Origin of the sequence: Sphingomonas sp. BK235 (genome assembly GCF_004345855.1) — a bacterium.
Lineage (GTDB): Bacteria > Pseudomonadota > Alphaproteobacteria > Sphingomonadales > Sphingomonadaceae > Sphingomonas.
Map to the genome: position 1 here is coordinate 285,709 of NZ_SLXN01000003.1, position 357,953 is coordinate 643,661.

General features: G+C 70.4%; 331 protein-coding genes and 4 tRNA genes (1 of these 335 running past the window's edge). 198 read left to right on the plus strand and 137 right to left on the minus strand.

Annotated elements, in window-relative coordinates; all coding sequences use genetic code 11:
- Positions 1 to 587: the 5' portion of an oxygen-dependent coproporphyrinogen oxidase gene (gene hemF, locus EV292_RS10250; RefSeq protein WP_207913396.1), read on the minus strand. The gene continues 253 nt to the left of window position 1, outside the view; only the first 587 of its 840 coding nucleotides appear in the window; it begins with the start codon at positions 585 to 587; its stop codon lies off the left edge, out of view.
- A 32-nt stretch (positions 588 to 619) separates the two neighbouring features.
- Positions 620 to 1,078: a tRNA (cytidine(34)-2'-O)-methyltransferase gene (locus EV292_RS10255; RefSeq protein WP_132909106.1), complete on the minus strand. Its 459-nt coding sequence runs from the start codon at positions 1,076 to 1,078 to the stop codon at positions 620 to 622.
- Positions 1,079 to 1,257: 179 nt separating this feature from the next.
- Here EV292_RS10255 and petA point away from each other — a divergent pair, with 179 nt between their 5' ends.
- The 5 genes from petA (at position 1,258) to EV292_RS22900 (ending at position 5,425) form a co-directional block, all read left to right on the plus strand.
- Positions 1,258 to 1,842 (plus strand): ubiquinol-cytochrome c reductase iron-sulfur subunit, encoded by a 585-nt coding sequence (gene petA / locus EV292_RS10260; protein WP_132909107.1) that lies wholly within the window; start codon positions 1,258 to 1,260, stop codon positions 1,840 to 1,842.
- Between the two features lie 13 nt (positions 1,843 to 1,855).
- Complete coding sequence (locus tag EV292_RS10265; RefSeq protein WP_132909108.1) at positions 1,856 to 3,142, plus strand: cytochrome b N-terminal domain-containing protein; 1,287 nt, start codon at positions 1,856 to 1,858, stop codon at positions 3,140 to 3,142.
- A 30-nt stretch (positions 3,143 to 3,172) separates the two neighbouring features.
- Positions 3,173 to 4,015 (plus strand): cytochrome c1, encoded by an 843-nt coding sequence (locus EV292_RS10270; RefSeq protein ID WP_132909109.1) that lies wholly within the window; start codon positions 3,173 to 3,175, stop codon positions 4,013 to 4,015.
- Between the two features lie 176 nt (positions 4,016 to 4,191).
- Positions 4,192 to 4,722, plus strand: a complete 531-nt coding sequence (locus tag EV292_RS10275) for an adenine phosphoribosyltransferase (protein WP_132909110.1) — start codon at positions 4,192 to 4,194, stop codon at positions 4,720 to 4,722.
- Positions 4,723 to 4,843: 121 nt separating this feature from the next.
- Positions 4,844 to 5,425, plus strand: a complete 582-nt coding sequence (locus tag EV292_RS22900) for a hypothetical protein (RefSeq protein ID WP_207913397.1) — start codon at positions 4,844 to 4,846, stop codon at positions 5,423 to 5,425.
- Positions 5,426 to 5,429: 4 nt separating this feature from the next.
- Here EV292_RS22900 and EV292_RS10285 read toward each other — a convergent pair whose 3' ends face one another.
- Entirely contained in the window at positions 5,430 to 6,062 is a 633-nt protein-coding gene (locus tag EV292_RS10285) for a DedA family protein (protein ID WP_132909111.1), read from the minus strand.
- A gap of 79 nt (positions 6,063 to 6,141) precedes the next feature.
- Here EV292_RS10285 and EV292_RS10290 point away from each other — a divergent pair, with 79 nt between their 5' ends.
- Positions 6,142 to 6,936, plus strand: a complete 795-nt coding sequence (locus EV292_RS10290) for an aldo/keto reductase (RefSeq protein ID WP_132909112.1) — start codon at positions 6,142 to 6,144, stop codon at positions 6,934 to 6,936.
- A gap of 160 nt (positions 6,937 to 7,096) precedes the next feature.
- Here EV292_RS10290 and EV292_RS10295 read toward each other — a convergent pair whose 3' ends face one another.
- Positions 7,097 to 8,506, minus strand: a complete 1,410-nt coding sequence (locus EV292_RS10295) for a UdgX family uracil-DNA binding protein (protein WP_132909113.1) — start codon at positions 8,504 to 8,506, stop codon at positions 7,097 to 7,099.
- Positions 8,507 to 8,710: 204 nt separating this feature from the next.
- Positions 8,711 to 9,964 carry a putative DNA modification/repair radical SAM protein gene (locus EV292_RS10300; protein ID WP_132909114.1) on the minus strand — a complete coding sequence of 418 codons (1,254 nt, stop codon included), beginning with the start codon at positions 9,962 to 9,964 and terminating at the stop codon, positions 8,711 to 8,713.
- Positions 9,965 to 10,038: 74 nt separating this feature from the next.
- Here EV292_RS10300 and EV292_RS10305 point away from each other — a divergent pair, with 74 nt between their 5' ends.
- On the plus strand, positions 10,039 to 11,283 hold the full coding sequence (locus EV292_RS10305; RefSeq protein WP_132909115.1) for a hypothetical protein: 1,245 nt from the start codon (positions 10,039 to 10,041) through the stop codon (positions 11,281 to 11,283).
- On the opposite strand, the gene EV292_RS10310 is transcribed toward EV292_RS10305, so the two are convergent.
- Positions 11,235 to 12,251 (minus strand): LacI family DNA-binding transcriptional regulator, encoded by a 1,017-nt coding sequence (locus tag EV292_RS10310; protein ID WP_132909116.1) that lies wholly within the window; start codon positions 12,249 to 12,251, stop codon positions 11,235 to 11,237. The genes EV292_RS10305 and EV292_RS10310 overlap by 49 nt on opposite strands.
- 288 nt (positions 12,252 to 12,539) lie before the next feature.
- Here EV292_RS10310 and EV292_RS10315 point away from each other — a divergent pair, with 288 nt between their 5' ends.
- Together EV292_RS10315 and EV292_RS10320 are read left to right on the plus strand one after the other, a co-directional pair.
- Positions 12,540 to 15,875 carry a TonB-dependent receptor gene (locus EV292_RS10315; RefSeq protein ID WP_132909117.1) on the plus strand — a complete coding sequence of 1,112 codons (3,336 nt, stop codon included), beginning with the start codon at positions 12,540 to 12,542 and terminating at the stop codon, positions 15,873 to 15,875.
- Between the two features lie 60 nt (positions 15,876 to 15,935).
- Positions 15,936 to 16,646, plus strand: a complete 711-nt coding sequence (locus tag EV292_RS10320; RefSeq protein WP_132909118.1) for a SapC family protein — start codon at positions 15,936 to 15,938, stop codon at positions 16,644 to 16,646.
- Positions 16,647 to 16,815: 169 nt separating this feature from the next.
- Here the strand turns inward: EV292_RS10320 and EV292_RS10325 are convergent, their stop codons facing one another.
- Entirely contained in the window at positions 16,816 to 17,955 is a 1,140-nt protein-coding gene (locus tag EV292_RS10325) for a Gfo/Idh/MocA family oxidoreductase (protein ID WP_132909119.1), read from the minus strand.
- 112 nt (positions 17,956 to 18,067) lie between these two features.
- Between EV292_RS10325 and EV292_RS10330 the strand changes: the two genes are divergently transcribed.
- The 8 genes from EV292_RS10330 (at position 18,068) to EV292_RS10365 (ending at position 26,039) form a co-directional block, all read left to right on the plus strand.
- A complete protein-coding gene (locus tag EV292_RS10330; protein WP_132909120.1) occupies positions 18,068 to 18,445 on the plus strand; it encodes a cytochrome c family protein in 378 nt (125 codons plus the stop codon).
- A 14-nt stretch (positions 18,446 to 18,459) separates the two neighbouring features.
- On the plus strand, positions 18,460 to 19,500 hold the full coding sequence (locus EV292_RS10335) for a sugar phosphate isomerase/epimerase (RefSeq protein ID WP_132909121.1): 1,041 nt from the start codon (positions 18,460 to 18,462) through the stop codon (positions 19,498 to 19,500).
- Between the two features lie 47 nt (positions 19,501 to 19,547).
- The gene (locus tag EV292_RS10340; RefSeq protein ID WP_132909122.1) at positions 19,548 to 20,855 is read left to right on the plus strand and encodes an MFS transporter; all 1,308 of its coding nucleotides are present in this window, start codon (positions 19,548 to 19,550) and stop codon (positions 20,853 to 20,855) included.
- Positions 20,852 to 21,781, plus strand: coding sequence for a TIM barrel protein (locus EV292_RS10345; RefSeq protein ID WP_132909123.1), 930 nt, complete (start codon positions 20,852 to 20,854; stop codon positions 21,779 to 21,781). The genes EV292_RS10340 and EV292_RS10345 overlap by 4 nt, the downstream gene beginning before the upstream one ends.
- 49 nt (positions 21,782 to 21,830) lie before the next feature.
- Positions 21,831 to 22,400, plus strand: a complete 570-nt coding sequence (locus EV292_RS10350; RefSeq protein WP_132909124.1) for a gluconate 2-dehydrogenase subunit 3 family protein — start codon at positions 21,831 to 21,833, stop codon at positions 22,398 to 22,400.
- Positions 22,397 to 23,236 carry a sugar phosphate isomerase/epimerase gene (locus EV292_RS10355; RefSeq protein ID WP_132909125.1) on the plus strand — a complete coding sequence of 280 codons (840 nt, stop codon included), beginning with the start codon at positions 22,397 to 22,399 and terminating at the stop codon, positions 23,234 to 23,236. Before EV292_RS10350 ends, EV292_RS10355 begins: the two co-directional genes overlap by 4 nt.
- Positions 23,237 to 23,260: 24 nt before the next feature.
- Positions 23,261 to 24,943 carry a GMC family oxidoreductase gene (locus EV292_RS10360; protein WP_132909126.1) on the plus strand — a complete coding sequence of 561 codons (1,683 nt, stop codon included), beginning with the start codon at positions 23,261 to 23,263 and terminating at the stop codon, positions 24,941 to 24,943.
- A gap of 64 nt (positions 24,944 to 25,007) precedes the next feature.
- Positions 25,008 to 26,039, plus strand: a complete 1,032-nt coding sequence (locus EV292_RS10365; RefSeq protein ID WP_243693710.1) for a LacI family DNA-binding transcriptional regulator — start codon at positions 25,008 to 25,010, stop codon at positions 26,037 to 26,039.
- A 222-nt stretch (positions 26,040 to 26,261) separates the two neighbouring features.
- Here the strand turns inward: EV292_RS10365 and wrbA are convergent, their stop codons facing one another.
- Entirely contained in the window at positions 26,262 to 26,864 is a 603-nt protein-coding gene (wrbA, locus tag EV292_RS10370; RefSeq protein ID WP_132909127.1) for an NAD(P)H:quinone oxidoreductase, read from the minus strand.
- A gap of 133 nt (positions 26,865 to 26,997) precedes the next feature.
- Between wrbA and EV292_RS10375 the strand changes: the two genes are divergently transcribed.
- The 3 genes from EV292_RS10375 to EV292_RS10385 all read left to right on the plus strand — a co-directional run bounded on the left by EV292_RS10375 (position 26,998) and on the right by EV292_RS10385 (position 29,636).
- A complete protein-coding gene (locus EV292_RS10375) occupies positions 26,998 to 27,885 on the plus strand; it encodes a LysR family transcriptional regulator (protein ID WP_132909128.1) in 888 nt (295 codons plus the stop codon).
- A gap of 69 nt (positions 27,886 to 27,954) precedes the next feature.
- A complete protein-coding gene (locus EV292_RS10380; RefSeq protein WP_132909129.1) occupies positions 27,955 to 29,238 on the plus strand; it encodes an amidohydrolase family protein in 1,284 nt (427 codons plus the stop codon).
- Between the two features lie 44 nt (positions 29,239 to 29,282).
- Positions 29,283 to 29,636 (plus strand): DUF3140 domain-containing protein, encoded by a 354-nt coding sequence (locus tag EV292_RS10385; protein ID WP_132909130.1) that lies wholly within the window; start codon positions 29,283 to 29,285, stop codon positions 29,634 to 29,636.
- A 4-nt stretch (positions 29,637 to 29,640) separates the two neighbouring features.
- On the opposite strand, the gene EV292_RS10390 is transcribed toward EV292_RS10385, so the two are convergent.
- Entirely contained in the window at positions 29,641 to 30,843 is a 1,203-nt protein-coding gene (locus tag EV292_RS10390) for a hypothetical protein (RefSeq protein WP_132909131.1), read from the minus strand.
- 278 nt (positions 30,844 to 31,121) lie between these two features.
- Between EV292_RS10390 and rpsL the strand changes: the two genes are divergently transcribed.
- The 28 genes from rpsL (at position 31,122) to EV292_RS10530 (ending at position 48,630) form a co-directional block, all read left to right on the plus strand.
- The gene (rpsL, locus tag EV292_RS10395) at positions 31,122 to 31,493 is read left to right on the plus strand and encodes a 30S ribosomal protein S12 (RefSeq protein ID WP_029936467.1); all 372 of its coding nucleotides are present in this window, start codon (positions 31,122 to 31,124) and stop codon (positions 31,491 to 31,493) included.
- 137 nt (positions 31,494 to 31,630) lie between these two features.
- Complete coding sequence (gene rpsG / locus EV292_RS10400; RefSeq protein WP_132909132.1) at positions 31,631 to 32,101, plus strand: 30S ribosomal protein S7; 471 nt, start codon at positions 31,631 to 31,633, stop codon at positions 32,099 to 32,101.
- Positions 32,102 to 32,131: 30 nt separating this feature from the next.
- Positions 32,132 to 32,401 carry a hypothetical protein gene (locus EV292_RS10405; protein WP_207913398.1) on the plus strand — a complete coding sequence of 90 codons (270 nt, stop codon included), beginning with the start codon at positions 32,132 to 32,134 and terminating at the stop codon, positions 32,399 to 32,401.
- A 46-nt stretch (positions 32,402 to 32,447) separates the two neighbouring features.
- Positions 32,448 to 34,541, plus strand: coding sequence for an elongation factor G (gene fusA, locus EV292_RS10410; RefSeq protein WP_132909133.1), 2,094 nt, complete (start codon positions 32,448 to 32,450; stop codon positions 34,539 to 34,541).
- Positions 34,542 to 34,758: 217 nt separating this feature from the next.
- Positions 34,759 to 35,955 (plus strand): elongation factor Tu, encoded by a 1,197-nt coding sequence (gene tuf, locus EV292_RS10415; protein WP_132909134.1) that lies wholly within the window; start codon positions 34,759 to 34,761, stop codon positions 35,953 to 35,955.
- A 267-nt stretch (positions 35,956 to 36,222) separates the two neighbouring features.
- Complete coding sequence (rpsJ, locus tag EV292_RS10420; protein WP_007406109.1) at positions 36,223 to 36,531, plus strand: 30S ribosomal protein S10; 309 nt, start codon at positions 36,223 to 36,225, stop codon at positions 36,529 to 36,531.
- 293 nt (positions 36,532 to 36,824) lie between these two features.
- Positions 36,825 to 37,577 (plus strand): 50S ribosomal protein L3, encoded by a 753-nt coding sequence (rplC, locus tag EV292_RS10425; protein WP_132909135.1) that lies wholly within the window; start codon positions 36,825 to 36,827, stop codon positions 37,575 to 37,577.
- Between the two features lie 2 nt (positions 37,578 to 37,579).
- The gene (rplD, locus tag EV292_RS10430; RefSeq protein WP_132909136.1) at positions 37,580 to 38,194 is read left to right on the plus strand and encodes a 50S ribosomal protein L4; all 615 of its coding nucleotides are present in this window, start codon (positions 37,580 to 37,582) and stop codon (positions 38,192 to 38,194) included.
- Positions 38,187 to 38,501 carry a 50S ribosomal protein L23 gene (locus tag EV292_RS10435; protein ID WP_132909137.1) on the plus strand — a complete coding sequence of 105 codons (315 nt, stop codon included), beginning with the start codon at positions 38,187 to 38,189 and terminating at the stop codon, positions 38,499 to 38,501. Before rplD ends, EV292_RS10435 begins: the two co-directional genes overlap by 8 nt.
- A 1-nt stretch (position 38,502) precedes the next feature.
- Positions 38,503 to 39,336, plus strand: coding sequence for a 50S ribosomal protein L2 (gene rplB / locus EV292_RS10440; protein WP_132909138.1), 834 nt, complete (start codon positions 38,503 to 38,505; stop codon positions 39,334 to 39,336).
- On the plus strand, positions 39,336 to 39,611 hold the full coding sequence (rpsS, locus tag EV292_RS10445) for a 30S ribosomal protein S19 (RefSeq protein WP_132909139.1): 276 nt from the start codon (positions 39,336 to 39,338) through the stop codon (positions 39,609 to 39,611). The genes rplB and rpsS overlap by 1 nt, the downstream gene beginning before the upstream one ends.
- On the plus strand, positions 39,611 to 39,988 hold the full coding sequence (gene rplV / locus EV292_RS10450; RefSeq protein WP_132909140.1) for a 50S ribosomal protein L22: 378 nt from the start codon (positions 39,611 to 39,613) through the stop codon (positions 39,986 to 39,988). The genes rpsS and rplV overlap by 1 nt, the downstream gene beginning before the upstream one ends.
- Positions 39,988 to 40,695: a 30S ribosomal protein S3 gene (gene rpsC / locus EV292_RS10455; protein ID WP_132909141.1), complete on the plus strand. Its 708-nt coding sequence runs from the start codon at positions 39,988 to 39,990 to the stop codon at positions 40,693 to 40,695. Before rplV ends, rpsC begins: the two co-directional genes overlap by 1 nt.
- An 11-nt stretch (positions 40,696 to 40,706) precedes the next feature.
- Entirely contained in the window at positions 40,707 to 41,141 is a 435-nt protein-coding gene (gene rplP / locus EV292_RS10460; protein ID WP_022687059.1) for a 50S ribosomal protein L16, read from the plus strand.
- Between the two features lies 1 nt (position 41,142).
- Positions 41,143 to 41,349 carry a 50S ribosomal protein L29 gene (rpmC, locus tag EV292_RS10465; RefSeq protein ID WP_132909142.1) on the plus strand — a complete coding sequence of 69 codons (207 nt, stop codon included), beginning with the start codon at positions 41,143 to 41,145 and terminating at the stop codon, positions 41,347 to 41,349.
- 13 nt (positions 41,350 to 41,362) lie between these two features.
- Positions 41,363 to 41,635, plus strand: a complete 273-nt coding sequence (gene rpsQ, locus EV292_RS10470; protein WP_132909143.1) for a 30S ribosomal protein S17 — start codon at positions 41,363 to 41,365, stop codon at positions 41,633 to 41,635.
- A 221-nt stretch (positions 41,636 to 41,856) separates the two neighbouring features.
- Positions 41,857 to 42,225 carry a 50S ribosomal protein L14 gene (gene rplN, locus EV292_RS10475; RefSeq protein WP_022687056.1) on the plus strand — a complete coding sequence of 123 codons (369 nt, stop codon included), beginning with the start codon at positions 41,857 to 41,859 and terminating at the stop codon, positions 42,223 to 42,225.
- Positions 42,225 to 42,542, plus strand: coding sequence for a 50S ribosomal protein L24 (gene rplX / locus EV292_RS10480; RefSeq protein WP_132909144.1), 318 nt, complete (start codon positions 42,225 to 42,227; stop codon positions 42,540 to 42,542). Before rplN ends, rplX begins: the two co-directional genes overlap by 1 nt.
- Positions 42,535 to 43,122, plus strand: coding sequence for a 50S ribosomal protein L5 (gene rplE / locus EV292_RS10485; protein WP_132909145.1), 588 nt, complete (start codon positions 42,535 to 42,537; stop codon positions 43,120 to 43,122). The genes rplX and rplE overlap by 8 nt, the downstream gene beginning before the upstream one ends.
- A 35-nt stretch (positions 43,123 to 43,157) precedes the next feature.
- A complete protein-coding gene (rpsN, locus tag EV292_RS10490; RefSeq protein WP_132909146.1) occupies positions 43,158 to 43,463 on the plus strand; it encodes a 30S ribosomal protein S14 in 306 nt (101 codons plus the stop codon).
- 9 nt (positions 43,464 to 43,472) lie between these two features.
- Positions 43,473 to 43,883 carry a 30S ribosomal protein S8 gene (gene rpsH, locus EV292_RS10495; RefSeq protein ID WP_132909147.1) on the plus strand — a complete coding sequence of 137 codons (411 nt, stop codon included), beginning with the start codon at positions 43,473 to 43,475 and terminating at the stop codon, positions 43,881 to 43,883.
- Complete coding sequence (gene rplF, locus EV292_RS10500) at positions 43,883 to 44,416, plus strand: 50S ribosomal protein L6 (RefSeq protein WP_132909148.1); 534 nt, start codon at positions 43,883 to 43,885, stop codon at positions 44,414 to 44,416. Before rpsH ends, rplF begins: the two co-directional genes overlap by 1 nt.
- Entirely contained in the window at positions 44,413 to 44,763 is a 351-nt protein-coding gene (gene rplR / locus EV292_RS10505; RefSeq protein WP_132909149.1) for a 50S ribosomal protein L18, read from the plus strand. The genes rplF and rplR overlap by 4 nt, the downstream gene beginning before the upstream one ends.
- 3 nt (positions 44,764 to 44,766) lie before the next feature.
- Positions 44,767 to 45,516 (plus strand): 30S ribosomal protein S5, encoded by a 750-nt coding sequence (rpsE, locus tag EV292_RS10510; RefSeq protein WP_132909150.1) that lies wholly within the window; start codon positions 44,767 to 44,769, stop codon positions 45,514 to 45,516.
- A 5-nt stretch (positions 45,517 to 45,521) separates the two neighbouring features.
- Positions 45,522 to 45,701: a 50S ribosomal protein L30 gene (rpmD, locus tag EV292_RS10515; RefSeq protein WP_132909151.1), complete on the plus strand. Its 180-nt coding sequence runs from the start codon at positions 45,522 to 45,524 to the stop codon at positions 45,699 to 45,701.
- A gap of 95 nt (positions 45,702 to 45,796) precedes the next feature.
- A complete protein-coding gene (gene rplO, locus EV292_RS10520; RefSeq protein ID WP_132909152.1) occupies positions 45,797 to 46,330 on the plus strand; it encodes a 50S ribosomal protein L15 in 534 nt (177 codons plus the stop codon).
- Positions 46,331 to 46,595: 265 nt separating this feature from the next.
- Positions 46,596 to 47,942, plus strand: coding sequence for a preprotein translocase subunit SecY (gene secY / locus EV292_RS10525; protein WP_132909153.1), 1,347 nt, complete (start codon positions 46,596 to 46,598; stop codon positions 47,940 to 47,942).
- A 40-nt stretch (positions 47,943 to 47,982) separates the two neighbouring features.
- Positions 47,983 to 48,630 carry an adenylate kinase gene (locus tag EV292_RS10530; RefSeq protein WP_132909154.1) on the plus strand — a complete coding sequence of 216 codons (648 nt, stop codon included), beginning with the start codon at positions 47,983 to 47,985 and terminating at the stop codon, positions 48,628 to 48,630.
- Here the strand turns inward: EV292_RS10530 and EV292_RS10535 are convergent.
- Positions 48,593 to 48,820 carry a hypothetical protein gene (locus tag EV292_RS10535; RefSeq protein ID WP_132909155.1) on the minus strand — a complete coding sequence of 76 codons (228 nt, stop codon included), beginning with the start codon at positions 48,818 to 48,820 and terminating at the stop codon, positions 48,593 to 48,595. The genes EV292_RS10530 and EV292_RS10535 overlap by 38 nt on opposite strands.
- A 704-nt stretch (positions 48,821 to 49,524) precedes the next feature.
- Between EV292_RS10535 and EV292_RS10540 the strand changes: the two genes are divergently transcribed.
- The 16 genes from EV292_RS10540 to EV292_RS10615 all read left to right on the plus strand — a co-directional run bounded on the left by EV292_RS10540 (position 49,525) and on the right by EV292_RS10615 (position 62,303).
- Positions 49,525 to 49,770 (plus strand): hypothetical protein, encoded by a 246-nt coding sequence (locus EV292_RS10540; protein ID WP_132909156.1) that lies wholly within the window; start codon positions 49,525 to 49,527, stop codon positions 49,768 to 49,770.
- Positions 49,771 to 49,959: 189 nt separating this feature from the next.
- A complete protein-coding gene (gene rpsM / locus EV292_RS10545) occupies positions 49,960 to 50,328 on the plus strand; it encodes a 30S ribosomal protein S13 (RefSeq protein WP_132909157.1) in 369 nt (122 codons plus the stop codon).
- A gap of 105 nt (positions 50,329 to 50,433) precedes the next feature.
- Complete coding sequence (gene rpsK / locus EV292_RS10550; RefSeq protein WP_019516037.1) at positions 50,434 to 50,823, plus strand: 30S ribosomal protein S11; 390 nt, start codon at positions 50,434 to 50,436, stop codon at positions 50,821 to 50,823.
- 92 nt (positions 50,824 to 50,915) lie between these two features.
- On the plus strand, positions 50,916 to 51,980 hold the full coding sequence (locus EV292_RS10555; RefSeq protein WP_132909158.1) for a DNA-directed RNA polymerase subunit alpha: 1,065 nt from the start codon (positions 50,916 to 50,918) through the stop codon (positions 51,978 to 51,980).
- 218 nt (positions 51,981 to 52,198) lie between these two features.
- Positions 52,199 to 52,621: a 50S ribosomal protein L17 gene (gene rplQ / locus EV292_RS10560; RefSeq protein ID WP_132909159.1), complete on the plus strand. Its 423-nt coding sequence runs from the start codon at positions 52,199 to 52,201 to the stop codon at positions 52,619 to 52,621.
- A gap of 175 nt (positions 52,622 to 52,796) precedes the next feature.
- Positions 52,797 to 53,186 carry a VOC family protein gene (locus EV292_RS10565; protein ID WP_132909160.1) on the plus strand — a complete coding sequence of 130 codons (390 nt, stop codon included), beginning with the start codon at positions 52,797 to 52,799 and terminating at the stop codon, positions 53,184 to 53,186.
- Between the two features lie 10 nt (positions 53,187 to 53,196).
- Positions 53,197 to 53,721: a DUF1697 domain-containing protein gene (locus EV292_RS10570; RefSeq protein WP_132909161.1), complete on the plus strand. Its 525-nt coding sequence runs from the start codon at positions 53,197 to 53,199 to the stop codon at positions 53,719 to 53,721.
- A 237-nt stretch (positions 53,722 to 53,958) separates the two neighbouring features.
- Positions 53,959 to 55,512 carry a glutamine-hydrolyzing GMP synthase gene (gene guaA, locus EV292_RS10575; protein ID WP_132909162.1) on the plus strand — a complete coding sequence of 518 codons (1,554 nt, stop codon included), beginning with the start codon at positions 53,959 to 53,961 and terminating at the stop codon, positions 55,510 to 55,512.
- A gap of 173 nt (positions 55,513 to 55,685) precedes the next feature.
- Positions 55,686 to 56,483, plus strand: a complete 798-nt coding sequence (gene bla, locus EV292_RS10580) for a subclass B3 metallo-beta-lactamase (protein WP_165927078.1) — start codon at positions 55,686 to 55,688, stop codon at positions 56,481 to 56,483.
- The gene (locus tag EV292_RS10585) at positions 56,480 to 56,827 is read left to right on the plus strand and encodes an ArsC family reductase (RefSeq protein ID WP_132909164.1); all 348 of its coding nucleotides are present in this window, start codon (positions 56,480 to 56,482) and stop codon (positions 56,825 to 56,827) included. Before bla ends, EV292_RS10585 begins: the two co-directional genes overlap by 4 nt.
- Positions 56,828 to 56,832: 5 nt before the next feature.
- Positions 56,833 to 57,246 carry a sugar transporter gene (locus EV292_RS10590; protein WP_132909165.1) on the plus strand — a complete coding sequence of 138 codons (414 nt, stop codon included), beginning with the start codon at positions 56,833 to 56,835 and terminating at the stop codon, positions 57,244 to 57,246.
- Between the two features lie 22 nt (positions 57,247 to 57,268).
- Positions 57,269 to 58,147, plus strand: coding sequence for a 3-methyl-2-oxobutanoate hydroxymethyltransferase (gene panB / locus EV292_RS10595; RefSeq protein WP_132909166.1), 879 nt, complete (start codon positions 57,269 to 57,271; stop codon positions 58,145 to 58,147).
- A 90-nt stretch (positions 58,148 to 58,237) separates the two neighbouring features.
- Complete coding sequence (locus EV292_RS10600; RefSeq protein ID WP_132909167.1) at positions 58,238 to 58,951, plus strand: tetratricopeptide repeat protein; 714 nt, start codon at positions 58,238 to 58,240, stop codon at positions 58,949 to 58,951.
- Positions 58,948 to 60,270 carry a PQQ-like beta-propeller repeat protein gene (locus EV292_RS10605; RefSeq protein WP_132909168.1) on the plus strand — a complete coding sequence of 441 codons (1,323 nt, stop codon included), beginning with the start codon at positions 58,948 to 58,950 and terminating at the stop codon, positions 60,268 to 60,270. The genes EV292_RS10600 and EV292_RS10605 overlap by 4 nt, the downstream gene beginning before the upstream one ends.
- A 185-nt stretch (positions 60,271 to 60,455) precedes the next feature.
- Positions 60,456 to 61,820 carry a ribosome biogenesis GTPase Der gene (der, locus tag EV292_RS10610; protein ID WP_132909169.1) on the plus strand — a complete coding sequence of 455 codons (1,365 nt, stop codon included), beginning with the start codon at positions 60,456 to 60,458 and terminating at the stop codon, positions 61,818 to 61,820.
- A gap of 69 nt (positions 61,821 to 61,889) precedes the next feature.
- Positions 61,890 to 62,303 carry an Hpt domain-containing protein gene (locus EV292_RS10615; protein WP_207913399.1) on the plus strand — a complete coding sequence of 138 codons (414 nt, stop codon included), beginning with the start codon at positions 61,890 to 61,892 and terminating at the stop codon, positions 62,301 to 62,303.
- A 106-nt stretch (positions 62,304 to 62,409) separates the two neighbouring features.
- Here the strand turns inward: EV292_RS10615 and bfr are convergent, their stop codons facing one another.
- The 10 genes from bfr to aroQ all read right to left on the minus strand — a co-directional run bounded on the left by bfr (position 62,410) and on the right by aroQ (position 71,751).
- Complete coding sequence (gene bfr / locus EV292_RS10620; protein WP_132909170.1) at positions 62,410 to 62,925, minus strand: bacterioferritin; 516 nt, start codon at positions 62,923 to 62,925, stop codon at positions 62,410 to 62,412.
- A 100-nt stretch (positions 62,926 to 63,025) separates the two neighbouring features.
- Positions 63,026 to 63,196 carry a (2Fe-2S)-binding protein gene (locus EV292_RS23100; RefSeq protein ID WP_132909171.1) on the minus strand — a complete coding sequence of 57 codons (171 nt, stop codon included), beginning with the start codon at positions 63,194 to 63,196 and terminating at the stop codon, positions 63,026 to 63,028.
- A 76-nt stretch (positions 63,197 to 63,272) separates the two neighbouring features.
- Positions 63,273 to 64,457, minus strand: a complete 1,185-nt coding sequence (locus tag EV292_RS10630) for a DUF418 domain-containing protein (RefSeq protein ID WP_132909172.1) — start codon at positions 64,455 to 64,457, stop codon at positions 63,273 to 63,275.
- A 200-nt stretch (positions 64,458 to 64,657) separates the two neighbouring features.
- Complete coding sequence (purL, locus tag EV292_RS10635; protein ID WP_132909173.1) at positions 64,658 to 66,889, minus strand: phosphoribosylformylglycinamidine synthase subunit PurL; 2,232 nt, start codon at positions 66,887 to 66,889, stop codon at positions 64,658 to 64,660.
- A 306-nt stretch (positions 66,890 to 67,195) separates the two neighbouring features.
- Positions 67,196 to 68,620, minus strand: coding sequence for a phospholipase D-like domain-containing protein (locus EV292_RS10640; protein ID WP_132909174.1), 1,425 nt, complete (start codon positions 68,618 to 68,620; stop codon positions 67,196 to 67,198).
- Complete coding sequence (locus EV292_RS10645) at positions 68,617 to 68,937, minus strand: ArsC/Spx/MgsR family protein (protein ID WP_132909175.1); 321 nt, start codon at positions 68,935 to 68,937, stop codon at positions 68,617 to 68,619. Before EV292_RS10645 ends, EV292_RS10640 begins: the two co-directional genes overlap by 4 nt.
- The gene (locus EV292_RS10650) at positions 68,934 to 69,434 is read right to left on the minus strand and encodes a hypothetical protein (protein WP_132909176.1); all 501 of its coding nucleotides are present in this window, start codon (positions 69,432 to 69,434) and stop codon (positions 68,934 to 68,936) included. The genes EV292_RS10645 and EV292_RS10650 overlap by 4 nt, the downstream gene beginning before the upstream one ends.
- On the minus strand, positions 69,434 to 70,786 hold the full coding sequence (gene accC / locus EV292_RS10655; RefSeq protein ID WP_132909177.1) for an acetyl-CoA carboxylase biotin carboxylase subunit: 1,353 nt from the start codon (positions 70,784 to 70,786) through the stop codon (positions 69,434 to 69,436). The genes EV292_RS10650 and accC overlap by 1 nt, the downstream gene beginning before the upstream one ends.
- Positions 70,787 to 70,791: 5 nt before the next feature.
- Positions 70,792 to 71,280 carry an acetyl-CoA carboxylase biotin carboxyl carrier protein gene (accB, locus tag EV292_RS10660; protein ID WP_132909178.1) on the minus strand — a complete coding sequence of 163 codons (489 nt, stop codon included), beginning with the start codon at positions 71,278 to 71,280 and terminating at the stop codon, positions 70,792 to 70,794.
- Between the two features lie 36 nt (positions 71,281 to 71,316).
- Complete coding sequence (gene aroQ, locus EV292_RS10665; RefSeq protein WP_132909179.1) at positions 71,317 to 71,751, minus strand: type II 3-dehydroquinate dehydratase; 435 nt, start codon at positions 71,749 to 71,751, stop codon at positions 71,317 to 71,319.
- Positions 71,752 to 71,851: 100 nt separating this feature from the next.
- On the opposite strand from aroQ, the gene thiS reads away from it, so the two are divergent.
- The 5 genes from thiS to EV292_RS10690 all read left to right on the plus strand — a co-directional run bounded on the left by thiS (position 71,852) and on the right by EV292_RS10690 (position 76,613).
- Entirely contained in the window at positions 71,852 to 72,859 is a 1,008-nt protein-coding gene (thiS, locus tag EV292_RS10670) for a sulfur carrier protein ThiS (RefSeq protein WP_132909180.1), read from the plus strand.
- 96 nt (positions 72,860 to 72,955) lie between these two features.
- Positions 72,956 to 73,156 (plus strand): CsbD family protein, encoded by a 201-nt coding sequence (locus EV292_RS10675; protein ID WP_132909181.1) that lies wholly within the window; start codon positions 72,956 to 72,958, stop codon positions 73,154 to 73,156.
- Positions 73,157 to 73,450: 294 nt separating this feature from the next.
- Positions 73,451 to 74,881: a 3-isopropylmalate dehydratase large subunit gene (gene leuC / locus EV292_RS10680; protein ID WP_132909182.1), complete on the plus strand. Its 1,431-nt coding sequence runs from the start codon at positions 73,451 to 73,453 to the stop codon at positions 74,879 to 74,881.
- A 135-nt stretch (positions 74,882 to 75,016) separates the two neighbouring features.
- Positions 75,017 to 75,649 (plus strand): 3-isopropylmalate dehydratase small subunit, encoded by a 633-nt coding sequence (gene leuD, locus EV292_RS10685; RefSeq protein WP_132909183.1) that lies wholly within the window; start codon positions 75,017 to 75,019, stop codon positions 75,647 to 75,649.
- Positions 75,612 to 76,613 carry an NADPH:quinone oxidoreductase family protein gene (locus EV292_RS10690; RefSeq protein ID WP_207913400.1) on the plus strand — a complete coding sequence of 334 codons (1,002 nt, stop codon included), beginning with the start codon at positions 75,612 to 75,614 and terminating at the stop codon, positions 76,611 to 76,613. The genes leuD and EV292_RS10690 overlap by 38 nt, the downstream gene beginning before the upstream one ends.
- Before the next feature lie 6 nt (positions 76,614 to 76,619).
- Here the strand turns inward: EV292_RS10690 and EV292_RS10695 are convergent, their stop codons facing one another.
- The 5 genes from EV292_RS10695 to ggt form a co-directional block, all read right to left on the minus strand.
- Entirely contained in the window at positions 76,620 to 77,114 is a 495-nt protein-coding gene (locus EV292_RS10695) for an asparaginase domain-containing protein (protein ID WP_132909184.1), read from the minus strand.
- Entirely contained in the window at positions 77,111 to 79,162 is a 2,052-nt protein-coding gene (locus EV292_RS10700) for a M3 family metallopeptidase (protein ID WP_132909185.1), read from the minus strand. The genes EV292_RS10695 and EV292_RS10700 overlap by 4 nt, the downstream gene beginning before the upstream one ends.
- A 142-nt stretch (positions 79,163 to 79,304) precedes the next feature.
- Positions 79,305 to 80,588, minus strand: a complete 1,284-nt coding sequence (locus EV292_RS10705) for a PepSY domain-containing protein (protein ID WP_132909186.1) — start codon at positions 80,586 to 80,588, stop codon at positions 79,305 to 79,307.
- Positions 80,589 to 80,820: 232 nt separating this feature from the next.
- Entirely contained in the window at positions 80,821 to 81,225 is a 405-nt protein-coding gene (locus tag EV292_RS10710; RefSeq protein ID WP_132909187.1) for a DUF2946 family protein, read from the minus strand.
- 45 nt (positions 81,226 to 81,270) lie between these two features.
- Positions 81,271 to 83,007 (minus strand): gamma-glutamyltransferase, encoded by a 1,737-nt coding sequence (gene ggt / locus EV292_RS10715; protein WP_132909188.1) that lies wholly within the window; start codon positions 83,005 to 83,007, stop codon positions 81,271 to 81,273.
- A 130-nt stretch (positions 83,008 to 83,137) separates the two neighbouring features.
- On the opposite strand from ggt, the gene EV292_RS10720 reads away from it, so the two are divergent.
- The 8 genes from EV292_RS10720 to nadA all read left to right on the plus strand — a co-directional run bounded on the left by EV292_RS10720 (position 83,138) and on the right by nadA (position 89,139).
- Positions 83,138 to 83,461, plus strand: coding sequence for a DUF1476 domain-containing protein (locus EV292_RS10720; RefSeq protein WP_132909189.1), 324 nt, complete (start codon positions 83,138 to 83,140; stop codon positions 83,459 to 83,461).
- A 5-nt stretch (positions 83,462 to 83,466) separates the two neighbouring features.
- Positions 83,467 to 83,700 (plus strand): BolA family transcriptional regulator, encoded by a 234-nt coding sequence (locus EV292_RS10725; RefSeq protein WP_132909190.1) that lies wholly within the window; start codon positions 83,467 to 83,469, stop codon positions 83,698 to 83,700.
- Between the two features lie 24 nt (positions 83,701 to 83,724).
- On the plus strand, positions 83,725 to 84,063 hold the full coding sequence (grxD, locus tag EV292_RS10730) for a Grx4 family monothiol glutaredoxin (protein WP_132909191.1): 339 nt from the start codon (positions 83,725 to 83,727) through the stop codon (positions 84,061 to 84,063).
- Between the two features lie 507 nt (positions 84,064 to 84,570).
- The gene (locus EV292_RS10735; protein WP_132909192.1) at positions 84,571 to 84,939 is read left to right on the plus strand and encodes a BlaI/MecI/CopY family transcriptional regulator; all 369 of its coding nucleotides are present in this window, start codon (positions 84,571 to 84,573) and stop codon (positions 84,937 to 84,939) included.
- Complete coding sequence (locus tag EV292_RS10740; protein WP_132909193.1) at positions 84,936 to 86,498, plus strand: M56 family metallopeptidase; 1,563 nt, start codon at positions 84,936 to 84,938, stop codon at positions 86,496 to 86,498. Before EV292_RS10735 ends, EV292_RS10740 begins: the two co-directional genes overlap by 4 nt.
- Positions 86,499 to 86,547: 49 nt before the next feature.
- A complete protein-coding gene (locus tag EV292_RS10745) occupies positions 86,548 to 87,411 on the plus strand; it encodes an MBL fold metallo-hydrolase (RefSeq protein WP_132909194.1) in 864 nt (287 codons plus the stop codon).
- Positions 87,396 to 88,103 (plus strand): DUF4230 domain-containing protein, encoded by a 708-nt coding sequence (locus EV292_RS10750; protein WP_132909195.1) that lies wholly within the window; start codon positions 87,396 to 87,398, stop codon positions 88,101 to 88,103. Before EV292_RS10745 ends, EV292_RS10750 begins: the two co-directional genes overlap by 16 nt.
- Before the next feature lie 37 nt (positions 88,104 to 88,140).
- Positions 88,141 to 89,139 carry a quinolinate synthase NadA gene (gene nadA / locus EV292_RS10755; protein WP_132909196.1) on the plus strand — a complete coding sequence of 333 codons (999 nt, stop codon included), beginning with the start codon at positions 88,141 to 88,143 and terminating at the stop codon, positions 89,137 to 89,139.
- A 10-nt stretch (positions 89,140 to 89,149) separates the two neighbouring features.
- On the opposite strand, the gene EV292_RS10760 is transcribed toward nadA, so the two are convergent.
- Genes EV292_RS10760 through EV292_RS10770 form a run of 3 tightly spaced genes read right to left on the minus strand, consistent with a single transcriptional unit; the run spans position 89,150 to position 92,237 of the window.
- On the minus strand, positions 89,150 to 89,806 hold the full coding sequence (locus EV292_RS10760) for a TadE family protein (protein WP_243693711.1): 657 nt from the start codon (positions 89,804 to 89,806) through the stop codon (positions 89,150 to 89,152).
- Positions 89,803 to 90,381 carry a TadE family protein gene (locus tag EV292_RS10765; protein WP_132909198.1) on the minus strand — a complete coding sequence of 193 codons (579 nt, stop codon included), beginning with the start codon at positions 90,379 to 90,381 and terminating at the stop codon, positions 89,803 to 89,805. The genes EV292_RS10760 and EV292_RS10765 overlap by 4 nt, the downstream gene beginning before the upstream one ends.
- A complete protein-coding gene (locus EV292_RS10770) occupies positions 90,378 to 92,237 on the minus strand; it encodes a pilus assembly protein TadG-related protein (protein ID WP_132909199.1) in 1,860 nt (619 codons plus the stop codon). Before EV292_RS10770 ends, EV292_RS10765 begins: the two co-directional genes overlap by 4 nt.
- Positions 92,238 to 92,291: 54 nt before the next feature.
- Here EV292_RS10770 and EV292_RS10775 point away from each other — a divergent pair, with 54 nt between their 5' ends.
- Positions 92,292 to 92,966: a squalene/phytoene synthase family protein gene (locus tag EV292_RS10775; protein WP_243693712.1), complete on the plus strand. Its 675-nt coding sequence runs from the start codon at positions 92,292 to 92,294 to the stop codon at positions 92,964 to 92,966.
- Positions 92,967 to 93,030: 64 nt separating this feature from the next.
- Positions 93,031 to 93,510, plus strand: a complete 480-nt coding sequence (locus tag EV292_RS10780) for an EF-hand domain-containing protein (RefSeq protein ID WP_132909200.1) — start codon at positions 93,031 to 93,033, stop codon at positions 93,508 to 93,510.
- 9 nt (positions 93,511 to 93,519) lie between these two features.
- Here EV292_RS10780 and trmFO read toward each other — a convergent pair whose 3' ends face one another.
- On the minus strand, positions 93,520 to 94,830 hold the full coding sequence (gene trmFO, locus EV292_RS10785; RefSeq protein ID WP_132909201.1) for a methylenetetrahydrofolate--tRNA-(uracil(54)-C(5))-methyltransferase (FADH(2)-oxidizing) TrmFO: 1,311 nt from the start codon (positions 94,828 to 94,830) through the stop codon (positions 93,520 to 93,522).
- A gap of 59 nt (positions 94,831 to 94,889) precedes the next feature.
- Here trmFO and EV292_RS10790 point away from each other — a divergent pair, with 59 nt between their 5' ends.
- On the plus strand, positions 94,890 to 95,321 hold the full coding sequence (locus tag EV292_RS10790; RefSeq protein ID WP_132909202.1) for a DUF488 domain-containing protein: 432 nt from the start codon (positions 94,890 to 94,892) through the stop codon (positions 95,319 to 95,321).
- A 15-nt stretch (positions 95,322 to 95,336) separates the two neighbouring features.
- Here EV292_RS10790 and dapD read toward each other — a convergent pair whose 3' ends face one another.
- The 7 genes from dapD to EV292_RS10825 all read right to left on the minus strand — a co-directional run bounded on the left by dapD (position 95,337) and on the right by EV292_RS10825 (position 101,393).
- On the minus strand, positions 95,337 to 96,164 hold the full coding sequence (dapD, locus tag EV292_RS10795) for a 2,3,4,5-tetrahydropyridine-2,6-dicarboxylate N-succinyltransferase (protein WP_132909203.1): 828 nt from the start codon (positions 96,162 to 96,164) through the stop codon (positions 95,337 to 95,339).
- The gene (locus EV292_RS10800) at positions 96,161 to 96,826 is read right to left on the minus strand and encodes a pyrimidine 5'-nucleotidase (RefSeq protein ID WP_132909204.1); all 666 of its coding nucleotides are present in this window, start codon (positions 96,824 to 96,826) and stop codon (positions 96,161 to 96,163) included. The genes dapD and EV292_RS10800 overlap by 4 nt, the downstream gene beginning before the upstream one ends.
- Before the next feature lie 275 nt (positions 96,827 to 97,101).
- Entirely contained in the window at positions 97,102 to 97,320 is a 219-nt protein-coding gene (locus tag EV292_RS10805) for a hypothetical protein (RefSeq protein WP_132909205.1), read from the minus strand.
- A 7-nt stretch (positions 97,321 to 97,327) separates the two neighbouring features.
- The gene (locus EV292_RS10810; protein ID WP_132909206.1) at positions 97,328 to 97,513 is read right to left on the minus strand and encodes a hypothetical protein; all 186 of its coding nucleotides are present in this window, start codon (positions 97,511 to 97,513) and stop codon (positions 97,328 to 97,330) included.
- Positions 97,514 to 97,608: 95 nt separating this feature from the next.
- Positions 97,609 to 98,403: a ThuA domain-containing protein gene (locus EV292_RS10815; protein WP_243693713.1), complete on the minus strand. Its 795-nt coding sequence runs from the start codon at positions 98,401 to 98,403 to the stop codon at positions 97,609 to 97,611.
- Positions 98,404 to 98,460: 57 nt separating this feature from the next.
- Positions 98,461 to 99,813, minus strand: a complete 1,353-nt coding sequence (locus tag EV292_RS10820) for an alpha-L-fucosidase (RefSeq protein WP_132909208.1) — start codon at positions 99,811 to 99,813, stop codon at positions 98,461 to 98,463.
- 38 nt (positions 99,814 to 99,851) lie between these two features.
- On the minus strand, positions 99,852 to 101,393 hold the full coding sequence (locus EV292_RS10825) for a cation:proton antiporter (protein WP_132909209.1): 1,542 nt from the start codon (positions 101,391 to 101,393) through the stop codon (positions 99,852 to 99,854).
- Between the two features lie 189 nt (positions 101,394 to 101,582).
- Between EV292_RS10825 and glpX the strand changes: the two genes are divergently transcribed.
- Both glpX and EV292_RS10835 read left to right on the plus strand, forming a co-directional pair.
- Positions 101,583 to 102,548 carry a class II fructose-bisphosphatase gene (gene glpX / locus EV292_RS10830; RefSeq protein WP_132909210.1) on the plus strand — a complete coding sequence of 322 codons (966 nt, stop codon included), beginning with the start codon at positions 101,583 to 101,585 and terminating at the stop codon, positions 102,546 to 102,548.
- Between the two features lie 4 nt (positions 102,549 to 102,552).
- Positions 102,553 to 103,275 carry a CPBP family intramembrane glutamic endopeptidase gene (locus EV292_RS10835; protein ID WP_132909211.1) on the plus strand — a complete coding sequence of 241 codons (723 nt, stop codon included), beginning with the start codon at positions 102,553 to 102,555 and terminating at the stop codon, positions 103,273 to 103,275.
- A gap of 167 nt (positions 103,276 to 103,442) precedes the next feature.
- Here EV292_RS10835 and EV292_RS10840 read toward each other — a convergent pair whose 3' ends face one another.
- From EV292_RS10840 to EV292_RS10860, 5 genes are all read right to left on the minus strand, one after another.
- A complete protein-coding gene (locus EV292_RS10840) occupies positions 103,443 to 104,204 on the minus strand; it encodes an ABC transporter permease (protein ID WP_132909212.1) in 762 nt (253 codons plus the stop codon).
- A complete protein-coding gene (locus tag EV292_RS10845) occupies positions 104,201 to 105,130 on the minus strand; it encodes an ABC transporter ATP-binding protein (protein ID WP_132909213.1) in 930 nt (309 codons plus the stop codon). Before EV292_RS10845 ends, EV292_RS10840 begins: the two co-directional genes overlap by 4 nt.
- 545 nt (positions 105,131 to 105,675) lie before the next feature.
- Positions 105,676 to 106,392 carry a DsbA family protein gene (locus tag EV292_RS10850; RefSeq protein WP_243693714.1) on the minus strand — a complete coding sequence of 239 codons (717 nt, stop codon included), beginning with the start codon at positions 106,390 to 106,392 and terminating at the stop codon, positions 105,676 to 105,678.
- Complete coding sequence (locus EV292_RS10855) at positions 106,389 to 107,816, minus strand: M48 family metalloprotease (RefSeq protein ID WP_132909214.1); 1,428 nt, start codon at positions 107,814 to 107,816, stop codon at positions 106,389 to 106,391. The genes EV292_RS10850 and EV292_RS10855 overlap by 4 nt, the downstream gene beginning before the upstream one ends.
- Before the next feature lie 321 nt (positions 107,817 to 108,137).
- On the minus strand, positions 108,138 to 110,804 hold the full coding sequence (locus EV292_RS10860) for an Rne/Rng family ribonuclease (RefSeq protein ID WP_132909430.1): 2,667 nt from the start codon (positions 110,802 to 110,804) through the stop codon (positions 108,138 to 108,140).
- A 435-nt stretch (positions 110,805 to 111,239) separates the two neighbouring features.
- Between EV292_RS10860 and EV292_RS10865 the strand changes: the two genes are divergently transcribed.
- From EV292_RS10865 to EV292_RS10885, 5 genes are all read left to right on the plus strand, one after another.
- Positions 111,240 to 112,184: an N-acetylmuramoyl-L-alanine amidase gene (locus tag EV292_RS10865; protein ID WP_132909215.1), complete on the plus strand. Its 945-nt coding sequence runs from the start codon at positions 111,240 to 111,242 to the stop codon at positions 112,182 to 112,184.
- A gap of 57 nt (positions 112,185 to 112,241) precedes the next feature.
- Positions 112,242 to 114,743 carry a transglycosylase domain-containing protein gene (locus EV292_RS10870; RefSeq protein ID WP_132909216.1) on the plus strand — a complete coding sequence of 834 codons (2,502 nt, stop codon included), beginning with the start codon at positions 112,242 to 112,244 and terminating at the stop codon, positions 114,741 to 114,743.
- Between the two features lie 122 nt (positions 114,744 to 114,865).
- A complete protein-coding gene (gene prfB, locus EV292_RS10875; protein ID WP_132909217.1) occupies positions 114,866 to 115,993 on the plus strand; it encodes a peptide chain release factor 2 in 1,128 nt (375 codons plus the stop codon).
- Entirely contained in the window at positions 115,994 to 116,737 is a 744-nt protein-coding gene (locus EV292_RS10880) for a methyltransferase domain-containing protein (RefSeq protein WP_132909218.1), read from the plus strand.
- Positions 116,738 to 116,809: 72 nt separating this feature from the next.
- Positions 116,810 to 117,706, plus strand: a complete 897-nt coding sequence (locus EV292_RS10885) for a thymidylate synthase (protein WP_132909219.1) — start codon at positions 116,810 to 116,812, stop codon at positions 117,704 to 117,706.
- 13 nt (positions 117,707 to 117,719) lie between these two features.
- Here EV292_RS10885 and EV292_RS10890 read toward each other — a convergent pair whose 3' ends face one another.
- From EV292_RS10890 to EV292_RS10930, 9 genes are all read right to left on the minus strand, one after another.
- Positions 117,720 to 118,406 carry a response regulator transcription factor gene (locus EV292_RS10890; protein WP_132909220.1) on the minus strand — a complete coding sequence of 229 codons (687 nt, stop codon included), beginning with the start codon at positions 118,404 to 118,406 and terminating at the stop codon, positions 117,720 to 117,722.
- Between the two features lies 1 nt (position 118,407).
- Positions 118,408 to 121,086 carry a sensor histidine kinase KdpD gene (locus EV292_RS10895; RefSeq protein ID WP_132909221.1) on the minus strand — a complete coding sequence of 893 codons (2,679 nt, stop codon included), beginning with the start codon at positions 121,084 to 121,086 and terminating at the stop codon, positions 118,408 to 118,410.
- Positions 121,086 to 121,382: a hypothetical protein gene (locus EV292_RS10900; protein ID WP_132909222.1), complete on the minus strand. Its 297-nt coding sequence runs from the start codon at positions 121,380 to 121,382 to the stop codon at positions 121,086 to 121,088. The genes EV292_RS10895 and EV292_RS10900 overlap by 1 nt, the downstream gene beginning before the upstream one ends.
- Before the next feature lie 227 nt (positions 121,383 to 121,609).
- Positions 121,610 to 122,359: a glutaredoxin gene (locus EV292_RS10905; protein ID WP_132909223.1), complete on the minus strand. Its 750-nt coding sequence runs from the start codon at positions 122,357 to 122,359 to the stop codon at positions 121,610 to 121,612.
- Between the two features lie 75 nt (positions 122,360 to 122,434).
- Entirely contained in the window at positions 122,435 to 123,442 is a 1,008-nt protein-coding gene (locus EV292_RS10910) for a glycosyltransferase family 4 protein (RefSeq protein ID WP_132909224.1), read from the minus strand.
- 195 nt (positions 123,443 to 123,637) lie between these two features.
- Positions 123,638 to 125,215: an alpha-amylase family glycosyl hydrolase gene (locus EV292_RS10915; protein ID WP_132909431.1), complete on the minus strand. Its 1,578-nt coding sequence runs from the start codon at positions 125,213 to 125,215 to the stop codon at positions 123,638 to 123,640.
- Between the two features lie 46 nt (positions 125,216 to 125,261).
- A complete protein-coding gene (locus EV292_RS10920) occupies positions 125,262 to 125,654 on the minus strand; it encodes an acyl-CoA thioesterase (RefSeq protein WP_132909225.1) in 393 nt (130 codons plus the stop codon).
- The gene (locus EV292_RS10925) at positions 125,651 to 126,214 is read right to left on the minus strand and encodes a VTT domain-containing protein (RefSeq protein WP_132909226.1); all 564 of its coding nucleotides are present in this window, start codon (positions 126,212 to 126,214) and stop codon (positions 125,651 to 125,653) included. Before EV292_RS10925 ends, EV292_RS10920 begins: the two co-directional genes overlap by 4 nt.
- A 22-nt stretch (positions 126,215 to 126,236) precedes the next feature.
- Positions 126,237 to 128,330, minus strand: coding sequence for a S9 family peptidase (locus EV292_RS10930; RefSeq protein ID WP_132909227.1), 2,094 nt, complete (start codon positions 128,328 to 128,330; stop codon positions 126,237 to 126,239).
- A 112-nt stretch (positions 128,331 to 128,442) separates the two neighbouring features.
- Between EV292_RS10930 and gluQRS the strand changes: the two genes are divergently transcribed.
- From gluQRS to egtD, 5 genes are read left to right on the plus strand one after another with little or no spacing between them, the layout of a single operon-like run.
- Entirely contained in the window at positions 128,443 to 129,282 is an 840-nt protein-coding gene (gluQRS, locus tag EV292_RS10935; RefSeq protein ID WP_132909228.1) for a tRNA glutamyl-Q(34) synthetase GluQRS, read from the plus strand.
- On the plus strand, positions 129,282 to 129,515 hold the full coding sequence (locus EV292_RS10940; RefSeq protein WP_132909229.1) for a twin transmembrane helix small protein: 234 nt from the start codon (positions 129,282 to 129,284) through the stop codon (positions 129,513 to 129,515). The genes gluQRS and EV292_RS10940 overlap by 1 nt, the downstream gene beginning before the upstream one ends.
- A 9-nt stretch (positions 129,516 to 129,524) precedes the next feature.
- Entirely contained in the window at positions 129,525 to 130,082 is a 558-nt protein-coding gene (locus EV292_RS10945; RefSeq protein WP_132909230.1) for a cob(I)yrinic acid a,c-diamide adenosyltransferase, read from the plus strand.
- 50 nt (positions 130,083 to 130,132) lie between these two features.
- On the plus strand, positions 130,133 to 131,392 hold the full coding sequence (gene egtB, locus EV292_RS10950; protein ID WP_132909231.1) for an ergothioneine biosynthesis protein EgtB: 1,260 nt from the start codon (positions 130,133 to 130,135) through the stop codon (positions 131,390 to 131,392).
- A 2-nt stretch (positions 131,393 to 131,394) separates the two neighbouring features.
- On the plus strand, positions 131,395 to 132,372 hold the full coding sequence (gene egtD / locus EV292_RS10955; RefSeq protein WP_132909232.1) for an L-histidine N(alpha)-methyltransferase: 978 nt from the start codon (positions 131,395 to 131,397) through the stop codon (positions 132,370 to 132,372).
- A gap of 273 nt (positions 132,373 to 132,645) precedes the next feature.
- On the opposite strand, the gene hisD is transcribed toward egtD, so the two are convergent.
- Together hisD and hisG are read right to left on the minus strand one after the other, a co-directional pair.
- On the minus strand, positions 132,646 to 133,941 hold the full coding sequence (gene hisD / locus EV292_RS10960) for a histidinol dehydrogenase (protein WP_132909233.1): 1,296 nt from the start codon (positions 133,939 to 133,941) through the stop codon (positions 132,646 to 132,648).
- Entirely contained in the window at positions 133,938 to 134,612 is a 675-nt protein-coding gene (gene hisG / locus EV292_RS10965) for an ATP phosphoribosyltransferase (RefSeq protein ID WP_132909234.1), read from the minus strand. Before hisG ends, hisD begins: the two co-directional genes overlap by 4 nt.
- Here hisG and EV292_RS10970 point away from each other — a divergent pair.
- Positions 134,578 to 135,771: a DUF2332 domain-containing protein gene (locus tag EV292_RS10970; RefSeq protein WP_347812588.1), complete on the plus strand. Its 1,194-nt coding sequence runs from the start codon at positions 134,578 to 134,580 to the stop codon at positions 135,769 to 135,771. The two genes, hisG and EV292_RS10970, sit on opposite strands and share 35 nt — an antisense overlap.
- A 13-nt stretch (positions 135,772 to 135,784) precedes the next feature.
- On the opposite strand, the gene EV292_RS10975 is transcribed toward EV292_RS10970, so the two are convergent.
- The 4 genes from EV292_RS10975 to EV292_RS10990 form a co-directional block, all read right to left on the minus strand.
- Complete coding sequence (locus EV292_RS10975) at positions 135,785 to 136,660, minus strand: acyl-CoA thioesterase II (protein WP_132909236.1); 876 nt, start codon at positions 136,658 to 136,660, stop codon at positions 135,785 to 135,787.
- A gap of 8 nt (positions 136,661 to 136,668) precedes the next feature.
- Positions 136,669 to 137,796 carry an acyl-CoA dehydrogenase gene (locus tag EV292_RS10980; protein ID WP_132909237.1) on the minus strand — a complete coding sequence of 376 codons (1,128 nt, stop codon included), beginning with the start codon at positions 137,794 to 137,796 and terminating at the stop codon, positions 136,669 to 136,671.
- Positions 137,797 to 138,057: 261 nt separating this feature from the next.
- Positions 138,058 to 139,245, minus strand: coding sequence for an acyl-CoA dehydrogenase family protein (locus EV292_RS10985; protein ID WP_132909238.1), 1,188 nt, complete (start codon positions 139,243 to 139,245; stop codon positions 138,058 to 138,060).
- Positions 139,246 to 139,570: 325 nt separating this feature from the next.
- Positions 139,571 to 141,589, minus strand: a complete 2,019-nt coding sequence (locus EV292_RS10990) for a 3-hydroxyacyl-CoA dehydrogenase NAD-binding domain-containing protein (protein ID WP_132909239.1) — start codon at positions 141,587 to 141,589, stop codon at positions 139,571 to 139,573.
- Positions 141,590 to 142,004: 415 nt separating this feature from the next.
- Here EV292_RS10990 and EV292_RS10995 point away from each other — a divergent pair, with 415 nt between their 5' ends.
- The 4 genes from EV292_RS10995 to EV292_RS11010 all read left to right on the plus strand — a co-directional run bounded on the left by EV292_RS10995 (position 142,005) and on the right by EV292_RS11010 (position 144,303).
- Positions 142,005 to 142,742 carry a Crp/Fnr family transcriptional regulator gene (locus tag EV292_RS10995; protein ID WP_132909240.1) on the plus strand — a complete coding sequence of 246 codons (738 nt, stop codon included), beginning with the start codon at positions 142,005 to 142,007 and terminating at the stop codon, positions 142,740 to 142,742.
- A 58-nt stretch (positions 142,743 to 142,800) separates the two neighbouring features.
- A complete protein-coding gene (locus EV292_RS11000) occupies positions 142,801 to 144,021 on the plus strand; it encodes an AI-2E family transporter (protein ID WP_132909241.1) in 1,221 nt (406 codons plus the stop codon).
- A 53-nt stretch (positions 144,022 to 144,074) separates the two neighbouring features.
- Positions 144,075 to 144,151: transfer RNA gene (locus EV292_RS11005), tRNA-Asp, on the plus strand.
- 75 nt (positions 144,152 to 144,226) lie between these two features.
- Positions 144,227 to 144,303: transfer RNA gene (locus tag EV292_RS11010), tRNA-Asp, on the plus strand.
- A gap of 256 nt (positions 144,304 to 144,559) precedes the next feature.
- On the opposite strand, the gene EV292_RS11015 is transcribed toward EV292_RS11010, so the two are convergent.
- From EV292_RS11015 to EV292_RS22615, 4 genes are all read right to left on the minus strand, one after another.
- Positions 144,560 to 144,766, minus strand: coding sequence for a DUF2842 domain-containing protein (locus EV292_RS11015; protein WP_132909242.1), 207 nt, complete (start codon positions 144,764 to 144,766; stop codon positions 144,560 to 144,562).
- Positions 144,763 to 145,314 (minus strand): 5-formyltetrahydrofolate cyclo-ligase, encoded by a 552-nt coding sequence (locus EV292_RS11020; protein WP_132909243.1) that lies wholly within the window; start codon positions 145,312 to 145,314, stop codon positions 144,763 to 144,765. The genes EV292_RS11015 and EV292_RS11020 overlap by 4 nt, the downstream gene beginning before the upstream one ends.
- Before the next feature lie 186 nt (positions 145,315 to 145,500).
- Entirely contained in the window at positions 145,501 to 145,806 is a 306-nt protein-coding gene (locus tag EV292_RS11025) for a cell division protein ZapA (protein ID WP_132909244.1), read from the minus strand.
- Positions 145,806 to 146,126: a hypothetical protein gene (locus EV292_RS22615; protein ID WP_165927067.1), complete on the minus strand. Its 321-nt coding sequence runs from the start codon at positions 146,124 to 146,126 to the stop codon at positions 145,806 to 145,808. Before EV292_RS22615 ends, EV292_RS11025 begins: the two co-directional genes overlap by 1 nt.
- Between EV292_RS22615 and gap the strand changes: the two genes are divergently transcribed.
- Genes gap through EV292_RS11040 form a run of 3 tightly spaced genes read left to right on the plus strand, consistent with a single transcriptional unit; the run spans position 146,119 to position 148,779 of the window.
- Complete coding sequence (gene gap, locus EV292_RS11030; RefSeq protein WP_132909245.1) at positions 146,119 to 147,120, plus strand: type I glyceraldehyde-3-phosphate dehydrogenase; 1,002 nt, start codon at positions 146,119 to 146,121, stop codon at positions 147,118 to 147,120. The two genes, EV292_RS22615 and gap, sit on opposite strands and share 8 nt — an antisense overlap.
- A gap of 13 nt (positions 147,121 to 147,133) precedes the next feature.
- Positions 147,134 to 147,664, plus strand: a complete 531-nt coding sequence (locus EV292_RS11035) for an MOSC domain-containing protein (protein ID WP_132909246.1) — start codon at positions 147,134 to 147,136, stop codon at positions 147,662 to 147,664.
- Entirely contained in the window at positions 147,589 to 148,779 is a 1,191-nt protein-coding gene (locus tag EV292_RS11040; RefSeq protein ID WP_132909247.1) for a phosphoglycerate kinase, read from the plus strand. The genes EV292_RS11035 and EV292_RS11040 overlap by 76 nt, the downstream gene beginning before the upstream one ends.
- Before the next feature lie 190 nt (positions 148,780 to 148,969).
- On the opposite strand, the gene EV292_RS11045 is transcribed toward EV292_RS11040, so the two are convergent.
- From EV292_RS11045 to EV292_RS11060, 4 genes are all read right to left on the minus strand, one after another.
- Complete coding sequence (locus EV292_RS11045; protein WP_132909248.1) at positions 148,970 to 149,419, minus strand: MaoC family dehydratase; 450 nt, start codon at positions 149,417 to 149,419, stop codon at positions 148,970 to 148,972.
- A 339-nt stretch (positions 149,420 to 149,758) separates the two neighbouring features.
- Complete coding sequence (locus tag EV292_RS11050) at positions 149,759 to 151,087, minus strand: ectonucleotide pyrophosphatase/phosphodiesterase (RefSeq protein WP_132909249.1); 1,329 nt, start codon at positions 151,085 to 151,087, stop codon at positions 149,759 to 149,761.
- An 83-nt stretch (positions 151,088 to 151,170) separates the two neighbouring features.
- Positions 151,171 to 152,826: a hypothetical protein gene (locus EV292_RS11055; protein WP_132909250.1), complete on the minus strand. Its 1,656-nt coding sequence runs from the start codon at positions 152,824 to 152,826 to the stop codon at positions 151,171 to 151,173.
- 51 nt (positions 152,827 to 152,877) lie between these two features.
- Positions 152,878 to 153,180 (minus strand): hypothetical protein, encoded by a 303-nt coding sequence (locus EV292_RS11060; protein WP_132909251.1) that lies wholly within the window; start codon positions 153,178 to 153,180, stop codon positions 152,878 to 152,880.
- A gap of 75 nt (positions 153,181 to 153,255) precedes the next feature.
- Between EV292_RS11060 and EV292_RS11065 the strand changes: the two genes are divergently transcribed.
- Positions 153,256 to 153,507, plus strand: coding sequence for a hypothetical protein (locus tag EV292_RS11065; RefSeq protein WP_132909252.1), 252 nt, complete (start codon positions 153,256 to 153,258; stop codon positions 153,505 to 153,507).
- Here EV292_RS11065 and EV292_RS11070 read toward each other — a convergent pair.
- Positions 153,474 to 153,842: a hypothetical protein gene (locus EV292_RS11070; protein ID WP_132909253.1), complete on the minus strand. Its 369-nt coding sequence runs from the start codon at positions 153,840 to 153,842 to the stop codon at positions 153,474 to 153,476. The two genes, EV292_RS11065 and EV292_RS11070, sit on opposite strands and share 34 nt — an antisense overlap.
- The gene (gene ychF, locus EV292_RS11075; protein WP_132909254.1) at positions 153,839 to 154,939 is read right to left on the minus strand and encodes a redox-regulated ATPase YchF; all 1,101 of its coding nucleotides are present in this window, start codon (positions 154,937 to 154,939) and stop codon (positions 153,839 to 153,841) included. Before ychF ends, EV292_RS11070 begins: the two co-directional genes overlap by 4 nt.
- A 114-nt stretch (positions 154,940 to 155,053) precedes the next feature.
- On the opposite strand from ychF, the gene EV292_RS11080 reads away from it, so the two are divergent.
- On the plus strand, positions 155,054 to 155,635 hold the full coding sequence (locus tag EV292_RS11080; RefSeq protein ID WP_132909255.1) for a TetR/AcrR family transcriptional regulator: 582 nt from the start codon (positions 155,054 to 155,056) through the stop codon (positions 155,633 to 155,635).
- 14 nt (positions 155,636 to 155,649) lie between these two features.
- Here EV292_RS11080 and EV292_RS11085 read toward each other — a convergent pair whose 3' ends face one another.
- On the minus strand, positions 155,650 to 156,342 hold the full coding sequence (locus EV292_RS11085) for a hypothetical protein (protein ID WP_132909256.1): 693 nt from the start codon (positions 156,340 to 156,342) through the stop codon (positions 155,650 to 155,652).
- A 276-nt stretch (positions 156,343 to 156,618) separates the two neighbouring features.
- Between EV292_RS11085 and EV292_RS11090 the strand changes: the two genes are divergently transcribed.
- A complete protein-coding gene (locus EV292_RS11090; RefSeq protein ID WP_132909257.1) occupies positions 156,619 to 157,611 on the plus strand; it encodes a hypothetical protein in 993 nt (330 codons plus the stop codon).
- Between the two features lie 223 nt (positions 157,612 to 157,834).
- Here the strand turns inward: EV292_RS11090 and EV292_RS11095 are convergent, their stop codons facing one another.
- The 5 genes from EV292_RS11095 to EV292_RS11115 form a co-directional block, all read right to left on the minus strand.
- Entirely contained in the window at positions 157,835 to 159,355 is a 1,521-nt protein-coding gene (locus EV292_RS11095; RefSeq protein ID WP_132909258.1) for an efflux transporter outer membrane subunit, read from the minus strand.
- On the minus strand, positions 159,355 to 160,935 hold the full coding sequence (locus EV292_RS11100) for an MDR family MFS transporter (RefSeq protein ID WP_132909259.1): 1,581 nt from the start codon (positions 160,933 to 160,935) through the stop codon (positions 159,355 to 159,357). The genes EV292_RS11095 and EV292_RS11100 overlap by 1 nt, the downstream gene beginning before the upstream one ends.
- A 1-nt stretch (position 160,936) precedes the next feature.
- Positions 160,937 to 162,112: an HlyD family secretion protein gene (locus EV292_RS11105; RefSeq protein ID WP_132909260.1), complete on the minus strand. Its 1,176-nt coding sequence runs from the start codon at positions 162,110 to 162,112 to the stop codon at positions 160,937 to 160,939.
- 241 nt (positions 162,113 to 162,353) lie between these two features.
- A complete protein-coding gene (locus EV292_RS11110) occupies positions 162,354 to 163,298 on the minus strand; it encodes a family 43 glycosylhydrolase (RefSeq protein ID WP_243693715.1) in 945 nt (314 codons plus the stop codon).
- Entirely contained in the window at positions 163,295 to 164,440 is a 1,146-nt protein-coding gene (locus EV292_RS11115) for an endo-1,4-beta-xylanase (RefSeq protein WP_132909261.1), read from the minus strand. The genes EV292_RS11110 and EV292_RS11115 overlap by 4 nt, the downstream gene beginning before the upstream one ends.
- A gap of 182 nt (positions 164,441 to 164,622) precedes the next feature.
- Here EV292_RS11115 and EV292_RS11120 point away from each other — a divergent pair, with 182 nt between their 5' ends.
- Positions 164,623 to 167,346, plus strand: coding sequence for a TonB-dependent receptor (locus EV292_RS11120; RefSeq protein WP_132909262.1), 2,724 nt, complete (start codon positions 164,623 to 164,625; stop codon positions 167,344 to 167,346).
- A gap of 87 nt (positions 167,347 to 167,433) precedes the next feature.
- Complete coding sequence (locus tag EV292_RS11125) at positions 167,434 to 168,183, plus strand: FadR/GntR family transcriptional regulator (RefSeq protein ID WP_132909263.1); 750 nt, start codon at positions 167,434 to 167,436, stop codon at positions 168,181 to 168,183.
- 5 nt (positions 168,184 to 168,188) lie between these two features.
- On the opposite strand, the gene EV292_RS11130 is transcribed toward EV292_RS11125, so the two are convergent.
- Positions 168,189 to 168,725, minus strand: a complete 537-nt coding sequence (locus EV292_RS11130) for a molybdenum cofactor guanylyltransferase (protein WP_132909264.1) — start codon at positions 168,723 to 168,725, stop codon at positions 168,189 to 168,191.
- Between the two features lie 239 nt (positions 168,726 to 168,964).
- Here EV292_RS11130 and EV292_RS11135 point away from each other — a divergent pair, with 239 nt between their 5' ends.
- Positions 168,965 to 170,074, plus strand: a complete 1,110-nt coding sequence (locus tag EV292_RS11135) for a M23 family metallopeptidase (protein ID WP_132909265.1) — start codon at positions 168,965 to 168,967, stop codon at positions 170,072 to 170,074.
- A gap of 2 nt (positions 170,075 to 170,076) precedes the next feature.
- Entirely contained in the window at positions 170,077 to 170,559 is a 483-nt protein-coding gene (locus EV292_RS11140) for a polymer-forming cytoskeletal protein (RefSeq protein ID WP_243693716.1), read from the plus strand.
- A gap of 54 nt (positions 170,560 to 170,613) precedes the next feature.
- Here the strand turns inward: EV292_RS11140 and purB are convergent, their stop codons facing one another.
- Both purB and radC read right to left on the minus strand, forming a co-directional pair.
- Positions 170,614 to 171,930, minus strand: coding sequence for an adenylosuccinate lyase (gene purB / locus EV292_RS11145; protein ID WP_132909266.1), 1,317 nt, complete (start codon positions 171,928 to 171,930; stop codon positions 170,614 to 170,616).
- Between the two features lie 102 nt (positions 171,931 to 172,032).
- Positions 172,033 to 172,722: a DNA repair protein RadC gene (gene radC / locus EV292_RS11150; protein WP_132909267.1), complete on the minus strand. Its 690-nt coding sequence runs from the start codon at positions 172,720 to 172,722 to the stop codon at positions 172,033 to 172,035.
- A 98-nt stretch (positions 172,723 to 172,820) separates the two neighbouring features.
- On the opposite strand from radC, the gene EV292_RS11155 reads away from it, so the two are divergent.
- From EV292_RS11155 to uvrC, 10 genes are all read left to right on the plus strand, one after another.
- Positions 172,821 to 175,919, plus strand: a complete 3,099-nt coding sequence (locus EV292_RS11155) for a YdbH domain-containing protein (protein ID WP_243693717.1) — start codon at positions 172,821 to 172,823, stop codon at positions 175,917 to 175,919.
- 8 nt (positions 175,920 to 175,927) lie between these two features.
- Entirely contained in the window at positions 175,928 to 176,116 is a 189-nt protein-coding gene (locus tag EV292_RS11160) for a YnbE family lipoprotein (RefSeq protein ID WP_132909268.1), read from the plus strand.
- 11 nt (positions 176,117 to 176,127) lie between these two features.
- Positions 176,128 to 176,502, plus strand: a complete 375-nt coding sequence (locus tag EV292_RS11165; protein WP_243693718.1) for a YdbL family protein — start codon at positions 176,128 to 176,130, stop codon at positions 176,500 to 176,502.
- Positions 176,503 to 176,664: 162 nt separating this feature from the next.
- Positions 176,665 to 176,997, plus strand: a complete 333-nt coding sequence (locus EV292_RS11170; RefSeq protein ID WP_132909436.1) for an AtpZ/AtpI family protein — start codon at positions 176,665 to 176,667, stop codon at positions 176,995 to 176,997.
- 28 nt (positions 176,998 to 177,025) lie between these two features.
- Positions 177,026 to 177,814 (plus strand): F0F1 ATP synthase subunit A, encoded by a 789-nt coding sequence (locus EV292_RS11175; RefSeq protein ID WP_132909269.1) that lies wholly within the window; start codon positions 177,026 to 177,028, stop codon positions 177,812 to 177,814.
- Positions 177,815 to 177,855: 41 nt separating this feature from the next.
- Positions 177,856 to 178,083 carry a F0F1 ATP synthase subunit C gene (locus tag EV292_RS11180; RefSeq protein ID WP_019515901.1) on the plus strand — a complete coding sequence of 76 codons (228 nt, stop codon included), beginning with the start codon at positions 177,856 to 177,858 and terminating at the stop codon, positions 178,081 to 178,083.
- Positions 178,084 to 178,146: 63 nt separating this feature from the next.
- The gene (locus EV292_RS11185; protein ID WP_132909270.1) at positions 178,147 to 178,641 is read left to right on the plus strand and encodes an ATPase; all 495 of its coding nucleotides are present in this window, start codon (positions 178,147 to 178,149) and stop codon (positions 178,639 to 178,641) included.
- On the plus strand, positions 178,634 to 179,251 hold the full coding sequence (locus EV292_RS11190; protein ID WP_132909271.1) for a hypothetical protein: 618 nt from the start codon (positions 178,634 to 178,636) through the stop codon (positions 179,249 to 179,251). The genes EV292_RS11185 and EV292_RS11190 overlap by 8 nt, the downstream gene beginning before the upstream one ends.
- Positions 179,252 to 179,628: 377 nt before the next feature.
- Entirely contained in the window at positions 179,629 to 181,446 is a 1,818-nt protein-coding gene (locus EV292_RS11195) for a DUF885 domain-containing protein (protein ID WP_132909272.1), read from the plus strand.
- 205 nt (positions 181,447 to 181,651) lie between these two features.
- Complete coding sequence (gene uvrC / locus EV292_RS11200; protein ID WP_132909273.1) at positions 181,652 to 183,571, plus strand: excinuclease ABC subunit UvrC; 1,920 nt, start codon at positions 181,652 to 181,654, stop codon at positions 183,569 to 183,571.
- A 134-nt stretch (positions 183,572 to 183,705) separates the two neighbouring features.
- On the opposite strand, the gene EV292_RS11205 is transcribed toward uvrC, so the two are convergent.
- Complete coding sequence (locus EV292_RS11205) at positions 183,706 to 185,472, minus strand: methyl-accepting chemotaxis protein (RefSeq protein ID WP_165927079.1); 1,767 nt, start codon at positions 185,470 to 185,472, stop codon at positions 183,706 to 183,708.
- 276 nt (positions 185,473 to 185,748) lie between these two features.
- Here EV292_RS11205 and recO point away from each other — a divergent pair, with 276 nt between their 5' ends.
- The gene (recO, locus tag EV292_RS11210) at positions 185,749 to 186,480 is read left to right on the plus strand and encodes a DNA repair protein RecO (protein ID WP_132909275.1); all 732 of its coding nucleotides are present in this window, start codon (positions 185,749 to 185,751) and stop codon (positions 186,478 to 186,480) included.
- Positions 186,481 to 186,508: 28 nt separating this feature from the next.
- Positions 186,509 to 187,561, plus strand: a complete 1,053-nt coding sequence (leuB, locus tag EV292_RS11215; RefSeq protein WP_132909276.1) for a 3-isopropylmalate dehydrogenase — start codon at positions 186,509 to 186,511, stop codon at positions 187,559 to 187,561.
- Between the two features lie 175 nt (positions 187,562 to 187,736).
- Here the strand turns inward: leuB and EV292_RS11220 are convergent, their stop codons facing one another.
- Entirely contained in the window at positions 187,737 to 188,990 is a 1,254-nt protein-coding gene (locus EV292_RS11220) for a glycosyltransferase family 39 protein (RefSeq protein ID WP_243693719.1), read from the minus strand.
- 173 nt (positions 188,991 to 189,163) lie between these two features.
- Between EV292_RS11220 and EV292_RS11225 the strand changes: the two genes are divergently transcribed.
- The 4 genes from EV292_RS11225 to EV292_RS11240 are packed head-to-tail and all read left to right on the plus strand — an operon-like array spanning position 189,164 to position 192,082.
- Positions 189,164 to 190,369, plus strand: a complete 1,206-nt coding sequence (locus tag EV292_RS11225) for an aminotransferase class I/II-fold pyridoxal phosphate-dependent enzyme (protein WP_132909277.1) — start codon at positions 189,164 to 189,166, stop codon at positions 190,367 to 190,369.
- An 11-nt stretch (positions 190,370 to 190,380) separates the two neighbouring features.
- A complete protein-coding gene (gene apaG / locus EV292_RS11230; RefSeq protein ID WP_132909438.1) occupies positions 190,381 to 190,779 on the plus strand; it encodes a Co2+/Mg2+ efflux protein ApaG in 399 nt (132 codons plus the stop codon).
- The gene (locus tag EV292_RS11235) at positions 190,776 to 191,567 is read left to right on the plus strand and encodes a LysR family transcriptional regulator (protein WP_132909278.1); all 792 of its coding nucleotides are present in this window, start codon (positions 190,776 to 190,778) and stop codon (positions 191,565 to 191,567) included. The genes apaG and EV292_RS11235 overlap by 4 nt, the downstream gene beginning before the upstream one ends.
- A complete protein-coding gene (locus EV292_RS11240) occupies positions 191,519 to 192,082 on the plus strand; it encodes a GNAT family protein (RefSeq protein ID WP_132909279.1) in 564 nt (187 codons plus the stop codon). Before EV292_RS11235 ends, EV292_RS11240 begins: the two co-directional genes overlap by 49 nt.
- Before the next feature lie 10 nt (positions 192,083 to 192,092).
- Here the strand turns inward: EV292_RS11240 and EV292_RS11245 are convergent, their stop codons facing one another.
- On the minus strand, positions 192,093 to 193,124 hold the full coding sequence (locus tag EV292_RS11245) for a LacI family DNA-binding transcriptional regulator (RefSeq protein ID WP_132909280.1): 1,032 nt from the start codon (positions 193,122 to 193,124) through the stop codon (positions 192,093 to 192,095).
- Between the two features lie 177 nt (positions 193,125 to 193,301).
- Between EV292_RS11245 and EV292_RS11250 the strand changes: the two genes are divergently transcribed.
- The 3 genes from EV292_RS11250 to EV292_RS11260 are packed head-to-tail and all read left to right on the plus strand — an operon-like array spanning position 193,302 to position 198,134.
- Complete coding sequence (locus EV292_RS11250) at positions 193,302 to 194,543, plus strand: MFS transporter (RefSeq protein WP_132909281.1); 1,242 nt, start codon at positions 193,302 to 193,304, stop codon at positions 194,541 to 194,543.
- Entirely contained in the window at positions 194,540 to 196,147 is a 1,608-nt protein-coding gene (locus EV292_RS11255) for a glycoside hydrolase family 43 protein (protein WP_132909282.1), read from the plus strand. The genes EV292_RS11250 and EV292_RS11255 overlap by 4 nt, the downstream gene beginning before the upstream one ends.
- A gap of 58 nt (positions 196,148 to 196,205) precedes the next feature.
- Positions 196,206 to 198,134 carry a glycoside hydrolase family 127 protein gene (locus EV292_RS11260; RefSeq protein ID WP_132909283.1) on the plus strand — a complete coding sequence of 643 codons (1,929 nt, stop codon included), beginning with the start codon at positions 196,206 to 196,208 and terminating at the stop codon, positions 198,132 to 198,134.
- A gap of 16 nt (positions 198,135 to 198,150) precedes the next feature.
- On the opposite strand, the gene EV292_RS11265 is transcribed toward EV292_RS11260, so the two are convergent.
- Positions 198,151 to 198,684 (minus strand): hypothetical protein, encoded by a 534-nt coding sequence (locus tag EV292_RS11265; RefSeq protein ID WP_132909284.1) that lies wholly within the window; start codon positions 198,682 to 198,684, stop codon positions 198,151 to 198,153.
- A gap of 172 nt (positions 198,685 to 198,856) precedes the next feature.
- Positions 198,857 to 199,789, minus strand: a complete 933-nt coding sequence (locus EV292_RS11270; RefSeq protein WP_132909285.1) for a LysR substrate-binding domain-containing protein — start codon at positions 199,787 to 199,789, stop codon at positions 198,857 to 198,859.
- A gap of 188 nt (positions 199,790 to 199,977) precedes the next feature.
- On the opposite strand from EV292_RS11270, the gene EV292_RS11275 reads away from it, so the two are divergent.
- The 3 genes from EV292_RS11275 to EV292_RS11285 all read left to right on the plus strand — a co-directional run bounded on the left by EV292_RS11275 (position 199,978) and on the right by EV292_RS11285 (position 205,974).
- Positions 199,978 to 203,172: an efflux RND transporter permease subunit gene (locus EV292_RS11275; protein ID WP_132909286.1), complete on the plus strand. Its 3,195-nt coding sequence runs from the start codon at positions 199,978 to 199,980 to the stop codon at positions 203,170 to 203,172.
- Positions 203,165 to 204,343, plus strand: a complete 1,179-nt coding sequence (locus EV292_RS11280) for an efflux RND transporter periplasmic adaptor subunit (protein WP_132909287.1) — start codon at positions 203,165 to 203,167, stop codon at positions 204,341 to 204,343. The genes EV292_RS11275 and EV292_RS11280 overlap by 8 nt, the downstream gene beginning before the upstream one ends.
- Positions 204,344 to 204,597: 254 nt before the next feature.
- On the plus strand, positions 204,598 to 205,974 hold the full coding sequence (locus tag EV292_RS11285; protein WP_243693737.1) for an efflux transporter outer membrane subunit: 1,377 nt from the start codon (positions 204,598 to 204,600) through the stop codon (positions 205,972 to 205,974).
- Between the two features lie 123 nt (positions 205,975 to 206,097).
- On the opposite strand, the gene EV292_RS11290 is transcribed toward EV292_RS11285, so the two are convergent.
- Both EV292_RS11290 and EV292_RS11295 read right to left on the minus strand, forming a co-directional pair.
- Positions 206,098 to 208,374 carry an NADP-dependent malic enzyme gene (locus EV292_RS11290; protein WP_132909289.1) on the minus strand — a complete coding sequence of 759 codons (2,277 nt, stop codon included), beginning with the start codon at positions 208,372 to 208,374 and terminating at the stop codon, positions 206,098 to 206,100.
- 40 nt (positions 208,375 to 208,414) lie between these two features.
- The gene (locus EV292_RS11295) at positions 208,415 to 208,927 is read right to left on the minus strand and encodes a methylated-DNA--[protein]-cysteine S-methyltransferase (protein WP_243693720.1); all 513 of its coding nucleotides are present in this window, start codon (positions 208,925 to 208,927) and stop codon (positions 208,415 to 208,417) included.
- 133 nt (positions 208,928 to 209,060) lie between these two features.
- On the opposite strand from EV292_RS11295, the gene EV292_RS11300 reads away from it, so the two are divergent.
- Genes EV292_RS11300 through mutS form a run of 3 tightly spaced genes read left to right on the plus strand, consistent with a single transcriptional unit; the run spans position 209,061 to position 212,102 of the window.
- The gene (locus EV292_RS11300; RefSeq protein WP_243693721.1) at positions 209,061 to 209,237 is read left to right on the plus strand and encodes a hypothetical protein; all 177 of its coding nucleotides are present in this window, start codon (positions 209,061 to 209,063) and stop codon (positions 209,235 to 209,237) included.
- Positions 209,230 to 209,511: a type II toxin-antitoxin system RelE/ParE family toxin gene (locus EV292_RS11305; protein ID WP_132909292.1), complete on the plus strand. Its 282-nt coding sequence runs from the start codon at positions 209,230 to 209,232 to the stop codon at positions 209,509 to 209,511. The genes EV292_RS11300 and EV292_RS11305 overlap by 8 nt, the downstream gene beginning before the upstream one ends.
- A 14-nt stretch (positions 209,512 to 209,525) precedes the next feature.
- Complete coding sequence (mutS, locus tag EV292_RS11310) at positions 209,526 to 212,102, plus strand: DNA mismatch repair protein MutS (RefSeq protein WP_132909439.1); 2,577 nt, start codon at positions 209,526 to 209,528, stop codon at positions 212,100 to 212,102.
- A gap of 32 nt (positions 212,103 to 212,134) precedes the next feature.
- Here the strand turns inward: mutS and mfd are convergent, their stop codons facing one another.
- The gene (gene mfd / locus EV292_RS11315; protein WP_132909293.1) at positions 212,135 to 215,590 is read right to left on the minus strand and encodes a transcription-repair coupling factor; all 3,456 of its coding nucleotides are present in this window, start codon (positions 215,588 to 215,590) and stop codon (positions 212,135 to 212,137) included.
- A gap of 218 nt (positions 215,591 to 215,808) precedes the next feature.
- Positions 215,809 to 216,072, minus strand: coding sequence for a succinate dehydrogenase assembly factor 2 (locus tag EV292_RS11320; protein ID WP_132909294.1), 264 nt, complete (start codon positions 216,070 to 216,072; stop codon positions 215,809 to 215,811).
- Positions 216,073 to 216,191: 119 nt separating this feature from the next.
- On the opposite strand from EV292_RS11320, the gene recG reads away from it, so the two are divergent.
- A complete protein-coding gene (gene recG, locus EV292_RS11325; RefSeq protein WP_132909295.1) occupies positions 216,192 to 218,246 on the plus strand; it encodes an ATP-dependent DNA helicase RecG in 2,055 nt (684 codons plus the stop codon).
- Between the two features lie 139 nt (positions 218,247 to 218,385).
- On the opposite strand, the gene EV292_RS11330 is transcribed toward recG, so the two are convergent.
- Complete coding sequence (locus EV292_RS11330; protein ID WP_132909296.1) at positions 218,386 to 221,871, minus strand: autotransporter domain-containing protein; 3,486 nt, start codon at positions 221,869 to 221,871, stop codon at positions 218,386 to 218,388.
- 55 nt (positions 221,872 to 221,926) lie between these two features.
- Here EV292_RS11330 and EV292_RS11335 point away from each other — a divergent pair, with 55 nt between their 5' ends.
- Positions 221,927 to 222,181: a hypothetical protein gene (locus EV292_RS11335; RefSeq protein ID WP_132909297.1), complete on the plus strand. Its 255-nt coding sequence runs from the start codon at positions 221,927 to 221,929 to the stop codon at positions 222,179 to 222,181.
- Positions 222,182 to 222,588: 407 nt separating this feature from the next.
- Here EV292_RS11335 and EV292_RS11340 read toward each other — a convergent pair whose 3' ends face one another.
- From EV292_RS11340 to serS, 5 genes are all read right to left on the minus strand, one after another.
- The gene (locus tag EV292_RS11340) at positions 222,589 to 222,900 is read right to left on the minus strand and encodes a PilZ domain-containing protein (protein WP_132909298.1); all 312 of its coding nucleotides are present in this window, start codon (positions 222,898 to 222,900) and stop codon (positions 222,589 to 222,591) included.
- An 80-nt stretch (positions 222,901 to 222,980) separates the two neighbouring features.
- On the minus strand, positions 222,981 to 224,207 hold the full coding sequence (gene tyrS, locus EV292_RS11345) for a tyrosine--tRNA ligase (RefSeq protein WP_132909299.1): 1,227 nt from the start codon (positions 224,205 to 224,207) through the stop codon (positions 222,981 to 222,983).
- 24 nt (positions 224,208 to 224,231) lie between these two features.
- Entirely contained in the window at positions 224,232 to 225,341 is a 1,110-nt protein-coding gene (locus EV292_RS11350) for a M23 family metallopeptidase (RefSeq protein ID WP_132909300.1), read from the minus strand.
- Between the two features lie 5 nt (positions 225,342 to 225,346).
- Entirely contained in the window at positions 225,347 to 226,111 is a 765-nt protein-coding gene (gene surE, locus EV292_RS11355; protein WP_132909301.1) for a 5'/3'-nucleotidase SurE, read from the minus strand.
- A gap of 207 nt (positions 226,112 to 226,318) precedes the next feature.
- Positions 226,319 to 227,599, minus strand: a complete 1,281-nt coding sequence (gene serS, locus EV292_RS11360) for a serine--tRNA ligase (protein ID WP_132909302.1) — start codon at positions 227,597 to 227,599, stop codon at positions 226,319 to 226,321.
- 95 nt (positions 227,600 to 227,694) lie between these two features.
- Between serS and EV292_RS11365 the strand changes: the two genes are divergently transcribed.
- From EV292_RS11365 to EV292_RS11380, 4 genes are all read left to right on the plus strand, one after another.
- Positions 227,695 to 228,204 carry a host attachment family protein gene (locus EV292_RS11365; protein ID WP_132909303.1) on the plus strand — a complete coding sequence of 170 codons (510 nt, stop codon included), beginning with the start codon at positions 227,695 to 227,697 and terminating at the stop codon, positions 228,202 to 228,204.
- Positions 228,205 to 228,512: 308 nt separating this feature from the next.
- Positions 228,513 to 228,878, plus strand: a complete 366-nt coding sequence (gene dksA, locus EV292_RS11370) for an RNA polymerase-binding protein DksA (protein WP_243693738.1) — start codon at positions 228,513 to 228,515, stop codon at positions 228,876 to 228,878.
- A gap of 95 nt (positions 228,879 to 228,973) precedes the next feature.
- Positions 228,974 to 229,330 carry a PilZ domain-containing protein gene (locus EV292_RS11375; protein WP_132909305.1) on the plus strand — a complete coding sequence of 119 codons (357 nt, stop codon included), beginning with the start codon at positions 228,974 to 228,976 and terminating at the stop codon, positions 229,328 to 229,330.
- A gap of 57 nt (positions 229,331 to 229,387) precedes the next feature.
- Positions 229,388 to 229,471, plus strand: a tRNA-Leu gene (locus EV292_RS11380).
- Between the two features lie 308 nt (positions 229,472 to 229,779).
- On the opposite strand, the gene EV292_RS22620 is transcribed toward EV292_RS11380, so the two are convergent.
- Positions 229,780 to 230,406, minus strand: a complete 627-nt coding sequence (locus EV292_RS22620) for a hypothetical protein (RefSeq protein ID WP_165927080.1) — start codon at positions 230,404 to 230,406, stop codon at positions 229,780 to 229,782.
- 107 nt (positions 230,407 to 230,513) lie between these two features.
- Between EV292_RS22620 and EV292_RS11390 the strand changes: the two genes are divergently transcribed.
- Positions 230,514 to 231,173, plus strand: coding sequence for a response regulator transcription factor (locus EV292_RS11390; RefSeq protein WP_132909306.1), 660 nt, complete (start codon positions 230,514 to 230,516; stop codon positions 231,171 to 231,173).
- Positions 231,170 to 232,492, plus strand: coding sequence for a sensor histidine kinase (locus EV292_RS11395; RefSeq protein WP_243693722.1), 1,323 nt, complete (start codon positions 231,170 to 231,172; stop codon positions 232,490 to 232,492). The genes EV292_RS11390 and EV292_RS11395 overlap by 4 nt, the downstream gene beginning before the upstream one ends.
- A gap of 34 nt (positions 232,493 to 232,526) precedes the next feature.
- On the opposite strand, the gene EV292_RS11400 is transcribed toward EV292_RS11395, so the two are convergent.
- Both EV292_RS11400 and EV292_RS11405 read right to left on the minus strand, forming a co-directional pair.
- Positions 232,527 to 233,357 carry an aldo/keto reductase gene (locus EV292_RS11400; RefSeq protein ID WP_132909307.1) on the minus strand — a complete coding sequence of 277 codons (831 nt, stop codon included), beginning with the start codon at positions 233,355 to 233,357 and terminating at the stop codon, positions 232,527 to 232,529.
- A 241-nt stretch (positions 233,358 to 233,598) separates the two neighbouring features.
- On the minus strand, positions 233,599 to 235,449 hold the full coding sequence (locus EV292_RS11405; RefSeq protein ID WP_132909308.1) for a methyl-accepting chemotaxis protein: 1,851 nt from the start codon (positions 235,447 to 235,449) through the stop codon (positions 233,599 to 233,601).
- Positions 235,450 to 235,639: 190 nt separating this feature from the next.
- Between EV292_RS11405 and EV292_RS11410 the strand changes: the two genes are divergently transcribed.
- Both EV292_RS11410 and EV292_RS11415 read left to right on the plus strand, forming a co-directional pair.
- Positions 235,640 to 236,035, plus strand: a complete 396-nt coding sequence (locus tag EV292_RS11410) for a DUF2946 family protein (RefSeq protein ID WP_165927081.1) — start codon at positions 235,640 to 235,642, stop codon at positions 236,033 to 236,035.
- Between the two features lie 84 nt (positions 236,036 to 236,119).
- Positions 236,120 to 238,126, plus strand: coding sequence for a TonB-dependent receptor (locus EV292_RS11415; RefSeq protein ID WP_132909310.1), 2,007 nt, complete (start codon positions 236,120 to 236,122; stop codon positions 238,124 to 238,126).
- Positions 238,127 to 238,257: 131 nt separating this feature from the next.
- Here EV292_RS11415 and EV292_RS11420 read toward each other — a convergent pair whose 3' ends face one another.
- The gene (locus EV292_RS11420) at positions 238,258 to 238,443 is read right to left on the minus strand and encodes a hypothetical protein (protein ID WP_132909311.1); all 186 of its coding nucleotides are present in this window, start codon (positions 238,441 to 238,443) and stop codon (positions 238,258 to 238,260) included.
- A 120-nt stretch (positions 238,444 to 238,563) separates the two neighbouring features.
- On the opposite strand from EV292_RS11420, the gene EV292_RS11425 reads away from it, so the two are divergent.
- On the plus strand, positions 238,564 to 238,773 hold the full coding sequence (locus EV292_RS11425) for a DUF2945 domain-containing protein (RefSeq protein WP_132909312.1): 210 nt from the start codon (positions 238,564 to 238,566) through the stop codon (positions 238,771 to 238,773).
- A 249-nt stretch (positions 238,774 to 239,022) separates the two neighbouring features.
- Here the strand turns inward: EV292_RS11425 and EV292_RS11435 are convergent, their stop codons facing one another.
- Complete coding sequence (locus EV292_RS11435; RefSeq protein ID WP_243693723.1) at positions 239,023 to 239,763, minus strand: arylesterase; 741 nt, start codon at positions 239,761 to 239,763, stop codon at positions 239,023 to 239,025.
- Positions 239,764 to 239,783: 20 nt separating this feature from the next.
- Here EV292_RS11435 and EV292_RS11440 point away from each other — a divergent pair, with 20 nt between their 5' ends.
- The 10 genes from EV292_RS11440 to EV292_RS23110 all read left to right on the plus strand — a co-directional run bounded on the left by EV292_RS11440 (position 239,784) and on the right by EV292_RS23110 (position 255,123).
- A complete protein-coding gene (locus EV292_RS11440; protein WP_132909314.1) occupies positions 239,784 to 240,455 on the plus strand; it encodes an ABC transporter ATP-binding protein in 672 nt (223 codons plus the stop codon).
- A complete protein-coding gene (locus EV292_RS11445; protein ID WP_132909315.1) occupies positions 240,452 to 242,950 on the plus strand; it encodes an FtsX-like permease family protein in 2,499 nt (832 codons plus the stop codon). Before EV292_RS11440 ends, EV292_RS11445 begins: the two co-directional genes overlap by 4 nt.
- Before the next feature lie 403 nt (positions 242,951 to 243,353).
- Positions 243,354 to 243,989 (plus strand): aldehyde dehydrogenase iron-sulfur subunit PaoA, encoded by a 636-nt coding sequence (gene paoA / locus EV292_RS11450; protein WP_132909316.1) that lies wholly within the window; start codon positions 243,354 to 243,356, stop codon positions 243,987 to 243,989.
- Complete coding sequence (locus EV292_RS11455) at positions 243,986 to 244,954, plus strand: xanthine dehydrogenase family protein subunit M (RefSeq protein ID WP_132909317.1); 969 nt, start codon at positions 243,986 to 243,988, stop codon at positions 244,952 to 244,954. Before paoA ends, EV292_RS11455 begins: the two co-directional genes overlap by 4 nt.
- A gap of 4 nt (positions 244,955 to 244,958) precedes the next feature.
- Positions 244,959 to 247,178 carry an aldehyde oxidoreductase molybdenum-binding subunit PaoC gene (paoC, locus tag EV292_RS11460; protein ID WP_132909318.1) on the plus strand — a complete coding sequence of 740 codons (2,220 nt, stop codon included), beginning with the start codon at positions 244,959 to 244,961 and terminating at the stop codon, positions 247,176 to 247,178.
- 277 nt (positions 247,179 to 247,455) lie between these two features.
- Complete coding sequence (locus EV292_RS11465; RefSeq protein WP_132909319.1) at positions 247,456 to 250,623, plus strand: TonB-dependent receptor; 3,168 nt, start codon at positions 247,456 to 247,458, stop codon at positions 250,621 to 250,623.
- A 148-nt stretch (positions 250,624 to 250,771) separates the two neighbouring features.
- On the plus strand, positions 250,772 to 251,491 hold the full coding sequence (locus EV292_RS11470; RefSeq protein WP_132909320.1) for a SapC family protein: 720 nt from the start codon (positions 250,772 to 250,774) through the stop codon (positions 251,489 to 251,491).
- The gene (locus tag EV292_RS11475) at positions 251,488 to 252,513 is read left to right on the plus strand and encodes a cupin-like domain-containing protein (RefSeq protein WP_243693724.1); all 1,026 of its coding nucleotides are present in this window, start codon (positions 251,488 to 251,490) and stop codon (positions 252,511 to 252,513) included. The genes EV292_RS11470 and EV292_RS11475 overlap by 4 nt, the downstream gene beginning before the upstream one ends.
- Positions 252,510 to 254,021, plus strand: a complete 1,512-nt coding sequence (locus tag EV292_RS11480; protein WP_132909321.1) for a tryptophan halogenase family protein — start codon at positions 252,510 to 252,512, stop codon at positions 254,019 to 254,021. The genes EV292_RS11475 and EV292_RS11480 overlap by 4 nt, the downstream gene beginning before the upstream one ends.
- Positions 254,022 to 254,121: 100 nt before the next feature.
- A complete protein-coding gene (locus EV292_RS23110) occupies positions 254,122 to 255,123 on the plus strand; it encodes an SGNH/GDSL hydrolase family protein (RefSeq protein WP_132909322.1) in 1,002 nt (333 codons plus the stop codon).
- A 52-nt stretch (positions 255,124 to 255,175) separates the two neighbouring features.
- On the opposite strand, the gene EV292_RS11490 is transcribed toward EV292_RS23110, so the two are convergent.
- From EV292_RS11490 to EV292_RS11505, 4 genes are all read right to left on the minus strand, one after another.
- Positions 255,176 to 255,499, minus strand: a complete 324-nt coding sequence (locus EV292_RS11490) for a Rap1a/Tai family immunity protein (protein ID WP_132909323.1) — start codon at positions 255,497 to 255,499, stop codon at positions 255,176 to 255,178.
- On the minus strand, positions 255,496 to 256,359 hold the full coding sequence (locus tag EV292_RS11495) for a hypothetical protein (RefSeq protein WP_132909324.1): 864 nt from the start codon (positions 256,357 to 256,359) through the stop codon (positions 255,496 to 255,498). Before EV292_RS11495 ends, EV292_RS11490 begins: the two co-directional genes overlap by 4 nt.
- 55 nt (positions 256,360 to 256,414) lie before the next feature.
- Positions 256,415 to 256,723 (minus strand): hypothetical protein, encoded by a 309-nt coding sequence (locus EV292_RS11500; RefSeq protein ID WP_243693725.1) that lies wholly within the window; start codon positions 256,721 to 256,723, stop codon positions 256,415 to 256,417.
- A 199-nt stretch (positions 256,724 to 256,922) separates the two neighbouring features.
- Complete coding sequence (locus tag EV292_RS11505) at positions 256,923 to 257,132, minus strand: hypothetical protein (RefSeq protein ID WP_132909325.1); 210 nt, start codon at positions 257,130 to 257,132, stop codon at positions 256,923 to 256,925.
- 172 nt (positions 257,133 to 257,304) lie between these two features.
- Between EV292_RS11505 and EV292_RS11510 the strand changes: the two genes are divergently transcribed.
- The 5 genes from EV292_RS11510 to EV292_RS11530 all read left to right on the plus strand — a co-directional run bounded on the left by EV292_RS11510 (position 257,305) and on the right by EV292_RS11530 (position 265,622).
- Entirely contained in the window at positions 257,305 to 260,499 is a 3,195-nt protein-coding gene (locus EV292_RS11510) for a TonB-dependent receptor (protein ID WP_243693726.1), read from the plus strand.
- 94 nt (positions 260,500 to 260,593) lie between these two features.
- Positions 260,594 to 261,043, plus strand: a complete 450-nt coding sequence (locus EV292_RS11515; protein WP_132909326.1) for a cupin domain-containing protein — start codon at positions 260,594 to 260,596, stop codon at positions 261,041 to 261,043.
- A 34-nt stretch (positions 261,044 to 261,077) separates the two neighbouring features.
- Positions 261,078 to 262,442 (plus strand): Gfo/Idh/MocA family oxidoreductase, encoded by a 1,365-nt coding sequence (locus EV292_RS11520; RefSeq protein ID WP_132909327.1) that lies wholly within the window; start codon positions 261,078 to 261,080, stop codon positions 262,440 to 262,442.
- 52 nt (positions 262,443 to 262,494) lie between these two features.
- On the plus strand, positions 262,495 to 263,247 hold the full coding sequence (locus EV292_RS11525) for a FadR/GntR family transcriptional regulator (protein ID WP_132909328.1): 753 nt from the start codon (positions 262,495 to 262,497) through the stop codon (positions 263,245 to 263,247).
- Positions 263,248 to 263,426: 179 nt separating this feature from the next.
- On the plus strand, positions 263,427 to 265,622 hold the full coding sequence (locus EV292_RS11530; RefSeq protein ID WP_132909329.1) for a TonB-dependent receptor: 2,196 nt from the start codon (positions 263,427 to 263,429) through the stop codon (positions 265,620 to 265,622).
- A 171-nt stretch (positions 265,623 to 265,793) separates the two neighbouring features.
- Here EV292_RS11530 and EV292_RS11535 read toward each other — a convergent pair whose 3' ends face one another.
- The 7 genes from EV292_RS11535 to EV292_RS11560 form a co-directional block, all read right to left on the minus strand.
- On the minus strand, positions 265,794 to 266,591 hold the full coding sequence (locus tag EV292_RS11535) for a PhnD/SsuA/transferrin family substrate-binding protein (RefSeq protein ID WP_243693727.1): 798 nt from the start codon (positions 266,589 to 266,591) through the stop codon (positions 265,794 to 265,796).
- On the minus strand, positions 266,591 to 267,466 hold the full coding sequence (locus EV292_RS11540; protein ID WP_132909330.1) for a fatty acid desaturase: 876 nt from the start codon (positions 267,464 to 267,466) through the stop codon (positions 266,591 to 266,593). Before EV292_RS11540 ends, EV292_RS11535 begins: the two co-directional genes overlap by 1 nt.
- On the minus strand, positions 267,463 to 267,765 hold the full coding sequence (locus EV292_RS11545) for a hypothetical protein (protein WP_132909331.1): 303 nt from the start codon (positions 267,763 to 267,765) through the stop codon (positions 267,463 to 267,465). The genes EV292_RS11540 and EV292_RS11545 overlap by 4 nt, the downstream gene beginning before the upstream one ends.
- Before the next feature lie 112 nt (positions 267,766 to 267,877).
- Positions 267,878 to 269,662: an alpha-galactosidase gene (locus EV292_RS23115; RefSeq protein WP_279432420.1), complete on the minus strand. Its 1,785-nt coding sequence runs from the start codon at positions 269,660 to 269,662 to the stop codon at positions 267,878 to 267,880.
- Entirely contained in the window at positions 269,659 to 270,108 is a 450-nt protein-coding gene (locus EV292_RS23345) for a glycoside hydrolase family 36 N-terminal domain-containing protein (RefSeq protein WP_279432421.1), read from the minus strand. Before EV292_RS23345 ends, EV292_RS23115 begins: the two co-directional genes overlap by 4 nt.
- Before the next feature lie 110 nt (positions 270,109 to 270,218).
- The gene (locus EV292_RS11555) at positions 270,219 to 273,092 is read right to left on the minus strand and encodes a TonB-dependent receptor (protein ID WP_132909332.1); all 2,874 of its coding nucleotides are present in this window, start codon (positions 273,090 to 273,092) and stop codon (positions 270,219 to 270,221) included.
- A gap of 382 nt (positions 273,093 to 273,474) precedes the next feature.
- Positions 273,475 to 274,383, minus strand: coding sequence for a LysR family transcriptional regulator (locus tag EV292_RS11560; protein ID WP_132909333.1), 909 nt, complete (start codon positions 274,381 to 274,383; stop codon positions 273,475 to 273,477).
- A gap of 239 nt (positions 274,384 to 274,622) precedes the next feature.
- Between EV292_RS11560 and EV292_RS11565 the strand changes: the two genes are divergently transcribed.
- The 5 genes from EV292_RS11565 (at position 274,623) to EV292_RS11585 (ending at position 283,855) form a co-directional block, all read left to right on the plus strand.
- Entirely contained in the window at positions 274,623 to 275,087 is a 465-nt protein-coding gene (locus tag EV292_RS11565; protein WP_207913402.1) for a sigma-70 family RNA polymerase sigma factor, read from the plus strand.
- Positions 275,084 to 276,139 carry a FecR domain-containing protein gene (locus tag EV292_RS11570; RefSeq protein WP_132909335.1) on the plus strand — a complete coding sequence of 352 codons (1,056 nt, stop codon included), beginning with the start codon at positions 275,084 to 275,086 and terminating at the stop codon, positions 276,137 to 276,139. The genes EV292_RS11565 and EV292_RS11570 overlap by 4 nt, the downstream gene beginning before the upstream one ends.
- 76 nt (positions 276,140 to 276,215) lie before the next feature.
- The gene (locus tag EV292_RS11575; RefSeq protein WP_132909336.1) at positions 276,216 to 279,452 is read left to right on the plus strand and encodes a TonB-dependent receptor; all 3,237 of its coding nucleotides are present in this window, start codon (positions 276,216 to 276,218) and stop codon (positions 279,450 to 279,452) included.
- Positions 279,453 to 279,469: 17 nt separating this feature from the next.
- Positions 279,470 to 281,929 carry a glycoside hydrolase family 95 protein gene (locus EV292_RS11580; protein WP_132909337.1) on the plus strand — a complete coding sequence of 820 codons (2,460 nt, stop codon included), beginning with the start codon at positions 279,470 to 279,472 and terminating at the stop codon, positions 281,927 to 281,929.
- A gap of 21 nt (positions 281,930 to 281,950) precedes the next feature.
- Entirely contained in the window at positions 281,951 to 283,855 is a 1,905-nt protein-coding gene (locus tag EV292_RS11585) for an alpha-L-fucosidase (protein WP_132909338.1), read from the plus strand.
- A 276-nt stretch (positions 283,856 to 284,131) separates the two neighbouring features.
- On the opposite strand, the gene EV292_RS11590 is transcribed toward EV292_RS11585, so the two are convergent.
- From EV292_RS11590 to EV292_RS11620, 7 genes are all read right to left on the minus strand, one after another.
- Positions 284,132 to 284,207, minus strand: a tRNA-Glu gene (locus EV292_RS11590).
- 115 nt (positions 284,208 to 284,322) lie between these two features.
- Positions 284,323 to 285,693, minus strand: a complete 1,371-nt coding sequence (locus tag EV292_RS11595; protein ID WP_132909339.1) for a 3-deoxy-7-phosphoheptulonate synthase class II — start codon at positions 285,691 to 285,693, stop codon at positions 284,323 to 284,325.
- Positions 285,694 to 285,773: 80 nt separating this feature from the next.
- Complete coding sequence (locus EV292_RS11600) at positions 285,774 to 286,556, minus strand: SDR family oxidoreductase (RefSeq protein ID WP_132909340.1); 783 nt, start codon at positions 286,554 to 286,556, stop codon at positions 285,774 to 285,776.
- A gap of 157 nt (positions 286,557 to 286,713) precedes the next feature.
- A complete protein-coding gene (gene cysS, locus EV292_RS11605) occupies positions 286,714 to 288,144 on the minus strand; it encodes a cysteine--tRNA ligase (protein ID WP_132909341.1) in 1,431 nt (476 codons plus the stop codon).
- A 24-nt stretch (positions 288,145 to 288,168) separates the two neighbouring features.
- Entirely contained in the window at positions 288,169 to 289,083 is a 915-nt protein-coding gene (locus tag EV292_RS11610; RefSeq protein ID WP_132909342.1) for an intradiol ring-cleavage dioxygenase, read from the minus strand.
- A gap of 230 nt (positions 289,084 to 289,313) precedes the next feature.
- Positions 289,314 to 290,651, minus strand: coding sequence for an ATP-binding protein (locus EV292_RS11615; RefSeq protein WP_132909343.1), 1,338 nt, complete (start codon positions 290,649 to 290,651; stop codon positions 289,314 to 289,316).
- A gap of 10 nt (positions 290,652 to 290,661) precedes the next feature.
- The gene (locus EV292_RS11620; RefSeq protein ID WP_132909344.1) at positions 290,662 to 291,426 is read right to left on the minus strand and encodes a response regulator transcription factor; all 765 of its coding nucleotides are present in this window, start codon (positions 291,424 to 291,426) and stop codon (positions 290,662 to 290,664) included.
- A gap of 138 nt (positions 291,427 to 291,564) precedes the next feature.
- On the opposite strand from EV292_RS11620, the gene EV292_RS11625 reads away from it, so the two are divergent.
- The 3 genes from EV292_RS11625 (at position 291,565) to EV292_RS11635 (ending at position 293,336) form a co-directional block, all read left to right on the plus strand.
- Entirely contained in the window at positions 291,565 to 292,392 is an 828-nt protein-coding gene (locus tag EV292_RS11625; protein WP_132909345.1) for a carbon-nitrogen hydrolase family protein, read from the plus strand.
- Positions 292,393 to 292,497: 105 nt separating this feature from the next.
- Positions 292,498 to 292,704, plus strand: a complete 207-nt coding sequence (gene rpsU, locus EV292_RS11630; protein WP_007404630.1) for a 30S ribosomal protein S21 — start codon at positions 292,498 to 292,500, stop codon at positions 292,702 to 292,704.
- A gap of 83 nt (positions 292,705 to 292,787) precedes the next feature.
- Positions 292,788 to 293,336: an FKBP-type peptidyl-prolyl cis-trans isomerase gene (locus EV292_RS11635; protein ID WP_132909346.1), complete on the plus strand. Its 549-nt coding sequence runs from the start codon at positions 292,788 to 292,790 to the stop codon at positions 293,334 to 293,336.
- A 659-nt stretch (positions 293,337 to 293,995) separates the two neighbouring features.
- Here EV292_RS11635 and EV292_RS11640 read toward each other — a convergent pair.
- Both EV292_RS11640 and EV292_RS11645 read right to left on the minus strand, forming a co-directional pair.
- Positions 293,996 to 294,241 (minus strand): hypothetical protein, encoded by a 246-nt coding sequence (locus tag EV292_RS11640; RefSeq protein WP_132909347.1) that lies wholly within the window; start codon positions 294,239 to 294,241, stop codon positions 293,996 to 293,998.
- A gap of 111 nt (positions 294,242 to 294,352) precedes the next feature.
- Positions 294,353 to 295,183 carry a metallophosphoesterase family protein gene (locus EV292_RS11645; protein WP_243693728.1) on the minus strand — a complete coding sequence of 277 codons (831 nt, stop codon included), beginning with the start codon at positions 295,181 to 295,183 and terminating at the stop codon, positions 294,353 to 294,355.
- Positions 295,184 to 295,317: 134 nt separating this feature from the next.
- Here EV292_RS11645 and galU point away from each other — a divergent pair, with 134 nt between their 5' ends.
- A complete protein-coding gene (gene galU, locus EV292_RS11650; RefSeq protein WP_132909348.1) occupies positions 295,318 to 296,187 on the plus strand; it encodes a UTP--glucose-1-phosphate uridylyltransferase GalU in 870 nt (289 codons plus the stop codon).
- Between the two features lie 117 nt (positions 296,188 to 296,304).
- Here galU and moeB read toward each other — a convergent pair whose 3' ends face one another.
- The 7 genes from moeB to EV292_RS11685 all read right to left on the minus strand — a co-directional run bounded on the left by moeB (position 296,305) and on the right by EV292_RS11685 (position 305,859).
- Positions 296,305 to 297,072 (minus strand): molybdopterin-synthase adenylyltransferase MoeB, encoded by a 768-nt coding sequence (moeB, locus tag EV292_RS11655; RefSeq protein WP_132909349.1) that lies wholly within the window; start codon positions 297,070 to 297,072, stop codon positions 296,305 to 296,307.
- Positions 297,069 to 297,431 (minus strand): hypothetical protein, encoded by a 363-nt coding sequence (locus EV292_RS11660; RefSeq protein WP_243693729.1) that lies wholly within the window; start codon positions 297,429 to 297,431, stop codon positions 297,069 to 297,071. Before EV292_RS11660 ends, moeB begins: the two co-directional genes overlap by 4 nt.
- Positions 297,428 to 297,874: a dUTP diphosphatase gene (gene dut / locus EV292_RS11665; protein ID WP_132909350.1), complete on the minus strand. Its 447-nt coding sequence runs from the start codon at positions 297,872 to 297,874 to the stop codon at positions 297,428 to 297,430. The genes EV292_RS11660 and dut overlap by 4 nt, the downstream gene beginning before the upstream one ends.
- Before the next feature lie 128 nt (positions 297,875 to 298,002).
- Entirely contained in the window at positions 298,003 to 299,403 is a 1,401-nt protein-coding gene (locus tag EV292_RS11670) for a M20/M25/M40 family metallo-hydrolase (RefSeq protein ID WP_132909351.1), read from the minus strand.
- 62 nt (positions 299,404 to 299,465) lie between these two features.
- Positions 299,466 to 302,540 carry a TonB-dependent receptor gene (locus EV292_RS11675; RefSeq protein WP_132909352.1) on the minus strand — a complete coding sequence of 1,025 codons (3,075 nt, stop codon included), beginning with the start codon at positions 302,538 to 302,540 and terminating at the stop codon, positions 299,466 to 299,468.
- A gap of 134 nt (positions 302,541 to 302,674) precedes the next feature.
- The gene (locus EV292_RS11680; RefSeq protein ID WP_132909353.1) at positions 302,675 to 304,387 is read right to left on the minus strand and encodes a hypothetical protein; all 1,713 of its coding nucleotides are present in this window, start codon (positions 304,385 to 304,387) and stop codon (positions 302,675 to 302,677) included.
- Between the two features lie 38 nt (positions 304,388 to 304,425).
- Positions 304,426 to 305,859: a M24 family metallopeptidase gene (locus EV292_RS11685; RefSeq protein ID WP_243693730.1), complete on the minus strand. Its 1,434-nt coding sequence runs from the start codon at positions 305,857 to 305,859 to the stop codon at positions 304,426 to 304,428.
- A 197-nt stretch (positions 305,860 to 306,056) separates the two neighbouring features.
- Here EV292_RS11685 and EV292_RS11690 point away from each other — a divergent pair, with 197 nt between their 5' ends.
- The 3 genes from EV292_RS11690 to EV292_RS11700 all read left to right on the plus strand — a co-directional run bounded on the left by EV292_RS11690 (position 306,057) and on the right by EV292_RS11700 (position 308,853).
- A complete protein-coding gene (locus EV292_RS11690; protein WP_132909354.1) occupies positions 306,057 to 306,545 on the plus strand; it encodes a MarR family winged helix-turn-helix transcriptional regulator in 489 nt (162 codons plus the stop codon).
- A 96-nt stretch (positions 306,546 to 306,641) separates the two neighbouring features.
- Positions 306,642 to 307,955 (plus strand): FAD-dependent oxidoreductase, encoded by a 1,314-nt coding sequence (locus tag EV292_RS11695; protein WP_207913403.1) that lies wholly within the window; start codon positions 306,642 to 306,644, stop codon positions 307,953 to 307,955.
- Positions 307,956 to 307,980: 25 nt separating this feature from the next.
- Positions 307,981 to 308,853 carry a bile acid:sodium symporter gene (locus EV292_RS11700; protein ID WP_132909356.1) on the plus strand — a complete coding sequence of 291 codons (873 nt, stop codon included), beginning with the start codon at positions 307,981 to 307,983 and terminating at the stop codon, positions 308,851 to 308,853.
- Positions 308,854 to 308,880: 27 nt separating this feature from the next.
- Here the strand turns inward: EV292_RS11700 and EV292_RS11705 are convergent, their stop codons facing one another.
- Positions 308,881 to 309,789 carry a LysR family transcriptional regulator gene (locus tag EV292_RS11705; RefSeq protein WP_132909357.1) on the minus strand — a complete coding sequence of 303 codons (909 nt, stop codon included), beginning with the start codon at positions 309,787 to 309,789 and terminating at the stop codon, positions 308,881 to 308,883.
- Positions 309,790 to 309,816: 27 nt separating this feature from the next.
- Between EV292_RS11705 and EV292_RS11710 the strand changes: the two genes are divergently transcribed.
- The 3 genes from EV292_RS11710 (at position 309,817) to EV292_RS11720 (ending at position 312,717) form a co-directional block, all read left to right on the plus strand.
- Positions 309,817 to 310,596, plus strand: a complete 780-nt coding sequence (locus EV292_RS11710; protein WP_207913404.1) for a hydrolase — start codon at positions 309,817 to 309,819, stop codon at positions 310,594 to 310,596.
- Positions 310,597 to 310,661: 65 nt separating this feature from the next.
- Positions 310,662 to 311,693 carry an Atu2307/SP_0267 family LLM class monooxygenase gene (locus tag EV292_RS11715; protein ID WP_132909358.1) on the plus strand — a complete coding sequence of 344 codons (1,032 nt, stop codon included), beginning with the start codon at positions 310,662 to 310,664 and terminating at the stop codon, positions 311,691 to 311,693.
- A 130-nt stretch (positions 311,694 to 311,823) separates the two neighbouring features.
- Positions 311,824 to 312,717, plus strand: a complete 894-nt coding sequence (locus EV292_RS11720; RefSeq protein ID WP_132909359.1) for a pirin family protein — start codon at positions 311,824 to 311,826, stop codon at positions 312,715 to 312,717.
- Between the two features lie 78 nt (positions 312,718 to 312,795).
- On the opposite strand, the gene coaBC is transcribed toward EV292_RS11720, so the two are convergent.
- Genes coaBC through EV292_RS11740 form a run of 4 tightly spaced genes read right to left on the minus strand, consistent with a single transcriptional unit; the run spans position 312,796 to position 317,319 of the window.
- Positions 312,796 to 313,983, minus strand: coding sequence for a bifunctional phosphopantothenoylcysteine decarboxylase/phosphopantothenate--cysteine ligase CoaBC (coaBC, locus tag EV292_RS11725; protein ID WP_132909360.1), 1,188 nt, complete (start codon positions 313,981 to 313,983; stop codon positions 312,796 to 312,798).
- Complete coding sequence (locus EV292_RS11730) at positions 313,980 to 315,032, minus strand: hypothetical protein (RefSeq protein ID WP_165927082.1); 1,053 nt, start codon at positions 315,030 to 315,032, stop codon at positions 313,980 to 313,982. Before EV292_RS11730 ends, coaBC begins: the two co-directional genes overlap by 4 nt.
- Positions 315,026 to 316,564, minus strand: coding sequence for a 2-polyprenylphenol 6-hydroxylase (ubiB, locus tag EV292_RS11735; RefSeq protein WP_132909362.1), 1,539 nt, complete (start codon positions 316,562 to 316,564; stop codon positions 315,026 to 315,028). Before ubiB ends, EV292_RS11730 begins: the two co-directional genes overlap by 7 nt.
- A complete protein-coding gene (locus EV292_RS11740; protein WP_132909363.1) occupies positions 316,561 to 317,319 on the minus strand; it encodes a class I SAM-dependent methyltransferase in 759 nt (252 codons plus the stop codon). The genes ubiB and EV292_RS11740 overlap by 4 nt, the downstream gene beginning before the upstream one ends.
- Positions 317,320 to 317,437: 118 nt before the next feature.
- On the opposite strand from EV292_RS11740, the gene EV292_RS11745 reads away from it, so the two are divergent.
- The 4 genes from EV292_RS11745 to dnaA all read left to right on the plus strand — a co-directional run bounded on the left by EV292_RS11745 (position 317,438) and on the right by dnaA (position 320,880).
- Positions 317,438 to 317,803, plus strand: coding sequence for a hypothetical protein (locus EV292_RS11745; RefSeq protein WP_132909364.1), 366 nt, complete (start codon positions 317,438 to 317,440; stop codon positions 317,801 to 317,803).
- Positions 317,804 to 317,877: 74 nt separating this feature from the next.
- Entirely contained in the window at positions 317,878 to 318,693 is an 816-nt protein-coding gene (mutM, locus tag EV292_RS11750; RefSeq protein WP_132909365.1) for a bifunctional DNA-formamidopyrimidine glycosylase/DNA-(apurinic or apyrimidinic site) lyase, read from the plus strand.
- Positions 318,694 to 318,790: 97 nt separating this feature from the next.
- Positions 318,791 to 319,054 (plus strand): 30S ribosomal protein S20, encoded by a 264-nt coding sequence (gene rpsT, locus EV292_RS11755; protein ID WP_132909366.1) that lies wholly within the window; start codon positions 318,791 to 318,793, stop codon positions 319,052 to 319,054.
- A 434-nt stretch (positions 319,055 to 319,488) separates the two neighbouring features.
- Positions 319,489 to 320,880, plus strand: coding sequence for a chromosomal replication initiator protein DnaA (gene dnaA / locus EV292_RS11760; RefSeq protein ID WP_347812591.1), 1,392 nt, complete (start codon positions 319,489 to 319,491; stop codon positions 320,878 to 320,880).
- Positions 320,881 to 320,887: 7 nt separating this feature from the next.
- Here the strand turns inward: dnaA and EV292_RS11765 are convergent, their stop codons facing one another.
- The 4 genes from EV292_RS11765 to secB form a co-directional block, all read right to left on the minus strand.
- The gene (locus tag EV292_RS11765) at positions 320,888 to 321,178 is read right to left on the minus strand and encodes a PspC domain-containing protein (protein WP_132909367.1); all 291 of its coding nucleotides are present in this window, start codon (positions 321,176 to 321,178) and stop codon (positions 320,888 to 320,890) included.
- Positions 321,179 to 321,550: 372 nt separating this feature from the next.
- Positions 321,551 to 322,558 carry a tryptophan--tRNA ligase gene (gene trpS / locus EV292_RS11770; RefSeq protein WP_132909451.1) on the minus strand — a complete coding sequence of 336 codons (1,008 nt, stop codon included), beginning with the start codon at positions 322,556 to 322,558 and terminating at the stop codon, positions 321,551 to 321,553.
- Positions 322,559 to 322,563: 5 nt separating this feature from the next.
- The gene (murJ, locus tag EV292_RS11775; RefSeq protein ID WP_132909368.1) at positions 322,564 to 324,153 is read right to left on the minus strand and encodes a murein biosynthesis integral membrane protein MurJ; all 1,590 of its coding nucleotides are present in this window, start codon (positions 324,151 to 324,153) and stop codon (positions 322,564 to 322,566) included.
- Positions 324,154 to 324,258: 105 nt separating this feature from the next.
- A complete protein-coding gene (gene secB, locus EV292_RS11780) occupies positions 324,259 to 324,759 on the minus strand; it encodes a protein-export chaperone SecB (RefSeq protein ID WP_132909369.1) in 501 nt (166 codons plus the stop codon).
- A gap of 189 nt (positions 324,760 to 324,948) precedes the next feature.
- On the opposite strand from secB, the gene EV292_RS11785 reads away from it, so the two are divergent.
- The 3 genes from EV292_RS11785 to EV292_RS11795 are packed head-to-tail and all read left to right on the plus strand — an operon-like array spanning position 324,949 to position 327,475.
- Entirely contained in the window at positions 324,949 to 325,593 is a 645-nt protein-coding gene (locus tag EV292_RS11785) for a Tim44/TimA family putative adaptor protein (protein ID WP_132909370.1), read from the plus strand.
- 39 nt (positions 325,594 to 325,632) lie between these two features.
- Entirely contained in the window at positions 325,633 to 326,964 is a 1,332-nt protein-coding gene (locus tag EV292_RS11790; RefSeq protein ID WP_132909371.1) for a murein transglycosylase A, read from the plus strand.
- A complete protein-coding gene (locus tag EV292_RS11795; protein ID WP_132909372.1) occupies positions 326,939 to 327,475 on the plus strand; it encodes a Smr/MutS family protein in 537 nt (178 codons plus the stop codon). Before EV292_RS11790 ends, EV292_RS11795 begins: the two co-directional genes overlap by 26 nt.
- A gap of 191 nt (positions 327,476 to 327,666) precedes the next feature.
- Here the strand turns inward: EV292_RS11795 and dapE are convergent, their stop codons facing one another.
- Positions 327,667 to 328,797: a succinyl-diaminopimelate desuccinylase gene (gene dapE / locus EV292_RS11800; RefSeq protein ID WP_132909373.1), complete on the minus strand. Its 1,131-nt coding sequence runs from the start codon at positions 328,795 to 328,797 to the stop codon at positions 327,667 to 327,669.
- 5 nt (positions 328,798 to 328,802) lie between these two features.
- On the opposite strand from dapE, the gene EV292_RS11805 reads away from it, so the two are divergent.
- Positions 328,803 to 329,261, plus strand: coding sequence for a cupin domain-containing protein (locus tag EV292_RS11805; protein WP_132909374.1), 459 nt, complete (start codon positions 328,803 to 328,805; stop codon positions 329,259 to 329,261).
- Here EV292_RS11805 and EV292_RS11810 read toward each other — a convergent pair.
- Positions 329,258 to 329,926 (minus strand): glutathione S-transferase family protein, encoded by a 669-nt coding sequence (locus EV292_RS11810; RefSeq protein ID WP_132909375.1) that lies wholly within the window; start codon positions 329,924 to 329,926, stop codon positions 329,258 to 329,260. The two genes, EV292_RS11805 and EV292_RS11810, sit on opposite strands and share 4 nt — an antisense overlap.
- A gap of 150 nt (positions 329,927 to 330,076) precedes the next feature.
- Between EV292_RS11810 and EV292_RS22625 the strand changes: the two genes are divergently transcribed.
- On the plus strand, positions 330,077 to 330,250 hold the full coding sequence (locus EV292_RS22625; RefSeq protein WP_165927083.1) for a hypothetical protein: 174 nt from the start codon (positions 330,077 to 330,079) through the stop codon (positions 330,248 to 330,250).
- A 34-nt stretch (positions 330,251 to 330,284) separates the two neighbouring features.
- Here the strand turns inward: EV292_RS22625 and EV292_RS11815 are convergent, their stop codons facing one another.
- A complete protein-coding gene (locus EV292_RS11815) occupies positions 330,285 to 332,255 on the minus strand; it encodes a lytic transglycosylase domain-containing protein (RefSeq protein WP_243693731.1) in 1,971 nt (656 codons plus the stop codon).
- Positions 332,256 to 332,368: 113 nt separating this feature from the next.
- Between EV292_RS11815 and dapA the strand changes: the two genes are divergently transcribed.
- The 6 genes from dapA to ilvD all read left to right on the plus strand — a co-directional run bounded on the left by dapA (position 332,369) and on the right by ilvD (position 339,287).
- A complete protein-coding gene (dapA, locus tag EV292_RS11820) occupies positions 332,369 to 333,250 on the plus strand; it encodes a 4-hydroxy-tetrahydrodipicolinate synthase (RefSeq protein WP_132909377.1) in 882 nt (293 codons plus the stop codon).
- 165 nt (positions 333,251 to 333,415) lie between these two features.
- The gene (gene smpB, locus EV292_RS11825) at positions 333,416 to 333,898 is read left to right on the plus strand and encodes an SsrA-binding protein SmpB (protein ID WP_132909378.1); all 483 of its coding nucleotides are present in this window, start codon (positions 333,416 to 333,418) and stop codon (positions 333,896 to 333,898) included.
- Between the two features lie 15 nt (positions 333,899 to 333,913).
- Positions 333,914 to 334,456: a DUF2062 domain-containing protein gene (locus EV292_RS11830; RefSeq protein WP_132909379.1), complete on the plus strand. Its 543-nt coding sequence runs from the start codon at positions 333,914 to 333,916 to the stop codon at positions 334,454 to 334,456.
- Positions 334,457 to 334,623: 167 nt separating this feature from the next.
- Positions 334,624 to 337,020: a response regulator gene (locus EV292_RS11835; protein WP_132909452.1), complete on the plus strand. Its 2,397-nt coding sequence runs from the start codon at positions 334,624 to 334,626 to the stop codon at positions 337,018 to 337,020.
- 51 nt (positions 337,021 to 337,071) lie between these two features.
- Complete coding sequence (locus tag EV292_RS11840) at positions 337,072 to 337,419, plus strand: response regulator (protein ID WP_132909380.1); 348 nt, start codon at positions 337,072 to 337,074, stop codon at positions 337,417 to 337,419.
- 146 nt (positions 337,420 to 337,565) lie between these two features.
- Entirely contained in the window at positions 337,566 to 339,287 is a 1,722-nt protein-coding gene (gene ilvD / locus EV292_RS11845) for a dihydroxy-acid dehydratase (protein WP_132909381.1), read from the plus strand.
- Positions 339,288 to 339,368: 81 nt separating this feature from the next.
- Here the strand turns inward: ilvD and EV292_RS11850 are convergent, their stop codons facing one another.
- Entirely contained in the window at positions 339,369 to 341,195 is a 1,827-nt protein-coding gene (locus EV292_RS11850; protein ID WP_132909382.1) for a DUF885 family protein, read from the minus strand.
- Between the two features lie 117 nt (positions 341,196 to 341,312).
- Here EV292_RS11850 and EV292_RS11855 point away from each other — a divergent pair, with 117 nt between their 5' ends.
- From EV292_RS11855 to EV292_RS11875, 5 genes are all read left to right on the plus strand, one after another.
- The gene (locus tag EV292_RS11855; protein WP_165927084.1) at positions 341,313 to 343,373 is read left to right on the plus strand and encodes an EAL domain-containing protein; all 2,061 of its coding nucleotides are present in this window, start codon (positions 341,313 to 341,315) and stop codon (positions 343,371 to 343,373) included.
- Between the two features lie 110 nt (positions 343,374 to 343,483).
- Positions 343,484 to 344,617, plus strand: coding sequence for a fumarylacetoacetate hydrolase family protein (locus EV292_RS11860; protein WP_132909384.1), 1,134 nt, complete (start codon positions 343,484 to 343,486; stop codon positions 344,615 to 344,617).
- Positions 344,614 to 345,366 carry an SDR family oxidoreductase gene (locus EV292_RS11865; protein WP_132909385.1) on the plus strand — a complete coding sequence of 251 codons (753 nt, stop codon included), beginning with the start codon at positions 344,614 to 344,616 and terminating at the stop codon, positions 345,364 to 345,366. Before EV292_RS11860 ends, EV292_RS11865 begins: the two co-directional genes overlap by 4 nt.
- 1 nt (position 345,367) lies before the next feature.
- Positions 345,368 to 346,228 (plus strand): SMP-30/gluconolactonase/LRE family protein, encoded by an 861-nt coding sequence (locus tag EV292_RS11870; RefSeq protein WP_132909386.1) that lies wholly within the window; start codon positions 345,368 to 345,370, stop codon positions 346,226 to 346,228.
- Positions 346,229 to 346,270: 42 nt separating this feature from the next.
- On the plus strand, positions 346,271 to 347,683 hold the full coding sequence (locus EV292_RS11875; RefSeq protein ID WP_132909453.1) for a sugar porter family MFS transporter: 1,413 nt from the start codon (positions 346,271 to 346,273) through the stop codon (positions 347,681 to 347,683).
- 277 nt (positions 347,684 to 347,960) lie between these two features.
- Here EV292_RS11875 and EV292_RS11880 read toward each other — a convergent pair whose 3' ends face one another.
- Together EV292_RS11880 and EV292_RS11885 are read right to left on the minus strand one after the other, a co-directional pair.
- Positions 347,961 to 349,055 (minus strand): LacI family DNA-binding transcriptional regulator, encoded by a 1,095-nt coding sequence (locus tag EV292_RS11880; RefSeq protein ID WP_132909387.1) that lies wholly within the window; start codon positions 349,053 to 349,055, stop codon positions 347,961 to 347,963.
- A gap of 58 nt (positions 349,056 to 349,113) precedes the next feature.
- A complete protein-coding gene (locus EV292_RS11885; protein ID WP_243693732.1) occupies positions 349,114 to 351,213 on the minus strand; it encodes an alpha-glucuronidase family glycosyl hydrolase in 2,100 nt (699 codons plus the stop codon).
- A 126-nt stretch (positions 351,214 to 351,339) separates the two neighbouring features.
- Here EV292_RS11885 and EV292_RS22630 point away from each other — a divergent pair, with 126 nt between their 5' ends.
- The 5 genes from EV292_RS22630 to EV292_RS11905 all read left to right on the plus strand — a co-directional run bounded on the left by EV292_RS22630 (position 351,340) and on the right by EV292_RS11905 (position 357,820).
- Positions 351,340 to 351,516 (plus strand): hypothetical protein, encoded by a 177-nt coding sequence (locus EV292_RS22630; RefSeq protein WP_165927085.1) that lies wholly within the window; start codon positions 351,340 to 351,342, stop codon positions 351,514 to 351,516.
- Positions 351,517 to 351,532: 16 nt separating this feature from the next.
- The gene (gene manD / locus EV292_RS11890; protein ID WP_132909388.1) at positions 351,533 to 352,744 is read left to right on the plus strand and encodes a D-mannonate dehydratase ManD; all 1,212 of its coding nucleotides are present in this window, start codon (positions 351,533 to 351,535) and stop codon (positions 352,742 to 352,744) included.
- A gap of 292 nt (positions 352,745 to 353,036) precedes the next feature.
- Positions 353,037 to 354,353: an MFS transporter gene (locus EV292_RS11895; RefSeq protein WP_132909389.1), complete on the plus strand. Its 1,317-nt coding sequence runs from the start codon at positions 353,037 to 353,039 to the stop codon at positions 354,351 to 354,353.
- A gap of 2 nt (positions 354,354 to 354,355) precedes the next feature.
- On the plus strand, positions 354,356 to 355,984 hold the full coding sequence (locus tag EV292_RS11900; RefSeq protein ID WP_132909390.1) for a DUF5597 domain-containing protein: 1,629 nt from the start codon (positions 354,356 to 354,358) through the stop codon (positions 355,982 to 355,984).
- 576 nt (positions 355,985 to 356,560) lie between these two features.
- A complete protein-coding gene (locus EV292_RS11905) occupies positions 356,561 to 357,820 on the plus strand; it encodes an SGNH/GDSL hydrolase family protein (protein ID WP_132909391.1) in 1,260 nt (419 codons plus the stop codon).
- The last annotated feature ends 133 nt before the right edge of the window (positions 357,821 to 357,953 follow it).

Here is a 357,953-nt window from a genome sequence, read left to right on the forward strand (position 1 = left end):
TCGAGATGGTCGTAGAAGATGCCGCCGACGCCGCGGTGGACGCCGCGGTGGGGGATGAAGAAATAATCGTCCGCCCATTGCTTGAAGCGCGGATAGTGCGCCGCATCGTGGCGATCGCAGGCGTCGCGCAGCGCGGCGTGGAAGTCCTCAGTGTCCTCCGCGATCGGCAGCGGCGGGTTGAGATCGGCGCCGCCGCCGAACCAGCGCTTGGTGGTGGCGAGGAAGCGCGTGTTCATGTGCACCGCGGGGACGTGCGGGTTGGCCATGTGCGCGACCAGGCTGATGCCGGTGGCGAAGAAGCGCGGGTCCTCGCCCGCGCCGTGGATCGTGCGCGCGAAATCACCCTCGAACGTGCCGCCGACGGTGGAGACGTTGACCCCGACCTTCTCGAACACGCGCCCCTTCATCACGCCGCGCACGCCGCCGCCGCCGGGGGCGCCGCTCGGGTCGGCGCGGTCCCAGGCCAGATAGTCGAAGCGCGCGTCGGAGCCGGCCTCGCGCTCGATCGCCTCGAACTCGGCGCAGATCAGGTCGCGCAGCTCCTCGAACCAGGTCCGGGCGGCGGTCTGCTGTTCGTCCAATATCATGGAGATGCTCTCGCCCGGCGGAGCGCGTGCGGTCAATCGGTCAATCTGTCCCACCCGCCGGTCTGGCGCAGCGCCTCGCCGAGGATCAGCGCGCCCGCCATCGCCACGTTGAGCGAGCGCAGCCCGGCGCGCATCGGCACGCGCACGCGCAGGTCGGCGCGGTCGTGGACGGGCGCCGGCACCCCGGCGCCCTCGCTGCCGAGCAGCAGCACGTCGTCCGCCTCGAAGCGTGCCGCGGACAGCGGCACCGCCCCCGCGGTGGTGGCGAGCACGACGCGGCCCGCCACGGTGGCGAGGAAAGCGTCCCAGTCGGCATGACGCCGGACCTGCACGTGCGCGGCATAGTCCATCGCGGCGCGCGCCAGCGCGCGCTCGCCCCAGGGAAAGCCCATCGGCTCGATCAGGTCGACCGCGACGTCGAGGCAGGCGCCCAGCCGCAGCAGCGTGCCGACATTGCCGGCGATATCGGGTTGGAACAGGGCGATCCGCATGACGCTTGCTCTACCCGGCGCGCTGCGCCACCGCAAAATGGGATTGGCAAAGCGCGGGGGCCGCGGCTATCACCCCGCCAGACCGCCTCGGGGACAGGCAGGTCGCGCGGGGAGGCGGCATGTCGCGACGGCATCGGATCGACCCGGCGGGAGAATGAACGGGTAGAGGTTTGACGCGAATGGCGACGGTCGAGAACAACATTCCCCCGGGCGAGGATCCCGCGCCCTATCACGAGCCCGCCCACGACCCGCGCCGCCGCGATTTCATCAACATCGCCGCGGTGTCGTTCGCGGGGGTGGGGGCGGTCGCGATCGTGCTGCCGCTGGTCAACCAGATGAACCCCTCGGCCGACGTGCTGGCGCTGTCGACCACCGAGATCGACATCTCCAAGATCGCGCCCGGTCAGGCGATCAAATCGTCGTTCCGCAAGCAGCCTCTGTTCGTGCGCAACCTGACGCCCAAGGAGATCGGCGAGGCCAATGCGGTCGACGTCGGCTCGCTGCGCGACCCGCAGACGCTCGCCGAGCGCACCAAGGCCGGCAAGGAGAATTGGCTGATCACGCTGGGCGTCTGCACCCATCTCGGCTGCGTGCCGCTGGGCGCGGGCGAGGGCGAGAACAAGGGCCCGTTCGGCGGCTATTTCTGCCCGTGCCACGGCTCGGCCTATGACACCGCCGGTCGCATCCGCCAGGGGCCGGCGCCGCAGAACCTGCACGTGCCCGATTACACTTTCACGTCCGACACCGTCGTGACGGTCGGCTGAGGGAGAACGAGAGATGAGCTTTCCCTGGGCCAAGCATTATGAGCCGAAGCAGCCGCTGATGCGCTGGCTGGACGAGAAGCTGCCGCTGCCGCGTCTCGCCTACAATGCCATCGGTGCGGGCTATCCGGTGCCGCGCAACCTCAACTATTTCTGGAACTTCGGCGTGCTCGCCGGGGCGGCGCTGGTGATCCAGATCGTCACCGGCGTGGTGCTGGCGATGCATTATGCCGCCAACGGCGGGGTCGCGTTCGGCTCGGTCGAGAGCATCATGCGCGACGTCAACGCCGGCTGGTTCCTGCGCTACGCGCACGCCAACGGCGCGTCGATGTTCCTCGCCGTGGTCTACATCCATATCGGCCGCGGGCTCTATTACGGCTCGTACAAGGCGCCGCGCGAGATGGTGTGGCTGCTCGGCGTCGTCATCTTCCTGCTGATGATGGCCACCGCGTTCATGGGCTATGTCCTTCCCTGGGGGCAGATGAGCTTCTGGGGCGCGCAGGTGATCACCGGCTTCTTCTCGGCGATCCCGCTGGTGGGCGAGACCATCCGCGTCTGGCTGCTGGGCGGGTTCGCGCCCGACAATGCCGCGCTGAACCGCTTCTTCTCGCTCCACTATCTGCTGCCGTTCGTGATCGCGGGCGTGATCATCCTGCACATCTGGGCGCTGCATATCCCGGGCTCGAACAACCCCACCGGCGTGGACGTGAAGGGTGAGCAGGACACGGTGCCGTTCCACCCTTACTACACCGCCAAGGACGGCGTCGGCGTGGCGGTGTTCTTCCTGATCTTCGCCACCTTCGTGTTCTTCTCGCCCAATCTGCTGGGGCACCCGGACAATTATATCGAGGCCAACCCGCTATCGACGCCGGCGCACATCGTGCCCGAATGGTATTTCCTGCCGTTCTACGCGATCCTGAAGAGCTTCACCGCGGACTTCATCCTGCCGGCGAAGCTGTGGGGCGTGCTGGCGATGTTCGGCTCGATCCTGCTGCTGTTCTTCCTGCCGTGGCTGGACAGCTCGCCGGTGCGCTCGGCCAACTACCGGCCGACCTACCGCTGGTTCCTGATCGTGCTGGTGTTCGACGTGCTGGTGCTCGGCTATGTCGGCGGCGCCGAGGCGACCGCGCGCAACGTGATGATGGGGCAGATCGCCGCGGCTTATTATTTCGCGCACTTCCTGATCATCCTGCCCTTGGTGTCGGCGGCGGAGCGGCCGCGGCCGCTGCCCAACTCGATCACCGAGGCGGTGCTGGCGAAGCATGGCGGCACCGCGCCCACCAAGACCGCGCTGGCGGGCTGAAGACGAGACGAAGAGGGGATCTGACAGACAATGGTTCGTCTCATATCACTGGTGATCGGTGCGGGGTTCGTCTTCGTGCTCGCACTGGCGCTGTTCTTCACCGCCAAGGACGCGATCCAGAATCCGGCGCCGCACACCGCCGAGCATGAGTTCCACCTGCATCCGGAGGACATTCACCTGTCCTCCGCGGGCTGGTTCGGCAAGTTCGACCGCCAGCAGGTGCAGCGCGGCTTCCAGGTCTACAAGGAGGTCTGCGCGGCCTGCCACTCGCTGAAGTATGTCGCCTTCCGCGACCTGCAGAAGATCGGCTATTCCGAGGCCGAGGTGAAGGCGATCGCCAATCAGTGGGTGATCGAGCAGCCCGGCGTGAACCCGGAGACGGGCGAGGCGGCGACGCGCAAGAACCTGCCGTCGGATCACTTCCCGTCGCCCTTCGCCAACGAGGTCGCGGCGCGCGCTGCCAATGCCAACGCGCTGCCGCCCGATCTGTCGCTGATGGCCAAGGCGCGCGAGGACGGCAGCAACTATATCCACGCGCTGATCACCGGCTATCGCGACCAGCCGGCCGAGCTGCTCAAGAAGTTCCCCGACGCCAAGACGCCGGAGGGGCTGCACTACAACCCCTATTTCGCGAACCTCAACATCGCGATGCCGCCGCCGATCACGTCGGACGGGCAGGTGACCTATTCGGACGGCACCAAGGCGACGCGCGACCAGATGGCGCGCGACGTCGCGGCCTTCCTCACCTGGACCGCCGAGCCCAATCTCGAGGCGCGTCACGCCGCGGGCGTGGCGGTGGTGATCTTCCTGATGATCTTCATCTACCTGACCTGGGGCGCCTATCAGAACGTCTGGCGCGACGTGAAGCATTGAGGCCGGCCGGGTGGCGCGGCGACCGCCCCGCCACCCGCGCTGCCGCGGCCGGCGTCACCTGTGGGTGATGCTGCTGCGCCATGGACTTACCCGGCACAGCGACTAGGACCCGGACACGGCGATCGTGGCGAGAGCGACGGTCGCCGTGTCCTTTTCCTGTTCGCGCGGAGCGACGTATGAACGACGACCTACGGGCCCTGATCCGCACCATCCCCGATTTCCCCAAGCCCGGGATCCAGTTCCGCGATATCACCACGTTGCTGCTCGACGCCGACGGGCTGGCCGCCTGCGTCGAGCGGATGGTCGCCGCGACCGACGGGCCGGTCGATCTGGTCGCCGGGATCGAGGCGCGCGGCTTTCTCTTCGCCGCGGCGCTGGCGGTGCCGCTGCGCGCCGGGGTGTTGCTGATCCGCAAGGACGGCAAATTGCCCGGCGCGACGATCGCGGAGGATTATGCGCTCGAATATGGACAGGACCGGATCACGATCCACGCCGATGCCTGCGCCCCTGGCGCGCGGGTGCTGTTGGTCGACGACCTGATCGCGACCGGCGGGACGGCGCGCGCGGCGGTGCGGCTGCTCCGCAAGGCTGGCGCGACCGTGCGCCAGGCGCAGTTCGTGGTCGACCTGCCCGAGCTGGGCGGTGCGGACCGGCTGCGCGCCGACGATATCGAGGTCAGCGCGCTGCTGTCCTTCGCCGGCCACTGAGTGCCGCCGCGGCCCCGCGCCACCGCCCCGGAACCGCCCCGGAACCGGCGGGGCCCCATCGCCGTTGCTCATCGATCAGCGGCGCGTATCGGCCGCTTCCTCCGGCGTATGGAGCGTTGCGATGACATTGAAGCAGATCCTAGCCGCGGGCCTGTTGGGCGGGCTCGCGGTCGTCACTTCGGCCTGCTCGACCGGTTATGGCTATGGCGGGCTGGGCATGGGCGTCGGCAGCGGCGGCTATTACGACGACCCGTATGGCGGGTACGGCTATGGCTATGCGCCGAGCTATTATGGCTGGAACAACGGCTTCTATTACCCGGGCACCGGCGTCTACGTCTATGATCGCTATCGCCGGCCCTACCGCTGGAACGGTGACCAGCAGCGTTACTGGCAGCAGCGTCGCTACGGCGGCGACAATCGCGCGGTGCGCAGCAACTGGCGCGACTTCCGCCGCGACGTCGGGCGCGAGCGGCGCGACTATCGCAACGACCTGCGCAGCAACCGCGACGCCTATCGCGCCGGGACGATCACGCGCGATCAATATCAACAGGGACGCCGCGACGCGCGCCAGGAATATCGCGGCGACGTGCGGCGCGAGTATCGCGAGTTGCGGCGCGAGAACCGCGCCGAGGGCTATCGCACCCCGCGGTTCGATCGCGGTCAGCGTGGCCCGCGCGGGCCACGCGGCGGACGCCCGCGCTGACGCGTCAGCCGTGCTTCTTCAGGCCGCGGACCCGGTGCCAGACGTAGAAGGCGATCGCCGCGACCAGCACCACGCCGATCGCCGCATCGGCGCGGTGGAAGAAGGCCTTGAGCCGCGGGTCGCTGTTCCATTTGTCGCCCAGCGTCATGCCGATCCAGGCGAGCAGCAGGCAGAACGGCCAGGAGCCCACGAAAGTATAGACGTGGAACGGAATCAGCTTCATCCGCGCCACACCGGCGGGGAAGGCGATGAAGGTGCGGATCACCGGTAGCATCCGCCCGATCAGGATCGCCCAGGCGCCCCAGCGGTTGAAGAAGCGGTCGGCGAGGTCGAGCTCGCCCGGGCCGATCAGCACGTAGCGGCCGAACTTCTCCGCCATCGGCCGCCCGCCGCGGCGACCGATCTCATAGGCGACGACCGAGCCGATGTTGCAGCCGATCGCGCCCGCGGTCGCGGCGAGGAACAGGTTGAGCTCGCCGGTGGAGACGAGATAGCCCGCGAAGGGCATGATGATCTCGGACGGCAGCGGGATGCACGCGCTCTCGATCGCCATCAGCAGCGCGATGCCCCAATAGCCGCCGGCGGAGATCACGGCGATGGCGAAGCCGGCGAGTGCGGCAAGGATCTTCTCGACCATGATGCTGCGCTTGCGTCACGCGGTCGCGAAAGGGAAGCCGCAAAGTGGAACCGTGCCGTCCAGCAACGGTTCGACGCGGATGACCGATCTCACGCTCAACGACGGCCGCCCGATGCCCCAGCTCGGCCTCGGCACCTATCAGATCCCTGATTCGCAGGTGGCCGCGGTGGTGCGCGCGGGGCTCGACCTCGGCTTCCGCCTCGTCGACACCGCCACTTTGTACCATAACGAGCGCGGCGTCGGCGAAGGGCTCGGCCATGACGACGCGTGGCTCACCACCAAATTGTGGCACGACCAGCACGGCGACGCCGAGGCCGCGCTTGACGCCAGCCTGGCGCTGCTCGGGCGCGACCATGTCGATTTGTACCTGATCCACTGGCCGCACCCCGCGGGCGAGCGTTACGTCGCGGCGTGGCAGACGCTGGTGGCGCTGCGCGACGCGGGCAAGGCGCGCTCGATCGGCGTGTCCAACTTCCTGCCCGAGCATCTCGACGCGATCATCGACGCCACCGGCGTGGTGCCCGCGGTCAACCAGATCGAGCTGCACCCGACCTTCCAGCAGCGCGAGGTGCAGGCGTACAACCGCGAGCGCGGCATCGTCACGCAGAGCTGGTCGCCGCTGGGGCAGGGCGAGACGCTGCGCGACGAGCGCGTGGTGGCGATCGCCGAGCGGCTCGGCGCCACGCCGGCGCAGGTGCTGATCGCCTGGCACCTCGCCAAGGGGCTGGCGGTGATCCCCAAGGCGGGCAACCCGGAGCATCTCGCGAGCAACTGGCAGGCGACCGAGGTGCGGCTCAGCGAGGAAGATGTCGCCGCGATCGACGCGATGGACGATCCCGATGGCCGGATGGGGCCGGACCCGCGCGAGCTGTAAGGCGACGAAGAGGCTGTGGTGCGGCGGCGTCGCTACGCCGCTCCTTCCTTTTTCGTCATCCCGGACTTGGTCCGGGATCCACCCGGCCGCACCCTCAGGCGGCGCGGCGTGAAGCGGAACAGTAGATCCCTGACCAAGCCCAATGACGGCGCTTGGGGGCTCACCCCAGCGCCGCGCGCGCCATCCTCAGATCCTCGACGAAGCGCTCATATTCGCTCGCTTTCGCTGCTTCGTCGGGGAGCCGTAGCAGATAACTCGGGTGGACCGTGATCCAGGCGGCGCCGCCATCGGGCAGGCGAAGCGCCCGGCCGCGCTCGCGCCCGATCGTCATCACCTTGCCGAACAGGCTGCGCGCCGCGGTGGCGCCGAGCGCGACCGTCATCTTGGGACGCAGCAGCATCTGCTCCTGCTCGATCCACCAGCGACACGCCTCGATCTCGCCCGCGTCGGGTTTGGCGTGGATCCGCCGCTTGCCGCGCGGCTCGAACTTGAAGTGCTTGACCGCGTTGGTGACATAGGTCTCGGCGCGGGTGATCCCCGCCGCCGCCAGCGCGCGATCGAACACCTGCCCCGCGGGGCCGACGAACGGATGACCGGCGAGGTCCTCCTGGTCGCCGGGCTGCTCGCCGACGAACATCATCGTCGCGTCGACCGGTCCCTCGCCGAACACCGTCTGGGTCGCGGGCTTGTAGAGGTGACAGCGCGTGCAGGCCGACGCCTCGTCGCGCAGCGCTTCCCACGCCGCCTGCGCATTGTCGCCGACCGCGCTGTCGCGCGCGCGCGCCTTGTCGATCATCCCGCTCTCCCGTGCCTGCGCGGTCGCCAGCAGCTGCGGCACCAGCGCGGTCTCCGGCATGTTCTTCCAGTATTTGCGCGGCATCTCGCGCAGCATCGTGCCGACCTTGACGCGCGCCGGGTTGAAGATGCTGGCGTAATAGGTCTTCCACACCTCTTCGATCGGGTCGCCCTCGGGCGCGTCGCCGCGCTCGGCCGCGGGGCCCTCGTGGAGCGCGCCACCATCCCAGTGGAGCGACAGCTCGGGCGTGAGGATCGACCAGCGCATGCTGGCGAAGCGGTTGACGAAGAAGGCGGCGTTGGCGCGGACGATATGATGCTCGGGCTCGAACCAGGCGACGTAGCGATCGCCCGCATCGTCGCTGACCGAGCGGAAGCGCACGAAGGCGCGCATCTTGTGGATGTCGCGCCGGACGGACTTGGCCAGCGTCTCGGTCCGGCGAACGAGCGGGTCGGCGTGATCGTCGGTCAGCCGCGGCGTGTCGCGCAGCCGCCACAACATCGCATAGAGCAACGCGAACCGCTCGGGGTCGCGGTGGAGCGCGGCGCTGCTGGCGAGATCGAGGAAGGCGCGCGGCACGCGCATGGCAGGCGCGGTGGCGTCGGGACGCGGGGCGGGGGGTGGCTCGGCGGCGGCCGCGGCGAAGAGATCGGTCGCGGCGTCGCCGACCTGCCACACGACGGCATCGGGGGCGACATGGTCGGCGAGCAGCCCGCGCGCGGCATCGCGCCAGCCGTCGACATCGTCGGGCGCCGAGAGGGTGATGACGCGCACGGCTAACGCACCCCTGAGCCCCTCCCCTTCAGGGGAGGGGTTGGGGTGGGGCTTCTCCGCGAACGCGACGTATGCGGAACCACCCCACCCCCAGCCCCTCCCCTGAAGGGGTGGGGAGCGAGATGCGTCACCGCTGGGCCATGTCGAACGATCACCCCGCCACAGCGCGCCAGCGCGGCGAAGCGTTTCACCCGCGAGTCACTCTCACGCCGCGAACAGCTCGAGCTGCCGCGTCTTCGGCTTGGGCGCGACCAGCGGCGTCAGCTCGGCGCGATCGGCGAGCACCACCGGGCGCCAGTCCTCGCAGACGATGAAAGGTCGCACCCGCGCGATCGACACCGTCAGCCGCGCGACATCGTCGAGCCGCAGTCGCCGCCAGCGCCGCGCCGCCAGGATGCTCTTCACCGCCTTGGTGCCCAGTCCCGGCACACGCCACAGCAGCTCGCGCGGCGCGCGATTGACGTCGACCGGGAAACGGTCGCGGAACTTGAGCGCCCAGGCGAGCTTGGGGTCGATGTCGAGCGGCAGCATCCCCGTCGACTCGTCCGCCGCGGCGACGACCTCATCGGTCGAGAAGCCGTAGAAGCGCATCAGCCAGTCGGACTGGTACAGGCGATGCTCGCGCATCAGCGGCGGGCGCTGGAGCGGCAGCACCGCCGAGGCGTCGGGGATCGGGCTGAACGCCGAATAATAGACGCGCCGCAGCCCGAAGCGATCATACAGCGTCGAGGCCTTGCGCACGATATCGCCGTCGGTCGCGGCATCGGCGCCGACGATCATCTGGGTCGACTGCCCGGCGGGCGCGAAGCGCGGGGCGGACTTGTAGCGGGTGCGTGCGTCGGCGATATCGGTGATCGCCGCCTTCATCTCGCCCATCGCGCCCTCGATCCGCGCCTCGTCCTTCTCGGGCGCGAGCCGGCGCAGCCCCCCGACGGTGGGCAGCTCGACGTTGATCGACACGCGATCGGCGTAGAGCCCGGCCTGGTGGACCAGCTCGGGATCGGCGTCGGGGATCGTCTTGAGGTGAATATAGCCGCGGAACTGATGATCCTCGCGCAGCGAGCGCGCCACCTCGACCAGCTGCTCCATCGTGTAATCGGACGACTTGATGATACCCGAGGAGAGGAACAGCCCCTCGATGTAATTGCGTCGATAGAAAGAGAGCGTGAGGTTCACCACCTCCTGCGCGGTGAAGCGAGCGCGGCGGACGTTCGAGCTCTTGCGGTTGATGCAATAATGACAGTCGAACACGCAGCTGTTGGTCAGCAGGATCTTGAGCAGCGAGATGCAGCGACCGTCGGGCGCATAAGCGTGGCAGATACCCATGCCCTCGGTCGAACCCAGCCCCTTGCCGTCGGCCGAGGTGCGCTTCGACGTGCCGGACGACGCGCACGACGCGTCATATTTCGCCGCGTCGGCGAGGATCTCCAGCTTCTCGCGGACATCGAGTTGCGCCATGTGTTCGATGTATGTTCGCGCGGCTCGCTTGTCGAGGGCGAAGCGACCTGCCATGGATCAGTCTTGTGCGGAGGATGATCGATCGGCTCGGGCCCAGCGGGCCGTATCTGGCGCTCGCGCTCACCTGCCTGCTCGGCTGGGGGTTCAAGGCGCATTGCGGCGCGGCGTGGAGCGGCGCCGAACAATATGTCACGGGCTGCTACAGCGACGCGGTGCCCTTCTGGGGGTTGCGCGGCGTCGGCGCCGGGCAGATCCCTTATTTCCAGGCGCGGATGGAATATCCGGTGCTCACCGGCGCGCTGATCTGGATCGAGGGATTGGTGGCGCATCTGAGCCATGGCGCGCGCGCCGACGCCGCCGACTTCCTCGCCGCGGTGACGCTGGGGAATGCGTTGCTCGCCTTCGTCGTGCTGGAGCTGATCCGCGGCGCGGGGGCGGGGCTGCGGCGGCAATATGCCTGGGCCTGCGCCCCGCCGCTGATCCTGTATCTGGGCCACAATTGGGACCTGCTCGCGGTCGCGTTCGCGATGGCCGCGCTGCGCGCCGCGGCGCGCGCGCAGACCGTGCGCGCGGCGGCGCTGGCGGCGCTGGGCGGCGCGGCCAAGCTGTTCCCGGTGCTGCTGCTCCCGCTGCTCGGCTTGGGGGCGCTGGTCGGGCGGGACACCTGGGCACGCGCCGGCCGGGCCGCGCGGATCGGCCATGCCGCCCGCCTCGTCGTGGCCGCGGTACTGGCCTGGGGCGCGGTCAACCTGCCGGTCGCCTGGTTCGCCTTCGACAGCTGGCGCGAGTTCTACGCTTTCTCTGGCGCGCGCGGGGGCACCGCGGCGAGCCTGTGGGAGCTGATGACGCAGTTCGGCTGGTGGCGCACCGACGTCGCGACGCGCAATCTCTGGTCGCTGCTGCTGTTCCTCGGCGGCGCGGCGACGATCGTCGCCGCCGGCTGGCGCCGCCACGGAGACCGGCCATGGCTGCTCTTCACCCCGGTGCTGGCGTGGTTCCTGCTGACCAACAAGGTCTATTCGCCGCAGTTCGACCTGTGGCTGTGGCCGCTGCTGGTGCTCACCGGAACGCGCGCGCGGCCGATGGCCTTGTTCCTGCTCGGCGATCTCGCCGCTTACTTCGCGGAATTCTGGCTGTTCGCGGGAATGGAGGGGGCGGACGTCTCCGCCACGCAGGTGGACGTGCTCGCCGCCGCCACGGTGCGCGCGGTGGCGCTGCTCTGGCTGATCCACGCGGCGGTGCGCGACCCAGCGCCGCGCTGGGCCTCGCTTCAGCGCGCGGGCGCCGGACCCGAGCTGGGCCGCCGCAGCAACGCATAGGGCAGCTCAACGCAGCGCGCCGCCTCGCTGTCGCTCGCGGGCGCGGCGAGCAACTCCACCGCGGCCGCCGCCATCTCCTCTTTAGGCTGGCGGATCGTGGTCAGCTGGGGCCAGGCCATGCGCGCGATCGGCGCGTCGTCGAAGCCGACCACCGAGAGCGCGTCGGGCACCGCGACGCCGTGGCGCATCGCCACCACCAGCACGCCCAGCGCCATCTCGTCGTTGGTGGCGAATACCGCGGTGGGACGGTCATGCGTGTCGAGCAGCAGTTCGGCGCCCTCGATCCCTGTGCGGAAGGAGAAATCGCCGTCGAGCACGCGCTCGGGGCGGATCGCGAGCCCCGCGGCGCGCATCGCGTCCTCGAAGCCAGCGTAGCGCAGCGGGGTGGCGCTGTGCCCCGCGCGGCCGCCGACGAAGGCGATGTCGCGATGGCCCAGCGCGATCAGCAATTCGGTCATCTCGCGCGCGGCGGCGCGATCGTCCATCCGCACCTGGGGCGAGGCGTCCGCCTCCAGCCCCGGCGCGATCCGCACGATCGACACCCCGCTGGCGCGGAATACCGCGAGCACCTCGGGCATGTCGCACACCGGCGGCGTCAGGATCGCGCCGCCCAGCCGCACCTCGCGCAGCGTCGCCTCGAGCTGCGCGCGCCAGTCGGGGCGCGCGGTGTCGATCCCCTCGACGACGAGGTGATAGCCGAGCTCGCGGCAGCGGTGCAGCGCGCCGCGCTGGAGATCGGCGGCATAGCTCGACGAGGGATCGTCGAAGAACATGCCGAGCAGGAAGGAGCGCGAGCTCGACAGGCTGCGCGCGAACGCATTGGGGCGATAGTTGAGCTCGTCGACGACGCGCAGCACCGCCTCGCGCAGCGCGTCACGCACATTGCCCTCCCGGTTGATCACGCGCGAGACCGTCTTGAGCGAGACGCCCGCGCGCTCGGCGACGTCCTTGATCGTGACCCCGCTCATCGGGCGGCGGCGGGGCGGGGCAGGGCGGGGGAAGGCTCGGCGATCATGGCGCGATCCTAGCCCGCCCCCGCGTCGGCGCAATGCCGGAGCGCCGCGATGCGCGTGCGTCGGCCGTGGCAAATGCGCCACGCGCACCGCCTCAAATCGCGGCGCGTGCGATGGTACCGCTAACGGCAGTTTACCGCCGTTGACAACGTTGTCTCGCGGCGTACCAAAGGAGGCTCAGGGCGGGGAACGTCGCCCGAAAGACACAGTGGCGCGCAGGGCGCGGCCGACAGGGAGGGGATGATGAGGGGTAAGACGATCTCGCGCGCGTTGGTGCGGACCACGTCGCTGGCGGCGCTCGCCGCGGGGCTGGCGCTGCCGGGCGCGGCGTTGGCGCAGGTCGCCGCGAGCACGCAGACGGTGCCGTCCCCCGCCGACCCGCAGCAGGGCACCCCGCAGGCGGACACCACCCCCGGCCCGGTCCAGGCCGAGGCGGGCTCGGCCGCGAGCAACAGCGATCCCGATGCCGCGAGCGAGGACATCGTCGTCACCGGCGTGCGCGCCTCGCTGGAGCGGTCGATCGCGATCAAGCGCGAGTCGTTCGGCGTGGTCGACGCGATCTCGGCCGAGGACATTGGCAAGTTCGCCAACACCAACCTCGCCGAGTCGCTCCAGCGCATCACCGGCGTGTCGATCGATCGCGTCAACGGCGAGGGATCGACCGTCACCGTCCGCGGTTTCGGCGCGCAATATAATCTGGTGACGCTCAACGGGCGCCAGCTCGCCACCTCGAACATCGTCGCGGTCGGCGGCGACCAGGGCGGCGACGGCGCGGGCGGTTCGGGCCGCTCGTTCGATTTCGCCAATCTCGCCTCGGAAGGCGTCCGCACGCTGGAAGTCTACAAGACCGGGCGCGCGGCGGTGCCCTCGGGCGGGATCGGCGCGACGATCAACATCGTCGGCACCCGCCCGCTGGATCGCTCCACCACCGGGCTGAGCGGCTCGGTCGGCGTGAAGGGCGTGTACGACAACAGCGTCGACCATTGCATCGAGTGCGGCGACAAGGTCACGCCCGAGGCGTCCGGGCTGGTGAGCTGGAGCGACGGCGAGCAACGCTTCGGCGTCTCGCTGTTCGGCAGCTACCAGAAGCGCAATTTCAGCACACCCAGCGTCGCGCAGGACGGCTGGAACATCCGCACCCTCACCGACTTCCTGAACCCCGCCAACGGCTTCGTCCGCGACACCACGACCATCAACAACGCGCCGACCGACGGCAGCACCCTGGTGGCGGTGCCCAACGACCACCGCTATCACTTCTCCGAGTTGAGCCGCGAGCGTATCAACGGGCAGGGCGTGGTGCAGTTCAAGCCGACCGACGTGCTGACGCTGACCGCCGACGCCTTGTTCGCGCAGCTCCGCTCGTCCGAGCGCCGGTCGAGCCAGTCCAACTGGTTCAACCGCCCCTTCGACGAGGTGACCTTCGACGATGCCAGCGACGGCATCGCCACCACCGAATATCTCCACGAGACGATCGGCGGGGTGAAGGACGCCGCGTTCGAACAGGCCTATCGCGCGCAGAAAAACCGGCTGACCGACTTCGGCCTCAACGCCAAATGGCAGGCCACCGACCGGCTGACGCTCGCGCTGGACGGGCATATCGGCAAGGCCGAGAGCCTGCCCGACAATCCCAACGGCCGCACCTCCACCACCGTGGCGTTCAACGCGCCCGTCGTGGCGGCGCACTCGCTGTCGTGGAGCCGCAAGGGCTTCCCGTCGCAGACGCTGACGATCAACGACGGCTTCGTCAGCACGCTGCCGACCTCCTCCGCCAACCCGGACGGCACGGCGACCTTCATCAAGGGCAACAACAACGGCGTGCTCGACGTCGGCGACCTGTCGAGCGCGATCCAGCGCGAGTTCGAATCGACCCAGACGCAGAAGGTGAAGGAAGCCCGGTTCGACGCGGGCTGGGACTTCGGCGGGGGCAGCCGCTTCGACTTCGGCGGCAATTTCCGCACCACCACGACCGAGCAGACCCAGATCAACACGCGCCAGGTGCTGGGCGACTGGGGCAATGCGCTGCCGCCCGATATCGAGCGGCTCGCTCCCGGTCAGGTGCAGACCTATTGCGCGGTGTGCAAGTTCACCAAGTTCAACCCCGACGTGGACGCCAACTCGCGCATCGCCTTCCGCACGCAGGATGCGACCAAGCTCTACAACACGCTGGCGAGCTATTACGCCGGCCTGCCGCTCGATCCCAACCAGACCGCCTTCGCGGGCAAGTCGGTGGACGGGATCAACCACGCCAACAACCTGGACTCGAACACCTATAATCGCGTCAAGGAGGACATCTGGTCGGTCTACGGCCAGATCACCTGGAAGGGCGAGATCGGCGGCCGCCCCGCCAGCCTGGTCACGGGCGCGCGCTTCGAGAGCACGCGCGTCCGCGCGCTCTCGCTCCAGCCGATCCCGCAGGCGATCGTGTGGCAGGCGGACAACGACTTCAACGTGCTCAACTCGGCCGACCGGCAGCCGGTCACCGATCGCGGCAGCTACACCAACCTGCTGCCGTCGATGGACTTCCAGGTCGAGCTGATGACCAATCTGATCGGCCGCTTCTCCGCCAGCCGCACCATCTCGCGCCCCGGTTACGGCAGCCTGTACGCCTCCACCGGCGTCGGCGGCCCACCGCGCCCGACCGTGATCGGCGGCGTCGCCACCGGCAATGCCAATGACACCGATCTCGATCCGCTCACCTCGGACAATTTCGACCTGTCGCTGGAATGGTATCCGAACAAGGACACCTTCCTGTCGATCGGCTTCTTCGACAAGCGCGTCAGCAACTTCATCGGCAACACCCAGGTCAACCGCAACCTGTTCGGTCTGCGCGACCCCACCTCGGGCGCCGCGGGCAGCCGCTCGGGCACCGCGCGAACGCAGCTCAACAGCTTCGGCGCCGATCTGTCCGACGTGAACCTGTTCACCTACACCGCGCTGCTCGCGCAGAACGGCGGCAACGTCGCCGCGGCGGACGCGACCTTCCTGCAGAATTACAATGCGGGGACGCGCTCGCTCAACCAGGGGTTCGTCGACAGCACGCTGGCGGCGGTGGACATCCTCGCCGACGCCAACGATCCGCTGTTCAACTTCTCGGTCAACACGCCGATCAACAACAAGTCGGCGGAGATCTACGGGCTCGAGGTCGCGGGCCAGTATTTCTTCGGCGACACCGGGATCGGCGTCGCGGGCAGCTACACGCTGGTGCGCGGCAACATCGGGATCGACGTGCGCGCCGACCCCTCGGTCGACCTGTTCGCGCTGATCGGCCTGTCGGACACCGCCAACGCCACGCTGATCTACGACAAATACGGCATCTCCGCCCGCCTGTCGTACAATTGGCGCGACAAGTTCCTGAGCGGGATCAACCGCGACAGCTTCCGCAACCCGACCTTCACCGCGCCCTACAGCCAGGTGGACGTCAACATCAGCTATGACATCACCCCCAACATCGCGGTGAGCTTCGAAGGGATCAATCTCTTCGAGGAAGGGGTGCGGCAATATGGTCGCGACCAGATGAACTCCTGGTTCATCACCGAGGGGTCGGCGCGATACCTGCTGGGGGCGCGCTATCGCTTCTGATCGGGTCGTGCCGGGGAAGGCCGCTGCGCGCGGCGGCCTTTCTGCGCCAGGGCAGGGACGATGACCCGGATCGTCCCGCTCAACAACGTCGATCACGCCGAGCTGCGCGTCCTCGCGGGCCACGGCGCGCGCTTCGGCGACGCGGTCAACCAGGCGGTGGTGTTCGCGTCCGAGTTCGAGGCGCTGCAGCGCGATTACGCCATCCTGCTCCGCCGCAACGCGGAGGGTGCCTATCGCGCGGTCGTGCTGCTGGGGGTGGAGCGCGACGAGAACCTCTTTCTCGACGGCGACCGCTGGGACGCCCGCTACGTCCCCGCGCTTCACGCGCGCGGTCCTTTCTCGATCGGCGTGTCGGGGGACGGCGAGCCGATGATCCACGTCGATCTCGACCATCCCCGCGTCGACCCGGCGGGCGAGCCGGTGTTCCGCGACCATGGCGGCAATGCGCCGCTGCTCGATCGCGCCACCGCGGCGCTGCGCGCGGTCTATGCCGGGCGCGCGCTGGGCGAGGCGATGATCGCGGGCTGGAGCGCGCTGGGCCTGATCGCGCCGGTCACGCTCCAGCTCGACCTCGCCGCGGACCGCCGCGTCAACGTGCCCGATTGCCACACGATCGACACCGCGCGGCTGGCGGCGCTGGACGGCGCGGCGTTGGAGCGGCTCCACCGCGAGGATCTGCTGCGGCCGGCGATCTGGATGGCGTCGTCGCTCGACAATGTCCGGCACCTGCTCGACCGCAAGCTGCGCCGCGACGCCGCCGTCTCGTTCTGATCGTGGGATAGCAGGGGTGCCTCTCCCCGGCACCGCCATCCCGGCGTCGCGCCGGGACGGCGGGAGAGGCGCGAGCCGCTTTCACGACAGAATGGCTCGGCTTGGGCGGCCGCGCTTTGCGGGGCCGCCCTATTCCCCCCTCCTGCCGAAGCTCGGCAAGCCGCATCGCTCAGTCGAGCGTGCTCCACTTCACGTCGCTCTGCGCGTTGGCGACGACTCCCTCGACGAACGCCATGGTGCGCACGCCGTCCTCCACGCCGGGGTACCACATCGCTGGCGCCGCGCCGCGGATCGCCTGCGCGAAGCCGCGATAGATGTTCGCGAACGCCTCGATATAGCCTTCCGGGTGCCCCGCGGGGGTACGCGTCCGCGCGGTCGCGCCCTCGCTCAGTGCGGGGCCGCCGGTGCGCAGCACCTCGACCGGCTTGTCGAGCCAGCGCAGCGTCAGCGTGTTGGGCTCCATCTGCGCCCAGTCGAGCCCGCCGAGTTCACCGTGGACGCGCAGCCGCAGCCCGTTCTCGTCGCCGGCCGCGACCTGGCTGGCCTTGAGCACCCCGCGCGCGCCGCCCGCGAAACGCAGCAGCACGCTGACGTCGTCGTCGAGCCGGCGGCCCGGCACGTGCGTGGTCAGCTCGGCGCAGAGCGACTCGACCTTGAGGCCGGACACGTGCTCGGCGAGTTGGAAGGCGTGGGTACCGATGTCGCCGAGGCAGCCGCCCAGGCCCGCGCGCGCGGGGTCGGTGCGCCACTCGGCCTGCTTGTTGCCGTCGCGGTCGATCGCGCGTGCCAGCCAGCCCTGCGAATATTCTACCTGCACCAGCCGGATCGTGCCGAAGTCGCCGCGCTCGACGCGCGCGCGCGCCTCCTCGACCAGCGGGTAGCCGCTATAGGTGAAGGCGAGCGCGTAATGGCGCCCGCTGCGCTCCACCGCGGCGGCGATCGCCTTCGCTTCCTCGAGGTTGAGCGACATCGGCTTCTCGCAGATGACGTGGAAGCCGGCGTCGAGCGCGGCGATCGACATCGGCGCGTGAAGATGGTTGGGGGTCACGATCGCGACCGCCTCGACGCGCTCGTCCTCGGGCAGCGCGCGCTCGGCGGCGAGCAGCTCCTCGAACGTGGCATAGACCCGCGCCGGGTCGAGCCCGAGCGACTCGCCGCTGCGCGTGTTGCGCGCGGCGTCGCTGCTGAACGCGCCGGCGACCAGCCGCCAGTCGCCGTCGACGCCCGCCGCCATGCGGTGGACCGCGCCGATGAAGGCGCCCTCGCCGCCACCCAGCATCGCCAGTCGAAGTGCTTGCCGTTGCGCCATCGTTCATCTCTCCCGTCGCATGGTCGCAGGGTGACGCAGCGTCACCAAGCGGGTTGATCCCCGCTTGTTTAGCGCTAAACATACGACAAACAACCAATTGGAGAGACTCGCGATGAAGCTGATCGCCGGACTTGCCGCCCTGCCGCTGGTCGCTGGCGCCGCGATCGTGGCGCTGCCCGCGCCGCTGTCGGCGCAGGCCAGCAGCCCGCCCGCCTTCGCCGCCTGCAAGGCGTGTCACACTGTCGAGAAGGGCGGGCCGAACCGGATCGGGCCGAACCTCTACGGCGTCGTCGGCCGCCCCGCCGGCACCGCGCCCGGCTTCACCTATTCGGCCGCGCTCAAGGCGTCGAAGCTGACCTGGGACGAGAAGACGCTGGGCGAGTTCATCGCCGCGCCGAGCAAGAAGGTGCCCGGCACCAAGATGCCGATCGGCATGGCCGATCCCACCAAGCGCGCCGCGGTGATCGCCTATCTGAAGACGCTCAAGTGAGCGGAACGGCGGCGATGCGCGGACCCGGTGTGTTCCTCGCCCAGTTCATGGGCGAGGCACCGTTCGACACGCTCGACAGCGCCGCGCGCTGGATGGCGGACGCGGGCTATGCCGGCGTGCAGATCCCGACCTGGGACGCGCGCTGCATCGACCTCGAGCGCGCCGCCGAGAGCCAGACCTATGCCGACGAGCTGATCGGCCGCTGCCGCGAGGCGGGGGTGGAGATCACCGAGCTGTCGACCCACCTCCAGGGCCAGCTCGTCGCGGTTCATCCCGCCTATGACGAGCTGTTCGACGGCTTCGCCCCGCCCGAGCTGCGCGGCAAGCCCGCCGAGCGGCAGAAGTGGGCGGTCGAGCGCCTCCGCCTCGCCGCCAAGGCGAGCCGGCGGCTCGGGCTGAGCGCGCACGCGACCTTCTCGGGCGCGTTCGTCTGGGGCTTCGTCTATCCCTGGCCGCAGCGCCCCGCCGGGCTGGTGGACGAGGCGTTCGCCGAGCTGGGCCGCCGCTGGACCCCGATCCTCGACGCGTTCGAGGAAGAGGGCATCGACCTCTGCTTCGAGCTGCACCCCGGCGAGGACCTGCACGACGGCGTCACCTTCGAGCGCTTCCTCGATCAGGTCGGCGGCCACCAGCGCGCCAACATTCTCTACGATCCCAGCCACATGGTGCTGCAAGCGATGGACTATCTCCAGTTCATCGACATCTATCACGAGCGCATCAAGATGTTCCACGTCAAGGACGCGGAGCTCAACCCGACCGGGCGTGCGGGCGTGTACGGCAGCTATTCGGATTGGGTCGATCGTCCAGGTCGCTTCCGCTCGCTCGGCGACGGGCAGGTCGACTTTGGCGGCATCTTCTCCAAGCTCACCCAGTATGATTATTCGGGCTGGGCGGTGCTGGAATGGGAGTGCGCGCTCAAGCATCCGCAGGACGGCGCGCGCGAGGGCGCCCCGTTCATCGCCGCGCACATGATCCGGCGCCCCGAACATGCCTTCGACGATTTCGCCGGTGGCAGCGATCCCAGCGCCAACCGCCGCCTGCTCGGCCTCGGCTGATCCCGTACCGGCTACGATAACGACACAGAGAAAAGGGAGAGGACCGAGTGGATCAGGCAGGAGTGAACCGCAGCCGATTATTCTGGCTCGGCGTGCTGGCACTGGCCACCGCCGCGATCAGCGCCTCGTTGCGCGCCGCGGTCGCGAGCAGCCTCAAGGCGGAGTGGATCGATCCCATCGCGCCGGTGCAGGCGGGTGAACTGATCGGCGCGGCGCTGGGTTCCGCCTTCCTCGGCTTCGCCATCACGGTGTTCGTCGTCAGCGCCTTTCTCGACAAGATCGGCGCCAAGCGCGTGCTGATCGGCTGCGGCGTGTGCTTCCTGATCGGCACCGGGCTGATCGTCGGGGCGGGGCATCTCGCCACCGGCATGGCGGTCTACAACCTCGTCTGGTTCGGCATGCTGTTGAGCGGGATCGGCTGGGGCCTCGCCGAGGCCTCGATCAACCCGCTCACCGCGCGGCTCTACCCGGACGAGACGACGCACCGGCTCAACGTGCTCCACGCCTGGTATCCGGGCGGACTCATCATCGGCGGCCTGGCGGGCGTGTTCCTGGCGAACGTGCTGCCGTGGCAGGTGATCATGGGCACGGTCTTGGTGCCCGCGGTGGGCGTGGTCGTGATCGCGGCCACCACCACCTTCCCGGCGCCGCCGGCCGAGGTGGAAGGCGCCGGCTTCGGCGAGATGATCGGCGAGGTGTTCCGCCGGCCCAGCTTCTTCGTCTGGTTCGGCGCGATGTTCCTCACCGCCTCGTCCGAGCTCGCGCCGGGCCAGTGGCTCGACGTCGCGCTGACCAACCGCGTCGGCATGCGCGGCATCCTGCTGCTGGTCTACGTCAGCGCGTTAATGTTCGTGTTCCGCCACTTCGCGGGGCGGCTGGCGAACCGCCTGTCCAATCCCGGCCTGCTGTGGATCTCGAGCCTGCTCGCGGGCATCGGCCTGTTCCTGCTGTCGCTGGCGCAGTCGCCGGTCGCGGCGATCCTCGCCTCGACCGTCTGGGGCCTCGGCGTGTGCGCGATGTGGCCGACCATGCTGGCCTCGGTCGCCGAGCGCTACCCGCGCGGTGGCGCCTGGGCGATCGGGCTGGTCGGCTCGGCCGGCGCGCTCGCCAGCTTCTTCGTGCTGCCGCTGCTGGGCGGGATGTTCGACGAGGCCAAGGTGGCGCTCGCCGGCGGGCCGGAGGCGTTCAAGCAGCTGACCGGCGCGGCGCTGCGCCAGGTCGAGGATGCGGCGGCGTCGCAGTCCTTCGCCAAGCTGGCGCTGTTCCCGGTGGTGCTGCTGTTCGTGTTCGGCGGCATCTGGCTGTCGGAGCGGCGCGCGCGCGGCGCCACGCTCGCGCGCGGCGACGCGGCGTGACGCCGACGCGCCGCGCGCTGATCGCCGCCGGGGCGGCGCTGCCGCTGGCGGCGTCCGCGGCCGCGGCGCAGCGCGGCGCGACGTCCAATGCGGCGCGTTTCTCGCTGGCCTATGCGCCGCACGAGGGCAGCTTCAAGAGCCGCGGCGGATTGCTCGAGCAGATCGCCTTCGCCGCCGACCAGGGCTTCCGCGCCTGGGAGGACAATGAGGCGAGGGCCCGCCCGGTCGCGCAGCAGGAGGCGATGGCCAAGGCGCTGCAACAGCGCGGCATGGCGATGGGCGTGTTCGTCGCGAGCATGCCGAAATGGTCGCAGTTCCGGCCGATCTTCGGCAGCGACGACGGCGCCGAGCGCGAGGCCTTTCTCGCCGACGTGCGCGCCTCGATCGAGGTGGCCAAGCGCCTCAACACGCAGCGCGCCACCGTCGTCACGGGCTTCCTCGACCCGCGTGTCCCGATGGACATCCAGACCGCGCGCGTGATCGACCTGATGCGCCGCGCCGGCGACATCGTCGCGCCGCACGGGCTGGTGCTGGTGATGGAGCCGCTCAACACGCGGGTGAACCACCCGCGCGTCTATATGCAGACCTTCGCCGCGGGCTATGCCGTGGCGCGCGGGGTCAACAGCCCCGGGGTCAAGGTGCTGGCGGATTGCTATCACGAGCAGATCCAGTCGGGGAACCTGATCAACGCGCTCGGCACCTGCTGGGACGAGATCGGCTATATCCAGTTCGGCGACAATCCCGGCCGCAACGAGCCGGGCACGGGCGAGATCAACTATGCCAACATCGTCCGCTGGCTGCGCGGGAAGCGCTACGCCGGCGTGATCGGCATGGAACACGGCAATGCGCGGGACGGGCGCGCGGGCGAGGAGCGGCTGATCGCCGCCTATCGCGCGATCGACCGGGACGCAGGGGAGGAAGCATGACCAACACGAGCAGCGGCGCCCGCGCGGGCGCACGGAACGGAGAAACCAAGTGATCGACCGCAGAGACGCGCTCGCGGGCATCGTCGCGATGTTCGGCAGCCAACTCTTCGCCCCCATCGCGCGCGCGGCCGGTGCCGCCTCGCAGCAGGCGTTCGGGGTGATCAACACCGGGCCGCCCTCCGTCCAGGTCTTCACCCCGGCGCAGAAGGCGCTGATGACCGCGCTGAGCGATCGCGTCGTGCCCGCCACCGACACCCCCGGCGCGATCGCCGCGGGAGTGCCGGCCTATATCGAGAAGCTGCTCGCGGACTGGTCCGAGCCGGGTGATCGCGTGCCGATCATCAGCGGGCTGGACGCGATCGAGGCGCGCAGCCGCGCCGATTACAAGAAGAGCGCGGCCAGCGTCACCCCGGCGCAGCAGGACGCGCTGCTGACGCTCGCGATGAACGACAAGATCCCGGGCGGCACGGCCTTCTTCTTGCCGTTCCGCCAGATGGTGCTCGTCGGCTATTTCACGTCGGAGATCGGCATCACGCAGGAGCGCGAATATCTGCCGGTGCCGGGCCAGTATGACGGCGCTTTCCTCTACTCCAAGGTCAACAAGGTGTATTCCTCATGATGACGGATCGTCGCACGTTCCTGGCCGGCAGCGCCGGTCTCGCTGCCCTAGGTATCGCGGGCGCGCTGCCCGCGGCGGCCGCGCAGCTCGGCAAGGTGGGGATCCAGCTCTACACCGTGCGCGAGCTGTTCCAGAAGGATCCGGTCGCCACGCTGACCCAGCTCGCCAAGATCGGCTATCGCGAGGTCGAATATGGCGGCGGCGGCTATGATGCCATGGATCATGCCATGCTGCGCAAGACGATGGACCGGCTGGGGCTGACCTCGCCCTCGATCCACGTCGGCTACGACCTGCTGCTCAACAAGTTCGACGCCAGCGTGAAGATGGCCAAGACGCTGGGCGCCGACACGATCGTGCTGCCGTACATGACCGCGGAGCATCGCACCGCCGAGGCATGGGACCGCGCGCTGCCGAACTTCAACAAGTTCGCGCAGCAGCTCGCCCAGAACGGGCTGGGCTTCGCCTATCACAACCATGATTTCGAGTTCACCGTGAAGCCCGAGGGCGTCAGCCTGTACGACCGGCTGGTCAAGGCGACCGACCCCAAGCTGGTGAAGGTGGAGATCGACCTCTATTGGGCGATCCTCGCGGGCGAGGATCCCGCCACGCTGATCAAGCGGATGGCGGGTCGCATCTACGCCTATCACGTCAAGGACAAGCGCCCCGACGGCAAGATGACCTCGGTGGGGCTGGGCACGATCGATTTCGGCGCCCTGTTCAAGCTGAACGGCATCGCGGGCGTGAAGCATTTCTACGTCGAGAACGACGAGTCGCCCGCGCCCTACATCCCCGACATCACCACCAGCTTCCAGACGTTGCGCAAGCTGCGCTTCTGACGACATTCATCCCGGGAGGGGATCATGGCAGTTACGAACAGGTTCGACGCGATCGTCATCGGCTCCGGCGTCAGCGGCGGCTTCGCCGCCAAGGAGCTGACCGAGAAGGGGATGCGCGTCCTGATGCTCGACCGTGGGATCATGGTCGAGCATCAGACCGACTATACCTATGACGGCAAGCCCGCCTATGAGATCCCGGCGCGCGACATGATGCCGCCGGAGTTGGTGAAGAGCGACTATTTCATCACCACGCACGGCTATGTCTCGCCGAGCACGCAGAAATATTACAACAACGACCGGCTGAACCCCTACGCTTACGACGAGGGCAGCAAGTTCTACTGGATCCGTCCCGCCGCGGTGGGTGGCAAGTCGCTGATCTGGGGGCGCTGGTGCTTCCGCTGGAGCCCGGCCGACTTCGAGGCGAACAAGAAGGAGAATGTCGGCGGCGACTGGCCGATCCGCTACGACGACGTCTCGCCGTGGTACGATTACGTCGAGAAGTATATCGGCGTCTCGGGCTCGCGCGAGAACCTGTCCTATCTGCCGGACAGCCAGTTCCAGCCGCCGATGCCGATGAACGTCGCGGAGAAGTGGTTCAAGCAGCGGCTCGAGGGCGCGTTCCCCGGGCGCAAGCTGATCAACACGCGCCTGTCCAACATGACCGAGGACAAGCCCGACCAGAACCGCAGCAAGTGCCAGGTGCGCAATCAATGCGGTCGCGGCTGCTCGTTCGGCGCCTATTTCTCGACCCAGGCGGTGACGTTGCCGGCGGCGCGCGCCACCGGCCGGCTGACGCTGCGCTCGGACGCGGTCGTCACCAACCTCGAATATGATCCGCAGCGCAAGCGCGTCACGGGCGTCCGTTTCGTCGACGCCAAGACGGGTCAGGCCGAGACGGTCAACGCCGACATCGTCTTCCTCTGCGCCTCGGCGATGGCCTCGACGCAGATCCTGATGAACTCGCGCGCGCCGGGCAGCACCAAGAGCTATTTCGACAACAGCGGCACGCTCGGCCGCTACGTCATGGATCATATCTTCCGCGTCGGCATCACCGGCGAGATCCCGGGGATGGACGAATATATCGAATATGGCCGTCGCCCCGGCGGCGTCTACATCCCGCGCTTCCGCAACAACAACGGCGACGAGGGGCTCGGCTTCAAGCGCGGCTACGGCTATCAAGGCAGCGCGCGGCGCGACCCCGCCAAGCCCGAGGGCTTCGGCGCCGCGATGAAGCAGGGCATGCGCAAATACGGGCCGTGGCAATTCTCGATGGGCGCGTTCGGCGAGTGCCTGCCCTATGAGGACAATCACGTCTCGCTTCACGCCGACAAGGTCGACCGCTTCGGCGTGCCGCTGATGCGCTTCGACGTGCGCTTCCGCGACAACGAGCTGAAGATGATGGCGGACGCGCGGCAGCAGGGCGAGGAGATGCTCAAGAAGGCCGGGCTGCTCAACGTCAAGAGCAGCGAGGGCGAGCATGTCCCGGGCGACGCGATCCACGAGATGGGCGGCGCGCGCATGGGCCGCGACCCGCGCGCGTCGGTGCTCAACGGCTTCAGCCAGGCACATGACGCACCCAATCTGTTCGTCACCGACGGTGCGCAGATGGCGTCGATCTCGTGCATCAACCCGTCGCTCACCTTCATGGCGCTGACCGCGCGCGCCGCCGATCACGCGGTGAGCGCCAAGAAGGCGGGGACGATCTGACGATGCGCCACCCCGCGCGCGGCGCCTGAGCGATGCCGCTCGCGCTCGTCACCGGCCGCGTGCCATGACGATCGAACGGCGCGGCGAGCGCGGGGTCACCATGCGCGCGGTCGCGGCGCGCGCGGGCGTGTCGCCGATGACGGTCTCCAACGTCATCAACGGCGCGGGCCGCGCCGGCGCGGCGACGGTCGCGGCGGTGCGCGCCGCGATCGACGAGCTGGGCTATATCCCCAACGTCAGCGCGCGCCAGCTCGCGCGCGCGCGCGCCACGACGGTGGGGCTGATCTACAGCGGGGCGCGCACCCCTTTCCTCGACGCGATCCTGACGGGATCGCTGCGCGCCACCAACGCGCACGGGCTCCAGCTGCTGCTGCGCGAGGAACAGCGACTGACGCGCGACGCCGCGGAGGAGGCGGCGCGCGCGCTGGTGCGCGGCGGCGCCGACGCGCTGCTGCTGATCCCGCCCTTCGCCGAGCTGTTGAGCGAGGCGGGGCTGGTGGGCGCGCTGGGCGTCCCCGCCGCGGCGATCGCGACCGGCGGGACGCTGGCGGGTACCGCGACGGTGCGGATCGACAATCGCGCGGCGATGCGCGCGCTGACGCAGCGGCTGATCGCACGCGGGCACCGCCGCATCGCGCTCGTGTCAGGCCCGCCCAATCACTCCGACAGCGCCGACCGGATCCACGGCTATCGCGACGCGCTCGCGGGCGCGGGCATCGCCCCAGACGCGCGGCTCTTGTTCGAAGGGCGCTTCGACCATGAATCGGGCATCGCCGCGGGCGCGGCGCTGCTGTCGTCCGCCGATCGGCCGAGCGCGATCATGTGCAGCAACGACGACATGGCGGCGGGGGTGATCGGCGAGGCGCACCGCCGCGGGCTGCGGCTGCCGCGCGACCTGGCGGTGACCGGCTTCGACGACACGACGATGGCGTCACTGATCTCGCCCGCGCTCACGACCGTGCGCCAGCCGATCCAGCAGATGGCCTATCGCGCCGCCGAGATGCTGATCCGCGCGGGCCGCCGCGGCGAGCTGGCCGAGGCCGAGGACGAACTGGTCGAGTACGAGCTGATCGAGCGCGAGTCGACCGCGGGGTGAGATAGGTTCGGGATTGCTCGTACCTGGCGAGCGTGAGTGCTGCTGCTCACACAGTCGAAGCGCGCTTCGGCCTTGGTGGCACCGTCAAACGTCCGTCATCCCGGCCTTGATCCGGGATCCATGGCACCGCGAACGTCGCAGCTGTTGCAGCCGCGGGACGATGGATCCCGGCTCAAGGCCGGGATGACGATCACCGGAGAAGGAACCGGATCTGCCCGGCGCTCAGCCCTTCAGCTTGGCCGCGGTCTCGGCGATGCGCTTGCCCTGATAGCGCGCGCCGTCGAGATCGACCTGGCTCGGCTGGCGGCTGCCGTCGCCGTCGGCCAGCGTCGAGGCGCCGTAGGGCGTGCCGCCGTGCACTTCCTTGACGCCCATCTGGCCCTGATAGCCATAGTCCAGCCCCACGATCGTCATGCCGTGGTGAAGCAGGTTGGTGATGATCGAGAAGAGCGTCGTTTCCTGTCCGCCGTGCTGGCTCGCGGTCGAGGTGAAGGCGCCGCCGACCTTGCCGATCAGCGCGCCCTTCATCCACACGCCGCCGGTGGTGTCCCAGAAGGCCGCCATCTGGCTCGGCATCCGGCCGTAGCGCGTCGGCGCGCCGACGATGATCGCGTCATAGCCGGTGAGCGCGTCGGGTCCCTCGATCTGCGGATGCGCGGTGTCGGTCTTGAAGCCGGCCGCGGCGATCACCTCGGCAGGAGCGGTCTCGGCGACGCGGCGGATGTCGACCTCGGCGCCGCCCGCGCGTGCGCCCTCGGCGACCGCGTCCGCCATCTGCTCGATATGGCCGTAGGAGGAGTAATAGAGAACGAGGACCTTGGTCATGAAAGCTGGCTCCTGATGCTGGATGGGTGAGGGGCGGGAGGCACGTGTCGGTCCCGATCAATCTAGGATGGCGCACCGCACCGCGAAATCGACACGATTGAAACGGATCGTTTCGGCCATTACGCCCGGTGCGATGCGGCTCCCCGATCTCGAAGCCTGGGCGATCTTCGCCGCGGTGGCGGAACATCGCTCCTTCAGCGCGGCGGCGCAGGCGATCGGGCTGAGCAAGGCGACGGTCTCCAAGGGCGTGTCGCGACTGGAAGCGCAGCTGCAGCTGTCTCTGTTCCATCGCACCTCGCGCCGGCTCGCGCTGACCGAGGCGGGGCGCCCGCTCGCCGATCACGCCGCGCGCATCGTCGCGGAGGCGCAGGCGGCCGAGGAGGCCGCACGCGACGGCGCCGCGGCGCCGACGGGGCGTGTCCGGCTGGCGGCGCCGATGAGCTTCGGCTTGAAGCATGTCGCACCCGTGGTGGCGGACTTCCTCGCGGCGCATCCGGGGATCGAGATCGAGCTGCACCTCGCCGACTCGCGCGTCGACATCGTCGCGGAAGGGTTCGACGTCGCGCTGCGCATCGCGGACCTGCCCGACAGTTCGCTGCGCGCGCGCCGGCTGTGCACGATCACCGCGCATCTGGTCGCGGCACCCGCCTATCTCGCGGCGCACGGCACTCCGACGCACCCGTCGCAGCTCGCCGACCATCGCCTGCTGAGCTATACCAATATCAGCGGCCCGTGGCGCTTCCGCGCGCGCGACGGCGGCGAGGTGTCGGTCAAGGCGCAGGGGCCGCTCGCGGCGAACAGCGGCGACGCGCTGGTCCCCACGCTCGAGGCGGGGCTGGGGATCGCGCGGTTGCCGGGTTTCATCGTCGGGGCCGGGATCGCGGCGGGGCGCGTGGTCGAGATCATGCCGGACTGGGCGCCCGCGCCGATCGGGCTCCACCTGCTCACCCCGCCGAGCGCGCTGCGCCCCGCGCGCGTCGAGGCGCTGATCGCCTTTCTCAGCGAGCGGCTGCGCGACTGAACGCCCGGCCGCGCTCTTCCCTCCCCGCGACTTCTCGGCCATCGTGCCGGAAACAAGGGGAAACATTCGATGCGACTGACCATGCTGCCGCGCGCCGCCGTGGCCTTCGCCGCGCTCGCCTGCACCACGCCCGCGAGCGCGGAGACGGTGGTGGTGACCGCGGCACGGATGCTCGACGTCGACAAGGGCGCGCTCGTCGCCGATCCCGTGATCGTCGTCACCGACGGGCGGATCGCCGCGGTCGCGGCGGGCGGGGCGAGCCGGCCCGCGATCCCCGCCGACGCGCGGCGGATCGATCTGGGCGACGTCACGCTGGTGCCGGGTCTGATCGACATGCACGTCCATCTCACCAGCCTGGCGGAGATCGGCGGCTATCAGACGCTCAAATACACCGACAGCTTCTGGGGCGCGGTGGGCGTCGCCAATGCCGCCAAGACGCTGCGCGCGGGCTTCACCACGGTGCGCAATGTCGGCGCCGCGGGGTTCCAGGACGTCGGGCTCAAGGAAGCGATCGACGGCGGCTGGCTGACGGGGCCGCGGATCGTCCCCGCCGGCTATGCCATCGGCGCGACCGGGGGACATTGCGACGACAATGCGCTGCCGCCCTCGTGGGACAAGCAGCTCCCCTCCGTCGTCAACTCGCCCGCGGAGGCGCGTGCCAAGATACGCTGGCTCCACAAATATGGCGCCGAGGTGATCAAGATCTGCGCGACCGGCGGGGTCTTCTCGCTGGGTGATTCGGTCGGCGGGCAGCAGCTCAGCGAGGAGGAGATGCGCGCGATCGCGGACGAGGCGCACATGCTCCACCTCAAGGTCGCGGCGCACGCGCACGGCGACGAGGGGATCAAGGCCGCGATCCGCGCCGGCATCGACACGATCGAGCATGTCAGCCTCGCCTCGGACGAGGCGATGAAGCTCGCGATCGAGCACAAGACCTGGTTCGACATGGATATCTACAACGACGATTATATCCTGGCGACCGGCACCAAGAACGGCACCGAGCAGGAGAGCCTCGACAAGGAGAAGGCGATCGGGCTCAAGCAGCGCCAGACCTTCCAGCGCGCCTTCCGCATGGGCGTGGCGATGACCTTCGGCACCGACGCGGGCGTCTATCCGCACGGTGACAACGCCAAACAGTTCGCCAAGATGGTACAATGGGGCATGACCCCGCTCGACGCGATCCGCGCCGCCACCACCAGCGCGGCGCGCGCGCTCGGGCGCGAGAGCGACGTCGGCGCGATCGCAGTGGGGCGCTACGGCGACCTGGTGGCGGTGAAGGGCGACCCGCTGCGCGACGTCACCGTGCTCGAACAACCCGTCGCGGTGGTGAAGGGCGGCGTCGAGGTGAAGTGAAACCGATCGCTCCGCTCGCGCTTTCACCGCGCGAGGAGAGCGATATGGCGGAGCGGCACGACGAACACGATCAGATCGCCAAGGAGTTCAACGAGGCGGTCAACATGGCCCCGGCCGAGCTGGAGCGCTTCCTCGACAGCGACGACAGCAAGCGCGTCGGCTGGAAGGGCGAGGACGGCAAGGGCGCGGGCGAGAGCGTCGGGCATCGCTCGGGCCGCCGCATCGTCGAGCTCAAGCACACCAAGAAGGCCGATCTCAGCGACGACGATTATGCGCACATGAGGAAGGTGGTCAGCTACGTCCATCGCCACCTCGCGCAGGGCGGGCCGGCGAAGGACAAGGAACATTCCGACTGGCGCTACTCGCTGATGAACTGGGGGCACGATCCGCTCAAATGAGCGGTCACGCCCCCAGCGCGCCCCGTCGGCGCGGCGCGAGGAAGGGCACCCCGGTGCCGAGCGGCGCGACCGACGCGGCGAACTCGCGCACCACCAGCACCAGCGCTCCCGTCATCACCAGCGCGCCGACGAAGGCGCCCCCGGTCAGGTGGACCAGGAAGGTGGCGTAAGCGAGCAACGAGGCGACCTGGACCAGCGTCGCGATCCAGCGCGCGCGGCGCGACGGCGCCGCCAGCGCATAGGCGAAGGCCAGCACGTCGGCCATGAAGAAATAGCGTTCGTGCATCTTGGGCAGCAGATAGGGCAGCAGCACCGCGCCGGCGAGCGCCACCAACAGCACGCGGCGCGGCGCGTCGAGCGCGCGCCGCGCCGCCAGTGCGATCAGCACCGCCGCCGTCGCGGCGAGCACGAGTCCGATGGCCACCCCCGCTCCGTAAGGAAAGCCCGGCGCGACCGCGCGCAGCAGCTGCCATATATTGGGCACCGAGCGCGCCAGATCGTGGAAATAGGCGCCCTGTGCGAGATACAGCAGTGCCAGATCGCGCACCGGTCGCCCGGCGATCCAGGCGGGAAGCATCATGGCGGCGTAAGCGATCGGCGGCACGATCATGGTCCACCACCGCCCGCGCGCGGCGAGCACGACCGCGAGCATGAGCGGCGCGACGAAGACCCCCTGCAGCTTGAAGGCCACCGCCACGCCGGCGGCGAGCATCGCGGGCACGACCCGGCCCCGCATCACCGCGCCGACCGCGAGCAGCGCGCAGCCGGTGTAGAGCGCGTCGCACTGTCCCCATACCGGCCCGTTGGCGACCACGGTCGGCAGGCAGAGCGTGAGCAACGCGCCGCGCCGCGCGGTGGCGGGATCGGTGCAGCCAGCGAGCAGCCAGCGCATGCAGCCGGCGAGAAACAAGGTGCCGGCGATCGACACCAGCTTGATTACCGCCAGCTCGCCGATCGACGGCGCGAGCCAGGTGCTCATCGCCAGCAGGTAAAGATAGGGCGGCGCATATTCGGAGAAATTGGTCCCGAGCGCGGCGAAGCGGCCGTGCTCGATCAGATAGGCGGTCCAGTGGAGCAGATGCTCGCGCACGTCGCCGTTGCTGAGCGGGATACAGGCGACATAGGCGAGCGCGATCCCCGCCATCAGCAGGTACCGCCGATGATCGCGCGCGGCGCCACCGGGCGCGTGCGCCGAGTTGCTCAACATTCGACCTCGTTCGAAGGATTAACGAGGTTAACGCTTGTATAAGCTAGCGGCGCGGGGGCAAGCGCCGCTGCCGCCGGCCGGGGCGATTGACCGGCGGATCGAGCGCGCGTATAGGCGCCCCCGTTCGGGTGGAAGGCGACTCCTGCCCGGCAAGCTTGAACATTGCTGGATGCATCAAGGGCCTGAGGCTGCCGTCACCGGTCGCCGCACGGTCCTTTTCGTATTCCAAGTCTGTGTCAGGGCTCCAGCAAAGTAACCTGAAGGAAGGTGAAGGCTTCATGCCGACGATCAACCAGCTGGTCCGCAAGGGCCGCGAGCCGCAGAAGGCCAAGTCCAAGGTCCCTGCGATGGAGCAGAACCCGCAGAAGCGCGGCGTCTGCACCCGTGTCTATACCACGACCCCGAAGAAGCCGAACTCGGCGCTGCGCAAGGTGGCCAAGGTCCGCCTGACCAACCAGCGCGAGGTCATCAGCTACATTCCGGGCGAGGGCCACAACCTGCAGGAGCACTCGGTGGTGCTGATCCGCGGCGGCCGTGTGCGCGACCTTCCGGGCGTGCGCTACCACGTGCTGCGCGGCGTGCTCGACACGCAGGGCGTCAAGGACCGCCGCCAGTCGCGCTCGAAGTACGGTGCGAAGCGGCCGAAGTGATCATGCCGGGGGCATGATCATCCCGGAACGGTCGCCTCGGCGAGCTTGTCCGGGATCCACCGCCCCAGGCGCTTATGGTTCGGACCCCTGGAGCGCTGCGAACGCAGGCGCTCGGTTGATCTAAGAAGGAAATTCACATGGCGCGTCGTCGTCGTCCCGAGAAGCGGGAAATCCTGCCTGATCCCGTGTACGGGGATGAGGTTCTCTCCAAGTTCATGAACTCGGTCATGCTCGACGGTAAGAAGTCGGTCGCCGAGGGCATCGTCTATTCGGCGCTCACCACCGTCGAGACCCGCGCCAAGCGCGAGCCGATCGGCGTGTTCCACGACGCGCTGAACAACATCAAGCCGGGCATCGAGGTCCGCAGCCGCCGCGTCGGCGGCGCGACCTACCAGGTGCCGGTCGAGGTCCGTCCCGAGCGCGCGCAGGCGCTGGCGATCCGCTGGCTGATCACCGCGGCGCGCGGCCGCAGCGAGAACACGATGTCGGCGCGTCTCTCGGGCGAGTTGCTCGACGCCTCGAACAACCGCGGCAACGCGGTGAAGAAGCGCGAGGACACGCACCGCATGGCCGAGGCCAACCGCGCCTTCTCGCATTATCGCTGGTAAGCGACTATATCGGGTGCAGGAGGCTGAGAGATGGCGACTGCACCCGATCCCTCCGTCGACGAACTGAACCGGGATACGGCGCGGATCGAGGCGGAAGCTCGCAAGCTGCGAGCGGAAGCGGAGAAGCTGAGCGCCGAGCAGTACAAGCTGGTCGCCGAGCAGTACAAGCTGGAAGCGGAACGCTTCAAGCTGGAGCGTGACAGGATGCTGTCGCCGTGGCTGCTTCTCGCTCAGGGGCTGATCGGTGGCGCCGCGCTGTTCGGTGCCGCCCTGGCGCTCCTCAAATATCTCGCCCCGTAGGGCGAACCGTCACACGTCCGACCCCTAGTCCGAAGGACCACCTGTCATGGCCCGCAGCCATCCGCTCGAACTCTACCGCAACATCGGCATCATGGCGCATATCGACGCCGGCAAGACGACGACCACCGAGCGCATCCTCTATTACACCGGCAAGTCCTACAAGATCGGCGAGGTCCATGAGGGCACCGCGACGATGGACTGGATGGAGCAGGAGCAGGAGCGCGGGATCACGATCACGTCGGCGGCCACCACCTGCAAGTGGAAGGCCGAGGAGGGCAAGGGCCCCGAGCATCTGATCAACATCATCGACACGCCGGGCCACGTCGACTTCACCATCGAGGTGGAGCGTTCGCTGCGCGTGCTCGACGGCGCGGTCGCCTGCTTCGACGGCGTCGCCGGCGTGGAGCCGCAGTCCGAGACGGTGTGGCGCCAGGCCGACAAGTACGGCGTGCCGCGCATGTGCTTCGTCAACAAGCTCGACCGCACCGGTGCCGATTTCTACTTCTGCGTCCAGTCGATCATCGATCGCCTCGGCGCGAAGCCGGCGGTGCTGTATCTGCCGATCGGCATCGAGGGCGGCTTCAAGGGCCTCGTCGACCTGGTCGAGAACCGCGCGATCATCTGGCTCGAGGAGTCGCTCGGCGCGAAGTTCGAGTATCAGCCGATCCCGGACGACATGGTCGAGAAGGCGGCGAAGTATCGCAACGACCTGATCGAGCTCGCGGTGGAGCAGGACGACGACGCGATGGAAGCGTATCTCGAGGGCAACGAGCCCGACTCGGCCACGCTCAAGAAGCTGATCCGCAAGGGCACGCTCAACATGGCCTTCGTGCCGGTGGTGTGCGGCTCGGCGTTCAAGAACAAGGGCGTCCAGCCGCTGCTCGACGCGGTGGTCGACTATCTGCCGAGCCCGCTCGACGTGCCGGCGATCAAGGGCGTCAAGCTCGATGGGGAGACTCCGGATGAGCGCCCCTCGTCGGACACCGCGCCGTTCTCGGCGCTGGCGTTCAAGATCATGAACGACCCGTTCGTCGGCTCGCTCACCTTCGCCCGCATCTACTCGGGCGTCCTCACCAAGGGCAGCTACCTGAACTCGGTGAAGGACAAGAAGGAGAAGATCGGTCGCATGCTCCTGATGCACGCGAACTCGCGTGAGGACATCGAGGAAGCGCGCGCGGGCGACATCGTCGCGCTGGCGGGCCTCAAGGAGACCACCACGGGCGACACGTTGTGCGACCCGGCCAACCCGATCATCCTGGAGCGCATGGAGTTCCCGGAGCCGGTGATCGAGCTGTCGGTGGAGCCGAAGACCAAGGCCGACCAGGAGAAGATGGGCGTCGCGCTCAACCGCCTGGCCGCCGAGGATCCCTCGTTCCGCGTCTCGACCGACCACGAGTCGGGTCAGACCATCATCAAGGGGATGGGCGAGCTCCACCTCGAGATCCTGGTCGACCGCATGAAGCGCGAGTTCAAGGTCGAGGCGAACGTCGGCGCGCCGCAGGTGGCGTATCGCGAGTATCTCAAGAAGCCGGTCGACATCGACTACACGCACAAGAAGCAGTCGGGCGGCACCGGCCAGTTCGGTCGCGTGAAGGTGAAGCTGACGCCGGGCGAGCGCGGCGCGGGCATCATCTTCAAGGACGAGGTCAAGGGCGGTAACATTCCGAAGGAATATATCCCCGCGATCGAGAAGGGCTTCCGCGAGACCGCGGCGACCGGCTCGCTGGTCGGCTTCCCGATCATCGACTTCGAGATCACGCTGTACGACGGCGCGTACCACGACGTCGACTCGTCGGCGCTCGCGTTCGAGATCACCGCGCGCGGTGCGATGCGTGAGGCGGCGCAGAAGTCGGGCATCACGTTGCTCGAGCCGGTCATGAAGGTCGAGGTCGTCACCCCGGAGGATTATCTGGGCGACGTGATCGGCGACATGAACTCGCGTCGCGGCCAGATCCAGGGCACCGATACGCGCGGCAACGCGCAGGCGGTGACCGCGATGGTGCCGCTGGCGAACATGTTCGGCTACGTGAACTCGCTGCGTTCGTTCACCCAGGGGCGTGCGAGCTACTCGATGCAGTTCTCGCACTATGACGAGGTGCCGCAGAACGTCGCCGACGAGGTCAAGGCGAAGCTGGCCTAAGCCGGAGGCGGGAGGGCCAAGGCGACTTGGCCCACCTCGCCGAAGGGCCGGCCGGCGGGTCGGCGCCAGCCGAACCCGTCCGACGCGCGATTGACTCGCGCGTCGGCCCCGCCGGAAAACGGCCGGGATTTGCGCAACGCGAATTGAGCCGCTATGGGGCCGCCTTCACGGCGAGTCCTGAGTGCGGCTCCAGTGGAAATCAGAAGGTAGGGAAACAATGGCTAAGGCTAAGTTTGAGCGGAACAAGCCGCACCTGAACATCGGCACCATCGGTCACGTCGACCATGGCAAGACCTCGCTGACCGCCGCCATCACCAAGGTGCTGGCGGAGAACGTCGCGGGCAACGCGGCGGTCGATTTCGCCAACATCGACAAGGCGCCGGAAGAGCGCGAGCGCGGCATCACCATCTCGACCGCGCACGTCGAGTATGAGACCGCCAACCGCCACTACGCGCACGTCGACTGCCCGGGGCACGCCGACTACGTCAAGAACATGATCACCGGCGCGGCCCAGATGGACGGCGCGATCCTGGTCGTGTCCGCCACCGACGGCCCGATGCCGCAGACCCGCGAGCACATCCTGCTCGCGCGCCAGGTCGGCGTGCCGGCGATGGTCGTGTTCATGAACAAGGTCGACTTGGTCGACGACGAGGAGATCCTCGAGCTCGTCGAGCTGGAAGTCCGCGAGCTGCTCAGCTCGTACGAGTTCCCGGGCGACGACATTCCGATCATCAAGGGTTCGGCCACCTGCGCGCTGTCGGGTTCGAACCAGAAGCTCGGGCCGGACGCGGTCATGGAGCTGATGAAGGCGGTCGACGAGTACATCCCGCAGCCGGAGCGTCCGCTCGACAAGCCGTTCATGATGCCGATCGAGGACGTGTTCTCGATCTCGGGCCGCGGCACCGTCGTGACCGGCCGCGTCGAGACGGGCATCATCAAGGTCGGTGAGGAAGTCGAGATCGTCGGCATCCACCCGGAGGTCCGCAAGACCACCGTCACCGGCGTCGAGATGTTCCGCAAGCTGCTCGACCAGGGTCAGGCCGGCGACAACGTCGGCGCGCTGATCCGCGGCGTCGCCCGCGACGAGGTCGAGCGTGGCCAGGTGCTCTGCAAGCCGGGCTCGATCAAGCCGCACACCGACTTCTCGTCGGAGGTGTACGTGCTGTCGAAGGACGAGGGTGGCCGTCACACGCCGTTCTTCGCCAACTACCGTCCGCAGTTCTACTTCCGCACCACGGACGTGACCGGCACCGTCGAGCTGCCCGAGGGCACCGAGATGGTCATGCCGGGCGACAACGTCGCGCTCGGCATCAAGCTGATCGCGCCGATCGCGATGGACGTCGGCCAGCGCTTCACCATCCGCGAGGGCGGCCGCACCGTGGGTGCGGGCGTGGTGAGCGCCATCTCGAAGTAAGCCGTAGCGGGCCGGTCCGCCGGCCCGACACGAAAGGTTCCGCCCGATGCGCCGAACGGTGCGTCGGGCGGTTGCCTTTTTATAGAGGCGCGGTTATGGCCGCGCCTTCGCTTTGGGTTCGAGAACAGCAAGAGGTGCTCTCGTCCCGTCAGCCCGGTCTCGGCCGGGGTCTTGTGGTGGCAGCGTCAGCGCTAGCGTAGCAGGGCTTCGGTCTCGGCCGGAGTGACGGGGGAGGAAGTGCCCCGCTCTTTCGCATTGGTAGGGATCATGGACAGCAACATCCGCATTCGCCTCAAGGCGTTCGATCATCGCGTGCTCGATCAGGCGACCGGCGACATCGCCGACACCGCGCGCCGCACCGGCGCGCTCATCCGTGGCCCCATCCCGCTGCCGACGCGCATCGAGAAGTTCACGGTCAACCGCGGCCCGCACATCGACAAGAAGTCGCGCGAGCAGTTCGAGGTCCGCACCTACAAGCGCATGCTCGACATCGTTCAGCCGACCCCGCAGACGGTGGACGCGCTGATGAAGCTCGACCTCGCCGCCGGTGTTGACGTCGAGATCAAGCTCGCGTAATTGGCCGGCTCCCGCGGTTGACGTGAGTCCCGCGGGTTTGTCGTTTCGTGGCGTATCGCGCGAGACGGACGAGCGCACCGCCTGCCGGACGCTCCGACGACCATGAGATACCGCCGGCCGCTCTCGGGTGGCCGGGTCAGCGTCTCCCGTCTGTCTCCCCCTCGGGGAGGCGCCCAGCCCGGGACGGGGGCACGCTTCGCACATTTCGGGCTGACCGATCCGCGCCGCTAGGCACGGGTCACAAGCACCGTGGGGATGGGCCTCGCGGTGCCTCTGTCAAGGAGCAAGGGATCATGCGTACTGGCGTGATCGCGAAGAAAATGGGGATGACCCGCCTGTTCCAGGACGATGGCCGCCACGTGCCGGTCACCGTCCTGCAGATCGAGGCGCTTCAGGTCGTCGCCCGTCGCGAGAAGGACCGTGACGGCTACACCGCCGTCCAGCTCGGCGCAGGTGTCGCCAAGAGCAAGAACGTCGCCAAGCCGCAGCGCGGCCACTTCGGCAAGGCCGAGGTGGAGCCCAAGGCGGTGGTGCACGAGTTCCGCGTGACCGAGGAGAATCTCCTCGACGTCGGCGCCGAGCTCGCCGCGGACCATTATGTCGCCGGCCAGCTGGTCGACATCCAGGGCCGCACCCAGGGCAAGGGCTTCGCCGGCGCGATGAAGCGCTGGAACTTCGGCGGTCTGCGCGCGACGCACGGCGTGTCGGTGTCGCACCGCTCGCACGGTTCGACCGGTAACCGCCAGGATCCCGGCCGCGTCTTCAAGAACAAGAAGATGGCGGGTCACATGGGTGACAAGAACCGCACCCAGCAGAATCTCGAGATCGTCGGCACCGACGTCGAGCGCGGCCTCATCTTCGTGAAGGGCTCGGTGCCCGGCTCGAAGGGCGGCTGGCTGTTCGTCAAGGACGCGGTCAAGCAGGCTCGTCACGAGAGCGCGCCGTATCCGGCGTCGATCAAGTCGGCGGCCAACAACAACAGCGCGGCGGACACGCCGGCCGACACGTCGGCCGATGCTCCCGCGACCGACGGCCAGGAGGGCTGAACGTGAAGGTCAAGGTTTCCTCCTTCGCCGGCACCGACGCAGCGGACATCGAGCTCAACGACGAGGTTTTCGGCCTCGATCCGCGCGCCGACATCCTGCACCGCGTCGTGACCTGGCAGCTCGAGAAGCGTCGCGCCACCGCGCGCGGCACGCGCGAGCGCGCCGACGTCGCCCGCTCGGGCAAGAAGCTCGGTCGCCAGAAGGGCGGCGGTGTGGCGCGTCACGGCGATCGCCGCGCCCCGGTGTTCATCGGCGGCGGTAAGGCACACGGCGCCCGCGTCCGCGACTTCAACCCCGGGCTCAACAAGAAGATTCGCGCGCTCGGTCTCAAGATGGCGCTCAGCAGCCATGCCAAGGCCGGCTCGCTGATCGTGCTCGACGCGTTCGAGGTGCAGAAGACGAAGGAGCTCAAGGGCCACTTCGCGACGCTCACCACGGGCAAGCGCACGCTGGTGATCGACGGCGAGGCGGGCGAGAGCTTCCGCGCCGGTCGTAACCTGCCGGGCGTGGACCTGCTCCCGGCGGTCGGCGCGAACGTCTACGACATCATCAAGGCAGACACGCTGGTGCTGACGCGCGCGGCGGTCGAGAAGCTGGAGGCGCGCTTCAATGGCTAAGCCGGCAGAGGCGATCGACAACCGTCACTATGACGTGATTGTCGCGCCGCACATCACCGAGAAGGCGACTCTGCTCTCCGAGCAGAACGCGGTGGTCTTCAAGGTCGCCAACAAGGCGACCAAGCCCCAGATCAAGGCGGCCGTGGAGGCGCTCTTCGGCGTCAGCGTCACGGGCGTGAACACGATCGTCCAGAAGGGCAAGACCAAGCGTTGGAAGGGTGCGCCCTACCGTCGCTCCGATGTCAAGAAGGCGATCGTCACGCTCCGCGAGGGCCAGTCGATCGACGTCACCGAGGGGGCCAAGTAAGATGGCACTCAAGCATTATAACCCGACGTCGCCGGCGCAGCGCGGCCTCGTCCTCGTCGACAAGTCGTCGCTGTACAAGGGCAAGCCCGTCAAGGCGCTGACCGAGGGCAAGCGCAAGACCGGCGGCCGCAACAACAAGGGCCATGTGACCTCGCGCGGCATCGCCGGCGGTCACAAGCAGCGCTACCGCTACGTCGACTTCAAGCGGCGCAAGTGGGACGTCGAGGGCACCGTCGAGCGGCTCGAGTATGACCCGAACCGCACCGCCTTCATCGCGCTGGTCAAGTATCCCGACGAGGAGCTGGCCTATATCATCGCGCCGCAGCGGCTCGCGCCGGGCGACAAGGTGATCGCGGGCAAGAAGACCGACGTGAAGCCGGGCAATGCCATGGAGCTGGGCCAGATCCCGGTCGGCACCATCGTCCACAACGTGGAGATGAAGCCGGGCAAGGGCGGTCAGATCGCGCGCTCGGCCGGCACCTACGTGCAGGTCGTCGGCCGCGACCGTGGCATGGTCATCGTCCGCCTCAACTCGGGTGAGCAGCGCTACATCCACGGTGAGTGCATGGCGACGATCGGCGCGGTGTCGAACCCCGACAACCAGAACCAGAACCTCGGCAAGGCTGGCCGCTCGCGCTGGATGGGCAAGCGCCCGCTGACGCGCGGCGTGGCCAAGAACCCGGTCGACCACCCGCACGGCGGTGGTGAGGGCCGGACCTCGGGCGGCCGTCACCCGGTCACGCCGTGGGGCAAGCCGACCAAGGGTGCGCGCACCCGCCACAACAAGTCTACGGACAAGATGATCATTCGTAGCCGCCACGCGAGGAAGAAGTAATGGCTCGCTCTGTCTGGAAGGGCCCGTTCGTCGAACTGAGCCTGCTCAAGAAGGCCGAGGCCGCGCAGGACGCCGGTGGCCGCGCGCCGATCAAGACCTGGTCGCGCCGCTCCACCATCCTGCCGCAGTTCGTCGGTCTGACGTTCTCGGTCTACAACGGCCGCAAGTTCGTGCCCGTCTCGGTCAACGAGGACATGGTCGGCATGAAGCTCGGCGAGTTCGCGCCCACCCGGTTCTTCCCGGGCCACGCGGCTGACAAGAAGGGCAAGCGCTGATGAGCAAGCCTGCATCCCCCCGCAAGGTCGGCGAGAAGGAAGCCCTCTCGGTCGGCACGCAGATCCGCGGCTCGGCGCAGAAGCTGGGCCTGGTGGCGGCGCTGATCCGCGGCCGCTCGGCGGCCGACGCGATGAACATCCTCGCCTTCTCCAAGAAGTCGATGGCGGTCGACGCGCGCAAGGTGCTGGCCTCGGCCATCGCCAACGCCGAGAACAACCACAACCTCGACGTCGACGCGCTCGTCGTCGCCGAGGCGTCGGTCGGCAAGTCGATCACCATGAAGCGGTTCGCCACGCGCGGCCGCGGCAAGTCCACCCGCATCCTCAAGCCGTTCTCGCGGCTGCGGATCGTCGTGCGCGAGCAGGAAGAAGCCTAATGGGTCACAAGAGCAATCCCATCGGTCTGCGCCTGCAGATCAACCGCACCTGGGACAGCCGCTGGTACGCCGAGGGTGACGACTACCGTCGCCTGCTGCTGGAGGATCTCAAGATCCGCCAGTACATCATCAAGACGCTGCCGCAGGCGGCGATCTCGAAGGTGGTGATCGATCGTCCGGCCAAGCTGTGCCGCATCTCGGTCTATGCCGCGCGCCCGGGCGTAATCATCGGCAAGAAGGGCTCGGACATCGAGAAGCTGCGCAAGACGCTCGGCGCGATGACCAGCTCGGACGTGTCGCTGAACATCGTCGAGATCCGCAAGCCCGAGGTCGACGCCAAGCTCGTCGCGCAGGGCATCGCGGACCAGCTCGAGCGTCGTATCGCCTTCCGTCGCGCGATGAAGCGCGCGGTGCAGTCGGCGATGCGCCTCGGTGCGGACGGCATCAAGGTCTATTGCGGCGGCCGTCTCGGCGGCGCCGAGATCGCGCGCTCGGAGAGCTATCGCGAGGGCCGCGTGCCGCTGCACACGCTGCGCGCCAACATCGACTATGCCGAGGCCGAGGCGCACACCGCCTATGGCGTCTGCGGCGTCAAGGTGTGGGTGTTCAAGGGCGAGATCCTCGGGCACGACCCGATGGCGACCGATCGTCTCATGATGGAGGCCCAGACCTCCGGCGTGCGCCCCGCGCGCGATGACCGCCGCTAAGGAATAAGGCAATGCTGCAACCGAAGCGCACCAAGTTCCGCAAGGCGTTCAAGGGCCGTATCCACGGCGACGCCAAGGGCGGCACCTCGCTGAACTTCGGCTCCTATGGCCTCAAGGCGATGGAGCCGGACCGTATCACCGCGCGTCAGATCGAGGCGGCCCGCCGCGCGATCACGCGTCACATCAAGCGCCAGGGGCGTCTGTGGATCCGCGTGTTCCCGGACGTGCCGGTGTCGAGCAAGCCCGCCGAGGTCCGCATGGGCTCGGGCAAGGGTTCGCCCGAGTTCTGGGCGGCGCGCGTCAAGCCGGGCCGGATCCTGTTCGAGCTCGACGGCGTCGAGGGGCCGCTCGCCGCGGAGGCGTTCGAGCGCGCCGCGATGAAGCTGCCGATCAAGACCAAGGTCGTGGCGCGTCTGGGCGACACCTCGCACCTGGGAGGCGAGTAAGATGGCACATACCACTGACTTCACCGGCCAGAGCGACGACCAGCTCGCCGAGAGCCTGGGCAACCTGAAGCGCGAGCAGTTCAACCTGCGCTTCCAGGCGGCGACCAGCCAGCTCGAGAAGCCGAGCCGCGTGCGCGAGGTCCGCAAGGACATCGCCCGCATCAAGACCCTGCAGGCGCAGCGCACCGCTGCGGCTGCGGCCAAGTAAGAGGACGACGCACATGCCGAAGCGCGTGCTGACCGGAGTGATCGTCTCCGACAAGGGCGAGAAGACGGTGATCGTCAACGTGGAGCGCAAGGTGAAGCACCCGCTCTACGGCAAGATCATCCGCCGCTCGAAGAAGTACCACGCCCATGACGAGGCGAACGAGTATAAGCAGGGCGAGACCGTGCGCATCGAAGAGACCGCGCCGATCTCCAAGCTGAAGACCTGGAAGGTCGTCGACCGCGTGAACACGCATGTCGCGCCCGAGCGGGTCGACGTCGACGCGTAAGCGTCGCTGAGCGCGCCCGCCGGCGTTTCGGGAAGGGTCCGCGGCCTGGCCGCGGAGACCAGCCGAGCGTGGCGGGAAGACGTGGGGGCAGGGCACTTGCCTTTCGCCCGCGGAGCGGCTAACCGGCCGCTCCCCTCGGTATGGCCATGCGCCTGCCGGGGGTCATTTTTTTAGGCGGGGCTGGGTCGGTATCCACCCCAAGGCGAGAAGGAAGCGGATCGATGATCCAGATGCAGTCCAATCTCGACGTCGCTGACAACAGCGGCGCGAAGCGGGTGCAGTGCATCAAGGTGCTTGGCGGGTCCAAGCGCCGCACGGCCGGCGTCGGCGACATCATCGTCGTCAGCGTCAAGGAAGCGCAGCCGCGTGGCCGCGTGAAGAAGGGCGACGTTCACCGCGCGGTGATCGTGCGCACCGCCAAGGACATCCGCCGCGCCGACGGCTCGGTGATCCGGTTCGACGGCAATGCCGCGGTGCTGGTCAACAAGAACGAGGAGCCGATCGGCACCCGTATCTTCGGCCCGGTCGTGCGCGAGCTGCGCGGCAAGAAGCACATGAAGATCATCAGCCTCGCGCCGGAGGTGCTGTAATGGCCGCCGCGAAGATCAAGAAGGGCGATCAGGTCATCGTCCTCTCGGGCAAGGACAAGGGCAAGACCGGCACGGTCACCCAGTCGATGCCGAAGGATAGCAAGGTGATCGTCGGCGGCGTCAACGTCGCCACCCGTCACCGCAAGCCGACGCAGGCGAATCCGCAGGGCGGGCTCGAGCGGATCGAGGCGCCGCTGCACGTGTCGAAGGTGGCGCACGTCACCGCCGACGGCAAGCCGACGCGCGTCCGCTTCGAGACGCAGGACGGCAAGAAGGTCCGCGTCGCGGTGAAGACCGGGGAGAAGATCGATGGCTGATGCCTACAAGCCCCGCATGAAGGCGATCTACGAGGATCGCATCATCAAGGCGATGACCGACAAGTTCGGCTACAAGAACGTCAACGAGATCCCGCGGATCGACAAGATCGTGCTCAACATGGGCGTCGGCGAGGCGACCCAGGACAAGAAGCGCGTCGACCAGGCCGCCTCGGAGATGGAGCTGATCGCCGGTCAGAAGCCGGTCGTCACCAAGGCGAAGAAGTCGATCGCGCAGTTCAAGCTGCGCGAGGGCATGCCGATCGGCGTGAAGGTCACCCTTCGCCGCGAGCGCATGTACGAGTTCCTCGACCGCTTCATCACCATCGCGCTCCCGCGCGTCCGCGACTTCCGCGGGCTGAACCCGAAGAGCTTCGACGGCCGCGGCAACTATGCCTGCGGTATCAAGGAGCAGATCGTGTTCCCGGAGATCAACTATGACCGCATCGACAAGGTGCGCGGCATGGACGTGATCGTGACCACGACCGCGAAGACCGACGACGAGGCGCGCGAGCTGCTCCGTCTGTTCGGCTTCCCGTTCCCGATCGAGGACGAAACGACCGACGCGAAGAAGGCGGCATGACCGTCTCGCTGGTCTGATAAAGAGAGCTTAAGTCCATGGCGAAACTGAGTTCCGTGAACAAGAACGAGCGTCGCAAGAAGCTGGTGGCGCAATATGCGCCCAAGCTGGCGAAGCTGAAGGCAATCGCGAACGACCAGTCGCTCGACGAGACCGAGCGTCTCATCGCGCGGCTGAAGATGGCCGAGCTGCCCCGCAACGCCAATCCGACGCGGATCCGCAACCGCTGCGCGCTGACCGGTCGTCCGCGTGCTTACTACCGCAAGTTCGGGCTTGCCCGTGTGATGCTGCGCGATCTGGCCAACAAGGGCCTGATCCCGGGTCTCACCAAGTCGAGCTGGTAAGGACGTACGATGGCAGTGACCGATCCCCTGGGTGACCTGCTCACCCGCATCCGCAACGGCCAGCGCGCGCGCAAGGACAGCGTGCTGTCGCCCGCGTCGAAGCTGCGCGTCCGCGTGCTCGACGTGCTCCAGCGCGAGGGCTATATCCGCGGCTATTCCGAGGAGGAACTCGCGCTCGGCAAGGGCGCGTCCACCAAGGGCGTCCGCATCGAGCTCAAGTATTTCGAGGGCCAGCCCGCGATCAAGCACGTCGCGCGCGTCTCGAAGCCGGGCCGTCGCATCTACTCCGGCGCCACCGAGCTGCCGCGCGTGATGAATGGCCTGGGCATCACCATCGTGTCGACGCCGAAGGGCGTTCTGTCGGACGCCGAGGCGCGCGAGCAGAACGTCGGCGGCGAAGTGCTGGCGGAGGTGTTCTGATGAGCCGCATCGGCAAGAAGGCGGTCCCGATCCCGTCGGGTGTCACCGCCACCCGCAACGGCAACGAGCTGTCGGTCAAGGGCCCCAAGGGCACCCTGTCGATGCCGCTGTCGGACCTGATCAGCTACGACGTGCAGGGTGACTCGATCGGCGTGCAGCCGGCCAACGACACCAAGCGCGCGCGCGCCTTCTGGGGCATGCAGCGGACGCTGGTGCAGAACCTCGTCACCGGCGTGACCGAGGGCTTCACCAAGAAGCTGCTGATCACCGGCGTCGGCTACCGCGCCGCGGCGCAGGGCCGCAACCTGCGCCTGCAGCTCGGCTACAGCCACGACGTCAACATCGAGGTGCCCGAGGGCATCGAGGTGAAGACGCCGGACGCGACCACCGTCGAGATCAGCGGTGCGGACAAGCAGCGCGTCGGCCAGCTGGCCGCCGAGATCCGCCGCTGGCGTAAGCCCGAGCCGTACAAGGGCAAGGGCATCAAGTACGACGGCGAGTATATCTTCCGTAAGGAAGGGAAGAAGAAGTGACCAAGGGTCTTTCGCTTTTCGACAAGCGGCGTCGCCGCAACCGCACGGCGCTGCGCGCGCGGGCCGGCACCCGTCCGCGCCTGTCGGTGCATCGCTCGGGCAAGCACATCTACGCCCAGGTCATCGACGACGCCAACGGCCACACCGTGGCCTCGGCGTCGACGCTGGCCGGGCACGAGGGCAAGACCGCGACCGTCGCGGCCGCGACCGAGGTGGGCAAGCGCGTCGCCGAGGCGGCCAAGGCCGCCGGTGTCACGCAGGTCGTGTTCGACCGCGGTGGCTTCCTCTTTCACGGCCGGGTGAAGGCGCTGGCCGAGGCCGCGCGCGAAGCCGGACTGGAGTTCTAAGACATGGCTGACGAGAACCAGCAGACGCAGGCGCCCGAGGCCGAGGCCAATGCGGCTCCGGCGCAGGCCGCGCCGCAGGACAATGGCCCGTCGCGCGGTGCGCGCGGCGGCCGTGGCGGCGGCGGTGGTCGCGGCGGCAACGACCGCGGCGGGCGCGGTGGTCGTGACGGTGGCCGTGGCCGCCGCGACGACCGTCGCAACAACGACGACGGCGGCGAGGAGCTGATCGAGAAGCTCGTCCACATCAACCGCGTCTCGAAGACGGTGAAGGGCGGCAAGCGCTTCGGCTTCGCGGCGCTGGTCGTGGTGGGCGACGGCAAGGGCCGCGTCGGTTTCGGTCACGGCAAGGCGCGCGAGGTCCCCGAGGCGATCTCCAAGGCGACCGCCGCGGCCAAGAAGAAGATGGTCCGCGTGCCGCTCAAGGAAGGCCGCACGCTGCACCATGACGGCAACGGCCACTTTGGCGCGGGTCGCGTGACGCTGCGCTCGGCGCCGCAGGGCACCGGCATCATCGCCGGCGGTCCGATGCGCGCGGTGTTCGAGAGCCTCGGCGTCGCCGACGTGGTGACCAAGTCGGTCGGCACTTCGAACCCGTACAACATGATCCGGGCGACCTTCGAGGCGCTGAACACGCAGACCTCGCCGAAGGCGGTGGCGCAGCGTCGCGGCAAGAAGATCGCCGACCTGCTCGGCCGCGCGCACGGCGCGGACGCGGCGACCGCCGAGGCGGATGCCGCGGCAGTGGTGGAGTGAGCGACATGGCGACCATCAAGGTGAAGCAGACCGGCTCGCCGATTCGGCGGACCAAGGACCAGCGCGCGACGCTCGTCGGCCTGGGCCTGAACAAGATGCACCGCGTCGCGGAGCTGCAGGACAGCCCCGAGGTGCGCGGCATGATCCGCAAGGTGCAGCACATGGTCGAGGTGGTCGAGGGCTGAGCCTTCGCTACCGGACTAGTGACAAGACGAGGGAAGGGGGCTAACCGGCCCCCTTCCTGTTTTCAGCGCGACAGAAGCGAAAGCGAGTGCATATCATGAAGCTCAACGAACTCAGCGACAACCAGGGCGCCCGTCACCGCAAGATCCGCGTCGGCCGCGGTATCGGCTCGGGCAAGGGCAAGACCGGCGGCCGCGGCGTCAAGGGTCAGAAGAGCCGCGAGGGCGTCAGCATCGCCGGCTTCGAGGGCGGCCAGATGCCGCTCCACATGCGGTTGCCGAAGCGCGGCTTCAACAACATCTTCGCCAAGGACTATGCCACGGTGAACCTCGGCGAGATCCAGAAGGCGATCGAGTCGGGCAAGCTGACCGGCACCGACCTGGATCACGCCGCGCTCAAGGCGGCCGGCCTGGCGCGTGGCGGCAAGGACGGCGTGCGTCTGCTCGGCAAGGGCGAGCTGACCACCAAGCTCAACTTCACCGTCGCGGGCGTGTCGGCCTCGGCGCGCGAGGCGGTCGAGAAGCTCGGCGGCTCGGTCACCGTGCCCGAGATCGTCCCTGCCGCGGACAAGCACAAGGCGAAGCACCGCACCGCGCAGGCCGCGCGCAAGCAGGCGCAGACCCAGGCGTAAGCCGCTCCCGTCACTCTATCCGTCATCCCGGGCTCGACCCGGGATCCATGCCGCAGCTCCCGCAACGTCTGTTGTCGCGCGGGGCGCGATGGACCCCGGATCAAGTCCGGGGTGACGGGTGGGGGATGGGCCAGCGCGGCGAACTGCTCGCGCCGCGCGTGATCCGGTCAGACCGGGTTAGACAAGGCGCCTGATGCGCCTATATGAGCGGCGGGGCGGTACAAACGCATCCCGCCGTTCTTCGTTTCCAGGATACACCGACACGATGGCATCCGCAGCCGACCAGATGGCGCAGAGCATCAGCCTCGCGAAATTCGCCCAGGCGACCGACCTCAAGAAAAGGCTGTGGTTCACGATCGGCGCGCTGATCGTCTTCCGGCTGCTGAGCTACGTGCCGCTGCCCGGGATCGACCCGACCCAGCTCGGCGTGCTCGCCGAGCGGATGAAGGGCGGCGTGCTCGACTTCTTCAACACCTTCTCGGGCGGGTCGCTGTCGCGCGCGTCGCTGATCGCGCTGGGCGTGATGCCGTACATCACCGCCTCGATCGTGGTGCAGCTCGCCACCTCGCTGAGCCCGCAGCTCGCCGCGATCAAGAAGGAAGGCGAGTCGGGGCGCAAGAAGCTCAACCAATACACCCGCTACGGCACCGTCGCGCTCACTGCGGTGCAGGGCTATTTCATCGCGCGCGGGCTCGAGGCCGGCGGCGCGGTGATCGAGCCGGGCATGGTGTTCCGCATCGGCGCGGTGATCTCGCTAATCGGCGGCACGATGTTCCTGATGTGGCTGGGTGAGCAGATCACCAGCCGCGGCATCGGCAACGGCGTCTCGCTGATCATCATGGCGGGCATCGTCGCGCATCTGCCGACCACGTTGGTCAACCTGCTCGAGGGCGGGCGGTCGGGCTCGACCAGCCCGGTGTCGGTGATCCTGATCATCGCGGTGGTCGCGGGGCTGATCCTGCTGATCTGCTTCATGGAGCGTGCGCAGCGCCGCATCCTGATCCAATATCCCAAGCGCCAGACACAGCGCGGCATGCAGGCTGATCGCAGCCACCTGCCGCTCAAGATCAACACCGCGGGCGTGATCCCGCCGATCTTCGCCTCGTCGCTGCTGCTGCTGCCGCTGACAATCACGCAGTTCGCCGGGAACCGCGTTTCGGGCGAGAGCCGCTTCGGCGACATCCTGATCGGGCTGAACCAATATCTCCAGCACGGTTCGCCGGTGTACATGGCGCTCTACGCCGCCGGCATCATCTTCTTCTCCTTCTTCTACACCGCGGTGGTGTTCAACCCGGAGGAGACGGCGGAGAACCTCAAGCGCTACGGCGGCTTCATCCCGGGCATCCGTCCGGGCAAGAACACCGAGAGCTATTTCGACTATGTGCTGACCCGCATCACGGTGATCGGCGCGGCCTATCTGACGTTCATCTGCGTCGTCCCCGAGTATCTGGTGTCGGCGCTGTCGATCCCCTTCTATCTCGGCGGCACCAGCCTGCTGATCGTGGTCAACGTGACGATGGACACCGTCACCCAGATCCAGTCGCACCTGCTGGCGCACCAATATGGCGACCTGATCAAGAAGGCGAAACTGAAGGGCGCGCGCCGCCGCTGAACGCGGGGCGCGGGACGACGCGACAGGGAGGCGTTATCTCGTGAACATCATTCTGCTGGGGCCGCCGGGGGCGGGCAAGGGCACCCAGGCGCAGCGGCTGGTCGAAGAGCGCGGCATGGTCCAGCTCTCCACCGGCGACATGCTGCGCGCCGCGGTGAAGGCGGGCACGCCGGTGGGGCTTCAGGCCAAGGCGGTGATGGAGGCGGGCGAGCTCGTCTCGGATGCGATCGTCTCGGCGCTGATCGGCGAGCGGATGGACGCGGGCACCGGCAGCGGTGCGATCTTCGACGGTTACCCGCGCACCGCGGCACAGGCCGACGCGCTCGACCTGCTGCTGACCGAGCGCGGTCAGGCGCTCGACCATGTGATCGAGCTCGAAGTGAACGAGGACGCGCTGGTCGAGCGGATCGTCGGGCGCTTCACCTGCGCGGTGTGCGGCACCGGCTATCACGACACGTTCAAGCGCCCCAAGGTCGAGAATGTGTGCGACGTCTGCGGCGCGAGCGAGTTCAAGCGCCGCCCCGACGACAATGAGCAGACGGTGCGGACCCGCATGGCCGAGTATCGCGCCAAGACCGCGCCGATCATCCCGATCTACGAGTCGCGCGGGCTGGTGCGCCGCGTCGACGGCATGGCCGAGATCGGCCAGGTCACCGGCGCGATCGAGTCGATCCTCGGCGATCGCTGAGCTGTCGCGGCGAGGGGGCGTGGCGCGCGGCGAGCACGATCGCCGCGCTGCCCGCCAGGATCGCCGCCACCATCCCGCCGAGCGCGAGCAGCCCCGCCGGCGTCACCTCCACCGCGGCGCGGGCGCGGAGTCGCGACGTCTCGATTGAGGCGTAGGCGCGCTGTAGTTCCTCCATGCGGCCCGAACGCACGGGCGGAGCGCTAGATGCGTTCGCGCCGGCGCGCGTGGCCCGGCGCGGGCATCGGCACCGATACGGCCGCATTTTCACGGACATGACGGAAAGTTCATGCGCCTGCCACGCTGCGGAAGCGGGGCGGGAGGTAGAGAGGTGCCACGGGCGGCGGTGGTCGCTGCCCGATCGTCGAAGACAATACGGAACTCGTCACCTTCTCTCCCGGTGGTGACGAGGCCGGCGGAGGGTTCCCTGTCCTCCGCCGGCTCTTCGCGTGTCTGGCGTAGCGGCGCTGGGCTCGCACGATCTGATCGTCTCGCTACCTCTTCCATCGCCCGTCATCCTGAACTCGTTTCAGGATCCATGGGTCCGGACTCAAAGGGTTCATCGTCGCGGAAGCGGCTTGCCCCCGTCATCCCGGGCTTGACCCGGGATCCATCGCGCCGCGAGAGCCGCCGGCGTTGCTCTCGCGGCACCATGGATCCCGGCGCGAGGCCGGGATGACGGTGATGGAGATGCAAGCCGCCTTTTGGGTCCGGACCCATCGCTCCGCAAACGCCGCGGCTCGAGGGTGAGCGGCGCCGTGGATCCTGAAACGAGTTCAGGATGACGCCAGGGGCGAGGGCGGGCGCACAAGTCGAGTCGCCCACGCTCGTCCTTCGCTCCATGGCCCGGCCAGCACCCTCTGGCCCTCTCCCCCGCGATGCGTCACACCCGCCGGCATGGACGCCCTGACCCTCTTCGGCCTGTTCGCCGTCTCCTTCATGCTTCTGTGCTATATGATGGAGGAACGCGCGCCGTTCTGGACCCTGCTGTTCGCGCTGGGATGCCTGATGGGCTCCGCGTACGGCTTCCTCCAGGGGGCGTGGCCGTTCGGGCTGGTGGAGCTCGCCTGGTTCGTCGTGGCGCTGCGAAAATGGGTCGCGCTGCGGCGATCGGCGGTGCGCGACTCGGAACCGCTTGCTTGACAGTGCGTTCCCGCGCGCTTATCCGCCCTCCCTTCCAACCTCTCACCCGACGGCGTCGCACGCGTGCGCACGTCGCGTTTCCTGCGTTCGGCGGGGGGCGACTCGGTCCGGGAGCGCGGAAGGCAATGCGTTGAGATGGGATGCGTGCAGCCATGCCGCTTCCCGTGGAGCACAGGAGACATATAGCACATGGCACGTATCGCGGGTGTTAACATCCCGACCAACAAGCGCGTGGTGATCGCGCTGACCTACATCCACGGCATCGGGCCGGCCAAGGCCAAGGAGCTCACCGAGAAGCTGAACATCACGCCGGAGCGGCGCGTGCAGGACCTGACGGATCAGGAAGTGCTGCAGATCCGCGAGGCGATCGATGCCGGCTACACCGTCGAGGGTGATCTTCGTCGCGAGACCGCGATGAACATCAAGCGCCTGATGGACCTCGCCTGCTACCGCGGCCTGCGCCACCGCAAGGGCCTGCCGGTCCGCGGCCAGCGCACTCACACCAACGCGCGCACCCGCAAGGGCAAGGCGAAGCCGATCGCGGGTAAGAAGAAGTAAGAAAATCGTCCGGGGGACGATTTTCACTTCTTCTCCGCCGGAAGGCAGGCCCGAGGCTGACAGCCCGCCGCCCTCCGTATTGGAATCTAAGGTCAGGAACACCACATGGCTCAGGCACCGCAGCGCATTCGCCGGCGCGAACGCAAGAACATCACCGCGGGCGTCGCTCACGTGAACGCCAGCTTCAACAACACCATGATCACCATCACCGACGCGCAGGGCAACGCCATCAGCTGGTCGTCCGCGGGGATGATGGGGTTCAAGGGCAGCCGCAAGTCGACCCCGTACGCCGCGCAGGTCGCGGCCGAGGACGCGGGCAAGAAGGCCGCCGAGCACGGCGTCCGCACGCTCGAGGTCGAGGTCAAGGGCCCGGGTTCGGGTCGCGAGTCGGCGCTGCGCGCGCTGCAGGCGGTCGGTTTCCAGATCACGTCGATCCGCGACGTGACCTCGATCCCGCACAATGGCGTGCGTCCGTCGAAGCGGCGTCGCGTCTGATCCGATGTTCTTCGCGTGGCCGCTGACGAGCGGCTGCGTCCATTACCCGGTCGGCGCCCGCCAGCGCCGGCCCAACCCCAGGGGACGAGAGCTTGTCTGTCAACGCAAAGAACTGGCAAGAACTGAAGAAGCCCAACCAGCTCGAGAAGAAGAGCGGTGACGGCAAGCGCAAGGCGACCTTCGTCGCCGAGCCGCTGGAGCGTGGCTTCGGGCTGACGCTGGGCAACGCGCTGCGCCGCGTCCTGCTCTCCTCGCTGCAGGGTGCCGCGGTGACCTCGATCAAGATCGAGAACGTGCTGCACGAGTTCAGCTCGCTCGCGGGCGTGCGCGAGGACGTCACCGACATCGTCCTCAACGTCAAGCAGATCGCGCTGAAGATGCAGGGCGAGGGGCCGAAGCGCCTCCAGCTCTCCGCCACAGGTCCGTCCGAGGTCAAGGCGGGCGACATCGCGGTGTCGGGCGACATCGAGGTGATGAACCCCGAACTGGTGATCTGCCACCTGGACGAGGGCGCGACGCTCAACATGGAGCTCACCGCCGACGTCGGTAAGGGCTATGTCGCCGCGGTCAACAACCGCCCGGCCGACGCGCCGATCGGCCTGATCCCGGTCGACGCGCTCTACTCGCCGGTGCGCCAGGTGTCGTACAAGGTCGATCCGACCCGCGTCGGGCAGGACCTCGATTACGACAAGCTGACGCTGACGATCGAGACCGACGGTACCGTCACCCCCGAGGACGCGGTGGGCTATGCCGGCCGCATCCTGCAGGACCAGCTGGCGCTGTTCGTCCACTTCGACGATTCGTCGGTCACGCGCTCGGCCCCGGTCGGCGTCGCGGCGCCGGCGGCGTCGGGCGGCGAGGTCGCGAGCGATACCGCGCAGATCAACCGCTACCTGCTCAAGAAGGTCGACGAGCTCGAGCTCTCAGTCCGTTCGGCCAACTGCCTCAAGAACGACAATATCATCTATATCGGTGATCTCGTCGGGAAGACCGAGGCGGAGATGCTGCGGACCCCGAACTTCGGGCGCAAGTCGCTCAACGAGATCAAGGAAGTGCTCTCGTCGATGGGGCTGCGGCTGGGCATGGAGATCCCCGGCTGGCCGCCCGAGAACATCGAGGAAGTCGCCAAGAAGCTCGAGCAGGAGATCATGGGCTGATCCGCACGCGCATAGCCTGAGCTATGCGCGAGACGGGCAGACCCGGCCGGCGGGTGCCGCAGGCGGCACCCGACCGACGCCGCGGCTGAGCCGCGGCGCCACCCGGTCTCCTATAGTATAGAGGCTCCCGCGGGAGCGACGTGACTTGGGTGGGCTCAACCGTCCCCACCAGGCCCGGGGTACCTCACACGGCCCCCTGACGAACGAAAGGAAGACCCATGCGTCATAGAGTTGGCGGTCGTAAGCTGCAGCGCACCTCGGCCCATCGCCAGGCGCTGTTCCGCAACATGTCGGCCGCGCTGATCAAGCACGAGCAGATCACCACCACCGTCGCCAAGGCGAAGGAGCTGCGTCCGTACATCGAGAAGCTGATCACGCTCGGCAAGAAGGGCGGTCTCAGCAACCGTCGTCTCGCCCATGCGCGGCTGCTCGACGACGCGCAGCTGGTGAAGCTGTTCGACGTGCTCGCGCCGCGCTATGCGTCGCGCAACGGCGGCTACACCCGCATCATCAAGGCGGGCATCCGCGCCTCGGATGCGTCGCCGATGGCGATCATCGAGTTCGTCGACCGCGACGTCGCCGCCAAGGGCCAGGACTCGGGCCCGGTGACGACCGACGAGGACTTCGACGTCGCCGCCTGATCCTGGCGCGCCGCGAGGCTGACAGCAGGGCCGTCCCGGGCGACCGGGGCGGCCCTTCGTCGTTATGGGGGCTGAGAGCGATCGTCCTGTAGCGCGATTGCCGTCGGCGCGCCCGATCTGTCAGGATGGCGCACGCTGGCGCGTAGAGGCAGCGGCACGGGGGAGGAGATCGACGATGTTGAACCATGTCATGCTCGGGACGAACGATCTCGATCGCTCCAAGCGCTTCTACGACGCGGTGCTGGGCGTGCTCGGCGCGGGCCAGCCGCTGCGCAACGTCGCGGCGAGTGGGCATGTGCGGCTGTTCTATCGGCACGCCGGAAGCACCTTCGCGATCAGCCAGCCGATCGACGACGCCGCCGCCACCCCCGGCAACGGCAGCACGGTGGCGTTCCGTTGCGACTCGGCGGAGCAGGTCCAGCGGTTCCATGACGTCGCGGTGGCGCATGGCGGCGTCTCGATCGAGGCGGCGCCCGGCCCGCGCGAGAGCGACCTCGGGCGCATGGTGCTGGCCTATGTGCGCGATCCGGACGGGAACAAGCTGTGCGCGATCTGTCGCGCATGATCGTGCGCGCATGACGGCTTATGTCGCGCTGCTGCGCGCGGTGAACGTCGGCGGCACCGGGGCGCTGGCGATGGCCGAGCTGCGGCGCCTGTGCGAGGCGGCCGGCTTCGGGTCGGTCAGCACCTATATCGCGAGCGGCAATGTGGTGTTCACCAGCGCGCTCGACGCCGCGGCGGTGCGGCAGCGGGTCGAGGCCGCGCTCCACGACGCGACCGGGCGGAGGATCGTGGTGACGGTGCGCACCGCGGCGGAGCTGGCCGAGGTGCTCGCGGCGTCGCCGTTCGCCGACGAGGCGCCGGCGACGACGCTCATCACGTTCCTCGAATCGCCGCCGGCGGCGGACGCGCTCGACACCGCGGTCGCGCCGGACGGCGAGCGGATCGCGCTCGGGCGGCGCGAGATCTACGTCGCTTATGGTGCGGGGATGGGGCGATCGAAGCTGCGCCTGCCCGCCGCGGCGGGCGGCACCGCGCGCAACGTCAATACCGTGACGCGGCTCGCCGCCATGGCAGCGGCGCTGGACGACGCGACCTGACCGCGCCCGGCGGCGATCCCGCGCCTATCGGCGGTGATCCGGATCGCGGCTGAAGAGCCGCACCTCGGGCGCAGCGGAGGCTGCATCACGTCATCCTCGCCGGCGGCAGACCGTCCGTGCCGCGCCAGCGCCTCCACTCTCTCGACGTTCACGTATCGCCCACCACGTGCGGGCACCTCGCCATTCCGGCCGCGCGCGCCTCTTCCAAGCCCGGGGCGCAGCCGCTACACGCCCGCCATGGAGCATCCCGACAGCATCCTCATCGTCGATTTCGGCAGCCAGGTGACCCAGTTGATCGCGCGCCGCGTGCGCGAGGCGGGGGTCTATAGCGAGATCGCGCCCTTCCAGTCCGCCGCCGACGCCTTCGAGCGGATGCGCCCCAAGGGCGTGATCCTCTCCGGCGGCCCCGCCTCAGTGGTGGACGAGGGCAGTCCCCGCGCGCCCCAGGCGGTGTTCGACTCGGGCGTGCCGGTGCTCGGCATCTGCTACGGCCAGCAGGTGATGAACGAGCAACTCGGCGGCAAGGTCGAGAAGGGCAATGCCGGCGAGTTCGGCGAGGCCTATGTCGAGGTCGACGCCGCCTGCGGGCTGTTCGACGGGCTGTGGCAGTCGGGCGAGCGCCACCAGGTGTGGATGAGCCACGGCGATCATGTCGCCGCGCTCGCGCCCGGCTTCGCCCCGGTCGCCTCGTCCAAGGGCGCGCCGTTCGCGCTCACCGCCGACGAGTCGCGCCGCTATTACGGGATGCAGTTCCACCCCGAGGTGGTCCACACGCCCGACGGCGGCAGACTGATCGCCAATTTCGCGCGCCATGTCTGCGGGCTCGCGGGCGACTGGACGATGGCCGAGTTCCGCGCCACCAAGATCGCCGAGATCCGCGCGCAGGTCGGCAGCGGGCGCGTGATCTGCGGCCTGTCGGGCGGGGTCGACTCCGCCGTGGCGGCGGTGCTGATCCACGAGGCGATCGGCGACCAGCTCACCTGCGTCTTCGTCGATCACGGGCTGCTGCGGGCGGGCGAGGCCGACCAGGTCGTCGGCCTGTTCCGCAACCATTACAACATCCCGCTGGTCCATGTGAACGCGGAGACGCTGTTCCTCGGCGGGCTGGCGGGGGTCACCGATCCCGAGGCCAAGCGCAAGTTCATCGGCAAGACCTTCATCGACGTGTTCGAGGACGAGGCGCGCAAGATCGGCGGCGCCGAGTTCCTCGCGCAGGGCACGCTCTATCCCGACGTGATCGAGAGCGTGAGCTTCACCGGCGGCCCGTCGGTGACGATCAAGAGCCACCACAATGTCGGCGGCCTGCCCGAGCGGATGAACATGAAGCTGGTCGAGCCGCTGCGCGAATTGTTCAAGGACGAGGTGCGCGAGCTCGGCCGCGAGCTGGGGCTGCCCGACGCCTTCGTCGGCCGCCACCCGTTCCCGGGGCCGGGTCTCGCGATCCGTATCCCCGGCGAGGTCAGCAAGGAGCGCTGCGACATCCTGCGCAAGGCCGACGCGATCTACCTCGAGGAGATCCGCGCGGCAGGGCTGTACGACACGATCTGGCAGGCGTTCGCGGTGCTGCTGCCGGTGCGCTCGGTCGGCGTGATGGGCGACGGGCGGACGTATGATTCGGTGCTGGCGCTGCGCGCGGTGACCTCGACCGACGGCATGACCGCGCAGGCGTTCCAGTTCCCGGGCGACTTCCTGCCGCGCGTGGCGACGCGGATCATCAACGAGGTGAAGGGCATCAACCGGGTGACCTACGATTACACCTCCAAGCCGCCGGGCACGATCGAGTGGGAATGACGCGGAAACAGCGAGCAGCCGGGGGCGGCTCGCCCGCGTCATTCGGCGGCGCGGGGCGTGGAGAGCGGTGCGACACTGCGACCCGGGGCGCGTCACCGGCGCGGGCTTGCTCCAGCGCTCTCCGCCTTGTCGGCGCCTTCCTGCCCATCGCCGCAGCGCTCGCGCTCCCCGCCGTGCCCGCTACCGCCGCGAGCGGCGACCCGCCCGAGTGGACCCAGCCGCGCGCGCCGCTGCACCTGCTCGGCCCGATCACCTATGTCGGCACGCGCGGGCTCGGCGCCTATCTGATCCGAACCAGCGCCGGCGCGATCCTGGTCGACGCGACCATGGCCGAGAACGTGCCCGCGATCGAGCGCAACATCCGCTCGCTCGGGGTCAAGCTCAGCGACGTCAAATATATCCTGGTGAGCCACGCGCATTTCGATCACGTCGGCGGGCTCGAGCGGATGCGCCGCGACACGGGCGCGCGCGTCCTGGCCGGGCGCGGCGACGTCGCCGCGCTGCGCGCGGGCACGCCGCCGGGCGAGACCAATTATGGCGTGGTCCGCTTCGCTCCGGTCGCGCAGGTCAGCCCCGTCGACGACGGTCAGCGCGTGACGCTGGGCGGGGTGACGCTGCGCGCGGTGGCGACGCCGGGGCACACGCCCGGCTGTACCAGCTGGGTGATGCAGGTCACCGACAAGGGACGGCCTTTGCAGGTCGTGTTCGCCGGCAGCATCACCGTGGCGGGCAACACGTTGGTCGGCAACCGCCGCTATCCGAGCATCGTGCGCGACTATCGCGCCACCTTCGACCGGGTCGAGCGGCTCCGTGCCGACGTGGTGCTGCCGATGCATCCCGAGAGCGCGGACGTGTTCGAGCGCGCGCGCACCGGCCGGCTGGTCGCGCCGGGGCTGTTGCGCGCCACCGCGCGCGAGTCGCGCATCGCCTTCGAGCGGACGCTCCGCGCCGAGGAAAAGCCGCGGCGATGAGCGTGATCCTCCATGGCATCCCCAATTGCGACACGGTGAAGAAGGCGCGGGCATGGCTCGCGGCGCAGGGAATCGCCCATCGCTTCCATGATGTCCGCAAGGACGGGCTCGAGCCGGCGCTGCTCGACGGCTGGATCGATCGGCTCGGCTGGGAGCCGTTGCTCAACCGCGCCGGGACGACCTTCCGCGCGCTCCCCGAGGACGAGCGCACCGGGCTCGACCGCGCGCGCGCGACCGCGCTGATGCTGGCGCACCCCGCGATGATCAAGCGCCCCGTCCTGGTCCATGACGGCGGGGTCGAGGTCGGCTTCCGTCCCGACCGATACGCCACGCTGTTCGGCTGAGGCGGATGCGGGCGCCGGTCTGGTACCGCCTGCTGGTGCTCGCGCTGCTGGTCTGGGCGGCGCTGTCGGCATCGTCCTGCATCGCGCAATGGCGCGCCGGGGCGGCGGGCGCCGCGAGCCCCGAGGATCGCGCGCTGCTCGCGGCGCTGCCGGGATGGTATTGGCTCGATTATGCGGTGGCGAGCCTCGGCTTGCTCGCGGGCGCGGTGGCGCTGCTGCTGCGCCGCCGCCTCGCCGTTCCCGCGCTGACCGTGTCGCTGGTCGCGGCGATGATCCAGTTCGGCTGGCTGTTCGCCACGACCGACCTGCTGGCGCGACGCGGCGCGGGCGTGCTGTTCTTCCCGTTGCTCATCCTGCTGGTCGGGGCGATCGCGCTCCAGCTCGCGCATCTGGCGGCGCGGCGCGGCTGGATCGAGTGAGCGCGCGGGAGTAGCAGGGCGCATGTCCACCACCTTCACGATCGACTCCGCCACCAGTCGCGCCACCCCGGTGTCCGCGCCGATGAAGCGCCTGACCGTCCCCGCGATCCGCCAGCGCAAGGCCGCGATCGCCGACGGCAAGGGCGCGCCGCTGGTGATGCTCACCGCCTACACCGTGCGCATGGCGCAGCTGATGGACCCGCAATGCGACATGCTGCTGGTCGGCGACAGCCTCGGCCAGGTGATCTACGGCCTGCCCTCCACCGTTCCCGTCACGCTGGAGATGATGGCGGCGCACGCCGCCGCGGTGGTGCGCGGCAGCTATCACGCGCTGGTGATCGTCGACATGCCCTTCGGCAGCTACGAGGCCTCGCCGCAGCAGGCGTTCGACAGCGCGGCGCGCCTCCTCAAGGAGAGCGGCGCCGCGGCGGTCAAGCTGGAGGGCGGCACCGCGATGGCGCCGACGGTCGCCTTTCTCGCCGAGCGCGGGATCCCGGTGATGGGGCATGTCGGGCTCACGCCCCAGGCGGTCAACGCGCTCGGCGGCTATGGTGCGCGCGGGCGCAGTGCCGCCGAGGCAGCCAAGATCGTCGGCGACGCGCGCGCGATCGCCGAGGCGGGCGCCTTCGCGGTGGTGATCGAGGGCGTGGTCGAGCCGATCGCGGTGGAGATCACCAACAGCATCGCGGTGCCGACGATCGGGATCGGCGCCTCGGCCGCGTGCGACGGGCAGGTGCTCGTCGCCGAGGACATGCTCGGGCTGTTCGAGCGCACCCCGCGCTTCGTCAAGCGCTACGGCGACATGGCAGGCTATGTCGCCGAGCGCGTCGCCGATTATGCCACGGAGGTGCGCACGCGCGCCTTTCCCGGCGCGGAGCAGGTCTACGCACCCAGGGATTGAGGCGGGACACGCGTCCGGCGCGGCCGCTCTTTCGTTTCGACGGGCGAGCCGCTACAGCGCTGCGGTTCCCCATCAGGCTCGGAGTGATCGGTGGCCCTCACGCCGCAAAACAATGAAGCGTTCCTGCGCGAGGTCGACGACGAGCTTCGCCGCGATCAGGCGATCCATGTGTGGAAGCGCTATGGACGCGCGCTGATCGCGGCCGTGGTGCTGGCGCTGGTCGCGCTGGCGGCCTTCCTGTTCTGGCAGCACCGCCAGACCGCCGCGGCCGAGCGCGAGGGCGAGCAGCTCCAGCAGGCGTTCGACTCGCTCGGCGCGCAGGACGCCAAGGCGGCCGCGGCGCCGCTCGCCGCACTGGCCGAGTCGTCGCGCGACGGCTATCGCGCCGCGGCGCGCTTCACCCAGGCGGACGTGCTGCTCCAGAAGGACGATCTGCGCGGCGCCGCGGCGATCTTCGCCAAGATCGCCGAGGACGCGTCGCTCGCGCAGCCCTATCGCGACCTCGCGCTGATCCGTCAGACCAGCGCGGAGTTCGACCAGCTCAAGCCGCAGGTGATCGTCGAGCGGATGCGGCCGCTGGCGGTCGCGGGCAATGCCTGGCTGGGCAGCGCGGGCGAGCTGATGGCGGCGGCCTATCTGCGTGAGGGACGGCGCGATCTCGCCGGGCAGGTGTTCGCGCGGATCGCCGCCGACGCCGAGGTGCCCAGCTCGCTGCGTCAACGTGCGGTTCAGATGGCCGGCGTACTGGAGACCAAGGCGCCCGCCGCGGCGTCCGGCAAGAGCGAAGGTGTGAGCAAGCGATGAGGACGAGGTTCGCGACCGGCGTGGCGATCGCCGCGCTGGTGGGGCTGAGCGGCTGCGGCATCTTCAAGAGCGCGCCCAAGAAGACGCCCACCGTGGGGCAGCGGGTGCCGATCCTCGTGTCGGAGAATCCGGCCGAGATCGACAAGGGGCTGGCCGACGTCCAGGTGACGCTGCCGACGCCAGCGGCCAACGACAGCTGGAGCCAGCCGGGGGGCAATGCCGCCAAGTCGCTGGGCCATCTGCTGCTCGCCGCCACCCCCGCGAAGACGTGGAGCGCCGAGATCAACGGCGGCAGCAACCGCGCGCGCCTCGCCGCCATGCCGGTGATCGCCGAGAACAAATTGTTCGTCGTCGACGTGGACGCGGTGATCCACGCCTTCGCCGCCGACACCGGCGGCAAGCTGTGGACGCGCGAGATCTCCGAGGGCGACGAGAATCGCTCGGCGCGGTTCGGCGGTGGCGCCAGCTATGACGACGGCAAGGTCTATGCCACCGACGGGCTAGGCGACGTGGTGGCGGTGAATGCCGCCGACGGCGCGGTGCTGTGGCGCGCCAAGCCGGGCGGTCCGCTGCGCGGCGCGCCGACGATCGCCAACGGCCAGGTCTATGTGCTGAGCCAGGACAATCAGATCGTCGCGCTCAACCAGGCCGACGGCAAGGTGGTGTGGACGCAGACCGCCAGCCTCGAGACCCAGGGCGTGTTCGGCGTGGCCGCGCCGGCGGCGAGCTCGGGCACGGTGGTGGCGGGCTTCTCGAGCGGCGAGCTCAACGCCTATCGCTACGAGAACGGCCGCTCGCTGTGGCAGGACGCGCTGTCGCGCACCTCGATCACCACCTCGGTGTCGAGCCTCGCCGACATCGACGCCGATCCGGTGATCGAGGATGGCCGCGTCTATTCGATCGGGCAGGGTGGTCGCATGATCGCGCTGGAGATGGCGACGGGCCAGCGGCTGTGGGAGCAGAACCTCGCCGGCATCTCGACCCCGTGGATAGCGGGCGAGTGGATCTTCGTTGTCACCGACGACGCGCGCGTGGTGTGCCTGTCGCGCGCCAACGGCAAGATCCGCTGGATCAGCCAGCTGCGTGCCTACAAGAATGAGGAGAAGCGCTCGGACCCGTACAATTGGTTCGGGCCGGTGCTGGCGGGCGAGCGGCTGTGGCTGACCAACTCGCGCGGCGAGCTGGTGGCGCTCTCGGCGAGCGACGGCAAGCCGCAGACCACGATCCGCGCGGGGGACAGTTTCTCCCTGGCGCCGATCGTCGCCAACCAGACGCTCTACACGCTCGACGAGAAGGGTGTGATCACCGCCTGGCGCTGATCCTCGGGTTTCCGTGCATGCGGGAGTAGAGTGCCGCGGGCGTTGCGAGGCGTGACCCCGGCTTCCTGCGTGCGCAGGAACACGGCTCGCTATCCATCTGACGAAATAGTGAGTAGAGCGGCCGCAACTCCCCTCCCCTGAAGGGGAGGGGCATTCTCGTTCGAAGCGCGCTAGGTCTCACGCAGATGTCCCGTCTCCCCACCGTCGCGATCGTCGGTCGCCCCAATGTCGGCAAGTCGACGCTGTTCAACCGCCTTGTCGGCAAGAAGCTGGCGCTGGTCGACGATCGCCCCGGCGTGACGCGCGACCGGCGCGAGGGCGACGCGCACCTGCTCGGTCTCGACTTCCGCGTCATCGACACCGCCGGCTACGAGGACGAGGATCCTGACACGCTTCCCGGCCGCATGCGCCGCCAGACCCAGGCCGCGGTCGACGCCGCCGACGTGGCGCTGTTCATGATCGACGCGCGCGCGGGCATCGTGCCGCTCGACGAGGAGATCGCGCGCTGGCTGCGCGGCGCCGCCACCCCGATCGTGCTGGTCGGCAACAAGGCCGAGGGGCGTGCCGCCGAGGCGGGGCTGATCGAGGCGCTGTCGCTCGGCTTCGGCGACCCGGTGCAATTGTCCGCCGAGCATGGCGAGGGCGTCGCCGACCTGTTCGAGGCGCTGCTGCCCCACCTCGAGCCGCTCGAGGACGCGGCTGAGGAGGAGGAAAGCGAGAGCCCCGACGCCCCGCTCAAGCTCGCGATCGTCGGCCGCCCCAATGCGGGCAAGTCGACGCTGGTCAACCGCATCCTCGGCGAGGACCGGATGATCACCGGGCCGGAGGCGGGGATCACGCGGGACTCGATCGCGATCGACTGGGTATGGCACGGCCCGGATGGCGCGCGCGATGTCCGGCTGATCGACACCGCGGGCATGCGCAAGCGCGCCAAGGTGCAGGACAAGCTGGAGAAACTGTCGGTCGCCGACGCCCTCCACGCGGTCGACTTCGCCGAGGTGGTGGTGCTGTTGCTCGACGCGACGCTGGGACTGGAATCACAGGACCTGCGCATCGCCGACCGCGTGCTGGAAGAGGGGCGCGCGCTGGTGATCGCGCTCAACAAATGGGACGTCGCCGAGGACCCGTCCAAGCTGTTCAACGGCGTGCGCGCCGCGCTCGACGAGGGGCTGGCGCAGGTGCGCGGCGTGCCGCTGCTGGCGGTGTCCGCCGCGACGGGCAAGGGGATCGACCAGCTGATCGGCGCCGCCTTCGCGACGCGCGAGGCCTGGTCGCGACGCGTCGGCACCGGCGAGCTTAACCGCTGGTTCGAGCGCGCGATCGAGGCCAACCCGCCGCCCGCACCCGGCGGCAAGCGCATCAAGCTGCGCTATCTCACCCAGGCCAAGACGCGCCCGCCCGGCTTCGTGCTGTTCGGCACGCGCGTCGATGAGCTGCCGATGAGCTACCAGCGCTATCTCATCAACGGCATTCGGCGCGAGCTCGGCTTCGGCGCGGTGCCGGTGCGGCTGATGCTGCGCGCGCCCAAGAACCCCTATGGCGGGAACTGAGCGGACGCAGTTACCTCCTCTTTACCTCTAAGGCGCTAAGTGTCTGAGCGCAAAAGAGGAGGCGGGCGCGTGGCGGACGAGCCGGTGGAATTGGTGGATCGGGTGGCGCTGGCGCGCGCGCGCGCTGAACTGGGCGCCGGATTCGCGCGCATCCTCGGCTATTTCCGCGAGGACGGCGTCAAGTCGCTGAGCGCGCTCGAGGACGCGATGCGCAAGGGCCAGGCCGCCGCGATGGTGATCCCCGCGCACACGCTCAAGGGCGAGGCACGCCAGTTCGGCGCGATCGTGCTGGCGGCGCTCGCCGAGAAGATCGAGGATCACGCGCGCGCCTGCGTCGAACATCATGAGTCGCCGCAGGACGCGATCGAGGACGTCGTCGCGCTGCGTCCGCTGTTCCTGCGCACGCTGGCGCTGCTGGAAGGCGAGGGGAGCACCCCTGTCGCGGTGCGTCGCCCGGGTGGCTTCGGGCGCCGCGTGGCGTAATCGAGCGAGCTGCCTGCGCCCGCGGCGCTGAGCGCCGCTGCCGGTGACCCTCGGCTGCCCCGCGCGCGGGCGTACCGAGGGCCGTGCGCCGGAACGGCGCCGCCGCTCACCCCTTCAGATAAGGCGCCGCGCCGCTCTCCGGCTTGTCATGCTCGCTCACCGAGTTGAGCTGGATGTAATTGTGGATGCCCATCCGCTCGATCATCTCGAACTGTCGCTCGAGCGTGTCGACATGCTCCTCCTCGCTGGCGAGGATGTTGGCGAACAGCTCGCGGCTGACGAAGTCCTTGACCTCCTCGCAGTAAGCGATCGCCGCCTTGAGTTGCGCCACCGCCTCGATCTCCATCGCGAGATCGGCCTTGAGCGCCTCTTCCACCGTCTCGCCGATGCGCAGGCGGCCGAGCAGCTGGAAGTTGGGCAGGCCATCGAGGAACAGGATCCGCTCCGCCAGCCAGTCGGCGTGCTTCATCTCGTCAATCGATTCGTGGCGCTCGAACGCGGCGAGCTTGTAGACGCCCCAGTGATCGAACAGACGATAGTGCAGCCAATATTGATTGATCGCGGTCAGTTCGTTCTTCAACGACTCGTTGAGAAATTCGATGACCTTGGGATCGCCCTTCATGCCAGTCTCCACTATCCGGAACGGCACGGCGAATAGCCCCGAATGGGGCGGGAAGAAAGCTGAAAGTCCTTCGCGTTACGGCGACTATTTGCTGCGACCGCTACGCAGCCGCACGTTCCTCATCGATGATTGCGCGGGCAAATTGAACACATTGGCCGCACTTCGGCGAGCGCCCGAGGCAGCGGTAAGCCTGGCAGGGGGTGGCAGCACCGGATCGCGCGGCCTCGCGCACCTGGCACTCCTTAATCGCATTGCAGACGCAGACGACCATGCGGTCTCCTTCCCGGCTGCGAATCGCCCTAGCCGAGTTGCGAATTGCTCGCAAGCGAAATGAGACGCGTTCGCATTTACCGGCGGCGCAGCGGCTGCATTTCGCCGCGCGCGATCGAGCGCCACAGCCACTCCGCCGGCCCGTAATGAAAGCGCGCGAGCCAGAGCGGCGACCATAGCAGCAGCAGCGCCCAGAGCGGCGGCAGCAGCGCATAGACCTCGGCGCGACTCCAGCGCGCGAACTGCCCCAGCCCCCAGCCGTAGAAGACCGCGGCGAGCAGAAGGCTCGACAGCAGATAGTTGCTCAGCGCGCTGCGTCCCAGCGCGGCGAGCCGCTCGCCCGCGCGCGTTCCCGGCAACCAGCAGAGCAGCAGCGCGGCATAGCCCGCCACCATCGGGGCATGGATCAGCGGCCCGAGCGCGAAGGAGGCGGTGAGCACCGCCTCCAGCGCGAAGCCGCGCGCGATGCCGTGGCGCGCGAGCGCCAGCTCGGCCGCCAGCCCGAGCGGTAGGGTCAGCGCGGCGATCGCGACGTAGCGGCGGCGCGGCCAGGCGCCGATGGCGAAGCCGCTGCGATAGGCCGCCATGCCGAGCAGCATATAACCGAGCGTCTCCGGCCCGTTGGCGAGCAACCCGCCGAGTGCGCCGGCGTCGTGCCGCCAGCGCCACGCGACGCCGTCCGCCAGTGAGCCGCGCAGCGCGGCGATCTCGCTCGCCAGCATCGGCGCGGGGGGGCGGCCGAAGCTCTGCTCCACCGCGGCGCGGGCGGCGGGGATGGCGGCGGCCTGGACCAGTCCGATGCCGCCGATCGTCGCCACCAGCAGCGCGGTCATGGCGGCGAGCAGCAGCACGCGCGTCGGTGCGTGGACGAACAGCAGCGCGGCGACACCGACCAAAGCATAATGGTGGAGGATATCGCCGTACCACAGCAGGTACAGATGCGCCGCGCCGATCAGGTAGAGCACGCCCATGCGGCGGAGGTGGACCGCGGCGCCGTTCTGCCCCGCCGCGTCGGCGCGCTCCACGACGAGCAGCAGCGAGGCGCCGAACAGCGCCGCGAACAGCCCGCGCATCTTGCCCTCGACGAGCACGAAGGTGAGCGCCCAGGCGGTGAGGTCGGCGGGTCCGGTACCGCCTGCGGCGAGCGGGGAGAAATAGGCCGCCTGCGGCAGCGCGAAGCCGGGCAGGTTGGCGACGGTGATCCCCAGCACCGCGACGCCGCGCAGGATATCGAGCGCGACGAGGCGGTTGGCGTCGGACATTGTGACGGCGTGCTAGGCGCGCCGCGCGGGGCTGGCAACGTCGGCGGCGGCAGCGGCGGCTATGTCGCCGTCCTTTTCCCTTCCGTCATCCTGAACTCGTTTCAGGATCCACGGTGCCGCTTCTCTCACGGTCGAGGTGGGCGCGGGACGATGGATCCTGAAACAAGTTCAGGATGACGGAAGCGACGGAGAGCTGGTTCTCAGATCGCCGCTTCGCCCGCCATCAGCTTGGGAAAAAAGCCCTCGTGCGCGGCGCGCAACGTGTCGAGCGAGACGCAATGATCGCCCTCGCGCAGCTCGAAGATCACGCGCGTGCCGATCGTGCGGCCGAGCGGCTCGGCCTCGACCCCGGCGTCGAGCGCGGCCTGGAGGAAATCGAGCAATGCATGATCGTGCACCGTCACGACATAGACGCCCTGCTCCTCGGCGAAGAGCGCCGCCGCGGTCTCGAACGGCAGCGCGCGGTCGATCATCGCGCCGACGTTGCCCGCCAGCGCCATCTCCGCGATCGCCACCGCGATCCCGCCATCGGCGACGTCGTGCACCGCGCCGAGATGCCCCGCGTCGATCTGCGCGCGGATGAAGTCGCCGGTGCGGCGCTCCGCCTCCAGGTCGACGCGCGGCGGCGGGCCTTCCTCGCGCCCGTGCAGCTCGCGCAGCCACAGCGACTGGCCGAGATCGCCGCGGCGCGTGCCGACCACGACGATGACGTCGCCGGTCTGTTTGAAGGCGATCGTCGCGCTCTTCTGCCAGTCCTTGAGCAGCCCGACCCCGCCGATCGCGGGCGTCGGCAGGATCGCCGAGCCGCCGCCGCCCCCATCGTTCTTGGCAGCCTTGCTCTCGTTGTAGAGGCTGACGTTGCCGCTCACGATCGGGAAGTCGAGCGCGCGGCACGCCTGCGCCATGCCGTCGAGGCAGCCGGTGATCTGGCCCATGATCTCGGGGCGCTGCGGGTTGGCGAAGTTGAGGCAGTTGGTGATCGCGAGCGGGGTCGCGCCCACGGCGGTGAGGTTGCGCCACGCCTCGGCCACCGCCTGCTTGCCGCCCTCGACCGGGTCGGCGAAGCAGTAGCGCGGGGTGCAGTCGGTCGTCATCGCCAGCGCCTTGTCGGTGCCGTGGACGCGCACGACCGCGGCGTCGCCGCCGGGGCGCTGCACCGTGTCGGCGCCGACCATGTGGTCATATTGTTCCCAGATCCAGCGCCGGCTGGCGATGTCGGGCGAGGCCATCAGCGCGAGCAGGTCGGCCGCCGGGTCCTTGCAGTCGGGGATGTTGACCAGCGCCTTGGCGGGCGGGGTGGGGACGTGCGGCCGGTCATAGAGCGGCGCGTCGTCGGCGAGCGGCGCGAGCGGGATGTCGCACACCGTCTCGCCGCCCCACTTAAGCACCATCCGCCCGGTGTCGGTAACATGGCCGATCACTGCGAAGTCGAGCTCCCACTTCTCGAAGATCGCGCGCGCGAAATCCTCGCGGCCGGGCTTGAGCACCATCAGCATGCGCTCCTGCGACTCGGAGAGCATCATCTCATACGGCGTCATGCCGGTCTCGCGCTGGGGCACGTCGTCCATCACCAGCTCGATGCCGACTCCGCCCTTGCTCGCCATCTCGACCGAGGAGGAGGTGAGCCCCGCCGCGCCCATGTCCTGGATCGCGACGATCGCATCCGAGGCCATCAGCTCGAGGCACGCCTCGATCAGCAGTTTCTCGGTGAACGGATCGCCGACCTGGACGGTGGGGCGCTTCTCGTCCGAGTCCTCGCCGAAGTCGGCGGAGGCCATGGTGGCGCCGTGGATGCCGTCGCGCCCGGTCTTGCTGCCGACATAGACGATCGGGTTGCCCACGCCCGAGGCCGCCGAGTAGAAGATCTTGTCGGTGTCGGCGACGCCCACGGTCATCGCGTTGACGAGGATGTTGCCGTCATAGGCGGGGTGGAAGTTCACCTCGCCGCCCACCGTCGGCACGCCGACGCAATTGCCGTAGCCGCCGATGCCGTGGACCACGCCCGAGATCAGGTGGCGCATCTTGGGATGATCGGGCCGGCCGAAGCGCAGCGCGTTGAGGTTCGCCACCGGGCGCGCGCCCATGGTGAAGACGTCGCGCAGGATGCCACCCACGCCGGTCGCCGCGCCCTGATAGGGTTCGATGTAGGAGGGGTGGTTATGGCTTTCCATCTTGAAGATCACCGCCTGACCGTCGCCGATGTCGACCACGCCGGCGTTCTCGCCCGGGCCGCAGATCACCTGCGGGCCCTCGGTCGGCAGCTTCTTGAGGTGGATGCGGCTCGACTTGTAGCTGCAATGCTCCGACCACATCACCGAGAAGATGCCGAGCTCGACGAGGTTGGGCTCGCGGCCCAGTGCCTTGAGCACGCGCTCATATTCATCGGGGGACAGGCCGTGCTCGGCGACGATCTCGGGCGTGATGGCGGTCATGGCCGCGGCGCATAGCGGCTGTGCGCCGCGGTGGCCAGACGGTGCGGGGGGATGAGCGCGCTCGATCGCTACCGTGCTCCTGCGCAGGCAGGAGCCCAGGGTCGCCAGACGGTAGCCCGCGGCTCTGGGCTCCTGGGTCCGCAGGAGCACGGCGGCAGTAGGAGCACGGCGGTAGCGGAGCAGCATGTCGTCACCCCGGACTTGATCCGGGGTCCATGGTGCCGCGCTCCTTGCGTGGGTTGGCGCTCGCGGGACCATGGATGCCGGGTCGAGCCCCGCATGACGTGGCGGGGGCGGAAGGTGGGCCTAGCGCCGCTTCCGCCTCAGCCGCCGCAGCAGGCCGCGTTTCTCGAACGCCTCGAACATCTCGCCCGGCCCTTCCGGATCGAGCACCTCATTGTCGGCGAGCCACTTCTCCACCGCGCTCAGGTCGTCCACCTCATAGGGCACCAGCGTCCGCCCGCCGCCACGCAGCGCCTCGATCGTGGCGATCAGCCCGTCGCGCTCGACCCGCTCGCTCACCACCGCCGCGTCGACGCCGAGATGCTCGGCGATCAGGTCGTCGCGGATCGCGGCGATGGTCGCCGCGCCGTCGGTGATGGTGACGTCGCACTCGGTGTCGAGCCGCAGCGAGCGGTTGTTGAAGTTGGACGAGCCGATGCGGATCGCCTGATCGTCGATCACCGTCACCTTGGCGTGGCAGTAGATCGGCGTGCCCTTCTCATTGACCGGGTGGTACATCCGGAAGCGCCCGCGATGGTCGCGGCGGCGCAGCTCGGTGACGAGCCGGGCGCGGGCGGTGTCCATCGCGATCGGCTCGAGCCAGCCCTGCGCGGTCACCGGGTTGATCACGACGATCTCGGGCGGGTCGTCCTCCACCAGCCGCGCGGCGATCGCCTCGGCGATGCGGCGCGAGGCGAAATACTGGCTCTCGGCGTAGATGCGGTGCCTGGCCGAGGCGATTAGCGCGAGGTACAGCCGCTCGATCTCGAGCAGCTCGTCCTGGCCGTCGTACAAGGGCTGCGAGCGCGATACCGCGACATCGACGTCGGTGAAGACGGGCGTGAGCGACTCGGGCCAGCAACTGCCCTCGCGCGGCGGCGGCGGCGCGATCTCGGCGCCGCCCGCGATCGCCCAGCGCGTGCGGCACAGCTCTCCCAGCGCGCCCGCGACCGGGCCCTGCAGCGCGGTGGTGGCGTCGTGCCATGGCTTGTACGTGCGCCCGCTGGGCGAGGTGCGGCGCGGGTCATCGTCGACGTGCGCGCGCGTGTCCCAGCGCTCGTCGGTCATGTCGATGCCGCCGCAGAAGGCGAGGCAGTCGTCGATCACCACGATCTTCTGGTGCTGCGACGCCGCCACCGGATGGTGGCCGTCGAGCAGCAGGTGGATGCGCGGCTGGCGGTAGCGCCAGTTGAGCAGGGTCCACAGCGTCTTGCCGCGCCCGAGCGTCTTGATCGCGCCTTTGTCCCAGCGGAGGATGTGGACCTGAAGCCCGGGCGTGCGCTTCACCAGCCAGGTGATGAAGGCGCCGACATCGGTGGGCGCCTCGGGATGGTCGTCGTCATAGGCGAGGGTGATGCGCGCGTCGAAGTCCCAGCCGACCAGCAGGATCTGGTGCTGCGCGCGCAGCATCGCCTGGCGCGCGGCGCGGAAATAGGCGTCGGCGTCGATCACCACCGCGGCCTGGGTGGCGCGCTCGACGCGCCAGCGTGTGTCCTCGGGGAGGATCACAGGAGCTCGCGCACCAGCTCGGGCGGGCGCGCGAGCCGCACGCCCTTGCCGGTCTCCACCAGCGGCCGCTCGATCGTGGCGGGATCGCGCGCCATCAGGTCGAGCGCGGCGGCGTCGTCGGCGACCGCAGGGGCGTCGCGCCGGAGCGCGTCGCGCGGCGCGATCCCGCCGCGCGCGAGCAGCCCGGCGAGCGTGTCGCGCGAGGGCGGCGTCTTGAGATACTCGATGACGGTCACGTCTGCCCCGGCGTCCTGCAAGAGCGCGAGCGCCTGACGCGACTTCGAGCAGCGCGGATTGTGGTAGATCGTGGCTCTCACTGCTGTGTGTCCATGCCGCGCCACTCGGCGAGAGCGTCACGATATTCTTCGGAGGACCGGAGACGTGCGAGATAGGTGATCGGGCGCCGGCTCTTCCACGGCAGCTCGCCTCGGCTCAGCGACCCGCGTACGCCGCAATGCTGCGTACAGCTGTTCTCGCCGTCGTCGAAGCGCAACCTGCCGCCCTCCCGTCGCATCGTCAGGACGCAGCGCTTGCCGTCGTGAAAATGGTCGGGCTCGCGATAGACCAGCGCGTCGCGCTCGCTGACCGCAACGCCCGCGAGCGAGCAGCTCTGGCCGTTGAAGAAATTGGTCTCGATCCGGAGATAGGCGTGGGTGGGGTCGACGGGCACGACCTCGACGACGTCGTCGCTCCAATACGAGGTGCCATCCATCAGCCCGTTGCGGAAATGCTGCGAGTAGCGCCCCGCCAGCGCCGTCACCGGATCATAGGCCGCCGCCGCGACGAGCATCGACGCGGCGGCGAGCGCCACCATCACGCGTCCTGGCGCGCCAGCCACTCCTCCAGCCATTTGATCGTGTAGCTCCCCTGCTGGAACTCCGGGTCATCGAGCAGCGCCTGGTGGAGCGGGATCGTGGTCTTCATGCCCTCGATCACGAACTCCTCCAGCGCGCGGCGCAGGCGACGCAGCGCTCCCTGCCTGGTCGTACCATAGACGATCAGCTTGGCGATCATGCTGTCATAGTAAGGCGGCACCATATAGCCGGCGTACAGACCCGAATCGACGCGGACGTGCATCCCGCCCGGGGCGTGATATTGCGTCACCCGGCCGGGCGAGGGCGCGAAGGTGCGCGGGTCCTCGGCGTTGATGCGGCACTCGATCGCGTGGCCGCGGAACACCACGTCCTCCTGGCGCAGCGTCAGCGGGTGGCCCTCGGCGACGCGGATCTGCTCGCGCACCAGGTCGAGCCCGGTGATCGCCTCGGTCACCGGATGCTCCACCTGCAGGCGGGTGTTCATCTCGATGAAGTAGAACTCGCCGTTCTCCCACAGGAACTCGATCGTCCCCGCGCCGCGATAGCCCATGTCGGCCATCGCCTTGGCGACGATCCCACCCATCCGCTCGCGTTCCTCGGCGGAGATGACGGGGGAGGGCGCCTCCTCCAGCACCTTCTGGTGGCGGCGCTGCAGCGAGCAGTCGCGCTCGCCGAGGTGGATCGCGTTGCCCTCGCCGTCGCCGAACACCTGGAACTCGATGTGGCGCGGGTTGCCGAGATACTTCTCCATGTAGACGGTGGCGTCGCCGAACGCCGCCTTGGCCTCGGTCCCGGCCTGCTGCATCAGCGTCTCGAGCTGGTCGGGCGACTGACACACCTTCATGCCGCGCCCGCCGCCGCCGCTCGCGGCCTTGATGATCACCGGATAGCCGATCCGCTCGGCCAGCGCCTGCGCCTCGGCGACGTCGCTGATCGCGCCGTCCGAGCCCGGCACCAGCGGCAGCCCGAGCGCGCCCGCGGTGCGCTTGGCCTCGACCTTGTCGCCCATCACCCGGATATGCTCGGGCTTCGGCCCGACGAAGATCAGGTTATGCAGCTCGACGATCTCGGCGAACTTGGCGTTCTCGCTGAGGAAGCCGTAGCCGGGATGGATCGCGTCCGCGCCCGAGATCTCGGCGGCCGAGATGATGTTGGGGATATTGAGATAGCTGTCGGTCGCCGCCGGCGGGCCGATGCAGATCGCCTCGTCGGCGAGGCGGACGTGCATCGCGTCGGCGTCGGCGGTGGAGTGGACCGCGACCGTCTTGATGCCCATCTCGTGGCACGCGCGGTGGATCCGCAGCGCGATCTCGCCGCGGTTGGCGATCAGCAGCTTCTTGATCTGGGGCAAGGGCGTTACTCGACCACCACGAGCGGCTGGTCGAACTCGACCGGCTGGCCGTTCTCGACCAGCACCGCCTTGACCGTGCCCGCGCTCGGCGCGGTGATCGGGTTCATCACCTTCATCGCCTCGACGATCAGCAGCGTGTCGCCCGCGGCGACGCTCTGGCCCACCGCGGCGAAGGGCTTGGCGCCCGGCTCGGCGGCGAGATAGACGGTGCCGACCATCGGCGAGCGCACCGCATTGGCGTGCGACGGCGCGGACGGGCCGGCGGTGTCGACCTGCGGCGGCGCGCCCGCACCAGGCGCGGCGGCGGCGGGCGCCGGCGCGTAATGCATCGCCGGCGCTGCGACAGCGGCGGCCTTGCGCGCGACGCGGATCTTGCGCTCGCCGTCCTCGACCTCGATCTCGGTCAGCTGGGTGGTGTCGAGCAGCTCGGCGAGCTGGCGGACCAGATCGACGTCGACCTGCATCGCGCCGCCGTTGTGAGAGATGTCAGCCATGCAACCCTGTTTCCCCTAGATAGGGCGCGCTCCCTGTCAGAAGCGGGCCGCGGCTTCAAGCGCGAGCATGTACGACATCGCGCCGAAGCCGGCGATGGTTCCCTTCGCGGCGCTGCCCACCAGCGAGACGTGGCGGAAGCTCTCGCGCTTGTGCGGGTTGGACAGATGCACCTCGATCACGGGCGTCCTGATCCCCTTGATCGCGTCGTGCAGCGCCACCGAGGTGTGCGTGTACGCCGCCGCGTTGAGCAGCACCGCGCGCGCGTCCACCGCCTGCGCCTCGTGCAACCACTCGACCAGATGCCCCTCGTGGTTCGACTGGCGCAGGTCGACGCGCAGGCCGAGCTCGCGCGCGCGGTCCTCGAGCCGCCCGGCGATGTCGTCGAGCGTGTCATGGCCGTAGATCTCCGGCTCGCGCGTGCCGAGCAGGTTGAGGTTGGGGCCGTTGAGGACGAAGACGGTGTCGGTCATGCGCTCCCTTGGGGTCGTTGCCCTTCGTGCAGGTGTCATTGCATCCGGCGCGGCGCGGCGCAACGTTGCCCCTGCGGGTCCGCGGGCCTAGATGGCGCGCATGGCACATTCCGACGGCACCATCACCATCACCCTCAACGGCGAGCACAAGCGAGTCCCCGCCGGGCTCTCGATCGCGGGCCTCGCGGAGTCGCTCGGGCTGGTGCCCGAGAAGCTCGCGGTCGAGCGCAACCTCGAGGTGGTGCCGCGCTCGACGCTGGGCGCGGTGCAGGTCGAGGACGGCGACGAGCTGGAGATCGTCCATTTCGTCGGCGGCGGCGACCATGCCGCGCCGCTCACCGACGACACATGGACGGTGGCGGGGCGTACCTTCCGCTCGCGGCTGATCGTCGGTACCGGCAAGTACAAGGACTTCGCGCAGAACGCCGCCGCGCTGGAGGCGTCGGGCGCGGAGATCGTCACCGTCGCGGTGCGTCGCGTCAACGTCAGCGACCCGAGCGCGCCGATGCTGACCGACTTCATCGATCCCAAGCGCGTGACCTATCTGCCAAACACCGCGGGCTGCTTCACCGCCGAGGACGCGATCCGCACGCTGCGGCTGGCGCGCGAGGCGGGCGGCTGGGATCTCGTCAAGCTCGAGGTGCTCGGCGAGGCGCGCACGCTCTACCCCAACATGCGCGAGACGCTGAAGGCGACCGAGGTGCTGGTGCGCGAGGGCTTCAAGCCGATGGTCTATTGCACCGATGATCCGATCGCGGCGAAGCAGCTGGAGGAGGCCGGCGCGGTCGCGATCATGCCGCTGGGCGCGCCGATCGGCTCGGGGCTGGGCATCCAGAACCAGGTGACGATTCGGCTGATCGTCGAGGGGGCGGGCGTGCCGGTGCTGGTCGACGCCGGCGTCGGCCAGGCGAGCGACGCCGCGGTGGCGATGGAGCTCGGCTGCGACGGCGTGCTGATGAACACCGCCATCGCCGAGGCCAAGGACCCGATCCTGATGGCGGCGGCGATGCGCGCGGCGGTGGAGGCGGGGCGGATGAGCTACCGCGCCGGGCGCATGGGCAAGCGCCGCTACGCCGACCCGTCGAGTCCGCTGTCGGGGCTGATCTGAACCGCGGCGCAGACTGACATACGTTAACCGCACGTCGGAACATCGCCGTTGCGGGTCCGTTGTTAGGTCACCGGGTTACGAGACTGGAGACGGACGATGGGCGAACTCACCGACAAGATCAAAGGCAATGTCAACGAGCTGGTCGGCAAGGCCAAGCAGGCGATCGCGGACAAGGATCCGGCCGATCGCACGGCGGCCGACGATCGTCTCGCCGCCGAGGGCGCGGCGCAGGAGACCAAAGGCAAGGGCCAGCAGTTCGCCGGCAAGGTGAAGGGCGCGCTCGGCGACGATATCTGATCGTCGCGTCGCATGACCCAAGGGCCGTCGCGGGAGACCGCGGCGGCCTTTTGCTTTGGCGGGTGGGGCGGGAGCAGGGCCGCGCCCGATCGGCCGAGAAGAACGTCGGCGACGTCGAGGCGCGGCTGCGGACGGCGATCAGCCGACATGGAAAACGAGCGACATGATGCAAGATGCTCGTCGGTCCTTGTCACGCCCCGACTTACCCGAAGTGGCGAAAGCACGCGGCGCGGCCGACGACATTTCCTGTCACGCCGCCTTGGATCGACGATGCTTTTCGGTTAACAGCCGACGATCATGTCCAATCCGCGCACGTTGTACGAGAAAGTCTGGGACGCTCATGTGGTCGAGCGCCGGGACGACGGTTCCTGCCTGATCTACATCGACCGTCACCTTCTCCATGAGGTGACCAGCCCGCAGGCGTTCGAGGGCCTGCGCGCCGCCGGCCGCCGCGTGCGCCGCCGCGACCTCACGCTCGCGGTGCCCGATCACAACCTCCCCACCACCGCGCGCACCGACGCCGCGGGGCAGGAGCTGCCGATCGCCGATCGCGAGAGCGCCGAGCAGCTCGCCGCGCTGCGCCGCAACGTCGCCGAGTTCGGCGTGCCCTATATCGACGCGCTGTCGGCGCGGCAGGGGATCGTCCATGTCGTCGGCCCCGAGCAGGGCTTCACGCTGCCGGGCACCACGATGGTGTGTGGCGACAGCCATACCTCGGCGCATGGCGCGCTGGGGGCGCTCGCCTTCGGCATCGGCACCAGCGAGGTCGAGCACGTGCTCGCGACCCAGACGCTGATCCTCTCCCCCTCCAGGACGATGGAGGTGCGGGTCGACGGCACGCTCGGCTATGGCGTCAGCGCCAAGGACGTGGTGCTCGCCATCATCGGCAAGATCGGCGCGGCGGGGGGCACCGGCCATGTCATCGAGTTCACCGGCGAGGTGATCCGCGCGCTGTCGGTCGAGGGGCGGCTGACGATCGCCAATATGTCGATCGAGGGTGGCGCGCGTGCCGGCATGATCGCGCCCGACGAGACCACTTTCGCCTATCTCAAGGGCCGCCCGATGGCGCCGCAGGGCGACGACTGGGCGCGCGCGGTCGACTGGTGGCGCACGCTGCCGAGCGACGCCGGCGCGCGCTACGATAAGGTCGTGCGGCTGGAGGCGAGCGACATCGCGCCGGCGCTCACCTGGGGCACCAGCCCGGAGGATGTCGTGCCGATCACCGGCAGCGTCCCCGCGCCCGACAGCTTCGCCGACGCCTCGAAGCGCGCCGCGGCGCAGAAGTCGCTCGACTATATGGGGCTCACCCCGGGGATGCGGATGCAGGACGTGCCGATCCAGCACGTCTTCATCGGCAGCTGCACCAACAGCCGCATCGAGGATTTGCGCGCCGCCGCCTCGGTGGCGAACGGTCGCCACGTCGCCGATGGGGTGCGCGCGCTGGTGGTGCCCGGCTCGGGGCTGGTCAAGCGCCAGGCCGAGGCGGAGGGGCTCGACCGCATCTTCACCGCGGCGGGCTTCGAGTGGCGCGAGCCGGGCTGCTCGATGTGCCTGGCGATGAACCCTGACAAGGTGCCCGCGGGCGAGCGCTGCGCCTCGACCTCGAACCGTAATTTCGTGGGAAGACAGGGACCTGGCTCGCGCACTCATCTGTTGTCGCCGGCGATGGCGGCGGCGGCGGCGGTGACCGGGCGGCTCGCCGACGTGCGCGAGCTGATGGGATAATCGGCGCGATCATCCGAGGGGATAATCCATGAAGAAAGTGCTCATGTTCCTGATCGCCGGCTCGGTGCTGAGCGGCGTGGCGGCCTATGCGGCGATCGCCAAGCCCGCGATCCCGCCGAGCAACCCGGCGCGCTGATGCAGGCCGTCACCCGCGTCAGCGGCACCGCTTATCCCTGGGGCGCCAAGAACGTCGACACCGACGTCATCATCCCGGCGCACTGGCTCAAGACGATCACGCGTTCCGGCCTCGGCCGCGGCGCGTTCGAGACGGTGCGCGCGCAGCCCGGCAACCTCTTCGACGACCCGCGCTACGCCGGCGCGCCGATCCTGATCGCGGGCGACAATTTCGGCTGCGGCTCGAGCCGCGAGCACGCCGCCTGGGCGCTCGCCGACATGGGGGTGCGCGCGGTGATCGCGCCGAGCTTCTCCGACATCTTTTCGGGCAACGCGTTCAAGAACGGCATCGTCACCGTGGTGCTGCCGCAGGAGGCGGTCGACCGCCTCGTCGAGGTGGCCAAGACCGATCCGGTCACCGTCGATCTCGAGACGATGACGGTCACCACGCCGTACCAGGATCGCTATACGTTCGAACTCGATCCCTTCCGCCGCCGCTGTCTGATGGAGGGGCTGGACGAGGTCGGCCTCACGCTGGCAAAGGATACCGTGATTTCGAATTTCGAGGAGCGGCTCGGCGTCGAGCGCCCTTGGATCGGGCACGGGAGAGCGGATGATGCGGGCCTTGCTGTCGAGGGCGCCGGGCGGGCCTGACACGCTGGAGATCGGCGAGCTGCCCGATCCCGTCGCGGGCGCGGGCGAGGTGGTGGTCGCGGTGAAGGCCTGCGCGATCAATTATCCCGACGTGCTCGTGATCGAGGACCGCTATCAGATGCGCCCGCCGCGCCCCTTCGCGCCGGGCGGCGAGATCGCGGGCGTGGTCGAGGCGGTCGGGGAAGGCGTCACCCGCTGGCAGGTCGGCGACCGCGTGATGGGCAACACGATGATGGGCGGGCTGAGCGAGCGGCTGCGCTTCGCCGCGGACTCGCTCCACGCCGTGCCCGACGGGCGCAGCTTCGAGGAGGCCTCGGCGCTGCTGCTGACCTATGCGACGACGATCCACGCGCTGGTCGACCGCGGCGCGATCGCCGCGGGCGAGCGGCTGCTGGTGCTGGGTGCCGCAGGCGGGGTCGGGCTCGCCGCGGTGGAACTGGGCAAGGCGTTCGGCGCGCACGTCGTCGGCGCGGTGTCGAGCGAGGCCAAGGCCGCGGCGGTGCGCGCGGCCGGCGCGGACGAGGTGCTGGTCTACGAGCGCGCGCCGTTCGACAAGGCGCAGAGCAAGGCGCTGGCGGACCGCTTCAAGGCGGCGGCCGGGCCGGGCGGCTTCGACCTGGTCTACGATCCGGTGGGGGGTGACTATGCCGAGCCGGCGTTGCGCGCGCTCGGCTGGGAGGGGCGCTACCTCGTCGTCGGTTTCCCCGCCGGCATCCCCAAGCTGCCGCTCAACCTCACGCTGCTGAAGAGCTGCGACGTCCGCGGCGTCTTCTGGGGCGCGTTCGCTGCGCGCCACCCGGAGCGCAACCGCGCGCACATCGCCCGCCTGTTCGAGCTGTGGAGCGAGGGCAGGATCGCGCCGCGCGTCACCGAGGTGTTCCCGTTCGAGCGCGGCGGCGAGGCGATCGCGCGCATGGCCGCGCGCGAGGCGGTCGGCAAGCTGGTGGTGCGCGTCGCCGCCTGACGCCGCTCAGCGCGCCACGAAGCTGTTGACCGAGCGGTCTTTGCGCACCTTGGCGCCGTCGAACACCGTCCCGTTCATCGCGATCCACACGCCCGGCGCGGCGGTCTGCGCGGCGGCGACCGCCATGCCGAGGTTGAACGGCGCGTCGCTGTCGGCGAAGCGCGCCGGCGCCAGCGCCCCCACGAGCACGATCGTCTTGCCCGCGACGCCCGCATCCACCGCCAGCAGCGCCGCGGCAGTGTCGGTCATCGTGTCGGTGCCGTGGGTGATCACCGCGCGCGTCTCGGGCGCCGCCGCGACGGTCGCCACGATCGCGGCACGGTCGGCGTCGGTGAGGTCGAGGCTGTCCTTGCGCAGCAGCTCCACCACGCGGAAGGGCAGCGCCACGCGCGCCTGGCGCAGCACGCGCTCCACCACGCTGTCGCCGATCTGATACTCGCTCAGCGCGTCGAAATAGAGCTTGTCGATCGTGCCGCCGGTGGTGACGACGAGCAGGCTCACGCCGCCTCTCCCCCGGCACCCTCGAGCAGGCCGTGGCGCGCCAGCATCGCCGCCGGGTCCGGATCACGCCCGCGGAAGGCGCGGAAGCTCTCCGCCGCGGGCCGCGTCGCGCCGCGCGCGAGCACCTCCTCGCGCAGCGCGGTGCCGGTGGCGCGATCGATCAGCCCGTTCTCCGCGAACTTGCCGAAGCCGTCCGCGGCCAGCACCTCGGCCCAGAGATAGCTGTAATAGCCCGAGGCATAGCCGCCCGCGAAGATATGCGCGAAGCCGTGCGGGAAGCGGTGCCATTCGGGCGGGCGGATCACCGCCACCTCGTCGCGCACCGCCTCGATCACCTCCATCGGGTCGCTGCCGAGCGTGCCGAGGTGGAGCAGCAGGTCGAACAAAGCGAACTCGAGCTGGCGGACGATGAACAGCCCCGACTGGAAGCGCCGCGCCGCGACCATCTTCTCGAACAACTCGGGCGGCAGCGGCGCGCCCGTCGCGTGATGCCCCGACATGCCGGTGAGGACGTCACGGTCCCAGGCGAAATCCTCCATCAGCTGGCTCGGCAGCTCGACCGCGTCCCACTCGAACCCGCTCGTCCCCGCGATCGAGGGGCGGTCGACGCGCGTGAACAGATGGTGGAGGCAGTGGCCGGTCTCGTGCAGCAGCGTCACCACGTCATTGTGGCTCAGCAGCGACGGCGCGTCGGGGCTCTTCGGCGCGAAGTTGCAGACGAGATAGGCGACGGGCACGCGGACAGTGTTGCCGTCGCGCAGCCGCGGGCGCGCCTGCGCCATCCACGCGCCGCCGCGCTTGCCCGGGCGCGCGTGGAGATCGAGGTACAGGCCCGCGAAGGTCTCGCCCGAATCGTCGACCACGTCGTAATAGGTCGCGTCCTCATGATAGGTGGCGACGTCGTCGCGCGCGACCAGCCTCAGCCCGAACAGCCGCGCCAGCAGCGCCTGCCAGCCCGCGGTGACGCGCTCGACCGGGAAATAACCGCGCACCTCCTGCTCGTCGACCGCGTAGCGCGCCTGGCGCAGCCGGTTGGCGGCGAAACCCGTGTCCCACGGCTCCAGCCGGTCGAGCCCGAGCGTGTCGCGCGCGAACGCCTCCAGCGCGTCGCGATCGCGCTGCGCGGCGGGGCGCGCGCGCCGCGCGAGGTCGCGCAGGAAGGTCAGCACCTCGCCCGCATTGGGCGCCATCTTGGTGGCGAGCGACCATTCGACCGGATCGGCGAAGCCGAGCAGCCCCGCCGCCTCGCGGCGCAGCGCGAGGATGCGCGCGATCCGCGGGCCGTTGTCGAACTCGCCGGCATTCGGCCCCTGGTCGGACGCGCGCGTGCCATAAGCGCGGTAGACCGCCTCGCGCAGGTCGCGGTCCTCGGCGAAGGTCAGCACCGCGGTGACGCTCGGCTGCTGCAGCGTGACGAGCCAGCCGTCCTGCCCCTTGGCTTTGGCAGCCGCGGCGAACATCGCCTTGTCCGCGTCGGACAGGCCGGCGAGCCGCGCCTCGTCGGTGATCGGGAGGGTCCAGGCGTCGGTGGCGTCGAGCAGCGCGCTGCCGAACTCGGTCGACAGCGTGGACAGCTCGACCGAGATCGCGGCGAAGCGCTCGCGCGCGGCCGGCTCCAGCGCCACGCCGGAGAGGCGGAAGTCGCGCACCGCATGTTCCACCGCGACGCGATCCTGCCGCGGCAGCGCGGCGAAGGCGGGCGAGGCCTCCAGCGCGGTGAGCACCTCGAACAGGTCGCGGTCCTGCGCGACCTTCATGCTGTGCGCGACCAGCTTCTCCTGCCCGGCGGCGTGCGCGGCGCGCAGTTCGGGCGTGTCGGCGACGCCGCGCAGGTGCGACACCGCCGACCACAAAGCGTCGATGGCCGCCTCGGCGCGCTCCAGCGGCAGCCAGGCGCCAGCGAAGTCGGTCGGGCGCTCGCGCGTGACGGTGGCGACCGCCTCGGCGTGGCGCGCGATCGCGGCGTCGAGCGCGGTGGCGATGGTGTCGGGGGTCAGCGCGGCGTAATCGGGCAGCGCGATCGGGTCGAGCAGGTCGGTGTCGGTCATCACGCGCGATGATAGGGAGCCGCGGCGCGGCTTGCCAGTGGGCGCGCGGCGGATCGGGCCGCCGCGCCGCCGTCCGGCCTCCCGCTTTGGCGGGCCGTGCTCCTGCGCACGCAGGAGCAGCGGCGATATGCGACGCGTTCGCCTATACCGCCGCCGCTACCGCGCGCCCGCGCCGCCGTCCGGCCCATCGCCACGCCGCCTGCCCGGCGAGTGCCGCCACCATCGTCAGCCCGGTCAGCGGGAAGAGCAGCCCCGCGACGCCCATGATCGCGACCAGCCCCGCGCCGCTCTGCCCCGGCGGCGCACCCACGCGCCCGCGCGGCCGACGCTTCCACCACATCACCGGCGCGGTGACGCACAGCAGCGCGAGCGCCACGCAGGCGGCCAGCATCACCAGGCGGTTGGCTTCGCCATATTGCTTGCCCTGATGCACCGCCGCGCTCCACTCGATCGCGCGCGCGGCGGCGCCGAAATCGTCGAAGCGCGCATCCTGCAGCACGCGCCCGTCGCGCGCGTCGACGTAGATCACGTGCGCCGCCTGCGCCGGGCCGAGATTGGCGCTGACCAGCCAGGGCGCGCCGGGCGCTGCCGGCCAGCTCAGCGTATAGTCGCGCGTCACGCCGCGCCGCGCCGCCGCGGCGAGCGCGCGGTCGGGCGCGATCGCGGGGGCGCCACCGTGCGGCATCGGCGCCTGCTGGAGCGACCAGGGCAGGTCGTGCGCGGCATGCGCGAGCGCGGGCGCGACCGGCGCCGCCGGTCGACCCCAGCCCGCCCCCGCCACGCCGGCCTGGACGGTCTTGCCCCATACCGCGCTCCACGGCAGGCCGCTGAGCGAGAGGAACAGGATCACCGCCCCGGCCACCAGCCCGGTCGAGGCGTGGAGGTCGCGCCAGAACAAGCGCTTGCCGGGTGAACCCCGGACGCCGATCGCGGGCGCGCGGCCGCGCCGCCACCACAGGTACAGCCCGCTCAGTACCAGCACGATCGACCAGCCCGCGGCGATCTCGATCAGCCAATTGCCGACCCAGCCCGTGAGCGCGAGGCTGTGCAGATGCTTCACCGTCTGCATCACCCCGCCCGGCGACGTGGTGCCAGCGATCCGCGCGTCATGCGGGTCGACGAACGCCATCCGCCGCTCGCCATCGGGCAGCGCGAACGTGACGCGCCACGCCTCGTCGGCGCTGGCCGGACGGCTGAGCTGGACGACGCTGCCGCCGGTCTGGCGCGCCACCCGGGTCGCCAGCGTCGCGACCGGCAGAGTCGCGCCGTGTGCCGGCGCGCGCAGCCACTCGCCGTAGACGACGCGTTCCAGCTCGGGCTTGTAGAGGTAGAGCGATCCGGTCACCGCCAGCCACAGCAGGAACGGCAGCACCAGCAGCCCGGCGAAGAAATGCCAGCGCCATACCGCGCGATACAGGTCTGCCATCGTCACCGCTCCGCTCGCTGGAGGGGCGACGTACCTCGGATATGGTTAACAAGGCGCTCACTCGATCGAGCGCGGTAGAGACAGGCGATCATGCGACGTTCTCCGGTCGCGCGCTACTCGCCGTGACCCGCCGTCGCGCGTCGCCTTCTCGAGGAGCGGGCGGGGCGGGAGGGCGGTCTGGGGAAGCGCGGCGCGCGCGGGCGGTGGACCGCCGACGCGTGCCGGCGGCAGCTCAGCGTGCCGTGAGAGCGGGCGGTGCGCGCAGCGGCGGCCGCCAGCGCGGCGGCGCCCGCAGCGCGCGCGCGGCCGGACGGGGCGGCGCGGCCGCGATCGCGCGCAGCGGCGCGGCGGCCAACAGCGCCACCGCGAGCGCGACCAGCACCGGCGCGGCGAGCGCGGCGAAGGCGCAGGGCTGATCCGCCGCCTGATGCGGCGCCGGTGAGTCGCGATGCGCGTGATGACCGCGATGCGCCTCCGCCGCGGCGGGCGCGACGCCGGGGCAGGCGATCAGCGCGGCACTTTGTTCGGCGCTGACCATGAACCCCGCCGGCACCAGCAGCCGGGTCGCGAGCACCATCGCCACCAGCACCAGGGCCAGTCGGGGCGAGCGGGTGAGGAGCCGGCGGAGCAGCGTCACGCCGCCGGGCCTAGGCGCGCGGTGCGGCGGGCGCAACGCCTCGGATCAGCGCGGCGCGATCGCCACCTTGCCCTCGCGCCGCGGATCGAACCCGCCGTCGAGCCGGCCGTCGCGCACGATGATGCCGTGCAGCCCCGAATCCTCTCCCTGGCCCGGGCGCACCACCACGCCACGCGCCGCCAGCCCGTCGCGGACGGCGGGGGAGAGCTTGTCCGCCTCGCCCTGGAAGGAGTCGCCGCGCGCGATCAGATTGGGCAGTGCCAGCGCCTGCTGCATCGGCAATCCCCAGTCGACCGCGCCGACCACCGCCTTGCCGACATAAGCGAGGATCGCATTGCCCCCGGCCGAGCCGACCGCTCCGGCGAAGCGGCGCTGACGGTCGAGCAGGATCAGCGGGGTCATCGACGAGCGCGGTCGCTTCCCCGCGGCGACCGCATTGGCGGCGGCCTGACCGTCGGCGTCGCGCGGGGTGAAGGAGAAATCGGTCATCTGATTGTTGAGGAAGAAACCGTCGACCATCCGCCCCGAACCGAAGATCGATTCGACCGTGGTCGTCATCGACACGACGTTGCCGCGCGAGTCGCCGACGACGAAATGCGACGTACCGGTCGGCTCGAGCGTGCGGTCGGCGCCACGGTGAGATGCGCCGGCGGGGACTCCCGGCCGCGGCGCGGGGCCGGCGCGCTCGCCGATCAGCCGCGCGCGCCGGTCGAGATAATCGGGCGCGAGCAGTCCCGCGACAGGTACGTCGACGAAGGCGGGATCGCCGACATAGCGATCCCGATCGGCGTACATCAGCCGGCTCGCTTCCGCGAACGCATACCAGCCGCGCGGGTCGTCGGCGCCGTGGCGCGCGACGTCGGTGCGCTCCAGCAGCCCGAGCAGCTCGAGCAGCCCGACCCCGCTGGCGGGCGGCGGCGGCGCGCAGACCAGCAGCACGCGATAGGGCGCGCACAGCGGCTCGCGCACCACGGGACGGTAGGCGGCGAGATCCGCGAGCGTCATGCTGCTGGCGAGCGGGCCCTGATGCACGCGCGCGACGATGCGGCGCGCGGTCTCACCGGTGTAGAGCGCGTCGGCACCCTGAGCGGCGAGGCGATCGAGGAAGCCGGCATAGGCCGGATTGCGCAGCCGGTCGCCGGGGCGCAGCAGCCCGCCGCCCGGCCGCGCGAAATAGGCGAGCACGTCGGGCGCGCTCGACTCGGGGAAGCGACCGCTCGCGAGGAAGCGGCCGAGCCGCGGCGAGACGAGAAAGCCGTCGCGCGCGGTGCGCCGCGCGTCGCCGAACAGCTCACGCCAGGCGAGCCGGCCGTGGCGTCGATGCGCCTCGGCGAGCATCCGCACCGCGCCCGGCACCCCGGTGGCACGCCCGCTCAGCACCGCGGTGGCGAACGGCAGCGCGCGCCCGCCGTCGTCGAGGAACATGTCGGGCGTGGCGCCCGCCGGGGCGGTCTCGCGGCCGTCATAGACGGTGACCTTGGTCGAGGCGCCGTCGTAATAGGTCATGAAGGCGCCGCCGCCGACGCCGGAGCTCTGCGGCTCGACCAGCGACAGCATCGCCTGCACCGCGATGGCGGCGTCGACCGCCGAGCCGCCGCGGCGCAGCACCGCCATGCCCGCGTCGGTGGCGAGCGGGTTGGCGGCGACGACGAACGCCTGCGCGGCGGGCGCGGGCGCGCCGCGCGGCGGCGGCGCGTCCGGCGCGGGCGTCGCGCAGGCGCCGAGCAGCAGCGTGAGGCCGAGCCCCGCCGTGCGCCAAAGTCCACGAGCGCGCGCTGCCATATGTCCTCCTCGGCTGCCGGATGCGGCGGCGGATAGCGGGCTGCCGCGGCAGAATCCACCTCGGCCGCGCGCCCGTTGCGCCGCGGCATCGCGCGCTCTATCCGGGTCGGATGCTAGGCGGGAAGAGATCATGACCAGCTTCGAGGACCGGCAACGTGCGTTCGAGGCCAAGTTCGCGCGCGACGAGGAAGTCGCCTTCCGCATCGTCGCGCGCCGCAACCGCCTCGTCGGGCAATGGGCCGCCGAGTTGATGCAGCTCACCCCCGCCGAGACCGACGCTTATGCCAAGGCGGTCGTCCAGGCCGACTTCGAGGAGGCCGGCGACGAGGACGTGGTGCGCAAGGTGTACGGCGATCTCACCGCCGCCAACGTCGACATCGACGAGGCGGTCGTCCGCCGCGCGCTGGAAGAGAAGACGATCGAGGCGCGGCGCCAGCTGCTGCAGTCGGAGTAAGCGCGATGCCGATGGAAGGAAACGAGATCGCCGCGCTGATCAAGGCCGGTATCCCCGACGCCGAGGTGGAGATGACCGATCTGGCGGGCGACGGCGATCATTGGGCCGCGCGCGTGGTCGCGCCGTCCTTCGCCGGCATGCCGCGGGTGAAGCAGCATCAGGCGGTCTATGCCGCGCTGGGCGGGCGGATGGGGGGCGTGCTCCACGCCTTGCAGTTGACCACCGCCGTCCCGAAGTAGGCGCGGTACAAGAGGGTTGAAGCGATGACCGACGACACGAACGCCCGCATCGACGCGGTGGTGAAGAACAATCCGGTGGTGCTGTTCATGAAGGGCACGCCGCTGTTCCCGCAATGCGGCTTCTCCAGCCGCGCGGTGGCGATCCTGGAGCGGCTCGGCGTCGCGTTCGAGAGCGTCGACGTGTTGCAGGACCAGGCGATCCGCCAGGGGATCAAGGGCTATTCGGACTGGCCGACGATCCCGCAGCTCTATGTCGGCGGCGAGTTCGTCGGCGGGTCGGACATCATGATGGAGATGTACGAGAGCGGCGAGCTGGCCGATCTGTTCCAGACCGCCGGCGCGGCCCCCGCCGCGGCCAAGTGAGCTGATCGCGGCGACGCGCGGCGGGTCGGCACATGCGGGCCGGGCCCGTTCGCGTCGCCGGCTCGCACGCGCTCGTCCTGACGGCGATAGGCGCCGTGGGGCGAACCTGCCGTGCAGCGTGCCCCACACGCCCATTGCACCCTAACTTCCGATGATCCGCGGGCGAGCTCATCGCGTGTCACGCCGATCGCTCTCGTCATCCCGGCCTTGAGCCGGGATCCATCGCCCCGCGAGCGCGACGCTTGGGTCACCATAGATCCCGGCTCAAGGCCGGGATGACGGTGATGACTAGGGTGACGGCCGCGAGAGGGATCGCGGCAGTGAACGCGACCCCCGGCGCGAGGGTCGCTGCCTTCCACCAACGTGCCACAATCGAAAGGCTGAAGGTCACGAGCCGCGCGTCGCCTCACCCCCTTGTAAGGAAAACCGAGAGCCCACCACCTCACCACGATTGACTACACGCGTAATCGTCGGCATGATTACACCTGTAGTCGATAGGAGTGAGTCGTGCCCGAGCGGATCAGCGATGCCGAGCATGCGGTGATGGAGGTGCTGTGGGACGAGAGCCCGCTCACCGCACAGGACGTGGCCGAGCGCGTCGACCCCGCGCGGGGCTGGAGCGCCGCGACCGTCAAGACCCTGCTCGGCCGTCTGCTCACCAAGGAAGCGGTGCGCCACGAGGTCGACGGCCGCCGCTACCTCTACAGCCCCGCGGTGCGCCGCGAGGATTATGTCGCCGGTGAGTCGCGCCGCCTGATCGACCGGCTGTTCGGCGGACGGCTGACCCCGCTGGTGGCGCATCTCGCCGAGCGCGACGCGCTGACCGAGCAGGATATCACCGAGATCGAGGCGCTCTTGCGGGAGTTGAAGCAATGATCGGCTGGGCCATGGAGTCGTTGCTCGCCTCGGGGCTGCTGATGGGGGCGGTGCTGGTGCTGCGCGCGCCGGTGCGTCGCGCGTTCGGGGCGCCGATCGCTTACGCCTTATGGGCGATCCCCGCGCTGCGGCTGCTGTTGCCGCCGCTTCCCGCGGGCTGGCGCACCGAGGCGCTGCCCGCGCTGGCATCGTTGCCCGCCGCCGAGCCGATCGCGCAGGCGCTCGATCCGCTCGCCGCGCTCCCCGCGCTCGCCCCGGCGGTGCCCTCGGCCTGGCCGGCGATCGTGCTGGGGGTCTGGGCCGCGGGGGTCGCCGCGCTCCTGCTCTGGCAGGTCGGCGATTACTGGCGCTTCCGCTACCGGCTGCTGCGCCACGGCATCGCGCTCGACCGGATCGGGGGGGTGACGATCGTGCAAAGCGCGGCGGCGAACGGGCCGGTGGCGTTCGGCGTGTTCGATCGCGTCGTCGCCTTCCCGTGCGATTTCGCGGCGCGCTTCGACGCCGACGAGCGCGCGCTCGCGCTCGAACATGAACTGGGCCATCATCGCCGCGGCGATCTCGTCGCCAATTGGATCGCGCTGGGCGTGCTCGCGCTCCACTGGTTCAACCCGCTCGCCTGGGTCGCCTTTCGCGCCTTCCGCGCCGACCAGGAGATGGCGAACGACGCGGGCGTGCTCGCGCGGCTCGGCGGCGCGTCGCGCCACGCTTACGGCTGCGCGATCGTCAAGGCCGCGCACGGCCGCGCGGTGACCGCCACCTGCCACCTCCATACCGTGAAGGACCTCAAGGGGAGATTGCGTATGCTGAGCCAATCACGTGCCTCGCGCAGCCGCACGCTGCTGGGCGTGTGCGCCACCGCCGCGATCGCGCTCGGCGCGCTGGGTCTCACCGCGTCCGGCAGCCGCGCCGCCGAGCGGATGCGCGGCGAGGTCGAGGACGCCACCGGCATCGACGCCGCCGCGCTGGCGCAGGCGTTGCCGCTGCCGCCCGCCGCTCCTGCGGCCCCCGCCGTGCCCGCGGCGCCCACCGCACCGGCGGCGCCTGACGCCCCCGCGGTGCCGGTCGTGCCCGCGGCACCGCATCATGGCCATCGCGTGACGATCGTCCGCGACGGCCACACCACCACCTACGAGGGGCAGGCAGCGGCCGATTATCTCGCGTCCAACCCGGTGCCGGTGCCGCCGGTTCCGCCGGTGCCCCCCGCGGCCTTCGCGGCGATCCCGCCGGTTCCGCCGGTTCCCGCGGTGACGAGCCGGCGATGCGGCGGCGAGCAGAGCCGCTTCGTGATGGCCGCGACCGAGCGTGGGCAGCGCGTCACCGTGATCTGCACCGACCATGTCGAGCGCGCCGCGCGCGAGGCGAGCCGGGCGGCGGTGCAGGCGCGCGGTCAGCGCGACGTGGCGCTGCGCAGCGCGCTCGCCAGCCTGGAGCAGACGCGCGCGCACCTCGCCGCCAACCGCGACATGCCGGCCGAGGCGCGGCGCGACGCGGTGCAGGGCATCGAGGAAGCGATCCGCGAGATGCGCGACGACATGCGGGCCGACCGCGACGGGGACTGAGCCGCACCATGCTTGCTTCGCCGTCGCGCAGCCGCCATCTGGTGGCGCGATGGCGAAGCCTCCTCCCACCGGCGTGGCCGTGCCGCTCGAGCCGCTCGTCACCCGCGTGCTGGCGCCCAATGCCTCGGCCTATACCTATACCGGGACGCAGACCCATATCGTCGGCACCGACGATCTCGCGGTGGTCGACCCCGGCCCCGACGACCCCGCCCATCTCGACGCGCTGCGCGCCGCGATCGCGGGCCGGCCGGTGTGCGCGATCCTGATCACGCACCATCATCGCGACCATTCGCCCGCGTCGCGTGCGCTGGCCCGCGCCACCGGGGCGCCGATCGTCGGCCCCGCGCCGCTGGTGCGCGGCGAGAGCAGCGCGGGCGCTCAGCTCGATGCCGCCTTCGACCGCGACTATGCCCCTGATCGCGTGCTGGCCGACGGCGAGACTGTGAGCGGCGCTGGCTGGACGCTCGGCGCGATCGCCACGCCGGGCCATACCAGCCAGCACCTCGCCTACGCGCTGGCGGAGAGCGGGGCGCTCTTCTCGGGCGATCACGTGATGGGCTGGGCCACCAGCGTGATCTCGCCGCCCGACGGCGACATGGGCGAGTATCTCGCCAGCCTCGAGCGGCTGCTCGGGCGCGACGACCGCGTCTACTACCCCGGCCACGGCGAGGCGGTGGAGCGGCCGCAGCGGCTGGTGCGCGGCATGTTGGGGCACCGCAAGCAGCGCGAGGGGCAGATCGTCCGGCTGCTCACCGCCGCGCCGCACAGCGTCGCCGCGCTGATCGAGCGCATGTACGTCGGGCTCGATCCGCGGCTGGCGGGGGCGGCGGCACGTTCGGTGCTGGCGCATCTGATCGATCTGGAGCGCCGCGGTGTGGTGACGCAGGAGGAGGGCGCGTGGCGGATCATCTGACCGGGCTGGGCAAGCTGCTGGTGTCGCTCGCGATTGCCACGGCGATCCTGGTCGCGACCTTCGTCGGCTATCGTTATTATGCCGAGCGATACGCGGTGACGACCGACGACGACGGTGTCGCGGTGGCGCGGGTCGTCGCCGGGCGCTTGTACGGCAGCAGCGACCTGCGCGTCAGCCATCTCGCCGGCACGGTCCAGTCGACCGCGTCCACCACCCGGATGTGGGGCTGGATGCGCTACGTGCGGCTGATCAAGGCGCCCTATGACGTCGATTACTTCGTCAACCTCGGCGCGCTGGCACCGCGCGACTTCCGCTATGATGCGCGCCGGCGCACCTTGTTGGTCGAGGTGCCCGACGTCGTCGTCGGCAACCCCAATGTCGACGAGAGCCGCGTCACGCTCGACACCACCACCGGCTTCCTGCCGCCGCGCGGCGCGATGGCCGAGCTGCAGAAGATGGTCTCGGCCAAGGCGACGAACGTGGTCGCCGCCAAGGCGCGCGAGCCCGAGAACATGCGCAAGGCGCGCGAGAACGGCCGCGCCGCGCTGGAGCGGCTGTTCGCGGGCAGCCTCGACGCCGCCGGACTGCCCGTGACCGTGACGGTGCGCTTCGCCGGCGAGCCGCGCGACGGTAACAGCGAGCGCTGGGACCTCACCCGCTCGCTCGAGGAAGTGCTCGGCAACAGCAGCTGACTTGATCCGGCGGCGCTGCCGGGCCATCTGCGCAGCCATGGACCAGCCGACCAGCCTCGCCGGGCTCGACCTGCGCGCCGAGATCGATCGCCTCCGCAAGGAGCGCAACGCCGTGATCCTCGCGCATTACTATCAGAAGCCCGAGATCCAGGACCTGGCCGACTTCGTCGGCGACAGCCTCGACCTCAGCCGCAAGGCGCAGGCGACCGACGCCGACGTGATCGCCTTCTGCGGCGTGCGCTTCATGGCCGAGACCGCCAAGATCCTGTCGCCGCACAAGACGGTCGTGCTGCCCGACATGGACGCGGGCTGCTCGCTCGAGGACAGCTGCCCGCCCGAGCAGTTCGCCGCCTTCCGCGCGCAGCACCCTGACGCGATCGCGCTGACCTACATCAACTGCTCGGCCGCGGTGAAGGCGCTGAGCGACGTCATCGTCACCTCCTCCTCGGCCGAGACGATCCTCGCCAAGATCCCCGCGCATCAGAAGATCATCTTCGGCCCCGACCGCAACCTCGGCGGCTATCTCGCGCGCAAGACCGGGCGCGACCTGATCCTGTGGCCGGGCGTGTGCATCGTCCACGAGGCGTTCAGCGAGACCGAGCTGCTCAAGCTCAAGGCCGAGCACCCCGGCGCGCCGGTAGCGGCGCATCCCGAATGCCCCGCGGTGATCCTCGACCACGCCGATTATGTCGGCTCGACTCGCGGGATCCTCGATTATGCGATGGCGATGCCGGGCGAGACGCTGATCGTCGCGACCGAGCCGCACATCATCCACCAGATGGAGAAGGCGCTGCCGGGCAAGACCTTCATCGGCGCGCCGGGTGCCGACGGCAATTGCAACTGCAACATCTGCCCGTACATGGCGCTCAACACGATGGAGAAGCTCTATCTCGCGCTGCGCGACCTGACCCCGCGGATCGAGATCGAGGAGGGGCTGCGGCTGCGCGCGAAGAAGAGCCTCGACGCGATGCTGAGCATGGCGGGTGCCACGGTGGGGCAGGGCGATCTAAGCAAGGTGAAGGTGACGGGGGACTGACCCCGGCGCGTCAGAGACCGTCGGCGGTGGTGCATTTCTCCTTGGCGGGAAATTTGTCGACCGCGGAAGGTGACTGGAACTGGGTGTTGCGCGCGCGATAGGTCGCGGTGCGCGTGATCGCGGTGCCGAGGTTCAGCCAGCCGAACGGTCGCCGGCTGAACAGCGGGCGGTAATCGTAGGTCACCTGGACGTGGAACAGGATCTCGTCGAGCGGGAGCACGCGCCCGGCTGGCAGCGCGGCGATCGGATTGCTCTTCGCGCAGCCGAGCAGCGGCACCGCGGCGATGTAATTGCCGTCGAAGCGCTGCCACAGGAAGCGGCTCTCGACCACGCCGTCGCCGTCATTGTCGGTGCCCTTGACGCTGCTGATGACGACGCGACCGTAGTTGCGCAGGTCGAATGGGCGCGCGGTGATGTCGATCGCGCTGAACAGGTCGTAGATCTGCTTCTCGCTCGCCCCGACCGAGCCGACCCCGCTCTGCGCGACCAGATCCGCGGTCATCGACGCGAGTCGCTGGGTGCGGTTGTTGGCCAGCACCCAATGCGCGAACTCGAGCCCCGACAGCACGAAGCCGAGGAACAGCGGCAGCGCGAGCGCGAGCTCGATCATCGCGACCGCGCGGCGCTCGCGCACCAGCCGGTGCCAGTGAGCCAGGATGCGGCTCACGAGCTGCGGCTCACGGCTTCGTTGCGGACGACGGTGGAGGCGGAGAGCTCGACCAGCGACCCCATCGCCCATTGCGTGCCGAGAAAGCCGAACAGCACCTTCTTGGGATAGCGCACGGTGATGCTCAGCACGTCGCCGGCGCCGCCCATCGTTCCCGTGATCGGGGTGGCGGGGTCCCATTTGCCGTTCTTGTTGCGGTCGGTGAAGGTCTCGCCCAGGTCATATTGGCCGTTGCGGTTGGCGTCGTTGTAGACCTCGGGGTAGGCCGTGCTGAAATCGGCGAAGACGCGCGTCTCGATCGTCATGGATCGGCCGGTGGCGAGCGGGAAGGTGCCCATCGCGCGGGTGATGCTCTGTTTCATGACGGCGTCGCGCTGGTTCTCGGCGTCGTCGATGCTGGCGGTGGCAATCCGCGCCGCCTCGACCACCGCCCCCTCGAGCACGACGCGCGCGACCAGCATATGGCCGAGCTCGATCGTGCCGCAGATCAGCGACAGCACCAGCGGCAGGATCAGCGCGAACTCGACGACGCTGACGCCGCGGCGGTCGCGCAGCAAGGCGAGGGCGCGCGTCATTGCGTCAGGTGCAGGTCGACGAGCTCGGCGGCGACGTTCTGGAACGCGGCGTTGAGCTGGGTGGCATCGCTGGTCCGATACACGCGACCGGGCGCACAGGCGTTGAAGACGTTGTCGACCGCGGTGCTGTTCTTCACCAAAGTGATGATGTAGACGTCGGGGGCGTTATCTTCCCGTTGGATGTTGGCGCAGGTCTTCGCGAAACGACGCAGCATCTGTTCCTCGGCACTGTCGCTGGTCGAGGAAATCGATAGGTCAGACCAGCGACCGTACCAAGTGAAGGTTCGATTGAGATAGTTGTTCTGTGCCTCGGTCACTTCGTTGAGACCGTCGGTCATGAAGACGATGGCGCGGCGCGGCTTCTCGGCGGGCAGCCCGCTCGGCCGCGGGCGCGTGAAGACGTCATCGCGGACGAGCAGGCGGTAACCCCACAGCAGGCCGGTGTGGTGAATCGTGCCGTTCGCCGGCTTGATCGCGGCGTTCTTGTCGCGAATGTAGGAGGTGTACTCCGCTTTGGTGCGATTGTAGAGCGGCAGCATCGCTTCCTCAGGGCACTGCCAATTGGGGCTGTTACCTGGCGTGTCGCCACTCGTCCTGACGACGGAATTACTGGGCTTGGCCGCCCAGGAGCTGTGCCTTGGCAGGCGGGTCCAGTCGACTTTCCAATTAACGCCGGTACGATCGCCGTCGCTAGAGGCGTAGTAACTGTCGTCCAACCTGCGGATCACGTCGTTCTGCGTGTTCGCGCTGCCATCCTCGTTCAACCCCATGTAATAGTCGTACAACCAGGAGCGATAGGCCGCGCTGTTGACCAGTTTCTGCGCGCCTGCGGCGCCCTCGGGAGAGCCGTCGAGGCGATAGAGGTTCGAATTGCCGACGGCCTGATAATAGTCGCTGTCCTGATCGATAAGCTTGTTCGTGGGCACCTCGCCCTTGGACGGGTTCTTGAGCGCCGGGACGTAGATGGGCGGGATAAAATAGGGCGCGACCGCAGGGCTGCTCCCCTCGCCGGGAAGGATGCGGGTGACATCCCAGGCGTTCGGCTCGGAGACGAGGCGATTGGCGCTCAGATCGCGCACGGTGGCGTCGTTCATGACGCAACCCTTCCACGCATAGGGGTTGCCCGGCCAGGCGCCCCAATCGTTGACGAACCCGGCGTTGAAGCCGACCACGGGCGTGACGGAGTTGGGTCGCGCCTTCTCGAGCAACCTGCCGACGTTCACCGTGATGTCATAGGGAACGAAGCCGAGCGCGAGGTCCTTGCGCTGGGTGCCGCCCTGGAACAGGATGTCGACGAAGCTGTTCGACGCATCCTTGAGCGCCTGGATCCGCGTCTTGCCGTTTGACAGAGAGTCCGCCATCGAGCCGGTGTTGTCGAGCACCACCATCACCTCGAGCGCGCGCGGCTGGAGTTCGGCCTTGGCGACGGCGCGCATCGTCACCTCGCGGAAGCCGAACAGCCGCATGAACGACATGTCGAGCGTCGCCGCGGCGTTGACGGTGGTGACATTGACACCGTTGATGACCGTGAAGGTCGGCGTGACGGTGACGTTGGTGGTGCCCATGTAAGCGGGCGAGCGGGAGAAATTCCCGTCGAAGTAGGATTCCACCTGCTTGGTGCGCGAATTGCCGCTGTTGTCGGTCACGCCGAAGGCGCGCGCGCCCGCCAGCGCCGCGGCGTCGACGCCGGCTTGCAGCTGGGTCTTGACGATGTACATGCGGCCGGCGTCGATCGCGCTGCCGAGCGAGCCGATACCGACGACCAGCGCGGCCGCCATGATCCCCACGGTGGAGCCGCGGCGATCGCGCAGCAGCGCGCGCGGATGATCGAGGAACAAGCGTGGACGGTGGCGCATCTCGTCTCTTCCGATCCGCTCGCTCGGCGCGAACAGGGTGGAGGCGGGGGTAACGTGAGCAAGGTTGATAATTTGCCAACGATGATCGACCCCGAGCGCGCGCTGGTGATCGGCTATGCTCCGGCGCACGCGCGCGCGGGCCTGGCGGCGCTGCTCGCGCTGGACGAGCGGCTCGGCACGATCCTGCGCACCACGCGCGAGCCGCTGGTCGGGCAGATGCGACTGACCTGGTGGCACGAGGCCTTGTCCGCGCTGGACGATGCGCCCGCGCCGGCCGAGCCCGTGCTCGGCGCACTCGCCGCGGCGGTGGTCCCGCAGGTGCGCGGCGCGACGCTGGCGGGGCTGGTCGAGGGGTGGGAGGCCTTGCTGGACCAGCCGCTCGGCGAGGCGGCGCTGGAGACTCACGCGCGCGCGCGCGGCGCGGGGCTGTTCGACGCGGCGGCGGTGCTGCTCGCCGGGGGCACGACCCCGTCGATCGCGCGCGCCGGGGAGGGCTGGGCGCTCGCCGATCTGGCGCGCCATCTCAGCACGGCCGCGCTGGCAGCGCGCGCGCACGCGGCGGCGGAGACACGGCTGGCGGGGCTCACCGCGGCACGCTGGGCGGCGTCGACGCGCGCGCTCGGCGCGCTCGCGCTGCTGGCGCGACTCGATCTCGCCGCGTCGCCGCGCCCCGCGGGCCATCCCGCGCGCGCCGCGCGACTGCTTTGGCACCGGCTGTCAGGGCGATAGATCGGCGCGCTTGCGCGGCGAGGCGGACGCTGGATAGCCTCGGCGTCTCGGGGTGGAGGCGCGCATGTGGCGATATGTGATGGGCGGGGTGGCAGCGATTCTGTTGCTCGCCGGCGGATGGATGATCGTCCGCGGCCAGGCGCACGCCGACGCTCCGCTCGCCGCGGCGACTACACCCGCGCCCGCGCCCGCGGCGACGGCGCGCGCGGGCGACACGACCGCCGAGGCCGCGCCGCCCGACCTGCCCGCGGCGAGCGACGCGCAGCGCGCGCGGCAGCGGTTCGCCCGGTACGACCGCGACCGTGACGGCAAGGTGACTCGCGCCGAGTTTCTCGAGCCACGCCGCAAGGCCTTCGCCAAGCTAGACCGCGACGGCGACGGGCGGCTCAGCTTCGACGAATGGGCGGCGCGGACGGTCGACCGGTTCGGCGCGGCCGACCGCGACCACTCCGGCGCGCTGGACGCGCAGGAGTTCGCCGCGACCGCGCCCAAGCGCAAACCCCGCCGCGCCACGCCATGCCCCGAGCCGGCGCGCGAGGAGTGAGCGTCACCCTCAGCCGGCGATCCAGCCGGCGAGCGCGGCGCGCGCGCGGTCGGTGTAGAGCTTCTTGCGCTCCGCTTTCTTGGTGCGGCCCGGGATCGGCGGGAACAGGCCGAAATTGACGTTCATCGGCTGGTAGCTCTCGGTCGCGGCGCCGCCCGTGATATGCCCCAGCAGCGCCCCCAGCGCGGTCTCCGCTGGCGGCGGCGTCGGGGCGCCGCCGCGCAGCTCCGCCGCGGCGAACCGCCCCGCGAGCAGGCCGATCGCCGCGCTCTCGACATAGCCCTCGCACCCCGTGATCTGTCCCGCGAAGCGCAGATGCGGGCGCGACCGCAGCCGCAGCAGCGGGTCGAGCAGCTCGGGCGAGCGGATGAAGGTGTTGCGGTGCAGCCCGCCCAGCCGCGCGAACTCGGCCTTCTCCAGCCCCGGGATGGTGCGGAACAGCCGCACCTGCTCGGCGTGCTTGAGCTTGGTCTGGAAGCCGACGATGTTCCACAAGGTGCCGTGCGCATTGTCCTGACGCAGCTGCACCGCGGCATAGGGCCAGCGCCCGGTGCGCGGGTCGTCGAGCCCGACGCCTTTCATCGGGCCGAAGCGCAGCGTCTCGGGCCCGCGCTCCGCCATCACCTCGATCGGCATGCAGCCCTCGAAATAAGGGACGTTCTCCCACTCGCGATATTCGGTCTTCTCGCCGGCGAGCAGGCCGTCGACGAAGGCGTGATATTGATCCTTGTCGAGCGGGCAGTTGATGTAGTCGGTGCCGTCCCCCTTGTTCCAGCGGCTCTGGAACCAGGCGGTGTCGAGGTCGATCGACTCGCGGTGGACGATCGGCGCGATCGCGTCGAAGAAGGCGAGCGCGTCCTTGCCCGTCTCGCCCGCGATCTGCTGCGACAGCGTGGGCGCGGTGAGCGGGCCGGTGGCGACGATCGCGGGTGTATCGGGCAGCGTGTCGACCCGCTCGCGCACGATCGTGATGTTGGGATGCGCCGCGATCGCGGCGGTGACGCCCGCGGAGAAACCGTCGCGGTCCATCGCTAGCGCCGAGCCGGCGGGCACGCGGTGGCGATCGCCCTCGCGCAGGATCAGCGAGTCGAGCGCGCGCATCTCCTGGTGGAGCAAGCCCACCGCATTGTTCTCGGCGTCATCCGAGCGGAAGCTGTTCGAACAGACGAGCTCGGCGAGCCCGTCGCTATGGTGCGCGGGGGTCGTATTGCCGCCGCCGCGCATCTCGGAGAGGCGCACCCGCAGCCCCGCCTCGGCGAGCTGCCACGCCGCCTCGGAGCCGGCGAGCCCGCCGCCGATCACGTGAATGTCATGGTCCATGCCGCGCGCGATAGCGGCTCATGCTTGCCTTGTCAGGAGCATGCGCCCAGCGTGCGACCATGACGATCTTCACCATCGGCTATGAGGGCGCGACGGTGGATGCGCTGCTCGCCGCGCTCGCCGCCGCGGGGGTACGCCGGGTCATCGACGTGCGCGCGCTGCCGCTCTCGCGCCGGCCCGGCTTCTCCAAATCCCCGCTCGCGGCGGCGCTGAAGGAAGCGGGGATCGACTATGTGCATCTCAAGCCGCTCGGCACCCCCAAGGCCGGTCGCGACGCGGGCAAGAAAGGCGACGTCGCGACGCTGACCGCGGTCTATGCGGGCCAGCTCGACCTGCCCGAGGCGCAGGCGGCGGCGGCGCGGATGCTCGCGCTGGCCGACGAGATGCCGAGCGCGCTGCTCTGCTTCGAGCGCGACCCGAGCCACTGCCACCGCACGCTGCTGCTGCGCGCGGTGGGCGAGGGACGCGACGTGGTCGATCTGTTCGCCTGAGCGGCGCGCGTCGCCTCAGTCGCGCAGCAGGTCGTTGATGCTGGTCTTGCTGCGCGTCTGCGCGTCGACGCGCTTGACGATCACCGCGCAATAGAGCGCCGGCTTGCCGTCGCCGCCGCCGGTCGAGCCGGGCACCACCACCGCATAAGGCGGTACCTCGCCGCGGAACACCTCGCCGGTGGCGCGATCGACGATCTTGGTCGAGGCGCCGAGATACACGCCCATCGACAGCACCGCGCCCTCGCCGACGCGCACGCCCTCCGCCACCTCGGCCCGCGCGCCGATGAAGGCACCGTCGCCGATGATGACCGGGTCGGCTTGGAGCGGCTCGAGCACGCCGCCGATCCCGGCGCCGCCGGACAGATGGACGTTGCGCCCGATCTGCGCGCAGCTGCCCACCGTCGCCCAGGTGTCGACCATCGTCCCCTCACCGACATAGGCGCCGATGTTGACGAAGCTGGGCATCAGGATCGCGCCCTTGCCGACGAAGGCGCCGCGCCGCACCACGCTGCCCGGCACCGCGCGGAAGCCGGCGCCGCGGAACTCGGCCTCGCTCCAGCCGGCGAACTTGCTCGGCACCTTGTCGAACCAATGGCCCGCGCCCGGCCCGTTGTCGATCAGCGCGTTGTCGTTGAGGCGGAAGCTCAGCAGCACCGCCTTCTTGAGCCATTGGTTGACGCGCCAGCCACCGGTACCATCGGGCTCGGCGACGCGCGCCTCACCGGCGTCGAGCAGCGCCAGCGCGCGGTCGACCGCGACGCGGATCTCGCCCGCGGTGGTCAGGCCGAGCTCGGCGCGCTGCTCCCAGGCGGCGTCGATGGTGGCGGCAAGGTCGGTCGTCATGGGGTCTCCAGCAGGGTCTCGAGCCAGGCGGTGAGATCGGTCACGCGGATATCGACATAGGAGCGGTCGGTGTCGTGGTCCTGCTCGGACCCGTTGTCGACCCATACCGTCGCCATGCCGATCGCCTTGGCGGGTCTGAGGTTGCGCGCCATGTCCTCGACGAACAGGGCGCGGGTGGGATCGATGCCGAAGGCGTCGCACAGCCCCTGATAGGCAGCGGGCGCCGGCTTGGGCACCAGGTTCATCGCGGTGATGTCGTGCACCGCCTCGAAGCTGGCGCCGAGGCCGAGCCGGTCGAGCACCTTGAGCGCATAGGGTTTGTCGCCGTTGGTGAAGACGAGTTTGCGACCGGGCAGCCGCGCCAGTGCGGCGGCGAGCGGGGCGTTCTCTTCCAGTGCGTCCATCTCGATGTCGTGGACATAAGCGAGGAAGGCGGCGGGATCGATCGCATGATGGGCCATCAGCCCGGCCAGCGTGGTGCCGTGGCCGAGGAAATAGTCCTTCTGCACCCGCCGCGCCGCTACCGGATCGAGCCCGAGCAGATCGCCGACGAACGCGGTCATGCGCCGGTCGATCAGCGCGAACAGACCGGCGCTGGCGGGGTAGAGCGTGTTGTCGAGGTCGAAGATCCAGGTATCGACATGGGCGAGCGCCGGCAGCATGCGCGGGGCTGTAGAGCCATTCGCCGCGACGCGGAAGAGCGGGAGCGTCGCGTCCGTCGAGGATGATCCCTTCGCGCGTCGCGCCGGTGGACAGAGCAAGCCGCGCCGCCACGCGCGCACGCGGCCGACCGATGCTACCGGACCAGAGTCTGATTCACCTCGGTTTAACCGTGCTCCTGCGGAAGCAGGAGCCCAGTGCCGCAGAGATGACGCTCGTGGCTCTGGGCTCCTGCGTCCGCAGGAGCACCCGCTGGTTCACACCAGCCGATCACACGCTATCGCAGGTAGCGTCCCGCCAGCGACGGATCCACCACCGCGACGTCCCAATTGCCCTGCATCTGCTCGAACGCGCAGGCGACCTGCTCCAGCTCGGCGGCGAAGTCGGTCAGTGCCTCGTTCGGCGTGGCCGCGTTCGCCGCATCGGCGCGCGCGGCGGCGAGCCGCGCCGCCGTCCTTACCCCTTCGACGAAGAAGGCGATCCGCTGGTTGGCCATCGCTTACTCACTCGGTGATGGCGTCTTGCCGGCGCGATTGGCGGCGGCGGATCGCCTCGCCGCGCTCCGCCATCCGGTCCCAGTTCGCCGCGGCGCGGGTGTGACGCTCGCGCACCAGCGTCAGCACTGCCTGTTCGGCGGCGGCGCGTTCGTCGACCGCGCGCGCGCGGCAGACCGTCGGTTCGTCGAGCATGGTCGTGATCCTCCCTGGAGCGAGAATGCCGACCACGCCCGATCGATGCAGCCGCTATCCTGCATCAGTAACTTTCCCCGCGACGACGCGGCGGTTCAGCGCGCGCGCGCTGCCCAGCGTATCGCGTTGGTCAGGATGCGGCGATAATTGGGATCGTCGTAGGCGGCGGGATCATGGCCGAGCGCCGAGTAGAACACGCGCCCCTTGGCGGCGGGGTTGACCCACATCACCGGATGCGTCCCCATCGCCAGCTTGCCGGGGCGGTAGCTCGCCTCGTCGACGCGCGCGAGCACCGTCATGCCGCGCGTGGCGGGGTCGTTGGAGAAGGAATACCATTCGTCGGTCGCGGTCCAGGGCTGGGTCACCCCCGCCATGATCGGATGACGCGGCTGGTCGACGACGACGTTCGCGCGCTGGATGTGATCGTCGCCGTTGGGGTGGCCGATAAAGGTCGTGCCGATGATCGTGTCGACGTACCACGGTTCCTTGTGGCTGTCGTCGCCCGCGGCATGAAGGGCCACCACGCCCCCGCCGCGCGCGACGAAGCGCTCGAAGGCGGCGCGCTGGTCGGGGGTCAGGAACGCACCGCTCGCGCTGTTGAGCACGACCACCGAGAAATGGCGCAGCTGTGCGTCGTTGAACACCGCGGCGTTCTCGGTCGCGTAGCTGGGGCGGCCGAGTTCGCGTGCGATGTCGCCGAGCACCTCGTTCGAATGCGGGATATGTTCGAGGTGGCGCCAGCCGTTGGTCTTGGAGACGATCAGCACCCCGTTCTTCAGCCCGGCGGGCAGGGTGGGCGCGACGCTGTCCATCGTCGGCGGTGGCAGATGCGGGTTGGGCGCCGCCTGCGCCAGCGCCAGAGCCCCGACCGTCATGAGAATTTTCAGCATCATCCGTCTCCTGAACCGCGTCTTATCCGATATCCTGCGGGGTCGCGAGCGCGCCGCTCAGCCCGCGCCGAGCTCGAGCACGATCACCTGGTCCGCGCTCGCCGCGGTCCAGCCGAGGTCGCCGAGCACCACAGCGTCGCCGTCACGCGCTAAGGTGATTGGCGCGCCGCCGTCGAGCCGCCGCGCCGCGCGCACGCCCCGGATCGGCAGCCGCAACCGCGTGCCTGGGTCGGCGAGCAGATGCACATAGACCCGATCGCCGCGCCGCGTCGTCACGCCCCAGGGCTGCGGGGCGATCGGTCCGGCGCTGGTCGCGTAGATGCTCTCGCCGTTGCGGCCCAGCCAGTCGCCGACCGTCCGCAGCGCGGCGACATTCTCGGGCTGGAGCCGGCCATCGGGCATCGGGCCGGTGTTGAGCAGGAAGTTGGCGCCGCGCCCGGCCGCGCCGGCCAGCGTCGCGATCAGCTCGCGCGGGGTCTTGAACCGGTCATCGACCAGGTTGAACCCCCAGCTGCCGTTCATCGCATCGGCCATCTCCAGCGGCAGGGCACTCACCGCCGCATCGTTGAAGCCGCTGCTGTTCTGGCCGGGCAGGTCGCGCTCGAACACCTGATAATCCTCGCCCGGGAAGGGCGTGACGTGATGGTTGTTGACGATCAAGGCGCCCGGCTGCAGCCGGTGGATCAGCGCATAGGTGCGCTCCAGCCGCCAGCGGTCGCGCATCGCCGTCTTCTGCTGGTCCCACCAGCCGTCGAACCAGATGCCGCCGATCGGGCCGTAGCGCGTGAGCAGCTCGGTGAGCTGCGCGTCCTGGTAGCGGAGATAGGCCTCCCAGTCCCCGCTCTCGGCACGCCCGCTGTGCCGGCCGGTGCGGCCGCGCGGGAAATAGTCGGGATGATGCCAATCGAGCTGTGAGTAATAGAAGAACAGCTTGACCCCCTTGGCGCGACAGGCCGCCGCCAGCTCGGCGATCGGGTCGCGGCGAAAAGGGGTCGCGTCGACGACATTGTACGGGCTGACCTTGCTGCCGTACATGGCGAAGCCGTCGTGATGTTTGGAGGTGATCACGATGTAGCGCGCGCCGGCGGCCTTGACGGTGTCGACCCATTGGTTCGCGTCGAAGCGGCGCGGATCGAAGAACTCGGCCAGCCGCTCGTAATGCGCGGCGGAGATCTTCTTGTTCTCCATGATCCATTCGGCGCCGTCGCGATCACCCCCGCCCGCCAGCTCGCTGTAGAGCCCCCAGTGGAGGAAGATGCCGAAACGCGCCTGTGCGAACCAGGCGCGGGCGGCGAGATTGGCCGCGCCCGGCGTATAGGCCGGCGCCTGCGCGGGGGCGGCCGCCGGCAGGATTGCCGAACCTGCCAGAACCGCCGCGGCGGCCGCGTTCCGCCATCTCCTGAGCGCCATCTTCGTCTCCCTTCGCCTCGTGCCCGGTCGCGCCACCGTCAGCTCTCCTCGATCCGGCGCTCGTCCTCGGTGCGCAGGCTCATCTCGTTGAAGTCGAGTTCTTCCTGAAGCAACAGGAAGGAATCGGCCGCCACCTCCTGGCTCTCGCGCAACTCCTCCAGCCGCGCGCGCTGGCGTGCGATCGCGGCGAGGCCGATCTGGCGTTTCTGCTCGGCCTCGCCACCTTCCGCGCCCGGCAGCATCGCCGCGCGCTTGATGCCGAGACTGTAGCGCCAATGGTCGGCCAGCGCGCCGCGCGCGTCGGCGATATGGTCGAGCGCCGCGTCGGCCATCGCGACCCGCGCGCGTGCGAGCTCCTCGCCCAGCCCGTCGTCGCCATCGAGCCCGAGCCAGCGCACCAGCGGCGCGAGCGTCATCCCCTGCAGCACCAGCGTCGCCAGCACCACCGCGAAGGCGGTGAGCACGATCAGGTCGCGCTGTGGGAAGTGCGCGGGCAGCGCGAAGGCGGTGGCCAGCGTGACGATCCCGCGCATCCCGCACCAGCCGACGATCACGCTCTGCGCCGGGCTGGTCGGTGGGTAATCGCCGCGAAAGGCGGGGAGGTGGAAGGCCAGCCGGTTGTAGATCAGCACCCAGCCCATCCGCACGACGATCAGACAGGCGACCACCGCGGCCGCGAACACCGCCGCCTCGCGCAGCCGGTCGGGCGCCATGTCGCCGACGATCGTCCGCGCCTGGAAACCCATCAGCAGGAAGGCCAGCACGTTGAGCAGGAACACCGCGGTCTCCCACACCGCGAAATCGTGCAGGCGCGCGCGCGGCGGCGTCGCCAGCCCGGCGGATCGCGCGATCGTCATCGCGAAGGTGACGAGGCACAGCACCGCGGACAGGCCGAGCCGCTCGGCCACCAGCCAGGCGGCGAAGCCCGACACGAACTGGAAGATGTTGCCGCTCAGCGTGCCCCATACCAGCGGCTGGATCCGCTTCATCGCCAGCGCGAGCAGATAACCCAGCAGGATGCCGCCGGGCACCGCGATGCCGACGCGCAGCCCGAGCGCGGCGTCGACCCCGCCGTGGCTCTCGACCAGGATCGCGGCGGTGTAGAGCAGCAGCGCGGACGCGTCGTTGAGCAGGCTCTCGCCCTTGAGCACCGCGACGGTGCGACGCGGCATCCGCACGCTGCCCGCGATCGCGGTGGCCGCCGCGGCGTCGGGCGGGGCGACGATCGCGCCGAGCGCGAGCGCGGCATAGACCGGCAGCCCCGCCATGGTGACGCCGATCCACGTCACCGCCCCCGCGCTGAGCAGCACCGCGACCAGCGCGAGCGCGGTGAGAGGCCGCCACAGCCGCACCACCGTGCCGACGGGGAAGTCGAACGCGGCGTCGATCAGGATCGGCGCGATGAACAGCGCGAGCGCGGTGTGCGGGTCGAGCGTGATCGTCGGCGCACCCGGGATCCACGCCAGCGCCACCCCGGCGCCCGCGAGCAGGGCGGGATAAGGGATGGCGGTGCGCCGTCCGATCTGGAGCAGCAGCACCGCCACCCCGAGCAGCGCGAGTAAGCTCTCGAAGAACGTCATCGCGACCGCGCCCCCTGCCGCACCATCACCCGCGGTCCGTGTCGGCGTAACATGAACCATCGCGCTCGCGCGCGCCAGCCTCGCGGGAGCGGTCGGCAACGGCGTTGTTGAACATGTAAAACATTCTGCCTCGACACCGTCACGCCCGCGCCGTATCGACATGGCCTCACGCCGCAGCGAAGGTGACTCATGCCCCAGGCCAGCAAGGTACTCGACCGTGTCCTCGTGCTCGAGATGGTGCGGGTCACCGAGGCGGCGGCGATCGCCGCCTCGACGCTGACCGGCCGTGGCGATGAGAAAGCCGCCGACGCCGCCGCGGTGGAGGCGATGCGCGCCGCACTCAACGAACTCGACATGGACGGCACCGTCGTGATCGGCGAGGGCGAGCGCGACGAGGCGCCGATGCTCTACATCGGCGAGAAGGTCGGCACCGGCAACGGCCCGGCGATCGACATCGCGCTCGACCCGCTCGAGGGCACTACCATCTGCGCCAAGTCGGGGCCGAACAGCCTCGCGGTGCTCGCCATCGCCGAGGCGGGCGGGCTGCTCAACGCGCCCGACGTCTATATGGACAAGCTCGCGGTCGGCCCCGGCCTGCCCGCGGGCGTGATCGACCTCGACCGTTCGCCCAGCCAGAACATCGAGGCGATCGCCGCCGCCAAGGGCGTGCGGCCGCAGGACATCGTCGCCTGCGTGCTCGACCGCCCGCGGCACGAGGCGCTGATCGCCGAGCTGCGCGCGCTCGGCTGCGGCGTGGTGCTGATCGGCGACGGCGACGTCGCGGGCGTGATCGCCACCAGCGACCCGGACACCACGATCGACGTCTATATGGGCTCGGGCGGCGCGCCCGAGGGCGTGCTCGCCTGCGCCGCGCTGCGCTGCGTCGGCGGCCAGTTCAAGGGCCGGCTGCTGTTCCGCAACGACGACGAGCGCGCGCGTGCCCGCAAATGGGGGATCGAGGACCTCGATCGGCAATATGATCTCAAGGAGCTGGCGAAAGGGGATTGCATCTTCGCCGCGACCGGCGTGACCGACGGCTCGCTGCTCGAGGGCGTCAAGCGCCGGCGCGATAAGATGACGACCGAGAGCGTGGTGATGCGCGCCTCCTCGGGCACGGTGCGCTGGGTCAAGGGCGAGCACCGTATCGAGCGCTGACGCGGTGGCGGGCGCGGCGTTCTGGCTGGCGGTGGCGCTGGCGAGCCTCGCGCTGTTCCTGCGCGGCGGCACGCGCCACTATCGCTGGCTCTACCGCCCCGGCGGGGACGCGCGGCGGCGCCGTTTCCTGTTGCGGGCGCTGCGGCCGACGCTCCACTTCGCGCTGGTGACGCTGGTGGCGCTCGCCGCGCTGGGGCGGCTCGGGACATTGGCGGCGCTGCCGGCCGAGTTCGTGCCGGCCCGTGCCGCGGCGATCGATCTCGCGGGCGGAACCATGCCGCTCGACCTGCTCGCCTGGTCGACGCTCGGCGGACTGGCGGTGGGCGGCGCGATCGCCGGCCTGATCGAGCGCTGGCGCGGGCGATCGGTGACGCTGGGCGACGTCGAGTCGGTGCTGCCGAGCACGCGCGGCGAGCTCGGCTGGGGCGCGCTGCTGTCGGTCACCGCCGGCATGACCGAGGAGCTGTTCTTCCGGCTGCTGCTGCCGCTGCTGCTGGTGCGCTGCGGCGTGCCGGGCGTCGCCGCCTTCGCGCTGGCCTGCGTCCTGTTCGGGGTGGCGCATCGCTATCAGGGGGCGGCAGGCATGATCGCGACCGCGCTGGTCGGGGCGGTGCTGGCGCTCGCCTATCTGCTGAGCGGCTCGCTCGCGGCGGCGGTGCTGCTCCACGTCGCGATCGATCTCAACGCGCTGGTGGTGCGGCCGGTGCTGTCGGGGCGGGTGCGGTGAGGGTGCGGGCTTCGAGACGGCACTTCGACGAGCTCAGTGCCTCCTCAGCCCGAACGGGATGCAGGCTGCCAAGTTTCTGTTACCGTTCGCGCTGAGGAGAGGCTGAGCCTGTCGAAGCCTCGTCTCGAAGCGCCTTTCGGGGAGTAGGCCGGGCAGACCACCCCCGCTCAGCTCTTCAGCCGCCAGCCGGTGTGGAAGATCGTCACCACTGCGGCCAGGCAGAGCGCGCCGAAGCCCGCCGTCACCGCCACGCAGGCGAGCACGTCGACGTCGCTGATGCCGAAGAAGGTCCAGCGGAAGCCGTTGATCAGATAGGCGATGGGGTTGAACAGGCTGACCGTCCGCCACGGTTCGGGCAGCACCGACAGCGAGTAGAAGGCGCCGCCGAGGAAGGTCAGCGGCGTGATCACCAGCAGCGGGATGATCTGGAGCTGCTCGAAGCCATTGGCCCAGATGCCGAGGCAGAAGCCGAACAAGGAGAAGCTCGCCGCCACCAGCAGCAGGTAGAAAAGCATCAGCAGCGGGTGCGCGACATGCAGGTCGACGAACAGATGCGCGGTGGCGAAGATGACGAGGCCGATCACCATCGACTTGGTCGCCGCGGCGCCGACATAGCCGATCACCGTCTCCACCGCAGACAAGGGCGCGGAGAGCAGCTCGTAGATCGTGCCGGTGAACTTGGGCATGTAGATGCCGAGGCTGGCGTTGAAGACGCTCTCCGAGAAGATCGTCAGCAGCATCAGCCCGGGAACGATGAAGGCGCCATAGGGCACGTCGCCGATGTTCCTCATCTGCGACCCGATCGCCGAGCCGAAGACGATGAAGTACAAGGTGGTGGTGATCACCGGTGTGGCGAGGCTGGTCCAGATCGTGCGCCCGAAGCGCGCCATCTCGAAGCGATAGATCGCCCAGATGCCATGCAGGTTCATGCGCGCTGCCCCACCAGGTCGACGAAGATATCCTCGAGGCTCGACTTGCGCGTCTCCAGGTCCTTGAAGGCGATATGCTGCTCTGCCACCGCGGCGAGCAGCTCGGGGATGCCGGCGCTCTCCGCCTTGGCGTCGAACACGTAGCGCAGCGTGCGCCCGTCATGCTCCAGCGTCGGCGACCAGCGCGCGAGCGCCGCGGGCACGGCGGCGAGCGGCTCGACCAGGGTGAGGTCCATCTGGCGCTTGCCCAGCTTGGCCATCAGCGCGTCCTTCTCCTCGACCAGCAGCAGCTCGCCGCGCGAGATCACGCCGACGCGATCGGCCATCTCCTCGGCCTCCTCGATGTAATGGGTGGTGAGGATGATCGTCGCGCCCTGCTCGCGCAGGCGGTGGACCAGCTTCCACATGTCGCGCCGCAGCGCCACGTCGACGCCGGCGGTGGGTTCGTCGAGGAAGAGGATCTCGGGCTCGTGCGCCAGCGCCTTGGCGATCAGCACGCGGCGCTTCATCCCGCCCGACAGGTCCTTGATCTTGGCGTGGCGCTTCTCCCACAACGACAGGTCGCGCAGTACCTGCTCGATATAGTCGGAATGACCCGAGCGACCGAACAGGCGGCGCGAGAAGGTGACGGTGGCGAGCACGCTCTCGAACTGGTCGGTGGCGAGCTCCTGCGGTACCAGCCCGATCGCGCGACGCGCGGCTTTATAGTCGCGCACCACGTCGTGGCCGGCGACGGCGACGCTGCCGGACGAGGGCGTGACGATGCCGCAGATGATGCTGATCAGCGTGGTCTTGCCGGCGCCGTTGGGGCCGAGCAGCGCGACGATCTCGCCGCGGTTGACCTCGAGGTCGACGGTCTTGAGCGCGGTGGGACCGTCCTTGTAGGTCTTGGACACGCCGGCGACGGTCAGGATCGGTTCCGGCATGTCGTCTCCCTGCTTCGCGCGTCAGTTAGGGAGCGCGGCAAGGGGCGGCAAGCGCGGAAACGCGGCGTTTCGGAATGTGTGACGGCGGCGCGGCGAGCGCCGCCGTGCGCCTGCGCGCGCAGGACCTCTGCAAACCCTATTGTCATCCCGGACGTGTTCCGGGATCCACGGGTCCGGACCAAGAAGGCGGCTTAGTCATTCATCACCGTCATCCCGGCCTCGCGCCGGGATCCATGGTGCCGCGAGAGCAACGCGGGCGGCTCTCGCGGCGCGATGGATCCCGGGTCAAGGCTCTCCTGAGCTTGTCGAAGGGCCCGGGATGACGGAGCAAGCAGCTTCCGCGACAATAGACCTTTTTTGGTCCGGATCCACCGTGCCGCGCATTCCGAAAGCATCATTTTCGCGGAAGAGTGGATCCCGGAACAAGTCCGGGATGACGGTAGGTGCGTGCGTTTCGCGCCTTTTGCAAAGATCTCGCGCACGCAGGAGCACGGCGGCGATGGTCTCTGCCGGTGCAGCGACGGCGTGACGACAATGCCGATGCGCTACGACACTCGCGCCTTGGCGATCGCCTCCTTCAGCCGCTCGATCGGCAGCGCGCCCGACAGCAGCTGGTCGCCCACCACCCAGCTCGGCGTGCCGGTGATGCCGAGCTTCTGCGCCAGCTCCAGATTGGCGCGGATCGTCGCGTCGGCGTCGGCGGGCAGCTTGGCGAGGTCCACGCCGGTGGCCTTCGCCGCGGTGGCGATCGTCGCCGTGCTCACCGGCCCGGCGGCGTAGAGCGCGTCGTGGAACGGCTTGAAGCGCCCCTGCGCCGCCGCCGCCAGCGCCGCGCGCGCCGCCAGCCGGCTGCTGTCGGCGAGCACGGGCAGCTCCTTGAACACGACGCGCAGGTTCTTGTCCTCGGCGACGAGCTGCTCGATCGTGGCCAGGCTGGCGCGGCAGAAGCCGCAATTATAGTCGTAATATTCTACCAGCGTGACGTCGCCCTTGGGATTGCCGATCCAGGCGCCGGCATAGGGCTCCTCGATCGCGCCGCGCGACGCCGCGATCGCGCGCGAGGCGTCCTTCGCCTGCAAGCGCTCGATCGCCTGCGGGATGATCTCGGGGTTGGCGAGGACATAGTCGCGCACCACCCGCTCGATGCGGACGCGATCGCCGTCGGCGAGCGGGGCAGGGGCGACGCGCCCGGCGAGCCACATGCCGCCCGCGCCGAAGAGTGCGCCCAGCACCACCATGCCGAGCAGCCACAGTCTGTTCACCGACGCTTCTTCCTGTTCTTATCGAGCCCGTTCTGCGACGTCATGGCGATGTCCTGCGCGCGGATCCAGTCGGGCGTGTTCTTGGGCAGCCCGGCCATGGCATAGCGCGCGCGGTCGGCGGCGGTGCGGTCGTCGCCCATCATGCTGGCGCGCTCGGCGCTGGCGAGCGCGGCGCGCGGCTCGTCGCCGGTGAGCTCGTAGACGGTGCCGAGCTGGAACCAGGCGAAGGGATTCTCGTCGTCGCGCCCGACCGCGGTCTTGAGGACGCGCTTGGCCTCGTCGTAGTTCGTCGGGTCCTCGGTCGCGATCAGCGCGTGGCCGTAGGTGGTGGCGATCAGCGGATCCGAGCGCGAGCCCTCGGTGGCGCGGCGCAGCGGCTCGATCGCCTGCTTGGGCTTGCCCGCCTCGAGCAGGATCTGCCCCATGATCTCCTGGAAATACGGATCATTGGGTTCCTTGGCGACGAGAGCCTCGGCCTCGGCGTCGGCTTTGTCGGGATAGCCGGCGCGGTGATAGGCGTAAGCGCGCGCGTAATGCGCGTAGATCGTCTGGTCGCTGTCGGGATATTTCTGGAGCGCCTGCGCGGGGGGCAGCAGATAGCCGTCGAGCTTGGCGCGGATGCGCTTGAACCGCTCCTCCAGCCCCGCGTCGAGCGGCTTCTTCCACGCCGGCGAGTTCTGCAGGTCGGCGGTCATCGTCTGGATGCGCGTGCCCGATAGCGGGTGCGACTGCATGAACGGATCGATATTCTTGGTGCCGTAGCGAAATTCCTGCTGCTGGAGCTTCTTGAAGAACTCCAGCATGCCGCGCCCGGTGATCCCGGCGGTGTTGAGGTAGCGCACCGCCGAGGCGTCCGCGGTGGCCTCCTGCACGCGGCTGAAGGCGAGATATTTGCCCATCGCCGCCTGCTGCCCGGCGGAGAGGATGCCCGCGCCCGCCTCACCGCCGCCCGCCGCCATCGCGGCGAGCCCGAGCACCATCGAGAGCAGATAGATGCCCATCGCGGGGCGCTGGCCCTCGCTGCTGGTGATGACATGGCCGTCGGCGATATGGCCGAGCTCGTGCGCGATCACGCCCTGCACCTGATTGGCGGTGTCGGCCGACTGGATCAGCCCCGAGTGGACGTAGACGGTCTGGCCGCCGACAACGAAGGCGTTGATCGAATCGTCGTTGATCAGCGCGATCTGCACGTCGCGCGGGCGCAGTCCGGCAGCGGTGACGAGCGGCGCCGACATGTCGCGCAGCAGCGCCTCGGTCTCGGCGTCGCGCAGGATCGACTGGGCGTGCGCTGGCTGGGCGAGGAGGAGGACCGCGGTCGCCGCGGCGGCGACGAGGCGGTGCCAGCGGGGGGCGGGTGAGGGGCGCGGGTGGGTGGGCCTAACGCGGCGTCCGTCACCCCCGTCATGCCGGGCTCGACCCGGCATCCATGGCGCCGCACACGCTCCGCTCGGTTGTCTTGCGAGGAGGGATGGATCCCGGCTCAAGGCCGGGATGACGGTGAATAGGAGCGCCTTGGCCTTACCCCACCGTACGCGGACGTGAGCGCGAGTTGGGGAGCGGGGTCGCTCGTCGCCCTGGGTTCGTGCGTTCGAAGGAACACGGCGGGCAGCGCTGGAGCAGATCACGACGCCGCTCTCCTCACGATCGTCCGGGAGCGTCGGCGCGGCGGGTGGCATCGGTGCAGGCATGCGCCGGGCGTCCTGCCGCGGTTCCACTGAACCGCGGCTGAAGCCCGGCGCACGACGTCAGGCGCCGAAGGTACGCTGCCACCAGCCGCGGCGCGGCGTCGCCTCGCCCTCGGCGGGTGCGGCCTCCACCTCGGCGTCGGGCTCTGCCGTCGCCTCCGCCTCCGGCTCCGCCGCAGCGGGCGCCTCGGCGACCGGCGCGACATCGGCCTTCTTGCGGCGCGTGCGCTTCGGCTTGGCCGGCGCCTCCGGCTCGACCGCCTCGGGCTCGTCGCGCTCGGGGGCGGGCAGGCCGTCGTTGACCGGGCCGGCGTCGGCCGCCTCGGCGATCGGCTCGACCGCCTTCTTGCGGCGCGTGCGCTTGGGCTTGGCGGGCGCCTCCTCCGCGGCGGGCGCAGGGGCCGGCGTCGCCGCCTCGGGCTCCTCGGCCTCGACCTCGGGCTCGGTCACCGCCGCGGTCGCGGCGCGCGCGCGCGGGCGACGGCGGGTCTTGGGGACCGGCGCGGGCTCGGGCTCGGGTGCGGCGATCGCCTCCGGCTCCGCCTCGGCCTCTTCGACCAGCTCGACCGACGCCTCGGTCGGCGCGGCGGCCTCCTCGGCCCGATCACCCTCGCGGCGACGATTGCGCCGACCGCGACGACGACGGCGGCCGCCCTCGCGCTCGCCCGCCTCGGCCGGCGCCTCGGCGTCGGCCTCGTCCTCGACCGGCTCAGCAGCGTCGACGAGTTCCTCCTCGTCCTCGCCCTCGACTGCCTCGACGTCACCCTCGCTCTCGCCCTCGGGCCGGGTACGACCGCGGCGGCCACGGCGGCGACGGCGGCGGCGGTTGCCGCGCCCGCCCTCGTCGTCGCCCTGGTCGGCGCGCGCGCGCGGCGTGTCGGCGGTCTCCTCGACCTCCTCCTCCTCGAACTCCTCCTCGACCTCGTCCTCGATCAGATCGTCCTCGACCTCGACGATCGGGCGGTCGAACTTGGGCGCGTGCGCGGGCGGCGGGCCGTTGGCCTCGACCGACATGCGCGCGCCTTCCTGCTCCTCGTCGGGGATGATCTCGACCTGGACACCGTAGCGGTCCTCGATCTCGGCGATGTCGGCGCGCTTGCGGTTGAGCACATAGAAGGCCGCTTCCTGGCTGCACCGCAGCGTCAGCAGCGAGCCGCGCCCGCGCGCCGCCTCGTCCTCGATCAGCCGCAGCGCCGAGATGCCCGACGACGAGGCGGTACGGACGAAGCCGGTGCCCTCGCAATGCGGGCAGGGGCGGGTCGACGCCTCGAGCACGCCCGTGCGCAGCCGCTGGCGGCTCATCTCCATCAGCCCGAAGCTGGAGATGCGGCCGACCTGGATGCGCGCGCGGTCGTTCTTCAGCGCCTCCTTCATCGCCTTCTCGACCTTCCGGACATTGGAGCCATTATCCATGTCGATGAAGTCGATGACGACCAGGCCCGCCATGTCGCGCAGGCGGAGCTGGCGCGCGATCTCATGCGCCGCCTCCAGGTTCGTCGCGGTGGCGGTCTGCTCGATATTGTGCTCGCGCGTCGAGCGGCCGGAGTTGATGTCGATCGACACCAACGCCTCGGTCGGGTTGATGACGAGATAGCCGCCCGACTTCAGCTGCACCACCGGATGGTACATGGCGGCGAGCTGCTCCTCCACGCCCGCGCGCTGGAACAGCGGCACCGGGTCGCTGTAATGCTTCACCTTCTTGGCGTGGCTCGGCATCAGCAGCCGCATGAATTCCTTGGCCTGGCGATAGCCCTCGCTGCCCTCGACGATGACCTCGTCGATGTCCTTGTTGTAGATGTCGCGGATCGCGCGTTTCATCAGATCGCTGTCGCCGTAGATCAGCGCGGGCGCACTGCTCGACAGCGTCTTCTCGCGGATCTCGTCCCACAGTCGCGCGAGATAGTCGAAATCGCGCTTGATCTCGGTCTTGCTGCGCTGGAGGCCCGCGGTGCGGACGATGCAGCCCATCGAGGACGGCAGCGCCAGCTCGGCCATGATCGACTTCAGCCGTTTGCGATCGCCCGCGTTGGAGATCTTGCGGCTGATCCCGCCGCCGTGCGACGTGTTGGGCATCAGCACGCAGTAACGACCGGCGAGGCTGAGATAGCTGGTCAGCGCGGCGCCCTTGTTGCCGCGCTCCTCCTTGACGACCTGCACCAGCAGCACCTGGCGGCGGCGGATGACGTCCTGGATCTTGTAGCGGCGACGCAGCGACATGCGGCGCTGGCGCAGCGCCTCGACCTGGTCGTCATTGCCGCCGGCGCGGCCGCGGCGGCGGCGCGGCTGGCGCGGCTCGGCGCCGGCGTCGTCCTCGCCGGATTCCTCCGCCGCGTCGTCCTCGTCCGCCTCGTCATGGTCGTGCTCGTCGGCGTCGAGCTCGTCCTCGTCGCCGTCGAACTCGGAATCTTCGAACGCGTCCTGCTCGGCGCGCAGCGCGGCCTCCTCGGCGGCGTGCTCGGCCTCCTCGCGCAGCAGCGCGTCGCGATCCTCTTTGGGGATCTGGTAGTAATCGGGGTGGATCTCGCTGAAGGCGAGGAAGCCGTGGCGATTGCCGCCATAGTCGACGAACGCCGCCTGGAGCGACGGCTCGACGCGCGTCACCTTGGCGAGATAGATGTTCCCCTTGAGCTGCTTGCGCTCTTCGCTCTCGAAATCGAACTCTTCGATCCGGTTACCCTTGACGACGGCGACCCGGGTTTCCTCCCGGTGGCGTGCGTCGATCAGCATACGCATGGTCATTGAACGGTCTCCACGCGCCGTCTCGCCCGTGCAGGGCGGCGGCGCGACGATAGGGCGCTGCCGGCCGCCCGTGAGGGCCGGCCGCGCGGATGGTGATGGGTGCTGCTGTCGCGTGCCGCGCCGCCCCGCGCGAGGTGCTGGCGGGGCGACCCGCGACCGCGCGACCGCCGGCAGAGGCCGGGCGGGGCAGCGGTCGGGCGGGGTGCGGCATTGCGAGCGTCAACCTGATGACCCGGGGCCGGCGTCGCGCCGGGCGGGCAGTGGCGCCGGAGCTGCGTCGCGCGTGGATCGCGCAACATTCCGGTCATCATCTCGGTAGCATCGCCGAACCGCCGCATCAACCGGCACGATTCACGATGCTATTTCCTCGCGCCGCCCAGTCCGTTAACCACGGAGTGAGGTTCGGGGCGATAGGGAGCGGGGATGATACCGCGAACGTACCGCAGGGGAAGACTGGCGGCGCGCGTCGGCGCGACGCTGGCGCTCGCCGCTGCGGTGGCGCTCGCGCCGGTCGCCGCCGCGATGCCGCGCGACGCCGACACGGATGCGCCGTCGCTCGACTTCCTGCCGTGGAAGTCGCGCGCCGAGCGCGACGCGCACCGCGACGGCTACAAGGTCACGGTACCCGTCCCGCCGCCCGCGCGCGGCGTGCGCCTGCCCAAGGTGGCCGGTGCCGAGGGCCGCCCGCTGGTGGTGATCGACGCCGGACACGGCGGCAACGATCCGGGCGCGGTCAACCCGCGCGCCGCGCTGCGCGAGAAGGACGTGACGCTCAAGATCGCCAAGGCGATCCGCGACGCGCTGGTGGAGGGCGGTCGCGCGCGCGTCGCGCTGACCCGCGACGACGATCGCTACATCCCGCTGCGCGAGCGGTTCGGGATCGCGCGGCGGCTACGCGCCGACCTGTTCATCTCGGTCCATTGCGACAGCGTCGGCGCCGGCCTGCCGAGCGGCGCGACCGCCTATACGCTTTCCGACGTCGCCTCCGACAAGGAAGCCGCGCTGCTGGCGGCGCGCGAGAACAAGTCGGACGTGATCGCGGGCGTTCGGCTCGGGCGCGACGCCGACGTCACCTCGATCCTGATCGATCTCACCCAGCGCGAGACGATGAACGCCTCGGCCGGCTTCGCGCGGCTGCTCGGGCGCGAGGCCAAGCCGCTGATGCCGGTGAAGACCAATTTCCATCGCACCGCCTCGCTGATGGTGCTCAAGGCGCCCGACATGCCCTCGGTGTTGTTCGAGACGGGCTATATCTCGACCCCGGCCGACGCCGCCTTCCTGGACAGCAAGGCGGGGCGCGAGAAGATCGCGGAGACGGTGCGCCGCGCGGTCGAGGTGTATTTCGCGCGCCGCCTGGCGGTGCGCTGACCCCGACTGACGCGCGCGGCTTCCCCCGCGCCGCGAACCTGCTAAACGCCGTGCGCGATGGCTTCCGATCCCCTCGATGTACGCGAAGAGGCGGCCCCGCGCGGCGGCCGCTGGCGCGGGCTGTGGCAGCGCCGGCTGGTGCGCTGGGCGACCTATCTCCTCGCGCTGCTGGTCGTCGCCTTCGGCGTCTTCTGGCTGGTGTTCGCGCGCGACCTGCCCTCGGTCGAGAAGCTCAAGGCCTATGAGCCGCCGCTGCCGACCAACGTGCGCAGCGCCGACGGCGCGCCGGTCTATTCCTACGCGCGCGAGCGCCGGGTCGAGCTGGCCTATAACGAATATCCGCCGCTGTTGGTGAAGGCGTTCCTCGCCGCCGAGGATCGCACCTTCTTCGAGCATCACGGCGTCGACTTCCCGGGCCTGGCCGGTGCGGTGTTCGACTATGCGCGCAAGTTCGGCAGCGGCCAGCGCGCCAAGGGTGGCTCCACGATCACCCAGCAGGTCGCCAAGAACCTGCTGATCGGCAACGCTTACTCGCCGACGCGCAAGATCCGCGAGGCGCTGCTGGCGTATAAGATCGAGGAGACGCTGACCAAGCAGCAGATCATCGAACTGTACCTCAACCAGATCTTCCTCGGCCGCAACGCTTATGGCGTCGAGGCCGCGGCGCACGCCTATTTCGACAAGGAGTTGGGCGAGCTGACTTTAGGGCAGATGGCGTATCTCGCGATCCTGCCCAAGGGGCCTTCGAATTACGACCCGTTCCGCGACACCGATCGAGCGCTGACGCGGCGCAATTACGTGCTGCGCGAGATGGTGCGCAACGGCTTCGTCACGCAGGAGCAGGCGCGCGTCGCCGCGGCCGAGCCGATCGGGGCGATCACGCGGCGCACGCCCAAGTTCGAGCGCGTCGGCGGCTATTTCGTCGAGGAGGTGCGGCGCGAGCTGATCGACAAGTTCGGCGAGACGTCGCAGGACGGCCCGCACAGCGTCTACGCCGGCGGCCTGTGGGTGCGCACCTCGCTCGACAAGCGGATCCAGGGCTTCGCCGCCGAGGCGCTGCGCAACGGCCTGCTGCGCTTCGACAGCGGGCGCGGCTGGTCGGGGCCGCTGCGCCACGTCGATGTGGACGGCGACAAATGGTATGGCGCGCTGCTCAACACCAATATCTCGCTCGATTACAGCGACTGGCGCGCCGCGATCGCGATCGCGCGCGACGGTGACGCGTGGCGGATCGGCTTCGCCGACGGCACCACCGGCGAGCTGCCGCGCGACGCCGCGCAGATGCCGGTGCGCAACGTCGGCGGCGCGGCCTTCACCGCGATCGAGCCGGGCGACATCATCGCGGTGGCGCCGGTGGGGCGGCGCTTCGCGCTGCGCTCGGTGCCGAAGATCTCGGGCGGCTTCGTCGTGCAGGAGCCGATGACGGGGCGGATCCTGGCGATGCAGGGCGGCTTCGACTCGAGCGTCCAGTCGTTCAACCGCGCCACCCAGGCGATGCGGCAGCCGGGCTCGACGATCAAACCGATCGTCTATTCCGCCGCGCTGGAGAACGGCATGACGCCGGCCTCGATCATTGTTGACGGGCCATTCTGCGTCTACCAGGGCGCCGCGCTGGGCAACAAATGCTTCCGCAACTTCGGCAACTCGCGCGGGGCGGGGCCGCACACGATGCGCTGGGGCATCGAGCAGTCGCGCAACCTGATGACGGTGCGCACCGCCGCGCAGACCGGCATGGGCAAGGTCGTCAAGCTGATCAAGGCGATGCAGATCGGCGACTATGCGCCTTATCTCAGCTACGCGCTGGGCGCGGGCGAGACCACGGTCGAGAAGATGGTCAACGCCTATGGCGTGCTCGCCAACTGGGGACGCTGGCACGACCCGACGCTGATCGATTTCGTGCAGGACCGTCGCGGCCAGGTGATCTGGCCCGAGAACTGGCGCGCCTGCGACGGCTGCAACATGCCCGACTGGAACGGCCGCGCCATGCCGCGCCTGCCGATCCGCGGCCACCAGGTGATGGACGCGATGAGCGCCTATCAGATGGTGCACATCACCGAGGGCGTGATCCAGCGCGGCACCGCCACCGCGCTGCGTGATCTGGGCCGCCCGATGTTCGGCAAGACCGGCACCAACAATGGCCCCACCGACGTGTGGTTCATCGGCGGCACGCCGCAGATGATCGCCGGCCTGTATCTCGGCTTCGACACGCCGCGCAGCCTCGGCGGCTACGCGCAGGGCGGGACCGTGGCGGTGCCGGTGTTCAAGGAATGGGCGCAGAAGGCCTATGAGGGCCTGCCCGTGCTGCCGTTCCGCGCGCCCGCGGGGATGCGCATGGTGCGGATCGACCGCGCCTCGGGCCGGCCCGTCTACGGCACCTTCCCGACCGGCGACGATCCCAAGCCCGCGGTGATCTGGGAGGCGTTCAAGCCGCAGAGCGAGGCGCGCCGCGCCCGCCGCGCCGGGCCGACCGCCGCCCCGAGCGCCGCGCCCAGCGCCGGGACGACCGGCGCGCCCGCGAGTGACAGCGACTTCTTGCAGAGGCAGGGGGGCATCTACTAAGTCGTCGCCCTGAACATTCTTTCGTCATCCCAGCGTCGGCCGGGATCGCCGGCCACGATGCGATCCCCGTGCCGCGCGAGATTCCGGCGCCTGCTGGATGACGTGACCGCTGGAGATACCCTATGCGCGCCGAAGCGCAGGCTCATGTCGACACCATCAACGCCGCGCTGGCGCTGCTGCGCCAGTCGCTCGACTGGGACCGCGCGCTGCGCCGGCTCGACGAGCTCAACGCGCGCGTCGAGGACCAGTCGCTGTGGAACAACCCCAAGGAAGCGCAGGCGGTGATGCGCGAACGCCGCCGCCTCGACGAGGCGATCGGCGCGACCCGCGCGATCGAGCGCGAGCTGGCGGACACGGTCGAGCTGATCGACATGGCCGAGGCCGAGGGCGATTCCGAGATGGCGGACGAGGGGACCGAGGCGCTCGCCCAGCTCGCCAACCGTGCGCAGGCGGACAAGGTGAAGGCGCTACTCTCGGGCGAGGCCGACGCCAACGACACCTATCTCGAGATCAACGCGGGCGCGGGCGGCACCGAGAGCCAGGACTGGGCCGAGATGCTTCAGCGCATGTACACGCGCTGGGCCGAGCGCCACGGCTACAAGGTGGAGCTGGTCGACTATCACGCCGGCGAGCAGGCCGGGATCAAGTCCGCGACGTTGCTGGTGAAGGGCGAGAACGCCTATGGCTATGCCAAGGTGGAATCGGGCGTCCACCGGCTCGTGCGGATCAGCCCGTACGACAGCGCGGCGCGCCGCCACACCAGCTTCTCGAGCGTGTGGGTCTATCCCGTGATCGACGACAATATCGAGGTCGAGATCAACGAGAGCGACTTGCGCATCGACACCTATCGTGCGTCGGGCGCGGGCGGGCAGCACATCAACACTACCGACTCCGCGGTGCGCATCACGCACCTGCCGACGGGGATCGTGGTGCAGTGCCAGAACCAGCGCTCGCAGCACAAGAACAAGGCCGAGGCGTACAACCAGCTGCGCGCGCGTCTCTACGAGCGCGAGCTCGCCGAGCGCGAGGCGGTCACCAATGCCGAGAACGCCACCAAGACCGACATCGGCTGGGGCCACCAGATCCGCTCCTACGTGCTCCAGCCGTACCAGCTGGTGAAGGACCTGCGCACCGGCGCGACCTCGACCTCGCCCGGCGACGTGCTCGACGGCGATCTCGACACCTTCATGGCGGCGGCGCTATCGCAGCGCGTGACCGGCGAGAAGGTCGCGGTGGAGGACGTCGACTAAGTGGCGCGCGCGCTCGCCCGCTCGGCGCTGCTCGCCGCGACGCTGCTGCTGGCGGCGTGCGACGGGACGCAGCCGCTGATCAAGCACGAGCCCAAGCAGCCCGGTCCCTTTCCCGAAGCCGACCGGCCGGTGGCGACGATCGTGTCGGCGCGCTGGTCCACCGAGGAGGCGCGCGACCGGCTCAACGAAGCCAGCCGCGTGATGGACCTCGCCGAGATCCGCAAGGGCATGACCGTCGCCGACCTGGGGGCGGGCGAGGGCTATTATACCACCCGTCTGGCGAGCCGCGTCGGGTCGGAAGGGCGCGTGCTGGCGGAGGATATCGTCCCCGCGGTGCGCGATGCGCTGGCCGAGCGGGTCACGCGCGAGCGGCTCGAGAATGTCAGCGTGCGGCTCGGCATGCCGGCCGACCCGCGCCTGCCCGCGAACAGCTTCGACCGGATCCTGATGGTGCATATGTACCATGAGATCGCGCAACCCTATGAGTTCCTGTGGCGGATGCGGTCCTCCTTGCGGCGCGACGGCCTGGTGGTGGTGGTCGACGCCAACCGGCCGACGCGCGACCACGGTACGCCGCCCGCACTGCTGAAGTGCGAGTTCGCCGCGGTGGGCTATGCGCAGGTCGATTTCCGCGAGATGCGCTCGGCGGGTGGCTATTTCACGACCTTCCGCGCGGCGGGGCCGCGCCCCGACCCGGCCGCGATCCGCGCCTGTCGCATCAACGACGAGGCGAAACGGAGCTAGGCACGCCGACCCGACCGGTCCGGTCGGATGACGAACACGGATCGCCGGGGGTGATCGACGCGGAGGCAGTGAGTGACGGTCTCGGAAACCCAGTATCTGGCGCTGCTCGACCGCGTGGTGCGCCACGGCGACGAGCGGATGGACCGCACCGGTGTGGGAACGCTGTCGCTGTTCGGCGAGATGCTGCGCTTCGACCTGCGCGACGGCACGGTGCCGATCCTGACCACCAAGCGCGTGTTCTGGAAGACCGCGGTCAAGGAGATGCTCTGGTTCGTCAGCGGCGGTACCAACATCCGCCCCCTGCTCGAGGACAATGTCCGCATCTGGAGCGACTGGCCGCTCGCGCGCTATCGCCGCGAGGTGGATCCGGCGATCGGCCAGGCCGAGTTCGAGCAGCGCGTGCTCGACGACGACGCCTTCGCCGCGCGGTGGGGCGACCTCGGCCCGGTGTATGGCAAGCAGTGGCGGCGCTGGGTCGATGCCGCGGGGCGCGAGCACGACCAGCTCGGCCGGCTGATCGACACGCTGCGGCGCGACCCCGCCAGCCGGCGCATGCTGTTCCACGCGTGGAACGTCGGCGAGATCGACCAGATGGCGCTGCCGCCCTGCCACATGGTCTATCAGTTCCACGTCAACTCGCGCCGCGAGCTGAGCTGCATCATCTATCAGCGATCGTGCGACCTGTTCCTCGGCGCGCCATTCAACTTCACCGGGGGCGCCGCGCTGCTGCTGATGATCGCGCAACAGGCCGATCTCACTCCGGGCGAGCTGGTGTGGATGGGCGGCGACGTGCATCTGTACCGCAACCATCTCGATCAGGTCGGCGCGCTGATGGCGCGCGCGCCGCGCCCGGCGCCGACGATGCGGCTGCGGCGTCGCGCCGAGTCGATCGACGCCTATCGGATCGACGATTTCGAGGTGTCGGGCTATGATCCGCACCCAGCACTCCACGGTGACGTCGCGGTCTGAACCGTCACGCGGTTCAGCCGTCACCCCGGAGACGATAGCCGACCCCCAGTTCGTTCGAGATCACGCTGCCGACCGGGCCGGGCGCTTCCAGCTTCTGGCGCAGGTTGCGGATCACGATGCGGAGATATTCGACGCGCGGTTCCTCCTCCGCGCCCCAGCAGGCGGAGAGCAGCCGCTGATGCGTCACCACCCGCCCGAGGTGACGCGCCAGCACGCCGAGCACGTCATGTTCCTTGCGGGTGAGATGCACCTCGGCGCCGCCGCGCGTCACCAGCCGTTGGTCGAGATCGATCGACAGGTCGCCGCGCGTGACGATCGCCGGGGCCGTCCCCGACCCGCCGCGGTGACGCAGCGCCACGCGCAGCCTTGCGAGCAATTCGTCGGTGTCGAACGGCTTGGTGACGTAATCGTCCGCGCCGAGATCGAGCGCGCTGACCTTCTCGTCCACCGCGTCGCGCGCGGAGACCACCAGCACCACCGCCTCGGTCTTGGCGCGCAGCAGCGGGATCAGGCTCAGCCCGTCGCGATCGGGCAGGCCGAGGTCGAGCAGCACCGCGCCCGGTTGCTCCGCCGCCGCCCGGCGCAGCGCGGTGCGCGCATCCTCCGCCTCGACCACGGCATAGCCCGCGTGGACCAACGTGTTGCGCAGCAGCCGGCGGATCGCCGGCTCATCGTCCACCACCAGCACTTTGGCAGGCATGTCAGTTCTCGTCCTCGGTCGGCAGGTCGCGCACCAGCAGCGCGGGCGGGAAGGTCAGCACGAAGGCGGCGCCCGTCGCGTCGGGGCGGTTCGCCGCATCCACCATCATCCCCATCGCCTCGGCGAAGGCCTTGACGATCGCGAGCCCCAGCCCGGTGCCGCCCGACGCGCGGTCGGACCCTTCGAGGCGGCGGAACGTCTCGAACACCTCGCTCTCGCGCCCGGGGGGCAGGCCCGGGCCGCGATCGAGCACCGCCAGCCGGATCTCGCCGAAGCGGTTGCGCCCCTCGATCACGATCTCGCTGCCGGGATCGGCGTAGCGCCCGGCATTGTCGAGCAGGTTGAGCAGGCAGTGATGGAGCAATTGCGGATCGACGCGGACCAGCGGCAGGTCCGGCGGCACGTCGAGCCGCACCGGATGCCCCTCCAGCGCGCGGCGCGCATCGTGCGCCGCGCCGGTGACGGCGTCGCTGAGATCCACCGCCTCGACGCGAAGCCGCAGCGCCCCCGCTTCCACCCGCGCCATGTCGAGCAGATTGGCGACGAAGCGGTTGAGCCGCGCGGCCTCGCTCTCGATCGTGCCGATCAGCTCGGGGGTGGCGCCGTGGTGGAGCTGCGCCGCGGCGGCGATCACCGCGGTCAGCGGGGTGCGCAGGTCGTGGCTGACCGAGGAGAGCAGCGCCGCGCGCAGCCGGTCGCGTGTCCGCATCACGTCGAGCTCGCGCGTCTCCGCCTGGAGCCGCAGCCGCTCCAGCACCAGCGCGGCCTGATCGACCAGGCTGCTGAGCAGCGGCAGCTCGTCGGCGCGCACCGGGGCGCCGAGCGTCTCGCTCGCGATGCCCAGCACGCCCAACACGCGCTCCCCCGCGCGCAGCGGCTGAAACAGCCATTCGGAGGCGGTCAGCGTGCCCGAGCCCTTGCCGGCGGGGGTGGCGTTGTCGAACGCCCAGGTCGCCGCGGCCTGGTCCATCGCGTCGAGCCGGTAGCTGGCGTCGCTCGCGGCGATGATCTCCAGCCCGCGCGTGCCCCGCGCCGGCATCAGCAGCACGACCTGCACGGCGAGCAGGCGGCGCACGTCGTCGCAGATCATCTGCGCGGCGGTGTCGGCGTCGTTGACGCTGCTGATCTGGCGAAGGAAATTCGCCAGCGTCGCGTTGGTCCGCGCGCTGGCGGCGGCGAGATCGGCCTGCGCGCGCACGCGCGAGGTGAGCTGGCTGGTCGCCACCGCGATGATCAGCAGCACGAACACCGAGATGAGGTTCTCGGGATTGTTGACGCTGAACGTGCCGACCGGCGGCAGGAAGAAGAAATTGTAGGCGAGCGTCGATGCGATCCCCGCATAGAGCCCGACGCGCAACCCGAACAGGCTGGCCGCCGCCATGACCGGCAGCAGGTAGAGCAGCGCGACATTGCCCAGATCGAGCACGTGCGCCAGCGCGGTCGCGACTCCCGTCACCGCGGCCACCAGCAGCGTCGCCGCGGCATAGCCCGCCGAGGTGCCGGCCTGCGGCGGGCGGCGGTGCCCGCGCTGGCTCAGGCGGTCCGCGGCAGGGACGGGGAGCACGTGGACGGTGACGTCGGGCGTGTCGCGGATCAGCCGATCGACCACCGAGCCGTGGCGCAGCTCGAACCAGCGCGAGCGGCGCGACTTGCCCATCACCAGTTGGGTCGCGCGCGCATCGGTGAGGAAGCGCTGGATCCCCTCGACCACCGTGGGAGCGGGCACGCTCGCCACCGCGCCGCCCAATTGCGTTGCCAGCGTCATCGCGGCGGCGACGCGCTGGTGCTGCGCGTCGGAGAAATGCGCCGCGCGCGGGGTCTCGATGAACACCGCGGTCCAGGGGCCGCGCAGCCCGTCGGCGACGCGTTTGGCGGCGCGCACCAGCCCGTCGGCGCCCGGCAGTTCGTTGATCGCGACGACGATCCGCTCGCTTCCGGCCCAGGTGCCGCCGAGCCCGAGCGCGCGCACGTCGTCGAGCATCTTCGCGTCCACCGCCTGTGCCGCGCGGCGCAGCGCCAGCTCGCGCAGCGCCGAGAGGTTGGACTTGGAGAAGAAATGATCGAGCGCGCGGGTCGCTTCCTGCGGCAGATAGACCTTGCCCGCCTTGAGCCGCTCGATCAGCTCGTCGGGCGGGATGTCGACCACCTCGACCTCGGCATGCTCGAGCACGAGATCGGGCACGGTCTCGCGGACGCGGACACGGGTGAAGCTCGCCACCACGTCGTTGAGACTCTCGACATGCTGGATGTTGACCGTCGAATAGACGTCGATCCCGGCGGCGAGCAGTTCCTCGACGTCCTGATAGCGTTTGGGATGGCGGCTGCCCGGCGCGTTGCTGTGCGCCAGTTCGTCGACCAGCACCAGCCGCGGCGCGCGCGCCAGCACCGCGTCGAGGTCCATCTCGCGCAGCACGCGCCCCTCGTAGCGCACCTCGCGCCGCGGCACGATCTCATGCCCGCGGGTGAGCGCCTCGGTCTCGGCGCGGCCGTGAGTCTCGACCACGCCGACCACCGTGTCGACGCCGTCGCGGCGGCGCGCGGCGCCCTCGACGAGCATCTCATAGGTCTTGCCGACGCCGGGCGCGGCGCCGAGGAAGATCTTGAGCCGGCCGCGTCCTTCCTGCGCGGCATGGCGCAGCAGCGCGTCGGGGTCGGGCCGCTCGTCCGCGCCGGGTGGCATCAGCGCGACCGACCGAGCGTCGGCGCGAGGTCGGGGAGTGCGCCGGAAGGGGGTAGAGCTCGTTCGACGCGGGTCATCACCGTGGGATAGACCAGCCCGAGCCGGATCGCGAAGGGGATCGTCGCGACGGTCGCAGGACGCGACGCCACCGACGGCGCGGCAGCAGCGGCGAACTTCTCTGTTCGCGCGGGGGTGAACCTGCGCCCGGTCACGGGCACCGCCGTGCGATCCGTCACGTCGGGGCCGCGAGGCGACGGCAGGGCGGGCACGCGCCGCGCCGCGTGGAAGAACGTCATCCTGCACCCCCGCGTCGCGGCACCGCCCCGTGCGCTGCCCTCACGAACGCGGGATTAGGAGCTGCTCGCATAGCATTGCGAGAGCAATTCCGCTCTTCCGCATATAGCGCGCATATAGCGGGTCGATTCGGCCGGACGCCTCCGCTGACCTGCGCGCGAGAACCTCGGCCGACAAGCGGCCCGCGCGATGATCCGGTCGCGCGTCCGGCGGCCGTCGAGACGCCGGCTCAGCGCAGCGCCATCCAGCCCGCCATCGCGACCATCATGAGGTTCTCGGTCAACGACACGAAGCCGAGCGGTACCCGCGTCGCCCCGCCGACGCAGGCGCATTTGAGCGAGCGCCGGTCGATATAGACCGCCTTGACCACCGACACCGCGCCGATCCCGCCGATGACGAGCGCGAGCGGGATCGACAGCCAGTCCGCCACATGCGCCGCCATCAGTACGCCCGCCAGTCCCTCGGCATAGGGATAGACATAGCCGTAACGAACCCAGCGGCGCGCGAGCAGGTCATAGTTGAGGAACATCGTCGAGAAGGTCTCGACGTCCTGGAGTTTGAGCAGCGCGAGCACGCACATGCTGAAGGCGACGAACCACTCGCCCGCGCGCAGCGTGAGGGGTGTGCCGAAGGCGGCCTGGCTCGCCGCCAGCGCCATCAGCGCGGTCATCGCGAAGACGACGGCGACGGGGCGATAGCTCGTCTCCCCCGGCGCGGCGACGCGCTGGCCGAGATGGCGGCGCAGGTCGTCATAGCCGCCCACGCGCTCGCCCGCGATGAAGGTCTGGGGCGTGGTCCTGACATCATGCTCGGCCTTGAACGCGTCGGTCGCCTCGCGCGTCGTCAGCGGGCGATCGTCCACCGCGAAACCGCGTCGCTCCAGCAGGTCCTTGGCCTTGAGCCCGTAGGGGCAGACATGGCCCGGCAGCACCATGCGATACAGGACGGCGCGACGATCGGGGGAGGCAGCGGCGGTCATCGGCCCGAGATAGGTCTCGGCCCCCGCTCGCGCCAGCGCCGGTGATGCCCGCCGATGCGGCGTCTCCGGAACGGGTCAGCCGATGATGCGGCGGTACAGGTCGACATAGGCGTCGGCCATGCGCTCGACGCTGAACCGTTCCTCGACGCGACGGCGGCAGGCGGCGCGGTCGAGATCGCCGACATGCTCGATCGCCTCCACCGCCTGATCGACCGTCTCGACGAGAAAGCCGGTGACGCCATGCTCGATCAACTCGGGCATCGCGCCGCGCCGGTTGGCGATCACGGGCGTCCCGCACGCCATGGCCTCGATCACCGACAGGCCGAAGGGCTCGTCGAAATTGATGAGGTGGAGCAGCGCGCGCGCGCGTCCCAGCGCCTCCACCCGCGCCGCCCCGCCGACCGCGCCGTGCCAGGCCACGCCCGCGCCGCTCAGCGCGGGGGCCACCGCGCGATCGTGATAGCCCTGATCCTGCACGATGCCGTACAGGTTCAGCCGGCGCCCGCTCGCGCTCGCCGCGGCGATCGCTTCATCCGCGCCCTTGTCGGGATGGATCCGCCCGAAGAACAGGAGATCGTCACTGCCGACGGGATCGAAGGCGAAATCGTCGAGCGGGACGCCGTGGTGGATCGTCGCGGCGTAGCGCAGCGACGGATGCCGGTCGGCGTCGCTGATCGCGACATAATGGACGCGATCCTGGAACGGCGCGTACATCGGCAGGATACGGTCCGACGAGAAGCCGTGGATCGTCGTCACCAGCGGCGTGTCGACCAGTCGCGCGAAGGCGTGCGCGGGAAAATCGGCCTGATTGTGGATCAGGTCGAACTGGTCGGCCTGTTCGAACACATGCGCGAGGTGGCGATACTCCCATACCTTGGCGTCGATCGCGGGGTCTTCGGCGTAGGGCGCAGGGACGATGCCGTCGAGCGTGCCGGCGGTGAGGCTGTCCTGCGTCGCGAACAGGGTGACGTCGATCCCGCGTGCGACCAGCGCCTCGGTGAGCAGATGCGTCACCAACTCCCATGGGCCGTAGTGGCGCGGCGGCGTGCGCCAGGCGATCGGGGCGAGCATGGCGATCTTCATCATCGGTCCTTCGTCATGCGGGAGGGGCGACGCTCCCCCCTCCTGGCGTCATCCTGAACTCGGTTCAGGATCCACTGGCCCGCTTGTCCGGCGGCCGGTGGGTGTGCGGCACGCTGGATCCTGAAACAAGCTCAGGATGACGCCGGCGGATGAGGCGACGGACGAGATCGATGCCGTCCGCGCGCACGTACACAGCTATCGCATCACCACGCCCTCGTCCGCGCGCAGCACGCCGCCGCCAGCGCCGTCGCGCGTCGACAGCAGCACCTCGCCGTCGAACGGCAGCGGGCGCGGCTCGGCCGAGAGATTGAGCGCCACGCGCAGCGCCGCGTCGCCGTCGCGCCGCTCGTACGCCAGCACGTCGGGCGCGGCGTCGACCAGCGCGAAGTCGCCGATCGCCAGCGCCGGATGCGCGCGACGCAGCGCGAGCAGGCGGCGGTAGAGCGTCAGCATCGAGCGCGGGTCGTCCTGCTGCGCGGCGACGTTGCGCGTGCGCCAGTCGGGATTGAGCGGCAGCCACGGCTCGACCGTGGAGAAGCCGGCGTGGCTGCTGTCGTCCCACGGCATCGGCGTGCGTGAGCGATCGCGCCCGATGCCGATCCCCGGCTGGCGGAGGTCCTGCGGGTCGCGCACGCGATCGGGCGGGATGTCGACGCGCCCGATCGCGAGCTCGTCGCCCTGGTAGAGCGTCGGCGTGCCGCGCAGCGTGAGCAGTAGCATCGCGGCGACCCGCGCCTGCGCCTCGCCGATGCGCGCGGCGATCCGCGGCGCGTCATGGCTGCCGATCACCCAATTGGGCCAGCCGTGCGGCGGCAGCGACGCCTCATAATCGCTGATCACGCGGCGCAGCGCGGCGGCGTCCCACGCATTCTCGATCAGCTGGAAGTTGAACGGCAGGTGGACCTGCGGCCGCTCGGGGGTGCCATACCAGCGCGCGTGGCGATCGTTGGGCAGGAAGATCTCGCCGATCAGCACGCGCGCGCGTCCGTCGGCGCCATAGCTGTCCGCCAGCGCGCGCATCTCGGCGGCGATGGCATGCGCCTCGGGCTGGTCGGTCGAATGCTGCTGGATCAGCCGGTCGCGCTCGGTGATGCCCGGGCGCCAATACGGGTTGGGGGGATTGTCGGGGAAGCCCGCCGCCTTGACGATATGCCACAGCACGTCGATGCGGAAGCCGTCGACCCCGCGATCGAACCAGAAGCGCATCACGTCGAGCATCGCCGCCTTGAGCGCCGGGTGGCGCCAGTTGAGATCGGGCTGCTGTTTCAGGAAGGCGTGGAGGTAATATTGCCCGGTGGCCGCGTCATATTCCCAGGCCGAGCCGCCGAAGTCGCTGATCCAATTGTTGGGCGGGCCGCCATCGGGAGCGGGGTCGTGCCAGATGTACCAGTCGCGCTTGGGATCGCTGCGGCTCGACCGGCTCGCGCGGAACCAGGGGTGCTGGTCGGACGAATGGTTGGGAACGAAGTCGAGCAGCAGCCGCAGCCCGCGCGCGTGGATCGCGGCGAGCAGGCGGTCGAACGCCGCGAGATCGCCGAACATCGGCTCGATCCCGCGATAATCGGCGACGTCATAGCCGAAGTCCGCCATCGGCGAGGGGAAGATCGGCGAGAGCCAGATCGCGTCGACGCCGAGCGACGCGACATGGTCGAGCCGACGCTCGATGCCGGCGAGATCGCCGATCCCGTCCGCGTCGCTGTCCTGGAAGGAGCGCGGGTAGATCTGGTAGACGGTGCCGCGCTGCCACCAGGGCGGTTCGTTGCGCTCGGTCATCGCCGGGACAACCGTCGCCGCGGCGAGATGATCCCGCCGCATGCGCTCAGGCGATGAAGGGGGCCGCGATCTCGGGCCGGATGCGGAGCAATCGTCCCGAGGCGCGATCGAGCAGCGCCCAGGTGGTCACCGCCTCGACGCGCACGCGCCCGTCGGTGCCGGTGAAGCGGACGTGGCGGTCGAAGCGCGCGCCGCGCGGCGCCGCGGCGACCCAGGTCTCGCCCGTCACGCGCTCGCCCACCGCGAGATTGCCGCGATAGTCGATCTCGTGCCGGGTCACGACCCAGACATGCGCCGCCTGCTGGTCCGCCGGTGCCACCGCGCTCCAATGCGCCACCGCTATGTCCTGGATCCAGCGTACCCAGACCGCATTGTTGACATGGCCGAGTTCGTCGATGTCGGCGGGCTGGGCGGTGAACTCCCGGCGGAACGGCGTCATTCGCGGCGACTCCTGATGCGGTGGACGAGCGCGACGACCAGCCCCAGCGCCACCATGCTACCCGCCAGCCACCATAGCCGCGAGTCGTGGCGCAACCGGCCGACCGCGGCCTCGAACGTGTCGCCGAAGACATAGCCGATCGTGGTGAAGGTGACCGCCCAACAGATCGCCGACACCGCGTTGACCGCCGCGTAGAGCCGGGGCGCGATCCCCGCGGTGCCGATCGCGATCGGGCTGATCGTGCGCAACCCGTAGAGGAAGCGGAAGGCGAAGATGAAGCCGATCGGATGGCGCTCCAGCGCCGCCATGGCCTTGGCGAAGGCAGGGCGCGCGCGCGCCGCGGCGACCCAGCGATGGTCGCGGAAGCGGCGGCCGGCGTAGAAATAGGCCTGGTCCGCGGTGAAGGAGCCCGCCGCGGCCACGGCCATCGCGCCGGCGAGCGGGAACATGTCCTGATGCGCGAGCAGCCCGCCCGCGATCACCGCGGCCTCGCCCTCCAGCGCGGCGCCGGCGAACACGGCCGCCAGCCCCCATTGCTCGACGATCGCCTCAATCGTCACGGGGCGCGGCGCCGGTCGCGCCTCATGAGTCGACGCCCAGCTGCCACAGCACGAAGGCATGCTCCTCGGCCGCCTCGCGCAGGCTCTCGAACCGCCCCGACTTGCCGCCGTGGCCAGCGCCCATGTTGGTCTTGAGCAGCAGCAGATTGTCGTCGGTCTTCGTCGCGCGCAGCTTGGCCGCCCATTTGGCCGGTTCCCAATAGGTCACGCGCGGGTCGTTGAGCCCGCCCGAGATGAACATCGGCGGATAGGCTTGCGCGCGGACGTTGTCATAGGGGCTATAGCCGCGGATCAGGTGAAAGGCGGCGGCGTCCTCGATCGGATTGCCCCATTCGGGCCACTCGCCCGGGGTGAGCGGCAGCGTCTCGTCGAGCATGGTGTTGAGCACGTCGACGAAGGGCACGTCGGCGATCACCGCGCCCCACAGGTCGGGGTCGGAATTGACCACCGCGCCCATCAGCTCGCCGCCCGCCGACCGCCCCGCGATCGCGATCCGGCCCGCGCTGGTCCAGCGCTGCTCGACCAGCGCGCGCGCGACATCGACGAAGTCGGTGAAGGTGTTAGCGCGCTTCTCGAGCTTGCCGTCGTGATACCATTGCTGGCCGAGATCGTCGCCGCCGCGGATGTGCGCGATGGCGTAGGCGAAGCCGCGGTCGAGCAGCGACAGCCGTCCGGTCGAGAAGCCCGGCGGGATGGCATGGCCGTAGGCGCCGTAAGCGTAGAGGAACAGCGGCCGCGAGCCATCGCGCGGGAAGTCGTGCGGATAGACGATCGAAACCGGCACCGCCGTGCCGTCGCGCGCGGTGATGGTCAGCCGCTCGGTGGCGTAGCGCGCGGCGTCATAGCCGGAGGGGATCTCCTGCACCTTGAGCACCTCGAGCGCGCCGGTGGCGACGTCATAGTCGTAGACCGTGCCCGGGGTGACCATCGACTCATAGCCGAGCCGCAGCACGCGCTGGTCGTACTCGGGATTGTCGCCGACCCCCGCGGTATAGCTCGCCTCGGGGAAAGCGATGCGGCGCGGCGCGGCGGCGGGGTCGTAGGCGTGGATCTCGATCTGGTCGAGCCCATCCTCGCGCCCCTCGACCACGAAGAAGTCGCGATAGCATTCGACCCCGGTCATGTAGAAATGCGGGCTGGGCGCGATCCGCTCGCTCCACTCGCCCGGTGCGGCGACCGGCGCGGTGACCAGCCGCCACATCGGGTCGGTGTCGTTGGTGTGGATGAACAGCGTCTCGCCGTGCGCGTCGACGTCATATTCGCGCCCGGCGTGCCGCGGCGCGACCAGGATCGGCGCGGCGAAGGGATCGTCGGCGGGATAGAGGCGGATCTCGCTGGTGTCGTGGCTGCTCGCGGAGAGCACGATCCAGCGGCGATCGCTCGTCTCGCTGACGCCGACCGAGAAGACGGGATCGTCCTCGTAATAGAGGATCGTGTCCGTCGCGGGATCGGTGCCGAGCCGGTGGACCTTGATCGTGCGCGTGCGCCAATGCTCGTCGGTGAGGCCATAGAGCAGGAAGCGGCCGTCGCTGGTGAAGACGATGTTGCCGATCGTCCCCTCGATCGAGGTGTCGCCCCATTTCCCCGCGGCGCCCGGGATCACCTCGTCGAGCGTCGCCGCGCCGGTCAGGCTCTTGAAGCGGATCGTGTAGCGCTCGGACCCGTCCTCGTCGGTCGAATAGGCGAGGACGCGGCCGTCCTCGCTGATCGCGAGCGCGCCGACGCGGAAATATTCCTTGCCCGCGGCGAGGGCGGGCTCGTCGAGCATCAGCTCGTCGGCACCGCCCGCGACCGGGCGGCGCCACCAGCGGCGATACTCGCCCCCGGTCTCGAACGCGCTCCAGTAGAGATAATCGCCGTCCTTCTGGGGAACGCTCGATTCGTCCTCCTTGATGCGCCCGCGCATCTCTTCGTACAGCCGGTCGACCAGCGCGCGGCGCGGCGCCATCTGCGCCTCGAAATAGGCGTTCTCGGCCTCGAGATAGCCGAGCACGTCACGGTCGGTCACCTCGGGATAGCCGGGGTCGCGGAGCCAGGCGTACGGATCCTCGACGGTGACGCCGTGGCGCGTGAAGGAATGCGCGCGCGTCGCGGCGACCGGGGGAGTGAGCGTCATCCCGCGCTACCTAGGGCGTGAGCGGGGGAGCGGCAACGGGGCGGCGTCGCAAACGCGCTGCGCGTAGCCGCCGGTCTTGCACCGGCGTGCCTCCGCCCGCACATCGCGCGCGATGACGATCGTCACCCGTTTCGCGCCGTCGCCGACGGGGCGGCTCCACCTCGGTCACGCCGATGCCGCGATCCGCGCGCACGATCATGCGCGCACGCGCGGCGGGCGCTTCCTGCTGCGGATCGAGGACATCGACGGCACGCGCAGCCGCCCCGAACATGTCGCCGCGATCCTCGCCGATCTCGCCTGGCTCGGGCTGAGCTGGGACGGCGAGGTGGTGTTCCAGTCGCAGCGGCTCGACCTGTACGCCGCCGCGCTGGATCGCCTGCGCGACATGGGGTTGCTGTACCCCTGTTTCTGCACCCGTGCCGAGATCGCGGGGGCGATGAGCGCGCCGCACGGCCCCACACCCGTCTACCCCGGCACCTGCCGCGGCCGCCCCGCGCCCGACCTGACGCGGCCGCATGGCTGGCGGCTCGACATGGCGGCCGCGGTGGCGCGCGTCGGCGCGCTCGGCTGGTGCGACGGCGACCGCAGGATCGCTGCCGATCCTCTCGCGCAGGGTGACGTCGTGCTCGCGCGCAAGGACGCCCCCGCGAGCTATCATCTCGCGGTCACGGTCGACGATGCCGCGCAGGGGGTCACCGACGTCGTGCGCGGGGTGGACCTGTTCGAGGCGACCCACGTGCACCGCCTGCTCCAGGCGCTGCTCGACCTGCCGGTGCCGCACTGGCACCATCATCCGCTGCTCGTCGGCGCGGACGGCGAGCGGCTCGCCAAGCGCCACGGCGCGCCCGCGCTGGCGGCGATGCGCGAGCGCGGCGAGGACGGGCGCTCGCTCGCGGCGCGGCTGCGCGCGGGCGGCTTCCCAAAGCCCGCCGGCGTGCCTATTTTGTCGTGATGAACACCTTCCTCGTCATCCTGCTGGTCGCGGCGATGATCGCCACGGTGGTCGCGCTGGTGCGCGGCATCGTCTCCTTCCTCCAGGAGGCGTCCGCCGATGCGCGCGGCGAGGGCGCCGGACCAACCGCGGCGCAGCTCAAGAGCAACCGCATGATGCAGCAGCGTATTCTGTTCCAGGCGCTGGCGGTGCTGATCGTGGTGGTGATCCTGTTCGCGGCCGGGCGCACCTGACTCGCCGCGATGGTCAAGCTCAACCGTATCTACACCCGCACCGGCGACGCCGGGACGACCGGGCTGGTCGACGGCAGCCGCGTCCGCAAGGATGACGCGCGGATGGCCGCGATCGGCGAGGTGGACGAGGCCAATAGCGCGATCGGCGTCGCCGCGGAGACGCTGACCGATGCGGCGCTGGTCGCGGCGCTGCGGCGGATCCAGAACGACCTGTTCGACCTCGGCGCCGATCTCGCCACGCCGGGCGAGGATTATGCGCCCTCCGAGATGGTGCTGCGTATCGTGCCCGCGCAGGTCGAGCGGCTCGAGCGCGAGATCGACTCGCTCAATGCCGATCTGCCGCCGCTCACCAGTTTCGTGCTGCCCGGCGGTGCGGCGGCGTCGCTGCATCTCGCGCGCGCGATCGCGCGGCGCGCCGAACGCGCCGCGGTGGCGCTGCTGCCGCACGCCAACCCGAGCGCGGTCGCTTATCTTAACCGCTTGTCCGATTTCCTTTTCGTCGCATGTCGTGCGGTGAACAAAAGCGGTGGCGGTGACGTTCTATGGGTCGCGGGGGCGCATCGCTAACACAGGATAATCCCGCTGGCGTCGCACGGGGCGACGGTAGGAGATGTTCGATGGTGGCGCGACCCGATCTACTGCCCGACCGCGACGGGCTCGCCGCGCGTTATGCCGGCGTCCGCGCGTTGAGCGAGGCGCTGGTCGCGCCGCTGTCCGACGCCGACGCCACCGTCCAGTCGATGGAGGACGCCAGCCCGGCCAAATGGCATCTGGCGCACACGACCTGGTTCTTCGAGACGTTCGTGCTGCGCGACCATGTCCCGGGCCATCACCGGCACGACGAGCGTTTCCCGTTCCTGTTCAACAGCTACTACGAGGCCGAGGGGCGCCGCCACGCGCGCGCGCGACGCGGCATGATCACGCGCCCGACGCTGAACGAGGTGCTGGCCTATCGCGCCGCGGTCGATGCCGCGCTGCTCGCCGCGCTGCCGACGCTCCCGCCCGAGGCGCGTGCGCTGGTGGTGCTGGGTTGCCATCACGAGGAACAGCATCAGGAGCTGCTCGTCACCGACATGCTCCATCTGTTCGGCGAGAACCCGCTCGAACCCGCGATCTGGCCCGCGGCGCGCAAGGTGCCGGTGGCGATGCCGGGGCCGATCGGCTGGATCGAGCGTGGCGAAGAGGTGGTCGAGATCGGGCATAACGGCGAGGGTTTCGCCTTCGACTGCGAGGGGCCGCGTCATCGCGCCCTGTTGGCGGCGCACGCGCTCGCCGACCGGACCGTGACCAACGGCGAATGGGCGGCCTTCGTCGCCGACGGCGGCTATCGCGACCCGCGCTGGTGGCTGTCGGACGGATGGGCCTGGGTCCAGCGCGATTCAATCGCGGCGCCGCTCTACTGGGAACAGCGCGACGGCCTATGGACGCGCTTCGGGCTCGACGGGCGCCGCGCGATCGATCCCGCCGCGCCGGTGACGCATGTCAGCTTCTACGAGGCCGATGCCTATGCCAGCTGGGCGGGCGCGCGACTGCCGACCGAATTCGAATGGGAGGCCGCCGCGGCGACGTATGACGCTGCCGCCGGCAACCAGCTCGACCGCGCCGGGCCGGTCGAGCCGCGCCCCGCGAGCGACGGCCCCGCCTTCTTCGGCGACGTGTGGGAATGGACCGGCTCGGCCTATCGGCCCTATCCCGGCTTCCGCCCGGTAGAGGGCGCTGTCGGCGAGTATAACGGCAAGTTCATGAGCGGGCAGTTCGTGCTGCGCGGCGGCAGCTGCGCCACGCCGCGCGGCCACGCGCGCGCGTCGTACCGCAATTTCTTCTACCCCCATCAGCGCTGGCAGTTCACCGGCGTGCGTCTCGCGAAGGACCTCTGACCATGCTCAAGCCCGAGGCCGCGGACGGCCAGGCCAGCCTCGCCGATCCGCAGTTCCGCGCCGACGTGCTCGCCGGGCTGGCGCGGCGCCCGCGCGCGATCCCGGCGCGCTGGTTCTACGACCATCGCGGCTCCGAGCTGTTCGAGCAGATCACCGAGCTGCCGGAATATTATCCGACCCGCACCGAGACCGCGCTGCTGCACCAGCTCTGCCCCGAATTGCGCCGACTGGCCGGTGCCGGGCGCGCGGTGGTGGAGTTCGGCTCGGGCTCGTCGACCAAGACGCCGACGCTGCTGCGCTGCGTCGAGCCGTCCGCTTACGTGCCGATCGACATCTCGGGCGAGTTCCTGCGCGAGTCGGCGCAGGCGCTGGCGCAGGCCTTTCCCGGCCTGCCGGTGCTGCCGTTCGAGGGCGATTTCACGCGGCCGCTGACGCTGCCGGCGCAGGTGGCGGATGCGCCCAAGCTCGGCTTCTTCCCCGGCTCGACGATCGGCAATCTGATCCCGCTCGCCGCGGTGGACCTGCTGCGCGCGATGCGGGCGTCGCTGGGGGAGGGCGCGATGCTGCTGATCGGGATGGACCGGATCAAGCGCCCCGACGTGCTGCTGCCCGCCTATGACGACGCGCAGGGCGTCACCGCGGCGTTCAACCTCAACCTGCTCGACCGGATCAATCGCGAGCTCGACGGTACGATCCCGCTCGACGCCTTCCGGCACTGTGCGGTGTGGAACGACGATCGCGCCCGCGTTGAGATGCATCTGGAGGCACGGCGCGACGTCGCGTTCGCGGTCGACGGCCGCGCCTTCGACATCGCCGAGGGCGAGACGATTCATACCGAGAACAGCCACAAATACGGCGAGCGCGACGCGCGCATCCTGCTGCGCAGCGGCGGCTGGACTCCCGTGCGCGAGTGGACCGACGACAAGGGCCTGTTCGCGGTGATCCTCGCGGAGGCGCAGCCCGAGCGCCCGGCCCCGTAGCGGGCGCTCCGTCCCGTCAGCGACGAGCGGCGGGGCGCCTGCTAATCGTGGCGTCCACCTGGCGTGGATCTGCGGGGTGCTCCTGCGGACGCAGGAGCCCAGAGCCACGAGCGTCGCGCCTGCCGCGCTGGGCTCCTGCTTCCGCAGGAGCACGGTGCGACCGGGCTCGATCAGATTCTTGTCGGGGCGCCCCCGGACTCGATCACTCGATCATCCGCGCTCGCGGTGTGGATTATGTCGCTCGGCGAGCACTCTTTCCGAGGGATGAGCGCCTCACCGGTTGGTCCGGATCCGCAACGCCACCGATTGGGCGTGCGCCGGCAACCCCTCCGCGCGGGCCAGCGCGATCGTCGCCGGGCCCAGTTCGTTCAGCGCGCTCTCGTCGAGCTGGAGGAAGCTGGTGCGCTTCATGAAGTCGGTCACGCCCAGCCCGCTGGCGAAGCGCGCGCGCCGGCCCGTCGGCAGCACGTGGTTCGGCCCCGCGACATAGTCACCGATCGCCTCGGGCGTGTGCCGCCCCAGGAACGCCGAGCCGGCGTGGCGCAGCCGGTCGAACAGCGCGCGCGGGTCGTCGCAGGCGAGCTCGACATGCTCGGGCGCGAGCCGGTCGACCAGCGGCATCGCCTCGGCCAGCGTCGGCACCACCACGATCGCGCCATTGTCCTCCCACGCGACGCGCGCCACCGCCTCGGTCGGCAGCGCGGTGAGCTGGCGCTCGACTGCCTCCGCGACGCGCTCGGCGAAGGCGGCGTCGTCGGTGAACAGGATCGACTGGGTGGTGGTGTCGTGCTCGGCCTGGCTGAGCAGATCGGCGGCGATCCACTCGGGATCGTTGGCGCCGTCGGCGACGACAACGATCTCGCTCGGCCCGGCCACCATGTCGATGCCGACCACGCCATAGACCTGGCGCTTGGCCTCGGCGACCCAGGCGTTGCCCGGCCCGGTGACGACGTCGACGCGCGCGATCCGGTCGGTGCCATAAGCCAGCGCGGCGATCGCCTGCGCGCCGCCGACGCGCCACACCTCGTCCGCGCCGGCGAGATGCGCCGCGGCGAGTACCAGCGGGTTGATCGCGCCGTCGGGCGTCGGCGTCACCACCACCAGCCGCTCCACGCCGGCGACCCTGGCAGGGATCGCGTTCATCAGCAGCGTCGAGGGATAGGCCGCGCGCCCGCCCGGCACGTACACGCCCGCGGCGTCGACCGCACGCCAGCGCGCGCCCAGCCGCACGCCCGCGGCGTCGGTGAAGTCAGTGTCGCTCGGCCGTTGTTTCTCGTGATAGGCGCGGATGCGCGCGGCGGCGAGCTCGAGCGCCGCGCGCAGCTCGGGCTCGAGCGCCTCGAATGCCGCGGCGCAGGCGGCGCGGTCGACGCGCCAGCCGGTCTGGTCGAGATCGTGGCGGTCGAGCTTCTGCGTGAAGGCGTGGAGCGCGGCATCGCCCTCGTCGCGCACGCTGCGCACGATCGTGGCGACGTCACGCGCCACGTCCACCGCGGCCTCGCGGCGCGCGTCGACCAAAGCGTCGAAGCGCGCGGCGAAATCGCCGTCGCCTGTGTTGAGCCGGATCATGCCGCCTTCTTCCCCACCGCGGCGCGGAATGCCTCCACCAGCGGGAAGACATGCGCGCGCGTCTTCATCGCGGCGCGATTGACCACCAGCCGCGCCGAGACCGCCATGATCGACTCCACCTCGACCAGCCCGTTCTCTTTGAGCGTCCGCCCCGAGGAGACGAGGTCGACGATACGCGCGGCGAGCCCGAGCGTCGGCGCCAGCTCCATCGCGCCGTTGAGCTTGATACATTCGGCCTGCACGCCCCGGCGGGCGAAATGCTGCGCGGTGACGTGCGGGTATTTGGTCGCGACGCGGACATGGCTCCAGCCGCGCGGGTCGTCGCGCGCGGCCAGCTCGGCGGGCTCGGCGATCGACAGGCGGCAGTGGCCGATGTCGAGGTCAACCGGCGCGTACAGCTCGGCATAGTCGAACTCGGCGAGCACGTCGGAGCCGACGATGCCGAGCTGCGCCGCGCCATGCGCGACGAAGGTGGCGACGTCGAAGGCGCGGACGCGGATCAGCTCTATACTGGGATCGGCGGTGCGGAAGCGCAGCGCGCGGCTGCTCTCGTCACCGAACGCCGGCTCGGGCACGATCCCGGCCGCGGTCAGCAGCGGCAGTGCCTCGGAGAGGATGCGGCCCTTGGGGACCGCGATGACGATCGGCTCGGAGGCAGAGGGCTCGGACATGGCGGCGCTTTACGGCGGCACCCGCGCGGGAGCAACGGGCAGGCAGGAGGAAGCGACGATGAGCGAAGCGGCGGTGCGGGAGGCGTTCCGGATCCAGGCCTTCTACTGCGCGCGCATGGACGCGCCGATCTACGCGCGGCTGTGCGAGGTGATCGCGGATCGGCTCGGGCGCGACGGCGAGGTGGCGCGCCGCGTGCTCGACTGGCCGGGCGAGCCGACGCGCGACGCGCTGCCGCTGCGGCTGATCGGCGGCCTCCACGCGCTGGTGCTCGATCGCGCCGACGCGGCGCTGGCGGCGGTCTTCGCCGGCGCGGTGACCGAGCCCGAGGCGATCGCCGCGGTGCTCGCCGCGACGCTGGAGCACCACGCCGGGCGGCTGCTGCCCTATCTCGACGGGCCGCCGCAGACCAACGAGCCGGGGCGCGCGGCGGCGCTGATGGTCGGGCTGATCGCGGTCGCACGTCGCGCGGGGCTGCGGCTGGAGACGCTGGAGATCGGCGCGAGCGCCGGGCTCAACCTGCTGATCGACCGCTATGGCGTCGATCTCGGCGGCGTCGTCTTCGGCCCAGCCGCGCCCGCGCTGACGCTGCGCCCGGACTGGCGCGGCGCCGCGCCGGAGCCGGTCGCGCTCGACATCGTCGCGACGCGCGGCTGCGATGTCGCGCCGCTCGACGCGCGCGACCCCGCGCAGGCGCGGCGGCTCGAATCCTATGTCTGGCCCGAGGCGCCCGAACGGCTCGCGCGACTGCGCACCGCGATCGCCATGCTACGCGCGCACGGCGTCGCGCTCGATCGCGCCGACGCCGCCGACTGGATCGAGGCGCGGCTGGCCGAGCCGCAGGCGGCGGGCGTCACCCGCGTGCTGCTCCACTCGGTGGTGTGGCAGTATCTGCCGGAGGCGACCGCCGATCGCGTCCGCGCCGCGATGGCGGCGACGGGCGCGCGCGTTACGCGCGATCGCCCGCTCGCTTGGGTGATGATGGAGCCGGACCGTGCCGCCGGGCGTCAGCTGGTGCGGGTCCGGCTCTGGCCCGACGATCGCGGCTGGGAGACGGTCGCGAGCGCGCACGCGCATGCGGCGTGGATCGCGCCGGGCGCACCGCCCGAGCAGGAGCCCGGGATCGCCCTGCCCGACGGGGCCGTGATCCGCGCGGGCTGAACGGGCGCGCCGGTCAGCCCGCGCGGCGGCGGATCAGCCCTTCCTGCGCGACACTCGCGACCAGCCGGCCGTCGCGCGTGAAGATCTGGCCGCGGTTCATCCCGCGGCCGGCCCCCGACCAGGGGCTGTCCGCCGCGTACAACAGCCACTCGTCCGCGCGCACCGGCGCGTGCAGCCACAATGCATGGTCGAGGCTCGCGGTCTGCATGCCCGGCGTCGTCCAGCTCACGCCGTGCGGCAGCATCGCCGTGCTGAGCAGCGCGGTGTCGCTGGCATAGGCCAGGATCGCACGATGCACCGCCGCGTCGTCGCCGAGCGGCGCCACGGTGCGGAACCAGCTGTGCTGCACCGGCTCGCGCGGCGTCGGGTCGGTCCAGCGGCGCGGCGCGACCGGGCGGAACTCGATCGGGCGCTCACGCAGCAGCGGCTCGCGCCAGCGCTCCGGGATCGTCTCGCGCTGCTCGATCCGCCACGCGCGCTCGCTCCGCAGCGTCTCGGGCGCGGGCACGTCGGGCATCGGCGACTGGTGGTGGAAGCCGGCCTCGTCGCGCTGGAACGAGGCGGTGAGCGTCAGGATCGGCCGCTCGTCCTGCCATGCCACCACCCGCCGGGTGGCGAAGCTGGCGCCGTCGAAGTCGCGCGCGACGCGATAGTCGATCGGCGCCGCCTCCGACCCCGGCCGCATGAAATAGGCGTGGAGCGAGTGCGCGGCGCGGCCGTCGACGGTGCGCTGCGCCGCCTGGAGCGCCTGCGCCACCACCTGTCCGCCGAAGACGCGCCCGACCCCGCCGGTCGAGCGGCGCCCGCGGAACAGGTCGACGTCGACCGCGACCACGTCGAGCAGATCGACGAGGTCGGCGACGAGCGCGGCGGGCGTTGTCTCCGCCATGGCGCGCCTCAATAGCCCGAAGCGCGTGCGAGCCGATCGGCATGGTAATGCGTGTCGCCGAACATCTCGGCGAGCACGCGCGCGCGCTTCATGTAGAAGCCGACGTCATATTCGTCGGTCATGCCGATCCCGCCGTGCATCTGCACGCTCTCCTGCACCGACAGCGTCGTGGCCAGCCCGGTCATCGCCTTGGCGACCGAGACCGCCTCGTCGGCGGCGTCGCTGCCCGCGTCGAGCAGCTGCTGCGCCTTGAGCACCGCGGCGCGCGCCACCTCCATCTCGCTGTACAGGTGCGCGGCGCGATGCTGCAGCGCCTGGAAGCTGCCGATCGGCACGCCGAACTGCTTGCGCTGCTTGAGATAGCCGATCGTCATGTCCATCGCGCCCGCGCCGACGCCGACCAGCTCGGCCGCCGCGCCGGTGCGCCCGGCGCGCAGCGCGCGGTCGAGCACCGTGCGACCGGCGTCGACCTCGCCCAGCACCGCGTCGGCGTCGACAGTGACGCCCTCCAGCGTCAGCCGCGCCGCGACGCTCGAGTCGGCGAGCCGCTCGGGCGTGGCGGTCAGCCCGGCGGCGTCGCGCGGCACCGCGAACAAGGTGATGCTCTCGGCATCGTCGTCGCCGCCGGCGGTGCGCGCGGCGACGATCAGCACGTCGGCGACATGGCCGTGCGTGACGAACTGCTTGGCGCCGGAGAGGCGGAAGCCGTTGCCGGCGCGCTCGGCGCGGAGTGCGACGCGGTCGCGGTGCTTGGCGCCCTCGTCGATGGCGAGCGCGGCCACGGTCTCGCCCGCGACGATGCCCGGATACCAGCGCGCCGCCTGCGCGCTGCCGCGCAGCGCCTCCACCGCCGCGACCGCGGTGGTGAGGAAGGGGGAGGGCGATAGGTTGCGCCCGATCTCCTCGAGCACCACGCCGGCCTCGACATGGCCGAGCCCGAGCCCGCCCTGGTCCTCGCCGATCAGGATGCCGGTGAAGCCCATCTCGGCGAACTGCTTCCACAGATCGCGCGAGAAGCCCGCGGGGTCGTTCGAGTCGCGCAGGTGGCGGAGGTGGGAGACGGGGGCGTGCTCGGCGACGAACTCCTTGGCGGTGTCGCGCAGCATCGTCTGTTCGTCATTGAGGTAGAGCGGCATGGTGGCATTCCCGTGTTCCGGCGGACGCCGGAACCCAGCGTTCCGGGTGCGCCGCTTTGTGGCTCTGGGCTCCTGCATTCGCGAGACCTGTGCAGAACCCCTCGTCATCCCGGACTTGTTCCGGGATCCACTCCGCCGCGAGAGCAACGAGCCATGAGCTCGCGGGACGGTGGATCCCGGAACAAGTCCGGGATGACGGGAGAGGAGGAGGGCTGCGTCACTTCCGCAGAGGTCTCGCTTCCGCAGGAGCACGGTCTCGATCTAGGCCCCCGGCAGCTCGAGGATCCGCTTGGCGACGATGTTGAGCTGGATCTCGCTCGTCCCGCCCTCGATCGAATTGGCCTTGGTGCGCAGCCAGGCGCGCGCGCCCGCGCCGCCGCGCGAGCGCTCGCTCTCCCATTCCAGTGCGTCCGAGCCGCCCGCCGCCATCATCAGCTCGTGGCGCGCCTTGTTCAGCTCGGTGCCGACATATTTCATCATGCTGGGCTGGGCGGGATGCGCGCGCCCGGCCTTGAGCTCGTCGATGAAGCGCTCGGACATCGCCGCGAACGCCTTGGCGCGCACCTCGAACAGCGCGATCTGCGCGCGCAGCAGCGGGTCGGCGAGGCGACCGTCGTGATCGAGCCCGACCGTGGCGATCGCGCCCTCCACCAGCGGATTGCGCCCGCCGCTCGCCAGCCCCATGCCGCTGATCATCTCGCGCTCGTGGCCGAGGAGATATTTGGCGACATCCCAGCCCCTGTTCTCGTCGTGGACGCGATTGGCCTTGGGCACCTTCACACCGTCCATGAAGGTCTCGCAGAAGGGTGAGTAGCCGCTGATCAGCAGGATCGGCTTGGTCGAGACGCCGGGCGTGTCCATGTCGAACAGCACGAAGCTGATGCCGCCCTGCTTCGATTCCTTGCTGGTGCGCACCAGGCAGAAGATCCAGTCTGCCTTGTCGGCATAGCTGGTCCACACCTTCTGGCCGTTGACGACATAATGGTCGCCCCCGTCCTCGGCGCTGGCGGCGAGCCCGGCGAGGTCGGACCCGGCATTGGGCTCGGAATAGCCCTGGCACCAGCGGATCTCGCCGCGCGCGATCCTGGGCAGATGCTCGAGCTTCTGCGCCTCGGTGCCGTATTTGAGCAGCGCTGGACCGAGCATCGAGATGCCGAACGAGTTAAGCGGGTTGCGCGCGCGGATCGCAGCCATCTCCTCGCGCAACACCTTGGTTTCGGCGGGAGAGAGCCCGCCGCCGCCATATTCCTTCGGCCAGTCGGGAACGGTCCAGCCGCGCTCGGCCATCGCCTCGAGCCAGCGCGCCTGCGGCGGGTTGGCGGCGGGGTCGTAGCGGCGACCGCCCCAGCAGATGTCGGTGTCGGCGCGCACCGGCTCGCGCATCTCGGGCGGGCAGTTCGCGGCGAGCCACGCGCGGGTGTCGGCGCGGAAGGTGTCGAGGTCGGTCATCGCTGGATCCTCGCGGGGGAGATGGTGTGGGCGGCGTGAATGGTGTGGCCGGCGTGATCGGCGTGGCCGGCGTGAGTGGCGTGGGCGGCGTGAATGGTGTGGGGCGCGGGGCCGCTCGCCCCACTCACTGCCGTCATCCCGAACTTGTTTCGGGATCCACGGTGCCGCCTACTCAGGTGTGGCGGCTCGTGCGGGACAGTGGATCCTGAAACGAGTTCAGGATGACGGCAGTGCGAGGGGAGGGGGCGCGGGCCACCGCCGACGGCCCCAATCCGCCGCCTGCCGCCTCGCCGCCACCCGCCGGGCCACCCGCCGGCCGCCACCCTCACTTGATCGTGCCCGCGCGCAGGCTCTTCGCCACCGTGAAGCCGTGCTTCTCCAGCGCGGCGACGACCTTGTCATAGCCCTCGGTCTTCGCCCAGAACATCGGGCCGCCGCGATAGACCGGCCAGCCGTAGCCGTAGATCCACACCACATCGACGTCGGACGCGCGCTGCGCCTTGCCTTCCTCCAGGATCAGCGCGCCCTCGTTGACCATCGGGTAGAGCGTGCGCTCGACGATCTCCTCGTCGGTCACCTCATGCTGCGGCGTGCCGGTCTTCTCACGCCACTCCTGGATGATCTCGGCGACGCGTGGCGAGGGACTCGGATTGCGCTTCTCGTCATAGTCGTAGAAGCCCGCCTGCTTCTTCTGCCCCCAACGACCCTCGGCGGCGAGCGCGTCGCGGACGTTCTCGATCCGGCTCGGGTCGCGGTGCCAGCCGATGTCGACGCCCGCGAGATCGGCCATCTGGAACGGCCCCATCGGCATGCCGAACGCGGTGTGGACGCGATCGATCTGCTCGGGCGTGGCGCCCTCGAGCAGCAATTTGTTGGCCTCGACCTGGCGCGGCATCAGCATGCGGTTGCCGATGAAGCCATAGGTGACGCCCGCCACCACCGCGACCTTGCGGATCCGCTTGGCCAGCGCCATCACCGTCGCGAGCACGTCGGGCGCCGTCGCGGCGCCTCGCACCACCTCCAGCAGCTTCATCACATTGGCGGGCGAGAAGAAGTGCATGCCCAATACGTCCTGCGGCCGCTTCGTGCAGGCGGCGATCGCGTCGATGTCGAGATAGGAGGTGTTGGAGGCGAGGATCGCACCCGGCTTGGCGATGCCGTCGAGCCGCGCGAAGATCTCCTGCTTCACCTCCATATTCTCGTACACCGCCTCGATGATCAGGTCGCAGTCGGCGAGCGCGTTGAAGTCGAGCGTCGGCGTCAGCGCCGCCATCGCCGCCTCGACCTGCGCGAACTCCATCCGCCCCTTCGCCGCGGTCGCTTCGTAGTTCTTACGGATAACGGCGGTGCCGCGGTCGAGCGCCTCCTCCGCCATCTCGACGATCGTCACGGGGATGCCCGCGGAGAGGAAGTTCATCGCGATCCCGCCGCCCATCGTGCCGGCGCCGATCACGCCGACCCGCGCGATCGGGCGCAGCGCGGTGTCGGCGGGGACGTCGTCGATCCTGGCGGCCTGGCGCTCGGCGAAGAAGATGTGGCGCTGCGCCGCCGATTGCGTGCCGGTCATCAGCCGCATGAATGCCTGCCGCTCATAGGCGAGCCCTTCCGCGAAGGGCAGCTCGGTCGCCTTGACGACGCAGTCGATATTGGCGGCGGGCGCGTCGAAGCCGCGGAACCGGCGGGCGTTCTCCTTGGTGAACGCGGCGACAGCCGCCGGATCGGCCGCGACGGTCTTCTCGGCCGCGCGCGGGATCGGCCGCTTGGCCTTGACCTCGTCGGCGAAGGCGAGCGCGTCGGCGGCGAGACTGTCCTCGCCGACGATCCGGTCGATCAGGCCCGCCTCCTGCGCGCGCTGCGCCGAGATCGGCTCGCCCTTGGCGGTCATCTCCAGCGCGAGCCGCACCCCGGCGAGCCGCGGCAGCCGCTGCGTGCCGCCGGCGCCGGGCAGCAGGCCGAGCTTCACCTCGGGCGTGCCGATCTTCGCGGAGGGCACCGCGACGCGATAGTGACAGCCGAGCGCCACCTCGCAGCCGCCGCCCAGCGCGGTGCCATGGATCGCGGCGACGACCGGCTTGCCGCACGCCTCGATCATGTCGACCAGCACGGGCAGCAGCGGCTCGACCGGCGGTTTGCCGAACTCGGTGATGTCCGCGCCCGCGAAGAAGGTGCGGCCGTCGCAGCGGATCACCATGGCCGCGATCGACTGATCCGCGGCGCCTTCCTTGATCGCCGCCTCCAGCCCGATCCGCACCGCGGCGCTGAGCGCGTTCACCGGCGGATTGTCGGAGACGATGACGAGCACGTCGCCGTGGCGCTCGGTGCGGATCGGGGACGGGCTGGTCATCGGTGGCTTACTCCTGCGGCGTGCGGCGGCGGTGGGTGCGGAGAACGCGCGGCAGGCGGCGACGCGTGACCTGGCGCCTGCGCACGGCGCGCCTATCGCTCCCCATACCGGTCGTTCGAACCATGGCTCCTTCTATCGCGCTGCGCGCTTTCAGAATCAACTCACGTCTCGCATCACAGCGAACCCGATGTTCGATGCTGGCGGCTGAAGCGACCTGTTCGAGGCATCATGAGGTCGTCGAACGAGGTGGCCGGCGCTCACCTCCGCGGCAGCGGAGGCGGTGCGCGGCGATCGGTGCGCTCACCGATCCGCTGGCGCGCAACGCCGCAGGCCCGATCGTCGCCCAGGAGCCGAGGGGCTTGTTCCGGGAACGTTTCGCGGCATAGGTCTGTTTGCCAAGGAGCGGGGGACAGACATGCGCGTGACACGGGACTTCCTACGCGGCCGCGGTCGCGACGCGATCAGCGACGCCGACAAGGATGTGCTGGAACGCGCGGTCGAGCGGATCGAGACCTTGCCCGCGCGCACCATCGTCACGCGGCGCGGTGACAGGCTGCGCTCCAGCACGCTGCTGCTGGAAGGCGCGATGTGCCGCTACATGGACGCGCGCGACGGCTTCCGTCAGCTCGTCGCGCTCCAGGTGCCGGGCGATTTCGTCGATCTCCACGGTTACCCGCTCCAGCGGCTCGACCATGACGTCGGCACGCTGACCGAGACCCGAGTCGCGATGATCCCGCACAGCGCGATCGCCGCCATCGTCGCCGATCATCCGCAGCTCGCCCGCATCCTGTGGCGCTCGACGCTGCTCGACGCCGCGCTGCACCGCGAGTGGATCTTCCGCATTGGGCGGCTCGACGCCGCGGGGCGGATCGCGCACTTCCTTCTGGAGACCTACCATCGGCTCGCGGCGACCGGACGCGGCAGGGACGGGGTGTTCGAGCTCGCGCTGATTCAGCAGGATCTCGGCGAGGCGTGCGGGCTGACCAGCGTTCACGTTAACCGCACGCTGCGCCGGCTGCGCGAGGAGAAACTGGTCGAGGTGGTGCGCGGCACCGTCACGATCCTCGACGAGCCGGGGCTCGCCCGCGTGGGCGAGTTCGATCCGGATTACCTCTATCTGGAACAGGGGCCGTGGCAGGCGGCGGCGGCCTGACGCCTGGGCCGGTCTGCGGCTCCTTTTCCCCGCGCTTTCTACCAGCTAGGTAATCTCGATGGCCGATCTCCCGCCGCCTCCGGCACCCGCTGCGCCGCCGCTCCCGCCGGCCGCGGCGGCGCTGTCGGCGGAGGGCGATCCGCAGGTGGTGCTGCGGCGCGACCGGCTGCTCGCCGCGCTGACGCTCACCGCGGGGATCGGGCTGATGATCGGGCTGCCGTTCGCGCTCAAGGCGGGGGCGGAGTTCTTCATGCCCACCGCGGTGGCGCTGGTGGTGGCGCTCGCGCTGATCCCGCTGCTCGAGTGGCTCGAGCGGCGGCGGCTGCCGTCCGCGGTGGCGGCGCTGCTGTGCGTGCTGCTGTTCCTGACGATCGCCAATATCGCGCTGGCCGCGATCATCGTCCCCGCGACCGAGTTCTTCCGCCTGCTGCCGTCAAGGATCGGGCGGATCCAGGACAATCTCGCGCCGCTGCTCGACCTCTATTCCAGCCTCGAGAAATACGCCAACCGCACCCTGCGCCAGATCGCCACCACCCCGGTGCGCCCGTCGCCCACCGCCGCGGTGGCGCCGCCCAGCTCGATCGTCGAGCTCGCCGCCACGTCGGCGCCCGCGGTGATCATCCAGGTGTTCTACGCCATCCTGGTCGCCTTCTTCTTCCTGTCGGGCTGGACCCGCACGCGCGAGCGGATGATCACCGAGCGCGCGAGCTTCGGTGGCGCGATGGCGACCGCGCGCGTGCTGCAGGAGATGGTGGACGACGTGTCCTCCTATCTCGGCACGATCACCGTCATCAACGTGTCGCTCGGGATCATCATCGCGGGTGCGCTCCATCTGCTGGGCATGCCCTTTCCGCTGATGTGGGGCGGCATCGTCGCGCTGCTCAACTACATCCCCTATTTCGGCCCGGTGGTGGCGGCACTGCTGCTCGCGATCGGCGGGTTGATGACCTTCGCCGACGTGTGGACCGCGCTGTCCGCGCCCGCGATCATGTATGGCGCGCATCTGATCGAGGCGAACGTGGTGACGCCGCTGATCGTCGGCCACCGGCTCACCATCAACCCGGTGATGATCCTGATCTCCATCTCCTTCTGGGGATGGGTATGGGGGACGGTGGGGGCGCTGCTCGCGGTGCCGATCCTCATCATCGTCCAGACCGTGCTGTCCGCCGCGGGGCGCCCCGATATCGCGGGCTTCCTGTTCGAGCACGGCACGCTGACCCGCACCCGCGAGGGGCGCCCCGGCGTGCTCGCGCGGCGCGGCGAGAAAGACGCCGAATAGCCGTTGACAGCCCCCGGCGTGCCGCCTAGTTGGCGCGCCTCACGCTTCTGCAAGCGGGTGTAGCTCAGTTGGTTAGAGCGCCGGCCTGTCACGCCGGAGGTCGCGGGTTCGAGCCCCGTCACTCGCGCCACCCCTCGGGGAGGCCGCAGATCCAAGCATGACCGTCGATCGTCGCAGCGGGCCGCCTCGGCCCGGCGCGACCGCTGCGGGTGTAGCTCAGTTGGTTAGAGCGCCGGCCTGTCACGCCGGAGGTCGCGGGTTCGAGCCCCGTCACTCGCGCCACGGTCGGTGGTGGCCATCGTCGATGTGCCGCGTGCCATCATAGCATATCGTCGGTATCCGAGCGCGAGATCGGCGCTCGGCGCGGGCGCGTCCGCCACTCGCCTCACCGTCATCCTGAACTCGTTTCAGGATCCACTGTGCCGCATATTCGAAGCGAGCGGCGCTTGCGGGCCAGTGGATCCCGAAACGAGTTCAGGATGACGGCAGAACGTGGACCATGGCAGGCAGAGACGGGGGCGTTTCAGCGCGCCTCACCTCACCGCCAGCGCCCGGTCTCCATCCAGCGCAGCAGCGGCTTGAGCGGCGTGATCCAGACGATGCCGGTCACCAGGTAGAAGCCGAGCTGCCCCAGCGCCGGCCAGCGCCCGATCACGCCGGAGAGCGACGCGATCGCCACGCACCACAAAGCGATCAGCAGCAGGATCGCGAGCATCCCCACCGGCTTGCGCCACGACGGCGTCATCGCGCCGCCCCCGCGATCCAGCCGCGCTCGGTCACGATCGCGTCGAGCGGGGCGTCCCACGGATCGGGGGTGATCGAGTCGAGCTGCTGCACGCTCCAGGCGATACCGATGCGGAGCGCCGCGGGATAGGCGGCGAAGGCGCGATCGTAATGGCCCGCGCCCTGGCCGATGCGATTCAGCGCGGCGTCGAACGCGACCAGCGGCGTGAGCACCAGGTCGGGCACCACCTCGGCGTGCGCACCATCGGGCTGGCGCAGCCCGAACGGTCCGTCAGCGAGCTCGAGGTCGGCGTCCCAGGCGAGGAAACGGATCGGCGTCGCGCGATCGATCACGTGCGGCAGCGCGAGCCGGCAACCCGCCGCGCGCGCCGCCGCCTCCAGTGCGGCGGGATCGGCCTCGCTGCCGATCGGCGCGTAGCTCGCCACCACCATGCCGGGCACGAGCAACGCGACGAACTCGCGCGGGCAGGGCAGCGCCGGCACCCCCGCGGCGACGAACGAGTCGCGGGCCGCCCGCGCGGCGGCGCGGAGCGCGCGCTTGTCGGTCATGTCGCGGAAAAAGGCGGGGTGGCGGGACCGCCATGGCCGTTGGCCGATGTATCCACTGACGCCCAGTACGTCAGGTGGGGATCATGTACGTCGGACCAGGATCCGGGCAGGGACAACCCCCATGGAAGATGAATAGCCTCAGGGATATGTATAAGCTCGTACCGGGCAGAACCCGCCGACCCCTATCTAGGACGTCGGTGGCGCCTGCTCAAGGGCCGCGGCGAGCTTCTCGAGCCGTTCCGACAGGCGATCGAGCGCGATCCCCTCGGGCGTCTCGGGCGGGGGCGCCTCGCGCGCCTCGATCAGCGCGTCGGCCACCATCAGCGCGGCGAGCAGCATCGTGCGATTGACCCCGCCCGCGCCGGCGGCGCGGCGCGCGTCCTCCCAGCGCTCGTCGATCAGCGCGGCGGCCTGCATCAGCCGCGCCTCGCCGCCGTCGCCGCAGCCCAGGTCGTAGCTCGTCTCGCCGATCCGCAGCGTCACGCGTGCCATCAGTCCTGCCCCCCGCGCGCGATGATCTCGTCGAGCGCGGCGACCGCCTCGCCCATTTTGTCGCGCAGGGCCTCGTGGCGGCGCGCGAGCGTGGCGGCGGCGGCGAGGCGCTGTTCCAAGACGCGTTCGACGCGGGTGATGGCGGCATCGAGCCGGTCGATCGCTGGGTTGTCCATGCGGAGAGGCGATAGGATCGCCCGCGCGCGTCGACAAGATGGCGTAGAGACGAGCGGATGCACCGCAGCGGTTGACGGCCGCGCGCCGTCCGGCGCAAAGGCACGCGCGACACCGAACTTACGCGGAGACAGGCGCATGACCAAGGTAGCGATCAACGGCTTCGGACGGATCGGGCGGCTGGTGGCGCGCGCGCTGATCGAGCGGGGCAGCGACCTCGAGCTGGTGGCGATCAACGATCTCGCCGACACCAAGTCGAATGCGTGGCTGTTCAGCCGCGACAGCGTCCATGGCAAATACGCCGGCACCGTCGAGGCCGACGGGCAGGACATGGTGATCGACGGCAAGCGCATCCGCGTCACCGCCGAGCGCGATCCCGCCAACCTGCCGCACCGCGAGCTTGGCGTCGACATCGTGCTGGAATGCACCGGCTTCTTCACCGATCGCGCCAGCGCGCAGAAGCATATCGACGCCGGCGCCAAGAAGGTGCTGATCTCGGCGCCTGCCAAGAACGTCGACCTCACCGTCGTCTACGGCGTCAACCACGACAAGCTCGAGGCCGGGCACACGATCGTGTCGAACGCGTCGTGCACCACCAACTGCCTCGCGCCGGTGGCCAAGGTGCTCAACGACTCGATCGGGATCGAGCGCGGCCTGATGACCACGATCCACGCTTATACCAACGACCAGAAGATCCTCGACCAGATCCACAGCGACCTGCGCCGTGCGCGCGCGGCGGCGATGAACATCATCCCGACCACCACCGGCGCGGCGCGCGCGGTGGGCGAGGTGCTGCCCGAGCTGAAGGGCAAGCTGGACGGCTCCGCGATCCGCGTGCCGGTGCCCGACGGCAGTCTCGTCGACCTCACCTTCACGCCGAAGCGCGACACCAGCAAGGAAGAGGTCAACCAGCTGCTCAAGGCCGCGGCCGAGGGCGCGATGCAGGGCGTGCTGCATTATTCGGACGAGCCGCTCGTCTCGATCGACATCGTCCACACGCCTTACTCGTCGACGGTCGACAGCCTCGAGACCGCGGTGATCGACGGCAAGCTGGTGCGTGTGGTCAGCTGGTACGACAATGAGTGGGGCTTCTCGAATCGCATGGTCGACACCGCGACCGCGATGGCGAAGCTCGGCTGAGGTGGGGGCGGGCGTGACGGGCGTGCTGCTCGGCATCGCGCGCCACGCCCGCTCGCGCGCGCCGGTCGAGACGGTGGCGCGCGCCGAGGTGTCGCTCGTAGGCGGCATCCACGGCGACTTTCGCGGCGCGATGCGCGGCAAGCCGTACAAGCGCCAGGTCACGCTGATCGAGCGCGGCGACTGGGACACGGCGATGCGGCTGGTCGGTCACACGATCGACTGGACCGAGCGGCGCGCCAACCTGCTGGTCGACGAACTCGACCTGCCGCAGCGCGCGGGCATGGTGCTCCGCATCGGCGCCGACGTGCTGCTTGAGATCACGCGCGAGTGCGACCCGTGCGAGCGGATGGAAGCGCTCGCCCCCGGCCTCAAACAGGCGATGACGCCCGACTGGCGCGGCGGCGCCTGCGCGATGGTGGTACAGGGCGGCACGATCGCCGTCGGTGACAGGATCAGGATCGAGGATTCATGGCCAAGTCTTTTCGAACGCTCGACGACATCGGCGACGTCGCCGGCAAGCGGGTCCTCGTCCGCGAGGACCTGAACGTCCCCTTCAAGGACGGCCAGGTCACCGACGACACGCGGCTGCGCGCCACCGTCGCGACCGTCGCCGAGCTCGCCGACAAGGGCGCGATCGTGCTCGTGCTGGCGCATTTCGGCCGCCCCAAGGGGCAGCCAGCGCCCGAATTCTCGCTCGCGCAGATCACCCGGCCGTATGAGAGCGTGCTCGGGCGCCCGGTGCGCTTCGTCGACTGGGCAGGCGCCGCCGAGGCGGTCGCCACGCTCCAGCCCGGCGACGTCGCGGTGCTGGAGAACACGCGTTTCTTCGCCGGCGAGGAGAAGAACGACCGTGAGACGATCGACCGCATCGCCGCGCTCGGCGACCTCTATGTCAACGACGCTTTCTCCGCCGCGCACCGCGCGCACGCCTCGACCGCGGGGCTGGCGCAGGTGCTCCCGGCCTATGCCGGGCGCGCGATGGAGGCTGAGCTCGACGCGCTCGAGAAGGCGCTCGGCGCGCCCGAGCATCCGGTGGCGGCGGTGGTCGGCGGCGCCAAGGTCTCGACCAAGCTCGACGTGCTCAAGCATCTCGTCGGCAAGGTGGATCACCTCATCATCGGCGGCGGCATGGCCAACACCTTCCTCGCCGCGCGCGGCGTGAACGTGGGCAAGAGCCTGTGCGAGCACGATCTCACCGGCACCGCCGAGGAGATCCTGGAGGCCGCCGATCGCGCCAATTGCATCGTCCACCTTCCCTATGACGTGGTGGTGGCGAAGGAATTCCGCGCCAACCCGCCGGTGCGCACCGCGAACGTCCACGAGGTCGCCGACGACGAGATGATCCTCGACATCGGCCCGGCCGCGGTCGAGGGGCTGGGCGACGTGCTCAAGACCTGCCGGACGCTGGTGTGGAACGGCCCGCTCGGCGCGTTCGAGACGCCGCCGTTCGACACCGCGACGGTGGCGCTGGCGCGCACCGCGGCGGCGCTGACCAAGGAGGGCAGCCTGGTCTCGGTCGCGGGCGGCGGCGACACGGTCGCGGCGCTCAACCAGGCCGGGGTAGCCGAGCAGTTCAGCTTCGTCTCGACCGCGGGCGGTGCCTTCCTCGAGTGGATGGAAGGCCGCGAGCTGCCGGGCGTGTCCGCGCTGCAGCGGTAGCGAGGGTGAGGCGAGGGTAGCGTCTCGCTCAGCCGTGCTCCTGCTGACGCGGGGGCGTAGAGTATAAATCCGCCACGTTTGAAGCACGAGCGTGCTCCTGCGCACGCAGGAGCCCAGTGCCACGCACGTTATCCTCGCGGCTCTGGGCTCCGGCGTTCGCCGGAGCACGGCGATCGTCGGACGACTCCGCTCACCCCGCCGGCCGCGTCGCGATCAGCGCGTTGGACACCATCGTCAGCACCGCGACGTCGCGCTGGTTGAAGGCGGTGAGCCGGCTCTTGTAGATCCCCATCTCGGGACGTGAGCGCGAGACGCGCTTCTCCAGCACCTCGGTCTCGCAGCGCAGCGTGTCACCCGGATAGACCGGGGTGAGCCAGCGCAGTTCGTCGATGCCGGGCGAGCCCAGCCCGGCCTGTTCGACCGCGCGAAGCTGCTCGACCAGCATCGCCATCACCATCGCGCAACTGTGCCAGCCGCTCGCCGAGAGCCGGCCGAAATGGGTCGCCGCCGCGGCCTCGTCGGAGAGGTGGAACGGCTGGGGATCGTATTTGCGCGCGAACTCGATCACCTCGTCGCGGGTGACGGCATAATGGCCGAAGCGCGCGGTGGCGCCGACCGCGATGTCCTCGAAATATTGCATCGCGCCGCTCTCCTCTCGCGCGCCACTTCGCCATGATCGTCGCGGCGGATCAAGCCGGCGCGGCGCTTGAAGCCCGATCCATCCGAACCGAGTTGTGCTCCCGCGCACGCGGGAGTCCATAGCCACAGGCGGTCGCGTCGGTGGCCTTGGGCTGCGGCGTTCGCCGGAGCCCATCGCCGCTTTAGACGAGGTGGCTCCGCCCTAGTGCCTGCTTCCTGCCCCCGGTCGAACCGTGCTCCGGCGAACGCCGGAGCCCAGCGCCGCAGGCGTGACGCTCGGGGCGCTGGGCTCCTGCGTCCGCAGGAGCACCCGGCACGCTCACACCGGCTGGCTCACACCCTAGCGCCGCAGCACGCCGCGGAACGGCGCATCATCGCCGTCCAGCCCAATGCCAGCGGGCAGGCCGAGCAGATCGCGCAGCAGCGGCGCCACGTCGGTGTTGTCGAAGGTCGGCAGCCGCTCGCCCGCCGCGAAGGCAGGCCCATTGGCAACGAACAGCGCGCGCATGTCGGGCGAGTCATTGTCATAGCCGTGCGCGCCGCGGTGCGTGGCCTCGTCGGTCGCGTTCTTGGCGAGGATCCAGCCGCCCTCCGCGCCGTCCTCGGCCAGGCAGAGAAAGGCTGGCACGCGCGCGTTGCGGCCGTAGCGGAAGCGCGGCGGCAGCGCCTCCTTGCGCCAGCAGGTCATGTGAGGGTGTGGGCGGAGCAGCGCCTCTGCCACCGCCGCCTCGCGTCCCGGCAGCGGCGCGACGGTCGCATAGGGGCCGCTCTCGACCACCCGCGCGTCGGTCGGCGGGACGATCGAGTCGATCGCGATGCGTCGCTCGGGCGCGATCGGCGCCATGCCATGGTCGGAGACGATCACCAGGTTGGCGGGCTGGCCCAGCGCGGCGAGCCCGTCCACCAGTCGCCCCACGCTCGCGTCGGCCGCGGCGACCGCGGTCAAGGTGCGCCGGTCCGCCGGGCCATATTCGTGGCCGGCGGTGTCGACCTCGTCGAAGTAGAGCGTGACGAAGCGCGGCCGCGCCCCGGCCGGGCGCCGCAGCCAGTCGAGCACCGCGTCGACGCGCTGCCGGTCGCTCACCGCCTCATTATATTGCTGCCAGTCGTGCGGGCGGGCGCCGACATCCGCGTGCGGGTGGGCGGGATCGCGCGTGCCGCCCCAGGCGACGTTGGAGCCCGGCCAGAACATCGTCGCGGTCGGGATGCCGGCGCGCTCGGCGGTGACCCACAGCGGCTCGGCGGCGTTCCACCAGAAGGGATCGTCGCTCGCCATGGTGAAGGTCTCGCCCGGCCGCGCCCTGTCCTCCATCCAGTTCGCGACGATCCCGTGGCGGTCCGGCACCAGGCCGGTGACGAGCGTCCAGTGATTGGGGAAGGTCTTGGATGGGAAGGACGGCCGCATCGCCGCGCTGACCCCGCCCGCCGCGAGCGCCGACAGCCGCGGCGTGACGCCGCGCTCCAGATAATCGGGGCGGAAGCCGTCGATCGAGACGAGGATCGTCACCGGGGCAGGGACGCTCGCCTCCGCCACGGTCGTCGCCGCACCCGCCGGAGCGGCGCGGGACGGGTCAGGCGCGGTCACGAGTGGCAGGGCCGGCGGCGTATGGGGGTAGGCGCAGCCGCCGAGGGTGAGGAGCGCGGCGGCGAGGAGCGGGCGTAGCGTCATGGCGGGCGCTTACGCCGCTGCGATGACGGCGGAAAGTCTCGCGGCGGCGGAGGTCGCCGCCGCGAGACGATAGGCGTCGGCGGCTACAGACCGACCGCGAACTTGGCGAACAGCGTCCAGCTCACCGGCGAGTCGCCGTAGGCGGCGTCGAGCGCCGCGGGCTTGGCATAGGCCGCGACCGTGCCCCCGAGCGCGACCCCGAGCGGCCCGACGATCGGCAGCCGATAGGCATAGCCCGCCTCCGCCTTGGTGACGCGGAAACGCCGGTCGTGCAGCGGGTCGTCATGGTCGGGGAAGAGCTCGTCGTTGGCGACATTCTCCACCCGCGCGAACAATGCGTGGCGCGGCGTCAGCTCGTAGGTCGCCTCGGCGAGAAAGGCGTCGAGCACGTCACCCGGCTGGCGGTCCTTGCGCGACCAGGCCAGCGTCGTCGCCAGACCGGCGCGCGCGTAGCTCACGCTCGCGGTGGTGCGGTCCTCATCCTCGCCGGGGTGGAGCACCTCGGGCTCCTTGAGCCGTCCGTGGCTGACCTGCAGCGCGACATAGGGCGACGGCGTCCACGTCCCACGCACGCTCCACGAATCGAGTCGGATCGGATCGAAGCCCCAGCGCCGCTCGTCGGGCTCGCGGCCCTTGAACCACGACCCTTCCAGCTGGACCTTGGGCGCCGAGACACCCGCGGTGAGCACGCCATACGTGATATGGGTCGAGTCGAACCAATGGTGCGTGATCGGCGACATCGGCAGGTAGCGCGCCGAGCCGCGGTGCATGAAGGCGCTCGGACCCAGCGCGGGCTCGCCGACGGGGGCGGCGTAGACGAAGAGGCTGGTGTCGCCGCCGAGGCGATAGTCGACCCGCGCGGCCAGCTCCATGAAGAGATCGTGCGGGTGCTGGCGGTCGACGAGCGCGCGGCCGTTCGCGGTCTCGCCGGTGGCGAAGAGGTTGGGATAGCCGCGCGCGCCCATCGCGGGTTCCAGGCTACCCATCGCGCGCAACTGGAGGTGGACGCGATCGCTCAGGTCGTTGTCGGCCATCACCATCGCCATCGACTGGACATAGGCGCCGTCGCCGCCGCGGCGCCCACCCTGATCGGTCGCCATCGCCCAGACATAGCCGTGCGTCATCAGCATCCAGTCGCCGGCGTGGAGCATCGCGCCGCGCATCGGCCCCTCGCCGGCGGGGTTGCGCGACGTGCCGCTGCCGGGCGTGTACCAGCCCGCGGCGGTGCCCATCGTCATCCCCGACATGGCGGACCCGCGCGGCGCGTGCGCCAGCGCCGCGTCGGACGCGTCGCGCCACGCCGCGGGGGCGGTGAGCGCGGGCATCGGGTGCGCCATGCTCGCGTGCGCGCCGGTCGTCATGTGCCCCATCGCGGCATGATCCATCGCGGCATGATCCATCGCGGGCGCGTCGGGCGCGGCCTGGCCGGTCGCAGCGCCGGGGGCGGTGCTCGTCGCGCGGGCTTGGCGCCCCGTCTCCTGGCGAGGCGGGGCGCCCTCGCGCGTGTCGGGTCCCGTAGCGGACGGTGGCGCCGCGGGACCGTCCCGCTCGCCCGACGGCGCGTGGTGGGGCACCGCGTGCGGGGCGGCGCGATGGTCGGGCGATGTTGCACCGGCGCGATCGTCGGCGGCGTGGTCGGCGTGAGTCGCCTGGGTATCGTGGGCGCTATGTTGTGCCGACGCGAGCGTCGGGCACGTGGCCGCCGCCGCGGTAGCGGCGAGCAGGGCGTGGCGGAACATGATGTCTCTCCGGGTAGCAGTCGTGACGGTCGGGGCGGAGGCCCCGGCAGGTCACGCCGCGCGCGGAGGGGGGGAGAGCGGGGCCAGCGCCGCCCCGGCGGTGCGCTCGTCGCGCATCGGTGCGCGCAGCCGCTCGGCCGGGTGCCACGGCGCCGCGACGACACCGCCGATCAGAAAGGCGGGCGGCACACAGCCGAGGCAATCGTGCGGCGCAACCACGGGCGCGGCGGGCGCGCGCCCGTGATGATGCATCGACGCCGCGGCGCTCACCGGTGCCGGCTCGTGGCAGGCCGGTGCCGCGCTCGCGGGCAGCGCGAGCAGCAGCGCGACGATCGAGAGCAGCAGCCGGATCACCCGCGCGCCTTAGCCGCTCGCCGCGCCGCGCGCCAGCCCGCGGGAACGTGCGGCGCGCTCGCGCTTTGTCGCGGCATGCGTACCGTCCCTCTGTCCTTGCTCCCGCTGCTGCTCGCCGCCTGTGGCGGGGAGGGCGGCGGCAACCAGACGGCGCCGGCGCCGAGCCCCACCGGCCCCGCGCCCAAGACCCCGGTGATGGACATAACCCCCGTCCCCGGCAACGAGGCCGAGTGGATGGAACCGCGCGACGCCCCCGATGCGCCGCCGAGCGCGCCTTATGCCAATCTGCTCGATCAGCCGGTGGTGAAGGGCCCGCCCGCGCGATAGCGCCACGCCAGCGCGAGGACCGCGGCGGCGAAGCCCACCTGTACCGGCACGGCGCCCGCGAAGGCGTCGAACCCCAGGATGAGCCAGGCATAAGCGTTGACCGTGACGTCAGCGACCATCAGCATCGCGGTCGTGACCAGCCCGGCGCGCCACCGCCATGCCAGCAGCGCGATCAGGCCGAGGTCGAGCGGCAGCAGCAGGTTCCAGAACAGGTTGAGCGGCGCCGGCCCGAAGGCATAGGGCCACCAGCCGTAGTGGATGACATCGACCGCATGGAAGGCCGCGCCGATCGCGAGCCCGCCCGCCACCAGCGCGACCGATCGCGGCGGCCTCACACGTTGAAGCGGAACAGCATCACGTCGCCGTCATGGACGACATATTCCTTGCCCTCCTGGCGCAGCTTGCCCGCGTCGCGCGCGCCCGCCTCGCCGCCGCACGCGACATAATCGTCGAACGCGATCGTCTCGGCCCGGATGAAGCCGCGCTCGAAATCGGAGTGGATCGCGCCGGCCGCCTGCGGTGCCTTGGAGCCCGCCTCGATCGTCCAGGCGCGCGCCTCCTTCGGCCCGACGGTGAAGAAGGTGAGCAGGTGGAGCAATTCATAGCCGGCGCGGATCACGCGCGCGAGCCCGGTCTCCTCCAGCCCCAGCTCGGACAGGAACTCGCCGCGCTCGTCCGCGGGCATGGTCGCGATCTCGGCCTCGATCGCGGCGGACACCACCACCGCCTGCGCGCCCTCCGCCGCCGCCTTGGCGAAGACGCGCGCGGAATAATCGTTGCCCGCCGACGCATGCTCCTCGTTGACGTTGCAGACGTAGAGCACCGGCTTGGCGGTGAGCAGCTGCGCCTGGTCGAGCACGCGCGCCTCCTCGGCGTCATTGGCCTCGGTCAGGCGCGCGGGCTTGCCGTCGCGCAGCAGGTCGAGCGCGCGGCCGAGCACGACCGCGGCGAGCTTGGCCTCCTTGTCGCCCTGCTGGCCCTTCTTGGCGAGATTGGGGACACGCTTCTCCAGGCTCTCCAGGTCGGAGAGCATCAGCTCGGTCTCGACCGTCTCGGCGTCGGCGATCGGATCGACGCGATTGTCGACATGCTGGATGTCGTCATTCTCGAAGCAGCGCAGCACGTGGACGATCGCGTCCACCTCGCGGATGTTGCCGAGGAACTGGTTGCCCAGCCCCTCGCCCTTGCTGGCGCCGCGCACCAGCCCGGCGATGTCGACGAAGCCGAGCTGGGTCTCGATCACCTTGCCCGACTTGGCGATCTCGGCCAGCTTGGCGAGGCGCGGGTCGGGCACACCGACGTTGCCGACGTTCGGCTCGATCGTGCAGAACGGATAATTCGCGGCCTGCGCCGCGGCCGTCTCGGTCAGCGCGTTGAAGAGGGTGGACTTGCCGACGTTGGGCAGGCCCACGATGCCGCAGCGGAAACCCATGGGAAGAACCTGTGTGATGGCGAAAGCGCGCCAGATAGGCGAGCCGCGCGCCGCTGGCTAGCTCCCGGCGCGGCGACGCTTCCCCCGCGCGACCGCAGCATCTAACAACGAGCCATGACGGACGGGATCAGCGCGGCGCCGGGGCGGCCGATGCGGCGCGACGCGCAGGCGCGGCGCGACGCGTTGATCGCGGCGGCGCGCCAGTGTTTCGCGCGCTCCGGCTATCTCGTCCCGCTCGAGGACATTGCCGATGCCGCCGGCGTGGGGCGCGGCACCCTGTACCGCAATTTCAAGGATCGCATGGCGCTGGCGCTCGCGATCTTCGAGCAGGAGATCGAGCGGATGCGCGAGCGGCTCGATCCCGAGCTGCCGCTCGACGCCGCGCTGACTCATGTCGTGCTGGAGGGGGCGTCGGCGACCGCGCTCTTCACGCGGCTGGCGCTCGACATGCCGCTCGACGGTGCCGATCGCGCCGCCTTCGAGGGACTGCGCCGGCGGCTGGAGCTGCTGTTCGAGCCGATCGCGGCGCGCGCGCACCGCGACGGCCTGCTAGCCCCGGAACTCGGCGCGCGCGACCTGGTGCTGGCGATGCGGATGCTGAGCGGGCTGTTGCTCAAACATGGCGGCGAGGCGGAGCGGCGGCAGCAGCTCGGCGACGCGCTGCGACTGCTGCTGGTCGGGCTGCGACCGCGCTGAGGCGCGCGGCGCGCTCACGAGCCGGCGACGAGCTGCTGATCCTTCCAGCCCTCGTTGGTCAGCACCAGGACCGTCCGCCCCTTCTGATCGTCGGCGAGCTGTCGCGCGATCTCGGGGAAGGCGGCCGTGACCGCCGGGTCGCCGACCCAGGCGGGACGATCCGCGACGTGGAAGCGGTAATGCACCTCGGACATCTTCTGGCCGAAGGCGTCGCCCGGCTCGGTGAAGTTGGTCACCTCGTCGACGATGGCGCGGCCGAGGCACAGGCTCTCGCCGCGGCTCGACGTCGCGCGGCGCACGGTGTCGGCCTGGGCGACCGCGACCCGTCCGGTGTCGCTCAGCGTGTAGGCGAGCGTCGGGACGCTGCGGGTCTCGCCAGCGAACCCAGTGGTTTCATGCACTTGCGTCCGTTCGCGTCGGAGCAGGCCGGCGTGGACCAGAGCGTCGAGCTGCCTGTTCGCCTCGCCCTTCGTGGCGCGCTCGTCGAGCCGGACGTAGCGCGGGAAGGGCGGTCTCGCAGACGCGCCGAAGGGGAACGGGTCCGCCCCATCGCCCTTCGGGATGTCGATGCACGGCGGCCTGGTCGCGATCGCCTCCGCGACCGCGCGCGCGAAATTGGATTTGTTGGCGACCTTGGGGTCCGAGCAGGCGGCGACCGCCTGCGCCAGCGCGCCGACCGCGGCAAGTCTCACGGCGTGTGTCGTCATCCCCGCTTCCTCGCTCGTGAATTTGACCATCATAGCGCGGCCGGCGGCGGGAACGGGGCGAACGGCAGGGACGAGTTTACTCAAAACGATCGCCGCGCAGCCAGAATGGTGAAACCCGGCGGCGCGCTCCGGTCCGGGCGGGACGCGTGGCTGCTATAAGGAAGACAGTACGCGGCGGATCGTGAGGCAATTGGGTTCCGGGTAATTGTCGACCGGTTCGTGCGCGCGGACAGACTATCGGCCGGTGGCACGGCTGGAAAACAACGAGGCGCAGCGATGAACATGGTCACGGCAGTGGGCGCGGCGCGCCCCGCGCAGCACATCCCCGAATATTATGACGCGGCGGCCTTGCAGCTGGCGCGCACCGACTGGGGCCGGGCAAGCTATGCGACCGAGGTGGAATCGAGCACGCGACCGTCGCTGCTCGCCGCCGGCGGCATGGCGGCGACCGAGACGCCGCTGGCGGGGCGCGACGATGGCGACGCGCGCCGGCGCCTGCTGATCATGGAGGACGTGGCGGCCAAGCTCAACAAGCTCGCCGAGACGAGCCGGAGCGATCTCGCCGCGCGCTCGCTCGAGGCGCTGCGCCAGAAGCTCCGACTGCTCAAGATGCAGGCGCTGGGCGCGATCATGCGCAACGATCGGCGGGCGGCCCAGATCCTGGCGGAGGAGCTGGCCGACCTGGCGCGCGCGATCGTGGCGGCGGAGCGTGACTATGCGAATGCGGGCGGCCTGCCGGGCGCGCCGACCTCGCTGTCGCTCCCGACGCTCCGTGCGACGCCCCGTGGGGAGGTGGAGCCGCCGGTGATGGGCGAGGCCGCGGCCGACATCGCGGCTGCCAACCGCCGGCACTCGCCCGAGGGCGGCGCGGGCGGCGAGATCAGCGCGGTGCTGACCGCCATCGCGGGGATGAAGGCCGCGACTGGCGAGCCGGTGCCGCCCACGACGCAACCCGCCGCCGCGGTCGCGGCGACCGCCGCCCCGCTCCCCACGCGCGATGCCGCTGGCGACACGACGCGCGAGGCGGCGGTGACCGTTCGCCGCGGGTCGACGCTGCTGCCGCTCTTCGACACCAGCGACGGCGTGGACGATCTGGCGGACGAGGCCGCCAGCCTGATCCGCGCGCTGCGTCGCGCCGCGACTCGTCCGGGCAAGGGGCGGTCGACCAGCGTCGGGGCACAGGTGGACGCCGCCGCGATCGCGGGGTCGCTCGGCATCGCGGGTTTGTTCGGCATGGCAGCGGCGACGCCCACCGCGACCTTGGCCTGACAGCCGACGCCGCGGGCGCAGAGGCGCGGGGCAGGGCGTGTCGTCGAGCTAGGGTCTGATCCACTTCGGGTGAACCGCGCTCCTGCGGAAGCAGGAGCTCAGTGCCGCAATCATGACGATCGTGGCTCTGGGCTCCTGCGTCCGCAGGAGCACGTCGCTGGTTCAACTCAGGTGGATCACCGGCTACCCGTCGCCCAGCTTCCCCCGCGCGCGCGAGGTCGCTTCAACCCGCCAGTGCGTTTTTCTCCAAGCCGCCTCGGCCAGCCGTCGTGTCCGACGCCGGCGGCCCGCTCCAGCCGAGCCCCAGGCTCTTCTGCACCGCGATATAGCTGTCGGTGAGCTGCGCCTTGGCCTGCACCACCGCGATCGCGGCGGAGAGGCGCTGACGCTCGACGTCGAGCTGATCGATGACATTGCTCGTTCCCGCGGCGACGCGCTGGCCGTTGAGCGTCGCGGCGCGCGCGGCCGATCGTTCGGCGCGGAGCAGCTGCGCATATTGACGCCGTGTGTTGCCGAAGCGCGAGAGGCTGGTCTCGGCGTCCTGCAGCGCCTCCAGCACGCGCTGGCGATATTGGGCCGCGGCGAGATCGCGCTGTGCCTCGGACTGGTCGATCGCGGCGCGCGTCCGGCCGAAGTCGAGGAACGACCAGCTCAGCATCGGCGCCACCAGCGCGGTCAGCTTGTCGGGGTCGACCACGTCGCCGATGTTGGTGCCGCCGAGCCCAAAGATGCCGAGGAAGCTCAGCGACGGGAAGAGCTTGGCCTTGTTCACGCCGATCTGCGCGTTGCTCGCCGCCAGCGCGCGCTCGGCCGAGCGGATGTCGGGCCGGTGCGCGATCAGCGCCGCCGGGTCGCCGATCGGCACCTCGGCCGGAGGCAGCGGCAGCGGCGCCGCGCTTGCCAATGTGCTGTCGAGCGCGCCGGGGGTGCGCCCGGTCAGCACCGCGAGCTGGTCGAGATATTCGGCGACCTGTGCGCCAAGCGGGATGCGCTGCGCGTCGGTGCTCTCGAGCTGGTTCTGCAACCGTTCGACCTGGAGCTGCGACGCCGCGCCGGCGGCGTAGCGCTGCCGGGTGAGATCGAGCTGGCGCTGCTGCAACCGGCTCGACTCGGCGTTGAGCCGCATACGTTCCTGCACGTCGCGCAGGCCGACATAGGCCTGCGCCACCTGCGCCGAGAGGCTCACCTGCGCGTCGGCGAGGTCGGCGAACCGTTCCTCCACCGTCGCGCGCGCGCCCTCCACCCCGCGGCGGCGCGCGCCGAAGAGATCGGGCTCCCAGGAGGCGGTGCCACCGAGATTGTAGAAGTCGATCGCGCTGCTGTCCGAGCCGCCCGACCCGGCATCGCCCCCCGCGTCGCCACTCTCGCCGCCACCCAGCGCGGTGCCGGGCAGCCGCGCGTGGAGATAGGTCGCGCTCGGGCTGATGCTCGGCAACCGGTCGGCGCGCTGGGTGCGCAGCCGCGCGCCGGCCTCGCGGATGCGCGCCTGCGCCGCGTCGATCGTCGGGCTGTGCGCGAGCGCGTCGTCGACCAAGGCGGTCAGCGTGGCGTCGCCGAGCCCCTCCCACCAGCGCGCCACGCCCGGCCCGGGACGGAGCGCCGGGTCGGCGGCGCGGACGAAGCTGCCGCGCTGCACCGCGTCCGCCGCGGTCGCGGGCGGGCCGTGATAGTCGGGGCCGACGGTACAGGCGCCGAGCAGCGCCAGCGGCAGCAGCGCGAGAGCGGGGAGGGGAGCGTGTCGCATCAATGTGTCGCCGCCGGAGGGGCGCCCTTGGGTAGCGGGCGGAGGAACAGCACCAGCGGCAGCACCGCCAGCGTCCCCACGCCCATGATCCAGAAGATGTCGTTGTAGGTCATCACCAGCGCCTGGCCCTGGATCTGCTGGCCGAGCGCGCGCAATGCGGTCGATCGGCCGCCCAGCGACTGCGCGGTGCCGTTGATATAATCCTGCACCATCACCGAGTTGGCGTTGAGCGTCTCCTCGATGCGGCGGCTGTGGAACCAGCTGCGCTGGTCCTGGATCACCGAGATGCCCGCCAGCGCGAAGCTGCCGCCGAGGTTGCGCGCCGAGTTGAACAGCCCGGAGGCGTCGCCCGCCTCCACCGGCGGCACCGAGCGCACCGCCGCCTGGCTGAGGAACAGCATGGCAAGGATCTGGCCGACGCCGCGCAGCAGCTGCGACTCGACGAAGTCGGCGCCGACCGCGTCGATCGTCAGCGTCGAGTCGAGCAGCGCCGACGTCCCCATGATCAGCAGCCCGGCGCCCACCGCGATGCGCACGTCGACGTGGCGCAGCAGGATCGGCACGATCGCCATCATGAAGAAGCTGGGGATGCCCGACAGCAGCACCACCTTGCCCGATTGCAGCGCGTTATAGTCCGCGATCGCGGCGAGGAACTGCGGGATGGCGTAGGAGGTGCCGTACAGCACCACCCCCACCACCATGCCCATCAGCGCGACCGAGCCGAACTGGCGATCGAGCAGCAATCGCAGCTTGATGATCGGCCGCCGCGCCAGGAACTGCCCCGCCATCAGCAGCGCGAAACCGAGTACCGAGATGGCGGCCATGTAGCGGATCAGCTCGGACGAGAACCATTGCTCGCGCTGACCTTCCTCGAGGAAGACGGTGAGCCCGCCGAGCCCGAGCGCCAGGCCGAGGATGCCGAGCCAATCGGCCTCGCCGATCAGGTGAAGCTGCGCCTTCTCGTGCTTCAGTCCCACGAGCAGCAGCACCACCAGGATCGCGCAGATCGGCAGGTTGATGAAGAAGGCATAATGCCAGCTGATGTTCTCGGTGAGCCAGCCGCCCACCAGCGGCCCGAGCACCGGGCCGAGGATCGCGGTCATGCCGAAGGCGGAGATGCCGATCGGCTGCTGCTCGCGCGGCAGGCGCTGCGCGATAATGGTCTGCGCGGTGGGGATCATCGCGCCGCCGGTGAAGCCCTGGCCGATGCGGCCGACGATCATCTGCGGCAGCGTGTCGGCGGTGCCGCACAGCACCGAGAAGATCGTGAACAGCGTCGCCGCGATCAGCAGGAAGGTGCGCAAGCCCAGCAGCCGCGTGAGCCAGGCCGACATCGGGATGATGACGATCTCGGCGACCAGATAGGCGGTTGCCACCCAGGCGCCCTCGGTGCCGCTCGCGCCGATCTCGCCCTGGATCGTCGGCAGCGCCGAGTTGACGATCGAGATGTCGAGCGTCGCCATGAAGGCGCCGAGCGTGCCCGCCGCGACCGCCAGCCACGCCGCGAGATCGGCGCGCTGCGGTGCGGCCTGCGCCGGCGTCGGGGAAGCGTCGCGCCGCGGCGCGGCCGCGCTCGCCACCTCAGCGCTCCCGCTGGTTGAGCTGCTGCTGGCGATCGCGCAGCCGGTCGATCTCGTCCTTGGCCGAGATCGTGTCGACCGTCGCGGTCACCGACAGGCCGGGGACGAGCAGGCGCCGCACCTCGGGGGTGGCCTCCAGCTCGATCCGCACCGGCACGCGCTGCGTGATCTTGGTGAAATTGCCCGTCGCATTCTGCGGCGGCAGCAGCGAGAATTGCGCGCCCGTGCCCGGCGAGAAGCTGGCGACGCGGCCCTTGAGCGTGATGCCGTCGAGCGCGTCGACCTTGATCTCGACCGGCTGGCCCGGCCGCATCAGCGCGAGCTGCGTCTCCTTGAAATTGGCGGTGACGTAGAGCCGATCGAGCGGCACCAGCGACATGAGGCGCGTGCCGGTCTGCGCATATTGACCCACTTCCACCGTCTTGTCGCCGACGCGGCCGTTGATCGCGGCGCGGATCAGCGTGGCCCCGACGTTGACATTGGCCGAGGCGAGCTGCGCGCGCGCCGCCTGCGCCTGTGCCAGGCCCTGGCGGATCTGGGTCTCGTAGGACGCGACGCGGCGGCGCTGCATCTCCACCGCGGCCGCCTGGGCGCGCGCCTGGTCGGCGGACTGGCGCGCGGCGAGCTCGAGCGAGGCGAGCTGCTCGCGACTCTCCGCACCCGACGCGGCGAGCGGGCGGTAGCGCGCCACCTCGGCGGCGTCGTGCGCGGCGCGCGCCTGCGCCGCGGTGAGCTGCGCGCGCGCCTGATCGATCGCGGCATATTGCTCGCGGACCTGCGCGCGCGCGCTATCGGCCTGCGCGTTGGCGACCGCGATCTGCGCGTCCGCCTGCGCGGCCTGGGCGCGCGAGTCGCGCGGGTCGATGCGGACGAGCGGCTGGCCGACGCGGACGTCCTGATTGTCCTGCACGAACACCTCGGCGACATAGCCGGCGACGCGCGGCGCGACGACGACCATGTCGGCGCGCACCTGGGCGTCGTTGGTGTCCTGCAGATATTTCCCGTGGCTCTCGTAGCGCAGGTACCAGATCGCGATCCCCGCCAGCGCGCCGAGCGCGAGCGCGATCAGGATGATCTTGGCGCGCCCGCTCAGCTTGCGCTTGGCGGGGGCGGTCTCGTCGGTGCTTCGGGCTTCCTCTCCAGGCGTGTCGTTCGCGTGCGCAGCCTGTTCAGCCATGTCATGTCGTCCAGCAGCAGCCGGCCGCCCGCGGGTGGATCCCGGGGACGGCCGACGAGTCGTTGTAACCGGACAATATGTCCGGTTAGTGGATTTGACAAGGGGCGGCGCGGTGGCAGCGCTCATTATGGGTAGGGAAGACAGTATCGATCGCGGGCGCCGAGGACGCACGGCGAGCGTTAGGTCTGTGGCACGGGCTCCTGCTTCCGCAGGAGCACGGTTCCATCGGGTGGGGCAGATCCTAGGGCGTCATGACGATCGGCGCGATCGCGCCGTCGGGCAGGTAGCGGATCGTCTCGATCGCCACCTGGCGCTGGCCGCGATAGGGACCGTCGCCGCTGACCGACTGCCAGCGATGATAGGCGATCTTCCACGCGCCATCCGCGGGATCGCGGAAGAAACTGTGATGTCCCGGCCCCTTGTAGCGCGCGTCGCTGGCGAGCAGCCGCCCGCGATAGGTCCATGGCCCCGACATCCCGGGCGCGGTGGCGTAATGGACCGAATAGTCGCCGCGATTCCACCGGCCGTGGCTGTAGGACAGGTAATAGACGCCGTCGCGCACGTGGACATAGGCGCCCTCGGTGAAATGCGGCGGCTGCGCGATCGGCAGCTCGCGCGCGATCGTCACCCGGTCGGCGCCGAGCTGGAACATCCGCAGCCGCGCGCCCGCGCTGCCGCCCGCGAGCAGGTAGACGCGGCCGTCGCGCGGATCGGCGAAGATCGCGGGATCGATCGCCTCGAAGCCGTCGCCGCCGGTCAGCAGCGGGCGGCCCGAGTCGGTGAACGGTCCGTCCGGGCGCATCGCGGTGGCGACGCCGATCCGGCTCGGGGTCGGGTTCTGCGGCCCGATCGAATAATAGAGATAATAGCGCCCGTCCGCCGCCAGCATGTCCGGCGCCCACAGAAAATGCCGCGGCGCGCCGTCGGCGACCCAGGCGATGTCGCGCAGCGCGATGAGCGGCGGCCCCGCACGCCACTGCCCGTCGGTGCGCTTCCAGCCGCGCAGGCTGTCGCCGTCGCCGGTGGGCAGCAGCCGCACCGTGCCGCGGTCGACGAGCACCCCCGGATCGGCCCCCGCGAACAGCGGGTTGGTCGCGGGGGCGGGGTCGGCCGCGATGGCGCCGCCCAGCGGCAGCGTGCCGGCGAGCAGCAGCGCGCCGAGCCGCGGCAGGGCCGGGCGCCTCACGGCCGCGGCGCGCCGTTCGCCTCGCGCGTCAGCCGCTTGATCAGATCCACTTCGGCGGCGCGATAGGGCGTGCCGTCGCCGCGCAGCACCTCGTGGAACCACACGGTCGGCTCCTCATAGGTATAGGGTTTCTTCCAACTGTCCCACGGCATGCGCGTCTGGGTCTTGCCGTCGACGAAGCCCCAGTTGAACATCGCGACCTTGAGCTTCTTGCCGAGCGGCAGCGAGCCGTCGAAGGTCGAACCGTTGCCGCGCGCCATATATTCGCTGCACAGCACGGGGCGGCCGTAGCTCGCCATCTGGCGCGCGCGCTTCTCCCATTGCTCGGGCCAGTTATAATCGTGGAAGCTCATCACGTCGGACTGGGCGACCTGGATCTTCTCCACCGCGTCGAGCGTGTCCTGCCGGTCCCAGCTCTCGCCGATCCACAGCCCGCTGGTGAGCGGCTGGCTCGGGTCGACGCTGCGCGCCCAGTCGAACACCTGGCCGAGCAGCCCCGCGACCAGCTCGGTCTTGCGCGGGGTCGGCTTGTAATTGCCGCCGCCCGAATTGTTGGGCTCGTTCCACACGTCCCAGGCGACGACGCGCTTGTCCTGCGCGAAGCTGCCGACGACGTCCTTCACATAGGCCTCGAACTTGCCATATTGGCTGGCATCCGCGAGCCGGGCCGCGCCCGGCGCCTGCATCCAGCCCGAATTGTGGACGCCAGGGATCGGCGGGCGCTGTGGGCCATCCACGGGATCGGGGTCCCAGCAGCTGTCGAACAGCACGAACATGATGCGGATATGATGCCGATCGGCGATGTCGAGCAGCTGCGTCATCCGCTGCTTCAGCCCGGCGGCGTCCTTCTCCCACAGCATGTTGTGGAGATAGACGCGCATCACGTTCATCCCCATCGCCTGCGCCCAGCCCAGCTCCTGGTCGATCTGCTGCGGGTTGAACGTGTCCGCCTGCCACATCTCGAACTGGTTGATCGCCGACCGATTGGTGTAATTGGCGCCGACCATCCACGGCTGCTTGTCGTACCAGCGGTTCGCCTCGGCCTTGCTCCACATCGCGCGCGCGTCCGCGGGCAGCGCGCCGGCGAGCGCGATCGTGGTGCCCAGCGCGGCGACGCCGGCGAGCAGCGGGTGGCGGGTCATCTCATCTCCTCCGTCTCTTCTCTGTTCTCGGTCGCCTTCGTGCGGCATGCCGGCGCGACCGGCCGTAGCTCCGGGCCCGGCCGGTGAAAAGGCGTATAATAATATCAAAGGGTTGCCCGCAAGTCCGCGCGGGCATAAGGACGGCGCCCGCGCCGGAGTAAGGGCGCGACAGGGAGAGAGAGATGCGAGTGAAGGTGGGGATGCTCCAGTCGGCGTCCGTGGTGGCGAGTGCGCTGGCGCTGGCGCAGCCGGCGCTCGCACAGGAGAGCGCGCCGGCCGCCCCCCCGGCCCAGGCGCCGCAGGAGCAGGTCGCCGGCGCCGATCCCTCGGCGGGCGAGGATATCGTCGTCACCGGCCTGCGCCGCAGCGTCGCCAGCGCGCAGGCGATCAAGCGCAACGCCGATCAGGTGGTGGACGCGATCGTCGCCGAGGACATCGGCAAGCTGCCCGACGTCACCGCCTCCGCGGCGCTGGCGCGGGTCACCGGCGTGCAGGTCAATCGCGGGGCGGGCGAGGCGGCACAGGTGCAGATCCGCGGCCTCACCGACATTTCCACCACCTACAACGGCCGCGAGATCTTCACCGCGGAGAATCGCTTCGTCGCGGTGCAGGACTTCCCCGCGGGCGGGGTCGCCGCGCTCGAGGTCTACAAATCGTCGACCGCGGATCTGATCGAGGGCGGGATCGGCGGCCAGGTCAACGTCCGCTCGCGGCGGCCGTTCGATTTCGACGGCTTCGAGCTGTCCGGCGCGATCAACGGACTGGTGTATGAGCAGAGCTCGCAGCCCGACTGGAACGGCAGCCTGCTCATCAGCGACCGGTTCGACACCGGCATCGGCGAGATGGGGCTGTTGCTCAACGCGTCGATGACCAACATCAACTTCCTCGACGCGACGCGCGAGAACGACCGGTTCACCGACGAATCCACCCCGGGCGGCTTCGTCCGGCCGAACGGGCAGGGGATCTTCTACGGCAGCGGCGACCGCTGGCGCCCCTCGGTCAACGCCGCGTTCCAGTGGCAGGCGACGCCCGAGCTCCAGGTCTATGTCGACGGACTGTTCCAGGGCTATCGCGCGCGCGACCGCAACCATTGGCTGTTCGCGCCGACCTTCGGCAACAGCGTCTACAGCGACGTGGTGTTGCGCGACAATGGCTCGGCCAAGAGCTTCACCGTCACCGGCGCGACCCGCCCCGACGGCTATGACGCGTTCAACGACGCGCGCACCGACACCTATCAGATCGCGGGCGGGGTCAATTGGAAGGGCGAGCGGTTCAAGCTGACCGCCGATGTCGCCTACACCGACAGCACCTACACCGAGCGCAACGCCAACATCGACTATGCCTTCGCCTCGTCGCCCGCACGTCGAGTCGATTTCGACGTCGACCGCGGCCAGGGCGGGGGTGTCTTCGAGTTCCTCGACTTCGATCCCGCCAACCCGGCCAATTACGTCTTCCGCGGTCTGTTCGACCGCAATTACCGCGCCGAGGGGAGCGACGTGCAGGGCCGCGTCGACGCCGAGTGGGAGACCGGGCTGAGCTGGCTGCCGCGGCTGCAGTTCGGCCTGCGCTACAACGATCGCGACGCCAGCCGCCAGAACGGCCAGCGCTACCAGGCGCTGGAGGAGCGCGGCATCCTCTACGCCGATCTGCCGGTGCAGCTCGCGCCGATCCGCCGCGGCTTCCGCTACGACGACCTCCAGCGCCAGACGGTGTTCCCCGGCGCGACGTGGAACAGCGTGTTCGACAATGTCGACGCGCTGCGCTCGATCGCCGGTTTCCCCACCGGCACGCCGCCGTTCAACGAGCTGGAGGCGTTCAGCGCGAACGAGACCGCGCTGGCCACCTATGCGCAGGCCAAATATGCGGTCGACGTCGGCTTCCCGATCGACGGCACGGTCGGCCTGCGCGTGATCCGCACGCGCACCACCGTCAACGGCAACTCGCGCGACAGCTCGACCGGCTCCGACGTGTTCACGCCGGTGTCGCGCCAGAACGAATATGTCGATTACCTGCCCAATGCGAGCGCACGGCTGGGCTTTACCGACCAGCTCCAGCTCCGGCTCGCCTTCACCCAGACGCGCACGCGTCCGGGCTTCGATCAGCTCAACCCGTCGCGTACCTTCTCGCCCTTCCCGGGCGTGTGCGTGCCGACCCCGACGATCCCCGATTCCGGCCCGGACAATCCGAACTGCATCCAGGACGTCAACGGCGGCAATCCCAATCTGAAGCCGCTGCGATCGAACAATTACGACGCGTCGCTCGAATATTATTTCTCCTCGACCGGCTCGGTGACGCTTGGCGCGTTCCGCCGCGACACCAGCAACTTCATCTTCCGCACGACGGTCGATCAGGTGAACCCGGGCGCGCCCGACGTGCGGACCAACCTGCCGGTCAACGGCGGCGACGGGCGGATCCAGGGGATCGAGGCGTCCTTCACCAGCTTCCTCGACATCGCGTCGCTGCCCGATTGGGCCAAGGGCTTCGGGGTGCAGGCCAATTACACGTATCTCGACGGCAAGACGGAATTGTCGCCCGACCTGCGCGAGCGGCTGCCCGGCCTGCGTCCGGTGCCCGGCCTGTCCAAACACGCCTATAATCTCGTCGCCTTCTACGAGAAGCCGGTGTTCGCGGCGCGGCTGGCGTACAATTGGCGCTCGGACTTCGTGGTCGAGTATCAGGACATCCAGGGCTTTCTCTCGCCATTGTACCAGGATTCGCTCGGCACGCTCGACTTCACCGCGTCGGTCACCCCGACCAAGAACGTCACCGTGGTGTTCGACATGCTCAACATGCTGGCCCAGCCGATCAAGACCTATCGCTCGTACAATGCGGCGGGTGACAGCTATCGCTTCCAGACGCGGTATTTGGAGCGGGTCTATTCGCTCGGGCTGCGGTTCCGTTTCTGAGCAAGTCGGATGACGGATTAATCTTCTCGATGAACGCGGGGCGGGCTAGGACTGTCGTCTCGGACGCGTCTCACGTCCGCCCCATCGATGACGAGGTTCCCCGTGCAGCATGAACTCGGCCGCAACCTGACCTACGGCCTGCAGGACGTGCTCGGGCGCGCGATCGTCGTGGGCGACTATACCGACCGCCCTTTTCCCAACGAGGCGGAGATCGTCAAGGCGCATGGCGTGAGCCGCTCGGTCACGCGCGAGGCGGTGAAGATGCTCGCCGCCAAGGGCCTGCTCGGCGCGCGGCCCAAGCAGGGAACGTTCGTCCGCCCGCAGGACGCGTGGAACCTGTTCGATCCCGACGTGCTGCGCTGGCTGCTCGAGCGCAAGCTGTCGATCGATCTGCTGCGCCAGTTCAACGAGTTGCGCATCGCGATGGAGCCCGAGGGCGCGGCGCTGGCGGCACAGCGCGCGACGCCCGAGCAGCAGGCCGCGATCAGCGCGGGGCTCGAGCGGATGCGCGCCGCCGAGCGCGGCGAGGACGACACGCTCGACGCGGACATCGCCTTTCACGTCGCGGTGCTGCGCGCCTCGAACAATCCTTTCTTCACGCGGTTGCGCGACATCGTCACCACCGCGCTGCGCACCTCGATCCGCTTCACCAACCGTATCTCGGGCCGGTCGGCGAGCATCGCGGAACATACGGCGGTGCGTGACGCGATCCTCGCGGGAGACGCCGAGGCGGCGCGCGCGGCGATGCGCGTCCTGATCGTCAACGTGCTGACGCTGATCAACCAGGTCGAGGCGCGCGAGCAGGTCGACGAGGTCGGCGCACCCGCGGCGCGGTAGCGCTGCTAGGCGCGCGCCGCGGCGAGCCGGCGGAGGTCGTCGGGCGTGTTGACGTTGGCGAGCACCAGGCCTGGGCAGAGCGCGACCACGCCCGCACCCGCCGCCCAGTGCCGGATCGCGCGCGGTCCATCCGAGTCGAGGTGCGCGAGCAGGACGGGCGCGAGCCGCGTCGGCCAATAGCCCACCGTCGGTGCCTCGGCGGCATGCGCCGCACCCGCCGCGCGGAGCGCCGCGACGAGGTCGGGCGGCAGGAAGGGGGTGTCACACGCGGTCGTCAGCACCGCGTCATGTCCCGCCGCCGCGGCATAGGCGAGCGCGCCCGCGATGCCGCCCAGCGGCCCGAGCCCGGCGCGCGGCAGATCGGGGATCGTCGCCACCGGCGCGTCGGCGCGGCCCACCACCACCACCGTCGCGACGAAGGGGGCCAGGCTCGCCACCGCGTGGTCGAGCAGGGCGCTGCCCGCGAGACGCGCGAGCGCCTTGTCGCTGCCGAAGCGCTGCGATCGTCCGCCCGCGAGGACGGCCCCGAGAATCGTACCCATCGCGCCATAGTCGCGCGTTCCTCGGCGCGAGAAAAGAGTGTGTGGTCCGTCAACTATATCGATCGATCCGACCAATGCAGGCGCAGATCAGCGCTCCTGATCATCAAGATCGCTTCGCCGTCATGCAAGCTGTCGGCGCGGTGCTGGCCCGTTTTGGGGAGATCATCGCCCGCGGCATTGCCGCTGGTGGTGCCGTGTTGTTACTCGCCGATGCGGTGACAACGGCGGGCGGCGGATCATTGTCGAGGAATAGCTCGTGGCAGGCGGTGGCGGCCTGGTCGCGCCAGACCTTCGTGGACCGCGAGCTGTTCCTCCGCAGCGACGGGCGGGTCCGCTTCATCCGCGTGTCACGCCGCACCCAGCTGCGCGCGGTGGCGGCGGGCGCGCTGGTGCTGCTGGTCTGGGCGGGGGGCACGCTCACCGCGATCGTGGTGAGCCTGCGTTCGTCGGACCCCCTGCCGTCGCGAGTCATGCCCGCCACGCCGGTCCTCGCCGCCGCGCCGCTGCCGCCGCCCGGACACGCGCCCACACCACGCGCTGCACCGGCGGCGAGCCCGGCGCACACCGCGATGATTCGCGAGCTGCTGCGGCGCCAGCGGCTGATCGAGCAGCTCGTCACCTCGCGGCTGGGGCAGCCGGTGGCGCGTCCGTCGCTCGGCCGACCGGTCGCGGCGGATGACGACACGTTGGGCGCGCTCGATGCCGGGCAGCAGGCGCTCGCGCGCGGGCTGGCGCAGGCGTTCGACGCGGATCGCGCGCGGCGCGGCGCCGCGCTGCGCCGGCTCGGGCTCGATGCCGAGGCGCTGGCCGCGCGCGGCCGACGCGCGCAGGGCGGGCCGCTGATCCCCTGGCCCGACGACGGCACCGCCGCGCCCGCGGCGCTGGAGCGGCTCGCCGCGGCGGTGGCGCATTGGACCGCGGTGGGCGATGGCGCCGCGACGGTGCCCTCGGGTCGTCCGACGCGCGAGTCGAGCCGCACCAGCGGCTTCGGCGTGCGCAGCGATCCGTTCAGCGGGCGCCCGACCTTCCATGCCGGGCTCGACTTCCGCGGTCGCTACGGCGAGCCGATCTTCGCCGCCGCGGCGGGACGCGTCAGCTTCGTCGGCGAGCGCAGCGGCTATGGCCGGCTCGTCGAGATCGATCACGGCAACGGCATCGCCTCGCGCTACGGCCATCTGTCCGCCGCCGAGGTGACGCTGGGCCAGCATGTCGAGCGCGGGCAGACGGTCGCGCGGATGGGATCGACCGGGCGGTCGACCGGCACCCACGTCCATTTCGAGGTGCGGTTGCACGGCACCGCGGTCGATCCGCAGCCCTTTCTCACCTTCGGCGACACCAGAGGAAAATGATCATGTCGATGTTCGGCAGCCGCCACTCGCCCCCGCCGCCTCCGCCCGCGCGGCCGCCCGTCCTGGTGCCGCCGCCAGCGACCGGGGCCAAACACACGCCCTTCTCGCTGATCGGCGGCGACGTGGCGGTCACCGGCAATCTCAGCGCCACCGTCGACATCCATATCGATGGCCGGATCGACGGCGATCTCACCTGCGCGACGCTGGTGCAGGGGGCGGAGAGCGTGATCCGCGGCAACATCGTCGCCAAGGCGGCGCGCATCGCGGGGCAGGTCGAGGGCACCATCACCGCGGACAATCTGGTGATCGAGCGTAGCGCGCGGATCTTCGGCGACTGTCGCTACGGCACGCTGGCGGTCGACAATGGCGCGCAGGTGGAGGGACGCTTCTCCGCGCAGAGCACGATCGTCATGCCCGCCGAACTCGACGCGCCCGAGGAGGATTATGTCGACGTGGTGGAGGAGGAGGAGCCGTATCTCCGCTGACCCGACCGGCAACAGGGGTGGCCCGGTGGACTCGATCCGCCGTGCCGCCCGGTGTCAGGCCGCGCCGAAGACCCGCGCGAAGATCGTGTCGACGTGCTTGAGGTGATAGCCGAGGTCGAATTTGTCGTCGATCTCGGCGGGTGACAGCGCCGCGGTGACCTCCCCATCCGCCTTGAGCAGCTCCTGGAGCGACAGCGCGCCGTCCGATTCCCACACGCGCATCGCGTTGCGCTGCACCAGCCGATAGGCGTCCTCGCGGCTCACCCCCGCCTGCGTCAGCGCGAGCAGCACGCGCTGCGAGTGGACCAGCCCGCCCATGCGGTCGAGGTTCTTCTGCATCCGCTCGGGATAGACCAGCAGCTTGTCGATCACGCCGGTCAGCCGCGCCAGCGCGAAGTCGAGCGTGATCGTCGCGTCCGGCCCGATGTAGCGCTCCACCGACGAGTGCGAGATGTCGCGCTCGTGCCAGAGCGCGACATTCTCCAGCGCCGGCGTGACATAGCCGCGCACCATCCGCGCCAGCCCGGTGAGGTTCTCGGTCAGCACCGGGTTGCGCTTGTGCGGCATCGCCGACGAGCCCTTCTGGCCGGGCGAGAAATATTCCTCCGCCTCGAGCACCTCGGTGCGCTGGAGGTGGCGCACCTCGGTGGCGACTCGCTCGATCGAGCCCGCGATCACGCCCAGCGTCGCGAAGAACATGGCGTGCCGGTCGCGCGGTATCACCTGGGTCGACACCGGCTCGACCGCGAGGCCGAGCGCGGCGGCGACATGCTCCTCCACGCGCGGGTCGACGTTGGCGAAGGTGCCGACCGCGCCCGAGATCGCGCAGGTGGCGATGTCCGCGCGCGCCGCGATCAGCCGGGTCTTGCAGCGGTCGAACTCGGCATAGGCCTGCGCCAGCTTGAGCCCGAAGGTGACCGGCTCGGCGTGGATGCCGTGGCTGCGCCCGATCGTCGGCGTCAGCTTATGCTCGCGCGCGCGGCGCTCGATCACCTCCAGCAGCCGGTCGAGATCGGCGAGCAGCAGGTCGGCGGCGCGGGCGAGCTGCACCGCCAGCGTGGTGTCGAGCACGTCGGACGAGGTCATGCCCTGGTGCATGAAGCGGGCTTCGTCGCCGACCTGCTCCGCCACCCAGGTGAGGAAGGCGATCACGTCGTGCTTGGTCACCGCCTCGATCGCGTCGATCGCGGCGACGTCGATCGCGGGCCTGGTCGCCCACCACGCCCAGAGCGCGTCCGCCGCGCTCTGCGGCACGACGCCGAGTTCGGCCAGCTTCTCGGTGGCATGCGCCTCGATCTCGAACCAGATCGCGTAGCGCGCCTCGGGCGTCCAGATCGCGGTCATCTCGGGGCGGGAATAGCGGGGGATCATGCGCGCGGTCCTGGAGCGAGGCGGGAAGATGCGCGGGCGGGTAGCAGCGTGCGGCGTGGGGGGCAAATGGCGCCGGCCGCGGCCGCGGCGTGACGCCGCGACTCAGATCAGCCCCTGCGCGCGCAGGCTGGTCTGCCCCGCGGCGCCGACGATGACGTGATCGTGTACCGCGATCCCCAGCGGTCGCGCCGCGGCGACGATCGCGCGCGTGATGTCGATGTCGGCACGGCTCGGTGCGGGATCGCCCGAGGGATGGTTGTGGACCAGGATCAGCGCCGCCGCGCCGGTATCGAGCGCGCGCTTGATCACCTCGCGCACGTGCACCGCCGCCTGGTCGATCGTGCCGCGCGCCATCACCTCGTCGCGCACGATCATGTTGCGCGTGTTGAGATGGAGCACGCGGAACCTCTCGATGGTGTCGTGCGCCATATCGGCATGGAGATAGTCCGCCAGCGCCTGCCAGTTCGACAGGATCGGCGCGGCGGTGGCGCGCTCGCGCAGCAGGCGGATCGCGGTGGCACGCGCGATGCGCAGCCCCGCCACGCTGGTCTCGCCCATGCCGGGCACGCGCGCGAGCACCAGCGGATCGGCGTCCATCAACCCGCCCAGCCCGCCGAAGGTGCGCAGCAGCTCCTTGGCGAGCGGTTTGGTATCGACCCGTCGCAGCGTGAGGCCGAGCAGATATTCGACCAGTTCATAGTCGTGCAGCCCGTCGGGGTCGGCGAGCAACCGCGCGCGCAGCCGCCCGCGGTGGCCCTGGACGTCGCTCGCGGCGATCTCTTCGTCGACCATCGCGGGTCGCCTAGGCGAGCGCGCGATCGTGCGCAATTGCGCCCGGCCGGTGCGGCGGCCTATGCTGGCGATCGAATGACGCGCGACGGAGATCCGAGGTGACCAGCGCGCGTCGTCGCGCCCTGATCGCGGTCTCGGGACTGGCGCTCGCCGGGGGCGCGACGCTGTGGCTGTCGCGCGTGCCGATCGCGACTCACGTGATCGATCGCGAGCTGGCGCGACGCGGGGTCGCCGGCCGCTACGCCATCGAGGACCTGGGCTTCGGCCGCCAGCGGCTCACCGGCGTGGTGATCGGCGACCCGCGCGCGCCCGACCTCGTCGCCGACTGGGTCGAGACCGAGACCGACTTCGGTCTTTTCGGCCCGCGGCTGGTCGGCGTGCGCGCGGGGCATGTCCGCCTGTCGGGGCGGCTGGCCGACGGTAAGCTGTCGCTCGGCGCGATCGACCGGCTGCTGCCCGCCGGCTCGGGCGGCGGCTTCGCGCTGCCCGCGATCGACCTCGACGTCGCCGACGCGCGGGTCGCGCTGACAACGCCGCAGGGGAAGGTGGCGCTGCGGCTGAGCGGGCGCGGCCTGCTCGACGACGGGTTCAGCGGTCGTCTGCTCGCCGCCGCGCCGCTGCTCGACGCGGGCGGTTGCGCGCTGCGCGGGCTCGACGCGGGCGTGTCGGTGCGCGTGGTCGAGAAGGCGCCGCGGCTCATCGGACCGGTCCGCGCCACGGCGCTCGACTGCGCGGGCGCGCGGGTGGTCGCGCCAACGGTCACGCTCGACGCCGCGCTGTCGCCCGCGCTCGATCGCTGGCGCGGCAGTGCGCGGCTGCGTGCGGAAGGGGTGACCGCGGCGGCGGGGCGGCTCGACGGGCTGGGTGGGACGGTCAGCTTCGCGGGCGACGCGAGGCGCAGCGGCGGCACGCTCGCCCTCACCGCGGCGCGGCTGCGCGCGGCGGCGGCGAGCGGCGGCGCGACCCGCTTCGAGGGCACGTGGCGGCTCGCCGCGCGCGGCGCGACGGTCGCCGGCCGGCTCGATGCCGCGGCGGTGGCGCTCGCGCCGAGCCAGCGGGCGCGGCTGCGGATCGTGCGCGACGCGACGGTCAGCACGCCGCTGGCCCCGCTCGGCGCCGCGCTCGCGCACGACCTCGACGCCGCGGCGCGGCGGATGCGAGTCACCGCCGATATGGCGCTGGCGAGCGGCGCGACGGCGCTCCTGACGGTCGACCGCGCCGAGATCGTCGCGGCGACCGGCGCGCGCGCGTCGCTCGACGGGGGCGGGATCGTGCTCGGTCATCCCGCGGGGCCGCGACTCGCCGGCCGGCTGACGCTCGGCGGCGGAGGGCTGCCCGCGACGGCGGTGCGGCTGACACAGGCGGCGCCCGGCGCGGCGGTCGGCGGCACCGCGACGATCGCGCGCTACGCCCGCGACGGCGCCACGCTGGACCTCACCCCGCTCTCCTTCTCGCCCACGAGCGACGGCGTTCGGCTCCGCACCAGCGCGACGCTGTCGGGGCCGTTGCCCGGCGGTCGGGTCGAGCGGCTCAGCCTGCCGCTCGACGCGCGGCTCGGCCGCGGCGGTGCGCTGACGCTCGCGCCCGGCTGCGCGCCGCTGCGATTCGATCGTCTCATCGTGTCGAGCCTGGCGCTCGATCGTACCGCGCTGACGCTCTGCCCGCTCGACAACGCGCTGGTCCGCGTGGCGGACGGGCGGGTGAGCGGTGGGGCGCGGATCGAGGACGTGGCGCTGCGTGGCTCACTGGGCGGGACGCCGCTGCGGCTCACCGCCGCCGACGCACGGCTGCGGCTCGCCGACCGCGGCTTCGCGCTGAGCGACGTCGCCGCGCTGATCGGCCCGCCCGGACGCGTGACCCGGATCGACGCCGCGCGTCTCGACGGAACGCTCGGCGGCGCCGGCGTCACGGGGCGCTTCGCCGGGGCGGGCGGCGCGATCGCCAACGTGCCGCTGGTGATGAGCGCGGCGGACGGACGATGGCGGTTCGACGGCGGCGCGCTCGCGCTGGACGGGGCGCTCACCGTCGCCGATCAGGCCACGCCCGCGCGCTTCGAGCCGCTCGCCGCGCGCGACGTCACGCTGACCTTGCGCGACGGTGCCATCGCCGCCGCGGGCACGCTCCACGAGCCGGGGACGGGCACCAAGGTGGCCGACGTCACGATCGATCACCGGCTCGCCGCCGGCACGGGCAGCGCGCATCTCGCGGTGCCGGGGATCACCTTCGGCGACACGCTCCAGCCAGAGAAGCTCACCCGGCTCACCTTCGGCGTGATCGCGGACGTGCGCGGCACCGTCAGTGGCGCGGGCGACATCGCCTGGAGCCCGGACGGCGTGACCAGCACCGGCCGCTTCACCACGCCGGGCACCGATCTCGCCGCCGCCTTCGGCCCGGTCGAGGGCATCGCGGGGACGATCGTCTTCACCGACCTGCTCGCGCTGGCAAGCGCGCCCGACCAGGTCGCGACGGTGCGCTCGATCAACCCCGGCGTGCCCGTGCTCGACGGGCGCATCACCTATCAGACGCTGCCGGACACGCGTGTCCGCGTCGCGCAGGGGCGCTGGCCCTTCGCTGGCGGGACGCTGACGCTGGAGCCGACCCTGCTCGATTTCGGCAACCCGCAGGAGCGCCGGCTCACCTTCCGCGTCGACGGCATGGACGCGGGCAAGTTCCTCCAGCAATTCGACTTCAAGAATCTGAGTGCGACCGGCACGTTCGACGGCGTGCTGCCGATGCTGTTCGACGAGAGCGGCGGGCGGATCGCGGACGGGCGGCTGGTCGCGCGCGCGGGCGGCGGCAGCATCGCCTATCTCGGCGAGCTGACCGAGAAGGACCTCGGCTTCTGGGGCAATCTGGCGTTCCAGTCGCTGCGCTCGCTCACCTATCGCGATCTGGCGGTGGAGATGAACGGGCCACTGGCGGGCGAGATGGTGACGGGCGTGCGCTTCGCCGGGATCCGGCAGGGGCAGGGGGCGAAGAGCAACTTCCTGCTGCGGCGGCTGACGCGGCTACCGATCCGCTTTAACATAACCATCCGCGCGCCGTTCCGCGGCCTCATCGACTCGGCGGCGAGCTTCTACGACCCGCAGCGGCTGGTGAAGCGCAACCTCCAGGCGCTGATCGAGGAACAGAATCGCCGCGCCGGCACCGTTCAGCCTCCCGCAAGCGCCCCCGTGGCAGAACCCAAGAAGGATTGACGAACCCGATGCGCCTCCCGATCTTGACAGCGATGACGACGGCGACGCTGGTGGCGGCCACCGCGGGGTGCGTGAACATCTCCGCGCCCGACAAGCCGATCCAGATCAACCTCAACATCAACGTGACGCAGGAAGTGGTGTATCGCCTCGACAATGAGGCGAAGACCTTGATCCAGCAGAACCCGGGGATTTTCTGAAGGTGATGACGATGAAGGCCTATCTGATGCTCGCCGGTGCGGTGACGCTCGCCGGCCTCTCCACCGCCGCGCTGGCGCAGCGCGATCCCGCTTATGCCGCGGCGCGTTCCGCCGGGCAGGTCGGCGAGCAGCCCGACGGCTATCTCGGCGTGGTCGGCGGCGGCAGCGCCGAGCTGCGCGCGCTGGTGAGCAACATCAACATCCAGCGCAAGGCGGCCTATACGCAGAAGGCGCAGGCGAGCGGCGCGACGGTGGAGCAGCTCGCCTTTACCAGCGGCTGCAACCTGATCGCGCAGACCCAGCCGGGCGAGAAGTACAAGGCGCCCGACGGCAGCTGGCAGACGCGCGGCGCCGGCGCGCCGCAGCGCGATTCGCGCTGCGTGTGACGCGCGATCGCGCCGGGGCGTCGCGCAACCTCCGTTAACCCCGCGTCCACACAGGTTGACACCCCCGGACCCCCCGGCTAACCGGACGGCGCCTTGGCGGGGCTGCTCGCCGCTCGCGCGCATTCTCTCCTGGTCAACGAACTTCAGGGCGAGGGTGGCGGCGTGGCGGAGAACGGCCCCGGACAGGATTTCCACGACGCGGCGGACCCGCGCCTGACTTCGCTCGACGATCGGTTGAGGCAGGCGCGCCGGGACGAGGCGGTTCGCACGGGGGCTGTGCGCGACGGGGGTGATGCGGGCTATGCGCTCGGCAACCGCGTGCTCGCCGCCCTTATCGGAAGTCTCGTCGGCTCGGCGCTGATCGGCTGGCTCCTCGACCGCTGGTTCGGCACGACGCCCTGGGTACTGATCGTGATGCTGTTCCTCGGGATCGGCGTCGCCTTCAGGCAGATCATTCGGTTGACGACCAAGCGTCCGGACGATCCGGGCGCTTGATCTATGTTATAGGCGCAGGGACCAGCACGTGGCGGCAGAAGGCGGCAAGATCGATCCGATGCACCAGTTCCTGATCGAGCCCGTGCTCGGTCAGCGCTGGATCGTGGGCGGCTATGACGTGTCGTTCACCAACTCCGCTTTGTGGATGGTGATCACGCTGGTCGTGCTGTGGCTGTTCATGCTCGGCGGCATGAAGCGCGAGCTCGTGCCCGGCCGCTGGCAGGCCGCGGTCGAGGGCTTCACCGGCTTCGTCCAGAACATGCTGACGTCGAACGTCGGGCCCGAGGGCAAGCGCTTCGTGCCCTATGTCTTCTCGCTCTTCATGTTCATCCTGTTCGCCAACATCCTCGGCCTCATGCCGGTCGGCATCGTGCCGGGCTGGCACCCCTTCACCGTCACCAGCCACCTGACCGTCACCGGCGTGCTGGCGATCATCAGCTTCTCGATCGTGCTGATCGTCGGCTTCGGCCGCCACGGCTTCCACTTCTTCAGCCTGTTCGTGCCGCACGGCACGCCGGCGCTGATGGTGCCGCTGATCTTCGTGGTCGAGCTGATGAGCTTCCTGGTGCGCCCCTTCTCGCTGGGCCTGCGACTGTTCGTCGCGATGACCGCGGGGCACATCCTGCTCAAGGTGCTCGCCGCCTTCGTGATCAACGGCATCAACCTCGGGCCGGGCTATGCGGTGCTGATCACCGTGCCCAGCTTCGTGCTGATGCTGGGGATCACGTTGCTGGAGCTGCTGGTCGCGGCGATCCAGGCCTATGTCTTCGCGCTGCTGACCAGCGTCTATCTCAACGACGCGGTCAACCTGCACTGAGTTTCCTCACCCACCATTGTTTCTGAACGGGAGTTACTGACATGGACGCAAACGCCGCCAAGCTGCTCGGCGCCGGTCTCGCCGCGATCGGCATGGGCATCGCCGCGCTGGGCGTGGGCAACGTGTTCGCCGCCTTCCTCGAGGGCGCGCTGCGCAACCCGGGTGCCGCCGACGGTCAGCAGGGCCGCCTCTTCATCGGCTTCGCGGGCGCCGAGCTGCTCGGCCTGCTCGCCTTCGTGACGATGATCATCCTGGTGTTCGTCGCGTAACCTGACGCCGACGGACCAGCCCCGCCCGACCACCGGGCGGGGCCGCAAGGATAGCGGATCACCATGCCTCAAATCAGTCAGATCGCCGCCACTTACGCTTCGCAGATCTTCTGGCTGCTCATCACCTTCGGCATCCTGTACTTCGGGATCGGCAAGCTGATGGTGCCCAGGGTGCAGGGCGTGATGGACCTGCGTGAATCGAAGATCGCGCAGGATCTCGCGAGCGCGGAGAGCGCGCGCGTCGCGGCCGACACGACCGAGGCGGCGTGGAACGCCGACATGGACGCCGCGCGCGCCGCGGCGCAGGCCGAGGTCGCCGCCGCCAAGGCGCGCGCCGCGGCCGCGACCGAGGCGCAGCTGCGCCACGCCGACGCCGACCTCGCCGAGCGCGTCGCGCACCACGACGTCGCGGTGGCGAACGCCAAGGCGGCGGCTATGGTCAACGTCCAGACGATCGCGACCGAGGCGGCGCAGGAGCTGGTGCAGCGCCTCGCCGGCGTCGCCGTCCCCACCGAGGCCGCCAACGAGGCGGTGCGCAGGCAGCTGAACCATGGCTAACGCCCCCGCCGAACCGACCCAGGGCCCCGCCTCCGAGGGTCTGGAGTCGCACGACCTCGCCAACGGCAGCGGCTATGCCGCCTCGACCGAGCATGGCGGCGCGGGCGACCACGTCGCGCCGACCGCGCTGGGCTTCAACGACACCGGTTGGGTCGGCATCGCCGCGCTGGTGGTGCTGATCGGCATGGTGTTGGTCCGCGTGCCCAAGACGATCGCGGCGATGCTCGACCAGCGCATCGGCGAGATCCGCCGCCAGCTCGACGAGGCCGCGGCGCTGCGCCGCGAGGCCGAGGCGCTGCGCGACGAATATGCCGCGCGCGCGCGCTCGGCCGAGGCGGATGCCGCCAAGATGCGCGAGAACGCGCACCACGAGGCCGCCGAGATCGTCGCCAAGGCCAAGGCCGACACCGAGCAGCTGATGGACCGCCGCGCGCGCATGGCCGAGGACAAGATCGCCGCCGCCGAGCGCGCCGCGATCGCCGAGGTGCGCGCGCGCACCGCCGAGGCCGCCGCCGCCGCCGCCGCCGCGCTGATCGCCGAGCGCCACGGCGCGGAGAGCGACAAGGCGCTGGTCGATCGCGCCATCGCCGGAGTGGGTCGGCTCAACTGAGCGGGTGGGGGCGTCTTGCGCGTCCCTCCGCCGCTAGCGTGCTCCTGCGGACGCCGGAGCGCAGGGCCACGACGAGCATCGCCCGCGATCCCGGGCTCCGGCGTTCGCCAGAGCACAGCGGCGATGGTGCTGACCGAGCGCGTGCCACTGGCTGCGGCCTGAGGGAAGGCGCTCTGTCCGTCCCACGCACCGGCGTCATCCTGAACTTGTTTCAGGATCCACCGTCCCGCGAGTGCCGCGGCAGCTGAGACCGCCGCACCGTGGATGCTGAAACGAGTTCAGCATGACGGAAGGTGGATGGTGCGGGCACGCACTTCGGTGCATCACCGCGCCTCGGCCTCCATGATCCCACACCATTCCACACCCGAGGTGACCTGATGTCGCGCCCGTTCGCCGTCGCCCTGCTGCTCGCGTCCGGCCTCGCCGCGCCGCTGCCGGCGCTCGCCCAGGCGGCCCCCACCGCCGCCGCGCCCGGCGACTCCGCCGAGGACGCCAAGCTCAAGGCGCTGTTCGCCGCGAGCGACGAGGCCTCGCTGAAGCGCAACCCGGTCAACGCGCTGTTCCGCGGCGACCTGCGCTACGCCGACCGGCTCGGCGACCCTTTCTCCGACTCGTACATCGCCGCCGAGCGCGCCGCCGCGCAGAGCGATCTAGCCGCGCTCGCGCGGATCGATCGCGCCAAGCTCACCCGCACCGACCAGATCGCCTATGACGTGTTCCAGCAGCAGAGCTCGGTCAACCTGCGCGGTCTGGCGCCCGATCTCGTCGCGCTCAACATCGTCCGCCCGCTCGACCATTTCTATGGGTTGCAGACCTTCTACCCCGAGCTCGCCTCCGGGCAGGGCGCGGCGCCGTTCAACACCGTCGCCGACTATGACAACAACCTGAAGCGCAACGCGCGCTACGCCGAGCTGCTCGACCAGGCGATCGCGCGCTTCCGCGGGGGCATGCGCGCGCGCATCGTCCAGCCCAAGCTGGTGGTGCGCAACATGATCGCGCAGTTCGACCATCTGCTCGAGGGCGATGCCGCCGCCTCGCCCTTCTACGGCCCGGTCAAGACCTTCCCCGCCGCCATCCCCGCCGCCGAGCAGACGCGGCTGCGCGCGGCCTATGCGCGCCAGATCGCCGAGGTGCTCAATCCCGCGCAGCAGCGGATGCGCGACTTCCTCCAGCGCGACTATCTACCCGCCGCGCGCGAGACCGTCGGCCTCTCGGCGATGCCGGGCGGCGATAAGCTCTACGCCAATCTCATCGAGTCGAACACGACGCTGCCGCTCTCCGCGGAGAAGGTCCACGAACTGGGGCTCAGCGAGGTGGCGCGGATCACGCGCGCGATGGAGGCGCAGAAGACCAAGGTCGGCTTCGCCGGCTCGCTCGCGGACTTCTTCACTTTCCTGCGCGAGGACAAACGCTTCCAGCCCTCGTCGAAGGAGCAGCTGCGACTCGGCTATGAGGCGATCGGGCGGCGCGTCGACGCGCGCGTGCGCGAGCAATTCTCGCTGATCCCGCGCACCGCGCTCGAAATCCGGCCGGTGCCCGCGTTCAAGGAGAAGACCGACGCGGGCGGCTCCTATCAGTCGGGCACGCCCGACGGGTCGCGGCCGGGCGTGTTCTACTACAACACCTACGATCTCCCCGTCCGCTACATGTGGGAGATGGAGACCTTGTACCTGCACGAGGCAGTGCCGGGGCATCACTTCCAAATCAGCCTGGCGCAGGAGAATGAGTCACTCCCGGCCTTCATGCGCTTCGGCGGCAACACCGCTTATGTCGAGGGCTGGGCGCTCTATGCCGAAACCTTGTGGCCGGAGCTGGGCATGGAGACCGACCCCTATCAGCGCATGGGCGGGCTCAACGACGAAATGCTGCGCGCGATGCGGCTGGTGGTGGACACCGGCATCCACACCGAGGGTTGGACGCGCGATCAGGCGATCGCCTACATGCTCTCGCACTCGCCGATGGCGCGCACCGACGCGACCGCCGAGGTGGAGCGCTATATCGCGATCCCCGGGCAGGCGCTGGCGTACAAGATTGGCCAGCTGACGATCTCGCGGCTCAAGGCGGACGCGGAGGCCAAGCTGGGCGACCGCTTCGACGCGCGCGCCTTCCACGCGCAGGTGCTCGACACGGGCGCGCTGCCGATGCCGGTGCTCGAGGCGAAGATCGGCGCCTGGGTGAAGGGCGGGGGGAAGTAGGAAGCCGCGATCCGCTCGCTCCCGCTTCTTCTTCCTCCGTCATCCTGAACTCGTTTCAGGATCCACGGTGCCGCGCACCCAGATGCGGGAGCGTGCGCGGGAGGGTGGATCCTGAAACGAGTTCAGGATGACGGCACTGGGAGGACGCGCACGTCGTGCACCCACCCCGTTGTCCCGCGCCGCGCCAGCCCTTAGATCGCCCGCGATGAACGGCAGTTACGGCCCACCCGACCGCTTCAACGAGGCGCAGGCCACCTTCACGATCCGCGGCGCCGACGCCCCCGACCTCAAGGCGGGCGAGGCGGCGATCCGCAACGTGCTCAAGACGCTGCCGCTCAAGCCCGGCGTCTATCGCATGCACGACGCCAAGGGCGACGTGCTCTACGTCGGCAAGGCGCGTGCGCTGAAGAACCGCGTCGCCAACTACGTCCAGGTCGAGCGCCTGCCCAAGCGGCTCCAGCGGATGGTGTCGCAGACCCGATCGATGACGATCGTCACCACCAACAACGAGGCCGAGGCGCTGCTGCTCGAGGCGCAGCTGATCAAGCGCTACCGGCCGGCGTACAACGTGCTGCTGCGCGACGACAAGAGCTTCCCCTTCATCCTGCTGCGCGCCGACCACGACTTCCCGCGCATCCAGAAGCACCGCGGCGCGCGCCGCGCCAAGGGCGATTATTACGGCCCCTTCGCCAGCGCGGGCAGCGTCAACAACACGCTCAACGCGCTGCAGAAATTGTTCCTGCTGCGGAGCTGCACCGACGGCTTCTTCAAGACGCGCGACCGGCCCTGCCTGCTCTACCAGATCAAGCGCTGCTCCGCCCCGTGCGTCGGCCGGATCGACACCGCCGGCTATGCCGATCTGGTGAGCGACGCCAAGAAGTTCCTCGCCGGCAAGGCCACCGACGTTCAGGCCAAGCTGGGCGCGCAGATGCAGGCGGCGGCCGAGAACATGGATTTCGAGCTGGCGGCGGTGCTGCGCGACCGGCTCAAGGCGCTCACCTTCATCCAGGGCTCGCAGTTCATCAACGCGGAAGGGGTGGGCGACGCCGACATCTTCGCGCTCGCCAGCCACGAGGGGCTGATCGGGATCGAGGCCTTCTTCATCCGCGGCGGGCAGAATTGGGGCCACCGCAGCTTCTTCCCCGCGCACACCGCCGACGTGCCCGAGGACGAGGTGCTCACCCAGTTCATGATGCAATTCTACGAGGAGGTGCCGCCCGCGCGCACCATCCTGATCGACCGCCTGCTGCCCGAGGCCGAGCTGCTGACCCAGGCCTTGTGCGAGCAGGCCGGGCGCAAGGTGGAGCTGACCGTGCCCCAGCGCGGCGTGCGCAAGCGGCTGCTCGATCAGGCCAGCCGCAACGCCCAGGAGGCGCTGGAGCGCCGCCTCGCCGAGAGCACGACCCAGGCGCGGCTGCATCGCGAGCTGGCCGAGCTGTTCGAGCTGGGCGACTCGCCCGACCGGATCGAAGTCTATGACAACAGCCATATTCAGGGCAGCAACGCGCTCGGCGCGATGGTGGTCGCGGGGCCGGAAGGGTTCCGCAAGGGCCAGTATCGCAAGTTCAACATCAAACAGGCCGCGACCGACGACGATTATGCGATGATGCGCGAGGTGCTCCAGCGCCGCTTCGCGCGCGCGCTGGAGGAGGACCCCGACCGCGACGGCGAGGCCTGGCCCGACCTGGTGCTGCTCGACGGCGGTCGCGGCCAGCTCAACGCCGCCAAGGCGGTGCTGGAGGATCTCGGGATCGAGGACGTATGCCTCGTCGGCGTCGCCAAGGGGCCGCACCACGGCCGCGAGGGGCGCGAGATATTCCACCTGATGGACGGGCGCGAGCTGACGCTGCCGGTCAACTCGCCGCTACTCTTCTATCTCCAGCGGCTGCGCGATGAGGTGCACCGCTTCGCCATCGGCGCGCATCGCGCCAAGCGCGCCAAGGCGATCGGCGCGAGCCCGCTCGACGAGGTCCCCGGCATCGGCCCGGCGCGCAAGAAGGCGCTGCTGATGCATTTCGGCACCGGCCGCGCGGTGCGCAATGCCAGCCTGGAGGACCTGCGCAAGGCGCCGGGGGTGAGCGCGGCGGTGGCGCAGCAGGTCTACGACTTCTACCACGCGCGCTGACACGCGCTGGCGTCCGCTTCCCGCGACCGAGCCGCGCGCGCCGGCGGGCGTCGGGCCGCGAGCGACGATGAGGATCGGACCGCGCGCGCGATCTGCGCTTGCTTGGTCGCCCGCAAACCGAACCGCGCGGCCGCTCACACCGCGCGGATCAGCGCCCGCGCCTCACGCTCGGGGCGGCGCGCGGGCGGCGGCGGGGGCGCGCTCGCGGCGAGGTCGAACGCCGCGATCTCGCGCGCGAGCAGGTCCGCCTGGTCCGTCAGGCCGCGCGCCGCCGCGGTCGCCTGCTCCGCCATCGCGGCATTCTGCTGGGTCACCCCGTCGATGCTCGACACCGCGTCGTTGACCTGTTGCAAGCGCGCCGCTTCCTCCTCGGCGGAGCGCGCGATCTCGACGATCAGCTGGTTGATCTCGCCCACCCGCGCGATGATCCGCTTGAGCGAATCGGCCGCGCTGTCGACCAGCTGTACCCCGCGCGCGACCTCCTCGGTGGAGGCGGTGATGCGCGCCTTGATGTCCTTGGCCGCCTCGGCGGAGCGCTGCGCCAGCGCGCGCACCTCCGCCGCCACCACCGCGAAGCCACGCCCGGTGTCCCCCGCGCGCGCCGCCTCCACCCCGGCGTTGAGCGCCAGCAGGTTGGTCTGAAAGGCGATGCCGTCGATCACCGAGATGATCTCGCCGATCTCGGCCGAGGTGTGGCGGATCGTGTCCATCGCCGCCGCCGCGGCCTCGACGATGCGCCGCGATTCCTCGGCCTCCTCGCGCGTGGTGCGCGCGGCCTGACGCGCGGTACCCGCGCCGGTCGCGGTCTGGCGCACCGAGGCGGTGATCTCGTGCATCGCGGTGGCGGTCTCGCCCAGGCTCGCGGCCTGCTGCTCGGTGCGTTGCGCCATATGGTCGGAGGCGAGCCGGATCTCGGCCGAACTGGCGCGCACCATCTCGCCGGTCTCGCGCACCTCGGTCAGCGCGTGCGAGAGCTGCTCCACCGCGGTGTCATAGGAGCGCGCGATCGCGCGATAATCGCCCGGCAGCGCGTCGCCCAGCCGCAGCGTCAGCCGCCGCTGCGCGAGGCTGTCGAGCGCACCCGCGAGCCGTTCGACCGTCGTCGCCTGGGAGCGCGTCGACTCGCGCCGCTCGATCGCGGCGCCGCGGAACGCCTCGATCGCGCGCGCGAGCACGCCGATCTCGTCGTCGCGATCGCTCCCCGTCAGCGTCAGCTCCAGCTCGCCGTCGGCGAGCCGCTTGGTCACCGCCGCGATCGCGAGCATCGGACTGAGCAGATGGCGGAACAGCAGCGTCACCCCGGCGACGATGATCACCATCAGCGCGACCGCCAGCAGGCCCAGGACGGTCATCGTGGTGTGCAGCCGGATCGTCGAGATATGGTCGATCTCCACGCGCGCCGCATTGGCCAGCCGGACGAGGTCTCCCACCGCGACGCGATGGCGCTGATAGAGGTCGCTGAGCCGCGCGTAGCTGGTCTCCGCCACGCGCGTGTCGCCGCGCGCCAGCGCGGGCAGGTAGACGTCGTCCAGCTCGCGATAATAGGCCGAGGCGGGGCGCGCGATCCGCTCGACCCCCTCGCGCAACGTCGCATCGAGGTCGCTGCCGCGCCAGCGCGCGACGCTGGCCTGGTACGCGCGTTCGTGCCGGGCGAGCGACGCGCGCCGCTGCGGCAGCGTCTCGGGATGCTGGCGCAGCAGCGACGTCTCCAGATGCGGTTCGATCAGCGTGGCCTCGGGTGGGGCGACCGAGGCGCTGAAGTCGTCGACCAGCTCCGCCGCGTGATCGAGCGGCCCACCCACCCGGATGATCGAGACCTGCACTGCGGTGATGAGCGTGACCAGCAGCATCGCGGCGAGTATCACCGCGGCGCCGATCTGGCATGTGCGTTTGATCTGCATACGGCTTCCCCCCGGAATGGTCCGCCGGGCTTCAACATCACCCGGCCGGTCGCGACAAGCCGGGCGGGGCGCCGCGTCGCCGCCGCGGGTAAGATGCGAGTTGTTCGCAACTAGTGCGGCGAAGCTGCGGTCTAAGGTGATTTTCGCGCCGTGGCACCGGCGTTGCCCGCCGCCGCCGTCGCCGGATCGGGTCATCGTCGCGGCCTGCAAACGATTGTGAGGACGGTCGTCACGCTCGATGATGCACGCGCGCGCGGCGGCGCCTATCTAGGCGCGATGCACCTCGCCGCCGACGCTCTGGTCCTCTCCGCCCGCGCGCACGGCGAGCATGGTGCGGTGGTGCGCGGCTTCACCCGCGACGACGGGGTGCGCCCCGGCTATGTTCGCGGCGGTCACTCGCGCCGGCTGCGCCCGTCGCTCCAGCCGGGCAACGTCGTCCGCGGCGACTGGCGCGCGCGCAGCGACGAGCAGCTCGCCGCGCTCACCGTCGAGCTGGTGCACAGCCGCGCGCCGCTGTTCGCCCAGCCGCTGCCCGCCGCCGCGATCGAATGGCTGTGCGCGCTCACCGCGGGCGCCTTGCCCGAGGCGCAACCCTATCCGCGACTCCACGACGCGCTCGCCGCGGTGTTCGACGCGATCGAGGCGGCGCCGAGCGCGCAGGGCTGGGCCGGCAGCGTCGCGCGCTACGAGCTGCTGCTGCTCGCCGAGCTCGGCTTCGGGCTCGACCTGAGCGGCTGCACCGTCACCGGCGCGCGCGACGATCTCGCTTATGTCAGCCCGCGCAGCGGCGCCGCGGTGAGCCGCGCCGGCGCGCTCGGCTATGAAGCGCGGCTGCTCGCGCTGCCACCGTTCCTGCTCTCGGGCGGGGTCGCGAGCTGGGACGAGGTGCTCGCCGCGCTGGCGCTCACCGGGCATTTCCTCGCGCGCGACGTGCTGGTCGATCGCCGCCGCGACCTGCTCGCCGCGCGCGAGCGGCTGGTGGCGCGGCTTGCACGGGCGGTTGCGTGAGCGCGCGCGCCGCGCCATGCGGTGCGGCATGACCGACTCCACACTGATCGCGATCCTGCCCGGCGACGGCATCGGCCCCGAAGTGACGCGCGAGGCGCGCCGCGTGCTCGAGGCGCTCGACCTCGGCCTCACTTTTGAGGAGGCGCCCGTCGGCGGCGCGGCCTATCGCGCCAGCGGCCACCCGCTGCCGCCGGAGACGCTGGCGCTGGCCGATCGCGCCGCGGCGGTGCTGTTCGGCGCGGTGGGTGACCCGGCGTTCGACTCGCTCGAGCGCGCGCTGCGCCCCGAGCAGGCGATCCTCGGCATCCGCAAGCATCTCGGCACCTTCGCCAATCTCCGCCCGGCGCGGATCTTCCCCGGCCTGGAGGACGCCTCGACGCTCAAGCCCGAGGTGGCGCGGGCGATCGACCTGGTGATCGTGCGCGAGCTCAACGGTGACGTCTATTTCGGCGCCAAGGGCCGCGGTATCACCGCCGAGGGCAAGCGCGAGGGGCACGACCTGATGCGCTATGACGAGGACGAGGTGCGCCGCATCGCGCGTGTCGGTTTCGAGACCGCGGCGAAGCGGCGCGGCAAGCTCTGCTCGGTCGACAAGGCGAATGTGCTGGAGACGTCGCAGCTGTGGCGCGACGTGGTGATCGAGGTGGCGGCGGACTATCCGCAGGTCGAGCTGACTCACATGTACGTCGACAATGCCGCGATGCAGCTGGTGCGCAACCCGGGCGCGTTCGACACGATCGTGACGGGCAATCTGTTCGGCGACATCCTGTCCGACCAGGCGAGCATGTGCGTCGGCTCGATCGGCATGCTGCCCTCGGCCGCGCTCGATGGCGCGGGCAAGGGGCTGTACGAGCCGATCCACGGTTCGGCGCCCGATATCGCGGGGCAGAGCAAGGCCAATCCGTGCGCCGCGATCCTCTCGGCGGCGATGCTGCTGCGCCACTCGCTCGGGCAGGACGCGGCGGCGGACCGCGTCGAGGCGGCGGTCGCCGCGGCGCTGGGGTGCGGGCTGCGCACGCCGGACATGGGCGGTGACGCGAGCACCGCCGCGATGGGCGAGGCGGTGCTGGCGGGATTGTGAGGGCGGTGGCGTCCGCGGAACCAACGGCTGCTCTCCTGTCGGCGTCACCCTGATGTCGTTGCAGGATCCTTTGTGCCGCCGACTCAGTGTCGGTGGCGCCTGCGGTACAGTGGATCCTGAAACGAGTTCAGGATGACGCCAGAGCGGCGAGCGCCGCAGCCGCCGCGCGCGCCCCTCACACCCAGCTCGGGAACCACGTCCAGCGGTGGAAGGCTGCGGCATGCGCCAGCGGGGCAGCGGTGAGCACCGGCAGGAAGTAGAGCGCCAGCGCGAACGCCAGCAGCAGATACGCTTCGTCCCACCACCCCAGCCGCGCGCGCCAATGGTCCAGCGCCACCGCCAGCGCGACGCTGAGGAACACGCTCGCCGGATAGTAGTAATAATAGAAGCCCAGCGACTTGGGGATCATCGCGAAGATCCCCACCGCGAAGGTCCACAGCATTGCGGGCGCGAGCAGCCGCGCTGATCCGCGCTTCACCCAGCCCCAGTAGCACACCGCCACCGCCGCCAGCCCGCCCCACATCACCGCCGGGTTGCCGAGCAGGATGATGCCGCGCTGCGCCCCGTCGACCGGCTCGTAGAGGTACCAGATCGGGCGGATCAGCAGCGGCCAGGTCCACCAGTCCGACTGATAGGTGTGCTGCGGCAGCTTCTGCGTCTGGCGCAGGTACATGTCCCATTGGAACGGCAGCAGCCGCGCGACCGTCATCGGCTCGTTGGCGTAGAAGAAGGCGGGGGCGAAGGTGAGGAAATACACCGCCATCGACACCCCGCCCAGCAGCGCCAGCGCGCGCACCGCGCCGAGCCCCGGCCAGCGCGCGGGCCGCTCGCGTTTCATCAGCACGAAGGTCACCGCCGCCGCGGCCACGTACGGCGCCGCGACCCATTTGCACGCGGTGGCGAGCCCCAGCAGCGCCGCGCCCGCGGTCCAGCGCGCCACGCTGCCGTCGCGCATCGCCGCGGTGAGCAGCACGATCCCCCACAGCAGGAAGGCGAGCAGGAAGGTGTCCAGCATCGCGATCCGCGCCTGCACGTAGACGGTGAAGCCCAGCAGCGCGAGCAGCGCGCCGGTCAGCGCGGCGCGGGTGCGCCCGGTCAGCAGCCAGGTCAGCGCGAACACCCCCGCGATCGTCGCGCTGCCCGCCACGGTCGACATCGCGCGCCAGCCCAGCGGTGCGTCGCCGAACAGCCGCAGCCCCAGCGCGATCAGCTCCTTGGCGAGCAGCGGGTGCTCCATATTGGCGGGGCCGCTGAGATCGCGCAGCGCGCGCGCGGCGGGCAGGTAATGGACCTCGTCGAACACCGGCTTGTCGGGCACGGTGACGCGGAACAGGAACAGCAGCTCGGCGGCGAGCGCGATCGCCAGCGTGAGTAACCAGGGGCGGGGCGTCGTCACCGTCTCGTCGCGTGCGGCCATCAACTTCCTCACCCGTGCTCCTGCGCACGCAGGAGCCCAGGGCAGCGAGCGTGGCGGGTCATCACCCTGGGTTCCTGCCCGCGCAGGAACACCCGGCTCCCTTGCGGCAGCGTGGCCGCCGCGACAAGCCTCCCCCCTGCGCTGCCCCTTGTCTCCGCGCGCCGCCGGGGGCTAAGCGTGCGCGCATGAAGCGGCGTAGCGGACAGGACCGGTCGGTCACCCAGCATTGGCGCCCCGCCACCCTCGCGGTGCGCGGCGGCACCGCCCGATCCGAGTTCGGCGAGACCTCGGAGGCGATCTTCCTCACCTCGGGCTACAGCTACGACTGTGCCGAGGACGCCGCGGCACGCTTCGCCGGTGAGCAGGAAGGGATGACCTATTCCCGCCTGCAGAACCCGACCGTCGAGATGCTGGAACACCGCATCGCGCTGCTCGAGGGCGCCGAGGCGTGTCGCACCATGGCGACGGGCATGGCGGCGATGACCGCGGCCCTACTGTGCCAGCTCCAGCAGGGCGACCATGTCGTCGCCGGTCGCGCCGCCTTCGGTTCGTGCCGCTGGCTGGTCGACACCCTGCTGCCGCGCTTCGGCATCCAGTCGACCACGGTCGATGCGCGCGATCCGGGTGCGTTCGAGGCGGCGGTGCGGCCCAACACCAAGGTCTTCTTCTTCGAGACCCCCGCCAACCCGACGATGGATGTGGTCGACCTCAGGGCCGTGTGCGGCATCGCGCGCGAGCGCGGGATCGTCAGCGTGGTCGACAATGCCTTCGCCACCCCCGCGCTCCAGCGCCCGCTCGAGTTCGGCGCCGACGTGGTCGCCTATTCCGCCACCAAGATGATGGACGGGCAGGGCCGCGTGCTCGCCGGCGCGGTGTGCGGCAGCGAGGATTTCATCACCAACACGTTGCTGCCCTTCACGCGCAACACCGGGCCGACGCTCAGCGCCTTCAACGCCTGGGTCGTGCTCAAGGGGCTGGAGACGCTCGACCTGCGCGTCCGTCGCCAGTCGGAGAACGCAGTCACGGTCGGGCGCTTCCTCGAGGGCCGCGTGCCGCGGATCCTGCATCCCGGCCTGCCGAGCCACCCGCAACACGCGCTGGCGATGGCGCAGATGGTCGCGACCGGCCCGATCTTCGCCTTCGAGGTGGCCGATCGCGCGCAGGCGCACGCACTGCTCAACGCGCTGGAACTGATCGACATTTCGAACAATATCGGCGATTCTCGCTCGCTGATGACGCACCCCGCCTCCACCACCCATTACGGCGTCAGCGCCGAGGCGCGCGCCGAGATGGGCGTGACCGAGGGGCTGTTGCGGCTCAACGTCGGGCTCGAGGACCCGCAGGACCTGATCGACGATCTCGACCAGGCGCTCCGGCAGGTCGGCCTATGACCGCGATCGGCATGGAGGCGCTGTTCCCGCTCGCCGCTACGACCGGGACGGTCACCGTGCGGGTCTCGGTCAGCTATCTGCCCGAACAGTCCGAGCCCGCGCGCGGTCGCTGGTTCTGGGCCTATCATATCCGGCTGGAGAATGACGGCGAGGGCGCGGTGCAGCTGCTCACGCGCCACTGGGTCATCACCGACGGCAATGGCGCGCGCCATACGGTAGAGGGCGAGGGCGTCGTCGGCGAGCAGCCGCTGATCGCGCCGGGCGCGAGCTACGATTATGTCTCGGGCTGCCCACTGGCCACGCCCAGCGGCGCGATGCAGGGCAGCTATCGCATGATCGCCGAGGACGGGCAGCTGTTCGACGTCGCCATCCCGCGCTTCGCGCTGACCGCGCCGGCGGTGGCGGAGTGAAGCGCACCCACCTGCCGCTCAACGGGCTGCGCGTGCTCGACGCGGCGGCGCGCCACCTCTCCTTCACCCGCGCCGCCGACGAACTGGCGGTGACCCCCGCCGCGGTGGGCCAGCAGATCCGCGCGCTGGAGGACACGCTGGGCGTCGTCCTGTTCCGCCGCACCACCAAGGGGCTGGAGCTGACCCCCGAGGGCGAGGCAGGGCTCGCGCCGCTGCGCCAGGGCTTCCTCGAGTTCGAGGAAGCGGTGCGCGCGATGCAGGCGGGCCAGTCGTCCAAGTCGCTGACGATCGCGGCGCCGCGCGACGTCACCGAGAAGTGGCTGCTGCCGCGCCTCGCCGAGATCGCCGCCGGCGACGCCGAGCTGCGCTTCGCGCTGGTCGCGGCCGACGACAATGTCGATTTCACCGAGGCCAATCTCGACCTCGCGATCCGCTGGGGCGAGGGCCCGGGCGCGCTGGAAGGCGAGGCGATCGAGAGCGAGGGGCTGGTGACAGTGGAGCGTGCGGGCGGCGGCGCGGCGGCGGTGATCCACTGGCCCGGCGCCCCCACGGGCGACGGCGCGCCGCAGGTGCGCGTCGGGGACGCGGGGCTGGCGATCGACGCCGCCGCCGCGGGGCTGGGGCGCGCCACCGTGCCCGAGCTGCTCGCGACCCGCGACATCGCCGCCGGGCGGCTCGTCGTGGTCGGCGAGGCGATGCCGTCGCGGCTCGGCTATTGGCTGATCGCGCCGACCCCGCAATGGCGCCAGCGCAAGGTGCAGGCGCTGGTCGAGGCGCTGGGCGGGTGACGCCGCGGCTCGCGACCGCGCGGCTGGTGCTGCGCGCGCGCGTGCCCGACGATGCCGAGGCGCTGTTCGCCGCGATGGGCGATGCCGCGACGATGACCTGGTGGTCGCACGCGCCGGTCGAGTCGGTCGCCGCGCTGCGTGCCTATCTCGCCGAGCGCGACAACGGGAGCTGGCGGGCCTGGGCGGTGACGGTGGCAGAGGACGACACGGCGATCGGCTTCGTCGCGGCCGGCGAGAAGCGCCCGGGAGTGGCCGAGATCGGCTATCTGCTGGTCCCGGCGGCGCAGCGGCGCGGCTATGCGCGCGAGGCGGTCGGCGCGGTGATCGGGCGGCTGTTCGCCGAGGGATATCGCCGCGTCTTCGCCGACACCGATCCGGACAATGTCGGCTCGAACCGACTGCTCGAGTCGCTCGGCTTCCGACGCGAGGGGCTGCTACGCGCCGAGTGGGAGACTCATATCGGCGTGCGCGACACGGTGCTGTGGGGATTGCTGCGCGACGAGTGGCGCGGCTGATCCGCTGCCGTCATTCCTTCGCCGGCGGCGCGGTCGACTCGCGCTCCACCAGCATATGGTCGAGCACGCGCGACACGCTGCGCGCGGCTTTCCCCTGCGCCGCGCGCATCTCGTCGATCAGCAGCCGCAGCGCCTCGCCCGCGAGCTCCTGCACCGGCTGGCGGATCGTCGTCAGCGGCGGCCATAAAGTGGTCGCGGCGATGCTGTCGTCGATCCCGGTCACGGTGAGATCGCGCGGCACGTCGAGGTGGCGGCGGTGCGCGACCGAGACCACCGCCGCCGCCATGTCGTCGTTGCTGGCGAAGATCGCGCTCGGCGGCGACGGCGCATCGAGCAGCCGCTCGCCCGCGATTAGCCCCGAGGCGTAGCTGAAATCACCTTGCGCGACGCAGAACTCCACCCCCGCCGCGCGTGCCGCCTCGGTGAAACCGGCGAGCCGCTCCGCGCTGGCGGACTGGCCGGGGTTGCCGACGATGAAGCCGATCCGCCGGTGCCCCAGCGCGATCAGGTGGCGCGTCATGTCGTGCGCGGCGCGGTGATCGTCGATCCCGACCGAGATCGTGTCGGGCACGCGCCCGCCCACCACCGCCATCGGCAGCCCCGCGTCGCGCAGGATCTGGCGCACCGCCCCCGACTCGCCGAGCGGCGGGGTCAGGATCACCCCGCCGATCCCCGAGGCGATCAGCTGCTCGATCTCGGCGTGGGTCGGCACGCCGCCCTGCTTGCCCTTGAGCAGGATCAGCTGCGCCGCGCGCGCCGAGGCCTCCTCGAACACGCCCGCGAGGAAGCCGCTCATGAACGCCGCGCTGGGGTTGGCGTAGATCACGCCGATGCGGATCTCGCGCGAGGTGACCAGGCTGCGCGCCGACAGATTGGGAGTGTAGTTGAGCTCGCGGATCGTCGCGTTGACGATCACCCGCGTCTCCTCGCGCACGCCGGGATCGCCGTTGATCACGCGCGAGACCGACATCGGCGACACGCCGGCCTTCTTCGCGACGTCGATGATCGTCACCCCGCGGCGACGTCCCTTCGGCTGGGGCACGCTGATCCCTGTCGCTGCGCCGGCGAACCGCCGCCGGGCTCCTTTCTGCCGAGGACGTGCATCCGCGCCCGCGCTCTCGTCAATGCCGCGCGTGTCGGCGTGGCGCGGAACGAGACGCTTGTCATCGCCCCGTCGACGCGGGTACGACGCGGTTGGTAACGTTACCTAGGAGGGCGGGTGCCGCGTTTCCCTTACGTGCGCTGGACGATCATCGCGTTGTTCGTCGTCGCGATGGTCATCAACTATCTGGCGCGCAGCATCCTGGGCGTCGCCGCGCCCGCGATCATGGCGGAGCAGGCGATCTCGTCCGCGCAATATTCGTGGATCACCGGCGCCTTCCAGCTCGGCATCATGTTCCAGCCGGTGGCGGGCTATCTGCTCGACGTGATCGGGCTCAAACTGGGCTTCACGCTGTTCGTCGCGGCCTGGTCGCTCATCACCGTCGGCCACGGCCTGGCGAGTGGCTGGGTCGGGCTCGCGGGGCTGCGCGGCGCGCTCGGGCTGGTCGAGGGATCGGCGCAGCCCGCGGGGATGAAGGTGGTGGCCGAGTGGTTCCCCGCGCGCGAGCGCGGGGTCGCGGGCGGCATCTACCAGATCGGTGCCTCGTTCGGCGCGGTGTTCGCGCCGCCGCTGGTCGCCTGGGCGATCTTCCATCACAGCTGGCGCGCGGCCTTCTTCGTCGCGGGCGGGCTGGGGCTGGTCTGGGTCGCCGCCTGGCTGTTCTGGTATGCGCCCCCGGCGCGCCACCGCCGGCTGTCGCCCGCCGAGCGCGCGCTGATCGTCGAGGGGCAGGAGGCCGCGCTCGCGCAGCGGCGGCGCCGTCCGCCGCTCGGCGAGCTGCTCCGCCGCCGCAACCTCTGGGCGATCGCGGGCGCCCGCTTCCTCGCCGATCCGGTCTGGGGGATGCTGTCGCTGTGGATGCCGCTGTATCTGGTCCAGGCGCGGCATTTCGATCTCAAGCAGATCGCGCTGTTCGCCTGGCTGCCCTTCCTCGCGGCGGACCTGGGCTGCCTGTTCGGCCCGGCGGTGGTGGCCTGGCTGCAGCGGCGCGGCGTCGGGCTGATCGACGCGCGGCGCGGCGCCTTCACGCTGGGCGCGGTGCTGATGACGGGGATGATCTTCGTCGGCACCGTGACGAGCCCGGTCGCGGCGGTGGCGCTGCTGTGCCTCGGCGGCTTCGCGCACCAGACGCTGTCGGTGACCGTCATCACCATGGTGTCCGACCTGTTCCCGCAGGACCAGGTCGCGACCGCCACCGGCATCTCCGGCACCGCGGCCAATCTCGGCGTGCTGATCTTTACGCTGGTGCTGGGATCGCTGGTCGACCAGGTCGGCTATCAGCCCTTCTTCATCCTGCTCGGTCTGCTCGACCTGCTCGGCGCCGTGCTGCTCTGGACGAACATTCGAAAGCCCGCATGACCCTCCGCAATCCCATTCTCCGCGGGTTCAACCCCGATCCCTCGATCGTGCGCGTCGGCGACGATTATTACTGCGCCACGTCCACGTTCGAATGGTTTCCGGGGGTGCAGATCCACCATTCGCGCGATCTGGCGACGTGGCGGCTGGTGGCGCGCCCGCTGCGCCGCCCGAGCCAGCTCGACATGCGCGGCGACCCGGATTCGTGCGGCGTCTGGGCCGCCGACCTCAGCTTCGCCGCGGGGCGCTTCCACCTCGTCTATACCGACGTGAAGCGCTACGGCCGCACCACCGTCGACGGCGCCGCGGGCGTGTCGCTGCGCGATTTCCACAATTACCACGTGTCGTGCGATCGCATCGACGGCGAGTGGAGCGATCCCGCGCACCTCAACAGCAGCGGCTTCGACCCCGCGCTGTTCCACGACGACGACGGGCGCAGCTGGCTGCTCAACATGCTGTGGGATCATCGCCCGGGCCGCGGGCGCTTCGCGGGGATCGTGGCGCAGCAGGCCGATCTCGCCGCGGGCAAGCTGGTGGGCGACCGACGGATGATCTTCGCGGGCTCGCCGCTGGGCTTCACCGAGGGGCCGCACCTCTACAAGCGCGACGGCTGGTATCATCTGCTCGTCGCGGAGGGCGGGACCGAGCGCAACCATGCGGTGGTGATGGCGCGCTCGCGCGCGCTGTTCGGCCCCTATGAGATCCATCCCGACGGCGCGGTGCTGACCGCGCGCGAGCGCCCCGATCTGCCGCTCCAGCGCACCGGCCACGGCGACCTGGTCGAGACGCCCGAGGGGGCGACCTTCATCGTCTATCTGTGCGGCCGCCCGCTGCCCGAGAGCGACCGCTGCGTGCTCGGGCGCGAGACCGCGATCCAGCCGATGCGCTGGGACGAGGATGGCTGGCTGCGCACGCTCGACGGTATTGGCACCCCGATGGCGGAGGTGCCCCAGCTCCCCGCCGGGCGCGACCCCGCGCCACTGGACGAGCGCGCCGTGTTCGACGGCCCCGCGCTGCCCGACGCCTTTCAGTGGCTGCGGACGCCCGATCCCGACCGGATCTTCAGCCTGGCGGCGCGACCGGGCTGGCTGCGGCTCTACGGGCGCGAGACGATCGGCAGCCAGTTCACCCAGGCGCTGGTGGCGCGGCGCCCGGAGGCGTTCCGCTACGCGGTGGAGACGCTGATCGATTATGCCCCCACCAGCTACGAACAGGCGGCAGGGCTGGTCTGCTATTACAATGCCACCAAATTCCACTTCCTCCACCTCACCGCCGACGACGACGGCGCGCGGCGGCTCCAGGTGCTGTCGGTGCTGCCGACCGGCGAGGGCGTGAGCCAGATGACCGCGCCGCTCGCGGTGCCGGACGGGCCGCTGGCGCTGCGGATGGCGGTGGACCATGAGGCGCTGCGCTTCGCCTATCGCGCCGCCGACGCCACCGAATGGACCTGGCTTGCCGAGACGTTCGCGGCGGACCTGATCTCCGACGAGGCGACCTTGCCCGGCCTGCCCAACTTCACCGGCACCTTCGTCGGCATGGCGTGCCAGGACATGTCGGGGAACGGCACCGCGGCGGACTTCCGCCATTTCGACTATAGCGAGGCGTGATCGCGCCGCGGCGCGACGAGATCGGCGGGAGACGGACGTGAGCGGCGAGACGTGCAGCATGATTCCCTCACGGCGCGGCTTCCTCGCCTCGGCCGGCACCGCGGCGCTGGTCGCGGGCACCGCCACCCCGGCGCGCGCGATTGCCGCCGCCACGCCTGCGCCCGCGGCCGCGCCGGCGCTCAGCGGCTTCGACCTCGCCGACGTCGACCTGGCGGAGAGTCCCTTCCTCCACGCGCAGCGGATGACCGAGGCCTATCTGCTGCGGCTCGACCCCGACCGGATGCTCCACAATTTCCGCGTCAATGCCGGGCTGAAGCCCAGGGCACCGGTCTATGGCGGGTGGGAATCGGAGCCGATCTGGAACGAGATTAACTGCCACGGCCACACGCTCGGCCATTATCTCTCCGCCTGCGCGCTGGCGTGGCGCGCGACGCGCGACCGCCGCTTCCGCCGCCGCGTCGATCATATCGCGGGCGAGCTGGCGGCGTGCCAGCGCGCCGCCGGCTCGGGGCTGGTGTGCGCTTTTCCCAAGGGGCCGGCGCTGGTCGCGGCGCATCTGCGCGGCGAGCCGATCACCGGCGTGCCCTGGTACACGCTTCACAAGGTCTATGCCGGGCTGCGCGATGCCGCGCTGCTGGCGGACAACGCCACCGCGCGTGCGGTGCTGATCCGCTTCGCCGACTGGGCGGTGGTGGCGACGCGCCCGCTGTCCGACGCGCAGTTCGAGACGATGCTCGGCACCGAGCATGGCGGGATGAACGAGGTGTTCGCCGATCTGTTTCTGATGACCGGCAACGCCGATTATCAGGCGATGGCGCGGCGCTTCTCGCACAAGGCGCTGCTCGACCCGCTCTCGCGCCGGCGCGACCATCTGGACGGCCTCCACGCCAACACGCAGATCCCCAAGGTGGTCGGCTTCGAGCGCGTCTATGCCGCCACCGGCGACCCGGCCTATCGCGACGCCGCCGAGTTCTTCTGGCGGACGGTCGCGCACACGCGATCCTTCGCCACCGGCGGCCACGGCGACGCCGAGCATTTCTTCGCCGGAGCGGAGATCGAGCGCCACGTCTTCTCGGCCAAAGGGTCGGAGACGTGCGGCCAGCACAACATGCTCAAGCTGACGCGCGCCTTGTTCCTGCGCGACCCGCGCGCCGATTACGCCGATTATTACGAGCGCACGCTCTACAACGGCATCCTCGCCTCGCAGGACCCCGACAGCGGCATGGCGACCTATTTCCAGGGCGCGCGGCCGGGTTACATGAAGTTGTACCACACGCCGGAGGATTCCTTCTGGTGCTGCACCGGCACGGGGATGGAGAATCACGTCAAATATCGCGACTCGATCTACTTCCACGACGATCGCTCGTTATACGTGAACCTGTTCATCCCCTCGACCGTGCGCTGGGCGGCGCAGGGCGCGACGCTGACCCAGACCACCGCCTTCCCCGAGACGCCGACCACCGCGCTGCGCTGGACGCTGCGGCGCCCGACCCGGCTGGCGCTGCGGCTGCGCCATCCCGGCTGGAGCGCGGACGCGGTGGTGCTGGTCAACGGCCGCGAGGTGGCGCGCTCGACCGCGCCGGGCAGCTATGTCGCGGTGGAGCGCGAGTGGCACGACGGCGACCGGGTCGAGCTGCGGCTGGCGATGCGGGTCGCGGTCGAGCGGGCCGGGGCGGCGCCGGACATCGTCGCGCTGACCTATGGCCCGCTGGTGCTGGCGGGGGCGCTCGGGCGCGACGGGCTCGCGCCGGGCGCGGACATCGTCGTCAACGAGCGTCGCTACGGCGACTATAACGCGACGCCTTTCGCGGCGCCGACGCTGGCGGGCGATCCCGCCACGCTGGCGGCGGCGGTGAGCGCGGGGGAGCGTCCGCTCGAGTTCACGATCGCATCGGCGCAGCACCAGCCGGTTCGGCTGATCCCTTATCACCGCATCGCGCACGAACGCTACGCCACCTACTGGCGGGTCGACACCGGCACCGCCTGAGCCGCGGCGCGCGCGCTCAGGGGACCGACAGCGGCCCCTCGAGCCGGTGCGGGAACCAGCGGAACAGCGCGTTCGACAGCGCGGTGGCGACCGCGCCGGGCGCACCCGCGGGGGTGCCGCTCGCGCGCGCGGTGGTGGCCTCGCCGGTCCAGACCACGCGATCGTCGCGCCGCAGCGACACGGTCGCGACCAGCCGCGTGACGATCAGCGGGTGGAGCTGCTGCTTGCGCGTCGGCAGGCTCATCGACAGGCCACCGCCGCTCAGGCTGGGCGTCGCGGTGGCGCCGCCGCTCGCCCCCGGCGAGGACACCACGCCATTGGCCACCTCGCTCACCGCGAGCCGCGCGACATAGCGGCTGTGCCCCGCATCGGGCAGCGGGATGAACTGCGCGTGCGACAGCGCGTCGCGCGCCGCTTCCAGCAGCGCGGGCGCCATGTCGTCGCGCAGCGCCTCGGCCGCCTCGATCTGCACCGCGATCGTCCCGGGGGTGGGGGCGTCCTCGTCCGCGGGTGCGGCGATCGCGGCGAGCAGCGCCAGCGCGATCAGCATTCGTCGGGTCCGGCGTGACCGGGCGCGGTGGGGCGGCGTGCGGTGTCCGGCGCTGGCGCAGCGCCACGCGCGCGCCAGGTGCTGCCTCGCTGGGGATCGTCCATCGCTCGCCTCGCTTCCGCTGTCATCGCGCCCAACGTGCGGCGCGCGCGGTCGGTCCGTCCCGCGACGCTCAGTTCGCCGACGCTGCGTCGGCGCGCGCCGAGGCCGTCGGTTCTTCCTCCTCCGCGGCGACGATGTCGAGGAAATTGGCGCAGGCGCGCGACGGGGCGAGCGGGTGGACCAGCCACATCGCGCTGCTCGCCTCGGCGTCGACCAGCGCGGTATAGGCGAGCCCCGCCGACTGGAGCGCGCACAGGGACGCCGCCACCACCGTGATCCCCACGCCAGCGGCGACCAGCCCGAGCAAGGTCGACACCTCGCGCACGGTCTGGGCGACGCGCGGTTCGGCGCCGCCCGCGCGCATCAGCGCGAACAGCTCCTCGGTGAAGCCGCCGCTGCGGTCGCTGGCATAGACCACCAGCGGGAAGCCGGCGACGTCGCGCAGCCGCAGCCCCGCGCGGCCCGCGAGCGGATGGTCGGGGCGCGTCGCCAGCACGAGCCGCTCGGTCAGCAGGCGCGTGGCGGCGAGCGCGGAGGGCAGCGCCGGGCAGCCCGCGCTGCGCAGGAAGCCGAGGTCGAGCGCGTCGGCGGCGATCTGCTCCACCTGCGCCGGCCCCGCCACCTCGGTCAGCGCGAGCCGGACGTCGGGGTAGCGCCGGCGGAAGGCGTGGATCGCGGCGGCGACGCGCGGGATGAACGGGGCGGAGGCGTTGAAGCCGACACGCAACTCGCCCAGCTCGCCGCGCGCGGCGCGGCGCGCGACAGAGACTGCCTTGTCCGCCTCGGCCAGCGTGCGCCGGGCCGCGTCGAGAAAGATCGTGCCCGCCTCGGTCAACGCGACGCGGCGGCTGGTGCGATCGAGCAACCGCACCCCCAATTCGTCCTCCAGCGCGCGGATCTGCTGGCTGAGCGGCGGCTGCGAGATCCCCAGCCGCGCCGCCGCGCGCGCGAAATGCAGGTCCTCCGCGACCTGGACGAAATAGCGCAAGTGGCGCAGCTCCATGATCGATAGCCTGTACGTATCAATCGAGGTGGAAACAATATTAGACAAAGCGGTAACCAACGCCGATGGCGCGCGGCGCGGTGGGTCATCCCGTCGCCGTTCCAAACTGGTCGACTCGCCGTCGTCCGCCTAGGCTGCGGCGCGACGCCGCGCACCGGGGCGAACGTCACCAACGGAAAGCTGTGCCCATGATCGGCATCGTTCGGATAGCGCTGGCGCGGCCGCTGACGTTCATCGTCATGGCGATCCTGATCGCGATCGTCGGCATCCTCGCGGCGGTTCGCACCCCGGTCGATATCTTTCCCGACATCCGCGTGCCGGTGATCGCCACCGCGTGGCAATATGCCGGCCTGTCGCCCGAGGAGATGTCGGGGCGGATCATCACGCCGTTCGAGCGCGTGCTGACCACCACCGTCAACGACATCGACCATATCGAGAGCCAGTCGCTGCCCGGCATCGGCGTGGTGAAGATCTATTTCCAGCCCGGCGCCGACATCCGCACCGCCACCGCGCAGGTCACCTCGGTGTCGCAGACCGTGCTCCGCCAGCTGCCGCCGGGCATCACCCCGCCTTTGGTGCTCAACTACAGCGCCTCGACGGTGCCGATCGTCCAGCTCGCGCTGTCGGGGAAGGGGCTATCCGAGGGGCAGATGTTCGATCTCGCCAGCAACCAGGTGCGCCCCGGGCTGGTGACCGTGCCGGGGGCGGCGATCCCTTATCCCTCGGGCGGGCGCCAGCGCCAGATCCAGATCGACCTCGACCCCGACGCGCTCCAGTCCAAGGGGCTGTCGGCGCAGGACGTCGGCAACGCGATCGCGGCGCAGAACCAGATCAACCCGGCGGGCTTCGCCAAGATCGGCGGCTTCCAGTACAGCGTCCGCCTCAACAATGCGCCCGGCTCGATCGAGGAGCTCAACAACATCCCGGTCAAGGTGGTGGGCGGCGCCACCATCTACATGCGCGACGTGGCGCACGTGCGCGACGGCTCGGCGCCGCAGACCAACGTCGTGCATGTCGACGGCGCGCGCTCGGTGATCATGACCGTGCTCAAGAACGGCGCCACCTCGACGCTGGCGATCGTGCAGGGGATCAAGGACGCTTTGCCCAAGATCCAGGAGACGCTGCCGAGCACGCTCAAGATCGTGCCGATCGGCGACCAGTCGCTGTTCGTCCGCGCCGCGGTGGAGGGCGTGGTGAAGGAAGGCGCGATCGCGGCGGCGCTGACCAGCCTGATGATCCTGCTGTTCCTCGGCTCGTGGCGCTCGACCGTGATCATCGCGATCTCGATCCCGCTGGCGATCCTGTCCGCGATCATCGGCCTGGCGGTGACGGGCAACACGCTCAACACGATGACGCTCGGCGGCCTCAGCCTCGCGGTCGGCATCCTGGTCGACGACGCGACGGTGACGATCGAGAACATCAACTGGCACCTCGAGCAGGGCAAGCCGGTCCACCGCGCGATCCTCGACGGCGCGGCGCAGATCGTCACGCCCGCCTTCGTCTCGCTGCTGTGCATCTGCATCGTGTTCGTGCCGATGTTCTTCCTGCCGGGCGTCGCGGGCTTCCTGTTCGTGCCGCTGGCGCTGGCGGTGGTGTTCGCGATGATCGCCTCGTTCATCCTGTCGCGCACGCTGGTGCCGACCATGGCGATGTATCTGCTCCAGCCGCATCACGCGGGCGACGACCCGCACGGCGCCGGCGCGCCCGCGTCGCGCAACCCGCTGGTGCGCTTCCAGCGCGGCTTCGAGGCGCGGTTCGAGCGCATCCGTCTCGGCTATGGCGCGATGCTCGAGCGCGTGCTCGCCGCGCCCAAGGGGTTCGTGATCGGCTTCCTGGCGGTGGTGCTGCTGTCATTCGGGCTGGTGCCCTTCCTCGGGCAGAACTTCTTCCCCTCGGTCGACGCGGGGCAGATCGCGATGCACGTGCGCGCGCCGGTCGGCAGCCGGATCGAGGAGACGTCGGCCGAGTTCGACCGCATCCAGCGCCGCATTCGCCAGATCATCCCGGCGGAGGAACTCGTCTCGGTGGTCGACAACATCGGCCTGCCGGTCAGCTCGATCAACACGACCTACAACAATTCGGGGACGGTCGGCCCGCAGGACGGCGACGTGCTGATCCAGCTCGCCGAGGATCACGCCCCGACCGACGATTACGTCCGCCGCTTGCGCGAGCAGCTGCCGCGCGATTTCCCCGGCGCCACCTTCTCCTTCCTGCCCGCGGACATCACCAGCCAGATCCTCAACTTCGGCGCGCCCGCCCCGATCGACATCCAGGTCACGGGCAAGGACGCCGCCGCCAATGCCGCCTACGCGCAGAAGATCCTCCGCCGCATCGCCAAGATCCCCGGCCTGGCCGACGCGCGCATCCAGCAGTCGGCGCGGTACCCGCAGCTCAACGTCGCGGTCGACCGCAGCCGGATCGGGCAATATGGCCTGACCGAGCGCGACGTGACGACCAGCCTGGCGAGCTCGCTGGCGGGCACCGCGCAGACCGCGCCGGTGTTCTTCCTCAACCCCGACAACGGCGTGTCCTATCCGGTGGTGGCGCAGGCGCCCGAGTATCGCGTCGGCTCGATGAGCGATCTGTCGAGCATCCCGGTGACCGGTACCAGCGGGCGCTCGCAGGTGCTGGGCGGACTCGGCACGATCGTGCGGAGCAACGCGCCCGCGGTGGTGTCGCACTATAATATCGCGCCGGTGGTCGACATCTTCGCCACCCCGGCTGGGCGCGACCTCGGCGCGGTGGCGGGCGACATCCGCGCGGTGCTCGACGAGCTCAAGGCCGAGGCGCCCAAGGGCGCCACCGTCACGCTGCGCGGCCAGTACGCCACGATGAACAGCGCCTTCTCCGGCCTGGGCTACGGGCTGCTCGGCGCGATCGTGCTGATCTACCTGCTGATCGTGGTGAACTTCCAGAGCTGGCTCGACCCGTTCGTGATCATCACCGCGCTGCCCGGCGCGCTCGCGGGGATCATCTGGATGCTGTTCGTCACCGGCACGACCCTGTCGGTGCCCGCGCTGACCGGCGCGATCATGTGCATGGGCGTCGCCACCGCCAACGCGATCCTGGTGGTGAGCTTCGCGCGCGAGCGGCTCGCCGAGCTGGGCGACGCCACCGCCGCCGCGCTGGAGGCGGGGATGACCCGCTTCCGCCCGGTGATGATGACCGCGCTGGCGATGATCATCGGCATGTTGCCGATGGCGCTGGCGCTGGGCGAGGGCGGCGAGCAGAACGCGCCGCTCGGCCGCGCGGTGATCGGCGGGCTGCTGGTCGCCACCTTCGCCACCTTGATGTTCGTCCCCGTCATCTTCAGCCTCGTCCACCGCCGCCGCGCCGCCGCGCCCGCGCCCGCGGCCAGCCATCTGGAGCAAGCCCATGTCTGAGGCGTCGGTCGAGACGTCCCCCCCGACGCCCCCCGCCGCGCCGGCCCGCTCGCTGCGCACCGCGGGCATTGCCGCGGCGGTGATCGCGCTCGGCGTCGTCGGCGTCGGCATCGCGACGCGCTCGCGCAGCGACAGCAGGCTCGCCGACTGGACCGCGGCGCAGTCGACCCCGACCGTCGCGGTGATCCAGCCCAAGCCCGCCGCGGCGACCGGCGCGCTGACGCTCCCCGCCAACCTGCAGGCGATCAACAGCGCGCCGATCTTCGCGCGCACCAGCGGCTACGTGCGCAGATGGTATGTCGACATCGGCGACCCCGTCCGCGCCGGCCAGACGCTGGCGGTGCTCGACGCGCCCGAGATCGACCAGCAGCTCGTCGCCGCGCGCGCCGATCTGGAGACCGCGCGCGCCAACCAGCAGCTCGCCGCCTCCACCGCGACGCGCTGGCGCAACATGCTCGCCAAGGACGCGGTGTCGAAGCAGGAGACCGACGAGAAGGTCGGCGACCTCGCCGCCAAGACCGCGGTGACCAACGCGGCGCGCGCCAATGTCGCGCGGCTGACCTACACGCAGGGCTTCACCCGGCTGATCGCGCCCTTCGCCGGCATCGTCACCAGCCGCTCGACCGACATCGGCGCGCTGGTCACCGCGGGAACGGCGGCGTCGACGCCCTTGTTCACCGTCTCCGACGTGCGGCGGATGCGCGCCTATATCCGCGTGCCGCAGAATTACTCGGCGCAGATCCACCCGGGGATGCACGTGACGCTGACGTTGCCCGAATATCCGGGCCGTTCGTTCGACGCGACGCTCACCCGCTCCGCCGGCGCGGTGGAGCAATCGTCGGGCACGGTGCTGGTGCAGGTCGAGGCGCCCAACCCGGACCGCGCGCTCAAGCCCGGCGCCTATGCGCAGGCGAGCTTCCCGGTCGCGGGCGCGAGCGGCGCGGTGGCGCTGCCCGCCAGCGCGCTGATCGTCGGCGAGAGCGGCACCCAGGTCGCTTTGGTCGGGGCGGACGGCAAGGCGCACCTGCGTACGATCCGGATCGGGCAGGACCATGGCAACACCGTGGAGGTGAGCTCGGGCGTCACCCCGCGCGACCGCGTGATCGACAACCCGCCCGACTCGCTCGCCGACGGCGACGCGGTGCAGGTGCAGAAGGCGGGCGCGCGGTGAGGAGGCGAGGGTTCCCGCTTATACGCGAGAGCGCGGGTCTGGCTGACGCTGCTGGGCATCGAGACGTGACTGGTACGCCGGCCTGCGGACAAGTCCTTCTTCGTCATCCCGGCCTTGAGCCGGGATCCATCGTGCCGCGTACACGCAGGCCGTTGCTCCTGAGGAACCATGGATCCCGGCTCAAGGCCGGGATGACGAACGTGGCGCGGCGGCTCGGTAAGGAAGGGACACTCCGACGACCCGCCAGCACGCTTCTGACGGCCGCGCTGCTCGCGACCGCGGCCTGCTCCACCGCGCCCGATTACGTCCGCCCCGCCACCCCCGCGCCCGCGGCCTACAAGGAGGCGGAGGGCTGGCAGGCGGCCGGCACCGACGTCGCACCCCCGGGCAAGTGGTGGGAGGTATTCGCCGACCCCGTGCTCACCGGCCTCGAGGAGCGCGTCGCCGCGGGCAACCAGGACGTCGCCGCGGCGGTGGCGCGCTACGATCAGGCGCGCGCGCTCGCGCGTCAGGCGCGCGCCGACCGCTTTCCCCAGCTCGGCGTCGCCGCGGACGTCAGCCGCGACCGCGTCTCCGCCGGCCGCCCGCTCGCGCTCGCGGACGCCCCGGCGTATACGGTCGGCACGGTCGGCGCCTCGCTCGCCTATGAGATCGATCTGTTCGGCCGCGTGCGCGACTCGGTCCGCGCCAGCCGCGACGACGCCGCCGCCAGCGCCGCCGACGTCGCCGCGCTGACGCTCGGGCTGCAGGCGCAGCTCGCCAGCATCTATTTCGACATGCGCGGGCTGGACGCGCGCATCGTGCTGCTGCGCGAGACGGTGGCGGCGAACGAGCGCGCCTTCCAGCTCACCGACACGCGCCACGACGGCGGCATCGCCTCGGGCATCGACGTCAGTCGCGCGCAGACGATCCTGTCGAGCGCGCGCGCCGAGCTCTCCGCGGTCGGCGTGGCGCGCCAGCGCGACGAGCATGCCATCGCGGTGCTGCTCGGCGAGGCGCCCGCCGGCTTCACGCTCGCGGTCGAGGACCGCCAGCTCGCGCCGCCCGCGGTCCCCGCCGGGCTGCCCTCGACGCTGCTCGAGCGCCGCCCCGACATCGCCGCGGCGGAGCGGCGGGTCGCCGCCGCCAACGCGCGCATCGGCGTGGCGCGCTCGGCCTTGTTCCCCAGCGTCACGCTGGGCGCGGCGGGCGGCTTCGAGGCGGCGCGCGGCTCGCTGCTGAGCGCCTCCAACGGCTTCTGGGCGCTGGGGCCGCTCTCCGCGGCGCTGGCGATCTTCGACGGCGGGCGGCGCCGCGCCGGCGTGCAGCGCGCGCGCGGCGAGTATGACGAGGCGGCGGCGTCGTACCGCCAGACCGTGCTCACCGCCTTCCGCGAGGTGGAGGACGCGCTGGCGAGCCAGCGGCTGCTCGCCGCGCAGGAGCGCGACCAGCGCGCCGCGGCCGAGGCGGCCGAGCACACGCGCGAGCTGGCGCTGATCCGCTACCGCGACGGCGCGGCGGACTATCTCGAGGTGGTCACCGCGCAAACCGCCGCGCTCGACGCCGAGCGCGCGCTGCTGACGGTGCGCAGCCAGCAGCTCCAGACCGCGACCGACCTGATCCGCGCGCTGGGCGGCGACTATCGCGGTTGAGCGGGGCGGCGCTGTCCGACGCGCGCCGGCGTGGCAGGACGGTCGACGCCTGTCTCATCGCCAGCGCGTAGGCTGGCGCCCGGTGCCGTCCTGCCGCCCGCGCCTTGCCGCCGGCGTCGCGCCTCAGCGCGCGATGCCGCCCGCGGCGAGCACCGCCAGCGTCACCAGCTCGCTCGCGGTAGAGGTCATCGGCGCGATCTGCACCGGCTTCTCCATGCCCACCAGCATCGGCCCGATCATGTCGTCGCCGCCGAGCTCGCGCAGCAGCTTGGCGGAGATGTTGGCCGATTGCAGGCCCGGCATGACGAGGATGTTGGCCGGCCCCGACAGCCGCGCGAACGGGTAGTTCGCCAGCTGCTTGGGGTTGAGCGCGACGTCGGGCGCCATCTCGCCCTCATATTCGAAGCTCACCTCGCGCTGGTCGAGCACGTGGACCGCCTCGCGGATATTGTCGAGCCACTGGCCGGTCGGGTTGCCGAAGGTCGAGTAGCTCAGGAAGGCGACGCGCGGTTCGTGCCCCATCTGGCGCGCCACGGTCGCGGTCTGCTCGGCGATGTCGGCCAGCTCCTCGGCGTTGGGGCGCTCGTTCACCGTCGTGTCGGCGATGAAGACGGTGTGCGACTGGCCCACCAGCACGTGGATGCCGAAGGCGGTACGGCCCGGCGCCGGGTCGATCACGCGCTTGATCTCGCGCATCGACTGCGCCCAGGGCCGGGTGACACCGGTGATCATCGCGTCCGCCGCGCCGAGCTGGAGCAGCACCGCGCCGAAGATGTTGCGGTCCTGGTTGATCATCCGCTCCACCTCGCGGCGCAGGAAGCCGCGGCGCTGGAGCCGCTGGTAGAGGAAGTCGACCATCTTCGGCACCAGCGGCGAGACGCGGCTGTTGTGCAGCTCGTACTCCTCGGGGTTCTCGATCCCGAGCGCGCGGAGATTGTCGTACACGTCCTCGCGCCCGACCAGCACGGGGATGCCATAGCCGCCCTCCTTGAAGGCGATGGCGGCGCGCAGCACCACCTCTTCCTCGCCCTCGGCGAAGAGCACGCGCTTGGGGTTGGCCTTGGCACCCTCATAGGCGAGGCTCAGCACCGCGGTGGTGGGGTTGAGCCGCGCGCGCAGCGCCTCGCGGTAAGCGTTCATGTCGGTGATCGGCTTGGTGGCGACGCCCGAGTCCATCGCCGCCTGCGCGACCGCGACCGACACCATCTCCATCAGCCGCGGGTCGAACGGCGCGGGGATGATATAGTCCGGGCCAAAGGTGTGGCGCGTGCCATAAGCGGCGGCGACCTCCTCGGGCACGCGGTCGCGCGCCAGCTCGGCGATGGCGTTGGCGGCGGCGATCTTCATCGCGTCGTTGATGCCGGTGGCGCGCACGTCGAGCGCGCCGCGGAAGATGAAGGGGAAGCCGAGCACGTTGTTGACCTGGTTCGGATAGTCCGACCGGCCGGTGGCAACGATGGCGTCGGGGCGCGCCGCTTTGGCGAGCTCGGGGCGGATCTCCGGCTCGGGGTTGGCCATGGCGAAGATGATCGGTGCCGGCGCCATGTCCTTGACCATCTCGGGCTTGAGCGCGCCCGCGGCGGAGAGGCCGAGGAACACGTCGGCGCCGTGCAGCGCCTCGGTGAGCGTGCGCCGGTCGGTGTTGGCGGCATGCGCCGACTGCCACTGGTTCACGTCGTCGCGGCCCTGATAGATCACGCCGGTACGGTCGCAGATCAGCACGTTGTCGGCGCGCACGCCCATCGCCTTGATCAGCTCGGTGCAGGCGATCGCGGCCGCGCCGGCGCCGTTGACGACGACCTTAACCGAGGCGAGCTGGCGCCCGGTGAGCAGGCAGGCGTTGATCAGGCCCGCGGCGCAGATGATCGCGGTGCCGTGCTGGTCGTCGTGGAAGACCGGGATGTTCATCCGCTCGCGCAGTGCCTGCTCGATGATGAAACACTCGGGCGCCTTGATGTCCTCGAGGTTAATGCCGCCGAAGCTCGGCTCCATCAGCTCGACCGCGTCGATGAAGCGGTCGACGTCCTCGGTCTTGAGCTCGAGGTCGATCGAGTCGACGTCGGCGAAGCGCTTGAACAGCACCGCCTTGCCTTCCATCACCGGCTTGGAGGCGAGCGCGCCGAGGTTGCCGAGCCCGAGGATCGCGGTGCCGTTCGAGATCACCGCGACCAGATTGCCCTTGGCGGTATAGTCATAGGCGGTGGCGGGATCCTCCGCGATCGCCTTGACCGGTACCGCCACGCCGGGCGAATAAGCCAGCGCGAGATCGCGCTGCGTCGCCATCGGCTTGGAGGCGATGATCTCGATCTTGCCGGGACGCCCCTCCGAGTGGAACAGCAGCGCCTCGCGCTCGGAGAATTGGTCGTGGCGCGTCTCGGTGGCGGTGCGATCGTCGGTCATGCGCTTCCTCTAGGGAAAGCGGGCGCAAATGGGAACCAGGCTAGCGTCGCTCGTGCGCGAGCAGATGCCGTTTGGCGGCCAGTCCGCCGGCGAAGCCGGTGAGCTCGCCCGAGGTGCCGATGACGCGGTGGCACGGCACCACGATCGACAAGGGGTTACGCGCGTTGGCGGCGCCCACGGCGCGGCTGGCGGTAGGGCGGCCGATGGCGCGGGCGATGTCGCCGTAACTGCGCGTCTCGCCGTGTGGAATCGCGGCGAGCGCGGCCCAGACCTGATGCTGGAACGCGCTGCCATTGGGGGCGAGCGGCAGGTCGAAGACGCGGCGCTGGCCGACGAAATATTCGCCGATCTGGGTACGAGCGGCGGCGAGCACGGGATGGCCGGCGCGCTCCTCGGCGGCGGCGAGGCGCACGCGACCGGGCGAGTCGTCGGGCCACAGCACGGCGACGAGCCCCGCGTCGCTGGCGACCAGGGTGAGCGTGCCGACCGGCGAGTCCATGGTGGTGCGGTAGAGCATGGTGGCAGGTGTAGCGGGCGCGGCAGGGGCGTGCATCCCGCCGATTGCGGTCAAAGCGTGCGGGCGGCCGAAGCGGGGACGGAGGTCACCGCGAAGGACTGGCGCATGAGTAGCCGACTGGCAGAGAAAGCGTTGGGTGGCTATGCTTCGACCGATGACGAGTCCCGCCATGACCGATGACAGTCGGAGCAACGACGAGCCGCTGTCGCAGGCGATCGCGCGCGCGCGGACCAGCTTTGCCGCCGGCGATGGCGTCGAACAGCGCGTCGTTGCCCTGTGGCTGGCGAGCTGGGGCACGCCGCAGCGCAAACCTTTCGGAGAATGGCTCGCTACGTGGGATGGCTAGGGTCATCTGGCGCAATGCGGCGCTCGATGATCTCGACCGCATCTTCCACTTCATCGCTCGTCACAACGATCAGGCCGCCCGTCGCGTCGCTGAGCGGCTGATCGCCTGCGGTGAGAGTCTGCGCGCCTTCCCGCGTCGCGGCCGACCCGCTCCCGACGGTTGCCGCGAGATGACGATCGTGCCTCCTTACATCCTGCGCTACGAGATCGAAGGAGCGACGGTTCTCATCCGCTCGATCCGTCACGGCGCCCGCCTCCCGGACCAGACCTTATGACCGCCCCCACGCCGATGATGGCGCAATATCTCGCGCTCAAGGCGGAGGCGGCGGACTGTCTGCTGTTTTACCGCATGGGCGACTTCTTCGAACTGTTCTTCGACGACGCGCGCGTCGCCGCGCAGGTGCTCGATATCGCGCTCACCTCGCGCGGCGAGCACGCGGGTGAGAAGATCCCGATGTGCGGCGTGCCGGTCCACGCCGCCACCGCCTATCTCCAGCGCCTCATCAAGGCGGGCCACCGCGTCGCCATCGCCGAACAGACCGAGACGCCCGACGCGGCGCGCAAGGCGCGCGGCTCCAAGGCGCTGGTCGAGCGCGCGATCGTCCGCGTCGTCACCGCCGGCACGCTGACCGAGGAGACTTTGCTCGACTCGCGCGCCGCCAATTGGTGCGTCGCGGTCGGCGAGGCCGCGGGCGAGGTCGCGCTCGCCGCCGCCGACGTCTCCACCGGCCGCTTCGAGGTAATCGCCTGCGACCGCGCCGGCCTCGCCGCCGAGCTCGCCCGGCTCGGCGCGGCCGAGGTGATCGCCGCGGAGGAGAGCGACGCCCCCGCCACGGTGCGGCGCCCGCGCGGCGAGTTCGACAGCGGCGCGGGCGAGGCGCGGCTTAAGCGGCTGTTCGGCGTAGCGACGCTCGACGGCTTCGGCCAGTTCGGTCGCGCCGCGCTCGCGGCGGCGGGCGGGCTGGTCGCCTATCTCGACCATACCGCCAAGGGGCAGCTGCCCTTCCTGCGCCCGCCGGTGCTGGCCGCCGCGCGCGACGCGATGGCGATCGACGCCGCCACGCGCGAGAGCCTCGAGCTGACCTGCACCGCCGCGGGCCAGCGCAAGGGCAGCCTGCTCGACGCGGTCGATCGTACCGTCACCGGCGCCGGCGCCCGGCTGCTCGCCGCGGATCTGGGCGCGCCGCTGATGGCGCGCGACGCGATCGAGGCGCGGCTCGACCTCGTCCAGCTCCTCCACGACGATGCCGCCTTGCGCGAGCGCGTGCGCGCCGCGCTGCGCGCGCTGCCCGACATCGGCCGCGCGCTGGGGCGGCTGGCGGCAGGCCGCGGCAGCCCGCGCGACCTCGGCCAGTTGCGCGACGGACTCGACGGCGCCTGGACCATCGGCGAGCGGCTCGGCGCGCTGGAGCCGGCGCCCGCGCTGCTGCGCGAGCTGGCGCCGCGGCTGCGCGGCCATGGTGCGCTGATCGACCTGCTCAAGCGCGCGCTCGTCCCCGCGCCGCCGATCGAGGCGAGCGACGGTGGCTATATCGCCGCTGGCTATGACGCCGCGCTCGACGCGCTGCGCGAGACCGGCAGCGGCGGCCGCCGCGCCATCGCCGCGCTGGAGACGAGCTTCCGCGAGCGCACCAAGATCGCCGCGCTCAAGATCCGCCACAACGGCGTGCTCGGCTATCACATCGAGGTGCCCGCGCGCGTCGCCGACCCGCTGATGCGCGCCGACTCGGGCTTCACCCATCGCCAGACGCTCGCCGGGGTGGTGCGCTTCAACGCGCCCGAGCTGCATGAGGTGGCGGCCAGCGTCACCCAGGCGGGGGCGCATGCGCTCGCGGCCGAGGCGGCGCATCTCGAAGAGCTCACCGCCACCGCGCTCGCCGGACGCGAGGCGATCGCCGCGACCGCGGACGCGCTTGCCCGGCTCGACGTCGCCGCCGGGCTGGCCGAGCGCGCCGCCGAGGGCGGCTGGGCGCGGCCGAGCTTCGCCGCGGAAGCCTGTTTCGACGTGCGCGAGGGGCGTCACCCCGTCGTCGAGGCGGCGCTGGCGAAGAGCGGCGACCGCTTCGTCGCCAACGATTGCGCGCTCGGCGGTACGGCGGCGCGGCTGTGGCTCGTCACCGGACCCAACATGGGCGGCAAATCGACCTTCCTGCGCCAGAACGCGCTGATCGCGGTGCTGGCGCAGGCGGGCGCCTATGTCCCCGCCGCGGCGGCGCGGCTGGGACTGGTCGATCGCTTGTTCAGCCGGGTCGGCGCGTCGGACAATCTCGCGCGCGGCCGCTCCACCTTCATGGTCGAGATGGTCGAGACCGCCGCGATCCTCGCGCAGGCGACGCCGGACAGTCTCGTGATCCTCGACGAGGTCGGGCGCGGGACCAGCACCTATGACGGTCTCGCCATCGCTTGGGCCGTGGTGGAGGCGATCCACGAGGACAATCGCTGCCGCTGCCTGTTCGCCACCCATTATCACGAGCTGACGCGTCTGGCGGAGCGGTGCGACTCGCTGTCGCTCCACCATGTCCGCGCGCGCGAGTGGAAGGGCGAGCTGGTGCTGCTCCACGAGGTCGCCGACGGGCCGGCGGATCGCAGCTACGGCCTGGCGGTGGCGCGGCTGGCGGGCATGCCGCCCGCCACGGTGCAGCGCGCCAAGGCGGTGCTGGCGAAGCTGGAGGCGGGGCGCGCCAGGACCGGCGGGCTGGCGGCGGGGCTGGACGACCTGCCGCTGTTCGCCGCCGCGGCGCAGGCGGAGGAGGCGCAGTGCGACGCCATCCGCACCGAGGTCGAGGCGCTCGACGTCGACGCGCTGACTCCGCGCGAGGCGCTCGACACCTTGTACCGGCTCAAGGCGCTGGCGCGCGAGGGCTGAACGCCGCGGCGGGGGGGGGCGTTGCCCTCGGCTCAGGCCGCCGCCTTGGCCAGCCCCTTCGACAATTGCAGCGCGCCGTGCAGCCGCGCCTTGGGATCGCCCCAGGCGCGCGAAAGTGCCAGCTTGCTGTCGGGCCGCAGCTTGGCCACGCCGCCGAGCCGGTCGACATAAGCGAGCAGCCCCGGCACGTTGGGCGGCGTGTCGTCGTGGAAGGTGACCAACGCGCCCTTCGGCCCGACGTCCAGCTTGGCCACGCAGGCGGTGCGCGCGTTGAGCTTGATCTCCATCACCTTGACCAGATTGTCGGTCGCCTCGGGCAAAGCGCCGAAGCGGTCGATCATCTCGGCGGCGAAGCTCTCCAGCCCGCCGACCTCGTCGATCTCGTTGAGGCGGCGATACAGGCCCATGCGCAGGTCGAGGTCGGGGACATAGTCCTCCGGGATCAGGATCGGCGCGTCGACGCTGATCTGTGGCGAGAAGTCGCGCTGGCGCTCGCGCAGGCCGCCGGCCTTGGCCTCCATGATCGCCTCCTCCAGCATCGACTGGTAGAGCTCGTAGCCGACCTCCTTGATGTGCCCCGACTGCTCGTCGCCGAGCAGGTTGCCCGCGCCGCGGATGTCGAGGTCGTGGCTCGCCAGCTGGAAGCCCGCCCCGAGCGAGTCGAGATCGCTCAGCACCTTGAGGCGCTTCTCCGCGGCGTCGGTCATCTGCCGCTCGGGCGGCGCGACCATATAGGCATAGGCGCGCGTCTTGGAGCGGCCGACGCGCCCGCGCAGCTGGTAGAGCTGCGCCAAGCCGAAACGGTCGGCGCGGTTGACGATGATCGTGTTGGCGGAGGGAATGTCGATCCCGCTCTCGATGATCGTGGTCGAGACCAGCACCTCGAACTTCTTGTCGTAGAAGGCGCTCATCCGCTCCTCCACCTCGCTCGGCGCCATCTGGCCGTGCGCGACGACGTAGCGGATCTCGGGCACCTCACGGCGGAGATACTCCTCGATGTCGGGCAGATCGGCGACGCGCGGGGTGACGAGGAAGCTCTGCCCGCCGCGATAATGTTCGCGCAGCAGCGCCTCGCGCAGCACCACCGGGTCCCAGGGCATCACATAGGTCCGCACCGCGAGCCGGTCGACCGGCGGGGTCTGGATCACCGACAGCTCGCGCAGTCCGCTCATCGCCATCTGCAGCGTGCGCGGGATCGGCGTCGCGGTGAGCGTCAGCATGTGGACGTCGGCGCGCAGCGTCTTGAGCCGCTCCTTGTGCGTCACGCCGAAGCGCTGCTCCTCGTCGACGATGACGAGGCCGAGCCGCTTGAAGTCGATCGTCTTGGCGAGCAGCGCGTGGGTGCCGACGACGACGTCGATCGCGCCGCTCGCCAGCCCGTCCTTGACCCGCTTCGCCTCGGCGACGGGGACGAGCCGCGACAGCCGCCCGATGTTGATCGGGAAGCCCTCGAAGCGGGCCGAGAAGTTCTGGTAATGCTGGCGTGCGAGCAGGGTGGTCGGGCAGACCACCGCGACCTGCATCCCCGCCATCGCGGCGACGAAGGCGGCGCGCAGCGCGACCTCGGTCTTGCCGAAGCCGACGTCGCCGACGATCAGCCGATCCATCGGCTTGCCCGCGGACAGATCGGCCAGCACCTCCTCGATCGCGCGGTCCTGGTCGTCGGTCTCGGTATAGGGGAAGCGGTCGACGAAGGCGGGATAGCCCGCGCTGTCGGGCTCGGCGACCTCGCCCGGGCGCAGCGCGCGTTCCGCCGCGACCGCGATCAGCTCGCCCGCGATCTCGCGGATCCGCTCCTTCATCCGCGACTTGCGCCGCTGCCACGCCTCGCCGCCGAGCCGGTCGAGCGCGGCGCCCTCCTCGGACGAGCCGTAGCGCGACAGCACCTCGAGATTCTCGACCGGGATGTAGAGCTTGTCGCCGCCGGCATATTCGAGCGCGACGCAGTCGTGCGGCGCGCGCGCCACCGGCACCTGCGTCAGCCCGACGTAGCGGCCGATGCCGTGATCGCTGTGAACGACCAGGTCGCCCGGCGACAGCGTCGCCAGCTCCGCCAGGAAGGCGTCCGCCGATTTGCGGCGCTTGGCGCGGCGCACCAGCCGGTCGCCCAGCATGTCCTGCTCGGTGAGCACCGCCACGTCGGGCGCGGTGAAGCCGTGGTCGAGCCCGATCACCGCCATCGCCACGCCGCGGTCGGCGGCGCCGAGCGACTCCTGCCACGTCTCGGTCAGCCGCGCGCCGGTGAGGCCATGGTCCTCCAGCAGCGAGCGCAGCCGCTCGCGCGCGCCGACCGAGTAGCTGGCGAGCACCGGCTTGCGCCCGTCGCGGCGCAGCTTGGCGACATGCGCCACCACCGCCTCGTAGACGTTCGCCTGCGCGGCGCGCTCGGGCGCGAAGTCGCGCGGGCCGTCGACCTGGAAGTCGAGCACATGGGCGGACTCGGGCTCGTGGAAGGCGGTGGCGAGATGCGCCGGCATCGCCGCCACCTCGCGCGTCCATTCGTCGGCATCGAGGTAGAGCGTCTTGGCCGGCAGCGCGCGATAGCTACCGGGCTCGGCCGCCTCGGCGCGCTTGCGGTTCTCATAATAGTCCGCGATCGAGTCGAGCCGGCCCTCGGCGGCGGCGGGGGTGCCGCTGTCGCGCAGCACGATCGCGTCGGCGCCGAGATGGTCCCAGACCGTCGCCAGCTTCTCCTCGAACAGCGGCAGCCAATGTTCCATGCCGGCGAGGCGGCGGCGCTCGCTCACCGCCTGGTAGAGCGGGTCGCCGGTGGCGGTGGCGCCGAAGGTCTCGCGGTAGCGCGTGCGGAAGCGCTTGACGCTGTCGTCGTCGAGCAAGGCTTCCGAGGCGGGGAGCAGCACGAAGCCGTCGAGTCGCCCGGTGGTGCGCTGATCCGCGGGGTCGAAGCTGCGCACGCTCTCGATCTCGTCGCCGAAGAAGTCGAGCCGCAGCGCCTGTTCCTCGCCGCTGGGGAAGAGATCGACGATGCCGCCGCGCACCGCATATTCGCCCTGATCGTGGACGGTGTCGGTGCGGACATAGCCATTGGCCTGGAGCAATGCGGCGAGCCGGTCACGATCGATCCGCGCGCCCGGCTTGAGCTCGGCGACGAGCTGGCGGAGGCGGAAGGGGGTGAGCGTGCGCTGGGTCAACGCGTTGACGGTGGTGAGCACGAGCTGCGGCGCGCGCGGCTTCTGCTGGAGGCGGTGGAGCGCGCCGATCCGCTCCGCCATTACGCGTAGCGTCGGCGAGGCGCGGTCATAGGGCAGGCAGTCCCAGGCTGGGAGCTGGACGACCTCGAGCTCGGGCGCGAAGAAGGGCGCGGTGGCGGCGAGCCCGCGCATCTGCGCCTCGTCCGCCGCGACGAACACCGCGCGCAGCGGCGCCGCGCGCGCGAGATCGGCGAGCAGCGCGGGCAGGAAGCCGGCGGGCACGCCCGCGAGCGTCAGCGGGGTGGTGGCGCGGAGGATCTTGCTGAGGTCGGGCATTCGGGTCCTTGGTCGGGGGTAGGTGGGTCAGGCCTCCGTTGTGAGGTCTCGGCGCCTCAGCCTTCGGTCGCCACTCCACCGTCATCCCGGCCTTGAGCCGGGATCCATGGTGCCGCGAGCGCAACGGGCGCGGTGTTCGCGGCGCCATGGATGCCGGGTCAAGCCCGGCATGACAGGGGAAGGAGGTCGGATCAGGCCCGGCGCAACGCGGGCGGACCTCACGGGATCGTCACGAAATCCACCCGCCGCATCACCTGCATCATCTCGCCCTCCCATTCGGGCGGGCAGGGCAGCGAGCCGATCGCCCAGCCCATGATGTCGACGTCCTGCTCCTCGAGCAGCCGCTCGAACCAGTCGAGCTGCGCCGGCGTCCAGCTCGCGGCGTGGGTGTCGAAGAAGCCGCCGATCATCAGATCGGCCTCGCGCGTGCCGCGATGCCAGGCGCGGAAACGCAGGCGCTTGAGCCGAATGTCCTGATCCACGTGATCTCCCGTCGGCCGCGCGCGGCCCGTCCATGCCATAGCGGAGCGCTGCCACGACGCCGCTGCAAGCTTTCGCTGGCGCGGCGGCGGGAGGCAGAATAGTCGGGCGCTACATAGTCATGCGACCCGAGATCCTCAATCCGCTGTTCGCCGAGGTGGCCGCGCTCAAGGGCGTCGGCCCGGCGCTGGCCAGGCCGCTCGACCGGCTCGGCATCGCGCGCGCGGTCGATCTGCTGTTCCATCTGCCCTCGGGCTGGGTCGACCGGGTGGCGCGCGACGAACTCGACGCGGCCGATGTCGGCCGCACGGTGGCGATCACGCTTACCCCGCGCGAGTATCGCAGCGGCTCGAGCCCGCGCGCGCCGACGCGCGTGCAGGCGACCGACGCGGCGGGCAATCACGCGAGCCTAGTGTTCTTCGGCGGCGGCTCGGGCTGGGCGCGCAAGCAGCTGCCGCTGGGCGAGCCCAGGCGAGTCTCGGGCCGGCTCGATCGCTACGGCGACGCGCTCCAGATCGTGCATCCCGAGATCGGGGGCGAGGAGGAGGGCTTCCGCGCGCGCGAGGCGATCTACCCGCTGAGCGAGGGGCTGACCTCGCGCCGGCTCGCCGCTTTGGTCGAGCAGGCGCTGGCGCGCGCGCCGGGGCTGGACGAGTGGATCGAGCCCAGCCTCAAGGCGCGCCACGACTGGCCCGACTGGCGCATCGCGGTCGAGCGCATCCACGCCGACCCGGCCGACGCCGTGGCGCGCGCGCGGCTCGCGTACGACGAGCTGTTCGCCAACCAGCTCGCGCTGTCGCTGGTGCGCGCCGACACGCGCAAGCGCCGCGGGCGCGCGTTGCGGGGCGACGGGCGGCTGCGCGACCTGCTGCGGCTGCCCTATCAGCTCACCGGCGCGCAGGCACGCAGCGTGCGCGAGATCGAGGGCGACCTGGCGCAGAGCGCGCCGATGCTGCGGCTGCTCCAGGGCGACGTTGGCGCGGGCAAGACGTTGGTCGCGGCGATGGCGCTGCTGATCGCGATCGAGGCGGGCGCGCAGGGCGCCCTGCTCGCGCCGACCGAGATCCTCGCGCGCCAGCATTACGACACGCTGCGGCGGCTGCTCGCCGGCCTGCCGGTCGAGATCGCGGTGCTGACCGGGCGCGACAAGGGCCGCGCGCGCGAGGCGACGCTGATGGGGCTGGCGGACGGTTCGATCCAGCTGCTGATCGGCACGCACGCGATCTTCCAGGAGGCGGTGCGCTACCGCGACCTCGGGCTGGTGGTGGTGGACGAGCAGCATCGCTTCGGCGTGGCGGAGCGAATGCTGCTCCAGGCCAAGGGCCAGACTCCGCCGCACGTGCTGGCGATGACCGCGACGCCGATCCCACGCACGCTGACGCTCGCGCTCCACGGCGAGATGGACCAGAGCCGGCTCGACGAGATGCCGCCGGGGCGCGAGCCGATCGAGACGCGCGTCGTCTCGGAGGAGCGGATCGACGAGGTGGTGAACGCGCTCGGCCGCCATCTCGCGGACGGCAAGCAGGCCTATTGGGTCTGCCCGCTGGTGGAGGAGAGCGCCACCAGCGACCTCCAGGCGGCCGAGGCGCGCGCCGCCTCGTTGCAGGCGCGTTTCGGCGACCGCGTCGCGTTGGTCCATGGCCGGATGCGCGGCGCCGAGAAGGACGCGGTGATGGCGCGCTTCTCCGCCAACGAGGCGGGGGTGCTGGTGGCGACGACCGTGATCGAGGTCGGCGTCGACGTGCCCAATGCGACGCTGATCGTGATCGAGCACGCCGATCGCTTCGGGCTCGCCCAGCTCCACCAGCTGCGCGGCCGGGTCGGGCGAGGTGGCGGGCGCTCGGTCTGCCTGCTGCTGCGCGGCGGGTCGCTCAGCGAGACGTCGCGCGCGCGGCTGGCGCTGATGCGCGAGAGCAACGACGGCTTCCGCATCGCCGAGGAGGACCTGCGCTTACGCGGCGCGGGCGAGCTGCTCGGCACGCGCCAGTCGGGCGAGGCGCTGTTCCGCCTCGCCACGCCCGAGCTGCTCGGCGAGCTGCTCCCCGCCGCCACCGACGACGCGCGGCTGCTGATCGACCGCGACGGCGGGTTGGAGGGGGCGAGGGGGCAGGCGGCGCGGGTGGCGCTCTATCTGTTCGAGCGCGAGGCGGGGGTGGCGCTGCTGCGATCGGGGTGAGGCGATCCGCTCGAACGATCCGCCGCTCACGCGGGTAAGCGGCGGATCATCCTCGCCGACACGAGGTCACCCGGGGAGGTCACCCGGGGGCTCGGCTCGGGCGCGCGGGCGGTGGTCGCCGCCCGCGCGCTCCTTTCGGTCAGAAGCGGGCGCGGACGCCCGCGGTGATCGATTCCTGATGATCGTCGCGCCCGGTCTGCGCCGATCCGGCCGCGAAGATCTCGATCGCGTCGCTCGGGCGATAGCCGACCCCGGCACTCGCGGTGCCGACCAGCTCGGCGCGGTCGGCGCCGACCCCGGCCAGCGTGCGCGGGCCACGATCATAGCCCGCCAGTGCGCGGACGCTCTCCCCCTGTAGCAGGTAGCGCGCGCCGAGCGCGACGAACGGGCGCCATGCTTCCGGCGACGCATCGCTCCGTTCCAGCGCGATACCGCCGTCGAGGAAGCCGGCGGTGTGGCGCTCGCGCCGGACGTCGAGCGCGAACACGCTGCCGCCCTGTTCCTTGGCGCGCGACCGGACGGTGTGGACATAGGTCACCCCGAGCCGCGGCGTCAGCGTCCAGTCATGGCCCACGTCGGCCGCGTAGAAGGCCGACAGGTCGCTCACCATGCTGTCGAGATCGAAGTGGCTCCACACCCGGCGCCCGTCGGGCAGCCAGCGGTGCGTCCGCGCGCGGCCCGCGTCGAAGATCAGCGAGGAGGAGAAGCCCAGCCCGCTGCCGCTGGCATAGCGCCCGTGCGCGCCCGTCACCAGACTGCCGACGCGGCTATGGGTGCCGAGGCCCTGGAGCTGCTGCTGGTTGGTCAGATTGCCCGCGAAGGCGCCGACCACCCAGCCGGCATCGGCGAAGCCGATCCCGCCCAGCGTGCCATATGCACTCCCCGTCGCGGGCGCGCTGCCCGTCGACGGATTGGCGCGCAGCGTGTGCCAGCTCCCGATCGCCTGGCCGAAGGTGAAGAGGCCGCTGTCGGTGCCATAAGGCGCGAACGCGGGGCCGCGCGCCGCATGGCTCAGGGTCAACGCGTCATCGACTCCGATCTGGGTCGCCGCCGCATAGGCCTGTGGCGTGAGCTGCGCGAAGGCCGCGGGCCGCGACAGCCCATCGTCGTCGTACAGGTTGGACCAATGGGCGGCGAGCGCCGGGCTGGCGCCGCGCACGATCCGCTGGTTGGCATAGTCGATGCTGCCGTTGACCAGCGGACTGAACTGCGCGCTGCGACCGAACAGGCCAAGCGCGCCGATCTGGCTGGCCGTCTGCGACAGCGCGAGCGCCGCACCCGCGGGCAGATCGAGCGTGTCATAGCTGCCGGTGATGCCCTTGGTGGTCGCGATCAGCGTGTAGCCGACGCCAGGGCGGATCAGTGAGCCCGACGCGATCGACAGGGTCGCGCCCTTCTCGATGCGGAGCCCGCCATCGATCAGCAGTCTGTCCTGCGCCGTCCGGGTCAGCTCGAACAGCGAGCGCGACCCGTTCTGCAACGTGACGTTACCGATCACGCCCATCGTTCCGGGTGAGCTGCCGGGGGACAGCGTGCCGGCCACCACGACATCGCCGCGGACGAGCCCGGCGGACCCGAAGGTGGCGGCCTTGCCGACGGTCACACGGCCCGTCTCGATCAGCGACCCCCGCAGGCCGACCAGGCTGCCGCCGGTGAGATCGATCCGCTTCGCCTGCGCCAGCCCGCTCACGGTCGCCGCTCCGCCGCTCACCGCGATCGAGTCGACGCCGTAGATGTCATGGAAAGCCGAGGTCGGGCTCGCGCTGCTCGCGATCACCCGGACGACGGAACGCCCAGCACCGCCGAAGACGCCACCGCTGACGACGCCGCCCGCGGCCGTGAACGTGGCGTCGCCGTCACCGAGCCAGACGCTGCCGTCGATCGTCCCGCTGTTGGTGACGCTGGCAACCTTGGACACCAGCGCGATGTCGCCGGAAATCTTGCCCTTGTTGACGATCGAGCTGTTTGTCGCGAGGCTGAAGATCGCGAAGAGGGGCGGCTTGTCCGAGCCCTGCGGGGTGTCGGACTTGACCTCGATCAGCCCAGCATTGTCGAGGTTGAAGGAAGCCGCGATGGCCGAGATCGCGACCGGGTTCGAGCCGATGGCGAGGATCTTGCCGGTACTGCTGTTGCTCACCGTTACCGTACCCGTGAGCGTGGCGTTGAGGCGAAGCGCCTCGCCGACGATGCCGTCGCCGCCATCGCGCGTGCCGGTCGCATCCGCCGCGATCACACCGCTGTTGCTGACGCTGAGCGCCCGGCTCGCGCCGGGAGCCGTCGTATCGCCCTCTCCGATCAGCGCGTAGATGGCTGGTCCGGAACCGGCGTGGCGGATCGTGCCACTATTGTCGAGCCGCAGCGCGGTGGCGACACCTAGCGCGTCATTGGCCTTGATCGTGACGGTCGGTAGCGTCGACGTCGTGGTGACGATCGAGCCCGTGTTGCTCAGGGAAACAAGCAGCGGATTGCGGGCGCCGTCAGGACTGTTGAACGAGTCGAGCAACAGCGAACCGTCGATCGAGCCGCTGTTGGTCGTGACCACTTCTCCGCCCGTCGTCACCGCGAGGACGGCCACATCCGCGTCGGAGGCGTGGGAGGTCTGGCCATGGTTGTTGAGCACGAGCCCTTCGCTCTGCACGATAGAGACTGCGGGGCCGGTCGTGGCGGTGATGGTCCCGTCATTGTCGAGGCGGTGGAGCGCGCCGTGGAAGCCGCCGCTCAGCTTGCCCTTGTTCTGGAAGCTGCCGAGCAGCGTGCCGGCGTCGAGATCGGGTGACGCGACCGACCATATCGTGCCCGTGATATCGGCCTTGTTGACGATGCTGCCGTCGCCATCCAGCAAGATGGGCCGCCCGATCGGCGCTGCCGCTTCGATCGTCGCGACGGTGCCGCTGCCCAGCGCCCGAACACCCTCGAGCTCGAAGTCGCCGGGCCGATCGGTGCCGAGCGTGACGGTGCCGCTCGTCTTGCGCGCGTGAATGTACGTGTCGAGACCGGCGCCGCCCACGACCGTGCCCGTGACCTTGCTGTTCTCGCCCTCGACGAACACATCGTCGCCGGCGCCAAGGCTCACGTTGCCGTCGATCGATCCCCAGTTCGCGACCACGTCGCCGCCGGCACCGAGCACCACGTCACCGATGATCGCGCCGGTGTTGGTGATGCGATTGTCGCCGCCCGAGGCGAAGATCGCGACATGATCCCCTCCTGCCGCCGACACGGCGGAGATCGTGCCCGCGTTCGACAGCGTCAGATTGCCGCCCAGGATGCCGATGGTGATGGCCGAGCTACCCTTCGCCGAGATCAGTCCGCCCGCGTCGTTGGTGACGCTGATGCGGCTCTCGGCGGCCGGATCGATGAGGAGCAGGGCGGTGGCGAAAACGTTCGGGTCCGTCGTCAGGTCGAAGTCGGCCTTGATCGTGCCGCTGTTATGAATCTTCCAGTCGGCGGCCAGCGCCGGCGTCTGGCTGTAATTGTAGCGAGTGAGTGTCAGCGCCGTGGAAGAGTTCGACGTCGTGAGGGTGCCGCTGTTGTCGAGCGAGACGGTCGCGCCCACGCCCTTGAAGTCGAAGCCGGTCAGCCGGGTGCCTCCCGCGATCGTGCCGGAGTTGACGAGGCTGAGCGTCAACGGTCCCGTCGCGTCCGCGCTGTCGTTTGACGCGTAAAGAGTGGTTTTGCCCAGGATGGTGCCGCTGTTGTTGGCCCGCACCGAACCGCCGGTCGCCCATAGCAGAACCGACGTGCCCGTCCGTGGACTGGCCGAGACCACACCCTTGTTCGAGAAGTCGATCGGGCCGCTCTCGATATCGAACGTCGGGGGGAGCAACGCGCTGTCGTCAGCCGCGCTGCTACGCACCGCCGACGCCTCGCCGGACGACGCGCGCGCATGGGCGACCGGCGCGTTGACAAGTGCCGCCAGCAGTATCGCGGTCGTCTGAAGCGCGCGATGCCGCACGCGGCGCGAACTATCCACCTTTACGTCCATGATCTTCCCTTGGGCGATGATTTCAACCACCCTGCTGTATAGATAAGACCAAGGGACATGGTGGGATCGTCTGACCCAAAAGAGCGAGGGTCATGGATACGTCATGGAAAATGATGGTCGTTGCTAAAAAGCAACGATACTCAAGTGTCTGTAGGTCCGGCTGGATTGATGCGCGCCCGGCGGATCGTCGCCGCGCAATCGGTGCGGGCGACCCGGATCGTTGGCGTCGATGTCGGCGTCGGCGCCGCGGCATGGGTCGCGACGCCGGGCGAGGGCGTCAGATGGTCGGATCGGGGCGCGGCGCGACGATGCGGTGGTGCGCCGGCGCGGCCGTCCGGAAGATCGGATCGCCCTTCGGCGTCAGCGCATCGCGGCGAGCGCGCAGGGGTAGAGCGACGCGGGCAGTTCCTGCGCGAACTTGGCGCCGACGCGCCCGCCGAGCGACCAGCGGATCTCCGCGGTCCGGTCACCGATGACGGGAAGGGTCAGGACGACGCGCTCGCCGATCGACAGGTCCGCCTCGGCACGGGCCATGAAGCCGTTGAGCGAGGCGTTCACCACCGTCACCGAGTGGCGCGCGCCGCCGGCGTCGAACAGCCAGGTGCGGCACAACGTCTCGTCGCGCGGCTCGACGCGATCCTCATAGGCCATCATCGCAGAACGCGCGACCATCCGGCTTCTCCCGCACTAACAGCCCCTTCGTATACGGGCGGCCAGTTAACGCGGGATGAGCGCGCGGCGAAGGAAGAGGGTTAAGCCGGGTTCACCAACCCGTGGTGCTTCTTGCCCGCCGAGACGCGCACCGGTGCGCCCGCGAGCGCGATCACCGCGGCCTCGTCGCTGACCTTCTCGCCGTCGACGCGCGCGCCGCCGCCCTTGATCAGCCGGCGCGCCTCGCCCTTCGATGTCGCGAACCCCAGCGCCACCAGCGCGTCGACCAGCGGCAGCGCACCGCTCGCGCTGATCGACGGCAGCGCCGCGCCGCTCGCGCCCTCCTCGAAGGTGCGGCGCGCGGTCTCGGCCGCCTCCTCCGCGGCGGCGCGGCCGCGGCACATCGCGGTGGCCTCGTTGGCGAGCACCTTCTTGGCCTCGTTGATCTCGGCGCCCGCCAGCGTCTCCAGCCGGGCGATCTCGTCGAGCGGCAGGTCGGTGAACAGCCGCAGGAAGCGCCCGACGTCGCGGTCGTCGGTGTTGCGCCAGAACTGCCAGTAATCGAAGTGCGGCAGCTGGTCCTCGTGGAGCCACACCGCGCCCGCCACGGTCTTGCCCATCTTCTGCCCGTCGGCGGTGGTGAGCAGCGGCGTGGTGACGCCATAGACCTCGGTGCCGTCCATCCGCCGCGCCAGCTCGACGCCGTTGACGATATTGCCCCATTGGTCGCTGCCGCCCATCTGCAGCCGCACGCCCTGCCGCCGCGCCAGCTCGCGGAAGTCATAGCCCTGCAGGATCATGTAGTTGAATTCGAGGAAGCTGAGCGACTGCTCGCGATCCAGCCGCAGCTTGACCGAGTCGAAGCTGAGCATGCGGTTGACGCTGAAATGCTGCCCCACCTCGCGCAGGAAGGGGATGTACTCGAGCCGGTCGAGCCACTCGGCGTTGTTGACCATCACCGCGTCGCTCGGCCCGTCGCCGAACGTCAGGAAGCGTTCGAAGATGCGCTGGATGCCCGCGATATTGGCAGCGATCACGTCCTCGCCGGCGAGCTTGCGCGCCTCGTCCTTGAAGCTGGGATCGCCGATCTTGCCCGTGCCGCCGCCCATCAGCACCACCGGCTTGTGGCCGGTCTGCTGGAGCCGGCGGAGCAGCATGATCTGCACCAGGCTGCCGACATGGAGCGAGGGGGCGGTCGGGTCGAAGCCGATATAGCCCGGCACCACCGCGCGAAGCGCCAGCGCGTCCAGCGCGGCGGCGTCGGTGAGCTGGTGGAGATAGCCGCGCGCGGACAGCAGGCGGAGCAGGTCGGACTGATAGTCGGTCATGATGCCGCGGGCGTTACACGCGCGTCAGCGGTGCGGCAATTGCGTCGTCGGATCGACCGGGGTGCGGCCACGGCGCAGCTCGAAGTGAAGCTCGGGGCGGTCGGCATAGCCGCTCTCGCCGCTGCGCGCGATCACCTGGCCCTTCCTCACCGCCTGGCCGCGCTGGACGAGCAAGGTGCCGGCGTGGCCGTAGACCGAGGTCCAGCCCCCACCGTGGCGCACGATCACCAGCCCGCCGAGCGCTGGCACCTCCGAACCGACATAGGCGACCGTGCCGTCGGCGATCGCGCGCACCGGCGTGTCGAGCGGGATCGCGATCTTGATCCCGTCGTTGCGCTCGCCGGTCGCGCCGGGGCCGAAGCGGCGCACGATCGTGCCGTCGACCGGCCAGACGAAGCGGCCAGGCAGCGCCGCGGGCGCCACCGTCGCGGCGCTCGGCGCGAGCACGCGGCGGGCGCTCGCCACCGGTGTGGCGGGGGCCTGACCTGCCACCACCGCGGGTTCGCCGCCGGTGAGGATCGTGTCGACGTCGAGCGTGAAGGCGGCGGCGCGCTCGGCCGCGCTGACCGGAGCGCCCGGCGCTCGCGGGATCAGCACGCGCTGACCGGCGCGGAGCAGGTAGGGTTCGTCCAGCGCGTTGGCGGCGATGACCTCGCCCCACGGCACGCCATAGGCGCGCGCGATCGCGATGCCGGTCTGGCCGGCGCGGACGAGATGGTAGCGGCCGCCGGGAATGGCGAGCGTCTGGCCGGCACGGACGGGGTAGGGCGGGGCGAGCGCGTTGGCGCGCGCGATCGCATCGACCCCCGCGCCGGTGCGCGCCGCGATCGCACCGAGCGTGTCGCCGGCGCGGACGGTGTAGCGCTGCGCCGCGACAGCGCGGGCGTCGGGTGCGACCGGCCGTGCCTCCCAGGCGGGGCGCGGCGCGGGGAGCTGGGCGACGTCGCGGCTGGCGCCGGTGGAGGGCGCTTTCTGTTCCTCGGCGGGCGGCACCGGTTCGGGCTCAGGCTCATCCGCGGGGAGGGGAGCGGGCGCCTCGGCCGGCGGCGCTGGCGCGGGGCGCTCGGCGGCGGGGATGCAGCCCGCGAGCAGCAGCGCCAGCGTCGCCGCGCGACTCACGCCCGCGTCACGCACCCGGCTCAGCCATAAGCGCGCGCGAGCGGCTCGAGCGAGGCGTGGCGGGTGAGGTCGAGCTGGAGCGGGGTCACCGTGATCCAGCCTTCCGCCACCGAGGCGAGATCGCTCTCGCCCGGCGCCGCGACGGCGACCTTGCCGAGCGCGAGCCAGTGATAGTCGTGGCCGCGCGGGTCGGTGCGCGTCTCGAAGCGCGCGCGACCGTAGTCGCGCAGTCCCTGTGGCACGATGCGGATGCCGCGCACCGGGCCGACGTCCGGCGCGGGGAAGTTGACGTTGACCATCGAGCGCGGCGCCCAGTCGGTGTCGAGCAGCGGGCGCAGCACGCGCTCGCCCCATGCCTCCGCGGCGGCGAAGGAGACGTCCTCGCCCGGCGCGAGCGCGCCATATTTCTGGCTCAGCGCGATCGACCGGATGCCCGCGAGCGCGCCCTCCATCGCGGCCGCGACGGTGCCCGAGTACATCACGTCTTCGGCGAGATTGCCGCCGCGGTTGACGCCGGAGAGGATGAGGTCGGGCGGCGTCTCGCGCATCACCTCGGCCAGCGCGAACATCACCGCGTCGGTCGGCGTGCCGCCGACGGCGTAGCGGCGCGCGTCGAAGCGCCGCACGCGCAGCGGCTTGGTAAGCGAGAGCGAGCGGCCGGTGCCGGACTGTTCGTCGGCGGGCGCACACACCCAGACGTCGTCGGAGAGCTGAGCGGCGATACGCTCGAGCACGGCGAGGCCGGGGGCGTGATAGCCGTCGTCGTTGCTGAGGAGGATGCGCATCAGCTCAGATCTTCTCCGCGCGGGGAAAAGCGTGGCGAAATACCTCGACTTGACTGTTGCTTGATGGTGTTCCGGCGAAAGCCGGAACCCAGAGCCAAGCAAAACAGCGGCTCATATTGCACGCGGCTCTGGGCTCCTGCCTACGCAGGAGCACGAAAAGGAAAGTCGCGACGATCCTTGTGCCGGTAAGGATCGAGCGCAAGCCCATCACGCCATCGGCTCCAGCAGCGTCAGCCCGCCGAGATACGGCCGCAGCACCTCGGGTACCGCCACCGCACCGCTCTCCTGCTGGTAATTCTCCAGCACCGCCACAAGCGTCCGTCCGACCGCCAGCCCCGAGCCGTTGAGCGTGTGGACGAAACGCGTCGCCTTCTCCCCCTCCGGTCGATAGCGCGCGTTCATCCGCCGCGCCTGAAAGTCGGTGCAGGTCGAGCAACTCGAGATCTCGCGGTAGCGCGCCTGGCCCGGCAGCCACACCTCCAGGTCATAGGTGCGCGCCGCGGTGAAGCCCATGTCACCCGAACACAATTTCATCCGGCGATAGGCCAGGCCGAGCGCGTCGAGCACGCCCTCGGCGCAGGTGGTCATCCGCTCGTGCTCGGCCTCGCTCGCCTCGGGCGCGACGATCGACACCATCTCGACCTTGTCGAACTGATGCTGGCGGATATAGCCGCGCGTGTCGCGCCCGGCCGCGCCCGCCTCGGAGCGGAAGCACGGCGTCAGCGCGGCGAAGCGCAGCGGCAGCACCTCCTCGCTCAGGATCTGCTCGCGCACGATGTTGGTCAGCGACACCTCGGCGGTGGGGATCAGCCAGCGCCCGTCGGTGGTGCGGAACAGGTCCTCCGCGAACTTGGGCAGCTGGCCCGTGCCGAACACCGCCTCGTCGCGCACCAGCAGCGGCGGCGCGACCTCCTCATAGCCGTGCTCGCGCGTCAGCCGGTCGAGCATGAACTGGCCGAGCGCGCGTTGCAGCCGCGCCGCGGGGCCGCGCACCAGCGTGAAGCGCGAACCCGCGATCGCCGCGCCGGTCTCGAAGTCGAGCCCGAGCGCCGGGCCGATCGCGTCATGCTCGCGCGCCGCGAAGCCGAGGTCGGGGCGCGTGCCGCGCTCGTGCACCAGCTGGTTGTCGTCCTCGTCGGCGCCGTCGGGCACGTCCGCATAGGGCAGGTTGGGCAGCGCCGCGAGCACGGTGTCGAGCTCGGCGCCGAGCCGCGCCTCCTCGGCTTCCAGCTCGGGCAGCCGCTGCTTGAGCGTGGCCACCTCGACCATCAGCGCCTGCGCCGCCGCCTCGTCGCGGCTCGCCTTGGCCGCGCCGATCGCCTTGGAGGCCTCGTTGCGGCGCGCCTGCGCTCCTTGCGCCTCGGTGATCAGCTCGCGCCGGCGCTTGTCGAGCGCGACGATCGCCGCGGCAGAGGGAGCGGCACCGCGCCGCGCCAGTGCGGCGTCGAAGGCGTCGGGGGCGTCGCGGATCAGGCGGATGTCGTGCATGCGCCGCGCTATGGCCGGGGCGTTGCGGCGAGGCAACCCGGCGCACGTCCGCCGCGTTCACGCCCCACACCCGCACGGACAGAGGAGAATGAGCGATGCAGGTACCCCATGACTCGGTGGTGCTGGTGGCGGACGGGCGCAAGCTGCTGTTCCTGCGCAACGAGGGCGACGACGTTCACCCCAACCTGACGGTCGAGCACGCCGAGGAGCGCGCGAACCCGGCCAACCGTGACCAGAAGACCGACGCCGCGGGCGGCAGCTCGTCGACGCAGAGCGGCGCCGGCGCGCCGCGCGTCGCGCAGGGTGGGTCGGGTCACGCGCAGGGCGGTGGCGCGCAGTTCGCACCGTCGCGCGGCAGCATGGAGGAGACCGACTTCCACCAGCTCGAGGAGGACCGGTTCGCCGCCGACGCCGCCGATCTGCTCAAGCGCCGCGCGCTCGCCAACGATTTCGAGTCGCTGATCGTGGTCGCGCCGCCCAAGACGCTGGGCGAGCTGCGCAAACATTATCACAAGGAGGTCAGCCAGCGGCTCACCGGCGAGCTGAGCAAGGACCTGACCGGGCACACCATTCCCGACATCGAACAGGCGCTGCTCTCGGCCTGATCGCGCCGGCGTCGCACCCGGCGCCGTCCCATCCTCGCACACATAGCGCGCCGCGCTGTTCATGACACGGACAGGGCGGCGCGGCTAGGCGCGCGTGCTCGCTTGTGGTGACCGGCCCGCGCGACTATAGGCGCCCCGGAGGGGGCGCACAGCGGTGCTAACGACATCCTGGGCGCAGCGGGAGTAAGTCGATGGCGACGGCGATCAATCGTTTCGGTGAAGGGCCCGGCAAACTGGCGGCGGCGAATGACGAGGCTGATGTCGGAAGGGCGAGCGACGGCTATCGCCCGAGCCCCGACGAACCGTTCATGAACCCGCGGCAGCAGGCGTATTTCCGCCGCAAGCTGCTCGAGTGGAAGGACGCGATCCTGCGGGAATCGCTCGGCACGCTCTCGCAGCTGCAGCTGGACTCGCTGCGCGAGGCCGATCTCACAGACCGCGCCGCGAGCGAGACCGACTGGTCGCTCGAACTGCGCACGCGCGACCGGCAGCGCAAGCTGATCTCCAAGATCGAGGCCGCGCTGCGCCGTATCGACGAGGGCGAATACGGCTATTGCGAGGTCACCGGCGAGCCGATCAGCCTCGGCCGGCTCGAGGCGCGCCCGATCGCGACGATGACGGTCGAGGCGCAGGAGCGCCACGAGCGCAACGAGAAGGTCTCGCGCGACGATTGAGCCGCGCGGGGGCGTCCCGCGTGATAACGTCCGTTTAACTATTTACCCGCTAGGCTCGGCGTGGATGTGTCAGGCGGCGGTGAGAAGGCGGGCGGATGAAGCATGTCGGACGGATGGCGACGGTGGGCGGCATGAACGGGCATGACGACGAGATGCGGGCGCTGAACGCCCAGCCCGACAAGCGGCGCGACCTGCGCGGGCGCGACGAGGTGGCGATGTTCGCGCGGCTGCGGCTGGCGGGACATGCCGACGGGTTCGACGTCAGCGTCCGCAACGTCTCGACGGGCGGCCTGATGGCCGAGCTGCCGCACCCGCTCGTCCCCGACAGCGCGGTGGAGATCGAGCTCGCCGGGCTCGGCTGGGTAGCCGGCCGGATCGCGTGGCAGATCGAGGGTCGCGCGGGGATCGCCTTCGACGAGATGATCGATCCCTCGGCGATCCTGCACCACTGAACCGCCGGACGAGCCACTAGACGCCGGGCACCCGTCGTGCCAAGGCGCGCGCGTCACGCGGGCGTGGCGGAATGGTAGACGCAGCGGACTCAAAATCCGCCGTAGCAATACATGTCGGTTCGAGTCCGACCGCCCGTACCAGCGCCGATCGCGCCGCCGGCGAGGCTTGCAGCACGCTCGCCGGCTCGCGCCGCCGCTGAGCGGAAGTTCCCTCGCTGCTCCGATCGATAGCGCCTCAGCCGGGTGACGCGGGGCGCGCTTCGTCGTCGCTCTACCGGGGTTCGTTCATCGGCGCCGCGTGTCCGGCAGGACGGCGCGCGTGCAGCGTGCGATCCACCTGGTGTGAACCAGCCGTGTGCTCCCGCGAACGCAGGAGCCCAGAGCCACGAGCGTCATGCCCGGGACACTGGGCTCCTGCATCCGCAGGAGCACGGTTCAAGCGGGATGAATCAGGCTCTCGGATCGTCGGTCCGCGTCTGCGGCGCCGCATCGCGCGGCGGCGTCACCCCGACCGGCGGGGGCGGAGCACCGGCTCCCTGCGCCTGCGGCGCGCCCGCGCCCGGTGGCGGGGGCGGCGCCGCGCCCAGCGGCGGCGGCGGGGGCGCACCCGCGCCGGGTGGTGGCGGCGGAGGTGCTCCGGCGCCAGGCGGGGGCGGCGGTGCGGGCGGGGGCGGGGGTGGCGCACCGGCGCCCGGCCGCGGCGGCCCGACCTCGCGCGCGCCCGCGGCGTCGACGAGGAAGCGCGCGCGCAACTGTCCGTCGTCATAGCGGCCCTGGACCAGCACCGCCGTCCCGGCCGCGGGCGCGGTGCCGCGCTCGGCCGCGACCAGCGCGCGGCCGCTCGCATCCTCGACCAGGAATTGGTCGCCATATACCGCGGCGACGCGGCCACGCACCGTCACCGTGCCGCTCGACGCGGGCAGTTTGGCGAGCGGGGTCGTCACGGTCGGCGCCATCTCGACCGGCGGGCGCGTCAGGGCCATCGCACCGGCACCGCCGGCGCCACCCAGCGCGAGCAGCGCCGCACCGGCCACGACGGTGCGGCGGCGGCGCGAGAGAACGGGTGTCAAGATCATGGAAAGCTCCTCTGCTTGTCGCATCGTCCTGCTACGCCCTGTCGCCCCGATCGGCGCTGAACCGCGCGGTTCAGTTTCGGTTTAACCCGGGTGTATAGCGGCGGGCCATGCGCATCCTGCTCGTCGAGGACGATCGTGACCTGGGGCCCCGTATCGCGCGGGCGCTGCGCGACGAACGCTGCGCGGTCGATCTCGTCGCCGACGGGATCGACGCCGCGCATCTCGGCGCGACCGAGCGGTATGACGCCGCGGTGCTCGACCTCGGGCTGCCGGGCATGGACGGGGGCGCGGTGCTGCGCGGCTGGCGCGATGCCGGGCTCACCTTGCCCGTGCTGGTGCTCACCGCGCGCGACGGCTGGTCCGACAAGGTCGCCGGGTTCAAGGCGGGGGCGGACGACTATCTGGTCAAGCCCTTTCGCGTCGAGGAGCTGCTGATGCGGCTGCGCGCGCTGGTCCGCCGCGCCGCGGGCCATGCGCGGCCGCTGCTCCGCGCCGGCCCGCTCAGTTTCGACGCGCCGACCGGCGCGTTCGAGCTGGATGGCCTGCCGCTCAAGCTCACCGCGCTGGAATGGCGGGTGCTGTCGCAGCTGATGCTGCGCAAGGGCGCGGTGATTGAGCGGCTCGAGCTGCTCGAACGCGTCTATGAGGGCGACGCCGACACCGATTCGAACAGCCTCGAGGTGATCGTCGGGCGACTGCGCAAGAAGATCGGTGCCGCGCTGATCGAGACGGTGCGCGGCCGCGGCTATCGCCTGGTGGACGCATGACCGCGCGCGTCGCGCCGCGCTCGATCCGCGGGCGGATGCTGTGGGTCGCCGCGATCGCCACGCTGGTCGCGCTCGCGCTCGCGGGCGCGGCGATGGCGACGCTGCTCGGCCGGTTCGTGGTGGAGGGGCTCGACCAGCGGCTCGATGCCGAGATCGCCTTGCTCGCCAGTGTGGTCGACGATGCGGGACGGGTCGATCGCGCGCGATTGACGAAGCGCCTCGGCGCGCTGACCGCGGGACCGGATTGGCGTTGGCGGATCGACGGACCCGACGGCACGATCGGCTCGGCCGACTTCCCCCGGCTCGACCCGCTGCCGCCGCCCGCGCCCGGCGCGCCGACGCCCCCGCCCCCGCGGGCGTCGGCGCCACGGCCGCGTGAGGGCGGGGGCGGGGTGCATGCGCGCGAGCTGGTGATCGCGACCGCGCGCGGACCGGTGACGCTCACCGCCGCCGCACCGCGCGCGGTGGTGCGCCGCCCGGTCGAGGGCGCGCTGCTGCCGCTGCTGCTCGCGCTCTCGGCGATCGCGGCGGTGCTGACCGCGGCGCTGCTGATCCAGCTGCGCGTCGGCCTCGCGCCGCTGCGCCGGTTGCGCGCGCAGGTCGCCGAGATCCGCGACGGGCGCCGTTCCCGCGTCGACGAGGGGCAGCCCGCCGAGCTGCGGCCGCTCGCGGTCGAGCTCAACGCCTTCGCCGCGGATCACGAGGCGGCGCTGGCGGCCGCGCGCGCCGCCGCGGCCAACATGGCGCACGCGCTCAAGACGCCGGTGGCCGCGCTCGCGCTCGACCTGCGCGACCAGCCCGAACAGGCCGCGCAGGTCGAGCGGATCGATCGCACCATCCGCCATCATCTCGCGCGCGCGCGCGCCGCCGCGGTCGATCGTCGCGCCGCCACCCCGCTGTCGCCCGCGATCACCGATCTGGTCGCGGTGGTGACCTGTCCGCGCGGCGCGGCGGCGCCACGCGTCACGGTCGCGGTCGAGCCCGGCGCGGTCGCGGCGATGGACCCGCAGGATCTCGATGAACTGCTCGGCAATCTGCTCGACAATGCGGTGCGCCACGCCGCGACGCGCGTCGCCGTCACCGCGGTGCGGGACGCACGCTGGCTCGACGTCGTGGTGAGCGACGACGGCCCCGGCATCCCCGACGCGGCGCGCGCGCGCGTCGCGCAGCCCGGAACCCGGCTCGACGAGCGCGGCGATGGCCATGGCTTCGGGCTGGCGATCGCGGTCGAGCTGGTCACGCTCTACGGCGGGACGCTGACGCTCGACGCAGCGCCCGAGGGCGGACTGGCGGCGCGGCTGCGGCTGCCCGCCGCCTGACGCCGCCGCCCGATGCGACGGCGCCCCGCCGCGCTCACAGCATCTCGAGCGGCACGGGCGCGCGCGGGGGCGGAAAAGCACGGTCGAGCGCGGCCAGCTCCGCGGCGGTCAGCGACAGGTCCGCGGCACCGCGATTGTCACGGACGTGTGCGATGCTGGCGGCCTTGGGGATGGCGATCACGTCGCCGCGCGCCAGCAACCAGGCGAGCGCCACCCGCGCAGGGCTTACCCCGCGCGCCGCCGCGATGCGCGCCAGCGCCGCGTCGCGGAGCAATCGCCCTTGCTCGACCGGGCTATAGGCCATCACCGGCATGCCCTGCGCGGCGAGCCAGGGAAGCAGGTCGTGCTCGGGACCGCGGCGCGTCAGATTGTAGAGGATCTGGTCGGTCGCGCACGCGGCGCCGCCCGAGTCGACCAGCTCGACCATGTCGGCGCGATCGAGGTTGCTCACGCCCCAGCGCAGGATCTTGCCCGCGGCGACGAGCGCCTCCATCGCGGCGACCGTCTCGGCCAGCGCGACGCTGCCGCGCCAATGGAGCAGATACAGGTCGATGCGGTCGGTGCCGAGCCGCGCGAGACTCGCCTCGCACGCGCGGGCGAGGCGCGCGCGCGACGCATTCTGCGGATAGGCTTTGCTGACGAGGAAGACCGCGTCGCGCTGCCCCGCGATCGCCTCGCCGACGACGCGCTCTGCCTCGCCGTCGGCGTACATCTCGGCGGTGTCGATCACCGTGAGCCCGAGCGCGATCCCTTCGCGCAGCGCGGCGATCTCCTCGGCGCGTCGGGCGTGGTGCTCGCCCATCATCCAGCTACCCTGGCCGAGCGCGGGGACGGTCGTGCCGTCGGCGAAGGCGACCGTCCTCATCGCGCAGCCGCCGGCCGGCGTGGGAGGCGGCGATAGCGGACGTCCAAGAAAGGGTGGATCATTCGCCGTCGCTCCGTCGCCGCGCAGTGGTCGCCCCCTCCACACCGTCATCCCGGCCTCGAGCCGGGATCCATGCTTCCGCGAGAGCAACGCGTGATGCGCGTGCGGGACGATGGATCCCGGCGCGAGGCCGGGATGACGGTGTGGAGGGGGCGAGCCGGCGCGCCTTAGCACGGACGCGTCAGAATTCCGACCAATCGTCCTGTGCGACCGCGACCGCGGCGTTGCTGCGATGCGCGCGCGCGCCCGCGGCGATCCGCGCGCCGGCCTTCGCCGCGCGGGCCTGAAGCTGGTGGACCGGCGAGGCCGCGGGCGCGGCCGCCCGGTCGTTCAGCCGGAAGCGGCTGACCTGGCGGGCCATGTTCTCCGTCTCCTCGGCGAGGCTGCGCGCCGCCGCGGTAGCCTCTTCGACCATGGCCGCATTCTGCTGGGTCACGCCGTCCATCTCGGACACCGCTGTGTTGACCTGCTGGAGCCCAGTGGCCTGCTGCTCCGCGGCGGAGGCGATGTCGGCGACCAGCGCGCTGATCTCGCCGATCCGCCCGGTGATCCGCGTCAGCGCCTCGCCAGCCTGCGCCACCAAGGCGACGCCGGCGTCGACCTGCTCGGTGGAGGCGGTGATCTTGCTCTTGACGTCCTTGGCGGCGTCGGCGGAGCGCTGCGCCAGCGCGCGCACCTCGCTGGCGACCACGGCGAAGCCCTTGCCGGCGTCGCCCGCGCGCGCCGCCTCGACCCCGGCGTTGAGCGCCAGCAGGTTGGTCTGGAAGGCGATGCCGTCGATCACCGCGATGATCTCGCTGATCTCGGTCGACGAGCGCTCGATCCCGTTCATCGCCTCCACCGCGCGGCGCACCACCTCGCCCGACTGCTCGGCATCGCGGCGCGTGTCGAGGACGACGCCATTGGCCTTGCCCGCATTGGCGGCGGTGTCGCGCACGGTGGTGGTGATCTCGTGCATCGCCGCGGCGGTCTCTTCCAGGCTCGCGGCCTGCTGTTCGGTGCGACGCGACAGGTCGTCCGAGGCCTGGCGGATATCGCCCGCGCCGTTGGTGATCCCCTCGGCGCTCGCGTTCACCGCGACCAGCGTCGACGACACCGCCGTCATGGCGTTGTTGAAGTCGTCCTTCAGCTTGGCGAAGGGACCGGTGAGATCGGCCTCGATCCGCGCGGTGAGATCGCCGCGCGCGAGCGCGTCGAGCCCGCTGCCGACGCTGTCGACGATCAGCACGGTCTGTTCCTGCTTGGCGCGCTCGGCGGCGGCGAGCTGGTCGCGGAACGCGCCGATCGCGGCGGCGAGCGCGCCCACCTCATCGCGCCGCGCGTCCACCTCGACCCGCGCCGACAGGTCGCCCGCGGCGAGCCGTCCCATGGTCGCGGTCATCGCGCTCAGCGGGCGCGCGATCCCGCGGATCAGCGTCACCAGCATCACCACCGTCAGCAGCAGCACCGACACCGCGATCGCGATCGAGACGTCGCGCGACCAGACATAGGTCTCGGTCGCCGCGTTCATATCGTCGTCCATCAGCTTGGTCTGGACGCGCTGCATCGTCGCCGCATCCGCGTTGCCGCGATCGAACAACGCCCTGCTGCGGCGGAAGTTGGCGAGCGCCTCCTTGTTGCGGTTCTGGTGCGACAGTTCCAGCGTGACACGCGACTGCGCGATGAACTCCTTCCAATGCTCGTGGAAGGTGCGGAACGGCGCGATCGCCTGCGGCTGTGTCAGCACGCGATCGAGATAGGCGATGTTCTCGTCGATGATCTTGGTGCTGTCCTTGACGTCCTGCTCGGCGGCGCGGATCGCGTTGGGCTCTTCCGACAGGATGCTGGTCGCCTCGGCGACGCGATAATCGGAGGTGGCCGTGTTGATCAGCGCGATCGCGACCAGCTTGTCGCGGCGGGCGCGGCCCAGATTCTCCGCGGCGTCGTTGAGTCGGCTCTGGCTGCTGATCGACATGATCGCCATGACGATCAGGGCGGCAGACAGAATCCCGAACGCGGTGAGGAGTTTGGCGCTGATCTTCAGGTTCTTCATGGCAACGGGCCCCAAGATGTTGCTCAAGTGTGTAGGACCGATAAATTTCTAATTCCTTATCGCTTGCCGCCGCGGAAACGCTCTGTTTACGCCTGGGCGGTTAGGATGGTTAGCCGATGGTAAAGCCCGCGCCGCTCTCTCACCGCCCGTTCGCGCCGACTCGGCGCGGCATGCGCGGCTGAGTCGGCGCGTGCGGCAGCTCCGTCAGCAGATCGCGCACTGGCCGTTCGCCGTGGCGTGGCTGCTGCTGTTCGCGGTCGCGCTTCGGCTTCTCGTCCCCGCAGGCTTCATGCCCGCGGCGCAGGGCGGCGCGCTGGTGGCCTGTCCCGAATGGGGCGCGACGACGATCGCGCACCATCGCGGCGCGCATCACGGCGGCGACGGACACGCGCCGCACAGCCACGCCGAACAGACCTGCCCCTTCGCGGGGCTCGCCCTGCCGACGCTGGTGGGCGACGAACCCTTGCCGCTCGCGCCGGTGGCAGCGCGCGAGCGGGTCGCGCCCGCGCCGATGCGGCGCGACTTCCGGCTCGTCGCGGCGGCGCGGCTGCGTCCGCCGCCCCAGGCGCCGCCGCAGCTCGGCTGATCCCGAACCGAACCGCCCGGCGCCCCGGCGCGCGGGCATCTCACCGTGGGCGCGCCATGCGGCGCGCGAGCGATCGGATCATCCATGTCTATCTCTGTTTCTCGTGCGGCAGCGCTCGCGCTCGCCTGTTCTCCTTCTCTCGCGCACGCGCAGGCAGCGCCCGACGACGGTACCGGCGTCACGATCGGCGAGGTGGTCGTCACCGCCGGGTCGATGACGCGCTCCACCAGCGAGGTCCTCACCTCGGTCGACGTGCTGGGCGGCGATGTCGCGCAGCGGCAGAACGTTGACAATGCGTGGGAGCTGTTCGCGCGGCTGCCCGGCGTGGTGCTGACCGACTTCGGCCAGGGCACCACTTCGGGGCGCTTCTCGATCCGCGGCTTCAACGGCGAGGGCGAGATCAATGCGGTCAAGCTGCTGATCGACGGCATTCCCTCGAACGACAATGCGGGGCGGATGGACTTCATCGACCTGGTCTCGCCGCTCGCGATCGGTTCGGTCGAGCTGGTGCGCGGCACCTCCGATGCGCGCTGGGGCCTCCATGCGATCGCGGGCAGCGCCAATATCGTGACGCGGACCGGCGGCACCTATCTCGACACGCGCGCCGCCGTGGCTGCCTTCGGCACCGTCGAGGCGCAGCTCGCCGCTGGCGCCGAGACCGGGCGGCTCAGCCAGAATCTCGCGATCGGCTATCGCCGCTCGGACGGGTATCGCGACCATGCCGGGTTTGACCGGCTGACGCTCTCGGGCAAGTGGCGGCTCGATCTCGGCGCCGCGCAGGTCGGGCTGATCGCGCGCCATGGCCGCGCCGAGGCCGACGAACCGGGCTACCTCACCGACGCCGACGCGTACACCGACCGCCGCCGCTCCTATCCCGTCTCGGCGACCGATGGCGGCACGCGCGTGCTCGACCAATATGCGGTGACGCTCGATGCCGCGCCGAGCGCGCACGTGGCGCTGTCGCTGGCCGGCTATGCCAACCGGATCGACGACGATCGCTACGTCCGCTTCTCCGCGACCGTGGCGCAGCAGCGGCGGCTGACCGTGGAGCAGCAATATGGCGTGGTTGGCGCGCTGCACTGGCACGTCGCGCCCTGGCTGATGGCCGAGGCGGGCGGCGACGTGCAATGGCAGCACAACCTCAGCCAGCGCTGGACCACGGAACGCCGCCGCCTGCTCGCCGCGACGCGCGATCAGGACGTCGATCTCACTGTGGGCGGCGGGTATGTCCAAGCGGTGCTGACGCCGACGCTTTGGCTGCGCGTCACCCCGGCATGGCGGCTGGACCGCGTCGGCGGCGATTATGTCAACCGGCTCAACGGCCGCGCCTATCCGGTCAACGCTTATGGCACGATCAGCCAGCCCAAGCTCTCGGTCGCGGTGGAGCCGCTCGCGGGCGTGACCGCTTACGGCAATTACGGCCGTACCTTCCAGATCGGCGCCGGCTCGGGCGCGTTCATCGTGCCGCCGCGCGTGCGCGACGTCGCCGCCTCGATCAACGAGGGCTATGAGGCCGGGGTACGGCTGGCGCGGGGACGCTGGCTGACCGCGCGACTGGCGGTGTGGCAGCAGACCGCCACGGGGGAACTGCGTCGCCGGCTCAACGACCCCGCGGGGGAGTTCGACAATCTCGGTGCGACGCGACGGCGCGGCCTCGACCTGGAGGCGAGCGTCCAGCCGGGGGATGGCTGGTCGGCCTGGGCGAGCTGGTCGCACCAGCGCGCGGTGATCCGCGTGCCCGACCCGGCGACGCCGTCTCAGGCGGGCAACGCGATCGACCATGTCCCGCGCCACGTCTATACCGCGGGGATCGAATGGGCACCGCGTGGTGGTCGCTGGCGCGGGTCGCTGTGGGGCAATGGGCAATCGTCCTACGAACTGACCCCCGCCAACACGCAGGGACGCTATGGCGGCTATGTCCAGCTCACCGCCGAGGCGGGCTACCGGCTGACGCGGGCGGTGGAGCTGTCGGTGCAGCTGCGCAACCTGGCGAACGACCGCTATGAATATGTCTGGTTCGACGGGACGGAGCGGCTCCACGCGCCCGCGGACCCGCGGACGCTCGCGGCGGCGGTGCGGGCGCGGTTCTAGAAGACGTCGGCCACGGTCGAAACTCACGCGCGCTCCTGCGCAGGCAGGAGCCCAGTGCCACGAACCTTATCCTCGCGGCCCTAGGCTCCGGCGTTCGCCGGAGCACGCTTCGGTTTGTAGGGGCCTGCCGCTCAGGCGTCGGGCAGCGGCGCGCCGAGCTGGCGGGCGACTCGCGCCACTTCCTCGTCGCTGGGCGGCTCGGGCAGGGTCTCGCTCGGCAGCAGCGCGTCGTCGGGGATGCCGGGCGCGCCGCTCGCGAGCGGCTCGTCGACGGCGCGGTCGTTGGCGCCGGTGGTGATCTTCTCGCTCTCGCTCATCGCTCTCTCCTCGGAACCGCGTCCTCCAACCCGCGAGCGAGGAAATCGCCGCATCCTCAAGGCGATGGAACAAGCGTCCGACTGATCCACTTGAGTCCGCCGAGCCACAGGAGAGCTGCCATGACCAAGACCCTCAAGGCCGGCGACAAGGTGAAGTGGGACACGCCGCAGGGCCAGACCAGCGGCAAGGTGGTCAAGAAGGAGACCAAGACCACGAAGGCCGGCGGTCACACCGCCAAGGCGAGCAAGGACGACCCGCAATATCGCGTCAAGAGCGACAAGTCGGGCAAGGAAGCGGTGCATAAGCCGGAGGAGCTGAAGAAGGCGTGACGGGGGAGGTGGAGAGGTGGCGACCCGGCTGGTGTCGCGCGCCGTTCTCAGTTCCTTATCCGTCATCCCGGCGAAGGCCGGGATCCACCGTCCCGCATACCCACCGGCCAGCAGGTGCGCGGACGGGTGGATCCCGGCCTTCGCCGGGATGACGGAGAGGGGAGGACGAGGGACGGGGAAGCTGACGGAACGGGAAGGCTGACGATAAGAGCCGTCGTGACGGAACGCATCGGCGGCCTACCCCCCCCCTCAGCCCTCAGCCGTCTCCGCCAGCGCCTGCCGCACCACGGGCGTCACGCGATCGGCGATCCGCGCCACGCCGCGCGCGTTGGGGTGGACGCCGTCGGGCAGCATCAGCGCCCGGTTGCCGAGCACGCCGTCGAGGATGAACGGGTACAGCGGCGCATGATGCTGCCTCGCCAGTTCCGGGTAGATGGCGTTGAACTTCCCGGCATAGTCCGGCCCCAGATTGGGCGGCGCGAGCATGCCCGTCAGCACCACCGGGATGCCCCGCCTCTGCAACTCGTCCAGCATCGCGGCGAGATTGTCGCGCGTCACCTTGGGATCGAGCTGGCGCAGCACGTCGTTGCCGCCAAGCCCCAGCAGCACCAGATCGGGTTTCTTGCCGAGCCGGTCGAGCGTGTAGCCGAGCCGGCGGCGCCCGTCGGCGCTGGTGTCGCCCGAGACGCCCGCGTTGACCAGCCGCGCGTTGATCCCCTCGGCGCGCAGCCGCGCCTGGACTGCGTCGGGCAGGCTCTGCCCGCGGCTCAGCCCATAGCCGGCGTAGAGGCTGTCGCCGAGCGCGAGCACGACGCGCTCCGGCCCGCGCACCGGCACGGTCGCGACCGGCGCGGGCATCACCTCGCTGTCATTGCCGCTGACGCGCGGCGCGTCGGGAGCGCTCTCGTCGCGCGGTGAACAGCCCGCCACCGTCAGCGCGGCTTGGAGAAGCGCCGCCGGCGCCGCATATGTCAGGTATGATCGCGTCACTTATGCCCCGGCTCCGCTGAATGTCGCCGCCGGATATGGTCATCGCCGCGCGCGATGTAAGGCTCACGCTCGGCGGCGCCGAGCCGGTCGAGATCCTGCGCGGGGTCGATCTCGCGGTCGCCGCGGGCGAGAGCGTGGCGCTGCTCGGCGCCTCGGGCTCGGGCAAGTCGTCGCTGATGGCGGTGCTCGCCGGGCTGGAGCGCGCGACCTCGGGTAGCGTCGCGGTGACCGGGCTCGACTTCGCCGCGCTCGACGAGGACGCGCTCGCGGTGGCGCGGCGCGGGCGGATCGGCATCGTGCTCCAGGCCTTCCACCTGCTGCCGACCATGACCGCGCGCGAGAATGTGATGGTGCCGCTCGAGCTGCAGGGCGCGGATGACGCGCGCGTTCGCGCCGAGGCCGAACTGGCCGCGGTGGGGCTGGGGCATCGGCTCGACCATTATCCCGCGCAGCTCTCGGGCGGCGAGCAGCAGCGGGTCGCGATCGCGCGCGCGCTGGCGCCGCGCCCCTCGCTGGTGTTCGCCGACGAGCCGACCGGCAATCTCGACGCCGCGACCGGCGCGCGCGTCGTCGACCTGCTGTTCGAGCGCCGCCGCGCCACCGACGCCAGCCTCGTCATCATCACGCACGACCCGGCACTCGCAAGGCGCTGCGACCGGGTCGTCGAGCTCGCCGACGGGCGACTGCGATGAGCGGCCGGGCGCTGGCCTGGCGGCTCGCGCGGCGCGAACTGTCGCTCCGCTTCAAGGGTCTGCGCCTGCTGCTGCTATGCCTCTTCCTCGGCGTCGGCGCGCTCGCCGCGATCGGCAGCCTGACGCAGGCGATCACCGGCGAGCTGGCGGCGCGCGGGCGCGTGCTGCTCGGCGGCGACGTCGAGCTCGCGATCTCGCAGCGGGCGGCCGATCCCGACGAGCGCGCCGCGATCGCGCGGCTGGGGCGGGTGTCCGAGACGGTGCGGATGCAGTCGATGGCGGTGGCGCGCGACGGCGCCACCGCGCCGGTTCAGCTCAAGGCGGTCGACTCGGCCTATCCGCTCTACGGTCGCTTGACGCTCGCGGGCGGACGGGCGGCGCGAGTCACCGGCACCGACGCGACCTATGTCGCGCCCGCGCTGGTCGAGCGGCTGGGCGTGCGCGTCGGCGACCCGCTGCGGCTTGGCGCGGCGACCTTCCGAGTCGCCGGCGTGATCGCCGACGAGCCCGACCGGCTGAGCGAGGGCTTCAGTTTCGGCCCGGTGGTCTTGGTGTCGAGCGCCGGGCTGGCGCGCACCGGGCTGGTGCAGCCGGGGAGTCTCTACGAGACCAAATACCGGGTCGCGATCGGCGCGCGCGATCCCGCGGCGACGGTGGCGGGGTTCGCCAAGCGCTTCGCCGCGGCGGGGTGGGAGACGCGCACGCGCGACCGCGCCTCGCCCGGCGCGAGCCGCTTCATCGCGCGCATGGGCGAGTTCCTCACGTTGGTCGGGCTCGCCGCGCTGGTGATCGCGGGGATCGGCGTGGGCAATGGCGTCTCCTCCTATCTCGAGCAGCGGCGGGCGAGCGTGGCGATGCTCAAGGTGCTCGGCGCGACCTCGGCGACGGTGACTCGCGTGTATCTGATCCAGGTGCTCGCGGTCGCGGGGGTGGGGATCGCGCTGGGGCTCGTCGCCGGTCTGGTCGCGGTGCCGCTGGTCGGCGCGCTCGCCGGTGCGGTGCTGCCGGTCGCGCCGGGCTTCGTGGTGGCGCCGTTGCCGCTCGCGCTGGCGGCGCTGTACGGGCTGCTGATCGCGCTCGCCTTCTGCGCGCCCGCGCTGGTCGCGGCGGGGCGCGTGCCCGCCGCGGCGCTGCTGCGCGGCGTCCATGATCGGCGCGCGCGCGGCGGGCGCGTCGCCGCGGCGTGGATGGCAGCGGCGGGGGCCGCGCTGGTGGCGCTGGTGCTGACGACGAGCGAGCGGCCGCTGTTCGCCGCCGGCTTCCTCGGCGCCGCCGCGGCGACGCTGCTGCTGCTCGTCGCGCTCGGTCACGCGGTGCGCTGGCTCGCCGCGCGCGTGCCGCCGCCGCGCCGACCGCTGCCGCGGCTGGCGCTCGCCGCGCTGCACCGGCCGGGGGCGCGCACCGTCGCGCTGGTGGTGGCGCTGGGGCTGGGTCTGACGCTGTTCGTGCTGCTCGCGACGATCCGCACCAGCCTCGACGGCAACATCACCCGCAGCGTGCCCGAGCGCGCGCCCGCTTTGTTCGTGCTCGACGTGCCGCCCGAACGCGAGCGCGACTTCCGCGCCACCGTCGCCGCGGCCTTGCCCGGTGCGGTGATCGCGACGGTGCCGCTGATGCGCGGCACGATCACCGGCTACGCCAAGACGCGCGTCGCCGACCTCGCGGAGATCCCCGAGGGCGCCTGGGCGCTGCGCGGCGAGCGTGGGTTGACCTTCGCCGCGGCGCTGCCCGCGGGGAGTACGCTCAGCGCGGGACATTGGTGGAGTGCGGCCGAGGCGCGACGCCCGCTGGTGTCGGTCGACGAGCGGCTGGCGCAGTCGCTCGGGCTGAAGATCGGCGACCCGCTGACGATCTCGGTGCTGGGGCTGGAGCGCACCGCCACGATCGCCTCGTTCCGTCGCATCGCCTGGGACACGCTGGGCTTCAACTTCGTGCTGGTGTTCTCGCCCGGCGCGCTGGCCGACGTGCCGCACAATCTCGCCGCGACGATCGACATGCCCGCGGCGCGCACCGGGGCGGTGACGCGCGCGCTGCTGCCGCGCTTCCCCGCGCTGTCGGTGATCGAGGTCGGCGGCGTGCTCGCGCAGGTGCAGACGGTGGTGCGCCAGATGGCGACCGCGATCGCCGCCGCGGCGGGCGTGGCGGTGCTCGCCGGTGTCGCGGTGCTGGTCGGCGCGATCGCCGCGGCGCGTGCGACGCGGACCTATGACGCGGTGGTGCTCAAGGTGCTCGGCGCGACGCGGCGGCAGGTGCTGGTGATGCAGCTGCTCGAATATGCGCTGCTGGCGCTGGTGGCGGCGGCGGTGGCGCTGCTGCTCGGCGTGGCGGGCGGCTGGTATGTCGTGACCCAGCTGTTCGGCTTCGCGTGGCTTCCCGACTGGGGCGCGGTGGCGGCGACGCTGCTGGTCGGCGTGGCGGCGACGGTGATGATCGGACTGGCGGGGAGCCTGCCCGTGTTGCGCGCGCGCCCCGCGGCGGCGCTGCGCGAGCTGTGAGGGGTGAGCCGCTGGGCGGGAAGGCCTCGGTCGTGCGCGCCTCGTCCGTCGCGTGGTCGCCCCTGCGATGGTAGATCAGCGCTCGAGCTGACCTATGCTGACAGGGATCGTTGCGACTTCCCTCCTCTTGCTCCTGCGCAGGCAGGAGCCCAGTGCCGCGTGCGCGATGAGCCGTCGTGCTGCTTGGCTCTGGGTTCCGGCTTTCGCCGGAACACCATGGATCAACAGGCAAGTGCAGCACGCGCGCGACGATCCCCGGACACGGACGCGATGCTGAGCTACGCTCATCATCTCCCTGAGCGACGTGCTTGATCCACATCGGCCCTTCACGCGTTAGGATTCGCGGCGAGTCGACAGGGACTTGGACGCTGCGCCCGGACGGGCGCGAAGAGGGAGGCCGGCGATGACCGACACAGCAGAATTCGCGCTCTCGCGCCGCGGGGTGCTCGCGGGGAGCGCCGCCAGCGCGGTCGCGGTCGCGGCCCCGGCGAGCGCAGCGCCGCAGCGCACCCCTGCCGGCGCGATCGCGACCATGCCGGTGCGCTTCACGGTCAACGGCGAGAAGCGTGACCTCGCGCTCGACCCGCGCACGACGCTGCTCGACGCGCTGCGCGAGCATCTCCACCTCACCGGCACCAAGAAAGGCTGCGACCACGGCCAGTGCGGCGCCTGCACGGTGATCGTGGAGGGGCGGCGGATCAACTCGTGCCTCAGCCTCGCGCTCCAGCACGAGGGTGACGCGATCACCACGATCGAGGGGCTGGGCACGCCGGACAAGCTCCACCCGATGCAGGCCGCCTTCGTGAAGCATGACGGCTACCAGTGCGGCTATTGTACGCCGGGGCAGATCTGCTCGGCGGTGGCGGTGCTCGACGAGATCAAACGCGATGTGCCCAGCCACGTCCAGGGCGACCTCACCGCCAAGGCGCGCTTCAGCAACATGGAGCTGCGCGAGCGGATGAGCGGCAACATCTGCCGCTGCGGTGCTTACTCGAACATCGCCGAGGCGGTGGCCGAGGTGGCGGGAGAGCGCGCATGAGGAGCTTCACCTACGAGCGCGCGACCGACGCGGTCGCCGCGGCGCGCGCGGTGGCGCAGCGGCCCGGCGCCAAGTTCCTGGCGGGCGGCACCAACCTGCTCGACCTGATGAAACTGGAGATCGAGACGCCGACACACCTCGTCGACGTGCAGGACCTCGGCTTCGACAAAATCGAGAAGACCGCCGATGGCGGCCTGCGCATCGGCGCGCTGGTGACCAACACCGACCTCGCCGCCGACGCACGGGTGCGGCGCGACTATGGCGTGCTCAGCCGCGCGATCCTGGCGGGGGCCTCGGGTCAGCTGCGCAACAAGGCGTCGACCGCGGGCAATCTGCTCCAGCGCACGCGCTGCCCCTATTTCTACGACACCAACATGGCGTGCAACAAGCGCAAGCCCGGCGACGGCTGCGCCGCGATCGGCGGCTATTCGCGCCAGCTCGGCGTCATCGGCGTGAGCTCGTCGTGCATCGCCACCTTCCCCGGCGACATGGCGGTGGCGATGCGCGCGCTCGACGCGGTGGTGGAGACGGTCGACGCCGGCGGGCAGCGCCGCTCGATCCCGATCGCCGACTTCCACCGGCTGTGGGGCGACCATCCCGAGCAGGACACCAGCCTGCGCCCCGGCGAGCTGATCACCGCGGTGGTGCTGCCCAGGCCGCTCGGCGGCCGGCATTATTACGAGAAGGTGCGCGACCGCGCGTCCTACGCCTACGCGCTGGTGTCGGTCGCGGCGGTGATCCAGCGCGACGGCAGCGGGCGGGTCGCGTTCGGCGGCGTCGCGCCCAAGCCGTGGCGGGTGGAGGAAGCGGAGGCGCTGCTGCCGCAGGGCGCCGCGGCGGTGACCGCGCGCGCCTTCCAGGGCGCGACGCCGACCAAGGACAATGCGTTCAAGCTGCCGCTGGCGACGCGCGCGCTCGCCGCGGTGCTCGCCCAGGCGGGCACGCCGGCGCAGAAGAAGGGGTGAGGCCATGAAGTTCGACACGCCAGCGGGCACCAACCCGATCGACAATATGGTGGTGGTCGGCCGCGCGCACGATCGCATCGACGGCCCGCTCAAGACCAGCGGCCGCGCGCCCTACGCCTATGAGCAGCACGCGGTCGCCGCCAACCAGGCCTATGGCTATGTCGTCGGTGCGGCGGTGGCGAAGGGCCGCATCCGCACGCTCGACACCGCCGCCGCCAAGGCCGCACCCGGCGTGATCGCGGTGGTCACCGCCGCCGACGCGGGCAAGCTCGGCAAGGGCAAGTACAACACGGTCAAGCTGTTCGGCGGCCCCGAGATCGATCACTATCATCAGGCGATCGCGCTGGTGGTGGCGGAGACCTTCGAGCAGGCGCGCGCCGCGGCCGCGCTCGTGCGAGTCGATTACGCGCGCACCAAAGGTCGCTTCGACCTCGACGCCGCGCTCAAGACCGCACCGCTCACCGGCGGCGACAGCGACGAGGGCAGCGGCGCGCCGCCGGTCGATCGCACCGGCGCGTTCGAGACGGCGTTCGCCGCGGCGCCGGTCAAGCTCGACCAGCGCTACACCACGCCCGACCACAGCCACGCCATGATGGAGCCGTTCGCCTCGCTGGCGATGTGGGAGGGCGACGCGCTGACGGTGTGGACCTCCAACCAGATGATCGACTGGGGGCGCGGCGATCTCGCCACCACGCTGGGCATGCCCAAGGAGAAGGTCCGGCTGATCTCGCCCTATGTCGGCGGCGGCTTCGGCGGAAAGCTGTTCCTGCGCGCCGACGCGGTACTGGCGGCGCTCGGCGCGCGCGCGGCGAAGCGGCCGGTCAAGGTCGCGCTCACCCGGCCGCAGATGGCGAACAACGCCACCCACCGCCCCGCGACGCGCCAGCGCATCCGCATCGGCGCGACGCGCGACGGCACGATCACCGCGATCGCGCACGAGAGCGGCTCGGGCGACCAGCCCGGTGGCGGTCCCGAGACCGCGGTCAACCAGACCAAGCTGCTCTACGCCGGCAAGAACCGGCTGACCGCGATGCGATTGGCGGTGCTCGACCTGCCCGAGGGCAATGCGATGCGCGCGCCGGGCGAGGCGCCCGGCATGATGGCGCTGGAGATCGCGATCGACGAGATGGCCGAGCAGCTCAAGCTCGACCCCGTCGACTTCCGCATCCGCAACGACACGATGGTCGATCCCGAGAAGCCCGAGCGGCGCTTCTCCGAGCGCCAGCTGGTGCGCTGCCTGCGCGAGGGCGCCGAGCGCTTCGGCTGGTCGCGGCGCAACGCGACGCCCGCACAGGTGCGCGACGGGCGCTGGCTGGTCGGGATGGGGGTCGCGTCGGCGTTCCGCAACCACATCAACTTCCCCTCGGGCGCGCGCGTGCGGCTCGGGCGCGACGGGCGCGTGACGGTCGAGACCGACATGACCGACATCGGCACCGGCAGCTACACGATCATCGCGCAGACCGCGGCCGAGATGATGGGTGTGCCGATCGAGCAGGTCAGCGTGAAGCTCGGCGATTCCGCTTTCCCGGTATCCGCCGGATCGGGCGGCCAGTTCGGCGCCGCCAACGCCACTGCGGGGGTCTACGCCGCCTGCGTGAAGCTGCGCGAGGCGGTGGCGCAGCGCGTCGGCGTCAACTCGGCCGACGCGCGCTTCACCGGCGGCAAGGTGGTCTCGGGCAATCGCTCGGTGCCGCTCGCCGAGGCGGCGGCGCAGGGTGAGCTGACCGGCGAGGACAAGATCGAATATGGCGGGCTCGACAAGACGTGGCAGCTCTCCACCTTCGGCGCGCATTTCGTCGAGGTGGGCGTCGATGCCTATACCGGCGCGACGCGGCTGCGGCGCATGCTCGCGGTGTGCGCGGCGGGGCGGATCATCAACCCCAAGTCGGCGCGCAGCCAGGTCATCGGCGCGATGACGATGGGCGTGGGTTCGGCGCTGATGGAGGAACTGGCGGTCGACACGCGCTTCGGCCTGTTCGTCAACCACGATCTCGCCAGCTACGAGGTGCCGGTCCATGCCGACATCCCGCACCAGGACGTGATCTTCCTCGACGAGGCCGACGACAAGGCCAATCCGATGAAGGCCAAGGGCGTGGGGGAACTCGGCCTGTGCGGCGTCGGCGCCGCGGTGGCGAACGCGATCTACAATGCCACCGGCGTCCGCGTGCGTGACTATCCGGTCACACTCGACAAGCATCTGGCGGCACTGCCCGCGATGGTGTGATCCGGTGCGGTCACGGCTGCCGCGCGACGCTACGGCCCGCGCGAGTTTGCCGCGCCGCACAAAGCAACGCGCCTCGGATCACTATCCATTTTATAATTCAAATGTTGTAATTAAGCCGGTCAGCAAGTCGTTATTGTCCGATCAATCGCGCGAGAGATTATACCGAAAGACGAGTTGACTTCGCCCTCGCTGATGATAGCGTTAACAGGCGGTGAGACCTCGAGGAGGCTCGCCCGTCGCGAAAACAGGTCGCGGCGAAACGCTAAAGGGGGGGATGATGAAGCATCTCAATTTCTGGTCGACTCTCGCGCTGTCCACGTCGCTCGGCGCGATGGCGATCGCCGGGGCGACGCCGGCGCTGGCGCAGACGGCCGGCGGCGAGCCGTCCGCGACCAACGCGCAGCCCGGGACCGCCGGCTCGGTCGACGAGGACACCGCGCGCAACGCGCCGGTCGGCGCGGAAGAGGGCGGCGCGACCGACGACATCGTCGTCACCGGCATCCGCGCCAGCCTCAATCGCGCGATCGACATCAAGCGCAACTCGCCGGGCGTCGTGGACGCCATCTCGGCCGAGGACATCGGCAAGTTCCCCGACACCAACCTGGCCGAGTCGCTGCAGCGGATCACCGGCGTGTCGATCAACCGCGTCAACGGCGAAGGCTCGCAGGTTGCGGTGCGCGGCTTCTCCGGCGCCTACAATCTGGTGACGATCAACGGCCGCCAGCTGCCGGCATCGAACGTCGACACCAGCGGCGGCAACGGCTTCGCGCGCGGCGCCGGCCGGTCGTTCGATTTCCAGAACATCGCCTCGGAGGGCGTCAGCGGGCTGGAGGTCTACAAGACCGGGCGCGCCGCAGTGCCGACGGGCGGGATCGGCGCGGCGATCAACATCGTCACCCGCAAGCCGCTCGACTCGCGTGAGACCGGCGTCACCGGCTCGATCGGCGCCAAGGCGCTGTACGACAATTCGGTCGAGGATTCGGTCGGCAAGAAGGTGCGCGTCACCCCCGAAGTCTCGGGCCTGCTCAACTATGTGAACGAAGAGAACACCTTCGGTGCGGCGGTGTTCGGCAGCTATCAGCTGCGCCGCTCGGCCTCGGTCCAGTCGACGCCCAATTACTGGAACGTCGTGCCCAACGCGACCTTCTTTACGCCGGGCACCTATGTCAACGCGCAGACGGTGATCGAGAACCGGCCGACCACGCCCTACGTGCTGGTGCCCAACGACAGCCGCTACGCGCTGTCCGAGAACCGCCGCGAGCGCATCAACTTCCAGGGCATCCTGCAATTCCGCCCGGCCGACAACCTCGAGCTGAGCATCGACAGCCTGTTCGCCCAGAACCGGCTGCGCGAGCTCCGCAGCGAGCAGACCAACTGGTTCAACCGGCCGTTCAGCCGCGTCACGTTCGACGACAACCCCAACATGGCCAGCGCGGTGGTGCTGACCGACTATCTGCCGAGCGGCCCGAAGGACGAGGGCTTCGAGCAGCAGGCGCTCGCGACGCGCAGCCGCCTCGCCTCGGTCGGCGGCAACGTGAAGTGGGACTTCGCGGACAATTTCACGCTGACCGTCGACGCGCACCACTCGGTGTCGCGCACCACGCCGGACAATCCCAACGGCACCTCAGCGACCCTGTTCTCGATGGGTGCGCCGGTCGTCGGCAACCACACGCTCGACTTCACCACCGGATTCCCGCAGCAGTCGCAGATCCTCAACGACTGCGTGAAGGGCAATTGCAACAACGTCCTCGACGCGGGTGACCTGGGCACGCAGATCGCGCGCACCGTGTACGCGCGCCAGACCCAGCGGATCGACCAGGCGCAGGCGCGACTGGGCTGGGATCTCGGCGGCGGCAGCCGCTTCGACGTCGGCGCCAGCTACACCGACTCGGAGATGCGCTCGACCCAGGCACAGTCGCAGCAGACGCTGGGCAATTGGGGCATCGAGGACACCGGGCTGGTCCAGCAGCTCGCCGGCGACCTGGTCGACACCTATTGCCTCACCTGCAAGTTCGACAAGTTCAACCCGAACGCGAGCGGTGCCTCGCTGGTGGCCTTCCGCGGCAATGCGGTCGACCTGCTCGACGTGTTCGGGCCGTATTACGCCTCGCGCGGCAATGCGAGCATCCCGTCGGCGCCCGCGGACGATCTGGTCAATGAGAAGATCTGGGCCGCCTTCGGCCAGTTCACCTGGAACGGCGAGGTGGCGGGCCGGCCCACCAACCTCGTGATCGGCGCGCGCTACGAGAAGACCCGCGTGCGGTCGGACGCGGTGCAGACCTACAACAACATCGTCTGGACCTCGGACAACGATTTCCGCGGCGATGCCAGCGGCATCTTCACCTCGGTACGCCAGCGCGGCAGCTATGAGAATCTGCTGCCCGCGGTCGACTTCAGCATCGAGCCGATCCGCAACGTGAAGGCACGCGTCTCGTTCAGCCGCACGATCGCGCGGCCGGACTATGGCAATCTGTTCGCCACCGCCACCGCCTCCGCACCCGGCCGCCCGACGCTGCTCGGCGGCACCCCTGGCGGCAGCTCGGGCAATGCCAACCTGCAGCCGCTCCAGTCGGACAATTTCGACGTCTCGGTGGAATGGTATTACAAGCCGTCGAGCTTCGTGTCGGTCGGCTTCTTCGACAAGCGCGTCGCCAATTTCCTCGGTACCGGCGTGGTGCAGCAGACCCTGTTCGGCCTGCGCGATCCCACCTCGGGGGCGGCGGGCTCGCGCTCGGGCGTGGCGGCGGCATATCTCCGCACTGCGGGCCGCGACCTCAGCGACGTGAACCTGTTCACCTACACCGCGCTGCTGATCCAGAACAACGGCAACCAGGCGGCGGCGACGCAGCAGTTCGAGGCCAATTACTCGAACGGTGCGCTCAACCAGGGCTTCGTCGACAGCGTCCTCAACCAGATCGACATCTCGGGCGACTCCAACGACCCGTTGTTCAACTTCTCGGTCTCGCAGCCGATCAACAATCGCGAAGGCCGGATCAACGGCTTCGAATTGGCCTGGACCAACTTCTTCGGCGACACCGGCTTCGGGTTCGCGGGGTCGTACACCAAGGTGAACGGCGACGTGAACGTGGATCCGTTCGCCGATCCGACGGTCAACATCTTCGCGCTGACCGGGCTGGGTGACAGCGCCAACGCCACCGGCATCTACGACAAGAACGGGATCTCGGCGCGCGTCGCGTACAATTGGCGCGCCAAGTATCTCGCGGCGACCAACCAGGGCGCGGATCGCAACCCGCTGTTCGTGGCGCCGTTCGGCACGCTCGATGTCAATATCAGCTACGACCTCAACGACTCGATCGCGGTCACGCTGGAAGGCATCAATCTGACGGGCGAGTCGGTGCGGACCTATGGCCGCACCAAGCGCAACCTGGTGTTCGCGCAGGAGCTCAAGCCGCGCTTCCTGCTGGGCGCCCGTTACCGCTTCTGACGACGGGGAGGGCGTCACCACCGGTGGCGCCCTCCACCGATAGAGTCACATCCGTCGACCGATCATGCCGTCGGCGCTTCCGCCGCGGCGCGGTCTGGTGCAGAAGACGCGTCGGAGAGGGGCGGCGGTGCCGCACCAAGAGAGTCGAATGAATCGCGTCCTGCTCAACAACATCGACCATGCCGAGTTGCGCGTCGCGGTGCGCGCCGGCGCGCCGTTCGGCGACAGCGTCAATCAGCTGCCCGTCTTCCCCGCCGAGTTCGAGGAAGCGCAGCGTGACTTTCCGATCGTCTTCCGCCGCGACGGTGACGCGATCGACGCCTTCGTCCTGCTCGGGCTCGACCGCGACGAGAATCTCTTCCTCGGCGACCAGGGCTGGACCAGCCGCTTCGTTCCCGCGGTGCAGCGGCGCGGCCCCTTCTCGATCGCGGTCGCGCGCGACGCCGCCGGCGCGGAGACCGGCGAGCCGATGATCCATGTCGATCTCGACGACCCGCGCGTCGGCGCCGACGACGGGCTGCCGATGTTCCTGCCGCAGGGCGGCGACGCACCCTATCTCCAGCATGTCGCGGCGGCGTTGCGCGTGATCTACCAGGGGATGCAGGACGCGCGCGCGGTGAACGCCGAACTCGCCGCCGCGGGGCTGCTGCGCGAGGTGGTGATGCAGATCGACCTCGGCGACGACGCCGGCTACGATCTGCCCGGGCTGCTCGCCATCGACGAGGCGGCGCTCGCCGCGCTGCCCGATGCGACGCTCGCGCGCCTGCATCGCGCCGGGTTGCTGCGCGTCGCGACGATGGCGGCGGCGTCGATCGCGAACGTGCCGCGGCTGATCGAGCTGAAGAACCGGAAGCGGGGCGCGGCGTGAGCGGCGCGATCACCGAGCGGCGCGCGCGCGAGATCGACGCGCGTGATCCTGCGGCGCGCGACCTGGCGGCGCTGGTCGCGGCGGGTGAGCCGGTGGTGGTGCGCGGGCTGGTGGCCGACTGGCCGCTGGTCGCGGCGGGGCGCGCCGGCGCGCGCGCGCTCGCCGATTACCTGCTCGATTTCTACAACGGCCATCCGGTGGTGGGTTACACCGCGCGCGCCGAACTGGGCGGGCGCTATTTCTACGACGCCGATCTGACCCGGCTCGACTTCGACGGCGAACGCGTGCGGCTCGACGATTATCTCGCGCGGCTGCTCGCCGCGCAGGGTCGCGACGATGCCGAGTCCTTCTATGTTGGGTCGACCGACCTCGACCTGTTCTTCCCCGGCTTCACCGAGGCGAACGCGCTGCCCGCGGCCGGGTTCGATCGCGCGCTGCGCAGCATCTGGATCGGCAACCGCACCACCGCGGTCGCGCATCACGACATGTCGAACAACGTCGCCTGCGTCGGCGCGGGGCATCGGCGCTTCACCTTGTTCCCGCCGGAGCAGGTGGCGAACCTCTATCCCGGCCCGCTTGCGCCGACGCCGGGAGGGCAGGTGGTGTCGATGGTCGACTTCCGTGCCCCCGACCTGACGCGCTTTCCCCGTTTCGCCGCGGCGGTCGAGGCGGCGCAGGTGGCGGAGCTGGGACCGGGCGATGCGGTCGTCTACCCGGCGCTGTGGTGGCACCAGGTCGAGGCACTCGACGACCTCAACGTCCTCGTCAATTACTGGTGGAACGAGGCGCCCGCGTTCATGGACACCCCGATGAACACGCTGCTCCACGCGCTGCTCAGCCTGCGCGATCGCCCCGCGGCAGAGAAAGCGGCGTGGCGCGCGATGTTCGATTATTATGTCTTCGAGGATCCGGCGCTGCCGGCGGCGCATCTGCCGGCCCATGCGCGCGGCGCGCTGGCGCGGCTCGACGATCTCGGCGCACGCCGGCTGCGGGCCGAGCTGCTGCGGAAGCTCAACCGATGAGGCCGGTGCGTCGTGTCGTCATCGCCGGGGGCGGCACCGCGGGCTGGCTCGCCGCGGCGCTGCTGACGCGACAGCTCGGCGGCATGATCGCGGTGACGCTGGTCGAGTCGGAGGAGATCGGCACAGTCGGGGTCGGTGAATCGACCATCCCGACGGTGCGCGCCTTCCACGGCCTGATCGGCGTGGACGAGGAGGATTTCGTCCGCGCCACCGGCGCCAGCTACAAGCTCGGCATCTCGTTCGAGGGCTGGTCGCGCGCGGACGAGCGCTATTTCCACTCGTTCGGCACCGTTGGCCAATCGACCTGGATGGCGGAGTTCCACCATTTCTGGCTCGAAGCGCGTGCGCAGGGCGTCGCGGCCGACCTAGGCGCCTATTGCGTCGAGCACGAGGCCGCGCGCGCCGAGCGCTTCGCAGGGCGGCCCGACGCGTCGCTCAACTATGCCTTCCACTTCGACGCGGCTCGCTACGCGCGCTACCTGCGCGAGCGCTGCGAGAGTGACGGGCTGTTTCGCATCGAGGGCCGGATCGACCGCGCCGAACGCGATGCCGAGGGCGACATCGCCGCGCTGGTGATGGCGGACGGGCGCCGTGTCGAGGGCGACCTGTTCATCGACTGCACGGGCTTCCGCGCGTTGCTGATCGGTGAGACGCTGGGGGTCGGTTACGAGGATTGGACGCACTGGCTGCCGACCGATCGCGCCATCGCGGTCCAGACCGCGGCGACCGGCCCTGCGGTGCCCTATACGCGCGCGATCGCGCATGACGCCGGCTGGCAGTGGCGTATCCCGCTCCAGCATCGGCTCGGCAACGGCATCGTCTACAGCGGCGCGCACCTGTCGGACGACGCCGCCCGCGCGCGGCTGCTCGACACCGTCACGGGCGAGGTGCTGATCGAGCCGCGGCTGATCCGCTTCCGCACCGGTCGGCGCGCGCGCGCGTGGGAGCGCAACTGCGTCGCGCTCAGCCTCGCCAGCGGCTTCGTCGAGCCGCTCGAGTCGACCAGCATCCACCTCATCATGATCGCGCTGACGCGCTTGCTCCAGCTCTTCCCCTATGACGGGGCGACCGCGTCGCTGGCGACGCGCTTCAACGACATGGCGCAGCGCGAGATCGAGGGGGTGCGCGACTTCATCATCCTCCATTATCACCTCAACCAGCGCGACGAGCCGTTCTGGCACCATCTGCGCGAGATGCCGCTGCCCGACAGCCTGGCCGAGCGGATCGCGCTGTTCCGCGAGGGCGCGCAGGCGTTCCAGGCGAACGACGAGCTGTTCACCGTCACCTCCTGGGTCCAGGTCATGCTGGGACAGCGGCTGACGCCGCGCTCGTACAATCGCGTCGCGCAGATGATGCCGCCCGGGCGGCTGGCGGAGGCGCTCGACGGGATGGCGCGCGGCATCGCCGGGCAGGTCGCCGCGCTGCCGGCGCACCAGGCCTATCTCGACCGGCTGGTCGGCGCGTCCGCGGCACCGGCGGCCGCGCGCTCCAGCGCGGTGGCGCGCTGACCCTCGACGGACCGCCGGCTCTCCCGTCGCGCGCGTCATTGCGCGACGCCCGCGGAGGAGATAGCCTCGGCGGATAAGAACAGGACAGGGGAGGATCTTCATGATCAAGGGCATCGCGCGCGCGTGCTGCGCGGCCGCCATCGCGGTGGCGACACCCGCGGCGGCGCAGACCGCGCCTTATTCGTCGCTCACCGTCTTCGGCGACAGTCTGGTCGATGCGGGCAACATCCGCTCGCTCAACCTCGGTGCCGACCCCGCCCAGGGCTACTACCAGGGCCGTTTCACCAACGGCTATGACTATACCGACCTGCTCAGCATCGCGATGTACGGCACGCCGACCCTCGCATCGAACGCGGGCGGCAGCAATTACGCGTTCGGCGGGTCGCGTGCGACCGCGACCACGCCGATCTTCGATGCCGGCGAGCAGGTGGCGCTCTACGCCGCCGCGGTCGCCAGCGGCAAGGCGGTCGATCCCACCGGGCTGTACGTCCTCAACTTCGGCGGCAACGACGTGTTCGCCGCGCTCGCGCCGGGCGCTCCGGCAGGCTATGCCAGCGACACCGCCTTCCTGCTCGACGCGGCGAAGCAATATGCCGCGGCGATCGGCGCGCTCGACGCGCTGGGCGCGCGCACCATCCTGGTCACCGGCTTCCCGGTCGCCACCGCGGGGGCGCCGCTCGACTTCTCGATGGAGGCCGAGGGATATCTGAACAATGCGATCGCGGGTCTGTCGCTCTCTGCCGGTACCACCTTGCTGCGCTACAGCTATCTCGACTTCTTCGGGCGATTGCAGGCGGACCCGGGCGCCTTCGGACTGCCGACGCCATTGATCCTGCCGGACGCCAGCACGCCGGCGACGCTGGCGGCCACGACTTGCCAGGGGAGTGGCGCGCTGCCGGCCTGCACGGGCTTCTTCTCGTTCGATGGCGTCCACCCGACCGCGGCGGTGCATCAGGCGCTCTACGACGATATCAACCGGACCTTCGGCCTCGGCCTGCCCGCGGTGCCCGAACCGACGACCTGGGCGATGATGATCCTCGGCTTCGCGGCGGTGGGCGCGGCGCTGCGGCGCCGACGTACGGCGATGCCGCTCGCCGCCTGATCTCCATGGCGGTGTCGCGGCAGGAGCGCCGCGATCGCCGTCGCCTACCGCGTCAGCGGCGCTTGCAGGGGTAAGCGGCGCGCAGCGCGTCGCGCACCACGAAGGCGGGCGCGGCGGTCGCCTTGCGTCCGCGCTTGCGGAGATATTTGCGCACGGTCGCGGCGACCTTCATGTTTGACGCGCGCGCGGGCGAGGGGCAGATCTGACGCGCGAGCGACAGCGCGTCGAACTCGGCCAGGATATAGCCGGTGCAGAAATTGGCGGTGGGGTCGTCGTCCTTGCCGCGGCACAGCTCGACCAGTTGCGGCGTGGTGATCGAGCTCACCACCACCGGACGGTCGGCCGCGGCGGCGAGCAGCGCGAGGAACAGGCTCATCGATCGGCCTCCATCGTCGCGCCGCCGGCGTTCGCCGCGGCGAGATAGGGGAGCAGGCGCACGCGCGGGAAGACGTCGTCGAGCGGTTTGACGTCGGGCAGGACGTAGACGATCCCGCCCTTGCGCTCGAACTGCGGTCGCAGCTTGCCGGTGTAGAAGCGAGAGCCGACGTTGATGCAGCCGAACGAGATGCGATTGTCCTCGGGGCTGGGCGAGAGCAGCCGCTCCACCCGCCGCTCTTTCTTGGTGATCGAGGTCACCGCGTGGAGCGCGACGTTGTTGGCGTAATCGACCCACAATACCCGCTGACGCCCGAAGGCGCGCCCGAACTTCGCGACGAAGCGGCCCGCGGGGGTGGTCCGCTCGGCCGGACCGATCTCGTCGAGATTCTTGGCGCCGACGCCGGGAGAGGAATCGTCGCCGATCCCGATGCCGAGCAGCACCGGTGCCTCGCCGAGGAAGTGCCCGTCGGCGGCGAAGAGGTAGAGCGTGGCGGCCGGTTTATCGATCACCGCATAAGGCAGGCCGGCATTGTCCTGGGCGGCCGCGACCCAGGCGATCACGCGCTCGGCCGCCTCGCTGCGTGGCAGAGCGGGGACGACGGGCGTCGGTGCGAGCGCGCGGGCGGGGCGTTTCGCCGCCGTCTTCTTGGCCGCCGTCTTCTTCGCGGTTTTGGCCGGCGTCTTGGATGCGGCAGTGGCCCGCGCCTTCGCCGCCCCCGCCTTGGGGGCCGCCGCGGCGGGCGCCTTCTGTGCGGGAGCGGGCCGGGCGGCGACGGCGCCCGCCGCCAGCGGGAGCGCGGCGACCAGCGCCGCGCCCAGCAGTCGGCGCGAAGCAACGCGGAACGTGGACGTGATCATCCCAGCCTTGTTCGGCAGAGCCGCCCCGCGATGCAAGCGCGTCGTGTCACCGGCCTCAGCCGCGCGGACGACGCTGGCGCTGCTGCATCTGCTGCATCTGCTGGTCGAGCCCGTCGACCCGGCCGTTGATCTGGTCGATCCGCTGGCCGTTCTGCTGCGCCTGGGCGGCGGCGGCCTGCGCCTGGGTCAAGGCCTGGCCCGAGGTGCCCTCGACGGTGCGAAGGCGGCCGTCGAGGCCATCGATACGCGTGTTGACGGTCGCGATCTGCTCGCGAACGAAGCCCTTGGTCGCGCAACCCCCGAGGGCGGTGCCACCGACCACGATCATCGCGAGCGCGGTATAACGGGGAAGATTGGAACGCATCTACTTACCTCTCAGAGCATGAGGGATGGACAGAGAGCGCGATTGCGCCCGCACTGACAACGTCCCGGCGCCTGAACCTGTGGTTAATGCCACAGTAGGAACCGTCCCGTTGAGAGCGCGAAACGATCGGCGGTGGCTCTGGGATCCCGATGCGGAGAGGGAGGCGCCGCTCCCCCGAGGGGGAGCGGCCGGCCGGGGGTCAAAGCGTGGTGAGAACCACGCCGACCACCAGCGCCTGCGCCGCGATCGCCAGCGCGGTGCTGGCGGCGGTCTCGAACATACGCATGAGGTAGTCTCCGATTGCCGGATATGACCGGCGAGGGAGCACATGGCGATCGTTGCGCCGGCGCGCAATAATCGAACTCGACATGCGTAGTTGCACGGGTTGCAACTGGGCATAGCGGTGCATTCTCAAATGGTCTGCTCGCTCATCATCGCCCCCACCGTTCACGCCATGCTGACGGGCTTGGTGCCACCGATCCTATATGGTCAACCAAACACGCTTGACCGGTCAGATAGGATAGCGCTAACATCGTTTTTACGTAGCCGGCAGGAAGCCGGCGCGTGGGAGGAGAGAGATGATGGTTGATCGCGCATCGTCGCGCCGTGCCGGTACGGTCATGGCCCTGCTGCTCGGTACCGCCGCATGGCCCGCTTTGGCACAGACCAGCGCTGAGCCCGCGCCGACGGCGTCCTCTTCGTCGAGCGCTACCACCACCGCCGACGCCGCGACCCAGCAGGGGGCGGGCAACACTGCACCCACCGAGATCAATTCGGTCGACCAGGCCCCGGCCGATCCGTCCACGACCGGTAACGAGGATATCGTCGTCACTGGCTATCGTGCCTCGCTGGAGAGCCAGACCAACGCCAAGAAGAACTCGATCGGCTTCACCGACACGATCTTCGCCGAGGACATCGGCAAATTTCCCGACACCAATATCGCCGAGTCCGTCAACCGCATCCCGGGCGTGACGATCAGCCGCGAGGTGACGGGCGAGGGCGCCAATGTCGCGATCCGCGGGCTGGGCACCAACTTCACCCGCGTCCTGCTCAACGGCGCCCCGGTGGCGATCGCCTCGGTCCGTTTCGACGCGCAGAGCACCAACCGCGAGGTCGACCTCGATCTCATCCCGACCGAGCTCTTCACCCAGCTCACCGTCAGCAAGTCGCCGGTGGCCAGCCAGCTCGAGGGTGGCGCGGCCGGCACGGTCAACCTGCGGTCGGCGCGGCCCTTCGACAATCCCAAGCCCTATATCAGTTATGGCCTGCAAGGGTCGAAGGTGAGCGCCGCCGACCGCTGGGGCTATCGCGGTTACGCGCTCGCCAGCGCGACCTTCGGCGATTTCGGCATCCTCGTCGGCGGCGCCGCGGTGAAGAACCGTTTCCAGGTCAACGGCTATGAGACGATCGGCTTCACCAACCCCAATCTGACCGCGGCGCAGAACAGCGCCGCGACGCGCAACGCCACGGGCGGCGGCAATTTCAGCATTCCCGGCACCGTCCCGGTCAACGCGGGCGCCGGCCTGACCGCGGGCACGGTGATCGACCAGGCGTTCCTGCTCGCGCGCAACCCCGGCGCGACGATCGACCAGATCGACAATGGCATCCTGCCGCGGCTCAGCCGCCCGCGCACCGAGGTGGGCGAGCGGACGCGGTACAACGGCCTCGTCTCGCTGGAATGGCGGCCGAGCGACGCCGTCCATTTCTATGTCGACGGCATGTACGGCAAGCGCAACACCGATTTCACGCGCACCGCGATGAACTGGGTGGTGCGCAACGGCGCGGTGATCCCGCTCAACACCAGCTATGACCGGTCGGACTGTACGGCGGGCTGCACCGTGACCGGTGGCACCTATGCCAACTCGCAGTTCTTCCTCGAATATCGACCCTATCGTGACCGGCAGGACTATTGGGGCGTGAACCCCGGTGCCGAGTTCGTGGTGAACGATTTCATCAAGGGCGACCTCCAGGTCAATTACACCAAGAGCAATTTCCGTCGCGAGAGCCCGACCGTGCTGGTCATCACCCCGCCCAACAGCGGGGTCGTGGTCGAGTACGACAACAGCACGGGCGGGATCCCGACGCTGACCACCAACGTCGACCTCAACAACCCGGCCAATTTCGGCTGGAACGGCGGCGGCCGGGTCAACCTCAACGGCGAGGAGCGCGAGACCGAGACCAAGGGTATCCGCGGCAGCCTGTTGTTCGGCGACGAGAAGCGCTTCAGCGTCCGCGTCGGCGGCGCCTATGACGAGGTGCGTCGCCGCATCACCCCCTTCGACAACACCAATCCGTGGCAGAACGCGATCTGCGGCAACGCGCCCAGCGTCTCGCTGATCGCGCCCAACACCGGGACGACGCCCTGTACCGGGCTCAACCAGCCCGGCACCACGCCGCCGGCGGGTTTCCCCACCTATCCGGGCTATGGCACCAATTACACCGCGGGGCAGCCGCCGATCAGCTACGCCGGCTCGCTCATCCCCACCGCGGCGGTGCCGAGCTTCCTGCTGCCCGGCAGCAACGGCTTCATCACGGTCGACTGGGACAAGTTCAAGGCGGCGACCAATTATGACACGCTGCTCGCCGGCGCGACCGAGGCCGGCACCGGCAGCAGCGGCGCGAACGGTGGTCTGATCGACGAGAAGGTCACCGGCACCTTCGTCGAGGGCAACGGCATCGTCGACATCGGCGAGAACACGCTGCGGCTCAACGGCGGCCTGCGTTACGTCCGCACCGAGCAGATCGTCGGCGGACGCGTCAGCGTCCCCGATCCCCGCAACGCGACGATCGCGGACGGCGGGCGCTATCCCAACACGATCACCTTCCCGACGACGCGCACCGTCTATTCCAACTTCCTGCCCTCGGCGAGCCTCGCCCTGGACTTCGCTGGCAAGGCGGTGGCGCGCGCCTCGGTGTCGCGGACGCTCACGCGCCCCGATCCGAACGCGCTCCTGCCCGGCGCGAGCTTCGTCGCGCCCTCGGCCGACATCGGCAACGTCGGCAACAACGCGCTCGACCCCTATGTCTCGGACAATATCGACCTAGGCTTCGAATATTACACCGGCGGCGAGGGCGTGATCGCGGTCGCGGCGTTCCGCAAATCAATCACCGGCTTCACCGTCAACGGCAACATCACGGTGCCCTTCTCCTATCTGGAGCCGTTCGGCATCACGGTCGACTCGCTCACCCAAGCGCAGCGCGACGCGCTCGCCTCGCGTGCCACCGGGGGGCAGGCGCTCAGCCAGGTGCCCATCGTCATCCAGCAGCAGGTCAATTCGGACGGCAAGCTCAAGGTCAACGGGCTCGAGTTCCAGATCACCCAGCCGCTCGACTTCCTGACGCAATATATCGGCGTGCGCGGCTTCGGCGTGCAGGGCAATCTGACGCTGATCGACCAGAAGGGCGAGGGCGCGGGTGCCCCCGCGGTGGCGCTCGGCGTCGCGCCGACCACCTATACGCTCACCGGCTATTACGAGGGCAACGGCATCTCGAGCCGGCTGACCTATACGTACAACGAGGGGTCGCAGGGTTCGAACCTCAATCAGAACGGTATCGCCGCGGCGTCGATCTTCGGGCGCAACTACGGACAGCTCGATTTCTCGGGCAACATCGATCTCTCCAAGATCCTGGGCAACGCCTATCTGCCGACGCTCACGGTCAACGTCATCAACATCACCAAGGAGGCGCAGGGCAGCTACTTCCAGTTCCCCAACGCCACCTTCAACGAGTATAATCCCGGCCGCACCTTGCTCCTGGGCATTCGCGGCCGGTTCTGACCCGATCCCTCCCGGGAGCACTGCGGGCCGGGCCACGGCCTGGCCCGCGTCTTTGATCCCGCCCCGCGTCAGGGGCAGCACCGAGGAGCGCGCGATGCGCAGACGCAGCAGGGACGTCGCCTTGATCGCCGCGGGGATCGCGCTCGGTGCCGCCGCACCGGGGGTGGCGCGCACCGCGGCCGGCGCGGTGCTCGGCCCCGCGGTGTTCGACTGGTCGCGCCTCGTCGCGACGCCGACCCCGACCGGTGCGGTGCGTCAGGTGGTGCGACGTCCCACCGCGACGCTGCGCGAACTCGAGATCCACGTCACCACGCTCGATCCGGGGCGATCCTCGCACCCGCCGCACACGCATCCCAACGAGGAACTGGTGATCGTCGATGCCGGCACGGTGGAGACGCTGTCGGCAGGGACATGGCAGCGCGTCGGTCCCGGTTCGGTGATCTTCAACGCCTCGAACGCGCCGCACGCGCTGCGCAACGTCGGCACCGCGCCGGCCCGCTACCACGTCGTCAATTGGTCGACCGACGCCACCCCCGAGCGGTGAGGCGGCGGAGCGGCCCGGTGAGCAGGAGAGGGACATGATGATGCCGATCACCCGTCGCGGCGCGCTGAAGGGCGCGGCGCTCGCCGGTTTTCCCGCGATCATTCCGGCGAGCGTGCTGGGTGCCGCCGCGCCGAGCAAGCGCATCAACGTCGGCGCGATCGGCGTCGGGCGGATCAGCCGCGGTCACGACATGAAGGAGGTGCTGCGCCACGACGACGCGCATATCGTCTCGGTCTGCGACCTCGACACGCGGCGGCTCGCCGAGGGGCAGCGCTTCGTCGACTCGGCCTATGCGGCGCGGCGCGGCGCGGCGTATCGCGGGACGCGCGCGCACGACGATTATCGCGCCTTGCTGGCCGACCGCGACGTCGATGCCGTGCTGATCTCCACCCCCGACCACCAGCATGCGCGGCTCGCGATCGACGCGGTCCGTGCGGGCAAGGACGTGTATCTCCAGAAGCCCGCCGCGCTGACCATCGCGGAAGGCCGCGCGATGGTGCGGGCGGTGGAGGCGTCCGGCCGGATCCTCCAGATCGGCTCGCAGCAGCGCGGGCAGGAACCGTGGCCGCAATTCCATCGCGCCTGTGAGCTGGTTCGCAACGGCCGGATCGGCACGGTGCTGCGGGTCGAGGTGGGGCTGCCCGGTGACCCGGCGGGACCGCCCGCCCCGGCGATGCCGATCCCGACGAACCTCAACTACGACGCGTGGCTCGGCTCCACCCCCGAAGTCTATTACACCGAGCGGCGCGTCCACCCGCAGGATTCGATCGACGCGCGGCCGGGCTGGCTGCGCTGCGAGCAGTTCGGCGCGGGCATGATCACCGGCTGGGGCGCGCATCACATCGACATCGCGCACTGGGGAATGGACACCGAGCTGACCGGCCCGGTCGAGATCTGGGGCAAAGCGGAGTTCCCGCGCGGCGGCTTGTGGGACGTCCACGGCGCGTTCGAGACGCACGCGCGCTATGCCAACGGCGTGCTGATGACCGTGTCGGGCACCTTGCCCAATGGCGTGAAGTTCATCGGCGACGACGGCTGGATCTTTGTCACGCGCAGCGGCCCCGTCACCGCCAGCGACCCCGGCGGCGCACAAGTCACTCCGCTGGCGGCGAGCGATCCGCGGATCCTCGCCAGCGCGATCGGTGCGGGCGAGACCAGGCTGCGCCGGACGCCCGAACAGCATCGCGACTGGCTCGACGCGATCAAGGTTCGCGGTACGGTCGCGGCGCCCGCCGAGATCGGGCATCGCGCCTGCTCGACCTGTCTGCTCCACTGGGCGGCGATGAAGACCGGGCGGCGGCTGCGCTGGGATCCCGCGGCCGAGCGGTTCGTCAGCGACGCGGCGGCGGACAAGCTGCTCAGCCGGCCGCAGCGCGCGGGCTATGCGATCGCGGTCTGACCGGCGCGGCCGCCGAATTGCCCTCGTGTCGGCGGGGGCGTAGGCTCGCGCCATGCCCGACCCCGACGATCGCCGCCTCTATACCCGGATCTCGCGCGACATCGGGCGACGGATCATCGAGGGCGAATATGGCGTGGGCGAGCGGCTCCCGCCCGAGCGCGTGCTGGCGCAGACCTATGGCGTGTCGCGCCCGACGGTACGCGAGGCGATCATCGCGCTCGAGGTCGACGAACTGGTCGAGGTCCGGATGGGCTCGGGCGTCTTCGTGATCGCCACCGTGCCCAAGGGCGGGGTGCGCGTCGAGGACGACATCGGCCCGTTCGAGCTGCTCGAGGCGCGGCGCGCGATCGAGGGCGAGACCTGCGCGCTGGCGGCGCAGCGGATCGGCCCGGCCGAGCTGCTCCAGCTGCAGGAGCTGCTCGACGAGATGAAGCGGGCGGGCACCGCCGAGCTGGAGCGATGCGAGCGCGCCGATTACGAGTTCCACCTCGTCATCGCGCGCGCGAGCGAGAACAGCGGTCTGGTCGCCGCGATCGACATGCTGTGGAAGTCGCGCGACCGCTCGCCGCAATATCAACTGATGATCAGCAAGGCGCATGCGGCCGGGGTGGTGCCGCGCCACAGCGAGCATCTCGCGATCCTGAACGCGCTGCGCGCAGGGAATCCCGAGACGGCGCGCGAGGCGATGCGCGCGCATATCAGCCGCGTACTGGAGGACTTCATGAGCGCCACCGAGGTGCATGAGGTCGAACAGGCCCGCCAGCGCCTCGCCAAGCAGCGCGAGCGGTTCGCGCTGCGCGCCTAGACGCCGCGCGATCACCGACCCACGACCGTTCCGTCGATCGATCACCCACCACCGTCCGGTCGCGGCGGCGATGTCCCACGACCATCGCGGGTCACCGATGGCAACAATTTGTCACTGAAGGGTTGATATAACGCAACATGGGGCATAGGCGGCGCGGGACAGGGTTCGGGGACAAGACAATGATGTATCGACTACAAGCTTCCGTCGGTCTGGCCGCGCTCGTGCTCGCCACGCCGGCGCTCGCGCAGGCCGCACCCGATGACGCCACCGCCGCCATCACCGACGCCGACTCGGGTGGCGCCGCCGCGGGAGGGACGACGCGTCAGGCGACGCTGGGCCGCGACGTGATCGTCACGGCGCCGGTCGCGCGCAGCGAACGCGACGCGCTCCAGGGGACCTCGGTGCTCACCGGCGAGGCGCTCGCGCGCGACCTTCGACCGACGATCGGCGAGACGCTCTCGCGCCTCCCCGGCGTGTCGGCGACCTCCTTCGGCCCGGCCGCGTCGCGTCCGATCCTGCGCGGTTTTCAGGGCGAGCGGATCCGCGTGCTGACCGACGGGATCGGTTCGATCGACGTCAGCAACACGTCGGTCGACCATGCGGTGGTGATCGATCCGCTGCTCGCCGAACGGATCGAGGTGCTGCGCGGACCGACCGCGCTGCTGTTCGGCTCGTCCGCGGTGGGCGGCGTCGTCAATGTGATCGACACGCGCATCCCGCGCTCGGTGCCGGAGAACGGCTATCGCCTCAACGGTATCGCCACCTATGGTTCGGCAGCGAGCGAGCGTTCGGGCGAGATGGCCGGGGATGTTGCGGTCGGCCAGCATCTCGTGCTCCACGCCGATGGCTCGTATCTGAAGACCGACGACCTGCGCATCGGCGGCCATGCCCTGTCGTCCGCCGCGCGCGCCGCCGCGCTGAGCCAGGTGGGGCGCCCGCAGGTCGACGCCGATGAGCCGATCGACTTCGCCGCGAGCGCCGCGATCCGCGACCGCCTGCCCAACAGCTTCTCCGAGACCTGGACCGCGGGCGTCGGCGCGAGCCTCATCACCGACACCGGGCAGCTCGGCATCAGCTACAGCCATTATGACAGCTTCTACGGCGTGCCGATCCGCTACGCCACCGAGGTCGGCCAGGAGCAGGAGGCACCCCGGCTCGATCTGGTCCAGAACCGCGTCGACCTGCGCGGCGAGGTCGACACCGGCGGCGGGTTCCTGGAGAAGATCCGCGTGCGCGCCGGTCAGGCGAGCTACCGCCACTTCGAACTCGAGGAGGACGGCAGCGTCGGCACCGCTTTCTACAACAACGGGCTGGAAGGTCGGCTCGAGCTGGTGCAGGCGCGCCACGGCGCCTGGTCGGGCGCCTCGGGCGTGCAATATTTCAACCGCCAGTTCAACGTGGTCGGCGACGAGGCCTTTCTGCCGCGCAACGAGACCAACCAGACCGGGCTGTTCACCTTGCAGCAGTTCGATTTCGGCCCGCTCAAGGCCGAGGCGGGGGCGCGCTATGAGTGGAGCCGGCTGACCGCCAAGAATGACGAGGCCGCGCGCTTCTTCGCGGGCGAGCGGGAGTATGGCGCCTTCTCCGGCTCGCTCGGCGCGTCCTATGGCATCACCGACTCGGTGCGGTTCGGGCTCAACGGCTCCTATACCGAGCGTGCGCCCTCGGCGGAGGAGGTGTTCGCCAACGGTGGTCACGCGGGAACGCAGGCCTATGAGCTCGGCAGCCCCGACTTCCGGCTCGAGCGCTCTTATGGCCTCGAGGCGACGCTCCACGCGCATAGCGCGGGGGTCAATCTCGACGCCTCCGCCTTCTACAATTGGTTCTCGAACTACATCTATGAGAACCAAACCGATCAGGCAGTCTGCGAGGCGGCGGCGGTGCGCTATGGCGCGATCGATCGCGAGGTCGATCTGCCGTGCTTCCAATATCGTCAGGCCGATGCGCGCTATTGGGGGTTCGAGGCCGATCTGTCGGCGCAGCTGGCGACGCTCGGCACCACGCGGATCAACGCCGACCTGCTCGGCGATTATGTCCGCGCCACGATCGTCGATCAGGGGCCGGTGCCGCGGATTCCCGCGCCGCGCGTGCTCGGCGGGCTGGAGGCGCAGGGCGACGTCTTCACCGCGCGCGCCGAGGTGGAGCATGTCTTCGACCAGAACCGGACCGCCGACTTCGAGACGCGCACCAACGATTACACGATGGTCAATGCCAGCCTGAGCTGGTCGCCCTTCGGCCGGGACACGAAGACGCAGCTGATCCTCAGCGCCAACAACATCTTCGACGTGACCGCCCGGCGCGCCGCGAGCTTCCTCAAGGATTTCGCGCCGCTCGCCGGCAGGGATCTGCGCGCCTCGCTGCGTTTCGGTTTCTGACGGGCGCCGGGATCTCGGCGGTCGCCGTGCCAGCGGCTGGCCCGCCTTGTCTGAACCGTCGGGCTCCTGCCCGCGCAGGAGCCCGGAGCGCACACTTGGCTCTGGGCTCCGGCGTGCGCCGGAGCACGTCGACCCGGATCGGATCCGGGCCGGCGTGAGGGCGGGTCGCGCTCAGCGCAGCGCGGGATAGCCTCTCGCGGCAGCGGCATGTGCGAGGCCGCGCAGCGCGACATAGCGATGGACACTGGCGGGCACGATATCGCGGAGAAACAGCGCCGCGCGCGCGGGAGCGAGCGCGGGATCGGCGATCACCTCGGCCAAAGCGGCACGCAGCGCCAGCACCGTCGCCGCGGGGGTCGCACGCGCGGTCACGAAGGGGAGCGCCGGTGACGCGCGGGTGACGCCGAGTTGACGCACGCCACGCAGTACCTCGGGCTCGTACCGTGCCAGCGCGGCATAGGTGACCGCATCGATCGCGGCGATGTCCGCGGCACCCGCGCGCACCGCCAGCGCGCTCTGACGATGCGACCCGGTGGTGACCACCGCAGCGAAGAAGCATTCCCCGGCGGCGACGCCCGCGACCGCGTCACGGAAGAGATTGACCCCGGTATTGGACAGCGGCGCGTTGATCGCGGCGATGCGCCCGCGGAAGGCGTCCAGCCGCGTCGCCGGCTCGTCCGCGCGCACGATCAGGCGACTGAGATGCTGGCCCGGCGCGCAGTCGCTCACGTCATAGCTGGGGCGTGCGATCACGCGCAGCGCCAGCGCGGGATCGGCCACGAGCGGATAGCCGCAACATTGCGCGAGCAACAGCCCCGGGTCGCGCCAGGCAAGTTCGACCGGGCGGCGCTCGAGCGCGCGCGGTGCGGCGATCCCGCGGGCGTCCAGCCGCTCCGCGATCGCGCGCCACATTACGTCGTTGGCCCAGCGCTGCGCCGGATGATCGTACATCGCGAGCGAGGCGATCATCACCGCTCCCTCACGCCGGGGTGGACGAGCGCATCGTGCCGGCGCAGCGCGTAGCGGCGCACGATCGCGCCGTAACTGGCATGGACGGCGCCCGCCTGCGCGATCAACCGCGCGCGATCCGCGCGCTGGTGCGCCGGCAGGCGATACCAGGCAAGGTCGGGGCGGTCATGATGCGCGGTATGGAGATGGTTGTTGAGGTATAACAGCCCCAGCAGCCCGCCGCGCTCGACCGTGGCGGCGCGGCTCGGCCCCGGCAGATCGGCGCGGTGCTCGGCGAACGAGCGCAGCAGCGTCAGCGCGGTGGCGGGATAGACGACCAGCAGCAGGTAGCGCCAGACGCCGAGGCCGGTGAGTTCGAGCCATGCCGCGATCACGGCGACGCCCGCGAGATGCGGCACCCAGTCGCGCAGCAGCAGCAGCGGCGCGCGTCGCGCGCGCCGCCACTCTCCGGACGCGAGCGCCAGCACCGCCAGCGGCGGGCCGAGGATCAGCCGCCCCAGCAACGTCGACTGCGCCGCGGCCGCCAGCCGCGCTGCGCCAGCGGCGCCGCGGATGTATTTCGACTCCGGGTCGTGATCCGGATGCGTGACATGCGCGCTGCGGTGATGCGTGAGATGGCTGTCATGATAGATCGCATAGGGCAACCAGAGCGACAGCGGCACCGCGCCGATCAGCGCGTTGATCCGCGGAAAGCGCGTCGGATGGCCGTGGATGGTCTCATGCTGGAGCGAGCCATGCCACGCCACCAGCCATGCCCCCGCCACGACGACGACCGGGGTCGGCAGCCACGCCTGCGCCGCGGTGAGCGTGATCCACCCGAGGTAGATCGTCGCAGCGAGCGCGACGGTCGGCCATTCGGTCGCGCGCGTGCTCATGCCGGCCGCCCGCAGTTTCCGAGGCGCGGTAGCGGAGCATCCCGACCTGCTGCATTCGGTCCGTCATCACCGCGGTCGAGCGGATCGATCGGGCGGCCCACGATCTTGACCTCGCGCCGGCCGGACTTGGCTCTGAGCGCGGCGACGCTGCGCGCTTCGCCGGAGCAAGGAAGGGTGACATTCCAAGGACGAGAGAACAGCGGGTGCCGGGATTCACCTGCTCCATCGTGAAGAGGGAACGGACCTGCGGTGGCATTCTGCCGAAGATCGGGAACGATATCGCCGAGCGTGAGAGACATGGTTCACCTCCGCCCACGATCATCCACTTAACTGATAGGGATTGAACCGTATCCTTTCTCCGTCGCGCGATAGCTCGCCTTCTCGGTACCCGAACACCGGCCGCGTCGCCGCTCAATCGCTCTCCAGGATCAAGGCGAGCCCGGTGAAGTCGCCGCGCAACGGTAACGTCGCTCCCTCCGCCATCCACCATGAACCCGAGGCGCGCTCCGGCACGCCATCTGGCAGGCGCTCGCCCCCGGCGAGCCGCGCCGTGTAGCTGCGTTCGGGATCGAGCCCGCGCAGCAGGATCGCGGGCAGATCGTCGCGCCCCTGATAATGGCGCAACAGGTGGAACAGCACCGCCTGGCGGCGATCCGGCGCGACATAGAGCGTGTCCACCGTCGCCCCCTCGCTCTGGGGCCGGGTCAGCCGATACAGCGCTCCGGTCTGCACCGTCGCGCGGATCGACTTATAGTCCGCGATCAGCGCAGTCGCGGTCGCGACGTCGTCCGCACTCCAGCGGTTGAGATCGTTGCCCACGCCCAGCCCGCCCTGCATCGCGGAGAGGAAGCGGTAGCGGAGCGAGACGCTGCGCCCGGTCGCCCAATTGGGGGTGTCGGTCGTCCAGGCCATCATGATCCCGGGGGTGAAGGCGTGCGTGAAGCCGTCCTGGATCGTGAGGCGATCGACCGCGTCGGTATTGTCCGAGGTCCACACCTGGTCGGTGTAGCGCAGGATCCCGAGGTCGACCCGCCCGCCGCCGCTGGAACAGCTCTCGATCTCCACTCCCGGGTGGCGCTGCCGCAGCATGGCCAGGATCTCGTAGAGATGGCGCGTGTAGAGGACGTAGAGCCGCTGCTGATCCTCGGGTGTCTGTTCGGGCCAGCCGGGCTCGGTGAAGCTGCGATTATAGTCCCATTTGAGATATTGGATGTCATTCTTGCTCAGCAGCGCGTCGAGCACGGCGAGCAGGTGATCGCGCACGTCGTCGCGTGCGAGGTTCAGCGTCAGCTGGTGGCGCGACTCGGTGCGCGGCCGTCCCGGGAAGTTGAGCACCCAGTCGGGGTGCGCGCGGTAGAGGTCGCTGTCGGGATTGACCATCTCGGGCTCGACCCAAAGGCCGAACTCCATCCTCAAGGCGTGGACACGATCGATCAGCGGCTTGAGACCATGAGGGAATTTGCGTGGGCTCGGGAACCAGTCGCCGAGCCCGGCGCGGTCATGATCGCGCGCACCGAACCAGCCGTCGTCCATGACGAAGCGCTCGACGCCGATCCGTGCGGCGCGCTCGGCCAGCGCGATCTGCCCCGCCTCGTCGACCGCGAACCCGGTCGCTTCCCAGCTGTTGTAGAGGACGGGGCGGAGCCGCGGCCTGCCGCGGCCGGGCAGGATCGACGCGCGCTGGAAGCGGTGCTGGAGCCGCGAGGCGCCGCCCATGCCGTCGCCCGAATAGCCGAGGTACAGGACGGGGGTGTCGAGCGTCTCGCCCGGGCGCAGCTGCCAGGAGAAATCATAGGGATTGTAGCCGCCCATGACGCGCACGCGCCCGATCAGATCGGCGCCGACGCTGATCCGCCACGACCCGCTCCATGCCAGCGTGCCGAACCAGACCGGGCCGTGTTCCTCGTCGGTGACGCCCTGGCGATCGATCGCGAACCAGGGAGCCATATGGTTGCTGGTCGCGCCGCGGCGACTCTCCAGCACCGCCAGCGCGGGACCGACCGGTTGCTGGCGCACGCCGAACTCCGCCAACTGGCGTCCCGCCAGATAGGAGAGACGATAGTCCGGTTGATAGGGCAGGGTGGCGGTGCCGGCCGCGATCTGGTCGATCCGTACCGGTGTCGGACCGCCGTTGTGCGCGCTGGCGGAACGACCGACGATCCCCGTCGCGGGATCGACGAAGTAGCGCAGCGTCACGGTGAACGGCGGCGGATGTCGGCCAGCTCGATCGTCAGCGTCTCTCCGATGATCTGATGCGAGCGATAGCGCAGGACGAGGTCGCGGTTGCCGTCGGCGAAAGCCACCTTGATCCCCGGATCGACGACGACACCCCCGCCTTGGCCGGCATATTCCTGCGCGGTGACGGAGCTGGGCGGATCCATCGCGCCGATCACGGGCGGCGGGGGCAGTAGCGGGAAGCGCAGCGGTCCGGCAGCGTCGAGTGCCTCGCCCCAGTGGATCGGGCGCAGGACGCCCTCGCCATCCACGCCGATATCATATTCGCTACCGCCCCCGATCAGGCGGAAGACGTGCGTGTCGGGATCGTAGCGCACCTCCGCCGCGACCGGCGCGGCGAGCAGCAGCGCGAGCGTGGCGGCGGGTACCGCCGCGCGCGCGGCGACGGCGAGAGCGGGGTGAGCCATGGCTTTCCTTCGCGGGGCGAGGTCGTCAGCCTCGCCCGGATCGAGTGGAGCAGCGCGGGCAGGCACCTCCCGGGGCGCGAGCCTCGGGAAGGCCGATGGCGCAGCGGCGGTCAGAAGCGCGCGCGAACACCGAAGAGGTAGCGCGCGCCGGTGTTCTGAAGGAGCAGGAAGCGATCCTCCAGCACCGAATAGTCATGCACATAGGCGTTGGTCAGGTTGACGCCCTGCGCATAGACCTGCACCGCGGGCGTGATGTCATAGCCGAGGCTCAGGTCGAGCTGACCGTAAGCGGCGCGGCTCTGCGGCCGCGAGGCGGCGCCGAAACATTGCTGCAGGAAGGCCGAGCGCCAATTGTACGAGGCACGCGCCTGGACGCCGTATTTCTCGTAGAACAGGCTGCCGTTCGCGGAGTGCGGCGACAGTCCGTTATAGCCGCAGCCCGCGTTGCTCGCCTGTCCCGTGCCACGGTCGACGTTGCTGGTGACATAGGTGTAATTGCCCGCGACGCCGAAGCCGGAGACGAAGCCGCCCGCCTTGTCGAGCGAATATTGCCCCCCGATCTCGACGCCCGCGATCGATCCGGTCTGGCCGTTGCGCGTGCGCGTGTCCTGGAAGTCATAGCCGAACAATGGCACCTTCAACGTCTGCGTCTCGAGGAAGTCGCTGAACGATTTGTAGAAACCGCTGACGCTGACGTAGCTGAGCGAGTCGAAATAATGTTCCAGCGACAGGTCGTAATTGGTCGACTTGAACGGCTTGAGCAGGGGATTGCCGCCGCCCGACACCGGATTGGTGACGCGCCCGCTATAGCTGCTGTCCGTCCCGAGCGAGGTCAGCGTCGGTCGCGTGACCGTCTGCGATACGGCGGCGCGCAGGATCGTCTTGGCATCGACATCATATTTGACGTTCGCCGCGGGTAGCAGGTTGATGTAGCTGTTCTGCGCCTGCAACGGCTGTGCCGCGCCGCGCTCGAAGAACAGATTGTCATCGCCCTTGTTGCGCGTGATCGACAGCACCGGCTCGCCATAGCCGCGTGACAAGGTCTTGGTGTCGACCAGGCGGGCACCGACGTTGGCCGACCAGTCGTCGCCGCCGAACTGCGCGTTGAGATAGAAGGCGGAGACCTTCTCGAGCACGTCCAGCGTCGCGCCGCGCTGTGCACGCAGGCCATAAGGACCGCCGGGGATCGCGAGGATGCGCGCTGCCTCCGCCGCCTGCTGCGCGGCGGTGCGGCCCTGGCGCGGCGTCGCCAGGATCGACGGCTGCGAGATATAGGAGAAGACCGCGGCGGGATCGAAGGTGAAGAAGCGCGCCGGTATTGTGCCGACTCCCGAGGCCTTGCCGAGGAAGTGGGTGAGCGCGAACGGCTGCACCAGATTGGCCGGGATCGGCACGTCGTAACCGCAATAGGTGCACTCGCTTCCCTGATTGCTCGCCAGCGTGCGCACCTTGTGCCGCTTGTTATAGGCGACGCCGAATTGCAGTTTCTGGAAGATGCCGTCGTCGGCCTTCCACTCGCCGTCGATGTGGAACTCGCTGCCGCGATCGGTGACGCGCGTGAACTCGTTGAGGCCGTAATGCGCGCGCAACAGGCTGGCGTCGGTGATCGGCCCGAGGTTGGCGGCGGTTGGCAGGTCGTTCTTCGGGGTCAGGTCGAACCGCGGCGAGGTCTGGGCCAGCGATCCGACGACGAGGAACTCGTGCGGCTGGCTGCGCGTCGCGCCCGTCGTCGAGGCGTCGAAGGTGAAGCGGAGCCGCTCGGTGACGTCCACCGCCAGATTGCCGCCGATCTGATAGCTCTCGGTGCGTCGATCACCGACCGTCACGATATTGTCGTTCTGCGAGGCGGTGACGCGATCGTTGCCGAGGTCGGGCGCGTTGAGCGCGGGGTTCGCCGCGACGAACTGCGTGCCGGGCCGATTGAAGCCGATCACCGTATTGTTGGCGTCGGTGGTCAAGCCGATGAACGGCTCGGTATAGAAGAGGCCGAAGAAGCGATTGGTCGCCTTGGCGTTGAACTTGGAATAGATGCCGTTGACCGTCAGCAGCGCTGCGTCGTTGAGCTGCGCCTGTACCGCGCCCGAGAGGTTCAGCCGCTCGCGTTCCTGCGCCTCGCGGTTGAAGTTGAGGTTGCGCGGTGTGTTGCTCTCGGCGCTCTTCGGCAACACGTTGTTCGGCGCGGCCGGCAGGGTGAGGCCGACCGAATTGATCGTGCCCGGGACCAGCCGCTGCTGATTGTTGATCCAGCCGTTGATGTCGACGAAATCGCGCCGGCTCTTGCGGTCGGTGTAAGAGGCGGCGAGTGTCGCGCCGAAGGAGCGGTCGTCATTGGACCAGCTGATCGTGCCGGAGACGTCGGGGCTCGTCTTCTTGGCGAGCGTATCATAGATGCCGCCGCCCGACAGCGCCGCGTGGAAGCCGGTCCGGCCCTCCAGCGGCCGCGCGGTGACGACGTTGACCGTCGCGCCGATGCCGCCTTCCTGCAAGTGCGGCAGCGACGATTTGAACACGTCGGTGCGCTCGATCATGTTCGACGACAGCACGTCGAACGAGAATTCGCGACCGTCATTGTCGGTCGCCATGATGCGGCCGTTGACCAGCACGGTGTTGAACTCCGGCCCGAGGCCGCGAACGGTGATATATTGACCTTCGCCGCCGGACCGCTCGATCGCGACGCCGGTGATCCGCTGGAGCGATTCCGCGACGTTATTGTCCGGGAATTTGCCGGTGTCCTCTGCCGAGATCGAATCGACGATGTTCTCGGCGTTGCGTTTGGTCGTGATCGCGGAGCGAAGGCTGGCGCGGATACCGGTGACGACGATCTCGTTCGTGAGCGGGTCGGCGTCGGCGCGCGTCGTCGCGGAGGCCGCCTCGTCCGGCTGCGTGGTTGAGCCGGTTGCCGCGGTCGGCTGACCGGTCTGGGCGTGGGCGGGAAGGATCGCCAACGCGTAAAGCGCGGCACCGCAAAGCAAACCTGGCTTCATCTCTCAGCCTCTCCCCGAGAACTCTGCATGATAGCAGTAGTTGAGTCGGGGGCATCATATTGTCCGACAAAGCCGCAACAAGTGTATTAGATAGGAAACGGGACATTATGCACTCACCTGCTTGATGTTGCTGCGGCTTATATCAGCTCGCCAAAATGAGTAGATTTGCATGGTGCTCAATCCTTCAACTCATCGGAAATGCTGTTGCTAATGGTGCGATTATCCCACAAGGTATTCGCTAGATGTCTGCTTCGAGGGCATGTTCACGCCGAGATCGTGCCGCCGCGCTTTGGACGTGGGGCAGGGTGCTCGCGCGCCTCATCGTGGTGCGTCATCGGCCCGAACCGTCGCGCAATCTTGTGATCCGATGCCCGTGGCGAGACTAGATCGGCAGCCCCACGTCCCAATAGGGGGTCGGCCCGAAGCGGGCGACGAGCCAGTCGATGAAGACGCGCACCTTGGGGGCCAGCTCGCGCGAACTCGGATAGAGCGCCCACAAGGTCTGCGTCGACACCAGCGGGTGCCGACGCAACACCGGCACCAGCGTCCCCGCGCGAAGCTCTTCCGCCGCGCACCACGTCGCCATCAGCGCGATCCCCAGGCCAGCGCTCGCCGCGTCGCGTACCGCCTCACCGTCGTTGATCCGCAGCGCGGGGGTCACCTTCTTGGCGGTGGCTGCCCCCTTTGCGGCCTCGAACGTCCACAGGTCCAGCGTACCGACGACGAGACAGGCGTGGGCATCCAGGTCCGCCGGCGTGCGGGGGTGACCGTGCCGCTCCAGATACGCCGGCGAGGCGACCAGCACGCGCCGGTCGGGCGCGAGCCGTCGCGCCACGAAGCTGGAGTCGCTGAGATCGGCGTAGCGCACCGCGACGTCGAAGGCGCCCTCGACCAGATCGACGACGCTGTCCGAGATCCGCAGGTCCGGTCTGAGATCGGGGTAACGCGCCATGAACTCGGCGAGCGCGGGAACGATATGCAACCGCGCGAACGACGAGGGCGCCGCGATCCGGAGCGTCCCGCGCGGTGACTCGTGCCCGCCGCCCAGCGCCGCGCGCGCGGCGGCGGCGGCGTCGAGCAGGCGTTCGGCATGGGGCAGGAAGGCGCGCCCGTCCTCCGTCAGCGTCGCCTGCCGTGTCGTGCGATGGAGCAGGCGCGCGCCAAGGCGTCGTTCCAGCGCCGCCAGCCGCGCGCTCGCGCTCGCCGGGCTCAGCCCGAGGTCGCGCGCCGCGCCGCTGATACTCGCCAGGCGCGCGATCCGGACGAACAGCGCGAGTGCATCCGAGTCCATCGCAACCTCCATCAGCGCAGGATGCTGATCGCCTCATCCTCAAACGATCTTTGAGAATGCTTTCAATTTGCCGCGACTAACCGACCGGACGCGCGACGGCCAGATCGTCGTCTGGTGCGGGCACTGCCCGTGTCGTTTGGGCACCTGTGCACATCGCCATGTGGCGCGTCATAAGGGATATGATGGCGGATCGATCCCCGGATGAGCCCGATGAGGACCTGCTCGCGCGGGCGCGGCGGATGCGACCGGCGCTCCTCGCCTTCTTCACGCGGCGGCTCGGCGATCCGTCGATCGCCGAGGACCTGACGCAGGACCTGTTCGTCCGGCTGGCGGGGTCCTCCGCCGCGGTGCACGGCAATGCGGAGGGCTATGTCTTCCAGGCGGCGGCCAATCTCCTGCGCGACCATCATCGCCGGGAGTCGACGCGCGCGCGCTACCTCAAGGCCCAGGCGGCCGACACGTCGCGCGGGATCGATCCGCTCGACGCGGAGCGCAGCCTCGTCGCCCGGCAGCGCATCGCCTCGGCGGCGCAGGTGTTGGCCGCGCTGCCGGAGCGCACGCGGCAGATCTTCATCCTCTACCGGCTCGAGGGCATGCAGCGTAAGGCGATCGCCGCCGCGTTCGGCATCTCGGTCAGCGCGGTGGAGAAGCATATCGCCGCCGCGATGAAGTCCCTTCTCGCTGATCCGGAGACGGCCCGATGAACGCGCCCACGATCAGGGATGCGGCGGTCGCCTGGTGCATCCGACTGCACGAGGGTTCGCTGTCGGCGATCGAGCAGGAGCAGCTCGACCGCTGGCTTCGCGCCGACCTCGCGCACGCCGCCGCGCTCGACGAGGTGCTCGATCTATGGTCGGGGGTCGAGCAGGTCGCGGAGACGCCGGAGCTGTTGTCGCTGCGGCGCGACGCGCTGGACGCGGTGCACCGCGCCGAGGCGCGGCGCTGGACGGCGACGGCGCGCGGTGTTCGCTGGCGCGTGATCGGGCTCGCTGCGGCGCTGGTCGTCGCGGTCGCCGTCGGTCTGCTGCTATGGACCGCGCACGGCAGCTCAGCCTATCGGACCGCCGTCGGCGAGCGCCGCGTCGTCGTCCTGGCGGACGGCTCGCGACTGTCGCTCGACGCCGACAGTGCCGTGCGCGTGGCCTTCACCGCCGAGCGGCGCAGCATCACGCTCGAGCAGGGCCGCGCGCGCTTCAAGGTCGCGAAGGATCCGTTGCGGCCGTTCGCGGTCCGCAGCGGCGACAATGTCGTGGTCGCGACGGGGACGGAATTCTCGGTCGAGCGGCTCGCCGGCGAGGTCAGGGTGGCCTTGTTCGAGGGGCATGTCGCGGTGTTGCGCGACGGCCCGCGCGGACCCGCGACCGAGGCGGTGCGCAGCGGCAGGCAGACGGTGGAGGCGGAACGCGCGCTCGTCCCCGGCTTCGAGCTTCAGCTGCCGGTCGCGGGCGGCCCGGGATCGATGCGGCCGGTGGTTACCGACGACGGCTGGGCGGGCGGACAGCTCAGCTTCGCCGACGAGACGCTGCGCACCGCCGCGGAGCGGATGAATCGATATGCGAGCGCGCAGACGCTGGAGATCGCGCCCGAGTTGAGCGACCTGCGGGTGAGCGGCGTCTTCAACGCCGGCGATGTCGACGCCTTCGCTCACGCGATCGAGGCAACCTTCGGGGTCAGAGCCAGGGCGAGAGGGGCGACGATCAGGGTCGAACAACGCTTCGCCCCACGGCGCGCTAATAAAAACGAGAATCTTTCATGAAAATGGCTTCTCACCGCTGAGCATTCCGCCGCGACGCCCGTCTTAGAACTGAAACACAAGGGTGGGGGTGCCGGAGATGAGGACGACGCGGGCGATCATGGGCGCGAGCGCGCTGGCGATGGCGGTCATGGCCATCGTCCCGGCCCAGGCGCAGGAGGCGACGGCGGTGCGGGTCGACGTCCGGCCGCAGCCGCTCGGCCAGGCGCTGCGTGATCTCGGCCGACAGGCGCGCGTCCAGCTGATCTTCGACGAGTCGGTGCTCGGCGCGCGCCGCGGCCCGGCGCTCTCCGGCAGCATGACGGTCGACACCGCGCTGGGGCGGTTGCTCGCGGGTAGCGGATTGCGCGTCTCGCGCACCAGCCAGGGCGTGTACGTGATCGCGCGCGCGGCGGGCATGACCCAGGCGTCGCTGATGACGCAGGACGCGCCGGCGGTCGGGCAGGTGCCGACCACCTCCATCGCGCCGCAGGTCACCGCGGGCGACGACGTCGTGGTCACCGGCTCGCGCATCCGCTCGAAGAATCTTGTCGAGACCGCGCCGGTCACCAGCGTCTCGCAGGACGAGATCAAGCTCCAGGCCGCGTTCAGCGTGCAGGAGGTGCTCAACCGCATCCCCGCGATCAAGAACAACGACAGCAACCTGTCGAACGGCAACGGCCGGCAGCAGTTCGACTTCCACGGCATCGGCACCAACCGCACGCTCACGCTGATCGACGGCCAGCGCATCGGCGTGACCGAGGGGATCGATGCCTCGCTCGTGCCGGTCGGGCTGGTCGAGCGGGTCGACCTGCTCACCGGCGGCGCCTCCGCCGTGTACGGCTCGGACGCGATCGGCGGCGTCGTCAACTTCGTCCTGCGCAAGAACTTCGAGGGCGTGAACGCCAACGTCAACTACGGCTTCTACAACGCCGAGAACCGCGACAACATCGCCGCGCAGGCGGCGCGCGCCTCGGGCTTCGCGGTGCCCACCGGCACCGCCAACGACGGCGGCCGCTTCGACGCCAATATCAGCGTGGGCAAGAATTTCGCCGACGGGCGCGGCAATATCGCGCTGTTCGGCGCCTATTCGAAGGTGGAGCCGGTGCTCGCCTCGGCTCGCTCCTTCTCGGTCTGCCCGATCACGCTGTCGGGTCAGGACGTGGTGTGCGCGTCACCCTCGTCGGCGACCCCGGCGGGCTATTTCCAGGCGCTGTCGGGGCCGGCGCAGAACGGCCAGATCTACACCAACGCCGCGGACGGCAGCCGCGCGTTCGAGCCGTTCACCGGCGCGGGCGGCTACAATTACAACCAGACCTATTATTTCCAGCGCCAGAACACGCGCTACAACGGCGCCGCCTTCCTCAACTTCGAGTTCTCGCCGGCGGTGCAATTCTACGCCAACGGCATGTACCTGAAGTCGGACTCGCAGAGCCAGTCGGACCCGGCGACGATCCAGCCCGGCTCGGTCGCCTATACGATCAACTGCGACAATCCCCTGCTCTCGGGCCAGCAGGCGCAGGCGCTGTGCGGCAGCGCGGCCGGCACCGCGACGGGGGTGACCACCGACGTGCGCTACCGCTTCGCCGACGCGCGCGCGACGCGATCGAGCAACGAGATCTACCGTGCGGTGGCGGGCTTCCGCGGCGATCTCGGCAAGGCGTGGCATTACGATGTCGGGGGCGTCTACTCGACCACTTTGTACCGCCAGCAGCAGCTCAACCGGATCGATCCGGTCAAGGTCGCGCGCGCGCTCCAGGTGGTCGACGTCAACGGCACCCCGACCTGCGCCTCGGTGCTCGACGGCAGCGACGCCGCGTGCGTGCCGCTCGACATCTTCTCGCGCGCCGGGCCGAGCGCGGCGGCGGTATCGTACCTCGGCTATGGCGAGGGCGGCGGCGTGTTCCGCGAGCGCTATCAGCAGTGGGTCGCCAACGCGAACCTCACCGGCGATCTCGGCGAATATGGCGTGCGCAGCCCCTTCTCCACCAAGGGGATCAACGTCGCGCTCGGCGCGGAGTATCGCTCCAACACCTATCGATCGAACCCCGACGCGGCCTATCAGGCGGCGTTCGGATCGACCGCCAACCGGCTCGCCAACGACGCGGTCGACATCTACGGCGAGATCAACGTGCCGTTGGTCAGCGACCGGCCGTTCGTGCGCGACCTCAGCATCGGCGCGGCGATCCGCGGCTCGAACTATTCGGGCGTCGACAAGATGCGCTCGACCTACAAGATCGACGGCAGCTGGCGTCCGATCGAGGACCTGCTGCTGCGCGCGAGCTACAACAAGGCGACGCGCGCGCCGAGCATCTACGAGCTCTCGTCCAACTCGATCACCAGCTACGTCACGCTCGACACCAACACGCTGGGCGATCCCTGCGCCGGGGCCAATCCGGTCGCGAGCCTCGCTACCTGCCAGCTCACCGGCGTGACCCAGGCGCAGTACGGTAACATCGCGCAATGCCCGGACTATCTGTGCACCGTCCGCAACGGCTCGCAGGGTCTGGTGACGCCCGAGATCGCGCACACCTATACCTATGGCCTGGTGCTGACGCCGCGGATGCTGCGCGGCCTGTCGATCACGGCGGACTATTACAGTATCCAGATCGACAACGGCATCGGCTATTATCGCGCGATCGACTTCCTCCAGACCTGCGCCAACACCGGCTATGAGTTCTTCTGCGGCCAGCTGGTGCGCAACCCGGACGGCACGCTGTTCAGCAACACCGGCGCAACCACGGGCTATATCAACCAGGGCTATGCCAATCTCGGCAAGACCAACGCGCGCGGCTTCAATTTCTCGGCCAACTACGACACGCGGCTGGGCGCCTGGGCACGCTTCGGATTGAACTACGTCTCGACGTTGCAGACGCAGAAGGGCGGCGACCTCGGCCTGCCCGACACCGACTTCAACGTGGTGGGTCTGTTCGGCCCCTATTCCGGGCAGGGTTATCGCCGCTACCAGCATAATGTCCGCGCGACGCTGAGCACGCCCGAGGCCTCGGCGACACAGGCGCTGGTGTCGCTCAACTGGCGGCACAATTCCGGGCTCAAGAACTCGCGGCTGGTCGGCAGCCCGATCTTCGGCGCGGACGATCCCACCGTGCCGGACGAGTATAAGTACCTGCCCGCTTTCGATGTCTTCGACCTAAGCACGAGCGTGACCGTGGCGCGCAACCTGACGCTGCGCGCGACCGTCAACAACCTGTTCGACCGCGCCGCGCCGGTGCGCCCGAGCCCGCCGCTCGAGGCGGCGGAGCGGGTCAACACCTCGCCCTCGGTCTATGACGCGCTGGGCCGGTCGATCGCGGTCGGCGCGACGCTCAACTTCTGAGCCGGGGAGCAGACGAGATGCGACAGGCGCGCGGCGAGGGCGGTGGGGCACCCACGCGGCGCGGCGTGCTCGTCGGCGGCTCGGGCGCGCTCGCGGCGGGGCTGGTGCCCGCCATGGCGGCCGCGGCAGAGGAGGCTCCGGCGCGGCATCGCATCGATGCCGGCTCGCCCGCGACCGAGTGGCTGCTCGGCCACCCGGTCGGCAACGGGCGGCTGGGCGCGATGATGGGCGGCGGCGTCGCGCAGGACGTCGTCACGCTCAACCACGACACGTTGTGGACCGGCCAGCCCGCGGTCGAGCCCGATCACGACGGCCGCGCCGCGCTGGCTGCGGTGCGCGACGCGGTGTTCGCGGGCGACCCGCTCGCCGCCGACCGGCGGAGCCACGCGCTCCAGGGGCCGTACAGCCAGAGCTACGCGCCGATGTCCGAGCTGCGGCTGGCCTTCGACCATCCCGCTCCCAGCGACTATTCTCGCACGCTGGATCTCGATCGCGCGATCGCGACCGTCACCTATCGGAGCGGCGGGGTGGGCTATCGCCGCGAGCTGTTCAGCTCGTTCCCCGATCAGGTGATCGTGCTGCGGATCAGCGCCGACCGGCCCGGCGCGCTCACGGGCCGGATCGCGCTCGCCACGCGGCTGCGCGGGGCGGTGACGGGGCAGGGGCGGCGGCTCACGCTCGTCGGCAAGGCGCCGACGCGGTGCGAGCCCAACTATCGCGACGTGCCCGACCCGATCGCCTATGACGACACGCCCGGGCGCGGCATGGCCTTCACCACGATCGTGTCCGCGGCGGTCGAGGGCGGCGCGGTGCGCGCGGAGGGCGACACGCTCCACGTGTCCGGCGCCGACGCCCTGGTCTTGCGCATCGCCGCGGCGACCGGGTTCCGCGGCGCCGACCGCCCGCCCGATCTCGCGCCCGCCGCGATCCTCGCCGCGGCGTCGCGGACGCTCGCAGGCGCCGAGGCGCGCGAGGTCGCCGCGCTGCGCGCCCGCCACGTCGCCGATCACCGCGCACTCTACCGCCGCGCCGAGCTCGCGCTCGACGTGCCCGGCGACCCGGAGGCGGCGCGCGCGCAGCAGCTCTTCCATCTCGGCCGCTACCTGCTGATCGCGAGCTCGCGCGCGGGCACCGCTCCGGCCAATCTCCAGGGCATCTGGAACGCCGCGCTGCGGCCGCCGTGGAGCAGCAACTACACCACCAACATCAATCTCCAGATGAACTATTGGCCGGCCGAGAGCGCCGCGCTGGCCGAGTGCCACGCGCCCTTGATCGACCATATCGAGCGGCTCGCGGCCAAGGGCGAGCGGACCGCGCGGACGCTGTACGGCCTGCCCGGCTGGTGCGTGCACCACAACACCGACCTGTGGGCGATGACGAATCCGGTCGGCGCGGGCGAGGGCGATCCGAACTGGGCGAACTGGCCGATGGCGGCGCCGTGGCTCGCGCAGCATCTGTGGGACCGTTATCGCTTCGGCGGCGATCGCGAGTATCTCGCGCGCCGCGCCTTCCCGCTGATGCGCGGCGCGGCCGCGTTCTGCGCGGCGTGGCTGGTGCGCGATCCGGCGGCCGGCGGGCTCACCACCGCCCCCTCGATCTCGCCCGAGAACCTCTTCCTCACCGCCGGCGGCAAGTCGGCGGCGATCAGCGCCGGCTGCACCATGGACCTCGCGCTGATCCGCGAGCTGTTCGCCAACTGCCTCGCCGCGGCGGCGATCGTCGGGGACGAGAGCGGGGTGATCGCACGGCTGCCCGCGCTCGTCGCGCAGCTCGCGCCCTATCGCATCGGGCGGTACGGGCAGCTGCAGGAATGGTCGGTCGACTATGCCGAGCAGGACTCCGGGCATCGCCATCTGTCGCATCTCTATCCGGTCTATCCGGGGGACGTCTTCGGAGCGGATCGCACGCCGGCGCTGATGGCGGCGGCGCGCGCGGCGCTGGAGCGGCGCGAGGCGCATGACGGGCCGATCACCGGCTGGAGCCGTGCGTGGGCGACCGCGCTGTGGGCGCGCTTCGGGGACGGCGCGGCGGCGGGGCGCTCGCTCTCCGCTTTCCTGGCGCACAATGTCGTCGACAACCTGCTCGACACGCATCCCATGCAGCCGCGCCCCGTGTTCCAGATCGACGGCAATCTCGGCATCACCGCGGCGATCGTCGAGATGCTGGTGCAGAGCCACGACGGCGCGGTCGCGCTGCTCCCGGCCTGTCCGCCGGGCTGGCGTACCGGCCGCGTCAGCGGGCTGCGCGCGCGCGGCGGGCACCGCGTCGCGCTCGCGTGGGACGCTGGGACGGTGCGCGCCGAGATCGTCGCGGGCGCCGCGCCGCTGGAGGTACGCGCGCCGCCGCGGTTCGAGGCGAGCGAGCTGCGCCGCGATGGCCGCCCGCTGCCCGTCGCGCCCGGCACCGCGACGCTGTCACTCGGCCAGCATCCGGGCGCGCGCCACACGATCGCGCTTCGCCGCGTCGCGCCGGCCTGAACCATCTACGAAGGAAGCCCCATGTCCGCTCTCTCCCGCCGCGACCTGATCGCCGCCGGCCTCGCCGCGGCGGGCGCGATGCCCGGCCACGCCGCCACGCCCGCGGCACCGCGACCGTGGGGCGCCACGCCCTCGCCGCGTCAGCTCGCCTGGCATCGCCGCGAGCGCTACGCCTTCGTCCATTTCTCGATCAACACCTTCACCGATCGCGAATGGGGCTATGGCGACGAGAGCCCGGCGCTGTTCGATCCGACCGACTTCTCCGCCGAGCAGATCGTCGGCGCCGCCAAGGCGGGCGGGCTGCGCGGCATTGTGCTCACCGCCAAGCACCACGACGGCTTCTGTCTCTGGCCCACCGAACTGACCGACCATTGCGTCCGCAATAGTCCGTTCCGCGGCGGCAAGGGCGACGTGGTGCGCGAGGTCGAGCAGGCCGCGCGCCGCGCCGGCCTGGCGTTCGGCATCTATCTCTCGCCGTGGGACCGCAATCACGCCGATTATGGCCGCCCGGCCTATATCGATTATTATCGCAAGCAGATCGTCGAGCTCTGCACCCGCTATGGCGAGCTGTTCGAATTCTGGTTCGACGGCGCCAATGGCGGCGACGGCTATTACGGCGGTGCGCGCGAGACGCGGAAGATCGACGCCGAGGCCTATTACGACTGGCCGTCGATGTTCGCACTGGTCCACCAGCATCAGCCGATGGCGTGCACCTTCGAGCCGCTCGGCTCCGACGTGCGCTGGGTCGGCAACGAGGACGGCGTCGCGGGGGATCCGTGCTGGCCGACGATGCCGGACCACAAGCCGAGCCAGGCGGAGGGCAATGCCGGGCTGCGCGGCGGGCCTCTGTGGTGGCCGGCGGAGACCAACACCTCGATCCGACCCGGCTGGTTCTACCACGCCGACGAGGATTCCAAGGTGAAGGACCCACAGCGGCTGCTGCGGCTCGACGACGAATCGGTCGCGCGCGGCACCAACCTGATCCTCAACCTGCCGCCGGATCGGCGCGGCCGGCTCGCCGACGTCGACGTGGCGGTGCTGCGCGCTTTCGGCGACTCGCATCGTGCCACCTATGCGCGCGATCTGGCGCAGGGCGCGGTAGCGTCCGCCAGCGCGGTGCGCGGCGCGGCCTTCGCCGCCGCCAACGTGCTCGACGGTCGCGCGGACACTTATTGGTCGCCGCCCGACGCCGACCACCGCGCCGCGCTGACGCTCGACCTGCCGCCGGGACGCACCTTCGACCTGATCCGCGTGCGCGAGCATCTGCCGCTCGGCGCCCGAGTCACCCGCTTCGCGCTCGATCTCGACAGCGGCGGGGGCTGGCAGGAAGTGGCGACCGGCGAGTGTATCGCGGCGCAGCGCATCGTCCGCCTGCCGCGCGCGGTGACGGCGCGACGCCTGCGGCTGCGCGTGGTCGAGGCGCCCGCCTGTCCCGCGATCGGCGAGGTGGCGCTGTTCCGCCAGGTCGCGCCCGCCGCGGTGGCACTGCCCGCCGCGCGTGCGGACAAAGCGATCGCGGCGGGCGGCTGGCGCGTCGTCGCCGCCAGCGCGCCCGGCGCGGAACGGCTGTTCGACGGGGACGCCGGCACGGCCTGGCAGGTGCCGCTCACCGGTGACTCAGGCGAGGCGTCAGTGACGATCGCGCTGGGGCGGAGCGAACGCGTCGCCGGCTTCGTCCTCACGCCCTCGCGCGCGGTGATGACCGACGCGGCGCCGCCGAAGCGCTATCGCCTGGAGCTGAGCCGCGACGGGCGCGCGTGGCGTGTCGTCGCCCAGGGCGAGTTCTCGAACATCGCCAACGCGCTGACGCCGCAACGGATCGGCTTCGCGGCGGACGCTGCCGCGTTCGTGCGACTGACGCTGATCGGGCTGGCGCGGCCGGGCGCGCGCGTCGCCGTCGCCGAGCTTCAGCTCAGCGCGCCCTAGCATGAGCCGCGCTCCCGCGCTGGCAGGGCGGGTGACGCCGACCCCGGCGCGCGGCCGCGCATCCTGGATCAGCTGAAGGGTAGGCGCTGATCCGCGTCGGATCAGGCGCGCGGTTCGCCACATTGTGCGAGAAGACGACGCGCGACGATGGGGATGACGGCGCCGCGAGGTCAGACTTGTTCGACCGCCCGCCAGGATCCGCGTCCGTACAGCAACCTATGTCTGATCGTTATCCAACCGAACCGCGGAACAGACAGGCCAGTTGCCTATCATCGCTGGTGACCCCTACGGGACTCGAACCCGTGTTTTCGCCGTGAGAGGGCGACGTCCTAGACCGCTAGACGAAGGGGCCGTGCGCGGTGTGGAGGCGCGCTGTTAGGAGGCGGTGAACGCCCCGTCAAGCGACTTTCGCCGCACCGCACCCAGGCCCGCGCGCTTTTCTCGCGCGGCCCCGGGTGCGGCGCCGATCACGCCGCCTTGCGCCGCTCCGCCATCTCGGCGTTGAGCATCTCGGCCAGCAGGAAGGCCAGCTCGAGGCTCTGCCCGGCGTTGAGCCGCGGGTCGCAGTGGGTGTGGTAGCGGTCGGCCAGGCTCTGCTCGGTCACGTCGATCGCGCCGCCGGTGCATTCGGTGACGTTCTGCCCCGTCATCTCGGCGTGGATGCCGCCGGCATGCGTGCCCTCGGCGCGGTGGACCGCGAAGAAGCCGCGCACCTCCGCGAGGATGCGATCGAACGGCCGGGTCTTGTAGCCGCTCGCCGCCTTGACGGTGTTGCCGTGCATCGGATCGCAACTCCACACCACCGGGTGGCCCTCGCGCGTCACCGCGCGCACCAGCCGCGGCAGATGTGCCTCGATCTTGTCATAGCCGTAGCGTGTGATCAGCGTCATCCGGCCCGGCACGCGGCCGGGGTTGAGCGTGTCGAGCATGCGCAGCAGCGCGTCGGGCTCGAGCGATGGTCCGCATTTGACGCCGATCGGGTTGCCGATGCCGCGCAGGAACTCGACGTGCGCCGATCCCTCGAAGCGCGTGCGGTCGCCGATCCACAGGAAATGCGCCGAGGTGTCGTACCAGTCGCCGGTGAGCGAATCCTGCCGCGCCAGCGCCTGCTCGAACGGGAGCAGCAGCGCCTCATGGCTGGTGTAGAAGGTGGTCTGCGACAGCTGCGGCACCGTATCGGGGCTGATCCCGCAGGCTTCCATGAAGTCGAGCGCCTCGCCGATCCGATCGGCGGTCTCGGCGTACTTTTTCGCCCAGGGGCTGCGGCCCATGAAGTCGTGCGTCCAGCGATGCACCTGATGCAGGTTGGCATAGCCGCCCTGCGCGAAGGCGCGCAGCAGGTTGAGCGTCGCGGCGGACTGCGCATAGGCGCGGACCATCCGCTCGGGATCGGGCAGGCGCGACTCGGGCGTGAAGGCGATGTCGTTGACGTTGTCGCCGCGGTAGCTCGGCAACTCGACGCCGTCGATCACCTCGGTCGCGGTCGAGCGCGGCTTGGCGAACTGGCCCGCCATCCGACCGACCTTCACCACCGGCAGCTTCGAGGCGAAGGTGAGCACCACTGCCATCTGCAGGATGACGCGGAACGTGTCGCGGATGTTGTTGGGGTGGAACTCGGCGAAGCTCTCGGCACAGTCGCCGCCCTGGAGCAGGAAGGCCTTGCCCTCCGCCACCTTGGCGAGATCGGCCGTGAGGTTGCGCGCCTCACCCGCGAAGACGAGCGGCGGGAAGGTGGCGAGCCGATGCGTGGCGGCGGCGAGCGCGGCGGCGTCGGGATAGTCAGGGAGCTGGCGCGCCTCGGCCTTGGTCCAGCTGTCGGGGGCCCATGACATGGCCATCGGTAATCTTCCTTCCATTTCGTCGCGCGCCTTGAACGAAACGTGCGCGACTCGCAATGTTCATCGGTATCGATCCGGCCTCATAGGATACCAGGATAGGCGCCACCGTCGATCAAGAGGCTCTGCCCGGTGATATAGCCCGCCTTGGCGGAGCAGAGGAAGGCGCAGGCGGCGCCGAACTCGGCGGGATCGCCGTAGCGGTGGGCGGGGATCCGCTCGGCGCCGCGGCGCGCCGCCTCGGCGACGTCGACGCCCTGCTTCTCCGCCGCCGCGGCGTGGACGCTGTCGAGCCGGCGCGTCGCGAACTGGCCGGGGAGGAGGAAGTTGATCGTGACATCGGCGTGCGCCACCTGCCGCGCGACGCCGGCGAGGAAGCCGGTCAGGCCGGCGCGGGCGCCGCTCGACAGGTCGAGCCCGGCGAGCGGTGCCTTCACCGAGGCGGAGGTGATGCAGACGATCCGGCCGAAGCCGCGATCGACCATGCCGTCGACCACGCGCTGGGTGAGGCGGATCGGCGTGATCATGTTCGCCTCGACTCCGGCGCGCAGCGCGTCGCGGTCGATCGCGCGGAAGTCGCGCAGCGGCGGGCCGCCGTTGTTGTTGACGAGGATGTCGGGCGCGCCGCCCGCGGCGTCGACCAGCGCGGCCTGGACCTGCTCGTCGGCGACGTCGCCGGCGATCGTCTCGACCGCGACGCCGTGCGCGCCACGGATCGCGTCGGCGGTGGCGGCGAGCGCCTCGTCGTCGCGCCCGTTGAGCACCAGCGCGCAGCCCGCCGCGGCGAGCGCCTCGGCACAGGCGCGGCCGAGCCCCTGGCTCGACGCGCAGACGATGGCGCGACGTCCCTCGATCCCGAGCTGCATAGGCTGTTCCTCCTCGTGTGGTTGGAGAAGCGGCTTCGCCCCGCCCGCTGTTCCCCGGCGGAGGCCGGGGGCCAGTCGGGAAGGCGGTCGGTAAGCTACTCACGTCCCCCCAACTGGGCCCCGGCCTTCGCCGGGGAACAGGCGGCAGATGAGACGCCTAAACCACCACCTTCCAGTCCCATCCGAGCGGATCGCCGTCCATCACCTCGACCCCCGCCGCGGCGAGTTCGTCGCGGATCGAGTCCGAGCGGGCGAAGTCCTTCTCCGCGCGCGCCGCGCGACGCTGCTCCAGCGCGGCGGCGATCCCGGCCTCGTCGATCGTTGCGCTGGCCGGGCGGACGCGCAGCGCCTCGCGCGTCAGCGTCGCCAGCCCCAGTCCGAGCAGCGCGTCAACCTCGTCGAGCAGCGCCAACCGATCGGCCGCCGCGACCCGCTTGTCGGCGAGCAGCGCGTCCACCACGGGCAGTGCGCGCGGCGTGTTGAGATCGTCGCTCAGCGCCGCGTCGAGCTGGTCGCGATACGCCGTGGGCGCGCCCTTGGCGACGCCGGGCGCGCGCGCGCGCAGCGCCGCGACCGCGTGGACCAGCCGCTTCAGCCGCACCTGCGCCGCCGCCAGATTCTCCCAGGAGAAGTCGAGCTCGCTGCGATAATGCGCCTGGAGGCACATCAGCCGATAGGCGAGCGGGTGGAAGCCGCGCTCGACCAGCCGGTCGAGCGTCATGAACTCGCCCGACGACTTGCTCATCTTGCCGCCGCGGTCGACGACGAAATTGTTGTGCATCCAGATCTGCGCGCCGGTGTCGGCGCAGTCGCAATAGGCCTGGTTCTGCGCGATCTCGTTGGGATGGTGGATCTCGCGATGATCGATCCCGCCGGTGTGGATGTCGAAGGCCGCGCCGAGATAGCGCCGGCTCATCACCGAGCATTCGAGATGCCAGCCGGGCGCGCCGCGGCCCCAGGGCGAGTCCCACTCCATCTGGCGCGTCTCGCCCGGCGGGGTGCGGCGCCAGATCGCGAAGTCCTGCGGGTGGCGCTTGCCAGCCACCGCCTCGATCCGCGCGTGGGCGGCATCGTCCTGCCCGCCGGCGAGCCGGCCGTAATCGGGCACCGTGCTGGTGTCGAAATAGAGGCCGTCGTCGAGCGGGTAGCAGTGACGCTCCGCGATCGTCTCGCCCCAGGCGATCATCTCGGCGACGTGATCCGTCGCGCGCGGCAGATGCGTCGGCGGCACGATGTTGAGCTCGGCGAGGTTGCGCTCGAACGCCTCGGTATAGTGGCGCGCGATCGCCCAGATGTCGCGACCGGAGGCACGCGCCGCGGCCTCCATCTTGTCGTCGCCGGCGTCGGCGTCGGAGGTGAGGTGGCCGACGTCGGTGATGTTGATGACGTGGGTGAGCGGCCACCCCTTCCAGCGGATCACGCGCGCGAGCGTGTCGGTGAAGACATAGGCGCGCAGGTTGCCGATATGGGCATAGTGATAGACCGTCGGCCCGCACGAGTAGACGCGCACGTTCGACGGGTCGAGCGGGCGGAAGGTCTCCGGCTCGCGGGTCAGGCTGTTGTAGAGGATCAGGGGCGCGCCGGTCATGGCGCGCCTCTTAGCTGTGACGGTTCAGCGCGCCAAGCCGATCACCGCGGTGGCGGCATAGCCGGCAGTCGGCGTGCCGGTGAAGGTCGGCGTCATCTGATTGTTCTGCGCGGTGGTGTTGTCGCCGAAGACATTGTCGCTCGACAGCGCGACGCGGGCGAAGTTGCTCGCGCTCGACGGGTAGGTGGCGGTGTCGGCGTAGACGGTCGCGCAGGTCGAGGACGGCAGCGCCAGCTGCGAGGTGAGCGTCGCGTAACGGCCACCGAGGGCGTTGGCGAGGCTGGAGAAGACCTCGAAATGGATGTGCGGCCAGCGCCCGTCGTAGCAGCCGGGGAAGATCGTGGTGAAGGTCACCTGGCCGTTGCTGTCGGTCACCTGCACCCCGCGCAGGTAGCTCTCCGTCGCGACGGTGTAGAGTGAGTAGAGACCCTGGCGGTCGCAGTGCCACAGATAGATGGCGTAGCCGGCGAGTGGCGCGCACGACTGGTTCACGTCGACGAGCGTGAGGGTGAGCGTCACCTGCACGCCCGTGGCGACGGTCGTGCTGCTAAGGAAGCTGGCGCGGATGTCGCTGCGCACGATCCCCGTCGCGGTGAGCACGTTGGACGTCGAGCCGCTCGACGAGTTCGTGCCGTCGGCGGGATATGGCCCGGCGGTCTCGGTCGCGTTGAGGACGCAGCCGGAGGTGGCGCTGCTCGTGCTGGTGGCGGTCGGCGTGGGTGTTGGTGTTGGTGTTGGTGTTGGCGTGGGCGTCGACGTGGCGGTAGCGGAAGTCGTGCTATCCGTCTCGGCGTCACCCGAACCGCCGCAGCCCGCCACCAGCGCGAGTGTGCCCGCGCCGGCAAGCCATTTGAGCGCGCGGCGGCGCTGCACCATCCGCTCCATCACCTGGAGGTCGTGCGCGAGGCCGAGATCGTGGTCGTGGTCGTCGTGCTGCATCGGGGTCCCTTTCGCTGTTGGGGCCGCGCCATCCGCCTGGTCGTCACCCCGGCCCTGCGCCGGGGTCCATGCCGACGCGCGAGCCACGGAGGTGGCGTGCGTGGGACGATGGATGCCGGATCATCTTCGGCATGACGGGAAAACAGCGACGCTCCCGAACGTCGCCACCCATCTGCCGCCCCCGCCGCATGCCGCGATGTCGGCACGCTACCGCGACATTGCCGATTGTGTCAGCGCGCGAGCGGCAGTGTCACCGTCGCCACCGCACCCGCCGCATCGTCGCGGTTGGCGAGCACGGCGGTGCCGCCATGCCGCGCGGCGATCGAGCGGACGATCGCCAGCCCCAGCCCGGTCCCGCCGGTGGAGCGGTTGCGCGATGGGTCGCCGCGCACGAACGGCTCGAACAAGCGCTCGGCCTGGGCCGGGTCAATGCCCGGGCCGCGGTCGGCGACGGTGACGGTGACGCGCCCGTCCTCGATCCGCCACGCCAGCTCGGCGGAGTCGCCGTAACGCAGCGCGTTGCCGATCAGGTTGGCGAACAGGCGGCGCAGTCCGCTCGGATCGCCGCTCACCACCGCCCGCGGTCCCGCCGCGACCGTCACCGCGGCGCCCCCGACGCCCATGTCCTCGGCCAGACTGTCCAGCAGGCTCGACAGCTCGACCAGTGTCTCCTCGCGCCGGCCGACGTCGTGGCGCGCGAAGCGGAGCACCTCGGCGATCATCGCGCGCATCTCGTCTATGTCGGCGACGGCGCGGTCGCGCGCGTCCTCGGGCAGTTGCTCGACCCAGAAGGCCAGGCGCGACAGCGGCGTGCCGAGATCGTGCGCGATCGCGGCCAGCATCGCGGTACGCGACTCGGCGTGGCTGGCGAGGCGGGCGTGCATGGTCGAGACCGCGTGCGCCAGCTCGCGCACCTCGCGCCCACCCTCGGGCAGCGGCGGCAGCGGCGCGCCGGTGCCGGCGCGGTCGGCCGCGGCGGCGAGCCGGGCGAGCGGGCGTGAGATCGCGCGCGACAGCATCCACGCCGGGATCGACAGCGCCACGATCGCCACCAGCATCGCGACCAGCGTGTTGAGGTGCCAGCGCGTGAACAGCGGCAGCGCCGGGCTGCGCACCACGCGCCAGCCCTGCGGCAGGCGACAGGCGACGGTGAAGGAGCCGAACAACTCGCGCCCGCCGCCGCGCGGGCTCAGCTCGGTGAAAGCGAGCACGTCACGCGGTGCGACGTGGAGCAGCGCGGCGATGCGCGCCTGGGTCAGCGCGTCAAGCTTCTCGCGCCAGCGTGGGGTCGGCGCGGCGGCGGCGGTGAGCGTCTCCAGCGGCTCGACCCGCCACGCGCCGAAGCGACCGCCGGGGGGGCGGAAGCGGCGGAACTCGGGCGGCAGTGGCGGCGGCGGCAGGCCGCGCAGCGCCGCGGTGATCGCCTCCAGCGGGCGCGGCGGCACGCGCGGCGGCGGCCCGCTGAAGGTGACGAAGAACAGGATCGCGGTGGCGGCGACCACCGAGGCGATCACCAGCGCGAAGATCGGCTGGGCGATCGAATGGGCTCGCCGGTAGGGGCGCGTCATCGCCGACGCCTCAGCGCCGCTCGACGTCGCTGGTGAACATATAGCCCTCGTTGCGCACGGTGCGGATCAGCTCGTCGCCCCCGGGCGCGTCGTCGCGCGTCAGCTTGCGCCGCAGCCGGCTGACCTGGACGTCGATCGCGCGGTCGAAATGCTCGGCGTTGAGCCCGCGCGACAGGTCGAGCAGCTGGTCGCGGGTGAGCACGCGGCGCGGGTGTTCGGCGAAGGCGAGCAGCAGGCGGAACTCGCCGTCGGAGAGGTTGATGACGACCTGGTCGGGGTCGAACAGCTGGCGCCCGACCGGATCGAGTCGCCAGCCTGCGAAGCGAAGATAAGGACGCCCCGAGCTCGGCGTCGCGCTGGCCGCGGCCTGATTGCGGCGCAGCACCGAGCGGATCCGCGCGAGCAGCTCGCGCGGATTGGCGGGCTTGGCGACATAATCGTCCGCGCCCATTTCGAGCCCGACGATGCGGTCGACCTCCTCGCTGATCACCGACATGATGATCACCGCCGGGCTGGTCGAGCGGTCGAGCGAGCGCAGGATCGAGAGCCCGTCCTCGCCGGGCATCATCACGTCGAGCACGATCAGCGCGTAGCTCTCCTGCTCGAGCCGCGCGCGCATCTCGACACCGTCCGCCGCGACGTCGACGACATAGCCGTGGCCGGCGAGGAAGGCGGCGGTGAGCTCGCGGATGCCGGGATCGTCGTCGACGATGAGGATGCGGGTGGCGAGATCCACGGCAGGGTCCGGGGCGAGAGCGAGCGAGGCGTCGGGCATGACGACCCGACTGGTGACCACGCGTATCGCGCGGATGACGCCGCTGCAACAAAGCGCGTTCGCACACTCGCTGTGTCGCGCGTGCAACACTTGCGCGGCGAACCGCGTTGCTCTTGGGGAGCGGGCGAGGAGTGAGGTTTGACCAGGATCGCGGTTGTCCAGACCACCAGCGGGATCGACCCCGCGCGCAACGCAGCGGCGCTGGCCGCGGCGATCGAGGAGGCGGGCGTGAACGGCGCGGAGATGGTGTTCACGCCCGAGATGTCGGGCGTGCTCGACCGCGACCGCGCGCGCGCGGCGCAGTCGATCGTGCGCGAGGGCGAGGACCAGGTGCTGGTCGCGGTGCGCGAGGCGGCGACGCGCGCGGGCGTGTGGGTGCAGCTCGGCTCGCTCGCGCTGCGGCGCCACGACGCGCGCTACGCCAACCGCAGTTTCGTGATCGATTCGCAGGGCAATATCCGCGCGCGCTACGACAAGATGCACCTGTTCGACGTCGATCTGCCCAGCGGCGAGAGCTGGCGCGAATCGGCGGCCTATGTCGCCGGCGACCGGCCGGTGCTGGCGGCGACGCCGCTGGGGCGGATGGGCCTGTCGATCTGCTACGACATGCGCTTCCCAGATCTGTACCGCGCGCTGTCGGACAATGGCGCCGCGATCCTGTCGGTGCCCGCCTCCTTCACGCGGCCGACCGGCGCCGCGCATTGGCACGTGCTGCTGCGCGCGCGCGCGATCGAGGCGGCGTGCTATGTCGTCGCCGCCGCGCAGAGCGGCATCCACGAGGACGGGCGCGCCACCTTCGGCCACTCGCTGGTGGTCGATCCCTGGGGCGAGGTGCTGCTCGACATGGGCGAGGGCGCCGGCATCGGCTATGCCGAGATTGACCCCGACATGCAGCGCGAGGTCCGCGCGCGCGTGCCCGCGTTGCAGCATCGCCGCGTCATTCCCGCGCCCATGGTGATCGGCTGAGCCGCGGTGCTTGCGGGGGCGCACCCATGCTGCTAGAGGCGGCGTGTTCGGCGCGGACCTCGTCCGCTGCCGCTTTAGCCGTTTGATCCGGAGTTTATCGGTTTTATGCAGATCATCGTTCGCGACAACAACGTCGACCAGGCCCTTCGCGCGCTCAAGAAGAAGCTGCAGCGCGAGGGTGTGTATCGCGAGATGAAGCTGCGTCGCCACTATGAGAAGCCGTCGGAGAAGCGCGCGCGCGAGCGCGCCGCGGCGGTTCGTCGTGCGCGCAAGCTGGAGCGCAAGCGCGCCGAGCGCGACGGGGCACGGTAAGCCGCGCCGCCCCGTGCGGTCGAGCGCGGGGCCTGACGCCGCTTCTCTGCTGTTCGAACGAGCTACCGGGGTGTGCTGAACCCATGTCGACTGTCACTGCCGTCCCGCTCCAGCCGGTCAAGCGCGCTTACGTGCTCTGGCTGGTCGCCGGCCTGCTGATCGCTTTGGTCGCCGGCGTCGCGCTAGCGCGCGCCGGCGACACGGGGATCGTCACGACCCCGTCGGGGCTGCGCTACAAGGTGCTCAAGGCGGGTGACCTCAAGGGGCCGACGCCGACCGACGCCGACGTCTCGCTGGTCAATTACGAGGGGCGGCTGGTCGACGGCACCGTCTTCGACAAGTCGCAGCAGCCGACGCCGCTGCCGGTCGCGGGTGTGGTGCCGGGCTTCTCCGAAGGGCTCAAGCTGATGCACAAGGGCGCGAAATACCGCCTCTGGATCAAGCCGGAGCTGGGGTACAAGGATCGCGCGGCCGGTCCGATCCCGCCCAATTCGACCTTGGTGTTCGACGTCGAGCTCCAGGATTTCATCCCCGAGGCGACGCTGCGCCAGCTGCAGATGCAGCAGCAGATGATGGGCGGCGGGATGCCGGGTATGCCCGGTATGCCGGGGGGCGCGCCGGGCGGGCGCTGACCGTCGCGGTCGGATCATGATGCGTAACGGGTGAGGGCGGCCGGGAGGTCGCCCTTTCTCGTTCCGGTGCGGGCGACGTCGGGAAAGATGCCGCGGTGAGCATCCGCGATCTGTCGAGGTGCGGTGCGGCACCGGATAGCGCGAGACGGGTGGGACCAGGCAAGTCTGGGTCACCCGTGATGAACCGTGCTCCTGCGGGAGCGAGACCTTTGCAAAAGCCGCGCAACGCTCCGCCGCTACCGTCATCCCGGACGTGTTCCGGGATCCACGCTTCCGTGAGAGCAACGCACCGTCGGTCTGCGGCACGGTGGATCCCGGACCAAGTCCGAGATGACGGAAGGTTTCGCAAAGGTCCCGCGGGAGCAGGAGCCCACTGCCGCAGTCACGACGCTCGTGGCTCTAGGCTCCTGCGTTCGCAGCAGCACCCCGCTGGTTCAAACTAGGTGGATCAGAAGGCTAGGCAGCGCTCCACCCCCTCGGATGCTGCGCGACGGGCGCCTCGTCTCATCCGATCGCTGCCGCGTGAAGCGTACCCGCCGAGAAGCGTACCCGCTCGCCGGGCGTGAGCGGCGTGAGCGGACGATCCGGTACGAACCGCACGCAAAAAAAATAGCGGCCCGCAGGCCGCTATTCCTTACTTCCGAAGAAGCGCGATCAGCTCAGTTGCTGTCCGCGTCATCGTCCTCGTCGGCGACGACGACGATGCCCGCGACAACCGCCGCGGCCGCCAGGACGGCGACGATCACGCCACCACCAGCGACGTCGTTCTTCTTCGCCGACGGCGCAGCGGCGCGAGCCGACTTCGCCACCGAGAGGCTCGCCGCCGAATTGACGGGGGCGGCCACCGCCGGAGCAACCGCCATGGTGGCGGCGGCAGCGGCGAGCATGTACTTGGCAAGACGCATGTCAAACTCCCTTTGCGTTCCGTTCGTCCCTTACCGAGGCACATACGAAATGCAAGGGGGAAGCTGGTCGTTTGTGGCGATAGTGCGGCATCTCGGCCACGCCGGTCGCGATCAGCTCTGCAGCACCCATTCCTCGGACCCCTCGAGGCCGAGGGCGGTCAGCTTCCCGCTCGCATAGGCGCCGGTGTCGATCCCGATCCGGTTGGGCTGGCGGTCCACCTCGTCGGTGATCGTATGGCCGTGGACGATCATCTTGGGATGCGGCTTGCGATGGTCGAGGAAGGTGCGGCGGATCCAGCGCAGGTCCGCGGGCACCTGCTCGGCGAGCGGCACCTCGGGGCGGATGCCCGCGTGGACGAAGGCATAGTCACCCGATTCGACGAGATCCTCGAACCCGGCGAGGAAGGCGCGATGCGCGTCGGGGATCAGCTCGGGCAGCCGATCGATCAGCTCGGCATAGTCGAGCCGATCATATTCCTCGCGGGTCAGGCCGTAGCTCATCAGCGTCTCGCGTCCGCCGACGCGGCAGAACAGTCGCAGCGCCTCGACGTCGCCGTCGAGCGCGAGGAGCAGGACCTCTTCATGGTTGCCCATCAGGAACCGCGTGCCCGCCCGCCGCGCCGACAGCTCGATCAGTCGCGCCACCACGCCCGCCGAGTCCGGCCCGCGATCCACGAGATCGCCGAGGAAGATCAGCGACGTGTCGGCGGGCGTCCGCGCGGCATCGTCGGCCTCGATCTGCGCCAGCAGCCGGTCCAGCTCGCTCAGGCAGCCATGGACATCGCCGATCGCATACACCCGCGTCCCCGGTGCGGTGGCGAAGACCGCGGCCTTGGCCGAACGGGAGGAACGCAGGAACTTCGAGAGCATATGCGCGGGAACGTCGGCGGGAGGGAGGGGGAACGCGCCGCCATAGGCGGCACGCTGGCGAGGGGCAACCATCGACCGGACCCGTCATGCATACGGATTTGGTGCAGTGCAACACGAATCGGGTCGCGCTATCGTTACGCCGGCGCTAACGCGTTTGCCCGAACGAGCGGTGCCCGGTACATGCCGCGCGCCACAAGGAGGATCGAATGACCATCAAGCCCGTGCGTAAGGCCATCTTTCCCGTCGCCGGTCTGGGAACGCGTTTCCTTCCCGCCACCAAGGCGATGCCGAAGGAGATGCTGACGGTCGTCGACAAGCCGCTGATCCAATATGCCGTCGAGGAAGCGCTCGAGGCGGGTATCGAGCAGCTCATCTTCGTCACGGGCCGCGGCAAGGGCGCGCTGGAAGATCATTTCGACGTCTCGTTCGAGCTGGAGACGACGATGCGCGCGCGCGGCAAGAGCCTCGCGGTGATCGAGACGATCCGGCAGCAGCCGGGCTCGCCGGTCTATGTCCGTCAGCAGGAGCCGCTCGGGCTCGGCCATGCGGTGTGGTGCGCGCGCGAAATCGTCGGCGACGAGCCCTTCGCGGTGCTGCTCCCCGACGAGCTGATGGTGGGCTCGCCCAACTTCCTCAAGCAGATGGTCGACGCCTATCAGCAGGTCGGCGGCAACGTCATCGGCGCGCTCGAGGTCGCTCCCGAAGAGACCAACAAATACGGCATCATCTCGCCGGGCCAGCGCGACGGCGCGCTGACCGAGGTGACCGCGCTGGTCGAGAAGCCGGCGGTCGGCTCGGCCCCGTCCAACCTGATGATCCCGGGCCGCTACATCCTCCAGCCCGAGGTCATGCAGATTCTCGGTGCCAAGGAGACGGGCGCGGGCGGCGAGATCCAGCTCACCGACGCCATGGCCAAGCTGATCGGCCGCCAGCCGTTCCACGGCTTCACCTTCAACGGCGAGCGCTTCGACTGCGGCGACAAGACCGGCTTCATCATGGCCAATCTCGCGCTGGCGCTGGCGCGCGATGACATCGGCCCGGCGGTGCGCGCCTTCGCGCAGCAGCGGCTGGGGTAAGTGGCGGGGGGCGCGTCGCTCGGTGACGCTCGCCCGCGAGCCGTCGCGTGGCGCCCCTCACCGACGCCAGACGGGGGGGGGGGCGGGCGAGTGGCCGGCGAAAGCCTCCCGCCCCGCTCAGCCCGCAGTCGCGGGCGCGCCGCACGCCGGGCAGCCCGGGTCTTTCGGCAGTGACAAGGTGCGAAAGCGCAGCGCGAGCAGGTCGATCAGCACCAGCTTGCCCGCGCTGTCGTCGCCGAAGGGCGCGATCTGGCGGATCACCTCGAGCGCGGCGAGGCTGCCGACCACGCCGGTGACAGGCCCGAGCACGCCCTCCTCGGCACAGGTGAGCCCGTCGCGCTGCGGCGCCGCCCCGACGAAGCAGCGGTAGCACGGCCGATCCGCCTCCCAGCCGCGGAACACGCCGATCTGGCCCTCGAACCGGCCGACCGCGGCGGAGACCAGCGCGACACGGCGCGCGAGCGACGCATCGGCGACCGCGAGCCGGGTGTCGAAATTGTCGCTGCCGTCGATCACCGCGTCGGCGCCGTCGATCAGTGCGCCCGCCTCATCGCGGCCCAGGCGGGTGACATGGGGCACCACCTCGACATGCGGATTGAGCCGCGCCAGCGCCGTTGCGGCTGCCTGTGCCTTGGGCACGCCGAGATCGTCGGTGGTGTAGAGCGTCTGGCGCTGGAGATTGCTCGCGTCGACGCGATCGTCGTCGATCACGTCGAGCCGCCCGACACCGGCCGCGGCGAGATAGTGGAGCACGGGCGATCCGATACCCCCCGCGCCCACCACCGCGACGCGCGCGCGGCGCAGCCGAAGCTGTCCCGCGCCGCCGATCTCGGGCAGCACGATGTGGCGGGCGTAGCGCGCGAGCTCGTCGGGGCCGAGCGTCATGGCCAATCGAACACGAGCGCGGTGCGATACCAGCCGGCGGCGGGCACGTCGGCGACGTTGCCGCGGACCGCGCGCAGCGTCAGCCCGGAGGCATATTGCTCGACGGTCGGGCAGTCGATCGCGCGTGGCACGATCCGGCGCACCTGACCATCGGCGCTGACGAACACGACGAAGTCCACCGCCACCCGGTGCGTCTCGGGCGTCGCGCAGCGGCCGGCTCGGACCTCGTCGCGGACGAAGGCGGTGATCGACTCGCTGGGCTCCCAGCGGCGCAGCAGCGGGAGCTGTTGCAGCGCGCTCCAGTCGGTCGGGGGAGCGAGCGGCGACGCCTGGAGCAGCAGCGCCAGCGCGACGCTCACCGCCCCGTCGATCCGAAGCCGCCCGCGCCGCGCGGTGTGTCGTCGAGCGTCTCGGTCTCGACGATCTGCGCCGCGGTCAGCGCGGCGGGGACGAGCTGCGCGATCCGCTCGCCCCGCGTGACCGCGAAGGGCGCATCGCCGAGATTGGCGAGGATCACCTTGACCTCGCCGCGATAGTCGCAGTCGATCGTGCCGGGTGTGTTGAGGCAGGTGAGGCCGTGCTTGAGCGCCAGCCCGGAGCGCGGACGTACCTGCACCTCATAGCCGGCCGGGATGGCGAGCGCGAAGCCGGTCGCCACCGCATGGCGCGCGCCGGGCGCCAGCGTGACGTCCTCGGCGGCGACCACGTCCATCCCCGCCGCGCCGGCGCTGGCATAGGCAGGAAGCGGCAGCCCCGCGCCATGAGGCAGGCGGCGGAGCTGGAGAGTGATCTGTTGGGTCATCCCCGCCGTCTTAGCCGATGCCGCGCGCGCGTTGAAGCGCGCAGCCGGGGCGCGCTCAAGCGAGCGTTGACCTCGCAGAACAATTGCTTGTCCCTGGCGGATCGCGATGCGGGGAGGCGTCGGGTCGATCAGCCGAGGCGGCGCAGCACCTCGTACCAATAATCGAGCTCTTTGCCGAAGGCGCGGAGCGGTACCCTTTCGTCGGTCCCATGCGCGCGGTTGTCCTCCGGCAGCACCAGGCCGAGGCTGCCCGCGCCCCAGGTCGGGATCCCGGCGCGGCGATACTCGCGTCCCTCGGTCCCGCCCGACGACATCACCGGCTGGAGGATCGCGCCGGGGTAGGTGGCGGAGAGACCCGCCTGGAGGAGCGCGGTCACCTCCGCGCGCGGCTCGGACACGGGGCTCTCCACCGCTTCGCCGACCAGCGTCACCGCCGCGCCGGCCCCCGCCGCGTCGGCGATCTGGCGCCTGACCGACTCGACCGCGACTCCCGGCAGGATGCGACAGTTCACCGTCGCGGTCGCGTCCTGCGCGAGCGCGTTGGGGGCGTTGCCCGCGCTGAGCATCGTCGCCACGCAGGTGCTCCAGAGCATCGTCGACACGTCGGGATGGCGCCGGATGACCGCGAAGGCCGCGGCATCGTCGGGCACGGTCGTCAGCTTCGTCAATGCCGCGCCCAGCGCTCCGCCGCGCTCCGCCGCGGTGCGCGCGACCATGCCGCGGGTCACGCTGTTGAGCGCGACGGGGAAGCGCATCGCCTCGATTCGCGTGACCGCCCGCGCGAGCTCGTAGATCGCATTGTCGGCGCGGGGCACCGAGCTATGGCCGCCGCGGTTCTTGACCGTCACCGCGAAGGTGGCGTTGGTCTTCTCCGCGGACTGCATGCCGAAAGCGATCGGGCGCCCGTCCGCCGTCACCGATCCGCCGCCCGCGTCCGCGTTGAGCGCATAGGCGGCGCGCGCGACCCAGGGATGCGCGATCACCGCGCGGGTCGACCGCATCCCGGTCTCCTCGTCGCCCGAGAAAGCGAGCAGCAGGTCGCGCCGCGGGCGCCATCCCGCCCGGCGTAACCGCGCGAACGTCTCCACCAGCACCGCGACGCCGAACTTATTGTCCTGCGTGCCGCGGCCGTAGAGATAGCCGTCCTTCTCCACCGGGCGATACGGATCGGTCGCCCAATTGGCCGCGACCGCGTCCACGACGTCCATGTGCGCCAACAGCGCCACTGGTTGCAGCGACGCGTCGCGCCCCGCGTAGCGAACGATCAGGCCCATCGTCTGCTCGCCGTCGATCGTCACCGGTCGACGCACGATGTCGTCGGCGGTGAAGCCCGCCTCGGTCAGACGGGCCGCGATCAGATCCACCAGCTCGGGAACGCGGCCGCGCCCCTTCGCCGTCGGGATCGCCACCAGCCGCTTCAGCAGGTCGACGGCGGCGGCGCGATCCGCCGCGGTCGGCGCGGGCGGGGGGGCGGTGGCCGCGGCGGCGGGGGACGCCAGGAGGCAGAGGGCGAGGGCGATCCGCAGCATCTTCAGCTCCGTGCTTGGTCGATCGGCGGGCGGGAGGCGTCGCTCCCGCCCGCGCTGGATCGTCAGAAGCGCAACGAGGCGCTGGTGAACAGATAGCGGCCGGCGGCGTCGTAGAATTGCGGATAGGTGTTGCCGTTGCCGCCATCCTCGATCGCCGCGGTGGTGGTCAGCGGCGGCTGCTTGTCGAACAGGTTGTTCATGCCGAGCGTGAAGCGGATATTCTCCTTGGCGTCGAAGGTGAAGGCGAGGTCGAAGTAGCTGCGGCTGTTGAGGCGTTCGTTGAGCGCCGCATAGCTGCCGGCGAGCGCGGGCTGGTCGCTGGTCTGCGCGATCTTGACCGCGGAAATGTAGCGCCACGTCAGGTTAACCCCGACGCCGCCGGGCGAGCTCCAGGTCCCCAGCACGCGGTGGCGCCACTCGGGCCGCGGCCGCCCGCACAGGCCGCCGTAGAGACCCTTGCAGTCATAGACGTCCGAGGCCGGCGAGCCGGGCAGGGGCACGGTCTCATATTCCGCCAGATAGGTGCCGGCGAGATTGAGGGCGAAGGTGCCGAGCCGATCGGTCGGCACGCGATAGTCCAGCGCGACGTCGATCCCGCGCGTGCTGAGCGAGCCGGTATTGACGTTGAAGCGGCGGAAATAGCCCGTGTCGTTGAGGAACAGGGTGCCGCCGGCGCCGCGGTTGATGAGCCCGCAGAAGAAGGGATCCCCCGACGAAAGGCAGTTGGTCATCGTCAGATTGGGGTTCACGCTGCCGACCAGGTTCTTCACGCGGATGTCGAAATAGTCCACCGACAGCGACAGGCGCGGCACGAACGCGGGCTCCAGCACGATGCCCGCGGACCAGGTGTCGGCCTTCTCCGGGTCGAGATCGGGGTTGCCGCCGATCAGCGAGTTGAACTGACCGGCCGGGTTGTCGATGATCCGCCCGTATTGTGCTGCGGTCACGCCGGTGCGCGCGCATTGCTCCGCGGTGGCGAAGGGCGTCTCGCCGGCACAGGGATCGTAGAGGCCGTTGGCGAGCTCGGTCAGTTCCACCTCGAACAGCGACTGGGAGGAGAAGAGCTCGACGACATTGGGCGCGCGCACCGCGCGCTGGTAGCTGCCGCGGAACCGCGCCGACCGGATCGGCGCCCAGTTCAGCCCCAGCTTGTAGGTGTGGGTCTTGAAGCCGGTGTCATAGTCGGAATAGCGGTAGGCGCCCTCGAACGACAGCAGGTGGAAGAACGGCCGCGACTCGATGAAGGGCACGTTGAGCTCGCCGAACACCTCCTTGGCGGTGGTCGAGCCGCGTACCGGGAACTCGGGCGAGACCGAATTCTGATAGACCTCGTCGGGCAGCAGCTCGAGCGTGTTCTTGCGATATTCGAGGCCGAAGGCGACGCCGATCCCGCTCTCCGCCCAGGGCAGGATCACACCATATTTGCCGAGGTCGCCGTTGAGCGAGGCGACGATGTTGGTCAGCCCGGTGTCGCCCACGATCCCCTTGGACTCGGAGATGTAATTCACCGCCGCGGCGCTGGCGGGCTGGCCGCTGAAATAATCGAGCGGCGCGCAATTGGGATCGTCGTTGCCCGACACCGCGTCGGCGTTGATGGCGCACACCGCCTGACCGGCGGTGGCGGAGCCGGTCCGTCGGTCGATCACCGCGTTCAATGCGTTGGCTACGCGCTGGACGTTGGCGTCGCCGGTGAAGCGGCTGCGGTATTCGACGCGCGCGTAGCTGGCATAGACGTCGTAGCTGAACGCGGGGTCGAGCTGGCCGCGCAGCCCGCCGACGAGGCGGAAGGTGGAGTGGCGGATATCGTCCTGGCGGTTACCGCCCTCGACATTGCGTCGGCTGAGCAGGATGCCCGGCGCGATCGCCCCCGGCCCGACATAAGCGCCGGCCGCGTCGTAATTGCCCGCGGTCGACAGGCCGGCCGCGCCGCAGACGAACTGGCGCTGTTGCGCGCTCAGGAAGGCGTTGTCGCAATTGAGCCCGCCGCCGCTGCCGAGCACGCCGCCCGAGACCGTTCCCGGCGCGATCTGCGCGGTCGACCGGTCGTTCATGTAGCTGAGCTCGAAATAGGGGATGAGCCGCTCGCTCAGCTCGATATGGCCGACCGCCCCGAGCGTGTAGCGCTCGTCGGGACGCTGGTAATAGTTGGACGGTGCGAAATTATAGGTTCGGCGGCCGGAGACGAACTGGCCGTTGTCGACGCGGAACTGCGTCGGCACGTTGGCGACCGCCGCCGTGTTGGCGATGTTGGCGGGATCGTTGAAGCCCGAGCCGCTGCACGAATAGGTGTCGCCACCGGTCCCCGTCGTACCCAGAGCGCAGGCGCTGTAATCGTAGTCGGCCTGCAGGATCGGGCGGATCTTGCGATAGGTGGCGTAGGCGGTGATGTTGCCGCGCCCATCGGCCATGTTGGTGCCGAGCACCGCGGAATAATCCTGGGTGAAGCCGTTCCACACCGAGGTGTCGGGCTTGGGATAGGCGCCCGGCACCAGCCGGTCGTTCGCGTCCAGCAGGTCGCGGAAGCCGCGGTTGCCGTTGCTGTGCTGATAGATGCTGAGCCCGGCGTTGAGCTTCACACCCTCGAAATTGTCGATCAGGTTGAAGTTGACCACGCCCGCGATCGCGTCCGAGCCATAGACCGCGGAGGCGCCGCCGGTCAGCACCTCGACGTTGCGCACCAGCGCGGCGGGCACCTGGTTGAGATCGGACGGGACCGACTTGGGGCTGCCGTAGGGAAGCCGCTTGCCGTTGACCAGCACGAGCGTCCGCACCGGCGTGAGGCCGCGCAGGTCGACCTGCGCGGTGCCGGTCGCCTCGTTGGAATTGGCGGAACCCTGCGCGGCGAACACCTGGGGCAGCTGGTTCACCAGATCCTCGCTGCGGGTCGCGCCGCGCGTGACGAACTCCTCGCCGGTCACCTGGATCACCGGGCTGATGCTGGTGGCGTTGGCCGAGCGGATGCGCGATCCGGTGACGACGATGGTGGCGCCCTCCGCCTCCGCGGCGGCCTGGGCGGGGTCGGCGGCGGGAGGGGCGACCGAGGCGGTCGCCGGCGCGTCCTGCGCCGCGGCGGGAAGCGCGACCGCGCCCCAGATGATGGTGGTGGCCAGCAGGGCCGAGCGATGCCTGATGTTCACGTCCCTTGTCTCCCTCTTGGGCGCGCATCGTCGCGAGCGACGGGCACGCGTCTGTCCGCGCCGCGCCGCCCCGCGCGGACGGGCGCCTGTTCCTCCGGTGGTCGCGGCCGTTGTCGGCCGTCGTCAGTGGGTCTTCAGTATCGCCAGCTGGTGAGGTCGGCGCCCTTGGGGGCGCTGGCCTCGATCCGCTTCAGGATCTTGGGCAAGTAGAAGCTGTTGTAGCGCAATCGGCCGATCGCGTTGGACGTGGCATGGTCGCCGTTCCAGCAATGTTCGCGACGGTCGCCGTAATCCACCTCGCCGCCATAGGCCGGCTTCGTCGTCTTGAGGAAATCCTCCATCAGGTAGACGGCATTGTTGAGGTAGAAATTGTCCATGTCGCCGACATAGATGTGGATCTTGCCCTGAAGTTTCGGGGCCAGCGTCTTCCAGTCACGTTGCAGGATGTGGCGCAAGTCGTAATGCTCGCGCCAATAAGCGGCGACTTCCTTGTCGATGACGCCGGTGCGCTTGTCCCAGATGCGCTTCGGATAGCCGTCGGCACCCTGTGGCGAGTAGACGGCTTCCCAGATGTCCCATTGGCCGCCCGAACGCGACTTGTCACCGAGCACCAGTTCGAGCCGGTTCTCCTGCTCGATGGTATAAGGTACATGGCCGAGCCAGTCGCGCTTGCCCGGGTGCTCGACGCTGCCGAACGGACCTTCGTAGCGATAGGCGTTGGCGTCGCGGTAGATGTCCACCGTCATGGTCTGGCGAAAGTCGATCGGATCCGGGCAGGCGGCGAAGGCGCCGTTATACTGGTCAGGGTATTTGACCTGCACGCCCAGCGCCTCCCACCCGCCGGTCGACCCGCCGTAGAGGAAACGCGCCCAGCCCGCGCCGAGGCCGCGATAGCGGCGCTCCAGCTCGGGAATGAAGTCATAGGTGATGGCGTCGCCATACGGCCCGAGATTGGCCGAGTTCACCGCATAGCTGTCGTCGTAATAGGGGTTGGAATGGTCGATCTCGACGACGAGGTAGCGCGGGAACTTGTCCGACACCCATTTCCTGTAGAAGTCGTAGGCCTCCTGCTGTTCGTCGCGATTGTAGCAGGGGAGGCCGAAGCGCTCGCTCGGCTCGCACTTGAGGTTCGGATCGGGCGGCGTGGTGCGGAAGCCGCCGAAATCGTCCGGGAAATGCCCGTGGAAGATCATCAGCGGGTAGCGCGCTTCGGGGTGCCGGTCGAAATCGCGCGGGACCAGCACGTGGCCGCGGATGTAGATGTCGCGACCCCAGAATTGGGACAGGCGCTCGCTGCGCACCTTGAAGTGGCGGACGAACTCGGTGTCCTTCGGCTCGGCGATCGGCGGATTCACGCGGTCCAGCTCGAGCGCGATGGTCGCGCCGCCGGCGGGATCGAAGTCGATCTCGCGCGGGGTGCCGACGAGATTGCCCGGCTCCAGCCGCCAGTTCTGACCCGCCCCGCGCGGGGCGGGGAGCTTGACGGTGCGGCCGTTGGCCAGCTTGTACGTGTCGTAGCGGTGCAGCACCGGCTGCGCCCAATAGCGCCCCTTGGGGACCTGCGCGGTGCTGAGCGCGGGGAAGCCGAGCACGTCGGCGCCGACGGTGGCGGACTGGCCGCGCCGCAACCCGTCGACGGTGACGCCGAACACCTGCGCGCCGACATAATCGGGGCGGACCTGAAAGCGCGGCTCGGTCTGCTTGTCCTTGGTCAGGATCACCAGCACGCGGCCGTCGACCTGGTCGGCCGTCGCGCTCGCCGGCAAGGTGACGCGGAAATCATCCGCCGACGCCGGCGCGGTCGTCGCCAGCAACATCGCCCATCCCGCCGCCCACCGCTTCGCCATCCGCCGTCCCCCTCTTCAAGCCTGCCCGCGTCCTCCGGTCACTCCGATGGGATCAGCGTGATCTCGGTCTGTCGCCCGTCGATGAAGCGCACCCGCCGCCCGTCGTAGAAAGCGTTCTCCTCCGCGCGGAACTGCACCTCCTGTCCGCCCCACTCGGGGACCGTGGCATAGGCCGCCAGTTCGATCGACCAGGCGGTGTCGGCGTGGATCGGATACTCACCGCGCTCGTCGCCGCTCTGCTTGTCCCAGAAACCGATCGCCGTGCCGGCGGCATGGCCGTGATAGCCGAGGGGATGCGTGTAGATGCTCGGCTTCAGCCCGGCGGCGATCGCCTTGGCGCGGGCCGCGGCCAGTACCTGGTTGCCGCTCTTGCCGACCTCGAAGGAGGAGAGCAGTGCGTCCTGCACCCCGTTGGCCGCTTTCAGCCCCGCGGCCAGACCCGCGGGCACGGCTGTCTCGCCGGGCTTGAGCACATAGGCGAGATGCTGCGTGTCGGTGTTCAGTCGGAGATAGGTGATGCCGAAGTCGGTCCACAGCAGGTCGCCCGGCTGGATCACGGTGTCGCCCTCCAGCATGGTGGACGAGCCTTGCCGGATGATGCCGACCGAGGGCTGGAACCAGGTGGCGAGCCCGAGATCGGAGACACGCTGACGGTACCACCACACGACGTCGTCGCTCGTGGTCCGCCCCGGCGTGATCGCCTTGCGCGAGAAAGCCTCGCCGATGATCCCGTGCGCGAGCCGCAGGATGCCGGGATAGATCCGCGTCTCCGCGGGGATGCGCGTCTCCAGCCAGCCGATCGCCAGCCGGTCGCCGGGCACGATCCGCGCGCGCAGGTCGGGGCGGAGCGCCGCCTTCATCTCGTCGTACTGGCTGAGCGTCATCCCGTCGGCGAAGGCGGAGACGGCCGAGGTGTTGATCGCGATCTTGCGCGGGTCGCGCGCGGCGATCAGCTCGGCCACGGCCTTCCATTGGTCGGGCTGCTTGTCGGGGTCCCAGGCCGGGCTGAACAGGCCGCCGAGGCCGTAGCGGCTCACCGTCAGCCGCTCGATCGGCTTGCCCGCTCCGGGATCGAAGAAGATCAGGATGGTGCGGCGGCGCGCGTGCAGGCTCTCCGAGTTGAGCATGGTGGCGACCACCGGCTCCTCGAAATATTCGCGCGCCATCAGCACCCACATGTCGATGCCCTGTTGCCGCATCAGCCGCGGGACGATCGTGTCCAGCCGCTCGGCCAGGATCGCGTTCTGCAGCTTGGCACGATCGCGGATCGACAGCACGGGGGGCAGCGCCGGCGCGCGCTGCTCGGTCTCGCTCATCGGCAGGATCGGCACCGCCACCGGCGCCTGCGCCATCCGCTGCCCCATCTGCGCGCGCGATGGTCCCTGCGCGGCGGCGTCGCTCGCCGGCCCCGACCCGCCCAGCAGCAGCACCGCCGCGCACCCCAGAAGGGCGGCTCGCCTGCCCGGTCCCATCGTCTACCCCCTAGTCTCTGCCCTGTTGCGTGAAAGTGAACGCAATTCTATGCACGTGTCAACCCGCCAATTCGGCGCCGTGCCCGCCATGCCGATTGTCGGCGCGAGGCGGAACGGCCATGGGGCACGCGGCGTGATCGCGACCGGTCGGCCGGGCCGGCGGTGGGGCGGACAGGATCGCAGAGAGAGGATGCGCAGTGACCAGGAACCGGATGTTCGATCCGACCAGCGAGGCATTCCGCCTGGCCACGTCGCCTTTCTATCTGATCGCCCACGCCGATTACATGTATCACCGCAACATGGACGCGGTGCTGTCCGCACATGGGGCGAACAAGGCGATGTACCGGATCATGACGGTGCTGCGCGATCACCAGCCCTGCCGGATGACGGACCTGGCCGACATGGCGCTGATCAAGCGGCCGACGGTGAGCCGCATCGTCGAACGGATGGGGGAATTGGGCCTCGTCGACACCGCGCAGAGCGAGGAGGACAGCCGCGCCACCGACGTGCGCATGTCGGCGGCGGGCCGCGCGCTGCTCGACACGCTGACGCCGCTGGTCGCGCCGCTGTTCGTGGAAGCGACGAGGGGGCTCAGCCACGACGAGCTGCAGCGCTTCGTCGCGACGCTGCAGATCATCGGCAGCAACCTGGCGCACCCGCGCGACAAGGACTCACCGCCCGGTTGACAGCGGCCACCTTCGCGCTCGATACGTCCATTTGAACGCGATGCGGGGGTTCGGGGGCGCTGGGGGCGGCATGACGGAGCGATCGGACACGGGCCGGTGACCCGCGGGCGTGATCGCGCGCCGCCTTGGGGCGGCGCCGACACCGCGTCCTTCTGGCAGGCGGAGGCCGCCGACGTCGTGGCGCATCCGCCGCTGCGCGGGGTGGTCGAGGCGGAGTTCGCGGTCGTGGGCGCGGGCATCGCGGGCCTGTCGCTCGCGCTCCAGCTCGCGCTGGCGGGCCGCGAGGTGGTGGTGGTCGAGGAGAGCGTGCCCGGGGCGGGGGCGCTGGGCGCCTCCGCGGGCATCGTCGCGCCCCAGCTGGTTCGCACCACGCCCGCGCGGGTCCTCGCTCGGCTCGGCCGCGAGGTCGGCGGCGGCTGGCTTCGCCTGATCGGCGAGAGCGGCGGCCACCTGTTCGACCTGATCCGCGAGCATGCCATCGCCTGCGATGCGCGGCCGCAGGGGTTCGTGGCGCCCGCGCGCGGAGAAGACGCGCCGCGCCGGCTGGCGATGGTGGTCGAGCAATGGCGTCCCTTCCGCCGCGATCTCACCGTGCTGGACGCGGCGGCGGTGGCCGCGCTGACGGGCACCGCCGGCTATACCGCCGCGGTGCTGGACGCGAGCGGGGGCGGGGTGGATCCGGTGCGGCTGGCACAGGGGCTCGCGGAGCGGCTGGTCGCGGCGGGCGGGCGCCTGTTCCATCACAGCCCGGCGACCGCGCTGGACCGCGAAGCGCACGGCTGGCGCCTGCTCACCGCGGGCGGGACGGTGCGCGCGGCCGGCGTCGTGCTGTGCGCCAACGGCGGCAACCACCGCCTCCACCCGATGCTGCGCGAGACGGTGTTGCCGATGCGCATCCACGAACTCGTCACGCGGCCGCTGTCGCGCGCGATGCGCGCCGCGGTGCTGCCGCACGGCCAGGCGCTGACCGATCTGGAGCGCGACATCTTCTCGATCCGCTGGATCGCGGGGGATCGGCTGCTGACCTATTATCCCGTGTCGGCGCACGCCACCGCCGACGCCGTCGAGATCGCGGTGAACGATCGGCTGCGCGCGATGCTGCGCTATCATGAGCCGGTCAGGATCGCGCATCTGTGGCAGGGCGTGGCGTGGATGAACAGCAGCCTGCTGCCACGCGTGGTGCGGCTCGACGACGGCCTGCTTGCGGTGCAAGCCTGCAACGGCCGCGGCATCGCCACCAACGCGATCGTCGGTCGCGAGGTGGCGCGGATCCTCCTCGCGCCGCAGAGCTACCGGCCGCAGATCGCGCTGGACATGCCCCGCGCGGTGCGCGGTTTCGCGCTTGCCCGCCACCTGCCAAACGTGCTGTTGCATGGCGCACGGGCCCTGGCGCGCTTGACGCGGCGCTGAGCCTTCGATCCGGCCGGGGGGGCGAATGGTCGAGAACGTGATATTGCCAGCGGTGCTGGCGCTCGTGATGACGGGCGCGGGTCTCGACATCGACGCGCGCCGGCTCCCGAACGGCCATGTCGCCGTCCGCGCCATGATCGCCGGGTTCGTCGCGACCGCGATCCTGCTGCCGCTCGCCGGGCTGGCGATCGCCACCTGCTTCCGCGGCGAGCCGGCGATCGCCTTCGGTCTGGCGCTGCTCGCGGTATCGCCCGCCGGGCTGCTGGCCGGGCCGCTCGCCCGCGCGGCCGGGGGCGCGGCGAGCACCGCGGTGGCGCTCACCTTATCCTCCAGCCTGCTCTATCTCGCGGTGGCGCCGCGGCTCATCCCCGGGCTGGCGAGTTGGCTCGATCTGTCGTCCGGTCAGATCGATCTGCCCGGCCGCGACATCCTGGCCAGCGTCTCCGCGGTGTGCGTCCTGCCGTTGATGGTGGGCGCCGCCGTCCGGGCGATCGCGCCCGCGGCGGCATGTGCCGCGGAGCGGGTGATCGCGTCGCTGGCGCGACCGTCGCTGGGCGGCGTGCTCGCGTACATCCTCTACGCCAACGCCGAGTCGCTGTGGCGCTGCTCGATCGATCTGCTCGGCGCCACGCTGCTGCTCAACCTCGTCGGCGTGGCGGTGGCGACCGCTGCGGGCGCGCTGTCGGAGTCGCGCCGCGCCGACCGGCTGGCGATCGAAGGCGCCTGCCTGATGCGTCAGGAAGGCACCGGCATCTTCGTCGCTGCGGTGGTGTTCGACGAATCGGCCGCGGCCTTGCCCCTCATCGTCAACAGCCTCATGGCGATGATGGTGGCCTATGGGCTGCGCACCTATCGCCATCTCGGCCGCTCCTCCTTCGGAGCGCGCGCCGCGGTCTGATAGCGGCGGGCGGATCGGACGGGCGCGCTATCGACCCCGTCGCTCGTCGCGCCGCGCGATCTCGTCCGCCATGATCGCGCAATGCTCGATCAACATCTCGGTGAGCACGCGCACCTTGCGCGCGGGATGCTGCCCGGGCGGGCGGATCACGTAGATGCCGAGCATCGGCGGCGGATACCGCGGCATCACCGGCACCAGTGCGCCGCTGTCGAGATGGTCGATGATCAACTCGGTGGGAACTCCGGCCAGACCGATCCCGGCGAGCGCCGCGGCGACCAGCGCGACCGCATTGTCGGCCTTGAAGCGCCCGTGCGGCTTGAGCGGGATCACCGTCTCGCCGTCGAGGGCGAGCCACGTCTCGGTGCCCTGCATCACCACGTCGTGGGTGGCGAACTGCTCCGGGGTCTCCGGCGCGCCATGCGCCGCGATATAAGCGGGAGTCGCGACATAGACGGCCGGCGTGCTGCCGACCTTGCGCGCGAGCATGTTCGAATCGGTGAGGTGGCCGACCCGGATCGCGCAGTCGAAGCCTTCGGTGATCAGGTCGACGAAGCGGTCCGTATAGCAGGAGCGCACCTGCAACTGCGGATGGAGGCGCGCCATCTCGGCGATCACGGTGGCGAAATGGGTCGGGCCGAACGTCAGCGGGGCGGCGATGCGGAAGCTGCCGCGCAGCTCTCCCTCGGGGAGGATCGTCTCGCGCGCGACGTCGATCTCGGCGCAGACGCGCGCGGCGTGATCGCGGAATGTCAGCCCTGCCTCGGTGAGCGCGGCACCGCGCGTGGTACGCGCCAGCAACTGGACGCCGAGGTCCGCTTCCAGACGCGCGAGACGCCGGCTGACGATCGATTTGGACAGGCCGAGCCGCAGCGCGGCGGCCGTCACGCCACCGGCGTCGGCGACCTCCACGAACGTTCTCAGTTCCTCGATGTCCATCCAGCGTTCCCCGATGTGCGACACAGCATGTCGTCCATCGAGCCTATCGTGCCGCGTACTGCGATGGCAATGATCTCGACGACGTCGCCCCGCTCTGCCGGCGACGCACCGAGCAGATCGCGATACCACAGCAAAGGAACGCGCATGACCTTCCGCAATGGCCTTGGCTCCCTCTTGCGTCCGGAGGACTCGGTCCTCGTCCTCATCGATCACCAGCCGTATCAATTGGCCAATCTGAACAGTCATGATCCCCAGGCCGTGGTCAACAACACCACCGCGCTCGCGAAAGCGGCGAAGGTGTTCGGCGTGCCGACGATCCTCACCAGCGTGGTGGCCGATCGCGGTGGCGTGATCTTCAAGCAGGTGACCGACGTCTTCCCCGGGCAGGAGGTGATCGATCGCACCTTGATCAACACGTGGGAGGACGCGACCGTCGTCGATGCCGTCAGGGCGACCGGTCGCAAGCAGTTGATCATCGCGGGCCTGTGGACCGAGATCTGCGTCGCGATGCCCGCGATCCAGGCCGCCGGGGAGGGCTGGGACGTGACGGTCATCACCGATGCCTCTGGCGGGACATCGGTGGAGGCGCACGCCGTCGCGATCCAGCGGATGATCGCGGCGGGCATCAACATGATGACCTGGGTGGCGCTGGCGGCCGAGTGGCAGCGCGACTGGGCCAGGCTCGACACCGCCGGCCCGCTGACCCAGGTCATGATCGACCATGTCGGCGGCAGCGGCATCGCCTATCTGTGGGAGCAGCAGCTGCTGCATACGCCGGTGGCCGCCGCGAGCTCGGCTGGCGCGTGATCGAAGCGGGCAGGCGGCGTCGCGCCGCCCGTCGCCGCCTGGCAGCATGATCCTGGAGACCTGAGATGGACATCGGCATCGACAGTTTCGCCGCGATTCTCCCCGATCCGGAGACGGGTGAGCGCCCTTCGGCGACCGACCGGATGGCCGAGTTGCTCGACGAGGTGGAACTGGCGGACCGCGTCGGGCTGGACGTGTTCGGCATCGGCGAGCATCACCGCGCGGAGTTCCTCGACTCCGCGCCGACGGTGATCCTCGCCGCAGCGGCGGCGCGGACGCGCCGAATCCGGCTGACGAGCGCGGTGACGGTGCTCAGCGCGGCCGATCCGGTGCGTGTGTTCCAAGAGTTCGCCACGCTCGACCTGATCTCGCACGGACGCGCGGAGATGGTCGTCGGCCGCGGCTCCTTCGGCGAGGCGTTCCCGCTCTTCGGCCTCGACACCCGCGCCTATGACGATCTGTTCGCCGAGAAGCTGGATCTCTTCCTGCGTCTCGGCGAGACCAGCCATCCGCATTGGCAGGGGCGCTTCCGCCCCGGGCTGAGCGGCCAGGGTGTGTTTCCCCGCCCGCACCAGGAGCGATTGCCCGTCTGGATCGGCGTCGGCGGCACGCCGCAATCCTTCGTTCGCGCCGGCATCCTGGGATTGCCGCTGATGGTCGCGATCATCGGCGGCACGTTCGAGCGCTTCCGCCCGCTCGTCGACCTCTATCGCGAGGCGGGCGCCCGCGCGGGCCACGCACCCGCGGCGCTGAAGGTCGGCGTTCACGCCATGGGCTTCGTGGGGGACACCGATGCGGCGGCCCGCGACGCTTTCTTCCCCGGCTGGGCGCAGCTGACCGCGACGGTGGGTCGCGAGCGTGGCTGGTCACCGCCGACGCGCGCGCAGTTCGACGACATGGCCGGGCGCGACGGCGCCTTTCTGGTCGGTGCGCCCGACACGATCGCGGCCAAGATCGAGCGGGCCAGCGAGGCGCTCGGCGGTCTGGCGCGCCTCACCTTCCAGATGAGCACCGCCTCGCGCGACCATGTCGCGATGCGGCGCTCGATCGAGCTGCTCGGTACCGCGGTGGCGCCGCTCGCGCGGGCGGCGGCATGACGCGTGACGGCGCCCCGCCTCGCGCGTCGCCCGGCCCCCTGATGCGCCGAGACGGCGAGGGGGCGCAGAGGCGCACCGACTCCGCCTGCGCGCGGCACGACGACGATCGGCACCAGACGGGAGAGACGAGATGATCGAGATGGTGATCGAGCAGCGGCGCCGCGACCTCGGCGGCGGCTTCGAGGTCGGGCGCGTGCTGCCCTATGCCAAGCGGCGCATGGTCGGACCCTTCATCTTCTTCGATCATATGGGGCCGATGGACATCGCAGCCGGCGCCGATCGCGGCCTCGACGTCCGCCCGCACCCGCATATCGGCCTGTCGACGGTCAGCTATCTCTTCTCCGGCGAGATCATGCATCGCGACAGCCTGGGTTATGAGCAACCGATCCGCCCCGAGGAGGTCAATTGGATGGTCGCGGGGCGCGGCATCACGCACAGCGAGCGCCTCGAGCACGCGCGCGCGCACGGCGACCGGCTCCATGGCATACAGGCCTGGGTCGCCCTGCCCGACGGCATGGAAGAGATCGCCCCCGCTTTCTCGCATCATGCCGGCGACGATCTGCCACGCTGGGACGAGCGCGGGGTCAAGGGGCATCTCATCGCGGGCGCGGCCTACGGCCTGACCGCGGGGGCGACGACGCACTCGCCCCTCTTCTACGCGCATCTCGACCTGGCGCCGGGCGCGAGCGCCGAGATCCCGTCGGGTCACCGCGAACGCGCGCTCTATGTCGCGACGGGCGAGGTCGAGGTCGACGGTCGCGCGCATGGTGCGGGCAGGATGCTGGTGGTGAGCGCGGCGACGTCGCACGTCCGCGCGGTCACGCCCGCCACGGTGATGGTGCTCGGGGGGGAGCCGGTCGGCGAGCGCTTCATCTTCTGGAACTTCGTCTCGTCGTCCAGGGACCGGCTGGAGCAGGCGGCGTCGGACTGGAGAGCCGGGCGCATGAAGCTGCCCGACGCCGACGACGCCGAGTTCATCCCCTTGCCGGAAGGACCGCCGCCGTCCGCGCCGGCGATGTCGTGAGCGACGGCGGGGCGGGCGCGCGCCGGGCGGAGCGCGGCATCGCGACGCTCGCCTGATCCCGCGCTCGGGCGGGCCGTGTCACCGCTCCAGCGCCGCCGCGATCCGCGCCGCCAGACGCGCGGCGACGGCGTCCTTGGTCGCGCGCTCCCAGCTCTCGATTCCGTCCGCCGTGACGAGGTGGACCGCGTTCGAGTCGCCGCCCATGACGTCGCCGGAGACGTCGTTGGCTACGATCCAATCGGCGCCCTTGCGTACGCGCTTGGCGGTGGCATGCGCGATCACCGCCTCGGTTTCCGCCGCGAAGCCGATCACCAGCCGCGGACGACGCGGGCCATGCGCCACGCCGGCGAGGATGTCGGGATTGGCCACCAGCGGCAACGGGGCGGGCGCACTCCCGTCCTTCTTCAGCTTCTGCCCGGCAGCTTGTTCGGCGCGCCAGTCCGCCACCGCGGCCACCATCACCGCTGCGTCGGCGGGGAGCGCCGCGTCGACCGCGGCGGCCATCTCGCCCGCCGTCTCGACGTCGACCCGGACGACCCCCTCGGGCGTCGCCAGTGTCACCGGCCCCGCCACCAGCGTCACGCGCGCGCCCAGCGCGGCGAGTGCTCGCGCGATGGCGAAGCCCTGCTTCCCGGAGGAGCGGTTGGCGATGTAGCGCACCGGATCGATCGGTTCGTGGGTCGGACCGGCGGTGACCAGGATGTGGCGTCCCGTCAGCGGCCCGTCGGCAGGGGGAGCGAGCGCGCGCTCGATCCGCGCCGCGATCGTCAGCGGCTCGGGCAGCCGGCCGGGGCCGAACTCGCCGCACGCCATCGCGCCCTCGTCGGGCTCCATCACCGTCACGCCGTCGGCGCGCAGCTGCGCGACGTTGCGCTGGGTCGCGGGGTGGAGCCACATGCGCACGTTCATCGCCGGCGCGGCGAGCACGGGCTTGTCGGTGGCGAGCAGCAGCGTGGTGGCCAGATCGTTCGCCAGCCCGGCCGCCATGCGCGCGAGCAGGTCGGCGGTGGCGGGAGCGACCACCACCAGGTCCGCCTCGCGGCTGAGCTGGATATGCCCCATCTCGGCCTCGTCCTTCAGGTCCCACAGATCGGTATGGACCTTGTTCTCGCTGAGCGCGGCGAGCGTCATCGCGGTGACAAAATGACTGCCGCCCTCGGTCAGGACGCAGCGGACGACGTGGCCGCGGCGGCGCAGCTCGCGCACCAGCTCGCATGCCTTGTAGGCGGCGATGCCGCCGCCGACGATCAGCAGGATGCGGCTCATCGTGTCACCCTCGTCACCGTGATGCGCCGGCGGCCCGGTGCGCGGCGCAGGAGATCCGCGACCGCGTCGGGCGCCAGCGCGAGCCCCGGCGCGACCAGCACCGTCGCCAGCGTCGCGCTGTGCAGACCCGCGATGCGACCGTCCAGCGCCAGCGCGGCGACGAGCAGCGCGGCGGCGCGCGGCCCCAGCCCGCGCGGCAGCGCCGCCCAGCCGAGCAGGCTCAGCAGCAGCAACGGGGCCGCCAGCCAGGGCGCCACGCCCGGCAGCGCGGCGCCGAGCAGCCGCGCCGCCGCACCCGCCGGCGCGGGCAGCACGGGCGCGGCGTCGAGCGGCGGCGGCACCACCGCCGCCATGGTCCAGAGATGGACCGCGAGGACGACCAGGCCGAGCGCCAGCGCGACGAGCCAGCCCGACGCCTCGCGGATGCCGCCGTCGTACAAGGCCAGCAGCGCCATGAGGGCGGGCACCAGCAGCGCGGCGGGATCGATCACCCCCGCCGCGCCGCCCAGCGCGGCGGCGGTCACCCAGCGATCGGCGCGGCGCAGCAGCAGCGCGTAACCGGTGAGCAGGGCGGCCCAGCCCGCGTGCGGTGCCTGTTCCCACAGCAGCGCGGCCGCCGCGGTGCCCGCCACGAGGAGGAGGGCGGCCATGACCTGCCCGGGCGCGCCCGCGAACAGCGCGGTGAGCCGCTGCACCCCGACCGCGACCGCACCGGCGAGCGCGGCACCGATCAGCAACAGCGTCGCCCAGGCCGGCATGGCGGCGCTGACCGCCGCGAGTGTCGGCGGCAGGACGCGCGCGTTGGGGGCGTCGGGCGCGGTGCGGGCGAGGTCGCGGAAGGTCTCGTAATAGCGCCCACCGTGGCGCATCGCCGCGACGATCGAATCGTGGAGCAGCTCGGCCGCGGGCCGGACGCTCGCGTCGGCGAGCCCGGCCGTGGCGACGACGCCCAGCAACAGCGCCGCGCACCACCATCGCGCCGCACCGCGCTCCATCGCGCCGAAGCGCGTGGGCGCGACGAGCAACAGCGGCGCCGCCCGGGTCACCACGGCGCCGCCAGCAGCATCGCGCCGACGCCTGCGGCGGCGCCCAGCGCGCCGACCAACGCGTAGCGCCAGCCGCCGCCCACGCGCACCACCTGGATCTCCTTGAGCGGCGGACGCGGCGGCGCGCCGCCCGGCGCGGGGAAGCGCGCCTCGATCCGCCGCACCAGCTCGGGCAGCCGCGCCAGCGTGCGCACGTCGGCGACGAGCCGGTCCGCGATCGCCGCCTCGGGGCCGAGCTCGGTGCGGATCCAGTCCTCGACCAGCGGCGCCGCGGTGACCCACAGGTTGATCTCGGGGTCGAGCCCGGTGGCGACGCCCTCCACCATCACCATCGTCTTCTGGAGCAGCAGTAGGTGCGGCTGGGTGACCATGTCAAAGTCGCGCGTGATGCCGAACAGCCCGTCGAGCATCATGCCGATCGACATGTCCTTGACCGGCAGCCCGCGCATCGGCTCGCCCACCGCCCGGAGTGCGGTGGCGAATTCCTCGACATTGTGGTGCGAGGGGACATATTGCGCCTCGAAGTGGATCTCGGCGACGCGGCGGTAATTGCCCGTGATCAGCCCGTAGAGGATCTCGGCCAGCCACACGCGCGCGCGCCGGTCGATCCGCCCCATGATGCCGAAGTCGATCGCCGCGACCTGATCGCCCGGCAGCGCGAACAGATTGCCCTGGTGCAGGTCGGCGTGGAAGAAACCGTCCGCGATCGCCTGACGCAGGAAGGCATGGACCAGCACGCGCGCCAGCTCGGGCAGGTCATGGCCCGCCTCGATCAACGCGGCGCGGTCGGACAATTTGATCCCGTCGACCCACTCGATCGTCAGCACCTTGCCCGTGGTGCGCGCCCAGTCGACCGCGGGGACGACGAATTTGGGCTCGGCGGTCATCGTCTCGGCCAGCTCGGAGGCCGAGGCCGCCTCGCGCGTGAAATTGAGCTCGCGCGCGGTCCAGCGCTTGAACGTCTCGATCACCAGCCTCGGCTGAAGCCGCGCGATCTCGCCGCCCATCGGCTCGATCTGCGCCGCGGCCCACTCATAGGTATCGATCGCGCGGGCGAAATCCTCCTCGACGCCGGGGCGCAGCACCTTCACCGCGACGCGTCGGCCGTCGGTGGTGACCGCGCGGTGGACCTGCGCGATCGAGGCAGAGCCGACCGGCGCCTCCTCGATCTCGCGGAACAGGGTGTCGAGCGGGCGGCCGAAGCTGGTCCGCATCACCTGCGAGATCGCCGCGAACGGTACCGGCGGGATCGCGTCCTGGAGCCGCAGCAGATCGCTCGCCGCTTCCTCGCCGACCAGATCGGGGCGGGTGGCGAGCGTCTGGCCGAACTTGATCGCCGCCGGCCCGAGTGCCTCGAAGGCGTCGGCGTAGCGCGGCACCGCCGGCACGCGCGCGCCGAGCCGGGCGAGCCGCAGCAGCCGGCGCAGACGCGGCGGCGTGTTGGGATCGCGCTCGAGCCCGCGCAGCGCGCCGTGGCGTGCCAGCGTGCGCCCCCAGCTCAGCAGCCGCCAGGTGTGGACGATGGGTGAGGTCACATCTTCCAGCCGCTGTGGATCGCCACCAGCCCGCCCAGCACCGCCTCGACGCGCGTCTGCACGAAGCCGGCGTCGGCGATCATCCGCTCGAACGCGGGCATGTCGGGGAAGCGGCGGATCGACTCGATGAGATAGCGGTAGCTGTCCGCATCGCCGGCGAGCAGCTGGCCGAGCTTCGGGACCATGCGGTGCGAATAAGCGTCATACACTTCCGCGAAGCCGGGCCATTGCGTGGTGGAGAATTCGAGGCAGTAGAAGCGGCCGCCGCGGCGCAGCACGCGATGCGCCTCGCGCAGCGCCGCGGGAATGTCGGTGACGTTGCGGATGCCGAAAGCGATCGTATAGGCGTCGAAGAAGCGGTCGGGGAAGGTCAGCGTCTCGGCATTGGCCTCGGTCCACACCAGCCCGTCGATGCCGCGCTGCTGCGCGCGGCGCATGCCGACCTCGAGCATCTCGGGGTTGATGTCGGCCACCGTCACCGCGGCGCCGTGCTGCGCCAGCCGGAACGCGATGTCGCCGGTGCCCCCCGCCATGTCGAGGATCTGCTCGCCCGCGCGCGGCTTGACGCGGCGCACGAAGCGATCCTTCCACAGCCGGTGCATGCCCCCCGACATGGCGTCGTTCATCAGATCGTAGCGGCTCGCCACGTTGGAGAAGACGCCGCGCACGCGCGCGGTCTTCTCGACCGGGGTGACGTCCTCGTAACCGAAGGAGACCACGCGCTCGCTGGCGGCGCTGCCGGGGGTATCGCTCATGCCCGCCGCTCTAGGGCGTGCGCCGGGGGGAGGGAAGGGGGACGAGCAGGCTCACCTCACCGACCGGCTCGCTTCTATGATAGCGTCGGGCACGTAGATTCGTCGTTGAGGATCGTCGATGGTAGAGATCGTGGTTCCTGTCGCCGCCCTGTGGATGCTGGCGGCGTGCGTGGTGCAGCTGCGCCGCCTGATCACCGACGCGCTGCTCTATCGTGCGATCGTCAGGGTGGCAGCCACCGACGCGGAGAGCGCGCGGCTGCTCATCGGCAAGGTGGAGCCTCGCCCACGCCACCTCGGCAGCTTGGCCGGGTGGGTCTGTCTCGTCGCGTCGATCGCGGTCGCGGCTCTCGGTCTCTTCAACGAAGGGGACGAGCGCGGGCAGATGTTCCAGGTAGCGGTCGTGCTCGCGGTGATCGGTGCCGGCGTGCTGACGTTCTGGTGGTGGTCCGAGCGGGCGGCCCGACGCGCCGCTGCGGAGGAGTGAGGGCGCTTTAGCCGCCCGGTCTGGTCCGCGCTCGCTCCCTAGCCCCGCGGGCGCCGCGCGGCTAAGTCACCGCCATGCCCGAACTTCCCGAGGTCGAGACCACCGTGCGCGGGCTCACGCCGGTGCTGCTCGACGCCACGCTGGCGCGTGTCGAGCCGCGCCGCGGCGATCTGCGCCGACCCTTCCCGCCCGAGCTGCGCCAGCGGCTCACCGGCGCGCGGGTCACCGCGCTGTCGCGCCGCGCCAAATATGGCCTGATCGACACCGACCGCGGTGACACATTGATCTTCCACCTCGGCATGTCGGGGCGCTGGCGAGTCGATCCGGCCGAGCTGCTCGCACACGATCACCTGCTGATCGAGACCGGGGCGGGGCGGCGGCTCGCGCTCAACGATCCGCGCCGCTTCGGCTCGGTCGACCTGTGGCCCACCGACGCACTGGCGCGCTTTCCGGCGTTCGGCGCGCTCGGCCCCGAGCCGCTCGGGCCGACCTTCACCGCCGCCTATCTGCACGACGCGCTGGCGGGGAAGACGACCTCGATCAAGCTCGCGCTGCTCGACCAGCGTGTCGTCGCGGGCCTCGGCAATATCTACGTGTGCGAGGCGCTCTACCACGCGCGGATCAATCCGCGCCGCGCCGCCGGCCAGGTCGCACGGGCGCGGCTCGACCGGCTGGTCGAGGCGGTCCACGACGTGCTCGAATCCGCGATCGCGGCGGGCGGGTCGAGCCTGCGCGACTATGCCCGACCCGATGGCGAGCTCGGCTATTTCTCCAAGCAGTTCGCGGTCTATGGCCGCGAGGGCGCGCCCTGCGGCTGTGGCGGCACGGTGCATCGTTACGCCGAGGGCGGACGCTCGACCTTCTGGTGCCCGGCCTGCCAGCGCGGTTGACGCTGCGCGGCACCCGCGCTATGGGCCGCGCCTTCGAGGGTGACGGTGTTGCCGGCCGCCCTGCTTTTCATCGATTCGAAACAGTCAGAGGACGTTCATGGCGAACACGCCGCAAGCCAAGAAGCGCATCCGCCGCAACGAGCGTCGGGCCGAAGTCAACGGTAACCGCGTCGGCCGGATCCGCACCTTCGTGAAGAAGGTCGAGGCAGCGCTCGCGGCCGGCGACAAGGCCGGGGCGGCGACCGCGCTGCAGGCGGCGCAGCCCGAGATCGCGCGCGGCGTGGCCAAGGGCGTACTCCACAAGAACACGGCGGCGCGGAAGTTCTCCCGCCTGACCAAGCGCGTGGCCGGGCTCGCCTAAGCCAACGCCTTCTCAGCGCTACGAAAACGCCCGTCGGGACGCTCCCGGCGGGCGTTTTCGTATGCGTTCTCGGCGATCCCCAGATCGGGTCGACGCTTCTTTCCAAAAGCCCCGGGAATCCTGCGATTCGCACCCGGTACGATCGCCGGATCGCCACTAAAACCAAATATTTACAGTGGCTTGTGAGAAATTCGACGCATTTGCGCGGCTGGCGGCGAGTCAACCTGCTTTATTTCGATTTTGTGTCCGCGGCCGGTCTTGATCGACTCAGCCGCCTGTTCCTAATCCTGTCGAACCGCACCGGCGTTCGTCCGGCGCGGCACAGAGACACCGTCTGATAGCCGACGCGCGAGGGGCCGCGGGCAGGGGGACGTTTGACTTTGCGGATGAAGGATCCGCGAACGCATGCGTTCGCGGCAACGGGAGAGCTGTGCGTGGCGCAAGTGGCGGAGCGAGTGGACGGGATGAGCGACGTGGCACGGGCCTGGACCCGGGTGCGCGCCAACCTGCGCCAGTCCGCCGGGGCGCGGCTGTTCGACCAGTGGCTCGCGCCGATCGCGCTGGCCGACGCGGCCGACCCGCTCGACGTCCGCCTGACGCTGCCGTCGCCGTTCATGACCAACTGGGTGCGCAGCCATTATGCCGAGCGGCTGGTGCACGAGTTCCGCGCGGTGCTGCCCGGCGTGCGCAGCGTCGAGGTCGAGACCGCGGCGCGCGCACCCGTCACCGCCGTGCTGACCGCCCCCGCCGCGGTCGCGGCACCGGCCGAGCCGGTCGCCGCGGCATCGGGTGAGGCCGGCGAGCGCCCGCAGCTCGACCCGCGGCTCACCTTCGAGCGCTTCGTGGTGGATGAGTCGAACCTGGTCGCGGTCAACGCCGCGCGCGCGCTCGCTGAGCCCGGTCCGGTGCGCTTCAGCCCGCTGTTCCTTCACGGCGCGACGGGGCAGGGCAAGACCCATCTGATGAACGCGGTGGCGCACGCTTTCCTGGCGGCGCATCCGGGCGCGCGCGTCATGCTGATGTCGGCCGAGCGCTTCATGTTCGAGTTCGTCGCCGCGGTACGCGCGCGCGACACGTTCGCGTTCAAGATGAAGCTGCGCGGGCTCGACCTGCTGCTGATCGACGACCTTCAGTTCATCGCGGGCAAGGACTCGACGCAGGAGGAGTTCTTCCACACCGTCAACGAGATCATGGCCGCGGGTAAGCGGCTGGTGATCGCCGCCGATCGCGCGCCGCAGGCGCTCGAGGGAATCGAGCCGCGCATTCTCGGGCGGCTCGGCGGCGGGCTGGTGGCGGACATCCGCCCCTCGTCACTGGCGCTGCGTCGCGAGGTGCTCGCGCGCCGCGTGGCGGACATGCCCGACGTGCGCGTCCCCGCCGCGGTGCTCGACCTGCTCGCGACGCGGATCACCGCGAGCATCCGCGAGCTGGAGGGGGCGCTCACCCGCGTCACCGCTTATGCGATGCTGACCGGGTCGACGATCGACCTCGACTTCGCGACCCAGACGCTGGGCGACATGCTGCGCGGCCATCAGCGCCGCGTCACGATCGACCAGATCCAGAAACTGGTCTCGGACCATTTCGAGCTCAAGCCGCTCGACCTGATCTCGGCGCGGCGCGCGCGGGCGGTGGCGCGGCCGCGGCAGATCGCGATGTATCTCGCCAAGCGCCTCACCACGCGCTCGCTGCCCGAGATCGGCCGCAAGTTCGGCGGGCGCGATCACTCCACCGTGATCCACGCGGTCAAGCGAATCGAGTCGCTGCGCGACAGCGACCGCGAGGTCGACGGCGCGGTGCGGCTGCTGCTCGGCCAGCTCGGCGCCTGAGCGCCGCTCACGCCGCGCGGCGCAGCGGCTCCTCCTCGCTCGACGGGGTCGCCGCGGGGAGCGGGGTGATCTCGGCCGTGGCCGTCGCGCGCCGGCGATCGGGGAAGAGCAGCCGGCTGGCGAGCACGATCACGCCCAGCGCGGCATAGGTCGCCAGCACCGCTTCCAGGCTGAACAGCAGCGCGCCCGCGAAGGCGGCGCGCAGCCACAGTGGGTTGAAGCCCAGGTCCTCGCCGACCGCGGCGCAGACGCCGAAGAGGTTGTCGCGCGGGGCGGGCGGGGTGGTGGTGTCGGTCATGCGCTCTCTCGCTCTCTCGGGCGGCGGTCGCCGCGGCTCGCGAGATGCTGAGCAAGAGTGATGCCAAACTTACTCTCCCTCCTCTTAAGCGGAGGGTTGGGGTGGGGTGCTTCCCAGCGCGCGCTGGGTTCGGTGGGACGGCGACACCGCATCCCCGACCCCTTTGCTGAAGGATTTCCGCGCGTTACGCGTCCGTCATCCCGGACTTGATCCGGGATCCACCGTCCCGCGTACTTCTAACGCCTCGTGCTCGCGGAGGGGTGGATCCCGGATCAAGTCCGGGATGACGGCGGGTGAGAGTCGCAGAGGAACGCCGCGCGCGGAGAGGAACGCGCCATCATTTGGCGAGATGCGCCATCGCTCCCGCGTAGCTTACGCCAACAACCCCATCGCCCGCTGCGCCGCCTTCAGCGTCGGCGCCGCCAGCGCCCGCGCCTTCTCCGCGCCGCGCTCGAGGATCGAGTCGATCGCGGCGCGATCGTCGAGCAGCCGCACCATCTCGTCGCGGATCGGCGCGAGCTTCGCCACCGCCAGGTCCGCCAGCGCGGGCTTGAACGCGCCGAACCCCTTGCCCGCGAACTCGCTCAGCACGTCCTGCGGAGAACGATCGGCGAGCGCGGCGAAGATCGTCAGCAGGTTGCGTGCCTCGGGCCGGCCGCCGAGCTCCTCCATCGTCGCGGGGAGCAGGTCGGGGTCGGTCTTCGCCTTGCGGAATTTCTCCGCGATCACCTCGTCGCTGTCGATCAGCTTGACCAGCGACTGTTCCGACGGGTTGGACTTGCTCATCTTCGCCGCCGCGTCGCGCAGCGACATGATCCGCGGCGCCGCGGCGCTGATCAGCGGCTCGGGCAGGGTGAACAGCGCGCTGTCATAATCGGTGTTGAACTTGGTCGCGATGTCGCGCGCCAGCTCGAGATGCTGCTTCTGGTCCTCACCGACGGGGACATGCGTAGCGTTGTAGAGCAGCACGTCGGCCGCCATCAGCACGGGATAATCGTACAGCCCGACGCTGGCGCCCTCCCGGTTCTTCCCCGCCTTGTCCTTGAACTGGGTCATGCGGTTGAGCCAGCCCACCCGCGCGACATTGTTGAGCAGCCAGGCGAGCTCGCTGTGCGCGGGCACGCGCGCCTGGTTGAACAGGATCGAGCGTTCGGGATCGATCCCGGCGGCGACCAAAGTGGCGGTCATCTCGATCGTGTTGGCGGTCAGCTCGGCGGGCGCGATGAACTCGGTGAGGCCGTGCAGGTCGGCGATGAAGTACATCGTCTCGCCGCCCTGCGCCTGGATCTGGTCCTGCATCGCGACCCACTGCTTCACCGCCCCCAGATAATTGCCGAGGTGGAGGTTGCCGGTGGGCTTGATACCGGAGACGACGCGCATCTTGGTCATCGGGACGAGGCTCTGCGACGGAGGAGGGAACGGAGGTCGGCGACGCGGAACGCGCCGGTGACGAAGCAGGCGAGCGCGTAGATCGCCACGCCCGCGCCGACCAGCACCGTCAGCGCGGCGCCGCGCACGACGAGGCTGCCGGTGAGATAGGGGTCGACCAGCGGCGTCACCAGCAGCAGCGCGCCGCCCATCAGCAGCGCGGCGAGCGCGAGCCGCGGCACCTTGCGCTTGAGCTGCGGGTCGAGCGCGAAATGGCCGCGGCGCGCCAGCACGACGTACAGCGAGGCGACGTTGACCGTCGACGCCAGCGCGGTGGCGAGCGGCGGGCCGATCTGGCCGATGTTCCAATGCGCCAGCGTCGGGATCAGCACGAGATTGCCGACGAGGTTGAGCGCGACCGAGTAGAGCGCCAGCCGCACCGGCGTGCGCGTGTCGGCGCGCGCGTAGAAGCCGGGGGTGAGCACCTTGACCAGCACGTAGCTCGGCAGCCCGAGCGAGAAAGCGGCGAGCGCCTGCGCCGAGCGCGCGCTGTCTGCGCCGGTGAAGGCGCCGTGCTGGAACAGCCCGCGCACGATCGGCTCGGCGGCGAAGACGAAGGCGGCGGTGGCGGGCAGGGTGAGGAACAGCGCGAGCTCGAGCCCGCGGTTCTGCGTCTCCATCGCCTCGGCCTCGCGCCCCTCGCTCAGCAGCCGCGATACGACCGGCAGCAGGATCGTGCCGAGGCCGATGCCGATCATGCCGAGCGGCAGCTGGTTGAGCCGGTCGGCGTAATAGATCGCCGAGACCGAACCCGCGGAGAGCAGGCCGGCCGCCAGCGCGGTCGATATAGCGAGATTGACCTGCGCCGCGCCGGCGCCCGCGGCGGCGGGGACGATCAGCTTGAGCAGCCGCTTGACGTCATCGTCGATCCGGGGACGGCGTAGCCTCAGCGAGACACCCGCGCGCCGGCACGCCCACCACAGCCAGGCGAGCTGAAGCGCGCCGCCGACCGTGACCGAGATCGCCTGAACGCGCGCGGTCGCATAGACGTCGCTGCCGTGGAAGAAGAGCAGACCCCCGACCATCGCCACGTTGAGCAGGATCGGGGCCGCGGCATTGACCCAGAAGCGATTGAGAGAGTTGAGGATGCTCCCGAGCAGCGAGACCAGCGAGATCAGCAGCAGATAGGGGATGGTGAAGCGGGAGAGCATCACCGCGAAGGCGAACTGATCGGCGGTCGGGTGCTGGCGTTCGAAGCCGAGCGACAGCGCCCAGGTCAGCGGCCACGCCGCGATCAGCATCGCGGCGGTGAAGACGAGCAGCACCGGGAACAGCACCGCCAGCGCGCGCTCGGCGAAGTCGACACCCGCGGGCGTGCCGCCTCCTTCCGCCACCTTGCGGTTGAACAAGGGGATGAACGCGGCGGAGAAGGCGCCCTCCGCGAACAGCGCGCGGAACATATTGGGGAGGCGGAAGGCGACGAAGAAGGCGTCGGACGCGAAGCCCGCGCCGACATAGCTCGCCTGCAACGTGTCGCGCACCAGCGCGAGCACGCGGCTGGCGAGCGTCAGCCCGCCGACCGACCCGAGCGCTTTGGCGAGATTCATAGCGTTACCGGCCACCCGTGTTCCCGCGGACGCGGGAACCCAGAGCCACGGGAGCCACGCTCGCCGCCCTGGGCTCCTGCGTGCGCAGGAGCGCCGTGTGCGACCTCAGGCCTGGCCGACCTCGCCGCCGAACGACACGCCCTGCGCCTGCGCCTGCTGGAGGAACAAAGCGTTGAAGTCGATCGGCTCGAGCAGCAGCGGCGGGAAGCCGCCGTCGCGGATCGCGTCGGCGACGACGCGGCGCGCGAACGGGAACAGCAGCCGCGGGCCCTCGCCCAGCAGGAACGGCTGGACATGCTCCGCCGGCACGTTGCGCAGCCCGAACAACCCGGCGTAGGAGAGCTCGGCGATGAAGGCGGTCTTGCCGCCGGTGGTGGCGCGCACCTCGATCTTGAGCGTCACCTCATGGACTTCCTCGCCCACCTGTGCCGCGCCGATGTCGAACTGGACGTTGATCTCGGGCGGATTGGGCTCCTGATAGACCGCCGGCGCGTTCGGGTTCTCGAACGACAGGTCCTTGACGTACTGCGAGATCAGTCCCGCTGCCGGGCCCGTGTCTGCCCCATTGGCGAGCGGCTCGCCGCCGATATTGTCCTGGCTGTCCATCGTCCGTCCCTTCACACCTTGGTCGCGCGTCCGGGGCCGGCCCGGCGCGAGTGTCAGCGGCGGTTAGCAGCGCGGTCGATGGGATACAATCGTCGCCCCGGCGATTTGACCCAGGGCAGTTTGATGTTCGCCGCCGTCATGCCTATGTACGACGTCAAGTTTTTCGCAGACCAGCCGTCTGGAGTTGCCGTGTTCTACGTAGTCCTGCTCGCCATGGTCGCCGGCTTTCTCGCCCTGCGGCTCTACTCGGTCCTCGGCAAGCGCTCGGGCCACGAGCAGCCGCTGCCCAAGCCGGCGGAGGAGCGAGTCGGCCCCGCCGCGCTGCCGCGGACGGTCGACGTCACGCCGGAGGTGCGCGAGCCGGTCATGCGCCCGTTCGACAGCGGCACCGAGCCGGGGCTGCGCGCGCTGGTGGCGGCCGAGCCGCAGTTCGACGTCAACCGCTTCATCGAGGGCGCGAAGTCGGCGTATCGCATGATCCTCGAGGCCTATTGGCGCGGTGACGTTGAGGCGCTGCGCGGGCTCGTCGCGCCCGACGTGCTCGCCGCCTTCCAGGAAGCGATCGAGGCGCGTCAGGCCGCCGGGCACGTGCTCGACAACCGCCTGATCTCGATCGAGCGCGCCAGCATCGCCTCGGCCTCGGTCGGCGGTGGTGAAGCGCGCGTGACGGTGCGCTTCGACGCCGACATCGCCGCAGTGACCCGCGATGGCGAGGGACAGGTCGTCGCCGGTTCGACCAGCGACGCGGTCGAGACCCACGACGTGTGGACCTTCGTGCGCCAGGTGAAGAGCGCCGATCCGAACTGGATCCTCGCGGACACCGACGAGGCGTGAGGCGGTCGCGCGCGGCGGCGTGATAGTGAAAGGGGCGTAATGCGGATGAGGGGGGCGCTCGCGATGGCGAGCGCGATGACGGTCGCGGCCTGCGTCGGACCCGGCGAGCGACCGACACCGCCGCGCAGCAGCGCCAGCCGCCCGGTCACTGCTCCCTCCGCCCCGCGTCCAGTGCGCGCACCGGCGCGGACCAGCTATCCGGTCGACCGCCCCGCGCGCCAGCCCGTCGCCTCGACCCCGCTCGCGCCGATGACGGGGATCACCGTGCCGGGCGCGGTCAGCGCCTCCGCCAACGGCATCGTCCGCGGGCCGGCGATCAGCACGCTCCGGCTCGAGCGCGATCAGGCCAGCGCGGCGCTGGCGGCCTTCCGGCTGAGCTGTCCCAGCCTGGTCCGCCGCACCGATGCCACCGGGCTGACGATCGGGAGCGACTGGCAAGCGGCCTGTACCGCCGCCACGACCACGGCCGACCGCGACGCCGCTTCCTTCTTCCAGCGCTGGTTCGAGGCGGTGCAGGTCGGCGACGGCCGCGCCTTCGCCACCGGCTATTTCATCCCCGAGATCGCCGGGTCGCGCGAGCCGCGCCCCGGCTACGCGCCGATCTACGCGCGCCCGACCGACCTGATCGACGTCGACCTCGGCAGCTTCGTCGACACGCTAGCGGGCAAGAAGATCCGCGGCCGCGTCGAGGGCAGCAAGCTGGTGCCTTATTATGACCGCACCGCGATCGAGCTGGGCGCACTGGAGGGCCGCGCGCGCGTGCTCGGCTATGCGGTCGACCCGGTCGAGCTGTTCTTCCTCCAAGTGCAGGGCTCGGGGCTGGTGCGGATGCGCGACGGCGCGATCCTTCGCATCGGCTATGAGACGCAGAACGGCCGCGAATATACCGGCATCGGCGCGCTGATGAAGAACCGCGGGCTGCTCGGACCGGGACAGTCGTCGATGCAGGGGATCGTCGCCTGGCTCCACGCGCACCCCGACGAGGGCCGCGCGATCATGCGCGAGAACAAGAGCTACGTCTTCTTCCGCGAGCTCGACGGGCCGCCGCTCGGCGCGCTGGGGCTGCCCGTCACCGGCGGCGTCACCGTCGCCGCCGACCCGCGCTTCGTCCCGCTCGGCGCGCCGATCTTCCTCTCGATGGACCGGACCGACGCCAACGGCGTGTGGATCGCGCAGGACACCGGCGGCGCCATCAAGGGCGCCAACCGGGTCGACACCTTCTGGGGCGCGGGCGAGGACGCGCGCGCCACCGCGGGCGGGATGAGCGCGCGCGGCACCGCGTTCCTGCTGCTGCCGGTGGGCAGCTACGATCGCTGGGTGGCGCGCCGCGCCGCGGGAGGCGTGGGTGGCGGGACGACGCCTCGGCGCTGACGAGGAAGCGCTATGGGCACGCGTGCGCGCCACGGTGCGCGCGCTGCCCGGACGACGGGTCGAACCGGTCGTTGACGCGCCTGTTCGCCCGGAGCCCGTCGCGCCGCCGCGGGCGGTCACGACGACGCCGGTCAGCGCGCCGGTGCGGCCCACGCCACGCGGGCCGGGCGAGACGCTGGATCGCGGCTGGGACCGGCGGCTCGCGACCGGCCATGTCGCGCCCGAGCGAACGATCGACCTGCACGGCCATACGCTCGCCTCGGCGCATAGCGCGCTCGACCTCGGCCTGGGCGCGGCGATCGCGCGCGGGGAGCGGGTGGTGTTGCTCGTCACGGGCAAGCCGCCGCGGCCGGAGAGCCAGCGCCCGCACGCGCGCGGCGCGATCCGCGCCTCGGTGCTCGACTGGCTCCAGCTCTCGCGCCACGCCGGCGCGATCGCCGCGGTCCGCAACGCGCACCCGCGGCACGGCGGCGCGGGTGCGCTGTACGTGATCCTGCGGCGGAAGCGGTGAGCGGAGTTTTCCTCCCTCTCTCCTTCTTCCCGCCGTCACCCCGGACTTGTTCCGGGGTCCACTGTTAGGCTTGATCCGCAGCCTTCGTCGGCGCGGAACAGTGGATCCCGGAACAAGTCCGGGATGACGGTGATGGTGGGAGCAGGGGGCGTGAACCTCATACGCGACCCTCTACCGGCCGAGCTGGCGACTCACCCCGCGAACGCGCGCTCGATCACCCGCGCGTAGATGGCGGTGAGCTGCGCCAGATCCTCCAGCCTCACTGCCTCGTCCGCCTTGTGCATCGTCGCGTTGAGCAGTCCGAACTCCACCACCGGGCATAACGCCCGCAGGAAGCGGGCGTCCGACGTGCCGCCTGTGGTCGACAGCCCGGGCGTCCGCCCGGTCACCTCGAGGATCGCCGCCGACACCAAGGCCGAGAGCGCGCCCGGTTCGGTCAGGAAGGCCTCCCCCGACACGCGCGCCGTCACCTGCGCGGCGGGGGCGTGCGCGCGCACGATCGCCTCGACCCGCGCCGCCAGATCGGCGCCGCGGTGGAGGTCGTTGAAGCGGATGCTCAGCCGCGCGCTGGCCCGCGACGGGATGACGTTGGTCGCCGGATTGCCGACGGTGACGTCGGTGATCTCGAGGTTGGAGGGCTGGAACCAGTCGCTGCCCGTGTCGAGCACCAGCGCTTCCAGCTCGGCCAATGCCGCCACCAGCGGCGGGATCGGATTGTCGGCGAGGTGCGGATAGGCGACGTGCCCCTGCCGCCCCGGCACGTCGATCCAGATGTTGACCGAGCCGCGCCGCCCGATCTTGACCATGTCCCCCAGTGCCGCGACCGAGGTGGGCTCGCCGACGAGGCACAGATCCGGGAGCAGGCCGCGCGCGCGCATGCGGTCGATCAGCGCGACGGTGCCGTAGGTCGCCGGCCCTTCCTCGTCGCCGGTGATGATCAGCGTCAACTGCCCGGCCGTGGCCGGCACGCGCGCCGCGGCGGCGACGAAGGCGGCGACCGCGCCCTTCATGTCGACCGCGCCGCGCCCGCGCAGCAGGCCCTCGGCGATCACCGGCTCGAACGCCCCGGCGCTCCAGCCCGGCCCCGGCGGCACGACATCGACATGGCCGGCGAAAGCGAGGTGACGCCCGCTGCCGCGGGTCGCCAGCAGGTTCTCGACCGGTCCGTCGGGCGCCTCGCCCGCGACGAAGCGCTCGACCGCGAAGCCGAGCGGCACCAGCGCCGCCTCCAGCACGTCGAACACCGCGCCGCGCGCGGGCGTCACGCTCTCGGCAGCGATCAGCGCGCTGGCGAGTTGAACCACGTCGATCACGTGAGGAATCCTCTATGCCCAAGGTCGATGTCGAGCGCCTGCCCTCGCACGAGGGAAGCGACTATCCCGCGCGGTTCCAGAAAGCGGCGTCGGATCGCACGGTGCGCGTGCTGTCCGAGGCGATGCGCCTCGGCGACTTCGTCGCGACCCATGTCACCGTGCCGCCGGGCGGCTGGTCGTCGCAGCGCCACTGGCATGAGGGGGAGGACGAGCTGGTGATCGTGCTCAGCGGCGCGGCGGTGCTGGTCGACGATACCGGGCGACACCCGATGCAGGCCGGGGACATCGCCACCTTCCGCAAGGGCGAGGCGAACGCGCACCATCTGCGCAACGAGAGCGACTCGCCCTGCGTGCTGTTCGCGGTGAGTCTGCCCGAGGCCTCGACGGTTCATTATCCCGATATCGCGATGCGCTGGCACCCGCGGCACGGCTATGCGGCCGAGCCGGCGGGGAGCGGGGAGGGGGCGGATTAGGCGGCGGGCTGCTCGAACTTCTCGATCACCCATTCCTCCTCCTGCGCGGCGGCGATCCAGTCCTGGAGGAAGGGATGGCGCAGCACCGCCCCGATGTACGCCGCGGCAAAGCGCGGCGCCGGGAGCGAGTAGGTGACGATGCGGGTGCAGACCGGTGCGAACATGATGTCCGCCGCGCCGAACGCGCCGAACAGGAAATCGCCCTCACCACCGCCGCCGAAGCGCGCGCGCGCCTGCGCCCAGAGCTCGAACAGGCGCGTCAGATCGGCCGCGACATCCGGGTCGACCGTCGTCGGCGCGTAGATCTGGCGCACGTTCATGCTGTGCTTGCGGCGCAGCGCGGTGAAGCTCGAGTGCATCTCCGCCGCCATGGATCGCGCCATCGCCCGCGCGGCCTCGTCCTCGGGCCAGAAGCGTGCGCGCCCCACCTTGTCGGCGAGATAGTCGACGATGGCGAGGCTGTCCCACACCACGGCCTCGCCGTCCCACAGGATCGGCACCTTGCCCGACGAGGGCGCGAACTCCGCGCCCTCGCGGCGCTTGTCCCATGCCTCGTCGTAGAGCGGGACCACCACCTCCTCGAACGCGAGCCCCGACTGGCGGCACGCCAGCCAGCCGCGCAGCGACCAGGACGAATAGGCCTTGTTGCCGATGATCAGCTTCATCCCCGCTGGTTAGGCGCGCGCGGCGGGGAGGGCAATCGCGCGCAGGCCGTGGCGGAAACATGACCTCGCAATTTACCGCGCTCGTAGAGCCGGCAGCCATCATGGCCGGGCTACAAAGAAAGGTGCCACTTTCGGCCAGGGGTTACGTCAATGACCTATGATCCGCGCGCTTCGATCCCGTGCACCGCCGACCTGTCCGCTCGCGCTCCCGCCTTCGTCCAGGCGCCGCGGCTCGTGTTCGCAGCGCCGGGCGCGGCGCCGAGCCGGTCCGAGCTGCTGCGCCAGCAGATCGCCGCCGCGCGGGAGCGCGCGCGCACGCACTGAGCCGGCCCGCCCGGATCGGGCCGGACGCGGCGGGTCAACCGCCGGCGCGACGGCCCAGATACCAGCTGAGATTGTTCGGCCCGCGGCTGCGCGCACGCGGCGGGTTCATCAGGTCGTAGACCACCGCATTCTCGAGCACGCGCTGAACATAGTTGCGCGTCTCCGAATAGGGGATCGCCTCGACCCAATCGACCATGTCGACCCCGCCGGTCCGCGGGTCGCCATTGGCGCGGAGCCATTTGTTCACATTGCCCGGCCCCGCATTATAGGCCGCGATCGCCAGCGGGTAGCTGCCGTATAGCCCGAAGATGCGCTGGAAATAGCTCGAGCCGAGCTGAATGTTGTAGCCCGTGTCCGTCACCAGTCGCCCGGCGTCATAGGACAGGCCCAGCTTGCCCGCCTGCTCGCGTGCGGTCGCGGGCATCAGCTGCATCAGCCCCGAGGCCCCCACCGGGCTGCGCGCGGTGCGATCGAACTGGCTCTCCTGCCGCGCGACCGCGTGGATCAGGGTCCATTGGTCCTCATAGCCGCTGGGTACCGCGACGGTCGGGAAGCCGTTCGCGCTATATTCGGTCAGGCCGTTCTGCATCGCGCTGCGCCCGACCAGCACGCCGAGATCGGGGCGGCGCAGCTGACGCGACAGTTCGTCCGCCAGATAATGGTCGGTGTCGCTCTTGGCGACCGCCGCGATCTGCTTCACGAACGCGGTCTGGTCCTGATATTGCCCGGTCTGGCCGAGGAATTGCGCGGCGCGGACGATCTCGCGCGCGTTGAACGCCTGACGCGCCGCCGGATCGATCGCGGGGGTCGGTGCAGGCGGCGGCGCGACGAGCTTGCGGCCGAGATGCTCGATCGCGAGCTGGCCATAATATTGGTCGCGATAGCCGGCGGCGCGCTCGAACAGCGTGCCGGTGTCGGGCTGGCGCGCGCGTTCGGCGGCGCGGGCGGCCCAATAGAAACCCTTGGCGCGCGTCTGCGGCGCCTGGCTGGCGCGGCCGTAGCGCTCGAACATCGCGCGCGCGTCGGCGGGGCGGTTCAGCTTGGTCGCCGCCTGGCCGGCGAGCCAGGCCAGCGAGGTATAATCGTCGCGCTCGCCATAGCCCTTGGTGGAGACGTCGGTGCCCGGCGGATAGGCGTCGTCGATCTGACGCGCGATGTCATAGGCGGTCTGCCACTGATTGTCGGCCGCGGCGGCACGCGCGTTGACCAGCAACACCTCGTAGAATTTCTCGACGTTCCCGGGCAGCGTCATGCCGCTGCGCGTCCGCGCCAGCCACGAACGCGCGCTGGGCGAGGCGCCCGCGCCGCGCAGCCAGGTCGCCTTGTCGGCGATATAGCCGGGATCGCGCGCGCCGATCGCGTCGTTGCTCGCCGCCAGCGACGAGGCCTCGGGCGCATCGGTGCGGAAGGCGAGCCGCGCGGTGAACAGCGGTCGTGCCGCGCTGCTGGTATAGGGCAGGACGCGCGCCGCCGCGCCGGTGTTGCCCTGCCACAGCGAGGCATCGAAGCGGCGGTCATGGTCGGCCGCGGTGAACGATCCGCCGAACTGGCTGAGCAGCGCCGATTCGTCCTGACCCGACAGCGAGCCCAGCCGCCACGCGGTCCGCGCGGCCTCCTGCGCCTGCGCGCTCGCCCCCGTCGCCATATAGGCGCGCGCGCAGGCGACCCACCCCGCGCTCGTCAGCGGCGACCAGCGGCGGCAATAGGCCGCGACGCTGGCGAGCGCGACATTGGGATCGGACGCCTTGCGCTCCACGGTGCGGCGCAGCGCGGCCTCGCCGGGCCAGCCCGGGTGCGCGGTGAGGAAGCTGACGTAGCTGTCGAAGGGCAGGGCATCGGTCTGTTGCAGCACCTTCCATTGCGCCAGCGGCTGCGCCAGTCCGGGGAGGGGCGCCGTCGTGGACGGGGGTGGCGGAGGAACCGGCGCGCTTTGCGGCGCGCTGACGCTACCATATTGACCGACCGCGAGGATCGCGGCGCCTGCTGTTGCGACGAATAGGATCAACGAGACCGCCTTCACTGTGACTGACCGACGCGACCGGTGGACAGACTAGCGACCCTAGCCGTATCTGCGCTGAACGGCGCCCCCCAATTCCGTCGCAGGAGCAAATACCCTTCATGTTCTCCGGTTCCATCCCCGCGCTCGTCACCCCGTTCGATCGCGACGGCGGGTTCGACGAACGCGCCTATCGCGACCTGATCGAATGGCAGATCGCGGAGGGCTCGACCGCGCTGGTGCCATGCGGCACGACGGGAGAAGCGGCGACGCTGACCCAGGACGAGCAATTCGCGATCGTTCGTCTCTGCGTCGATCAGGCGCGCGGGCGCGTGCCGGTGATCGCGGGGGCGGGGTCGAACGACACGCGCGTCGCCGCCGCCAACCTGCGCGCCGCGAAGGAAGCGGGTGCCGACGCGGCGCTGATGGTGCCGCCTTATTACAACCGTCCCTCGCAGGAGGGGATCTTCCGCCATTTCGAGGCGCTGGCGCAGCACGCGCCGCTGCCGATCGTCCTGTACAACGTGCCCGCGCGCACCGTGACCGACATCCAGCCCGAGACGCTGGTGCGCATCGTCGCCGCTTTCCCGCGCCTGTTCGTCGCGGTGAAGGACGCCTCCGGCATCCTCCAGCGCGTGTCGCAGCACCGCGCCGCGCTGGGGAACGACTTCTGCCAGCTCTCGGGCAACGACGATCTGGCGCTGGCCTTCAACGCGATGGGCGGCGTCGGGTGCATCTCGGTCACCGCCAATGTCGCGCCGCGGCTCAGCGCGGACTTCCAGCAGGCCTGTGCGGCCGGTGACGCGGCCAAGGCGCTGGCGCTCCACGACCGCCTGTTCCCGCTCCACGCCGCGCTCTTCAGCGACGCCTCGCCGGGGCCGGTGAAATACGCGATGACGCGCGTGCGGCCCGGCTTCCCCGAGGGGTTGCGGCTGCCGATGACCTGGCCCGGTGAGACCAGCCGCGCGGCGGTCGACGCCGCGCTGGCGCACGCGGCGCTGTAGCGGCCGCGGCGGGGAGGGCCTGGCAGGGTCGGGGGCTTCGTCAGCGAGCGGGCGATGGTGCGGCTCAGGATCCCGCACGGCCGCTGAGCCGCCCCCGCACGCGCCCGCGGCGAAAGCGACGATGCCCCCTTTGCCCTGACGCGCGGCTGCGCCTACATCGCGGGCATGTCGCGTCCCAAGCCTGCCACCTTCGACAAGAAGAAGATCGTCGCCGAGAACCGCCGCGCGCGCTTCGACTATGCGATCGACACCACCTATGAGGCGGGGATCGTGCTCACCGGCACCGAGGTGAAGAGCCTGCGCTTCGGCGAGGGGTCGATCGCGGAGAGCTATGCCGAGGTGACCGGCGACGAAGTGTGGCTGGTGAACTCGAACATCCCCGAGTTCAGCCATGGCAACCGCTTCAACCACGAACCCAAGCGCCCGCGCAAATTGCTGCTGCACGAGCGCGAGATCAACAAGCTGCACGGCGCGGTGGCGCGCGAGGGCATGACGCTCGTCCCGCTCACGGTCTATTTCAACGCCAGGGGCCGCGCCAAGGTCGAGCTCGCGCTGGCCAAGGGGCGCAAGGCGCATGACAAGCGCGAGCACATCAAGGCGCGCGAGTGGAAGCGCGAGGCTGGACGCGTGCTGCGTGAGCATAGCTGAGTGGCGGCGCGACCGATGACGGCATGGGACCGGATCGCGGCATGGAGCCGGCGCAATCTGCCGACGCGCGAATCGATGGAGAAGAGCAGGCTGCTGCGCCCGGTCGCGCATCGCGTGCTCGCGCCCGAGTTGTGGCGCTTCACGCGCCGGTCGGTGCCGCGCGGGGTGGCGCTGGGGATGGTGGCGGGGATCCTGTTCCCGGTCGCGCAGATCGCGATCGCCGCGCTGATCGCGCTGCCGTTCCGCGCCAACGTGCCCGTGGCGGCGCTGGTGACCTTCATCACCAATCCCTTCACCACCCCCTTCATCCTGTTCGCCGCCTATCAGATCGGCGCCTGGCTGCTGCGCTCCAACGCGCCCGCGGTGGCGCAGCCGGTCGCGGAGGCGGCGACCGGCTGGCTGCAATGGTTGTGGGACGCGGGACCGCCGCTGGTGCTGGGTCTGCTGGTGCTCACCGCGGTCGCCGCGGTCGCGGGCTATGCGCTGGCGGCGCTCGGCTGGCGGCTGTGGATCGCGCGCAAGTGGCGCCACCGCCACGATCGCGGCAGCTGCCATTGACGTGCCGCGCGATGCTGGCGCCGCGGCGCCGGCGTGGTTAAGACAAGCTGCATCCCGCAGAAGGGTTGACGAGAGGATGCCACGATCCCTGCCTCTGACCGCCGCCGCCACGCCGTCGCCTGCTCGATCGTGAGCGGGGCGCGATGATGCCGCTGGCCTCGCTCGAGATGCGCGGCGCCTGGTGGCGCGGCCCGCGCGCCGCGCTCGCGATCGCCGCGCTCGCCGGGGTGATCGCGGCGGCGCTGGTGCTGTGGATGATCGGCGACATGGCGGTCGCGGCGGGGTTCGTCGCGGCGGCGCTGGTGCTCGCCGGGGTCGCGGTCGCGCTGGTCCGGCTGCGCGCCGGCCCGGAAAACGGCCCTGCGGTGGAGCATGATTGGGAGCTGGTCCGCTCGCTCGCCGAATCGAGCGGGGACGCCGTGGCGATCACCGACCGCGGCGGCCGGCTGGTATGCGCCAACGACCGCTATGAGCAATTGTTCGGGGGATTCCCGACCCCCCCGGCGCTGCCGCTGGTGGGCGACGGCGCTGGGCAGCTCGGGGTCGCTGGCCGCGCGGCGTGGCGCGACGGCGTCGCGCGCGCCGCGCTGCGCGGCGCGGCGGGCGCGATCGACGCGGTGATCGCGCGCACCGGTCAGCAACAGGATTACCTGATCTGGCGGTTCGTCAGCGCGGACGTGCCGACCGGCCAGGTCGCGCGGTTGCTCGAGTCGATCGACGGTGCGCTCGGCACCCAGCTCGGCGCGGCCGGGGTGATGGCGGCGCTGATCACCGCCAACGGCCACGTCCTCGCCGCCAATGCGGTGTTGCGCTCGCGTGCCACCGGCGCCCCGGACGGGACGATCGTCGACGAGGATCTCGCGCGCTTCCTGACCGAAGACCCGGGCGGGACGGTGCGTTTCCTTGCGGAGGGTGCGTCCTCCACGCCGATGCGGCTGCTTCAGATCCCGCTCGGCGAGGATGGTGACGCGCCGATCCTGGTGGCGATGGTCGACGCCGACAATGGCATCGCGGGTGCCGGCGCTGCGGAGGATCTGGAAGGGTTGCTGATGCTGATGCCCTTCGGCGTCGCGCTGGTCGATCGCGAGGGGCGCTTCACCCAGATGAACCGCGCCTTCGCGCGCGCTGCCAGCGTCGAGCCGGGCTCGGCGCCGACCTACCCCGGCGATCTCGTCGTGCGCGAGGACAAGGCGGCGGTGGCCGACGCGATCCGTCGCGCCAGCGGCGGGGCGCGCTCGATGGACCTGGCGGTGCGGCTCAAGGATCATCCCGACGAGCCGGTCGCGCTCTCGATCGCCGCCGCGCGCGGGCTGGGGGATGCCGCGGTCCTGCTCAGCCTCAAGGACAATGGCGAGGAGAACCGGCTCAAGCGCGAGGTGGCACAGGCCACCAAGATGCAGGCAGTGGGTCAGCTCGCCGGCGGTGTGGCGCATGATTTCAACAACATCCTCACCGCGATCATCGGTCATTGCGACCTGATGCTGATGCGTCACTCGCCCGGCGACAGCGACTATGACGACATCCAGCAGATCCGCGCCAACTCCAACCGCGCCGCCAGCCTGACGCGCCAGCTCCTCGCCTTCTCGCGCCAGCAGACGCTGCGTCCGCAGGTGCTCCAGTTGCCCGACGTCGTCTCCGAAGTGTCGAACCTGCTGCGTCGCCTGATGGGCGAGACGGTGACGCTCGAGGTCAAGCATGGGCGTGACCTGGGGCCGGTGCGCGCGGATCCGGGGCAGCTCGAGCAGGTGGTGGTCAATCTCGCGGTCAACGCGCGCGACGCGATGCTGAGCAAGGGAACCGGCGGCAAGCTGACGATCCAGACGCGCTCGGTGCCGATCGCCGAGATCCGCCGCCGCGGCAGCGACATCGTCCCGATCGGCGATTACACCGCGCTGGATATCGCCGACACGGGCACCGGGATCCCGCCCGAGGTGCTGCCCAAGATCTTCGAACCCTTCTTCACCACCAAGGAGGTGGGCAAGGGCACGGGGCTCGGCCTGTCGACGGTCTATGGCATCGTCAAACAGTCGGGCGGCTTCATCTTCGCGGATTCGCGACCGGGACAGGGCGCGACGTTCACCATCTACCTGCCGGTCTATACCGCCGGTACCGCCGAGGCAGGCGCCCCGCCGGCGGCGAGCAAGCCGGCGACGCGCCAGCGCACGGGCGATCTGTGGGGCAGCGGCACCATCCTGCTGGTCGAGGACGAGGATATGGTGCGCGCGGTCGCCGAGCGCGCGCTCGCGCGTCAGGGCTATACCGTCCTCGCCGCCGAGAATGGCGAGGCCGCGATGGAGTTGATGCAGGGGGTCGACCGGCCGACCTTGGTCATATCCGACGTGATGATGCCGGTGATGGACGGGCCGACGCTGGCGCGTCAGCTGCGCAAGGTGCATCCGGGCATCCCGATCCTGTTCATGTCGGGCTATGCCGAGGAACAGCTGCGCCGCTCGATCGACCTCGACAATGTGGCGTTCCTGCCCAAGCCCTTCTCGGTGCAGCAGCTGGCCGAAGCGACGCGCGACGTGCTGGTGGCACAGGACGGGGCGCGCACCGCTTCATAACGGGTATACGCGCCCTGTTGCACGCGCGCGCCCACGCGCTATGGCACGCGCATGACGATGCGCGTGCTCCTGGTCGAAGACGAACCCCTGATCGCGATGATGCTCGAGGATTTCCTCGACGCGCTCGAGAAAGGGCATGCCGGCACGGCCGACAGCGTCGAGGCCGCGCTGCCGCTCGTGGAGGCGGGCGGCATCGACGCCGCGATCCTCGACGTCAACCTGCGCGGCGGTGAGAAGAGCTTCGCCATCGCCGACGCGTTGGCGGCGCGGGCCATTCCGTTCGTCTTCGCGACCGGCGGGGGTGGGGACGAGATCGCACCCGAGCATCGCGAGCGGCCGCGGCTGGCCAAGCCCTTCACGATGGACAATGTCGAGAAGGCGCTCGCCGAGCTCGGGTGACCGATGATCGGGGGTGGGGGCCGTTGCCTCTGCCGCCGTCGGCGCGGCGGTCGTGGCGGGTCCGCACGTAAAAGCAATGGCGGCGGCCGCCGTTGCGACAACATACTTGCGTCAACGCCCCCTTCCGCGACATAGGCGTGCGCGACATGACCCAGACCTTCGACAAGTCCCGCCTGCCGAGCCGCCATGTGTCGGTCGGCCCCGAGCGCGCGCCGCACCGCAGCTATTATTATGCCATGGGCCTCAGCGAGGAGGAGATCGCGCGCCCGTTCGTCGCGCTCGCCTCGGCCGGCAACGACAGCGCGCCGTGCAACACCACGCTGGACGCGCAGGCCGATGCGGCGCGTCGCGGGGTCGAGCAGGGCGGGGGCATGCCGCGTCGCTTCAACACGATCACCGTCACCGACGGGATCGCGATGGGCCATCAGGGGATGAAGGCCTCGCTCGTCAGCCGCGAGGTGATCGCGGACTCGGTCGAGCTCAGCGTGCGCGGGCATTGCTACGACGCGCTGGTGGGCTTCGCCGGTTGTGACAAGTCGCTGCCGGGCATGATGATGGCGATGCTCCGCCTCAACATCCCGTCGATCTTCGTCTACGGCGGGTCGATCCTCCCGGGCCGGTTCCACGATCGTGACGTCACCGTCGTCGACGTGTTCGAGGTGGTCGGTAAATATGCCGCGGGTGCCTGCCCCCTGTCCGAGGTGCACGAGCTCGAGAAGGTGGCCTGCCCGGGGCATGGCGCCTGCGGTGGTCAGTTCACCGCCAACACCATGGCGTGCGTCGGGGAGGCCATCGGCTTGTCCCTGCCGAACAGCAACATGGTCCCGGCACCTTATACCACCCGCGAGCAGATCGCGGTGGCCGCGGGCGCGCAGGTGATGGAGCTGGTGGCGCGCAACCTGCGTCCGCGCGACATCTGCACCCGCGCCGCCTTCATCAACGCCGCGCGCGTGGTCGCCGCGACGGGCGGGTCGACCAACGCCGCGCTCCACCTGCCCGCCATGGCCAATGAGGCGGGGATCGACTTCGACCTGTTCGACGTCGCCGAGGCCTTCAAGACCACGCCCTATATCGCGGACCTCAAGCCCGGCGGTCGCTATGTCGCGAAGGACATGTACGAGGCCGGCGGCGTCTACATGCTGATGAAGACGATGCTCGCTGGCGGGCTGCTCGACGGCGAGTGCCTGACGGTGACGGGTCGGACGCTGGGCGAGAACATCGACCAGGTGACGTGGAACCCCGACCAGAAGGTGATCTACGACGTCTCCACCCCGATCACCCCGACCGGGGGCGTCGTCGGGCTGCGCGGCTCGCTCGCGCCCGATGGCGCGATCGTGAAGGTCGCTGGCATGCACCGGCTCCAGTTCGAGGGGCCGGCGCGCTGCTTCGACTGTGAGGAGGACGCGTTCGCGGCGGTCGAGGCGCGCCGGATCGCGGAGGGTGAGGTGATCGTGATCCGCTACGAGGGGCCGAAGGGCGGGCCGGGGATGCGCGAGATGCTGTCCACCACCGCCGCGCTCTACGGGCTGGGGATGGGCGAGAAGGTCGCGTTGATCACCGACGGGCGTTTCTCGGGCGGCACGCGCGGCTTCTGCATCGGTCATGTCGGCCCCGAGGCGGCCGAGGGCGGCCCGATCGCGCTGGTCGAGGACGGCGACGTCATCCGTATTGACGCCGAGGCGGGAACGATCGACCTGCTGGTCGAGCAGGACGTCCTCACCGAGCGCCTCGCGCGCTGGCGGGGGCGCGAGAATGGCTATGGCGCAGGCGCCTTGTGGCGCTACGCGCAGAATGTCGGGCCGGCCTATCAGGGCGCGGTGACTCATCCCGGTGCCAAGGCCGAGCGGCACGTCTTCGCCGACATCTGAGCGGCACGAGCGCGACGAACGGGGCGTCGGACCTGTCCTGAGCGGCGCCGCGCCGCTCAGGACGATCGCATCGCGGCGCGCTCAGCCGCGCGGGGCGGTCGCTCCCCAGCGTTCGCGCACCGTTGTTTCCAGCACGGTGAGCGGCATCGCACCGAGCCGCAGCACCTCGTGGAACTGCTTGAGGTCGAAGCCCGGGTGCGCCTTCGCCTCGTCGCGCAGGCGCGCCCAGACGGTGTGCCCGATCTTGTAGCTGCACGCCTGACCCGGCCAGACGGTATAGCGGTCGATCTCGCTTTGGCTGCGCCCGCGCGCGATCCCGGTGGTCGCGATCAGGTAATCGGTCGCCTTCTCGCGGCTCCAGCGTTTGGCGTGCATCCCGCTGTCGACCACCAGCCGCGTCGCGCGGAACAGCAGCGACTGGAGATAGCCGACCTGGCCGAGCGGATCGCCTTCGTACATCCCCATCTCGTCGGCGAGCTGTTCGGCGTAGAGCGCCCACCCTTCCGAATAGCCCGAGAAGAAGCCGCGTCGGCGGATCAGCGGGATGTCCTCGCTCTCCAGCGCCAGCGTCACCTGCAGGTGATGACCCGGCACCGCCTCATGGTGGGTCAGCGTCGCCAGACCAAACTTGGGTCGGTCGAACGTGTCGCGCAGGTTGATGTAATAGATCGCCGGGCGCGAGCCATCGAGCGAGGCGTTCTGGTAATAGCCCCCCGGCGCCCCCGCCTGGATCGAGGCCGGGACGCGGCGCACCTCGACGGGTGCCTTGGGCAGCGAGGTGAACGCCTCGGGCAGGCGCCGCTGCATCGCCGCGATCTGGCGCGTGAGCTGCGCGAGCAGCGCCTCGCGCCCGGCGTCGTCGCTCGGATACAGCTGGTCTGGACGCCGGTTGAGCGCGACCAGCCGCTCGCCGACCGTGCCGCGGCTCATCCCCTGTGCGGCGAGGATCGTGTCGATCCGCGCGCCGATCTCCGCCACCTGCGCGAGCCCGAGCCGGTGGATCTCGTCGCCGGACAGCGGCACCGTCGTCGCCGCCTCCGCCGCGGCGGCGTAATAGGCCTCGCCGTCGGGTAGTCGCCAGCAGCCCGCGTCATGGACCGCGCGGGCGCGAAGCTCGGTGACGAGCGCGCGCTGGCGATCGAGCGCGGGGAACACCTCGCGCTCGACCAACGCCTGCGCCTGCGCGGCGCGCGCGGCGGGCAGCCCGGCCGCGGCCAGCTTGGCGGCGAAGGACCGCACCGCGGCGGTCTCGGCGGCGGGCTGGTCGCGGAAGGCGGCGAGCTGGCGCAACGTCGTGTCGAGGATATAGTCGGGCGCGAACACCCCGCGCGCCACGTCGGCACGCTGGCGCGCGCTGTCGTCCTCGATCGCGCCGGCGAGCGCGTCGAGCCGCGCCAGATAGGCATCCGCCTCGGCCGCGTCGCGCACGCGATGCTGCGATTCGAGGAAGTCGGGCACGTCGCGATAGGCGCCGGTGAGCTGGCTCAGCACATAAGGCGCGAACCGGCCCATCGTCGCGCCATAGGGAAAGCGCTCGCTGCCGGCGATCGCCTGCGTGAGTTGGTAGGTGACGACGTCGAGGTCGAGCCGCGCCGCGGGCGAGAGCGACGCTCGCTCGACGTCGCGCAGCGCCGCCAGTTCGCGCCTGGCGCGCGCCAGGGCGCGCGTCTGCGCGGCCGAGGAACCGTCGTCGAGGCGGCGCTTGAGCCCCACGCGCGCGCCGCTGTCGAGCCCGAGCCGCGTGGCCTGTTCGGGACTTTCCTCCAGCCGGGCATAGAAGAAGCGGTCCAGCATCGCGCGGAGCGCCGCGTCGCCGTTCGCCGGGGTCGCCGGCGTCGCCGCCAGCGCCGGCCATGCCGGTGCGGTCGCGGCGGCGGTCGCGCCGGCGATGAAATTGCGCCTGTTCATCGATGATCTCCCTTGAACCCCGGTCTGTGCCGGGCACGACCGGGGTAGGCAAGCGCGGCGTCGCCGCTCATGATTGAGTAAGCCTTCACGCTTATGACGCTCGTCCTCGGAGGAGCCGTGCTGCCGACGTCAATCTCGACCCGTGTGATCGCCGCGTTCGGAACGGTCGTGGCCGTGGTGCTGCTGCTGCTCGCCGCGGGCTGGATCGTCGCGGGTGACGTGCGGCACGCCAATCAGTCGGTCCGTCGGCTGAGCGAGCGGCTGCGTGTCGAGGACGCGCAGGATCGCGCGCAGCAGCAGCTCCGGCTCGCGATCGGCGAGGTGACCCGCGCCGCCGAGGTGCCGCGTGCGATCACGCCGGTGCAGTGGCGGCGGGTGGAGCGCGCGCTCGCCACGTTCCGCGCCACGCAGGGGTCGCTCGGTCCGGCGGGGTCGGCGCGGGATCGCGCCACCGCCGATTTCGCGCACCTGGCCGCGCTGCTGATCGGCGACGCGCGCGCGGAGCCGCGGCAGATCGCGCGACACATGCCCGAGTTTCTCGCCGCGCTGCGCGTGCTGGAGCGTGAGCGTGCGGCGGCGCGGATGGTGCTGGTCAATCGCATCGACGCCGCGGTCGCGCGCAGCTCGCGCGAGCTGTACGCCAGCATCTCGCGGATCGTGTTTGGCGTGCTGGCGGTGCTGCTGCTGCTGCTCGCCTCGGTGCTGTGGCTGCGGCGACGCGTGCTGCGGCCGATCGTCGCGATCGCGGACCAGCTGCGCCAGTTCAACACCGGCGCCGAGACCGAGGTGAAGGTCGCCGGGCGCGACCGGGCCGACGAGATCGGTGACCTCGCGCGCGGCCTCAACGAATATCGCGACGCGGTCGAGCAGCGCCGCCGCGCCGAGAAGCGCATCGAGTTCCTCGCGCATCACGACATGCTCACCGGCCTGCCCAACCGCCTGCTGTTCGAGGAGCGGCTCGCGCACGATCTGGCGCGCGCGACCCGGACGGGCGAGCGCGTCGCGGTGTTCGCGATCGATCTGGACGACTTCAAGTCGGTCAACGATCGCTTCGGCCATGCCGGTGGCGATCGCGCGCTCAACCGCGCGGCGCAGCTGCTCACCGCCTGCGTTCGCGCCGACGACATGGTCGCGCGGCTGGGCGGGGACGAGTTCGCGATCATCCAGGTCGCCGCCGATCAGCCGCGCGCCGCCGAGGCGCTGCTGATGCGGATCTTCCGCGCCTGCGACGCCACCGCGGGCGACGAGGTGCCGGTGCAGATGAGCGTCGGCGTCGCGCTCTCCGGCGCCGAGCAGGCGCGCGAGGAGCTCTACAATCTCGCCGACATGGCGATGTACCGCGCCAAGTCGGAGGGGCGGCACACCGCGCGCTTCTTCGACGACGCGCTCAAGGAGGAGACGCGGCTGCGCTGGCGCTTGTCGCGCGACCTCGAAGGCGCGGTCGAGCGCGGCGAGCTGTCGCTGGTCTATCAACCGATGGCCGAGGCGCAGACGTTGCGCGTGATCGGCTATGAGGCGCTGCTGCGCTGGCACCATCCCGAACTCGGCGACGTGCCGCCGGACCAGTTCATCCCGCTCGCCGAATCGAGCGGGCGGATCGACTCGCTCGGGCTGTGGGTCGCGGAGCAGGCGATGATCGCGGCGCGCGGCTGGCCGGATCACGCGCTGCTCGCGCTCAATCTCTCGCCGGTGCAGTTCCGCAAGCTCGGGCTCGCCGACGATCTGCTCGCGCTCGCCGAACGCCACGGCATCGCGCCCGATCGGCTCGAGTTCGAGGTGACCGAGAGCGCGACCCTGCTCGGTCATCGCCGCGAGGCGGTGCTGGAGGTGTTGCGCGCGTTGCAGGAGCGCGGCGCGCGGATCGTGATGGACGATTTCGGGACGGGCTATTCCTCGCTCGGCAACCTGCGCGATTTCCGCTTCGACAAGCTGAAGGTGGATCGCAGCTTCGTCTCGGCGATGCTGACCCATCCGCCGTCCGCCTCGATCGTGCGCAGCATTGCCGCGCTGGGCGAGAGCCTCGGCGTCCCGGTCGCGGCCGAGGGGGTCGAGACCGAGGAACAGCTCGCGCTGCTGCGGCGCTGGGCGTTCCCGCAGGTGCAAGGATATCTGCTCGGCCGGCCGGAGAAGATAGAAAGCGTCTTGCGGTCTGCCGCTTATGCGGGAATGATCGCCTAGCGACACGGCCTGGGCGCCGCGCGTCGCGGCGCGCGACGGGCATTGTCTTGACACATCCCCCGCAACCGTGTTGGTAGCGCTATCAATAGCCGGCTTGATGGGGAGGGGTGATGGCGCTCGAACAGGACGCGACCGCGTCGGGTCTGCCGCACGACTGGGCGCGGGGCCGCTTCATCGGCCGCGCCGACACGGCGGAGGGGCCGATCCCGCTCCTGGTGATCGCGGGCGAGGCGTTCGACATGTCGGCGGTGGCGCCCACGGTCGCGATGCTGGTCGAGGCGGGCGATCTCTCCGGCGCGGGCGGCCGCTCGCTCGGGGCGCTCGACGCCGCCGGGCTCGCGCTGCTCAGCCCGGTCGATCTGCAATGCGTCAAGGCGTGCGGCGTCACCTTCGCGGTGTCCGCGATCGAGCGCGTCATCGAGGAGCGCGCGCGCGGCGACTGGTCCGCCGCGGCCGAGATCCGCGGGCGGCTGGAATCGCGCGTCGGCGGCTCGATCCGCTCGGTTGTGCCGGGCACGCCGGAGGCGGCGGCGCTCAAGGCGGCGCTGATCGAGGACGGCCTGTGGTCGCAATATCTCGAGGTGGCGATCGGCCCCGACGCCGAGGTGTTCACCAAGGCGCCGGTGCTCGCGACGGTCGGCCCCGACGCCGAGATCGGCATCCGCTCCGATTCGAGCTGGAACAACCCCGAGCCCGAGGTCGCGCTGCTGGTCGACAGCCGCGGCACTGCGATCGGCGCGACGCTCGGCAACGACGTCAACCTGCGCGACTTCGAGGGGCGCTCGGCGCTGCTGCTCGGCAAGGCCAAGGACAATAACGCCTCCTGCTCGCTCGGCCCGCTGGTGCGGCTGTTCGACGACAGTTTCACGATCGACGACGTGCGCGGCGCCGAGGTGCGGCTGCGGATCGAGGGCGAGGACGGCTATGTGCTCGACGGCAAGAGCAACATGGCCGAGATCAGCCGCGACCCGCTCGACCTGGTGCGCCAGACGCTGTCCGAGCATCAATATCCCGACGGCTTCGTGCTGTTCCTCGGCACATTGTTCGCCCCGGTGCAGGATCGCGACGAGCCCGGCCGCGGCTTCACCCACAAGGTCGGTGATCGCGTCACGATCGAGAGCGAGCGGCTCGGCCGGCTGACCAACCGGGTGGTCACCTCGAAGGAGGCGGCGCCCTGGGAAGTCGGCATCGGCGCGCTGATCCGCAACCTCGCCGCGCGCGGCCTGCTGGGCACCGCCGCGTGAGCCAGCCGGCGACCTATCCGTCATTGCGTGACAAGAAGGTGCTGATCACCGGCGGCGCGACCGGGATCGGCGCGGGGTTGGTCGAGGCGTTCGCGCGCCAGGGCGCGCGCGTCGCCTTCGTCGACGTCAACGCCGAGGCGGGCGCCGCGCTGGCCGCGCGGCTCGACCCGGCGCCGCTGTTCCGTGGCTGCGACCTCACCGACGTCGCCGCGCTGCCGGGCACGATCGACTCGATCGCACAGGCGCTCGGCGGCCTCGACGTGCTGATCAACAACGCCGCCAACGACGATCGCCACAGCATCGCCGAGGTGACCCCGGCCTATTGGGACGAGCGGATGGCGGTCAACCTGCGCCATCTGTTCTTCGCGGCGCAGGCGGCGGTGCCGCACATGAAGCGCGCGGGTGGGGGCGCGATCGTCAACTTCGGGTCGATCAGCTGGCATCTCGGCCTGCCCGATCTGGTGCTGTACCAGACCGCCAAGGCCGCGATCGAGGGGATGACGCGCAGCATGGCGCGCGACCTGGGTCGCGATAACATCCGCGTCACCACGATCGTGCCGGGCAACGTCCAGACCCCGCGACAGGAGAAATGGTACACGCCCGAGGGCGAGGCCGAGATCGTCGCGGCGCAATGCCTGGACGGGCGGATCCAGCCCGCGGATGTCGCGGCGCTGGCGCTGTTTCTCGCCTCGGACGACGCGCGCATGTGTACCGGGCACGATTATTTCGTCGACGCCGGCTGGCGCTGAGATGGAGGTGCGCTCGGTCCTGTCGGTCGGCGCCACGCTCGGCGAGGGGCCGGTCTGGGCGCGCGGGCGGCTGTGGTTCGTCGACATCAAGCGACATCATGTCCACCGCTTCGATCCCGCCAGCGGCGCGCATGATCGCTGGACCGCGCCCGACCAGATCGGCTGGGTCTTGCCGAGCACGCGCGGCGACCTGATCGCGGGGGTCAAGACCGGTCTGCACCGCTTCGATCCGGCCACCGGCGCGTTCACGCCGTTCCACGATCCCGAGCCGCATCGTCCCGGCAACCGGCTCAACGACGCCGCGCCCGACTCGCGCGGGCGGCTGTGGTTCGGCAGCATGGACGACGACGAGGCCGCGGCGACCGGGCGGCTCTATCGCCATGGCGACGGTCATTGCGCGGACAGCGGGCTGGCCCCGGTGGTGATCACCAACGGCCCCGCGATCAGCGCCGACGCGACGACGCTCTACCACACCGACACGTTGGGCAAGACGATCTGGCGCGTGGCGCTGCACGACGACGGCACGCTCGGCACGCCCGAACGCCACGTCACGATCGAGGACGGCGCGGGCTATCCCGACGGCTCGGTGCTCGACGCCGAGGGAGGCCTCTGGGTCGGTCTGTTCGGTGGTTGGGGTGTGCGTCGCTACGATGCGATGGGCGCGCTGATGACGACGGTGCGCTTCCCGGTCGCGAACGTGACCAAGATCGCCTTCGGCGGCGACGGGTTGCGCACCGCTTATGCGACCACCGCGCGCAAGGGGCTCGACGCGGCGGCGCTCGCCGCACAGCCGCTCGCGGGTGACCTGTTCGCGTTCGAGCCGGGGGTGGCCGGCGTCGCGGTGACCGACGCCGAGGTATGAAGCAACGATAGAGAGTGGGAGCGGGTGAGGATGGCTACGGCTTTGGATGAGGGCGACGCAGCGAGCGTCAACATGGGCTTCATCGCCGCCATCGTCGCGGTGGCGACGATCGGCGGCTTCATGTTCGGCTATGATTCGGGCGTGATCAACGGCACCCAGAAGGGGCTGGAGAGCGCGTTCGATCTCGGCAAACTGGGGATCGGCGTCAATGTCGGCGCGATCCTGATCGGCTCGTCGATCGGCGCGTTCAGCGCCGGGCGGCTGGCGGACCGGATCGGGCGGCGCAGCGTGATGATGCTGTCGGCGGCGCTGTTCCTGGTCAGCGCGCTGCTCGCCGGCGCGGCCTCGAGCTCGGCGCTGTTCATCTTCGCGCGCATCATCGGCGGGCTGGGCGTCGGCGCGGCGAGCGTGATCTCGCCGGTCTACATCTCCGAGGTGACGCCGGCGGCGGTACGTGGCCGGCTGTCGAGCGTGCAGCAGGTGATGATCATCACCGGCCTGACCGGCGCGTTCGTCGCGAACTTCGCGCTGGCGCGCTACGCCGGCGGGTCCACCGCCGACTTCTGGTTCGGCTTCGCGGCGTGGCGCTGGATGTTCTGGCTCCAGGCGATCCCCGCCCTTGTCTATCTGCTCGCGCTGCTGATCATCCCGGAGAGCCCGCGCTACCTCGTCGCCAAGGGGCACGAGGATCGCGCGCACGCCGTGCTCACCCGGCTGTTCGGCCGCGCCGAGGCCGACCGCAAGGTCGGCGAGATCCGCGCCAGCCTCGCCGGCGACCATCATCGCCCCAAGCTCTCCGACCTGATCGATCGCGGCTCGGGCAAGATCCGCCCGATCGTCTGGGCCGGGATCGGGCTGGCGGTGTTCCAGCAGCTCGTCGGCATCAACGTCGTCTTCTATTACGGCGCGACCTTGTGGGAGGCGGTCGGCTTCTCCGAGGATTACGCGCTGCAGACCAACATCCTGTCTGGCGTGCTGTCGATCGGCGCGTGCCTGTTCACGATCGTCACCGTCGACAAGATCGGGCGCAAGCCGCTGCTGCTGGTCGGCTCGGCCGGCATGGCGGTGACGCTGGCGGTGGTCGCCTGGGCCTTCTCCACCGCGGTGACCGACGCGGCGGGCGCGGTGAGCCTGCCCGGCAACAACGGCGTGATCGCGCTGGTGGCGGCCAATCTGTACGTGATCTTCTTCAACGCCAGCTGGGGCCCGGTAATGTGGGTGATGCTGGGCGAGATGTTCCCCAACCAGATCCGCGGCTCGGGCCTGGCGGTGTCGGGCTTCGCGCAGTGGATCGCCAATGCCGCGATCTCGGTGAGCTTCCCGGCGCTGGCGGTGTCACCCGGCCTGGCGGTGACCTATACGGGCTATGCGATCTTCGCGGCGATCTCGTTCTTCTTCGTGCGCGCGATGGTGCATGAGACCCGCGGGCGCGAGCTCGAGGACATGGTGGGATGAGCGAGGCGGCCCCGCCCGTTCGCGGGCGGGGTCGGTGTCTCGGTGACAGCGGCCGGTCGCCTGCGAAGGCGGCCGGCCGTCGTCATAGGATGTGACGTCGCCCGGCGCCTCCCGTCATCCCGGACGTGTTCCGGAATCCACCGTACCGCGCGTCCCCCAGCCTTGAGCCTGCGGAACAGTGGATCCTGGAACACGTCCGGGATGACGGGAGGAGGAGGTCGAGGTTCGGTTCAGCGACGCCGGAGCCGTGGCAGCACAGGGCTAACGCCTCGGTCGCCTAGGCGGCCCCCGCCTGCGCGCGGCGGGGCGCCGCATTGGGCCGGCGCCGCGGCGCCGCGTCGGATTGGCGCCGGATCAACTGATAGTCCGCCAGCAGATGCGGATGGTCGAGCCCGGTGTCGCTGGTCTTGCGCGCGCGGATCTCGCGCGCCAGCAGGTCGACCGCGGTGCGTGCCATATCGCTCACCGGCTGGCGGATCGTCGTCAGCTCGGGCCAGATCGTCGTCGCCAGCGCCGAATCGTCGAAGCCTACCACGGTGAGGTCGCCGGGCACGTCGAACCCACGTCGATGTGCGACCGCCACCGTCGCGGCCGCCATGTCGTCATTGGCGGCGAAGATCGCGCTCGGCGCCTCCGCCAGTTCGAGCAACTGCTCCGCGGCGTCGAGCCCCGAGCGATAGGTGAACCATCCCTCCGCCACCAGCGACTCGTCCGCCGCGAGCGCCATGTCGGCGAGCGCGTCGCGATACCCCGCGAGCCGCTCGGCGCTGGCGGTCTGGTTGGCCGCGCCGGTGATGAAGCCGATGCGGCGATGGCCGAGCGCGCCGAGGTGGCGTGTCATCTCATAAGCGGCGCGGCGATCGTCGATGCTGACCGACAGCGCCCATTCCGGCGCGCGCCCGGTCGACACCGCCACCACGGGCACGTCGCGCGCGCGCAGCGCCTCCAGCGCGACCGGTGAATCGCCGAGCGGGGGCGGCAGCAGCACACCGTCAACGCGGCCGCGCAGCAGATGCTCGATCGCGGCCAGCTCGGTGCCTTCCTCGCATTTCTCGATCACGATGGTGCAGTTCTGGCGGCTGCCCTGATCGAGGCATCCGACCAGGAACTCGCTGAAATAGAACAGGCTGGTGTTGGTGTGGAGCACGCCGAGGCGGAATTCCTCGCCGCCCGCCAGCGTCCGCGCCGCCGCGGAGGGCGCGTAATGGAGCGCGGCGATCGCCTCCTGCACCCGGCGCCGCGTCTCGGGACGGACGTTGCTCTCGGCGTTGATGACCCGGCTCACCGTCATCGGCGACACCCCCGCATGCTGCGCGACGTCGCTGATCGTGGGGGCGTTGCGCTGACGACGCGAGCCGCGGCTTTCCTTCATGAAAATCCTTTCGCCACGAACGTTACGGCGGCGACCACCACCGCCGCAAGAGGCGCCGTCATTCGGGATGGCCGGGGGCGTGCGGGAAAAGTTGCGCCTTGTACCAGGCGAGATCGTGCGCGGGCGCGGCGACCCCGGCGGGCAGGGCGCGGCCGTTGACCGACATCCAATAGGCCAGGCTCGCGTCACGCCACCATCGTGCCTCGCGCTGCTGGATCGCCAGATAGGTCGCGGTCTTGCCCCACCGCTCGGCGTCGACGCGGTCGCGCAGCGCGTCCCAGCTCGCGCGCATCGTCCCGACCGCGGCCACGCCGCGGTCGTAATGCGCCACCAGCTCCTCCCATAGGGTCTTGCCCGAGGCCATGCGGCGATCCCAGCCGACATGATGGAACCACAGGAGCTCGCGCTCCGGCGTGGTGGCGGGATCGGCGAGCCGCTTCGCCAGCGCGGGCGCATATTGCGCGACCGCGTCGCTGCCCGAGCGCGTCCGGTCGAAGCCGATGCCGCCGCGGTCGGCGCGGTGGTAATAGACCGGGTTCCATTCGGGCCGCTTGAGGTCGCTCACCCACGGCCCCGGTCCGTAATGATGCCCCGTCGCCATGACGTGCGCGAGCCCCAGCGCGCCGGTGTAATCGACCACCGCCTCGCGCGAGGCCATCATCATCCGCACCACGGGATCGACGACGCCCGGGTCGGTGCCGAACGTCTGTTGCGCCCATTCGCGCGCGACCGGCTCGGCGCCGAGCGTGGGATCCCAGGCGAGCCGGCCGAAGGCGTACCAATTGGCCTGGTTGAAGGTAGAGCCCGACCAGTCGCGGTCGCGTCCGATATTGGCGACCCCCGCCATGCCGCTGAGCGCGTGATGCTCGGCCGCGCCGTCGACCACGTCGGCGACCGTCTCGGCACCGCGCCCGGTACGCGCGGCGAGCGTCTCGGTGAAGAGCGGGCCCAGATAGGCGAGGTGGGTCGCGAAACCGAGATATTCCTTGGTGATCTGGAATTCCATCAGCAGCGGCGTCTTGGGCATCGCGCCGAACAGCGGATGGAAAGGCTCGCGCGGCTGGAAGTCGATCGCGCCGTTCTTCACCTGCACCAGCACATTGTCGGCGAACGTGCCGTCGAGCGGCTTGAACTCGCTATAGGCCTGTTTGGCGCGGTCCTCCGGATCGGTGTCGGCGTAGACGAAGGCGCGCCACATCACGATCCCGCCATGCGGGCGCACCGCGGCGGCGAGCATGTTGGCGCCATCGGCATGGGTCGCGCCATAGTCGCGCGGTCCGGGCTGGCCCTCGCTGTTGGCCTTGACCAGGAAGCCGCCGAAATCCGGGACGGCGCGGTAGATCTCGTCCGCCTTGGTCTTCCACCATGCCGCGACCGCGGGGTCGCGCGGGTCCGCGGTCTTGAGACCGCCCAGCTCGATCGGCGCGGAGAAGCGCGCCGACAGATAGACCTTGATCCCCCAGGGGCGGAACACGTCGGCGAGCGCGGCCGCCTTGGCGATGTAGCGCGGCGTCAGGCTGTCGGCCTTGGCGTTGACGTTGTTGAGGACGGTGCCGTTGATCCCGAGCGAGGCGTTGGCGCGGGCATAGTCGGTGTAGCGCGGGTCCTTGAAGTCGGGCAGCGTCCACCAGTCCCACAGCGACTGGCCGGCGTAACCGCGCTCGACGCTGCCATCGAGATTGTCCCAATGGTTGAGCACGCGCAATTTGACGCGCGGGCTGGAGGCGAGCGCGAGCCGGGTGGCGTCCGCCCCGGTCGCGAGCTGGCGCAGCAGGGCGAAGCTGCCGTAGAGCACGCCGCGGTCGCTGTTGCCGGTGACGAGCAATGTCTCGCGCTGGCCGAGCCGGACGCGACGGATCAGATAGCCTTCGTCCCCGAGCGATGCGGTGGGGAGGCGAAGCGCCGCCACTTGCGGGTCCGCCGCCAGCGCGAGCGTGACGTCGGCGATGCCGGCGGGGAGCGAGCGGGTCAGCTCCTCCGCGGCGAGGCGGAGCGTCGCGGTCTCGTCGCGCACGGTGACCCGCGCGCTCGGACCGACCGGCGCTTCGCCGCGCAGCCACAGCCGGTAACCGTCGTCGGCGCGCGCCGGGGACGCCGCGGCCATGACGAGCGCCAGCGTCGCGGCGATCGTTCCCCTCCACCTGCCGTGGCCTGTCATGTGCCTCTCCATGTCGTCATACGGCATTGACATCGCCGCCTTGTCTCGACCATGTTACCGCTATCAGCCGAATAGGCAAGCCGTCGCGACCAGACGACGGCGGCGCGGCACAGGAGAGAGACCCGCGTGATCGACGATCCCGCCACGATCCACCCTCATGGGCCGCGCGCCTCTGCCGGTCGGTGCCGCATGAGCGGGGCACCCGGCGTCGCACTTCCCACCACCGCGACCCGGCTGCCCCTCGACGCGCGCACGCGCTTCTCCGATACCGTCCTGCCGGTCGTTGCCCGAGCGACCGCCTGAGGAGCCGCCCCCGCTTATGCCCAAGATCGTCGACGCCCGCGTCATCATCACCTCACCGGGGCGTAACTTCGTCACGCTCAAGATCAGCTGCGACGACGGCACCACCGGCGTGGGTGACGCGACGCTCAACGGGCGCGAGCTGGCGGTGGCGAGCTATCTGACCGATCATGTCATCCCCTGTCTGATCGGTCGCGACGCGCACCGCATCGAGGATCTGTGGCAGTTCCTGTACAAGGGCGCCTATTGGCGGCGCGGTCCGGTGACGATGAGCGCGATCGCCGCGGTCGACGTGGCGTTGTGGGATATCAAGGGCAAGATCGCGGGCCTGCCGCTCTATCAGCTGCTCGGTGGCGCGAGCCGCGAGGCCTGCCTCGTCTATTGCCACGCCAACGGCACCACGATCGAGGACACGATCGCCACCGCGCTGGCGCATCGCGACCAGGGCTATCGCGCGATCCGGCTGCAATGCGGCGTCCCCGGGCTGGCCTCCACTTATGGTGTCGCCAAGCCGGGGCAACGCTACGAACCCGCCGACGCCGACCTGCCGAGCGAATCGGTCTGGTCGACCGAGCGTTACCTGCGCGTCGTCCCCGACCTGTTCGCCGCGGCGCGCGAGGCGTTGGGGCCGGACATCCATCTGCTCCACGACGTGCATCACCGCCTGACCCCGATCGAGGCGGGGCGGCTCGGGCGCGATCTCGAGCCTTACCGTCCCTTCTGGATCGAGGACCCGACCCCCGCCGAGCAGCAGGAAGGCTTCCGCCTGATCCGGCAGCACACCACCACGCCGATCGCGGTGGGTGAGGTGTTCAACTCGATCTGGGACTGCAAGACGCTGATCGAGCAGCAGTTGATCGATTATGTCCGCGCCACGATCGTCCACGCCGGCGGCATCACGCACCTGCGCCGCATCGCCGCGCTGGCCGATCTGTATCAGGTGCGCACCGGGTGCCACGGCGCCACCGATCTGTCGCCGGTGACGATGGCGGCGGCGCTGCACTTCGGCCTGTCGGTGCCGAACTTCGGCGTTCAGGAGCATATGCCGCACACCGCCGAGACCGACGCGGTCTTCCCGCACGCCTATCGCTTCGAGGATGGCCGCATGCATCCGGGCGAGGCGCCGGGGCTGGGCGTCGACATCGACGAGGAACTGGCGGCGGGCTACGATTACAAGCGTGCCTATCTGCCGGTGAACCGGCTCGAGGACGGCACGCTGTGGAGCTGGTGAGGGTGCGTCGTTCGACCGTCATCCCGGCGAGCGCGGGACCTTCGCGAACGTCGCGCGACGCTCTTCATCTTCCGTCATCGCGGACCTGTTCCGGGATCCACGTCACGGCGAAAACAGCGCGCCGTTGGTTTGCGGCACGGTGGATCCCGGAACAAGTCCGGGATGACGGAAGGTTTGGCAAAGGCCTCGCGGCGGCCAGGGTCCATGGTTCTGCAGGAGCCGGACGTGTCGCTCTGGCGACGGGCCGGAGCCGCGCGTCCGTCGGGGTGACGACGGAACAAGGAACCTCGGCATGAGCGACATCACCGAGGCTGCCAAAGCGGCGCCCGAGACCGCGGCGCGGGCGGTGGCACGGCCGCGCGGGCGGGTGCGCTGGCTGATCTGCGCGTTGCTCTTCGCCGCGGTGGTGCTGTCCTACATCGACCGTCTGGTGCTGGGCGTGCTCAAGCCGCAGCTCGCCGCGCTCTACGGCTGGACCAACACCGGCTACGGTGACGTCACCGGCTATTTCCAGGTCTTCTACGGGATCGGCTTCCTGCTGTTCGGCTGGCTGATCGACCGGCTCGGCCCCAAGCTCGGCTATCTGCTCGCGATGGGCAGCTGGACGGTGGGCCATTTCGCGCAGACGCTCGTCACCTCGACCACGGGATTCGTCGTCGCGCGCATCCCGCTCGCCTTCGGGGAGGCGGGCACCTATCCCTCGGCGCTCGCCGCGGCGTCGCAATGGTTCCCCAAGAAGGAACGCGCGCTCGCGATCGGCATCTTCAACGCCGGCGCCAATGTCGGCGCGATCGTCACCCCGCTGCTGGTCGGCTTCCTGGTGGCGGGGCTGGCGCTCGACTGGCGCTGGGCGTTCATCGTCACCGGGCTGTTCAACCTGGTCTGGCTGTTCGCCTGGTGGCGCTTCTACCACAAGCCGGGCGATCACCCGCGGCTCTCCGCCGAGGAGCGCGGCTGGATCGAGGCCGAGCCCGCGGTCGACAGCGGCCGCGCGGGCTTCCTCACCGTGCTGCGACGGCGCGAGGCCTGGGCCTATATGGCGGGTCGCTTCCTGATCGACCCGGTCTGGTGGACCTTCCTGTTCTGGCTGCCCGACTTCTTCAACAAGCAATATGGCTACGACCTCAAGAGCTTCGGCCCGCCGCTGGTGGCGATCTACATCCTCGCCGATGTCGGGGCGATCGCGGGCGGCTGGTATTCGTCGCACCTGTTGCGCCGCGGGGTCGAGGCCGGCCGCGCGCGCAAGCGTGCCATGTTCGCCTGCGCCTTGTTCGCGCTGCCGGTCATGTTCGCGGCGGACGCGAGCAGCATCTGGTGGGCGGTGCTCGCGATCGGGCTCGCCTGCGCGGCGCATCAGGGCTTCTCCACCAACCTGTTCGCGCTGCCGGGTGACCTGTTCCCGCGCTATGCGCAGGGCACGTTGATCGGACTGGGCGGCTTCGCGGGTGCGGTGGGCGGGTTCATCGCCTCCAAGTCGCTCGGGGTGCTGCTCGACACGGTCGGCAGCTACGGACCCTTCTTCGTCGCGTGCGGCGTCGCCTATTTGGTCGCGCTGCTCGTCTTCCACCTGCTCAACCCGCGCTATCGCGCGGTGACCCTGTCGGAGTGACCATGCGCCGCGCCCTTCTGCTCGCCAGTGCCGCGCTCGCCGCCGCGCCCGTCCATGCCGAGCCGCCGCGGCTGGTGAAGAAGGGCGACACCATGCAACTCGTCGTCAAGGGGGAGCCGCAGCTGCTGATCGCGGGTGAGCTGAGCAACTCGGCGGCATCGTCGGCGGCCTATATGGCGCCGCACTGGGCGCGGCTGCGCGCGATGCATCTCAACACCGTGCTCGCGCCGGTCTCGTGGGAGCTGATCGAGCCGGAGGAGGGGCGGTTCGACTGGTCGAGCGTCGATTCGATGCTCAAGGCGGCGCGCGCCAACGATCTCAAGCTGGTGATCCTGTGGTTCGGCGCGTGGAAGAACTCGATGTCGACCTATGTCCCATCCTGGGTGAAGCGCGACCAGGCGCGCTTCCCGCGCGCGGCGCTGCCCAACGGGCAATCGGTCGAGATCCTCTCCACCTTCGGGGGGCAGACGCTCGCCGCCGACCAGAAGGCCTATGCCGCGCTGATGGCGCATCTCGCCGCGGTCGACGCGCGCGACAATATCGTGGTGATGGCGCAGGTGGAGAATGAGATCGGCATGCTGCCGGTCGCGCGCGACTATAGCCCTGCGGCCGACGCCGCCTTCCACGCGCCCGTCCCGCGCGAGCTGGTCGACTATCTCGTCCGGCACCGCGATGCGCTGGTGCCCGAGATGCGCGCCATGTGGGTCGACCGCGGCGCGCGGACGCAGGGCAATTGGGAGGAGTTGTTCGGCGCCGGCGACGCGGGGGCAGAGGTGTTCGCCGCCTGGCATTACGCGCGCTTCGCCGACGCGCTGACCCGCGCGGGCAAGGCCGCCTATGCGCTGCCGATGTACGTCAACGTCGCGCTCAATCGGCCGGGGCGGATACCGGGCGAATATCCGAGCGGCGGGCCGCTGCCGCATCTGATCGACGTGTGGAAGGCGGGGGCGCCGTCGATCGATTTGCTCGCGCCCGACATCTACTTCCCGAACTTCACCCGCATCGTCGACCGCTACAAGCGCGCCGACAATCCGCTCTTCATCCCCGAGGCGCACAATGCCGACAACCCGATCGTGCCGGCCAACGCGTTCTACGCGATCGGCGAGCATGACGCGATCGGCTTCGGCCCCTTCTCGATCGACTCGATCGACGAGGCACCCGGCCGGCTCAAGGACGCTTATGCGGTGCTCGACCAGTTGCGCCCCCACATCCTGGCCGCGCAGGGGACGGATCGGATGGCCGGGTTCAAGCCGCGTCAGGCCTATGACGAGTCGCTCGATTATGCGCCCGACACGCGGGTGATCGGGGATTACCGCTTCACCATCGCCTACGCCGACATCCAGCGGCCGGCGATCACGCCCGAGACCGCTGGCTATGGCGGGTTGATCATCCAGACCGGGCCGGAGGACTATCTGGTCGCGGGGCAAGGGATCACGGTGACCTTCGCACCGCGCGGGGGCGACCTGCCGCTCGCCGGGATCGATCGCGCCGAGGAGGGCGTGTTCGATGCCGACGCCCGCTGGGTCGCCGGACGTGTGCTCAACGGCGACCAGACCCATCAGGGGCGTCACATCCGGCTCGCCCCCGGCGCGTGGCAGATCCAGAAGGTGCGGCTGTATCGGTATAAATGAGGAGCTCAGGGGGCGAAATGTGGTTGACGCGGCGTCAAATGACCTGGCGATCTCGGCGCCGATCCTGAGCTCGACGTCATCGAATGTCGAGCGATCGCATCATCCGGCATAGGGCTTGTAAAGCGGTATGACCACGCCGATCGCGCGAGCACTAATTAATCCCGGGCCTTCAACGTGCTACGATTGGTCATACCTCCGACGGCGCGCGCTTGACGATCTATCCCGCGACGCTTAGTTGTTTGCCTGATAGCGCTAACAGAAACGCGAAGGTCTGCCGCACAAAAGCGGGCGAGATCATGATGAGGAGAGAGAGGATGCGTGTCCGTCCTGCATGTCGCGACGGTCGGCTACGACGCCGCCGCCGGTAACATCCCTTTCCGGGGCGGCAGGTGCTGTTCGGCCTGCGCGCCCGCTTCTGATCGGTTTCGGCACGTCTCACCTTCCTTTCCCTGCGAGACGTGCCGATGGCTGGGCCGGCCTCCTGCGCGAGGTCGGCCCCTTTCTCTGGAGGCGTCCGTGCCCTTCTCCTCTCTTCGCCCGCCCGTGCTCCTGCGCGCGCGGGAACTTGGGCACGCGATGCGCGACGCTGGTGGTCCTCGACCGCGGCGGTCGCGGGATCATGCGCGGTCGATCGCACGATGCGCGTCCGCCGCCGCGCTGCTCGCCGCTGCGCCGGCGACCGCGGCGCCCTGTAGCTGGCAGGCGGCCTGGTCGTCGTCGCAGCTCGCCCCCGCCGCGGACGCGCAGCTCGAGCCCGAGGCTTTGCGCGACGCCACGCTGCGCCAGATCGTTCGTCCCAGCCTCGCGGGTCAGCGCGTGCGGGTGCGTTTCTCCAATGCCTTCGGGCGCGCGCCGCTGGTGATCGATGCCGCCAGCATCGCGCAAGCGGCGGCACCCACCGGCGGCGCGATCCGGCCCGCCAGCCTGCGCGCTTTGCGCTTCGCCGGGCGCGCGGCGGTGACCATCCCCGCGGGCGCCGAGTGGGTGAGCGATCCCACCACCCTCCCGGTCGCGGCGTTCGACGATCTCGCCGTGTCGCTGCATCTCGCGGACGCCCCCGATGGGCAGACCGCGCATCCCGGCAGCCGCGCGACCTCCTATCTGACGCACGGCGACCGGACCGGCGCGGCCGATCTGCCCGACGCGCGCGCGGTCGACCGCTGGTACCTGCTCGCGGGCGTCGAGGTGGAGCGATGCGCCGCACCGGGCGGCGTGGTGGCGTTCGGCGACTCGATCACCGACGGCTATGGCGTCAAGCCCAACAGCTACACGCGCTGGACCGACGTGCTCGCGCGGCGTCTCGGCGGGCGTGCGGCGGTGCTCAACGCCGGGATCGGGGGCAATCGCGTGCTGCGCGACGGGCTCGGGCCGAGCGCCCTGGCACGGCTCGACCGCGACGTGTTCGGCCAGGCGGGGGTGCGCCACCTCATCCTGTTCGAGGGGGTCAACGACATCGGCATGCTGACCCGCGACGCGCCCGCCGATGCGGCGGCGCATCGCGCGCTGGTGGAGGGGGTAACCGGTGCCTATGCGCAGATCGTAGCGCGCGCACACGCGCATGGCATCACCGTCCATGCCGCGACGATCCTCCCCTTCGCGGGGAGCGCTTATTACCATCCCGGCGCCGAGTCCGAGGCGGATCGCCGCGCGATCAACGACTGGATCCGCGCGCCCGGCCATGTCGACGGCGTGATCGACCTCGACCGGCTGCTGCGCGATCCGGCGCGGCCGGCCTATCTCGCCGCGCGCTACGATAGCGGCGACGGGCTTCATCCCAATGTGGGGGGCTATCGCGCGATCGGTGAGGCGATGCCGCTCGCCGCGCTACGCCGTTGACGACCAGAGCAATGCTGTTATTTGTCTGACTATATGGACCGGAGCGAGCGATGACTGAGAGCACAACACCGCCGGCGCTGCGCAGCCGGGCGTGGTTCGACAATCCCGCGAACATCGACATGACCGCGCTGTA

What these genes read in the sequence shown, in the direction of transcription:
- EV292_RS10255 (WP_132909106.1), bottom strand. Translation starts at nt 1,078, where the DNA reads ATGCGGATCGCCCTGTTCCAACCCGATATCGCCGGCAATGTCGGCACG.
- petA (WP_132909107.1), top strand. Translation starts at nt 1,258, where the DNA reads ATGGCGACGGTCGAGAACAACATTCCCCCGGGCGAGGATCCCGCGCCC.
- EV292_RS10265 (WP_132909108.1), top strand. Translation starts at nt 1,856, where the DNA reads ATGAGCTTTCCCTGGGCCAAGCATTATGAGCCGAAGCAGCCGCTGATG.
- EV292_RS10270 (WP_132909109.1), top strand. Translation starts at nt 3,173, where the DNA reads ATGGTTCGTCTCATATCACTGGTGATCGGTGCGGGGTTCGTCTTCGTG.
- EV292_RS10275 (WP_132909110.1), top strand. Translation starts at nt 4,192, where the DNA reads ATGAACGACGACCTACGGGCCCTGATCCGCACCATCCCCGATTTCCCC.
- EV292_RS22900 (WP_207913397.1), top strand. Translation starts at nt 4,844, where the DNA reads ATGACATTGAAGCAGATCCTAGCCGCGGGCCTGTTGGGCGGGCTCGCG.
- EV292_RS10285 (WP_132909111.1), bottom strand. Translation starts at nt 6,062, where the DNA reads ATGGTCGAGAAGATCCTTGCCGCACTCGCCGGCTTCGCCATCGCCGTG.
- EV292_RS10290 (WP_132909112.1), top strand. Translation starts at nt 6,142, where the DNA reads ATGACCGATCTCACGCTCAACGACGGCCGCCCGATGCCCCAGCTCGGC.
- EV292_RS10300 (WP_132909114.1), bottom strand. Translation starts at nt 9,964, where the DNA reads ATGGCGCAACTCGATGTCCGCGAGAAGCTGGAGATCCTCGCCGACGCG.
- EV292_RS10305 (WP_132909115.1), top strand. Translation starts at nt 10,039, where the DNA reads ATGATCGATCGGCTCGGGCCCAGCGGGCCGTATCTGGCGCTCGCGCTC.
- EV292_RS10310 (WP_132909116.1), bottom strand. Translation starts at nt 12,251, where the DNA reads ATGAGCGGGGTCACGATCAAGGACGTCGCCGAGCGCGCGGGCGTCTCG.
- EV292_RS10315 (WP_132909117.1), top strand. Translation starts at nt 12,540, where the DNA reads ATGAGGGGTAAGACGATCTCGCGCGCGTTGGTGCGGACCACGTCGCTG.
- EV292_RS10320 (WP_132909118.1), top strand. Translation starts at nt 15,936, where the DNA reads ATGACCCGGATCGTCCCGCTCAACAACGTCGATCACGCCGAGCTGCGC.
- EV292_RS10325 (WP_132909119.1), bottom strand. Translation starts at nt 17,955, where the DNA reads ATGGCGCAACGGCAAGCACTTCGACTGGCGATGCTGGGTGGCGGCGAG.
- EV292_RS10330 (WP_132909120.1), top strand. Translation starts at nt 18,068, where the DNA reads ATGAAGCTGATCGCCGGACTTGCCGCCCTGCCGCTGGTCGCTGGCGCC.
- EV292_RS10335 (WP_132909121.1), top strand. Translation starts at nt 18,460, where the DNA reads ATGCGCGGACCCGGTGTGTTCCTCGCCCAGTTCATGGGCGAGGCACCG.
- EV292_RS10355 (WP_132909125.1), top strand. Translation starts at nt 22,397, where the DNA reads ATGATGACGGATCGTCGCACGTTCCTGGCCGGCAGCGCCGGTCTCGCT.
- EV292_RS10360 (WP_132909126.1), top strand. Translation starts at nt 23,261, where the DNA reads ATGGCAGTTACGAACAGGTTCGACGCGATCGTCATCGGCTCCGGCGTC.
- EV292_RS10365 (WP_243693710.1), top strand. Translation starts at nt 25,008, where the DNA reads ATGACGATCGAACGGCGCGGCGAGCGCGGGGTCACCATGCGCGCGGTC.
- wrbA (WP_132909127.1), bottom strand. Translation starts at nt 26,864, where the DNA reads ATGACCAAGGTCCTCGTTCTCTATTACTCCTCCTACGGCCATATCGAG.
- EV292_RS10375 (WP_132909128.1), top strand. Translation starts at nt 26,998, where the DNA reads ATGCGGCTCCCCGATCTCGAAGCCTGGGCGATCTTCGCCGCGGTGGCG.
- EV292_RS10380 (WP_132909129.1), top strand. Translation starts at nt 27,955, where the DNA reads ATGCGACTGACCATGCTGCCGCGCGCCGCCGTGGCCTTCGCCGCGCTC.
- EV292_RS10385 (WP_132909130.1), top strand. Translation starts at nt 29,283, where the DNA reads ATGGCGGAGCGGCACGACGAACACGATCAGATCGCCAAGGAGTTCAAC.
- EV292_RS10390 (WP_132909131.1), bottom strand. Translation starts at nt 30,843, where the DNA reads ATGTTGAGCAACTCGGCGCACGCGCCCGGTGGCGCCGCGCGCGATCAT.
- rpsL (WP_029936467.1), top strand. Translation starts at nt 31,122, where the DNA reads ATGCCGACGATCAACCAGCTGGTCCGCAAGGGCCGCGAGCCGCAGAAG.
- rpsG (WP_132909132.1), top strand. Translation starts at nt 31,631, where the DNA reads ATGGCGCGTCGTCGTCGTCCCGAGAAGCGGGAAATCCTGCCTGATCCC.
- EV292_RS10405 (WP_207913398.1), top strand. Translation starts at nt 32,132, where the DNA reads ATGGCGACTGCACCCGATCCCTCCGTCGACGAACTGAACCGGGATACG.
- fusA (WP_132909133.1), top strand. Translation starts at nt 32,448, where the DNA reads ATGGCCCGCAGCCATCCGCTCGAACTCTACCGCAACATCGGCATCATG.
- tuf (WP_132909134.1), top strand. Translation starts at nt 34,759, where the DNA reads ATGGCTAAGGCTAAGTTTGAGCGGAACAAGCCGCACCTGAACATCGGC.
- rpsJ (WP_007406109.1), top strand. Translation starts at nt 36,223, where the DNA reads ATGGACAGCAACATCCGCATTCGCCTCAAGGCGTTCGATCATCGCGTG.
- rplC (WP_132909135.1), top strand. Translation starts at nt 36,825, where the DNA reads ATGCGTACTGGCGTGATCGCGAAGAAAATGGGGATGACCCGCCTGTTC.
- EV292_RS10435 (WP_132909137.1), top strand. Translation starts at nt 38,187, where the DNA reads ATGGCTAAGCCGGCAGAGGCGATCGACAACCGTCACTATGACGTGATT.
- rplB (WP_132909138.1), top strand. Translation starts at nt 38,503, where the DNA reads ATGGCACTCAAGCATTATAACCCGACGTCGCCGGCGCAGCGCGGCCTC.
- rpsS (WP_132909139.1), top strand. Translation starts at nt 39,336, where the DNA reads ATGGCTCGCTCTGTCTGGAAGGGCCCGTTCGTCGAACTGAGCCTGCTC.
- rplV (WP_132909140.1), top strand. Translation starts at nt 39,611, where the DNA reads ATGAGCAAGCCTGCATCCCCCCGCAAGGTCGGCGAGAAGGAAGCCCTC.
- rpsC (WP_132909141.1), top strand. Translation starts at nt 39,988, where the DNA reads ATGGGTCACAAGAGCAATCCCATCGGTCTGCGCCTGCAGATCAACCGC.
- rplP (WP_022687059.1), top strand. Translation starts at nt 40,707, where the DNA reads ATGCTGCAACCGAAGCGCACCAAGTTCCGCAAGGCGTTCAAGGGCCGT.
- rpmC (WP_132909142.1), top strand. Translation starts at nt 41,143, where the DNA reads ATGGCACATACCACTGACTTCACCGGCCAGAGCGACGACCAGCTCGCC.
- rpsQ (WP_132909143.1), top strand. Translation starts at nt 41,363, where the DNA reads ATGCCGAAGCGCGTGCTGACCGGAGTGATCGTCTCCGACAAGGGCGAG.
- rplN (WP_022687056.1), top strand. Translation starts at nt 41,857, where the DNA reads ATGATCCAGATGCAGTCCAATCTCGACGTCGCTGACAACAGCGGCGCG.
- rplX (WP_132909144.1), top strand. Translation starts at nt 42,225, where the DNA reads ATGGCCGCCGCGAAGATCAAGAAGGGCGATCAGGTCATCGTCCTCTCG.
- rplE (WP_132909145.1), top strand. Translation starts at nt 42,535, where the DNA reads ATGGCTGATGCCTACAAGCCCCGCATGAAGGCGATCTACGAGGATCGC.
- rpsN (WP_132909146.1), top strand. Translation starts at nt 43,158, where the DNA reads ATGGCGAAACTGAGTTCCGTGAACAAGAACGAGCGTCGCAAGAAGCTG.
- rpsH (WP_132909147.1), top strand. Translation starts at nt 43,473, where the DNA reads ATGGCAGTGACCGATCCCCTGGGTGACCTGCTCACCCGCATCCGCAAC.
- rplF (WP_132909148.1), top strand. Translation starts at nt 43,883, where the DNA reads ATGAGCCGCATCGGCAAGAAGGCGGTCCCGATCCCGTCGGGTGTCACC.
- rpsE (WP_132909150.1), top strand. Translation starts at nt 44,767, where the DNA reads ATGGCTGACGAGAACCAGCAGACGCAGGCGCCCGAGGCCGAGGCCAAT.
- rpmD (WP_132909151.1), top strand. Translation starts at nt 45,522, where the DNA reads ATGGCGACCATCAAGGTGAAGCAGACCGGCTCGCCGATTCGGCGGACC.
- rplO (WP_132909152.1), top strand. Translation starts at nt 45,797, where the DNA reads ATGAAGCTCAACGAACTCAGCGACAACCAGGGCGCCCGTCACCGCAAG.
- secY (WP_132909153.1), top strand. Translation starts at nt 46,596, where the DNA reads ATGGCATCCGCAGCCGACCAGATGGCGCAGAGCATCAGCCTCGCGAAA.
- EV292_RS10540 (WP_132909156.1), top strand. Translation starts at nt 49,525, where the DNA reads ATGGACGCCCTGACCCTCTTCGGCCTGTTCGCCGTCTCCTTCATGCTT.
- rpsM (WP_132909157.1), top strand. Translation starts at nt 49,960, where the DNA reads ATGGCACGTATCGCGGGTGTTAACATCCCGACCAACAAGCGCGTGGTG.
- rpsK (WP_019516037.1), top strand. Translation starts at nt 50,434, where the DNA reads ATGGCTCAGGCACCGCAGCGCATTCGCCGGCGCGAACGCAAGAACATC.
- rplQ (WP_132909159.1), top strand. Translation starts at nt 52,199, where the DNA reads ATGCGTCATAGAGTTGGCGGTCGTAAGCTGCAGCGCACCTCGGCCCAT.
- EV292_RS10565 (WP_132909160.1), top strand. Translation starts at nt 52,797, where the DNA reads ATGTTGAACCATGTCATGCTCGGGACGAACGATCTCGATCGCTCCAAG.
- EV292_RS10570 (WP_132909161.1), top strand. Translation starts at nt 53,197, where the DNA reads ATGACGGCTTATGTCGCGCTGCTGCGCGCGGTGAACGTCGGCGGCACC.
- guaA (WP_132909162.1), top strand. Translation starts at nt 53,959, where the DNA reads ATGGAGCATCCCGACAGCATCCTCATCGTCGATTTCGGCAGCCAGGTG.
- EV292_RS10585 (WP_132909164.1), top strand. Translation starts at nt 56,480, where the DNA reads ATGAGCGTGATCCTCCATGGCATCCCCAATTGCGACACGGTGAAGAAG.
- EV292_RS10590 (WP_132909165.1), top strand. Translation starts at nt 56,833, where the DNA reads ATGCGGGCGCCGGTCTGGTACCGCCTGCTGGTGCTCGCGCTGCTGGTC.
- panB (WP_132909166.1), top strand. Translation starts at nt 57,269, where the DNA reads ATGTCCACCACCTTCACGATCGACTCCGCCACCAGTCGCGCCACCCCG.
- EV292_RS10605 (WP_132909168.1), top strand. Translation starts at nt 58,948, where the DNA reads ATGAGGACGAGGTTCGCGACCGGCGTGGCGATCGCCGCGCTGGTGGGG.
- der (WP_132909169.1), top strand. Translation starts at nt 60,456, where the DNA reads ATGTCCCGTCTCCCCACCGTCGCGATCGTCGGTCGCCCCAATGTCGGC.
- bfr (WP_132909170.1), bottom strand. Translation starts at nt 62,925, where the DNA reads ATGAAGGGCGATCCCAAGGTCATCGAATTTCTCAACGAGTCGTTGAAG.
- EV292_RS23100 (WP_132909171.1), bottom strand. Translation starts at nt 63,196, where the DNA reads ATGGTCGTCTGCGTCTGCAATGCGATTAAGGAGTGCCAGGTGCGCGAG.
- EV292_RS10630 (WP_132909172.1), bottom strand. Translation starts at nt 64,457, where the DNA reads ATGTCCGACGCCAACCGCCTCGTCGCGCTCGATATCCTGCGCGGCGTC.
- purL (WP_132909173.1), bottom strand. Translation starts at nt 66,889, where the DNA reads ATGACCGCCATCACGCCCGAGATCGTCGCCGAGCACGGCCTGTCCCCC.
- EV292_RS10650 (WP_132909176.1), bottom strand. Translation starts at nt 69,434, where the DNA reads ATGGTGGCGCTCGCCGCCGCGTCGATGCTCGTCGCGGCGGCGGCCTAT.
- accB (WP_132909178.1), bottom strand. Translation starts at nt 71,280, where the DNA reads ATGGCTGACATCTCTCACAACGGCGGCGCGATGCAGGTCGACGTCGAT.
- aroQ (WP_132909179.1), bottom strand. Translation starts at nt 71,751, where the DNA reads ATGACCGACACCGTCTTCGTCCTCAACGGCCCCAACCTCAACCTGCTC.
- thiS (WP_132909180.1), top strand. Translation starts at nt 71,852, where the DNA reads ATGGCACATTCCGACGGCACCATCACCATCACCCTCAACGGCGAGCAC.
- EV292_RS10675 (WP_132909181.1), top strand. Translation starts at nt 72,956, where the DNA reads ATGGGCGAACTCACCGACAAGATCAAAGGCAATGTCAACGAGCTGGTC.
- leuD (WP_132909183.1), top strand. Translation starts at nt 75,017, where the DNA reads ATGCAGGCCGTCACCCGCGTCAGCGGCACCGCTTATCCCTGGGGCGCC.
- EV292_RS10690 (WP_207913400.1), top strand. Translation starts at nt 75,612, where the DNA reads ATGCGGGCCTTGCTGTCGAGGGCGCCGGGCGGGCCTGACACGCTGGAG.
- EV292_RS10700 (WP_132909185.1), bottom strand. Translation starts at nt 79,162, where the DNA reads ATGACCGACACCGACCTGCTCGACCCGATCGCGCTGCCCGATTACGCC.
- EV292_RS10705 (WP_132909186.1), bottom strand. Translation starts at nt 80,588, where the DNA reads ATGGCAGACCTGTATCGCGCGGTATGGCGCTGGCATTTCTTCGCCGGG.
- ggt (WP_132909188.1), bottom strand. Translation starts at nt 83,007, where the DNA reads ATGGCAGCGCGCGCTCGTGGACTTTGGCGCACGGCGGGGCTCGGCCTC.
- EV292_RS10720 (WP_132909189.1), top strand. Translation starts at nt 83,138, where the DNA reads ATGACCAGCTTCGAGGACCGGCAACGTGCGTTCGAGGCCAAGTTCGCG.
- EV292_RS10725 (WP_132909190.1), top strand. Translation starts at nt 83,467, where the DNA reads ATGCCGATGGAAGGAAACGAGATCGCCGCGCTGATCAAGGCCGGTATC.
- grxD (WP_132909191.1), top strand. Translation starts at nt 83,725, where the DNA reads ATGACCGACGACACGAACGCCCGCATCGACGCGGTGGTGAAGAACAAT.
- EV292_RS10740 (WP_132909193.1), top strand. Translation starts at nt 84,936, where the DNA reads ATGATCGGCTGGGCCATGGAGTCGTTGCTCGCCTCGGGGCTGCTGATG.
- EV292_RS10745 (WP_132909194.1), top strand. Translation starts at nt 86,548, where the DNA reads ATGGCGAAGCCTCCTCCCACCGGCGTGGCCGTGCCGCTCGAGCCGCTC.
- nadA (WP_132909196.1), top strand. Translation starts at nt 88,141, where the DNA reads ATGGACCAGCCGACCAGCCTCGCCGGGCTCGACCTGCGCGCCGAGATC.
- EV292_RS10765 (WP_132909198.1), bottom strand. Translation starts at nt 90,381, where the DNA reads ATGACGCGCGCCCTCGCCTTGCTGCGCGACCGCCGCGGCGTCAGCGTC.
- EV292_RS10770 (WP_132909199.1), bottom strand. Translation starts at nt 92,237, where the DNA reads ATGCGCCACCGTCCACGCTTGTTCCTCGATCATCCGCGCGCGCTGCTG.
- EV292_RS10780 (WP_132909200.1), top strand. Translation starts at nt 93,031, where the DNA reads ATGTGGCGATATGTGATGGGCGGGGTGGCAGCGATTCTGTTGCTCGCC.
- trmFO (WP_132909201.1), bottom strand. Translation starts at nt 94,830, where the DNA reads ATGGACCATGACATTCACGTGATCGGCGGCGGGCTCGCCGGCTCCGAG.
- EV292_RS10790 (WP_132909202.1), top strand. Translation starts at nt 94,890, where the DNA reads ATGACGATCTTCACCATCGGCTATGAGGGCGCGACGGTGGATGCGCTG.
- dapD (WP_132909203.1), bottom strand. Translation starts at nt 96,164, where the DNA reads ATGACGACCGACCTTGCCGCCACCATCGACGCCGCCTGGGAGCAGCGC.
- EV292_RS10800 (WP_132909204.1), bottom strand. Translation starts at nt 96,826, where the DNA reads ATGCTGCCGGCGCTCGCCCATGTCGATACCTGGATCTTCGACCTCGAC.
- EV292_RS10805 (WP_132909205.1), bottom strand. Translation starts at nt 97,320, where the DNA reads ATGGCCAACCAGCGGATCGCCTTCTTCGTCGAAGGGGTAAGGACGGCG.
- EV292_RS10810 (WP_132909206.1), bottom strand. Translation starts at nt 97,513, where the DNA reads ATGCTCGACGAACCGACGGTCTGCCGCGCGCGCGCGGTCGACGAACGC.
- EV292_RS10815 (WP_243693713.1), bottom strand. Translation starts at nt 98,403, where the DNA reads ATGCTGAAAATTCTCATGACGGTCGGGGCTCTGGCGCTGGCGCAGGCG.
- EV292_RS10820 (WP_132909208.1), bottom strand. Translation starts at nt 99,813, where the DNA reads ATGGCGCTCAGGAGATGGCGGAACGCGGCCGCCGCGGCGGTTCTGGCA.
- EV292_RS10825 (WP_132909209.1), bottom strand. Translation starts at nt 101,393, where the DNA reads ATGACGTTCTTCGAGAGCTTACTCGCGCTGCTCGGGGTGGCGGTGCTG.
- glpX (WP_132909210.1), top strand. Translation starts at nt 101,583, where the DNA reads ATGCCCCAGGCCAGCAAGGTACTCGACCGTGTCCTCGTGCTCGAGATG.
- EV292_RS10840 (WP_132909212.1), bottom strand. Translation starts at nt 104,204, where the DNA reads ATGAACCTGCATGGCATCTGGGCGATCTATCGCTTCGAGATGGCGCGC.
- EV292_RS10845 (WP_132909213.1), bottom strand. Translation starts at nt 105,130, where the DNA reads ATGCCGGAACCGATCCTGACCGTCGCCGGCGTGTCCAAGACCTACAAG.
- EV292_RS10855 (WP_132909214.1), bottom strand. Translation starts at nt 107,816, where the DNA reads ATGCCGGGTCGAGCCCGGCATGACGGGGGTGACGGACGCCGCGTTAGG.
- EV292_RS10860 (WP_132909430.1), bottom strand. Translation starts at nt 110,804, where the DNA reads ATGCTGATCGACGCACGCCACCGGGAGGAAACCCGGGTCGCCGTCGTC.
- EV292_RS10865 (WP_132909215.1), top strand. Translation starts at nt 111,240, where the DNA reads ATGATACCGCGAACGTACCGCAGGGGAAGACTGGCGGCGCGCGTCGGC.
- EV292_RS10870 (WP_132909216.1), top strand. Translation starts at nt 112,242, where the DNA reads ATGGCTTCCGATCCCCTCGATGTACGCGAAGAGGCGGCCCCGCGCGGC.
- prfB (WP_132909217.1), top strand. Translation starts at nt 114,866, where the DNA reads ATGCGCGCCGAAGCGCAGGCTCATGTCGACACCATCAACGCCGCGCTG.
- EV292_RS10890 (WP_132909220.1), bottom strand. Translation starts at nt 118,406, where the DNA reads ATGCCTGCCAAAGTGCTGGTGGTGGACGATGAGCCGGCGATCCGCCGG.
- EV292_RS10895 (WP_132909221.1), bottom strand. Translation starts at nt 121,086, where the DNA reads ATGCCACCCGGCGCGGACGAGCGGCCCGACCCCGACGCGCTGCTGCGC.
- EV292_RS10900 (WP_132909222.1), bottom strand. Translation starts at nt 121,382, where the DNA reads ATGACGTTCTTCCACGCGGCGCGGCGCGTGCCCGCCCTGCCGTCGCCT.
- EV292_RS10905 (WP_132909223.1), bottom strand. Translation starts at nt 122,359, where the DNA reads ATGACCGCCGCTGCCTCCCCCGATCGTCGCGCCGTCCTGTATCGCATG.
- EV292_RS10910 (WP_132909224.1), bottom strand. Translation starts at nt 123,442, where the DNA reads ATGAAGATCGCCATGCTCGCCCCGATCGCCTGGCGCACGCCGCCGCGC.
- EV292_RS10915 (WP_132909431.1), bottom strand. Translation starts at nt 125,215, where the DNA reads ATGACCGAGCGCAACGAACCGCCCTGGTGGCAGCGCGGCACCGTCTAC.
- EV292_RS10920 (WP_132909225.1), bottom strand. Translation starts at nt 125,654, where the DNA reads ATGACGCCGTTCCGCCGGGAGTTCACCGCCCAGCCCGCCGACATCGAC.
- EV292_RS10930 (WP_132909227.1), bottom strand. Translation starts at nt 128,330, where the DNA reads ATGACGCTCACTCCCCCGGTCGCCGCGACGCGCGCGCATTCCTTCACG.
- gluQRS (WP_132909228.1), top strand. Translation starts at nt 128,443, where the DNA reads ATGACGATCGTCACCCGTTTCGCGCCGTCGCCGACGGGGCGGCTCCAC.
- EV292_RS10940 (WP_132909229.1), top strand. Translation starts at nt 129,282, where the DNA reads ATGAACACCTTCCTCGTCATCCTGCTGGTCGCGGCGATGATCGCCACG.
- EV292_RS10945 (WP_132909230.1), top strand. Translation starts at nt 129,525, where the DNA reads ATGGTCAAGCTCAACCGTATCTACACCCGCACCGGCGACGCCGGGACG.
- egtB (WP_132909231.1), top strand. Translation starts at nt 130,133, where the DNA reads ATGGTGGCGCGACCCGATCTACTGCCCGACCGCGACGGGCTCGCCGCG.
- egtD (WP_132909232.1), top strand. Translation starts at nt 131,395, where the DNA reads ATGCTCAAGCCCGAGGCCGCGGACGGCCAGGCCAGCCTCGCCGATCCG.
- hisD (WP_132909233.1), bottom strand. Translation starts at nt 133,941, where the DNA reads ATGATCCGGCTCAACACAGGCGACGGCGATTTCGCCGCGCGCTTCGAC.
- EV292_RS10970 (WP_347812588.1), top strand. Translation starts at nt 134,578, where the DNA reads ATGACGATCGGCTCGGAGGCAGAGGGCTCGGACATGGCGGCGCTTTAC.
- hisG (WP_132909234.1), bottom strand. Translation starts at nt 134,612, where the DNA reads ATGTCCGAGCCCTCTGCCTCCGAGCCGATCGTCATCGCGGTCCCCAAG.
- EV292_RS10975 (WP_132909236.1), bottom strand. Translation starts at nt 136,660, where the DNA reads ATGGCGGAGACAACGCCCGCCGCGCTCGTCGCCGACCTCGTCGATCTG.
- EV292_RS10980 (WP_132909237.1), bottom strand. Translation starts at nt 137,796, where the DNA reads ATGCCGCTCTACCTCAATGACGAACAGACGATGCTGCGCGACACCGCC.
- EV292_RS10985 (WP_132909238.1), bottom strand. Translation starts at nt 139,245, where the DNA reads ATGACCGACCTCGACACCTTCCGCGCCGACACCCGCGCGTGGCTCGCC.
- EV292_RS10990 (WP_132909239.1), bottom strand. Translation starts at nt 141,589, where the DNA reads ATGACCAGCCCGTCCCCGATCCGCACCGAGCGCCACGGCGACGTGCTC.
- EV292_RS10995 (WP_132909240.1), top strand. Translation starts at nt 142,005, where the DNA reads ATGCGCGTGACACGGGACTTCCTACGCGGCCGCGGTCGCGACGCGATC.
- EV292_RS11000 (WP_132909241.1), top strand. Translation starts at nt 142,801, where the DNA reads ATGGCCGATCTCCCGCCGCCTCCGGCACCCGCTGCGCCGCCGCTCCCG.
- EV292_RS11015 (WP_132909242.1), bottom strand. Translation starts at nt 144,766, where the DNA reads ATGACGCCGTCGTGGCGCAAGCCGGTGGGGATGCTCGCGATCCTGCTG.
- EV292_RS11020 (WP_132909243.1), bottom strand. Translation starts at nt 145,314, where the DNA reads ATGACCGACAAGCGCGCGCTCCGCGCCGCCGCGCGGGCGGCCCGCGAC.
- EV292_RS11025 (WP_132909244.1), bottom strand. Translation starts at nt 145,806, where the DNA reads ATGGCACGCGTGACGCTGCGGATCGGCGAGACGAGCTACGACCTGGGC.
- gap (WP_132909245.1), top strand. Translation starts at nt 146,119, where the DNA reads ATGACCAAGGTAGCGATCAACGGCTTCGGACGGATCGGGCGGCTGGTG.
- EV292_RS11040 (WP_132909247.1), top strand. Translation starts at nt 147,589, where the DNA reads ATGGCCAAGTCTTTTCGAACGCTCGACGACATCGGCGACGTCGCCGGC.
- EV292_RS11045 (WP_132909248.1), bottom strand. Translation starts at nt 149,419, where the DNA reads ATGCAATATTTCGAGGACATCGCGGTCGGCGCCACCGCGCGCTTCGGC.
- EV292_RS11050 (WP_132909249.1), bottom strand. Translation starts at nt 151,087, where the DNA reads ATGACGCTACGCCCGCTCCTCGCCGCCGCGCTCCTCACCCTCGGCGGC.
- EV292_RS11055 (WP_132909250.1), bottom strand. Translation starts at nt 152,826, where the DNA reads ATGTTCCGCCACGCCCTGCTCGCCGCTACCGCGGCGGCGGCCACGTGC.
- EV292_RS11065 (WP_132909252.1), top strand. Translation starts at nt 153,256, where the DNA reads ATGCGTACCGTCCCTCTGTCCTTGCTCCCGCTGCTGCTCGCCGCCTGT.
- ychF (WP_132909254.1), bottom strand. Translation starts at nt 154,939, where the DNA reads ATGGGTTTCCGCTGCGGCATCGTGGGCCTGCCCAACGTCGGCAAGTCC.
- EV292_RS11080 (WP_132909255.1), top strand. Translation starts at nt 155,054, where the DNA reads ATGACGGACGGGATCAGCGCGGCGCCGGGGCGGCCGATGCGGCGCGAC.
- EV292_RS11085 (WP_132909256.1), bottom strand. Translation starts at nt 156,342, where the DNA reads ATGACGACACACGCCGTGAGACTTGCCGCGGTCGGCGCGCTGGCGCAG.
- EV292_RS11090 (WP_132909257.1), top strand. Translation starts at nt 156,619, where the DNA reads ATGAACATGGTCACGGCAGTGGGCGCGGCGCGCCCCGCGCAGCACATC.
- EV292_RS11095 (WP_132909258.1), bottom strand. Translation starts at nt 159,355, where the DNA reads ATGCGACACGCTCCCCTCCCCGCTCTCGCGCTGCTGCCGCTGGCGCTG.
- EV292_RS11105 (WP_132909260.1), bottom strand. Translation starts at nt 162,112, where the DNA reads ATGGCTGAACAGGCTGCGCACGCGAACGACACGCCTGGAGAGGAAGCC.
- EV292_RS11115 (WP_132909261.1), bottom strand. Translation starts at nt 164,440, where the DNA reads ATGACCCGCCACCCGCTGCTCGCCGGCGTCGCCGCGCTGGGCACCACG.
- EV292_RS11120 (WP_132909262.1), top strand. Translation starts at nt 164,623, where the DNA reads ATGCGAGTGAAGGTGGGGATGCTCCAGTCGGCGTCCGTGGTGGCGAGT.
- EV292_RS11125 (WP_132909263.1), top strand. Translation starts at nt 167,434, where the DNA reads ATGACGAGGTTCCCCGTGCAGCATGAACTCGGCCGCAACCTGACCTAC.
- EV292_RS11130 (WP_132909264.1), bottom strand. Translation starts at nt 168,725, where the DNA reads ATGGGTACGATTCTCGGGGCCGTCCTCGCGGGCGGACGATCGCAGCGC.
- EV292_RS11140 (WP_243693716.1), top strand. Translation starts at nt 170,077, where the DNA reads ATGTCGATGTTCGGCAGCCGCCACTCGCCCCCGCCGCCTCCGCCCGCG.
- purB (WP_132909266.1), bottom strand. Translation starts at nt 171,930, where the DNA reads ATGATCCCCCGCTATTCCCGCCCCGAGATGACCGCGATCTGGACGCCC.
- radC (WP_132909267.1), bottom strand. Translation starts at nt 172,722, where the DNA reads ATGGTCGACGAAGAGATCGCCGCGAGCGACGTCCAGGGCCACCGCGGG.
- EV292_RS11160 (WP_132909268.1), top strand. Translation starts at nt 175,928, where the DNA reads ATGCGCCTCCCGATCTTGACAGCGATGACGACGGCGACGCTGGTGGCG.
- EV292_RS11165 (WP_243693718.1), top strand. Translation starts at nt 176,128, where the DNA reads ATGAAGGCCTATCTGATGCTCGCCGGTGCGGTGACGCTCGCCGGCCTC.
- EV292_RS11180 (WP_019515901.1), top strand. Translation starts at nt 177,856, where the DNA reads ATGGACGCAAACGCCGCCAAGCTGCTCGGCGCCGGTCTCGCCGCGATC.
- EV292_RS11185 (WP_132909270.1), top strand. Translation starts at nt 178,147, where the DNA reads ATGCCTCAAATCAGTCAGATCGCCGCCACTTACGCTTCGCAGATCTTC.
- EV292_RS11190 (WP_132909271.1), top strand. Translation starts at nt 178,634, where the DNA reads ATGGCTAACGCCCCCGCCGAACCGACCCAGGGCCCCGCCTCCGAGGGT.
- EV292_RS11195 (WP_132909272.1), top strand. Translation starts at nt 179,629, where the DNA reads ATGTCGCGCCCGTTCGCCGTCGCCCTGCTGCTCGCGTCCGGCCTCGCC.
- uvrC (WP_132909273.1), top strand. Translation starts at nt 181,652, where the DNA reads ATGAACGGCAGTTACGGCCCACCCGACCGCTTCAACGAGGCGCAGGCC.
- EV292_RS11205 (WP_165927079.1), bottom strand. Translation starts at nt 185,472, where the DNA reads ATGCAGATCAAACGCACATGCCAGATCGGCGCCGCGGTGATACTCGCC.
- recO (WP_132909275.1), top strand. Translation starts at nt 185,749, where the DNA reads ATGCACCTCGCCGCCGACGCTCTGGTCCTCTCCGCCCGCGCGCACGGC.
- leuB (WP_132909276.1), top strand. Translation starts at nt 186,509, where the DNA reads ATGACCGACTCCACACTGATCGCGATCCTGCCCGGCGACGGCATCGGC.
- EV292_RS11225 (WP_132909277.1), top strand. Translation starts at nt 189,164, where the DNA reads ATGAAGCGGCGTAGCGGACAGGACCGGTCGGTCACCCAGCATTGGCGC.
- apaG (WP_132909438.1), top strand. Translation starts at nt 190,381, where the DNA reads ATGGAGGCGCTGTTCCCGCTCGCCGCTACGACCGGGACGGTCACCGTG.
- EV292_RS11240 (WP_132909279.1), top strand. Translation starts at nt 191,519, where the DNA reads ATGGCGCCAGCGCAAGGTGCAGGCGCTGGTCGAGGCGCTGGGCGGGTG.
- EV292_RS11255 (WP_132909282.1), top strand. Translation starts at nt 194,540, where the DNA reads ATGACCCTCCGCAATCCCATTCTCCGCGGGTTCAACCCCGATCCCTCG.
- EV292_RS11260 (WP_132909283.1), top strand. Translation starts at nt 196,206, where the DNA reads ATGATTCCCTCACGGCGCGGCTTCCTCGCCTCGGCCGGCACCGCGGCG.
- EV292_RS11265 (WP_132909284.1), bottom strand. Translation starts at nt 198,684, where the DNA reads ATGCTGATCGCGCTGGCGCTGCTCGCCGCGATCGCCGCACCCGCGGAC.
- EV292_RS11270 (WP_132909285.1), bottom strand. Translation starts at nt 199,789, where the DNA reads ATGGAGCTGCGCCACTTGCGCTATTTCGTCCAGGTCGCGGAGGACCTG.
- EV292_RS11275 (WP_132909286.1), top strand. Translation starts at nt 199,978, where the DNA reads ATGATCGGCATCGTTCGGATAGCGCTGGCGCGGCCGCTGACGTTCATC.
- EV292_RS11280 (WP_132909287.1), top strand. Translation starts at nt 203,165, where the DNA reads ATGTCTGAGGCGTCGGTCGAGACGTCCCCCCCGACGCCCCCCGCCGCG.
- EV292_RS11290 (WP_132909289.1), bottom strand. Translation starts at nt 208,374, where the DNA reads ATGACCGACGATCGCACCGCCACCGAGACGCGCCACGACCAATTCTCC.
- EV292_RS11295 (WP_243693720.1), bottom strand. Translation starts at nt 208,927, where the DNA reads ATGCACGCCCCTGCCGCGCCCGCTACACCTGCCACCATGCTCTACCGC.
- EV292_RS11300 (WP_243693721.1), top strand. Translation starts at nt 209,061, where the DNA reads ATGACCGATGACAGTCGGAGCAACGACGAGCCGCTGTCGCAGGCGATC.
- EV292_RS11305 (WP_132909292.1), top strand. Translation starts at nt 209,230, where the DNA reads ATGGCTAGGGTCATCTGGCGCAATGCGGCGCTCGATGATCTCGACCGC.
- mutS (WP_132909439.1), top strand. Translation starts at nt 209,526, where the DNA reads ATGATGGCGCAATATCTCGCGCTCAAGGCGGAGGCGGCGGACTGTCTG.
- mfd (WP_132909293.1), bottom strand. Translation starts at nt 215,590, where the DNA reads ATGCCCGACCTCAGCAAGATCCTCCGCGCCACCACCCCGCTGACGCTC.
- recG (WP_132909295.1), top strand. Translation starts at nt 216,192, where the DNA reads ATGCGACCCGAGATCCTCAATCCGCTGTTCGCCGAGGTGGCCGCGCTC.
- EV292_RS11335 (WP_132909297.1), top strand. Translation starts at nt 221,927, where the DNA reads ATGGTGCCGCTGTTGTTGGCCCGCACCGAACCGCCGGTCGCCCATAGC.
- EV292_RS11340 (WP_132909298.1), bottom strand. Translation starts at nt 222,900, where the DNA reads ATGGTCGCGCGTTCTGCGATGATGGCCTATGAGGATCGCGTCGAGCCG.
- tyrS (WP_132909299.1), bottom strand. Translation starts at nt 224,207, where the DNA reads ATGACCGACTATCAGTCCGACCTGCTCCGCCTGCTGTCCGCGCGCGGC.
- surE (WP_132909301.1), bottom strand. Translation starts at nt 226,111, where the DNA reads ATGCGCATCCTCCTCAGCAACGACGACGGCTATCACGCCCCCGGCCTC.
- serS (WP_132909302.1), bottom strand. Translation starts at nt 227,599, where the DNA reads ATGCACGACATCCGCCTGATCCGCGACGCCCCCGACGCCTTCGACGCC.
- EV292_RS11365 (WP_132909303.1), top strand. Translation starts at nt 227,695, where the DNA reads ATGCAGGTACCCCATGACTCGGTGGTGCTGGTGGCGGACGGGCGCAAG.
- dksA (WP_243693738.1), top strand. Translation starts at nt 228,513, where the DNA reads ATGAACCCGCGGCAGCAGGCGTATTTCCGCCGCAAGCTGCTCGAGTGG.
- EV292_RS11375 (WP_132909305.1), top strand. Translation starts at nt 228,974, where the DNA reads ATGAAGCATGTCGGACGGATGGCGACGGTGGGCGGCATGAACGGGCAT.
- EV292_RS22620 (WP_165927080.1), bottom strand. Translation starts at nt 230,406, where the DNA reads ATGATCTTGACACCCGTTCTCTCGCGCCGCCGCCGCACCGTCGTGGCC.
- EV292_RS11390 (WP_132909306.1), top strand. Translation starts at nt 230,514, where the DNA reads ATGCGCATCCTGCTCGTCGAGGACGATCGTGACCTGGGGCCCCGTATC.
- EV292_RS11395 (WP_243693722.1), top strand. Translation starts at nt 231,170, where the DNA reads ATGACCGCGCGCGTCGCGCCGCGCTCGATCCGCGGGCGGATGCTGTGG.
- EV292_RS11400 (WP_132909307.1), bottom strand. Translation starts at nt 233,357, where the DNA reads ATGAGGACGGTCGCCTTCGCCGACGGCACGACCGTCCCCGCGCTCGGC.
- EV292_RS11405 (WP_132909308.1), bottom strand. Translation starts at nt 235,449, where the DNA reads ATGAAGAACCTGAAGATCAGCGCCAAACTCCTCACCGCGTTCGGGATT.
- EV292_RS11415 (WP_132909310.1), top strand. Translation starts at nt 236,120, where the DNA reads ATGTCTATCTCTGTTTCTCGTGCGGCAGCGCTCGCGCTCGCCTGTTCT.
- EV292_RS11420 (WP_132909311.1), bottom strand. Translation starts at nt 238,443, where the DNA reads ATGAGCGAGAGCGAGAAGATCACCACCGGCGCCAACGACCGCGCCGTC.
- EV292_RS11425 (WP_132909312.1), top strand. Translation starts at nt 238,564, where the DNA reads ATGACCAAGACCCTCAAGGCCGGCGACAAGGTGAAGTGGGACACGCCG.
- EV292_RS11440 (WP_132909314.1), top strand. Translation starts at nt 239,784, where the DNA reads ATGTCGCCGCCGGATATGGTCATCGCCGCGCGCGATGTAAGGCTCACG.
- EV292_RS11445 (WP_132909315.1), top strand. Translation starts at nt 240,452, where the DNA reads ATGAGCGGCCGGGCGCTGGCCTGGCGGCTCGCGCGGCGCGAACTGTCG.
- paoA (WP_132909316.1), top strand. Translation starts at nt 243,354, where the DNA reads ATGACCGACACAGCAGAATTCGCGCTCTCGCGCCGCGGGGTGCTCGCG.
- EV292_RS11455 (WP_132909317.1), top strand. Translation starts at nt 243,986, where the DNA reads ATGAGGAGCTTCACCTACGAGCGCGCGACCGACGCGGTCGCCGCGGCG.
- paoC (WP_132909318.1), top strand. Translation starts at nt 244,959, where the DNA reads ATGAAGTTCGACACGCCAGCGGGCACCAACCCGATCGACAATATGGTG.
- EV292_RS11465 (WP_132909319.1), top strand. Translation starts at nt 247,456, where the DNA reads ATGAAGCATCTCAATTTCTGGTCGACTCTCGCGCTGTCCACGTCGCTC.
- EV292_RS11470 (WP_132909320.1), top strand. Translation starts at nt 250,772, where the DNA reads ATGAATCGCGTCCTGCTCAACAACATCGACCATGCCGAGTTGCGCGTC.
- EV292_RS11480 (WP_132909321.1), top strand. Translation starts at nt 252,510, where the DNA reads ATGAGGCCGGTGCGTCGTGTCGTCATCGCCGGGGGCGGCACCGCGGGC.
- EV292_RS23110 (WP_132909322.1), top strand. Translation starts at nt 254,122, where the DNA reads ATGATCAAGGGCATCGCGCGCGCGTGCTGCGCGGCCGCCATCGCGGTG.
- EV292_RS11490 (WP_132909323.1), bottom strand. Translation starts at nt 255,499, where the DNA reads ATGAGCCTGTTCCTCGCGCTGCTCGCCGCCGCGGCCGACCGTCCGGTG.
- EV292_RS11495 (WP_132909324.1), bottom strand. Translation starts at nt 256,359, where the DNA reads ATGATCACGTCCACGTTCCGCGTTGCTTCGCGCCGACTGCTGGGCGCG.
- EV292_RS11500 (WP_243693725.1), bottom strand. Translation starts at nt 256,723, where the DNA reads ATGCGTTCCAATCTTCCCCGTTATACCGCGCTCGCGATGATCGTGGTC.
- EV292_RS11505 (WP_132909325.1), bottom strand. Translation starts at nt 257,132, where the DNA reads ATGCACCGCTATGCCCAGTTGCAACCCGTGCAACTACGCATGTCGAGT.
- EV292_RS11510 (WP_243693726.1), top strand. Translation starts at nt 257,305, where the DNA reads ATGGTTGATCGCGCATCGTCGCGCCGTGCCGGTACGGTCATGGCCCTG.
- EV292_RS11515 (WP_132909326.1), top strand. Translation starts at nt 260,594, where the DNA reads ATGCGCAGACGCAGCAGGGACGTCGCCTTGATCGCCGCGGGGATCGCG.
- EV292_RS11520 (WP_132909327.1), top strand. Translation starts at nt 261,078, where the DNA reads ATGATGATGCCGATCACCCGTCGCGGCGCGCTGAAGGGCGCGGCGCTC.
- EV292_RS11525 (WP_132909328.1), top strand. Translation starts at nt 262,495, where the DNA reads ATGCCCGACCCCGACGATCGCCGCCTCTATACCCGGATCTCGCGCGAC.
- EV292_RS11530 (WP_132909329.1), top strand. Translation starts at nt 263,427, where the DNA reads ATGATGTATCGACTACAAGCTTCCGTCGGTCTGGCCGCGCTCGTGCTC.
- EV292_RS11535 (WP_243693727.1), bottom strand. Translation starts at nt 266,591, where the DNA reads ATGATCGCCTCGCTCGCGATGTACGATCATCCGGCGCAGCGCTGGGCC.
- EV292_RS11540 (WP_132909330.1), bottom strand. Translation starts at nt 267,466, where the DNA reads ATGAGCACGCGCGCGACCGAATGGCCGACCGTCGCGCTCGCTGCGACG.
- EV292_RS11545 (WP_132909331.1), bottom strand. Translation starts at nt 267,765, where the DNA reads ATGTCTCTCACGCTCGGCGATATCGTTCCCGATCTTCGGCAGAATGCC.
- EV292_RS23345 (WP_279432421.1), bottom strand. Translation starts at nt 270,108, where the DNA reads ATGGCTCACCCCGCTCTCGCCGTCGCCGCGCGCGCGGCGGTACCCGCC.
- EV292_RS11555 (WP_132909332.1), bottom strand. Translation starts at nt 273,092, where the DNA reads ATGAAGCCAGGTTTGCTTTGCGGTGCCGCGCTTTACGCGTTGGCGATC.
- EV292_RS11560 (WP_132909333.1), bottom strand. Translation starts at nt 274,383, where the DNA reads ATGGACTCGGATGCACTCGCGCTGTTCGTCCGGATCGCGCGCCTGGCG.
- EV292_RS11565 (WP_207913402.1), top strand. Translation starts at nt 274,623, where the DNA reads ATGCGACCGGCGCTCCTCGCCTTCTTCACGCGGCGGCTCGGCGATCCG.
- EV292_RS11570 (WP_132909335.1), top strand. Translation starts at nt 275,084, where the DNA reads ATGAACGCGCCCACGATCAGGGATGCGGCGGTCGCCTGGTGCATCCGA.
- EV292_RS11575 (WP_132909336.1), top strand. Translation starts at nt 276,216, where the DNA reads ATGAGGACGACGCGGGCGATCATGGGCGCGAGCGCGCTGGCGATGGCG.
- EV292_RS11580 (WP_132909337.1), top strand. Translation starts at nt 279,470, where the DNA reads ATGCGACAGGCGCGCGGCGAGGGCGGTGGGGCACCCACGCGGCGCGGC.
- EV292_RS11585 (WP_132909338.1), top strand. Translation starts at nt 281,951, where the DNA reads ATGTCCGCTCTCTCCCGCCGCGACCTGATCGCCGCCGGCCTCGCCGCG.
- EV292_RS11595 (WP_132909339.1), bottom strand. Translation starts at nt 285,693, where the DNA reads ATGGCCATGTCATGGGCCCCCGACAGCTGGACCAAGGCCGAGGCGCGC.
- EV292_RS11600 (WP_132909340.1), bottom strand. Translation starts at nt 286,556, where the DNA reads ATGCAGCTCGGGATCGAGGGACGTCGCGCCATCGTCTGCGCGTCGAGC.
- cysS (WP_132909341.1), bottom strand. Translation starts at nt 288,144, where the DNA reads ATGACCGGCGCGCCCCTGATCCTCTACAACAGCCTGACCCGCGAGCCG.
- EV292_RS11610 (WP_132909342.1), bottom strand. Translation starts at nt 289,083, where the DNA reads ATGCAGCACGACGACCACGACCACGATCTCGGCCTCGCGCACGACCTC.
- EV292_RS11615 (WP_132909343.1), bottom strand. Translation starts at nt 290,651, where the DNA reads ATGACGCGCCCCTACCGGCGAGCCCATTCGATCGCCCAGCCGATCTTC.
- EV292_RS11620 (WP_132909344.1), bottom strand. Translation starts at nt 291,426, where the DNA reads ATGCCCGACGCCTCGCTCGCTCTCGCCCCGGACCCTGCCGTGGATCTC.
- rpsU (WP_007404630.1), top strand. Translation starts at nt 292,498, where the DNA reads ATGCAGATCATCGTTCGCGACAACAACGTCGACCAGGCCCTTCGCGCG.
- EV292_RS11635 (WP_132909346.1), top strand. Translation starts at nt 292,788, where the DNA reads ATGTCGACTGTCACTGCCGTCCCGCTCCAGCCGGTCAAGCGCGCTTAC.
- EV292_RS11640 (WP_132909347.1), bottom strand. Translation starts at nt 294,241, where the DNA reads ATGCGTCTTGCCAAGTACATGCTCGCCGCTGCCGCCGCCACCATGGCG.
- EV292_RS11645 (WP_243693728.1), bottom strand. Translation starts at nt 295,183, where the DNA reads ATGGTTGCCCCTCGCCAGCGTGCCGCCTATGGCGGCGCGTTCCCCCTC.
- galU (WP_132909348.1), top strand. Translation starts at nt 295,318, where the DNA reads ATGACCATCAAGCCCGTGCGTAAGGCCATCTTTCCCGTCGCCGGTCTG.
- moeB (WP_132909349.1), bottom strand. Translation starts at nt 297,072, where the DNA reads ATGACGCTCGGCCCCGACGAGCTCGCGCGCTACGCCCGCCACATCGTG.
- dut (WP_132909350.1), bottom strand. Translation starts at nt 297,874, where the DNA reads ATGACCCAACAGATCACTCTCCAGCTCCGCCGCCTGCCTCATGGCGCG.
- EV292_RS11670 (WP_132909351.1), bottom strand. Translation starts at nt 299,403, where the DNA reads ATGCTGCGGATCGCCCTCGCCCTCTGCCTCCTGGCGTCCCCCGCCGCC.
- EV292_RS11680 (WP_132909353.1), bottom strand. Translation starts at nt 304,387, where the DNA reads ATGGCGAAGCGGTGGGCGGCGGGATGGGCGATGTTGCTGGCGACGACC.
- EV292_RS11685 (WP_243693730.1), bottom strand. Translation starts at nt 305,859, where the DNA reads ATGGGACCGGGCAGGCGAGCCGCCCTTCTGGGGTGCGCGGCGGTGCTG.
- EV292_RS11700 (WP_132909356.1), top strand. Translation starts at nt 307,981, where the DNA reads ATGGTCGAGAACGTGATATTGCCAGCGGTGCTGGCGCTCGTGATGACG.
- EV292_RS11705 (WP_132909357.1), bottom strand. Translation starts at nt 309,789, where the DNA reads ATGGACATCGAGGAACTGAGAACGTTCGTGGAGGTCGCCGACGCCGGT.
- EV292_RS11710 (WP_207913404.1), top strand. Translation starts at nt 309,817, where the DNA reads ATGTCGTCCATCGAGCCTATCGTGCCGCGTACTGCGATGGCAATGATC.
- EV292_RS11715 (WP_132909358.1), top strand. Translation starts at nt 310,662, where the DNA reads ATGGACATCGGCATCGACAGTTTCGCCGCGATTCTCCCCGATCCGGAG.
- EV292_RS11720 (WP_132909359.1), top strand. Translation starts at nt 311,824, where the DNA reads ATGATCGAGATGGTGATCGAGCAGCGGCGCCGCGACCTCGGCGGCGGC.
- coaBC (WP_132909360.1), bottom strand. Translation starts at nt 313,983, where the DNA reads ATGAGCCGCATCCTGCTGATCGTCGGCGGCGGCATCGCCGCCTACAAG.
- EV292_RS11740 (WP_132909363.1), bottom strand. Translation starts at nt 317,319, where the DNA reads ATGAGCGATACCCCCGGCAGCGCCGCCAGCGAGCGCGTGGTCTCCTTC.
- EV292_RS11745 (WP_132909364.1), top strand. Translation starts at nt 317,438, where the DNA reads ATGGTAGAGATCGTGGTTCCTGTCGCCGCCCTGTGGATGCTGGCGGCG.
- mutM (WP_132909365.1), top strand. Translation starts at nt 317,878, where the DNA reads ATGCCCGAACTTCCCGAGGTCGAGACCACCGTGCGCGGGCTCACGCCG.
- rpsT (WP_132909366.1), top strand. Translation starts at nt 318,791, where the DNA reads ATGGCGAACACGCCGCAAGCCAAGAAGCGCATCCGCCGCAACGAGCGT.
- EV292_RS11765 (WP_132909367.1), bottom strand. Translation starts at nt 321,178, where the DNA reads ATGACCGACACCACCACCCCGCCCGCCCCGCGCGACAACCTCTTCGGC.
- trpS (WP_132909451.1), bottom strand. Translation starts at nt 322,558, where the DNA reads ATGCGCGTCGTCTCCGGTATCAAGCCCACCGGCAACCTCCACCTCGGC.
- murJ (WP_132909368.1), bottom strand. Translation starts at nt 324,153, where the DNA reads ATGAATCTCGCCAAAGCGCTCGGGTCGGTCGGCGGGCTGACGCTCGCC.
- secB (WP_132909369.1), bottom strand. Translation starts at nt 324,759, where the DNA reads ATGGACAGCCAGGACAATATCGGCGGCGAGCCGCTCGCCAATGGGGCA.
- EV292_RS11790 (WP_132909371.1), top strand. Translation starts at nt 325,633, where the DNA reads ATGCGGATGAGGGGGGCGCTCGCGATGGCGAGCGCGATGACGGTCGCG.
- EV292_RS11805 (WP_132909374.1), top strand. Translation starts at nt 328,803, where the DNA reads ATGCCCAAGGTCGATGTCGAGCGCCTGCCCTCGCACGAGGGAAGCGAC.
- EV292_RS11810 (WP_132909375.1), bottom strand. Translation starts at nt 329,926, where the DNA reads ATGAAGCTGATCATCGGCAACAAGGCCTATTCGTCCTGGTCGCTGCGC.
- EV292_RS22625 (WP_165927083.1), top strand. Translation starts at nt 330,077, where the DNA reads ATGACCTATGATCCGCGCGCTTCGATCCCGTGCACCGCCGACCTGTCC.
- dapA (WP_132909377.1), top strand. Translation starts at nt 332,369, where the DNA reads ATGTTCTCCGGTTCCATCCCCGCGCTCGTCACCCCGTTCGATCGCGAC.
- smpB (WP_132909378.1), top strand. Translation starts at nt 333,416, where the DNA reads ATGTCGCGTCCCAAGCCTGCCACCTTCGACAAGAAGAAGATCGTCGCC.
- EV292_RS11830 (WP_132909379.1), top strand. Translation starts at nt 333,914, where the DNA reads ATGACGGCATGGGACCGGATCGCGGCATGGAGCCGGCGCAATCTGCCG.
- EV292_RS11835 (WP_132909452.1), top strand. Translation starts at nt 334,624, where the DNA reads ATGCGCGGCGCCTGGTGGCGCGGCCCGCGCGCCGCGCTCGCGATCGCC.
- EV292_RS11840 (WP_132909380.1), top strand. Translation starts at nt 337,072, where the DNA reads ATGACGATGCGCGTGCTCCTGGTCGAAGACGAACCCCTGATCGCGATG.
- ilvD (WP_132909381.1), top strand. Translation starts at nt 337,566, where the DNA reads ATGACCCAGACCTTCGACAAGTCCCGCCTGCCGAGCCGCCATGTGTCG.
- EV292_RS11850 (WP_132909382.1), bottom strand. Translation starts at nt 341,195, where the DNA reads ATGAACAGGCGCAATTTCATCGCCGGCGCGACCGCCGCCGCGACCGCA.
- EV292_RS11860 (WP_132909384.1), top strand. Translation starts at nt 343,484, where the DNA reads ATGGCGCTCGAACAGGACGCGACCGCGTCGGGTCTGCCGCACGACTGG.
- EV292_RS11870 (WP_132909386.1), top strand. Translation starts at nt 345,368, where the DNA reads ATGGAGGTGCGCTCGGTCCTGTCGGTCGGCGCCACGCTCGGCGAGGGG.
- EV292_RS11880 (WP_132909387.1), bottom strand. Translation starts at nt 349,055, where the DNA reads ATGAAGGAAAGCCGCGGCTCGCGTCGTCAGCGCAACGCCCCCACGATC.
- EV292_RS11885 (WP_243693732.1), bottom strand. Translation starts at nt 351,213, where the DNA reads ATGACAGGCCACGGCAGGTGGAGGGGAACGATCGCCGCGACGCTGGCG.
- manD (WP_132909388.1), top strand. Translation starts at nt 351,533, where the DNA reads ATGCCCAAGATCGTCGACGCCCGCGTCATCATCACCTCACCGGGGCGT.
- EV292_RS11895 (WP_132909389.1), top strand. Translation starts at nt 353,037, where the DNA reads ATGAGCGACATCACCGAGGCTGCCAAAGCGGCGCCCGAGACCGCGGCG.
- EV292_RS11900 (WP_132909390.1), top strand. Translation starts at nt 354,356, where the DNA reads ATGCGCCGCGCCCTTCTGCTCGCCAGTGCCGCGCTCGCCGCCGCGCCC.
- EV292_RS11905 (WP_132909391.1), top strand. Translation starts at nt 356,561, where the DNA reads ATGCGCGACGCTGGTGGTCCTCGACCGCGGCGGTCGCGGGATCATGCG.